442 protein-coding genes, 6 tRNA genes, 1 other RNA gene, 3 pseudogenes and 3 riboswitches (1 of these 455 running past the window's edge) are annotated in these 452,414 nt (G+C 61.4%); of the genes and pseudogenes, 286 read left to right on the top strand and 166 right to left on the bottom strand.

Annotated features, from left to right (window positions below):
* The 6 genes in view from cpaB to IE127_RS15050 are tightly spaced (at most 57 nt apart) and all read left to right on the top strand, a layout consistent with a single transcriptional unit that may run on beyond the window.
* Nucleotides 1-316 carry the 3' portion of a Flp pilus assembly protein CpaB gene (gene cpaB, locus IE127_RS15075; RefSeq protein WP_189426532.1) on the top strand. The gene continues 674 nt to the left of window position 1, outside the view, so the window shows 316 of its 990 coding nt (coding positions 675-990); its start codon lies off the left edge, out of view; the stop codon is at nt 314-316.
* A gap of 1 nt (nt 317) precedes the next feature.
* Nucleotides 318-1,706 carry a type II and III secretion system protein family protein gene (locus IE127_RS15070; RefSeq protein ID WP_189426531.1) on the top strand — a complete coding sequence of 463 codons (1,389 nt, stop codon included), beginning with the start codon at nt 318-320 and terminating at the stop codon, nt 1,704-1,706.
* 57 nt (nt 1,707-1,763) lie between these two features.
* Nucleotides 1,764-3,029 (top strand): CpaE/TadZ family protein, encoded by a 1,266-nt coding sequence (locus tag IE127_RS15065; protein ID WP_244640215.1) that lies wholly within the window; start codon nt 1,764-1,766, stop codon nt 3,027-3,029.
* 30 nt (nt 3,030-3,059) lie between these two features.
* Nucleotides 3,060-4,535, top strand: a complete 1,476-nt coding sequence (locus IE127_RS15060; protein ID WP_189426529.1) for a TadA family conjugal transfer-associated ATPase — start codon at nt 3,060-3,062, stop codon at nt 4,533-4,535.
* A gap of 17 nt (nt 4,536-4,552) precedes the next feature.
* The gene (locus IE127_RS15055; protein ID WP_189426528.1) at nt 4,553-5,527 is read left to right on the top strand and encodes a type II secretion system F family protein; all 975 of its coding nucleotides are present in this window, start codon (nt 4,553-4,555) and stop codon (nt 5,525-5,527) included.
* Nucleotides 5,528-5,537: 10 nt separating this feature from the next.
* On the top strand, nt 5,538-6,536 hold the full coding sequence (locus tag IE127_RS15050; RefSeq protein WP_189426527.1) for a type II secretion system F family protein: 999 nt from the start codon (nt 5,538-5,540) through the stop codon (nt 6,534-6,536).
* 20 nt (nt 6,537-6,556) lie between these two features.
* Here IE127_RS15050 and IE127_RS15045 read toward each other — a convergent pair whose 3' ends face one another.
* On the bottom strand, nt 6,557-7,312 hold the full coding sequence (locus tag IE127_RS15045; RefSeq protein WP_189426526.1) for a tetratricopeptide repeat protein: 756 nt from the start codon (nt 7,310-7,312) through the stop codon (nt 6,557-6,559).
* A gap of 115 nt (nt 7,313-7,427) precedes the next feature.
* Between IE127_RS15045 and IE127_RS15040 the strand changes: the two genes are divergently transcribed.
* Both IE127_RS15040 and IE127_RS15035 read left to right on the top strand, forming a co-directional pair.
* Nucleotides 7,428-8,795: a leucyl aminopeptidase family protein gene (locus IE127_RS15040; protein WP_373297326.1), complete on the top strand. Its 1,368-nt coding sequence runs from the start codon at nt 7,428-7,430 to the stop codon at nt 8,793-8,795.
* Between the two features lie 64 nt (nt 8,796-8,859).
* A complete protein-coding gene (locus IE127_RS15035) occupies nt 8,860-9,780 on the top strand; it encodes a bifunctional helix-turn-helix transcriptional regulator/GNAT family N-acetyltransferase (RefSeq protein ID WP_189426524.1) in 921 nt (306 codons plus the stop codon).
* A gap of 6 nt (nt 9,781-9,786) precedes the next feature.
* On the opposite strand, the gene IE127_RS15030 is transcribed toward IE127_RS15035, so the two are convergent.
* Together IE127_RS15030 and IE127_RS15025 are read right to left on the bottom strand one after the other, a co-directional pair.
* Entirely contained in the window at nt 9,787-10,725 is a 939-nt protein-coding gene (locus IE127_RS15030; protein ID WP_189426523.1) for a 2-hydroxyacid dehydrogenase, read from the bottom strand.
* A gap of 77 nt (nt 10,726-10,802) precedes the next feature.
* Nucleotides 10,803-11,750 carry a c-type cytochrome gene (locus IE127_RS15025; protein ID WP_189426522.1) on the bottom strand — a complete coding sequence of 316 codons (948 nt, stop codon included), beginning with the start codon at nt 11,748-11,750 and terminating at the stop codon, nt 10,803-10,805.
* Between the two features lie 271 nt (nt 11,751-12,021).
* On the opposite strand from IE127_RS15025, the gene IE127_RS15020 reads away from it, so the two are divergent.
* The 5 genes from IE127_RS15020 (at nt 12,022) to recR (ending at nt 15,760) form a co-directional block, all read left to right on the top strand.
* On the top strand, nt 12,022-12,852 hold the full coding sequence (locus IE127_RS15020) for a prephenate dehydratase (protein ID WP_189426521.1): 831 nt from the start codon (nt 12,022-12,024) through the stop codon (nt 12,850-12,852).
* A 40-nt stretch (nt 12,853-12,892) separates the two neighbouring features.
* Nucleotides 12,893-12,990: signal recognition particle sRNA small type (gene ffs / locus IE127_RS15015), an RNA gene on the top strand.
* 63 nt (nt 12,991-13,053) lie between these two features.
* A complete protein-coding gene (locus tag IE127_RS15010; RefSeq protein ID WP_189426520.1) occupies nt 13,054-14,826 on the top strand; it encodes a DNA polymerase III subunit gamma/tau in 1,773 nt (590 codons plus the stop codon).
* Nucleotides 14,823-15,146: a YbaB/EbfC family nucleoid-associated protein gene (locus IE127_RS15005; RefSeq protein WP_189426519.1), complete on the top strand. Its 324-nt coding sequence runs from the start codon at nt 14,823-14,825 to the stop codon at nt 15,144-15,146. The genes IE127_RS15010 and IE127_RS15005 overlap by 4 nt, the downstream gene beginning before the upstream one ends.
* 14 nt (nt 15,147-15,160) lie before the next feature.
* Nucleotides 15,161-15,760 (top strand): recombination mediator RecR, encoded by a 600-nt coding sequence (gene recR / locus IE127_RS15000; protein ID WP_189426518.1) that lies wholly within the window; start codon nt 15,161-15,163, stop codon nt 15,758-15,760.
* A gap of 12 nt (nt 15,761-15,772) precedes the next feature.
* Here recR and IE127_RS14995 read toward each other — a convergent pair whose 3' ends face one another.
* Nucleotides 15,773-16,264, bottom strand: a complete 492-nt coding sequence (locus tag IE127_RS14995) for a hypothetical protein (protein WP_189426517.1) — start codon at nt 16,262-16,264, stop codon at nt 15,773-15,775.
* 103 nt (nt 16,265-16,367) lie between these two features.
* Here IE127_RS14995 and IE127_RS14990 point away from each other — a divergent pair, with 103 nt between their 5' ends.
* Entirely contained in the window at nt 16,368-16,589 is a 222-nt protein-coding gene (locus tag IE127_RS14990) for a hypervirulence associated TUDOR domain-containing protein (protein ID WP_308430307.1), read from the top strand.
* Here IE127_RS14990 and IE127_RS14985 read toward each other — a convergent pair whose 3' ends face one another.
* Both IE127_RS14985 and IE127_RS14980 read right to left on the bottom strand, forming a co-directional pair.
* Entirely contained in the window at nt 16,590-18,011 is a 1,422-nt protein-coding gene (locus IE127_RS14985) for a DNA recombination protein RmuC (RefSeq protein ID WP_189426516.1), read from the bottom strand. It lies immediately after the preceding gene.
* A 51-nt stretch (nt 18,012-18,062) separates the two neighbouring features.
* Nucleotides 18,063-18,446 (bottom strand): GFA family protein, encoded by a 384-nt coding sequence (locus tag IE127_RS14980; RefSeq protein ID WP_189426515.1) that lies wholly within the window; start codon nt 18,444-18,446, stop codon nt 18,063-18,065.
* Between the two features lie 118 nt (nt 18,447-18,564).
* Here IE127_RS14980 and IE127_RS14975 point away from each other — a divergent pair, with 118 nt between their 5' ends.
* The 3 genes from IE127_RS14975 to truA are packed head-to-tail and all read left to right on the top strand — an operon-like array spanning nt 18,565 to nt 20,769.
* The gene (locus IE127_RS14975; protein ID WP_189426514.1) at nt 18,565-19,080 is read left to right on the top strand and encodes a peptide deformylase; all 516 of its coding nucleotides are present in this window, start codon (nt 18,565-18,567) and stop codon (nt 19,078-19,080) included.
* Nucleotides 19,081-19,108: 28 nt separating this feature from the next.
* Nucleotides 19,109-20,029, top strand: coding sequence for a methionyl-tRNA formyltransferase (fmt, locus tag IE127_RS14970; protein ID WP_189426513.1), 921 nt, complete (start codon nt 19,109-19,111; stop codon nt 20,027-20,029).
* Nucleotides 20,029-20,769, top strand: a complete 741-nt coding sequence (gene truA / locus IE127_RS14965; protein WP_189426512.1) for a tRNA pseudouridine(38-40) synthase TruA — start codon at nt 20,029-20,031, stop codon at nt 20,767-20,769. The genes fmt and truA overlap by 1 nt, the downstream gene beginning before the upstream one ends.
* Here truA and IE127_RS14960 read toward each other — a convergent pair.
* Genes IE127_RS14960 through dapE form a run of 3 tightly spaced genes read right to left on the bottom strand, consistent with a single transcriptional unit; the run spans nt 20,766 to nt 23,060 of the window.
* Nucleotides 20,766-21,335 (bottom strand): hypothetical protein, encoded by a 570-nt coding sequence (locus IE127_RS14960; protein ID WP_189426511.1) that lies wholly within the window; start codon nt 21,333-21,335, stop codon nt 20,766-20,768. The two genes, truA and IE127_RS14960, sit on opposite strands and share 4 nt — an antisense overlap.
* Nucleotides 21,336-21,351: 16 nt before the next feature.
* On the bottom strand, nt 21,352-21,891 hold the full coding sequence (locus IE127_RS14955) for a hypothetical protein (RefSeq protein WP_189426510.1): 540 nt from the start codon (nt 21,889-21,891) through the stop codon (nt 21,352-21,354).
* A complete protein-coding gene (gene dapE / locus IE127_RS14950; protein ID WP_189426509.1) occupies nt 21,888-23,060 on the bottom strand; it encodes a succinyl-diaminopimelate desuccinylase in 1,173 nt (390 codons plus the stop codon). Before dapE ends, IE127_RS14955 begins: the two co-directional genes overlap by 4 nt.
* 142 nt (nt 23,061-23,202) lie before the next feature.
* Between dapE and IE127_RS14945 the strand changes: the two genes are divergently transcribed.
* Nucleotides 23,203-23,889: a DUF805 domain-containing protein gene (locus IE127_RS14945; RefSeq protein WP_189426508.1), complete on the top strand. Its 687-nt coding sequence runs from the start codon at nt 23,203-23,205 to the stop codon at nt 23,887-23,889.
* 36 nt (nt 23,890-23,925) lie between these two features.
* On the opposite strand, the gene dapD is transcribed toward IE127_RS14945, so the two are convergent.
* Nucleotides 23,926-24,771, bottom strand: coding sequence for a 2,3,4,5-tetrahydropyridine-2,6-dicarboxylate N-succinyltransferase (gene dapD, locus IE127_RS14940; RefSeq protein WP_189426507.1), 846 nt, complete (start codon nt 24,769-24,771; stop codon nt 23,926-23,928).
* 168 nt (nt 24,772-24,939) lie between these two features.
* Between dapD and IE127_RS14935 the strand changes: the two genes are divergently transcribed.
* Both IE127_RS14935 and sthA read left to right on the top strand, forming a co-directional pair.
* The gene (locus tag IE127_RS14935) at nt 24,940-25,797 is read left to right on the top strand and encodes an LOG family protein (RefSeq protein WP_189426506.1); all 858 of its coding nucleotides are present in this window, start codon (nt 24,940-24,942) and stop codon (nt 25,795-25,797) included.
* Between the two features lie 150 nt (nt 25,798-25,947).
* Nucleotides 25,948-27,354: a Si-specific NAD(P)(+) transhydrogenase gene (gene sthA, locus IE127_RS14930; RefSeq protein ID WP_189426505.1), complete on the top strand. Its 1,407-nt coding sequence runs from the start codon at nt 25,948-25,950 to the stop codon at nt 27,352-27,354.
* Here the strand turns inward: sthA and IE127_RS14925 are convergent, their stop codons facing one another.
* Nucleotides 27,355-28,281, bottom strand: coding sequence for a pirin family protein (locus IE127_RS14925; RefSeq protein WP_189426504.1), 927 nt, complete (start codon nt 28,279-28,281; stop codon nt 27,355-27,357).
* Nucleotides 28,282-28,395: 114 nt separating this feature from the next.
* Between IE127_RS14925 and IE127_RS14920 the strand changes: the two genes are divergently transcribed.
* Nucleotides 28,396-29,778, top strand: a complete 1,383-nt coding sequence (locus IE127_RS14920; RefSeq protein ID WP_189426503.1) for an FAD-containing oxidoreductase — start codon at nt 28,396-28,398, stop codon at nt 29,776-29,778.
* Here IE127_RS14920 and IE127_RS14915 read toward each other — a convergent pair.
* From IE127_RS14915 to IE127_RS14905, 3 genes are read right to left on the bottom strand one after another with little or no spacing between them, the layout of a single operon-like run.
* Complete coding sequence (locus tag IE127_RS14915) at nt 29,775-30,602, bottom strand: sugar phosphate isomerase/epimerase family protein (protein ID WP_189426502.1); 828 nt, start codon at nt 30,600-30,602, stop codon at nt 29,775-29,777. The genes IE127_RS14920 and IE127_RS14915 overlap by 4 nt on opposite strands.
* A gap of 13 nt (nt 30,603-30,615) precedes the next feature.
* A complete protein-coding gene (locus IE127_RS14910; protein ID WP_210310514.1) occupies nt 30,616-31,215 on the bottom strand; it encodes a YdcF family protein in 600 nt (199 codons plus the stop codon).
* A 7-nt stretch (nt 31,216-31,222) separates the two neighbouring features.
* Nucleotides 31,223-32,461, bottom strand: a complete 1,239-nt coding sequence (locus tag IE127_RS14905) for an aminopeptidase (RefSeq protein WP_189426501.1) — start codon at nt 32,459-32,461, stop codon at nt 31,223-31,225.
* A gap of 413 nt (nt 32,462-32,874) precedes the next feature.
* Here IE127_RS14905 and IE127_RS14900 point away from each other — a divergent pair, with 413 nt between their 5' ends.
* Entirely contained in the window at nt 32,875-34,689 is a 1,815-nt protein-coding gene (locus IE127_RS14900) for an ABC transporter ATP-binding protein (protein ID WP_189426500.1), read from the top strand.
* Nucleotides 34,690-34,737: 48 nt separating this feature from the next.
* Here IE127_RS14900 and IE127_RS14895 read toward each other — a convergent pair whose 3' ends face one another.
* Nucleotides 34,738-36,531: an SLC13 family permease gene (locus tag IE127_RS14895; RefSeq protein WP_308430306.1), complete on the bottom strand. Its 1,794-nt coding sequence runs from the start codon at nt 36,529-36,531 to the stop codon at nt 34,738-34,740.
* A 205-nt stretch (nt 36,532-36,736) separates the two neighbouring features.
* Here IE127_RS14895 and IE127_RS14890 point away from each other — a divergent pair, with 205 nt between their 5' ends.
* From IE127_RS14890 to IE127_RS14870, 5 genes are read left to right on the top strand one after another with little or no spacing between them, the layout of a single operon-like run.
* Entirely contained in the window at nt 36,737-37,654 is a 918-nt protein-coding gene (locus IE127_RS14890) for a VOC family protein (RefSeq protein ID WP_189426499.1), read from the top strand.
* A gap of 54 nt (nt 37,655-37,708) precedes the next feature.
* Entirely contained in the window at nt 37,709-38,710 is a 1,002-nt protein-coding gene (locus IE127_RS14885; protein ID WP_189426498.1) for a zinc-binding alcohol dehydrogenase family protein, read from the top strand.
* Between the two features lie 8 nt (nt 38,711-38,718).
* Complete coding sequence (locus tag IE127_RS14880) at nt 38,719-39,264, top strand: DUF924 family protein (protein WP_189426497.1); 546 nt, start codon at nt 38,719-38,721, stop codon at nt 39,262-39,264.
* 51 nt (nt 39,265-39,315) lie between these two features.
* A complete protein-coding gene (locus IE127_RS14875) occupies nt 39,316-40,095 on the top strand; it encodes an SDR family oxidoreductase (RefSeq protein ID WP_189426496.1) in 780 nt (259 codons plus the stop codon).
* 47 nt (nt 40,096-40,142) lie between these two features.
* Nucleotides 40,143-40,316, top strand: a complete 174-nt coding sequence (locus IE127_RS14870) for a hypothetical protein (protein ID WP_189426495.1) — start codon at nt 40,143-40,145, stop codon at nt 40,314-40,316.
* 5 nt (nt 40,317-40,321) lie between these two features.
* On the opposite strand, the gene IE127_RS14865 is transcribed toward IE127_RS14870, so the two are convergent.
* Nucleotides 40,322-41,236, bottom strand: coding sequence for a sugar kinase (locus tag IE127_RS14865; RefSeq protein ID WP_244640213.1), 915 nt, complete (start codon nt 41,234-41,236; stop codon nt 40,322-40,324).
* Between the two features lie 153 nt (nt 41,237-41,389).
* On the opposite strand from IE127_RS14865, the gene IE127_RS14860 reads away from it, so the two are divergent.
* Nucleotides 41,390-42,868 carry a mannitol dehydrogenase family protein gene (locus IE127_RS14860; RefSeq protein WP_189426494.1) on the top strand — a complete coding sequence of 493 codons (1,479 nt, stop codon included), beginning with the start codon at nt 41,390-41,392 and terminating at the stop codon, nt 42,866-42,868.
* A 20-nt stretch (nt 42,869-42,888) separates the two neighbouring features.
* On the opposite strand, the gene IE127_RS14855 is transcribed toward IE127_RS14860, so the two are convergent.
* Both IE127_RS14855 and ppk2 read right to left on the bottom strand, forming a co-directional pair.
* Entirely contained in the window at nt 42,889-43,659 is a 771-nt protein-coding gene (locus IE127_RS14855; RefSeq protein ID WP_189426493.1) for an N-formylglutamate amidohydrolase, read from the bottom strand.
* Nucleotides 43,641-44,498: a polyphosphate kinase 2 gene (gene ppk2, locus IE127_RS14850; protein ID WP_189426492.1), complete on the bottom strand. Its 858-nt coding sequence runs from the start codon at nt 44,496-44,498 to the stop codon at nt 43,641-43,643. Before ppk2 ends, IE127_RS14855 begins: the two co-directional genes overlap by 19 nt.
* Nucleotides 44,499-44,604: 106 nt before the next feature.
* Here ppk2 and IE127_RS14845 point away from each other — a divergent pair, with 106 nt between their 5' ends.
* From IE127_RS14845 to IE127_RS14800, 11 genes and pseudogenes are all read left to right on the top strand, one after another.
* Nucleotides 44,605-45,861, top strand: coding sequence for a sensor histidine kinase (locus tag IE127_RS14845; RefSeq protein WP_189426491.1), 1,257 nt, complete (start codon nt 44,605-44,607; stop codon nt 45,859-45,861).
* Between the two features lie 248 nt (nt 45,862-46,109).
* Entirely contained in the window at nt 46,110-47,147 is a 1,038-nt protein-coding gene (locus IE127_RS14840; protein WP_189426490.1) for a substrate-binding domain-containing protein, read from the top strand.
* 121 nt (nt 47,148-47,268) lie between these two features.
* Nucleotides 47,269-48,648, top strand: coding sequence for a phosphate ABC transporter permease subunit PstC (gene pstC / locus IE127_RS14835; RefSeq protein ID WP_189426489.1), 1,380 nt, complete (start codon nt 47,269-47,271; stop codon nt 48,646-48,648).
* A pseudogene (locus IE127_RS19975) lies at nt 48,648-49,190 on the top strand (DUF3333 domain-containing protein); the annotation flags it as partial. The gene pstC and the pseudogene IE127_RS19975, both read left to right, overlap by 1 nt.
* A 96-nt stretch (nt 49,191-49,286) precedes the next feature.
* Nucleotides 49,287-50,012, top strand: a pseudogene (gene pstA, locus IE127_RS19970) (phosphate ABC transporter permease PstA); the annotation flags it as partial.
* A gap of 29 nt (nt 50,013-50,041) precedes the next feature.
* On the top strand, nt 50,042-50,878 hold the full coding sequence (gene pstB, locus IE127_RS14825; protein ID WP_373297325.1) for a phosphate ABC transporter ATP-binding protein PstB: 837 nt from the start codon (nt 50,042-50,044) through the stop codon (nt 50,876-50,878).
* A gap of 47 nt (nt 50,879-50,925) precedes the next feature.
* The gene (phoU, locus tag IE127_RS14820) at nt 50,926-51,627 is read left to right on the top strand and encodes a phosphate signaling complex protein PhoU (protein WP_189426487.1); all 702 of its coding nucleotides are present in this window, start codon (nt 50,926-50,928) and stop codon (nt 51,625-51,627) included.
* A 22-nt stretch (nt 51,628-51,649) separates the two neighbouring features.
* Complete coding sequence (phoB, locus tag IE127_RS14815) at nt 51,650-52,354, top strand: phosphate regulon transcriptional regulator PhoB (RefSeq protein ID WP_189426486.1); 705 nt, start codon at nt 51,650-51,652, stop codon at nt 52,352-52,354.
* A gap of 60 nt (nt 52,355-52,414) precedes the next feature.
* Nucleotides 52,415-52,921 (top strand): GbsR/MarR family transcriptional regulator, encoded by a 507-nt coding sequence (locus IE127_RS14810; RefSeq protein WP_189426485.1) that lies wholly within the window; start codon nt 52,415-52,417, stop codon nt 52,919-52,921.
* Nucleotides 52,921-54,117, top strand: a complete 1,197-nt coding sequence (locus IE127_RS14805) for an efflux RND transporter periplasmic adaptor subunit (protein WP_189426484.1) — start codon at nt 52,921-52,923, stop codon at nt 54,115-54,117. Before IE127_RS14810 ends, IE127_RS14805 begins: the two co-directional genes overlap by 1 nt.
* A gap of 3 nt (nt 54,118-54,120) precedes the next feature.
* The gene (locus IE127_RS14800; protein WP_189426483.1) at nt 54,121-57,249 is read left to right on the top strand and encodes an efflux RND transporter permease subunit; all 3,129 of its coding nucleotides are present in this window, start codon (nt 54,121-54,123) and stop codon (nt 57,247-57,249) included.
* A 64-nt stretch (nt 57,250-57,313) separates the two neighbouring features.
* Here IE127_RS14800 and IE127_RS14795 read toward each other — a convergent pair whose 3' ends face one another.
* Nucleotides 57,314-57,871 (bottom strand): GcrA family cell cycle regulator, encoded by a 558-nt coding sequence (locus IE127_RS14795; RefSeq protein WP_189426482.1) that lies wholly within the window; start codon nt 57,869-57,871, stop codon nt 57,314-57,316.
* Between the two features lie 397 nt (nt 57,872-58,268).
* Between IE127_RS14795 and IE127_RS14790 the strand changes: the two genes are divergently transcribed.
* The 4 genes from IE127_RS14790 to IE127_RS14775 all read left to right on the top strand — a co-directional run bounded on the left by IE127_RS14790 (nt 58,269) and on the right by IE127_RS14775 (nt 63,484).
* A complete protein-coding gene (locus IE127_RS14790) occupies nt 58,269-59,468 on the top strand; it encodes an aspartate aminotransferase family protein (protein WP_189426481.1) in 1,200 nt (399 codons plus the stop codon).
* 40 nt (nt 59,469-59,508) lie between these two features.
* Nucleotides 59,509-60,435 carry an ornithine carbamoyltransferase gene (gene argF, locus IE127_RS14785; protein ID WP_189426480.1) on the top strand — a complete coding sequence of 309 codons (927 nt, stop codon included), beginning with the start codon at nt 59,509-59,511 and terminating at the stop codon, nt 60,433-60,435.
* Between the two features lie 59 nt (nt 60,436-60,494).
* Nucleotides 60,495-61,487, top strand: coding sequence for an Hsp33 family molecular chaperone (locus IE127_RS14780; RefSeq protein ID WP_189426479.1), 993 nt, complete (start codon nt 60,495-60,497; stop codon nt 61,485-61,487).
* A gap of 308 nt (nt 61,488-61,795) precedes the next feature.
* Nucleotides 61,796-63,484: a glycosyltransferase gene (locus IE127_RS14775; protein WP_189426478.1), complete on the top strand. Its 1,689-nt coding sequence runs from the start codon at nt 61,796-61,798 to the stop codon at nt 63,482-63,484.
* 6 nt (nt 63,485-63,490) lie between these two features.
* On the opposite strand, the gene IE127_RS14770 is transcribed toward IE127_RS14775, so the two are convergent.
* The 3 genes from IE127_RS14770 to IE127_RS14760 all read right to left on the bottom strand — a co-directional run bounded on the left by IE127_RS14770 (nt 63,491) and on the right by IE127_RS14760 (nt 66,141).
* The gene (locus tag IE127_RS14770) at nt 63,491-64,735 is read right to left on the bottom strand and encodes a sensor domain-containing diguanylate cyclase (RefSeq protein ID WP_189426477.1); all 1,245 of its coding nucleotides are present in this window, start codon (nt 64,733-64,735) and stop codon (nt 63,491-63,493) included.
* Nucleotides 64,736-64,872: 137 nt separating this feature from the next.
* Nucleotides 64,873-64,946 (bottom strand) — tRNA-Gly (locus IE127_RS14765).
* An 88-nt stretch (nt 64,947-65,034) separates the two neighbouring features.
* Nucleotides 65,035-66,141, bottom strand: a complete 1,107-nt coding sequence (locus IE127_RS14760) for a 2'-deoxycytidine 5'-triphosphate deaminase (RefSeq protein ID WP_189426476.1) — start codon at nt 66,139-66,141, stop codon at nt 65,035-65,037.
* 208 nt (nt 66,142-66,349) lie between these two features.
* Here IE127_RS14760 and metZ point away from each other — a divergent pair, with 208 nt between their 5' ends.
* Complete coding sequence (gene metZ / locus IE127_RS14755) at nt 66,350-67,555, top strand: O-succinylhomoserine sulfhydrylase (RefSeq protein WP_189426475.1); 1,206 nt, start codon at nt 66,350-66,352, stop codon at nt 67,553-67,555.
* Between the two features lie 4 nt (nt 67,556-67,559).
* Nucleotides 67,560-68,378 (top strand): transporter substrate-binding domain-containing protein, encoded by an 819-nt coding sequence (locus tag IE127_RS14750; protein WP_189426474.1) that lies wholly within the window; start codon nt 67,560-67,562, stop codon nt 68,376-68,378.
* Here IE127_RS14750 and IE127_RS14745 read toward each other — a convergent pair.
* Nucleotides 68,317-68,667, bottom strand: coding sequence for a hypothetical protein (locus IE127_RS14745; RefSeq protein WP_189426473.1), 351 nt, complete (start codon nt 68,665-68,667; stop codon nt 68,317-68,319). The genes IE127_RS14750 and IE127_RS14745 overlap by 62 nt on opposite strands.
* A gap of 3 nt (nt 68,668-68,670) precedes the next feature.
* On the opposite strand from IE127_RS14745, the gene IE127_RS14740 reads away from it, so the two are divergent.
* Nucleotides 68,671-68,820, top strand: coding sequence for a hypothetical protein (locus IE127_RS14740; RefSeq protein ID WP_189426472.1), 150 nt, complete (start codon nt 68,671-68,673; stop codon nt 68,818-68,820).
* Between the two features lie 151 nt (nt 68,821-68,971).
* Nucleotides 68,972-70,147: a benzoate/H(+) symporter BenE family transporter gene (locus IE127_RS14735; protein ID WP_189426789.1), complete on the top strand. Its 1,176-nt coding sequence runs from the start codon at nt 68,972-68,974 to the stop codon at nt 70,145-70,147.
* Nucleotide 70,148: 1 nt separating this feature from the next.
* Here IE127_RS14735 and IE127_RS14730 read toward each other — a convergent pair whose 3' ends face one another.
* Entirely contained in the window at nt 70,149-70,562 is a 414-nt protein-coding gene (locus IE127_RS14730) for a tellurite resistance TerB family protein (RefSeq protein WP_189426471.1), read from the bottom strand.
* Nucleotides 70,563-70,657: 95 nt separating this feature from the next.
* Here IE127_RS14730 and IE127_RS14725 point away from each other — a divergent pair, with 95 nt between their 5' ends.
* Both IE127_RS14725 and IE127_RS14720 read left to right on the top strand, forming a co-directional pair.
* Nucleotides 70,658-72,331 carry a lysine--tRNA ligase gene (locus IE127_RS14725; protein WP_189426470.1) on the top strand — a complete coding sequence of 558 codons (1,674 nt, stop codon included), beginning with the start codon at nt 70,658-70,660 and terminating at the stop codon, nt 72,329-72,331.
* A complete protein-coding gene (locus IE127_RS14720) occupies nt 72,306-72,827 on the top strand; it encodes a GNAT family N-acetyltransferase (protein ID WP_189426469.1) in 522 nt (173 codons plus the stop codon). The genes IE127_RS14725 and IE127_RS14720 overlap by 26 nt, the downstream gene beginning before the upstream one ends.
* 28 nt (nt 72,828-72,855) lie before the next feature.
* Here the strand turns inward: IE127_RS14720 and aac(6') are convergent, their stop codons facing one another.
* Together aac(6') and IE127_RS14710 are read right to left on the bottom strand one after the other, a co-directional pair.
* Nucleotides 72,856-73,260, bottom strand: a complete 405-nt coding sequence (gene aac(6') / locus IE127_RS14715) for an aminoglycoside 6'-N-acetyltransferase (protein ID WP_244640259.1) — start codon at nt 73,258-73,260, stop codon at nt 72,856-72,858.
* 83 nt (nt 73,261-73,343) lie between these two features.
* Complete coding sequence (locus tag IE127_RS14710) at nt 73,344-73,985, bottom strand: S24 family peptidase (RefSeq protein ID WP_189426467.1); 642 nt, start codon at nt 73,983-73,985, stop codon at nt 73,344-73,346.
* Between the two features lie 140 nt (nt 73,986-74,125).
* On the opposite strand from IE127_RS14710, the gene IE127_RS14705 reads away from it, so the two are divergent.
* Nucleotides 74,126-74,482: a DUF952 domain-containing protein gene (locus IE127_RS14705; RefSeq protein WP_189426466.1), complete on the top strand. Its 357-nt coding sequence runs from the start codon at nt 74,126-74,128 to the stop codon at nt 74,480-74,482.
* The gene (locus IE127_RS14700) at nt 74,479-75,585 is read left to right on the top strand and encodes a quinone-dependent dihydroorotate dehydrogenase (RefSeq protein ID WP_189426465.1); all 1,107 of its coding nucleotides are present in this window, start codon (nt 74,479-74,481) and stop codon (nt 75,583-75,585) included. Before IE127_RS14705 ends, IE127_RS14700 begins: the two co-directional genes overlap by 4 nt.
* 3 nt (nt 75,586-75,588) lie before the next feature.
* Here the strand turns inward: IE127_RS14700 and IE127_RS14695 are convergent, their stop codons facing one another.
* Genes IE127_RS14695 through IE127_RS14685 form a run of 3 tightly spaced genes read right to left on the bottom strand, consistent with a single transcriptional unit; the run spans nt 75,589 to nt 77,911 of the window.
* Nucleotides 75,589-76,947: an MATE family efflux transporter gene (locus IE127_RS14695; protein ID WP_189426464.1), complete on the bottom strand. Its 1,359-nt coding sequence runs from the start codon at nt 76,945-76,947 to the stop codon at nt 75,589-75,591.
* 5 nt (nt 76,948-76,952) lie between these two features.
* The gene (locus IE127_RS14690; protein WP_189426463.1) at nt 76,953-77,618 is read right to left on the bottom strand and encodes a nucleoside/nucleotide kinase family protein; all 666 of its coding nucleotides are present in this window, start codon (nt 77,616-77,618) and stop codon (nt 76,953-76,955) included.
* The gene (locus IE127_RS14685; RefSeq protein ID WP_189426462.1) at nt 77,615-77,911 is read right to left on the bottom strand and encodes a DUF6460 domain-containing protein; all 297 of its coding nucleotides are present in this window, start codon (nt 77,909-77,911) and stop codon (nt 77,615-77,617) included. The genes IE127_RS14690 and IE127_RS14685 overlap by 4 nt, the downstream gene beginning before the upstream one ends.
* Nucleotides 77,912-77,994: 83 nt before the next feature.
* Here IE127_RS14685 and IE127_RS14680 point away from each other — a divergent pair, with 83 nt between their 5' ends.
* Together IE127_RS14680 and pdeM are read left to right on the top strand one after the other, a co-directional pair.
* A complete protein-coding gene (locus IE127_RS14680; protein ID WP_189426461.1) occupies nt 77,995-80,481 on the top strand; it encodes a ligase-associated DNA damage response DEXH box helicase in 2,487 nt (828 codons plus the stop codon).
* Nucleotides 80,478-81,182, top strand: coding sequence for a ligase-associated DNA damage response endonuclease PdeM (gene pdeM / locus IE127_RS14675; RefSeq protein WP_189426460.1), 705 nt, complete (start codon nt 80,478-80,480; stop codon nt 81,180-81,182). Before IE127_RS14680 ends, pdeM begins: the two co-directional genes overlap by 4 nt.
* Here the strand turns inward: pdeM and IE127_RS14670 are convergent, their stop codons facing one another.
* The 3 genes from IE127_RS14670 to IE127_RS14660 form a co-directional block, all read right to left on the bottom strand.
* A complete protein-coding gene (locus tag IE127_RS14670; protein WP_189426459.1) occupies nt 81,183-81,950 on the bottom strand; it encodes a TIGR02186 family protein in 768 nt (255 codons plus the stop codon).
* The gene (locus IE127_RS14665) at nt 81,947-82,879 is read right to left on the bottom strand and encodes a sulfite exporter TauE/SafE family protein (RefSeq protein WP_189426458.1); all 933 of its coding nucleotides are present in this window, start codon (nt 82,877-82,879) and stop codon (nt 81,947-81,949) included. Before IE127_RS14665 ends, IE127_RS14670 begins: the two co-directional genes overlap by 4 nt.
* 198 nt (nt 82,880-83,077) lie before the next feature.
* A complete protein-coding gene (locus IE127_RS14660) occupies nt 83,078-86,875 on the bottom strand; it encodes a peptidoglycan-binding protein (protein WP_189426457.1) in 3,798 nt (1,265 codons plus the stop codon).
* Nucleotides 86,876-87,083: 208 nt separating this feature from the next.
* Between IE127_RS14660 and IE127_RS14655 the strand changes: the two genes are divergently transcribed.
* Nucleotides 87,084-87,752, top strand: a complete 669-nt coding sequence (locus tag IE127_RS14655; RefSeq protein ID WP_244640211.1) for a response regulator — start codon at nt 87,084-87,086, stop codon at nt 87,750-87,752.
* 3 nt (nt 87,753-87,755) lie between these two features.
* Here the strand turns inward: IE127_RS14655 and IE127_RS14650 are convergent, their stop codons facing one another.
* Entirely contained in the window at nt 87,756-89,366 is a 1,611-nt protein-coding gene (locus tag IE127_RS14650; RefSeq protein WP_189426456.1) for an ATP-binding response regulator, read from the bottom strand.
* A 138-nt stretch (nt 89,367-89,504) separates the two neighbouring features.
* Between IE127_RS14650 and mscL the strand changes: the two genes are divergently transcribed.
* The 3 genes from mscL (at nt 89,505) to IE127_RS14635 (ending at nt 91,633) form a co-directional block, all read left to right on the top strand.
* The gene (mscL, locus tag IE127_RS14645) at nt 89,505-89,966 is read left to right on the top strand and encodes a large conductance mechanosensitive channel protein MscL (protein WP_189426788.1); all 462 of its coding nucleotides are present in this window, start codon (nt 89,505-89,507) and stop codon (nt 89,964-89,966) included.
* 196 nt (nt 89,967-90,162) lie between these two features.
* Nucleotides 90,163-90,804, top strand: a complete 642-nt coding sequence (locus tag IE127_RS14640; RefSeq protein WP_194599200.1) for a response regulator transcription factor — start codon at nt 90,163-90,165, stop codon at nt 90,802-90,804.
* A 13-nt stretch (nt 90,805-90,817) separates the two neighbouring features.
* Complete coding sequence (locus IE127_RS14635) at nt 90,818-91,633, top strand: hypothetical protein (RefSeq protein ID WP_189426454.1); 816 nt, start codon at nt 90,818-90,820, stop codon at nt 91,631-91,633.
* Here the strand turns inward: IE127_RS14635 and hemA are convergent.
* Complete coding sequence (gene hemA, locus IE127_RS14630; protein WP_189426453.1) at nt 91,608-92,888, bottom strand: 5-aminolevulinate synthase; 1,281 nt, start codon at nt 92,886-92,888, stop codon at nt 91,608-91,610. The genes IE127_RS14635 and hemA overlap by 26 nt on opposite strands.
* A gap of 284 nt (nt 92,889-93,172) precedes the next feature.
* Here hemA and IE127_RS14625 point away from each other — a divergent pair, with 284 nt between their 5' ends.
* Together IE127_RS14625 and IE127_RS14620 are read left to right on the top strand one after the other, a co-directional pair.
* A complete protein-coding gene (locus IE127_RS14625) occupies nt 93,173-93,943 on the top strand; it encodes an SDR family NAD(P)-dependent oxidoreductase (RefSeq protein WP_189426452.1) in 771 nt (256 codons plus the stop codon).
* A 93-nt stretch (nt 93,944-94,036) separates the two neighbouring features.
* Complete coding sequence (locus tag IE127_RS14620) at nt 94,037-94,702, top strand: YiaD family glycine zipper/OmpA-like lipoprotein (protein WP_189426451.1); 666 nt, start codon at nt 94,037-94,039, stop codon at nt 94,700-94,702.
* A 4-nt stretch (nt 94,703-94,706) separates the two neighbouring features.
* Here the strand turns inward: IE127_RS14620 and IE127_RS14615 are convergent, their stop codons facing one another.
* Both IE127_RS14615 and IE127_RS14610 read right to left on the bottom strand, forming a co-directional pair.
* Complete coding sequence (locus tag IE127_RS14615) at nt 94,707-95,003, bottom strand: hypothetical protein (RefSeq protein ID WP_189426450.1); 297 nt, start codon at nt 95,001-95,003, stop codon at nt 94,707-94,709.
* On the bottom strand, nt 94,996-95,277 hold the full coding sequence (locus IE127_RS14610) for a hypothetical protein (RefSeq protein WP_189426449.1): 282 nt from the start codon (nt 95,275-95,277) through the stop codon (nt 94,996-94,998). Before IE127_RS14610 ends, IE127_RS14615 begins: the two co-directional genes overlap by 8 nt.
* A gap of 151 nt (nt 95,278-95,428) precedes the next feature.
* Between IE127_RS14610 and IE127_RS14605 the strand changes: the two genes are divergently transcribed.
* Nucleotides 95,429-95,818, top strand: a complete 390-nt coding sequence (locus IE127_RS14605) for a PRC-barrel domain-containing protein (RefSeq protein WP_189426448.1) — start codon at nt 95,429-95,431, stop codon at nt 95,816-95,818.
* Nucleotides 95,819-95,939: 121 nt separating this feature from the next.
* Here the strand turns inward: IE127_RS14605 and proX are convergent, their stop codons facing one another.
* The 3 genes from proX to IE127_RS14590 form a co-directional block, all read right to left on the bottom strand.
* On the bottom strand, nt 95,940-96,950 hold the full coding sequence (gene proX, locus IE127_RS14600) for a glycine betaine/L-proline ABC transporter substrate-binding protein ProX (protein ID WP_189426447.1): 1,011 nt from the start codon (nt 96,948-96,950) through the stop codon (nt 95,940-95,942).
* A gap of 93 nt (nt 96,951-97,043) precedes the next feature.
* The gene (locus tag IE127_RS14595) at nt 97,044-97,970 is read right to left on the bottom strand and encodes an ABC transporter permease (RefSeq protein ID WP_189426446.1); all 927 of its coding nucleotides are present in this window, start codon (nt 97,968-97,970) and stop codon (nt 97,044-97,046) included.
* Between the two features lie 25 nt (nt 97,971-97,995).
* Nucleotides 97,996-99,234, bottom strand: coding sequence for a quaternary amine ABC transporter ATP-binding protein (locus IE127_RS14590; protein WP_189426445.1), 1,239 nt, complete (start codon nt 99,232-99,234; stop codon nt 97,996-97,998).
* Nucleotides 99,235-99,618: 384 nt separating this feature from the next.
* Between IE127_RS14590 and IE127_RS14585 the strand changes: the two genes are divergently transcribed.
* Nucleotides 99,619-100,095: an NUDIX hydrolase gene (locus IE127_RS14585; protein ID WP_189426444.1), complete on the top strand. Its 477-nt coding sequence runs from the start codon at nt 99,619-99,621 to the stop codon at nt 100,093-100,095.
* On the opposite strand, the gene IE127_RS14580 is transcribed toward IE127_RS14585, so the two are convergent.
* Together IE127_RS14580 and IE127_RS14575 are read right to left on the bottom strand one after the other, a co-directional pair.
* The gene (locus IE127_RS14580; RefSeq protein WP_189426443.1) at nt 100,070-101,578 is read right to left on the bottom strand and encodes an inorganic phosphate transporter; all 1,509 of its coding nucleotides are present in this window, start codon (nt 101,576-101,578) and stop codon (nt 100,070-100,072) included. The two genes, IE127_RS14585 and IE127_RS14580, sit on opposite strands and share 26 nt — an antisense overlap.
* A gap of 155 nt (nt 101,579-101,733) precedes the next feature.
* A tRNA-Thr gene (locus IE127_RS14575) sits at nt 101,734-101,808 on the bottom strand.
* 129 nt (nt 101,809-101,937) lie between these two features.
* Here IE127_RS14575 and IE127_RS14570 point away from each other — a divergent pair.
* From IE127_RS14570 to yacG, 8 genes are all read left to right on the top strand, one after another.
* Nucleotides 101,938-102,099, top strand: a complete 162-nt coding sequence (locus tag IE127_RS14570; RefSeq protein WP_189426442.1) for a hypothetical protein — start codon at nt 101,938-101,940, stop codon at nt 102,097-102,099.
* A gap of 113 nt (nt 102,100-102,212) precedes the next feature.
* Nucleotides 102,213-103,505 (top strand): UDP-N-acetylglucosamine 1-carboxyvinyltransferase, encoded by a 1,293-nt coding sequence (murA, locus tag IE127_RS14565; protein WP_189426441.1) that lies wholly within the window; start codon nt 102,213-102,215, stop codon nt 103,503-103,505.
* Between the two features lie 143 nt (nt 103,506-103,648).
* Nucleotides 103,649-104,080 carry a DUF2948 family protein gene (locus IE127_RS14560; RefSeq protein WP_189426440.1) on the top strand — a complete coding sequence of 144 codons (432 nt, stop codon included), beginning with the start codon at nt 103,649-103,651 and terminating at the stop codon, nt 104,078-104,080.
* 22 nt (nt 104,081-104,102) lie between these two features.
* Nucleotides 104,103-105,395, top strand: coding sequence for a histidinol dehydrogenase (gene hisD, locus IE127_RS14555; protein ID WP_189426439.1), 1,293 nt, complete (start codon nt 104,103-104,105; stop codon nt 105,393-105,395).
* Nucleotides 105,361-106,353 (top strand): UPF0262 family protein, encoded by a 993-nt coding sequence (locus IE127_RS19860; RefSeq protein ID WP_189426438.1) that lies wholly within the window; start codon nt 105,361-105,363, stop codon nt 106,351-106,353. Before hisD ends, IE127_RS19860 begins: the two co-directional genes overlap by 35 nt.
* Nucleotides 106,354-106,431: 78 nt before the next feature.
* On the top strand, nt 106,432-106,650 hold the full coding sequence (gene infA, locus IE127_RS14545) for a translation initiation factor IF-1 (protein ID WP_108461535.1): 219 nt from the start codon (nt 106,432-106,434) through the stop codon (nt 106,648-106,650).
* 9 nt (nt 106,651-106,659) lie between these two features.
* Nucleotides 106,660-107,298, top strand: coding sequence for a Maf-like protein (locus tag IE127_RS14540; protein WP_189426437.1), 639 nt, complete (start codon nt 106,660-106,662; stop codon nt 107,296-107,298).
* Entirely contained in the window at nt 107,298-107,483 is a 186-nt protein-coding gene (gene yacG, locus IE127_RS14535) for a DNA gyrase inhibitor YacG (protein ID WP_189426436.1), read from the top strand. Before IE127_RS14540 ends, yacG begins: the two co-directional genes overlap by 1 nt.
* A gap of 23 nt (nt 107,484-107,506) precedes the next feature.
* Here yacG and IE127_RS14530 read toward each other — a convergent pair whose 3' ends face one another.
* The gene (locus tag IE127_RS14530; protein WP_189426435.1) at nt 107,507-108,268 is read right to left on the bottom strand and encodes an SDR family NAD(P)-dependent oxidoreductase; all 762 of its coding nucleotides are present in this window, start codon (nt 108,266-108,268) and stop codon (nt 107,507-107,509) included.
* A 186-nt stretch (nt 108,269-108,454) separates the two neighbouring features.
* On the opposite strand from IE127_RS14530, the gene IE127_RS14525 reads away from it, so the two are divergent.
* Nucleotides 108,455-108,530, top strand: a tRNA-Phe gene (locus IE127_RS14525).
* A gap of 41 nt (nt 108,531-108,571) precedes the next feature.
* On the opposite strand, the gene IE127_RS14520 is transcribed toward IE127_RS14525, so the two are convergent.
* Nucleotides 108,572-111,385, bottom strand: coding sequence for a PAS domain S-box protein (locus tag IE127_RS14520; protein WP_189426434.1), 2,814 nt, complete (start codon nt 111,383-111,385; stop codon nt 108,572-108,574).
* Nucleotides 111,386-111,672: 287 nt separating this feature from the next.
* Here IE127_RS14520 and IE127_RS14515 point away from each other — a divergent pair.
* A tRNA-His gene (locus tag IE127_RS14515) sits at nt 111,673-111,749 on the top strand.
* An 82-nt stretch (nt 111,750-111,831) separates the two neighbouring features.
* On the opposite strand, the gene IE127_RS14510 is transcribed toward IE127_RS14515, so the two are convergent.
* The 3 genes from IE127_RS14510 to IE127_RS14500 all read right to left on the bottom strand — a co-directional run bounded on the left by IE127_RS14510 (nt 111,832) and on the right by IE127_RS14500 (nt 114,695).
* Nucleotides 111,832-112,155 (bottom strand): hypothetical protein, encoded by a 324-nt coding sequence (locus IE127_RS14510; protein ID WP_189426433.1) that lies wholly within the window; start codon nt 112,153-112,155, stop codon nt 111,832-111,834.
* Between the two features lie 68 nt (nt 112,156-112,223).
* Nucleotides 112,224-114,005, bottom strand: coding sequence for a TadE/TadG family type IV pilus assembly protein (locus tag IE127_RS14505; RefSeq protein WP_189426432.1), 1,782 nt, complete (start codon nt 114,003-114,005; stop codon nt 112,224-112,226).
* Between the two features lie 63 nt (nt 114,006-114,068).
* Nucleotides 114,069-114,695 (bottom strand): L,D-transpeptidase, encoded by a 627-nt coding sequence (locus tag IE127_RS14500; protein WP_189426431.1) that lies wholly within the window; start codon nt 114,693-114,695, stop codon nt 114,069-114,071.
* Nucleotides 114,696-114,793: 98 nt separating this feature from the next.
* Between IE127_RS14500 and IE127_RS14495 the strand changes: the two genes are divergently transcribed.
* From IE127_RS14495 to IE127_RS14465, 7 genes are all read left to right on the top strand, one after another.
* A complete protein-coding gene (locus IE127_RS14495) occupies nt 114,794-115,411 on the top strand; it encodes a DNA-3-methyladenine glycosylase I (protein ID WP_189426430.1) in 618 nt (205 codons plus the stop codon).
* A 339-nt stretch (nt 115,412-115,750) separates the two neighbouring features.
* Nucleotides 115,751-116,005, top strand: a complete 255-nt coding sequence (locus tag IE127_RS14490; RefSeq protein ID WP_189426429.1) for a hypothetical protein — start codon at nt 115,751-115,753, stop codon at nt 116,003-116,005.
* A 94-nt stretch (nt 116,006-116,099) separates the two neighbouring features.
* A complete protein-coding gene (gene hisS, locus IE127_RS14485) occupies nt 116,100-117,521 on the top strand; it encodes a histidine--tRNA ligase (RefSeq protein ID WP_189426428.1) in 1,422 nt (473 codons plus the stop codon).
* The gene (locus tag IE127_RS14480) at nt 117,518-118,585 is read left to right on the top strand and encodes an ATP phosphoribosyltransferase regulatory subunit (protein ID WP_189426427.1); all 1,068 of its coding nucleotides are present in this window, start codon (nt 117,518-117,520) and stop codon (nt 118,583-118,585) included. The genes hisS and IE127_RS14480 overlap by 4 nt, the downstream gene beginning before the upstream one ends.
* Nucleotides 118,582-119,277, top strand: coding sequence for an ATP phosphoribosyltransferase (gene hisG / locus IE127_RS14475; protein ID WP_189426426.1), 696 nt, complete (start codon nt 118,582-118,584; stop codon nt 119,275-119,277). Before IE127_RS14480 ends, hisG begins: the two co-directional genes overlap by 4 nt.
* Before the next feature lie 62 nt (nt 119,278-119,339).
* Nucleotides 119,340-120,554 carry a glycosyltransferase family 2 protein gene (locus IE127_RS14470; RefSeq protein ID WP_244640209.1) on the top strand — a complete coding sequence of 405 codons (1,215 nt, stop codon included), beginning with the start codon at nt 119,340-119,342 and terminating at the stop codon, nt 120,552-120,554.
* A 3-nt stretch (nt 120,555-120,557) separates the two neighbouring features.
* Nucleotides 120,558-121,310, top strand: coding sequence for a TSUP family transporter (locus IE127_RS14465; protein WP_189426425.1), 753 nt, complete (start codon nt 120,558-120,560; stop codon nt 121,308-121,310).
* Here IE127_RS14465 and IE127_RS14460 read toward each other — a convergent pair.
* The 3 genes from IE127_RS14460 to IE127_RS14450 all read right to left on the bottom strand — a co-directional run bounded on the left by IE127_RS14460 (nt 121,307) and on the right by IE127_RS14450 (nt 124,255).
* Complete coding sequence (locus tag IE127_RS14460) at nt 121,307-122,083, bottom strand: sulfite exporter TauE/SafE family protein (RefSeq protein ID WP_189426424.1); 777 nt, start codon at nt 122,081-122,083, stop codon at nt 121,307-121,309. The two genes, IE127_RS14465 and IE127_RS14460, sit on opposite strands and share 4 nt — an antisense overlap.
* A gap of 197 nt (nt 122,084-122,280) precedes the next feature.
* A complete protein-coding gene (gene groL, locus IE127_RS14455) occupies nt 122,281-123,918 on the bottom strand; it encodes a chaperonin GroEL (RefSeq protein WP_189426423.1) in 1,638 nt (545 codons plus the stop codon).
* Nucleotides 123,919-123,967: 49 nt separating this feature from the next.
* Nucleotides 123,968-124,255, bottom strand: a complete 288-nt coding sequence (locus tag IE127_RS14450) for a co-chaperone GroES (protein ID WP_189426422.1) — start codon at nt 124,253-124,255, stop codon at nt 123,968-123,970.
* A 288-nt stretch (nt 124,256-124,543) separates the two neighbouring features.
* On the opposite strand from IE127_RS14450, the gene IE127_RS14445 reads away from it, so the two are divergent.
* The 3 genes from IE127_RS14445 (at nt 124,544) to IE127_RS14435 (ending at nt 126,725) form a co-directional block, all read left to right on the top strand.
* Nucleotides 124,544-124,909, top strand: coding sequence for a DUF427 domain-containing protein (locus tag IE127_RS14445; RefSeq protein ID WP_189426421.1), 366 nt, complete (start codon nt 124,544-124,546; stop codon nt 124,907-124,909).
* Between the two features lie 130 nt (nt 124,910-125,039).
* Complete coding sequence (locus IE127_RS14440) at nt 125,040-125,945, top strand: DMT family transporter (RefSeq protein ID WP_189426420.1); 906 nt, start codon at nt 125,040-125,042, stop codon at nt 125,943-125,945.
* A gap of 81 nt (nt 125,946-126,026) precedes the next feature.
* Nucleotides 126,027-126,725, top strand: a complete 699-nt coding sequence (locus IE127_RS14435) for an outer membrane protein (RefSeq protein ID WP_189426419.1) — start codon at nt 126,027-126,029, stop codon at nt 126,723-126,725.
* 22 nt (nt 126,726-126,747) lie between these two features.
* Here IE127_RS14435 and IE127_RS14430 read toward each other — a convergent pair whose 3' ends face one another.
* A complete protein-coding gene (locus IE127_RS14430; protein ID WP_189426418.1) occupies nt 126,748-128,166 on the bottom strand; it encodes a sigma-54-dependent transcriptional regulator in 1,419 nt (472 codons plus the stop codon).
* 196 nt (nt 128,167-128,362) lie between these two features.
* Between IE127_RS14430 and IE127_RS14425 the strand changes: the two genes are divergently transcribed.
* From IE127_RS14425 to IE127_RS14415, 3 genes are all read left to right on the top strand, one after another.
* A complete protein-coding gene (locus tag IE127_RS14425) occupies nt 128,363-129,568 on the top strand; it encodes an EAL domain-containing protein (RefSeq protein WP_244640256.1) in 1,206 nt (401 codons plus the stop codon).
* 29 nt (nt 129,569-129,597) lie between these two features.
* Complete coding sequence (locus IE127_RS14420) at nt 129,598-130,446, top strand: TIGR01459 family HAD-type hydrolase (protein WP_189426416.1); 849 nt, start codon at nt 129,598-129,600, stop codon at nt 130,444-130,446.
* A gap of 79 nt (nt 130,447-130,525) precedes the next feature.
* Nucleotides 130,526-131,500, top strand: coding sequence for a bifunctional riboflavin kinase/FAD synthetase (locus IE127_RS14415; RefSeq protein ID WP_189426415.1), 975 nt, complete (start codon nt 130,526-130,528; stop codon nt 131,498-131,500).
* Nucleotides 131,501-131,505: 5 nt separating this feature from the next.
* Here IE127_RS14415 and IE127_RS14410 read toward each other — a convergent pair whose 3' ends face one another.
* Complete coding sequence (locus IE127_RS14410; protein WP_189426414.1) at nt 131,506-132,096, bottom strand: hypothetical protein; 591 nt, start codon at nt 132,094-132,096, stop codon at nt 131,506-131,508.
* Between the two features lie 167 nt (nt 132,097-132,263).
* Between IE127_RS14410 and ileS the strand changes: the two genes are divergently transcribed.
* The 5 genes from ileS (at nt 132,264) to rsmD (ending at nt 138,949) form a co-directional block, all read left to right on the top strand.
* Nucleotides 132,264-135,209, top strand: a complete 2,946-nt coding sequence (gene ileS, locus IE127_RS14405; RefSeq protein WP_189426413.1) for an isoleucine--tRNA ligase — start codon at nt 132,264-132,266, stop codon at nt 135,207-135,209.
* Entirely contained in the window at nt 135,206-135,778 is a 573-nt protein-coding gene (lspA, locus tag IE127_RS14400) for a signal peptidase II (RefSeq protein ID WP_189426412.1), read from the top strand. Before ileS ends, lspA begins: the two co-directional genes overlap by 4 nt.
* Nucleotides 135,779-135,854: 76 nt before the next feature.
* Complete coding sequence (locus IE127_RS14395; protein WP_189426411.1) at nt 135,855-136,559, top strand: hypothetical protein; 705 nt, start codon at nt 135,855-135,857, stop codon at nt 136,557-136,559.
* A 98-nt stretch (nt 136,560-136,657) separates the two neighbouring features.
* Nucleotides 136,658-138,385, top strand: a complete 1,728-nt coding sequence (locus tag IE127_RS14390) for a pseudouridine synthase (RefSeq protein ID WP_189426410.1) — start codon at nt 136,658-136,660, stop codon at nt 138,383-138,385.
* Nucleotides 138,386-138,391: 6 nt separating this feature from the next.
* The gene (gene rsmD, locus IE127_RS14385; RefSeq protein ID WP_189426409.1) at nt 138,392-138,949 is read left to right on the top strand and encodes a 16S rRNA (guanine(966)-N(2))-methyltransferase RsmD; all 558 of its coding nucleotides are present in this window, start codon (nt 138,392-138,394) and stop codon (nt 138,947-138,949) included.
* On the opposite strand, the gene IE127_RS14380 is transcribed toward rsmD, so the two are convergent.
* The 3 genes from IE127_RS14380 to IE127_RS14370 are packed head-to-tail and all read right to left on the bottom strand — an operon-like array spanning nt 138,946 to nt 140,933.
* Nucleotides 138,946-139,359 (bottom strand): Fur family transcriptional regulator, encoded by a 414-nt coding sequence (locus IE127_RS14380; RefSeq protein WP_189426408.1) that lies wholly within the window; start codon nt 139,357-139,359, stop codon nt 138,946-138,948. The genes rsmD and IE127_RS14380 overlap by 4 nt on opposite strands.
* Nucleotides 139,343-140,167: a metal ABC transporter permease gene (locus tag IE127_RS14375; RefSeq protein WP_189426407.1), complete on the bottom strand. Its 825-nt coding sequence runs from the start codon at nt 140,165-140,167 to the stop codon at nt 139,343-139,345. The genes IE127_RS14380 and IE127_RS14375 overlap by 17 nt, the downstream gene beginning before the upstream one ends.
* On the bottom strand, nt 140,157-140,933 hold the full coding sequence (locus tag IE127_RS14370; protein ID WP_189426406.1) for an ATP-binding cassette domain-containing protein: 777 nt from the start codon (nt 140,931-140,933) through the stop codon (nt 140,157-140,159). The genes IE127_RS14375 and IE127_RS14370 overlap by 11 nt, the downstream gene beginning before the upstream one ends.
* A 97-nt stretch (nt 140,934-141,030) precedes the next feature.
* On the opposite strand from IE127_RS14370, the gene IE127_RS14365 reads away from it, so the two are divergent.
* Nucleotides 141,031-142,140 carry a zinc ABC transporter substrate-binding protein gene (locus tag IE127_RS14365; RefSeq protein ID WP_189426405.1) on the top strand — a complete coding sequence of 370 codons (1,110 nt, stop codon included), beginning with the start codon at nt 141,031-141,033 and terminating at the stop codon, nt 142,138-142,140.
* 1 nt (nt 142,141) lies between these two features.
* Here IE127_RS14365 and IE127_RS14360 read toward each other — a convergent pair whose 3' ends face one another.
* Complete coding sequence (locus tag IE127_RS14360) at nt 142,142-142,498, bottom strand: DMT family protein (RefSeq protein ID WP_189426404.1); 357 nt, start codon at nt 142,496-142,498, stop codon at nt 142,142-142,144.
* Nucleotides 142,499-142,573: 75 nt separating this feature from the next.
* A complete protein-coding gene (locus tag IE127_RS14355) occupies nt 142,574-142,828 on the bottom strand; it encodes a DUF2164 domain-containing protein (RefSeq protein WP_189426403.1) in 255 nt (84 codons plus the stop codon).
* A gap of 98 nt (nt 142,829-142,926) precedes the next feature.
* Nucleotides 142,927-143,140, top strand: a riboswitch (cobalamin riboswitch).
* 37 nt (nt 143,141-143,177) lie between these two features.
* On the opposite strand from IE127_RS14355, the gene IE127_RS14350 reads away from it, so the two are divergent.
* From IE127_RS14350 to cobO, 7 genes are read left to right on the top strand one after another with little or no spacing between them, the layout of a single operon-like run.
* Nucleotides 143,178-143,375 carry a CbtB domain-containing protein gene (locus IE127_RS14350; protein WP_189426402.1) on the top strand — a complete coding sequence of 66 codons (198 nt, stop codon included), beginning with the start codon at nt 143,178-143,180 and terminating at the stop codon, nt 143,373-143,375.
* Between the two features lie 23 nt (nt 143,376-143,398).
* Entirely contained in the window at nt 143,399-144,172 is a 774-nt protein-coding gene (locus IE127_RS14345) for a CbtA family protein (protein ID WP_189426401.1), read from the top strand.
* Nucleotides 144,169-145,212 (top strand): cobalamin biosynthesis protein CobW, encoded by a 1,044-nt coding sequence (gene cobW, locus IE127_RS14340; RefSeq protein WP_189426400.1) that lies wholly within the window; start codon nt 144,169-144,171, stop codon nt 145,210-145,212. Before IE127_RS14345 ends, cobW begins: the two co-directional genes overlap by 4 nt.
* Before the next feature lies 1 nt (nt 145,213).
* Complete coding sequence (gene cobN / locus IE127_RS14335; RefSeq protein ID WP_189426399.1) at nt 145,214-148,924, top strand: cobaltochelatase subunit CobN; 3,711 nt, start codon at nt 145,214-145,216, stop codon at nt 148,922-148,924.
* Entirely contained in the window at nt 148,921-149,277 is a 357-nt protein-coding gene (locus tag IE127_RS14330) for a cupin domain-containing protein (protein WP_189426398.1), read from the top strand. Before cobN ends, IE127_RS14330 begins: the two co-directional genes overlap by 4 nt.
* Nucleotides 149,278-149,305: 28 nt before the next feature.
* Nucleotides 149,306-149,872, top strand: a complete 567-nt coding sequence (locus IE127_RS14325; protein ID WP_189426397.1) for a hypothetical protein — start codon at nt 149,306-149,308, stop codon at nt 149,870-149,872.
* The gene (cobO, locus tag IE127_RS14320; protein ID WP_189426396.1) at nt 149,869-150,510 is read left to right on the top strand and encodes a cob(I)yrinic acid a,c-diamide adenosyltransferase; all 642 of its coding nucleotides are present in this window, start codon (nt 149,869-149,871) and stop codon (nt 150,508-150,510) included. The genes IE127_RS14325 and cobO overlap by 4 nt, the downstream gene beginning before the upstream one ends.
* 6 nt (nt 150,511-150,516) lie before the next feature.
* Here the strand turns inward: cobO and IE127_RS14315 are convergent, their stop codons facing one another.
* The gene (locus IE127_RS14315) at nt 150,517-150,987 is read right to left on the bottom strand and encodes a hypothetical protein (RefSeq protein ID WP_189426395.1); all 471 of its coding nucleotides are present in this window, start codon (nt 150,985-150,987) and stop codon (nt 150,517-150,519) included.
* A gap of 31 nt (nt 150,988-151,018) precedes the next feature.
* Nucleotides 151,019-151,909, bottom strand: a complete 891-nt coding sequence (locus tag IE127_RS14310) for a cation diffusion facilitator family transporter (protein ID WP_189426394.1) — start codon at nt 151,907-151,909, stop codon at nt 151,019-151,021.
* A gap of 239 nt (nt 151,910-152,148) precedes the next feature.
* Here IE127_RS14310 and IE127_RS14305 point away from each other — a divergent pair, with 239 nt between their 5' ends.
* The 7 genes from IE127_RS14305 (at nt 152,149) to cobM (ending at nt 159,223) form a co-directional block, all read left to right on the top strand.
* Nucleotides 152,149-152,799, top strand: a complete 651-nt coding sequence (locus tag IE127_RS14305; RefSeq protein ID WP_189426393.1) for an HD domain-containing protein — start codon at nt 152,149-152,151, stop codon at nt 152,797-152,799.
* A 164-nt stretch (nt 152,800-152,963) separates the two neighbouring features.
* A complete protein-coding gene (locus tag IE127_RS14300; protein ID WP_189426392.1) occupies nt 152,964-154,157 on the top strand; it encodes a sirohydrochlorin chelatase in 1,194 nt (397 codons plus the stop codon).
* Nucleotides 154,158-154,793: a precorrin-8X methylmutase gene (locus IE127_RS14295; protein WP_189426391.1), complete on the top strand. Its 636-nt coding sequence runs from the start codon at nt 154,158-154,160 to the stop codon at nt 154,791-154,793. It begins immediately after the preceding gene.
* Complete coding sequence (cbiE, locus tag IE127_RS14290; protein ID WP_189426390.1) at nt 154,790-155,998, top strand: precorrin-6y C5,15-methyltransferase (decarboxylating) subunit CbiE; 1,209 nt, start codon at nt 154,790-154,792, stop codon at nt 155,996-155,998. The genes IE127_RS14295 and cbiE overlap by 4 nt, the downstream gene beginning before the upstream one ends.
* A complete protein-coding gene (cobI, locus tag IE127_RS14285; protein ID WP_244640206.1) occupies nt 155,977-156,708 on the top strand; it encodes a precorrin-2 C(20)-methyltransferase in 732 nt (243 codons plus the stop codon). Before cbiE ends, cobI begins: the two co-directional genes overlap by 22 nt.
* The gene (gene cobJ, locus IE127_RS14280; RefSeq protein WP_189426388.1) at nt 156,705-158,447 is read left to right on the top strand and encodes a precorrin-3B C(17)-methyltransferase; all 1,743 of its coding nucleotides are present in this window, start codon (nt 156,705-156,707) and stop codon (nt 158,445-158,447) included. The genes cobI and cobJ overlap by 4 nt, the downstream gene beginning before the upstream one ends.
* On the top strand, nt 158,444-159,223 hold the full coding sequence (gene cobM, locus IE127_RS14275) for a precorrin-4 C(11)-methyltransferase (RefSeq protein ID WP_189426387.1): 780 nt from the start codon (nt 158,444-158,446) through the stop codon (nt 159,221-159,223). The genes cobJ and cobM overlap by 4 nt, the downstream gene beginning before the upstream one ends.
* On the opposite strand, the gene IE127_RS14270 is transcribed toward cobM, so the two are convergent.
* Both IE127_RS14270 and IE127_RS14265 read right to left on the bottom strand, forming a co-directional pair.
* Complete coding sequence (locus IE127_RS14270) at nt 159,220-159,942, bottom strand: cobalt-precorrin-6A reductase (protein WP_189426386.1); 723 nt, start codon at nt 159,940-159,942, stop codon at nt 159,220-159,222. The two genes, cobM and IE127_RS14270, sit on opposite strands and share 4 nt — an antisense overlap.
* Nucleotides 159,939-161,015: a cobalt-precorrin-5B (C(1))-methyltransferase gene (locus tag IE127_RS14265; RefSeq protein WP_189426786.1), complete on the bottom strand. Its 1,077-nt coding sequence runs from the start codon at nt 161,013-161,015 to the stop codon at nt 159,939-159,941. Before IE127_RS14265 ends, IE127_RS14270 begins: the two co-directional genes overlap by 4 nt.
* A 67-nt stretch (nt 161,016-161,082) precedes the next feature.
* Here IE127_RS14265 and cobA point away from each other — a divergent pair, with 67 nt between their 5' ends.
* The 4 genes from cobA to cbiB are packed head-to-tail and all read left to right on the top strand — an operon-like array spanning nt 161,083 to nt 165,632.
* Nucleotides 161,083-161,922: a uroporphyrinogen-III C-methyltransferase gene (cobA, locus tag IE127_RS14260; RefSeq protein ID WP_189426385.1), complete on the top strand. Its 840-nt coding sequence runs from the start codon at nt 161,083-161,085 to the stop codon at nt 161,920-161,922.
* On the top strand, nt 161,909-163,216 hold the full coding sequence (locus IE127_RS14255) for a cobyrinic acid a,c-diamide synthase CobB (RefSeq protein ID WP_189426384.1): 1,308 nt from the start codon (nt 161,909-161,911) through the stop codon (nt 163,214-163,216). The genes cobA and IE127_RS14255 overlap by 14 nt, the downstream gene beginning before the upstream one ends.
* Nucleotides 163,213-164,673, top strand: coding sequence for a cobyric acid synthase (locus IE127_RS14250; protein ID WP_244640204.1), 1,461 nt, complete (start codon nt 163,213-163,215; stop codon nt 164,671-164,673). The genes IE127_RS14255 and IE127_RS14250 overlap by 4 nt, the downstream gene beginning before the upstream one ends.
* Nucleotides 164,670-165,632, top strand: coding sequence for an adenosylcobinamide-phosphate synthase CbiB (gene cbiB / locus IE127_RS14245; protein WP_189426383.1), 963 nt, complete (start codon nt 164,670-164,672; stop codon nt 165,630-165,632). Before IE127_RS14250 ends, cbiB begins: the two co-directional genes overlap by 4 nt.
* Nucleotide 165,633: 1 nt before the next feature.
* On the opposite strand, the gene cobU is transcribed toward cbiB, so the two are convergent.
* The gene (gene cobU / locus IE127_RS14240) at nt 165,634-166,167 is read right to left on the bottom strand and encodes a bifunctional adenosylcobinamide kinase/adenosylcobinamide-phosphate guanylyltransferase (protein WP_189426382.1); all 534 of its coding nucleotides are present in this window, start codon (nt 166,165-166,167) and stop codon (nt 165,634-165,636) included.
* 184 nt (nt 166,168-166,351) lie between these two features.
* Here cobU and IE127_RS14235 point away from each other — a divergent pair, with 184 nt between their 5' ends.
* From IE127_RS14235 to edd, 4 genes are all read left to right on the top strand, one after another.
* Nucleotides 166,352-167,293: a glucosamine kinase nucleotide-binding domain-containing protein gene (locus IE127_RS14235; RefSeq protein WP_189426381.1), complete on the top strand. Its 942-nt coding sequence runs from the start codon at nt 166,352-166,354 to the stop codon at nt 167,291-167,293.
* Nucleotides 167,294-167,316: 23 nt separating this feature from the next.
* Nucleotides 167,317-168,798 (top strand): glucose-6-phosphate dehydrogenase, encoded by a 1,482-nt coding sequence (gene zwf / locus IE127_RS14230; RefSeq protein ID WP_189426380.1) that lies wholly within the window; start codon nt 167,317-167,319, stop codon nt 168,796-168,798.
* Nucleotides 168,798-169,490 carry a 6-phosphogluconolactonase gene (gene pgl / locus IE127_RS14225; protein WP_189426379.1) on the top strand — a complete coding sequence of 231 codons (693 nt, stop codon included), beginning with the start codon at nt 168,798-168,800 and terminating at the stop codon, nt 169,488-169,490. The genes zwf and pgl overlap by 1 nt, the downstream gene beginning before the upstream one ends.
* 141 nt (nt 169,491-169,631) lie before the next feature.
* The gene (gene edd / locus IE127_RS14220) at nt 169,632-171,446 is read left to right on the top strand and encodes a phosphogluconate dehydratase (protein ID WP_189426378.1); all 1,815 of its coding nucleotides are present in this window, start codon (nt 169,632-169,634) and stop codon (nt 171,444-171,446) included.
* A 2-nt stretch (nt 171,447-171,448) separates the two neighbouring features.
* On the opposite strand, the gene mutL is transcribed toward edd, so the two are convergent.
* Nucleotides 171,449-173,260: a DNA mismatch repair endonuclease MutL gene (gene mutL / locus IE127_RS14215; RefSeq protein WP_189426377.1), complete on the bottom strand. Its 1,812-nt coding sequence runs from the start codon at nt 173,258-173,260 to the stop codon at nt 171,449-171,451.
* A 182-nt stretch (nt 173,261-173,442) separates the two neighbouring features.
* Here mutL and IE127_RS14210 point away from each other — a divergent pair, with 182 nt between their 5' ends.
* Both IE127_RS14210 and IE127_RS14205 read left to right on the top strand, forming a co-directional pair.
* Nucleotides 173,443-174,372 (top strand): ABC transporter ATP-binding protein, encoded by a 930-nt coding sequence (locus tag IE127_RS14210; protein ID WP_189426376.1) that lies wholly within the window; start codon nt 173,443-173,445, stop codon nt 174,370-174,372.
* A complete protein-coding gene (locus tag IE127_RS14205; protein ID WP_189426375.1) occupies nt 174,369-175,130 on the top strand; it encodes an ABC transporter permease in 762 nt (253 codons plus the stop codon). The genes IE127_RS14210 and IE127_RS14205 overlap by 4 nt, the downstream gene beginning before the upstream one ends.
* Here the strand turns inward: IE127_RS14205 and IE127_RS14200 are convergent.
* Nucleotides 175,120-175,788 carry a hypothetical protein gene (locus IE127_RS14200; RefSeq protein WP_189426374.1) on the bottom strand — a complete coding sequence of 223 codons (669 nt, stop codon included), beginning with the start codon at nt 175,786-175,788 and terminating at the stop codon, nt 175,120-175,122. The two genes, IE127_RS14205 and IE127_RS14200, sit on opposite strands and share 11 nt — an antisense overlap.
* 87 nt (nt 175,789-175,875) lie before the next feature.
* On the opposite strand from IE127_RS14200, the gene IE127_RS14195 reads away from it, so the two are divergent.
* Nucleotides 175,876-176,328 (top strand): nucleoside deaminase, encoded by a 453-nt coding sequence (locus IE127_RS14195; protein WP_189426373.1) that lies wholly within the window; start codon nt 175,876-175,878, stop codon nt 176,326-176,328.
* Between the two features lie 10 nt (nt 176,329-176,338).
* Here IE127_RS14195 and IE127_RS14190 read toward each other — a convergent pair whose 3' ends face one another.
* Both IE127_RS14190 and purD read right to left on the bottom strand, forming a co-directional pair.
* A complete protein-coding gene (locus tag IE127_RS14190; protein ID WP_189426372.1) occupies nt 176,339-177,256 on the bottom strand; it encodes a patatin-like phospholipase family protein in 918 nt (305 codons plus the stop codon).
* Nucleotides 177,257-177,326: 70 nt separating this feature from the next.
* On the bottom strand, nt 177,327-178,598 hold the full coding sequence (purD, locus tag IE127_RS14185; protein WP_189426371.1) for a phosphoribosylamine--glycine ligase: 1,272 nt from the start codon (nt 178,596-178,598) through the stop codon (nt 177,327-177,329).
* Nucleotides 178,599-178,786: 188 nt separating this feature from the next.
* Between purD and xseA the strand changes: the two genes are divergently transcribed.
* The 3 genes from xseA to IE127_RS14170 are packed head-to-tail and all read left to right on the top strand — an operon-like array spanning nt 178,787 to nt 181,868.
* Nucleotides 178,787-180,406: an exodeoxyribonuclease VII large subunit gene (gene xseA / locus IE127_RS14180; RefSeq protein ID WP_189426370.1), complete on the top strand. Its 1,620-nt coding sequence runs from the start codon at nt 178,787-178,789 to the stop codon at nt 180,404-180,406.
* Nucleotides 180,407-180,461: 55 nt separating this feature from the next.
* On the top strand, nt 180,462-180,683 hold the full coding sequence (locus IE127_RS14175; RefSeq protein WP_189426369.1) for a DUF2093 domain-containing protein: 222 nt from the start codon (nt 180,462-180,464) through the stop codon (nt 180,681-180,683).
* Between the two features lie 6 nt (nt 180,684-180,689).
* Nucleotides 180,690-181,868 (top strand): glycosyltransferase family protein, encoded by a 1,179-nt coding sequence (locus IE127_RS14170; protein ID WP_189426368.1) that lies wholly within the window; start codon nt 180,690-180,692, stop codon nt 181,866-181,868.
* A gap of 7 nt (nt 181,869-181,875) precedes the next feature.
* Here the strand turns inward: IE127_RS14170 and IE127_RS14165 are convergent, their stop codons facing one another.
* Both IE127_RS14165 and IE127_RS14160 read right to left on the bottom strand, forming a co-directional pair.
* Nucleotides 181,876-182,121, bottom strand: coding sequence for a DUF4170 domain-containing protein (locus IE127_RS14165; protein ID WP_189426367.1), 246 nt, complete (start codon nt 182,119-182,121; stop codon nt 181,876-181,878).
* A 21-nt stretch (nt 182,122-182,142) separates the two neighbouring features.
* Nucleotides 182,143-182,970, bottom strand: a complete 828-nt coding sequence (locus IE127_RS14160; RefSeq protein ID WP_189426366.1) for a 3'(2'),5'-bisphosphate nucleotidase CysQ — start codon at nt 182,968-182,970, stop codon at nt 182,143-182,145.
* Nucleotides 182,971-183,278: 308 nt separating this feature from the next.
* On the opposite strand from IE127_RS14160, the gene IE127_RS14155 reads away from it, so the two are divergent.
* On the top strand, nt 183,279-183,794 hold the full coding sequence (locus IE127_RS14155; RefSeq protein WP_189426365.1) for a DUF6101 family protein: 516 nt from the start codon (nt 183,279-183,281) through the stop codon (nt 183,792-183,794).
* An 87-nt stretch (nt 183,795-183,881) separates the two neighbouring features.
* Here IE127_RS14155 and ubiA read toward each other — a convergent pair whose 3' ends face one another.
* Complete coding sequence (gene ubiA / locus IE127_RS14150) at nt 183,882-184,814, bottom strand: 4-hydroxybenzoate octaprenyltransferase (RefSeq protein ID WP_189426364.1); 933 nt, start codon at nt 184,812-184,814, stop codon at nt 183,882-183,884.
* 67 nt (nt 184,815-184,881) lie between these two features.
* On the opposite strand from ubiA, the gene IE127_RS14145 reads away from it, so the two are divergent.
* Both IE127_RS14145 and IE127_RS14140 read left to right on the top strand, forming a co-directional pair.
* Entirely contained in the window at nt 184,882-185,631 is a 750-nt protein-coding gene (locus IE127_RS14145) for a 16S rRNA (uracil(1498)-N(3))-methyltransferase (RefSeq protein ID WP_189426363.1), read from the top strand.
* A 72-nt stretch (nt 185,632-185,703) separates the two neighbouring features.
* Nucleotides 185,704-187,089 carry a glutamate--cysteine ligase gene (locus tag IE127_RS14140; protein WP_189426362.1) on the top strand — a complete coding sequence of 462 codons (1,386 nt, stop codon included), beginning with the start codon at nt 185,704-185,706 and terminating at the stop codon, nt 187,087-187,089.
* Nucleotides 187,090-187,116: 27 nt separating this feature from the next.
* On the opposite strand, the gene IE127_RS14135 is transcribed toward IE127_RS14140, so the two are convergent.
* The 3 genes from IE127_RS14135 to IE127_RS14125 all read right to left on the bottom strand — a co-directional run bounded on the left by IE127_RS14135 (nt 187,117) and on the right by IE127_RS14125 (nt 189,852).
* The gene (locus IE127_RS14135) at nt 187,117-187,881 is read right to left on the bottom strand and encodes an ABC transporter permease (protein WP_189426361.1); all 765 of its coding nucleotides are present in this window, start codon (nt 187,879-187,881) and stop codon (nt 187,117-187,119) included.
* A 20-nt stretch (nt 187,882-187,901) separates the two neighbouring features.
* The gene (locus IE127_RS14130; RefSeq protein WP_210310512.1) at nt 187,902-188,891 is read right to left on the bottom strand and encodes an ATP-binding cassette domain-containing protein; all 990 of its coding nucleotides are present in this window, start codon (nt 188,889-188,891) and stop codon (nt 187,902-187,904) included.
* Between the two features lie 73 nt (nt 188,892-188,964).
* Nucleotides 188,965-189,852 (bottom strand): LysR family transcriptional regulator, encoded by an 888-nt coding sequence (locus tag IE127_RS14125; RefSeq protein ID WP_189426360.1) that lies wholly within the window; start codon nt 189,850-189,852, stop codon nt 188,965-188,967.
* A 148-nt stretch (nt 189,853-190,000) separates the two neighbouring features.
* On the opposite strand from IE127_RS14125, the gene IE127_RS14120 reads away from it, so the two are divergent.
* A complete protein-coding gene (locus IE127_RS14120; protein WP_189426359.1) occupies nt 190,001-190,270 on the top strand; it encodes a hypothetical protein in 270 nt (89 codons plus the stop codon).
* Nucleotides 190,271-190,471: 201 nt separating this feature from the next.
* Here the strand turns inward: IE127_RS14120 and IE127_RS14115 are convergent, their stop codons facing one another.
* Complete coding sequence (locus tag IE127_RS14115) at nt 190,472-190,984, bottom strand: invasion associated locus B family protein (RefSeq protein WP_373297324.1); 513 nt, start codon at nt 190,982-190,984, stop codon at nt 190,472-190,474.
* A 357-nt stretch (nt 190,985-191,341) separates the two neighbouring features.
* On the opposite strand from IE127_RS14115, the gene coxB reads away from it, so the two are divergent.
* From coxB to IE127_RS14055, 12 genes are all read left to right on the top strand, one after another.
* Nucleotides 191,342-192,202, top strand: coding sequence for a cytochrome c oxidase subunit II (coxB, locus tag IE127_RS14110; RefSeq protein WP_244640252.1), 861 nt, complete (start codon nt 191,342-191,344; stop codon nt 192,200-192,202).
* Between the two features lie 22 nt (nt 192,203-192,224).
* Nucleotides 192,225-193,925: a cytochrome c oxidase subunit I gene (gene ctaD, locus IE127_RS14105; RefSeq protein WP_189426358.1), complete on the top strand. Its 1,701-nt coding sequence runs from the start codon at nt 192,225-192,227 to the stop codon at nt 193,923-193,925.
* Between the two features lie 68 nt (nt 193,926-193,993).
* Nucleotides 193,994-194,929 (top strand): heme o synthase, encoded by a 936-nt coding sequence (locus IE127_RS14100; protein ID WP_189426781.1) that lies wholly within the window; start codon nt 193,994-193,996, stop codon nt 194,927-194,929.
* The gene (locus tag IE127_RS14095) at nt 194,926-195,108 is read left to right on the top strand and encodes a cytochrome c oxidase system small membrane protein (protein ID WP_189426357.1); all 183 of its coding nucleotides are present in this window, start codon (nt 194,926-194,928) and stop codon (nt 195,106-195,108) included. The genes IE127_RS14100 and IE127_RS14095 overlap by 4 nt, the downstream gene beginning before the upstream one ends.
* The gene (locus tag IE127_RS14090) at nt 195,108-195,647 is read left to right on the top strand and encodes a cytochrome c oxidase assembly protein (RefSeq protein ID WP_189426356.1); all 540 of its coding nucleotides are present in this window, start codon (nt 195,108-195,110) and stop codon (nt 195,645-195,647) included. The genes IE127_RS14095 and IE127_RS14090 overlap by 1 nt, the downstream gene beginning before the upstream one ends.
* 3 nt (nt 195,648-195,650) lie before the next feature.
* Nucleotides 195,651-196,487 carry a cytochrome c oxidase subunit 3 gene (locus IE127_RS14085; protein ID WP_189426355.1) on the top strand — a complete coding sequence of 279 codons (837 nt, stop codon included), beginning with the start codon at nt 195,651-195,653 and terminating at the stop codon, nt 196,485-196,487.
* Nucleotides 196,488-196,557: 70 nt separating this feature from the next.
* A complete protein-coding gene (locus IE127_RS14080) occupies nt 196,558-196,938 on the top strand; it encodes a DUF983 domain-containing protein (RefSeq protein WP_189426354.1) in 381 nt (126 codons plus the stop codon).
* The gene (locus tag IE127_RS14075) at nt 196,935-197,678 is read left to right on the top strand and encodes an SURF1 family protein (RefSeq protein ID WP_189426353.1); all 744 of its coding nucleotides are present in this window, start codon (nt 196,935-196,937) and stop codon (nt 197,676-197,678) included. The genes IE127_RS14080 and IE127_RS14075 overlap by 4 nt, the downstream gene beginning before the upstream one ends.
* Before the next feature lie 74 nt (nt 197,679-197,752).
* Nucleotides 197,753-199,144, top strand: a complete 1,392-nt coding sequence (gene thrC / locus IE127_RS14070; RefSeq protein WP_189426352.1) for a threonine synthase — start codon at nt 197,753-197,755, stop codon at nt 199,142-199,144.
* Between the two features lie 62 nt (nt 199,145-199,206).
* Complete coding sequence (locus IE127_RS14065) at nt 199,207-200,469, top strand: M16 family metallopeptidase (RefSeq protein WP_189426351.1); 1,263 nt, start codon at nt 199,207-199,209, stop codon at nt 200,467-200,469.
* A gap of 14 nt (nt 200,470-200,483) precedes the next feature.
* Entirely contained in the window at nt 200,484-201,095 is a 612-nt protein-coding gene (locus tag IE127_RS14060) for a GNAT family N-acetyltransferase (protein WP_189426350.1), read from the top strand.
* A 153-nt stretch (nt 201,096-201,248) separates the two neighbouring features.
* Nucleotides 201,249-204,137, top strand: coding sequence for an EAL domain-containing protein (locus IE127_RS14055; RefSeq protein ID WP_189426349.1), 2,889 nt, complete (start codon nt 201,249-201,251; stop codon nt 204,135-204,137).
* Between the two features lie 3 nt (nt 204,138-204,140).
* Here the strand turns inward: IE127_RS14055 and IE127_RS14050 are convergent, their stop codons facing one another.
* Nucleotides 204,141-204,716 carry a YqgE/AlgH family protein gene (locus IE127_RS14050; RefSeq protein WP_189426348.1) on the bottom strand — a complete coding sequence of 192 codons (576 nt, stop codon included), beginning with the start codon at nt 204,714-204,716 and terminating at the stop codon, nt 204,141-204,143.
* Nucleotides 204,717-204,844: 128 nt separating this feature from the next.
* Here IE127_RS14050 and IE127_RS14045 point away from each other — a divergent pair, with 128 nt between their 5' ends.
* The 7 genes from IE127_RS14045 (at nt 204,845) to gcvPB (ending at nt 211,587) form a co-directional block, all read left to right on the top strand.
* On the top strand, nt 204,845-205,639 hold the full coding sequence (locus IE127_RS14045; RefSeq protein ID WP_189426347.1) for a protein-disulfide reductase DsbD domain-containing protein: 795 nt from the start codon (nt 204,845-204,847) through the stop codon (nt 205,637-205,639).
* Between the two features lie 104 nt (nt 205,640-205,743).
* Entirely contained in the window at nt 205,744-206,235 is a 492-nt protein-coding gene (locus tag IE127_RS14040) for a peroxiredoxin family protein (RefSeq protein ID WP_189426346.1), read from the top strand.
* 17 nt (nt 206,236-206,252) lie between these two features.
* Entirely contained in the window at nt 206,253-206,846 is a 594-nt protein-coding gene (locus IE127_RS14035; RefSeq protein ID WP_189426345.1) for a hypothetical protein, read from the top strand.
* 39 nt (nt 206,847-206,885) lie between these two features.
* Nucleotides 206,886-206,973, top strand: a riboswitch (glycine riboswitch).
* 13 nt (nt 206,974-206,986) lie between these two features.
* A riboswitch (glycine riboswitch) is annotated at nt 206,987-207,089 on the top strand.
* Between the two features lie 45 nt (nt 207,090-207,134).
* Entirely contained in the window at nt 207,135-208,322 is a 1,188-nt protein-coding gene (gene gcvT / locus IE127_RS14030) for a glycine cleavage system aminomethyltransferase GcvT (protein WP_189426344.1), read from the top strand.
* Nucleotides 208,319-208,684 (top strand): glycine cleavage system protein GcvH, encoded by a 366-nt coding sequence (gene gcvH / locus IE127_RS14025; RefSeq protein WP_189426343.1) that lies wholly within the window; start codon nt 208,319-208,321, stop codon nt 208,682-208,684. The genes gcvT and gcvH overlap by 4 nt, the downstream gene beginning before the upstream one ends.
* A gap of 12 nt (nt 208,685-208,696) precedes the next feature.
* Nucleotides 208,697-210,040, top strand: coding sequence for an aminomethyl-transferring glycine dehydrogenase subunit GcvPA (gene gcvPA, locus IE127_RS14020; protein WP_189426342.1), 1,344 nt, complete (start codon nt 208,697-208,699; stop codon nt 210,038-210,040).
* Entirely contained in the window at nt 210,037-211,587 is a 1,551-nt protein-coding gene (gene gcvPB / locus IE127_RS14015; RefSeq protein WP_189426341.1) for an aminomethyl-transferring glycine dehydrogenase subunit GcvPB, read from the top strand. The genes gcvPA and gcvPB overlap by 4 nt, the downstream gene beginning before the upstream one ends.
* Here gcvPB and IE127_RS14010 read toward each other — a convergent pair.
* From IE127_RS14010 to IE127_RS13970, 9 genes are all read right to left on the bottom strand, one after another.
* Nucleotides 211,544-212,521 carry a phosphotransferase family protein gene (locus IE127_RS14010; protein ID WP_189426340.1) on the bottom strand — a complete coding sequence of 326 codons (978 nt, stop codon included), beginning with the start codon at nt 212,519-212,521 and terminating at the stop codon, nt 211,544-211,546. The two genes, gcvPB and IE127_RS14010, sit on opposite strands and share 44 nt — an antisense overlap.
* 68 nt (nt 212,522-212,589) lie before the next feature.
* Nucleotides 212,590-213,078, bottom strand: coding sequence for a F0F1 ATP synthase subunit B family protein (locus tag IE127_RS14005; protein WP_244640203.1), 489 nt, complete (start codon nt 213,076-213,078; stop codon nt 212,590-212,592).
* 4 nt (nt 213,079-213,082) lie between these two features.
* A complete protein-coding gene (locus tag IE127_RS14000; protein WP_189426339.1) occupies nt 213,083-213,685 on the bottom strand; it encodes a F0F1 ATP synthase subunit B family protein in 603 nt (200 codons plus the stop codon).
* An 82-nt stretch (nt 213,686-213,767) separates the two neighbouring features.
* On the bottom strand, nt 213,768-213,995 hold the full coding sequence (locus IE127_RS13995) for a F0F1 ATP synthase subunit C (RefSeq protein ID WP_189426338.1): 228 nt from the start codon (nt 213,993-213,995) through the stop codon (nt 213,768-213,770).
* A 68-nt stretch (nt 213,996-214,063) separates the two neighbouring features.
* The gene (locus IE127_RS13990; RefSeq protein ID WP_189426337.1) at nt 214,064-214,840 is read right to left on the bottom strand and encodes a F0F1 ATP synthase subunit A; all 777 of its coding nucleotides are present in this window, start codon (nt 214,838-214,840) and stop codon (nt 214,064-214,066) included.
* Between the two features lie 21 nt (nt 214,841-214,861).
* A complete protein-coding gene (locus IE127_RS13985) occupies nt 214,862-215,266 on the bottom strand; it encodes an AtpZ/AtpI family protein (protein ID WP_189426336.1) in 405 nt (134 codons plus the stop codon).
* A gap of 183 nt (nt 215,267-215,449) precedes the next feature.
* On the bottom strand, nt 215,450-218,905 hold the full coding sequence (gene smc, locus IE127_RS13980; RefSeq protein WP_189426335.1) for a chromosome segregation protein SMC: 3,456 nt from the start codon (nt 218,903-218,905) through the stop codon (nt 215,450-215,452).
* A 108-nt stretch (nt 218,906-219,013) separates the two neighbouring features.
* Nucleotides 219,014-219,661 (bottom strand): DsbA family protein, encoded by a 648-nt coding sequence (locus tag IE127_RS13975; RefSeq protein WP_189426334.1) that lies wholly within the window; start codon nt 219,659-219,661, stop codon nt 219,014-219,016.
* An 86-nt stretch (nt 219,662-219,747) separates the two neighbouring features.
* Entirely contained in the window at nt 219,748-220,260 is a 513-nt protein-coding gene (locus IE127_RS13970; RefSeq protein WP_189426333.1) for a DUF721 domain-containing protein, read from the bottom strand.
* 86 nt (nt 220,261-220,346) lie between these two features.
* Here IE127_RS13970 and IE127_RS13965 point away from each other — a divergent pair, with 86 nt between their 5' ends.
* Nucleotides 220,347-221,405 carry an A/G-specific adenine glycosylase gene (locus tag IE127_RS13965; RefSeq protein WP_189426779.1) on the top strand — a complete coding sequence of 353 codons (1,059 nt, stop codon included), beginning with the start codon at nt 220,347-220,349 and terminating at the stop codon, nt 221,403-221,405.
* Nucleotides 221,406-221,467: 62 nt separating this feature from the next.
* Here the strand turns inward: IE127_RS13965 and IE127_RS13960 are convergent, their stop codons facing one another.
* On the bottom strand, nt 221,468-222,601 hold the full coding sequence (locus IE127_RS13960) for a site-specific DNA-methyltransferase (RefSeq protein WP_280516655.1): 1,134 nt from the start codon (nt 222,599-222,601) through the stop codon (nt 221,468-221,470).
* 84 nt (nt 222,602-222,685) lie between these two features.
* A complete protein-coding gene (gene rnhB / locus IE127_RS13955) occupies nt 222,686-223,405 on the bottom strand; it encodes a ribonuclease HII (RefSeq protein ID WP_189426332.1) in 720 nt (239 codons plus the stop codon).
* A 78-nt stretch (nt 223,406-223,483) separates the two neighbouring features.
* Here rnhB and IE127_RS13950 point away from each other — a divergent pair, with 78 nt between their 5' ends.
* Entirely contained in the window at nt 223,484-224,083 is a 600-nt protein-coding gene (locus tag IE127_RS13950; protein ID WP_189426331.1) for a hypothetical protein, read from the top strand.
* On the opposite strand, the gene IE127_RS13945 is transcribed toward IE127_RS13950, so the two are convergent.
* The 6 genes from IE127_RS13945 to IE127_RS13920 form a co-directional block, all read right to left on the bottom strand.
* Nucleotides 224,080-225,555 carry a DUF4339 domain-containing protein gene (locus IE127_RS13945; protein WP_189426330.1) on the bottom strand — a complete coding sequence of 492 codons (1,476 nt, stop codon included), beginning with the start codon at nt 225,553-225,555 and terminating at the stop codon, nt 224,080-224,082. The genes IE127_RS13950 and IE127_RS13945 overlap by 4 nt on opposite strands.
* 215 nt (nt 225,556-225,770) lie before the next feature.
* Nucleotides 225,771-226,919: a PA0069 family radical SAM protein gene (locus IE127_RS13940; RefSeq protein ID WP_189426329.1), complete on the bottom strand. Its 1,149-nt coding sequence runs from the start codon at nt 226,917-226,919 to the stop codon at nt 225,771-225,773.
* Between the two features lie 93 nt (nt 226,920-227,012).
* Nucleotides 227,013-227,732, bottom strand: coding sequence for a DUF930 domain-containing protein (locus IE127_RS13935; protein WP_189426328.1), 720 nt, complete (start codon nt 227,730-227,732; stop codon nt 227,013-227,015).
* Between the two features lie 7 nt (nt 227,733-227,739).
* The gene (gene moaB, locus IE127_RS13930; RefSeq protein ID WP_189426327.1) at nt 227,740-228,276 is read right to left on the bottom strand and encodes a molybdenum cofactor biosynthesis protein B; all 537 of its coding nucleotides are present in this window, start codon (nt 228,274-228,276) and stop codon (nt 227,740-227,742) included.
* On the bottom strand, nt 228,245-229,654 hold the full coding sequence (locus IE127_RS13925) for an MFS transporter (RefSeq protein WP_189426326.1): 1,410 nt from the start codon (nt 229,652-229,654) through the stop codon (nt 228,245-228,247). The genes moaB and IE127_RS13925 overlap by 32 nt, the downstream gene beginning before the upstream one ends.
* An 80-nt stretch (nt 229,655-229,734) precedes the next feature.
* Nucleotides 229,735-230,568 (bottom strand): uracil-DNA glycosylase, encoded by an 834-nt coding sequence (locus tag IE127_RS13920; protein WP_189426325.1) that lies wholly within the window; start codon nt 230,566-230,568, stop codon nt 229,735-229,737.
* A 67-nt stretch (nt 230,569-230,635) separates the two neighbouring features.
* On the opposite strand from IE127_RS13920, the gene IE127_RS13915 reads away from it, so the two are divergent.
* The 3 genes from IE127_RS13915 to IE127_RS13905 all read left to right on the top strand — a co-directional run bounded on the left by IE127_RS13915 (nt 230,636) and on the right by IE127_RS13905 (nt 235,041).
* The gene (locus tag IE127_RS13915) at nt 230,636-232,288 is read left to right on the top strand and encodes an electron transfer flavoprotein-ubiquinone oxidoreductase (protein ID WP_189426324.1); all 1,653 of its coding nucleotides are present in this window, start codon (nt 230,636-230,638) and stop codon (nt 232,286-232,288) included.
* A gap of 124 nt (nt 232,289-232,412) precedes the next feature.
* Nucleotides 232,413-234,152, top strand: a complete 1,740-nt coding sequence (locus IE127_RS13910; protein WP_244640248.1) for a tetratricopeptide repeat protein — start codon at nt 232,413-232,415, stop codon at nt 234,150-234,152.
* A 4-nt stretch (nt 234,153-234,156) separates the two neighbouring features.
* Complete coding sequence (locus tag IE127_RS13905; protein ID WP_244640202.1) at nt 234,157-235,041, top strand: 4-(cytidine 5'-diphospho)-2-C-methyl-D-erythritol kinase; 885 nt, start codon at nt 234,157-234,159, stop codon at nt 235,039-235,041.
* Here the strand turns inward: IE127_RS13905 and IE127_RS13900 are convergent.
* On the bottom strand, nt 235,038-236,054 hold the full coding sequence (locus tag IE127_RS13900) for a polyprenyl synthetase family protein (protein ID WP_189426322.1): 1,017 nt from the start codon (nt 236,052-236,054) through the stop codon (nt 235,038-235,040). The two genes, IE127_RS13905 and IE127_RS13900, sit on opposite strands and share 4 nt — an antisense overlap.
* Nucleotides 236,055-236,148: 94 nt before the next feature.
* On the opposite strand from IE127_RS13900, the gene IE127_RS13895 reads away from it, so the two are divergent.
* Genes IE127_RS13895 through IE127_RS13885 form a run of 3 tightly spaced genes read left to right on the top strand, consistent with a single transcriptional unit; the run spans nt 236,149 to nt 238,075 of the window.
* On the top strand, nt 236,149-236,931 hold the full coding sequence (locus IE127_RS13895) for a tRNA1(Val) (adenine(37)-N6)-methyltransferase (RefSeq protein ID WP_189426321.1): 783 nt from the start codon (nt 236,149-236,151) through the stop codon (nt 236,929-236,931).
* Between the two features lie 47 nt (nt 236,932-236,978).
* Entirely contained in the window at nt 236,979-237,824 is an 846-nt protein-coding gene (locus IE127_RS13890; RefSeq protein WP_189426320.1) for a S49 family peptidase, read from the top strand.
* A 2-nt stretch (nt 237,825-237,826) separates the two neighbouring features.
* A complete protein-coding gene (locus IE127_RS13885; RefSeq protein WP_189426319.1) occupies nt 237,827-238,075 on the top strand; it encodes a hypothetical protein in 249 nt (82 codons plus the stop codon).
* Here the strand turns inward: IE127_RS13885 and IE127_RS13880 are convergent.
* A complete protein-coding gene (locus tag IE127_RS13880) occupies nt 238,072-238,947 on the bottom strand; it encodes a phosphotransferase family protein (protein WP_189426318.1) in 876 nt (291 codons plus the stop codon). The two genes, IE127_RS13885 and IE127_RS13880, sit on opposite strands and share 4 nt — an antisense overlap.
* A gap of 111 nt (nt 238,948-239,058) precedes the next feature.
* On the opposite strand from IE127_RS13880, the gene IE127_RS13875 reads away from it, so the two are divergent.
* The 4 genes from IE127_RS13875 (at nt 239,059) to IE127_RS13860 (ending at nt 241,922) form a co-directional block, all read left to right on the top strand.
* Entirely contained in the window at nt 239,059-239,961 is a 903-nt protein-coding gene (locus IE127_RS13875; protein ID WP_189426776.1) for a glycine--tRNA ligase subunit alpha, read from the top strand.
* Nucleotides 239,951-240,487: a GNAT family N-acetyltransferase gene (locus tag IE127_RS13870; RefSeq protein WP_189426317.1), complete on the top strand. Its 537-nt coding sequence runs from the start codon at nt 239,951-239,953 to the stop codon at nt 240,485-240,487. The genes IE127_RS13875 and IE127_RS13870 overlap by 11 nt, the downstream gene beginning before the upstream one ends.
* A 67-nt stretch (nt 240,488-240,554) precedes the next feature.
* The gene (locus IE127_RS13865; protein WP_189426316.1) at nt 240,555-241,139 is read left to right on the top strand and encodes a hypothetical protein; all 585 of its coding nucleotides are present in this window, start codon (nt 240,555-240,557) and stop codon (nt 241,137-241,139) included.
* A gap of 219 nt (nt 241,140-241,358) precedes the next feature.
* Complete coding sequence (locus tag IE127_RS13860; protein ID WP_189426315.1) at nt 241,359-241,922, top strand: hypothetical protein; 564 nt, start codon at nt 241,359-241,361, stop codon at nt 241,920-241,922.
* A 5-nt stretch (nt 241,923-241,927) separates the two neighbouring features.
* On the opposite strand, the gene IE127_RS13855 is transcribed toward IE127_RS13860, so the two are convergent.
* Complete coding sequence (locus IE127_RS13855; protein ID WP_244640201.1) at nt 241,928-242,548, bottom strand: class I SAM-dependent methyltransferase; 621 nt, start codon at nt 242,546-242,548, stop codon at nt 241,928-241,930.
* Nucleotides 242,549-242,685: 137 nt separating this feature from the next.
* Here IE127_RS13855 and IE127_RS13850 point away from each other — a divergent pair, with 137 nt between their 5' ends.
* The 5 genes from IE127_RS13850 to IE127_RS13830 all read left to right on the top strand — a co-directional run bounded on the left by IE127_RS13850 (nt 242,686) and on the right by IE127_RS13830 (nt 248,582).
* Nucleotides 242,686-243,243 (top strand): LemA family protein, encoded by a 558-nt coding sequence (locus tag IE127_RS13850; protein ID WP_189426313.1) that lies wholly within the window; start codon nt 242,686-242,688, stop codon nt 243,241-243,243.
* A 5-nt stretch (nt 243,244-243,248) separates the two neighbouring features.
* Nucleotides 243,249-245,144 carry a DUF2207 domain-containing protein gene (locus IE127_RS13845; RefSeq protein ID WP_189426312.1) on the top strand — a complete coding sequence of 632 codons (1,896 nt, stop codon included), beginning with the start codon at nt 243,249-243,251 and terminating at the stop codon, nt 245,142-245,144.
* A 49-nt stretch (nt 245,145-245,193) separates the two neighbouring features.
* Entirely contained in the window at nt 245,194-245,472 is a 279-nt protein-coding gene (locus tag IE127_RS13840; protein WP_189426311.1) for a YrhK family protein, read from the top strand.
* A gap of 105 nt (nt 245,473-245,577) precedes the next feature.
* Nucleotides 245,578-247,602, top strand: a complete 2,025-nt coding sequence (gene glyS / locus IE127_RS13835; protein WP_189426310.1) for a glycine--tRNA ligase subunit beta — start codon at nt 245,578-245,580, stop codon at nt 247,600-247,602.
* 5 nt (nt 247,603-247,607) lie between these two features.
* On the top strand, nt 247,608-248,582 hold the full coding sequence (locus IE127_RS13830) for a DUF808 domain-containing protein (protein WP_189426309.1): 975 nt from the start codon (nt 247,608-247,610) through the stop codon (nt 248,580-248,582).
* 10 nt (nt 248,583-248,592) lie between these two features.
* Here the strand turns inward: IE127_RS13830 and rnhA are convergent, their stop codons facing one another.
* From rnhA to ispH, 3 genes are read right to left on the bottom strand one after another with little or no spacing between them, the layout of a single operon-like run.
* The gene (gene rnhA / locus IE127_RS13825) at nt 248,593-249,027 is read right to left on the bottom strand and encodes a ribonuclease HI (protein ID WP_189426308.1); all 435 of its coding nucleotides are present in this window, start codon (nt 249,025-249,027) and stop codon (nt 248,593-248,595) included.
* Nucleotides 249,024-249,536, bottom strand: a complete 513-nt coding sequence (locus IE127_RS13820) for a GNAT family N-acetyltransferase (RefSeq protein WP_189426307.1) — start codon at nt 249,534-249,536, stop codon at nt 249,024-249,026. Before IE127_RS13820 ends, rnhA begins: the two co-directional genes overlap by 4 nt.
* Nucleotides 249,533-250,504 (bottom strand): 4-hydroxy-3-methylbut-2-enyl diphosphate reductase, encoded by a 972-nt coding sequence (gene ispH / locus IE127_RS13815; RefSeq protein ID WP_189426306.1) that lies wholly within the window; start codon nt 250,502-250,504, stop codon nt 249,533-249,535. Before ispH ends, IE127_RS13820 begins: the two co-directional genes overlap by 4 nt.
* 101 nt (nt 250,505-250,605) lie before the next feature.
* Between ispH and IE127_RS13810 the strand changes: the two genes are divergently transcribed.
* The 3 genes from IE127_RS13810 (at nt 250,606) to IE127_RS13800 (ending at nt 254,688) form a co-directional block, all read left to right on the top strand.
* Nucleotides 250,606-252,894, top strand: a complete 2,289-nt coding sequence (locus tag IE127_RS13810; RefSeq protein WP_189426305.1) for a putative PEP-binding protein — start codon at nt 250,606-250,608, stop codon at nt 252,892-252,894.
* 33 nt (nt 252,895-252,927) lie between these two features.
* The gene (locus IE127_RS13805; RefSeq protein WP_189426304.1) at nt 252,928-253,473 is read left to right on the top strand and encodes a hypothetical protein; all 546 of its coding nucleotides are present in this window, start codon (nt 252,928-252,930) and stop codon (nt 253,471-253,473) included.
* A 159-nt stretch (nt 253,474-253,632) separates the two neighbouring features.
* A complete protein-coding gene (locus tag IE127_RS13800; protein WP_189426303.1) occupies nt 253,633-254,688 on the top strand; it encodes a cell wall hydrolase in 1,056 nt (351 codons plus the stop codon).
* Between the two features lie 24 nt (nt 254,689-254,712).
* On the opposite strand, the gene IE127_RS13795 is transcribed toward IE127_RS13800, so the two are convergent.
* From IE127_RS13795 to ygfZ, 3 genes are all read right to left on the bottom strand, one after another.
* A complete protein-coding gene (locus tag IE127_RS13795) occupies nt 254,713-255,213 on the bottom strand; it encodes a hypothetical protein (RefSeq protein ID WP_189426302.1) in 501 nt (166 codons plus the stop codon).
* Between the two features lie 115 nt (nt 255,214-255,328).
* Nucleotides 255,329-255,940: an HD domain-containing protein gene (locus IE127_RS13790; protein ID WP_189426301.1), complete on the bottom strand. Its 612-nt coding sequence runs from the start codon at nt 255,938-255,940 to the stop codon at nt 255,329-255,331.
* Between the two features lie 35 nt (nt 255,941-255,975).
* Nucleotides 255,976-256,797, bottom strand: coding sequence for a CAF17-like 4Fe-4S cluster assembly/insertion protein YgfZ (gene ygfZ, locus IE127_RS13785; RefSeq protein WP_189426300.1), 822 nt, complete (start codon nt 256,795-256,797; stop codon nt 255,976-255,978).
* Nucleotides 256,798-256,875: 78 nt separating this feature from the next.
* On the opposite strand from ygfZ, the gene IE127_RS13780 reads away from it, so the two are divergent.
* A complete protein-coding gene (locus IE127_RS13780) occupies nt 256,876-258,210 on the top strand; it encodes a dihydroorotase (RefSeq protein ID WP_189426299.1) in 1,335 nt (444 codons plus the stop codon).
* A gap of 22 nt (nt 258,211-258,232) precedes the next feature.
* Here the strand turns inward: IE127_RS13780 and IE127_RS13775 are convergent, their stop codons facing one another.
* The 3 genes from IE127_RS13775 to IE127_RS13765 form a co-directional block, all read right to left on the bottom strand.
* Nucleotides 258,233-258,511, bottom strand: a complete 279-nt coding sequence (locus IE127_RS13775; protein WP_244640199.1) for a hypothetical protein — start codon at nt 258,509-258,511, stop codon at nt 258,233-258,235.
* A 95-nt stretch (nt 258,512-258,606) separates the two neighbouring features.
* Complete coding sequence (locus IE127_RS13770) at nt 258,607-258,996, bottom strand: TIGR02301 family protein (protein WP_189426298.1); 390 nt, start codon at nt 258,994-258,996, stop codon at nt 258,607-258,609.
* A gap of 9 nt (nt 258,997-259,005) precedes the next feature.
* A complete protein-coding gene (locus IE127_RS13765) occupies nt 259,006-259,419 on the bottom strand; it encodes an NUDIX hydrolase (RefSeq protein ID WP_189426297.1) in 414 nt (137 codons plus the stop codon).
* Between the two features lie 53 nt (nt 259,420-259,472).
* On the opposite strand from IE127_RS13765, the gene IE127_RS13760 reads away from it, so the two are divergent.
* The 3 genes from IE127_RS13760 to IE127_RS13750 are packed head-to-tail and all read left to right on the top strand — an operon-like array spanning nt 259,473 to nt 261,080.
* On the top strand, nt 259,473-260,219 hold the full coding sequence (locus IE127_RS13760; RefSeq protein ID WP_189426296.1) for an SOS response-associated peptidase: 747 nt from the start codon (nt 259,473-259,475) through the stop codon (nt 260,217-260,219).
* 25 nt (nt 260,220-260,244) lie between these two features.
* On the top strand, nt 260,245-260,679 hold the full coding sequence (locus IE127_RS13755) for a DUF1801 domain-containing protein (protein WP_189426295.1): 435 nt from the start codon (nt 260,245-260,247) through the stop codon (nt 260,677-260,679).
* An 11-nt stretch (nt 260,680-260,690) separates the two neighbouring features.
* On the top strand, nt 260,691-261,080 hold the full coding sequence (locus IE127_RS13750; protein WP_189426294.1) for a DUF1801 domain-containing protein: 390 nt from the start codon (nt 260,691-260,693) through the stop codon (nt 261,078-261,080).
* Here IE127_RS13750 and IE127_RS13745 read toward each other — a convergent pair.
* Together IE127_RS13745 and IE127_RS13740 are read right to left on the bottom strand one after the other, a co-directional pair.
* On the bottom strand, nt 261,077-261,637 hold the full coding sequence (locus tag IE127_RS13745) for a hemerythrin domain-containing protein (protein WP_189426293.1): 561 nt from the start codon (nt 261,635-261,637) through the stop codon (nt 261,077-261,079). The genes IE127_RS13750 and IE127_RS13745 overlap by 4 nt on opposite strands.
* A 75-nt stretch (nt 261,638-261,712) precedes the next feature.
* Complete coding sequence (locus tag IE127_RS13740) at nt 261,713-263,137, bottom strand: FAD-binding oxidoreductase (RefSeq protein WP_244640197.1); 1,425 nt, start codon at nt 263,135-263,137, stop codon at nt 261,713-261,715.
* Between the two features lie 107 nt (nt 263,138-263,244).
* On the opposite strand from IE127_RS13740, the gene IE127_RS13735 reads away from it, so the two are divergent.
* Both IE127_RS13735 and aroC read left to right on the top strand, forming a co-directional pair.
* Nucleotides 263,245-263,901 (top strand): histidine phosphatase family protein, encoded by a 657-nt coding sequence (locus tag IE127_RS13735; protein WP_189426292.1) that lies wholly within the window; start codon nt 263,245-263,247, stop codon nt 263,899-263,901.
* Between the two features lie 20 nt (nt 263,902-263,921).
* The gene (gene aroC / locus IE127_RS13730) at nt 263,922-265,028 is read left to right on the top strand and encodes a chorismate synthase (RefSeq protein WP_189426291.1); all 1,107 of its coding nucleotides are present in this window, start codon (nt 263,922-263,924) and stop codon (nt 265,026-265,028) included.
* On the opposite strand, the gene IE127_RS13725 is transcribed toward aroC, so the two are convergent.
* Genes IE127_RS13725 through IE127_RS13710 form a run of 4 tightly spaced genes read right to left on the bottom strand, consistent with a single transcriptional unit; the run spans nt 265,022 to nt 267,868 of the window.
* Nucleotides 265,022-266,038 (bottom strand): TlyA family RNA methyltransferase, encoded by a 1,017-nt coding sequence (locus tag IE127_RS13725; RefSeq protein WP_189426290.1) that lies wholly within the window; start codon nt 266,036-266,038, stop codon nt 265,022-265,024. The genes aroC and IE127_RS13725 overlap by 7 nt on opposite strands.
* Nucleotides 266,035-266,634: an SCO family protein gene (locus tag IE127_RS13720; protein WP_189426289.1), complete on the bottom strand. Its 600-nt coding sequence runs from the start codon at nt 266,632-266,634 to the stop codon at nt 266,035-266,037. Before IE127_RS13720 ends, IE127_RS13725 begins: the two co-directional genes overlap by 4 nt.
* 3 nt (nt 266,635-266,637) lie before the next feature.
* Nucleotides 266,638-266,889, bottom strand: a complete 252-nt coding sequence (locus IE127_RS13715) for an exodeoxyribonuclease VII small subunit (protein ID WP_189426288.1) — start codon at nt 266,887-266,889, stop codon at nt 266,638-266,640.
* Nucleotides 266,890-266,932: 43 nt separating this feature from the next.
* A complete protein-coding gene (locus IE127_RS13710; protein ID WP_189426287.1) occupies nt 266,933-267,868 on the bottom strand; it encodes a histone deacetylase family protein in 936 nt (311 codons plus the stop codon).
* Nucleotides 267,869-267,957: 89 nt separating this feature from the next.
* Here IE127_RS13710 and IE127_RS13705 point away from each other — a divergent pair, with 89 nt between their 5' ends.
* Nucleotides 267,958-268,887, top strand: a complete 930-nt coding sequence (locus IE127_RS13705) for an L-threonylcarbamoyladenylate synthase (RefSeq protein WP_189426286.1) — start codon at nt 267,958-267,960, stop codon at nt 268,885-268,887.
* Here IE127_RS13705 and IE127_RS13700 read toward each other — a convergent pair.
* The gene (locus IE127_RS13700) at nt 268,884-269,864 is read right to left on the bottom strand and encodes a DnaJ C-terminal domain-containing protein (protein ID WP_308430305.1); all 981 of its coding nucleotides are present in this window, start codon (nt 269,862-269,864) and stop codon (nt 268,884-268,886) included. The genes IE127_RS13705 and IE127_RS13700 overlap by 4 nt on opposite strands.
* A gap of 82 nt (nt 269,865-269,946) precedes the next feature.
* Between IE127_RS13700 and pdxH the strand changes: the two genes are divergently transcribed.
* The 6 genes from pdxH to IE127_RS13670 all read left to right on the top strand — a co-directional run bounded on the left by pdxH (nt 269,947) and on the right by IE127_RS13670 (nt 274,810).
* Entirely contained in the window at nt 269,947-270,576 is a 630-nt protein-coding gene (gene pdxH / locus IE127_RS13695; protein WP_189426285.1) for a pyridoxamine 5'-phosphate oxidase, read from the top strand.
* 73 nt (nt 270,577-270,649) lie between these two features.
* Nucleotides 270,650-271,846: a DUF898 family protein gene (locus IE127_RS13690; protein ID WP_189426284.1), complete on the top strand. Its 1,197-nt coding sequence runs from the start codon at nt 270,650-270,652 to the stop codon at nt 271,844-271,846.
* Complete coding sequence (locus IE127_RS13685) at nt 271,846-272,967, top strand: M48 family metallopeptidase (protein WP_189426283.1); 1,122 nt, start codon at nt 271,846-271,848, stop codon at nt 272,965-272,967. Before IE127_RS13690 ends, IE127_RS13685 begins: the two co-directional genes overlap by 1 nt.
* Before the next feature lie 49 nt (nt 272,968-273,016).
* Nucleotides 273,017-273,832: a DUF1499 domain-containing protein gene (locus tag IE127_RS13680; RefSeq protein ID WP_189426282.1), complete on the top strand. Its 816-nt coding sequence runs from the start codon at nt 273,017-273,019 to the stop codon at nt 273,830-273,832.
* A 68-nt stretch (nt 273,833-273,900) separates the two neighbouring features.
* Entirely contained in the window at nt 273,901-274,353 is a 453-nt protein-coding gene (gene nikR / locus IE127_RS13675; RefSeq protein WP_189426281.1) for a nickel-responsive transcriptional regulator NikR, read from the top strand.
* Complete coding sequence (locus tag IE127_RS13670) at nt 274,337-274,810, top strand: hypothetical protein (RefSeq protein ID WP_210310511.1); 474 nt, start codon at nt 274,337-274,339, stop codon at nt 274,808-274,810. The genes nikR and IE127_RS13670 overlap by 17 nt, the downstream gene beginning before the upstream one ends.
* Nucleotides 274,811-274,822: 12 nt before the next feature.
* Here IE127_RS13670 and IE127_RS13665 read toward each other — a convergent pair whose 3' ends face one another.
* Genes IE127_RS13665 through IE127_RS13650 form a run of 4 tightly spaced genes read right to left on the bottom strand, consistent with a single transcriptional unit; the run spans nt 274,823 to nt 277,763 of the window.
* Entirely contained in the window at nt 274,823-275,278 is a 456-nt protein-coding gene (locus tag IE127_RS13665) for a hypothetical protein (RefSeq protein WP_189426280.1), read from the bottom strand.
* Nucleotides 275,279-275,326: 48 nt separating this feature from the next.
* Nucleotides 275,327-275,914: a hypothetical protein gene (locus IE127_RS13660; RefSeq protein ID WP_189426279.1), complete on the bottom strand. Its 588-nt coding sequence runs from the start codon at nt 275,912-275,914 to the stop codon at nt 275,327-275,329.
* 9 nt (nt 275,915-275,923) lie between these two features.
* Nucleotides 275,924-276,190 (bottom strand): hypothetical protein, encoded by a 267-nt coding sequence (locus IE127_RS13655; protein WP_189426278.1) that lies wholly within the window; start codon nt 276,188-276,190, stop codon nt 275,924-275,926.
* 7 nt (nt 276,191-276,197) lie between these two features.
* Nucleotides 276,198-277,763, bottom strand: a complete 1,566-nt coding sequence (locus IE127_RS13650) for a hypothetical protein (protein WP_189426277.1) — start codon at nt 277,761-277,763, stop codon at nt 276,198-276,200.
* Between the two features lie 135 nt (nt 277,764-277,898).
* On the opposite strand from IE127_RS13650, the gene IE127_RS13645 reads away from it, so the two are divergent.
* On the top strand, nt 277,899-278,735 hold the full coding sequence (locus IE127_RS13645) for a hypothetical protein (protein WP_189426276.1): 837 nt from the start codon (nt 277,899-277,901) through the stop codon (nt 278,733-278,735).
* Nucleotides 278,732-279,334: a hypothetical protein gene (locus IE127_RS13640; RefSeq protein WP_189426275.1), complete on the top strand. Its 603-nt coding sequence runs from the start codon at nt 278,732-278,734 to the stop codon at nt 279,332-279,334. Before IE127_RS13645 ends, IE127_RS13640 begins: the two co-directional genes overlap by 4 nt.
* Nucleotides 279,335-279,689: 355 nt before the next feature.
* Here IE127_RS13640 and IE127_RS13635 read toward each other — a convergent pair whose 3' ends face one another.
* Both IE127_RS13635 and IE127_RS13630 read right to left on the bottom strand, forming a co-directional pair.
* Entirely contained in the window at nt 279,690-280,190 is a 501-nt protein-coding gene (locus tag IE127_RS13635; protein ID WP_189426771.1) for a ferritin-like domain-containing protein, read from the bottom strand.
* Between the two features lie 255 nt (nt 280,191-280,445).
* The gene (locus tag IE127_RS13630) at nt 280,446-280,892 is read right to left on the bottom strand and encodes a MarR family winged helix-turn-helix transcriptional regulator (RefSeq protein ID WP_210310510.1); all 447 of its coding nucleotides are present in this window, start codon (nt 280,890-280,892) and stop codon (nt 280,446-280,448) included.
* 60 nt (nt 280,893-280,952) lie between these two features.
* Here IE127_RS13630 and IE127_RS13625 point away from each other — a divergent pair, with 60 nt between their 5' ends.
* Nucleotides 280,953-281,321: a VOC family protein gene (locus IE127_RS13625; RefSeq protein WP_189426273.1), complete on the top strand. Its 369-nt coding sequence runs from the start codon at nt 280,953-280,955 to the stop codon at nt 281,319-281,321.
* 175 nt (nt 281,322-281,496) lie between these two features.
* Here IE127_RS13625 and IE127_RS13620 read toward each other — a convergent pair whose 3' ends face one another.
* From IE127_RS13620 to IE127_RS19930, 6 genes and pseudogenes are all read right to left on the bottom strand, one after another.
* Nucleotides 281,497-282,219 carry a response regulator gene (locus tag IE127_RS13620; RefSeq protein ID WP_189426272.1) on the bottom strand — a complete coding sequence of 241 codons (723 nt, stop codon included), beginning with the start codon at nt 282,217-282,219 and terminating at the stop codon, nt 281,497-281,499.
* Nucleotides 282,216-284,900, bottom strand: a complete 2,685-nt coding sequence (locus IE127_RS13615) for a DUF4118 domain-containing protein (protein WP_189426271.1) — start codon at nt 284,898-284,900, stop codon at nt 282,216-282,218. The genes IE127_RS13620 and IE127_RS13615 overlap by 4 nt, the downstream gene beginning before the upstream one ends.
* The gene (kdpC, locus tag IE127_RS13610) at nt 284,901-285,461 is read right to left on the bottom strand and encodes a potassium-transporting ATPase subunit KdpC (protein WP_189426770.1); all 561 of its coding nucleotides are present in this window, start codon (nt 285,459-285,461) and stop codon (nt 284,901-284,903) included. It lies immediately after the preceding gene.
* 13 nt (nt 285,462-285,474) lie between these two features.
* The gene (gene kdpB, locus IE127_RS13605; RefSeq protein WP_189426270.1) at nt 285,475-287,526 is read right to left on the bottom strand and encodes a potassium-transporting ATPase subunit KdpB; all 2,052 of its coding nucleotides are present in this window, start codon (nt 287,524-287,526) and stop codon (nt 285,475-285,477) included.
* Between the two features lie 9 nt (nt 287,527-287,535).
* Nucleotides 287,536-289,244: pseudogene (gene kdpA / locus IE127_RS13600) on the bottom strand (potassium-transporting ATPase subunit KdpA).
* Between the two features lie 27 nt (nt 289,245-289,271).
* Nucleotides 289,272-289,352 carry a potassium-transporting ATPase subunit F gene (locus IE127_RS19930; protein ID WP_373297332.1) on the bottom strand — a complete coding sequence of 27 codons (81 nt, stop codon included), beginning with the start codon at nt 289,350-289,352 and terminating at the stop codon, nt 289,272-289,274.
* Between the two features lie 237 nt (nt 289,353-289,589).
* Between IE127_RS19930 and IE127_RS13590 the strand changes: the two genes are divergently transcribed.
* Both IE127_RS13590 and IE127_RS13585 read left to right on the top strand, forming a co-directional pair.
* On the top strand, nt 289,590-290,921 hold the full coding sequence (locus IE127_RS13590; RefSeq protein WP_189426268.1) for a TrkH family potassium uptake protein: 1,332 nt from the start codon (nt 289,590-289,592) through the stop codon (nt 290,919-290,921).
* A complete protein-coding gene (locus tag IE127_RS13585; RefSeq protein ID WP_189426267.1) occupies nt 290,914-291,588 on the top strand; it encodes a potassium channel family protein in 675 nt (224 codons plus the stop codon). Before IE127_RS13590 ends, IE127_RS13585 begins: the two co-directional genes overlap by 8 nt.
* A 181-nt stretch (nt 291,589-291,769) precedes the next feature.
* Here IE127_RS13585 and IE127_RS13580 read toward each other — a convergent pair whose 3' ends face one another.
* Nucleotides 291,770-293,044 (bottom strand): glycosyltransferase, encoded by a 1,275-nt coding sequence (locus IE127_RS13580; RefSeq protein WP_189426769.1) that lies wholly within the window; start codon nt 293,042-293,044, stop codon nt 291,770-291,772.
* Nucleotides 293,045-293,223: 179 nt separating this feature from the next.
* Here IE127_RS13580 and IE127_RS13575 point away from each other — a divergent pair, with 179 nt between their 5' ends.
* Nucleotides 293,224-293,790, top strand: coding sequence for a putative glycolipid-binding domain-containing protein (locus tag IE127_RS13575; protein ID WP_189426266.1), 567 nt, complete (start codon nt 293,224-293,226; stop codon nt 293,788-293,790).
* An 88-nt stretch (nt 293,791-293,878) separates the two neighbouring features.
* Here the strand turns inward: IE127_RS13575 and IE127_RS13570 are convergent, their stop codons facing one another.
* Nucleotides 293,879-295,066, bottom strand: coding sequence for an ROK family transcriptional regulator (locus IE127_RS13570; protein ID WP_189426265.1), 1,188 nt, complete (start codon nt 295,064-295,066; stop codon nt 293,879-293,881).
* A gap of 107 nt (nt 295,067-295,173) precedes the next feature.
* On the opposite strand from IE127_RS13570, the gene IE127_RS13565 reads away from it, so the two are divergent.
* Genes IE127_RS13565 through IE127_RS13530 form a run of 8 tightly spaced genes read left to right on the top strand, consistent with a single transcriptional unit; the run spans nt 295,174 to nt 303,338 of the window.
* Nucleotides 295,174-296,202 carry an SIS domain-containing protein gene (locus tag IE127_RS13565; RefSeq protein WP_189426264.1) on the top strand — a complete coding sequence of 343 codons (1,029 nt, stop codon included), beginning with the start codon at nt 295,174-295,176 and terminating at the stop codon, nt 296,200-296,202.
* Between the two features lie 5 nt (nt 296,203-296,207).
* Entirely contained in the window at nt 296,208-297,134 is a 927-nt protein-coding gene (locus IE127_RS13560) for an N-acetylglucosamine kinase (protein ID WP_189426263.1), read from the top strand.
* On the top strand, nt 297,131-298,048 hold the full coding sequence (locus tag IE127_RS13555; RefSeq protein ID WP_189426262.1) for a TIM barrel protein: 918 nt from the start codon (nt 297,131-297,133) through the stop codon (nt 298,046-298,048). The genes IE127_RS13560 and IE127_RS13555 overlap by 4 nt, the downstream gene beginning before the upstream one ends.
* A 15-nt stretch (nt 298,049-298,063) precedes the next feature.
* Nucleotides 298,064-299,395: an ABC transporter substrate-binding protein gene (locus IE127_RS13550; protein WP_189426261.1), complete on the top strand. Its 1,332-nt coding sequence runs from the start codon at nt 298,064-298,066 to the stop codon at nt 299,393-299,395.
* Entirely contained in the window at nt 299,392-300,312 is a 921-nt protein-coding gene (locus tag IE127_RS13545; protein ID WP_189426260.1) for a carbohydrate ABC transporter permease, read from the top strand. Before IE127_RS13550 ends, IE127_RS13545 begins: the two co-directional genes overlap by 4 nt.
* Nucleotide 300,313: 1 nt before the next feature.
* On the top strand, nt 300,314-301,123 hold the full coding sequence (locus tag IE127_RS13540; protein ID WP_189426259.1) for a carbohydrate ABC transporter permease: 810 nt from the start codon (nt 300,314-300,316) through the stop codon (nt 301,121-301,123).
* On the top strand, nt 301,120-302,229 hold the full coding sequence (locus tag IE127_RS13535) for a Gfo/Idh/MocA family protein (protein ID WP_189426258.1): 1,110 nt from the start codon (nt 301,120-301,122) through the stop codon (nt 302,227-302,229). Before IE127_RS13540 ends, IE127_RS13535 begins: the two co-directional genes overlap by 4 nt.
* A gap of 41 nt (nt 302,230-302,270) precedes the next feature.
* Nucleotides 302,271-303,338, top strand: coding sequence for an ABC transporter ATP-binding protein (locus tag IE127_RS13530; RefSeq protein ID WP_189426257.1), 1,068 nt, complete (start codon nt 302,271-302,273; stop codon nt 303,336-303,338).
* A 76-nt stretch (nt 303,339-303,414) separates the two neighbouring features.
* Here the strand turns inward: IE127_RS13530 and IE127_RS13525 are convergent, their stop codons facing one another.
* The 4 genes from IE127_RS13525 to IE127_RS13510 form a co-directional block, all read right to left on the bottom strand.
* Nucleotides 303,415-303,726, bottom strand: a complete 312-nt coding sequence (locus IE127_RS13525) for a cysteine hydrolase family protein (protein WP_373297331.1) — start codon at nt 303,724-303,726, stop codon at nt 303,415-303,417.
* Nucleotides 303,727-303,791: 65 nt separating this feature from the next.
* Entirely contained in the window at nt 303,792-304,667 is an 876-nt protein-coding gene (locus IE127_RS13520; RefSeq protein WP_189426256.1) for an ABC transporter permease, read from the bottom strand.
* Nucleotides 304,664-305,605, bottom strand: coding sequence for an ABC transporter permease (locus IE127_RS13515; protein WP_189426255.1), 942 nt, complete (start codon nt 305,603-305,605; stop codon nt 304,664-304,666). Before IE127_RS13515 ends, IE127_RS13520 begins: the two co-directional genes overlap by 4 nt.
* A 63-nt stretch (nt 305,606-305,668) precedes the next feature.
* The gene (locus IE127_RS13510) at nt 305,669-307,168 is read right to left on the bottom strand and encodes an ABC transporter substrate-binding protein (protein ID WP_189426254.1); all 1,500 of its coding nucleotides are present in this window, start codon (nt 307,166-307,168) and stop codon (nt 305,669-305,671) included.
* 217 nt (nt 307,169-307,385) lie between these two features.
* Between IE127_RS13510 and IE127_RS13505 the strand changes: the two genes are divergently transcribed.
* From IE127_RS13505 to IE127_RS13485, 5 genes are read left to right on the top strand one after another with little or no spacing between them, the layout of a single operon-like run.
* Complete coding sequence (locus IE127_RS13505) at nt 307,386-308,594, top strand: ROK family transcriptional regulator (RefSeq protein ID WP_189426253.1); 1,209 nt, start codon at nt 307,386-307,388, stop codon at nt 308,592-308,594.
* Nucleotides 308,591-309,349 carry a glucosamine-6-phosphate deaminase gene (nagB, locus tag IE127_RS13500; protein WP_210310509.1) on the top strand — a complete coding sequence of 253 codons (759 nt, stop codon included), beginning with the start codon at nt 308,591-308,593 and terminating at the stop codon, nt 309,347-309,349. Before IE127_RS13505 ends, nagB begins: the two co-directional genes overlap by 4 nt.
* Nucleotides 309,342-310,931: a gamma-glutamyltransferase gene (gene ggt / locus IE127_RS13495; protein ID WP_189426252.1), complete on the top strand. Its 1,590-nt coding sequence runs from the start codon at nt 309,342-309,344 to the stop codon at nt 310,929-310,931. The genes nagB and ggt overlap by 8 nt, the downstream gene beginning before the upstream one ends.
* Nucleotide 310,932: 1 nt before the next feature.
* Nucleotides 310,933-312,555, top strand: coding sequence for an ABC transporter ATP-binding protein (locus IE127_RS13490; protein WP_189426251.1), 1,623 nt, complete (start codon nt 310,933-310,935; stop codon nt 312,553-312,555).
* An 8-nt stretch (nt 312,556-312,563) separates the two neighbouring features.
* Nucleotides 312,564-313,397 (top strand): sulfite exporter TauE/SafE family protein, encoded by an 834-nt coding sequence (locus IE127_RS13485; protein WP_189426250.1) that lies wholly within the window; start codon nt 312,564-312,566, stop codon nt 313,395-313,397.
* Between the two features lie 243 nt (nt 313,398-313,640).
* Here the strand turns inward: IE127_RS13485 and IE127_RS13480 are convergent.
* Nucleotides 313,641-313,715 (bottom strand) — tRNA-Gln (locus IE127_RS13480).
* A gap of 142 nt (nt 313,716-313,857) precedes the next feature.
* On the opposite strand from IE127_RS13480, the gene IE127_RS13475 reads away from it, so the two are divergent.
* Nucleotides 313,858-313,934 (top strand) — tRNA-Pro (locus IE127_RS13475).
* A 50-nt stretch (nt 313,935-313,984) separates the two neighbouring features.
* Here the strand turns inward: IE127_RS13475 and IE127_RS13470 are convergent.
* From IE127_RS13470 to IE127_RS13440, 7 genes are all read right to left on the bottom strand, one after another.
* Nucleotides 313,985-314,746, bottom strand: a complete 762-nt coding sequence (locus IE127_RS13470; protein WP_189426249.1) for an NYN domain-containing protein — start codon at nt 314,744-314,746, stop codon at nt 313,985-313,987.
* A gap of 196 nt (nt 314,747-314,942) precedes the next feature.
* Nucleotides 314,943-315,947 carry a TerC family protein gene (locus IE127_RS13465; RefSeq protein WP_189426248.1) on the bottom strand — a complete coding sequence of 335 codons (1,005 nt, stop codon included), beginning with the start codon at nt 315,945-315,947 and terminating at the stop codon, nt 314,943-314,945.
* Nucleotides 315,948-316,185: 238 nt separating this feature from the next.
* Entirely contained in the window at nt 316,186-316,392 is a 207-nt protein-coding gene (locus IE127_RS13460) for a DUF4287 domain-containing protein (RefSeq protein ID WP_189426247.1), read from the bottom strand.
* A 361-nt stretch (nt 316,393-316,753) separates the two neighbouring features.
* On the bottom strand, nt 316,754-318,037 hold the full coding sequence (locus IE127_RS13455; RefSeq protein WP_189426246.1) for a hypothetical protein: 1,284 nt from the start codon (nt 318,035-318,037) through the stop codon (nt 316,754-316,756).
* 270 nt (nt 318,038-318,307) lie between these two features.
* A complete protein-coding gene (locus IE127_RS13450; RefSeq protein WP_189426245.1) occupies nt 318,308-318,973 on the bottom strand; it encodes a response regulator transcription factor in 666 nt (221 codons plus the stop codon).
* A 167-nt stretch (nt 318,974-319,140) separates the two neighbouring features.
* A complete protein-coding gene (locus IE127_RS13445; RefSeq protein ID WP_189426244.1) occupies nt 319,141-319,866 on the bottom strand; it encodes a LuxR family transcriptional regulator in 726 nt (241 codons plus the stop codon).
* Between the two features lie 588 nt (nt 319,867-320,454).
* Nucleotides 320,455-321,069 carry a biotin transporter BioY gene (locus IE127_RS13440; protein ID WP_189426243.1) on the bottom strand — a complete coding sequence of 205 codons (615 nt, stop codon included), beginning with the start codon at nt 321,067-321,069 and terminating at the stop codon, nt 320,455-320,457.
* Nucleotides 321,070-321,133: 64 nt separating this feature from the next.
* Between IE127_RS13440 and IE127_RS13435 the strand changes: the two genes are divergently transcribed.
* Nucleotides 321,134-322,087, top strand: coding sequence for an MBL fold metallo-hydrolase (locus tag IE127_RS13435; protein ID WP_189426242.1), 954 nt, complete (start codon nt 321,134-321,136; stop codon nt 322,085-322,087).
* On the opposite strand, the gene IE127_RS13430 is transcribed toward IE127_RS13435, so the two are convergent.
* From IE127_RS13430 to IE127_RS13420, 3 genes are read right to left on the bottom strand one after another with little or no spacing between them, the layout of a single operon-like run.
* Complete coding sequence (locus tag IE127_RS13430) at nt 322,041-322,250, bottom strand: heavy-metal-associated domain-containing protein (protein WP_244640191.1); 210 nt, start codon at nt 322,248-322,250, stop codon at nt 322,041-322,043. The two genes, IE127_RS13435 and IE127_RS13430, sit on opposite strands and share 47 nt — an antisense overlap.
* The gene (gene cueR / locus IE127_RS13425; RefSeq protein WP_189426241.1) at nt 322,243-322,662 is read right to left on the bottom strand and encodes a Cu(I)-responsive transcriptional regulator; all 420 of its coding nucleotides are present in this window, start codon (nt 322,660-322,662) and stop codon (nt 322,243-322,245) included. Before cueR ends, IE127_RS13430 begins: the two co-directional genes overlap by 8 nt.
* Complete coding sequence (locus tag IE127_RS13420; RefSeq protein ID WP_189426240.1) at nt 322,659-324,935, bottom strand: heavy metal translocating P-type ATPase; 2,277 nt, start codon at nt 324,933-324,935, stop codon at nt 322,659-322,661. Before IE127_RS13420 ends, cueR begins: the two co-directional genes overlap by 4 nt.
* Before the next feature lie 245 nt (nt 324,936-325,180).
* Here IE127_RS13420 and IE127_RS13415 point away from each other — a divergent pair, with 245 nt between their 5' ends.
* Entirely contained in the window at nt 325,181-325,324 is a 144-nt protein-coding gene (locus IE127_RS13415) for a DUF1127 domain-containing protein (RefSeq protein ID WP_189426239.1), read from the top strand.
* A gap of 51 nt (nt 325,325-325,375) precedes the next feature.
* Here IE127_RS13415 and ybaK read toward each other — a convergent pair whose 3' ends face one another.
* From ybaK to IE127_RS13400, 3 genes are all read right to left on the bottom strand, one after another.
* Nucleotides 325,376-325,858, bottom strand: coding sequence for a Cys-tRNA(Pro) deacylase (gene ybaK, locus IE127_RS13410; RefSeq protein ID WP_189426238.1), 483 nt, complete (start codon nt 325,856-325,858; stop codon nt 325,376-325,378).
* 100 nt (nt 325,859-325,958) lie between these two features.
* Entirely contained in the window at nt 325,959-327,248 is a 1,290-nt protein-coding gene (gene rhaI, locus IE127_RS13405; RefSeq protein WP_189426237.1) for an L-rhamnose catabolism isomerase, read from the bottom strand.
* 67 nt (nt 327,249-327,315) lie between these two features.
* On the bottom strand, nt 327,316-329,415 hold the full coding sequence (locus tag IE127_RS13400; protein WP_373297322.1) for a bifunctional rhamnulose-1-phosphate aldolase/short-chain dehydrogenase: 2,100 nt from the start codon (nt 329,413-329,415) through the stop codon (nt 327,316-327,318).
* Nucleotides 329,416-329,575: 160 nt separating this feature from the next.
* On the opposite strand from IE127_RS13400, the gene IE127_RS13395 reads away from it, so the two are divergent.
* From IE127_RS13395 to ertB, 11 genes are all read left to right on the top strand, one after another.
* Nucleotides 329,576-330,379 carry a DeoR/GlpR family DNA-binding transcription regulator gene (locus tag IE127_RS13395; RefSeq protein WP_189426235.1) on the top strand — a complete coding sequence of 268 codons (804 nt, stop codon included), beginning with the start codon at nt 329,576-329,578 and terminating at the stop codon, nt 330,377-330,379.
* A gap of 19 nt (nt 330,380-330,398) precedes the next feature.
* A complete protein-coding gene (gene rhaM, locus IE127_RS13390) occupies nt 330,399-330,740 on the top strand; it encodes an L-rhamnose mutarotase (protein ID WP_189426234.1) in 342 nt (113 codons plus the stop codon).
* Nucleotides 330,741-330,836: 96 nt separating this feature from the next.
* Entirely contained in the window at nt 330,837-332,381 is a 1,545-nt protein-coding gene (locus IE127_RS13385) for an aromatic amino acid ammonia-lyase (protein ID WP_189426233.1), read from the top strand.
* A gap of 79 nt (nt 332,382-332,460) precedes the next feature.
* Nucleotides 332,461-333,372 carry a glycine betaine ABC transporter substrate-binding protein OsmF gene (osmF, locus tag IE127_RS13380; RefSeq protein ID WP_189426232.1) on the top strand — a complete coding sequence of 304 codons (912 nt, stop codon included), beginning with the start codon at nt 332,461-332,463 and terminating at the stop codon, nt 333,370-333,372.
* A gap of 61 nt (nt 333,373-333,433) precedes the next feature.
* A complete protein-coding gene (locus tag IE127_RS13375; RefSeq protein ID WP_189426231.1) occupies nt 333,434-334,624 on the top strand; it encodes an ABC transporter permease in 1,191 nt (396 codons plus the stop codon).
* On the top strand, nt 334,621-335,553 hold the full coding sequence (locus IE127_RS13370; RefSeq protein ID WP_189426230.1) for an ABC transporter ATP-binding protein: 933 nt from the start codon (nt 334,621-334,623) through the stop codon (nt 335,551-335,553). The genes IE127_RS13375 and IE127_RS13370 overlap by 4 nt, the downstream gene beginning before the upstream one ends.
* Nucleotides 335,550-336,302, top strand: coding sequence for an ABC transporter permease (locus IE127_RS13365; RefSeq protein WP_189426229.1), 753 nt, complete (start codon nt 335,550-335,552; stop codon nt 336,300-336,302). Before IE127_RS13370 ends, IE127_RS13365 begins: the two co-directional genes overlap by 4 nt.
* 30 nt (nt 336,303-336,332) lie before the next feature.
* Entirely contained in the window at nt 336,333-337,691 is a 1,359-nt protein-coding gene (ertD, locus tag IE127_RS13360; protein ID WP_189426228.1) for a hydantoin-5-propionate amidohydrolase, read from the top strand.
* Nucleotides 337,688-338,941 (top strand): Zn-dependent hydrolase, encoded by a 1,254-nt coding sequence (locus IE127_RS13355; RefSeq protein WP_189426227.1) that lies wholly within the window; start codon nt 337,688-337,690, stop codon nt 338,939-338,941. The genes ertD and IE127_RS13355 overlap by 4 nt, the downstream gene beginning before the upstream one ends.
* On the top strand, nt 338,941-340,026 hold the full coding sequence (gene ertC / locus IE127_RS13350) for a thiohydantoin desulfurase (protein WP_189426226.1): 1,086 nt from the start codon (nt 338,941-338,943) through the stop codon (nt 340,024-340,026). The genes IE127_RS13355 and ertC overlap by 1 nt, the downstream gene beginning before the upstream one ends.
* A gap of 2 nt (nt 340,027-340,028) precedes the next feature.
* Complete coding sequence (ertB, locus tag IE127_RS13345) at nt 340,029-341,693, top strand: thiourocanate hydratase (protein WP_189426225.1); 1,665 nt, start codon at nt 340,029-340,031, stop codon at nt 341,691-341,693.
* Nucleotides 341,694-341,706: 13 nt separating this feature from the next.
* Here the strand turns inward: ertB and IE127_RS13340 are convergent, their stop codons facing one another.
* Nucleotides 341,707-342,576, bottom strand: a complete 870-nt coding sequence (locus IE127_RS13340) for an NAD-dependent epimerase/dehydratase family protein (protein WP_189426224.1) — start codon at nt 342,574-342,576, stop codon at nt 341,707-341,709.
* A gap of 318 nt (nt 342,577-342,894) precedes the next feature.
* Here IE127_RS13340 and IE127_RS13335 point away from each other — a divergent pair, with 318 nt between their 5' ends.
* Nucleotides 342,895-343,929 carry an asparaginase gene (locus IE127_RS13335; RefSeq protein WP_189426223.1) on the top strand — a complete coding sequence of 345 codons (1,035 nt, stop codon included), beginning with the start codon at nt 342,895-342,897 and terminating at the stop codon, nt 343,927-343,929.
* On the opposite strand, the gene IE127_RS13330 is transcribed toward IE127_RS13335, so the two are convergent.
* A complete protein-coding gene (locus IE127_RS13330; protein ID WP_189426222.1) occupies nt 343,926-345,227 on the bottom strand; it encodes a TIGR03808 family TAT-translocated repetitive protein in 1,302 nt (433 codons plus the stop codon). The two genes, IE127_RS13335 and IE127_RS13330, sit on opposite strands and share 4 nt — an antisense overlap.
* A 148-nt stretch (nt 345,228-345,375) precedes the next feature.
* Here IE127_RS13330 and IE127_RS13325 point away from each other — a divergent pair, with 148 nt between their 5' ends.
* On the top strand, nt 345,376-345,933 hold the full coding sequence (locus tag IE127_RS13325) for an LOG family protein (protein ID WP_189426221.1): 558 nt from the start codon (nt 345,376-345,378) through the stop codon (nt 345,931-345,933).
* A 2-nt stretch (nt 345,934-345,935) separates the two neighbouring features.
* On the opposite strand, the gene IE127_RS13320 is transcribed toward IE127_RS13325, so the two are convergent.
* From IE127_RS13320 to msrB, 4 genes are all read right to left on the bottom strand, one after another.
* Nucleotides 345,936-346,412: a hypothetical protein gene (locus IE127_RS13320; RefSeq protein ID WP_189426220.1), complete on the bottom strand. Its 477-nt coding sequence runs from the start codon at nt 346,410-346,412 to the stop codon at nt 345,936-345,938.
* A 135-nt stretch (nt 346,413-346,547) separates the two neighbouring features.
* Nucleotides 346,548-347,150, bottom strand: coding sequence for a superoxide dismutase (locus IE127_RS13315; protein ID WP_189426219.1), 603 nt, complete (start codon nt 347,148-347,150; stop codon nt 346,548-346,550).
* A gap of 87 nt (nt 347,151-347,237) precedes the next feature.
* On the bottom strand, nt 347,238-349,334 hold the full coding sequence (locus IE127_RS13310) for a S9 family peptidase (protein ID WP_189426218.1): 2,097 nt from the start codon (nt 349,332-349,334) through the stop codon (nt 347,238-347,240).
* Nucleotides 349,335-349,400: 66 nt separating this feature from the next.
* Complete coding sequence (gene msrB, locus IE127_RS13305) at nt 349,401-349,805, bottom strand: peptide-methionine (R)-S-oxide reductase MsrB (RefSeq protein WP_189426766.1); 405 nt, start codon at nt 349,803-349,805, stop codon at nt 349,401-349,403.
* Between the two features lie 258 nt (nt 349,806-350,063).
* Here msrB and mbhE point away from each other — a divergent pair, with 258 nt between their 5' ends.
* The 10 genes from mbhE to IE127_RS13255 all read left to right on the top strand — a co-directional run bounded on the left by mbhE (nt 350,064) and on the right by IE127_RS13255 (nt 357,817).
* On the top strand, nt 350,064-352,412 hold the full coding sequence (mbhE, locus tag IE127_RS13300) for a hydrogen gas-evolving membrane-bound hydrogenase subunit E (RefSeq protein WP_189426217.1): 2,349 nt from the start codon (nt 350,064-350,066) through the stop codon (nt 352,410-352,412).
* Nucleotides 352,409-352,834, top strand: coding sequence for a Na+/H+ antiporter subunit B (locus IE127_RS13295; protein WP_189426216.1), 426 nt, complete (start codon nt 352,409-352,411; stop codon nt 352,832-352,834). Before mbhE ends, IE127_RS13295 begins: the two co-directional genes overlap by 4 nt.
* Nucleotides 352,834-353,211: a Na+/H+ antiporter subunit C gene (locus IE127_RS13290; protein ID WP_189426215.1), complete on the top strand. Its 378-nt coding sequence runs from the start codon at nt 352,834-352,836 to the stop codon at nt 353,209-353,211. Before IE127_RS13295 ends, IE127_RS13290 begins: the two co-directional genes overlap by 1 nt.
* A 13-nt stretch (nt 353,212-353,224) precedes the next feature.
* Complete coding sequence (locus tag IE127_RS13285; RefSeq protein WP_189426214.1) at nt 353,225-354,844, top strand: proton-conducting transporter transmembrane domain-containing protein; 1,620 nt, start codon at nt 353,225-353,227, stop codon at nt 354,842-354,844.
* A complete protein-coding gene (locus tag IE127_RS13280; protein WP_189426213.1) occupies nt 354,841-355,335 on the top strand; it encodes a Na+/H+ antiporter subunit E in 495 nt (164 codons plus the stop codon). The genes IE127_RS13285 and IE127_RS13280 overlap by 4 nt, the downstream gene beginning before the upstream one ends.
* Nucleotides 355,319-355,636, top strand: coding sequence for a cation:proton antiporter (locus IE127_RS13275; RefSeq protein ID WP_189426212.1), 318 nt, complete (start codon nt 355,319-355,321; stop codon nt 355,634-355,636). Before IE127_RS13280 ends, IE127_RS13275 begins: the two co-directional genes overlap by 17 nt.
* Nucleotides 355,633-355,977: a monovalent cation/H(+) antiporter subunit G gene (mnhG, locus tag IE127_RS13270; RefSeq protein WP_189426211.1), complete on the top strand. Its 345-nt coding sequence runs from the start codon at nt 355,633-355,635 to the stop codon at nt 355,975-355,977. Before IE127_RS13275 ends, mnhG begins: the two co-directional genes overlap by 4 nt.
* A gap of 136 nt (nt 355,978-356,113) precedes the next feature.
* The gene (locus IE127_RS13265) at nt 356,114-356,539 is read left to right on the top strand and encodes a Ros/MucR family transcriptional regulator (protein ID WP_244640189.1); all 426 of its coding nucleotides are present in this window, start codon (nt 356,114-356,116) and stop codon (nt 356,537-356,539) included.
* Nucleotides 356,540-356,706: 167 nt separating this feature from the next.
* Nucleotides 356,707-357,090: a helix-turn-helix domain-containing protein gene (locus tag IE127_RS13260; protein WP_189426210.1), complete on the top strand. Its 384-nt coding sequence runs from the start codon at nt 356,707-356,709 to the stop codon at nt 357,088-357,090.
* Nucleotides 357,083-357,817, top strand: coding sequence for a DUF6456 domain-containing protein (locus IE127_RS13255; protein WP_189426209.1), 735 nt, complete (start codon nt 357,083-357,085; stop codon nt 357,815-357,817). Before IE127_RS13260 ends, IE127_RS13255 begins: the two co-directional genes overlap by 8 nt.
* Nucleotides 357,818-357,821: 4 nt before the next feature.
* On the opposite strand, the gene IE127_RS13250 is transcribed toward IE127_RS13255, so the two are convergent.
* A complete protein-coding gene (locus tag IE127_RS13250) occupies nt 357,822-358,259 on the bottom strand; it encodes a SufE family protein (RefSeq protein ID WP_189426208.1) in 438 nt (145 codons plus the stop codon).
* 61 nt (nt 358,260-358,320) lie between these two features.
* Nucleotides 358,321-358,611 carry a hypothetical protein gene (locus IE127_RS13245; protein ID WP_189426207.1) on the bottom strand — a complete coding sequence of 97 codons (291 nt, stop codon included), beginning with the start codon at nt 358,609-358,611 and terminating at the stop codon, nt 358,321-358,323.
* 303 nt (nt 358,612-358,914) lie between these two features.
* Here IE127_RS13245 and IE127_RS13240 point away from each other — a divergent pair, with 303 nt between their 5' ends.
* Genes IE127_RS13240 through IE127_RS13230 form a run of 3 tightly spaced genes read left to right on the top strand, consistent with a single transcriptional unit; the run spans nt 358,915 to nt 362,230 of the window.
* Entirely contained in the window at nt 358,915-360,735 is a 1,821-nt protein-coding gene (locus tag IE127_RS13240; RefSeq protein ID WP_189426206.1) for a PAS domain-containing sensor histidine kinase, read from the top strand.
* Nucleotides 360,732-361,886, top strand: a complete 1,155-nt coding sequence (locus IE127_RS13235) for a peptidoglycan-binding domain-containing protein (protein ID WP_189426205.1) — start codon at nt 360,732-360,734, stop codon at nt 361,884-361,886. The genes IE127_RS13240 and IE127_RS13235 overlap by 4 nt, the downstream gene beginning before the upstream one ends.
* 5 nt (nt 361,887-361,891) lie before the next feature.
* On the top strand, nt 361,892-362,230 hold the full coding sequence (locus tag IE127_RS13230; protein ID WP_189426204.1) for a DUF1491 family protein: 339 nt from the start codon (nt 361,892-361,894) through the stop codon (nt 362,228-362,230).
* Nucleotides 362,231-362,233: 3 nt separating this feature from the next.
* Here the strand turns inward: IE127_RS13230 and IE127_RS13225 are convergent, their stop codons facing one another.
* Nucleotides 362,234-363,367, bottom strand: coding sequence for a DUF2336 domain-containing protein (locus IE127_RS13225; RefSeq protein WP_189426203.1), 1,134 nt, complete (start codon nt 363,365-363,367; stop codon nt 362,234-362,236).
* Between the two features lie 356 nt (nt 363,368-363,723).
* On the opposite strand from IE127_RS13225, the gene IE127_RS13220 reads away from it, so the two are divergent.
* Nucleotides 363,724-364,575, top strand: a complete 852-nt coding sequence (locus IE127_RS13220; RefSeq protein ID WP_189426202.1) for a hypothetical protein — start codon at nt 363,724-363,726, stop codon at nt 364,573-364,575.
* Here IE127_RS13220 and IE127_RS13215 read toward each other — a convergent pair whose 3' ends face one another.
* The 3 genes from IE127_RS13215 to IE127_RS13205 are packed head-to-tail and all read right to left on the bottom strand — an operon-like array spanning nt 364,576 to nt 367,811.
* Entirely contained in the window at nt 364,576-365,127 is a 552-nt protein-coding gene (locus IE127_RS13215; protein ID WP_189426201.1) for a DUF1254 domain-containing protein, read from the bottom strand. It abuts the gene before it with no gap.
* A complete protein-coding gene (locus IE127_RS13210) occupies nt 365,124-365,696 on the bottom strand; it encodes a DUF1214 domain-containing protein (RefSeq protein WP_189426200.1) in 573 nt (190 codons plus the stop codon). Before IE127_RS13210 ends, IE127_RS13215 begins: the two co-directional genes overlap by 4 nt.
* Before the next feature lie 3 nt (nt 365,697-365,699).
* A complete protein-coding gene (locus tag IE127_RS13205) occupies nt 365,700-367,811 on the bottom strand; it encodes a transglycosylase domain-containing protein (protein ID WP_244640187.1) in 2,112 nt (703 codons plus the stop codon).
* Between the two features lie 182 nt (nt 367,812-367,993).
* Here IE127_RS13205 and IE127_RS13200 point away from each other — a divergent pair, with 182 nt between their 5' ends.
* The 29 genes from IE127_RS13200 (at nt 367,994) to IE127_RS13060 (ending at nt 390,923) form a co-directional block, all read left to right on the top strand.
* Entirely contained in the window at nt 367,994-368,476 is a 483-nt protein-coding gene (locus tag IE127_RS13200; protein ID WP_244640185.1) for a YcgN family cysteine cluster protein, read from the top strand.
* A 76-nt stretch (nt 368,477-368,552) separates the two neighbouring features.
* Complete coding sequence (locus IE127_RS13195) at nt 368,553-369,134, top strand: nucleotidyl cyclase domain-containing protein (protein WP_189426198.1); 582 nt, start codon at nt 368,553-368,555, stop codon at nt 369,132-369,134.
* A 144-nt stretch (nt 369,135-369,278) separates the two neighbouring features.
* The gene (locus IE127_RS13190; RefSeq protein WP_189426197.1) at nt 369,279-370,541 is read left to right on the top strand and encodes an Hsp70 family protein; all 1,263 of its coding nucleotides are present in this window, start codon (nt 369,279-369,281) and stop codon (nt 370,539-370,541) included.
* 110 nt (nt 370,542-370,651) lie between these two features.
* The gene (locus tag IE127_RS13185; protein WP_189426196.1) at nt 370,652-371,044 is read left to right on the top strand and encodes a DUF2147 domain-containing protein; all 393 of its coding nucleotides are present in this window, start codon (nt 370,652-370,654) and stop codon (nt 371,042-371,044) included.
* Nucleotides 371,045-371,171: 127 nt separating this feature from the next.
* Entirely contained in the window at nt 371,172-372,413 is a 1,242-nt protein-coding gene (locus IE127_RS13180) for a DUF2254 domain-containing protein (protein WP_189426195.1), read from the top strand.
* Nucleotides 372,414-372,460: 47 nt separating this feature from the next.
* On the top strand, nt 372,461-372,901 hold the full coding sequence (locus IE127_RS13175; RefSeq protein ID WP_189426194.1) for a hypothetical protein: 441 nt from the start codon (nt 372,461-372,463) through the stop codon (nt 372,899-372,901).
* Nucleotides 372,879-374,135, top strand: a complete 1,257-nt coding sequence (locus IE127_RS13170) for a DNA-packaging protein (RefSeq protein WP_189426193.1) — start codon at nt 372,879-372,881, stop codon at nt 374,133-374,135. Before IE127_RS13175 ends, IE127_RS13170 begins: the two co-directional genes overlap by 23 nt.
* Nucleotides 374,136-374,148: 13 nt before the next feature.
* A complete protein-coding gene (locus IE127_RS13165) occupies nt 374,149-375,315 on the top strand; it encodes a phage portal protein (protein WP_189426192.1) in 1,167 nt (388 codons plus the stop codon).
* Nucleotides 375,312-375,506 (top strand): hypothetical protein, encoded by a 195-nt coding sequence (locus tag IE127_RS13160; protein WP_189426191.1) that lies wholly within the window; start codon nt 375,312-375,314, stop codon nt 375,504-375,506. The genes IE127_RS13165 and IE127_RS13160 overlap by 4 nt, the downstream gene beginning before the upstream one ends.
* Entirely contained in the window at nt 375,506-375,643 is a 138-nt protein-coding gene (locus IE127_RS13155; RefSeq protein ID WP_189426190.1) for a hypothetical protein, read from the top strand. Before IE127_RS13160 ends, IE127_RS13155 begins: the two co-directional genes overlap by 1 nt.
* Nucleotides 375,640-376,119 (top strand): HK97 family phage prohead protease, encoded by a 480-nt coding sequence (locus IE127_RS13150; RefSeq protein WP_189426189.1) that lies wholly within the window; start codon nt 375,640-375,642, stop codon nt 376,117-376,119. Before IE127_RS13155 ends, IE127_RS13150 begins: the two co-directional genes overlap by 4 nt.
* Nucleotides 376,120-376,132: 13 nt before the next feature.
* Nucleotides 376,133-377,350, top strand: coding sequence for a phage major capsid protein (locus IE127_RS13145; RefSeq protein ID WP_189426188.1), 1,218 nt, complete (start codon nt 376,133-376,135; stop codon nt 377,348-377,350).
* A gap of 63 nt (nt 377,351-377,413) precedes the next feature.
* Entirely contained in the window at nt 377,414-377,980 is a 567-nt protein-coding gene (locus IE127_RS13140; protein ID WP_189426187.1) for a head-tail connector protein, read from the top strand.
* Nucleotides 377,977-378,318, top strand: coding sequence for a phage head closure protein (locus IE127_RS13135; protein WP_189426186.1), 342 nt, complete (start codon nt 377,977-377,979; stop codon nt 378,316-378,318). Before IE127_RS13140 ends, IE127_RS13135 begins: the two co-directional genes overlap by 4 nt.
* Nucleotides 378,315-378,722 carry a DUF3168 domain-containing protein gene (locus tag IE127_RS13130; protein ID WP_189426185.1) on the top strand — a complete coding sequence of 136 codons (408 nt, stop codon included), beginning with the start codon at nt 378,315-378,317 and terminating at the stop codon, nt 378,720-378,722. The genes IE127_RS13135 and IE127_RS13130 overlap by 4 nt, the downstream gene beginning before the upstream one ends.
* Nucleotides 378,723-378,745: 23 nt before the next feature.
* Nucleotides 378,746-379,159 carry a phage major tail protein, TP901-1 family gene (locus tag IE127_RS13125; RefSeq protein WP_189426184.1) on the top strand — a complete coding sequence of 138 codons (414 nt, stop codon included), beginning with the start codon at nt 378,746-378,748 and terminating at the stop codon, nt 379,157-379,159.
* The gene (locus IE127_RS13120; protein ID WP_189426183.1) at nt 379,146-379,481 is read left to right on the top strand and encodes a gene transfer agent family protein; all 336 of its coding nucleotides are present in this window, start codon (nt 379,146-379,148) and stop codon (nt 379,479-379,481) included. Before IE127_RS13125 ends, IE127_RS13120 begins: the two co-directional genes overlap by 14 nt.
* Entirely contained in the window at nt 379,478-379,669 is a 192-nt protein-coding gene (locus IE127_RS13115; RefSeq protein WP_189426182.1) for a rcc01693 family protein, read from the top strand. Before IE127_RS13120 ends, IE127_RS13115 begins: the two co-directional genes overlap by 4 nt.
* Nucleotides 379,659-380,207 carry a phage tail tape measure protein gene (locus IE127_RS13110; protein WP_189426181.1) on the top strand — a complete coding sequence of 183 codons (549 nt, stop codon included), beginning with the start codon at nt 379,659-379,661 and terminating at the stop codon, nt 380,205-380,207. The genes IE127_RS13115 and IE127_RS13110 overlap by 11 nt, the downstream gene beginning before the upstream one ends.
* Nucleotides 380,208-380,222: 15 nt before the next feature.
* Complete coding sequence (locus IE127_RS13105) at nt 380,223-380,843, top strand: DUF2460 domain-containing protein (RefSeq protein ID WP_189426180.1); 621 nt, start codon at nt 380,223-380,225, stop codon at nt 380,841-380,843.
* Nucleotides 380,840-381,730 (top strand): phage/gene transfer agent baseplate hub protein, encoded by an 891-nt coding sequence (locus IE127_RS13100; protein ID WP_189426179.1) that lies wholly within the window; start codon nt 380,840-380,842, stop codon nt 381,728-381,730. Before IE127_RS13105 ends, IE127_RS13100 begins: the two co-directional genes overlap by 4 nt.
* Nucleotides 381,727-382,146: an NlpC/P60 family protein gene (locus IE127_RS13095; RefSeq protein ID WP_189426178.1), complete on the top strand. Its 420-nt coding sequence runs from the start codon at nt 381,727-381,729 to the stop codon at nt 382,144-382,146. Before IE127_RS13100 ends, IE127_RS13095 begins: the two co-directional genes overlap by 4 nt.
* Nucleotides 382,147-382,158: 12 nt before the next feature.
* The gene (locus IE127_RS13090) at nt 382,159-385,887 is read left to right on the top strand and encodes a baseplate multidomain protein megatron (protein ID WP_189426177.1); all 3,729 of its coding nucleotides are present in this window, start codon (nt 382,159-382,161) and stop codon (nt 385,885-385,887) included.
* The gene (locus IE127_RS13085) at nt 385,884-386,639 is read left to right on the top strand and encodes a glycoside hydrolase family 108 protein (protein WP_189426176.1); all 756 of its coding nucleotides are present in this window, start codon (nt 385,884-385,886) and stop codon (nt 386,637-386,639) included. The genes IE127_RS13090 and IE127_RS13085 overlap by 4 nt, the downstream gene beginning before the upstream one ends.
* 55 nt (nt 386,640-386,694) lie before the next feature.
* Nucleotides 386,695-386,994 (top strand): hypothetical protein, encoded by a 300-nt coding sequence (locus IE127_RS13080; protein WP_189426175.1) that lies wholly within the window; start codon nt 386,695-386,697, stop codon nt 386,992-386,994.
* Nucleotides 386,995-387,034: 40 nt separating this feature from the next.
* A complete protein-coding gene (locus tag IE127_RS13075; protein ID WP_189426174.1) occupies nt 387,035-387,691 on the top strand; it encodes a response regulator transcription factor in 657 nt (218 codons plus the stop codon).
* Nucleotides 387,669-389,081: a sensor histidine kinase gene (locus tag IE127_RS13070; protein WP_189426173.1), complete on the top strand. Its 1,413-nt coding sequence runs from the start codon at nt 387,669-387,671 to the stop codon at nt 389,079-389,081. Before IE127_RS13075 ends, IE127_RS13070 begins: the two co-directional genes overlap by 23 nt.
* Nucleotides 389,082-389,151: 70 nt before the next feature.
* Nucleotides 389,152-389,640 carry a hypothetical protein gene (locus IE127_RS13065; RefSeq protein ID WP_189426172.1) on the top strand — a complete coding sequence of 163 codons (489 nt, stop codon included), beginning with the start codon at nt 389,152-389,154 and terminating at the stop codon, nt 389,638-389,640.
* 83 nt (nt 389,641-389,723) lie between these two features.
* A complete protein-coding gene (locus IE127_RS13060; RefSeq protein ID WP_189426171.1) occupies nt 389,724-390,923 on the top strand; it encodes a hypothetical protein in 1,200 nt (399 codons plus the stop codon).
* On the opposite strand, the gene IE127_RS13055 is transcribed toward IE127_RS13060, so the two are convergent.
* Together IE127_RS13055 and IE127_RS13050 are read right to left on the bottom strand one after the other, a co-directional pair.
* A complete protein-coding gene (locus IE127_RS13055) occupies nt 390,914-392,878 on the bottom strand; it encodes an FAD-binding protein (RefSeq protein ID WP_189426170.1) in 1,965 nt (654 codons plus the stop codon). The two genes, IE127_RS13060 and IE127_RS13055, sit on opposite strands and share 10 nt — an antisense overlap.
* A 74-nt stretch (nt 392,879-392,952) precedes the next feature.
* Entirely contained in the window at nt 392,953-394,035 is a 1,083-nt protein-coding gene (locus IE127_RS13050) for a hypothetical protein (RefSeq protein WP_189426169.1), read from the bottom strand.
* A gap of 122 nt (nt 394,036-394,157) precedes the next feature.
* On the opposite strand from IE127_RS13050, the gene ccmI reads away from it, so the two are divergent.
* The 8 genes from ccmI (at nt 394,158) to IE127_RS13010 (ending at nt 404,895) form a co-directional block, all read left to right on the top strand.
* Nucleotides 394,158-395,249, top strand: a complete 1,092-nt coding sequence (gene ccmI / locus IE127_RS13045) for a c-type cytochrome biogenesis protein CcmI (RefSeq protein ID WP_189426168.1) — start codon at nt 394,158-394,160, stop codon at nt 395,247-395,249.
* Entirely contained in the window at nt 395,246-395,725 is a 480-nt protein-coding gene (gene ccmE, locus IE127_RS13040) for a cytochrome c maturation protein CcmE (protein ID WP_244640183.1), read from the top strand. Before ccmI ends, ccmE begins: the two co-directional genes overlap by 4 nt.
* Before the next feature lie 3 nt (nt 395,726-395,728).
* On the top strand, nt 395,729-397,702 hold the full coding sequence (locus tag IE127_RS13035; protein ID WP_189426167.1) for a heme lyase CcmF/NrfE family subunit: 1,974 nt from the start codon (nt 395,729-395,731) through the stop codon (nt 397,700-397,702).
* Nucleotides 397,699-398,157, top strand: coding sequence for a cytochrome c-type biogenesis protein (locus IE127_RS13030; RefSeq protein ID WP_189426166.1), 459 nt, complete (start codon nt 397,699-397,701; stop codon nt 398,155-398,157). Before IE127_RS13035 ends, IE127_RS13030 begins: the two co-directional genes overlap by 4 nt.
* A gap of 124 nt (nt 398,158-398,281) precedes the next feature.
* The gene (locus IE127_RS13025) at nt 398,282-399,823 is read left to right on the top strand and encodes a Do family serine endopeptidase (RefSeq protein WP_189426165.1); all 1,542 of its coding nucleotides are present in this window, start codon (nt 398,282-398,284) and stop codon (nt 399,821-399,823) included.
* A gap of 58 nt (nt 399,824-399,881) precedes the next feature.
* Nucleotides 399,882-400,553 carry a response regulator transcription factor gene (locus IE127_RS13020; RefSeq protein WP_189426164.1) on the top strand — a complete coding sequence of 224 codons (672 nt, stop codon included), beginning with the start codon at nt 399,882-399,884 and terminating at the stop codon, nt 400,551-400,553.
* Nucleotides 400,554-400,557: 4 nt separating this feature from the next.
* Nucleotides 400,558-401,964, top strand: a complete 1,407-nt coding sequence (locus IE127_RS13015) for a sensor histidine kinase (protein ID WP_189426163.1) — start codon at nt 400,558-400,560, stop codon at nt 401,962-401,964.
* 51 nt (nt 401,965-402,015) lie between these two features.
* A complete protein-coding gene (locus IE127_RS13010) occupies nt 402,016-404,895 on the top strand; it encodes a bifunctional [glutamine synthetase] adenylyltransferase/[glutamine synthetase]-adenylyl-L-tyrosine phosphorylase (protein ID WP_189426162.1) in 2,880 nt (959 codons plus the stop codon).
* 3 nt (nt 404,896-404,898) lie between these two features.
* Here the strand turns inward: IE127_RS13010 and IE127_RS13005 are convergent, their stop codons facing one another.
* Together IE127_RS13005 and pepN are read right to left on the bottom strand one after the other, a co-directional pair.
* A complete protein-coding gene (locus tag IE127_RS13005) occupies nt 404,899-406,575 on the bottom strand; it encodes a sensor histidine kinase (RefSeq protein ID WP_189426161.1) in 1,677 nt (558 codons plus the stop codon).
* Nucleotides 406,576-406,754: 179 nt separating this feature from the next.
* Complete coding sequence (pepN, locus tag IE127_RS13000) at nt 406,755-409,400, bottom strand: aminopeptidase N (RefSeq protein WP_189426160.1); 2,646 nt, start codon at nt 409,398-409,400, stop codon at nt 406,755-406,757.
* 280 nt (nt 409,401-409,680) lie between these two features.
* Here pepN and IE127_RS12995 point away from each other — a divergent pair, with 280 nt between their 5' ends.
* From IE127_RS12995 to IE127_RS12975, 5 genes are all read left to right on the top strand, one after another.
* A complete protein-coding gene (locus IE127_RS12995) occupies nt 409,681-411,567 on the top strand; it encodes an ABC transporter ATP-binding protein (RefSeq protein ID WP_189426159.1) in 1,887 nt (628 codons plus the stop codon).
* An 85-nt stretch (nt 411,568-411,652) separates the two neighbouring features.
* The gene (locus IE127_RS12990) at nt 411,653-412,009 is read left to right on the top strand and encodes a SpoIIAA family protein (protein WP_189426158.1); all 357 of its coding nucleotides are present in this window, start codon (nt 411,653-411,655) and stop codon (nt 412,007-412,009) included.
* A gap of 40 nt (nt 412,010-412,049) precedes the next feature.
* Nucleotides 412,050-413,924 carry an ABC transporter ATP-binding protein gene (locus IE127_RS12985; RefSeq protein ID WP_189426157.1) on the top strand — a complete coding sequence of 625 codons (1,875 nt, stop codon included), beginning with the start codon at nt 412,050-412,052 and terminating at the stop codon, nt 413,922-413,924.
* Nucleotides 413,925-414,014: 90 nt separating this feature from the next.
* Nucleotides 414,015-416,522, top strand: coding sequence for a beta-mannosidase (locus IE127_RS12980; protein ID WP_189426156.1), 2,508 nt, complete (start codon nt 414,015-414,017; stop codon nt 416,520-416,522).
* 77 nt (nt 416,523-416,599) lie between these two features.
* Nucleotides 416,600-417,514, top strand: coding sequence for a DMT family transporter (locus IE127_RS12975; protein WP_189426155.1), 915 nt, complete (start codon nt 416,600-416,602; stop codon nt 417,512-417,514).
* Here the strand turns inward: IE127_RS12975 and IE127_RS12970 are convergent.
* Both IE127_RS12970 and IE127_RS12965 read right to left on the bottom strand, forming a co-directional pair.
* Complete coding sequence (locus IE127_RS12970; RefSeq protein WP_189426154.1) at nt 417,511-418,857, bottom strand: NAD(P)/FAD-dependent oxidoreductase; 1,347 nt, start codon at nt 418,855-418,857, stop codon at nt 417,511-417,513. The two genes, IE127_RS12975 and IE127_RS12970, sit on opposite strands and share 4 nt — an antisense overlap.
* A gap of 10 nt (nt 418,858-418,867) precedes the next feature.
* Complete coding sequence (locus IE127_RS12965) at nt 418,868-420,244, bottom strand: FGGY-family carbohydrate kinase (RefSeq protein WP_189426153.1); 1,377 nt, start codon at nt 420,242-420,244, stop codon at nt 418,868-418,870.
* Nucleotides 420,245-420,343: 99 nt separating this feature from the next.
* Here IE127_RS12965 and dusA point away from each other — a divergent pair, with 99 nt between their 5' ends.
* Nucleotides 420,344-421,345 (top strand): tRNA dihydrouridine(20/20a) synthase DusA, encoded by a 1,002-nt coding sequence (gene dusA, locus IE127_RS12960; protein WP_189426152.1) that lies wholly within the window; start codon nt 420,344-420,346, stop codon nt 421,343-421,345.
* Here dusA and IE127_RS12955 read toward each other — a convergent pair whose 3' ends face one another.
* Nucleotides 421,346-422,032: a retropepsin-like aspartic protease family protein gene (locus IE127_RS12955; protein ID WP_189426151.1), complete on the bottom strand. Its 687-nt coding sequence runs from the start codon at nt 422,030-422,032 to the stop codon at nt 421,346-421,348.
* Between the two features lie 82 nt (nt 422,033-422,114).
* Nucleotides 422,115-422,960: an adenosylcobinamide-GDP ribazoletransferase gene (locus IE127_RS12950; protein WP_189426150.1), complete on the bottom strand. Its 846-nt coding sequence runs from the start codon at nt 422,958-422,960 to the stop codon at nt 422,115-422,117.
* A 64-nt stretch (nt 422,961-423,024) separates the two neighbouring features.
* On the opposite strand from IE127_RS12950, the gene cobT reads away from it, so the two are divergent.
* Nucleotides 423,025-424,047, top strand: a complete 1,023-nt coding sequence (gene cobT, locus IE127_RS12945) for a nicotinate-nucleotide--dimethylbenzimidazole phosphoribosyltransferase (RefSeq protein WP_189426149.1) — start codon at nt 423,025-423,027, stop codon at nt 424,045-424,047.
* Nucleotides 424,048-424,053: 6 nt separating this feature from the next.
* Here the strand turns inward: cobT and IE127_RS12940 are convergent, their stop codons facing one another.
* Entirely contained in the window at nt 424,054-425,538 is a 1,485-nt protein-coding gene (locus tag IE127_RS12940; RefSeq protein WP_189426148.1) for a sensor histidine kinase, read from the bottom strand.
* A 301-nt stretch (nt 425,539-425,839) separates the two neighbouring features.
* On the opposite strand from IE127_RS12940, the gene IE127_RS12935 reads away from it, so the two are divergent.
* Both IE127_RS12935 and IE127_RS12930 read left to right on the top strand, forming a co-directional pair.
* Nucleotides 425,840-426,319: an Lrp/AsnC family transcriptional regulator gene (locus tag IE127_RS12935; RefSeq protein WP_189426762.1), complete on the top strand. Its 480-nt coding sequence runs from the start codon at nt 425,840-425,842 to the stop codon at nt 426,317-426,319.
* Nucleotides 426,309-426,737 carry a VOC family protein gene (locus IE127_RS12930; protein ID WP_189426147.1) on the top strand — a complete coding sequence of 143 codons (429 nt, stop codon included), beginning with the start codon at nt 426,309-426,311 and terminating at the stop codon, nt 426,735-426,737. Before IE127_RS12935 ends, IE127_RS12930 begins: the two co-directional genes overlap by 11 nt.
* A gap of 8 nt (nt 426,738-426,745) precedes the next feature.
* On the opposite strand, the gene moaA is transcribed toward IE127_RS12930, so the two are convergent.
* The gene (gene moaA, locus IE127_RS12925) at nt 426,746-427,777 is read right to left on the bottom strand and encodes a GTP 3',8-cyclase MoaA (protein ID WP_189426146.1); all 1,032 of its coding nucleotides are present in this window, start codon (nt 427,775-427,777) and stop codon (nt 426,746-426,748) included.
* A gap of 81 nt (nt 427,778-427,858) precedes the next feature.
* Nucleotides 427,859-428,452 (bottom strand): L,D-transpeptidase, encoded by a 594-nt coding sequence (locus IE127_RS12920; protein ID WP_189426145.1) that lies wholly within the window; start codon nt 428,450-428,452, stop codon nt 427,859-427,861.
* Nucleotides 428,453-428,755: 303 nt separating this feature from the next.
* Here IE127_RS12920 and rpiA point away from each other — a divergent pair, with 303 nt between their 5' ends.
* The 5 genes from rpiA to IE127_RS12895 all read left to right on the top strand — a co-directional run bounded on the left by rpiA (nt 428,756) and on the right by IE127_RS12895 (nt 434,884).
* On the top strand, nt 428,756-429,406 hold the full coding sequence (gene rpiA / locus IE127_RS12915; protein WP_244640246.1) for a ribose-5-phosphate isomerase RpiA: 651 nt from the start codon (nt 428,756-428,758) through the stop codon (nt 429,404-429,406).
* A 6-nt stretch (nt 429,407-429,412) separates the two neighbouring features.
* Entirely contained in the window at nt 429,413-429,928 is a 516-nt protein-coding gene (locus tag IE127_RS12910; RefSeq protein WP_189426143.1) for a DUF2059 domain-containing protein, read from the top strand.
* 96 nt (nt 429,929-430,024) lie between these two features.
* Nucleotides 430,025-431,401, top strand: coding sequence for a glutathione-disulfide reductase (gene gorA / locus IE127_RS12905; protein ID WP_189426142.1), 1,377 nt, complete (start codon nt 430,025-430,027; stop codon nt 431,399-431,401).
* 98 nt (nt 431,402-431,499) lie between these two features.
* Entirely contained in the window at nt 431,500-432,876 is a 1,377-nt protein-coding gene (locus tag IE127_RS12900) for a class II 3-deoxy-7-phosphoheptulonate synthase (RefSeq protein ID WP_189426141.1), read from the top strand.
* A gap of 163 nt (nt 432,877-433,039) precedes the next feature.
* Nucleotides 433,040-434,884 carry a PAS domain-containing protein gene (locus tag IE127_RS12895; RefSeq protein WP_210310507.1) on the top strand — a complete coding sequence of 615 codons (1,845 nt, stop codon included), beginning with the start codon at nt 433,040-433,042 and terminating at the stop codon, nt 434,882-434,884.
* Between the two features lie 27 nt (nt 434,885-434,911).
* On the opposite strand, the gene IE127_RS12890 is transcribed toward IE127_RS12895, so the two are convergent.
* Nucleotides 434,912-435,337 (bottom strand): response regulator, encoded by a 426-nt coding sequence (locus IE127_RS12890; protein WP_189426140.1) that lies wholly within the window; start codon nt 435,335-435,337, stop codon nt 434,912-434,914.
* Nucleotides 435,338-435,547: 210 nt separating this feature from the next.
* Between IE127_RS12890 and IE127_RS12885 the strand changes: the two genes are divergently transcribed.
* The 3 genes from IE127_RS12885 to gltX all read left to right on the top strand — a co-directional run bounded on the left by IE127_RS12885 (nt 435,548) and on the right by gltX (nt 439,668).
* Nucleotides 435,548-436,576: a hypothetical protein gene (locus IE127_RS12885; RefSeq protein ID WP_189426139.1), complete on the top strand. Its 1,029-nt coding sequence runs from the start codon at nt 435,548-435,550 to the stop codon at nt 436,574-436,576.
* A 99-nt stretch (nt 436,577-436,675) separates the two neighbouring features.
* On the top strand, nt 436,676-438,343 hold the full coding sequence (locus IE127_RS12880; RefSeq protein WP_189426138.1) for an NAD+ synthase: 1,668 nt from the start codon (nt 436,676-436,678) through the stop codon (nt 438,341-438,343).
* Nucleotides 438,340-439,668 carry a glutamate--tRNA ligase gene (gene gltX / locus IE127_RS12875; RefSeq protein ID WP_189426137.1) on the top strand — a complete coding sequence of 443 codons (1,329 nt, stop codon included), beginning with the start codon at nt 438,340-438,342 and terminating at the stop codon, nt 439,666-439,668. The genes IE127_RS12880 and gltX overlap by 4 nt, the downstream gene beginning before the upstream one ends.
* On the opposite strand, the gene IE127_RS12870 is transcribed toward gltX, so the two are convergent.
* On the bottom strand, nt 439,613-440,674 hold the full coding sequence (locus IE127_RS12870; RefSeq protein ID WP_189426136.1) for a DUF2865 domain-containing protein: 1,062 nt from the start codon (nt 440,672-440,674) through the stop codon (nt 439,613-439,615). The two genes, gltX and IE127_RS12870, sit on opposite strands and share 56 nt — an antisense overlap.
* A gap of 236 nt (nt 440,675-440,910) precedes the next feature.
* Between IE127_RS12870 and IE127_RS12865 the strand changes: the two genes are divergently transcribed.
* The 9 genes from IE127_RS12865 (at nt 440,911) to IE127_RS12825 (ending at nt 452,403) form a co-directional block, all read left to right on the top strand.
* Nucleotides 440,911-441,375: a c-type cytochrome gene (locus IE127_RS12865; RefSeq protein WP_189426135.1), complete on the top strand. Its 465-nt coding sequence runs from the start codon at nt 440,911-440,913 to the stop codon at nt 441,373-441,375.
* A 116-nt stretch (nt 441,376-441,491) separates the two neighbouring features.
* Complete coding sequence (locus tag IE127_RS12860; protein ID WP_189426134.1) at nt 441,492-441,860, top strand: hypothetical protein; 369 nt, start codon at nt 441,492-441,494, stop codon at nt 441,858-441,860.
* A gap of 194 nt (nt 441,861-442,054) precedes the next feature.
* On the top strand, nt 442,055-443,434 hold the full coding sequence (cysS, locus tag IE127_RS12855) for a cysteine--tRNA ligase (protein ID WP_189426133.1): 1,380 nt from the start codon (nt 442,055-442,057) through the stop codon (nt 443,432-443,434).
* Entirely contained in the window at nt 443,431-443,814 is a 384-nt protein-coding gene (locus IE127_RS12850) for a VOC family protein (RefSeq protein WP_189426132.1), read from the top strand. The genes cysS and IE127_RS12850 overlap by 4 nt, the downstream gene beginning before the upstream one ends.
* The gene (locus IE127_RS12845; protein WP_189426131.1) at nt 443,801-444,313 is read left to right on the top strand and encodes a GFA family protein; all 513 of its coding nucleotides are present in this window, start codon (nt 443,801-443,803) and stop codon (nt 444,311-444,313) included. The genes IE127_RS12850 and IE127_RS12845 overlap by 14 nt, the downstream gene beginning before the upstream one ends.
* A 3-nt stretch (nt 444,314-444,316) precedes the next feature.
* Nucleotides 444,317-445,930, top strand: coding sequence for a citramalate synthase (cimA, locus tag IE127_RS12840; protein ID WP_189426130.1), 1,614 nt, complete (start codon nt 444,317-444,319; stop codon nt 445,928-445,930).
* A 15-nt stretch (nt 445,931-445,945) separates the two neighbouring features.
* On the top strand, nt 445,946-450,094 hold the full coding sequence (locus IE127_RS12835; RefSeq protein ID WP_189426129.1) for a LysM peptidoglycan-binding domain-containing protein: 4,149 nt from the start codon (nt 445,946-445,948) through the stop codon (nt 450,092-450,094).
* 72 nt (nt 450,095-450,166) lie between these two features.
* Nucleotides 450,167-450,487 (top strand): ArsR/SmtB family transcription factor, encoded by a 321-nt coding sequence (locus IE127_RS12830; RefSeq protein ID WP_189426128.1) that lies wholly within the window; start codon nt 450,167-450,169, stop codon nt 450,485-450,487.
* Nucleotides 450,487-452,403: an ABCB family ABC transporter ATP-binding protein/permease gene (locus tag IE127_RS12825; protein WP_189426127.1), complete on the top strand. Its 1,917-nt coding sequence runs from the start codon at nt 450,487-450,489 to the stop codon at nt 452,401-452,403. The genes IE127_RS12830 and IE127_RS12825 overlap by 1 nt, the downstream gene beginning before the upstream one ends.
* The last annotated feature ends 11 nt before the right edge of the window (nt 452,404-452,414 follow it).

The raw sequence follows: 452,414 nt of genomic DNA, 5'->3' as shown, positions 1-452,414 counted from the left end.
GATCAATGCTCAGTCACAAGGCGCTCTTTCCCTGACTTTGCGCTCGATTACCGATTTCGATGGCGATGCAATCCTCGCAAGCGGCAAGTCGTCAGACTCGGTCACAATGATCCGTTACGGCAACGCCACAAATGTACGCCCCGGCACGCAGGGCGGCGGTGCTGCTGGCTCGGCGAACCCTGCAGGCAGCACCGCCGCCCCAAATTTCAACCAGAGCGTCTCTTCGGTTTCAGGCCTCGATGCGTCTCAAATGGTTTCAGCGTCGCCACCAAGCCAGGCGGCAAACTCCTCTCTTCCCTCGATCGAGATTCGATAACATGTTCGACATCCGCATCACGAGCCTGGGCAGCCTCCTCCTGCGCGCAGGCGTAAGCGCGCTCTTTCTGTCCGTGCCTCTGGCGGGCCACGCAAAGGCGACTGAGGTTCAGCAGGCACACCTGACGGCGCAAGGCTTCGGTACCACGCAGCAGTTTTCGCTCGATCTCAACAAATCGGTGATCCTCGATCTGCCGGCCGAAGTGGCGGAGGTGATTGTCTCCGAGCCGAATGTCGCTGGCACCATCATGCGCACCACGCGGCGGGCAATCATTCAGGGTGTAAGCGAAGGCTCGACAAACATCTTTTTCCTCGATGCCGCGGGTCGCACGATCTCGGTGATCGACGTACAGATCGAAGGATCATCGCCGATCGGCGGCGCGCTGCAGTCCGCATTGGCGCGCATCATTCCGGGCTCGGCAGTCAGGGTGGAGTCGATCACGCTTACCGGCAACAACGAGCGCGTTGTCCTCTCCGGGACCGTTCGCTCCGGCGCCGACCGTGATAAGGCCATGCTGATCGCCAGCCAGTTTGCTGGCGATCCCGAGAATGTGGCGAATCTTATCGAGGTAACGGGTAGCCAGCAGGTCGCGCTGAAGGTGACCGTGGCCGAAGTTAAGCGCGATGTGGCAAAGCAGCTCGGCATCAACCTGTCTGGAGGCTTCCAGGTCGGGGCGGTTAATTTCGGCTTCAACAACCAGGTTGCAACCGCCAACAACAGCATCAGTGCCGGGCTGGACCTGGCAAATGTTCAGATCGACGCTTCGCTGCGCGCGCTGGAAACACGCGGTGCTTTGCATCTGCTCGCCGAGCCTGTTCTGACCACAATGTCTGGACAGCCAGCAAACTTTCTTGCGGGCGGCGAAATCCCCTACATCACCGGATATGACGACAACGGCATCGCCACTGTCGACTTCCGCCAGTATGGCGTTGAACTCGAGTTCACGCCGACGATCAATTCGAACGGCCTGATCGCCATGGATATCGCAACCAGGGTTTCCGAGCCGCAGCTTGATCGCTCGCTTAACACGCGTGAGCTGTCGACCAGTGTAGAGCTCGGCGCAGGCCAGACGCTGGCAATCGCTGGCCTGCTTGATGAGCGGTCCCGCCACGAGATCAATGAACTGCCGGGCATTGCCAGCGTGCCGATACTTGGGGCCCTGTTCCGCTCGCGTGAATATGTCACCGAGCAGACCGAACTTGTCGTGCTCGTCACCCCGATGATTGCGCAACCGATCAATGGCAACGTGCCGATCCCGACAGACTATGCCGATATGGCCGGCGACGCCGAGGCGAGTTTCCTTGGCCACCTTGAGAAGATGTACGGGGTCGGCGGCACTTCGGGCATGCGCGGTTCGATCTCGGGATCCGTGGGGTTTGTTCTCGACTAACGGGCGTCAGCACCTGAGACAGGGCATGGCGCGGGGAGTATTGAGTAAATGCGTTTCATGAATTCAGAGTCGGAGCCGGTAGCGCCGGAGGCCGTGTCGGAGGTCGCGCAGGGGGCGCGCCTCCTGCCGCGGATCACTATCCAGGCGTTCTGCGAGCATTCTCAGACCGCGCAACTGATCGAAAGCGCCGTTCACGACCGGCGTATGTCGAAGGTTGCGCTCACGACACACAATGGTGGGCTGGAAGGGGCGATCGAAACCTACCGGTCCAACCCGACGCCGAACCTGATTATCGTCGAGACCAGTGCGGCACCCGAAGAGATTCCGAATGCTCTCGAGCGACTTGCAGAGGTTTGCGACGCCTCGACGCGGGTGATCCTGCTCGGACACGTTAACGATGTGCGGCTGTATCGCGATCTTATCCGCTCCGGCATCTCTGAATACATAGTTCTGCCGAGCACTGCCGCGAATGTCGTGGCGTCGATTACAGACATCTTCGCGTCTGACAATGCAGCGCCCATCGGTCGCACGATCGGGTTTGTCGCCGCAAAGGGCGGGGCCGGCTCATCGACGATCGCGCACAACGTTTCCTGGGCGATTTCCCAGACTCTGCGCCAGGATTGCCTGGTGCTCGACATGGACCTGGCCTTCGGCACCGCCGGTCTCAACTTCAATCAGGACCCGCCGCATGGTCTGGCAGATGCCGTTTTGGCGAACCAGAAGATCGACCAGACGATGCTCGACCGGCTGATGTCGAAGGCTGCCAATCACATCAATCTGCTGACGGCGCCCGTCGCTCTCGATCAGACCTTCGACTTCGAAGAGCGCGAGTTCGAGCAGATCGTTGAGATGAGCCAGAAGTCGATGCCGATTGTCGTGCTCGATATTCCACACGCGTGGAATGCCTGGGTCCGTCATACGCTGGCAACGGTGGACGAGGTGGTTATCGTCGCCGAGCCTGATCTCGCCAGCCTTCGCAATGCCAAGAACCTGGCAGATGCGATGCGGGCTCTGCGTCCGACAGAAGGCGCACCGCAACTGGTGCTCAACAAGGTCGGTGTGCCAAGGCGCCCGGAGATCAGTTCCGATGAATTTGCGAGCTCGATCGAGTGCGAGCTGCTTTCCCAGATCGGTTTTGACGCGGCACTGTTCGGCACCGCTGCCAATAACGGGCAGATGATCGCCGAGATTTCGGCGAGCAACAAGATCAACGAGCACTTCCGCACCATCGGCATGCACGTCTCCGGACGCGCGGTGCCCGCTCAGTCGGCGCGCGGGGCGGGCCTGCGCAAACTGCCGTCTTTGTTCAAGAAGCGCGCCTGAGTTCCGGCGTTCTGAGACGATAGGACAACCATGTTTGGTAAGCGTACGAGTTTCGGTGGCAATACCCAGGCGGCTCCGCAGCCTGTGCGGCCGGCACAGCCTGCGCGCGAAACCCAGCGCGTCCAAAAGGCTGCGCCTGAGCCCCCCAGTGCGCGCTCGATGCGCGAAGAGGTGGTGGATGTCAGAACCCCGGCCGATGCGCAGCGGGACAACGAGTACTTTCGCACCAAGTCGGCGATCTTCAATGCACTGATCGATTCTATCGATCTCAGCCAGCTCGCGACCATGGATCAGGTTGCAGCGCGCGAGGAAATCCGTGACATTGTCTCGGAAATCATTGCGCTCAAGTCCATCGTCATGTCGATCTCGGAGCAGGAAGACCTGCTTGAGGATATCTGCAACGACGTGCTTGGCTACGGTCCTCTCGAGCCGCTGCTGGCGCGCGACGACATCGCCGATATCATGGTGAACGGCTCACAGCGCTGCTACATCGAAGTCAATGGCCGCGTGAAGCTGACCAATGTTCGGTTCCGCGATGATGCGCACCTGATGAATGTGTGCCAGCGCATCGTCAGCCAGGTGGGCCGCCGCGTCGATGAATCGTCCCCGATCTGCGACGCGCGCCTTCCCGATGGCAGCCGCGTCAACGTCATCGCGCCACCACTCTCTATCGATGGCGCAACGCTGACCATTCGTAAGTTCAAGAAGGACAAGCTGACACTCGGCCAGCTGGTGAAGTACGGCTCCATTTCCTCCGAGGGCGCGGAAGTCCTGCGAATTCTCGGTCGCGTGCGCGCCAACGTCCTGATCTCGGGCGGTACCGGTTCGGGAAAGACCACTCTGCTCAACTGCCTCACCGCCTTCATCGAGAAGGACGAGCGCATCATCACCTGCGAGGACTCGGCGGAACTTCAGCTGCAGCAGCCGCACGTGGTTCGTCTTGAAACCCGCCCGCCAAATCTCGAGGGCGAAGGCGAGATCACCATGCGCGACCTCGTGAAGAACTGTCTGCGTATGCGCCCTGAACGCATCATCGTCGGCGAAGTGCGTGGTCCTGAAGCGTTCGACCTGCTTCAGGCAATGAACACCGGTCACGACGGCTCGATGGGCACGCTACACGCCAACTCTCCGCGCGAGGCTCTGTCGCGTCTTGAATCTATGATCACAATGGGCGGCTATTCCCTGCCGAGCCGCACCATTCGCGAAATGATCGTCTCGTCGATCGATGTCATCGTTCAGGCAGCGCGCTTGCGCGATGGCTCTCGCCGCATCACCCACATTACCGAGGTTCTCGGAATGGAAGGCGACGTGATCGTTACCCAGGATGTCTTTCTCTATGACATCACTGGCGAGGACGGGAACGGAAATCTGCTTGGTACACATCGCTCGACTGGCATCACCAAGCCGCAGTTCAACGAGCGTGCGCGCTACTTCAACGAAGAGGCAAACCTTATCGAGGCGCTGGAGCAGTCCAATGTCGAGCATAACGAGATGGTGGGCCGCTAGATGGGGAGCACCAGAAAATGAACCCGATGCTGCTTGCCATACTCGCGGTTGTCTGCGTTGGCGCAGCCGGCTTCGCTCTAGTTCCGGCTGCGCTGGGTGACAGCCGTGCCGTAAAGCGTCGCAGGGCTTTCCAGGGCGACATTCAGGCAAACCGGCGTGAAACGCGTGCCTCGCGCACACGCGACGAGCGCCGCAAGTCGGTTCAGGAGGCGCTCAAGGCGCAATCCGAGGAGCGCAAGGAACGCCACAAACTCTCGCTCGAAGATCGGCTCTTCCAGGCTGGGCTGGATACGCGTCCGCGCGACTATATCCGCAACGCCATCATCATTGGCGCTATCGTTTTTGTCATTCTGTACCTGCTGCAGATTCCGGCTATGTTCGCCGCCGTCTTCGGTGTTGCCGGCGGATATTTGCTGCCGCGCATCTATCTGGCGCAACGACGGCGCCGGTTTCAGGACAAGTTTCTTGATGAGCTTCCCAACGCGGTTGAAGCCATTGTGCGCGGCGTCAAGTCAGGCATGCCGCTCAATGATTCCATTCGGCTTGTGGCCAAGGAAGTGAAGGAACCGGTCCGCTCCGAGTTCAAGCGTGTTCTTGACCAGCAGGCCTTCGGCCAGTCGATGACCGAGTCCGTGCAGGTCCTCCTCGATCGCGTGCCGCTGCCAGAGGTCAATTTCTTCGTGGTCGTGATTACCGTTCAGCAGCAGGCTGGCGGCAACCTTTCGGAAGCTCTGGGCAATCTCGCGCGCGTTCTGCGCAACCGCAAGAAGATGAAGGCCAAGGTCAAGGCAATGTCTTCGGAAGCCAAGGCGTCTGCAGGCATCATCGGCTCATTGCCTTTCGCGGTGGCGGGCCTTGTCAGCATTGTCTCGCCCACATACCTGCAGCCCCTGTTTACCACCACCATCGGCTATTTCTGGCTCGGCGTGGCATTCATCATGATGGCCACCGGCATCTTCGTGATGAAGCGCATGATCACCTTCGACTTCTAGGACCGCGGCCATGGATTTCATCGAGACAATCGTCAACCGCGACTTCCTGATCAGCGCCCTTGCTGCGATCTCCGCTGCTGCCGTGGTGTTCACCTTCGGCATGGGCCTGATCGGCCGGTCCGAGATGAAGTCCCGTATCCGTCGCGTCGCCCTGGAGCGGGATCGCATGCGTGCGGAGGAGTTGGCGCGGCTTCGCGGCAGCGAAGGCAGTGGCGCTCGAGGCTCAATCCGTGGCCGTGAAACGCGCACCTATATGCGCAAGGTCGTCGAGCGTTTCTCGCTGCGAAAGGCCTTCGTCAACGAGCATACCGTCATTCACCTGACGCAGGCCGGCTATCGCGGCCAGGGCCCGCTGACGACCTATCTGTTCCTGCGCTTCGTGACGCCGATCGGTATTGCCGTAATCTCGGCACTGTACTTCATTTTCGTCCTCGACGGCGACCGACCGCTGTTCATGAACATCACCTACGCGGTCGGCATCGGGCTGATCGGCACCTATCTGCCGGTGATCCTCTTGCGCAACAAGATCACCAAGCGGCAGATCTCCATCAAACGGGCATGGCCCGATTGCCTCGATCTGATGCTGCTGTGCATAGAGTCCGGAATGTCGATCGAGCACGCCTTCAAGCGCGTTTCCAAGGAAATGGCGGAAGAAAGCCCGGAGCTGGCCGAAGAGCTGACGCTGACCACCGCCGAGCTGTCTTTTCTCGAGGACAGGACGCGCGCCTATGAAAACCTCGCCAACCGCACCGGGCTCGATGTGGTGCGCTCGGTGATGACGGCGCTGATTCAGGCTGACCGCTATGGTACATCTGTCGGTCAGGCACTGCGCGTGATGGCGGAAGAGGGCCGCGAAACCCGGATGACCGACGCCGAGAAAAAGGCCTCGGCTCTTCCGCCAAAGCTCACCGTACCGCTGATCCTGTTCTTCCTGCCGGTGCTGTTCATCGTGATCATGGCGCCGGCGATGATCAAGATATTCTCATCGGGCATGCTTGCCGGCGGCTGATTGGGTCGGCAGGCTCAGCCTCAGCTGGCGCCGTTCTCGATTTGCTGCCAGCGGTTGTTCTCACTCAGAAGGCCACGGACATAGGCCATGTTGGCCTCTACCTCCTGCGCCGAAAGTTCTCGCGCATAAAGCTGCTCGGCCTCCGAAAACCGGCCCTGCAGGCCGACAACGAGAGCGAGATTCTGGCGGATCTGCGATGTGGCCCCACTCATCGCCGCAGCCTTTCTCAAGTGCTCCTCGGCCGTCTCCAACTCGTTCGTCAATGAGTAGGAAAGCCCGAGATTGGCCTCAAGAGATGCCTGATCGGGCGCAATCACCAGAGCTTCCCGATAGGTTTGCCGTGCTGCCTGGTGATTGCCGAGTTGGTCGAGGATCGCGCCCTTGACCGACAGTGCGTTCCAGTTCGGCAGCGTCGGGTCGATGGCCGCGTCGATCACGTTGAGGGCCTGCGAGAACCGCCCTTCGGCGGTCAGCGCCTTCGCGTAGGCGATGCGCACTACGGTATCACGCGGATTGCTGGCCACCCCACGCTCGAGAACATTGGCGGCCTGCGCGTTCAGACCCTCGTCGCGCAACGCCTTGGAATAGGCGAGCGTGATACCGCGATCGTTGGGGTTGTCGCGATACCTTTCTGCCAGACCTGACACCGACAGTGTGCCTGCGGTCGAGCCGGTGACGGTCTGGTCATCGACCGGCGCTGAGGCGCACCCCGCCAGCATGAGGGCCACGCCTGCACCGGCCAGGAAACGGTTCATCGAAAACAGGAAACTGACCATCGACGTCTCTCGTCAATTCGCACCCAAAGACGCGTTTTACAATAGATCGTTAACCCTAACGTCGTGTTAAGCGATGCGTCGGCCATTGCCGTTGTCCCGCCCCTCGGGGTAGGTCTTGAGCAAAGAGGAGGTCCTTATGACTGATTTGACGGCTCGTGCTGTAACGCTCGTCGCGCAGGGAGGGCTTGCCAGCGCCGAATTGTCTGAGAGCCATCGCCACTGGGCCGAAGCGAACGGTTTCAATGGCCAGTCCGGACGCCTGTTGGCCTTGCCGGCGGACGATGGCGATGTTGCCGGATACCTATTCGGCATCGGTGCGGAGGCGGACCGGCAGCCGCTGATCGTGGGGGCCGCCGCGGCCCAATTGGCCCCGGGCCGCTACCGCCTCGCAGGTCAGATCGACGACCCGACACTTGCAGCGTTGGCGTTTCGGCTCGGCGGATACCGCTTTACCCGCTATCGCAAGTTGGATGACGCACCAGAACTCGAACTGCCCGAGAACGCTGACGCTGCGGAAGTAGACCGGCTTGTCGAGGCTGCGTTCATCGCCCGTGACCTCATCAACACCCCCGCGAACGACCTCGGCCCGGACGCGCTGGAAGAATATGCACGCGCACAGGCTGCGCGCGACGATATGCAGGTGCGCGTGACGCGCGGCGACGATCTCGTCGGCGCGGGGTTCCCGATGATTCACGCCGTGGGTCGCGCCGCCGGGCAGGCGCCGCGCCTGATCGATCTCACCTGGGGCAGCGAGGACGCGCCCAAGGTGACACTCGTCGGAAAGGGCGTGACCTTCGACACCGGGGGGCTTGATATCAAGCCGGCTGCCGGGATGGTGCTGATGAAAAAGGATATGGGTGGCGCCGCTAACGTCCTCGGGCTCGCCCATGCCATCGTCCGTGCAAAACTGAACGTTCGCCTGCGGGTTTTGCTGCCTGTGGTCGAGAACGCGATCTCTGCAAATGCCTTCCGTCCGAGCGATATCCTGATGTCGCGTAAGGGTATCACGGTCGAGATCGGCAACACTGATGCTGAAGGCCGGTTGATCCTCGCTGATGCCTTGGCATTGGCGTGTGAAGAAGACCCGGCGCTCGTTATCGATATGGCGACGCTCACAGGCGCAGCGCGCGCGGCTCTCGGCCCGGACCTTCCGCCGCTATATACTGGCGATGACACACTTGCGGCGGCGCTCATGGCCGCTGGGACGCCTCACGGAGACCCGCTGTGGCACATGCCCTTGTGGACTCCCTATGAAGCCATGCTGGCGTCGAAGGTTGCGGACATCAACAATGCCGGTGCCGGCGGCTTCGCTGGCTCCGTTACGGCGGCGCTATTCCTCAGACGCTTCGTTGAAAAGCCTGAAAACTGGGTGCATCTTGATATCTATGGATGGTCGCCGGACGCCAAACCCGGCCGCTCCGCGGGTGGAACCGACCAGGGCATCCGTGCCGTCTATCAGGTGCTGAAGCAGCGTTACGCCTGATCTAGATGGTTGACTCTGTCATCAGATTAGTTGATTAAGTCAACAATCTGTTGATGGAGTATTCATGACGCAGAATGGTCACGCGCTGGTCGCAAGGATCAGGCAGTTCAATCGCTTTTATACCCGCATTCTGGGATTGCTGCGGGAGGGCATGCACAAGAGCCATTTCAGCCTGGCTGAAGCGCGGGTCGTCCATGAGCTTGGCCGGCCGGGCCCCAGCACTGCCGGGGAGATCGCTGCAGTTCTCGATATGGATCGCGGGCAGATGAGCCGGTTGATCTGGAAACTGACCGAGGAAGGACACGTCGCTACGCGCCCCGATGTCGGTGATCGTCGCCGCAACGTCCTCGCGCTGACGGACGACGGACAGCATGCCTATGAAGAACTTGAATCCGCGAGCGACGCCGCTGTCGGCGCGATGATCGCCGATCTGTCTGAGGAGCAGAAGCAGCACCTCGTCACGGCGATGGAAACGGTAGAAGGCCTGCTTTCGATGAAAAGCGAGGACACCCAGGTCAGCTTGCGGGCCCCGCGGCTGGGCGAACTTGGTACGCTCATCGAGCGTCAGGCGCGTCTCTACAATCGCGAGTATGGCTGGAACGAGGAGTTCGAGGCTCTGATCGCCCGCATCTATGGTGAGTTCTCGCTGTGCAAGAGCCCTAAGGCGCTCTGGGTGGCCGAGCGGGCAGGGCAGATCGCTGGCTCGATTTTCGTTGTCCCCTCAGAAGAAGAAGGGATGGCGCAGTTGCGCATGCTTTACGTCGAGCCCGAACATCGCGGCCATGGCATTGGCACGAGGCTGGTTGCTGAGGCGGTTCACTTCGCGCGAAATGCGGGTTGGAAAGGCATGCGCCTATGGACGCAGGACTGCCTTGTGTCAGCCCGGCGCGTCTATCAAGCAGCAGGGTTTACCCTTGAGCGCGAAGAGCCGCACCACTCCTTCGGCGTGAACCTTAACGGACAATACTGGGTGATCGATCTCTAGCCGTCATCAATAGCCACGCGTGCGGTCCACGACGTTGATCAGCGGCGCGCCGTCCTCGTGTTGACGAATGATGCGCGAGAAATACTCAACGCCAGTGCGTTCGCTTGAAATGGCGGCAATGTGCGGTGTGATGTAGCAGGTCTCGATCTGCCACAGCGGGCTGTCCTCAGGAAGCGGCTCCACCTCGAATACATCGAGACTTGCTGCGCCAAGCGTCCCGTCTTTAAGGGCCCTCACGATGTCGGCCTCCTTCTGGTGGCGCCCGCGCGCCGCATTGATGATCACCGGGCCACCATCAAGGCCGTCGCGGCGAAGCTGAAGGAAGGTCTCGTAATTCAGGATGCCGGTGGTCTCGGGGGTCAGCGGCAGCAGATTGACGAGGATGTCCGTGCCATTGAGAAAGTCGATAAATCGGCTTTCGCCACTATAGCATTCAACGCCGTCGAGCTGTTTGGCGCTGCGGCTCCAGCCGCGCACGGTAAACCCCAGCCCTTTCAGCTTTTTTGCCGCATCCTGGCCGAGTACGCCCAGTCCCAGAATGCCCACGGTGGTCTCAGAGGCGGCAGGAGGATAGTATTGTGTCCAGCGACGCGCTTTCTGGTCCTGCTGGAACCGCGAAAAGCGACGATGGTGCATAGTCACATGTGCGATCACATAGTCGCTCATGCGCTGGGTTAGGTCTTCATCCACAAACCGGACGATCGGGGCGTCGGGCAGGCCGGGATGCTGCAGCAATGCGTCAACCCCGGCGCCAAGCGACAGGATTGCTTTGAGATTGCCCAGATTGTCGAACGCCTCTTGTTTCGGCTTCCACACGAAGATGTAGCGCACATCCGCCGGATCGAACCGATCGCCGCGTCGAACGACCGGATAGTCGCCTAGGGCGCGCCGAAAACGCTCGGCCCAGCTTGCTTCATCGACATCGCTCAGGTGCAGCAAGAGCACGATTGCCTCCTCCCGAAAGGAAAAGGGCCGCGCTCTCGCGCGGCCCGAACTGATCTAGTGATAGCGGAGCATCTGCTCTACTGAGCCACAGGCTGGTCTGCTTCAGGCTCTTCAACAGGCGCACTCTCCTCGACAGGCGCTTCGGCGTCGGTATCATCGACCGGGGCCTCGGCAGCGCCTTCTTCGTCGGCTGCGTTCGTCGTCGGGGCAGAGCCTTCGTCAGCCGGAGCTACTTCCGTCTCGCTTGCGGTCGCGTCAGTCTCGCCCGAAGCGTCTGGAGTCTGTGTCTCTTCGATCGTCGGGTTTCCTCCGCTCGTCGGCATCCCTTCGATGGCGTCATCAGATGGCAGCGTGGTCGGCGTCTCGATGACCTGCTCTGGCGCCGGGGCTTCGCCAACCGGCTCGGCCACTTCGTCGCCCTCTGGAACTGGCTCGGCCGCTGCCGCTTCGTCGGCTTCGGTCACCTCTTCGTCCGCACTCACTTCGACAGGTTCAGGGAACGGAACCGGATTTGCAGAGAGTGTCTGCAGGTAGGCGAGAATGTCGGCGCGCTCTTCAGGGCGCGGAACCGCCAGCGGCATCTTGGAGCCCGGTGCGAAGTTCTGCGGGCCATGCAGGAAGTCGAACAGGTGCTCGTACGTCCAGTCTTCTTCGCTGTGCGCAAGAAGAGCTTCGGAATAGGCATACCCTTCGTGGCTTGCAATCGGGCGACCGACGACGTCGTAAAGGCCCGGCCCGGTCTTGTTGGCGCCGCCCTCTTCGAACGTGTGGCAGGAAACGCACTTGCGCGCAGCACCTTCGCCGGCTTCGGCGCTGGCATTTGCGAGCAGGTTCGGCAACGGCACTTCGGGTTCAGGTTCGGCTGCTGCCATACCTTCACCGACTTCAGGCTCGGGAAGCTCGTAGCCAGGTCCACGATCCTCGATCGGGTGGTAGATCGCCTCGGCCAGAAAGCCTATGCCCATGACGAAGAGCAGCGTCCCCAGCACGGCGCCCATGATCTTGTTCAGCTCAAAAGAATTCATTTGGTCTCTCTGCCAGTCCCCAAACTGCCTTGGGCGTCATCCCCGCACCGTCCCTATCCCGCAACAACAATTGTCGCAACCCGGGCCCGGTGACGGCGGAAGATAGTCGCAAGCATTTTGCCGCGCAACCGCGCAGACCCCGGGTGCGACAATTCCCCCGAGAATACGGGCAATAAAGCGCGCGATTGACTCCGTATCGCCACGGCGTCATGACAACCCTGCTCCTTGCGGCGCGCTTCTGCGTGCCGCCGCCGACCAACGGAACGAACCAATGTCTTTACCTGTCGCTTTCCAGGGCGAGCCCGGCGCCTTCAGCCACGCCGCATCGAATAACCTGTTTTCGGACCGCGAGTTTCTCCCGTGCGTCACGTTCGAGGAAACGATTCATGCGGTGCAGTCTGGCCGCGCCGACTTGGCGGTGGTGCCTGTCGAAAACTCGCTTTACGGGCGGATTACCGATATTCACCACCTGCTTCCCGAAAGCGGCCTTCACATTATTGATGAGACATATCTGCGCGTCGAGATGAACCTGCTCGGCGTAAAGGGTGCTTCGCTTGACGAGATCGAGGCGGTCCAGTCCCTGTCGGTCGCGCTTGGGCAGTGCCGCAAATTCATTCAGGAGCGCGGCCTGCGCACCATTAATGGTGTCGACACCGCGGGCTCAGCACGCGAGATCGCCGAGCGCAACGACCCGAAAATCGCTGCAATCGCATCGCGCTTCGCCGCCGAAATCTACGGGCTCGATGTGCTGGCCGAGAACATCGAGGATGCCGACCACAACACGACGCGCTTTCTCGTCTTGTCGCGCGAGCCGCGCCAGGCCGCCCGCAATGACGGGCGCATCAAGTCAACTTTTATTTTCCGGGTCCGCAACGTTCCGGCGGCGCTCTACAAGGCCATGGGCGGTTTCGCCACCAATGGCGTCAACATGACTAAGCTTGAAAGTTACATGGTCGATGGCAGCTTTACTGCCACACAGTTTTACGCAGATATCGAAGGCCATCCCGACGATGTCAGCGTGCAGAATGCCTTCGAGGAGCTGGGCTTCTTCACCGACAAGTTCCGCCTGCTCGGCGTCTATCGCGCGGCGGAGCCGAAATAGCGCCCCTTGAAATCTCAAATCGCATGGGTCAAATAGGGTTCGGGAGGTTGGTGCGGACGTGTTCCTCGCCAACTGGGTCAGGTCCGGAAGGAAGCAGCCCCAACGAGACCTTCACGGGTCGTTGCCAGCCTCCTTCTACAGCCTATGATGGCCTTATGGCGCAAGGCGGGTTTTCCAAAAGACGAGGGTTGAAAGGGCAGGATGGCTGACGCTGCACCCGCGCCCTATGTGGTGCTCGCTCGAAAGTACCGCCCGGTCGATTTCTCCACCCTGATCGGTCAGGATGCGATGGTGAGAACGCTTGGCAATGCGTTCAAGCAGAACCGCATCCACCATGCCTTCATTCTCACCGGGGTCCGCGGCGTCGGCAAGACCACGACCGCGCGTATCCTGGCGCGTGCCTTCAACTATGAAGATGAGAGCGGTCGTCACCCAACCCTGAACCTCGAACGCGAGGGTGAACATTGCCGGGCCATCATTGAAGGGCGGCACGTCGACGTCGTCGAAATGGATGCCGCCTCCAATACCGGCATCAACGACATCCGCGAGATCATCGATTCTGTCCGTTATGGCCCGGTCTCGGCGCCTTATAAGGTCTACATCATCGACGAGGTGCATATGCTCTCGACGGCAGCCTTCAACGGGCTGCTGAAAACGCTCGAGGAGCCGCCGCCTTACGTCAAGTTCATCTTCGCCACGACCGAAATCCGCAAGGTGCCCGTTACCATCCTGTCGCGCTGCCAGCGATTCGATCTGCGGCGGGTCGGCGCCGAAGTGATGACGGATTACCTCAACGGGCTGTTGGAGCGCGAGGGTGTCAGCGCCGAGCCCGAGGCTCTCGCAATGATCGTGCGCGCCGGCGAAGGTTCGGTGCGTGACAGCCTTTCGCTGCTCGATCAGGCAATCGCTCACGGCAGCGGTACGATCGTTGCTGATACCGTGAAGGCCATGCTGGGGCTCGGAGATCGGGCGCGCACCATCGATCTGTTCGAGGCGGTGCTTGGCGGTCAAGTGGCCGAAGCACTGACCATCGTGCGCGAACTCTACGACGCGGGCGCAGACCCACAAACACTGATCGCTGATCTCGCCGATTTCACTCATCTTGTGACGCGCATCAAGGTCGTGCCGGCAACCGCCGACGACATGGCGTTGACACCCGACGAGCGCCAGCGCGGCAGTGATCTTGCCGGTGCCCTCGCAATGCGGGCGCTTTCGCGCGCCTGGCAGATCCTGTTCAAGGGCTTTGACGAGGTGGCGCGGGCCGGAAACGCTTTGCAGGCCGCCGAAATGGTGCTCATTCGTCTGGCCTACGCTGCGGACCTGCCCGGGCCGGACGAAGTGATCGCAAAGCTGACGAGCCAGCCCGAGGCGATCGAGGCGCCGGTCGAAACGCCGGCTCCACCTGCAGCCGGAACAAGCTCACCCCCGAACGCTCTCTCACGCCCGCAATCGCGCGGTGGGGGGCAGGCCATGCGCCAGCCGGCGCCGGATCCCGAGACGCAATCCGTGGCTGTTGCGCAGCCTCAACCGAAAGAGCCGCAGGCCTTCTCACGCGTTGAAAGCTATAGCGAGCTTGTGGCGCTGGCCGGCGCAAAGCGGGACCTTCTTGTCAAGCATGCGCTCGAGGCCGATATGCGGCCCGTGACGTTTAGTCATGGACGAATCGAGGTTGCGCTGCGCGATGGCGCCGACCCCGGTATCATCTCGACGCTGTCGGCGCGGCTGCAACAATGGACTGGCGAACGCTGGTTGGTCATGGTGTCATCAAAGGCGCCTGCGGGACCAACACTGCGCGAGCAGGCCGAGCAAAAGCGCGAAGAGGCGCGTGACGCTGCCGGCGAAGATCCGCTGGTCCGCGCGATCCTCGAGACGTTTCCGGGGGCCAAGCTCGTGAACGTAACCGTGCGCGACACAGACCCGACACCAGATGTGGCAGAGACCATGCCACCAGAGCCTGAAGAGGACGACGAATGAAAGACATCATGGGAATGATGAAGGCCGCCAGCGAGATGAAGGGCAAGATGGAAGCCCTGCAGGCCGAGCTGGCGGAAATGGTCATCGAAGGTAGTGCCGGCGGCGGTCTGGTCAACGTTTCACTGTCCGGCAAGGGCGAGATGAAGGGCCTCAAGATCGACCCATCGCTTTTCAAGGAGGATGAGGTCGAGGTGCTCGAGGATCTCATCATCGCCGCGCATAACGACGCCAAGTCGAAGGCGGAAAAAGAGATGCAGGAGCGCATGGGTGAATTGACATCGGGCCTTCCGATTCCCCCCGGCATGAACCTGCCGTTCTAGCAGGCAGCAAGCTCGTGGCGAGTTCGGGCGGTCCCGAGATTGATCAGCTGATCCAGTTGCTGGCCCGCCTTCCGGGGCTCGGGCCACGCTCGGCTCGGCGCGCAGTACTGCAGCTGATCAAGAAAAAAGAGCAGCTGATGATACCGCTTTCGGCAGCGCTAGATCGCGCCGTTGAGGCTGTGCGCACCTGCGAGGTCTGCGGCAATGTTGATACCCGATCTCCCTGCGCCATCTGTTCCGACCCGCGCCGAGGCGAGACCGGCATTCTGGTTGTCGTCGAGGATGTCGCCGATCTTTGGGCTCTGGAACGGGCAGGCGTCGGAGCAGTCCGCTATCACGTTCTTGGCGGCGTGCTTTCGCCGCTTGATGGTATTGGGCCGGAAGAGCTTTTGCTTGATGAGCTAATCGCGCGCGCGCCTGAGTTCCAGGAGGTGGTGCTCGCTGTCAACGCCACGGTCGAAGGTCAGACGACAGCGCATTACATCACTGACCGTCTCGGACCGAGCGGTATCAAGATTACCCGCCTCGCACACGGCGTGCCGGTCGGCGGTGAACTTGATTATCTCGATGAAGGCACGTTGAGCCAGGCCCTCAAGGCGCGCACTGCACTTTGAGGGCCTTGCCGCCTAGCTCTTTCGGTGGTGCTCGTTAAGAACGGCATCATCGAGCGATTCCAGGTCTTCCTCATAGGAGGCTTCGCGCTCCTCCTCGCTTGCCTCGTCACCCTCTATGGCGTCTCGCGCTTCGTCGTCGTCGGGCGACAGCGTATCGAGGTGATCTGCCGGGTCAGCCTCATAGGCCGGATCGAGCCCCGCAAGGTCGTCATTGTCGTCGGCAAACTGCTCATCGCGCGAAAGCGTCTCGATTGCTGCATCGATTTCATCGGTCAGATCGCGCGCATCCTGCTCGCCGAGGTCAGCGTGCACCCGGGCTGCAGCCTCCTCACGCATCTCGCGGAGCCGCGCCAGACGATCTTCGACCGGACGCGCGTCGGTATACATCAAGTCTTCGATCTCGGTCTGGCTGATCGGTTGCGCGATGCCTGGCTGATCGGCGCCACTGTCGAAATCGGTGTCCTGCGGCAGGATCGAGCCACGGTGTTGAGTGGGATTGCTCATGGTCAAACTCCTTTGGCTGCATAACGCCGTGTGAGCCACTCGGTTTCTGTGAGATCGGGAACAGCCGTTGTGCACCGGCGTTTAGATGGCGCTTGCAGGAGGCATGAATGACGCACAAATACGCCAAGAACTCCAAGGTCAGCTGGTCGTGGGGCAGGGTGAGGGCACCGGCAAAGTGGTGGATCACTTCACCGATAAGGTCACCCGCACCATCAAGGGCAAAGAGATCACCCGTAACGCGACCGAGGATGATCCCGCCTACCTGATTGAGCAGGACGATGGCGACCGTGTGCTCAAGAGCCACACGGAACTCAAGAAAGCCTGATCACTCGCCTGCCAGGCGCTGCGGCGCAGTCTCTTCTTCATCGAAGTTCAGCATGCCCGTCTCGCGCTGCCCGATTGAGCGCGGCTCGACCTCCGAGCTTTCCCAGCCACTTGGCATCTGCTTGCCCGTCTTGGCACCGAGCTCCCTCAACATTTCCACCTGGCGCATTACGTTGCCGCGTCCCGAGGTAAGCTGAGTCTTGGCTTCGCCGAAGCTTTGCTGAGCGCGGTCGAGATGCGTTCCCAGCTTGTCGAGATTGCCGACAAACCCCACAACCTTGTCATAGAGGCTGCCGGCGCGTTCCGCGATCTCCTCGGCATTCTGGTGCCGCTTCTCGATGTCCCAGATGTTGCGCACTGTCCGCAGGATCGTCATCAGTGTCGTTGGCGTCGTCAGCATCACGCCGCGTCCCATGGCGTATTCGAACAAGCTGCTGTCGGCATTGACTGCCGCCGATAGCGCGGATTCGATCGGCACGAACATCAACACATAGTCGAGGCTGCTGCGCGCGTGACGATGATAATCCTTCTCGCCAAGCGTCTTGATGTGGGTGCGGATGGACGTCAGATGCGCCTGCAGATGGCGGGCACGCTCCTCCTCGTCCTCGCAGTTTACATAGGCCTCAAAGCCGGTCAGGGAGACTTTGGAGTCGATGACGATACGGTCGGCATTCGGCATCAGGATCTCGATGTCGGTGCGGAGCCGCGCGCGGTCATCGCCGCTATGGGTCTGCTGGGTCAGGTATTGCTCGCCCTCTCGCAGGCCAGATCGCTCGAGAATGCTCGACAGGATCATCTCGCCCCAGGCCCCCTGGGTCTGTGAGTTTCCCTTGAGCGCGCGGGTGAGGTTGTTGGCCTCAGTGGTGATTTGCAGATTGCTCTCTGCAAGCGCGCGGATCTGCTCACGCATTGCCGAGCGGTCCGCCACCATTCCGGTCTGGAATTCGACGATCTTCTCGCGCAAAGGCTTGAGCAGAACGTCAACCTGCTCGCGGTTCTGGCGCGAGAAGGTTTCGCTCTGGCTCTTGAGAATATCTCCGGCAACCGCTTTGAACTCATCGGTCATCTGCTGGCGGGCGCCCTCGAAGCGCTTGAGGCTCAGTTCGTATTGGCGGGTCTGCTCGCCCATTCGCGCTTTCAGCCCTGCGGCCTCGGCCATCAGGTCGGAATTGGCCTCGCGCTGGCGATAGAGTTGGGCGTCGAGATCCTGGATGCGTGCATCGCGTTCCGCCAGGCGTTCATCAAAGCTTTCCCGCAGCCTTTGTGTATAGGCTTCCGCGGCAGCAACAGACTGGCGGGCATTCGCCCTGATGGTCTGGATTAAGACCCCGCAGGCAACAAGAAAAAGCAGGATGCAGCCGGCCATGAGCGCGAGGCCCAAGGTGATTGGTGTGCCGCCAGCGATGAACAAAACGGTATCCATCTGCCAACACTAGACGATTCGCTAAACCAGTTCACCTAATGTTCTGGTGGGTCAGACGGGATCTTCCTTGAACTGCTCTGCTTCTGGACAAGCGGTCAGCCAGCTTTCCCGACGCTTGATCCAGCCTTCGCGGTGCGGGGTAAAGGCGCTCGGCGCCGCATCAAGCGAGGCGATTGCAATCTCTGCCCGGCTCTCTTCCTCGCTGAGATGAAACAGCGTCCCACCGCATCGGGGACAGAAACTCCGGCCGTCGTAGGTCTCATAGCGGCCTTCGACGGAAAATCGATCCATCGGCCAGTCGGCATAGTGAAGAAACGCGCTACCTGTCTCCTTGCGGCACTCGGCGCAATGACAGAGGCCGACAATCTGCGGCGCCCCTTCAACCTTGTAGCGTACTGCGCCGCAGCGGCAGCCGCCTTCGTAGATCTTGTCCATAACCCCTGTGTCCTCGCAATGTGTTCAGCGTCTCATCCAGCGCCGGCTCGTGCAGCAGTTGACCCGCCAAGCGGAAATACCATATCGAGAGCCAAACAGTTTCCAAGGACAGATCGCGATGGCCATTCGCCCCATCCTCGTCATTCCAGATCCACGGCTGCGTGCCGTTGCCGATCCTGTCGATCAGGTGGACGATGATATTCGCCAGCTCGCCAACGACATGCTCGAGACCATGTACGACGCACCGGGCATCGGGCTTGCGGCGCCTCAGATCGGTGTGATGAAGCGCGTCGTGGTGATGGACCTCGCCAAGGAAGGCGAAGAGGCCGCCCCGATGGTGCTGATCAACCCGGAAATCCTCGAAATGTCCGACGAAACGGTTGTGACCGAGGAAGGGTGCCTGTCGATCCCGGAACTCTATTACGATGTCGAACGCCCGGCCAAGGTAACGGTGCGCTATACCGACCTCGACGGCAAGACGGTCGAACGGGAAGCCGATGACCGGTTGTCGATCTGCGTGCAGCATGAGCTCGACCACCTCGATGGCGTTCTCTACATCGATTACCTGTCTCGTTTGAAGCGCGATCGCGTCATCAAGAAGTTCGAGAAGGCCGCCAAGCGCGCCGCCAGCTGATCTGTCACACCCGGCCCCGGAGCCCTTCATGCGCGTCATTTTCATGGGGACACCGGATTTCGCGGTGCCGACTCTGACGGAGATCGTGGCTGCCGGCCATGAAATTGTTGCCGTCTACACGCGCGCTCCCAAGCCCGCTGGACGTGGAAAATCGGAGCGCCGCTCGCCCGTGCATGAACAGGCGGAGAGTTTGGGGCTGCCGGTTTTTACGCCAAAAAGCCTCAAGGGCATTGCCGAACAGGACGTCTTCGCCAGTCATGCGGCCGATGTCGCGGTGGTTGTCGCCTACGGCCTGTTGCTACCCAAGCCAATTCTCGATGCACCCCGCATGGGGTGCCTTAATCTTCACGGTTCGCTATTGCCGCGCTGGCGCGGTGCAGCGCCGATCCAGCGTGCGGTCATGGCCGGTGATGAGCGCACCGGCGTTATGGTCATGCACATGGATGAGGGGCTCGATACCGGACCCGTCGGACTGGTCGACGAGATGCCGATCGGTCCTGACATGACAACCGGCGAGTTGCACGATGCGATGATGCGGGTTGGGGCCGATCTGATGGGGAGGGCCCTGGCAGCGCTCGAGCGTCAAAGCCTTGAATTCACGCCGCAGCAGCAAGAGGGCGTGACATACGCCAGCAAGATCGAAAAGTCCGAAACCCGGATCGATTTCTCGCGCCCCGCCGAAGAGGTGCATAATCACATCCGCGGACTGTCACCTTTCCCCGGCGCCTGGTTCGAGCTCGGGATCGGCGGCAAGCCGGTACGGGTCAAGGCGCTGCGCTCCCAGATCGCGACCGGCGATGCTGCACCAGGCACCATACTCGATGGGCTAACGATTGCTTGTGGCACTGGCGCTGTCCGCCTCGTCCAGGTCCAGCGCGAAGGCCGTGGTCCGATGGACGCCGAGACCTTCCTGCGTGGCGTCGGCACCAAGCCGGACCGTGTTCTCTAGTGCCGCGCTACCGTCTGGTCGTTGAATATGATGGCTCGCCGTTCAAGGGCTGGCAGCGCCAGCGCGACCTGCCGACGGTCCAGCAGACGCTTGAAGAAGCCATTGCGCGCTTTTCCAGCGAAGCGCCTGTTGTGCATGCAGCCGGGCGCACCGACACAGGCGTTCATGCCACCGGGCAGGTGGTACACTTCGATCTCGAGCGGCAGTGGGACGCTTTCCGCATTCGCGAAGCGCTGAACTATCATCTGCGGCCGGCGCCCGTTGTTGTGGTGCTGGCAGAGCAGGTTGACGAGAGCTTTGAGGCGCGGTTCTCGGCGATAGAGCGGCACTACGAGTACCGTATCCTCAACCGTCGCGCGCCCTCGGCGCTCGAGCGCCATCAGGTCTGGCATGTCCCCGTGCCGCTCGATAGCGAAGCGATGGACGAAGCTGCACGCTCGATCCTCGGCCACCACGACTTCACGACTTTTCGTGCCGCGGAATGCCAGGCAAAATCACCGCTGAAGACACTCGACCGGTTCGATGTGCGTCGCGAGGGGCAATATGTGGTGGTAATCGCAGAGGCCCGCAGCTTCCTGCACCATCAGGTACGTTCGATGGTCGGGTCGCTGAAAATGGTGGGCGAAGGCAAATGGCCGGTACGCCGGATGCGCGATGCGCTTGATGCGCGTGACCGCAGCAGATGCGGGCCGATGGCACCGCCAGACGGGCTGTATCTGACGCGGGTCGTCTATCCCTAGACGGGCGGCGGGGCGCCGGTTCCCGGCACGATCGCTGCCAGAAGAAAGATCCCGACGAACTGTGCCACGAGCTGGGCGATGATGAACATCACGATCTGCATCGGGGCCAGCGTGACGATCAGGCGCGCAATGTTCACCTCGAGGACGATCGCCACCAGTCCGATGCCGAGAATGGCGAACTCATTGGCCCCGAACGTCAGGACCATGAACAGCGTCAAGATCGCGATGAAAAGGCTGATCCAGTTATCGGCAACGAGATATGGCACAAACCCGTCGCTGCGTCCCAGCTGACGCAGCAGAAGGTAGATCACACCGACCTGGATGCCATAAAGACCGGCGCCAAGAATGACCGAGCGCGTGGCGTCTCCAGCCTCACCAGGCACTCCAAACAGACCGGGGCCGAACGAAGTGGTCACCGTCGCAAGGATCAGGGCAATGAAGCTGCCGACGAGCCCGCGCTGGGAGAAATCGAAATAGTCCGATGCCTGGCGATCCCCCGTCAAAAGGGCGACAAAACCGCGGGCAGCGGCCTTCAGTTCATCGAACAGGCTTGGAGAATTGGGCACGGGCAGGCGGGTTCCGTCAAAAGGACGCTGTGAAGGTGTCTGCCAGCATGTAAAGCGTCACGGGCATGCCGACAAGAAGAACACACGTGAAAACGCCGTAGCCAACCGACGCAGGGGCCGGCCATCCGCTCGCGGCAAGCGCAAGCCGCACCAGCAGGAAACCGGTGAATACCACTGCGATGATCACGAGCGGCGGACCGACGAGCGACAGCAGGCCGCCGAGGAGCAGGTGAAATACCAGGGCGTATGTCCCGGGCACTAACAGGTCGAGCACCGGAGCACCGCGCCGCAACAGGATGCGGAACCCAAACGTCGCAATCACCAGGGCGCAGGGGTAAAGGCCAAACACCGCTAATCCAATGACGAGTGCATGTGTGCTGGTGCCGCCTGTTGCGAGGCCGCCAAGGCTCAATGCGAGAAAAGCGAACAAGAAGTAGATCGCGAGCGCTGCAACGAACCCGGCTGACGTGAGGTTGAAATGCTGCCGCCATTGCGCATTGGAGAGCAACGCCCCCCACCCGCGTACCGCGCCTATAAGAGTTGCCGCGAGCTTCACTGCTGGCGAGCCGCCGAGCCGAATGTTGCGATATACCGGCCATAAAGCGCCGCGAGCCCATTGACCTCGGCCACCGAAACGTTCTCGTCGACCTGGTGCATCGTCGGGCCATAAAGGCCGCATTCGACCACGGGACAATATTGCGCAATGAACCGCGCATCCGACGTGCCGCCAAATGTTGCATGAACCGGCGTCTTGCCAGTCACCTCTTCAATCACCGCGTCGAGAAGATCGAGATAGGGGCTGGGCGGCGACAGGAACGACCGCGATGGCCGCCCGAGGACTTCAAACGCAACGGTCGCGCCACGCGGATCGACGGCTTGCACTCTCTGCTGCACCCAATCCTTGAGGCTTTCCGGCGTCCACAGATCATTGTAGCGAATGTTGAACACCATCCGTCCCTGGCGCGGGATGACATTGGTGGCGGTGTTTCCGACATCGATCGTGGTCAGTTCGAGATTGCTTGCCGGAAAATGCGCGCTGCCGGCATCGATCGGTTCCGCCACCAGCGCATTGGCAATCTCGGTGAGAATCGGCAGCGGATTGAGTGCCCGCTCCGGGTAGGCGGAATGGCCCTGCTTGCCGTTGACAGTAATGCGGCCTGACAGTGAACCACGCCGTCCGATCTTGATGCTGTCGCCAAGCGTCGTCGTCGCGCTCGGCTCACCGACAATCGCGAAATCGAAGCGATAGCCCTCATCGGCCGCCCAGGCCATCAAACGGTCTATGCCGTTGATCGAGTCGGCCTCCTCGTCATTGGTGATCGCAACCGCGATGCTTGCCGTCTCTGCATCCCCTTGCGCAATGGCCGCCTCAACCGCTGCGAGCATCGCCGCAACGCCGCTCTTCATGTCGGCGGCACCGCGCCCGTAAACGCGCCCATCGGCAATTCTCGTTTTGAACGGATCGGAGGTCCAGCTATCGGGATCGCCGGGAGGCACCACATCGGTATGCCCGCAAAACAGCAGGCAGCGCGGCCCGCGCCGGCGATAGGCGAAGAGATTCTCGACCGGATAGGAGCCGCCACCCTCGAAAACCTTGCGCGTAATCTCAAAGCCGAGCGGTGTGAGAACCTCTTCGACAAGATCGAGCACGTCCGAATTTGCGGGTGTTACCGACGGGCAATCGATCAGACGCGAGAGGATTGAGATCGCTCGGCTGCTCGCCATGCTGGGGTCTCGTTTGAATAAAGGCAACGCAACTGCGCCTTGTTGCGCGCTCTCGGCAGCAATGCAACCCCGTCATTTGCGGTGGTTGCCAGCACTGCACCAGCCTCTTATAAAAAATGCATGTTTTGTGAGGGGCAGGACAATGAAGGGTCAAGTTCTACATTACGACGACAAGTCGGGCGTCGGTCAGATCTCCGGCGATGATGGTATTCGCTACAACTTTACGCGCGCCGACTTGAAGCAACTCGTGCCGATCGGCGACGGCACGGAGGTGGATTTCGATTTCGAGGGTAAGGCGGCGCACGACATCTACGTGGTCAATGATGCCGCGCGTCCCGCCTATGACTCAGGGCCAAAGCGCTACACTGGCCCCGTCGAGCCGGACCGCGGACTGTTCGAATACTTCATGCGCACGTTCACCGCCAACTACGCGAACTTCAAGGGCCGGGCGCGCCGCAAGGAATACTGGGGCTTTTATCTCTTTTACACGATCGCATTGATCATTATCGGCATCATCGTGGCAGCAGGTGCCGCCACCGCCGACCCGGTGGCCCTTGAGGCCGGTGACTTGTCCTCGGCGCCATTGGTGATGATCGGCTTCATTCTCGGCGGCATCTTCATTCTTGCGTCATTGCTGCCCAGCCTCGCCCTGCTGGTCCGGCGTCTGCACGACATCGGTCAGTCCGGCTGGCTGGTACTGATCATCGTGATTCTGGGACTCATCCCCTATCTCGGCTTCCTCAGCAGCATAGCGGTCATTGTTATCGGCGTGATCGATACCAAGCCGGAGGAAAACAAGTACGGCCCGCCGCCGAAGCACGTCACCTGAAGTGAAAAGGCGGGGCGCTCTGCCCCGCCATATTGCCTAGTCGCGCAGCAGATCATTTATGCCCGTCTTCGAGCGGGTCTGCGCATCCACTGTCTTGACGATGACGGCGCAGTAGAGATTCGGCCCGGGAGTGCCGTCCGGCAGCGGCTTGCCGGGCAGGCTGCCGGAAACCACGACAGAGTAGGGCGGCACCCGACCGATGTGGATCTCGCCGGTATTGCGGTCGACGATCTTTGTCGAGGCGCCGATGAACACGCCCATCGAGATCACCGAGCCTTGGCCCACCAGCACACCCTCGACGATCTCCGAGCGGGCGCCGATGAAGCAATCGTCCTCGATGATCACAGGACCCGCCTGTAGCGGCTCCAGCACACCGCCAATGCCGACCCCGCCCGACAGGTGAACATTCTTGCCGATCTGCGCGCAACTACCGACGGTGGTCCAGGTATCAACCATCCCCCCTTCATCGACATAGGCGCCGAGATTGACAAAGCTCGGCATCAGCACGACACCGCGCCCGATATGCGCGGACCGGCGAACAATCGCGCCTGGCACGGCACGAAACCCGGCCTCGCGGAACCGGTTCTCGCCCCAGCCATCGAACTTCGAGGGCACCTTGTCCCACCATGAGGCGCCGCCCGGACCACCGGAGATCGTCGTCATGTCGTTGAGCCTGAAGCTCAGCAGCACGGCCTTCTTCAGCCATTCATTGACGCGCCACGAACCGTCGGCATCCTTTTCTGCAACGCGCGCTTCGCCACGGTCGAGCAGGTCCAGCGCCGTATCGACTGCCTCGCGCACCTCCCCGCCCGTCTTGAAGCCGATATCGGCGCGGTTCTCGAAAGCGGTCTCGATGGTTGATTGCAGCGCGGCATCGGTCATTGGCAAACGGGTCCTCAGGTCATCTGGAGCTTGGCCGGGACCATAGCCGGGCCGGGCCGGCTGTCAATTGTTCGCGCGTTGCACGCATCTGCGGCTGTCGGGCACGCTAAGGACTTGCGCGGCGCGTCGTCTCTGCGAGTGTTAGAAGAGATTCGAAGGAAAGTTTGTATGGCCAAACGTCGTCACACACCGCTGCGTACATCCGTTGAGGACGTCGATGCCGCCCGCCGCGCGCCGGAAACGCCGCAGACCCAGTCATCCACTTACCAGCTAGCCTTTGCTGATGCCGAGTTCATGACCAGCGAGGACATCCGCGGTGTCCGCTTCCAGCTGGAATATCTGAAGCCGGAGTTTCACCTGCGCGAGCGCGGGATCAACTCGACTGTGGTGCTGTTCGGCGGCGCGCGCATTCCCGAACCGGGAAAGCCCGCTTGGGCGGCAAAGAACGAGACCCAGAAACGAAACCTCGAGGCCGCATCTAGATATTACACTGAAGCGCGCCGCTTCGCCCAATATGCCTCGCTGACGTCAAAGGCCACGGACAATACTGATTTTGTCGTCGTCACCGGCGGCGGGCCCGGGGTCATGGAGGCCGGCAATCGCGGCGCCATGGATGTCGAGGCGCCGAGCATCGGGCTCAATATCGTCCTGCCGCATGAGCAGGCACCGAACATCTATGTCACGCCCGAACTCAGCTTCAACTTCCACTATTTCGCAACGCGCAAGATCCATTTCTTGCTGCGCGCCCGGGTGGTGGCGATCTTTCCCGGCGGCTTCGGCACGCTTGATGAATTCTTCGAAACGCTTACGCTTATCCAGACAGGACGTATGGATCGGATCCCGGTCCTGCTGTTCGGGGCAGAATTCTGGGGCAAGGTCATCAATCTCGAAGCGCTTGCAGAGGCTGGAACCATCGCCCCCACGGATCCGGATCTGTTCACCATCGTCGATAGCGCAGAAGAGGGTTGGGCGGTTGTCCGCAAGGCCTACAACTTGCCGGAAGTTGTTCTTGAGGATGCCGAATGATGCGCCGCGCATGGGCGCTTTGCGGCTCGGGGCGTTGCTTTGCGAGCCGGGCGGGTGTCACATGAGATTAACGCCGCGACTGCTATAGCCGATTGCGAACCCTAGGGCTCGTCGAGAGTTGGCCCCAAGCGGCGCAATCCAGGAGAATGCATGGATACCTATGACCTTGTCGTAATCGGTTCAGGCCCCTCCGGCCGGCGTGCAGCCATCCAGGCGGCAAAGCTCGGACATTCTGTTCTGGTAGTTGAGAGCAGGTTGAGGGTCGGCGGGGTTTCGGTTCACACAGGCACTATCCCCTCGAAGACCCTGCGCGAGACGGTTCTCAATCTGTCTGGTTGGCGCGAGCGGGGGTTTTACGGCCTGGCCTACAGGGTCAAGAAGGACATTGGCGGCAAGGACCTTGGCGCGCGTTTGCGCATGACACTCGATCATGAAATCGATGTCCTTGAGCACCAGTTCGCCCGCAATGGCGTGCGCACAATGGCCGGCAAGGCCCGGTTTGTCGGGTCCTCGCACCTCATCGTCGAAACGCCTGATGGCGATGCCGAACGCATCGGCTTCGAAAAGGCGATCATTGCCGTGGGGACGACGCCCTACCGTCCGAAGCACATCCCGTTCGACGATCATGCCGTCGTTGACAGCGATGGCGTCGTGAGTGAGCCGCGTGTGCCGCGAAGCCTCACTGTCGTCGGGGCGGGCGTTATCGGCGTCGAATACGCAACGATCTTCTCGGCGCTGGATGTGCCGGTCACCCTGGTCGAACCGCGCGAGCGGTTTCTTGAGTTCATCGATCGTGAGATCATCGAAGAGTTTACGCACGAGCTGCGCAAGCGTGGCATGACAATGCGGCTCGGTGCCACTGTCGATAAGGTTCATCTCGACAATCAGGGCTGGACCATCTCAACGCTCAGCGATGGCCGCCAGATTCGCTCGGAAATGCTGCTATACGCCGCCGGCCGCGTCGGCGCCACGGCTGAACTCGGGCTCGAGAATTGCGGCATCGTTGCCGACGAGCGCGGACGGCTGAAGGTTGATCCTGTGACCTTCCAGACGTCGGTTCCGCACATCTATGCCGCTGGCGACGTTATCGGCTTCCCATCGCTCGCCTCGACGTCGATGGAGCAGGGCCGCATTGCCGCGCTACATGCCTTCGGCTCGTCCATGCCGCCGGCCCCGCAGTTCTTTCCCTATGGAATCTATGCCGTGCCGGAGATCTCGACGGTTGGCCTGTCGGAACAGGAAGTGCGCGAGCAGGGGCTTCATTATGAAACCGGGATCGCCCGGTTCCGCGAGACCTCGCGTGGCCACATCATGGGCCTGCAGAACGGCATGATGAAGATGATTTTCTCGCTCGACGATCGTCGGTTGCTGGGCGTCTCGATCGTTGGCGAAGGTGCAACCGAACTCATTCATATCGGCCAGGCTGTTCTCAACCTCGGCGGTACGCTCGATTACTTCGTCGAGAACACCTTCAACTATCCAACCCTTGCCGAAGCCTACAAGATTGCCGCTCTCGATGCGTGGAACCGCATGCCGCGTACCCGCGCGGCCGAGTGATCAATAGCTTTTTTCCGGCAGGGGAATGATTTCGCTCTCGTCCGGCACCTCACCGAACCGCGCTTGCCGCCAGTCTTCCTTGGCCTGTTCGATACGCTCGCGACTTGAGGACACGAAGTTCCACCAGATATAGCGCGGGCCTTCGAGCGCGGTGCCGCCGAGAAACATCATCCGGCTCTTGGTGATCGCCTTGATCTGCATGGCATCCCCCGGCCGGAACACAACAAGCCTTGGGCCTTCGAACCGGTCGCCGGCGATCTCGACTTCGCCTTCAACGATATAAATCGCGCGTTCCTCATGGTCTGCATCGAGCGGTGCGCTCGACCCTGCCAGCAGGTTTACCTCAGCGTAGAACCACTCCGACACGGTTCCGACCGGCGATTGGCGACCGAAGCTGCTGCCAGCGATCACCCGCGCCGAGATGCCTGAATCCTCGACCAGCGGCAGATCGTGGGCCGAAAAATGCTGAAAGCTCGGGTCGATTTCCTCGCGTCCTTCCGGCAGGGCAATCCAGCTTTGCAGCCCGACCAGGCTGTGCGGTCGAGCACGGTTGGCATCGGGTGTACGCTCGGAATGCGCAATGCCGCGCCCGGCAGTCATCAGGTTCATCGCGCCGGGCATGATCTGCTGGATATGCCCTTCGCTGTCACGGTGGGTGATGCTGCCATCGAACAGATAGCTGACCGTCGCAAGGCCGATATGCGGATGCGGTTTGATGTCCATGCCTTGCCCTGCAATGAACTGCATAGGCCCGAAATGGTCAAAGAAGATGAACGGCCCGACCATCTGCCGTTTGCCATGCGGCAGGGCCCGTCGCACGGCGAAACCATCGCCGAGATCGCGAACGCGAGGGACGACTACGAGTTCTATCGCATCGGTACTCTCGGCATCGCCGAGTATCGGGTCGCGATCTGGTACCCAGGACATAGGAATCATCCTCGAAACAAAACGACTGCCTATACATTTGGGTAGTTTCATCTCCCCAGCAAGCAGCGCAGCGTGCAACACTGTGTTCAGTTAAAGTCCTGATTGGAGCCGAGCATGAGCAAAACCTTCGACGCGATCTTTATCGGCGCCGGCCAGTCGGGCCCGTTTCTGGCCGCCGATTTTGCCAATGCAGGACACAAGGTCGCCCTGATCGAGCGGGCGCATCTTGGTGGAACTTGCGTCAACGATGGTTGCACGCCGACCAAGACGATGGTCGCCTCCGCGCGGGCAGCGCATCTGGCGCGGCGCGGCGGTGATTTCGGCGTGAACGTGCCGGGGCCGATATCTGTCGACATGAAAGCTGTGAAACGTCGCAAGGACGAAGTGGTCAACGCCTCTGTGACCTCCTTGTCGAACTGGCTCGGCGGCCCCGAAAACCTGACGCTCATCGAGGGCGAAGCCAAATTCACTGGCACCAAGCAGATCACGGTGAATGGTGAGACGCTGACGGCCGAGAAGATTTTCATCAATACCGGTGCCCGAGCCCGCATTCCCGATTGGGCAGGGATCGAGACCATCCCTTATCTGACCAATACCTCGATAATGGACCTCGATGAACTGCCCGAGCATCTCGTTGTCGTCGGCGGCAACTATGTCGGGCTCGAGTTTGCTCAGATGTTTCGACGGTTCGGCTCGGAGGTCACGGTAATCGAGCACGGTAATCGGTTGGCGAAGAAGGAAGACCCGGATATCTCGAGCGCCATCGCTGATATTGTCGCCAACGAGGATATCGAGGTGCTCTACGACACCTCGGATATTTCGCTCCAACCATCCGGCACCGGCTTCACGCTCACGCTGAAGGTGGGCGGTGCAGAACGCCAGCTCGAAGGCTCGCACCTGCTGCTCGCCATCGGTCGGGTTCCCAACACCGACGCGCTCGACCCGGAGGCGGCCGGCATCGAAATGGACAAATCCGGTCATATTCCGGCGGACGAGCACCTGCGCACCAATGTCCCGGGCATCTTCGCGCTCGGCGACGTCAACGGGCGCGGAGCCTTCACCCACACCTCCTACAACGAGTATGAAATCGTGAAGGACAATTTGCTTTCGGGCGGCAATCGGTCACTCGCCGGCCGGATCATGACCTATGCAATGTATATCGACCCGCCGCTCGGTCGTGCCGGTCTAAACGAGACCCAGGCGCGAGAACAGGGCCGCGAGGTGCTTGTCGCATCGATGCCTATGTCGCAGGTATCGCGCGCCAAGGAACGCAGCGAAACGCAAGGTCTGATGAAAGTCGTGGTGGATGCCAATAGCAAGCGCATCATTGGCGCGTCCATTCTCGGAATCGAAGGCGACGAAGTGGTGCAGACCCTGTTGGCCTATATGGCCAGCGACGTTCCTTACACGGTCCTGACCCAAACCATGCAAATCCACCCGACTGTCACCGAACTGCTGCCGACGCTCCTCGGCAAGCTCGAACCACTCTCCAGCTAGGCGCCGAGCTGGCTGAGGACGAATTCCTTCTCGCGGATGACGCCGTCCCATTCCGCCGGGCTTTCGGAGTCAAAGATCAGCGTATAGGGGCCGGTATATCCGGCTTCTTCGGCGACCTCGATGCACCGTCCGTAATCGCGCTCATCGAGCTTGCCCCCCGCGAAATACGCCTTTGCATGACAAAGGCTCGCACGCCCGAAGATTTCCGCCAGGTCGTCGTATTTGCCGGCACCCTGCCAGTTGCCGAAATCGGCGTTGAGGCCTATCTGTCCCTCTGTGCGATCAAGCAGGTCGAGGACGTCGGACGGCGTCGCAAGCAGGTCGAACCAGTTCTCCGTGACGATGTTGATCGGTGCGCCGGCATGATTGTTCGCGATTTCCAGAAGCGCTTCCGCCGAGCGCGCTAGGGTGTCGGGCCCGGCCTTCTGCTTGCCGGCAATCACCCGGGCATTCTCCGCCCCGAGCATCACTGCGGTCTCCACCCAGTCGGTGATCCAGCGCCGGTCGCGGCGCGTCGTGTTGGCATCGCTGATGTCGCCGGCTTCGATCAGCAGCGTTTGTAGCGCTACACCCGCATCGGCAAGAGCACCCCTCAAATCGTCCAGATAGCCGGCACCACGTTCCGCAAGGTGAAACGAACACAATTCCAGCCGCTGGATTTCGTGCCTGGCAACCTCCTGCGGCAGTTCGACAAGCGCAATCGCAGGCGCACCGAACGTCTCCTGTCGCGGCCCGACCGCCCGCGTATCGAGATCATGCGGAAAGGTCACGCCAAGCCTGCGATGCAGGGACCAGCTGGATACGGCAATGCGATCGGTACTCATGGCGGGTCGACTCCTAGTCAAAGCCAAGCAGATGCTGTGTCATGAACCATGTTTCGCGCGCAAGAAACGGCAATTGCGTCTCGAGGCTTACAAAGCGCGAAGTTGGCGTGGGTGCGGGGACTGCCGAGATGCCGGCGCGGTTGGCGATCGCCATGGCGCGGCGCATGTGAAACGGGTCCGACACCACCAGCACCGTCGCGATGTCGTTCTCGGCCAGAATGGTGCGCGCGAACAGGAAGTTCTCGAGCGTCGTGCGCGATTGCGGCTCGATCAGGATGTCGGCATCCGGCACCCCTTGCGCCATCACCCAGCGCCGCCCGGCCTCCGCTTCCGTCAACTCGTCTTCCGGGCTCAGCCCCCCGGTGATGACGATTGTTTGCACGCGGCCCTGTTCGTAAAGCGTCACCGCGTGCCGTAGCCGCTCCTCGAAGACCGGCGAGGGCCGGTCCCAGAGAACGGCGGCCCCTAGCACCATCGCAGCGTCGGCCTGCGCGTCGGTTTCCATCTCGACATTGCCAAATCGTGCGACGTCAGCCGCGATCACCAATGAGCAGAGGGCGGCCAGCCACACCACGAGCGCCAGCGCGCTCTCCAGCCAGTGCAGCAGCCGCACCAATGTCTCAGGCCCACTCGCCCTTGCGCATCACCGGCTCGCGCGAGCCATCGGCATGAACACCATCGATGTCGATCTGGTCGGACCCGATCATCCAGTCGACGTGAATCAGGCTGGTATTGCCGCCTTGCGTAGAAATTTGCTCCCGGGAAAGACTGGTGCCGCCTTCGAAGCAATCCGAATAGCACTGGCCGAGCGCGATATGGCAGGCCGCGTTCTCATCGTAGAGCGTGTTGTAGAACAACAGCCCTGAAGCCGAGATCGGTGAGGAGTGCGGCACCAGCGCCACCTCGCCCAGCCGGCGCGCGCCCTCATCGGTATCGATCAGCTTGTTGAAGACGTCGCCGCCTTTCGATGCGCGTGCCTCGACAATCTTGCCGTCCTCGAACCGTACCTCGATGTTCTCGATCAGCGTGCCGTTGTGTGACAGCGGCTTGGTCGAGCGGACATGCCCCGAGACACGATCCTTGTGCGGCGTGGTGAAAACCTCTTCGGTCGGGATGTTGGGATTGCAGGTTATGCCGTTCTTGGCTTCCGACGCACCGCCCTTCCACTTGTGCCCGTCCGCGAGCCCGATCGTCAGATCGGTGCCAGGGCCGGTGTAATGCAGGGCCGAGAACTTCTTCTCGTTCAGCCAGCTGTGGCGCTTGCGCAGATTCGCGTTGTGCTCTTCCCAGGCGGCGATCGGGTCATCGACGTCGACGCGGCTGGCGCTGAAGATGGCGTCAGCCAGCTTGTTGACCGCAACGTCCTCGGCATCGTTCGGAAACACCAGCTTTGCCCACGCGGCACTTGGGTAGGAGACGATGTTCCAGTTGATGTCGAAGCCGGTGATCAACTCGATCGCTGGCCGGTAGGCCGTCGAGTTGGCACGGTTGGCGCGCGAGACCTTTTCCGCGTCCTGGCCTGCCAGCATCATCGGATTGTCGCCGGCAATCGCCAGCCGTGCCGTGTTCGCTTTGAAGGCGTCTGCCATGCCTTGATAGAGCCAGCCTGGCGCGCGATCGAAACTCTCGTCCGGTGCATACCGGTAGCGCGCGAGCGTTGCCTCTTCGTCCGAATAAATAGTGGTCACGAGGCCCGCGCCGGCCTTGTAGGCGGCTTCGGTGATGCGGCGTGCCAGCGGTGCAGCCGTCATTGGTGCAGTCATCAGCAGGTCTTGGCCCGGCTCAAGCCTGAGGCCCACCTTGATCGCTACCTCTGCCAGGCGGTCGAGCTTGACCGGATCGATGGGGGATTGTGTCATCGCGTCCACTCTCAGTTGGTTTGGCGCGAACCTACTTGGCGTGATCGCTCTCGACCAGTGCCGAAACGCCAGATTGCCGATCACCTTCAGGTTTGGCTCTGAATTACTGTGGCGGATCAGCAACATCCTGTGACCGGGTGTCGCAGTGCGGCTTGGCAGGCCGCATGCGGTCGGCTAAGAGCAAGCTTCGCACCACACGAACCACGGGGAGGCGTTACATGGCAGCAGCACAGTTCGTTTCTTCCCACGGGCCGACACGCCGATAGGCCTGTCTCCCCCGCGACCCACCTGGGTCGCTCGTGTTCGCTTTCCACAGCATGTTCATATTTCGGAGCGCTTTCTGCCTCCCGCTGTGGCCTTTGATTCTTCTCCTTTTCAGGACCGGTGCGCGGTCAACGTGGCCGGATACTATAATGGCTCGCAAGAAGCTCGATTTCCGCTCCGAGGCGTTTTCCAACGTCCTCGGCTTCACCTTCCGTCACTGGCGCAAGCAGCCGGGACGCATCGGCATCATCATCGCGCTTGTCATGGGCGCAACGATTGCAGAGGTTCTGACCCCGATTTTTGCCGGGCGTCTGGTCGATGCGATCGCCTCGGGACCGGCCAGCCAGGAGAGCGCATTTGGTGCCGCGCTGATGGCTTTCTGGTTGTTGGCGCTGCTGTATCTGGCCTCTGTGGTGATGCGCACCTTCACCTTCGTCAACCTGATCACGCTGACGTTGAAGATGATGAGCGAAATCGCCGGTGACGCCTTCGTCAGGGTCCAGCGCTTCTCGACAGATTGGCACGCAAACAGCTTTGCCGGATCGACGGTACGCAAGGTCACGCGCGGCATGTGGGCGCTCGATCTGCTCAATGACACGCTGCTGGTCGCACTGCTGCCTTCGTTTGTGATGCTGGTCGGCGCGACAATTGTGCTCGGGTCTGTCTGGCCGGTCATGGGCCTCGTCGTTGGCGTGGCGTCGCTGATCTATGTCGGTGTCACGGTCGCCCTGTCGGTCGGCTACGTGGCGCCGGCCGCGACACTTTCCAATGCCTGGGACACGCGCGTCGGCGGCGCGCTGGCCGATGCCGTTGGCTGCAATGCCGTGGTCAAGGCGTTTGGCGCCGAAACGCGCGAGGAAAGCCGCCTCGGGCAGGTCGTCGGGAAATGGCGCAACCGTACCCGCCGTACCTGGAAGCGCGGAACGCTGAACGGGGCCGTTCAGGGCGTGCTGATGGTGGTGATGCAAACCTCGATTCTCGGGGTGGCGCTGATGCTTTGGACCCAGGGTGCGGCCTCTGCCGGCGACATCACCTTCGTCTTGACCATGTTCTTCATGCTTCAGGGGCATCTGCGCGATGTCGGCATGCATATCCGCAATCTGCAAAAGTCGGTGAACGACATGGAAGAACTGGTCGATCTGCATGCCCAGCCGATCGGCATCGATGACCGGGCAGGGGCAAAGCCGATCCGGATCGGGGCTGGCGCGATCGCCTTCCGCAACGTCACCTTCCGGTACGGCTCGCATGTCCGGCCGCTCTATGAGGATTTCTCGGTCGCCATCAGGGCCGGGGAGCGCGTCGGGCTGGTCGGGCACTCGGGCTCCGGAAAGACGACATTCGTCAAGCTGATTCAAAGGCTTTATGACGTCACGGACGGCCAGATCCTGATCGACGGGCAGAATATCGCCGACGTGTTGCAGTCTTCGCTGCGCAGCCAGATCGCCATCGTGCAGCAGGAGCCGATCCTGTTTCACCGGACCCTGGCGGAGAACATCGCCTATGCCCGGCCGAGCGCGACCCGCGCAGAGATTGAGCATGCGGCCTCACTCGCCAGTGCGCATGATTTCATCTCAACCTTGCCCAAAGGGTACGAAACCCTTGTTGGCGAGCGCGGCGTGAAGCTATCGGGGGGTGAGCGTCAACGCGTTGCAATCGCGAGGGCGTTCCTTGCAAATGCACCGATACTGATCCTCGACGAGGCGACATCCAGCCTCGACTCGGAAAGCGAGGTGCTGATCCAGCAGGCGATGGAACGGCTTATGATCGGCCGCACGACGCTCGTGATTGCGCACCGGCTGTCGACGGTGAAATCGCTCGATAGGCTTCTGGTGTTCGATCGTGGCAGGATTGTCGAGGAAGGCGATCATAGGTCGCTGATCGGTCTTGAGGGCGGCATCTACCGGCGCCTGTTCGAGCGCCAGGCGCTTGAACTGACACGAGGGCTCAACCTCAACGTCGCCTGATAAATCACGGGATGGGTACCTTATGGCGCCCATCCCGCTCACACGCTTCTACAGGCCCCACACAAGAATAATCATCGGCACCGCCACCACGGTGCAAACGACTTCGAGCGGCAGGCCGAACTTCCAGTAGTCCGAGAACTGGTAGCCGCCCGGTCCCATGATCAACAGATTGTTCTGGTGCCCGATCGGCGTCAGGAACGCACAGCTCGCACCGATTGCCACAGCCATCAGAAAAGCATCCGGATTGACCTGCATCGCCGTGGCGAGCCCATAGGCGATGGGTGCGGCGATAACAGCAGTCGCGGCGTTGTTGAGAATGTCCGAGAGGAACATTGTCACGACAAGCATCGCTGTAAGCGCGATCCAGGCCGGCAACGCCTGCGTGAACATCGCAATGCCATTTGCGAGCAATAGCGTGCCGCCGGAGCTTTCCAGCGCCTCACCGATCGGGATCAACGCTCCCAAAAGAACAATGATCGGCCACTCGATGGCCTCGTAGAGCTCGCGGATCGGCACGATGTCGGCCAAAACGAACGCTATGACCACGATCGACAACCCGATCGTCAGAGGCAGCAATCCGAAGACCGATAGCGCGATGGCAGAGGCAAACAGGACGATCGCGAGCACCGCCTTGTCATAACGGGTCAGCGCTGGCGTATGCGCCAGGGGCAGGCAGTCGAGCCGTGCCAGCACATCTTCCATGTTTTCGCGTGCACCGAGGAGCAGCAGAACGTCCCCCGCCTGCAGCGGTGTTCTGCGAACCCGCTCGCGCACCGTGCGGCCGCGCCTGGAAATACCGAGCAGCGAAACGCCATACCCGCGCAGCATCTGCACTTCGTTGGCGGAGCGCCCCACCAGCCGGCTCTCGCGGTTGACGACAGCCTCGATAAAGCCCTGGTTTGCACCGAGATCGGCTTTTTCGCCGGACTTGCCCTGAAAGCTCAGCCCGAGTGCCGCGGAAAAGCTGTTAAGCGCCTCGGGGCTCCCCTCGACGACCAGCAAATCGCCTTCAGTAATGGTTTCGGTGCGTGCCCGGCCGGGGAGCCGCCGGGCCTTGCGAACCAGCCCGAGGATCTGCGTATCGTTTTCTTCCGCTATCTTGTCGAGATCTGCGACCTTCTGGCCGATCGCCTGTGACTTCGCCTTGACCACAAGCTCGCTGACATAGTTCTCGATGGCTGCGAGCTCGGCGATAGCGTTGGATGCGCGTACGGGGATGATCCGCCAACCGACGAGCGCGGTGAAGATCAGGCCGGCAATCGCCACGCTCAGCCCCACTGGTGCATAGTCGAACATCCTGAACGCCTCGCCCGTCGCCTGCTCGCGGTAGGAGGCGATGAGAATGTTCGGTGGCGTGCCGATCAGCGTCACCAGCCCGCCGAGAATGGTGGCGGCCGCCAGCGGCATCAGCGTTAGCGAAGGTGATCGGCCCGCTTTCTGCGCCGCCTGGATGTCGACGGGCATTGTCAGGGCCAGCGAGGCGACGTTGTTCATGAAGGCTGAAAGAACGGCGGCAATGCCGCCAAGCATGCCGAGATGCACCGGAACAGGCCGCGGCGAATTGACAAGCGGGCGCGTGATGAGCTCCACCGCCCCCGACCGTGTCAGGCCGAAACTGACAACCAGAACGAGGATGACGATGATCGTCGCATCATTGGAAAAGCCGGAAAATGCCCGGTCGGCAGGCACCACACCAAGTACCACGGCGGCAACCAGTGCGGCGAACGAGACAAGGTCAAATCTGAACTTGCCCCACATCAGCAGCCCGAGGACCAATGCCAGCAGGCTGAAAAGCGTAATCTGTTCGTATGTGATAGGCGGCCCCCAGGTCGAACGGCTCACCGTGCGAGCCGATTTGCCACAATGTGCGTCACACGCCGAGGTTCCCGCTCCTCATGAGGTGCCAGGCCCGACGCGCCGGCGAATTGACCACATCTCGATGCGGCGGACCAGTGCCGGAGCGTCTGCCGGTGAACACTGCCTTCGACAGTGATGAACTTATCTTGCGGCTGCGACCTGCCTAGCTTGAGCACAAAAGGAGCGACCGATGATCGACGCGCGAAATAAGACCGACGTCAGCAGCCAGCCATTGCTGCCGCTTTCGACGACGCTTGGCCCGGTACGCCTTGGCGTGACCCAGCGGGACCGTGCGCTGGCCATCTGGCGTGATATAGTCGGGCTGGAACTGCTGCACGAGGCCGAGAACGAAATTACGCTCGGCGCCGGCCTCTTGCCACTCGTCATTCTGGAAACCGGGGCGCGTGCACCAGTGCAGCCGGCCAGTCTCGGGCTTTATCACCTCGCGCTTCATGTGCCGCAGCGCCGTGATCTTGCCGCGGTGGTCGGCCGTGCGCTCCAGCAGGGCGTGCGCGTGGCACCGACTGATCATCTGGTCTCTGAAGCTGCGTATCTGTGGGACCCTGATGGCAATGGCATCGAGATCACGTACGAAACGCCGTGGCGTGGATCCCTGGCGAACCCAGACGAAGGCCACTACGCCACCACCTCGGACGGCCGACCGCATTCGGGGCGCGAGCCGATCGATCTCGAGAGCCTGTTCGCTGAACTTGACGGCGACCACGCTATCCGGAATGGCCTTCCGGAAGGGACACGCATCGGACACGTTCATTTGCACGTTACCGATCTCGACCGTTCGATGGCGTTTTATCGCGATGCGCTCGGCTTTGGCGGTTTTCTGCTGATCAGATCCTTCTGCATGGGTGATGTGGGGCTCGACTATATGCCGCACACCATTGCCTTCAATACATGGGCCGGCCCCCATGCAAAACAGCCCTTGGCTGACGCCTCGGGATTGCGCTGGTTCACAATCGCGCTGCCCGAAAAGGCCGCTCTGGAGGCAGTCATTGACCGTCTCGCGAAAGGAAACCATCAATACGAGCGTTCTGCAGATGCGGTGCTAGTGCGCGATCCCGACGGCAACCATTTGCGCCTTGTGCTTCACTAGACCGCCGCGTTACCCGCGTGTTAACTCTCGCGCCGTCGATGGGAGGAGATTTCTATGCGTGCAGTATCGTGCAATGCACCGGGTGAACTGGCCATAATTGATGTGCCCGAACCCGCGCTCGAGCAGGGTAAGGTGCTGCTTGCCATCACGCATATCGGCATTTGTGGGACAGACTACCATATCTACGAAGGCAAACACCCGTTCCTCGCTTATCCGCGCATTCTCGGGCATGAGCTCAGCGCCACCGTGCTCGACGCCAATGGCAGCGACACTCTGGCTAAGGGCGACACCGTCACCATCAACCCTTATCTGCCCTGCTATGCGTGCCCGGCCTGCCTGGAGGGCAGGACCAATTGCTGCGAGCATCTTTCGGTTCTCGGCGTCCATTCGGATGGCGGCATGACCGAGCGGCTCGCCCTGCCGGAAGCCAATTGCTATAAGGCGGAGGGGCTCTCGCCGCGTGATGCGGCAATGGTCGAGTTTCTGGCGATTGGCGCGCATGCAGTTCGCCGCACCGGCCTTAAGGGCGGCGAGCGGGTGCTGGTGGTTGGCGGTGGGCCGATCGGCCTCGGGGTCGCGATTTTTGCACGCGTGGCGGGCGCTGATGTCAGCGTTCTCGATGCCGCTGCCGATAAGAGGGCTGCAGCGGAAGAGTTCGGATTTGCGGCGTTCGGCCTCGATGATCTTGAAAGTGAAGCCTTCGCAGCGCGCCGCAGGACTGGTTTTGATGCTGTGCTTGATGCGACTGGCTCCATCGCTGCCATGAACCGCAGCTTTCTGCACGTCCGCAATGGCGGCGACTACACGCTTGTCGGCGTAATCAACGATGATCTCGTCCTGTCCGATTCCGAGGTCCATCGGCGTGAATTGACCATCAGGGCGTCGCGCAATGCCACGCGCGAAGATTTCGAGCATGTCATGGCGGCGATGCGCCGCGGCGAAGTGCCGACCGAGCGCATTGCGACGCACAGCACGGGCCTCGATCAGGTGCCCGCCGATCTGGCAAGGTGGGCAACACAACGCGAAGGCCTGATCAAGGCGATCATCGCCGTCTAGGAGATCCCATGCACGACTACGCGCAGATCCTCAACTTCTGGTTTGTGGAGCACGACAAGGACGACTGGTTCGCCGGTGACGAGGCGTTCGACCGCGCCATTGCGGAGCGCTTCGCCGATATCCATCGTCGGGTCGCCATGGGCGAAGCCTATGAGTGGCGAACCTCGGCGGACGGACGGTTAGCCGAGATCATCGTCCTCGATCAGTTCTCGCGTCAGTTGCATAGAGGCGAAGCACGCGCTTTTGCTCAGGATCCGATGGCTCTGGCGCTGGCACAGGAAGCAGTTGCGCGCGGCCTCGACCAAGCGTTTGAAGCGCAGCGACGCATGTTTCTGTATATGCCTTACATGCATTCAGAATCCCTCGTGGTGCACGAGCAGGCCATGCAGCTCTTCACGTCGCTCGGCGATCCTGAGGTGCTCAAGTTCGAAGAGGGCCACCGCGACGTTATAAGCCGGTTCGGGCGCTATCCCTTCCGCAACGAGGCGCTGGGACGGTCGTCGAGCGAGGAAGAGCTTGCCTATATGAAGGAACACGCCGATCGGGTGTTCTAGGGAACCGCCTCTCCAGCATCGCATTGCCTCCATGAATCATGGAGTTGATCGATGGACCTTTCCAACAAAGTCGCGCTGGTAACCGGCGCAGGTTCGGGGCTTGGCCGCGCTTCCGCCATCCGCATGGCGGAAGAAGGTGCAGATGTCGTTCTCGTCAGCCGCACCCAGAGTGAACTCGACGAAGTGGCGGATCTGATCGGCAAAGGTGGCCGGCAGGCGCTGCCCGTCGCTGCAGACACCTCGAGTGAAGACGATATGGGCAAGGTCTTCAAGGCGATCGAGGAAAAGTTCGGTCGGCTGGATATCGTCTTCGCCAATGCTGGCATTAATGGCATGTGGGCGCCTATTGACGAGTTGAAGCCGGAAGAGTGGGATAAAACCATCGCCGTCAACCTGCGCGGCACATATCTGACGCTGCACTATGCCGTGCCGATGCTCAAGCGCAATGGGGGCGCGATCGTCATCACCGCCTCGATCAACGGCACGCGCACCTTTACCACTCCAGGCGCGACCGCCTACTCGACCACCAAGGCTGGGCAGGTGGCGATGGCGCAGATGCTCGCAGTCGAATTGGCGCCGCACAAGATCCGTATCAACGTCATCTGCCCTGGCGCGATCGAAAGCGAGATTTCGGAGAACACCCAGACACGGGATCAGGATGAGGCCAAGTTCCCCGTCGAATACCCCGAGGGCAAGATCCCGCTGACCGGCGAAGCAAAGGGCAAAAGCGAGCAGGTCGCTGATCTTGTCAGCTTCCTTGTGTCAGATCGCTCAAGCCACATCACCGGAACCCCTGTGTGGATCGATGGTGCGCAGTCACTGGTTGTTTGAGCAACTCCCGGATTGCCCAGACGTTGTGAGTGCAAAGGAGTTTGACGATGGAATTTCTCGGTCCCTATGGATGGCTGATCGCTACGCTTGGCGGAGCAATTATTCTAGGACTCGCCATTGCCTGGGGCATGCGCCGATCAAGCCAGCGTACGCCGCAGGAGAAAGCGCGCACTGAAGCCGGAGTGCATGAGGAGTATCGCAAGGAAGATCAGGAGCGCTGAGACCTTCAGCGTTTAAGGCGGGCGGGGTCGATCAGGGCTCCGCGCTCTCCGATGACAATTGACGCCATGGCGTGAGCTGATTTGAGAGCGTCTTCAAGGCTGGCTCCAGCGACGCGAGAAGCGAGATAAGCCGCGTTAAAAGAGTCTCCGGCACCAGTCGCATCGACAACGGTCTCCACCTTTTCTGCCGGGACCTCACTTCTCCCGCTATGGCTTACCGCCAGAGCCGGCCCAGACCCGTCCTTGACCACAACTTCCTCCACGCCCAGCTCTAGATATCGCTCGGCAGTTTGCTCCGCGTTCTTGTCGCCGAAGACTGGAACTTCGTCGCTATGAGTTGGCAGCACAATGTCGGCGATCGTAGCTGCAGCCGTGAGAATCGATCCCATGACGCGCTGCGACGACCATAGGGCAGGGCGGATATTCGGGTCGAAAACGATCCGCGCACCGGCGTCGCGCGCTGCAACAATCGCGCCGATCAACCGGCCACGAGCCCGTGGTGCGAGGATCGCCATGGTGATGCCGGAAAAATAGACGATATCGGCGCCATGAAGCGCACGCGACAACGCATCGCGATCGTCAGCCAGCAGCTTTGCCGCCGAATTATCGCGCCAGTAAGTAAAATGGCGGTCGCCTGCTTCCTGATGGATCAGATAAAGCCCGGGGCGCCGACTCTCGATCGTCTGGATATGCGTGGTGCCTATATGGTTGGCCTCGAGAAAGTTCCGGATATCGGCTGAGTACCGGTCACTCCCGAGCGCCGTACAGTAGTCCACCTGCCAGTCATCACCCAAGAGAGCCCGCATGTACCAGGCGGTATTCAGCGTGTCTCCGGCATAACCTAGCCGGTATTGGCGCTCCTCGCCGCCGGACATCTCGATCATGCATTCGCCGATGCTCACGAAGCGTTTTGCGGCCACAATCACTCTCCCGTTCCCTTGCCCCGCTTATGCGGATCGCCCGGCGAATTGGCAAGATTGGCTCTTCACCGGCTGAATGGCGCGAATCGCCCTTCCATACAAGATAGTGAACCACTATGGTCGCCCGGATTTTTGAGGAGACGAAGCATCCCCATGACACGCTTGAGCAATGCCGCCTTGTCCGACCTGTCCACCGATATCGCGCGCCCAGGCTATGATCGTGCGCGTGTGACGCCCGGCATCGTGCATCTTGGTATTGGTGCTTTTCATCGCGCACATATGGCCGTCTATGTCGATGATCTGCTGGCAAGCCACCCCGATTGGGGGATTGTCGGTGCAAGCCTGCGCCGGCCCGACACCAAGGAGGCGCTGGAGCCACAAGACGGGCTCTATTCGATCGCCGTCCGCGATGCTTCCGGCACCAAGCCGCGTATAATCGGCTCCGTGCTAGAGGTCATGGATGCCAATGCTCAACGCGAGGAGTTGCTGGCCCTGATGGCCGACGTGAAGATCCGCATCGTCTCGTTGACGGTGACCGAAAAAGGATACTGCCACGATCCATCCACCGGCGATCTCGACGAAGATCACCCTGACATTGTCCATGACCTTGAAGAGCCCGGCACTCCGCGCAGCGCGCCCGGCCTCATCGTTGAAGCGCTGGCGCGGCGCAAGGCAGCCGGTATCGAGCCGTTCACGGTGATGAGTTGCGATAATCTGCCCGCCAACGGCAAGACGACAGCCCGGATCGTCGCGAAATTCGCTGAACTGCGAGATCCGGACCTGGGTTCTTGGGTGAAAGAGCATGTGGCCTTCCCCTCCACGATGGTCGACCGCATTGTGCCGGCGACTACCGATGCCGACCGCCAAGGTGTCAGCGATCTGCTGGGCCTCGAGGACGCTTGGCCGATCATGACGGAACCCTTCACCCAGTGGGTTATAGAGGACACGTTCTGTGACGGCCGCCCGCCTTTTGAATCTGTCGGTGTGCAGGTCGTCGAAGATGTCGAGCCGTATGAACTGATGAAGCTGCGCATGCTCAACGGCGCGCACTCGACCCTTGCTTATCTCGGATATCTCGCGGGTCACGAGCATGTCTCGGACGCGATGGCCGATCCAGCATTCCGCATGATGATCTCAGGGATGCAGACCGGGGAAATCGTCCCCACGCTGCCGTCCCTCGATGTCGACTTTTACGCCTATCGCGACGAGTTGCTGGCGCGTTTCGAGAACCCGGCCCTCAAGCATCGCACCTGGCAGATCGCGATGGATGGCAGTCAGAAGCTGCCGCAGCGTCTGCTCGGAACCATCCGCGATCGCATCGAGGCGAAGCTCGTTTTCGATGGTCTGGCACTCGGTGTTGCGGCGTGGATGCGCTACGTGACGGGCGTTGACGAAAATGGCAACGCTATCGACGTCAAGGATCCACTGTCAGATCGACTGCGCGCTATCGCAGATGAGGCCGGGCGCGATCCCGAGGCCCTGTTCGACGGGCTCGTTGGTATCAATGAGATCTTCGCTGCCGATCTGGCACGCAATGCGGCCTTCCGCGAGGTGGTCGTTCAACACCTCGCCAATCTCTTCGAAAAAGGCGCTGCGGCGACGGTTGCCGATCTTATCGAGGAGGACGACTGAGCGATCATCACCGGCGTGGATCAATCGCGAAGATTGATCCGCGCCGTGGACAGGCCCCTGACCAGGCGGTCGGCCCATAATTGCGCACCATACTCGTCGAGAATCTCGTTGTTGCGCAGTTCGATCATCGTGTTGGTCAACCCACGTCCGTCGCCGTGCCGTTCCATGGTCAGGGTTACGCCGGCCATCGCGGCATAGGGTTGGTTCCAGCCGATCAGCAGGTTCGGGTCCTCATACTGGATATGCTGGCGCACGGCGTCGCTGAACCTGTCGTCGAGGCCGTGAAGTATGCCGATCGGCCAGGGGCGCTCCACCCCATGAAAAACCGGCGTGAATGAATGGACGCATACCAGGATCGTCTCCTGATCGCGCATCAGGCGTTGATCGAGAAGCTCGCCCAGGGCCTGGTGGAAGGGTTCGTGGTAATTATCGATACGGAACTGGCGCTCATCATCGGACAGATTCTCGTTCGCCTCGATCCGCGTGGATTCGGAAAGCGTCCAGATCAGGTCAGGTGCATCGAGATCCCGATTCGTGTCTATCACCAGACGGGACACCGTGGATGAGACCAATGGTGCATCGAGCCTGTTAGCGATGCGGCGGCTGACGGAGAGCGCGCCGGGATCCCACGCGATGTGTGTCAGTCTTTCGGCCAGCGAAAGCCCGAGGTTTCCATACCGATCAGGTATGCGGTTCGATGCATGATCGCAGACGATTACGAAAGGGGAGGCCCCCTCCGGGTTGCCAACCCGAAAGGCCGGTTCTTCACTGTCTACTGCAACGTATTCCATTCAAGGAATTCCGGTCCGCTCATCACGATCTTGGTGTCGATCTCGCCGATCTCAGCGAGGTCCTTGCCCTCATAAGCCAACCGGGTCAAGACGCTGCGGATGGCATTGAGCCGCGCGCGCCGCTTGTCATTGGCCAGGACGATGGTCCATGGCGCATGTTCCGTATCGGTGCGGCGCAGCATTTCATCACGTGCAGCTGAATAGTCATGCCATTTTGCCAGCGCCGCGAGATCGACCGGTGAAAGCTTCCACTGCTTCAATGGATCATGCCGGCGCGCGTGAAATCGCTTGAGCTGCATTTCGCGCCCGATGGAGAGCCAGATCTTGAAGATCTCAATACCATCGCGCGTCAGGCGCTTCTCGAACTCCGGCGCCTCTTCAAGAAAAAGGTCCGTTTCTGCCGGCGTTGCAAAACCCATCACCGGCTCGACGCCGGCACGGTTATACCAGGATCGATCGAACAGAACCTGTTCGCCTCCCGCTGGTAGCCACTGCACGTATCGCTGGAAATACCACTGTGTCTCTTCACGGCTGTTGGGCTTTGGCAGGGCCGCGATATAGTTGTAGCGTGGATTGAGATGGCGCAGATACCGCCGGATGGTGCCACCCTTTCCGGCGGCATCGCGCCCCTCAAAAATCACGACAATGCGGCGTCCGGTAGCTGCCATGTCGGCCTGCAGCAGGACAAGCTGACGGTTCAGCGCCTCAAGTTCGCGCTTGTAGCGCTTGCTGTCGAGCTTCTCATCATAGGGGTACCCGCCCGACTGGAGCGCCACCTTGTCGATTGCTTCCGGCAACTCCGGATCGTCTATGTCGAACGTTGAAAGCAAGTCGCTCATGAGTGTCGCTCCTTTGTCGTATCGAACGTGCTAGAACTATGACAGTTCAACGAGTTTGACACACTGCGACTGTTCTATGACGGAACTCCCACTTTCTCGACGATCAATGGATTCGCGCCAGCGCTGGCAAAGCGTCGTGACGCGGACTAGCCTCATACTCCTTGTGAGTGGTCTCGTCTTTGCCGGGCTGCTGATTGTCGGCGAGTTGTCACCGGTGTGGGCAATCGCCGGATTTGCGGGAATTGCAGCCGTTACCCTGTTAACGGCTCGGGAGGGCGCGGATGCAGAGCTTGCCAGCGAGGCTCTCCCGATCCGAAGCGGCGGCATGGACGACGTCTTTGCATTCGCGGACGCGCTGAACGAGCCGTGCCTTTTGCTCGGACGAAGCGGCCGTGTCATTCATCGCAACCATGCTGCTGCGCGCCAGTACCCTAGTGTGCAGGCCGGCAATCCGATTTCGTTCTCAATGCGCAACCCGGACCTGCTGCGTGCGGTCGATGCCGTCTTCGCCACGGCGCGCCCACAAATGGTGGAACTGCACGAAACCCTGCCGTCCGAGAGTTGGCACCGGGTGCTGATCACACCGCTTCATCTGCCGGAACACGAGTGGTTCGAGGATCCGCAGCGCATGCTGGTAATCACCTTCTCCAGCCTCACCGAACTCAAGCGCGTCGATGCCATGCGCAGCGACTTCATCGCCAATGCCAGCCACGAGTTGCGAACGCCACTGGCATCGCTGCTCGGCTTCATCGAAACCTTGCAGGGCCCGGCGGCGCGTGACGCCGCGGCACGGGTGAAGTTTCTCGATATCATGCAGTCGCAGGCTCGGCGGATGTCGAACCTCGTTGACGACCTGTTGTCACTGTCGCGCATCGAAATGTACCAGCACGTTCGCCCGACGGGGTGCGTTGATCTCGCCGTGCTGCTCGCAGAGGTGCGTGAGGGGCTGCAGGTCCGCGCCGAAGAGGCCGGCATTGTTCTCGGCCTCGAGGTGCCTGCTGGGACGCATAAGGTCACGGCGGACCGCGAGCAGCTCTACGAGGTGTTCGAGAACCTCGTCGACAATGCCATAAAGTATGGAGCCTCGGGCAAGCGCGTGGACATGATCCTGCGGCCATCGAACCGGCAGAACTACGCCTATACGGCCAGCGTCATCGATTATGGCCCTGGCGTCCCGGAAGATCAGGTGCCGCGCCTGACAGAGCGGTTCTATCGGCTGGATGTCGAAGCCAGCAGGCGCAAGAAGAGTACCGGTCTGGGGCTTGCCATCGTCAAGCATATCGTCCAGCGGCACCGCGGGCTGATGACCATTAAGAGCCGGCCCGGCGAGGGCCTGAGGATCGACGTGCAGCTTCCCGGTTGAATCCGCAAACGTCGCTCCGTAACCATTACAGGCATCGCGGCGGAATCGACATCATTGCAGGGTGCTTTTCAGAAAATCGTTATTTTATAGGCGGTTGCGCTGTCACATAAGTGTAGCTCAAGTGACATAAAACCCCAATTAACGAGTCATAGGGTGCCCCCGTCAGACAGGGGGCGGGTCCAGCCGGTCTCCAGGTCATGAAGAGAATGACCGTACCGATCTGAAAGATCTCCGAAAGGGAAACCATCATGAAATTCGCTCTTGTTACCAGCGTAGCCGCGCTGACCATTGCGGCCCTCGGCACCACTGCTGCCGTGGCTCAGTCCCGCGATACCATCCAGATCGCCGGATCCTCGACGGTTCTGCCGTTCGCATCGATCGTTGCTGAAGAGTTCGGCGCCGCATATCCGGAGTTCAACACCCCGGTCGTCGGTTCGGGTGGCTCCTCGGGCGGTCTGCGCCAGTTCTGCGAAGGCGTCGGCGAGAACACCATCGATATCGCCAATGCTTCGCGCAAGATGCGCGCTGGCGAAGTCGAAGCCTGTGCCGAAGCCGGCGTTGAAGACATCCGTGAGATCGTCATCGGCTATGACGGCATTGTTTTCGCCGTTGGTGCTGATCAGGGCGATTTCGCTCTCGAGCCGATCCACGTCTACAAGGCTCTCGCCGCTCAGGTCCCGCAGGACGGCGAAATGGTCGACAACCCCTACACCAACTGGTCGGAAATCGACTCCTCGCTTCCGGATCAGGACATCGCTCTTGCGATCCCTGCCTCTAACCACGGCACTCGTGAAGTCTTTGAAGAGAACGTCGTGCTGCCGGGCTGTGAAGCTGCCGAGCTGCCCGAGATGAACGAAGACGAGATGGAAGCAGCCTGCCTGAACTTCCGTCAGGATGTCGTGACCGAGATCGCCGGTGACTATACCGAGACCCTCGCTCGCCTCGAAGCTAACCCTTCGACCATGGGCGTTTTCGGTCTGTCCTTCTACGACCAGAACCGCGACACCCTGAAGGTTGCAACGGTCTCTGGCGTCGAGCCGACCATGGACAGCATTGCAGCCGGTGACTATCCGGTTTCTCGTCCGCTGCAGTTCTACGTCAAGGGCGCCCATATCGGCGTGATCCCTGGCCTCGAGGAGTATGTGCAGTTCTTCCTTTCGGACCAGATCGCCGGTGCTGGTGGTCGTCTTGAAGAAGCTGGCCTGATCCCGGCTTCGGAAGAATTCCGTTCCACCGAAGTTTCCGACTTCATGGACGGCACCCAGTTCGAAGCTTCGGCTGAGTAAGGCATTAGCCGGCAGTGGGCGCCTCTTGCGCCTGCTGCTCTGTAATCCGGCCTCCGGGCGATAAGTCCGGGCGCCGTCTTGTGGCACAGGGCCGATCCCCCGGCCAAAAGAGGGCGCGCACATGAATTCCCTGGTGGTGGCTGCTGTACTGCTGGTCCTTTTGGGCCTTGCCTATCAGGTTGGCTGGTCGCGCAGCCGCACGGTCGCAGTTGGCGCGGATCGTCGCCTGCATTCGCGGCCCGCATATCACGGAACGCTTGCCGCAATCTGGGTACTTGTGCCTGTGGCTCTCGTGCTCGGCCTCTGGGCGCTGTTCGGCCCCGGCGTCACCGACAGCTACATTCGCTCTCAGATCCCCGCCGACGTGGCCGCCAGTCTTGAGCCCGCGCAACTGAACAACGCAATGGCGCGCATTCGCTCAATCGCCTCCGGCTACGGCGTGCTTGGAGAGCCTCAGCCATTCGAGAACCAGGCCGGCCAGGCGCTACGCCAGTTTCAGCTCATTAGTTTTCTCATCGTCATTGCGGCAGCCGCAGGTCTCGGGGTTCTGGCGCTGTTTGCTGCGCGCCGTCGTATTACGCCGGCATTGCGCGCCCGCAATCAGGTGGAAGCCGTGGTCAACGCGCTGCTCGTCGCATGTTCGGCGGTGGCGATCCTGACCACCATCGGCATTGTCGTCTCGCTGCTGTTCGAGGCCATCCGGTTTTTCACCTTCATCAGCCCTGTCGACTTCTTCTTCGGCACGGTCTGGAATCCGCGCTTTTCCACTACGGGGACTGGCGGCGAGGGCGATTACGGCCTCATCCCGCTGCTCTGGGGCACGGTTATGGTGGCGTTCATCGCCATGTTCGTTGCGGTGCCTGTTGGCCTGATGTCCGCGATCTACCTGTCTCAATACGCCCATCCGCGCCTGCGCAGCACCGTTAAACCCATTATCGAGGTGCTGGCTGGCATTCCGACCATCGTCTACGGCTTTTTTGCCCTGGTCACCGTCGGCCCATTCCTGTCCGGTATCGGCAATGCGGTTGGCCTCGATATCCGGGCGACCAGCGCCGCCACGGCTGGTCTCGTGATGGGGATCATGATCATCCCGTTCATTTCCTCGCTGTCGGACGACATCCTGCGTCAGGTCCCGAAATCGCTGCGCGACGGTTCGCTGGGCCTTGGGGCGACGCGCTCCGAAACCATCCGTAAGGTCATCCTGCCGGCGGCATTGCCGGGCATTGTCGGCGCCTTTCTTCTCGCTATTTCGCGGGCCATCGGCGAGACGATGATCGTGGTGCTTGCTGCCGGCAACAGCCCGATCCTGCGGCTCAATCCGTTCGAGCCCACGTCGACCGTCACCGTCACCATCGTCAATCAGCTGACTGGCGACACTGATTTCGCCGGCCCGCAATCACTGGTTGCCTTCGCGCTCGGCCTCACGCTGTTTGCCATGACGCTCGTCCTCAATGTTGCTGCGCTGCTCATCGTGCGGCGGTTTCGGGAGCAGTACGAATAATGACCGATATCAACATGCAGCAGACAGGCTCCGAAGCGAGCCGCAAGCGCCTCGAGATCATTCGGGCGAGTCTGTCACGCCGGCACCGCGCCGAAGCAATCTTCAAGGGTCTTGGGATCGCTGCCATCGTGCTCGCGCTGGCGCTGGTCGGCACCCTGTTCTGGCAGGTGTTCTCGAAGGGCACGCCGTCGCTGTTCCAGTCTACTCTTCACCTCGATATCACCTTCGATCCCGAGGTGGTGGAGGTCGGTCCGGCACCCGAGGCAGGGTCAGGCCTTTCACCGGCTGAGTATGAAGAAGCCTATCTCGATTGGCGCCGTGCTCTTGCGCTCGTCAATTGGAACGAGCTGATCGCGAACGCCATCCGGGATGTCTCAGGTACTGAGATCGACGGCGGCGATGTCCGTGCGCTCGTCGATAACAATGCCGGACTCGTGCTGCGCAGCCGTTTCCAGGACAACCCGGATCTGCTCGGACAGACCGTACCGATGGATCTGCTGGTATCCGCCAATGGCGACAACTGGCTGAAGGGCACGATTGACCGTGACTTGCCGGACGAGCGCCAGCAATTGTCGGCCGACACCCGCAACTTGCTAGACGAGCTGCGCGCCGACGACGTGATCACGATGGACTTTGCGTGGCACCTCTTCACCAATGTGGACTCCCGTACCGCGCCGGCATCGGCAGGTCTCGCCGGCGCCTTCATGGGATCGCTCTACATGATGCTGATCGTTATCGTCCTGGCGGTGCCGATCGGGGTGGCGAGTGCGATTTATCTCGAAGAGTTTGCGCCGCAGAACCGCATTACCGATCTGATCGAGGTGAACATCAACAATCTGGCCGCCGTGCCCTCGATCGTCTTCGGCCTCCTTGGCGCTGCCGTCTTCATCAACTACTTCCACCTTCCGATCTCGGCGCCCCTCGTCGGCGGCCTGGTTCTGACACTGATGACACTGCCGACGATCATCATTGCGACCCGTGCGGCGCTCAAGGCGGTGTCGCCCTCACTGCGCCAGGCCGCCCTTGGCCTCGGCGCCTCCAAGACGCAGATGGTGTTCCAGCATGTTCTGCCGGTGACGTTTCCCTCGATCCTCACCGCGACGATCATCGGCGTTGCGCAGGCATTGGGAGAAACCGCTCCACTGCTGTTGATCGGCATGAACGCCTTCGTGGCATCGGTGCCCGCCAGCCCGCTCGACCAGGCAACAGCGTTGCCTGTGCAGGTCTATCTTTGGCAGGGCAACGAGAATCGCAATTTCTTCGAAGCGCGCACGTCTGCTGCCATTATCGTGCTGCTCGGCCTGATGCTGGTGCTGAACGCAATCGCGATTTTCCTGCGCACCCGTCTTGAACGCCGTGGCTAACGCCCGTCAGATGATTTGGAGCATGACCAATGGATATGATTGCCGGCAGAGGTAACATGGCAGAACAGAACACTGACAAGGCCGCGAAGGTCGATACACTTTCAGACCGTCGCGTACGGGTGTCGACCCGCGACGTCTGTGTGTTTTATGGCGAGAAACAAGCTCTCTACGACGTCTCGATCGATGTGCCGGATCGTGCGGTCACATCCTTCATCGGTCCCTCCGGCTGCGGCAAGTCCACGTTCCTGCGCTGCATCAACCGCATGAATGACACGATCGAGGGCGCACGGGTGACCGGCAAGATCGACCTCGACGGCGACGATGTCTACGATCCTTCGCTGGATGTCGTGGAATTGCGGTCGCGCATCGGCATGGTCTTTCAAAAGCCCAATCCGTTTCCGAAGTCGGTCTACGAGAACATTGCCTACGGCCCCAAGATCCACGGCCTGGCGAATTCGAAATCAGACCTTGACGAGATTGTCGTCTCTTCCTTGCGCAAGGCCGGTTTGTTTGAAGAGGTGAAGGATCGCCTGCACGAGCCAGGAACCGGGCTTTCGGGCGGCCAGCAGCAGCGCCTGTGTATTGCGCGTGCGATTGCAGTCGGCCCGGAAGTCATCCTCATGGATGAGCCGTGCTCCGCGCTTGACCCGATCGCCACTGCGGTGATCGAGGAACTGATCGACGAACTGCGCGAGAACTTCACGATTGTCATCGTCACGCACTCGATGCAGCAGGCGGCCCGCGTCAGTCAGAAGACCGCGTTCTTCCATCTCGGCAAGCTGATCGAAGAAGGCCCGACCGAGCAGATCTTCACCAACCCGGTTCACAAGCAGACCCAGGATTACATCATGGGACGGATCGGCTAGGCGCATTGCCCGCCATCCAGATCCGCTGCAACGCAAGGATTCGTGTCATGCCAAGCGATCATATCGTCAGTTCCTACAGCGATGAACTGATTCAACTCGCTGAGACAATCGCCCGCATGGGCGGACAGGTCGAGGTCGCCATCGAGGATGGCACTGCGGCTCTTCTAAAGCTCGATCGCGAGCTGGCCGACAAGACCGTGGAAGCCGACCGCCGCATAGATGGGATGCAGCGCCAGATCGACGAGATGGCTGTCTCTATGATCGCGCGTCGCCAGCCGATGGCATCCGATCTGCGCGCCATCGTCACGTCGATCCACGTCGCCTCCGATCTGGAGCGTGTCGGCGACATGGCCAAGCAATTGGCCCGGCGCTCGCTCAAGATCGAGGGGCTGAACCTGCAGCCCGGGTTCTACAACGGTGTGAAAAACCTGACGGCGCTGGTGATGAGCCAGCTCAAGGACGCGCTGGATGCCTATGCCGCCCGCAATGCGGAGGAAGCCATCGAGGTGTGTAACCGCGATGACGAGGTCGACGCGATGTACACCTCGCTGTTCCGCGAATTGCTGACCTACATGATGGAAGACCCGCGCAACATCACGCCGTGCACCCACCTTCTATTCTGCGCCAAGAGCCTCGAGCGTATTGGCGACCACGCCACCAACATCGCTGAGCGTGCCTATTACCTGCAGACCGGCAAGCAGCTTTCCGAAGACGTCGAGGAACTGCAGCGCACCCAGATCCGGGTCTGAGCGTTCGAGGAGTTGATAGACTATGCCTGCGACTATCCTTGTGGTGGAGGACGAGGCCGATCTGTCCGTCCTCATGCGGTACAACCTCGAGGCCGAGGGGTTCGAGGTGCAATCAGCCGAAAGCGGTGACGAGGCGGCTGAACTGCTCAAGGAAAGCGTTCCCGACCTCATCCTGCTCGATTGGATGCTGCCGGGACTGTCCGGCATCGAACTGTGCCGTCGCTGGCGCGCGCGCGAAGAGACGAGCCGCGTGCCAATCATCATGATCACGGCGCGCGGCGAGGAAGAAGAGCGCGTCCGCGGCCTCGCGACCGGTGCCGACGACTACGTCGTCAAGCCGTTTTCCATCCCCGAACTGATGGCGCGTATTCACGCATTGCTTCGCCGCTCGAGTCCGCAACTTGTCACCGCTGTGCTGAAGGCCGGTGATCTCGAGCTTGATCGCACCAGCCATCGCGTGCGCCGCTCGGGCAGGGAGGTCCACCTCGGCCCGACGGAATACCGCCTGCTGGAGTATCTGATGCGTCATCCCGGTCGCGTCTACTCACGCGAACAGCTTCTCGATGGCGTCTGGGGCAGCGATGTCTACGTCGATGAGCGTACGGTCGATGTGCATGTCGGGCGCCTCCGCAAGGCAATAAATCGGGGCCGTGTAAGCGATCCGATCCGCACCGTGCGGGGCGCCGGCTACGCGTTCGACGAGAGATTTCAAAAGCCGGCACGCTGATCGTTAACCGCGTTAGGTACGTTCAGTATTGACTGAACGATGCGTTTTGCTTAAGTCCGCATGATGACGGACGACGGTATCACGCCACGCGAGAACTTTATTGAGACCATGGGTCTGATTGTTCAGGCCGACGGTGGGCCGCGCATTGCTGGCCGAATGGTTGGGCTGATGATCATCGAGCGCCAACCCTTCACGCTCAATGCCATCGCTGCACGCCTGCAGATCAGCAAGGCCAGCGCCAGCACGAATGCGCGCCAACTGTTGAGTTCGGGCATATTGCGGCTCACCACCAAGCCTGGTGATCGGCAGGACTACTACGAGATCGGCCCCGACCCCTTCAAGAACATGCTGGAAACAATAACCGGCCGCATGCACCGCGCCGCCGAGCAGATCGGGCAGGTCAGTGAGCAGTTTGGCGACGAGGATCCCGAGGGGCGGGCCCGTGTCGAGGAGTTGCGCCGGTTCTATGCGAGTTCAACGAAACTCATGAGGCGCTGGGCCGCGCATCTCGATGACGAGAACGAGGACACGGACGTCTTGGCAAACCAGAATGGCGGCGGAAAATAATGAGCAACAAGCCGGAATGGGCAAAGTCGAAGCGTGAGAAGGAAAACGCGGCGCGTGTCGCCGCAGGCGAGAAGCCGCGGCGCCGTCGCTGGCCCTGGATCGTGCTGGTCCTTATCGTGTTGGCGGCAATCATCGCAGGCGTTGTCATTGCAGGCCAGCAACCCGCGGAAGAGGCTCAGCCGGTCGAAGATACGGCCGCATTGGCCCTGCAATTGCTGCCGCAGGAAGTGACCGAACTGGAGCCGATGACGCTCGAACACACGATCAAGGTCACTGGTTCACTCAACCCTGAGCGCCAGACGCAATTGTCGTCGCAGGTGTCGGCGCCCGTCGTCGCGGTGCTTGCCCGGCCCGGCGATGAAGTGCAGCAGGGCGATACGCTCGTTCAGATGCAGACGCGTACGCTCGAGAACCAGCTTGAGCAGGCGACAAGCACTGCGGCCGCAACACGCGTTCAGCTGCAGTTGGCGCAGAGCCAGCTTGAGCGTACGCAAAACCTGATCGAGCGCGGTCTGTCGCCGACGTCCGGTCTCGACGAGGCGCAGTCGAGTGTCGATGCCCAGCAGGCCAATCTGGCAGCGCTTGAGGCTCAGGTAGCGGCCGCCGAGATCGCTATCGACAATGCGACGGTGCGCGCGCCCTTTACCGGTACGATCTCGGATAGAGCCGTCGAGCCGGGACAGGTGGTCCAGCCGGGCAGCCCTTTGTTGACCCTCGTGGATCTCGACACCGTGCAACTTGAGGGCTCCGCTCCCGTCGGCCAGAGCACGCGGATCAGATCCGGACAGCGCGTCAACGTTTCAGTCGAAGGGCTGGCCCGCACGTTCGTCGGCACTGTCGAACGGCTGAATCCGGTGGCCACGGCCGGTACGCGGTCGATCCCCGTTTATATTGAACTCAACAACGAGGATGGTCTGCTGCGCGGCGGGATGTTCGCAACCGGCCAGATTATCGTCGAGACGCTGGATGAGGCCATCGCCGTGCCGCCCGACGCTGTGCGCGAAGATGCGCAGGGGCTTTATGTTCTCAAGCTCGTCGAGAATGTGGTTGAGCGTCAGTCGGTGGAGACTGGCGGCGAGTGGAACCAGGGCAATCTTGTTGCCGTCACTGCCGGTCTTTCTGCTGGGGATCGCGTGGTGACCGCGCCGCTTGCCCAGGTCGAACCGGGCGATCCGGTCGAAGTAATGGAGCCCTGATCCATGTTTCTGACGCGTATCAGTGTAAATCATCCAGTCTTTGCCACCATGATCATGGTGGCATTGCTGGTTTTCGGCATTTATTCCTATCAACGGCTTCCGATTGAACAATTGCCCGATGTGGATTTTCCCGTCGTCGCAGTTGTCGTCAGTTATCCTGGCGCATCGCCAGAGGCTGTTGAAAGCGATGTTGTCGAGCCGATTGAAGAGGCGGTGAACACGCTTAGCGGCCTCGATACCATTCAATCGACGTCGCAGGCCGGCCAGGCCATGGTGATCATCCTGTTCGACATGGACGTCGACTCCGCCGTTGCCGCCCAGGACGTGCGCGACCGCCTGGCGACTGTCGAGGCTTCGTTGCCGGACAATGCCGGAGATCCGCAGGTTCTCCGCTTCGATCCGGCAGAACTTCCTGTTGTCTCGCTTGCGGTCAGTTCAGACACCATGACGGCCCGCAATCTCACGACGCTGACCGAAGACGTGATTGTCAGCAGGCTGTCCAACATCGCTGGCGTGGGCCGGGCAACGGTTGTCGGCGGTGTGCCACGCCAGTTGAACGTCTTGATTGATCCGGACCGCCTCAATGCCTTCAACGTTGGTGTGGGCCAGGTGATCGATGCGCTGCGTCAGGAGAACCAGAACCTTCCTGCAGGCTCGATCACCGAGGGAACGCAGGTCCAGTCCATCCAGATCGAGGGACGGATCGCCGATGCGGACGAGTTCCTGGATATTGTCGTCTCCCGCCAGGGCGGTGCACCCGTTTATCTGCGCGACGTCGCTATCATCGAGGATGGACAGGCGGAAGCCGATAGTCTGGCAATTCTCAATGGTCAGCGGGCGCTGGCGATCGATGTGGTCAAGACTCAGGGTGCGAATACCGTCGCTGTCGCTGAAGAGATCCGCGCCGTCGTCGATGAGCTGATGGCAGAAGAGCTGCCCGAGACGGTCCGGCTTGAAATTGTTCGCGACAACGCGGTGCCGGTCGAGGACTCGTTCCACGCCGTCCAGAACATGCTGATCGAAGGCGCCATCCTGGCGGTGGTGATCGTCTTCGTCTTCCTCAATTCGTGGCGCTCGACGGTGATCACCGGGCTAACCCTGCCGATCTCGATCATCGGCACGATGATCGTCCTCTACTTCCTCGGCTTCACGCTCAACATGATGACGCTGATGGCGTTGTCTCTGGCGGTCGGTATCCTCATCGACGATGCCATCGTGGTGCGCGAGAACATCATGCGCCATTTGCATATGGGCAAGACGCACCGCCAGGCAGCGCTTGAAGGCACTAATGAAATCGGCCTAGCGGTTCTCGCCACCACATTGTCCATCGTTGCCGTGTTCCTGCCGGTTGCCTTCATGGAAGGCATTCTCGGGCGGTTTTTTCTGCAGTTCGGCGTTACGGTTTCAGTTGCAGTGCTGATCTCGCTGTTCGTGGCGTTCACGCTCGACCCGATGATGTCGAGCGTGTGGTATGATCCGGATGCGCATCCCGGCAAGAAGCGAGGCCCAATCGGCCGCGCTGTTGCCCAATTTGATCGGTTGTTCGAACGGATCGCGCATGGCTATCGCGGATTGCTGCGCTGGTGCCTCAAGCACCGCAAGTCGACGCTGGCGGTCGCATTGTTGTCGTTCATCGGCACGTTCTTCGTATTCCCGCTGGTCGGTGTGGAGTTCGTGCCGGCAACGGATACGAGCGAGTTCCAGGTCGATCTTGAGACGCCGCAAGGCTCTTCGATCGACTACACCGCGAGCAAGGTGCGCCAGGTCGATGCCCTGTTGCAAAGCTTGCCGGAAGTCGAGGGCACTTACGCCACACTGAATGCCGGCACCACCACGGGCGACAACCGGGCCACCATCGTGGTCTCGATGGTGCCGCCGGAAGAGCGCACCCGCACGCCGCAGGACATGACGCAGCCCGTCCGGCGCATGCTCGCGTCGATCCCTGGAGCCGAATACAATGTCGGTGCAGCCGGTGGGCTCGGCCAGGGTGTCGCAGCGCCCATTTCGGTGACGCTCTATGGCGATGATTTCAACACGCTCGAGCGCTATGCCGACCAACTCGTCGCTCGGCTTGATGATGTCGAGGGGCTCGTTGATGTGGAGTCGAGCCTCGATGCCGCCCAACCGGTTATCGGCGTTCGCATTGACCGCGATCAGGCAAGCGACCTTGGCGTAAGCTTGACCCAGATCGGAGCGACTCTCGGGCCCATGCTCGGTGGCGAAGAGGTCACGGAGTGGACGACGCCCAACGGGCAAAGCTACACGGTCTCCGTGCGGTTGCCGGAGTGGGCAAGAGAAGATGCCTCAGCGCTGGGCTCCCTTCCGATCACCCAATCGGGTGTGACGGGGTCGAGCGAAATGGTGCGTCTCGATCAGGTCGCCCAGATCGTGCCGTCGACCGGCCCTGGCGAAATCCTGAGAGAAAATCTGTCTCGTCAGGTGACGGTGACCGCTAATCTTGATGGCGTGGAACTCGGGGCGGTAACCGGAGATGTACAGGCGGCTATCGACAGTCTCGATATGCCACCGGGCTATCGGGCGGGGTCGGGCGGCGACGCCGAGCAGCTTGCCGAGACAGCGGGTGCTGCAGGCTCGGCCCTGCTGCTCGCGGTCATCTTCATCTATCTGGTCCTGGCCAGCCAGTTTGGCAGCTTCCTGCAGCCCATCGCCATCATGGCGTCGCTGCCGCTCGCCCTCATCGGCGTGATGCTCGGGCTGCTGGTCGGCGGCTCGACACTCAATATGTTCTCGATGATCGGCTTCATCATGCTGATGGGCCTCGTGGTGAAAAACGCCATCCTGCTGGTCGACAATGCCAATCAGCACGTCGGGGACGGCATGAACCTCTATGATGCGCTGGTCGAAGCCGGCTCGATCCGCTTCCGCCCTATCATCATGACCACGACGGCGATGATCTTCGGCATGCTGCCACTGGCGCTCAGCATCCACGAGGGTACGGGCCAGAATGCGCCGATGGCACACGCTGTTATTGGCGGCTTGCTGAGCTCGACGGCGCTGACCCTGGTCGTGGTGCCGGTTATGCTGACCTATATCGATCAGTTTGGTCGGTTCGTCGGTCGCTTCATGCCAAAGGCGCCCGACGACGCGGAGTACACAGCGCCGGCTGAATAGATGCGCAAAGAATAAGGGGCGATGATGCATCGCCCCTTATTCAAGTCCGGTGGTGCGAAGCGGCTTAGCGCTTCTTCTTTTCCATCTGGTGGTAGGCCCGGCGCGAGTGGAACTCACAGTAAGGCTGACCCTCGCCAGAATGCTGGCCGCAGAAGTAGAAATCCTTGCTCAGCGGATCGCCGATCGGCCATTTGCAGGTGTGTTCGTTCAGTTCGAGCAAAGACAGGCGCTGGCCTTCCGGCACCTGCATTTCCTGAACCGGCGCCCGATATGTCTCGGGTTCGGCCTCGGGGGTGGCGGCGAGGGCTGTCGCGCCAACCGTGTGGGTGCGCATGATGCTCTGCCGCGGTGTCGGGCGATTGGCCATTGACGCCGTGCTGCCAGCGCCGCTGGAGGATGATACCCCAGAGGATCGACGCGGTGCCGAGGCGCGCGGTGTCGGACGCGAACGCTGCGTCGAACTCGTCGGCTTTGCCCGTGCGGAAAGCTTGAGCCGGTGGACCTTGCCGATCACGGCATTGCGCGTGACGCCATCGCCCAGTTCTGCCGCGATCTGGCTGGCGCTGAGGCCTTCCATCCAGAGCCTCTTGAGGAGTTCGACGCGTTCGTCCGTCCAGCCCATTGGTTGTGCTCCTGAAACCATCGCAAACAGAATCCTTCTTCGCGCTGCGCGCAGACACGGCAGCCCGGATAGCTACATATCGTGTGTTACAGGGGTCCGCCGCGCGATATATCGCGCCCCCAACGAGTTCAATAGTACGCTACCGACGGAATCGGGATCAAGAGTCGGGGCCGAATTTGGCGGGGAAAACCCATGGTTAAAACGGCGTTAAAAATTCCAGAGTCACTTCAGGCACTTGCTGCGCCCCAGATTGACTTTTTGCGCAAATTCCCCCTTATTCAGGGCGTGGACGCGCCGCCAAAGGGTAGCGCGTTTTTGATTTTTTGGTGGCTGCATCGCTGGTTTTTGCTGTGTGAGTCATCCTTGCAACACTCGACCCGAAGAAGGTGAACTCAAAATGTCTGCGCTTTATGGCACGTATGCCCGGTCCGAACTCGCTTTCGAGCGGGGCGAGGGCGTGCGACTGTTCGCGCAGGACGGTACTGAGTATCTCGACTTTCATTCCGGAATCGCGGTGAACGCGCTCGGCCACGCCGATCCGCACATTGTGACGGCAATAAAGTCTGCTGCCGAAAAGGTCTGGCACACCTCCAACACCTTCACCATCCCCGAGCAGGAAAAGCTCGCCAGTCGGCTATGCGAAGCCACGTTCGCTGACGCGGTGTTCTTCACCAACTCGGGCACAGAAGCGATCGAGTGCGCCATCAAGACAGCGCGGCGGCACTTTTATGCGAAGGGCGAAGCGGATCGCTACGAGATCATCGCGTTCAATGGCTCGTTCCACGGCCGCACCATGGGCGCCATCGCTGCCGGCGGTAATCCCGGTTATCTCGAAGGGTTCGGCCCGCCGCTCGAGGGCTTCAAGCATCTCGCGCCAGGTGACCTCGATGCGGTCAAGGCAGCGATTGGCCCGCAAAGCTGCGCCATCCTGATCGAACCGGTTCAGGGAGAGGGCGGCGTCACCGCGATGACCCCGGAATTCATGCAGGGCCTGCGGCGGCTGTGCGACGAGCACGGCATGTTGTTGATCCTTGATGAGGTGCAGTGCGGCTATGGCCGTACGGGCATGTTCTTCGCCCATGAATGGAGCGGCATTACGCCAGACATCATGGCCGTGGCAAAAGGTATTGGAGCAGGCTTTCCCCTTGGAGCCTGCCTGGCGACAGCCGAAGTGGCGGCCGCGATGGTGCCAGGCACGCACGGCTCGACTTATGGTGGCAACCCGCTTGCCTGCGCTGTCGGAAATGCCGTGCTCGATCGTATTCTTGCACCGGGCTTCATCGAGAGCGTCAACAATGCCGGCCAAAGCCTTCACTGGCACCTGCGCCAGCTTGCGCAGCGGTTTCCGCACCACATCACCGAGGTGCGCGGCAAGGGCCTTCTCGCCGGCATCAAGATCAAGCCGCCGGTGAAAGACTTCGTCGTGCGGTTGCGTGATGATCATCATCTTCTGGCGATTGGGGCCGGCGATAACGTCCTGCGTTTGCTGCCGCCCCTCATCATCTCCGAAGATGATATCAAGCAGGCGATCGAAAAGCTGGCCGAGGCTTTCACCGCCATAGATCGGGAAGCCGACGGCACAATCGCTGCCGACTGATCGCCTCCCGGCCCTGAAGCGTCACAGGAAGATTACAGCCATGACCGGCACGCCTAGACATTTTCTCAATCTTGATGATTTCACCCACGAGCAGCTGCGCGGCATGCTGGACATGGCGCACGCGCTCAAGAGCCGTCTCAAGCAAGGCAATCGGCCGCAATTGTTGAAGGACAAGGTGCTGGCGATGATCTTCGAGCGCCAGTCGACGCGCACCCGCGTTTCGTTCGACGTCGGCATGCGCCAGCTTGGTGGCGAAACCATCATGCTGTCCGGCAATGAGATGCAGTTGGCCCGCGAGGAGACGCTCGAGGACACAGGGCGGGTGATGTCGCGTTACGTCGATGCCATCATGATCCGCATTCTCAGCCACGCGGACCTCGTTGAACTGGCCGGCGGCGCAAGTGTTCCTGTCATCAATGGGCTGACGCGTCGCGCCCATCCTTGCCAGGTCATGGCGGACCTCATGACTTATGAGGAGCATCGTGGCTCGATTGAAGGCAAGAAAGTGGCATGGGTCGGCGACAGCAACAACGTGCTGCACTCTTGGGTCAATGCTGCAGAACTGTTCGGCTGTGACCTGACCATCGCGGTTCCGGAAGAATACAGTCCCGAAAAGGACCTGATGGACGACATCACCAAGGCCGGCGATAATGCCCGACTGATCAATGATCCGAACGAAGCCGTGAGCGGCGCGGATCTGGTGATCACGGACACCTGGGTATCGATGGGCGACACGGATGCAGCCGAGCGCCGCCGGGTCTTGAAACCGTACCGCGTTGACACCAAACTAATGTCCAAAGCCGATCCCGACGCTCTCTTCATGCACTGCCTGCCCGCGCATCGCGGCGACGAGGTGACCGACGAGGTCATCGACGGGCCGCAATCGGTGGTGCTCGATGAGGCGGAAAACCGTCTGCATGCCCAAAAGGCCATCCTGGCATGGGCGTTCGGGATTGAATCCCTCTGAATCGCACTTCCGGTGCGGCCTGTTGCTGGCCGTGGGGGTGCCAGCCTTGAGAGCACACTATGGTAGAGACCCCGAGCCTTGGCCTCGACAGAGCCGAAACCGGCGATGACGCCGTTGTCCCGTTCACCCTGGACGGGCTTGATACACGTGGGCGTGCCATCAGGCTCGGGGATGCGCTCGATCGCATCCTCAAGCGCCATGCCTATCCCGAGCCCGTAGCGCGTGTGCTGGGCGAGGCGGTTGTGCTCGCGTCGCTGGTCGGCTCCTCCTTGAAGTTCCAGGGCCGATTTATTCTGCAGACACAGACCGATGGGCCGGTGAACCTCTTGGTCGTCGATTTCGACGCGCCCGACGGTGTGCGCGGCTACGCCCGCTTCGAGCAGGCCGATCTCGATGTCGCAATGGCGGCGGGGCGCACCAGTCCGGGCGAGTTGCTTGGGCATGGCCATCTGGCGATGACCATCGATCAGGGCGAGCATATGGAGCGCTACCAGGGCATCGTTGCGCTGGAGGGTGAATCGCTCGAAGAGGTCGCCCACACTTACTTCATGCAGTCGGAACAGATCCCGACCCTGGTGCGGATTGCCGTTGGCGAACTCAGCCAGCGTGGGGACCCGACACCGCGGTGGCGGGCTGGCGGCGTGCTGATCCAGCATCTGCCGGATCATGGCGGCCATACCATGCCGGACCTGCCGGGCGACGGCGACTTCGACAACCCGGACATGGTTGATCCGGACTTTGTCGAGGCAGACCATTGGACACGTGCCAAGACCCTGCTCGCGACTCTTGAGGATTCTGAACTGGCAGACCCCGATCTGTCACCGGAACGCATGCTCTACAGGCTCTACCACGAGACGGGTGTACGGGTTTTCGATCCTCTCACGATCGAGGAGAGATGCACCTGCTCAGCCGAGCGGATCGAGGGGATGCTGGCCAACAGCTTCTCCAAGGAGGAGCGTGACGATATGGTCGTTGACGGAAAAATCGAAGTGACGTGTGAATTCTGCTCCACGCACTACGAGTTCGATCCGCACCGGTTTGAGCCGAACTAGGCGATTTTTTTCACCATTATCAGCTCATTGCGATAAAGTGTGCCTATGCTGGCTGCCACGGAGGGGGCTCCGTGGCGCGCCGGAACCGGTCAAGGTCTAGGCCTGCCCAGAGTTCCGGCTGACCGGTCGGGGGGCACGATGTCGACTGCTTTGGATCTGATCCGCGTCATTCTTCGTGAGGAGGAGCTTGACGACGCTGGTGCGCGTCACGCCCTCGAGGCGGCGCTGCTGCTCGAGATCGACCCGCTTGAGTACTGCATTCACCGCCGGGGCCTTGCGCCCGAGATTGTTTGGGAGCGGGCCGCTGAATGGGTAGGCATGAGCTTTCTGGCGCGGGTGCCGCCATCGTTGCGTGCGGGGTCGACCACGTCTATCTGGAGGATTTGGGTCGCCGTGCCGCGCTTCGCGTCAATGTGGCCGACGGAACGTTTCACGTCTGCGCCCCCGACTTCGAGACATTGCTAAATTTGCGCAAGCGCGTCGAGGCTGGCGCCGGATACCTCAAGGACCGTTTTTGCATCATGCCGCCGGCCCAGCTGCGCGAGGCGATGGCTGAGCAGGCGGCAAGCAGGCTGACGCTTGAGGCGCGGCAACGTCTCGCGCGAAAATGGCCGCACGCCAGCGCGCATCTCGAATTGAGCGGCCTCGTGCGATGGTCGTTCGCAGTGTTCCTGGTGGCGCTGATCTTTGGCGTCTCGTTCGCCCCATTCGTCTCGCAGCCGCTGCTCGGCGGTGTCGCCTTAATGATTGTCGCCGCTCCCGCCGCTATCAGGCTTTTCGCCCTCCAACAGGTTCCCAAGGCCGAAGCCGCCGCCGGGCGCTGCCCGGACGCCGCGGAGCTGCCGCGCTACAGCGTGCTGCTACCCTTGCGGGACGAGGCTTCGATGATCCCGCAGCTCTATTCCGCAATCTCTCGGCTGGAGTACCCGCCCGAAAAGCTCGAGGTGAAGTTTCTCGTTGAGTCGGCTTCTGCCGAGACCATCGCGGCTGTACGGCCCTACCTGCGTGATCCGCGTTTCGAGCTCATCGTGGTGCCGGATTCTTTGCCGCGCACCAAGCCCAAGGCGATGAATTACGCGCTGCCGTTCGTCACTGGCGAGCATCTGGTTGTCTTTGATGCCGAGGATCGTCCGCAATCTGATCAGTTGTGGCGCGCGGCGCTGCGGTTTCGCGACAACCCGCAATTGGCCTGCCTCCAGGCCGAACTTGTGATCGACAATGGCGAGGACAATTGGCTGACGGCGATGTTTGCCGGCGAATACGCAGCCCTCTTCGGCATCGTCCTTCCGGCGCATGCGCGCTGGCGTGTGCCGGTGCCGCTGGGCGGAACGTCGAACCATTTCCGCGTTTCGAGCCTAATCGAGATCGGCGGCTGGGACGCCTTCAATGTCACCGAAGATGCCGATCTTGGGGTTCGTATGGCGCGCAAGGGTATGCGCGTCGAAACCCTGATCACCAGAACGCTCGAAGCGGCTCCATCGGATCTCGAAGGGTGGATGGCGCAGCGCGGACGCTGGATCAAGGGCTGGATGCTGACGTTCATCGTTCACAACCGGCGCCCGCGCGCTCTGCTGCGTGATCTCGGTTGGCGTAGCTTCTTGTTCTTCGAACTTGTTGTGCTCGGCATGATCTTGGCACCCATCCTGCACGTCTTCTTTTTCAGCACGGCAGTGCTGCGCCTCGCACTCGATATGCCATTGGTCTCGCCGAGTGCATGGCTGTGGGCGGTGGGCTATTTCGTGCTCTTCGTACTCGGCAATGTCGCAGCCGTCGTCGCGCAGTTTACCGGGCTCTCGCGATTGCGGCGCTTCAGCCTTTTATGGGTACAATTGACGTTGCCGCTTTACTGGTTGTTGCTGGCGCTGGCCACTCTGCGCGCACTGGGCGAATTGCTTTTTGACCCATTCCACTGGGCAAAGTCGGACCACACCCCCGTCTCGTCGGTATCGACCAGAGACGGAGCCTTGAGCGGCGTCACCCCAGCCGAGGGTTTTTAAGACAACTCAGCTGACAAATGTCGCTTCGATCGCTCCGGCGGAGCGCGCCGTCAATCTGCAAGGATAGCTCTCATCGCTCGACTTGAAGACCAGCCGAAAACTATCCGGAACGCTGGTTGGCAGCGGCAACGTCAGTTCCGCACCGCCATCCCAGAGGCGCCGTACCGTGCAGTCCAGCGTCGAGCGCCCATTGTCGAGGACGATGGTTGCAGCTTTGAGAACGCGGCGCCGAACCTGGTTGGCGTTGCCAGGGTTAGCTGCAATGCAGGCCCGGTTGCGTCCGGTGCGTTTGGCTTCGTAAAGCGCCTGATCGACCCGCATGAGCAGTCCATCGAGATCCTCGCCATCGCTTAAACCCGCCGTGCCGAACGATGCCGTAACTGCAATGGGCGGACGGCTGCCGGGAAAGCCAAGCCGGGCAATGCTCGTGCGCAGCCTGTTGGCCACCTCGAGCGCTGTCGAGGAATCGGTCTGCGGAAGGAGCGCCACAAACTCCTCACCACCCATCCGCGCCAGCAGATCGGTTTCCCTCAAGCCCGCCTTGAGACAGGAGGCAGTGCCAGCCAGAACGTGATCGCCTGCTGCGTGGCCATAGGTGTCGTTGATGGTCTTGAAGTGGTCGAGATCGATCGAAACGCAGCTCAGAGGCTGGCGGTGGCGACGCGCCAAAGCGATCTGCTTGACTGCATCTTCACGAAAGGCGCGCCGATTTAGCGCTCCGGTAAGAGCATCGGTCGTCGCGAACTGACGGAGGTGCAGGATGCGCGTCAAGAGCCCCGAAAGCTGTATCAGCACGTCTAGGTCGCGCTCACTGAACGCACGTGGCTGTGTATCGAGCGCACACAGGGTCCCGACGATATGTCCGTCGTCGCTCCTCACGGGCACGCCCGCATAAAATCGAAAGTCGGTAGCCTTTGCTGCACTCTCGGACCATTCGAACCGGGAGTCCTTCTCGACATCCGGCACAATCACCGGGGCATCGCTCTCGAGGGTCGCCCTGCAGAACGTTCCGTCAAGGGCTGCCTCGGAAACACTCGCCCCATCGATCGATTTGTACCAGACGCGGTGCGCATCGATCATCGAAACGAACGCTACCTCGACGTCGAAAATCATCTTGAGCAGCGCAGTAACCTGATCGAATTCAGGTTCCGGCGGGGTGTCCATAATATCGAGCGCTTCAAGCGCAGCCAGACGCTGCGGGTCAATGCTGAGCGGCGGCGCCGCAATCTCTTTGGGAACAATCCATGCCATGCTCTCAGACTTAGGGATTCCACCCTAACGAAGGGCTAATACACGCCCCCGGCTTTGAGCGGGCTCTTTTACCCCAAGCAGCATCAGTGCGCGACCAGTGAACTTTCGCGCGCTGGAAAGTATAGGAGAAAGCAGAGTGGAGCGGGTGAAGGGAATCGAACCCTCGTCGTAAGCTTGGGAAGCTTCTGCTCTACCATTGAGCTACACCCGCCTGCGTCGTCTCGATTACCATTGCGTCTCGCTTTATCGCAAGCGCAAACTTCCGGCGGCGATCTCAAACGCCACCTTTGCCGGCGCGGCTATGGATATGGTTTGAAGTGCTTCGACAGCTTCAGGCTTTGGGCCTGATAGTTCGAGCCGAGCGACGATCCATAGAGCGTTTGGGGGCGTTCAGCCAGGCGTTCATAAACGAGCCGGCCGATAGTCTGCCCATGACTGAGCAGGAACGGCACCTCGCGGCTTCGCACTTCAAGAACTGCACGACTGCCCGAGCCTCCGGCTTCGGAGTGCCCAAAACCGGGATCGAAGAACCCGGCGTAATGCACACGGAACTCTCCCACCAGCGGATCGATCGGCACCATTTCCGCTGCATGGTCCGGTGGTACGTGAACGGCCTCGTGGCTCACCAGAATGTAGAACTCGTCGGGATCGAGGATGAGTTCATCGTGGCCGCGGGTAATGATTGGATCCCAGAAGTCGAGCACGTCGAGCGCCGCTTTCCTGTCGACATCGACAACGGCCGTGTGCCGCTTCGAACGAAAGCCGACCAATCCGTCGCGCCCGTTTCCGTGTAGATCGATGGACAGCGAAACGCCGTTGCCGACTTCCTGGGTCGCGTTGGTGACGAGAACCTGCTCCGCATGCAGCGTCCTGTGTGCCTCGATATCGAGGGTGCTGTGGCCCGAACGGAACCGGATCTGGCTGAGGCGAGAGCCGGTGCGTACGAGCACCGGAAAGGTGCGGGGGCTGATCTCGAGATAAAGAGGGCCGTCATAGCCCGCGGGCAATTGATCGAAGCTGCGCGCAAAATCGCCGATCACGCGGGTGAAGACGTCGAGCCGGCCCGTGGAACTCTTGGGATTCGTTGAGGCACTGACATTGGGAGGCAAGTGCAGACCTTCCTGCAGCGGCACGATATAGACGCACCCGCGCTCGAGTACGGCACCCCGTCCAAGCGGGATCTCGTGCAGCCGGAGATCATCGATCCGGTCCTTGACCGAGTGATGTGGCCCGGGAAGGAAGCTCGAGCGCACACGATAGGCGATATCACCGAGCCGCAGGTCGAGGCTCGCCGGCTGTATCTGGTCATCGTCGCGGGACGAAGCGGCAGTGATCGCGCCCTCCTCGAACAGCCTTTCAATCAACTGCGATGGATAAAGACCGCTCGGCCAGCCGTCATTGCTCATGCATTGCCCCTTTCAGCCTGCCTCCGATACCAACCCACACAATTGACGCCAAGCTGGAAATGGTCGTAGATCGCGCTTGGATGGTGAGTTGGCCGGTCAGATTGCAGCCATCCGGCTCCGCTTTGGCGGAGTGGGCACATGCCCAAAGTGCTAAACGACCGAAGAACCGGCCACTTCGCGCCGGTTTTTTTGTTTGTGAGGGTCCCCGATGACAAAGTCGAACAATCCGCTCTTCGATCCGAAACGGCGCGCTGCGTCAACGCAGATGGTGCATGGTGGTACCGAGCGCAGCCAGCACGGGGAAACCTCGGAAGCGATGTTCGTCAATTCGGGCTTCGTATATGAAACCTCCGCCGATGCGGAGGCACGGTTCAAGAACCGGCAGCCGGGCCATATTTACGGTCGCTTCTCCAACCCGACCGTCGAGATGTTCCAGAACCGCATGGCGCTGATCGAAGGCGCCGAGGCGGCCCGCGGCCTCGCCACCGGCATGGCAGCGGTCACTACGGCATTGATGAGCCAGGTCAGGGCCGGCGACCACGTGGTCGCGGCGCGGGCGCTATTCGGGTCATGCCGCTACGTCATCGAGGAATATCTGCCGCGCTGGGGCGTGACCTCGACGCTCGTTGATGGCCGCGACCCGCAGAATTTCGCCGATGCGATGCGGCCTGAAACAAAGGTGGTGTTTTTCGAGTCGCCGACCAACCCGACGCTCGAGCTTGTCGATATTGCAGCCGTTTCCGAGATCGCGCATGCGCATGGCGCCAAGGTCATCATCGATAATGTCTTTGCCACGGCGATGAACCAGTCGCCGCTCGAGCTTGGGGCCGATCTCGTCGTCTATTCCGCAACCAAGCACATCGATGGTCAGGGCAGGGTGCTTGGCGGGGTCATTCTCGGCAGTCAGGAACTGATCGGCGGTGATATCCATACTTTCATCCGCCAGACCGGCCCCTCGATGAGCCCGTTCAATGCCTGGACCCTCCTCAAGGGGTTGGAGACGCTCGAACTGCGCGTCGAAAAGCAAAGCCGCAGCGCCGCGCAAATTGCTGAAGCTCTGGCGCAGCACAAAAAGGTCGAGCGGGTTTTCTATCCTCACCACAAAGATCATCCGCAGGTCGATCTCGGGCAACGGCAGATGAAAACCGGCTCGACCCTTGTGGCTTTCGAAGTCAAGGGCGGACAGGCGAATGCGTTCGCGGTCTCCGATGCGCTGGCGGTCATCCTGATTTCCAACAATCTCGGCGATGCGAAGTCGATTATCACGCATCCGACAACGACAACGCATCAGCGTTTCGATGAAGAAGTGCGGCTGGATATGGGCATCCGTCCCGGCCTCTTGCGCCTGTCTGTCGGCCTCGAGGATCCCGAGGATTTGATCGCCGATCTTATGTATGCGCTCGATCAGGTTTGACAGCATGGCCGGCGTATCGCGCTTCGGTTGGGTGCTGGCGCTGTTTACGGCGCTGGCACTGCCGTCGGTAGCGCAAAGCCTGCCAAATCATGTGGATCCGAGCGCGCGCGAAATCCTGTTGGGAGAGGAAAGCGTGCCGGCGATCCGGTTCCTGACGACGTCGGATTTCCCGCCCTTCAGCTTTCGCGATCCGTCGGGTGATCTGATCGGGTTCAATATCGACCTGGCACGGCGCATCTGCGGTCTTGTCGATGTGCCTTGCACGCTTCAGGCATGGCCATGGAGCCAGGCTGCCGATGCGCTGGCGGATAACCAGGGGGACGCACTTCTCGCTGGCATCGAGATGTCAGTGGACAACGGCGAGCGTTTCGACTTTTCGTCGGTCTACCTGATGCTGCCAGGGCGTTTCGTGACCCGTGCCGAAGCGGCAGCGGGGTTCGAGCCGTCAACACTCACCGGGCCCGTCGCAGTGCGCGCGGGGACCAGTCACGAAGAGTTTCTCCAACGCTATTTGCCTGGGCTTTCACGCCAGGAGTTTCCTGACGAAATTGCTGCGCTCGAGGCAGTGAAGGCCGGTGAGGCGGACGCTTACTTTGGCGATGCCATGCGCGCGTCGTTTTGGCTTAACGAGAACACGGCCTGTTGCAGCTTTGCGGGCGAGCCCTACTTTCGGCCGGAGCTTTTCGGCAAGGGAATGAGCATTGCCGTCCCCGCGGGCGACGATGAAGTGCGGCAGGCATTGAACTGGGCACTGGTGCGCCTCAAGGAGAACGGCGCGCTTGATGAGCTTTACCTGCGCTGGTTCCCCGTCGGATTCTATTAATGAACCGCTTGTAACCTCCGTCCCAATGCTTGAGGTCGATGAGAATCCGGCGGTCGATCGGGCCGACGAGTGTTCTGAGCCGCACGGTGGCTGAAGCATCAAGGGCGAAAAGCGCGCAAACGCGATGATTGCCGTCGAGAAGCAGATAGTCGCCATTCTCGAGCGCATAGGCTGGCACCACCAGCTCGATGTGTCGTTCGTCGCGAAAATCCGCCATCGCGCGCTCGAAGGCTTGCTGGTTCGCTTGCGGGAATTCATTAAGCCGCGCCACCACCTCTTCGACGCGCATTGGATGCGCGAACGGATCGGCAAGGGGGCGCTCTACGCGGCGCGCGGTAGCGCGATAGGGCGTGAAGAGCCGGCCAATCGACTGGCGGCTGTCGACAATCTGGTCTACGACACGCGGCGACTGATCCGGCATCCGTTCCAGGTGCAGCCGTAAATCCGTTGTTAGAGAGTGGTGTGCGTCGGGGAACAGCATGTCAGCCCTAATCTAGCAGCACTGTCATCAAACTGTCATCACTCTCGGCTGCGAGCCACAAGCTCTGCTGTCCGCGCGTCCTAGTTCGGAGTGCAAGCTGCCAGTGCCCCGTATGGTTCCCCCCACGACCGCGTTCGCCTCCGCCTTCATTGCGGCGATGATTGGGTTTGGCGGCACGGTTGCATTGGTGGTTCAGGCATCGCAGGCGATGGGAGCGACCACAGGGCAGACGATCTCGACCGTCACCGCGCTGTGCCTCGGAATCGGGCTGGCCGGTGGAATCCTTAGCTTGGTGATGCGCATGCCGATCGTTCTGGCATGGTCCACCCCCGGAGCGGCGCTGCTCGGGGCCAGCGCCCTGCATCTCGACTGGGCAACCGCGATCGGCGCCTTCATAGCTGCTTCAACTTTGATGATCGTTCTTGGACTGGTACCGGCCCTTGGCAGGCTCGCTGCCAGGATACCGCCAGCGGTCGCATCGGCCATGCTGGCCGGCGTGCTTCTGCCGTTCTGCCTAGCCCTGTTCCAGACGCTCGGCAGCGACCTGCTGTTCGCCGGAATTATACTTGTCAGCTACGTGCTGGCCCGGCAGTGGCTGCCGCTATACGCCATGCTGACGGTTCTGGCCGTCGCTTTCATGCTCGTGCTGCTGCGCGGAGACATTGCGCAGATGAACGCCCCGCAATTGTTCGGCGCGCTTGAGCCGACTATGCCGCGCTTCGACCTGCAGAGCATGGCGAGTATCGGCATCCCGCTGTTCCTCGTGACACTCGCCTCTCAGAACCTTCCCGGGCTCGTCGTGCTGCGCACATCTGGATACGAAGCGCCACCAGGGCCGATCCTGTCCGTGACCGGGCTTGCAACGCTCGGCTTCGCGCCCTTTGGCGCGTTCGGCGTCAACCTTGCGGCGATTACCGCTGCGCTCTGTACCAGCCCCGAGGCGCATCCGGACAAGAGCAGGCGCTGGCAGGTCGGCATCATCTATGCAGCAATCTACCTGCTGCTGGCGCTGTTCTCCGCGCCGCTTGTCGCGCTTTTTCTGGCGATGCCGGCCACAACGATCGCGGCAATTGCCGGCGTGGCGCTGATCAGCCCGTTCGGAAATGCTCTGCACTCAATGCTGCAAGCTACCGAGCATCGCGAGGCGGCGATCCTTACCTTTGCCGCCACCGCTTCGGGCGTATCGCTTTGGGGTATCGGCTCGGCATTCTGGGGGCTGCTGATTGGCTTTTCGATACTCGCGCTGCGTCAGGTCCATTTGCGCACGCGCAGATCTGAGCCGCACTAGCCTAGTCGGGAAGCCGCCGATGCCGCGCACGTGCCGCCGCCTCGATCGCGGCGGTCGTCAGCCGGTCAAGCGGCATCAGATCACGCAAGAGCTCGAGGAACCGCAATTCCTCCTGGCTGGTCTTCAGATCGAACGCAATGACATCGACAGCAAGTGCATAGGCCGTATCTTGCAGCCGCTCAGGAACAGCGGCCAATGCTTCACGCACCGCATCCTCGAGCATCTGGCCGGCGTTCAGCCGGTCCACGCACTCATTGGCGACCTCCGCAAGCCGGTCGCCGTCGAAGCCCTCGAAAACCGGAAGCCGCTGCACCAGCCCCTCTATGCGGCGCAACTCGGCCTCGGTCATCATCATGTCCGAGGAAGCGGCCATGATCATCAGATCGATTAGTGCGTCTTGGGCGGGCAGGGCCATGTCGAACTCGCGGCTATGGTTTCGTTTCGACCTACCTAGGGTCGCGTGCCGGCTCGCGCAAGCCACTGTACGAGCATTGACGGCACGGTGTGGGGATGCAACACAGTCCGGCTCAGAACACTTCAGCCAAGAAAGGCAAGTTCGCCGTGTCCCCCGCCTCGTTGCCACAATTCGATCCGGCATTTTTCGAAGCCGCCCAGTCCGCCCGTGCCTGGCCCTTCGAAGAAGCAAAACGGTTGGTTGCGCGGCTCGAGAAAACCGGCGCGCGTGAAGTCTTGTTCGAGACCGGTTACGGCCCATCCGGCTTGCCGCATATCGGCACATTCGGTGAGGTCGCCCGCACCAGCATGGTCCGAACGGCCTTTCGGCTGTTGACCCGCGACGAGGTGCCTACGCGTCTTCTGGCCTTCTCCGACGACATGGACGGTTTCCGCAAGGTTCCGACCAACATCCCCAATCAGGAGATGATGGCGAGCTTTCTCGGCAAGCCGCTGTCGCGGGTGCCTGATCCGTTTTCGAACGAATATTCTTCGTTCGCGGCGGCCAACAACGCCAAGTTGCGGGCGTTTCTAGATAGTTTCGGGTTCTCGTACGAGTTTGCCTCTTCGACGGACTACTATTCGTCAGGGCGGTTCGACGAAGCCTTGCTGCGGATGCTGGAATGCTACGATGCCGTCATGGACATCATGCTTCCGACCCTCGGCCCGGAGCGCCGCGAGACCTACTCGCCGTTCCTGCCGATCTCGAAGGTCAACGGCAACGTTCTTCAGGTGCCGGTCATCGAGCGCGATGTCTCGGCTGGCACAATTGTCTATGTCGATCCTGAAGATGGCGAGAAGTACGAAACCGCGGTAACAGGCGGTGCGGTCAAGTGCCAGTGGAAACCTGACTGGGCGCTGCGCTGGTTTGCGCTCGGCGTCGATTACGAAATGGCCGGCAAGGATCTCATCGATTCCGTGCGTCTCGCTGGTCGGATCGTCAAGGCGCTCGGCGGCAACCCGCCAGAAGGCTTCAATTATGAGCTGTTCCTCGATGAGAACGGCCAGAAGATCTCGAAGTCCAAGGGCAACGGCCTGACCATCAACGAGTGGCTGACCTATGCCAGCCCGGAGAGTCTGTCGCAGTACATGTTCGGCAAGCCGCGTGCGGCCAAGCGGCTCCATTTCGATGTCATTCCGCGCGCTGTCGACGACTACTATCAGTTCGTCAACGCCTATCAGGGCCAGAGCGCGGAACAGCGCCTGGAAAACCCGGTATTCCACATCCACACTGGCAATCCTCCGGAAGCGGCGATGCCGATCACCTTCGGGCTGTTGCTGAATCTGGTGTCGGCTGCCAATGCCGAAGACAAGACAGTGTTGTGGGGCTTTATCTCACGCTATGTGGATGGCGCGACGCCGCAGAGCTATCCCGAGCTCGATCGGCTCGCCGGCTATGCCGTGGCCTACTTCAACGACATGGTGAAGCCCACCAAGAGCTTTCGTTTGCCCGACGACAAAGAGCGCGCAGCGATGCAGGATCTGTCGGATCAACTGGCGGACCATACCGGCTCGACCGATGCCGAGGCACTGCAGAACATCGTGTTCGAAGTTGGCAAGGCACATGGGTTCGAGCCGCTGCGGGACTGGTTCAAGGCTCTTTATCAGGTACTGCTCGGACAGGATCAGGGCCCCCGTTTCGGCTCCTTCATCGCACTCTATGGCGTTGAGGAGACACGGCGGTTGATTGGCGAGGCGCTGGCCGGTGAACTCGCTGCAAAAGCAGCATGACACCATGGTACCGGTAGAACCCATCGCGGGACTCGTTGTTCGCGAGGCCTCGCCCGCGGATCTGCCGGTTCTAGCCGAGCTATGGTCGGCCTTCGAAGCGTGGCTCAATGCCATCGCCGATCCCGAGCCGGTGGAACGCAAGGCGTTTGACCGGTTCGAGGAATTGGCATTCGGAGAGACACCGCTGTGCCGCGTCCTGCTCGCTGAACTCGATGGCGAAGCGGTCGGCTACCTAGTCTACTACATGGGCGTCTGGATGGATGACCTCGCGCCTTGCCTGCATGTTGCCGATCTCTTCGTTGAAACCGCACGTCACGGCTCGGGTATCGGCAGTGCGATGATGGCCGAAGCGCGCAAGATCGGGATTTCGCAGGGGGCGGGACGTATGATGTGGACGGTCTGGCGGCAGAACAGCACCGCCGAACTGTTTTATCGCAGTCTCGGGGCCGAACGGTTTGACGAAGAAGTACTGATGCATCTTCCGCTTCCGCGCTAATTCCGATGCCTGCCACGCGGCGCACGGCCTAATCTGCGCAAAGCTTCTTTACGAAAAACACCACGCGTTCGGTTTCTTCAAAGCCCAACGCCATGTGCATTGCCGCGCTGGCGGTGTTTTCGATCGAAACGTCTGACGCGAACTCTCTGCAATTTCGCCCGCCCGCCCAGGCTTCAGCCGCTGCCACCAGCGCACGGGCTGCGCCACGCCCACGCGCCTCTGGGGCAACGTATATTCCTTCGAGAAACGCGACCGGCGTCGTATCGCAGCCATTGACGTAATCATGCCGCAGCGAAACTTCGGCAAAGCCGCGATGAGCTCCCTCGACAAGCGCCAGCAAGCAGATGGCCTGCTCATGCCCTCTCGTCACGATTGCTTCGATCTCCAAGCGGTGGTCGTCAGCGGACGTGTCGGGCCATAGTGCCGCGCGCATATCGGCCCAGGCCAGCAAGTCTGCTGCTGCAGCTGGGCGGACTTCGACATGTGCGGTGCTGGTGTCCAAGTGTGTCCGGCCTTTTACTGGCTCGCCCATATGATGCGGGCCATCCAATCTACATCCTGCACATCAAGTATGCGCGGTTCGTAACGCGGATTGACCGAGTGAAGCTCAATCTGGCGCGCCGTCTGGCGGTGGAGAATTTTGGCCATCACCTCGCCACCGCGCGTGCGAACCACAACGCGATCGCCCCTGCGTACCTGTTCAGTCGGCGAAACGATGATTCTGTCGCCTTCGCGATAGAGCGGCTCCATGGAGTCGCCCTGCACTTCAAGTGCGTAAACGGTCTTATCGCCAGCCACCGGCAATGCCACTTCGTCCCAGCCTTGGCCGGCGGGAAAGCCGGAGCTGTCGAAATAACCGCCCCCGCCGGCCTGCGCCAGTCCCAGCAAGGGCACCGTGCGGCTGGAAGGGGCACGCCCCGTCTGCTCGAAACTGCCAGTATCATGCAGAAACTGGCTGAGGCTTTCGCCTGTCACATCCAGAATCTTGGCGAGACTTTCCGTTGACGGCCATCGCTCCCGGCCATCCCGGCTGATCCGCTTCGAGGGATTGAAGGCAGTCGCATCAAGCCCCGCCGTGCGCGCAAGCGCAGAAGCGCTGAGACCATGCCGCTTCGCGAGGGCATCGATGCCGGCCCAGATCGCCTGATGTGTCAGCATGGACGTCCTGCAAAAGGAAAAGGATCATATCGCGCGGAAACTTGTCCTAATTTAATCACGTCGAATGCCCATGTAAAGCCGCACGTAAGTGCACCGTCTCGGCTCTTGCGGCGGCCCGGCGCCCGCTCTAGGGTCCCGGCATGCAGCAGGCACCGGAATTCATTTACAAGGTCGTGACCAACGAGGCGCTGTCAGAGGTAGCCGAGGGGAATTCGTTCATCGGCATGCCAGTCGATCTCGATGATGGGTACATACACTTCTCGACGGCAGAGCAATTAGCCGAGACGCTCAGGCGACACTTCGCCGGCCAGTCGGACCTGCGTCTGCTTGCGGTCAAGACGTCAACGGTGGCGCAGGTTCTACGCTGGGAGCCCTCCCGCGGCGGCGCGTTGTTCCCGCATCTTTATGGTCCGCTTCCTTTGTCGGCTGTCGTCTGGAGCGAGGAGATATCCGTCAGCAAAGATGGCAACGTTGATCTTCCGGAGGCAGTGCAATGATCCTGTCGCGTCTGTCTCCGTTGCTCAAGCTTGGCGCGCTGCGCACGCTCAGCCGCGATACTTTGCTCAAGCTCGAGCCGGAAACGGCTCATCTCGCGACCATCTCGGCATTGCGGCTGGGGCTCGCGCCGCGCCCCGATGGGCCTGATGCCCCGGAACTGGCGACGGAAATAGCGGGCCTTTCGCTTGCAAACCCGGTCGGGATCGCTGCGGGATTCGACAAGAATGCCGAGGTCGCCCGGCCGCTCGCCGAGATGGGCTTCGGCATGGTCGAAATCGGCACTGTCACCCCGCGCCCGCAATCGGGAAATCCGCGCCCGAGGCTGTTCCGGCTGCCGGAGGCAGAGGGCGTCATCAACCGCATGGGGTTCAACAATGATGGGCACGCCGCGATCTTCGAGAGGCTGAAGAATAATCGCGTTCCCGCGGCACTCGGCGTCAACATAGGTGCGAACAAGAACAGCCCGGATTTCGTCGCGGATTACGTCCTGGGCGTAACGCGCTTCGCCGAACTTGCCGATTACCTGACCGTCAATATCTCGTCTCCCAATACCCCAGGTCTGAGGGATCTGCAGACCGATGAGGCGTTGAGGCGGCTGCTGGGGGCGGTGCTTTCGACGCGCAGCAAGGCATCGGTGCGTGTGCCGGTGTTCCTCAAGCTGGCCCCGGATCTCGACGAAGCGGCGCTCGATGCCATCGCAGCCGTCGTTGCGGAAACCGACCTTGATGGCTTGATCGTCTCCAATACGACGATCGGGCGCGATACGGTCGCGGGTCTGGCCCATTCTGACGAGACCGGCGGATTGTCCGGTCGGCCGCTCTTTGCGTTGGCCACAAGACGGCTTGCTCAGATGCGCCAGCGGGTGGGCGAGTTGCCGATCATCGGCGTTGGGGGCGTGCATGACGCCGAGACCGCCTATGCCAAGTTTGAGGCTGGTGCGAATGCCATTCAGCTCTATTCCGCCCTTGTTTTCGGGGGCGTCGATCTACTGGACGACATCAAGTCCGGGTTGACCGAGCGCCTGCGCATGGCGGGACACACCAGCATTGCCCAGTGCGTCGGCTCACGCACTGACGAGTGGGCCGCCGGCACGGCGAACTAATCCCTATTGTGCGAACATGCGGCTGCGAATGCGCCGCAGAGCCCACCAATAGATGATGCCGCGCGCGATGAACCACGCATGAAGCGCCAACCAGAGGCCGGTATTGCCGTAAAGCGGCTGCGCCAGCCAGGCAACGCCCACGAAGACGACCAGCGATGCGATCATGCCGTTGCGCATCACGACGTTCTGGGTCGTCCCGACGAGAATGCCATCAAAGACGAAGGCTGGCATGAACGTCAGGGAGCACAGCGCTGCGAGCCCCAGAAACTGCACGGCATAAGCCTGGACTGGCGCGCGCGTCGTCATCAGCGAGATAATATAGGGGCCAAAGAAATACCAGCCGAAGCCCATGACGATGGCGATGATCAGCCCCCAGATCATGCTGAGCCTGTAGGCCTCCTCGAAAGCCGGCTGCCAGTTCGCCCCCAGCGCTTTGCCGCTGAGCTGTTCTGCCGCCTGGGCGATGCCATCCATGAAAAAGCCAATGATGAACAGCAGGTTGAGCAGTATTGCGTTGGCCGCAAGCTCTATGTCGCCCATGCGTGAGCCTTGCGCAGCGAAATAGGCGTAGGTCGCCTGAAGTGCGATCGAGCGTATCATCAGGTCCCGGCTGAGCCCGAACATGCGTTTCAGCGCCACGCGCTGAAAAAGCTCGCCAAGACGCACGCGGTCTACGATCTGGCCGAGACCGCCGTAATGCCCCAACATCAGCATCAGGCCAATGATGCTGGCGCCGATCTGTCCGAGAACGGTGCCGAGTGCCGCCCCCTCAACACCAAGACCCAGCCCCTGCACCAGAACGATGCTGCCGGCGATGTTGATACCGTGAATGATGAACTGAAGGATCATTCCGGTTGTCGCTTCGGCCCGACCGTAAAACCAGCCAAGCAGCGCGAAGTTAATGAGCGAGAATGGCGCACCCCATACTCTGATGTAGAAATAGTCCGCCAGGGCCTCACGCACGCCGTCACCGGGAGCGAGCAGCCAACCCGACAGCATCAGCAGCGGTACCGCCAAGACGATCATGCCAATGCCGATCAGGCCGCCGACCAGCAGCGCACGCACCGCATGCAGCAACCCGTCCGCCGGATCACGCGCGCCAATCGCCTGCGCGGTCAGCCCTGCAGTTCCGATCCGCAGAAAATAGGCGAGCGACAAAATGATGTTGAACACCAGCGCCCCGAGCACCACGCCACCCAGCAAGCTGGCATCGCCGAGCCGGCCGATCACCGTCATGTCTACGAGCCCGGCCAGTGGTTCGGTGATGAAAGCGATGCAGGCGGGTAGAGCAATACGCCAGACATCCGCATGCCGCACCCGGAAGGGATATTGCGGCCGCATGGCCTCCGCGACTGCACTCACAATGCTTAACTCTCGGTGATAAGGCTGATGATCAGATCGGCGCGGGAGCGGTGTTCGCGCACCAGATCGTAGTTGGGCAGGTCGTTTCGGTTGATATGCGCGCGGTTACGCTCGTCCGTGAACAGGCCGTGCTCGGCATGCCTATGCATCAGGCGCTGTTCCACCTTGTCCCAGGGAACATCGAGATACACAGCATAATCAAGCAAAGGCTTGATGCCCGAAAACGGTGGATCCGGTAGCAGCAGGTAATTGCCCTCGACAATCACGATGCGCACCTCAGGCGGCACCGCGAACGCGTCGTCGACGACGTCCTCGATCTCTCGGCTGTAACCCGGCACCTTCACGGGATCGCGGGCAGCCTTGAGGTGGGCGAGAAAATTGTAGAACGCTTCGCCCTCGAACGTGTGTGGAGCGCCTTTGCGCTCGGTATGTCCACGCTCTTCGAGAATGGCGTGACGAACGTGAAAGCCATCCATCGGCACCATTGCCGCCTGGCCGGGATGCAGCGCATTCAGCATTGTTTGCAACCCGCCCGCCATCGTGGACTTGCCAACACCCGGACCACCAGCGATCCCGATCATCACCCGCCCGTCCATCTCGGAGGCGAGCTGCATGATATGAGCGACAAGACGCGACAGCGCCTGTTCCGGCGTCAGAGCAACCTCATTCATTTGCGCGACATCGTCAGGCGCATGAAGATCCAGATCGGGATGACCAGCGCTGCGCCGGTCAGCAAATAGGTGCCGATGGTGCGGATCAGCCCGCCGCTGTCGCGGATGGTCTCGGCGATGAACTCCGCAGCACCGCGGAAGACCGATTCGGCATCGAGGCCAAGCATGGTCAGCACAAAGCCGACAAGGACCGAGACCACAGCGAGGCGGACGCAAACGCTCAGCGGATTGCCGCCGAAAACACGTTCGAGCGTGCTCGGGCGGCGCCGTTCAATTCTCGCCTCATCCTGCATCAATCGTCCTCCGTGCCAGCTTTGGTGTTGCTGCACAATCATATAGGCTTTCACCTCGATATCCTAAGGGCCCCGCCACTCTTTTGAACACCGAGATTGATCCAGTCATCGCCGAATGGTTTGCCGCACGCAAGTGGCAGCCGCGGCAGCACCAGCGCGATGTGCTCGCGAGTTGGCAGGCCGGCGCCTCAGCTTTGCTGATCGCGCCGACCGGCGCAGGCAAGACCATGGCGGGCTTTCTGCCGACGCTCGATGATCTGGCGCGGAACTCCCATCAAGGTCTCCACACACTCTACATCTCCCCGCTGAAGGCGCTGGCGGTCGATGTCGCGCGCAATCTCACAACGCCGATTACCGAGATGGGCCTCAAGATCAAGGTGGAGACGAGAACCGGCGACACGCCCTCCAGCCGCCGGCAGCGTCAACGTTTTGATCCACCGCATGTCCTGCTGACCACCCCGGAACAGATCGCCTTGCTGCTCAGCCACCCGGATGCGGCACGTCTCTTCGGCTCGCTCAAGCGCATCGTTCTCGATGAGCTGCATGCCCTCGTCACCTCAAAGCGTGGCGAGCTTCTGGCGCTGGCGATCGCGCGGCTCGCGACCATGGCGCCCCAGATGCGGCTGACCGCGCTGAGCGCTACGGTCGCCCAGCCGGAAACCCTGCGTGACTGGATCGCCCGTCCTGTCCCCAACGGGCCGACACATCTTATAAAGGCGGATGGCGGGGCGCCTCCGGAACTCAGCATTCTGAAATCCGACGACCGCGTTCCATGGGCCGGACATTCCTCGTCATATGCGGTGGGCCAGCTCTACGAGACAATCCGCCAACACAAGACGACGCTTTTGTTCGTCAACACGCGCTCCCAGGCGGAGATGCTGTTCCAGGGGCTATGGAGCGTCAACGATGAGATGCTGCCGATCGCCCTCCATCACGGCTCCTTGTCAGTCGAGCAACGCCGCAAGGTCGAAAGCGCAATGGTCGGTGGCGCGCTACGGGCCGTCGTGTGCACTTCGACACTCGACCTCGGGATCGATTGGGGCGATGTCGATCTCGTCGTGCAGGTGGGTGCGCCGAAAGGGTCGTCACGCATGCTGCAGCGCATCGGTCGCGCGAACCACCGGCTCGACGAACCTTCGCGCGCCATATTGGTCCCCTCCAATCGCTTCGAGGTGCTTGAATGCGAGGCAGCAGTGGATGCCGTCTCGGCAAACCATCAGGATAGTGAGACGCCCACCGAAGGCGGGCTCGATGTATTGGCGCAGCACGTTCTGGGCTGCGCTTGTGCAGCACCGTTCGATCCGGAGGAGCTTTACGCCGAAATTATCCGAGCCTGGCCATACAGGAATCTGTCGCGACCTCAGTTCGAGCGGGTGCTCGATTTCGTTGCCACCGGTGGGTACGCGCTGCGCGCCTATGAACGCTACGCTCGGTTGAAGCGCACCGAGGAGGGGCTGTGGCGCATCGCCAACCCGCAAGTTGCCCAGCAATACCGGCTTAACGTCGGCACCATCATCGAAGAACCGATGGTCAAGGTGCGGCTCGTCAGGGGGCGGGGCTTCCGCAAGGGACGCACCACCGGACCGATCGCGCGCGGCGGTCGCGTACTCGGAGAGATGGAAGAGTATTTCTTCACGACGATCGTGCCAGGTGACACCTTCATGTTCGGCGGCGAGGTCGTCGCCTTCGAGGGCATGCACGAGAACGAGGCGTTCGTCAGCAGAGCGCAGGCTGCAGATCCCAAAATCCCGTCCTATATGGGCGGCAGGTTCCCGCTTTCGACCTATCTCGCCGAAAGGGTGCGGGCGATCCTCGCAGATCCGATGAATTGGTCGCACCTGCCGGATCAGACAGCGGACTGGTTGCGCCTGCAGCACGATGTCTCGGTACTGCCGGGCGCGGACAGCCTTCTCGTCGAGACCTTTCCACGTGGCAACCAGCACTACCTCGTATGCTACCCGTTCGAAGGCCGCCTCGCACACCAGACCCTCGGCATGCTCCTCACCCGGCGTCTCGAACGTTCCCGGGCGCGGCCCCTGGGGTTTGTAGCCTCGGAATATGCACTGGCGATATGGGGACTGGCCGATCTTTCCGGCTTGATCCGCACCGGCAGGCTATCGCTCGACGAGTTGTTTTCCGAAGACATGCTTGGCGATGACCTCGAAGCATGGCTCGATGAGTCGGCGCTGATGAAGCGCACCTTCCGAAATTGCGCGATCATTTCGGGCCTGATCGAGCGGCGGCATCCGGGCAAGGAAAAAACCGGCCGGCAGGTGACGATGTCGGCGGACATCATCTATGACGTCCTTTATCAGCACGAGCCAGACCATATCCTCATTCAGGCGACGCGGCACGACGCAGCGCGGGGACTGCTCGACATCGAACGCCTCGGCCAGTGCCTGCGGCGCATTCGCCAGCATGTGATCCACAAGCCACTGGACCGAATCTCGCCGCTTGCGGTACCGGTCATGCTCGATATCGGCAAGGAGCCGATCTTCGGCGAAGCGCGCGAGTCCGCGATGGCCGAAGCTGCAGATGAACTGATCCGCGAGGCAATGGGCCGCCAGTGACCGTTTCCGCCGTACCCATCCAAGGCGATGCGCATGCGATAGCATTTTCCGGTGAGCGATTCGTGGCGCAGCCATCCGGCGCGCTGTACTGGCCGTCTCGCAACGCGCTGCTGGTAGCCGATCTTCACTTCGAGAAGATGTCGTCCTTCGCGCGCCATGGCCAGATGCTGCCGCCTTACGATACAGGCATGACACTGAACCGGCTGACACGCGACGTCGACAGCACCGGCGCGCAATTGCTGATCGCGCTGGGCGATAGCTTTCATCGCAACGAAGGCGTGGGCACGCTTCAGGATGTTGATCGGGCTAGACTTGATGCGCTTACGGATCGGCTTGAGTGGATCTGGCTGTCTGGCAATCACGATCCGGCTCCACACAAGCTGGCGGGCCGCTGTCTGCCCTATCTCGAGCTAGATGGGCTGTGGCTTACGCACGAACCACGACGTGGCCGCCCTGGCCTCGTTGCCGGGCATCTGCACCCTGCCGCACGCGTCCTGATAGGCGGGCGTAGCCAACGTCGCCCTTGCTTTGTTCACGATCAGCACTTGATGGTGATGCCGGCTTATGGCGCCTCGACGGGCACTCTCAACATCCTGTCCGCAGCGTTTGAAGGCCTGCTTGACCGTACGCGTCTGGCGGTCGCCATGCTGGGCCGCGAGCGCGTTTATCCGGTTCACCCAGGGCGCCTGGTCGACGGCTGATCAACGCTTGAAGATCACGCCGCCGAGCCAGCCGGTAAACACCGCCAGCACGACGCAGGCAATGCCGTAAAACAGCGGCTGGTTGGAGGCACTCGTCGCCAGGTAGCGCTCAAAGCCGGTCTTGCGCACTGAAAAGCTCTCGGCGCGGCGCGCGACGATTTCCCCGTCCTTGAAGACGTAGGTCTGCGCCAGGTAGACGCCGGGAACGGCGTCGCTGGAAAGGCTCATCTCGGCGGTATAGGCGGTGTTCGAGAGGAACTGAACGCCTTGCTCGTTGAGTTCGAAGAACCCGCGCTCGGTCATCAGCCGCACCAGTTCTGTGCCAAAGATCGAGGATTTCCACCAACCGGCCTCGTCCGAAATGTCCGGCTGGGCCTCTGGCAGGATGCCTTCGACGGCAAGGGTCGTTGCGCTTGTCACGTCAAGCAGCGCGTCGCTTGAAAGCACCTTGAAAAAGCTCGGAAAGTCCTCGTAGGTCACCTGCTCGGTGTTCAGCCATATGCCGAACTGACGCGACATCCTTCGCGCGGCCCGGTCGGTGCTCGGGCCGGTGACGGCGATGACGACGTTATAGGGGCCGGTGACATAAGGCTGTTCGGAGCCGGCATCCGGCTCGATGTTGCCGAAAAACGTTATGCGCTCGCCATCATAGCTCGACGTGATCTCGATGAGATCGTCCGAGAGCTGGCTGACGAGCCGCTCCGCCTGAACGCCCGCAGTGAACAGCGTCCAGCCCAGGACGGCAACGAGAAGGCGCCACGCGTTCATCGCGCACCTGCCGGCGTCAAGACGGCCATCGAGTAGATGTCATCCGGCGTCAGCACCAGCGACAGGCCGAAGCGGATTGCGACAGCCAGCACCAGTAACGCCAGAAGCGCCCGTAGCTGGTCTCCGCGGAGGTACTTGTTCGCCGATGCGCCAAACTGTGCTCCGGCGACGCCGCCGACCATCAGGCAGAACGCCAGCAGGATGTCGACGCTCTGGCTCTGCACCGCATGCAGAATGGTCGTGGCGGCCATCATTGCCACCACCTGCAAGAGCGATGTGCCGATGACAACGTTACCAGGCACCCGAAGCAGGTAGACTAGGGCTGGCACCATGATGAAGCCGCCGCCAACGCCTAGCAGCGAGCCGAGAAAGCCGATGATGACGCCAATGCCGAGCACCGGCAGCACGCTGATATAGAGCCGTGATTTTTTAAAGCGGACGCGCCAGGGCAGGCCGTGCATCCAGTTGTGCTGCTGCGCGCGCCGCCCCCGGACAACGACGCCAGAGCGGCTGCGCAATAGCGACTGGACGGATTCGATCAGCATCATCGTGCCAACGGATCCGAGAAGCACCAAAAAGCCCAATGCGATGAACAGGTCGAGCTGACCCGCTGCCCGCAACAGCGAGAACGTGGCAACACCACCGAACGCCCCGATGATGCCGGACACCACGAGATAAAGCGCCAGATGCAGATCGACGCCACCGCGTTTGTAGTGACTAAGGGCGCCTGACGTCGAAGACGCCACAACCTGGCCGGTCACGGATGCCACGGCGACAGAAGAGGGGACCCCGGAAAAGATCAGCAACGGCGTGAGCAGAAAGCCGCCGCCGACGCCGAACAGGCCCGACAGAAACCCGACCGCGCCTCCGATTCCGACGAGGAAAAAGAGGTTCACGGACAGCTCGGCAATGGGCAGATAGATCTGCAAGGCCCTGATCCGGATATGGCCCACCCCACTTGACCCGGGGCCAAGAGGATGTGCCTGAAGACAATAGCGTTTCGCCTCCGCGCCCGTTGACGGGGAGGAGGCGAAGGGGTGTTCGTATGCTTAGGGACTTACGGGTCCCTATGGTCCGTGTCAAACCATCTGTAGCGGCATGGTGAAACATGCCGCAACGATGGCCTGCTAGACCGGCTGGCTGCCAAGAACGGCAAGCAACCGAGGGTTCACCGAACCACTGGTGCTCATGCCCGCGTCGGCCTCGAAAGCGCTGATCGCCTCGCGAGTTTGCGGACCCATCAGGCCATCAGGCCGACCGGCTTCATAGCCGAGCTTGTTGAGCGCTGCCTGTACCTTGCCGATGACATCGGCATTGACGATGGTGTCGCCCGGGTCAAAGCTTTTGCTCCAGGTGCCGATCGGCGCGAAATTCGCGGCGATATCGATTGGCTCCGGCTCGAAGCCGGCAACCTCGGCGCCAATCTGCGCAACAGCTTCGGCGCCAAGTGAGCGGGCGATGTCATCGCGCGCCTGCGCCGCATCCGGATCGCCATTGGCGGCAGCGATCGAGAACCATTTGTAGGAGGTTTCGAGGTTCTGCTCGACCCCAAGGCCTCGTGCATAAAGCATGCCGAGGTTGAACTGGCTGTCGGTCATGCCTTGGCGGGCAGCCCGCTCGAACCAGGTCGCGGCCGAATCGAAATCCTGCTCGCCCAGTTCGCCCCCCGCATATACCGCCGCAAGGTTGTGCATCGCCATGCGGTTGCCGGCCTCTGCGGCGCGCTGGTACCACAGCTTGGCAACGGTGAGGTCGGGTTCGACGCCGTTTCCGGTCTCGTAAAGATTGCCGAGCCGGTACTGCGCCGGCACGAAACCCTGCGCTGCAGAGCGCTCGTACCAGGTCGCGGCGGCAGCATAGTCCTGCTGCACGGCTTGGCCTTCGGTATAGATCGCCGCCACTTCGAACTGTGCGCGCGCATCCCCCTGTGCTGCGGCCTGCCGCATCACGTCAGGGCCGATCGGCTCCGGCGGCAGATCGAACTCGACCGGGCTGGTGGCTTCCGGAATGGCGCTTGTGGTGATGCCGTCTTCCTCAACCGGGGTCGCCGGGAAAGAGCCTGCTGGCTGGAGGCCCGCCGAAACGTCCGCCAGATCAGTACCCGCCGGCAGTTCCGGCAGGACCTGCTGGCTTTCAAGCGCGGGGCGTTCGAACCGCGAGGCAGTCTCGAGACTCTGCGGTCCGATCACCAGGTTATCGGCACTACCGCTGGACGTCGGTGGGCTGAAAGCTGCCGTATCATCGGGCGCGGTCAGTGTCGAAACGTCCGTTGCGTCATTGTTGGCCGGCGCGGGTTCATCGAGCGCTGGTGCCTCGGTCGTGGTCGCCGGTGCTGTGGCGGCTGGAGCAGTCGGTGCGCCGGCTTCCGGCGTCATGCGCTGCATTGCAAGGTTGAGGGCGAGCGCAGACACGGCCACAAGCGCTGCCGCAAGCAGAAGCGGGCGGCGATGCTTGGTCAGAAAGCCCGGTTCAGCCGCGTCTTCGTCATGCGCCTCTTCATGAGGCTTGGCTGCGTTAGGCTCTTGAGACTTGTCTGAAGCTGGCTCGGCCTTCTTGCCGCGCTTGAACAGGCCGCGGCGCGATGGCGCTGGCTCGTCCTGCGCTTCTGCTGGCGCCGGAGCGCTTTCGGGGGCAGGCTGCTGGTCCGAGCCGGGGCGGACACGCGCCAGGGCGCGTCCGATTACGCTGTTCGCGTTGGCATCGGCACTGGCCTGCTTGCTGCGTTGCGCTTTGCGAGCGGCAGCAATGAATGTGCTTTGCGATGTTGCCGGTGCAGACTGCGTCGCAGCAGCGGGCGCGCTTGAGGGTACAACAAACGGGTCTTCGCCGTCATCGAGCCCGAGACTGGAGACAGGGCGCGGCGGACGTTCAACTGATGTCGGGTCGAATTGCGGGCGCTCTTTCTCTGCCGCGCTCTCGGTCTGTGCGGCAGTCGGAACCGCAGGCAGGGGTTCGCGAGGGGCTGCGGGGGGCGCAGGCTCGGGCGAACGGGCCGGGGAAAAGCTTAAGTCGACGAGAGGCGTGTCTTCGTCCGGACTGCTGGGCATCCGGTCGTCTTCATCGTCCACAATGCGGCTGCTTGTGTCCGTTTCCTCGCGATCCTGAGCGAGAGCGGCAAACATGGCTTCGAGATCGCGAGTATCGTCTTTCGCCGAGATATCCTCAACCTGAGCTGCGGCCGCTTTATCGAGTTGATCATCACCAGGCTGATCGTCGTCCCGCTGCAGATCCGGCTCGACTCCAGCCGTTGGTATGTCCGAATATATGGTGTGCTCAGATGCCTCGTCGATAGGCGCTTGGGCGGCTGCCGGCTTACTCGGCGCTGCTTCCGAACGACGCCGCAACGTCTCCTCGAGACGAGCCAGTCGTTCCGCCGTCTCCCGTCCTGCCGTGTCGAGGCGCGTGACAAGCCGCTGCTCCATCTCGTCCATTGCAGCGGTGTCTGGCACATGCCGCTCTTCGACAACCGGCAATGATTTGCCGACTGCCTCTGATGTCCTCAGTGCCACGAGATCTGCCAGAGCATCCTGATCGAAGTTCAGCGCGGACGCTGCCGCCGATGTGTCGGGCCGTTCTTCGGCGCGCTGCGACATGTCGGACAGGCGCCGTTCGATGCGGGTCAAAACCTCGTCGTCGTGGCTGGCCCTGCTGGCCTTTTGTACAGCTTGCGACGTGCGCTCTGCAACGAGATCGGCAAGCGCGGAATAGTCGGGAGCGCTTGCCTCGGCAGTGTCGGCGTAGAGCCGCGAAAGTGTACCCAGCTGCGCGCCGGTCTCGTCCATGCGCGCCATGAGGTCGCTGAGCTGTGCTTCGATACGCCGGATCCCACCGTCGTCGCGTCCATCGGCGAGGTGTTCGCCGATTGCGCCCAACTGTTCTTCGATCCGCTCGAAGCGTGGCTCGAGAGTACGCGCAATACTGCCCCTTAATGCGGCCAGATCTTCACGCAGTTCGCCAAGATCGGCGTTTCCACCGGACAGCCCGGCAACATCCTGCTGCAGCAGATCGAACCGCGCCATGATTTCATCGGGCTGGAGCTGCTGATCCTGCATCATGCCGGTGAGCGCTGACATTTCGCCGGTCAGGCGGTCGAGATCCCCCTGCGACAGGCCGACATTACGTTCAATGGCATCGATGCGGTCATAGACGCTACGCATGCCGGACTCTATGTCGCGCATCAACGCGCCCTGATCCGGGGATTCGGCCGCGCGCTCCTCGCGTGCCACTTCCCGCTGCATCTGCTGCATCTGCAGTTCTGCAAGCTTGTCGATCGTCGCGGAGACTTCGTCCAGCCGCCGATTCAACATCTCAAGGTCGGCGCCCGATTGCGTCTGCACCATGTCGGTCAAAGCGCCGATCTGCATCTCGAGACGCTTGACCTGCCCTGTCTCGCCGACAGCGCCGGCCAACAGTTCGACAACCTGAGCAAGCTGTTCAACCTGCCCGCCCACATCGCGCAGTTGCGCAGAGTCGCCACTGCGGGTCTTGATCTCGCCCTCAAGCCGTTCGAGACGCTTGCCGATCCCGCTGACCAGACCGGTCAGTTCGACAAGCTGTGCGCCGTTGACGCTGCTCACCCTTGCGGCAGCGGGTTGCGGCCCCTGGCGGCTGCGGATCTGCGCGATCGCACTATGCAGGTCGTCATCGCGTTCCGTGCGTTCATCACGATCGTTGAAGCGATCGACGGCGCGCTTGACCGACTGCAGTGCTTCGCGCTTGCGGTTGCCGGGCTCAGTTGAGACCACCTGCTCGCGCAGGTCTCGGACCCGGCGTGCAAGCCCATCATACTCTCGATCATCGCTACCGGTCTCGTTCCCGTAGCGTCCCTCGACCTTGTCGAGCAGAGCAACAAGTTCTCCGCGCAGGGCTTGCCATTCGCTGGCATAGGCGTCGGATGCTGTCGAGGCGGAATAGGCGCGGGCCATGGGCGTCCCAATCGCTGGTGTTCAGGCGCCCAGGCGATTCGGGTGCCGAGGGCTCAAGCTTTACTGTTGAGAAAACATGGTAAAGAACCGGTTAAACCCTGTCGCAATGTGCAAAAATCGCTTCATCTGATTCCAGCTGCATTACAGCGGGCTTTTCATTGGGACCGGGCGGGCATACTCAGGGATGATCAGGAACAGGAGTTGAGCATTGACGCGCCGCCGCATCATCATTGTCGATGATCACCCGCTGTTCCGTTCGGCTCTTCATCACACACTGGCCGGCGGCGACACGGCGATGACGGTAGACGAGGCCGAGGATCTGAAGAGTCTGGCGAAAGCGCTGGATGCTGATCGTGATTGCGACCTCGTGCTCCTTGATCTCAACATGCCCGGCGCTCGCGGATTTTCGGGACTATTGCTGTTGCGGGCGCAGTATCCCGACATCCCGGTGATGATCATTTCAGCGGTAGAGGACACAACCGTGGTCAGGCGCGCCTTCGAACTCGGTGCGATCGGCTATTTGCACAAATCCGTCGGGCCAACTCAGATACGCCGCGCCATCGAAACCGTGCTTGCCGGCGAGGTATTCGTTCCGGACGACGTGCAGCTCGAAGTGGCGGACGACCAGACCGATCTCATGCGTCGCCTCTCAACACTGACACCGCAGCAGGTGCGCGTGCTGATGATGCTGTCGGATGGGCTGATGAACAAACAGATCGCCTATGAACTCTCGATTACCGAGGCGACGGTGAAGGCGCATGTATCGGCAATCCTGCAAAAGCTCGATGTCGACAGCCGTACGCAGGCCGTCATCGCCGCATCGAGGATCGAGGAGGGCGAGTTCGAAGCCGCCTTCTCATCCGGCCGCGCGAGCTGAAACTCAGCCTTGCGGGCGCCGCAAGACTCCGCGCCGGCTCTGATTGGCCAGCGTCGTGATGGTGGCCCGTAACGCAGCGGGTTTCACTGGTTTCATGATAACCGGGATGCCGCGATCTTCGGCAAGCGCCCGCACCGAAGGGCTACGGTCCGCGGTGACGAGAGCCGCAGGCAGGTGCCCGCCGAGATTGTGGCGCAGCCATTCGATGGCATCTAGGCCGGACGTCTGCTCGAGGTGATAATCCATCAGGACGAGATCCGGATACCAGCCCTCCAGCATCGATTCGCGGTCGATCTGCTTTAGCGACAGTGCGCAGCGCACGTCGCATCCCCAGTGACCCAGAAGCCCCTGCATCGCCTCAAGAATAAGCGGCTCGTTGTCAACGCAGAGGACCCGTAGATTGAGCACGCCGGCGTGAGAATCCGGCAGGGTCTCGGGAGGCTCGGCAGGCGAGGGACGTCGACGTGCAGCAGGCAGAATAAGCGAGAATCTTGATCCGCGAGCCTCAGCGCTGTCGAGCTCAAGTGAAAGACCGAGTGTTGCGACGAGGCGCTGAACGATCGACAGTCCAAGCCCGAGCCCTTGGGCCATGCGCGCGCCCTGTTCCAGACGCGAGAATTCGGCAAAGAGCAGCTTGTGCTGGTCTCGACTGAACCCGATTCCGGTATCGATGATGTCGAGCCTCAGCCGATTGCCGCGCCGCCTTACGCCGATCAGCACCCTGCCGCCGGGCCTTGTGTATTTCAGCGCGTTGGAGACGAGATTCTGCACGATCCGCCCGAGAAGCGCCCGGTCTGCCACCACGGTTTCCGAACACTTCAGGATGCGCAGGCATACATCGCGCTCCCTGGCCATCGGCCTGAATTCGACTTCGATCTTGCGCAGCAAGTCGCTGAGGGGGAAGCTTTTGGGGGAGGGACGCACAGCCCCGCTGTCGATCCGCGAGATATCAAGCAGGACCGACATAATCTCCTCGACCGCCGACAACGACGCTTCGATGGAATCCGCCAGTTCGGCAACACCTGTATTTTTCGCGCGCTCGATAAGGGTGGAGGTGTAGAGCCGCGCCGCGTTAAGGGGCTGCAAAAGGTCGTGGCTGGCTGCGGCCAGAAATCTGGTCTTGTCGAGATTGGCAGCATCGGCCTTCGCCCGCGCCGCCTCGAGCTCGGTGTTAGCCCGCGTCAATGCAGCTGTCCGTTCCTTGACGCGTCGTTCGAGTGTCTGGTTGACGCGCGCCAGTTCCCTCTCGGTTTCGAGGCGGGAGGTGACATCAGTGAGGCTGATGACTAGCCCCCCGTTGGCGAGCCGGCTGGAGTGAAACTCAAGCGCTTTTCCTTTGTTGTCGGAACGCCGGGTAATGGTTTGCGGTGCAGCGGTAATCGACGCAATTCTGTCGGCGGCGAGCTGCTCGACGGCGCCTTCGCCGTAATCCCCTCGATCCGCTAGAAACAGAGCGATGTCGTGTAGCCTCGCACCCGGCTGGTGAAGGTCCGCTGGCAGCCCCAAGAGGTCTATATAGCGCTGATTGCAAAAGGTCATGCTCAGCGAGTCGTCGAACACCGCCACCCCCTGAGGCATACTGGCCAGCGCCAGGGCAAGACAACTATCGCTCACCTTCCAGCTCATATGTGCCGAGGACCGTGCGACGGAGAGATCAAAAAACAATAACCTGCGTTAAAATTTGCTGGCATAGTGCTCTGCGCTGCAAGCCAGCAGCAAGGTGATCTGAGGCAGGAGAAGTCAGTGGCCAGTGTGTTCAAGGAATTCCGGGATTTTGCCGTCAAGGGCAATATGATTGATCTGGCCGTCGGCGTGATCATCGGATCCTCCTTCGGAGCGATCGTCTCGTCGATCGTCGATGACCTGTTCATGCCGCTGATCGGCCTCATCCTGGGAGGCGTCGATTTCTCCAACCTTTTCATTGTCCTCTCAAATCCTGAAAACATCGCGGTTCCCTCGCTGGTGGCCGCACAGGAAGCTGGCATCCCGACCCTCAACATCGGCCTGTTCATCAATGCAGTCGTCAAGTTCCTGATCATTGCTGCCGTACTCTTTATCTTCGTCAAGGGCATCAACTCTCTGAAGCGCCAGGCGGCTCAGGATCCTTCCCCTGCCGCTCCCTCAAAGCAGGAAGTGCTGTTGACCGAGATCCGCGATGCGCTTCGCGCCGGCCGCACGACAGATAGCATTCAAAACCCGCCACCAAACGCTTGACCAGAAACGATTAGGCTTTTATACCTAAGCATAGATATCGGTAGGTAGTACTTCCTACATAGTTTTACTGACGTAAGCGTGTTCACCTACGCTACTATCGGGTCGCCGCAATATCGGCCCAGCGTGCTGGACAAAGAATGTATTGCCGGGTTGGAGGGCTGAACCATTGGGCGTGGTTCGGGCAACAGGTAAACCAATGAATGATGAAGCATATTATCAGAGTTATCTGAACAGAGATCGTTTGATCCATATTGTAGACCCGGATCCCACGGTCTGTGAATCTCTCAGCGTCCTCTTCCGGTTAGAGGGCTTTCAAACAAGCTTCTCTCATGAGCTTGGTCAGTTCTTTTCCTGCAGCGAACGGCGATGCCCTGACGCTGTCGTGACCAATCTGCGGCTTGGGGCGGATAGCGGGTTGGCCGTCCTGGAACGCATCAAGCAGCGGTGCCCAGGGGTGCCGGTGTTCGTGATCACCGAGGCCCCTATGGTGCGTGAGGCGGTGCAGGCCATAAAGGCAGGCGCTGCAGATGTGATTGCCAAGCCGATCGACAACGAGCATTTGCTGTCATCCGTTCTCGAGGCCCTCCGGCTACGGGCGCAGAACGGCCACGATCAGCAGCAGGGGAATTTCCGGCCGGTCGGGTCTCGCGGGTTCAGCCAGCTGACCCCGCGTGAGCGCGAAGTTCTGCAATTGATAGCGAACGGTCAATCCAACAAGGAAGCCGGCCGTGAACTCGGAATCTCACCGCGCACCATCGAGGTGCACCGCGCGCGCGTCATGGAAAAGCTCGGCGCCAAGAACACTGCCGATCTCATGCGGATTGTTCTGACGACTTGAGTTGGAGTGCAGGATGCCGGACATCGACGCCGGGACTGCCCTGCTACCAGAAGACTGCCAGTCTGCGGTCTCGCGTCTGCTTCGCGGGCTGGATTTCCATTTGCCCGGGCAATGCGTCGGCTTTCTCATTGTCGGATCCATTGCTTTGGGAGACTACCAGCCAGGACGGAGTGATATTGACTTTGTCGCGGTGTGCAACGCGATCCTAGAGCTGGACGCCATCGCCGCCGTCCATGCCGAGCTGGTTGCTGAGCAGCCGTCGCCAGGAGTAGACGGCATATACGTTACCGCAAAGGAGCTGGCGCAATACCCGAATGGGATCGGGATTTATGTGCAGGGTGCCCGGGTTTTCTCACAAAGCGGCTCGGAGCGGCATGCGCCCAGTTGGATGATCTTGAAAGACCACGGCCTCGCCGTGCGCGGCCCGGGACCGGATCGCTATGGCATCCCTGTAGATCGTCGTGACGTGGTCGATTTCAGCCGGCAGAATTTAAAGACGTACTGGACAAACTGGGTCGACAAACGAGACCCCGGGACTTCGGGGCCCCTATCTGACGAGAACGTCAGCTGGGGTGTCCTCGGCATCTCGCGGCTTCACGCTGCAATCTGTGGCGATGGCTGCGTATCGAAATCTGCCGCAGGGCGCATCGCGTTAACGCGGTTCCCGGCGCATGCAGCGATACTGAACGAGGCACTGCTGCTCCGAGCGCACTGCCCCGGCGTCCGTTCAGCCTATGCCTCCCCGACTCTGCGCCACGAGGAGACTATGAGGTACATGCGGCAGGTGATCGAGGATGCTGCGCTCAGCCGCCGACCGTTGGCAGGGTAAGATCCCCGGACGTCAGCTTGCTCGCGGTGATCTCGGCACTGGCCTGTTCGCGCGGGATCTCGAGGCTCGCCCAGACGCTGACGAGAGCGTGTCGGAGTTCGAACACCATTTCGTCTGTGTGCAGCGGCGTCGGGGTGATCCGCAGCCGCTCCGTGCCCTTCGGCACGGTCGGATAATTGATCGGCTGAATATAGATGTTGTGCTTGTCCATCAGCATGTCGCTGGCGGCCTTGCACAAGCGAGCATCGCCCACCATGAGTGGCACGATGTGTGTAGGCGTGTCCATCACCGGAAGGCCGGCATCGGCAAGTATCGCCTTGGTGAGACGCGCTTGCCGCTTGTGCTGCTGCCGTTCGACGCTCGACTTCTTGAGATGCTCGATTGAGGCCCGTGCTGCGGCGCATAGGGCAGGGGGCAGGGCCGTTGTGAAGATGAACTCCGGCGCATAGGAGCGCACGGCATCAATGATGGCCTTATTGGCGGTAATATAGCCGCCCATCACACCGAACCCCTTTGCAAGGGTCCCTTCGATGATGTCGATGCGGTCCATCAGGCCTTCGCGCTCGCAGATGCCGCCGCCACGCTCGCCATACATGCCGACAGCGTGCACTTCGTCGATATAGGTCAGCGCGCCGAATTCCTCGGCCAGATCACAGATTTCGGCGATTGGCGCAATATCGCCATCCATCGAATAGACCGATTCAAAGCAGATGAGCTTCGGCCGCTTGCGATCGGTAGCTGCCAACAATTCTCGCAGATGCGCCACATCATTGTGCCGGAAGATATGCTTCTGCATGCCGGACTGGCGCACGCCCTGGATCATCGAGGCGTGATTCAACTGGTCGGAAAAGATCACGCAGTCCGGCATGAGGCGCGCAATGGTCGAGATTGCGGCCTCGTTCGAAACAAACCCTGATGTGAAAACCAGCGCGCCTTCCTTGCGGTGCAGATCGGCGAGCGAACGTTCAAGCTCGACAAGCGGTCGGTTCGTGCCCGAGATGTTGCGTGTGCCACCCGCGCCGACGCCAAGCCGCCCTGCGGTCTGCTGCATGGCGCTCACAACGCTGTCGTGCTGGCCCATGCCGAGATAATCGTTGGAGCACCAGATGGTGATCTCACGCGCATTGTCGGCGCTGTCGCGATAGAGGGCACGAGGAAACTTCCCGGCAATCCGCTCCAGATCAGCGAATACTCGGTAGCGCTTCTCCTGGCGAAGAGCATCCACCGCGTCCTCGAAAATACCGCGATAATCCATCAGTGTCTTGTCCTTCTCGGGTTGCGAGCGCTCGGCCAGTGGCGCTTATCAAACCCGTTTGCAAACAAGCAGCATTGACCTCGGTCAAACTTCTGCAAAAGCCCCCCGCAAATTCAGCGGGAGAATGCCTCGTACTTTAGAGTCATCCTAAGGTAGTTAACCTTCCGTGCCAATCACGTCGCTGCGACTTTTCGTCCGCCATAGCCTCACTCCGGCTTGCGATTAGGCTGGCTTGCGGCTTTCGGCATGCTTGCAGTATTGCTCGCGCGAAATGGGAGACCAGTGTGACCAACTACGCCAAATACCCGAGCCTTGCCGGACGGCCTGTGGTGATTTCCGGGGGCGCTTCCGGCATCGGTGCGTCGATCGTCCGCGCCTTCGCCGAACAGGGTGCTCTTGTCGGTTTCGTCGACATCGCGGAGGATGCTGGCGAAGCGCTTGCAAAAGAGCTCGCCGATTCCGGCCACACGGCGATGTTCGCCGCCTGCGACATCACTGACACGTCCAGCTACCAAAGTGCGATAGCCGAGTTCGCCGAGGCGCACGGCGATGCGGCGGTTTTGGTCAACAATGCTGCCCACGATCAGCGTCATGACTGGAGCGAGGTGACCCCGGAAATCTGGGATGAGCGGATGGCGGTCAATCTCAAGCACAGTTTTTTCGCGATCCAGGCCATTGCGCCCGCCATGCAGAAAGCCGGTCGCGGCTCGATCATCAATTTTGGCTCGATCAGCTGGATGATCATGTCGCCGCGCCTTCCAGTTTATGAGACCGCGAAGGCCGCAACCCACGGCCTGACCCGCGCCATGGCGCGCGAACTCGGTAAATCCGGCGTCCGGGTGAACATAGTCGTGCCCGGCTGGGTGATGACCGAGCGTCAAAAGACCTTATGGCTCGATGAAGCAGGGAAGCGGCAGATCGAAGAGACACAGGCGCTTGCAGGCTATGTCGAGCCAGACGATTGCGCGCGAATGGCTTTGTTTCTCGGCGCCGACGACAGTGCCATGATTTCGGCGCAACAATTTGTTGTCGATGGTGGCTGGGCAAGCGTATAGCGTTTGCCTTCATCCGCCGTTCATGTAGACGCCCGCACAAGCGACACGCCGCAGCCAAGTCTGCGCGCCCGATTTACTGCCAGAGGTTTCCCGATGAAGTCCAATCTGCTCGTAGCCACATGCGCAACGCTCGCGCTAGCCGCCTGCACCACCACGAATCCTTTCACCGGGGAAACGCAGGTTTCCAACATGACAGGCGGGGCGTTGATCGGCGCTGGTGGTGGCGCTGCCGCAGGTGCCATCGTTGGCGCGGCAACGGGGGGAGACCCACGGCTTGCCGCCTTGATTGGCGCAGGTATTGGTGGTTTGTCCGGCGCTGCGATCGGTGACTACATGGACGACCAGGAGGCCAAGCTGCGCGCACAGCTGCAGGGTACCGGCGTCTCCGTCACGCGTGTCGGACAGCAGATTGTCCTCAACATGCCGTCCAACATCACCTTCCAGACCGATCGTGCGGAAGTTCAGCCGCAATTCATGAATACGCTGGTCTCGGTTGCCCTTGTCCTGCGCGAATACAACCGCACCATAGTCGATGTGTATGGTCACACGGACTCGACCGGCAGCGATAATTACAATCTCGAACTGTCGCAGCGCCGCGCCGTATCGGTGGCGACTGTTCTCGCAAATCAGGGTGTGGATCAGCGGCGCTTTTATATTGAAGGCTTGGGCGAGACCCGCCCGATTGCCTCCAACGAGACCGAGAGCGGGCGCAGCCAGAACCGGCGCGTTGAAATCAAGCTCTCCCCGGTTCGTGGGTAGGCTCTTACTCGACGCTTTCGCTCACTGGGGCTGATGTTGGCGAGCCTGGCTCGACCGCAGTCCCCGGCGCATTGGTCATCGCTTGCATTGCGAACAGGATGACGACGACGACCGCTAACCCGATCAGCCCGTAGAGCCACCAGCTCGCCGGGCTGGTCGGTGTCGGCCCAGGATCTGCGTTATCCTGTGCCTTCAGCATCTCGTCGGTTGGCGTATCCGCCGTTTCCAGCGAGGGCTCGATATGCTCGTTCTTGGGTGGGTCCATAGACCCGTTTCCGGAGGTCTGGGTTGGCCTAGCCATTCTGTTTTCCTTCGAGATTCTCAAACGAGCCCGCGCCTTGCGCCATCTCGTTCTGGACTTCGGCCATAGCGGCGTCGATTTCGTCGATTGAGAACCCTAGCTCGGCCCCATCTTCGAGAACGCCTTGGCTTTGACCTTTAAGCGCGTGCAGCAAATCAAGCTTCTCGCGCGGAGTGAGCAGAGCATGATGGGCGATTTGCATCGGCATCAACGACTGTTCGGCCTGCTGATCGGGGGTATCTGCCAAGCTACCGCTCCGTGCTTTGTGGTCCACTATTGGCACCCGTTAATGATCCAAATGTTTCAAACCTGCGGCGGTTCCGGTCTTGCCGTGTCTTTGCCGATCCTGGGTTGAAAAACGGAACCCGGGTCGCGATGTGTCGCGTTTATCAGCACACGCAATTTCCTCTGAAAGGAGAGGCCAAATGGCGTATGCAACGGACACTGGAAAAAATCCTGACGTCGAAGAGAGCCATGATCTGATTGCCTCGGACAAGGTCGAGGGCACCAAGGTATTCGACCTGAACGGCGAGCATATCGGTCGCATAGAGCGCTTCCTCGTGGAAAAACGCTCGGGCAAGGCCTCTTACGCCGTTCTTAGCTTTGGTGGTTTCTTCGGGATCGGAGACGATCACTACCCTCTGCCCTGGTCTAAGCTGGACTATGACACAGAGCTTGGGGGCTATAGGGTGGATTTGAACAAGGAGCAGCTTGAGGGCGCTCCTCGGCACTCCCGAGATGAGGGAGCTACATACACCCCCGAATACGGACGGAGCGTGTATGACTACTACGGAGTCCCGCCTTACTGGATCTGAGGGCGAGACAAGCTCTGAAATGTGGCCGGCGCCGAGGGTGCCGGCTTTTTTTGCGGGCACCCGTAGAAACGAAAAAGGGCCGAGCGTGAAGCCCGGCCCCTGATCTTAGGCTAAATGCCGATTACATCGCGGCAGAGCGCGCGTCCTCGAGCCAACCATCGACTGCATCGCGGTTGTTCTCAATCCAGTCAGCAGCCTGGGCTTCGATATCGTCGTCACCCTCGTTCATGGCTGCATTCTGGGCGAAGATATCCGACAGCGGAACCTCAACAGCGTTCAGCAGCGTGCTGACGGCCGGGTTCTCTTCGAGGAACGCAGAATTCACCACCGGAACGATGTCATTGGCGACAAAGCCCATGCTGCACGGATCGGCAACACATGCCTCGATGCCTTCGGCAGCTTCGGGACTTTCAACGCCCTCGGTTTCCGGCACCTCGATCCACATCACATCCTCGCCCGGGATCAGCTCATTCACTGTCCAGTTCGGGGTCCAGGTGTAGAACAGGATGTGCTCGCCGGCATCGTAGGAGGCGATGGCATCGGCCATCGACGCGGAGTAGCCAGCCTTGATCGGGTTGATATGATCACGCAGATCATAATCATCCATGTGCTGCTCGATGGTCACTTCGCAGCCCCAGCCCGGAGGGCAGGCAACGAGATCGGCCAGGCCATCGCCATTCCGGTCAAAGGCTTCCTTGACCTCGTCACGCTTGAAGTCTTCAAGCGATTCGATGCCGAATTCTTCAACGGCGGCCATGTCGACGAGGTAGCCCTGCAGCGCGCCGCCGCGGGCAACGGCGCCGACCTGCTCTGCACCCTGATCGATAGTGTCCTGATATGTTGCGTGCAGCGGGAACCAGCCATTGACCCACAGGTCCATGTCACCCTGCGAAACGGCCTGATAGAAAGCCGGCGCGTCGAGCGTCGTGATCTGCGGCACGTCGTAGCCAAGCTCCTGAAGCAGCTGGCGATAGATTTCGGCGTGGAAGAAGCCGGTGTCCCAGGTGGCCTGAGCCATGTTCACCGTGGTGCCTTCACCCGGCATGTCCTGTGCAGCGGCAATGCCAATCGAGCTGGTGCTGATGAGCACGGCAGCGGCGAGGGTCGAAACGATCTTGTTGAGACGGAACATGATGCTTGTCTCCTTTCTTCGTTGTGGGAAGCGGACGGGCGTTTGGCCCGCCACGTTTGAAAACCGGGGCTCGCGCCCCGATCCTTGAGGCGGTTATCCCGCCTTCTTGGTCTCGCCGACGGTCGAGGAGCCGCGGCGGAAGAGGGATAGGAAAGTCTGGCGAAGCGACATCGTCGCCACTCCGTTGTCTTCACCCAAACCCTGGGTGATGCGATCGAGGACGATAGCGAGGATCACAATGCCCACGCCGCCGGCTGTGGCGCCGCCAACGTCGAGCCGTCCAAGGCCGGTATTGACCACGAGTCCAAGACCACCGGCGCCAATCAGAGCCGCAATCACCACCATCGACAGAGCCAGCATCAACGTTTGGTTGAGGCCCGCCATAATCGTGCGCAGCGCCAATGGAAACTGAACCTCCCACAGCATCTGCCAGGTGGTGGAACCGAACGCCTCGGCGGCTTCGATCAGGTCACCGCGAACGTTGCGGATGCCCAGATTGGTCAAACGGATGATCGGCGGCAACGCAAAGATGATTGTCGCGATGATGCCAGGTGCCATGCCGACGCCGAACAGCATGACGATCGGCACCAGATAAACGAATGACGGAACGGTCTGCATGACGTCGAGGATTGGCCGGACGATCTTCCACGCTCTGTCCCCACGCGCCACCAGGATGCCAATTGGCACACCAATGACTGTGCAGAACAGCACCGAGGTGATGATCATTGACAGCGTGGTCATGGTCTCGGGCCACAGCTCGATCATGTCGATGAAGAAGAAGCCGACAACGGTAAATATCGCCATGCCGCGACCGACATAACGCCATGCAAGCAGCGCAAAGACGGCAGTGGTAATCAGCATGGGCACGAAGGCGAAGAAGGCATCGAGTGCGTTCAGCACCCCGGTGATCGGCACCTGTATCGCGCGGAAGAACGGGCGGAAGTTCGGCACGAGAATATCGCGCACCAGAAAATTCACCCAATCGTCGAACGGTATGGTCAGTAAGTCAGCTGGACTCAAAACGGTCTCCTGAGCTGAAGGCGGCTTACGCAGCGCCTGGTTTTGTCGCGCCTGTTTCGTCCGGCGCGTTGGGGGGCTCTGGCGCGGCGCTTTCTTCGCCCGAAAGCTGTGCGAACACGGCCTCGGGCTCCACGACGCCCACGAGCTTGTTGTTTTCGTCGGTTACGGCGATGGGCAGTCCGGAACTGGCAGCGGCATAAAGCTCGTGCAACTGAGCATCACCATCTGCCGTCGGATACTCGGTAACCATCGCGTCTGCCAGATCCTGAGGCTGATCGCCTGCACCCGCCAGATCGCGATAGGTCACAACGCCTGCGACCTGGTCGCCGTCGACCACGTAAAGAGCGTTTCTGTTTAGCTCTTCCATCGAACGCATAGCATCCTGGGCCGTATCTTGGCCGAGCTTGACCGGCGCCGGTTCGTTAGAAACGTCGTCAGCAGTAAATACGCGCCCGCGGTCGATATCAGCGACGAATGCCGCGACATAATCGTCTGCCGGATTGGAAACGATCTCCTGCGCGGTTCCCACTTGAACGAACTGGCCGTCCTTCATGATGGCGATCTTGTCACCAAGGATCAGCGCCTCGTTGAGATCGTGAGTGATGAAGATGATGGTCTTCTTCAATTGACGCTGCAGAACGATCAGTTCGTCCTGCATTTCACGCCGGATAAGCGGATCGAGCGCGCCGAAAGGCTCGTCCATCAGCAGGATCTGGGGATCGGTCGCGAGACCGCGCGCCAGGCCGACGCGCTGCTGCATGCCGCCCGAGAGTTCTGAGGGAAAGCTGTCCGCATGGGCAGCGAGGCCAACCTGGCCCAAGGCCTTCACCGCTCGCTCACGGCGTTCCTTGGGATTGACGCCTTTGATTCTGAGCCCATAGCCCGCATTGTCTGCCACGGTCTTGTGCGGGAACAGCGCAAAGTGCTGGAAGACCATGGTGATCTTCTGCCGGCGAATTTCGCGCAGCTGCTCGGGTGTACAATTGGCAACGTCATCGTCGTCGATGAGGATGTGGCCTGATGTCGGGGGAATGAGCCCGTTGAGCATGCGCACCAACGTCGACTTGCCAGAACCCGAAAGCCCCATGACGACGAAGATTTCGCCTTCCTCAACGTCAAAGCTTGCGTCCTGCACGCCGACGGTGAGGCCGGTTTCCGAAAAGATCTGCTCTTTGCTCTCACCCTTTTCGAGGCGGGTAAGCGCCTCCTGGGGAGCGTCGCCGAACACCTTGTATACGTTTTGAACCCGTAACTTGGCCGTCATCAGCCCTCAATGCGTTGTTTCGCCGACACACAAATGCTTCGAGTGCGTATTACTTGCCAATCAAGACAAATAAGTAGACGCGCCGCCGGAATTTCTTTAAATCCGACGATGCCGCATCTGAAGCTAACGTGTGTTATCTCCTTGTGTAAGCGAGGCGCGGCCAATATTCAACCACAGATTTGCCATGAAGTGACTGTGGCACGTCTGGTTCGCTTGTTCCGCCGCCCTGAAATCATCTGAGGGACCTGCGGATTCGTGGGCGATTCAGCTATCAGCAGATGCTGGCTGCGCCGAGTAATTCTCCTAGTGCTCACCTTCTCGTGTGGCTTGTGAGAATCAGGTCGAGCGGTCAGCCTTGCACACTCAACCGGACCGGGAAGAACATTGGCTCTGAGACTTGTTGAATTGTGGGGACGGTTGGTCCACGGCGAGGAACTCCGCACGAAAGTTGCGGCGCTGCCCTATGCTATCGTTGACGGCCGCATCGCGTTTCTTCTTGTCACCTCTCGCCGGCGTGGCCGCTGGATCGTGCCGAAGGGCAACCTCATGGAAGGCCGCAGTTGGGCTGAAAGTGCCGCGATCGAAGCGTTCGAGGAGGCCGGTGTTGAGGGTGAGATCGGCAGCACGCCGATCGGCTCATACATGACCATCTCGAAGGGTCGACGCACGCAGGTGCACGTCTTCCCGCTGCTGGTCACGCATCAGCATGATAGCTGGGACGAGAAAGGTCAGCGTCATCGTCACTGGGTGCTGATGCCGGAGGCGCGTCGCCTGCTCGGCCAGCGCCAGCTGACCACTATCGTGTCACGCTATCACCGCAAGCTGAGTCAGAGCGCTATGAGCTCACGAATAGCGTCATGATGGCGTAGAGCATCGCGGCAAGGCTTGCTGCAAAAGGCAGCGTGATGACCCAGGCGGCAACGATCCCGACAACATGCTTTCGCCGCACAAGCCTGCGCCGTTCGCGGACCTGAAAATTCTCGAGTGCTTCGCGCGGCGTCGCATTGAGCTGATCGGTCTTGAGGAACAGCGTGTAGGGCTGGACAGCAGGATTGCGCACGCCCCGGTTCGAGGAATACTCGCGCAATAGACCGACACCGAACACCGCGCCGACAGCGATGTGTGTCGACGACACCGGAAGTCCGAGCGCCGAGGCGACAAGCACTGTCCCGGCCGCCGAAAGCGCGACGCAATAGGCGCGCAGTTCATTCATCCGCGTGATTTTCTCGCCGACGGTTCGGATCAACCGCGGGCCGAACAGCGACAGCCCGAGCGATATACCGACCGCGCCGATCAGCAGCACCCATATCGGCAGAGCGACGCTGGTGTCGGTAGTATCGGTGCCCGAGACAGCGGCAACGATGCCGGCGAGCGGGCCGACCGCGTTGGCAACATCATTGGCGCCGTGCGCGAACGAGAGAAGCGCCGTCGCAAAGATCAGCGGCAGGCGGAATAGCCGCGCGAGATCCCGTGGGCGATCGCCAAGTGCGACGACCGCCTGACGACGGATGAACGGTGCGGACAACACCCAGCCGAGGCCGGCGAAGCCGACGCCGAGCGCGAGGGTCACCATCGGCTGCGGGCTCCACAGACGCTTTAGCCCTTTGTTCGCAAGATACATCGCGAAGATGCCGCTCATCAGCGCAATGAGGATCGGCACCCAGCGGCCAGCGGCCACGACGCGATCGGCGCGGCGGAAGATCGCCCACTCGACGAACTGCAGCAGCGCCGCTGCAATCGCGCCACCGAGGAGTGGAGAAATTGCCCAACTGGCAGCAATCGTGCCGACTGTAGGCCAGGCAATGGCATTGATGCCGAGCGCCATCATGCCGGCTCCGAGAACGCCCCCCACAACCGAATGCGTGGTGGAGACGGGGGCGCCGAGAAAGGTTGCGAGGTGGATCCACATCGCTGAGGCCAGCGATGCCGACAACATAACCAGAATAAAGTCGAGCGCTGCGAGGTCCGCGCCCGGCACCAGCAGTCCGCTCGAAACGGTGCTGACCACGTCGCCGCCCGCCAGCAGCGCGCCGGCCGCCTCGCAAATGGCAGCGATGACAATGGCGCCGACCATGCTGATCGACTTGCCCCCAACTGCCGGGCCCATATTGTTGGCAACATCATTGGCCCCGACATTCAGCGCCATGTAGCCCGCAATCATGGCACCAAGCACGACAAGGTAGCTGGTGGGGCCCATCGGGGTTGCGAGAATGGCGACCGCGAACGCCGCCGCGAGAAAGACGAGAACAAGCCCGTATGGCGCGATGTGCCGGGACTGATCGTGCGTCGCGCTCTCAAGCCGCGTGAACTTCTTGAGGTCCTTGTCTAGAGCGGGCTTGGCCATGGTTCTCCTGAGATGTCGGCGGCCGCCTTATTGAGGCAACTGGCAGACAAACTCAAGCGCGCCCTCGATAGCTGCGGGGCCGACAAGACTTCTCCGCGCTAACCCGGCATAACCGCGTGATTGCGTGCAGCAGGCGCTGAACATGGGTGAAGAACTGGTGCTGCCGGTGAGGATTGAACTCACGGCCTCTCCCTTACCAAGGGAGTGCTCTACCACTGAGCTACGGCAGCATGCAGGTAATGCCCGGCAAGGGGTTGCCGACAACGGGCGCTCTACTGCCATAGGGGGCGGCTCGACGCAAGGGCAAAAACTGCGTATGACGCGGCCAATCTCTACCGACGGAAAGCAGTGCGTCTCGAATGACAGCTGGCAAGACTGAAAGCAAGACTGCCCGTGAGGAACGGCTCGCGGCCAAGCTGCGAGAAAACCTGAAGCGCCGCAAATCCCAGGCCCGAGCACGCGCTTCGCTGCAGGATACCGGCGCAAGCGAAACCACACCGTCTGACAGCAAGACTAAATAAACCATATTTTGTGACTCTGCGCTCACCGTGCAGGTGATGCGCCGGCGATTCGTCACGGAATGGCCGCGTTTGTCGCACACCAGACTGCACGCGCAGCAACTCAAGGATTTTCGATGGATCGCATTAGATTGGTCGGTGGACACTCGCTGAACGGAGATATCACGATCTCCGGGGCCAAGAACGCCGCGCTGCCGCTGATGATCGCTTCGCTGCTCACCGACGAGCCGCTTGTACTGCACAATGTACCGCGTCTTGCCGACGTCAAGCAGCTCGAGCGCATTCTCGAGAATCATGGTGTCGATATCGCGGTTCACGGGCGTCGTCGTGGCGAGGCAGAGGGTGTGGGTCAGCGGATGACCTTCCACGCCGCCGATATCGTCGATACCACTGCACCCTATGATCTTGTCTCCAAGATGCGCGCGAGCTTCTGGGTAATCGGCCCACTTCTGGCGCGCGAGCACAAGGCGCGGGTTTCGTTGCCTGGCGGCTGCGCCATCGGCACGCGTCCAGTCGACTTTTTCCTTTATGGGCTCAAGCAGCTTGGCGCCGAGATCGATATCGAAGACGGTTATGTTGTTGCGACCGCTCCCAAGGGCGGCCTCGTCGGTGGCCTTGTGCAGTTGCCGAAAGTCTCGGTTGGCGCCACACACACCATCATGATGGCAGCGACGCTCGCACGCGGCACAACGGTGATCGAAAACGCCGCCATGGAGCCCGAGATCGACAACGTCGCGCAATGCCTCAACCAGATGGGCGCGAAGATTGCCGGTATCGGCACACGCACCCTCACCATTGAAGGGGTCGAAAAGCTCAACGGCACCACGATCGAGGTCATTCCGGACCGCATCGAGACCGGAACGTTCGCCATGGCTGCGGCAATGACCGGTGGCGATGTGCTGCTGCGCGGCGCGCGTCCGGATCACCTGCAGGCAGCGCTCGATGTGCTTGTGGAAGCCGGCGCTGCCATCTCGACCGAAGAGCACGGCATTCGCGTCAAGCGCAACGGCAATGGGCTTATGCCGGTTGATGTCGAGATCGATCCTTTCCCCGGCTTCCCGACCGATTTGCAGGCACAGTTCATGGCGCTGATGACACGCTCGAACGGTACCTCGCATATTCGCGAGACGATCTTTGAGAACCGCTTCATGCATGTTGCCGAGCTTGCGCGCTTCGGTGCCGATATTGTCGTCGATGGTCAGATGGCGACAGTTCATGGCAAGTCGCAGCTGAAAGGCGCGCAGGTGATGGCAACGGATCTGCGCGCATCCGTGTCGCTGATCATTGCCGGGCTCGCTGCCAGCGGCGAGACCATCGTCAACCGCATCTATCACCTTGATCGCGGATTTGAGCGCCTGGAGCAGAAGCTGCAGAACTGCGGAGCCGAAATCGAGCGTCTGGCCGGCTGATAGGGACAGCCGCGTCCGGTTGATTTGTGGTGCTATGCGTTGCAGGTGGCAGCGTAAGCTTGTAGAGCCGTATCGAGCTGCCCACATCTTGGGCGCGGTCTGCTGAGGCCGCCCCAAGCCTCGAACCGGACCGCCTGCTGAACATGACCGACCTCAAGCTGATCGCGCTCGATACAGAAGACCTCGAAGTCGTCTCTGCCCATCTTCAGGATGCTGTTGTGCGGGTCGGCGATATGGGGTTTGCGCGCAAGGACCGGCGTTTCGCAATGTTGCTCAACCGCTTCGATTGGGAGAGTGACCAGCCTCGCAAAAAAGGCCTCCGCAAGCGGGCGGCACTGCACTTCGATGCCGTACGGTCTGCTTCAAGCGCAGGGTTCGATGTCAACGCCCGTGACGGCGTGCTCGAGCTTCTGGCGATCCATTTTTCGCCTACAGATCTGCCGTCGGGTGTCATAGAGCTGAGCTTTGCCGGTGGTGCGACCGTGCGCCTGCATGTCGATTACCTCGAGGCCCGCATGGCCGATCTCGGCGCCGCATGGTCCGCAAGCGGGCGTCCACAACACGCTCTCGACTGAAAAAGCACGAAAGACACAAAGCATGCCGATGCGTCTCGACAGTCAGCAAGCGGACTTTGCCACAAGGTTCGGCGATCTGCTCGGCGGCAAGCGGGAAGCCTCTGTCGAGGTCGGCGATGCGGTCAGGTCGATCATCGAAGATGTGCGCCAACGTGGCGATGAGGCGCTGGTGGAGCTCACCAACCGCTTCGACAGAACCAGCTACGCGCCAGGCGAATTGCGAATAACGGAACAGGAGATCGCTGCTGCGAGCGATCGGGTCTCTCCCGAGGTGCGTGCCGCCCTTGAAACCGCGCACCGCCGGATCAGCGCGCATCACCAAAAGCAATTGCCGCAGGATCATATCTATCAGGACGAAATCGGGGTGACGCTCGGCACGCGCTGGACGCCCCTCGAAGCAGTCGGGCTCTATGTGCCGGGCGGCCTCGCTTCCTATCCTTCCTCGGTGTTGATGAACGCCATCCCGGCGCGCGTGGCGGGCGTCGAGCGCATCGCCATGGTGGTGCCGACCCCCGATGGCGCACTGTCCGATGCCATTCTTGCTGCCGCGAACATCGCCGGCGTCAGCGAGATCTACCGCGTCGGCGGCGCTCAGGCGGTGGCGGCGCTTGCTTACGGAACGCACACTATCGCGCGCGTCGACAAGATTGTCGGGCCCGGCAATGCGTTCGTTGCGGCAGCCAAGCGCCAGGTTTTCGGCCAGGTCGGAATCGATATGATCGCCGGTCCGTCGGAGGTTCTGGTGATCGCAGATCATTCCGCCAATCCCGCCTGGGTTGCTGCAGACCTCATCGCCCAGGCCGAGCACGGCATGGGCGCCCAGTCCATTCTCGTAACCACCGATGGACGCATGGCGGATGCCGTTGCGGCGGAAGTTGACCGTCAACTTAAGCTGCTGCCCAAACAGCAGATCGCGCGCGATGGTTGGGAAGAATTCGGCGCCATCATTACCGTGCCTGACCACGATAGTGCCGTTCAACTGGCCAACCAGCTTGCCTCCGAGCATGTCGAACTTGCTGTCGACGATCCGGAGCCGTTGATGCGCAAGATCAGGCATGCCGGCGCCATTTTCCTTGGGCACCATACGCCAGAGGCAATCGGCGATTATGTCGGTGGCTCGAACCATGTGCTGCCGACGGCTCGCTCCGCGCGCTTTGCCTCTGGCCTTGGCGTGCTCGATTTCGTCAAGCGGACATCGGTTCTCGGGTGCACCCCCTCAAGCCTTTCGGCGCTGTCGGAGGCGGCGATAACACTTGCCGAAATCGAGCAGCTGGACGGGCATGGCCGCTCTGTCTCACTGCGCCTCAATCGGTAGCAGTGTGATGGCGCCGGAGTTTGCCGAAACCGATCGTCTGGTCACGGTGACACTGGATCCCAACACCATCACCTCTGTCGATCCGGACGAGGTGCATGAATGGCGCATCGCCATCTACGATTTGCTGGAAGACAATTCCCTGGCGCCAGCGCGGGTGAAGGCTGAGGGCCCATTCGCGCTTCACGTCTCGATCGTCGGCAACTCCATCGTCCTTGATGTCCGTGATCCGAATACCTTCAGGCCGATCACGGCACACTACCTGTCGCTGACGCCGTTCCGCCGTCTGATACGCGACTATTTTCGCATCCGCGACAGCTATTACGAAGCCATCCGCTCGGCGCAGCCCTACCAGATCGAAACCGTCGATATGGCGCGGCGTGGCATCCACAACGAGGCGGCGGAGCTGTTGCGCACCCGTCTCAAGAACAAGCTCAGCATTGATCTCAACACCGCGCGGCGTCTGTTTACGCTGATCTGCGCGGTCCAGCCTTACGCGACGCGCATCGATGAACGCCAGAGCGCCCTGCCGACGGTGTTGTTCGTGTGTTCAATGAATTCGGTGCGGTCTCCGATCGCCGCCGCACTCGCACGCCATGCCTTTCCCGGCCAGCTCATCGCGCGCTCCGTCGGCGTCAATGGCGGCAAAGCGGACGCGTTCGTTCATGATGTCATGGAAGAGCTCGGCATCGATATGTCGGTGCACACGCCGCATACCATGGACGAGCTTGTGGCAAACCGCTTCGATCTTGTGGTGACCCTGTCCGAGGATGCGCGCGAGGCGGTGCCGAAGCGTGAGATCGAGGCCGCTGCAACCGAGCATTGGCCTGTTTCCGATCCGACCCTTGTGGAAGCAGGACGGGATACAATATTGAGTGCATACAGATCACTGCGCGACGAGTTGAGCCAGCGTGTACACACACGGCTGGCGCCCCTCGTTTCCGGTGGTTCACAAAGCTGAACTATTCGGATAGGTTCGCGCCGTTCCAGCCGGCCCCGCGCCAATCGAGCGCCGGCGGCAGGCCTTTCAGGAGACACAATGGCGAAAGAAGAAGTGCTCGAATTCCCGGGCGTGGTCATGGAGTTGTTGCCGAACGCAACGTTCCGGGTGAAGTTGGAAAACGAACACGAGATCATTGCACACACTGCAGGACGCATGCGCAAGAACCGCATCCGCGTGCTGGCCGGTGACAAGGTGCTTTGCGAAATGACACCGTATGATCTCACCAAAGGCCGGATTACTTACCGGTTCAAGTAAGAGACGCCAATGGCCGGCCGCTCGGAACTGATTCTCGCCTCCGCGTCCCCGCGGCGCCTCGCGCTGCTCAACCAGATCGGCATTGAGCCGGACCATCTGGTGCCGGCGCATGTCGATGAGACGCCCGAACGCGGAGAGCTGCCTCGCAAGCTCGCGCAGCGCCTCGCCGACCTCAAGGCAGAGACGGCGCAGCGCAAGGCGCAGCAGGCCGGCTATGGTCGCGAGGCACTCGTGCTGGGCGCCGATACGGTGGTTGCCGTTGGCCGCAGGATCCTGCCGAAAACCGAGACCATGCAGGAAGCCAGCGAGTGCTTGGCTCTCCTGTCGGGTCGCGCCCACCGGGTGTTTACGGGCATTACCCTGTTAAGCCCTTCCGGCCAGAAGCGGCAGCGGCTGGTCGAAACCCGGGTCCGGTTCAAGCGCCTCGGCCCAAAGGAGATAGAGGCCTATCTCGCCAGCGCCGAATGGCGCGGCAAGGCAGGGGGCTATGCGATCCAGGGCCTGGCCAGCGCTTTCGTCGTCAAGCTCGTCGGGTCTTACTCTTCGGTCGTCGGCCTGCCGCTCAATGAGACGGCGGCGCTGCTGGTCGGTGAGGGCTATCCGCTTCACTTCGCGTGGCTGAACCAGTCTACCAACGCGTCGGTCTGATGAAGGACAAGCCCCAAAAGGCCAAGCCTTGCCCTATTTGCGGCAAGCCAGCCATTGCCGAGGTCCGCCCGTTCTGCTCTGCCCGTTGTGCAGATATCGATCTCAATCGCTGGCTGAGTGGCAATTATGTTATTGCCGGACAGCCTGCGACTGATCCTGATGATTTCGACGAGGAGGAGGGGTAGGGCCTCCTCCCCTCAACGCGTGGTCAGGCCATGTACTGGCCGCCATTGACGTCGATGATCTGCCCGGTGATGTAGCCGCTCATCCGCTCCGAACACAAGAAGACATAGGCGCCAACGCATTCCTCGGCCGTGCCGAGCCGCCCCATGGCGATCTGCGAGCGAGCGCCTTCACGCGCGGCTTCCGGCGTCTCGTCGTGGAAAGGTGTGACGATGAAACCGGGCGCAACCGTATTGACGCGGATATTATCCGGCGCGAACTCGCGTGCAGCATTGCGGCTGATCGAATGGACCGCCGCCTTTGCCGATGCATAAACGCTTGAGCCGCCGAATCCGCCGAAGCGGCCGGCCACAGAACCGGTATTGATCACGGCGCCGCTGCCACTTGCCTTTAGGTGGGGATAGGCCGCCTTCGTCATCGCCAGCACAGAGCGCACGTTGAGGTCATAAACGCGGTCGAACACGTCATCCTTGAACGCAGCATTGGTGACCCGCTCGACCATCGCCCCCGCATTGTTAATCAGGATTTCGAGGCCACCGATGCCCTCCACAGCCTCGTTGACGATGCGCTCGCATTCCGCCGAGTTGCTGACATCGCCAAGCACCACGACACCATCGCCGCCAGCTGCACGAATGTCCTCGAGCACGCCATTCGCCGCATCGGCGTTCTTGTTACCGTGAACGGCCACCTTGACTCCCAGTTTGCCAAGCTCGCGCGCCACTGCGGCACCAATACCCGTCGAGGATCCGGTTACAAGAGCGCGGCGGCCCTTCAAATCATTCAGCATGAAGTCTCTCCCTAAGCGCCATCGCGCATTGATTTTGCTGCAGTATCGCACCGGCAAGTAGGGATACAAGGCAAAGTGCAAAACCCGGCTTTCGCCTGTGGGGAAAAACCATCAGACTTCTTGCGCGCCACGAATCCATCCCCTATAACCCGCCCATCCAACAGCCCGGCGCTTCGCCCGGCAGATGCCCAGGTAGCTCAGTTGGTAGAGCAGCGGATTGAAAATCCGCGTGTCGGTGGTTCGATTCCGCCCCTGGGCACCACAAGCTTCACTCAGTCAAAGCGTTGCTAGCGGTCCGCGCTCTTACCGCCGCTCCTCCGCCACCAGCTCTGCGGGAATGAGCATGGTGAACAGCATGCCTTTCGCACCTGCGGGGTCGACCGACAGAGAAAACGCATTGACGGCAAGGAGCGAGCGGGTCAGCGCCAAGCCAACGTTTGAGCGCACCGGCGCCAGCGCACGACCGTCCTGAGTGGTGCCGTCGCGGAACACCACGAAGCGCTCCGACAGATCGGTGCTGTTCTCGGAATTGTCGCGCACGTGAATGGCGATGCCGCCCTCGTCGGTGCGCTGTGCTGAAATGACCACGGCGCCACCCATCGGCGTCTGCTCGATAGCGCTGGCGAGCAGGTTAAGCACCGCCTGCGCCAACGAGGCGCGATCGGCGGTCACACGGGGAAGCTTCTCTGAAATCGCGTTGCGAACGATCACCCGGCGCACGCCCGCCTGCTTGCGGATGCGCAGCACGCAGGATTCGAGCAGGCCCATCAGATCCATCGACACGCGCTGTGCGAGATAGCGGCCCTCCTTGAGGCGCGCATAGTCGTCGAGTTCATCGACAAGCGCTGCGATTTCCAGTCCGGCGGTGCGAATGTCCTCGGCATAATCCGTGCGGTGGTCGATTCCTGCCGCTGCCTGTCGCGCCAGCATGTCGGCAAACCCGATTATGCTGTTCAACGGACGCCGCACGCCCCGGCTGACCCGCGCCAGCAATGCCGGATCCGGTTCGCCCGGCTTCAGTCGCGTCGCGCCACCAGCTGCCAACGCATCGATGACGCCGAAATAGCCCGAAATGATTCCCGCCTGGCCTTGCGCAAACAATGACAGGCGCGCCGAGCTGCCTGTGATCCGGGCGTGAAAGCTCGGGCGCTCGGTCTCCGCGAACCTGGCGGGGCGCTCGAGAAACTCGCGCAGCGCCATGCGGTTTTCCCCGCTCACCAGTTCGGAGATCGGCCTGCCGACCCAAGATCCGGAATCGATCCCGGCGATATCCTCTGCGCGTGGGCTGACGGAGACAATCAGTCCGGAACGATTGGTCTCGATGAACCCTTCCTCGCGTGATTCGGCGAAAGCCTGCGCAAAAGCCTTTACTGCGCCCTCATGGCCCGTGCGTACTTCAGTGGTACTCGCCGACAGCATCAGGGCAGGGCGCCCCTGCCAGGAGACGGATTGCAGGCGGGCAGTCACCGGAACGAGGGTGCCGTCCTGCTGCACCAAATGATTGACCGGCCCGGCGTCCTGGCCCTCATCGCCGGGAAAGATCGCGCCGAGACCAGCCATGCGCAGGCTCTCGACAGAATCATAGCCGGTCATTTCCGTGATCGCACGGTTTGCGAACAGAACGTCCTGGTCGCGAAACACCAGAATGCCGAGCGGCAGGCGGTTGAGCACCAGCGTCTCGCCGCCAAGATTGATCAACGAGGCCGATGACGGCCTTTCCCGCTGCTGCGCGAGAACCGATCCGGCCGGGGCATTGGCCAGTTTTTCGGCTTCCTCTGCGGTTGGTGGCGTCAACTCGCCGACGCGATCGTTGAGTATCCGCGACAACTCATCGAAATTGTAGCGCGTGGCCCGTTCCAGCGCACCGCGATCATTGCGTGGCAGATAGGTATCGCGCCCTGCCGGCGCGTCTTTTTCCGCATCGTCCTCCCAGTCGGCCGCGCTGGCGCCGGCATTAGCCCCCGGCTCGTCAGCGCTCTCCTCCTGTGTGAACTGCTCGGTTTCGGGAGCTTGCTGGTCGATATGGTCCTCGCCGGCCTCGTCCTCCTCCTCGGGGGCGTCAATATCGATGCCGTCCAACTGCGACAGGGCGCCAATGTCGCGATCTGCCTCGGTTTGCTCGCGCAGCATCGCTCCGTCCAACGGCACATCGACATCACGCAGATAGCGGCCGATGATGCGGTAAAGCCCAGCGGGGGCTGGCGCCGGGGCGCTCGAAGCCGCGTCGCTCTCTTCCACCGGCTCGTCAATCGTAGCCTCTTCCGCTGCGTCCGCCGCTACAGGCTTAGCGGGCTCTGTCGGCGCCTCCGTCTGCTCCTCCAGCAGCGGCTCGGCATTGTCCGTCGCCGTCGTCTCGGGCTCAGGCTCAGCAGAGGCGAGCTCCAGCTCTACCGCTGTCTCAGAAGCCAGAGCCTCGATCTCGCCGAGTTCGTCCCCATCATCTTGCGCTTCGGCCTCGCTGGGTTGTTCTGCGACGAGCCGCGCCATCTGATCCGCCAATTGCCGGTGCACATCGGAATCAGTGTTCGTTTGCAGCGAGCGGGGAGGGGGCTCCGCGATCGGCGCCTCATCCGGCAGCGGCTCGGCCTTGGGGCTGATATCGTCTGGGACGACCTCCTCAGGCGGTGCCCCGTCGGAAGTGGTCGGTTCGACGGTTTCGCCTACTACGGCCTCACCTTCTGCGGGCTCGTCGCCTACGGCACCGCCACGCCATAGCGCAAAATCCTCGGAAAGATCGGCGACCCCACTATCGAGCGTTTCCTGGTCCACAGGATCAACGGCGACCATCAGCAATGCCGTCGAGCCGTCCTCCCATTCCAGCGGCGTACAGGCGCACGTCGCGGATGCGGGTTTGGCACCCACCATGAACTGCACGCGGGACAGGCTGGTGCGTCCCGCTGTGCCGAGGCGGAGGACCCGCGAAATCTGTCCATCGATCGGTGTCGTCGGACCCGGCAGCGCAATGCCTTGCTTTTTGCTTCGCGCCTTGAAATAGGCTGCGGCCAGATTGCGCCAGATCAGCCGGCCATTGGTCGCAAACAACCATGCAGGCCGAGGATCCCCCCGGTGCTGCAAAACGCGCGCGGCACTTGCTGTGATGGCACTTTCAAGACTCATGGCGCCCGACAATCAACTCAAACTCAACTCTGGTGGCCGACGCGTGCCAATTCGATACACTCGCGGCAGCCTCCTTAACATTTTCTCAATATAATCTGGCTGGGCATCGGTCCATCACTAGTGGACGTTTCGGGCAGCGTGATGGCCGGAATGGTTAAGATCGGCGTCGCCGGCAACATTGCGCACAAGCAGTGAAAAGATGCATGTTGCGCCCTTGTCATAGAAGCCAACTCGCCCTATGTTCCGCGCGATTTTGAAGCGTTTGCGTTTGCGGCAGAGCCGCATATGCCGCCTTAGCTCAGTTGGTTAGAGCGCTAGATTGTGGATCTAGAGGTCCCCCGTTCAATCCGGGGAGGCGGTACCACCTTCAAACTTCCGAGGCCCCAGAACGCAAAAAAGGCCGACATGTGCCGGCCTCTTTATGATCGGGACTTCTCGCGCAGGATCTATTCTGCTGCCGCCTGAAGATCTTCGCAGATGAACCACAACTGCTGCGGTCCCGCGAAATCCTGCACCTGCGAAATGATGCCACCGCCGCTGTCGCCGAACTCGACGAGGCAAAGCTGTCCGGAATCGTTAGTAAGGGTGCTGATGTTCACGGTGCGGCAGCTGTCAGGCACTATGCTTCCATCAGACTCGATTGTCTGCTGCAGGTCCTGCTGGCTCGTACACGCATAAATCGACTGGTCCTGTGCAAGGCTTGCGGGTGCTGGCGCTGCAAACGCCAGTCCAGCACCGAGAGCGGCAACGGCTGCGGATTTCAATAGCATCTCATTCTCCCATCCAACGTGTTGTGCGCTGAACGGTTGAGCGAGTTGCTGGTTGCCTTACCCGTTCTCTATTGAGCGAGCCGCAGCTGCGCCAGCTGCCCGGCGATCGACAGAAATACGTCCTGAAGCTCGTTTGGCTGGTTCGGGAAGTACGCATAATCCGTCCCCGACGAGCAGTTGCGCAATAGCTGCCGGATCGCCGTCGGGTTTGATGTGCTGCCGGTGGCAAGCCCGATTGTGTAGACCTTGATGCCGTCATTCTTGGCGTTGGTGCAGCTTTCTAGCAGTAGAGTGTCCATCCGACGCGCCATCGAATAGTCGGAGCTAGAACCATCGCCCTCTCGCTGATTGGCAGGGAAACCATAAGCTTGGTTAAAGCGAGCGTTGTTTATGTTGTTGGCGGTGTAAAAGGTATTCTCGCCATCAGTCATGACGATCATGACCTTAGAAGTGGCGTCCTCATTATAGGCAACACCTTCCGTGAATGGCGCGGTCGGCGATAGCGCGCGATAGCCCCAAATGGTGCCTTGGTGAATGTTGGTCCCGCCATTGGCTTCCATCGCGGAGATTGCGGATACGACTGAGCTGTCATTGGTAGTGAGAGCTAGAATGCGGGCCGCGGGACAACCGTCGTTTGGTCCGTTGCCCGAAATCACGTTTCCTGGATTGTACTTGCAAAGCCGCTCTTGGCGTTCGCGAGGATACAAGAGTTCTACTTTGTCTACGCGGATGGTGCAGTTGCGAGTGCCACTATTTTGGTTGCCGCAGTTGCAAGTGCTGTTGGACTGCGTCCTTCCGAGAGCGGACAGTGAGCAGTTCCGCACGGTGTCGTTCCAACAACCAAACCACGAACATACGCGCTGTACCGTCACAGTACAGGAACACGTCGCATCTATCATTTGGCGACAGCTGTTGGGGCTGTCATCTAAATAGCTGTTTCTGTAACTGTTATCCCCGTCTGGTTCGTCCACGGCAAATGCCGGGGTGAACAACGTTCTTGGATCGGCGGCGCTTGGAGCCGCATCGTTCGTGCTGAACGGGTAGTCTCGCGCTTCCATGCAGCCTTTCCAGCTGGTGCCAATCCTTCCGAATAGCGCAATGCGATCCACGGGGCCGTTGAACGTCGAAAACATATTGTCATCGTTATCAAAATTATCGCGCGTCTTGCTGGCAAGTCCCAGCCGATCGACCCAGCTGGCATTGGCATACTGGCTGCCCACGTTGACCATCGTCGTGAAGGGCACGATGCCAATTTTCACGTTCTCTTTCTTCTCGGTCCCATTGATCGGAAGACACGTCGTGGAGTTCACCTCGTCGTAGAACAAAATCCGCGTCGCGCATGAGGCGGCCTGTTTCAGGTAGGTCATGCGGTTCTGGTCGTTCATCGACCCCGAATTATCCAGCACCATCACCACTTCAAGCGCCAGGTTCTTGCGTGTGGCTTCGGCGTAGATCGGCACTTCCATGTGCGTCACGCCAACCAGCGAGACGAAGATCATCGGCACGTCGACAGTGCCCTGAAGGAACAGCGAACCGTTCGGCACATCGACATTGATTGTGTCGATCTCTGCGGTGATGCGATTGTCCGCCAGCCGTTCCACCACCAGCGCCTGGGCGCGCTCGCGGATCTGGGCCTGCGTTAGGTTGGTGCGGAAGATCTCCGGCTGCAGCGCAAGCGTTGCGGCATCGAGCGCGATCTGCGCACGGTTGCGGGCCTGCTGCATGCTGACGAAATCGACCACCGAGCCCGCCAGCGCGATGATCGCGATGGCGCACAGGCCGAAAATTACCGCAAAAACACCCCGGTCGTCGCGCGCAAAACGTCGGACCAGGTGGATCAGCATCGTCATGCCCGGCTCCACAAATCCCGCCCGACGCAGCGGTCGGACGTCGGCACTGTGGCGCAGAAATGTTTAGGAAAGGACAATCACCCGGCTGTTGATTGTCACCCGGCCGTAAAGGTCGATCACGTCATCGTTGGTCATGCGAATGCAGCCCGAAGAGACATCATGACCGATGGTCCATGGCTGGTTGGTACCGTGGATGCGATAGAGCGTGTTCCCGATATAGAGCGCGCGTGCGCCGAGCGGGTTGTCGATGCCGCCCGGCATATGGGCCGGCAGGTGCGGTTCGCGCTGGCGCATCGCGGCAGGCGGCGTCCAACTCGGCCACTCCGCCTTGCGGGTGATGCGGTGGCTGCCATGCCATTCGAACCCGTTGCGGGCAACGCCGATGCCATAGCGCAGCGCTCTGCCGTCCCCCAGCACATAGTACAGGAAGTGGACGCGCGTATCGACGACAAGCGTCCCGGGAGCCTCATGGCCCGGATATGAAACAACCTGGCGAACATAGATATCCGCGGCAACGGATGTGTCGCGAACGACGACGTGGTCGCGCGGCTCAACAAGGTGCGGCGCCGGCGTATAGTGCCAGCCCATGGGACCCGGTTGCCAGCTTTGCGCCATTGCGGCATTGGCAAATGCCAGGCTCGCAAGAGCCATGGCCAAAATGCTTGTAAGCTTGCCGATTAGGCGCATCATCGCGTGCCTCCACTGCTGCGGTTCAATGCAGTGTGGCGGCAAATCGCCAAGGCGCAGTCAACAGACTTGGTTAACGAAAAATAGCCGGAGACCGCGAAATGTCCACTGAGGCTGAACAACCGCAGCGCTGCCAGTGGGCAGGCAGTGATCCGTTCTATTGCGCCTACCACGACACGGAGTGGGGGCGGCCAGTCGCTGACGATACGCGCCTATATGAAAAGCTGTGCCTCGAGGGGTTTCAGGCAGGTCTGTCCTGGATCACCATCTTGCGCAAGCGTGATCGCTTCCGCGAGGTCTTCCATGGCTTCGAGATGGAGCGCGTGGCTCAGATGGATGAGAGCGACATCGAACGCCTCGTCAAAGACGCCGGCATCATCCGGCATCGTGGCAAGATCGTCTCGACCATCAACAACGCCCGCAGGGCCATCGACATTCAGCAGCGTTATGGCTCCCTCGCAGCCTTCGTCTGGCGTCATGAACCAGGCCAGTCGGAGCGGCCAGCGCGTATCACCCACGAGGCTGTCATGGCGATGCCATCGACCCCAGCATCTGCCGCACTCAGCAAGGACTTGCGAGCGCATGGGTTCACCTTCGTCGGACCCACGACCTGCTATGCCTTCATGCAGGCGATGGGGCTGGTCAATGATCACATCGAGACCTGTTTCTGCCGTGACGAGGTCGAGCAGCAGCGTCGGAACTTCCTGCGCCCTGCCTGATCTGTGGCCGAACGGCAACATTGCTCAGAGCTGCGTCATGCTGACGCACATCACCCTTGCTAATCACGGCAGCGTGAGCTACCGACGCATCGTTCGCAACCGCACACCAGGGAGACGCTACATGATGATCAATCTGCTCGCTTCCGTATGGGGTGTATTCGGCAACCACCATCGCTGCCTCTAGCCAGCGGGTTTTGCCTCTGTAGCCGACACGCTCGGCGCGGACAGTTCACCATCCATTAGTGACGCTTACCGGTGACGCTTCGGCGTCGCCCGCAATTCGTCACGCCCTTCAAACCCGACAGGAGCCGGTGCGCTTTCGCGCGTCCGGATAGTCACATGACCGACAAGGCATTTGGCAGCGCTTTGCTGCCTGACGTACTTTCAAACAGCGAAACTGCAACGCGGGGAAACCGGCGTAACCGCATTCTCGCGGCTCTGCGCGCCTGGTTGCACCGCCCAAGACGCCCGCCGGGAATTCCTCCGGAACTGAGGCGGGATCTCGGGCTTGATCCATTGCCAGAGCAGCGCACGTGGCACGATATCCCGATCAACCCGTCGAACCTGCCGCGCTTTCGTGCAGGTCGCCTCTAGCCATGCCGGCTGCCGCCCGCTCCACGTGGGCGGCAGCGCGGTTGTCACCCTGTGCGTGATCCGCTAGGAACGCCACGACTTCAGGACCGCAAGAATGAATGAAAAAGCCAAGCTGATCGCCCCGCGCCTGCCGCGTGGATTTGAAGACCGTGCGCCTGGCGATATCGGCGCCGTCGACGCCATGATCGCCAAGATCAGGACGGTGTATGAGCGCTACGGGTTCGATCCGGTCGAAACCCCGTTCTTCGAATTCACCGAAACGCTCGGCAAGTTTCTGCCCGATACCGATCGGCCCAACGCCGGCGTGTTCTCGCTACAGGATGAAGACGAGCAGTGGATGAGCCTGCGCTACGACCTGACAGCGCCACTCGCACGGCACTTTGCCGAAAATTTCGAGAGCCTGCCGAAGCCTTACCGCTCCTACCGGTGCGGCTGGGTGTTCCGCAACGAAAAGCCGGGCCCTGGCCGCTTCCGCCAGTTCATGCAGTTTGATGCCGATACCGTCGGTGCCCCCGGCCCGGAAGCGGACGCCGAAATGTGCATGATGATGGCCGACGTCATGGATGCGCTCGGGCTCGCCGGCAAATATGTCGTGCGGGTCAACAATCGCAAGGTTCTGGATGGCGTTCTCGAAGCCGCCGGCGTTGCGGACGAGGGGCAAAAGCTCACCGTATTACGGGCGATCGACAAGCTCGACAAGTTCGGGATCGAAGGGGTTGCGGCGCTTCTAGGCGAGGGTCGCAAGGATGAAAGCGGCGACTTCACGAAGGGTGCCGGACTGACCGCGCAGCAGGACCGCACCGTTCTCGACTATGTCAACGGCCAGACCCCGCCGGATAATGCCGGGGTTCTAGAACTAGGGTCGATGCAGACGCTGTTCGATGCAGCGGGCTACGGCGCCGACAAGATCAAGATCGACCCTTCAGTGGTCCGCGGCCTTGAATACTACACCGGTCCTGTATTCGAGATCGAGCTGACCTTTCCCGTCACCAACGAAAAGGGCCAGGAAGTCGTTTTCGGCTCTGTCGGTGGTGGTGGTCGCTACGATGGCCTTGTCTCGCGCTTCCGCCGCGAGCCGGTGCCGGCAACCGGCTTTTCCATCGGCGTGTCCCGTCTCGCGCATGCGCTCAAGCTCACTGGCAATCTGGAAAGTGCCAACGCCGATGGTCCGGTGGTCGTCCTCGTCATGGATAAGGACCAGACCGCACGCTACCAGGCAATGGTCTCGGAGCTGCGCCAGGCCGGTATTCGCTCCGAAATGTTCCTCGGCCAGACCAAGAATTTCGGCAAGCAGGTTGCCTACGCCGACAAGCGCAATGCCCCCGCAGTTGTCATCGAGGGCTCCGATGAGCGCGAACGCGGTGTCCTGCAGATCAAGGATCTCGTCGCCGGCAAGCAGGCCGCACAGTCAATCTCCGATAACACCGCATGGAAGGCAGAGCGCCCCGGCCAGTTTGAGATCGACAGGGCGGATCTTGTTAACAGCATCAAGCGCCTCCTGGCCGATCAGCAATGAGCGCCGACGCCCGCAAGCAAGCCTTTGAAGACCTGCTGACGGCGCAGGCGGCATCGCGCATCAATCCGCCGCTGCTCTTGCCGGCGGACCCGTATTTCGATCTTGCCGGCGAGGAGTTCGGCCGCCGCCTGTTGCTGACGACGGGCAGCGATGGGGCCGAGTACTGCCTTCGGCCAGAGTTCACGCTGCCGATCGTTGCCGACTATATCCGCAATGGAACTCGCGAGCCGGCGAGCTTTGCGTATCACGGTCCGATCTTCCGGCAGCGGCCGGATGGGCCGGCGGAGTTCACGCAGGCGGGCCTTGAGCTGCTGGCGCAGCGCGATGCGGATCTGGCGCTCGACAGGGTTCTGGCCTTCGCGCGCGATGCGCTTACGGTATACGAGGTCGCAGCGCCCCGTATTCGCCTCGGCAGCGTTGCGCTATTCGAAAGCTTGCTGGCGCAGCTTGAAATGCCCGATGCGTGGCGGCCGCGCATCCGCCATCGCTTCGGACATGATGAGGCGATGGATCGATTGCTGACACGGCTTGAGGCAGCGCCGGACGTACCCCGCGCTGAGCAGCCGCATCGCGACGCGCTCATTGAGGACATCACCGAACAGATGGTCGCAGCGGGGTTGAGCCTCACCGAGAGCCGTACGCCCTCAGAGATCGCTGACCGTTATCTCGAGCAGCAGGCTCTGGACGCAGCGCATGTCTCGCCGCAAACGCTTGCCCTCTTACGCCGAATTCTTGCCATCAGCGCGCCTGCGCTCGAAGCCTTGAGCCTTGTTGAAGCCATCGCCCACTCCGAAGGGCTCGATCTACGCGCGCCCGTGGCCAGCCTCAAGCGCCATATCGATGCCTTGCCGCCTGAGATCGAGATCGTCTTCGAAGCCGGATTTTCGCCTCGGCTCGATTATTACACCGGCATAGTCTTCGAGATCCAAAGCGCCGAGGGCCAGGTCCTTGCCTCGGGCGGCCAGTATGACCGGCTGCTAGAGCGGCTCGGCGCCACCGCGCCGATCGCTGCGTCTGGTTGCGCCCTGTGGATCGATCGGCTGGAAGCGGAGGCGGCACGATGACCGGGCTGACCCTTGCCGTGCCCTCCAAAGGGCGGCTTGAACAACTCACGCGCGATTTCTTCGCAGAACGCGGCCTCGAGATTACTCGGCCTGGCGGGGCCCGATCCTATCTGGGCGCCATCGAAGGCATGCCAGATGTAACGGTCAGGTTCTTTCCCGCCTCTGAAATTGCGCGAGAACTCATTCGTGGCACCATTCATCTCGGCGTCACAGGCCGCGACCTGATTCACGAAACGGTCGAGCATGGCCCCGCAAGCGTCGATTTCGCACGGCCGCTCGGATTCGGTGAAGCGGATGTGGTCGTGGCAGTCCCCGAAGCCTGGATCGATGTCACGCACATGCACGACCTTGCCGATGTCGCCAGTGACTTCCGCTCGCGTCACGGTCGCTGGATGCGCATCGCAACCAAATACATCACCATCACCCGCCAGCATTTCGCCAGGGCCGGTATCGCCGAGTACCGTATCGTCGAGAGCCTCGGCGCCACCGAAGCCGCCCCGGCATCCGGGGCTGCCGATATCATCGTCGATATCACCACCACCGGCTCGACCCTCACGGCCAATCAGTTGCGGGTGCTGGAGGATGGCGTGCTGCTGGCAAGCCAGGCAAACCTCATCGTCTCGAAGACCGTCGCGTGGAGTGCCGACCAACGCGCTCTCTGCGACACGCTGTTGAGCCGGTTGCGGGACTAGTCGGCGATTGCGCATCACCTCTGATTCGCGGCAAGAATGCAGCGGGGCTAAGCGGGGACGACGTGCACCAGCCGGTTGAACTGACAATACTGATGCCGTGTCTCAACGAAGCTGAGACGCTCGCGACCTGCATCGACAAGGCGCGTGCGTTTCTCGATCGGACAGGTATTGCCGGCGAGGTGCTGATTGCCGACAACGGCTCGAGCGATGGCTCGCAACAGATCGCCACGGAGCATGGCGCCCGGGTCGTGCCGGTCGAACGGCGCGGGTACGGCGCGGCCCTCGCAGGCGGAATAGCCGCTGCCGAAGGCCGCTTCATCATCATGGGCGATGCCGACGACAGCTATGATTTTTCCGCTCTCGAGGCCTTTGTAGAACAATTGCGGGCAGGCGCCGATTTGGTGATGGGTAACCGCTTTCGCGGTGGTATCGCACCGGGGGCCATGCCTTGGCATCACCGCTACATCGGCAATCCTGTCCTGTCGGCGTTGGGGCGTCTGTTCTTCAGAACGCCAATTGGCGATTTTCATTGCGGGCTGCGCGGCTTCAATCGCGATGCCATACGCGGACTGAAGCTACGCACCACCGGCATGGAGTTCGCCTCCGAAATGGTGGTCAAGGCAACGCTCTCGGGCCTGCGGGTCACCGAAGTGCCGACGACGCTCAAGAAGGATGGCCGCTCGCGCCCGCCTCATCTGCGCTCGTTCCGCGATGGATGGCGGCACCTGCGGTTCCTTCTTCTGTTCTCGCCCAGATGGCTGTTTCTCTATCCGGGCATGACGCTGGTCGGGATTGGCCTCTTGGTCGGCGCGATTTTGATAGGCGGCCCGGTGCAGGTCGGAAACGTCGTCCTCGACATTCACAGTTTTCTGGTTGCCGCGCTGTGCATCATTGTCGGCATGCAATCGATCAGCTTCGCCCTGATCGGCCGCCGTTTCGCCAGTCGCTACGGGTTTATTCCACCCTCGGGGAGCTATAATCGCCTTCTGGAATGGATCTCGCTCGAACGCGTCCTCGTCATTGCGCTCATCCTCATGGTCATTGGGCTTTGCGCGCTTGGCTGGGGCATTTTAGAATGGGCCGAGCGCGATTTCGGGCCGCTCAACGCCAACCGCACGATGCGCGCAATGATCCTGTCGGCCACCAGCCTCGTCGTCGGCTTTCAGCTGATGATGTCCGGCTTCATGGCATCGCTCCTCAACATACCGTTCTATGAGAACCGGATCTCGGATGCGCCCGCCGATGAGCTCCCGCGGCGTCGTCACGACGATGCCTGATCGATGATCCTTGATCCATTTGTCCTCGCGCTCTTGGCAGGCGTGGGGTTCGTTGCAGGGTTTGTCGATGCGGTGGCTGGCGGCGGCGGCATGGTCGCGGTGCCGGTGCTGTTGTCGGTCGGGCTGCCGCCGGTTTCCGCTCTCGCCACCAACAAGCTGCAATCCGTCATCGGTACCTGCGTTGCTGCCTTCACCTTCTGGCGGCGCGGTTTTGTGGTGCTCCGGCAATTGCTGCCGGCCATCCTTGTGACCTTTGCCGGTTCTCTTGTCGGTGCACTATCGGTCAAGCAGATCGATACCAGCGCGCTGTCGGTGATGGTGCCGATCGCCTTGATCGCAATCGCCTGTTACTTTCTGTTCGCGCCGAACTTGTCGGATGCCGATCGTGCAGCGCGCCTGCCGTTCCGGCTCGGGGTGCCGCTGCTGGGCTTCGGTGTCGGCTTTTATGACGGCATTTTCGGACCGGGGACCGGATCGTTCTTCACTGTCGCATTCGTCACATTGTTCGGGCTCGGGCTGACACGGGCAGCCGGGCACACCAAGATGCTCAACCTGACCTCGAACCTTGCTGCGCTCGCCATCTTTATCCCCGCCGGAGATGTTGTCTGGCCGGTGGCTGCTGTCATGGCGACCGGCCAGATCCTTGGTGGGTTTGTAGGGGCGCATTCCAGCATCCGTTATGGTGCGCGGCTTATCCGGCCTCTCGTCGTAGTGGTCTCGATCCTCTTGGCGATCCGCCTGCTGTTCTTCGGCTAGGCGAGCTGCTGCCAGGTCTGGTAGCCGGCCAGCGCCATCACCAGTACGCCAACTGCGAACATCAGTGTTCTCGGAGCAATGCGCCGCACCAGCACCCCGGCGAATGGCGCTGCCACAACACCGCCGACGATCAGGCCCAAGACGGCCCAAAGATGGCTTTGAAGCGTGTTGACCTCGTCCCAGTAGCCGGAGAGAAGAGCAATGAGGAATGTGGCGGAGACAGTGACGGCCAGCAGAAACTCCGCGGTGTTGACCGTCCCGATGACATAGCGCGGCGTACCGCCAGCTCCGACAAGCGTTGAAGTGACGACCGGCCCCCACCCGCCGCCGCCCGCAGCATCGGCAAAGCCGCCGACAACGCCGAGCGGCGGAGCCAGTGGCGTGTCGGCAGGCAAGCTGGCCGGAACACCCCTGATGGCCCGGAAAAGAATATAGAGCCCCATTAGTGTCAGGTAGAAGGTGACGTAGGGGCGAATAACATTGCCATCGATGCTGGTCAGCAAATAGGCGCCGAGAATGCCGCCGATAACGCCCGCGGGCGCCAGCCGCCAGAACAGCCGCCAGTCGATATTGCGGTTGCGGATATGGCTGGTTGCCGAAGCCGCGGTGGTGAAAACTTCAGCGACATGGGCACTCGCAGAGGCGTAGGCCGGCGTGACGCCGAAGGCGAGCAGCATCGTCGAACTGATGACGCCATAGGCCATGCCGAGAGCCCCGTCCACCAACTGCGCCAGAAGCCCCACTGCGGCGAAAAGAAGGAAATCGCTAAGCATCGGCATCTCTCCTCGAATGCGATGATTACGCGATGGTATCTTATAGTCGATCGAACAAGTAGAGATTTAAGCAGAATGCGCGGCGCGATTATGGGCTCGGCAGAGCAAATTCGTGCTGGAGGGCGGCGATACAACAAAAAAAGGGCGGCCAGTCGGCCGCCCTCGGTCGTTCTGAGCGCGTGTGGCGCGCAGGACTCTTAGAAGTCCATGCCACCCATGCCGCCCATGCCGCCGCCAGGGGCAGCCGGAGCCGCGTCTTTCGGCAGCTCTGCGATCATCGACTCGGTCGTGATCAGCAGCGATGCGACCGAAGCAGCATCCTCAAGGGCCGTACGCACAACCTTCACAGGGTCGATAATGCCCATCTGGATCAGGTCGCCATAGGTGCCGTTCTGCGCATCGTAGCCATACTCGGCAGCGGAGTTCTCGAGGACCTTGCCGACAACCACGGAGCCTTCGGCACCGGCATTGTTAGCGATCTGACGAGCGGGCTCCTGCAGAGCGCGGCGTACGATGTTGATGCCGGCGGTCTGGTCGGCGTTCTCGCCCTGTGCCTTGATGTTGGCAGAAGCGCGCAGAAGCGCGGTGCCGCCACCGGGGACGATGCCTTCTTCAACAGCGGCGCGGGTCGCGTTCAGCGCGTCGTCGACGCGGTCCTTACGCTCCTTCACCTCGACTTCGGTCGAGCCGCCAACGCGGATCACGGCAACACCACCAGCCAGCTTGGCCAGGCGTTCCTGCAGCTTCTCACGGTCGTAGTCCGAGGTGGTCTCCTCGATCTGCGCCTTGATCTGCGCAACGCGGCCCTGCAGGTCTTCCTGCGAACCAGCGCCGTCAACGATCGTGGTGTTCTCCTTGGTGATCTCGACGCGCTTGGCGGTGCCGAGCATGTCCATGTTCACATTCTCGAGCTTGATGCCGAGTTCTTCGGAGATAACCTGGCCGCCGGTCAGCACGGCGATGTCTTCCAGCATGGCCTTGCGGCGATCGCCGAAGCCCGGTGCCTTGACGGCCGCAACCTTGAGGCCACCGCGCAGGCGGTTCACGACGAGGGTCGCGAGGGCTTCACCCTCGATGTCCTCGGCGATGATCAGCAGCGGGCGGTTGGACTGAACGACGCTCTCGAGCACTGGCAGCAGTGCCTGCAGGTTCGACAGCTTCTTCTCGTGAAGCAGGATCAGCGGATCATCGAGAACCGCGGTCATCTTCTCGGAATTGGTCACGAAGTACGGCGACAGGTAGCCGCGGTCGAACTGCATGCCTTCAACGACATCGAGCTCGCTCTCGGCGGTCTTGGCTTCCTCGACGGTGATGACACCCTCGTTGCCGACCTTCTGCATTGCCTCGGAGATCATGTCGCCGATGGCCTTCTCGCCATTGGCGGAGATGGTGCCGACCTGTGCGACTTCGCCCGAAGAGGTGATCTTCTTGGCTTGCGACTTGAGGCTGGCGACAACTTCCAGAACGGCTGTATCGATGCCGCGCTTGAGGTCCATCGGGTTCATGCCGGCAGCAACAGCCTTGACGCCTTCGTTGACGATCGACTGAGCCAGCACGGTTGCCGTGGTGGTGCCGTCACCGGCAGTGTCGTTGGTCTTCGAGGCGACGGCGCGAACCATCTGCGCGCCCATGTTTTCGAACTTGTCCTCAAGTTCGATTTCCTTGGCGACGGTGACGCCGTCCTTGGTGATACGCGGAGCGCCAAACGACTTTTCGATCACGACGTTGCGGCCCTTCGGACCGAGGGTGACCTTCACGGCATTGGCGAGCGTGTTGACGCCGCGCAGCATCTTATCGCGCGCGTCTGTAGAAAACTTGACTTCCTTGGCGGCCATTTGTGGCTCCTTAGAAACGGGTTACGAACAAAGGCGGTGACGTGAAGAGCTAGGCGATCACGCCCATGATGTCGGTTTCCTTCATGATCAGAAGGTCCTCACCATTGAGCTTGACTTCGGTGCCGCTCCACTTGCCGAACAGCACGCGATCGCCTTCCTTGACGTCCAGCGGATTAACCTTGCCGCTCTCGTCGCGGGCGCCGGGGCCAACAGAAATGATGACACCTTCGGAGGGCTTTTCCTTGGCGGTATCAGGAATGATGATGCCACCAGCGGTTTTTTCCTCACTTTCGACGCGCCGGACCACAACGCGGTCGTGCAGGGGACGGAAGCTCATGTTTGCTCCTTGAGTAAGACGGATACGTTCTCACAAAAACTGGGTCCTGTTAGCACTCTCTTTGGGTGAGTGCTAACGGCGAAACGGGATATAGGAGCGGGGTGATTAGGTGTCAAGAAGCCGTGAACGGCGATTTCTCGAAAATTGCTTGGACAGCCTATAAGTGGTTATCCGCAAATGAAATTTCAATCCCGATTTAGCTTCGCAAGCGATCTTGGCGGACGAAGCGGAACGAATGTCGCAATCTAGCGTCTAGGCTGTAATCGAAACCAGTTCAGCGAGTCTCAAATGGCCCAACAACAGTGCCTTGATAAGGACATCAAAATCCGCCCGGCCGAGGGGCGCGTGCACGTCTTCTTTGATGATGCCGAGATCATCAGTTCGACGCGCGCGCTGGAACTGGACGAGGAAGGTTGCCCCCTCCGGCTTTATATCCCGCTCGAGGACATCCGCCCGGACCTGCTGCTCGATTCCGATACCAAGACAACCTGTCCCTATAAGGGCGAGGCCAACTACTTCAATCTGCGCTCCGCTACGGCCACGGCTGAGGACGCCGCGTGGTATTACCCCGAGCCATGCCCGCTGGTTGAGGATATCCGCCACCACGTGGCATTTTATGGCGATCGGGTCCGGTTCGAGCGCAGCGAAATCTGACGTCAGGTGACAGCGCGGCACAGCACTGCTACTCAGTTTAGGTGCGGTGCTTGTGCCGGACGCAGGCAACGGCTTTTTCTTGACGTCTCCCTCTCAACCCCCGATCAAAGATGCGCCGCCGGGCAATGTCATGCGCGGGGTGGGCCTCAAGGTCGCCTCGGTCACCTGCTTCGTCATCATGGCGAGCATGATCAAGGCTGCTGAAGGGATACCGCCTGGCGAGCTGGTATTCTTCCGCTCCTTCTTCGCCATATTTCCCGTTGCGTTTTACCTGGCCTGGCGCGGGCAACTGCGGGAGGGGCTGACGACGCGCAACCCTTGGGGTCACGTTATCCGTGGCCTATGCGGCGTCACCGCGATGGGGCTGAGCTTTTACGGGTTCACGCAATTGCCGCTGCCCGAAGCCATTTCCATCGGCTATGCCTTGCCATTGTTCATTGTGGTCCTGAGCGCTTTCCTTCTCAAGGAACAGGTGCGGCTTTACCGATGGTCGGCTGTGGTTATCGGCCTTGGTGGCGTGTTGATCATCATGTGGCCCCGTCTGACGCTGTTCTCGGGGGGCGGTGCTGGCGGCGGAGAAATGGCCGGCGCGCTCGCTGCGCTTGCCGCCGCAATCGTTGCCGCCTTTGCACAGATGCAGGTCAGGCGGCTGGTGGGAACCGAGACCACGACCTCGATCGTGGTCTACTTCTCGATTACCGGTAGCGTCATCGCCCTCTTCACCATTCCGTTCGGCTGGGTCATGCCCACGCCCGGCCAAGCGGCAATGCTGATCGCTGCGGGCTTTCTCGGAGGCGTCGGACAGATTCTTCTGACCTCAAGTTATCGTCACGCAGACATGTCGATCATCGCGCCGTTCGAGTATACGTCGATGCTGATCTCGATCGCGATTGGCTTTGCCGTCTTCGGTGACCTGCCGACAATCCAGATGCTCATCGGTGGTCTGATTGTCGTAGCCTCCGGAATTTTCGTCATTCTGCGCGAGCACCGGCTGGGCCTCGACCGCAAGTCGGCCCGCGAGAGCACCTCTGCATGACAAAAACCGACAGAGATTGCGGTTGAGGCAGCGGGCGAACACGTTTACCTTTCGCTCACCATAGCGTTTCTGGAGGGCTCGATGCGCTACCGACTCTTGGGGGTGACGGTCGTCGCCGCAACGATGATGACCGCCGGTTGGTCGCTAGCAGGCTCTTTGGAGATCGGCGTTTATGGCGGGCTGAACGAAAGCCTGTCCTCGACCGGCACGCTGAGCAACGGTGTGGTTGAGCAGGACTATGACGTCGACTGGCAAGGCCTGTCATTCGATGCGCCGATCTATTATGGCGCCAATCTCACCCTTTGGCCGGATGCGATGCCTGATTGGGGCTTTCAGCTCGATTTCACGCACGCCAAGGCCTATGCCGATTTCAGCGACCCGGACATCGCCGCTGACTATTCGCGGCTAGAATTCACGCATGGGCTGAATCTCGTGACGGCCAATGTCCTGCGCAAATGGGAAACAGGGCAGGGGCTCAGGTTCTACGCCGGCGGCGGTGCAGGCGTTGCGGTCCCGCATGTCGAGATCGAGACGCGCGCCAGCAGCATAGTCGGCGATAGCGGCACGTTCGAGTATCAGGCGGCTGGCCCGGCTCTGCAGGGTATCGTCGGCGCGAGCTTCGAGGTCCTCGATAATCTGCGCCTGTTCGGCCAGTACAAGCTGAGCTATGCACCGATCACCGCCGAACTATCCGACGGCTCCAGTTCGTTCTCGACTGATTTTGTCAGCCACCACGTAGCCGCGGGACTGTCCTACTCCTTCGACAGCTCTGCGTACTGAACCATCGAGGGCGGGGCAGGCGCTAGGCGGCCCCGCTATTCGCCCAGCTCTGGCGCTTGCGGTAAATCGTTGACGGACTGATCTCGAGCGCCGCCGCAGCCATCGAGATATTACCATTGAAGGCGCTGATCGCCTCCTCGATGATGCGCTGTTCCTGTTGCCACATTGGCAAGATCGGAGAAGGACGCTGGCGTTGCGCCAGCCGTGTTGTCGGCTGGTCGCAGCCGGTATCGCAGCTTTCAAGCAGAGCGCGCGTAACAATGCCGGCGTCCTGCGTCAGCGCCACCCGGCGCATCAGTGCGCTCAACTCACCCACATTGCCAGGCCAGTCGCGCTGCATCAGCGCCTCTTCGGCATCGGGTGAGAAGCCGGTGAACATCTTGCTTTGCCGGCGCCCGTAGAGCGTCAGGAAGTGCCGCGCCAGCACCATGATGTCCGACGGACGCTGGCGCAGCGGCGGCAAATGAATGGGCAGCACATGCAGGCGGTAGAACAGGTCCTCGCGGAACGCCTTTTCCTTGATCATCTGCATCAAGTTGCGGCTCGTGGCGCAGATCACCCGCACCTGCACTTGGCGGCTTGTGCTCTCGCCCACGCGGCTCACGGCCCCGGTTTGCAGGAACCGAAGCAGCCGCGCCTGCATCGAAAGATCGAGTTCGGCGATCTCGTTGACGAACAGTGTACCGCCATTTGCCAGTTCCGCGGCGCCCGGCTTGGCTTCGCACAGCCCGGTATGCGCGTCGCTGACAATGCCGAACAGCTCGGCCTCGAGCTGGCGCGAAGGCATCGCGGCGCAGCGTACGGTAACCAGCGGCCCGTCGGCGGCGGGGCCATGTGCATGAAGGGCCTCGGCGCAAAGCTGCTTGCCGGTACCGCTCTCTCCGGTGATGAATACTGGCGCCATTGACGGCGCGATGCGAGCGATCTGCTCGTAGACATACTGCATGGCGCTCGAGCGGCCGACAAAAGCCTCGAAGCCCTCCATCGCGGCGCCAGACGGTGCCTCAAGGGCCAGCGCCCGCGTCTTGCCGTGTCGTTCCGCAAGCTCTCCGATACGCGCTGCAAAAGCCTGTCCGGTGACTGGCTTGGCGAGGTAATCGTGTGCGCCACCCCGCATCGCTGCAACGGCGGCGGACACGGAACTTGCCTCGGACAGCACCAGCACAAGCGCGCCTTCAGATACGCGCGCCAATCGTCCCACTGCTTCCTCGGCGCTCTCTGCAAGGTCGGTGAGGCTCGAAAGATCGGCCACGACGATGTCGAAGCGGTTTGCCCGCAGCGAGTCGAAGCCGGATCGTCCGCTGGGCGCGGTGATGACTTCAGGCTGGCTGGCGAGGCAGGAAAGCGCGGAGCGGGCAAGCTCACCGGCGCTATCGACGTCCTTGTCGATCAATAGCATGCGGCTGCGCAGGTTTGACTCCCGCGTCGTTTGCATTCCCATATTCGTTCCTGTCGCTATGGCAATTTCGGCCGGAGGCGATCACTCGGCTGAGATCCTCAGTCTTGCGCGTCACGGTAAATAAAGCGTTTTCGGCAAGCTGCGGAGTTGCGGAGCTTTTGCCGCGATCCTCCGGATGCTAGAAATAGCCGATCGATTCACCCAAAGAAGATGAGGCACGACAGCATCCGTGCAGAGAATGGTCTACATCTTCATGGGCGTTGCTGCGCTGGCCGCCGGCGCAACGGGGTATTTCGGGCTCGGCTTGACCCTTGCCGAGGCGATCCTGATGGTGGTCGTTGTCGGCTCGGCGGCCGTTGTTGCGCAGGAGCGAGTCCTGCGTCAGCGCGCCGAACGTCGCCTTGAGAACAGCCTCGAGGATTTGCGCAACCTGCTGTCGACGGATGCACAGGCGGCTGATGTCCTCGGCCAGCGTGTCAATGCGCTCGCAAGAGAAGATGCTGGTCGGCGGCTGGATGTCGTCGAGGCCGACGTGTCGATCCTTGGCACGGTGATTCGTCAGGTCGCGGAAGCTGTTGCCGAGATCGAGGAGAAGCAGGCGCAGCCGCAGCCGGCACCGATGCAACCAGAGCCGATTGTTGAAGAACCGGTACGCCCCCGCTTTTCCACCGCCGCCATTCGCAGAGCGCTTGAGGAGGACCGGATCGTCCACCATCTGCGCCCGGTCATGCGGCTGCCACAGCGGCGCACCTATGGCTACGACCTCGTAGCGCGGCTTGTCGAAGATGATGGTACCGTGCACGAACAAGCGGTCTTCATGCCGGAGGATGCAGGCGCAGACCTGTTCCGGCAGATCGAAGCGGCGGGCATACTCGAGTCCATCACGCTCGCCCGGCGTGCGCTGGCAACCGAACAGCCCCCTCGGCTGTTTGCGCCGTTCTCATGCGCCAGCCTTACCGATACGCGAACCGTCGAAAAGACTGTGGCACTGCTCGAGGCCAATCGCGCCGTATCGCGCTATCTCACCCTGCGCACCCCGTTCGCCGACTGGATTGCAATGAACAGCGCGCAGCGCGCTGCTGCCGGCCAGTTGGTGCGCACGGGCGTTACCTTCTCGCTCGAACAGGCTGACAATTTGCGTGGCGCAATCGGGGCGATGGCGGCCGATGGGGTCCAGTCGCTACGCGTCGATGCAAACATATTCCTCGCCGATCCTCAGCATTATACCGATTTCCATACGGCCGATATCGTCAAGTACTTGTCACGGTTCGATGTCGAACTGATCGCCACCGACATCTCTGCCGAGAATCAGCTACTGGAGCTTCTCGAAGACGGAATCGCGCTGGCCAGTGGGGATCACCTTTCGCCTGCGGCGCCGGCCTGGGCACAGTTTCTCTCCGATCGCCCACAGGCAACGCAGCGCCTCCGTCGCGTCGAAACCTGATTGCGTCGCCCAAGCCTAGGATCGCCTTGATGATTTCCGGACTCTCCGAGCTCGCCCCGAACTATGACGCTGTGTTGAGCGATGTCTGGGGAGTCATCCACAACGGCGTCGACGCCTTCCCCGAGGCCTATGGAGCGCTCGTCAAATTCCGCGAGAATGGCGGCAGGGTGGGGCTCATCACCAATGCGCCGCGCCCTGCCGAACCCATCATGCAAATGCTCGACGAGATGGGCGTTCCACGCGAGGCTTACGACACCCTTGTTTCCTCGGGCGATGTCACCCGCGCGATGATCGCGAAGTATAGCGGCAAGGTCATTCACCATGTCGGCCCGGAAACCATAGACGACGCGCTTTATGAAGGGCTCGATATCACCCGCGGTCCCGCCGAGGAGGCGACGGCAGTCGTCGTGACAGATCTCGACACCGATGACGATAACCCCGAGATGTATCGTCAGCGTGCCGAATACTGGCTGTCGCGCAACCTCACCATGATCTGCGCCAATCCCGATCGCGTCGTCGAACATGGCAACCGCATCGTCTATTGCGGCGGCGCGCTTGGCGATCTCTACGCCGCGATGGGCGGGGCGGTGCTGATGGCTGGCAAGCCTTACCAGCCTATCTACGAAGAGGCGTTTCGCCAGGTGGAGCAGGCGGCGGGGACGTCGTTTGAAAAATCGCGCGTGTTGGCGATTGGCGACAGTGTGCGAACCGACGCCACCGGCGCCGCCAAATTCGATACAGATCTGCTCTTCATCACCGGCTCGATCCACGCCGCCGAACTCGACGCGTTCGGCAATCCCGATCCTTCGGCCATCGCCGAGCTGGTGGCCCCGAGCCGCGCACGCATGGTCGGCTTCCTCCCGCGGCTGACCTGGTAAGCTGCTTGGCCGCTTGCAAAGACAGACGCGAGCGGGCAGGTTGCCGCCAGCTTCAAGCCATGTCGGGCGCGCGATATCCGTGACTGAGTTTTTATACTTCGAGGGGCTGGATCATATCCCCGAGCAGGCGCGCGGTGGCCTAATCGCCATTGGCAATTTCGATGGCCTGCATCGCGGGCACCAGGCAGTGCTGTCAAAACTCAAGCGCTGCGCCAAAGAGCTTAACGTGCCGGCGCTGATGATGACGTTCGAGCCGCACCCGCGCGATGTGTTCGCTCCCAGTCCGTTCCTGTTCCGGCTCACCGGCGCCGCTGCCAAGGCGCGCCTCGCCAGGTCGCTCGGTCTTGACGGGCTGATCGTCATGCCGTTCACCCGTGACTTCTCCCAGATAGAGGCTGAGGCCTTTGTCGAAGACTTTCTGGTGAGTGCGCTTAACGTCTCCGGCGTGATTGTCGGCAAGGATTTTCATTTCGGTCGTCAGCGCCGTGGCACCCCGACCTTCCTGCAAGCTGAAGGCGAGCAACGCGGCTTTACGGTCGAAACGGTTTCATTGATGGACGAGGGCGACGAGGTGATCTCGTCGTCGCGCATCCGTGCTGCCCTGTCCGAAGGTGCGGTCGCCGCCGCCAATCGCCTCCTCGGCTATCATTGGTTCATCTCGGGCGAAATCGTCAAAGGCGATCAACGCGGGCGCGAACTCGGTTATCCCACCGCAAACATGGCAACGGCTCCCGGCTTTTCCTTGGCGCAAGGCGTCTATGCCGTTCGTGCCCGCATGGGAGATCGCCGCTTCGATGGCGTTGCGGCCTATGGCAAGCCGATGTTCGACAACCAGCTGCCCCCGTTCGAAACGCATCTGTTCGATTTCGATGAGGACATTTATGGAAAGACCCTCGATGTGGCGATCGTCTCGCATCTGCGCGGGCAGGAAGTGTTTTCGGGCCTCGATGAACTGATCGCCGCGATGGACCGCGACTGCCGCCGTGCCCGAGAGGCTCTGGCGGAAGCCGAGCCGCTTACAGAGCTCGACCGGTCGCTGGGGTTCTTTGGTTGAAAGCCTTAAAACTTGTAGCGCACGCCAATTGCTGCCGCGTTGTGACCATCCCCCATGCCTCCGAGCAGTCCGCCAGCACCCGAACGATGCTGGATGCGGAAGAAGTACTCGAGTTCCGGATGGTCGTTCTGCCAGACACTGATCTCGGGCGCGACGTAGAACAGTAGTGTCGGGTCCGCTCCCGGCGCAATGCGATTGGACTCGATGCCAATCGTGTTGGTTATCGCTGAAAGCCCGAACGTCACTGCAGGCGACACCGTTACCGGACCGAGATCAATGCCGTCATAGCGTCCGACCACACCACCCCAGATCTCGCCCCGCACCGCATCGCCCACGCCGATCGCTGTGCCGGCCTCGAGGCCGAACCGCAAATCACCCATAGTGTAGAAGAACTGCTGATATCCGGCGCCGAAGACGTAATTGTCCTCGTAATCGAACCCGAAGGGTCCGAGCGGCGTGAAAATATCTTCTTGGTGGCCGCTATGATAGCGGCCGCCGAAGATGAATACGGATTGATCTGTAGCGTCTGTCTCCTGCGCGGCTGCTGGAAGAGCAGCAAGGCCGGCACACAATAACGTCGCTAAAAAGTGTTTCATTCAAAGGCCCGTCTTTTGGCGGCGCCCCTCCCAAACAGAGAATTCGCCCGCATGGCTCGTTCGTCAACGTCAAACTCGTGGCAAGGCTCAATTGTGATTACCCTTTGCTCGATGGCCGGGCGCTTGCTACAAGGCGCGCGACTTTTCCAGACAGCGATGCCGCCGAGATGAACGATACCGTCGCGAGCGAAACCGACTATTCGGCCACGCTCTTTTTGCCCCAGACTGATTTCCCGATGCGTGCCGGCCTGCCGACGCGGGAGCCTGTATGGCTCGAGCGCTGGGAGAAGATGGACATTTACGCCCTCCAGCGCGAGCAGGCGAAGGACAGGCCGCTGTTCACCCTGCATGATGGCCCGCCCTACGCCAACGGCAACATTCATATCGGTCACGCGCTCAACAAGACGCTCAAGGATCTTGTCTCGCGCTCGATGCAGATGCTCGGCTACAACTCGGCCTATGTGCCGGGCTGGGACTGCCACGGTCTGCCGATCGAATGGAAGATCGAGGAACAGTATCGCGCAAAGGGCCTCGACAAGAACGAGGTGCCGATCAACGAGTTTCGGGCTGAGTGCCGCCGCTTCGCCGCCAATTGGGTCGATGTGCAGCGCGACGAATTCAAGCGGCTCGGCATTCTCGGCGAGTGGGACAACCCGTATCTCACCATGAGCTTCGATGCCGAGGCTCAGATCGCGCGCGAGCTGATGAAGGTTGCCAGTTCTGGCCAGCTTTATCGCGGCTCGAAGCCGGTCATGTGGTCTGTGGTCGAGCGCACGGCGTTGGCAGAAGCCGAAATCGAATATCAGGACTACGAGTCGGACGCGATCTGGGTGAAGTTTCCGGTTCGCTCAGGCGGCGGCGATATCAGCTCGGGCGCCTTTCATGATCTCAACGCGTCGGTCCTGATCTGGACCACGACGCCGTGGACCATACCTGCCAACCGCGCTATCAGCTATTCACCCCGCATCGACTACGGGCTTTACGAGGTCGCCGAGGCCCCGGATGGCAACTGGGCGGCGCGCGGCGAGAAATACATCATCGCAGACGCTCTCGCCAAAGAAGTGTTTTCGAAGGCGCGCGTCGACAAATTTGTGCGCATCGGCGATGTCGATCCGGCAAACATCACCTCGTGCAGCCATCCGCTGCGCGGGCTCGCCGGTGGCTATGAGTTCGAAGTGCCGCTGCTGGCTGGTGAGCACGTCACCGATGATGCGGGTACCGGCTTCGTGCACACGGCGCCCGGTCACGGCCTCGATGACTTTGAGGTATGGATGGCCAATGGCCGGCAACTGACAGAGCGCGGCATCGATACGCACATCCCATATTGCGTCGATGATGCCGGGTTCTACACCAAGGATGCGCCGGGCCTCGATGGGGCGCGGGTGATCGATGATTCCGGCAAGAAGGGTGATGCAAATCAGCGCGTCATCACGGCGCTGGCAGAAGCAGGTGCAATGGCCGCGCGTGGCCGGCTCAAGCACCAGTATCCGCATTCATGGCGCTCGAAGAAGCCGGTGATCTATCGCAACACGCCGCAATGGTTTGTCTATATGGACCGCGATATCGGTGGTGCCGAGGGCGATACCCTTCGCACTCGCGCGCTCAGGGCAATCGATGCGACACGCTTCGTGCCGCCGCAGGGCCAGAACCGGCTGCGCGCCATGATGCAGGACCGGCCCGATTGGGTGCTGTCGCGTCAGCGCGCCTGGGGCGTGCCGATCACCGTCTTCGTCAATAAGCAGACTGGTGAACTCCTCAAGAGCGAGACGGTCAATCACCGCATCGGCCAGGCCTTCGAGGAAGAAGGCGCGGACGCGTGGTTCGCCGATGGGGCCGCCGCGCGGTTCCTTGCCGACGAGTATTCCGTCGACGATTACGAGATGGTCACCGACATCCTCGATGTCTGGTTCGACTCGGGCTCGACCCATTCCTTCGTTCTGCGCAACAAGCAGAAATGGCCGCACCTGAAATTCCCTGCCTCGATGTATCTCGAAGGCTCGGACCAGCACCGCGGATGGTTCCACTCATCGCTTTTGGAAAGCTGCGCGACCAACGGGCATGCCCCGTATGACAGCGTCCTCACCCATGGCTTCACCATGGATGGCGAGGGCCGCAAGATGTCGAAATCACTCGGCAATACGGTCGCGCCGCAGGATATCATCAAGCAGTATGGCGCTGATATCCTCAGGCTCTGGGTCGCATCCTCTGACTATTCGGAAGATCTGCGGCTCGGCAAGCAGATCGTCCAGACGACCGTCGACAGCTACCGCAAGCTGCGCAACACGCTGCGCTGGTTGTTGGGCAATCTCGCGCACTATGATCCCAAGGATGCGGTGCAGCCTTCGGAAATGCCGGAGCTTGAGCGGCTGATCCTGCATCGGTTGGCGGTGCTCGATGAGACCGTTCGCCAGGCTTACCGCGACTACGATTACAAGAAGCTCGTCTCGACGCTGTCGAACTTCATGAATATCGAGCTGTCGGCCTTCTACTTCGATATCCGCAAGGATGCGCTGTATTGCGATCCAATCTCGTCGGTACGCCGGCGTGCGGCGCTGACGGTTCTCGATACGCTGTTCAACTGCCTGACGGCCTGGCTCGCCCCGATCCTGGTCTTCACCATGGAAGAGGTGTGGCTGGAGCGGCACCCCGAGGATGATTCCTCCGTGCATTTGCGCCTGTTCCCGAATGTCCCCGGCGACTGGCGCGACGATGCGCTTGCCGCCAAGTGGCAGAAAATCCGTGCTGTACGCCGTGTGGTCACCGGCGCGCTCGAGATCGAGCGGCGCGAAAAGCGTATTGGCGCTTCGCTCGAAGCCGCCCCGAAGGTCTACATCGCCGACCCCACGCTGATGGCGGCCCTGGATGGTCATGACATGGCCGATATCGTCATCACTTCGGGCATCGTGTTCATCGAGGGTGAAGGGCCGGCCGAGGGCTTCAGGCTCGATGAGGTGCCTGGCGTGACGGTTGTCCCGGCATTGGCCGAAGGACGGCGCTGCGCTCGGTCCTGGAAGGTTTCCGAGGATGTCGGCAGCGATGCCGAATACCCGGACGTCACTCCACGCGATGCTCAGGCCCTGCGCGAGCGCCGGGCGGCGGGCCTGCCCAGTTGAGCGGCGAAACTCCAACACCGGCGCCGCGGCTTAACGCCTCGGTGCTGGTGTCGCTTATGCTGGCCGTTCTGGCGTTCGGCCTCGATAGGGCACACAAGCACATTCAGGTTGCCGCCGACTGCATCGGGATGGGCGCGGCGCGCTGCATCACCCCGATCGCGCCCTACACTCCGCTTCAGATGACTGGCTGGCGCGGTGGCGAAATCGTTACCGTCACCAGCTTCTTCGATTATGTCCTCGTCTGGAACACCGGCGTCTCTTACGGGCTGCTTGGCGATCTGCCGGTCTGGCTCGTCAGCCTTATCATGCTGGTAGCGATGATCGCGCTCGCCATCTGGTGGTGGCGCGCTGATACGATGCTGATCCGGGCCGGCCTGGCCCTCTGTATTGGCGGGGCCCTGTCCAATGCGCTCGATCGGCTGATCTATGGCGCCGTGGCGGATTTCTTTCACTTTCACTGGCAGGGCTGGTCGTTCTACATCTTCAACATTGCCGATGTCGCCATCACGCTCGGTGTGTTGCTGCTGATCCTCGATCTGTTCGGGATCGGCGCCAGTAAGAAGACGTGAACGCAATGCTGCCAGAATCTGGTTTTACCGCGCCCGATACGTTATAAGCACCAAGCCTAATCCAAGAGGACGCTACATGAGGATTGCCAAGCCGGCCGGAATGGCCCCGATCCTGCCTGCAATCGCAGTGTCCGCACGGCGCGCCGGGCATGCCGTGTGCGGCATGTTGCTTGTTGGCGCGCTGGCAGCCTGTACGACCGTCGAAGGAACGAACGCCCTCACCGATGTCGGCACCTTCGAGCGCGAGGTCATGACCTCGACGGCTCAGGGGCTCGGCCTCGTTCCCAAGGGCGATGAGAAGGCCGATCCGCAGCCGCGCGCGCCGCTCGCGCTACCGCGTGACATGCAGTCCCTGCCGCAGCCCAGCCAGTCCGTCGCGCAATCCCTGCCGGAGAATCGCGACACCGCTCAGATCAATACTGCAGGCCTCAGCGAGGCAGATATCCAGAATCTCAGAAATGCCCGCGTGGTCGATCTGCGCTCGTTCTCCGGCCGTCCTCTGACGGAAGAAGAGGCGCGTACGCTCACCGCTCGCATGACCGCTGCCGGCATGAACGTCAGCGCCCAGGGCGAGCGCCCGCTCTATCTGCCGCCCGAGCGCTATTTTACCGTTGTCGGCGGCCGCAACATGGTCTGCCGCACTGCACAGGGTGAACTTGTACCGCTCGATGACAATCGCTGCCCGAGCGAAGTGCGCAATGCCGTGCGCGATGCAGGACCGGGTATTGCCGGCTCCGGCGGTGGCATGCTCGGGACCAATATGATCGGCTCCGGCCTCTAGGCCACTTCGATGGCATAGGGGTGAAGCGGGCAGTACGCCCGCTTGCCCCACAACACAGCTTTGCGCCGCCTGCTGGCTCCGCATGTAAAGGCACTTCAATGACTGATAGCCGTACCGCACCGTCTGCAGGCGACCGCCTCGCAAAGGTGATCGCCCGCTCTGGCCTCTGCTCCCGGCGCGATGCCGAAAACTGGATTCAGGCAGGGCGCGTCTCGGTCAATGGCAAGAAAGTGCTGACGCCGGCTTTCAACGTCACCGAGCGCGACAAGGTTACGGTCGACGGCGCGCCCTTGGCCGCGCGCCAGGGTACGCGGCTATGGCTCTACCACAAGCCTGCTGGTCTCGTGGTGACTGAAAAGGATCCCGAGGGTCGCCAGACGGTCTTCGAAGCCGTGGAAGATCTCGGGCTGCCCCGCGTCCTTAGCGTTGGCCGTCTCGATATCAATACCGAAGGCCTTTTGCTGCTGACCAATGATGGCGGCTTGAAGCGGGTGTTGGAATTGCCCGAGACCGGCTGGTTGCGGCGCTATCGTGTTCGGGCGCACGGCCGGGTCAACCAGGCGGATCTCGACAGCCTCAAGAACGGTATCGATGTTGATGGCATCCGCTATGGCGAGATCGAGGCGACGCTCGAACGTGAGCAGGGCACCAATGTCTGGCTGACGCTGGCCTTGCGCGAAGGCAAGAACCGCGAAGTGCGTAACGTTCTCGAGGCGCTTGGCCTGACGGTCAACCGGCTGATCCGTGTCAGTTACGGGCCATTCCAGCTTGGCGAGATCGCACCGGGCTCCGTCGAAACGGTCAAGGCGCGTGTGCTTCGTGACCAGCTCGGCGCACGGCTTGCCGAAGCCTCTGGCGCCGATTTCGAAAGCGACATGCCTGAGCCAGCCCGGTCGCGGCCACCCGCGCGCGGCGGTGACCGACCAAGCCGTCACGGCGATGACCGTCCAGGCCGGCACGTACCGCACCACAAGACCCGCGGCGATCGCGATGCTTTTGCAGGGCGTCCGGAGACCCGCCGTGGAACCCGGTTCCGCGATGAGGGGGAAACAGCCCCGCCTCGTCGTATCCACTTTGAGGATGGCAGCCAGGGCGAGTTCACCCCCCGGCCTGCGCGCGGCGATAAGGATCGTCCCGCCCGCGGTGGCGATCGTCGACGCGATGGCAAGCCCGCTGAGGCGCGTCCTGACCAGCGTCCAGGTGATGCTCGTCCTCCACGCAAGCCCTACCGGCGCGACAGTGAAGGCGGTGGTCAGGCGGACGGGCGGCAGATGCGCCCCTGGCGCGGCGATCGCATGCGCGATGACGACAATCGCCCCGCGCGTGGCCGCCGTGCGCCGGGCGCAGGTGAAGACGCGCCGCGCCGTCCCCGCTTTAATCAACGCGATGATGCGCCGTCACGAGATCGGCCCGAACGCCCTGACCGCGGCCCGAAACGTGGTCCGCGCGATGACGCACCGCGCAGCTTCAAGCCGCGTACTGGCGACCGCGACGAACGTCGGGGCCGCGGGCCCGGCCAAGTTAAGTCACCGACCGTCCGATCCGAAGACACGCGTGAGCGTCCGCCCGGCAATCGCGGACGCCCCGAAGGCAAGTTCTCTCGTTCAGGTGGCGGCCCGTCCCGCAATGATCGGCCCCAGCGCAGTGATGGCGGCCCGCAGCAGCGCGGTAGCGGTCCCTCGCGTGGCGGTGCTCCGGCGCGCGGCAATGCACCCTCCCGTGGCGGCCCCCCAGGCCGTGGCGGCTCTGGCGGACGCGGCGGTCCGGGCGGACGCTCTGGTCCGCCGAGGAGTGGTGGCGACAAGACACGCGGCCCGCGCCGCTAACTCTTGATGCGCATTGTAGGCGGCCGGTTTCGCGGCAAACAGCTCAAGACACCAAGCGATCAGTCGATTCGCCCCACGGCGGACCGGGTACGAGAGAGCGTCTTCAACATTCTGTCGTCCCGCCTCGGCCCAGCGTTTGACGGGGTGCGGGTGCTGGACCTGTTCGCGGGAACCGGTGCCCTCGGGCTCGAGGCGCTTTCCCGTGGCGCGGCGGCTGCGATTTTCGTCGATACCGGTGCCGAAGCGCGTGGCCTCATTCGCGATCATATTGAAGCGTTCGGCATTGCGGGGATTGCCAAGCTGCTGCGCCGCGATGCCACGTCACTCGGTCCGCGCGGCTCGATCAAGCCGTTCGACTTGATCTTTCTCGATCCGCCCTATGGTCAGGGGTTGGGCGAGAAGGCGCTAACAGGGCTGCTTGAGGGAGATTGGTGCGCACCAGATTGCACCGTCGTTCTCGAAGAAGCGAGTGAAGCCGAGATCGATGCGCCAACAGGGTTTCGTCTCGAAGACCGCAGGCTTTATGGCGCCGCAGCCATCCATCTATTGAGCCGCGAAGCCTAGGCCGCCTCACGGCACAGTGCGCAGCGGCCACGAATTTCCATCGTCGTCTGCTTGATCGAAAAGCCCGTGCGGTCGGCCCATGTGCCAAGCTGAGTCTCGATGACCTCATCGGCGAATTCGTCGACGCGCCCGCAATTCTCGCAGATCGCAAACCCGATCAGCCCCTTGCGGTGGCACTGCGCATCGGCGCAGGCGACGAACGCATTGAGCGACTCGAGGCGGTGCGCCAGCCCCATCGCAACAAGCTTGTCGAGCGCCCGATAGACCTGCAGCGGTGCCCTCAGTCCGGCACCGCGAAGCCGGTCGAGGATGTCGTAGGCACTTAATGGAGAGGGTTGAGCGTTGAGGGTTTCCAGCACCAGAGACTGATTGCGGGTCAGGTCGTGTGCGCCATCATGTGTGTGTGCCATCAAGTCCCTTTCCGCCGACAAGACGTTCAGCCGGCACCAACAAAGATAACACGAAAAGCATCAGGGCAGCGACCACAATGGACGGTCCGGACGCGGTGTCCAAACTTAATGAGCCATAGAGACCACCGATTACCGCGAGGACGCCGAGAGCCGCGGAAATCGCCGCCATCGCCTCGGGTGTGCGGCTCAACCGACGTGCCGTCGCCGCCGGGATAATCAGAAGCGATGTGATCAGCAGCACGCCAACGAGCTTCATAGAGATGGCGATCACCATTGCCATCAACAGCATCAGTACGATGCGGCTCGCTTCGGGGCGCAGACCTTCGGCTTCCGCCAGCTCGGGGCTGACGGTTGCCGCGAGGAGCGGCCGCCAGAACATCACCAGCATGGCGAGAATCCCCACGCCGCCGCCGTAGATAATGAACATGTCGGTGCTCGATACGGCAAGCAGATCACCGAACAGGAATCCCATCAGGTCGATCCGTATATTGGTGAGGAATCCCACCAGTACCAATCCCACTGCAAGCGTTGAATGTGAGAGAATTCCCAGGAGGGCATCGGTCGACAAGCTTGCCTGGCGCTGCAGCAGGATCAGGCTCGCCGCCACAAGCGCTGCTACCCCGAACACGCCAAGTGTCACGTTTATCGACAGCAGGAATGAAAGCGCCACCCCGAGTAGGGCAGAGTGCGCCATGGTATCACCGAAATAGGCCATGCGCCGCCAGACCACGAAGCAGCCGAGAGGGCCAGCCACTGCGGCAAGCCCAATGCCGGCTATCAGCGCACGTGAGAAGAAATCACCGAACATCGGCATCAACCTCCGCGTGCTCGTGATGGTGATGACCATGATCATGAGAGTGGTCGTGCTGGTAGATCGCCAGCGTTTCCGCCGCCCGCGCACCGAACAATTGGCGATATTCCGGGCTTGCCTTCACTGTATCGGGCGTTCCGCGGCAGCAGACATGGCCATTGAGGCACAGCACGGTGTCTGTTTCCGCCATCACCACGTGCAGGTCGTGGCTGATCATCAATATGCCGCAGCCCGTCGTGTCGCGGATCTCGCGGATCAGTTCATAAAGCGCAATTTCACCTGCGAAATCGACCCCCTGGACCGGCTCATCCAGCACCAGCAGGTCTGGCTTCCGTATCATCGCACGGGCGAACAGCACGCGCTGGAACTCGCCGCCGGAGAGATCCTGCACGGCCGCGCGCTTCAGGTGAGCGGCACCCACGGCCCTAAGAGCCGCCTCAACTTCATGCGGTGCAAAGGCCGCAGTCAGCGTTACCAGTCGCTCGACCGTCAGCGGCAGAGTCCAGTCAATGCTGAGCTTCTGCGGCACATAGCCGATCCTGAGACCCGGCTTGCGCCACACCTGCCCACGGCTGGCACGCAGTACGCCGGTCACGACTTTGGCAGTTGTCGACTTGCCCGATCCATTGGGGCCGATCAACGTCACGATCTCACCGCGTGCAATGCTCAGATCGATGCCGCTAACCAACGTTCGACGGCCGCGCGCGACCGCCACGCCGTTCAGCCGCACCAGTTGGTTGGATGCTCCATCGAGTTCGCGCATCTGGATATTCACCTGTCGAAAGCCGTTGACGGCTAGATAAGGGTTATAGCATAACGCCGCAACACCGTAATGTCATAACATAGCAGATAGGGTCTCCATGCAGTTCTCCCGTTCTATCGCTACACTGCTCGCGGCGTCGGCACTCGTCGCCCCGGCATCCGCCGCGCCCAATGTCGTCGCCTCGATCAAGCCGGTGCACGCGCTGGTCTCGCTGGTCATGAATGGTGTGGCAGAGCCCGATCTGCTGCTTGATGGCGCCGCATCGCCCCACACCTACGCGCTCACCCCCTCCGATGCACAGTCGCTCGAGGCAGCGGACGTCGTCTTCTGGACGGGCGAGGGGCTCGAAATGTTCCTCGTCGATGCGCTTGAAACGCTCGCCGGTGACGCGGTTTCGGTAGAGTTGTCGGAAGTCGACGGTATTGCGCTACTGCCGGTGCGCGAGGGCGGCTCGTTCGAGGCGCACCAGCATCACGGTGAGGCGCACGACCATGGCGACCATGCCCACGAGCATGGCGATGATGACCATGATCACGCCGAAGACCATGATCATGCCGAGGATCACCATTACGCAGAAGATCACGATGACCATGCGCACGAGCACGAAGAGCATGACCACGATGAGCATGAACATGAAGAGCATGACCACGCCCATGAACACGAGGGCCACGATCATCAGCACGGCAGCATGGACATGCACGTCTGGCTGGATCCAGACAACGCAGCGGTGATGCTGACCGCGATCGCCGACACATTGGCAGACGTCGACCCGGAAAATGCCGAGACCTATCGCGCCAATGCCGAGGCCGGAACGGCACAGCTCGAACAGCATGAAACTGAACTCGCTGCGCAGCTCGCGCCGGTGGCCGATCGCCCCTTTATCGTCTTTCACGACGCTTATCAGTATTTCGAGCAGCAGTTTGGCCTGACCGTTGCCGGATCGATCACCGTGTCACCCGAGGTGATGCCGGGCGCCCGTCGCATTGGTGAGCTGCGCGATCGGGTGCAGGATCTTGGGGCCACCTGCGTGTTTGCAGAGCCGCAGTTCGAGCCGGCCATTGTCGATGCGATCGTCGAGGGCACTGATGCGCGCACCGGCGTTCTCGACCCCGAAGGCGGCACCCTGACGCCCGGCGCGGACCTCTACAATCAGCTGCTCCAGGGCTTGGCCGGGTCCCTGGTCGAGTGTCTCACACCAACCGAGTGAGTCAGCGAAACGGGCCTTTGAATATGAAGAAGGCCCCGAGCGCGATCAGTGCAAAGCCGACAAGGTGATTAAAGGTGAAGCGTTCGCCGAGAAAGCTCACGGCGAACAGCACGAAAACGCTCAGCGAGATGACTTCCTGGATCGTCTTGAGTTCGAACCCGGAATAGGTGCCGTAGCCGATGCGATTGGCCGGCACCGCCAGCCAGTACTCGACGAGCGCCAGTCCCCAGCTCGCCATCACCGCCACCCACAATGGCGCCATCGGGAACTTGAGGTGTCCGTACCAGGCGATGGTCATGAAGACATTGGACGCGATCAGCAGCGCGATTGGGGCCAATGTTGGAAAGTTCAGTCCCATGCGGTGTCCGGAAGAATCAATGCCCTCAACGGGGCGGCGGCGGATATCACTCCCGCCGCCCTCACCGTGCAAGTGCTATCGAACGAAGGCGGTCTTTTGTTCGAGCCCATAGATGGAATCCGTCAGCGTATCCATCTGCTTCATCAGGATGCCCTGAGAATCGTACAGCCCGCGATTGTAAAAATACGGCCCGATCCGCTCGGCAAAAAAGCGCATCAGCATCTCCGCCGGAATGTCACCGATCGACTGGTCGAGTTCATCACGGAAATAATCCTGGATGTCGGCCACCATCGCCTTGGTCTCCTCGCGTGAAAAGGTGATCGGCTTCATGCGCTGTGCTCCGGTGTTGGTCAGGGTTGCCGGACCGTATTGGATGGTTCGCAGAGTCGCCAGTGCCGCGCAGCGATTGACCGCGACCGAAGACGGTGGCACATCAAGGGCGTGATGGTTCCCCGAGCTTGCAAAGGCAAGGGGATCAAAAGGGAACACGGTGAGGCGTACCCATCAGGGACCAAATCCGTGGCTGCCCCCGCAACTGTAAGCGGTGAGTCGCCTCCATTTGCCACTGGCCTCGGCCGGGAAGGCGGAGACGGCGTCAAAGACACCGCGAGCCAGGAGACCTGCCAGCACGTCGATGGGGTTTTGGCCCCGATACTTCACGCGCACGGAGGGTGTCGCCATGAATACCGATGCAACAACCAATGCTCCGGCCCATGTGGCCATTCATTCCCTTTCCCTGTCGCAGCGCCTGATCGCTGGCGGATTGGCCCTGATGTTGGGCCTTCTGCTGCTGGGCGGTGCTGGCTTTGCCGGCGACTATCGCCTGCACAACGGTGCGCATGACACGCGCCACGCCATGGGGTTTCCCTGCCACTGAGCGGGTGAACAAGGGACACATCAATGTTTCGCAATCTGTTTTTTGCTGCGGTTCTCGCAGCCCTTTGCGCTGGGCTTCTCACGTCGGCCATCCAGCATTTCCGTGTCACCCCGCTGATCCTTCACGCCGAGAGCTTTGAAGGCGCTGGCCATTCGCATGGCGAAGAGGCTGTCGTTCACGAGCATGCCGATGGCACAAGCCACGTGCATGAGGACGCCGCTGCCGCCACAACCGCTGGCCATGATCATGGCGGTGACTGGGCGCCTCAGGATGGTTTCGAGCGCACCGCATACACCGTTCTCGCCAATTTGCTGGTCGCCGCCGGCTTCGCGCTGGTTCTTGGCGCGGTATCGATGCTTGCCGGCCTGCCGATCACCTTCGCAAACGGCCTCGTCTGGGGCGCTGCCGGGTTTGTCGTCTTCTCCCTCGCACCGGCCTATGGCCTGCCGCCAGAGCTTCCCGGCATGCCTGCCGGCGATTTGATGGCGCGCCAGATCTGGTGGATCGCAACCGCCGTGATGACCGGCGCCGCCTTGCTGCTGCTTGCAAAGACCCGTGCCGGCTGGGCGTTTGCTGTCGCTGCTCTGCTGATCATTGCACCGCACGTCATCGGGGCGCCTGCCGCTCCTGAGGAGGCAAGCGCAGTGCCCGCGCATCTCGCCACCGCCTTTGCCGCAAATACGCTGGGCACTGCTGCGGTCTTCTGGGCGGTCCTCGGCCTCGTATTCGGACGGCTCAATGATTTGTTCGCCGACCGCACCGCAACCCAATATGCCGGCAAGGGAGCCCTCGCATGAGCAAGATTCCAACCACGGTGATCACCGGCTTTCTCGGCTCCGGCAAGACCACGCTCGTCCGCCACATGCTGGCGAACGCCAAGGGCAAGCGCATCGCGCTGATCATCAATGAGTTCGGCGATATCGGCGTCGATCGCGACATCCTCGCCGGCTGCGGTGATGAAACCTGCCGCGAGGAGGATATGATCGAGCTGGCCAATGGCTGCATCTGCTGCACCGTGGCCGACGATTTCGTGCCGACGATGAAGGCGTTGCTGGAGCGTGAGGACCGGCCCGATCACATCGTCATCGAAACCTCCGGCCTCGCTCTGCCACAGCCGCTGATCCGCGCGTTCAACTGGCCCGAGATCAAGGCCCACGTCACCATTGATGGCGTCGTCACCGTTGTCGACGCATCGGCGCTCGCCGAAGGTCGCTTCGCCAGCAACGAGGCCGCCGTCGATGCACAGCGTCAGGCCGACGACATGCTCGACCATGAAACCCCGCTCGGCGAGTTGTTCGAAGACCAGCTGGTCGCCGCAGATCTCGTCATCGTCAACAAGGCGGATCTCGTTGGTGTCGAAGATCTCGGCCGCATCGAGAACCGCGTCCGCGCCGAACTGCGCCCCGGCACCGGCGTCGTGCGCGCCGAAAACGGGCAGGTCGATGTCGTAGCACTGCTCGGCCTCGGCATCGGCTCCGAGGACGATCTTGAAGGGCGCGAAAGCCATCACGAACTCGAACACGGCGATGGCACGCATGAGCATGACGATTTCGACTCCTTCTCGATGAGGATCGAGAAGATCGCCGGCAAGGATGCGCTCCTGAAGACCATCGAAGACACCATTCGTACCCACGACGTGCTGCGTCTCAAGGGCTTCGCCGCTGTCGATGGCGCCCCGGCACGGCTTGCCATTCAGGCCGTCGGGCCACGCGTCACGGCGTATTTCGATCGTCCCTGGAAAGACGGCGAGGCACGCGAAACCGCGCTGGTGGTGATTGGGGAATCGCCGCTCGATCGTGCCGCGATCACCGCAAGCCTCGAGCGCGCCGCCGCCTGATATGCACCTGCTTTCGGCACAGGCCGGCGCATTGCAGCAGGAAGGCGAGGCGATCGACCTCGGCCAGGCGCCGGGGCGCATCGTCTTCGCCTCGGCGGCGGATAGCGAGCTGGCAATGCTCGCCGATGCTGCCGACCGCGCTGGGGCGGAGGACCTCCGCCTCGCCAATCTGCTGCGCCTCACGCACAACATGTCGGTCGATCTCTGGCTCGACCAGACCGTGCGCCACGCGCGGCTGGTGGTACTGCGCCTCCTCGGCGGCGCGGCCTATTTCCAGTATGGCGTCGATGAACTGACGACGCTGTGCGCCGACAACGATATCGCTCTGGTGCTGCTGCCCGGCGATGCCAACCCCGATCAGATCCTGATGCAGCGCTCGAGCGTGCCGCCGGAAACCTGGTCGCGCCTTCATGCGCTGTTCACTGCCGGCGGCCCCGAAAACGCCGATGCGCTGCTCGATGCCTTTGGCCGGAGCGCCGATGGCAAGGCACTCGCTGACGACCAACCCAGCGCATTTGCGCGCTTCGGCCACTGGGACCGGCAACAGGGGACGATTGATCCGGAACTGAACAGCTTCTCGCCGGATCCAGCACGTGCCATCGCGCCGATCCTCTTTTACCGCTCGCTTCTCGAAGGCGGCGGCGCGGCGATGCTGCGCCAACTCTGCGAAGCGCTGGTCGATAAGGGCATCGAGCCGCTGCCTCTGGTGATTTCAACGCTCAAGGAATCCGCCTGCGTGCGCTTCGTGCAACGCGCGTTTTCGGCGTTTCCACCTCAGGTCATTCTCAATCTTACCGGCTTCGCCCTCGGTCTTGCCGATCTTGACGACAAGGCCAATCCATTCGCCGGCACCGATGCACCAATCCTGCAATTGCTGCAGAACAACCGGCCCGAAGCGCAATGGCGAGAGGATACGCAGGGCCTCGGGTCGCGCGATCTGGCGATGCAGGTGGTGTTGCCCGAACTCGATGGCCGCATCGGCATGCTGCTGGTCGGTCACAAACGCGAAGGCATCTGGCATGAGCGCACTCAGTGCCCGCTCACCGCCTATGCCCCCGATGCGTCCGGCATCGCCCGTGCTGCAACCCTTGCAGCGAACTGGGTGCGCCTGCGCACTACGGATCGTGCCGGGCGCAAAGTCGGGATGGTGCTCGCCAATTATCCCATTCGCGATGGCCGCCTCGCCAACGGGGTCGGCTACGACGCGCCGCAATCGAGCGTCGAAATCCTCAAGGCGCTGGCCACTGCCGGATATCATCTCGAAAAGACCCCGGATACCGGCAACGCGCTGATCGAGCGCCTGCAAGCCGGCCCCACCAACGCCGCACCAAGCCGCGGCAATAGCCCGGCGCCGCTCTCGCTCGCCCGCTACCAGGCGCTGTTCGCAACGCTGCCCGCACCGATCCGCGAGCAGGTGTCCGCCCGTTGGGGCGCGCCGCAAGACGATCCGTTCGTGCGCGATGGCGCGTTCCAGCTACCCCTGCTGATCCTTGGCAATGTCGCGATCCTGCTGCAGCCGGCACGCGGCTATGATCGTGATGATGCCGCGAGCTACCACGATCCAGACCTCGTGCCGCCGCATGCCTATTGCGCCGCCTATTTGTGGCTGCACCACGAATTCGGCGCCCACGCGCTCATCCACAACGGCAAGCACGGCAATCTCGAATGGCTGCCGGGCAAGGCTACCGCGCTCGATGCAGCGAGCTACCCGGATGCGTTGTGGGGACATCTGCCGCATCTGTATCCGTTCATCGTCAACGATCCGGGCGAGGGCACGCAGGCCAAGCGCCGCACCGGCGCTGTCATCATCGATCATCTGGTGCCGCCGCTCACCCGCGCCGAAATCTACGGGCCGCTCAAGGATCTCGAGGCGATGCTCGACGAGTATTACGCCGCCTCGGGCATGGATCGCCGTCGCCTTGTCGATCTCAAGCGCCGCATCCTCGCTTTCACCCGTGACATTCGGCTCGATCGCGACATTACACTGCCCGACGATGGTGATGCCGCGCTGGTCGAGATCGACAATTTCCTGTGCGAACTCAAGGAAGCGCAGATCCGCGATGGCCTCCACATTTTCGGTCAGTCGCCGACCGGACGGCTGGAGCGCGATCTTGCCCTTGCGATGGTCCGCGTCCCACGCGGCGAGGAGAACGCTGCCGATGCCAGCCTGATCCGCGCTCTCGCCGATGATCTCAAGCTCGGCTTTGATCCGCTGACGGCAATCCTGTCGCGGCAATGGTCGGGCCCCGCGGTCAATGCCACGCCCTGCCGAACCCTTGGCGATGCTGTCGAGGCGCTCGAAGCGCTGGCTGGCGAACTGGTCAGTGGCGAGCGCCTGCCGGATGCCGAGTGGGGTGCAACGCGCGCTGTCCTTGAGACGCTCGAGACCATTGTGCGTCCGCGTCTCGCCGCGTCCGGTCCCAACGAGATCAAAGCTCTCCTCGATGGTCTTGATGGCAGATTCGTCGCCCCCGGTCCGTCCGGCGCACCATCGCGCGGCCGGCTCGATGTCCTGCCGACAGGGCGCAACTTCTATTCGGTCGACAATCGCGCCGTGCCCACCCAGACGGCATGGGAACTGGGCCGCAAATCTGCAGAAAACCTCGTCCTCCGGCACATGCAGGATAACGGCACCTATCTGCGCTCGATCGCGCTGTCGGTCTGGGGCACCGCCAACATGCGCACCGGCGGCGATGATATCGCCCAGGCGCTGGCGCTGATTGGCGCAAAGCCGAAATGGGATCCGAGCTCGCTGCGCGTCTCCGGCTACGAGATCATCCCGATGGCGAAACTCGGCCGCCCGCGCGTCGATGTGACCCTGCGCATTTCCGGGTTTTTCCGCGATGCGTTCCCGGCGCAGATCGCGCTGTTCGACAAGGCTGTCCGTGCTATCGGCGCACTCGATGAACCCGAAGATCAAAACCCCATCGCTGCGCGCATGCGAACCGATGCATTGGGGCTGATGAAGGATGGCCAAAGCGAAGAGCAGGCCGCTCTCGCCGCCGGCCACCGCATCTTCGGCTCAAAGCCTGGCGCCTATGGCGCAGGCCTTCAGGGGCTGATGGATTCCGGCAATTGGTCGACCAAGGGCGATATCGCCGAAGCCTTCCTCAATTGGGGTCAGTACGCCTATGGCGCCCACGCCAGCGGCACCCCGGAGCGCGATCGGCTGAAGGCGCGGCTTGGTGACATTGAGGCTGTTGTCCACAATCAGGATAACCGCGAGCACGATCTGCTCGATTCCGATGATTATTACCAGTTCGAGGGCGGGCTGACGGCCACCGCAGAGGCGTTGACGGGCCGCAAGCCCGCGACCTACCACAACGACCATTCGCGTCCCGAACGCCCGCTCACCCGCACGCTCGATGAGGAAATCTCACGCGTCATGCGGTCCCGTGTCGCCAACCCGAAATGGATCGATGGGGTCAGGCGTCACGGCTACAAGGGCGCCTTCGAAATCATCGCCACGGTCGATTACATGTTCGCCTTCGCCGCCACCACCGGCGCCGTCAAAAGCCACCACTTCGATCTCGCCTTTGAGGCATTCGTCGAAAACGATGACGTGCGTGACTTTCTCGTCGCCAACAACCGCTATGGCTATGACGAACTGCTGGCCAAATTCCGCGATGCGATCACCCGCGGCTTCTGGCAACCGCGCTCCAACTCGGTGCATGCTGTTCTTGATGATGCCAAAACTGGAGGCCCCGAATGAGCCCGACACAAGTCAATCTGTCCGAAAAGCTGGCCCTGTTCTCCGAACATTGGTCGCCGCGCATCGTTGCGGACTTCAACGGTCACGACATCATGCTGGCCAAGCTCAAAGGCGAGTTTCCCTGGCACAAGCATGATGACACCGATGATTTCTTTCTGGTCGTCAAAGGCGAGATCACCATCGAGACTGAAAATGGCAATGTCCCGCTGAAAGAAGGCGAACTGTATGTTGTCCCCAAAGGGGTCCAACACCGCCCGGTCGCCCGCGAAGAGGCGCATGTTCTGTTGATTGAGACCGCTGGTGAACCGAACACCGGCGACGCAGCGACCGCAGCCGAAAAGATCAGGATCTGACAAAGACCAAGGCGGAGGGGAAGGGTGCATGCAATCGACGATCATCTATCTGATCGGCCATTACGGGGTCGGCAAGCTTACGATCGCCAAGGCGATCTGCGCGATGACGGATGCCCGTCTGTTCGACAATCATCTGGTTAACAACGTCGTCTTCTCGCTGATCAGGATGGATGGCAACACAGGGCTCCCGGAAAAAGTCTGGGACTATATTGATGTCATCAAGGATCAGGCGTTTGCTTCAATAGAAACTCTTGCGCCTCCGGACTTCAGCTACGTTCTGACAAACGCACTCATGGATGACGATCCCGGCGATTGGGCGGCCTATGAGAAGGTGCAGGCGCTAGCCGCGCGGACCGGACGGCTGTTCGTGCCGGTATTGCTGAACGCGTCAGATGAAGCGCATGCAGCGCGTATCGACTCCGAAGATCGCCGCGCCCGTCTGAAAGCCACAAATGTCGCGGCAGCGGCAGAGAAGCGCCGAAATAGCAGGCTCATACAAATCGAGCACCCGAACCGTATCGACATTGATACGACACACCTGCCGCCCGAACAGGCGGCCCGGATCATCATTGACCACGCGGAGACCTGTCGATGAGCGAGCGCAGCCCGAAAAAGACCGACACCATGACCGAGGCGGAGCGCGATGCGTATCACGCCGAAAAGATGAAGAAGAAGAAGGCGGCGCGCGACAAGATTCTCGCCACCAAGACCGAAGAGCGCGGGCTGGTGATCGTTCACACCGGCAGGGGCAAGGGCAAGTCGACAGCGGCATTCGGCATGGTGTTTCGCGCCATCGGCCACGGGTTCAACGTCGGCATTGTGCAGTTCGTCAAAGGCAAATGGGGGACAGGCGAGCGCGACGTGCTGGAGAAATTCCCCGAACAGGTGACCATTCGCGCCATGGGCGAGGGCTTCACCTGGGATACGCAGGACCGTCAGCGTGATCTCGCGGCTGCGCGCAGTGCCTGGGACGCCGCAAAGGCAATGATCGCCGACGAGACCTATAAGCTGGTGCTGCTCGACGAACTCAATATCTGCCTGCGCTATGATTACCTGCCGCTCGACGAAGTCGTCGAAACCCTCAGGAACAAGCCGCGCGATACCCACGTCATCGTCACAGGCCGCAACGCCAAGGATGAGTTGATCGAGATCGCTGATCTGGTCACCGAAATGACCGAGATCAAGCATCCATTCCGCGCCGGTGTGAAGGCGCAGGCCGGCATCGAGTTCTAGGCCCGGCTAATCGCAGCGCCGCGTGCTGCGCAACTGGCTGACCAGGCGCTCGAGGGTTGGCCTGACGCGCTCGATTTCGGCTTGCTGGTAGGTGAGCCGGAAACTGGCATAGGCATCGTCGCACAAGGCGATCATGCGCTGGTACAAAATGCGCCCGCCATCGACGCCTGAAAAACTCGCCCACCGCGGCGTCGTCGCCTGATAGGTCAGGTGCCAGCCGCTGCCCGTCGCCGAGCGTTGGCGCTCTGCCACTTCCGCCTCGAACGATTGCAGCAGGTTTCCGCCCCAGACGGTCAGCGTTTCACCGCGTCGACCGGTGAAGACCTGGCCATCGCCATTGGTACTTTCGCCTGCGCCGGAAAACCCCTCAGGAACAGGAATGACATAGCCGAAGCGCTGGTTGGTGTAGCCTTCCTGTCCCGCCACAAGGGCAGGCACGAAAACGGCAAACATCACGGTCAGGACAAAGCGCAGCATTGCCTCAGAATGCGCCCGGGGCGTCGTCCAGTCAAACCACCACAATGCCCGAATGCTTGGCTTTTTCTTCTGGCTCGACATGGATGGTGATTGTCACCTCTTCCACGGCCTCGCGCAGCTTCGCCTCGATCCGGTCGCAGATTTCGTGCGCAGCCCCAACGCTCATCGCACCCGGCACCACAAGGTGGAAGTCGATGAAGGTCATCTTGCCGGCCTGGCGTGTGCGGATGTCGTGCGCCTCGATGGCGCCATCGGCATTGCTCGAGATCGTTTCGCGGATCCTGGTCTGCTGCTCCGGAGACACAGCCGCATCCATCAGCCCGCCGACGCTCTCGCGGATCACACCCCAGCCCGACCAGATGATGTTCAGCGCCACAAGCGCCGCCAACACCGAATCCAGAACCGCCCATCCGGTGAGATAGACCAGCACCAGCCCGGCAATGACGCCAACGGTCGAGACGACATCGGTCATCAGGTGCTTGCCGTCGGCCTCGAGCGCCGGCGAAAGGGCCTTCCGGCCATGCCGGATGAGAACGCGCGCCCACACGAAGTTGAGCACCGTCGCGCCGCCGCCAATGGCCAGGCCCAAGACCGGTGCCTCGGGCAGCTGCGGATTCAGTATCCCCTCCCAGGCTTCGCGCGCAATCAATGCGGCCGCGACGATGATCAGGACGCCCACCAGCACGGCCGAAAAGTACTCGGCCTTGTGGTATCCATAGGGCAGGGTGGAGTCAGCCGGCTTTTGCGCGATGCTGACCGCCGTCAGCGAGGCGATCGCCGTCATCACGTTGACGATCGATTCGAGCGCATCCGAAAACAGTGCTACCGACCCGGTGACCCGCCAGGCGAGCACTTTCGTTGCCAGCACAACCACCGCCACCAATACGCTGGCAGCGGAAATCCAGACGGTGCGTCTGTCCATGATCGGCCTCTGTCGGCTTTGGCGGGGAGCGGTGAAGCGGCGGCATATCCCGGACGCCATACCGACGCAACCCATTGTTTTCGCCAATGATTTGCAAGTGCATTCGCATCAGCGCGAGCGCTCTGCAAGCCATTGATCGATAGGCCGCTTTTCAATTTCTGCCCGAAGTTCTCGCAGAAAATTCGTGCACCGGTCGGGCGCCAAATGACATGGTGCGGTTCAACGAGAAAGGGCCTTCGATGATTCCCCAGACCACGCGCGACGAGTTGTTCGACCTCATTGGCTCGCTAACCTCTGACCGGCTATCCGCACAGCTTCGCTTCGTCGTCGAAATCGACCGCCTGAAAACCATCCTCCGCCGCACCCCGATTATCGATCTCTCGCGACGCGAAAACGATGCCGAACACTCCTGGCATCTGGCGATGATGGCAATGCTGCTGCGCGAGTTCGCGTCACCGGGCGTCGACGTCGACAAGGCGTTGCGCATGCTGTTGGTCCACGACATCGTCGAAATCGATGCCGGCGATACCTTCCTTTATGACGAGACCGGCCAAGAGGATCAGGATGAGCGCGAACAGCGCGCCGCCGATCGCCTGTTCGGCATGCTGCCCGCCGAGCAGGGCACGGACCTGCGCGCCCTCTGGGATGAGTTCGAGGCGCATGAGAGCGAAACCGCGCGCTTTGCCCGCACCATGGATCGCCTGCAGCCCTTCTTGCACAACATCTTTACCGGCGGTGCGATGTGGCGCGAGCACGGGGTGAATGCCGCCCAGGTGCGCAAGCGCATGGCGGTCATCGCTGATGGCTCAAGCCAGCTGCATCAGCTGGTCTTGGGGCTTCTCGATGAGGCGGTGCGCCGCGAGTTCCTGCCGGCCGGGCCCGCCGCCTGAGCTTCGTTGACCCGGCCCGGCGAACGCCGTACAAGCCGGCCATTGCGCAGCGTTCCTTGAGGAACTGAAACAGAGCCCGGTGCGGTCGACCCAAATCGGGGACCAGATCCGGGGCTGCAACGGTTTTCGCGAACCTGCCTCCTGTTTGAAGACACGAGGCGTTTATGTCCGATCTGATTCTACCCCCCGATACCGGCGTCATGCTGTGCGGCCATGGCAGCCGCAACATCCGCGCCGTCGATGAATTTTCGGTCCTCGCCGGCCGGCTCAAGGAGCGCCTGCCGGACGTGCCGGTGGAATACGGCTATCTCGAATTTGCCAATCCGGTGATCCACCAGGGCCTCGACAAGCTGCGCGCCGAAGGCGTCAAGCGCGTGCTCGCCGTGCCGGGCATGCTGTTCGCCGCCGGCCACGCCAAGAACGATATCCCGTCCGTCCTCAATACCTATGCCGCAGCGCATGAGGGGTTTGAGGTGATCTATGGCCGCGAACTCGGTGTCGATCTGAAGATGCTGCGCGCCGCGGGCGATCGTGTCGAACAGGGGCTCGCCGCCGCTGGCGGTGACATCCCGCGCGCTGAAACCCTGCTGGTGGTCGTTGGCCGTGGCGCCTCCGATCCCGATGCCAATTCCAACGTTGCCAAGGTCATGCGCATGCTGTGGGAAGGCATGGGCTTCGGCTGGGGCGAAGTCGCCTATTCCGGCGTCACCTTCCCCCTCGTCGCCCCGGCGCTCGAACACGCGGTCAAGCTCGGCTACCGCCGGGTTGTGGTGTTCCCGTATTTCATGTTCACCGGCGTTCTGGTGAACCGCATTTATGATGCGGTGACCGATGCCGCAGCGCGCCATCCGAGCATCGAATTCGTCAAGGCGCCGTACCTCAACGACCATGATCTGGTCATAGAAACCTTCGTCGATCGCATCCGCGAAACGCTTGTCGGCCAAAACCTGATGAACTGCTCGATGTGCAAATACCGAGAGCAGGTTCTCGGCTTTGAGGCCGAAGTCGGGATGGCCCAGGAAAGTCACCACCATCATGTCGAGGGGATTGGTGGCGGGCTCGAAAACTGCCCATGCGGCGGCGATTGCGATGCGTCGTGTCGCGACGAGGAATTCTGCCGCATCCACGGCCTGCCGTTCACCCCGCTGCACACCCACGCGCATGACGACGCGGATCATCATCACGACCACGATCATGAGCATCATCATCACCATGATCACGACCACCCGCATGAACATGATCACGACCATGCGCACGATCATCACCATCATCCATATCCGCATGCCGACCACCCGCTGGGGCCAGTGACGCTACCCGCGGTCCCCGGTCGTCTGGCGCGTAGCCTGCGGAAGCGCTAGATGGATTATCTGCGCGACCCTGAAGCGATCTATCGGCGCTCCTTCGAAATCGTTGGGGCGGAGGCCGATCTTGCGCGCTTCTCGCTGTTCGATGCGACGGTTGCGGCGCGCATGATTCATGCCTGCGGCATGGTCGAGATCGCTGATCGGATGATCTTTTCGCGCAACGCCACGGAGGGTGGCGTCGCCGCGCTTCAGGCGGGTGCGACGATCCTTTGCGATGCGGAAATGGTCGCATCGGGGATCACCCGAAAGCATCTGCCGGCAGACAATCCGGTGGTTTGCACCTTGAATGATCCACAAACGGCTGACCACGCAAATGCAATCGGCAACACGCGCTCTGCTGCTGCTGTCGATCTCTGGGGCGACCGGATGGAGGGGGCCGTCGTCGCCATCGGCAACGCCCCAACCGCATTGTTCCGGCTTCTCGAGTTGCTGGAGGAGGGGGCACCGCGCCCCGCCTTGATCCTCGGCCTGCCGGTCGGCTTCGTCGGTGCCGGAGAATCGAAAAGCGAACTCATCGCTGAAACCTTCGACGTTCCCTACATCACGCTGGTTGGCCGCCTCGGTGGCAGCGCAATCACATCGGCTGCGGTGAACGCCATTGCCATGCTGGCAAAGGGCGAGTCGCGATGAGCGTCTGGCTCGATATCATCGGCGTGCCGGAATCTGGCGTTGACGGAATAGATACAGGCGCCAAAGCCCTGATTGAGAAGGCCGGCACCGTCATTGGCGTCAAACGCCGCCTCGATGGAGTTCCAAAGCGCGACGGCCAGACACGCGTCGAGTGGGACGGTGCGCTCGAAGAAATGGTCCAAAAGATCCTCGAAAGCCGCCAGACCCCGACGGTCTTGCTGGCCTCGGGCGATCCCAACTGGTTCGGCATCGGCGCGACCCTGTCTCGGCGTATGCCGACGGAACAGTTTCGCATGCACCCGTGCCCATCCTCGTTCCAGCTTGCGGCCGCACGGCTGCATTGGCCGATGCAGCATCTGGCGATGGTTTCGCTGCATGGCCGTCCGGTCGAAAGGCTGCACCCGCACGTTCTGCCCGGCAATCGCGTCCTGGCGCTCACATCGGACCGGCTGACGGCTCAAGCTGTCGCCGACCTGCTGGTCGATCGCGGCTATGGCGACACAATGATGGTCACCCTCGAAAACCTCGGCAGCACCGATGAGCGCATCTGCCGTCAGGACGCCGAAGGCTACGAGCCGGGCGATCTTTCGGATTTTTATGTTCTCGCGCTCGATTGCGCATCCGCCGACTCGGCAGCGCTCCTGCCGCCGCTGCCAGGTCTGCCTGACGACGCGTTCGTCTCTGATGGGCAGCTGACAAAGCGCGAAGTGCGCGCCGCAAGCGTTGCCAAGCTCGCGCCCTATCCCGGAGCTTTGCTATGGGATGTCGGGGCCGGCTGCGGTTCGGTTGCAATCGAATGGATGCGCGCCGCGCGCGATGCCCGTTCCATTGCATTCGAGCGCCATCCGGAGCGTCTCGAAATGATCCGCGCCAACGCCTTGGCGCTCGGCGCGCCTGCTCTCGAGATTGTCGCTGGCGACGCACCGGAAACGCTCGCTGACCGGGCTGAACCGGATGCGATCTTTCTCGGTGGCGATGTTGGCAATGATCTGGTGTTCGAGGCCGCTTGGGCCGCCTTGCGTCCCGGTGGCCGGCTCGTCGCCAATGCCGTCACCATCGATGGCGAACAGGCGGTGATGGAGCGTCAGGCGCGCCTTGGCGGCCATATCGCGCGTATCGCCGTCTCAAGCCTTGATCATGTCGGCACGCACCGGGTGATGAAGCCGAAAATGGCCGTAACCCAATGGCTGGTCATCAAGCCATGACGGGAACTCTGCATTTAATTGGCGTCGGCCCCGGTGATCCGGAGTTGCTGACGCTGAAAGCCGCGAGGCTGTTGGGAACGGCCCCGGTCGTTGCCTATCCGGCGACGGTCGAGGATCAGGCGCTGGCCCTCGAAATCGCCAGCCCGCACCTCAACCCCGATGCCGAGCGCATGCCGATTACCATCCCGATGCGGGTCGATCGCGCACCGGCAAAGGCCGCCTACGATCGTGCCGCAGCGGCCATGCTGACGCGCCTCAATGCCGGTGACGACATAGCCTATCTGTGTGAAGGCGATCCGCTGTTTTATGGCTCGGCAATGTACCTCGTTGATCGCATCGCGTCGCACGCCCCAATCGAGATTGTCCCCGGCGTCAGTTCGCTGACTGCCGCCGCAGCGTCCATCCGGCGACCAATCGCGGCGCGCAATGAGGTCCTCAAGGTTCTGCCGGCGCCGCTGCCGGATGAAACGCTACGCGAAGAGCTCGCGAATGCGCCTGCCGCAGCGATTATCAAGGTCGGACGCCACTTCGACAGGGTCAGGGCCCTGTTGATGGAAACCGGCCACGCCGGCAATGCCGTCGTCGTCGAACACGCCAGCTCTGGCCGTGAGCGCATCTCGCCACTCTCGGCCTTCCGCCATGACGAGCGGCCGTATTTCTCGATCATCCTTTGCTATCGTGGTCATGAACCCTGGGGGCGCACGCCTTGAAGCCACTGGTTCTGACATTTGCCGCAACCGGGGAGGCGACGGCAGCGCGCATCGTCGAGGCGCTTGGTGCCGAACAGGTGCCCGGCAGCGCCGAGGCGGTGCGCCTCGCATTCACTCAAGGCCGTCCCATCATCGGCGTTTGCGCCGCCGGCATTCTGATCCGGGTGCTCGCGCCCTTGCTTGGCGACAAGCACATTGAACCGCCCGTCATTGCAGTCAGCCAGAATGGTGCCCACGCCGTGCCGCTTCTAGGCGGTCACCATGGGGCCAACCGCCTGGCACGCGAAATCGCAGAAGCCCTGGGCGGCAGCGCTGCCCTCACCACCGCGTCCGACGAACGCTTCGCGCATGCCCTAGACGATCTGCCGGACGGCTATCGTCTAGAGGACCGGAGTGCGGCCAAACACGTGATGGCCCGTGTTCTGTCGGGCGAAGCGCTTCAAGTTGCGGGTGATGCCACATTGCTTGCCGACGCGGGATATCCGATCGATCCGCAGTCTTCGCTCACCGTCGCAATCGGCCCGGAAACCAGCCTTGTCGCAGACCTGGTCATCAGGCCGCGCACTCTGGTTGCCGGTGTCGGCTGTGAGCGCGGCACCGATGCCGCCGAAGTCATCGGCTTGCTCGAAGCAACGCTTGCAGAGGCCGGTCTTTCAAAGATGGCGCTGGCCGCCATCGGCAGCATTGATGTCAAGGCAGACGAAACTGCGCTGCATCGTGCAGCCGCGCATTTCGGCGTGCCTTTCCGCGTATTCTCCCCCGAAGCCCTCGCAGCGGAAAGCCATCGCCTGCTCAATCCGTCGAGCATCGTCGCGGCGGAAGTTGGCACACCCGGCGTTGCAGAAGCCGTGGCCTGCAAGGCTGGGGATATGCGCGTTCCCAAACACAAATCGCGCCGCGCCACCTGCGCCGTCGGTGAGGCGTCAGCGCCTATCGACGCCGCAAAATTCGGGCGCGCCGTCGGTGTGGTGCACATCGTTGGTCTCGGGCCCGGTGATCCGCAACAGCGAAGCGCCGATGCGAGCGCCGTGCTGCTGCAAGCCGAGGATTGGGTGGGCTACGGCCTATACCTCGATCTGGCTAGTGACCTCGAAAATGGCCAGCACCAGCACCGGTTCGACTTGGGCGATGAAGAGGTGCGGGTGCGCCACGCACTTGAGCTGGCAGGCGAGGGGCGCCGCGTTGCGCTGATTTGCTCCGGCGACGCGCAGATCTACGCCATGGCGACGCTTGTCTATGAATTGCTCGATGCCGAAGGCGAGCGCGCGGTCTCCGAAAGCGCGCGGCGCGTAATAGTCGAAAGCCATCCGGGAATCTCAGCCATGCAGGCTGCATCCGCTGCCGCCGGCGCCATCCTTGGGCATGATTTCTGCGCCATCTCGCTGTCGGATCTGCTGACCCCGCGAGAAGCGATCCTGTCACGCCTTGAGGCCGCCGCCGAGGCGGATTTCGTCACCGCGTTTTACAACCCGCGCTCGCGCCGCCGCCTTGATCTGATCGAAAAGGCCAAGGCGATCTTTCTTGAGCATCGCCCCGGCACTACGCCTGTGGTCATCGGCACCAATGTGGGAAGACCCGAAGAACATGTCCGGGTGACGACGCTTGCAGCGTTCGATCCGACCGAAATCGATATGCTGACGGTTGTGCTGTTCGGCGCCAGCACCACCAGAACACTCACGCGCGGTGATGGGCGTACGCTTGCCTTCACACCGCGCGGCTACGAGCGAAAGCACTCATGACAGTCTATTTCATTGGCGCCGGTCCGGGCGCCGCAGACCTCATCACCGTACGCGGCCTCAGGCTGATCGAACGCTGTCCGGTATGCCTTTATGCAGGCTCGCTCGTGCCCGAAGAGATCGTGGCGTCCGCGCCTAAGGATGGCATCGTCAAGGACACCGCGCCGATGCATCTCGATGAGATAATCGCTGATATGGCCGAAGCCGATGCGCGCGGCGAAGACGTGGCGCGGGTGCATTCAGGCGATCCATCGCTTTATGGCGCGGTCGCCGAACAGATGCGCCGCCTCGATGCGCTCGGGATCGACTATCAGGTTGTGCCCGGCGTGCCGGCTTTCGCCGGGGCCGCCGCGGCATTGGCCACCGAGTTGACCCTGCCGGAAATCGCGCAGACCGTGATCCTGACGCGCACATCGGGCAAGGCCAGCGCCATGCCGGACGGCGAGCGCCTCGAACAGCTCGGCGCATCGAAAGCAACACTGGCTATCCACTTGTCCATCCGCAACCTCGCCTATGTCGAGGAAGCGCTAACGCCGCATTACGGCGCCGACTGCCCGGCGATCGTTGTCTATCGCGCCACCTGGCCGGACGAGAAGATCATCATCACGACGCTGTCGGAACTGAAGGCGCGGGTGCGGGCCGAAAAGATCACACGCACCGCTTTGGTGTTCGTTGGTCATGTCTTTGGCGAAACCCGTTTCAACGATTCGCGCCTTTACGCGCCGGATTACGCGCATATCCTGCGCAATGCCGGCAAGAAGCGCAGCCGCTCCGCCTAGCGGCCCATCCAGGCGAGAACCGCCGCGACATCCTCCACCTCGTCGGCGGCGGCAAGTACGGGGCGCTCGATCATCACCACCTCAACACCCAGATCGCGCGCCGCCACCAGCTTTTGCGCCGTCTGCCGGCCACCGGCATTCTTCGTCACCAGATGCGTCGCCCCAAGGCGCTGCAACAAGGCGCATTCGCTTTCATAAGCGTGCGGCGGTCGCGACAGCAGCACCTTCATGTGCTCCGGCGGTGAGACATCCGACGGCTCGATCAGGCGCGCCGTAAATGAGCAGTCAGAGCGCTCGGCAAACTGCTCGAGCCCGCGGTGCCCGGTTGTTAACAAGACGTTAGCATTAGCTGGCAGCATGTGTGACGCTTCAGCGATATCGGCGACCCGCACCCACGCATCGCCATCAGCCGGCTCCCAGCATGGTCGCACCAGCCGCACTAGCGCAATTCCGCAAAGCTCGGCCGCCGCAACGGCATTGCCGGAGATCTGCGCCGCATAAGGATGCGTTGCATCCACCAGCCGCTCAAAACCTTCGGATTTCAGATAGTTAGAAAGCCCTTCAGCCCCGCCAAATGCCCCGATATGCACCGCTCCTGCGAGCGCATCGATGGCGCTGGTCCGCCCCGCAAGCGCCGTCGTCGGCTGATGCCCGGCCCCGCTGAGCGCCGAGGCGAGGGCGCGGGCTTCCCCGGTCCCACCGAGGATCAGAACCTTCACAGCCCAGCCTCGCCAACAATCGCACCACGTCGGTCAACCACCAGAATGCTTACCGCCGCGCCGCCCCTCAGGACATGCTGGGCCGTCTTGCGCGCCGCTTCAGCCACAAGGTTTCCCAGCGGGATGCCGGCGTCGCGGGCGTGTTGCAGCGCCTCGTTGGCGGTGTTTGCCGCACGGGTCACAGTGGCCAGCTCATCGCCGCCCCCCGCCGCCAGAACCATCTGCGCCAACGTCTCGAGGTCGACCGTACCGCGCGCTGAATGGAGGTCCAATGCCCCTTGCGCCAGCTTGCTGATCTTGGCGAAACCGCCTGCAATCGTCACGGTCTCGACAGGGTGTTGGCGGAGATATTTCAGCATCCCGCCAACGAAATCGCCCATGTCGAGATAAGCTTCTTCTCGAAGGCCAAGCCTTGCGCGCGCAGCCTGTTCAGATCGATCGCCGGTCGAGCCGACGACATGGCTCAGCCCCATCGCCCGCGCCACGTCGATTCCGCGATGAATGGAATGAATCCACGCCGAACAGGAATACGGAACGACGATACCCGTCGTGCCGAGAATGGACAGCCCACCGACGATACCGAGCCGCGGGTTCCAGGTTTTTTCCGCAAGCCTTGCGCCGTCACGAACCCCTATGGTGATCGAAAAGTCGGGCGATACGCCGAACGTTTCGGCACTCTCCAGCGCGACCTGCTGCATCATGCTACGCGGCACCGGATTGATCGCTGGTTCGCCCACATCGATCGGCAGCCCCGGTCGCGTCACCATCCCGACGCCGTCGCCGGCATGAAACACGATCCCGCTCCCCGGTTCGCCGCGCGCGACACGTGCACTAACCAGCGCGCCGTGCGTGACGTCCGGGTCATCCCCGGCATCCTTGATGATTCCCGCCAAGGCCCAGTCAGGGCCCCGGTCCTCGTGTGCCAGCGCAAACGCGGGTGTTTCGCCCTTTGGCAGAGTGATCGTCACCGGGTCGATGAAGTCGGCGCCGAGCAGCGCGTAGAGCGCCGACTTCGTCGCCGCCGTCGCACAGGCGCCTGTTGTCCAGCCGCGCCGCAACGCCTTTCCTGTCATCTGCTGCGCATCGCCGGTTTCACTCATCGTCAGGACGTATATAAGCTCCGTCGCAATGGGGAAACGCATGTTTCGACGACTGCTGTCACGGCTGATTCCGAGCGGGCATTTCGCGGCTCTGCAAAAGGCGGATTTTCCGCCTTTCGAGCCGGGCTCCGTTTGGCTTGTGGGTGCAGGTCCGGGTGCGCCGGGTTTGATCTCGCTGCTCGGCTACCATGCGCTGGGGCAGGCCGACGTTATCGTTTACGACGCGCTGGTTTCGGAGCGACTGCTGGCCTGCGCGCCGGCGCGCGCCGAGCGCGTCTTTGCAGGCAAGCGCGGTGGCAAGCCGAGCGCCAAGCAGGTCGATATCACCCTGAAGCTCGTTGAGTATGCGCGCGCCAATAAGCGTGTTCTGCGCCTCAAGGGCGGCGATCCGTTCATGTTCGGGCGCGGCGGCGAGGAAGCTCTAGCGCTCGTCGAACAGGGCATCAGCTTCAGGATCGTCCCCGGCATCACCGCCGGTCTTGGCGGCCTGGCCTATGCCGGCATCCCGGTCACCCATCGCGATACCAACCAGGCGGTGATCTTTTTGACCGGGCACGACGATACCGGCAACATGCCGCAGTCGGTCGATTGGCAGGCGGTCGCAAAAGCAGCGCCGGTCATCGTCATGTTCATGGCCGTCAAGCACCTGTCCTCGATCACCCAGCGCCTCCTAGCTGCTGGCCGCGACCCCAACGATCGGTTGGCGATCGTTTCAAATGCTGCTGCGCCCGAACAGCAGGTGATCGAAACAACGCTGGGTGCTGCAGGCGCGCTCGAATCTGTTCCAACGCCGGCGATTGTCGTTCTTGGCCCTGTCAGCGGGTTTCGGCAGTCGCTCGATTGGTATGTCGGGGCAGCACGGGAGCATGGCTTTGGGTGATCCGCGCGGCGTGATCATCGCCGCACCGCGCTCGGGCTCCGGCAAGACCGTGCTGACGCTGGGGCTGTTGGCAGCACTCAGAGCCGCCGGAACGAACGTTGCCGCCGCCAAGACCGGACCCGACTATATCGACGCGGCCATTCTCGGCCACACGGCCGGCACCCCCGCGGTCAACCTCGACCCGTGGGCAATGCCGCCGGATCGGTTAAAGCATCTGGCAAGCACCGCTGCTCACGGCAGCGATCTGCTTGTCGTCGAAGGTGTCATGGGGCTGTTCGATGGCGCCGCAGATGGTCAGGGCTCTACAGCAGACCTTGCCGCAGCATTGGGGCTCCCGGTGGTTCTGGTGGTCGATGCCGAGCGTCAAAGCCAGTCCGTCGCCGCTCTGGTCTCCGGTTTTGCGCGCTGGCGCGACGATGTGAACGTCGCCGCCGTCATTCTCAACCGCGTCGCGACCACCCGGCATGAACGCATGCTGATGAGGGCGCTTGCCGCGACCGGCATTGAATGCCTCGGCGCCATTCCCCGCCGCACTGGCCTCGCGCTGCCCGAAAGACACCTCGGGCTGGTGCTTCCAGCCGAGATCGCGCACTTCGACAGCGTCGTCGCTGATGCCGGCGGGATCGTCACGGATCACCTCGATCTCAGTCGGGTGCAAGCGATTGCTCTGGCGCTACCAAAGCCCGAAGACGCTGTCTCAGGCCTTGCGCCGCTGGGCCAGCGCATTGCCATTGCAACGGACGGTGCATTCGCGTTCGTCTATCCGCATCTGCTTGAGGATTGGCGGCGGGCTGGGGCCGAGTTGATGCCGTTTTCGCCGCTGGCGGACGAAGCGCCGGATTCATCGGCCGATGCTGTGTTCCTGCCGGGCGGGTATCCCGAACTTCACGGCGCGACGCTGGCCGCTGCCAGCACATTCAAGGCGGGGCTCGCCGCAACGCAGGCCCGCGGCGCGCTGATCTACGGCGAATGCGGGGGCTTCATGGCGCTGGGCGAAGCGCTGATCGACAAGGCTGGCATCCCGCACCAAATGGCCGGCTTGCTCCCCGTCGTGACGCGCATCGACAGGCCACGCCGAACCCTCGGATATCGTGTCCTGAACCACGATAGCCCGTTGGTCTGGCCCCCTGCCCTCAGAGGGCACGAGTTCCATTATTCCAGTGTCGAAGCGTTTGGCGGCGATCCGCTGTTCGGCGCCAGCGATGCCGAGGGCACGCAACTGCCGCCAATGGGCACCGTCGTTGGCCGGGTGATGGGTTCATACGCCCATGTCATCGATCGGGCATCACAATGACCCGGGCGCTTATGTTCATGGGTACCGGATCGGATGTCGGTAAATCAATGCTCGTCGCTGGCCTTTGCCGTGCCTTTGCAAATCGCGGCCTGAAGGTCGCTCCGTTCAAACCGCAGAACATGTCCAACAATGCCGCAGTCACCGCAGATGGTGGAGAGATCGGTCGCGCTCAGGCGCTTCAGGCCAGGGCTTCGCGTCTGGCTCCTATCACGGCGATGAACCCGGTCTTGCTCAAGCCCGAACAGGAAACCGGCGCCCAGGTGATCGTGCGCGGCAAGCGCGTGGCCTCGATGAGCGCCCGCGACTACTTCAAGCGCCGCGCAGAATACATGCCCGAGGTTCTCGGTGCTTTTCACGAACTCGCAACAGAAACTGACCTTGTTCTGGTCGAAGGCGCCGGCAGCGCCTCCGAGATCAATCTGCGCGCCGCCGATCTTGCCAATTTCGGCTTTGCCCGCGCTGCCAACGTCCCCGTCGTGCTGGTCGGCGACATCCAGCGCGGCGGCGTCATTGCCGCCATTGTCGGGACCTTCGCGGTGATCGCTCCCGAGGATGCAGACCTCGTCAAAGCCAGCCTGATCAACAAGTTCCAGGGCGATCCAAGCCTCTTCAGCGACGGTGCGGCCTTCATTGCCGAAACCACCAGACGGCCGGTTCTTGGCCCGGTGCCCTACTTCGCCGATGCGCGCAAACTGCCCGCAGAGGACGTGCTCGCTCTCGATGCTCCTGCTGAAGCGAGCGTAGGGCATATCACCATCGCGGTGCCGCGACTGCCGCGCATCGCCAATTTCGACGACCTCGATCCGCTGCGGTCGGAACCCGATGTGCGCCTTGTCATGGTCAATCAAGGCGACCCGCTTCCACGTGACGCCGATATCGTCGTCTTGCCTGGCTCGAAAGCGACCCGCTCCGACCTCGAAGCGCTGAAAAGCGCAGGCTGGGACGAGGATATCCGGGCCTTGTACCGCCTCGGAACCCGGATTTTTGGTATTTGTGGTGGCTACCAGATGTTGGGCCGCACTATTGCCGATCCAGATGGCGTCGAGGGGTACCCCGGTACTAGCGAGGGGCTGGGCCTGCTCGACATCGATACGATCATCGAGCCGCAAAAACAGCTTCGTCTCGAAACCGGCACGCACGTCATCACCGGAACGCCGCTTTCGGGTTACCACATGCATATGGGCGTCAGCAGGGGCCCGGACATCTCAAATCCATTCGCGCAACTGGCCGGTGTGTCGGAGGGCGCACAATCCGCTGATGGCCGCGTCACCGGCACCTATCTGCACGGCGTGTTCGCGAGCGACAGCTTCCGCCGCGCATTTCTGCACCTCGATCCATCCAAGGGGCAGAGCTATGAATCGGGCGTCGAACAGGCGCTTGATGATCTGGCCGCTCATCTCGAACACTGCGTCGACCTCGACCAGCTTTTGTCGCTTGCCGGCGAGGTTATCGAATGAGCCTGCTTCTGGCACCGTTGGCCCTTCTGGTGGAACGGATCTGGGGCTATCCCGATAGCGTCATGCGCGCCATCGGCCATCCGGTCATGTGGGTAGGCGCGCTGATCGCAATGCTCGATCGGCGGTTCAACAAATCATCGCTCGATCCGCAAAAGCGTCGTGACCGCGGCGTTGTCTGTCTCGCCGTCGTGCTTGTCGCGGTCTTCGTGCCAAGTTTCGCCATACAGCAGATCCTGCGCGCCATGCCGTTCGGCTGGGTGCTTGAGGCGATCCTTGCGACCGCATTTTTGGCGCAGAAGGAGCTCGGTCGCGCCATCGCCGCAGTGGCCGATGGGCTCGAGCGCTCTCTTGCCGACGGGCGCGAGGCTGTCAGCCACGTTGTCGGGCGCGATCCGCAGCGGCTGGATGAAGCCGGGGTCAGTCGCGCCGCGGTCGAATCGCTGGCTGAAAGCACGTCGGACGGTGTCGTCGCCCCGTTCTTCTGGCTGTTCATCTTCGGCCTGCCGGGCATCGCCTTGTACAAGGCGATCAACACCGCTGATTCAATGGTCGGGCACCGCGATGAGCGCTATGCCGAGTTCGGCTGGGCCTCGGCCCGGCTCGATGATCTGGTGAACCTCGTGCCGGCGCGGCTCAGTGCCGGATTGATCGTGATCGCTGCGATTCTGATGCCCGGGGCCAGCCCGCCGCGCGCCTGGCAGACGGCGCAGCGCGATGCTTCAAAGCACCAGTCGCCGAATGCCGGCTGGCCGGAGGCGGCAATGGCGGGCGCTCTCGGGATGGCCCTCGGAGGACCGCGCAGCTACGACGGCGAGATGGTGGACCTGCCGACAATGGGTGATGGGCGCAAGACGCTCGGCCCAGCGGATATCCGGCAGGCCCTGACGCTCTATCGCGGCACGCTCAACATCTTGCTGGGCGCTGCGCTGATCGTGGCATTGGCGCTGCCGGCGCTATGATTTAGCGGCTGTAGAGCGCTTGTCCCTTCATCACCAGTGGCAGGCCGGCAGCAACAAAATAGACGTGGTCGCACACTGACGCCAATCTCTGGTGCGCCGAACCGGCGAGATCACGAAAACTACGAGCCATTGCATTCTCGGGGACGATACCGAGGCCCACCTCGTTCGACACCAGCACGACCATGGTGCTCTCGATTTCGCGTAGTGCCTGCGTCAACTCCTCTACGGCGCCGGCGACGTTGGCCTCCACCATCAAGAGGTTGGTGATCCACAGGGTGATGCAATCGACCAAAATGACATCGTGGTGCGCGGCGGCGGCATGAAGACTCTCCACCAGGTCGATCGGCTCTTCGATGGTTTCGAACCGACCCTGGCGCTGCCGCTGATGCGTACGAACCCGCTCCTTCATCTCCTCGTCGAGCGTTTCCGCTGTCGCGATATAGGCGGGGCGCGAACCGAGCGACGTTGCGATGTTTTCTGCCAGTGCCGATTTTCCCGATCGTGCGCCGCCAAGGATCAAGACATGCCGCGCCATCAAAGACCTCCTCGAATTGCGTTTCACCCATTGGTGCAGTTGCGCCGCGTCTGCCGCAAGTCAGGCATGCAAAAACCCGATTTGCCAATACAAAATACCGGCCTATCCTACTTTCGTCTTAGTGGCTTTGCCATTATGGTCCGCCGCAACCGCGTAACGCTTTGTGCATCAAGGAGGCGCCGGCGTGCCCACTTACTATCTCGGCGTCGATGGTGGCGGCACCAACTGCCGCGTCAGGCTGGCTGACAAGGATCTGAACACTCTGGCCGAGGTCAAGGGTGGCCGGTCCAACCTCCAGATTGACGAAGGCTTGCCGGCCTATAACGCGATCACCACGGGCGCGCGCGAAGCCTTTGCCGAAGCCGGCATCGACTTTGCCGAGACGGCGAACACCTTTGCGGTTTTCGGCATGGCCGGTGGTCGTATGCACTCGGCCCGTGCTGCCTTCGAGGCGCGCGAATGGCCGTTCGCTGCGGTCAAGGTGTTTGACGATATCGATATAGCGCATGCCGGGGCGCTTGGCGGCAGTGACGGTGGCGTTATCATCGTCGGCACCGGCTCGGCAGCACTCGGCATTGTCGATGGCAAGCGCTACCAGGCCGGGGGCTGGGGCTTCCAGATTGGCGACCAGATGTCTGGCGCCATTCTTGGCCGTGAACTGGTGCGCTATGCTGTCGAGGCGGAAGACGGTTTGCGCGAGCACTCGCCGCTGACCCGCGCTGTGATCGAGGCGCTCGGCGGCGACAACCAGGCCGTGATGAGCTGGTCGTTCGGCACCGGAAGCAATGTACGTGTCGTGTCGGATGATGCGGGAGAATCGCACTCGGATCTTCTCATCGGTCGGGCACCGGCAGAATTCGCGCGCTTCATGCCGATGCTGTTTGATTATCTCGACAAGGACGATCCGGTTGCTCACGAGATGATCAGGATCCAACTTGATTACGTAGATACCTACGTTCGCTGGTTCAAATCCTGCTCAATCTCGACGATGGCAATCGTTGGCGGATTTGGCGAGCGTCTTTTCCCTCAGTTCGAGGACCGCTATGGAGAGTTCGTTCGACGCTCTCTTTATGAACCGCTGCACGGGGCACTGATTCTCGCCAAGCAACACTTCCCCGCTGCCTGACTACCTGCTGAAAGGGACGCACATTGTCCAGCCGCATCATTCCGGTCCAGCCTTTTGACTACGTCGTGTTCGGCGCAACAGGCGACCTGACCAAGCGTAAGCTGATCCCGGCGCTTTATCATCGCTTCCTAGACGGGCAGTTCGATGAGAACTCGCGCATTATTGGCGTGTCGCGCTCGCCCCTGTCCGATGAGGACTTTCAGGAGGCTGCGCGCAAGGCCATCGCCGATTTCGTCGAGAAAGACTATCAGGACAAGGACACGATCGATCGGTTCGTCTCCATCTTCTCCTACGTCATCAATGACGTGATGAACCGCGAAGGCTGGGGGGACCTCGGCAAGGCGCTACGCGACGACACCAAGGTCGTGCGCGCGTTCTACCTCGCCGTTGCCCCGGATATTTTCGGTCCGATCGCCGATTATCTCGGCAAGCGCAAATACTACCGCCGTGATGCGCGTGTCGTGCTGGAAAAGCCGCTTGGACACGATCTGCAATCCTCTGAAGATATCAACGACGGCATCGCCAAGATCTTCAAGGAAGATCAGGTTTACCGGATCGATCATTATCTCGGCAAGGAAACGGTCCAGAACCTGCTGGCGCTTCGGTTCGCCAATACGCTGTTCGAGCCGATCTGGAATTCCGCGCATATCGACCACGTGCAGATCACCGTGGCGGAATCCGTCGGCGCAGGGACGCGCGGCTATTACGACGAATCGGGCGCTTTGCGCGACATGATCCAGAACCACATGCTGCAGCTCTTGTGCCTTGTGGCGATGGAGCCGCCGGCCTCGGACGATGCCAACGCCCTTCGTGACGAAAAGCTCAAGGTTCTGCGTTCCCTCAAGCCCATCGCCAATGGTGATGTCGGCAAGGTCACCGTGCGTGGCCAGTATCGCGGCGTGGCGTCCGAGACGACCTCGGTTGCCGGCTATCAGGATGAGTTGCCGGAGGACAAGAAGGGTTCGCGTACCGAAACGTTTGTAGCTCTGAAGGCTGAAATCGAGAACTGGCGCTGGTCGGGCGTGCCGTTCTACCTGCGGACCGGAAAGCGCATGGCGAAGCGTGTTTCCGAGATCGTCATCCAGTTCAAGCCGATACCGCACTCGATCTTCGATCACGCCGAAGGCGCGCCGAAGTCCAACAAGCTGATCATCCGTCTGCAGCCTGACGAGGGTGTGAAGCTGTTGATGATGATCAAGGACCCGGGTCCGGGCGGCATGCGCCTGCGTGAAGTCCCACTCAATCTCAGCTTTGCCGAAACGTTTAGCGAGCGCACGCCCGAGGCATATGAACGTCTGCTGCTCGACGTCGTGCGCGGCAACCAGACGCTGTTCATGCGTCGCGACGAGCTTGAGGCCGCCTGGTGCTGGGTCGATCCGATCCGTGAAGCCTGGGATCGTGCCTCGGAGCCGCCTCAGCCCTATACGGCGGGCACATGGGGCCCGACGGGCTCTATCGCTCTTATCGAGCGCGATGGCCGCACCTGGCACGAGGATGACAATTGATGCTCGATCGCAAGAGCTTTGCCGACCGCGATACGCTTGCAGCCGAACTCGCTGAAGCCGTTGCATCCCGTATCAACGAAGCGATTGAACGCGACGGGATCGCCTCGGTCGCGGTCTCGGGCGGATCGACGCCAGCCAGATTTTTCGCTGTTCTTGGCAAGCGCAAGGATATCGCGTGGGAAAAAGTGCTGGTGACGCTCGTCGATGAACGTTGGGTCGATGAACTCTCGAAGCGCTCGAACGCCAACCTCGTCAACACCAAGATGTTGCAGGGCCCGGCCGCGACGGCGCGCTTCATTCCGCTTTATTCCGGCGGAGAAGAGCCGGACGCCGAGGCCTTGGCGCGCACTACCGAAGCGCTCAAGCCGCTGCCGCAGACCTTCGCGGCAGTCGTGTTGGGCATGGGCAATGACGGTCACACTGCCTCGTTCTTTCCCGGTGGCGACGCGCTCGAGGATGCGCTGAACGGCGAAGGGCCTGTTGTGGCGATCAGGGCGCCGGGCGCTGGCGAACCGCGCATCACGTTCACCCTGTCGCGGCTCCTCGCAACGGACGGTTTATATCTGCACATTGAGGGCGACGAGAAGGCTGAGACGCTTGAAAAGGCGCTCGCCGACGGTCCGGTAGAGGACATGCCGGTGCGCGCGGTTCTGCGCGCCGAGCGTCCGATGACAGTTTACTGGTGTCCATAGGCTGACCTGGGCCGGTCCCCAATCGACCGGTCTGGCTCACGGACATCGGCGAAGGCGCGGATCGCCGCTGGACTGGCGGTGTGCATCCGCGCCCATGGCGGTTCTTCCAGTCGGTAGGCTGGAGGAAGCAAAGGAGCGTATATGTCCGTTCAAAAAGCAATTCAGGATGTCACCGACCGGATCGCGGAGCGCAGTCGCGCCACGCGAAGCGATTATCTCGACAGGCTCGAACAGGCCCGGCAGGACGGCGTTCATCGCTCGACCCTGAGCTGCGGCAACCTTGCACACGGCTTTGCTGCATGCAGTCCGTCTGAAAAGGCATCACTTGCCGGCGGTTCAGTGCCCAACCTGGGCATTGTTACTGCCTATAATGACATGCTCTCTGCGCATCAGCCGTATCAGTTCTATCCGGATATCATCAAACAGGCAGCGCGCGACATCGGCGCGACGGCGCAGGTCGCCGGCGGTGTGCCGGCGATGTGCGATGGCGTCACCCAGGGCCAGCCCGGCATGGATTTGTCGCTATTCAGCCGCGATGTCATCGCCATGGCGACCGGTATCGCGCTCAGCCACAACATGTTCGACGCTGCAGTGTTTCTCGGCATTTGCGACAAGATCGTGCCGGGGCTGATGATCGGCGCGCTGAGCTTCGGACATCTGCCGGCAGTGTTCATCCCGGCCGGGCCGATGCCGTCGGGCCTGCCGAACGACGAAAAGAGCAAGATCCGCCAGCTTTATATGGAGGGCAAGGTCGGGCGTGCCGAACTGCTTGAGGCGGAAAGCCGCTCCTATCATTCGCCGGGCACCTGCACCTTTTACGGCACCGCCAATTCCAATCAGATGCTGATGGAAATCATGGGCCTGCACCTGCCAGGCGCCAGCTTCGTCAATCCAGGCACGCCGTTGCGCGATGCCTTGACGAGGGAAGCCACTAAGCGCGCACTGTCGCTGACTGCCCTCGGCAATGACTATACACCTATCGGGCACATCGTCGACGAGAAGGCGATCGTCAACGGCCTCGTCGGTTTGCATGCGACGGGTGGTTCCACCAACCATACGCTGCACCTGATCGCGATTGCCCGCGCCGCCGGTCTGCAGGTAACATGGGACGACATGTCGGACCTGTCGGATGTGACGCCGCTTCTGGCGCGCGTTTACCCGAACGGCGTCGCCGACGTGAACCATTTCCACGCTGCAGGCGGCATGGGATACCTGATCCGCGAGCTGCTCGAGGCCGGATATCTGCACGAGGACGTCAAGACCGTGTGGGGTGGCGGGCTGTCGCGATACGCCGTTGAGGCGAAGCTGATCGACGATGAACTGCAGTTCGAACCGTCACCGGCTGAATCGGCGCTTCCAAAGGTGCTGACGTCGACGAAAACCCCGTTCCAGAAGACAGGCGGGCTGAAGCGGCTCAAGGGCAATCTCGGTACGTCGGTCATCAAGATTTCAGCCGTTAAAGAACAGCACCGTTTCGTTGAGGCGCCGGCGCGCGTCTTCCACGGACAGGAAGGTTTACAGGCTGCATTCAAGGCAGGCGAATTGACCGGCGACATCATCGCTGTCGTTCGGTTCTCCGGTCCGCGCGCCGTCGGAATGCCGGAACTGCACAAGTTGACGCCCGCTCTCGGTGTCCTTCAGGATCGTGGGTTCAAGGTGGCGTTGCTGACCGATGGACGCATGTCGGGTGCCTCGGGCAAGGTGCCGGCTGCCATCCACATGACGCCTGAAGCTGTCGATGGTGGCGCCATCTCGAAGATCCGCGACGGCGACATCATCCGCCTCGATGCTGAGAGCGGAACGCTGGATTTCATCGGGGACGAACGCGAGTTTTTCGCACGTACGCCGGCGACCGAAGATTTGCGCCGAGAACATTACGGCATGGGGCGCGAACTGTTCGCAGGCTTCAGAAGCCTTGTCGGCGCTGCCGATCAGGGCGCCAGCGTTTTTAGCTAGGGTTACCGGCTGCGGCCGAACAGCCGTTCGATATCGCGCTGGCTGAGTTCGACATAGGTGGGGCGGCCGTGAATGCACTGGCCAGAGTGCGGGGTCGCCTCCATGTCGCGCAGCAGGGCATTCATTTCGTCGACCCGCAGACGTCGCCCGGAACGCACCGAACCGTGGCACGCCATGCGGGCGATGATCGCCTCGAGCCGGTCCGATACGGCCGAGGTTGAGCCCCATTCTGCCAGTTGGTCGGCGATGTCGCGAACGAGGCCTTCAATATCGGCGCGGCCAAGCAGGGCAGGGGTCTCGCGCACCGCGATGGCGCGTGGTCCGAAGCGCTCGAGATAAAGCCCGAGCCGTTCGAGCGTTTGCGCAACATCTTCGAGCCGTTCGCAATCGTCTTCCGGCAGTTCAACGATCACCGGGATCAGTTGTGCTTGGCTCGCAACCGGCCCCGATGCCAACTGCGCCTTGAACCGCTCATAGACCAGACGCTCATGCGCCGCGTGCTGGTCGACAAGCAGCAGCCCCTCGGCATTTTGCGCAATGATGTAGTTTTCGAAAATCTGCGCCCGGGCGGTGCCAAGAGGGTGCGTGTCATCGGGAAGAGCATCGCCCACTGGCTCGACACGGGCGCTCGGAAGCGACAGCTCGGCGAGGGAAGGGGCGTAAGATCTCTGGGTAAGCTCGGTTGCGTACTGGAATGGCGTGGCGGGTTCGGCGAGACCAAATCGCGTGCTCGACGTCTCCGCCGCGATTGGGCCCGCCTCCGAAGCCGGCGCGTGAAAAGCATCAAGGATATCTTCGGCGACCGTGTTTGATGCCTTGAAACCAGCAGCGTGCAGCGCCTCGCCAATGCCACGGATCACCGCGCCACGAACGGCGCCTGTATCGCGAAATCGCAGTTCCGCCTTCGCGGGATGCACATTGACGTCGACTTCGCCCGGATCGATCGAAAGATAAAGCGCGATCACCGGAAACCGGTCGCGGAACACATAATCCGCGTAGGCGGCACGCACGGCCCCGGTGAGGAGCTTGTCGCGGACCGAGCGGCCATTGACGAAAACGTACTGATTGAGCGAGTTCGCACGGGTGAATGTCGGCAGCCCGGCCATGCCCGCAAGGACGACGCCATGCCGTGCCATGGCGAGCGGCACAGCATTGTCGACGAACTCCCCGCCCATCACCTGCGACAGCCGCGTCGCGAGAGCGCCGTCTCCATCGACGGCCGGCCAGTCGAGCCCCGAACGGTCCGAGCCCTCGATGCGGAAATGAACCGCCGGGTTGGCCATTGCGAGGCGCCGCAGGACGTCGGTTATTGCGTTGGCTTCGGCCCTGTCCGACTTGAGGAACTTCTGACGCGCCGGCACCTGCGCGAACAGATCCCGCACTTCTATGCTGGTTCCCCGGTTCATCGCCAGCAGCATTGGCGGTCGCTTCCGTCCGTTGGAAACCGTGAGAGTAAAGCCGCTCTCGGCGTCTGCGGGGCGCGATGAGATCCTCAGCTCCGAAACCGAACCGATAGAAGCGAGCGCCTCGCCGCGAAATCCAAGCGTACGGATATCGTCCAGTGCATCGCTATCGAGCTTTGAGGTCGCGTGCCGCTCGACCGACAGAGCCAGATCGGCTTCGTTCATGCCGCAGCCATCGTCCTCGACGCGGATCAGGCTCTTGCCGCCATGCGCAGTTGTCACCAGCACGCGCCGTGCGCCGGCATCAATAGCGTTCTCGACCAGTTCCTTGACGACGCTGGCTGGCCGCTCGACAACTTCGCCGGCAGCAATGCGATTGATCAGCGGTTCTGGCAATTGCCGGATCGGCATGTGGCGATTCTCCTTGGGCCAAGCATAATGCAGCGGCATCACGATGCCGACCCGGGTGTTTCAGCCGCTCCCCGTCATTTTCCTGTCGTCTTGCTCTTGCTATCCGGCGCGTGAGAGCACACATCTCCGGTCCCGCCTGCCGCCCGGCACGATACCGTACACTTTCTTGCAGGAGCTTCTCCATGCCGCAGCCGATCCTTTCGATCGCCGGGTTGTCCAAGACATATGATGACGGCTTCGAAGCGCTGAAATCTGTTGATCTCGATGTGGAGCGCGGTGAAATCCTCGCGCTGCTCGGCCCCAATGGTGCCGGAAAAACCACGCTGATCAGCATTGTGTGCGGCATCACCAATGCCACCGGCGGCACTGTTACTGTCGATGGGCATGACAATGTGCGCGAATACCGCGCCGCCCGTAGCCAGATCGGGCTCGTGCCGCAGGAGTTGACTACCGACGCGTTTGAAACGGTATGGGCGACAGTCTCTCACAGCCGTGGCCTGTTCGGGCTGAAGCCAAATCCCGCCCATATCGAAAAAGTCCTGCGCGATCTTTCGCTGTGGGACAAAAAAGACAATCGCCTGCGTGAGCTGTCAGGCGGCATGAAGCGGCGCGTGCTGATCGCCAAGGCTCTGAGCCATGAGCCACGTATCCTGTTTCTCGATGAGCCGACCGCTGGCGTCGATGTGGAACTGCGCAAAGAGATGTGGGCGCTGGTTCGCGAACTGCGCCAGTCAGGCGTGACCATCATCCTGACGACGCACTACATCGCCGAAGCCGAGGAGATGGCGGACCGCATCGGTGTTATCAATCACGGTCAGTTGCTGTTTGTCGAAGACAAGGGCGAATTGATGCGCAAGCTCGGCTCCAAGCAGCTCATCGTGCAACTACAGGAGCCGCTCGAGGCCGTCCCGGACGCCCTGGCGAAGCAGGGACTTGAATTGTCCGAAGGCGGCGGAACACTGGTCTACACCTATGATGCCCATGCCGAGCGCACCGGCATAGCGGCCCTGCTTGCAGCCTTGTCCGAGGCCGGGCTGCGCTACAAGGATCTGCAGACACGCCAGTCTTCTCTTGAAGACATTTTCGTCAACCTCGTCAGGGAAGACAAATGAATCTCGAAGCCATACGCGCCATCTACAAGTTCGAGATGAACCGCACCTTTCGCACGCCCCTGCAGTCGATCATCGCGCCGGTGATCTCGACCTCGCTCTATTTCGTCGTGTTCGGTGCGGCCATCGGGTCGCGCATAACAGAAATCGAAGGTGTCAGTTATGGCGCTTTCATCGTGCCGGGTCTGATCATGATGATGATTCTTACCCAGAGCGTCTCAAACGGTTCGTTCGGTATCTATTTTCCAAAGTTCACTGGCACGATCTACGAATTGCTGTCGGCGCCGGTTTCGTACTTCGAGGTGGTGCTGGGGTATGTCGGTGCGGCCGCAACCAAATCGATGATCCTCGGGATCCTCGTGCTGCTCACGGCCGGATTCTTCGTGCCGCTACGCATCGAACATCCTGTGTTCATGGCGCTGTTCCTGGTGCTCACGGCGCTGACATTCAGTCTCGTTGGCTTCATCATCGGCATTCTTGCCAAGGGTATGGAGCAGTTGCAGACCGTACCGTTGCTGGTGATCATGCCGCTAACCTTTTTGGGCGGCACCTTTTATTCGATCAACGTGCTGCCGGAGATCTGGCAGACCATTTCGCTGGCGAACCCGGTGCTCTACCTGGTTAGCGGCTTCCGCTGGAGCTTTTACGGCATCTCAGATGTCGATGTTTCCGTCAGCCTGGTGATGATTGGTATATTCCTCGCCGCCTGCATCGGCGTTGTCGGTTGGATTTTCCGCACCGGCTATCGGCTCAAGTCGTAGGCGAAGTCGGATCCTCGGGTAGTTCCGACACGCCCGACGCCGAATAGGTGAAGGCGGCGGCGAGGGCGCGGCGCTGCCGCCAACCGATCAATTGTTCTGCCATCACCGTGTCCGGCACGAGGCTGACCACGTTGCGCCGCTTGTTGACGGCAAAGCTTCTCTGAGCCCCGATCAGGTGATTGCGAGCCGTAAACACCGCGATCACCGTTACCTTGATCCTGTCGGCATCGGCGATAGAGTCTGGAACGTTATCCTCGCGCTGGTGGTAGTTGATGACACGCTCGGCCAGCCTTCCGAAGGTGCCGATATCGAGGAACTCGCCGTCGCGTAGAGGACCCTGCTGGGTCGACGCCATTGGTTGGCTGGCCGCCTGCTCGTCGGTCAGCTTTATGGTGTCGGAAATCGTGCGCTGCCAGATGTGCTCGCCCTTGATCAACTGCACGAGAATGGCCTGAATGTAGATCGGGCTCGAACTCATATTGCTGATCAGGCAGCGGCTGTCCGCGTCGTACCCGGCGCTACGATTAATAAGAATATTAGGCCGGTTCTGTTGCCGAAAGGTGGTGAACAGCAAGTGCAGATAGAGAATCCAGACGATCAGCATCGCCACGTTGACGAACAGGTTGATCGTATCGGTATGTTCAGAAAGCCACTGCATTGCCTTGCGCCAACCCGCTGCTAAAGGTGAAGTTCATCGCCATATGCAGATCGCGCATCGAGATCGGCACGCTAAAGCAAGAGCATCATGACCCAGCAAGATCAACCGCCGATGCAGCTTGCGCTCGCTCTTGCACAGGAGGCCGCAGAAGCGGGCGAAGCGCCCGTGGGGGCGGTGATCGTCGAGAATGGCAGACTACTCGCGGCTGAGCGCAACCGCATGAAGGCGCTTGCCGACCCCACGGCACATGCCGAACTGCTTGCCATGCGCTCCGCCCTCGCCACGCGCGGAACGGGACGGCTTGATGGCTGCGATCTCTATGTCACGCTTGAGCCGTGCGCGATGTGCGCGGGCGCTATCGCCCATACGCGACTGAGGCGCGTGTATTATGGTGCGGAGGACCCCAAGGCGGGCGCGGTCGATAACGGGGTGCGGCTTTTCGATCAGCGGAGTTGTCATCACCGGCCGGAAGTCTTGGGGGGCATAGCCGGCGACTCTGCAGCTCAACTCTTGCGAAAGTTTTTCGCCCGCCTGCGCTGAAACGTCGCCCTTACGTTCCGACGACCTGCTGCTTGTTCTGCAGCCAGCTTTCCAGCTTTTCGTCGATCATGCGCTTGAACATGTCTTTCTCGCGGTCTGCGTGCTCGAGAATTTCCTTCACGCGCCAGAACTCGAGGGCGCCGAACGCGGCGACATGCGGGCGGATATAGATATCGGGAGGATAGGCGGCCATCATGTGCGCCGTGAGCGAGTGCATCATGATCTGCGCCGAACCGAACCACACATCGAGAGGACGATGGTCTTCCTTGTGAAGTCCATGTGAAGGGTCGCCATTCACGTCAATGCCGATAAGAAAGTCCGTGTCGATGTCCGCCTGATCGAGCGGCAACGGATTGACGACACCGCCGTCCACCAGGATGTGGTTGGCAAACTTGACTGGATGGCAGAGGCTTGGAATTGCGATCGAGCCGGCTATGGCCGGGCGAAGTGGCCCCGAGTTGAAGACCACCTGATGCCAGGACTGGAAATCCGTCGCCACCACGTAGAGCGGAATATCGAGCGCGTCGAAACTGTCGGGGAAGCTCTCAGGGGTGAACGCCTCGACGATACGATTGGCATCGAGCTGCATTGAAAGGCCCTGCTCGAACAGCGAACCAATCCCGCGAATATGGTGTGCCCAAAGCCGTCCGGTGATCGTGCGAAGGGTTGATAGGGTCTCATTGGCATGATCGCGCAATTCGGCGCCGCTCATGCCGCTGGCCCACCCCGCGCCGATCAGCGCGCCGATCGACGTGCCGGCAATCACATCGGGCCTTAGGCCGAGTTCGTCCATGGCTTCGATGTAGGGGATATGGGTGAGCCCACGCGCTGATCCCCCACCAAGGGCGACGCCGATGCGTGGCAGCCCACCACGCTCCTTCTCGGTTTCGTGGCGGCTATCCGCTGCTGAAACCAGATCGCCTGCCACTCTGCGTCGTCCGGCGCCAGTTGCTGCCTGGACATTGTTTCTGGCCGGCCGCTCTGACACCTTGATGACCCTACTCGCCGCGCTCGATGGCGCGCCAGCCGATGTCTTTTCGGCAAAAGCCCTCGGGCCAATTAATCTGCTCAATGCATTGGTAAGCATGGCGCTGCGCCTCGGCCACGGTGGCGCCCAGCGCAGTTACGTTGAGAACACGTCCACCATTGGCCAGTAAACGACTGTCAGCTCGACGGGTTCCTGCATGAAAGACACGCGTACTGCTCGTGTCGAGTTCTTCGGCTCCGTGGATTTCGGAACCAGTTTCGTAGCTGCCGGGATAGCCTTTTGTTGCCATGATCACGGTCAGCGCAACGTCATCTCGCCACTCGGCGAACTTGCCGATAAGTGTTCCCATGGCTGAGGCGATCAGCAGCTCCAGAATATCGGACTGCAGACGCATCATCAGCACCTGGCATTCGGGATCGCCGAACCGTGCATTGTATTCGATCAGCTTGGGACCGTCCGCAGTCAGCATAAGTCCTGCATAGAGCACGCCTTGATACGGCGTTCCTCGACGCTGCAACCCTTCGACGGTCGGCTGGATAATCGTCTCCATCACCTCTCGCGTCAGCGCATCGGTAAGGATCGGAGCCGGTGAATAGGCGCCCATGCCTCCGGTATTCGGGCCGGTGTCGCCATCAAAGGCACGCTTGTGATCCTGCGCCGAGGCCAGCATCAAGGTGTTCTCGCCGTCACAAAGGACAAAGAGACTGGCTTCTTCTCCTTCGAGAAACTCCTCGATGACGACTTCTGCGCCCGAGGCGCCGAATGCGCCCGCAAAGCACTCATGGATTGCGGTCTCGGCCTCTGCAACTGTAGCAGCGACCGTGACGCCCTTGCCAGCTGCCAGCCCGTCTGCCTTGACAACAATCGGCGCACCTTGCTCGCGGACATACTCAAGCGCTGACTGCTCGTCGGTGAAATGCGCGTAGGCAGCCGTCGGGATGTTCATCTCCGCGCAAAGCTGCTTGGTAAAGTTCTTCGAGCCTTCCAGTTGCGCGGCGGCCGCCGAGGGACAGAATGCGTTGATACCAGCGGCACGCAGATCGTCGCCGAGCCCGGCGACAACCTGCGCGTCCGGCCCGACAATGACGAAATCCACCGCCATCAGCCGGCAAAAATCGATGATCGCGCCGTGGTTCTTGAGATCGAGCACCACGTTGTCACCGAGCGCTTCGGTGCCCGCATTGCCCGGCGCGATGAACAGATGGGTCAGGATCGGCGATTTCGACACTGCCCATGCAAGGGCGTGTTCGCGTCCGCCGGATCCGATAACCAATACGCGCATGCGGGCCTCCGCCAGTGAAAGTGCCGGAAAGTCTTCGGAAGTGCCTGTCTCATGACGCGGAACCGCTGACAAGGGCACGTCGTGTTCGTGTTTAACGACAGGGCGTTGGCCCCAGCATTGCAAGTCTTGCCCAACCACGCAACACGGCGTGTCTTGACCTTGCTTGCGCGATGGCGCACCAGACGCATATGTCCGACCTTCTCAGCAATGTCGCGGAGTTCTCCGTTACGGAGATTTCCCAGGCGCTCAAGCGTACCGTCGAAGATCAGTTCGGCTATGTGCGGGTGCGTGGCGAGATTTCTGGTTTTCGCGGCCAGCATGCCTCGGGTCATGCCTATTTTACGCTCAAGGATGAAAGTGCCTCGATCGACGCGGTGGTCTGGAAAGGCACGTTCTCGCGTCTGAGCTTCAAGCCGCAGGAAGGTCTCGAGGTCATCGCCACCGGGCGGCTGACGACTTTTGCCCGTGCCTCGAAATATCAGTTGGTGATCGACAATATCGAGCCAGCAGGTGCCGGGGCCTTGATGGCTCTGCTTGAGGAACGCCGCAAGCGGCTCGCCGCCGAAGGACTTTTTGCACGGGAGCGCAAGCGGGCGCTGCCATACCTGCCGCGTATTATCGGCGTCATCACTTCGCCGACAGGCGCCGTGATTCGCGATATCCTCCATCGGCTCGATGATCGCTTCCCGAGCCACGTGCTTGTCTGGCCCGTCAGGGTACAGGGCGAAACCAGCGCCCTTGAAGTCGTCAACGCTCTCGAAGGCTTCAATGCGCTTGAAGCGGGAAGCGCTATTCCACGTCCGGAATTGCTGATTGTCGCGCGCGGCGGCGGCTCGATCGAAGATCTTTGGGGCTTCAATGACGAAGCACTGGTCCGCGCCGTCGCGAACAGTGCGATCCCGGTAATTTCAGCCGTGGGACACGAAACCGACACCACTCTCGTCGACTACGCTGCAGACATGCGGGCGCCAACACCCACTGCTGCCGCTGAGGCTGCGGTGCCTGTTCGGGGCGAGCTTATCGGTTATGTCGAGGATCTCGCGCAGCGCCAGCGTCACGCTGCCCGCCGCACAGCGACCGGTCTCGCTGACAGGCTGCGTGCGGCCCGAGCCGGTCTGCCGCGCCCCTACGATCTTGTTGCGACACATCGCCAGCGCCTCGATCATGCCGCAAGCAATCTGTTCAGCTGCCTGCGCCATTCGGTGCAGGAGCGGCATGTGCGCTTTTCCCGCATCGCACCGCGCCTCGATCCGCGGTTGCTGCGTCAACGCAACGAAGATCGCGCGCAGCGCCTTGAGGCCCTGTCGCAACGGGCGGAAGCCGCCTTGCGGACGCGGGTCGAACAATCACGCCTGACTTTTTCGCCGGTGTCGCGTGAACTGATCCCGGCCAACCGCCGCCTCCTTGAACGCAAGGCGAACGTTCTGGCTGGCGCCACGGCGCGCCTGGCTCCTCAGGTGCTCAGGGCCGATCTGCGCCAGGCGGTGAACCGGTTGACCCCGCTCGCCCAGCGCCTGCAACCGGCGGCAGAGCGCATCGTAGACGAGCAGCACCGTCGCCTCGCCTCCATGGAGCAACTGCTGAACTCGCTCAGCTATCGAAGCGTGGTGGCGCGCGGATTTGCAGTGGTCCGGGATGCCGATGGCGAAGTGATCTCCGCCGCTGCATCTTTGGCACCGGGGCAGGGGGTCAATCTCGACTTTGCCGATGGCACGGTCGGCGCAACGATCTCGGGAGCTCCGCCGACCCAGCGCCGGCGGCCTAAAGCGAGCTCGGACGATGACGATCCCCAGGAAAGCCTCTTTTGACGCGTCGCTGTCGCCTCTATATCAAGCGTAAAACGCGTGATCCAAGGGGATGCCGATGAACATTTTCGACAAGAGTTTCGCGCCCTCCGAGGCCCAGCTCCGTTATCTCGATGGTGACTATGCTGTCGTGAAGCCGGGAACATTCGTACGCTGCGCCGTCACCGGTCGGCCGATTCCACTTGATGAACTGGCGTACTGGAATGTCGACCGGCAGGAGGCCTATGTCGACGTGAAGGCCGCCAATGAGGCATTTGAGCGCTACGGTCTCGGGAGCTAGTTTCCGGTGTCTGCCGCCTTGCGATCCCGCCGCGTCCTCTTTGTCTCCAATGGGCACGGAGAGGATTGGATCGCAGCCGCGATAGTCCGCGCGCTCCCGCCGGGTCTTGAGATCGATGCCTATCCGATGGTCGGCACCGGTGGTGCCTATGCCGATATCTGCCCGATCGTGGGGCCGCGGGCTCAGGTGGCTTCGGAGGGCTGGAGAAACGTCAAGGGGTCCTGGCGCCGTGACATTATGGGTGGAGCCCTGGCGACGGTGCCGCCCGCTTTGAGCTTCCTGCGTGCCGTACGCGACCACTACCAAACAGTCGTGGTCGTCGGCGATATGGTCGGAATCCTCGCGGCGCTCTCGACTGGTCACCGCGACCTGCTCTACATCGATGTCTACAAGACGGGTGCTGCGCGGCTTTATTCCCCACTGGAAAGGCGAGCCATAAAACGCACCTGCCGCACGGTCTTCTGTCGGGCCGAAAGTCTCGCCTCTCCGTTGCGGCGCCTGGGCATCGACGCTCGCGCTGCCGGCAATGTGATGATGGATACCATTCCAACGCTTGCCTATGATGCCGCGGGCCGGCGCCGCAAGCGCCTGGGATTGACGCTGCTGCCGGGCAGCCGGGCGCTGACGGTCGAGAGTTTCGCGGTTCAGGTCGAAGCGCTGCGAACGGTTCCTGATGAAGAGCGTCCGGATGTCTTTCTGGCAGTTGCTGGTGGTGTCGATGTTGCAGCGCTTGCCGAAGCCACTGGGCTTAGCCAGTCCATCTGGCCGACTGCCGAGCCGGGAGATCTCGGCGCGCTGCAGGATCGCGATCTGACGATCCACATGGCTCGCGGCGCCGCACTCGGGCAACTGATTTCCGCCTCGGACCTCGTGATGTCGCAAGCCGGCACGGCCACCGTTCAGGCGCTGGGGTCAGGTCGGCCGGCAATCACGTTCATGAACCCGCGAGATCGCCGTTCGAGATTTCGCGATGAGCAGGGGCTGTTCGGGGATGCGCGGCTTGTCACCACGCCCGATGCGTCGAGCGTCGGAAAGGCATTGCGGACCCTCCTGAACGACGATGCCGATCGCCAGCGGCGCGCCGCGATCGGTCGTGAGCGCATTGGCGGGCCGGGGGCCCTGCAAGAGATCGTGGCAGTCTTGTGCGAGACCGCCGGCCAGATCCCGCCCGCCGTCGAGGCCTAGTGGCGCGTCAGGCGCCGCGCTCTTCCGGATCCAGCAGCCGGTGCAGATGCACGATGAAGTAGCGCGTCTGCGCGTTGTCCACGGTCTGCTGTGCCTTCTGCTTCCAAACATCGTAGGCCGCGGCATAGTTGGGATAGACGCCGACGATATCGACCTGCTTGAGGTCGGCGAATGTCACGCCCTTGAGATCGGAGAGCTCTCCGCCGATCACCAGATGCAGCAACTGCTTTTGCGTTTCCTCGGTGCTTGCCATCGCTTCTGCTCCGTAAGGGTATCAGATTTCGGCACTGTCTTGCGGTTCAGGACACCCGTAAACCTTGACCAGTGCGCTGTGAATGAGGGGTTTTAGGCTCATGTCGCTCAGCGCCGCAAGCGCGCCATGGCGCAACTCTGCCTTGTTGAAAACAGGAAACCCGCAGCACACATCCTCAATGCCGATCCCGGCCTCGCTCAGAATGACCGTTGCGGCTGCAATGTCCCAGTCCTGTGAACCGCGCCGCGACACCGCGGCATCGAGCTTGCCGGTCGCGACCTGCACGAGTCTGTAGGCCAGCGAAGGATAGGCGGGGCCCCTCTTGTAGTCGAGCCCAGCCGCCTGCAACTCCTGGTGCACCGCGCCGGGCGCCGGGATGAGCGGCAATGCGCCACTTCGCCGATTGCGCGTCAGCGGCTCGCCGTTCATGCGCGCTCCGCCGCCAATGCTGGCTTCGTAAAGTTCATCTCTCGCGGGGGCATAAAGTACGCCAGCGATCGGCCTACCGTCTTCGATCAGCGCCAGCGAAACCGTCCAACTGTCCTGGCCGGCGAGAAACCCGCGCGTGCCGTCGATCGGATCGACAATGAACACCCGACGGCGTGAAAGCCTGTCCGGATCATCCGCTGTCTCCTCGCTCAGCCAGCCATAGTCGGGACGCGCGGCCATAAGGCTCGCCCGCAGATACTGATCAACGACGATATCAGCTTCGCTTACCGGGGAGTCGTTGGCCTTGTGCCAGCGCTTGATGTCCTGGCGGAAATAGCCGCTGGCCAGAATCCCGCCAGCCACTGCGCTTGATCGCAGTAACTCGAGATCGTCTTTGAGGGAGGGCCAGGGCGAATTCATGCTTGGGGCTTGTAGGCTTGCGCGCAGGTCCTAGCAAGCATGTTCACTGGCGGTATCTCGTGCGCTCGCTGCCCATGCTGGCTCATCGCAGCAACGCCGTTCCGGCGTGGCCGCCCGTACTGGTTAACAGTCAACGATTTTCCTGTGTTAACTGCCTCTTACACCCGGTCAGAACCCGCTAACCCTGCTGAAAAACAACGCAAACTTAACCGACTTTCTTAAGCCGCCCAGCATCGCGAGGCGCTAGGTTGGGTCCATAAGCAGAGCGCAAAAAAAGCTCTCGAAAGTTCACAGGAAGGTATTCGCAAATGGTTCGTGGCGTGGAGATCGAGGGCGCGGGTGTCGTGTTGGCGTTCGGCAGGCCCGATGTCGCGGGAAAGCGCTTCGTGGCAGCCAACGACAATGGCCCGCGTGAGCCTGTCAAGACCGTTACAGTGCGCCGCAAGCTCGAAAAGAGCGGCGTTGCCATCAAGATCAAAGTGCCGGTCGATGAGTTTGTCGGCGTCGCGGTTGCAACCGCGATTTCGGAGGACGGTGTCCTTCGCTCGATGATTGAGCTGGTGCACGACGATGATGAGCTCAATTACCGGGTCTTTGAGGAAGTCGGCAATCAGAGCGTCGTCGCCGAGTGGCAGAATTGGGGCCGCAAGCTGCGCTTGCCACTGCTGATCAAGGCGGGCGACGGCAGCTATCTGCCCTATTCCCAGCAGGTCGATGGCGTCATGCTCGGCAACAACACGGAACGGCGCAGGCTGGCGAGCGAATCCGGCCGCCGCGCCCGCTTCCTCAACCGGCGCAAGCCCGGCCAGAACGGCACGCGCTGATACAACAGTTTCTTGCTCCTCCAAAGCAGCCAAAAGGGCCGGTCGGTGGTGCGACCGGCCCTCTTGCGCATTGGGGCTTGGCTCTGTCTAAATCAGCCACTCGGCAATGAAGGTGAGCGTGAAGATCAGCCCCACCCAATAATTCGACCAGAACCGTGCGAGGGCATTACCCGGGTTTGCCGGATCGACGGAAACCACCTGCCAGGTGAACAGCCCCGCCACCACCAGCAGCCCAACAATGAAGACCACGCTGCCGCCAGCCAGAAGCCCCGCCACCAGCCACAGCGACGCGGCAAAGGCGTAAAAGGCACCGACCCAAGCCTTGGCGCTGTCGCCCCACAGGCGTGCTGTGGATTTCACTCCGATCAGCGCATCGTCCTCGCGATCCTGCAGCGCATAGATCGTATCGTAGGCGATCACCCAGCAGATCGTGCCGAAATAGAGCAGGATCGGCGGCAATCCGAGACTGCCCATCTGGCTGCTCCAGCCAACAAGCGCGCCCCAGCTGAACACCAGCCCGAGAAAGAGCTGCGGCCACCAGGTTATCCGCTTCATGAACGGGTAAATGGCAATCAGTCCGAGCGACGCAATGCCGAGCCCGATGGTGAAAAAGTTAAACTGCAACAGGATGATGAATCCGAGGAGCGCCTGGAGAACCATGAACGCCACGGCGTTTGTGCGCGTAACCTGTCCGGATGGAATAGGACGCAGGCGAGTCCGCGCGACCTTCGCATCGATGTCTCGGTCGACAATGTCATTGAAGGTGCAGCCGGCACCACGCATCAGAATCGCGCCAATGAACATCAGGATGAGCGCGACCCAGTCAAATCCTGCTCCCGGATCGGCGACAGCTGCCATGCCGAGGGAGAAGGCGCAGGGCCAGAACAACAGCCAAAAACCGATCGGCCGGTCCCATCGCGCCAATCGCGCATAAGGCAGGAGCCAGTCAGGCGCGAAGCTGTCGACCCAGTTGCCCCGTGGTGCGTCCACGAGTGAACCGGGCTTTGGAAGTTTGGGCATGAGAGCCTTCGTTGGCTAGGGGATCCGTGTTAAGGCCGGCAAGCTAGCCGTCAGCCAGTGCAAGTCAATGCCTCGTACCCTCGCCCATCTCCAGCGCCTGTTCGTCAACGCCCCTATGTCGAGTGGAGCCGTCCTCTCTCTCGGCAAGGATCAATCCCTTTACCTCGCGGCCGTGTTGCGAAAGCGCGTTGGCGACGAGACTGTGGTCTTCAACGGGCGCGATGGGGCATTCCTTGGGCGTCTCACACGGGATTCCAAGAAGGCGGTCGAACTCGAACTGGTCGAGCGCATAGCCGAGCAGAGCCCTGCGTCCGATCTCTGGTACGGCTTCGCGCCGCTCAAGAATGAGCGCATGGACTATGTCGTGCAAAAGGCCACGGAGATGGGCGTCGGCACCATGCAGCCGGTTCTGACCGAGTTTACCCAGGTCTCTCGGCTCAAGCAGGAAAAGCTCGAAAAGAACATCATCGAAGCGGCCGAGCAGTGCGAGGTGCTGAGCGTACCCCGGCTCGAGCCGGAAATCGCGCTCAAGAGTTTGATCGAGCAGTGGCCCGAGCGCCACGGCAGCCGACGGCTCGTCCTTGCCGATGAAGCACGTGCCTCGGCATCGCCGGTCGGTGCACTGTCGGAACTCAACAGTGACCCCGTCGGTTTGCTCATCGGACCGGAAGGCGGATTTTCCGACGCCGAACGCGAACTTCTCAGGGCGCAATCATTTGTTGTAACCATTAGTCTCGGGCCGAGAATCCTGCGTGCCGACACCGCGGCTGTAGCTGCTCTGGCCGTACTCCAAGCCACCATCGGTGATTGGCGATAAAAGGGATTTGATTTCGCGGCCTCAATATATATGGTCGCCGCCACTTTATTACTTCCAAGCCATGAGGGCCTGATGGCCGGTGACGACCAATACTCCCCGCCGATCGAATCGCGCACCGACCTGATCGAGGCCATGGCGAAAGGTGCCAAACCGCGCGAAGACTGGCGGGTCGGCACCGAGCATGAATTGCACGTGTTTCACACGGATCCGCTGCGTCCGGTTCGTTACGATGGCGAGCAGGGCATCCGCGCGCTTCTTGAAGGCGTTCAGAAGGCGCGCGGCTGGGACATGTTCTATGACGGCGACAATCCCATCGGTATGCGCAACAACCAGGTCGCTGGCGGCATCACTCTGGAACCGGGCGGCCAGTTCGAGCTCTCGGGCGCCCCTCAGGCAACGGTTCACGGCACCGCCGCGGAAATCGCCGAACATGTGCGCATTACCAAATCGGTAGCGGAGCCGCTCGATATCAACTTTCTGGGCCTTGGCGTGACACCATTGTGGTCGGTCGATGAAATCCCGGCTGTGCCGAAATCGCGCTATGCGATCATGGCGCCCTATATGGATAAGGTCGACACGCTCGGGCGGTCGATGATGTTCCGCTCCGCCACGGTGCAGTCCAATCTCGATTTCAGCTCTGAAGCTGACATGGTCAAGAAGCTGCGCGTCAGCCTCGCACTGCAGCCGATCGTGACCGCCTTGTTCGCCAACTCCCCGTTCGTCGATGGGCGAGACAGTGGCTATCAGAGTTTCCGATCGCATATCTGGGAACACACCGATCCAGACCGGACCGGCATGCTGCCCTTCGTCTTCGAGGACGGGTTCGGCTTCGAGCGCTACGCCGACTATGCTCTTCAGGTGCCGATGTATTTCGTCGTCCGCGACGGCCAATACGTCAACGTGGCAGGCGAAGACTTCCGCGCGTTCCTTGATGGGAGGCTGCCGCAGCTACCCGGTGAAAAACCGACGCAGCGCGATTGGGAGGATCACCTCTCGACACTGTTCCCGGAAGTCCGGCTCAAACAGTTCCTCGAAATGCGCGGCGCCGACATGGGCGAACCCAAGATGGCGACGGCGCTTTCTGCGCTATGGGTCGGGCTGCTTTACGACGATGTTGCATTGCAGACGGCTTACGAGCTTGTGATGGAATGGGAGCCGGAAACCCGCCAGATCCTGCGTCGCGAAGTCCCAAAGACCGCTTTGAAGACGGTCTGGCCAGACGACGTGCTGCGTTTCGGTGAAGTGCAGGACGCAGCCCGCGAAGTCGTCGGTATCGCCAGTGCCGGCCTCGCTCGCCGCGCCATTCTCGATGAGAACGGCAATGACGAAACCATCCACATTGCGCCGCTTGAAGAAATCGTGCAGCGTGACGAGACCCGTGCGCAATACTGGTTGAAGCGCAATCGGGACGCCTGGAAAGGCGACCTGACGCAGATCTTCAAGGAAGCCAAGGTCTAGCCGTCACCAAAGAGCGAGTGCCGCGCATTACTTGGTCTGCGCGGCAAAGACCCGGTTGCCGAACCACGCACCGAGCGCGATCAGCGCAATTGCGAGCACCAGCCCAAGAGCAACCACCGGCGAGAGCACCTCGCCGCGGAAGATCGCGCGTAGCGCGTCGACGATGTGCTTGAAAGGGTTGATCGCCGAGAGCACCTGCAGCCAGGCGGGCGCGAGGCTCATCGGCAACAGGATGCCGGACAGCAACAGCACGGGCAGGGCTACGGTGTTGACCAGCGGTGCAAACGCGTCCTCGCTTTTCGTCATCAGGCCGACGGCATAGGAAATGTAGGAGAAGGCGGCGCCAAGCATTGCGATCAGCACGAGGCCGATCAGCACCGCCCAGATCGGCACGCGCAGCCCGAAAAAATACGCGCAACCTGTCAGGATGATCGCCTGGACCACGAGCACCACCACATCGCGCAGAACCCGGCCGGAAATCAGGGCGACACGGCTGGCAGGCGTCACCATCATTCGATCGATTACACCGGCGCGCCATTCCGCGATGATGCCGAAACCGACGAACAGTCCCCCGAAAATGCCAAGCTGCACCAGAAGCCCGGGCACGAAGACAACCCAGGCATCGCCGGGCGGAAACCCGGGTACGCTCGCCACGCGTTCAAGCAGCGGGCCGAACAGCGTCAGATAAAGGATTGGCTGCAAGATACCGATGGCCACCCACAGCGGCTGGCGTACGGACAGCAGCATGGCGCGCGAAAAGACGGTCCAGGTATCGGATAGGATTGTCGGCATGAGCATTGTCCTGCAGTCGGTCAGTCCCGCAACGAGCGACCGGTAAGGCTGAGAAAGACGTCATCGAGCGTTGGCTTTTTCACTTCGACGCCGGTCGCCGTGATATCGGCACGCGCCAGCTCCGCAAGCAGGGCCGGCAAGGCCGAGGCGCCATCCGGTACGTGAACACGCACCAAATGCCCTTCGACAACAGGCGTTTCGGCGCCCGGCATCTTTGCTGCTGCATCGCCGGCCTGGCGCGCATCGGCATCGTCGCGGAAAGTCAGCGTGATTGCATCACCCGAGACACGCCGCTTCAATTCGGATGGCGTGCCCTCGGCAACGATCTCGCCCTTGTCGATCACCAGCAGCCTGTCCGAGAGCGCATCTGCCTCGTCCATGTAGTGGGTGGTAATAAAGACGGTGGTGCCGATTTCGTCGCGAAGCTTGCGGATATGCGTCCACAGATTGGCGCGGCTCTGCGGGTCGAGCCCGGTCGATGGCTCATCCAGAAACACCAGCTTAGGCTGGTGGATCAACCCCATCACGATATCGAGACGCCGCCTCTGTCCGCCGGAGAGCAATCCGCACTTGCGCTCCCAGATGTCGGCAAGATCGAGCGCTGCCAGCAGATCGCGGGCACGTTGCGTCGCCGTGTGCTTGTCGATGCCGTAGAAGCGAGCATGGCTCACAAGTTCTTCCCCAGCCCGCGCCTCGGATGCCGTAGAGCCCGCCTGGCTGACATAGCCAATAGCCCGGCGCACCCCGACCGGATCCTTACGCAGATCAAACCCGGCCACCCGGGCGCTGCCGCCCGTCGGCGTCAGCAAGGTCGTCAGCATCTTGAGCGTCGTCGTCTTGCCGGCACCATTCGGCCCCAAAAAGCCGACGATTTCGCCCGATGACACGGAAAAATCGACGCCGCGAACAGCCTCTACCGTCTTCCCGCGGGTCTTGTAGATCCGGGAGAGGCCCTTCGTTTCGATCATGATCTGGCCGTCAGCTGTCACATTGGGCTGATCGTTATCCATCGGTATTCATGCTCCGTCGCAGCCGGCCATCATCGTCGGTTATGGATACTAGGCCTTGATACGGATTCGTCCATCACTCAGCTGCTTCCATGTGCCGGGAGCGATCAAGATTACCCATGCTATTGATGATGTGCGTGGCAAGCGCATCATAAATGCTGCCATAGGCATGGCTGCCGCGCATGAGCGCAATCTGCGCGTCGGCGAGGCGTGGCAACCCGTAGCCCTCATCGACAAGCCTCATGCCGGGCTGCAGCGCGCTTTCTGGCAGAAACCCGACAGCCAGGTCTGACAGAACGGCACTGGTGATCGCCGTGGCGTTTGATGATGTGTAGGCGACACGATAATCCCGGCCAGTCCGGTTCAGTGCCTCGAGCGCATCCAGACGCCAGATGCAGCAGCTGGTACCGCAGGCAACCGGCAGCACCGGCGCACTCAGAGCATCGCCACCCTGTGACGCGACCCAGTGCATCTTTTCGGTCCGGAACAGCTCCCCATAACTGTTGCTGGTGCCTTGCGTAAAAACGATCAGATCGTATTGGCCGCTGCGCATTCCGGCGAGCAGTTCTTCCGATGATGTCGTTGCCACATCGACAGCAATGCGCGGATGGGTGCGCTTGAAGCTCGAAAGGATCACCGGCAGCAGCCGCACCGCGTAGTCGTCCGGCACGCCGAACCGGACGGAACCCGATAGATCCTCATCGGCGAAGTAATCGAGAATCTCCGCATTAATCCGAAGCATCTGGCGCGCCCGCGCATAGAGCGCCTCGCCATGCTGGGTCGTCGCGACGCTTCTGCCGTCGCGCGTCAAAAGCGGGTAGCCGAGACGGTCCTCGAGGCGCTTAATCTGCATCGAGACAGCCGATTGTGTCTTGTGAACGCGCCGTGCTGCTTCGGTGAAACTGCCGCAATCGGCAATGGCGCAGAAACTCTTCAACTGGTCGAGATCGAGAGGAGAAGACATGATTGAAGCTCATCACGGTTTTTGATCGACAAGATAAAATCTATTTGTTGGACGAATGGATGTCCACTCCCTAGTTTCCCAATGTCGCCGCATCCTCCTGTGGTGGCGCCGCCGGCGGCTTGCCGGCAGAGCAGAAATGGACAGTACGATGACCCTCTTGCTTTCGGGCGAGCGGTCCAAAGCGGCCGCAGCACAACCTCACGTTCGCTCTTTTCCGGCCCGCCTTGTCAAAGCCTGGATCGACGCGCGCCGTCGCCGCCGTGCGCTGGTGGCGCTGCTGGAGCTCGAGGAAGAGCGCCTCGATGATCTCGGTATCAACAGGAGCCTCGTGCTTGAGGCGATGCGCAATCCGAAAGCGCGGATCGGGCTCGACTTCGCTATGGCCCGTGCGCGCCGCGCCCGCGGCCTGACGGGGTAGTCCAACGCCGTTTCCGAGGACGAACAGTTCGCGCAGCCTGCTGCGCCCACTTGTTGGTTCGTGCTCTCGCGCTTGAGGCGGAGCGGCACGGATCATCACCCAGGTCGGCTTTGCCGGCCTTGTTTCCTGACCAACTGGCCGGACCGCGTTTTAGGCGCGTGTCCGGCTTTTTTCTGGCCAGAAGGCCCGTCTGTCAGGCAATCAGGGGAGCGCAGCGAAGCCGTCTGCAAACCCGGAAAGCGAGACGGGAATGCCGATGCCCTCTTCGGGCGTCCTAAAGACCACGAAAATTGCATCGTTCCCCTCGGACAGGGTGCTGATCAGCTCCTCGTCGAGCAAAACCTCGGCGATGCAGCCATTCGGCAGGCAACGGACGAATGCCACACGCCCCATATCCTCGCCATCGACGTTGAGGCCCAGCCCGTTCGGCAGAAGCACTCCCAAAGGTGCCAGCACCCGCAGGAGTTGCGCTTCGCGATCCGCTGTCTTGAGAACGATGACCGACAGGCCGACATTTGGCTGGTCTTCGGCCGTCACGTTCTGGATGATCGCGCACTGCTCGGAACTCGCGCCGGGTGGGGTGTCGCAACTCATCTGCCAGTCGCCGTATTCGCCACGTACGACGCTTTGCGCATTGGCGCCGCTGGTCAATGCGATGGCGCCGAACAGCCCGAAGGTGAGGCCTGCAAGAAGCCGCTTCAATCCTATAGTCACGATGCGCTCCACTTACTCGAATCGACCTCAACAGGGCACGTTTCCTGTTTCGACCATGCCCACACACGCTGTCAACGCTGCGTCCTCTGTGTCGATCGCAGAAGCCGAACGCGCGATTTGCCGCACAGGTGTTGATCGTGCTTGCGATGGACTTGCGCGTGCCGATGTGGTTAAGCAGTCACGAGACAGATGACGCTCCGGGGTTGAGTCGGGGCGGCGTAAGCTATGCCGCACAGTTGCCTCTCCCTGACTGCGATCCACCAACCGAATACAGGGGGTTATGAGGTGACCGCACTGACACTCAAGCGTTTGGCGCTGACGGCGATCGGCCTCATGGCAGCTTTCCCGGGTGCTGCAATGGCTCAGGATGCCGGCGCAACGCTCATTCAAGAAGGCGGCTATGCCCATGATGGGCAGCTCGGACTTCAAAGGTCCGTGACGCCGATCATGGATTCGATTGTCGCCTTCCATGATGGCGTTCTGATGTGGACGATCACTGCGATAGTGCTGCTTGTGTTGGCACTGCTGGTCATTGTGGTTGTGCGTTTCAACGCAAAAGCCAATCCCGTGCCGTCGCGTTTCACGCACAACACCGTTGTCGAGGTGGTCTGGACGGTTGTGCCGATCATTATCCTCATCGTTATCGCCGTGCCGTCTTTCGGCGTTTTGGCCGATCAGATCACCGTGCCGGATGGCGAGCGCAAATATCTTGGCTCCAACATCTTCTCGTTCGGCGAGGTCGAGGTGCCGGCGCCGGAAGTGACGGTGAAGGCGACCGGTGAGCAATGGTTCTGGACGTATGAATATGTCGATCAGGGCCTGTTCTTTGATTCCTACATGCTCAATGAGGAAGCGCGTCTGGCGGAAGAAGTCGTGCAGCCACGGCTGCTCGCGGTCGACAACGAGCTTGTCGTGCCCGTTGGAACGACCGTCCGTCTTCAGGTGACCGCAGCGCCGACCGGCGTGATCCACGCCTTTGCGCTGCCCTCCTTCGGTATCAAGATCGATGCCGTTCCGGGACGCCTCAACGAGACCTGGTTCAATGCTGAGGAAACCGGCATGTTCTATGGTCAGTGCTCGGAGCTGTGCGGTAAGGATCACGCCTTCATGCCGATCGCTATCCGCGTCGTTGAGCGCGAGGAATATGATGCGTTCATAGCTGCATTCGAAAACGGCAGCTATGATGACGCCCAGGCCACTCTCGTGGCGGCCCGGTAAGACAGAGTAGGGGACCACAGTAATGGCAAATGCAGACGCAGCTCATCTAGAGGCCCATGCAACCGGGCATGACAGCGCCGCAGAGCATGATCATGGCCCAACGGGCTGGAGGCGCTGGCTCTACTCGACCAATCACAAGGACATCGGGATCATGTACCTGGTGTTCTCGATCATCGCCGGTGTGATCGGCGGTGTGCTCTCCGGCTTCATGCGCATGGAACTGCAGGAGCCGGGCATCCAGATCTTCCACGGTCTGGCGGCCATGAGCTATGGGCTTGAGGGCGATGCCGCACTCGATGCCGGCAAGCACATGTACAACGTCTTCACCACTGCGCACGCGCTGATCATGGTGTTCTTCACCGTGATGCCGGCAACCGTCGGTGGGTTCGGTAACTACTTTGCACCGTTGATGATCGGGGCCCCCGACACAGCCTTCCCGCGTATCAACAATATCGCGTTCTGGCTTCTGCCGCCGGCATTCCTGCTCACCCTGATGTCGCTGTTCTTCGAAGGCCCGGCCGGCATGTATGGCTCAGGTGGCGGCTGGACCATCTATCCGCCATTCTCGACCTCCGGTCAGCCGGGTCCGGCGATGGATTTCGTGATCTTGTCGCTGCACGTTGCGGGTATCTCGTCCATTCTCGGCGCGATCAACCTCATCACCACGATCTTCAACATGCGTGCGCCCGGCATGACGCTTCACAAGATGCCGCTGTTCGCGTGGGCGACGCTGGTGACTGCGTTCCTGCTTCTGCTGGCGCTGCCGGTCTTGGCTGGCGGTATCACCATGCTCCTGACTGACCGCAACTTCGGCACCACGTTCTTCGCTCCGGCGGGCGGTGGTGATCCGATCCTGTTCCAGCACCTGTTCTGGTTCTTCGGTCACCCGGAAGTGTACATCATGATCTTGCCGGGCTTCGGCATCGTCAGCCACATCGTGTCGACCTTCTCGCGCAAGCCGATCTTCGGTTACCTCGCAATGGTCTATGCGATGGTTGCCATCGGCTTTGTCGGCTTCGTCGTGTGGGCGCACCACATGTACACTACCGGCCTCAGCCTCGACGTGCAGCGTTACTTCGTTGCCGCCACGATGGTGATTGCGGTCCCGACCGGCGTGAAGATCTTCTCGTGGATCGCGACGATGTGGGGCGGCTCGATCAGCTTCCGTACCCCGATGTTGTGGGCGATCGGCTTCATCTTCCTGTTCACCGTTGGTGGTGTCACCGGCGTGGTTCTGGCAAATGCCGGTGCCGACCGTGCTCTTCACGACACCTATTATGTCGTGGCGCACTTCCACTACGTGCTCTCGCTCGGCGCTGTCTTCACGATGTTTGCCGGCTGGTACTACTGGTACCCGAAAATGTTCGGCCTTCTGTACAACGAGAAGCTGGCCAACGCGCATTTCTGGGTGATGTTCGTTGGCGTGAACCTGATCTTCTTCCCGCAGCACTTCCTCGGGCTTGCCGGTATGCCGCGTCGCTATATCGACTACCCGGATGCGTACGGCATGTGGAACCGGGTCTCTTCGATCGGGTATTACATCACGTTCATCTCGCTGCTGATCTTCTTCTGGGTCATGATCGATTCGGTTCGCAAGAAGCGTAAAGCTCCTGACAATCCGTGGGGCGATGGTGCAACGACGCTTGAGTGGACGCTGTCGTCGCCACCGCCGTACCACTCGTTCTCGACCTTGCCGAAGATCGACTCGACCAACGCCCACTAAAGGGCAGACCATCTGGATCGCGGGCATGCCCGCGATCCGCTCGAACACAGTGCCCCCGGCGCAGGGATATCGCCTTGACGTATATCGAAGACAGTTCAGCGCTGACAGGAAGACAGGCTCGGGTCGAGGACTACCTCGCCCTGTTGAAGCCGCGCGTCATGTCGCTGGTGGTCTTCACGGCATTTGTCGGTCTCGTGCTGGCCCCTGGCAATCTGAACCCGGTTCTGGCTGTCATTGCCGTATTCTGCGTTGCAGTCGCCGCGGGCGCTTCCGGTGCCCTTAACATGTGGTTCGATGCCGATATCGACGCCATCATGAGCCGAACAGCAAACCGGCCTATCCCGCGTGGTCGGGTGAGTCGCGAGGAGGCTCTGGCTTTCGGCTTGTTCCTCGCTGTTGCCTCAGTGGCGCTCATGGGCCTCGCAACTAACTGGGCCGCCGCCGCTCTTCTTGCGTTCACCATCTTCTTTTACGTCGTGATCTACACGATGTGGCTGAAGCGCTCGACGCCTCAGAACATCGTCATCGGCGGCGCCGCCGGCGCGTTTCCGCCCATGGTCGGTTGGGCTGCCGTCACCGGCACGGTGAGCCTCGAAAGCGTGATCATGTTCGCAATCATCTTCTTGTGGACACCGCCGCATTTCTGGGCGCTGGCGCTCTACAAGCAGGGTGACTACGGCGCCGCCGGGGTTCCGATGATGCCCAACGTCGTCGGCGAGTCTTCAACCAGAAATCAGATCATGGCCTATTCTGTGATCCTGGCCGTTATTGCCATGGCACCGCTGGCGACAGGCTTTGCCGGACCGATCTACGGTATTGTCGCGGGTGGAACAGGCCTCGCATTTGTCTGGTACGCGTTGCGCCTGCGCCAGGCCTCCGATGGTGCCGAAATGCGTCGCCGGGCCCGTGCTTTGTTCCGCTACTCGCTGAGTTACCTGTTTGTGGTCTTCATGGCGCTTCTGGTTGATCGTGTTGCAACGCAAATGCTGGGAGGGATGCTATGACTGACCGGCAAACCGAAGACGGCCAACACCAACAGCCCGAAACCGAGGGGCAGGTCTTCCGCAAAAACCGCCGCGCACGCTCGATTGCATTGGCCCTTGCTCTGCTCGGCTTCGCGGTCATCTTTTATGTCCTGACCATCGCCAAGATGGGTCCAGGCCTGTTTGACAGGGCGCTGTGATGGCTGCCGCTTCTATCCACCGCAATGAAAAGGTGGCGATGACTCTGTTGTTCATCGTCCTCGGCATGACCGGTTTGGCCTTCGCCTCGGTGCCGCTTTATAGCCTCTTCTGTCAGGTCACCGGTTATGGCGGGACCACCCAGGTGTCTTCCGGACCCAAAGGGATCATCGATCGCGAGATGACCGTTCGGTTCGACTCGAACGTCGATCGGGGGCTGGCATGGTCGGTGAAGCCGGCGAGGGCAGTGACCGACCGCATCGGTGCCAGCGAGACAGTCAGCTACACCGCGACCAATCTCACGAACAGGCCGATCACCGGCATGGCGCTTTTCAACGTCACGCCCGAGAATGCCGGCTATTACTTCAACAAAATGGAGTGCTTCTGCTTTACCGAGCAGACGTTGCAGCCGGGCGAAACGGTAGAGATGCCGGTGACGTTTTTCGTCGATCCCGAGCTTGACCAGAACCATGATCTCGACACAGTACACGAGATCACGCTTTCATATTCCTTTTTCGCTTCGGACCAAGAGGGAAGCTGACCGATGGCCGCCCACGCCAAGAACCACGACTATCATCTCGTTGACCCCAGCCCGTGGCCCTTCGTGGCTTCGGTTGCGGTCTTCATCCTTGCCATTGGCGGCGTCGCCTGGATGCACAACTGGACCCCTTGGGTGTTCTTCATCGGCCTGATTGGCGTGCTCTACGTCATGTTCGCCTGGTGGAGCGATGTCCGCAAGGAAGCCAATAACGGCGTCGATCACACGCCGGTCGTGCAGATGCACCACCGCTACGGCATGATCCTGTTCATCGCCTCGGAAGTGATGTTCTTCGTTGCCTGGTTCTGGGCCTATTTCGACGGCTTCTTCCGTCTCGATGACGTGGAGCAGGTGGCGCGTGTTGCCGCAACCGGCGGCGTCTGGCCGCCACAAGGCGTGCAGCTGTTCGACCCGTTCCATCTGCCACTGTTCAACACCATCATTCTGCTGACTTCCGGCACTACCGTTACCTGGGCGCACCATGCCCTTCTGGAAGGTGACCGCAAGGGACTGCGCTGGGGTCTGGTGCTGACAATCCTGCTGGGCGCTCTGTTCTCGGTCGTTCAGTTCATCGAATACACCGAGGCCGGTTTCTCCTTCTCCGGCAACATGTATGGCGCGACCTTCTTCATGGCGACGGGCTTTCACGGCGCGCACGTTCTGATCGGCACCATCTTCCTGGCGGTCTGCCTGATCCGCGCCGAAGCGGGTGACTTCACCCCGCAGCGTCATCTCGGTTTCGAGTTTGCTGCCTGGTACTGGCACTTCGTCGACGTGGTGTGGCTGTTCCTGTTCGCCTCCGTCTATGTGTGGGGCGCCTGGGGCGTCGATATCGCCCACTAGCCACCACTGGCATTGTAGAATTCGAGGGCGCGGCGCATGCCGCGCCTTCTTCGTTTCAGGAGTGCCGTGAATGTCGACATCACAAGCCCCGCTCAATCCCGTAGTGACTGGAATCCGGTGCCGCTGTCCACGATGCGGCAAGGGCAAGCTGTTTCGCGGCTATCTCAAGCTTGTCGATCGTTGCACCGCCTGCGGGCTCGACATGGCATTTGCCGATAGTGGCGATGGCCCGGCGGTGTTCGTCATTTTTCTCGTCAGTCCTATCGTCGTAGTCCTGGCGCTGGCGGTCGGTGCAATCTTCAACCCGTCGCCGCTGGTCCATCTTGCGCTTTGGATCCCGACGACGCTGGTGCTCTGCCTCGCGCTTCTGCCGCCATTCAAGGGCGTGATGGTCGGCATGCAGTATCGGCACGATGCCCATGAAGGACATACCCGCGGAGACGACCGGTGAAGTGGAGCAACTGGCTGTTCGTCGCCATCATGCTGCTGCTGATGGCAGTGTTCATCGCGCTCGGGTTCTGGCAAGTCGAGCGTCTTGGCGAAAAGCAGGCCCTCATCGCTGCAGTCGAGGAGCGATATACGTCTGAGCCTGTCGCCTTTCCGCCCGCTCAAGATTGGGCCAGCCTTGACCCCGCCGACCTGATTTTTCAGCCCGTCGAGATAACGGGGCAATACCTGCCTGGCCAGTCGGTGCGCATCTTCACAAGCCTTGCGTCCACAACCGCTCGCGGCGCGGCGAGCGGGCCCGGGTATTGGGTGGTCACACCGTTCGCGCTACAGCAAGGCGGCACTGTCTTTGTCAATCGTGGCTTCGTTCCGGATGCGCTGATCGATGACTATATGACCGCCGAAAGCCTTCCCGCCGGCGAAGTGACGATCGAGGGGGTCCTGCGGGCCCCTGAAGCGGCAAGCCTGTTCACCCCGGAGCCCGATCCGGAGCGGCGTTTGGCCTGGGTGCGCGATCCGGGTCAACTCGCCGCCCTCGCCGAAGACGATCTTTCGCCCATAGCACCGATGACACTCGATCTCGCAGCGGGGCCCGAAGGCACGCTGCCGCAGGGTGGCGAAACGGTGATAGAGTTTCCCAACAACCACCTCGGCTATGCCATGACCTGGTTCGGCTTCGCGCTGATCACCCCGTTTCTGCTCGGCGCGTGGCTATGGCGTCAGCGGAAAACTTCCAACGCCTGAACAGCAAGTTTTCTTGCGGTTGGGGCAAAGGATCGCATAGGTTGCAGGGCGGTTTCTCGAAGGCACTCCACGTAATGCAGTTTGTATCCACCCGCGGCCAGGCCCCGAAGCTCGGCTTTTCCGACGCCGTTCTTGCTGGGCTCGCCTCTGATGGCGGTCTTTACGTTCCAAAGACCTGGCCACAACTGACACTAGAAGAGATCGCGGCTTTCTCCGGCAAACCCTACGCGGAGATCGCCTTCGATATCATCAGCCGCTTTGTTGGCGATGACGTCCCCGCCGGATCGCTGCGTGAAATCATCGATGGCGCCTATGCCGGCTTTCGCCATCCTTCGGTTGCGCCGCTTGTCGAGCTTGAGCCGGGCCACTTCCTCGTCGAGCTTTTTCACGGCCCGACGCTGGCGTTCAAGGACGTGGCGATGCAGTTCCTCAGCCGCATCATGGACCATATCCTCGCCGAGCGCGGCAGCCGCGCGACGATCGTCGGCGCCACCTCGGGCGATACGGGGTCTGCCGCGATCGAGGCTTTCAAGGGCCGCGACACCACAGACATTTTCATACTTCACCCGCATGGCCGCACCTCGCGCGTGCAACGCTTGCAGATGAGCACTGTGCTCGATGCGAACGTCCACAACATCGCAATAGAGGGGACGTTCGACGACTGCCAGGCAATCGTGAAAGCCATGTTCGCCAACTCCGGCTTTCGGGATCGTGTGCATCTGTCCGGCGTGAACTCGATCAACTGGGGGCGGATCGTCGCCCAGATCGTCTACTATTTCACCGCAGCCGTGTCGCTCGGTGCGCCGCATCGTCCGGTCAGCTTCACCGTGCCGACCGGCAATTTCGGCGACATATTCGCCGGCTATTGTGCCAAGCGCATGGGTCTGCCGATCGAGCGTCTGGTGATCGCCACCAATGCCAACGACATTCTGCGCAGAACGCTTGAAACCGGGCGCTATGAGAAGTCAGGCGTCACTGCGACCCAAAGCCCCTCGATGGATATCGAGGTGTCCTCAAACTTCGAACGGCTGCTCTTCGAGGCTGTCGGGCGCGATCCGCAAGCCGTGGTGAGAATGATGGACGGGCTCAAGCAGTCTGGCGGGTTCGAACTGCCCTCGGAAGCTCTCGAAACAATCGGCTCGGAGTTCTTGGCCGGCACCTCTAGCGAAGAGTCGACAGCGCGGGTCATCCGCTCCGTGCATGAGGCATCGGGCTATCTGCTTGATCCGCACACGGCGGTCGGCGTTGAGGTGGCGCGAGCCAATCTTCGGCGCCCCACCCCGATGATCACCCTGTCCACCGCGCATCCGGCGAAATTCCCGGAGGCCGTATCGAAAGCCAGCGGCGTCTCGCCGGCGTTGCCGCCAGCACTTGCGGATTTGCACGAGCGGGAAGAACGGCTTAGCGTTCTGCCCAACGACCAGAAACAGGTCGAGGACTTCATTTTGGCGCGAACCCGCGCCTGAGTATTACAAGGAGCCAGCGGAGCGGCGGCAATGGCCGATACGACATGGCTCGGGAGGACCGATTGAGCGTACGACAGACGACCCTCGAGAACGGGATGGTGGTCCTGACGGACAACATGCCCCATCTCGAAAGCGCCTCGCTTGGGGTCTGGGTGCGTGCCGGCTCGCGCTGCGAACGCAAGTCCGAGCATGGCATGTCGCATCTTCTCGAGCATATGGCCTTCAAGGGAACCACCACCCGTAGCGCCATCGAAATCGCCGAGACCATCGAGAATGTCGGTGGTGACCTGAACGCCGCGACTTCTATCGAACACACTGGCTATTTTGCCCGCGTTCTCAAGGAGGATGTTGTGCTCGCTGCCGATATCCTCGCCGATATCCTGCAGAATTCGAAGTTCGAGGAGGCCGAACTTGAGCGCGAAAAGCGCGTGATCGAGCAGGAGATCGGCGCGGCGCGCGACAATCCCGATGATCACGTGTTCGATCTCTTCCAGTCTGCCGCCTTTCCCGATCAGCCGATCGGTCGAACCATCCTCGGTACCGTCGATTCTGTCGGCGAATTCGGCCCTGACATGATCCGTAAGTACATGCGCCGCAATTATGTCGGTGATCACATGACCATCGCCGCCGCCGGCAACGTAGATCACGATGATCTGGTGCGGGTCGCCGAAAGCCGGTTCGCGGACCTGGCGCCCAACGGTGCGCCGGCGCCGCAACGTGCCGAGTACAGAGGTGGCGAGGAACGCCTGGTCTCCGACCATGAACAGGCGCACATCGTGCTCGGATTTGAGGGACGTGCCTATAATTCCGATGGCTTTTATGCGGTCCAGATCCTGGCCTCGGTGTTGGGTGGTGGCATGAGTTCTCGCCTGTTCCAGGAAATTCGTGAGCGGCGTGGGCTGTGCTACGCGGTTTACGCTTTCCACTGGGCGTTCGCCGATAGCGGAATATTCGGCGTTGCCGCGGCAACCGGTCAGGACGAGGTCAACGAACTGATGCCGGTTCTGATTGATGAGTTACGCCGGGCGGCGGAATCGATCACCGACGAAGAGGTGATGCGGGTGCGTAATCAGATCCGCGCTGGCCTGTTGATGTCGCTCGAAAGCCCCTCGGCCCGCGCCGGGCAGTTGGCGCGTCAGCAGATTCTGTGGGGGCGCCCCATTGCATTGCAGGAGACCGTGGACCGCATCAGCCGCATTACCGCTGACCGGGTCAAGGAGATTGCCCAGGCCATCTTCACCACCGGTACCGTTTCCCTGGCCGGCATCGGGCCGATCGATCACTTGCCTGATACCGCCACGATTGGCGAGCGTCTGCGCCGCTAGAGGGGAATAGTCTCGTGTTCTGGCCCTGGACGTCCTCCGAGACGCCCGTTCTCGAAGGCACCACGGTTCATCTGCGTCTGCCCCAGCTACGCGATTATGATCAGTGGTACGCCTTGCGCCGCTCCAGCCGCGATTTCCTGCGCCCGTTCGAACCGCGCTGGACCGAGCTTGATCTGGCGCGCAGCGCTTTTGTCAGCAGGGTGCGCCGCGGCCGGCAGGAAGCCGTCGAGGGGACCGACTATTCATTCTTCGTGCTGCGGATGAACAATGGAGCGGAAGAACTGCTTGGAGGCATCACCCTGTCAAATGTCCGCCGCCGCGCCGCTCAGCACGTCAATCTCGGCTACTGGATGGGCCAGCCTTTCGCGGGTCAGGGAATTATGACCGAAGCAGTCGGTGCCACGCTGCCTTTCATATTCGATACGCTGAGCCTTCATCGGGCGCACGCAGCGTTTCTTCCACACAATATGGCGTCGAGACGCGTGCTCGAAAAGAACGGCTTTGTCGAAGAAGGCTTCGCCGAGGCTTACCTGCAAATCGATGGCCGCTGGGCGGATCACGTGCTGTTCGGGCTGACGCGTGAGCGGTTCGAAAGCCGGCGCTATCGTAACGATTGGCGGGTGTGATTTTCCCGCCACACACCCCGGCGCTTGCTGCGCCGCGCAATCGAGGCTACCAAGGGCGCCGTCCCGCAAGAAGGACGGTGCGATGTCGGATCTACCGTCGTCGCGCCACCGGCTCGCCTTAATCAAGCCCACCGCAGGATATACTCGCCTCGAATGCGCCATCTGCTTGTTTTCGCTCTGAGCATTGCCATTGCCCTTGTTGCGGCTTGGCCAAGCACAGCCTTCGAGGTCATCACTGTTCCCGAAGATGTCAACGCCATCAATCTCACTGATGCCATCGACGTGGTGCCGGGAGAGAACGGGCGCGTGCAATTGTCGACCGCGCCCGACGCAACCGGCATTATCCGGCGCATCGAGGTGCTGGCCACCGAGCCAGACGCGGACCCATCCTGGGCGCTGTTCGCCCTGCGCAATGATACCGACCAGCAGATAGAGCGGCTTCTGGTGGCGCCGTTCTTCAGGCTTCCAGGCTCAGGTGTCATCCAGCCTGATCTTGGCAAGGAACGAGTGCGTGCCCTAACGCCGAGCGCCGGTATCCGCCCGCTACGCCAGGCAGATGCGGAAGCCGACGTTTTCGAGATCACGCTCGATCCGGGTGCGACCGTCACCTTCGTGGCCGAGCTGCATTCCATGCAACTGCCCGAACTCTATCTGTGGCAGCCTAATGCCTACCGTGACTATGTGAACTCGTTCACTTTGTTCCGCGGCGTGGTGCTCGGTGTCGCTTCGCTCGCGGCAACGTTCCTGACCATCATGTTCGTGGTGAAGGGGCGAGGTGTCTTTCCGGCCACGGCGGCGTTTGCCTGGGCGACGCTGTTTTATCTGCTGATCGATTTCGGCGTGATGGGCAGATTGCTCGGCATCTCCGCCGGCAACATGCAGCCATTGCGCGCTGCGGCCGAGGCAGCCCTTGCGACGGCGTTGGCAGGCTTTCTCTTCATCTATCTCAACTTGCACCGATGGCATTTGCGGTTCATCCATCTGGCGCTCGGGCTGGCAGCGCTTTTCCTGGCGCTGTTCGCATTTGCATTCTTCCAACCGGCGATTGCCGCCACGGTTGCCAGGCTTGTGCTCTTGCTGCTCGGCTTCTCCGGCCTTGTGCTGATTCTGTTGCTGGCGCTGCGCGGGTATGATCGCGCCGTCCTGCTGGTGCCGACCTGGATCATCGTCATCGCCTGGCTCTTCTACAGCTATCTGGTGATCTCGGGGCAGGTCTCGAACGATATTGCGCAGTCCGCTGTCGCTGGCGGGCTCGTTCTCATCGTCATGCTGCTCGGGTTCACCACTGTTCAGCACGCCTTCTCTGAAGGCCAGATGTCGATCGGAGCCTTGTCGGAAGTCGAGCGACGGGCATTGGCGCTCACCGGCTCTGGCGATTTCGTCTTTGATTGGAATATCGAGCGGGATCGGGTGACCGTCTCGGAAGAACTGGCGACACGGCTCGGCGAAAAGCGCGGCGCCTTGCGTGGCGCCATCAAGCGCTGGCTTGATCGGGTGCACCCGGAAGATCGTGATCGTTTCCGCACGGCTTTTGACACCCTCGTCGAACTCCGCCGCGGCAAGATTTCAAATGATATCCGGCTGGCCTGTCATGATGGCAGCTATCGCTCGTTCCGCATGCGGGTGAAACCTGTTGTGGGCGGCGATGGCCAGGCCAACCGCATTGTCGGCACGCTTCAGGACGTCACCGAAGATCGCGCCGCGCGTGAACGCCTTCTCCATGATGCCGTGCATGACAGTCTGACCGGCCTTCCCAATCGGCAACTGTTCCTGGATCGCCTTGATGCGGCACTGGCGCGCGCCCGCTCGCAGGGCGGCGTGGCGCCGGCCGTGCTGCTGATCGATATCGATCGCTTCATGGAGCTCGAGGAACGCATCGGGCACTCTGCCGGTGATAGCGTGCTCTTGGCGATTTCGCGCCGGATCTCACGCAACATGCGCCCGCTCGATACGGTTGCGCGGCTCGGAGGCGATCAGTTCGCGGTGGTGCTTGCATCGGATCAGGCCGCCAACAAGATCGCTGAAGTTGCCGAGCAGATCCGCAAGGCGCTCAAGGCCCCGTTCAATTTTGGTGAGCGCGATCTGACCCTCTCGGCCTCGATAGGCGTGACGGTTTACGATTCCAATCCCGCCAGTGCCGAGGATGTGCTGCGCGATGCAGAGCTTGCGATGTACTACGCAAAGCGGCTCGGCGGCGATCGCATCGAGGCGTATCGTGCCTCGGCGCGCTCGATCAGCGCCTATAATCGCGCCAATGAGGAAGATCTGCAGCGCGGTATGAACCAGGGCGAGCTGCAGGTCGAGTTCCAGCCGATCATGGACATCGTCTCGGGCAGGATCGCCGGTGCTGAAGCTCTGATGCGCTGGAACCACCCGACCCGTGGCGCCGTGGCGCCCTCGGAATTCGTGCGCCTTGCGGAGCGTGCAGGGCTGATCGACCAGCTCGGACGAATTGCCTTCGAGCAGGCGATCTACCACACCGCAGACTGGCTGGCGGCGGTTCCGGACCTGCCCGAGGAGTTCTTCGTGTCGGTCAACCTGTCGCCCAATCAGCTGACCAGCGAAACGCTTCTCAACGATATCCGCACAATGGTCGGCGAGAACCACGGCGCAGTCCGTCACATGAAGCTGGAACTGACGGAATCTCAGGTGATGACCAATCCCGAGCATTCCGTCTACATGCTCGAAGCTCTCAAGGCTCTTGGATTGGGTCTTGCCCTTGATGATTTCGGCACCGGCCACTCATCGCTCAGCTACCTGCATCGCTTCCCGGTCGATACGATCAAGATCCCCGCCGATTTCGTGCAGATCAACGAAACCACGGGCGGCTCCTTTACACAGGGTCCGATCATCCGTTCGATCGTGGCGCTCGCCAACGAGCTCGATCTTTCTGTCATCGCCGAAGGTGTTGAAACCACCGAGGAAGTTGATCGACTGCGCGAACTCAACTGCCGCCTGGCACAGGGCCATGCCTTTGGCAGCGCCATGCCGGCCAGCGAGTTCAGCAAATTTATCGCGGCGCAGGCAGCGCGTAAGAGCTAACGGTCAGGCGTGACCAGCTTCGGAACTGAGGCTGGCGCGCGAGATGTTGAGACTGTCGAGCGCTGCTGTATAGCGCTTGTGCAGCGGCACATCGAACAGCAAGTCTCGGGAATAGGGTACAGTCAGCCAGCCATTGGCCAGAATTTCCTCTTCCAGCTGGCCGGCACTCCAGCCGCAGCACCCCAGTGCGAACAGCGAGGCCCGCGGCGCCGGCCCAAACGCCATGGCCTTGAGGATATCGAGCGTTGCCGTCAGGCAGATATCGTTTGCGGCCGGGAAGGTGTTCTCGCTGGCATAGTCGGAAGAATGCAGCACAAACCCCCGGCCTTGCTCAACCGGTCCGCCGCGCACCACCTGCCGTCCCCTGATTGAGTCCGGCAGCCTGATCAGCATGTCCGGATCACCAAGATTGAGCTCGTCGAGAACGTCCCCGAACTCCATCTCCGGCACGCTCTGATTCACCACCAGCCCCATCGCGCCGTCTTCGCCGTGCCCGACCAGATAGATCACGCTCTCCGCGAAGCGCTCGTCCATCATATCCGGCATCGCCACCAGGAATTGGCCTTCAAGTGTGCTCATATCCTGATAGTAGGGTCTGCGCCTCACGCTGCCAAGATGTTGGCGCGCACGGCTTTGTCACCGCAATTCACGAAGCGCTGATCTACGCGAAGCTATTTGTTCACCATATGCTGCGCTAATAACGCACCATGATCCGAACCGCGTCAGTTCTGTCCACCATAGCCGCCTTGCTGCTGCCGAGCCTGGCATCAGCGTCTGAAACGCCCTGGCAAGAAATTGCCCCGGGCGTTGAAACGCGCGTGGTTGGCGCCGGCACGATCACGGCTGGCGAAACGCAGGTGGCTCTGGAACTGCGCATGCCGTCGGAGATGCACACATATTGGCGCATTCCCGGAGAAACCGGCCTTGCCCCAGAATTTGCCCTCTCCGAGGGCGGCGCCACGATCAAATTCATTCACTGGCCACACCCGGAGGTTGCGACGATCTCGGGCTATGTCGATTACATCTATCGTGGTGCAGTGATGGTGCCGATGACAGTCTCTGTTCCGGAAGGCGTGACCGGCCTTTCACTCGCGGTGCAACTCGGTATCTGCTCGGAAGTGTGCATGCCGGTCATGGCGGATTTCGATCTGGCTCTTGATGGCCTGGCCGATCCCGGAAATGCGCTGCGCATTCGTCAGGCTTTGGCGGACGAGCCGATCTTGTGGGACGGCGCAACGCCGCCTGTCGAACTCGAGGCTTATGATGCAGAAACGAATGCGCTAACGCTGCGGGTGCAAGATCCGGCGATCGAAGTTTCCAGCATGCTCGTCAGCGTAGCCGATGGTGAGCCGCTGTTTGGCCCCGCATCGAAGGCAGGGGATCTAATAACGGTAGAAATCCTTGATGCCGGACGGCCCGACCTTCTGGGCACTGAAATCAACATCGATTTCGATACGTCGAACGGCCCATATCGCTACCGCACCAGACTTTCCACCGATTGATCCACAACGCCTTGCATGCCATCTGATAGCCGCATATCGACAACACGATCGGGTTTTAGTCAATTTCCGCCAAAACTGGCGCGCCTCGGAGTAGAGCGGACCGCATGATCGAAACTGGACAATCAATCCCCGACTTGCCTACCCGCCTTGTTTCGGGCGGCGAGATCGAGGAAACCTCGACGCATACTGTACTTGGTGATGGCTGCGTTGTGCTCTTTACGGTTCCAGGTGCGTTCACGCCCACCTGCCACCAGCAACATCTGACCAGCTTTGTCGACAATGCCTCGAAACTGCGCGCCGCTGGTGTCGATCGGATCGTGTGCGCAAGCGTCAACGATGCACATGTGCTCAAGGCATGGGCGCAGGCCTCTGATGCCTCAGACATCGCGTTCCTCGCTGATGGCAATGCAGAACTCGCCGAGGCGACCGGTCTTGCGCGCGACATGTCTACCGGCGGTATGGGAACGCGATTCACGCGCGCCGCGATGATCCTTGAGGATGGCGTCGTGAAACATCTGTTTGTTGAAGAAGCGCGAGGCGTGACGGGTAGCGGCGCGCAGGCTATTCTGATTGCGCTCGAAGCAGCGCGCGCTTGATCAAGAGGGTACGATTTATGCATCCGACGACCATTTTCACCTGGCCACGGATCGCGCGCGGCCTCTCGGCAGTCGCTGTAGCAAGCGCGCTTGCAGGCTGCTCGATGGGCTCGATGTTTGGCGGTGGCAATTCGACCGCCGACGCCAATCTTGCCAATGCGACGCCGAGCCAGCAACAGATAGCGGCGGCCCAGGCCAATGCCTTGCCTGCAATCGCCACCGAATGCCCGCCGATCAAGGTCCGCCAGGGTGGCGAAGCCATGTTCCGTTACTCCGGCAATAATGTCGGGGTTGCAAGTCAGCTTCAGTACCAGGGCGTGATCGACGAGGTCAGCCGCAACTGCGTGGCCTCGAACGGGCAGATCCAGGTGACCATGGGGGCATCGGGCCGAATCCTTCTCGGTCCTCAGGGCTCGCAGTCGCAGGTGACGGCGCCAGTCCGCTTTGCCGTCGAGCGCAATGGGCAGGCCGTCTTCACCGAGAAATACGACATTCCCGTTTCCGTCGCTGGCAATTCCGGCGAATTCCTCAAGGTGGTGGAGAACGTCAATATTCCCTATCTTGGCGGCGAGAGCATCACCATCTGGGTCGGGTTCGATACGCGCGGCTGATCCGGGCAATTGACTGCAGCGCAGATTCTGCGCATGGTGCAAAGGACTGCGGGAGAGATCGGCTTAGGCCGGCGCCGAAGGAGCAACCGCCCCGGAAACTCTCAGGCAAAAGGACCGCAGTGTCCGGCTAGGGCCGGACAGGAATGAACTCTGGAAAGCGGATGACGCGCGAGTGTCGTCCCACCGAAGGAGCAACCGGTGAACGCCGGGAAATCTCTCAGGTGAGAGGACAGAGGGGGCGCGTGCATCCTGATGCATGCATTGCCACCTCATGTCCGGAACGAGTTCATGGCCGAACGCCAAGATACCGATCTTCTTCGTACGCCGCTCTATGATCAGCACGTCGCTGCCAAGGCGCGCCTGGTCGATTTTGCAGGCTATGCGCTACCGGTTCAGTATGAAGGCATCATTGCCGAACATAAGTGGACGCGGCAAAGCGCTGGTCTGTTCGATGTCTCCCACATGGGGCCGGCCTTCGTGGCGCTTGGCAGCCCCACGGGCGATGCCGATCAGGATCATCACGCTATCAGCACACTTGTTGAGCCGCTGGTTTGCGGTGATATCGCCGGGCTGAAGCCGGGGCAGGTGCGCTACACGCTTCTGCTCGATGAAACCGGCGGTATCCTCGACGATCTGATGATCGCGCGCCCGCCGGCGGGCGATGCCAGCGGCATGCTCTACATTGTCGTCAATGCCGCAACGAAAGACGCGGATTTCGAGCGCATCGGCAAAGCGCTCGGTGCGGCCGCGAAGCTGGAGCGCGCCGACGATCAGGCGCTTATCGCTCTGCAAGGCCCTTCGGCAGCCGAGGTGATTGCCGACTTGATGCCGCAGGCGGCGCAGCTCTCTTTCATGAACCACGCTCTCGTCTCGTTCGATGGCGAAGTCATCCGCATTGCGCGGTCCGGATACACCGGCGAGGACGGATTCGAGATGCTGGTGCCCGCCAGCGCGGCCGGAGCCTTGTGGGACCAACTCGCTGCCGACGAGCGTGTGAAGCCGGTTGGCCTTGGCGCGCGTGACAGTCTGCGATTGGAGGCGGGTTTGCCGCTCTATGGGCATGATCTCGATGCCACCACCTCACCGATCGAGGCAGGGCTCGGCTTTGCCGTCTCGAAGCGTCGGCGTGAAGCGGCAGATTTTCCGGGGGCGGAGCGCATCCTGCGTGAGCGCACTGAAGGCCCCGAGAGAGTTCGCATCGGACTTCATATCGAAGGGGCACCGGCCCGTGAGGGCGCCGAAATCCTAGATCCCGAGGGTAACAAGATCGGCGTCGTCACCAGCGGCGGGTTCTCACCATCTCTCGGCCGCGCCATCGCGCTGGGTTTCGTCCCGGAACATATGAGCGATCCAGGCACAGCGCTGCAGGTGCTGCTGCGTGGCCGCGTGCAGCCTGCCACCGTCGTTGAAACCCCATTCGTACCGCACCGTTACGTTCGCAACTCCAAGACAAAGCCTCAGGGACCAGCCGCATGACCACCAAATTTACTGAAGACCATGAATACGTGACCGTCGATGGCGACACCGGCACTGTCGGTATCACTGTGTTCGCGCAGGACCAGCTTGGCGATGTCGTCTTCGTGGAGCTGCCTGAAGTTGGCCGTGAACTCAGCAAGGGAGATGAGGCTGCGGTGGTGGAATCGGTCAAGGCCGCCTCTGAAATTTATGCGCCGCTGTCTGGCACCGTCACCGAGGTCAATGCGGCGCTCAGCGGAGAGCCGGGGCTGATCAACCAGGATCCTGCTGGTGCTGGATGGCTGTTCAAGCTGACCGTCCGCGATCACGCTGAGCTCGAAACCCTCATGGACGAAGCCGCGTACGCCGAACACGCGAAGTAGGACCCTGACATCATGCGCTACCTCCCGCATTCCGAGGCCGAGCGCGCCGAAATGCTCGGCGTCATCGGCGTTGATTCTATCGAAGCGCTATTCGGCGCAGTGCCCGAAGATCTGGTCGCCAAGAGGCCGCTCGAGCTGCCGCCGCACAGCCCGGAATATCTTGTTGAGGCGCATATGCGCCAGCTGGCCGGGCGGAACCACGCGGCCGGCGATGGGCCGTTCTTCCTCGGTGCCGGGGCCTACCGGCATCATGTGCCAGCGAGCGTCGATCATCTCATTCAGCGCTCGGAATGGTTGACTGCCTATACGCCATATCAGCCGGAAATCTCGCAGGGCACCCTGCAGATGCTGTTCGAGTTCCAGACTCAGGTGGCGCGCATCACCGGCATGGAAGTGGCAAACGCGTCGCTGTACGATGGCTCGACCGGCACGGCGGAAGCGGTGCTGATGGCGCGCCGGCTGACGAGGCGCAGCAAGGTGCTGCTGTCCGGTGGGCTTCATCCACACTATCGCGATGTGGTGCGTGGTTATCTGCGTGACGATGATGATCTCGTGTGCCTGTCGGCTTCACCAAGCGGGCAGGGCGATCTCCTTGATCGTATCGACGAGGACACCGCAGCCATCGTCGTCCAGACCCCGGACTTTTACGGGCATCTACGCGACCTGAAGCGCGCGGCTGAGGCGGTGCACGCCGTCGGTGGCCTGCTGATCGCCGTGGTGACGGAAGTCGTGTCGCTCGGCGTCCTCGAAGCGCCCGGCGCACTCGGTGCCGATATCGTTGTCTGCGAAGGGCAGTCGATTGGCAACGCGCTCAATTTCGGCGGCCCCTATGTCGGACTGATGGCGACGCGGCAGAAATTTATCCGTCAGATGCCGGGCCGTATCTGTGGAGAGACTGTCGATGCGCAGGGCAAGCGTGGCTATGTGCTGACCTTATCGACGCGTGAACAGCATATCCGACGTGAAAAGGCCACGTCCAACATCTGCACCAATTCCGGGCTTTGCGCGCTGGCGTTCTCAATTCATCTGTCTCTGCTTGGAGCCGCCGGGTTCACACGGCTCGCCCGGCTGAACCATGCACGCGCTTGTGCGCTGGCCGATGCGCTCGAGCAAATCGATGGTGTAGAGCTGTTGAACAAGACGTTCTTCAACGAGATGACAATACGGCTCGATCGCCCGGCTTCCGGCGTTGTCGATGCGTTGGCGCAGAGGGGCATTCTGGCCGGGGTTCCCGCATCGCGGCTGGTTCCGGACGATGATCAGGTCAACAACCTGCTCATTCTCGCCGCGACGGAACTCACCTCGGATGCTGACATCGAAGCCCTTTGCGCCGCTCTGAAGGAGACGCTGGCATGAGCATGAACACCAGGGGGCGCCCCACCGGTGCCGGAACGCCTTCCACTCTCGCCGCCAACGGCGCCGCGCTGCTACCCGATGAGCCGCTTCTGTTCGAGATCGGTGACACCGAGCACTCAGGTGTAGACCTGCCGGACGCGGAAATCTCGACTGCTCGCCTCGGCGGCTTCGAGCGCACTGCACCGCTTGATCTGGCCGGTCTTACCGAGCCCGAGGCTATGCGCCACTATGTGCGCTTGTCGCGGCTCAACCATTCGATCGATGCCGGCTTCTATCCGCTCGGCTCGTGCACCATGAAGCACAATCCGCGCCTTAACGAGAAGATGGCGCGGCTGCCCGGCTTTGCTGATCTGCATCCGCTGCAGCCGAAATCCACTGTGCAGGGTGCCTTGGCAGTGATGGAAGAGCTGAGCCATTGGCTGCTCACCCTGACCAATACATCTGCCGTCGCCCTCACACCGAAGGCCGGCGCTCATGGCGAGTTGCTGGGCATGATGACGATCAAGGCCGCTCAGGAAGCGCGTGGCGAAGCGCACCGCAAAATTGTTCTGGTGCCGGAGAGCGCGCATGGCACGAACCCCGCGACGGCGGCGTTTCTCGGCTACAGCGTGAAGGCGATTCCAGCACGTGAAGATGGCACCGTCGACGTCGCTGCTGTCCGCGAGGCGCTGAGTCCTGATGTGGCTGCGATCATGCTTACCAATCCCAACACGTGTGGCCTGTTCGAGCCGGATGTGGTTGCGATTGCAGAAGCGGTTCACAATGCCGGTGCGTTCTTTTACTGCGATGGCGCCAATTTCAACGCCATAATGGGCGTGGTGCGTCCCGGTGATCTCGGCATAGACGCCATGCACATCAATCTGCACAAAACCTTTTCGACGCCGCATGGCGGCGGTGGCCCGGGGGCAGGGCCGGTCGTGCTATCCGAGGCGCTTGCCCCGTTCGCGCCGGTGCCGTTCGTGCGGCGAAATGCCGATGGCAGCCTCGATCTTGTCGAGCACGCGGAGGCGCAGTCGCTTGAGCGTATCACCGCCTTTCAGGGACAGATGGGCATGTATGTGCGTGCTCTGACCTACATGCTCAGCCACGGCGGCGATGGCCTCGCGCAAGCGGCCAAGGACGCGGTTCTCAACGCCAACTACATCAAGGCACGACTTGCGGATGTGGTCACCGTCTCGTTCCCTGATCACCACGCAATGCACGAGGTTCTGTTCGACGATCGCTTCTTCGAAAGCACCGGCGTTTCAACGCTCGATTTCGCCAAAGCGCTCATCGATGAGGGCTTCCATCCGATGACGATGTATTTCCCGCTGGTGGTGCACGGCGCGATGCTGGTCGAGCCTACCGAGTCCGAGAGCAAGCAAACGCTGGATGCCTTCTGTGACGTGATGCGCGACCTTGCCAATGATGCGCGCGATGGCAACACCGAGCGCTTTTCGGGGGCTCCGTATACGGCCCCTCGGCGTCGCCTCGATGAAACTCGCGCAGCACGCCAGCCGATCCTTACCTGGGAGCCGGACGACGCCCGCGCCCAAGCTGCCGAGTAACAATCGTCAGAGCCTGCTGGAACGTTTCCAGCAGGCGGCTTTCGCGTTGCGGATCACGCGGCCCTTCATTGCCATTGAACGCCATGCCTTGCTCCGCCATCAGATCGGCGACGAACAGCGCGACATAAAACCTGAAGATGATATCGTCCGCGTGCCCAGCGGCCCCCATCCAGGCGTCGATATAACTCAGAGGCCCGCCATATGCCCTGATGACTGCACTAGTGAGCGCCGGCGCGTAGCGCGGATCGCCGAAGCAGAGATCATCGACATCGACAATACCCGAGAACCGGCCCTCGGCGTCGATGAGCACGTTGCGCGTGGTGGTGTCGTGGAGGAAAGGCGTTGCCGGTAGAGCATCAAGCTCCACACGAAGTGCGTCGAGAAGGCTTTCGAGCGGCGCGACGATGGTCTCAACCTCAAAAACACCATTTGCTTCGAGGCGCCTGCGCGAGCGAGACAGGCTGGCGGCGACGACATCCGACCATCGCGTATGCGGCGCTGCCTTACCGCTCGCAGAAAAGCCATAGCGCTGCGAGACACCGACGCGCGCTGTCGCTGTCTGGGCATCTGCCACATGCGCGGCGATGGATCGCAGTTGTTCATAGCTCAGGGCATGGAGGACATATTGCAGATCAGTGCCGGCAACCCGCTCCATCGCAACAAACGGCCAATCTGCCTCGAAGGCATGACCGATGATGGCGGGCAGCGGCACGCCATGAGCAACGAGCTGACTGTGGAGTTTTACGCCCTCGGAAAGCGCCACCCTGCGTTCTGGCGCTCCCATCCGGATGACGATCGGTGCACTATCTTCGAATAACACCTCAAAGACATAGTGTCCTGAGCCCGTGCCGAAGCGTCGGACGCTGGCGGGTGTCCTGCCGGTAATATCCCTTGCGGCTGAAGCGGCATCGCTCTCGTTCGGAGCCGTTCCCATTGCTGCCTCACAAAAAAAGAGGCGGGCCCACTGAGCCCGCCTTCATGCATATCGCATTTTCTATACGCCTAATTGAGGCGCTTGCCTACATCCTGGATCGCTTGGTCGATCAAAACATCGCCCCGCTTTGGCACTTCTTCCTGCAGGATTGCCCGAGCCGCCTCAATCGCAAGGTCAGCCGAACGCGCACGCACGTCAGCCACTGCCTGGCTCTCTGCCTGGGCAATGCGATCCTCGACCGCGCGGGTACGGCGCGCAACGAGATCTTGCAGTGCAGTCTGAGCGTCGTCCGTCATCCGCTCGGCATCAGCCTTGGCGTTGGTGACGATCTCTTCGGCCTCTTTTTCGGCCGAAGCACGCTTCTGCTCGTATTCGGCCAGCAGACCTGCTGCTTCTTCGCGCAGGCGACGAGCTTCCTCGAGTTCGTCCTCGATCTGTTTGATGCGCTTGTCGAGCATCTTGCCGATCGACCCGAACACGCCAAAGAAAGCGAGCAGGGCAAGGAACAGGACGAGGGCGACCATCGCCCAGAATGTATTATCCATCCATTCTGGCATCGACTTACTCCTTCACGCGGGAAACAGCGGCCTGAGCCTGCTCTTGCGGCACATCGCCAATCAGCTGGCTGGCAACTGCCTGAGCGGTTTCGGCAGCAATCTCGTCGACATGAGAGAGCGCCTGGGCCTTGGTCTCGGCAATGCGAGCCTCGGCGGCGGTGAGCTTTTCCGAAAGGTCGGCTTCCACTGCTGCGCGCTTGCTGGCGAGATCGGCCTGGATCGACTCGCGGGTCTCGTTAGCGATCCCCTGGGCTTTCGCACGGGCGCTGGCCAAGGCCTCCTCATAGGCGGCGATTGCGGCATCCGTCTTGCGACGGGACTCGTCCGCAGCCTTGAGGTCGGCGTCGACGCGAGCGCGTCTGTCGGCAATCACGCCGCCGATCTGCGGCAGCGCGATACGGCTCATCAGCAGGTAGAGGGCGGCGAAGGTTATCGCCAGCCATAGTAGCTGAGAGGGGAAGGTGGCCGGATCGAACGGCGGAAACGTGCCACCATGGTCTTCAGTGGCGGCATGCGTTTCACCCACCGAGCCACCATGCGTGGCGTCAACGGCCGCGTCGAGGTTCTCTTCGGTTGGTGTTTCGGCTTCTGTCGCTTCGCTGGCCATTACAGGATCCCATGAATGCAAATGCCCGGCCATGCGGCGGGGCAGGGGCGGTGGCCGCATGCGGCCACCGCGAGATACTCAATTAGGCGACGAACAGCAGGATCAGGGCGATCAGGAACGAGAAGATGCCGAGAGCTTCCGTCACGGCGAACCCGAAAATCAGGTTACCGAACTGGCCGGATGCGGCCGACGGATTGCGCAGTGCGCCAGAGAGGAAGTTGCCGAAGATGTTGGCAACGCCGATAGCAGCACCGGCCATGCCGAAACAAGCAATACCGGCACCGATGAACTTTGCGGCTTCAGCTTCCATTTTGTAGTCCTTTCAGAGCTTTGAGCGGGTTGTCAGGCGGAACACCCGCCCTGATCTTGCGGTTGAGATTAATGCGACGGATGGATCGCATCGTTGAGGTACATGCAGGTCAGGACCGCAAAGACATAGGCCTGGACTGCTGCAACCAGGAACTCGAGGCCGGTCAGGGCAATGCCCATCAGAAGCGGCAGGATCGAGCCGGCGGCACCAAAGAACCCGATCGGGATCATGGTGACGACGAAACCGGTGAACACCTTGAGGGTGATGTGACCGGCAAGAATGTTGCCAAACAGACGAACCGACAGGCTGATCGGACGCGAGAGAAACGAGATAATCTCGATCGGTGTCACGATCGGCAGGATGTAGCCGGGAACGCCAGCGGGCACGAACAGGCCGAGGAACTTCGGGCCGTTCTTGATGAAGCCGTAGATGATGACGGTGAGGAAAACCAGCATCGACAGCGCGAAGGTGACGATGATGTGGCTGGTGATCGTGAAGAAGTACGGGATCATGCCGAGCATGTTGCCGACCAGCACGAAGGTGAACAGCGAGAACACCAGCGGGAAGAACTTCATCCCCTCGGTGCCGGCGCTGCCTCGCACCATATTGGCCACGAACTCGTATAATAGCTCCGATGTCAGCTGCAGCCGGTTCGGTACCAGGCGCTTCTGACTGCTGGACAGGACCAGATAAAGGAACGTGATGGCGACCGTCGCCACCATGAACAGCGCGGAATTGGTGAACGCGAAGTGCAGCCCGCTGCCCTCGGTACCATCCCCGCCGATCGTGGCGATCGGGAAAATGTCTTCAATGACAAACTGGTGGATAGGATCAGTACCAGCCAAGTGTCCGCCCCTTGCTCGACGTCATCTAGTCTCATTCCGCTCTTTGCCCGTCTTGTCGTCAGGTCCCGTACCGGTTCCCGGCGGCGCAACAGGCGCGGCGGCGTTCATTTCTGTCACCGCGCGGATGACGTTCAGTATTCCAGCGGCAAAACCCATCGCAAACAGGATGAGCATGCCCCAGGGGCTTGACCCTAGACCCAGGTCGATGAGGTAGCCTAGCCCCGCACCCACCAGGATCGCTGCGACGAACTCGGACCCGATGCGCAACCCGCGCGCCAGACCAGTCATCTCCCCCGAACTGCGCGCAGACGATCTGTTGTCGCCTGCCTCGCGGCTCCGTCTTGCGGAAGCGATACGCGACTCGAGGTCGCCCGTCACTCCCTTGGCGCGCTCGCCAGAACCTTCGGTGTCACGCGGTTCGTTCATGTACCGCTTGGCTCCTCGTCCGGCAGCTAACTCGGTTTCCGAGCCGCCTTTTTGGATCGCGCGCAACATAAGGGGGCGTCAGGAGGGTGTCAAGCCGCCGTGTGAACGTCTAACTAACTGACAATGCTAGAGGTTTTCAGTATCGGCCCGGGTGCGGCAAGGTGTCAGCACTTCCCGGGCCGATCAACTTGCCTCTCGAAAGGATTCTGCGGTGCTGAGATCGACAGAAACCAGCTGACTGACGCCGCGTTCGGCCTGGGTCACGCCGAATAGCCTGTCCATCCGGCTCATGGTGATCGGATTGTGGGTGACCGCCAGAAAACGCGTATTGGTGCGTCGTCGCATGGAGTCGAGCAACGCGCAGAACCGCTCGACATTCGCATCATCGAGTGGCGCATCGACCTCGTCGAGAACGCAGATCGGCGCCGGGTTTGTGAGGAACACGGCGAAAATCAGGCTCATGGCCGTCAGCGCCTGCTCACCACCGGACAGCAGCGTCATGATCTGCGGCTTCTTGCCGGGCGGGCACGCGAAGATCTCGACCCCCGCCGCGAGTGGATCGTCACTATCGACAAACCTGAGTTCGGCCTGCCCACCGCCGAACAGCGTTGTGAACAGATCCTGGAAATGCCCGTTCACCTGCTCGAAGGCCGCGGACAGCCGCGCCCGCGCCTCTTTGTTCAGTGTCTGAATACCATGCCGCAGCTTTGCGATCGCCGCGATCAGGTCGTCGCGATCCCGTACCATCGTGTCGAGCCGCTCCGAGGTTTCCTCGACTTCCCGCTCGGCTGAAAGATTGACGCCGCCCAGCCGCTCGCGCTCGGCCCGCAATCGCTCAAGTTTCTGCGCTGTCGCGGTCTCCTGCGGAAGTGCCTCTTCCGGTTTGATGCCGGCAATCTCGAGCGTACGATGTGCCGATACGCCAAGCGCTTCTCCAACCTGCTTCTCGATAGTCTGGCGTTGCAGGATTGCGGCCTTCATCCGTTCTTCGACGCGCCCCAGGGCGACGCGGGTGTTAGCGACAGCATCGGTTGCCGCCCTGAGGTCGGAACCGGTCTGGCGCAATTGCGACTGCGCATGCGACAGCGAGTCGGAAGCGCTCTTGTGAGCAATCCGCGCCTGCTCGATCTGCTCTTCGAGCGCCTTGCGCTGGTCCATGAAGCTGTCCGGTGCTTCGGTCAGCGCCGTAAGCTGGCCTCGAAGATCATTGGCTCGGTCCTCAAGCGTACCGAGATGCGCGCTGGCATCCGCTGCACGCTTGGTGGCGGCTTCAAGTTCGCGCTCTATCTGGTGCAGTCGATTGCGTCGCGCCTCCGCGGTCGAGCGTCGGGAGTTGAGCGTCTGGCGCGCATTTTCCGCCTGTGTGCGCAATTCCTCGAGTTCCGTTCTCAACGCTTCTGCCGTCTTTCGGAGGGCTTCCGTCTCCGGCACCTCCGAGAGCGCCGTTCTGGCGGAGTGCTCGCTACGCTCTGCCTCGGCCAATTGCTCACTGAGGCGATGCCGCGCCTCTTCTTGCGCGATGCGCCGGCTCTCGAGCGCGTTCATAGCGCGCTGCGCCGCCTCGAGCTCTGTCTGTGCTTTGCCGATGGCGTGTTGTGCGGTGCGCCAACGATCGCGCGACGCTTTTTCCTCAGCCCGCGCGGCTTCAAGCGTCGCCTTCAGATCGTCCACCTGGCGCCGCCAATTGTTGCGCTCGGCGCGCATGCGCGCGCACTCCTCGTCGAGTTCGGAGAGGCGGTTGCGTTGCGCCAGCCTCTGGGCGGCAGCACTCGGCGCATCCGCCGCCGCGATGAACCCATCCCAGCGCCACATGTCGCCGGCCAGGGTCACAAGCCTCTGGCCGGGCTTCAGCGCCTGCAACAGACCCGGCCCGTCCACCTTGTCGATCAGTCCGATCTGATCGAGCCGCCGCTTGAGCAAAGGACTGCCGGACACGTAGCGCGAGAGCGGTTCGGCGCCCTGTGGCAGCGCCGCGTCATCGGAGGCATCAAGCGCTTCGGACCAGTGTAGCGGTGCCCCCGCATCCGCCGAGGCTTCGAGATCATCCCCAAGAGCAGCGCCGAGCGCGGTCTCGTACCCAGGCTCCACATCAAGTTCGTCAGCGATCGCGGGCCATAGCGAAGTCCCAACATCAAGAAGCTTAGCCAGTGTTGCCGCCTCGGCCTCAAGGCGGGTTAGTTCTGCCTGCGCCGCTTCGAGACGTGGTCTTGTTTCATCGAGCCGGCTCTGGGCGGCAGCACTCGCGTCCTCGGCTGCGAGCGCCAGGCGCTCCGTTTCAGCGCCTTCCGTCCGGCGCGCCTCGAGTGCACGGCCCTTTTCCGCCAATTGTGCTTCGACGCCTTTGCTATCCGCCACCCTCGCGGCCTCGCGCTCCATCCTTGCCAGCTGTTCACGCAGCCTTGCCACGTGTCGTTCGGCGTCAGCCGCGTTGCGCTCAGCCTGCTGACGTTGCGCACGCGCCTGCGCCGCCGCGTCCATCGCAGCCTGGGCTGCTGCGTCTGCGGCGTCGACCCGCTCACCAGCCTGCGCCGCATTCGTGTCGGCCTCGGTAATAGCGGCTTCGTCTCTTGCGGCTTCAGCCAGCAAATGCGTTTGCTCCTCAGCCAGCCGCTGCAGTGTCTCGTTGGCGTCACTGACGAGGGCGCGGTCCCGCTCGCTGTCGGTGCTGAGCTGCTTCAGTCGGGTTTCGAGGTCTGCGCGCGTGCGCTCGGCAGTGCGCCGATCGGCCTCGAGCTGTTCGGCGAGTATGGTCAGGCGCTGCAATGCGGCCGCGGCCGCAGCCTCCTGCTCGCGTAAAGGCAGCAGTTTCGAGTCCGCCGCCTCGGCCTGCTGCTGTGCCATACGCTCGGTATGGGTGGCGTCGGCCAGCTCGCGGATCAGCCGCGCCTGCTCGGCTTCGGCTTCCTTCTCGGCGGCGCGCGCCGCAACCCAGCGGATATGATAAAGCGTCGCTTCGGCACGTCTTATGTCGCCCGAGAGAGAGCGGTAACGCACAGCGAGCCGCGCCTGGCGCTTCAGCGCCTCAAGTTGGCGCTCCAGTTGCGCCACCAGATCATCGACCCGCTCGAGGTTCTGTTCCGCTGCCCGCAGGCGCAATTCCGCCTCGTGCCGGCGCGAATGAAGCCCTGAAATGCCTGCAGCTTCTTCAAGCAGCGCGCGCCGTTGCGTCGGTTTGGCGGCGATCAATTCACCGATCTGCCCTTGCCGTACAAGTGCCGGGGAATGCGCGCCCGTCGAGGCGTCCGCAAACAGCAGCTGCACGTCGCGCGCCCGCACCTCGCGGCCATTGACGCGATAAACCGAGCCGGCCTCGCGCTCGATGCGGCGCGTTACTTCCAGAATGTCGGCATTATTGAGAGCGGCCGGTGCTGTCCTGTCCGTATTGTCGAGAACCAGCGTGACTTCGGCGGAATTGCGCGCCGGCCGCCTCGCCGCCCCGGCAAAGATCACGTCGTCCATCCCGGATGCGCGCATCGCCTTATACGAACTCTCGCCCATCACCCAGCGCATGGCTTCGACGAGATTGGACTTGCCGCAGCCATTAGGGCCAACGATCCCCGTCAGCCCCGGCTCGGTGACAAGCTCAGTCTGGTCGCAGAAGGATTTGAACCCGACAAGTTTGAGCCGCAGGAACTTCATGCGCCGGCCTCGCGCGTTCGCATGGCCGGAAAAGCACACACCCCGGTGCAGGACACCGGGGTGCAATAGGACGACGCAAGAGGACGCGTGCCGGTGACCGGCACCCGATCAGTTGAGCAGCGGGTCGATTTCCGCCGTGAGTTGCTCAAGCGTCTTGCCTCCGCTCAGGGTCTTGCCGTTGATATAGAAGGTCGGTGTGCCCTCAAGCCCGAAATCATTGAGCGCCTGCTCGCGCATGGCTTCCATGGCGACGAACAGCTCCTGATTCGTCAAGGCAGCGTCGAAGCTTTCCTGGGTAAACCCGAGGTCCTGAGCGATCTCGAAGATCGCATCGCGTGGCGCTTCCGAGGTGGCCCAGGTCATCTGGGTGTTGAAATAGGTCTCGATGACGTTGTGGTAGCTGTCCTCGCCCGCGGCCTCGGCCAGCATGAAGATCGCAGCATCGAGCACGTTGCGCACGAACGGGCGTACGATAAGCTTCACCTCGCCGGTGTCGATGTACTGCTCCTTGAGCTGCGGGTAGACCTCGTTGTGAAAGCTCGCGCAATGCGGGCACGTCGGCGAGGCATATTCGATGATGGTGACGGGAGCGTCTTCCTCCCCGAGCACATGATCCGACAGGCCCCCCGCTGGGTTCATCAGCGCGTCCTGGTTGACAACATCGCCTTCCGCGGCCTGAACTGCCGGCAGTCCAACAAGACCAATCGCGGTGGCGGCAGCCCCGAGGGCCAGGGTGTGTCGACGGGTAAGCTTCACGGGTAACGCTCCATTTTGTTTGACGGGACACTACACGTGGTCATGGTGTCCGCAAGTAGGCACACTGTTCACACAGGGGTGAACGATCAGCGGCGTGTCGACTTTTCATTCGTCATGACGTTATGCCCCAGCCGCCTCAAGGCTTCGCGCAGGCCTTCATCCTCAATCGCATCGACCATTCGGCCCACCGCGGCGCGGATCTCGCTGCTCGGACCCTCTGCAGTTTTGGCGCCGTCACTTGAATGCGGCATGAACGGCGCCGCCGACAGCCGCACTTCGCGCACAAGCACATACCCGAAGTAACGGTTTACGGCAGCCGCTATGCGCGCGCCGTCATGCGCCACGGCCAGTCCGTGCCCATCGGCGCAGCACAGAACGAGCGTCGCTCCTTCAGCGCTGCGTTCGCCGCGCGGCCAGCTCAGACGGTCCGGCCTGCAAACCTGATCATACGGAGGCGGCGCAATACTGACCCAGTGTTCAAGAAGGTCCCGGCTGGCGAAGCCGCGCTTTTTCAGCGCCGGATCGAGCACGCCGCCGAGCGCTTCTGCAACGCCCACCGCCTTGTTGCGCCGCTTGATCTGTTTTGGGGCCTTGCTCATCGCCACTCCTCTAGCATTCCGCTCGATCCGCGCCTAGACGCTGGCGAGAGCGCTTGCATTCGCCGCCCGTCTGGATCACATCCGCGATGATGACGGATGCCTCTCAACCACCTGCGATAAATTCCACCAGTGTCCTCGACTGGTACGATCGGCACGCCCGCACGCTTGCCTGGAGAGTTTCGCCCGAGGCTCGGCGGCAGGGCGTGAGACCCGACCCCTATAGGGTCTGGCTCAGCGAAGTGATGCTGCAGCAGACAACCATCGGCGCTGCAACGCGCTACTATCTGCGCTTCCTTGAACTCTGGCCGAGCGTCGAAGCGCTCGCCGCCGCCCCGCGCGAGGCGGTGCTCGTCGAGTGGGCAGGGCTCGGCTATTACGCGCGCGCGCGGAACCTGCATGCCTGTGCACAGGTGGTCGTAGACGAGCATCAGGGCGTTTTTCCGGACAATGCTGCGGCATTGATGAAGCTCCCCGGAATTGGCGCCTATACCAGCGCGGCGATAGCTGCCATCTGCCATGATGAGCCCGTCGCGGTTCTCGATGGCAATGTCGAACGTGTCCTTGCCCGCTATCTGGCGCTCGAAACCCCGGTCCGCGATGCCAAACCATTGTTGCGGCGCGAATTGCAACGCGCGGTGCCGGCAAGGGCAGGGGACTTCGCGCAGGCGATGATGGACCTCGGTGCAACCATCTGCGCGCCCCGCACCGCACTGTGCACGCTGTGTCCGTTGCAGCCCGACTGCTGTGCTGCCGCTCAGAGTGAACCGACGGCTTATCCCGTCAGGCCGGCCAAGGCAGAGCGACCCGTGCGCTACGGGCACGCCTACGTCATCTGTGATCGCGACGGTGATGTGTATCTGCGCACCAGACCCGATACCGGCCTTCTTGCCGCAATGACCGAGGTTCCGACCAGCGAGTGGTTGCCGGAACCGACGGGCCCTGGCTATCCAATCGAGGCCGACTGGCACCCGAGCGGACGCGTTGTGCACGTCTTCACGCATTTCAGGCTTGAGCTCGAAGTCTGGCGCACTGTTCTTGATGATCGTTCGCAGCTCACTGATGGCTGGTGGAGCGATCCACGCGACGCGCGCTCGGAGGCGCTGCCGTCTTTGTTCAGGAAAGTCCTCGCTCAGGCGCTCGATTGACCAAAAAAAACGCCGGCCACTAAGGGCCGGCGATAAAATGCCTGACTGATTGGAGGTCGGGATCAGGCAGAGAGCAATTCCAGTTGAGCCCGGATATTGCTCCGCAATTCATCAATCGGAGCTGTACGGCCCCGGGATTCGTGATGCCAGAAGGTCCACCCGTTGCATGCTTCGGCCCCCTGAACCAGCGCGCCCACCTTGTGGATGGACCCTTGGTGCGGACCGGAGACGAGTGAGCCGTCTGCACGAACCATGGCGAAGTAACGTCGTGTCGGATCGAAAAGTTGCGTGCCCGGTTCAATCAAACCCTGTTCTACGAGAGACCCAAATGGGACCCGAGCCTCGCGGCGCTTCGGCGTCGTGATCTGAACCGCCTCGCGCTGGCCCGGCCGGATCGATGCGATCCGCTTGAGGGCTGCCGCAACGTAGCTTTCCTCGCGCTCGATTCCGATAAAGTGCCGCCCGAGCTTGCGGGCGACAGCACCGGTCGTGCCGGTGCCGAAGAACGGGTCGAGCACCACGTCGCCTGGATTGGTCGTGGCATTGAGGATGCGAAACAGCAGCGCTTCGGGCTTCTGGGTCGGGTGCACCTTCTCGCCGTCTTCGTCTTTCAACCGCTCTGCGCCTGTGCAGATCGGAAACAGCCAGTCCGAGCGCATCTGCGTCTCGTCATTGCTGAGCTTCATCGCCTCGTAATTGAAGGTGACACGGCTCTTCTGGCTGCGCGCGGCCCAGATCAGGGTCTCGTGCGCATTGGTGAACCGGGTGCCCCGGAAATTCGGCATTGGATTGGATTTGCGCCACACGACGTCGTTGAGCAGCCAGTAGTCGAGGTCCTGCAGCGCCGCACCGAGCCGGAAGATGTTGTGATATGAGCCAATGACCCATAGCGCCCCGTCGGGTTTCAGCACCCGCCGCGCCGCCGCCAGCCACTCACGGCTGAACGTGTCGTAATGGGCAAAGCTCTCAAACTTGTCCCAGTCGTCGTCCACCGCATCGACGCGGCTCTGGTCCGGTCGCGTCAGCCCTTGGTCGAGCTGCAGATTATAGGGAGGATCGGCGAATATGAGGTCTACCGATCCTGCCGGCAGGCCGTTCATGTGCGAGATACTGTCGCCCACGAGAATGGTGTCGAGAGGGAGATTACGAGCTCCCATCGCAGCGGTCGAGCTGACCGAACGCGCCTTACGCAACATACACTTAACCCTAACGCAGTACTAACAATTCCGTTGTACCGCCACAGGGTTAAGTCGCATTTAATTCAAATGGTGAGCGCTTCGTTAAGAGGCTTCACGCACCCTGATCTCGAGCGTTTCCTCGATCGCCAAGTCCAGCCCACCCTGGCTCTCTTCGACCGTCACCGTGCGTGACAGGCGGGCGGCAGCAACCGGGGCGAATGCGGCGCGATGGTGCCGGCAGGGTCCGTGCGTGTTCAGCGCAGTCATATGCGCGGGGCTCGAATAGCCCTTATGGCTTGCAAAGCCGAAATCAGGCGCGTCGCAATCCATGATCCTGCACATCCTGTCGCGCGTGACCTTGGCAAGGATAGAAGCTGCTGCAATTGAAACGCTGCGCGCATCGCCGGACACCAGGGCAAGCCCTTCGCAGGGCAAGTCGGGCGGAATATCGCGGCCATCGACAAGCACCCGGCCCGGCACGCGCGGCAAACGGTGCACCGCCTCCGCCATCGCCCATAAGGTTGCCCCGCGAATATTTCGCGCAAGAATGATCGAAGGCGGGGCGGTCACGATGGCATAGCTGGCCGAGCGAATAATGTCCTCGAACAGCGCCTCGCGCCGGTCTTCCGTCAGCTTTTTTGAATCATCGAGCCCGATGGGAATGTTTGCCGGATCGAGCACCACTGCCGCGACCACCACCGGCCCGGCGAGCGGCCCGCGGCCCGCTTCATCGACGCCGGCAACCACCCGCGCACCTGAAGCGAGTGCTGCGGCCTCATGCGCAAAAGTCGGGCCGACGGTATCGATGGAATCACTAAGCATGTCACGAACCTGCAAGCAGCCTGCCAAAACGGCAAGGCCTGATATAGACTTGCGCAATCACAACGAGCCGAGGCCGGCATGACCCTGTCGCTGCGCATGTCTATCTGCCTGAGTCTGCTGCTGCTATTTCCGGCCGCCGCTTCAGCAGAGCCTTTCCATCACTCATTTGGAGAGTGGCGTGAATACAATCGCGACTGGTTGGCAGCCTGTCCCGATGAAATTGTCGAGGGCGAAACCGGCTATTACGGCACGTCATGCTTTGCCTCTACCGGAAGCCAGCAGCTCAACGCCGCGGGTCTGCCAGCCTATAAGATCACTCTGATCCTCGACCGGCTCGATGGGGATCTCGATGTGGCGTTTACCTTCGCACCGACAGAGGGCTCAACGCTCGACCAGACCCGCCCGCTGACATTACGTTTCAGCGACAGCGTGCCAATGCAGTTCGCTTTCGGGGGCGATCTGGAAACGCGTTACAACACCAGCAATCAGTTCTTCGTCAGTAATGTCGAAAAACTCGATGTGCTGCTGGATGCCATGCGCGATAAGGCGCGTGCCACGATGCTTATACCGGTCGGCGAGGCAGACTCACATCAATCCGTCGAGTTTTCTATGCATGGCGTGATCGCCTCGATCGACTTCATGCAGGCCTATGCAAGGCGTCTGTCCACCTACGATTAGCCGTCCGCTTCGAGTTCGTAACTGCCATCGGGGGCGAACGTGACCTCGAGGACGTACTCGAACGCCGGGTATTCAACACTCTCGCCGTCAATCGTCAGGGTTTCATCGGCATAGCGGACCGTCTTGCCGTCAACCGAAACAGAGCGGGCGTCACCGTCTTCACTGCTCGCCATTTCGCCATTGCCGGATACAATGAGCATGCGACCGTCGGGAAGTGCCGTCCGTATGGTCTCCTGGCCATAGCGGTCGACGCAGCTGTTGAGGGCCTCGGATAGCCCTGGATAGTTGTCAAAAAGCGCGTCCCACTGGTCGTCCTCGCCGAAGCTGCCGGAACTGACCATGGCCGTATCTTCGGCGGACAGTGCATCGAGGCCCCGCGTCATGCACGCATCGAAGGGCTGAGCGACGTTTTCGGGAACACTGTACTCTTCCCGCACCTGGCTCAGCAACGCGTCGAGTCCGGCTTCGGCGTCTGCCTCGTCCTCTGATCGAGAGGGTGGGTCATCCTCGTTGGGCTCCCCCATCTCGTTCTCGTGGGAATGATCATCATCGCCGTGACCAGCGTCTTCAGCCTCCGGGGTCGAATGCTCGTCATCCTGCGAGACGACCTCCGGACCTCCAAACGCATCGGCAAAAGCCTCGATCTGCGAGAAGGCCATCCAATCGGCCATTCCACTCGTCCATCCGAGCGTATCGCGGCCTATTTCTCCGGCCTCTATCATGCGGGCCACGTCCTCTGCAGGCATCGGTCCCTGCTGGGCGCCGTCTATGGCGACGTAGTACTGGACGGGCGGCGGGATGAGTTCGGCAAGCTCCGGCAGGGTCTCGAGTTCAGCCCAATCGGCTTCGCCGCGCTTCCACACCAGTGTATCAGCGCTGACCGTGCCCTCTTCGATAAGCGAGGTCAACTCCTCGATAGAAACCGGCCCCTGTTGGGCGCCATCACCAACATAATAATAGCTTGCTTGCGTCGGGACAGGGGGAGGACCGTCATCGGTCTCTTCGGCATCTTCTGTGTCATCAGACAAAGTATTCTGCTGATCGACTTCAGGCTCATCCTGCTGATCGTCTCGAGGATCGGTTTGCTCGACATCGTCGGCCTCTGTTTCCGCTGGCGCTGACGCTGCGTACTCGACGTTGATGAATTCTATCGTGACGGTCTCCAAGGGAGAATAAACAGTCACATCAAGAAACTCGCCATCTAGCATGATCTCAACGGGCATCTCGCCGCGGCTGTTGATATTGATCATTCCTTCAGCGGCATCCTGACCAACCTGCTGGGCATAGAGATATCCCACTGCATCGCCGGTGATCTGGCCTTCCAGGAAATTGCCGGACTGCACGAGATCTATGAACGAGGTCCCGTTCTTGGTGTCCACGAAGACGCCGGTCATGTGATCGGCGAAGGCGGTGCCGCAAAGCAAAGCGCTGGTGAGGGCCGCGACCCCCAGAACCCGGATCTGTCTCAGCATCTGTCGTACTCCCCATCCAGGAAGCAAGTAAGGCAGAGGATGGATGACGCAGCAAGTAAAATTGTCAAAATGAAAAAAGTATAGTGCAGGAGCACTAAGCGTCTGACGGGGGTTGGCGAGGCGAGAACTATCTTGCAACTCTCAACAGAGCGACCGCGGGGCTCCAGATAAAACTTATCCGCAATAAGGGCTTAACCAATTCGACTTGAAAGCGCTTAGAACAGGCTCATCTGCGCGCTCTCCAGCCGCGGTGCCTCGAACAGGTCGGTACGCGGTGCCGACAGCCGCTCGTTGAGGCAGTAGCGCTCCCGGGCAAGCTCGAAACGTTGCTGCAGCAAGGCCGCATACGGCCCCTCACCGCGCATCCGTGAGCCGAAGCGCGGATCGTTGTCGCGTCCGCTTCTGGTGTCTCTGATCAGCGAAAGCACATGCCGCACCCGGTCCGGGAAGTGCCGAAGCAGCCATTCCCGAAAAAGATCGCGTACCTCGTTGGGCAACCTGACGAGGATCATCCCCGCAGCGCTTGCGCCTTGCGCCGCCGCCGCATCGAGAATGCGTTCGAGTTCCATGTCGTTGATCGCCGGGATCATCGGCGCGGCCATTACCATCGTGGGCACGCCGGCCTCGCTCAACAGGCGGATTGCCTCGAGCCGCCGCGCCGGGCTCGACGCGCGAGGCTCCATCTTGCGGCTCAGCTTGTTGTCCATAGAAGTAATGGAGATCGCAACCTTGGCCAGTCCGTCCCGAGCCATCTCGGACAGAATATCGAGGTCGCGCACGACCAGCGCCGATTTCGTGGTGATCGTGACCGGATGCTTGGTTTCCCGAAGGACTTCGAGGATCTGCCTGGTCAGCCGGTGCTTGCGTTCAACCGGCTGGTAGGGGTCGGTATTCGTGCCCATGGCGATCGGGCGGCATTTATAGCCCTTTGCGCCGAGCTCGGCGCGCAAGGCTTCGACAGCATTGGTCTTGACGTAGATGTCGCGCTCAAACTCGATGCCGGCAGAATGCCCGAGATAGGCGTGGGTCGGGCGCGCAAAGCAATAAGAGCACCCGTGCTCACAGCCGCGATAGGCATTGATCGATCGGTCGAACCCGATATCCGGGCTTTCGTTGCGCGTGATAATCGTGCGGGCGCGCTCATTATGCTCGATCGTTTCGAAGATCGGCAGCGGCTCCGGCATCGACCAGCCATCATCGAAGCGTTCGCGGGTATGCGTTTCGAATCGTCCAGCGCCATTCGACTGTACGCCACGGCCACGATTGCGTGACGGGTCAACCAGCTCGCGCCGCGCCAGATCCGCGTCACGGCTGCGGCTGAGCTTTTCGAGGGTCTCGAAAGACGGAGCGTGAAAGGCTGGCATCTGCGTTCTCCCTGCGCGACCGGAGGCGAATCGTCTCCGCGAACAACGAGAACAATGTAGTGCTTAGGACGGAACAAAACAAGAACAGCGTTCTCAATCGAGAAAGTCGTCGTTGGAATTGAGGTAGTGGCTATCCCACTCCTCGTGAGGGATCTGTTCGCCGATGGCATACTCGAAATGGCTGACGCTGCGCCTGTCAGGGGCAACCTCGCAGCGAAAGCGGAAATGATACCATTCCCGCTCGCTACGCAGTGCCCCGCCATCGACTTCGACCGTGGTGTCGTCGACGAGAATCTCACCGTAGGCGTAGCCCACCACGATATCGGCTTCGAGTGCCGACTCGCTGGCATTGACCTGTTCGATAGCCTCGATGTTGCATAATTGGACGGTTTGTTCGCTTGGTGCGAGGAGCGGCAGGTTATTGATGACCTCGGTATTGGCCGAATTGTTCAGAACAGCGGATGCGTAGAACTGGTCGGCTGAAATCATCTCGGGCTCGCCGGAGGGCGCGGCTGCTATCTCTTTAGCCGTTCTGGGCGAGAGTGCTTCATCCTTGGCTGCTTCCGGTTGAGCAACGAGATCCGGGGCGTCCGGCTGGCTCACCTGCGGCGCCACCGGTGTTGTCCGGCTCAGGAACTGGCTCTCACTCAGGATCTCGACAGCAATGCTGCGCACTGGCCGTGGCGGCTCGGGTTGTGTCGCCTGCGCCAGGCCCAGGACAGTGATTGCTGCGCCGTGCAGACCAAGCGATACCGGCGCCCCCCAGATCGGTGCGCATCGGGTGTTGCCGCCCCACCCGAAAGCCGAGCGCATGCCGGCGTTATCTTTCGGTCAGTCTCGGCATCAGTTCGACGAAGTTGCAGGGGGAGTGACGGTAATCGAGCTGCTGGGAGAGAATGCCCTCCCATGCATCACGACAGGCGCCGCGCGAGCCGGGCAGGCAGAATACGAACGTCGTGTCGATCAGGCCGGCGGTCGCGCGGCTTTGTAGTGACGAGGTGCCGATAGTCGTTGCCGAGTACTGGTGAAACAGCACCGAAAAGCCGTCCATGCGCTTGTCGAACAGCGGCTCGATGGCCTCTGGAGTCACGTCACGTCCCGAAAAGCCGGTGCCACCTGTGGTTAGCACGACGTTAACATCATCTTGCGTGACGAGTGACTGAACCGCTGCCCTGATCGCCTGTTTGTCATCCGGGACGACCTGGCGCCCCACGCACCGATGCCCATCCGCCTCGAGCAATTCGACCAGCAAGGCACCACTGGTATCTGTCTCGATGGTACGGGTATCGGACACCGCGATGACGCCGATGCCGAGAGCGACGAACTCACGATCCGGATTGCGGGCGCTCTTGAACATTGGTTTGGTCCTTGTCTTCCGGCTCTGCCTCGGGGGCAGTGGAGGCTTCGGGGTCGGCTGGCGGATCAGCCAGGTAGGTATCGGGTTCCGCTCCATCAGCCACCGGGTCATCGCCTGTTGCCTCGGTAGTGCTTTCGGCATCGGCACTCTGCTCGCTTCGCGGATCGAGCATGAACGTTTCCGGGCTTCCGCCGCGCGGAATCGTCATCGGCTGGAACGGTTCGCGTTCCGAGGCATCCTTGGCAGTCCGCACCCGCATGCGCAAGTAGGCGGCAACGGCCAGGATCGTATGAAATACCATGGTTATGGAGAACAGAGCCACCGGCCCGAACATGCCCATCGCCATAGAGGCAACAGCCGGTCCGATCGCGAGCCCGGTGCCAAGGATTAAAAGCATGCTGCCGGCGATACGGGCGAAATTGCCATCCTCGGCGAAATCGTTGGCATGCGCGACCGCGACAGCATAGATCGGGTTGGCAGCAAAGCCGTAGGCCGCGAACAGCACGAACATCAGCGCGCCCTGGGTGGGGTTGATCAGCAAGAGCAGGGCCCCCACCAACGCCGCGAGGCCACTCATGGCGATCAGCACGATACGCCGGTCGATGCGGTCCGAGAGACGGCCGACAGGGATCTGTGCAACGGCACCGAGAATTGCCGTGATCGCGAACAAAAAGGCGATGCCCGCCGCGTCGAACCCCTGCTCATAACCATAAACGGGCGCGAGCGTGCCGAACGCTCCGTTCGCCATGCCTACGGAGAACGCCGCGATAGCCGCAGCAGGCGAGGTGCGATAGAGCAGGCGAAGATCAAGCTTTGCCGACGAGATCGGCTTGGGCTGCGGGCTCGAGGTCAGCGCCGTCGGCATCACCGCACAGATAAAGCTTATGGCGCCGATGACGAATGGCAGGTATCCGGCCGTTCCCGTTACCGACATGGCGATCTGCCCCATGGTCGAGGCGGCCATGTTGATGGTCACATAGATCGAAAAGATCGTGCCGCGGCTGCGGTTGTCCGCCACTTCGTTCAGCCAGCTCTCGACGATCATCGCCGCGCCGGCAAAGCAGAACCCGGACAGCGCACGCAGGACGATCCAGCTGACGTCGTTGATCCACAGCAGGTTCAGAAGGATGGTGATGGTGCCAATGGCTGCCATGACCGAGAAGGCCCGGATATGCCCCACCTGTCGCACCACCATCGGCACGGTGATGGAACCGGCAACGAAGCCGACGGACCATCCGGTGCCGATGAGGCCCAGCGCCAACAGCGAAAACCCTTCTTCCGCGCCACGCACGGAGAGAAGCAGCCCCTGCAGGCCGCCCCCGAACATGAGGAGGGCGGAGCCCAGGAACAGGGCATAAATCTTTATCACTGAAGCCATTGGTATGAAACGAGAACCTGAACGAACCAGATATAGCGACACTGCTGTGCGTCGCGCTGCCGGTCAAGCTGAACCTCAAATCAATCGTGCGGTGCTTTCATGCCGAGTTCACGCATCTTGGCCTTGAGCGAGAGCATGTCGCGCCATGCCTGATGCTTGGCGCCGGGTGTTCGCAACAGATAGGCCGGATGGAGGGTCGGCATCGCCTCGGCCTGATGAGAGCCGACAGTGATGTTGGCCCAGTGCCCACGGCGCTTGAGGATGCCCTCACTGGTATCGAACACGGTCTTCATCGCAGGCCCTCCGAGCGTCACGATCAGTCGCGGTGCTACCAGTTCTACCTGGCGATTGATGAATGGCAGGCACAACGCCATTTCTTCCGGGGTCGGGGTGCGGTTGCCGGGTGGCCGCCACGGCACGGTGTTGCAGATATAAACGCTGCTTCGATCGAGGCCGATGGCAGCGAGCATGCGGTCGAGCAACTGGCCGGAGCGCCCGACGAACGGTTTGCCCTGCCGGTCTTCTTCCGCGCCCGGTGCTTCGCCGATCAGCATGATCTCGGCATTGGGGTTGCCGTCCGCAAAGACGAGTTGCGTGGCGCGGCGCTTGAGCCCGCACCCATCATAGGCCTCGAGCGTCGCCTCCAGCGCCTCGAGAGTTGCGCAATCCTTGGCGAGGGCGCGCGCTTCAGCCGGATCTGAACTCATCGAAGGATCGCTGGCCGGCACGGGTGGCGTCGCCGCAGGCGCGCTTTCTGCGCGCTGTCGCGGCTTGAGAGCCGCTTCGACAGCCTGGCGTTGCTGCGCAAAGCGGTCGACCGGCTCTTCCCCGATTGCCGTATCGACCCCTGCGGCGCTGTACCATTCCAGCACCGAGAGCAGTTGATCGCGATTGAGGGTTTGGTTGGCCGGCATGAGTTTGTTATGTCACATGCCCACCCTCGCGGCCAGTCACAGCCGCTTTGCAAGGAGCAGGAACGGCATGACCGACGCGGCCGAGCGCGAGATGCTGCAAACCGATGTTGTGATTGTCGGGGCAGGCCCTGCAGGTCTTGCCGCCGCCATTAGGCTCAAGCAGAAATCGCCGGAGCTTTCGGTTACGGTGCTCGAAAAAGCCGCAGAGATCGGCGGTCACGTGCTCTCGGGCGCGGTGATGGACCCGGCGGGTCTTGCGGCGTTGTTTCCGGATTGGCGCCAGCGCAATCCGCCCGTCGGCCCGGATGTGACACGCGATGAGATGTTCTATCTCACCCCCAGCAAGGCCTTTGCGTTTCCGCATCAAATACTGCCGCCGCAGATGAAAACGAGAAACGCGCTGATCATCAGCCTTGGCCGGCTGTGCCAGTGGCTCGGCGAGCAGGCGGCCGAGCTTGGGGTCGATATCTTTCCAATGACCGCTGCGGTCGATGTGCTGACCTCGCCAGAGGGCGCGGTGACCGGTGTCATCACCGGCGATCTCGGCGTCGACCAGGCCGGCAACCCGAAGGACGGCTACGCCCAAGGGGTTGGCATTGAGGCGCGCTACACGCTTCTCGGCGAAGGCGCGCGCGGATCCCTTGCCAAAATGGTGATCGAGCGGTTTGATCTCGCAGCGGGCAGGGCGCCGCAAAAATACGGGCTGGGCATCAAGGAGATCTGGCAGGTTGATGATACCCGCCACGAGCTCGGGCGCGTCGAGCACTACCTCGGCTATCCGCTCGACGACAAAACTTCGGGCGGAGGGTTTGTCTATCATGCCGAGAACAACCAGCTCTACGTCGGGCTTGTGGTTCATCTCGACTACGAAAATCCCACGCTCTCTCCCTTCGACGAGTTTCAGCGGTTCAAGAAGCACCCGAGGCTTGAAGGCATGCTCGACGGCGGCGAGTGCATTTCATATGGCGCGCGTGCGCTGACCTCTGGGGGCTGGCAGTCCATCCCAAAGCTCGCCTTCCCGGGCGGGGCGCTGATGGGATGTTCTGCGGGTTTCCTCAATGCGCCGCGCCTCAAGGCCATCCATAATGCAATGTTCTCCGGCATCGCCACGGCAGATGCCGTCGGCGCCGCCATCGCCGATGGGCGCCAGCACGATGAAATCGACAGGCTCGAGGACCGGGTGATGGAAACCGGCATCGCCGCCGAACTGAAACCGGTGCGCAACGTCAAGCCACTGTGGTCACGCTTCGGAACCCGTCTGGGGGTTGCGTTGTCCGGCATGGAGTTGTGGAGCCAGGCGCTGTTCGGCGCGTCTCCTCTCGGAACCCTGAGCCACAACAAGCCGGATTTCGCGGCGCTGAAGCCGCTTTCCGAGGTGGAGCCGCTTTCCTATGAGCGGGGCGATGGCGTTCTCACCAGAGACCGCTCGGCCTCCGTACACCTCGCCAACATTTCGCATGACGAGGACCAGCCGGTACATTTGCGGCTCGACGATCCGACGGTTCCAATCGAGCACAATCTGCCGATCTATGGCGAGCCGGCGCCCCTCTATTGCCCCGCGGGCGTCTACGAAATCGGCGAAACCGATGGGAAAAAGGTCTTCCGTATCCACGCGGCAAACTGCGTCCACTGCAAGACGTGCGACATCAAGGATCCGGCGCAAAACATCGCCTGGGTGCCGCCTGAAGGTGGCAGCGGGCCGAACTACAGCGGAATGTGACCGCAACGGGTACGCCATGCACTTGCGAGATGGCCGCAAAATGGCCCATCTTCTGGCCACTGTCGTGACCGCGCGCGAGAGCGTCGCGCAGTCGCCATTCTAGGGAGAGACATTACACGTGCACATGACCTTCGGCCAATTGCTGCGCCCCGTAGCCGCTTCCCTTCTGCTCTTCGGCGCGACAAGCGCTTTTGCCCAGAGTGGCGACCGAGAATTCCTGCCGCTTTATCAGCAATCCGTCACCGGCAACTACGTCGCTGGCCAGCAGGCGCTCTCGGATCTTCGCACCGCCGAGGCTTCGCGCTACCTGACGGCGGCAGCGGAAGCCGCGTGGGATGACCCGATACTGGTGGAGCGCGCCTTCATCGGTCAGGCGGTAGATGGCCAGATCGGACGCGCCGCCGCAACCGCGAAACACCTGCTTACGCTTGATAATGCCAACCAGCTCGCGCAGTTGGTGGTAGCGGCCGAAGCGCTCAAGGAACGTCGCTATTCCGCCGCCAGCCAACGGCTCGCCGGCATGAGCCAGGACAGCTTTACTGCCATCACCGGCACGTTGATGCGTGCCTGGGCGCTGGTGGGCATGGACCGCGCCGACGAAGCAGATCAGCTACTCGTGACGCTCGGGGAAACCGGGCTCGCTGACTTCCTGGTATTCCACCGCGCGTTGATTGCCGAGGCATCCGGGGACCAGGACAAGGCCATCCGACTTGCCGGGGAGGCCTACGAGAACGAGCCGTATGTCGCCCGAATCGTCGAGGTCTATGCCCGTGTCCTCGCCAATGCCGGTCAATTCGACGAAGCACAGCAGGTGATTGACGCGTATTTCAACCAGGGGCTGACGCATCCTGTCGTGCGCAATGTTGCGGAAATGATCGAGCGTGGCCAGCGTCCCGGCGTGTTCGCGGCGAACGTTCAGATCGGTGCGGCAGAGATGTTCCACGGCATCGGCGTTGCCTTAGCGCGCGATGGCAGCCGCGATCTGGCCCTGATCTATTTGCGGCTCGGTCTCTACCTCGATTCATCGGCCGATGTCCTGTCGCTGGCTCTGGGGCAGCTTTTCGATGAAGCCGGGCGCCGCGAAGCTGCCAACGAAGTCTATAATGCTATCTCTGCAACCTCGGAGATGAAGCCGACCGCCGTCGTGCGCGTGGCGCAGAATCTCGATGCTATGGGCGAACGTGAAGAGGCGCTGCGCCGCCTCGGCAACATCGTTGCCACAAACCCCGAAGATCTCGACGCCGTTTCCGTTCTTGGCGACATCCTGCGCTATGACGAGCAATATTCCGAGGCCGCGAACGCTTACACCAAGGCTCTTGAACTGAGCGGAGGCGAGAGCCCGGCGGATTGGCGCTTCTATTACGTGCGCGGTATCGCGCATGAGCGCAACGACAACTGGCAAGCCGCCGAGGACGATTTCCTCAAGGCGCTCGAACTCAATCCGGATCAGCCGCAGGTGCTCAACTATCTCGGTTATAGCTGGGTGGATATGGGCATGCATCTCAATCGGGCGCTCGGCATGATCGAAACAGCGGTCGCTGCACAGCCACGCGATGGCTATATCGTCGATAGCCTCGGCTGGGCGTTTTATCGGCTCGGCCGGATCGAGGAGGCCGTTGCGACGCTCGAACGCGCCGTACAGCTGATGCCGAACGATCCCGAGATCAACGACCATCTGGGTGACGCCTACTGGAAGGCCGGCCGTCGCGACGAAGCGCGGTTTCAGTGGAACATCGCGGCATCCGTCGATGAAGAAGGTAATGTCAGCGAGCGCGTGGCGCCCAAGCTCGAGAACGGGCTGACCGAGGAAACGTCCACTGACCCGGTGGCCGAGGAGGACGACGAGCCGTTGCCGGAGGTCTGAGCGCGTGTTCTCACGCGAAATGCTTCAGGCCGCGCCTGCCAAGATCAATCTGGCCCTTCATGTGGTGGGACAGCGCAAGGACGGCTATCACGAGCTCGAAAGCCTGATGGTCTTTGCCGAGATCGGCGATGAATTGCGAGCGGTGCCGGCTGAAAACGACAGTCTTGCGATCACCGGACCGTTTGGCACCGGCCTCACTGCCGGGCCGAACAATTTGGTTCTTCGCGCGGTGGCTGGCTTTCGCGAGCGCTGGCCGTCCATCGCGCCAGGACCGATGGCGTTTACGCTGGCGAAGAACCTGCCGGTCGCGGCGGGTCTTGGCGGCGGTTCCGCTGATGCAGCCGCGGCCTTGCGCTTGCTGCGCGATGCGAGTTCAGGCGAGGTTCCCCTCGATGGCCTGCTTGATCTTGCAGCGCAGATTGGTGCTGACGTGCCGGCCTGCCTGGTGTCAGCGCCGCTTCTGGCACGCGGTGCGGGAGAGATTCTGGAGCCTTTGCAGAGCTTTCCGAAGGCCAGCGTGGTGCTCGTCAACCCTTTGATCGAGGTGCCGACCGGCGAGGTATTCCGAAAGCTCCTGTCGCGAGACAACCCGCCACTTCCAGCGTTGCCCGAGGCGATGGATCGTCCTGTTCAGCTTGCGCTTTGGCTGACCGAGACACGCAACGATCTGCAGCCTCCCGCGATGGAATTGGTGCCGCAGATCGGCGCCATCACCGAACGGATCGCTGGATCTCCCGGCTGCATGCTGGCGCGCATGTCCGGTTCCGGCGCGACGGTGTTCGGGGTTTTTGGCTCTAGCGCCCAAGCGCATCAGGCAGCACACGAACTACGCGCGTTGTGGCCGGACTATTGGGTCGCGGCGGCGCCGTTGATCCAGCCCGAGGCTTAGTAGGCGCGGCTGACGCTGTGCTCGACGACGCGGGCGAGAATCGATTTCATCGAGGAGTCCGCAAGCCCCCCGAGCGCTTCGATTGCAGCCTGCGCGTGCTCGTGCGCTTTGCTCAGGGTGCGGCTCAACGTGTCGTAGCGCGTCAGGATCGTGACGACCTGCTGCACCTCGAACTCGCTGGCATCGGCCTTGCCGAGCGTGTTGGCGATCGTCTGGTGTTCGGCAGGCGTGGCATCGGAAAGCGCCAGAATGATCGGCAAGGTCATCTTGCCTTCACGCAGATCGTCCCCGACGTTCTTGCCGAGCGTGCCGCTCTGGCCGCCATAATCGAGAACGTCGTCGACGAGCTGGAAGGCGGTGCCCAATTCCAGGCCATAGCGCGACAGCGCCTCGCGCCCGGCCTCGTCCGCGCCTCCGGCCATGGCGCCGACCTCGCACGCAGCACGAAAGAGCACTGCCGTCTTGGCGCGAATGACCTCGGCATAATCCTCGGGCGTCGTATCGAGGTCCTTGGTTTTCGCGAGTTGGAAAACCTCGCCTTCAGCCATTGCGGCAGAGGCTGCGGCCAGCACAGCCAGGGCGCCGACGTCACGGGTTTCGACCATCATCATGAAGGCCTGGCCAAGCAGGAAATCGCCGACAAGGATCGAGGCCTTGTTGCCCCACACCATCCGTGCAGCGGGCCGGCCGCGGCGCATGTCGCTTTCATCCACCACGTCGTCATGCAGCAGCGTGGCGTTGTGCATGAACTCAACGGCCGCGGCGAACCGCACGGCTGAGCCACCGCTATTGCCGAACATCCGCGCCGCCGCGACCGTCAGCATCGGACGCAGGCGCTTGCCACCGCTTTCAATGAGATAGCGGGCCAGTTCGGGGACCATGTCGACATGCGAATGCGCGCGCTCGAGGATCAGCGTGTTGACATTGTCCATGTCCTCGCGCGTCGCGGCGATCAACTGCTCGATGGCATTGCCGTCCGTCTCTTGCTGCTGGTGATGAACCGAAACCGCCATCAAGTCCTCTCGTTCGAGCGGGTCGTGTCGATCCGGGTTGAGGCCGGACCGTGGGTGGCGCTAGATAAGGGATGCCACACGCCCGATAGGTGCGATGTCCCTAGACCACGCTGAAGACTTTGTAAAACGTCTAGAGCCGACCGAGGATGCGTTTCTCGGCGGTCGGCTGGCCGTCTTGCAGCCCGCGAAGGGCTTTCGTGCCGGGCTCGATAGCGTCCTCCTTGGTGCGGCAGTCGGGGCAGGGAAGGGGCGTCTGCTGGACCTCGGCGCCGGTGTTGGCACAGCCAGCCTCGTTGCGATGCATCACAATTCGTCGCTGAGCGCGCTGCTGGCGGAACGCGACGAGGCGATCCTGCCGCTGACCCACAAGAATCTCGCACGTAACGGTTTTTCCACCCGTGCCGAGGCAATCTGCGTCGATGTCTGCGCCAGAGGCCGGGATCGGCAGGCCGCAGGGCTCGAGCCGGACGCGTTTTCGCGGGTGATCGCCAATCCGCCATTCTTCGATGAGGCGGCCGGAACGCGGGCGGGAGCGGCGCGCGCCGATGCGCGACATATGGCCGCTGAAGCGCTTGATCTTTGGGTTCGGGCGGCGGCGACATGCGCGGCGGCGGGCGGCGAAATCGTCTTCATCTATCCGGCGGCGGGGCTGGTGCCGCTGATCAGCGCCTTCGATCAGCGCTTCGGCGCCATCTGCCTGTTGCCGCTTTCGCCGCGCCCGGAAGCGGATGCGACGAGGATCCTGGTCCGGGCCCGAAAAGGCTCACGCGCACCGCTTCGGATGTTAACACCACGTTACCTTCACGCCCGTGAGGGACGGGCGTTCATGCCCGAGTTCGAGGCAATCTTTCGCGGTGAAGCCCGGCTCGACTGGTAATTGCCCCGACAACCCCCTAAATCTGCCGAAACACGAAAGGGAGCGATATGGCGTCAAAGTCGACGGGGTTCGGCAACACCATCCGGCGGATCTTCAAGCGCGAAGGACCGGTGGTGCCGGTGGTCCGGCTACATGGCGTGATCGCTGCGGAACAACGCCCGGGACGGCTGAACCTTGCGACCGTGGCGCCATTGCTGAAACGCGCTTTTGCGATGAAGTCGGCCCCGGCTGTCGCGATCATCGTCAATTCGCCGGGCGGCTCTCCGGTGCAATCGCGGCTGATTTCGAAGCGCATTCGCGATCTGGCCAACGAACACAACAAGCCGGTGCTGGTGTTCGTCGAGGATGCTGCGGCCTCTGGCGGCTACTTCATCGCCGTCGCTGGCGACGAGATCATCGCCGACCCATCCTCCATCGTCGGCTCGATCGGCGTGATCATGGCGACGTTCGGCTTTGTCGATGCCATCGCCAAGCTTGGTGTCGAACGCCGGGTGCACACCGCCGGCCGAAACAAGTCGACGCTCGATCCCTTCCTTCCAGAAAAGGCTGAAGACGTTGAGCGGATCAAGGGCTTCGAGCTCGATATCCATCAGGTCTTTATCGATCATGTAAAGCAGCGCCGCGGCGATCGGCTGAAAGCACCTGACGACGAGTTGTTCACCGGCGAATGGTGGACCGGCGTACGTGGGATCAAGCTCGGGCTCGTCGACCATCTAGGGGATCTGCACGAAACGCTGCGTACCCGCTTTGGCAAGACGGTGCGCACCCGGGTGATCGAGCCGAAGCGGGGGCTGCTCAACCTTCCGCGGTTCGGTTTTTCGGCGCGCGAGGCCATAGCCGACGTCAACAGCGCGGTGGAAGATCGCGCATACTGGGCGCGGCTGGGGCTTTAGCCATGTCGGCAGTGCTTCTGCGCCTGATCGTTGTCGGCGTCATCGGCTTGATGATCTTTTTCGGCGCGCGCCGAATCTGGCGGGACTGGACCAGCCAGTTCAAATCGCTCGATGAAGAAGACAAGGCGCGTCGCCGTGCCCGCGACCTGCGCGAGCGTCAGCGGCCGGATGTCATCGACCTCAAGCGGAGTGATGATGGCACGTATCGCCCGGAAGACCGTAACAAGAATCAAGAGGACGACCGTCGCTAGCGGCCCTCGATTAAGATCGACCGGCACCAAGCCATGACGGCAGGATCATCATGGGCATGCGTCCATGCAGCGGCGATGAACCGCCGAGCCGCCGGATAGGCCGCTGCAAGGCCGCGCCGTTCGAGCCACGCCATTGCGAGCGCCCTGTCAGCCGGTCGAGCATTCGGTGAAATCTGCGGATCGAGATAGGCAACAACTGACCACGATTCGAGCGCGGGATCGGCGATAAGGGTCGTCTCGCCGAAGTCGAGAACGGCGCTGACGCGTCCGTCGGCGATCAGGACATTGCCCGCAAACATATCAAAATGAACAAGGGCCGGTGCGTCGCAATCAGGCAGCGCGTCGACGATGTCCGGTCCAAGCGCGGCGAAGAACGTCTCGGGAGCCTCGGCGCGAATAGCCTCCAGCTTCTTTCCCAGGTACTGCTGGTAGCTGTCTGCCCGCACCGGGTGTCCGCCACCGAGCTCGCCGACATATGGTCTGTCAGGTATAATCGTCTGGATCGCCGCACTTGCATCGAGGTAGGACGTGAGCACAGCTTCCCGCTGCCGTCCCTCGATCGTCTCGAACAGGTGCGCCAGCGGCACGCCGGCCAATCTGCGTTCCACCGCGACCGCACGTCCTTCCACCTCCTCGACCGTCTCGATATGCGGCGTGGCGAAGGGAAGGTGATGTGCGGACTTTGCGATCTCGGCAGCCAAACCCTGTCTCTGGCGAAGCGAGTCCATGCTTGCTCCGGGACGCGCAATTCGAAGAACGCGGTTTTCATCGAGGGCGAAGACACGCGCCTCGCCACCTTCGCCAATGAGCCTTGCCTGCGACAGGCCGAACCGGCGCAGAATGACATTCTCTTCATGGTCAGGCGCAAGCATGGCCTATTCTCTTGCCTCCGGTGCGAGAGCAGTTGACCGCTTCACGGTGCGACACTACGGTCCGCGCGCATCTACAGCCGGACCGCATCGATGAGCACTATAAAGCCCCACATGGACCCCAAGAACTCGTTTCAGGGGTTGATCCTGACGCTGCAGAATTTCTGGGCGGAGCAGGGCTGTGTGATCCTGCAGCCTTACGACATGCAGATGGGTGCGGGAACCTTTCACACTGCGACGACCCTGAGGGCGCTGGGCCCAAACCCCTGGCACGCAGCCTATGTGCAGCCGTCGCGCCGCCCGACCGACGGCCGCTATGGCGAGAACCCCAACCGACTGCAGCACTATTATCAGTTCCAGGTGATTTTGAAGCCGTCCCCGGCCAATATCCAGGATCTGTATCTGCAGTCCCTCGCGGCGATCGGGCTTGATGCGAAAATGCACGATATCCGGTTCGTCGAGGACGACTGGGAAAGCCCGACGCTGGGCGCCTGGGGGCTCGGGTGGGAATGCTGGTGTGATGGCATGGAAGTCAGCCAGTTCACCTATTTCCAGCAGGTGGCGGGCTTTGAATGCTCGCCCGTGCCCGGTGAGATCACATACGGTCTCGAGCGCCTTGCGATGTATGTCCAGGGCGTCGAGAATGTCTACGATCTCAACTTCAATGGCGGCACCGGCGAAAATCGTGTCAGCTATGGCGATGTGTTCCTGCAGAACGAGCAGGAGTTCTCGAAGTACAATTTTGAAGTCGCTGAGACCGAGATCCTGTTCCGGCACTTCACCGATGCCGAAAACGAGTGCCGGGCAATCCTCGAGAAAGGCAAAGAGGGCAATCGCCAGACGATGGCGGTGCCTGCCTATGAGCAGGTGATTAAGGCCTCGCACAATTTCAACATGCTTGATGCGCGCGGCGTCATTTCGGTGACGGAGCGGCAAAGCTATATCCTCAGGATCCGTGAATTGGCGAAAGCCTGCGGCGAGGCATGGCTGCAAACGGCTGGCGGCGGTGCGGAGTGATCCGAACCTTCTGAGACGCGCATCCGACCGCGACAAGCCGCTCGTTGCGCGCCTCATTCAGCTCTACCTCTACGATCTCGCCGCAGTTGTCGATTTTCCGATCGGTGCCGATGGCCTTTACGACTACGAGTTTCTCGAGGCGTTCTGGCACACGCCCTTCGGTGCCGATGGCCTTTACGACTACGAGTTTCTCGAGGCGTTCTGGCACACGCCCTATCTGCTGCAGCGCGATGGCGAGCTTCGAGGCTTTGCTCTCGTCAAACGCGGTTGTCCGCTGACGGATGAAGAGGACTGCTGGTTCATGGCAGAATTCTTCGTCATGCGGCCCTATCGCAGGACGGGATTTGGCAGTCGGGCGGTCAAGGAAATCTTCGAGGCGCATCCGGGCCGCTGGCACGTGCCGGTCCTGATGGAGAACGCACCCGCGCTGAATTTCTGGCAAAAGGCGCTGGAGCCGTTTTCGGCGGTGTCTGAACCGGTCGCATATGACGGCGCTGATTGGCGATTGTTCCGGATGACGGGCTAGTACAAATGGCTGCCTCGCGCATGCACCGCCAAGGCTTTTATGCTTGCGGCGGTCACGAGGACGCAGCATGTCCAATCAGTACCAGGCAAGGAACGGCCTGACTGAGCAAATCAAGAGCTACACTCTGACGCCAACCGGCATTGACTGGTGGATGGGAGAGCGGCGGGGCTCCATGTCCTATGCCGATATCGTGAGCCTTAGACTGATCAGGTACGCCTCGCCGGGCGGCACCACGTACCAATGCACTATTCGTTCCAATGGCCAAAAGCTGCAGTTGCGGTCTCAGCATTACCGCAGCCTAGGTGCCTACGAGGACCGGCGCTTGCAATACGCCGCCTTCGTGCGCGAACTGTTGAGCCGTCTTGCCGACCGCGACGACATCAAGTTCATCGCTGGCAGCACCGCGCTGTGGATGATGTGGATCGGCGTTCTCGTCCTCAACTTGGGCCTCGTCCTGATACTGGTGCTGGTCATCTTCGACGACATGATGTCGATCAGCGAGTCCGGTATTCCGGCTCTCTTCGTCGTCGCCACTGCCCTACCGCTGGCATGGCGCAGCGTGCGCAAGGGCTACGCCAGCCGCTTCGATCCGCGCGATCCGCCGGAAAAGCTCCTGGGCGTCGCAGCGAGCGATCACCAGGCCAGCTTGTAGACGCCAGCATCTGCCCCGCCATTAGCGTCATACGGTTTTTTCGACCGCTTCTGGCACACGTCTTATCTCACCAGGCATGAGGATGAGATCGCAGGCTTTGCTTGATGGATCTGATTGGCGGATGTTTCGCCTGACCGCTTAGTACATGTGAGTGAGCTAAAACACCTCGCGAGCCGGTATCGTCGCTCCTATGCTGCACGTGCATGAGGGCAATCGGGCATGTCGATGCAGTATCAGGCCAGGAACGGGCTGACTGACAAGGAGGCGCGCTACACGCTGACGCCGACCGGTATCGACTGGCAGGCGGGCGAGAAAAGCGGCTCACTTGCCTTTGACGCCATCACCAGCCTCAGACTGATCGACTACGTCTCACCGAACGGCACCGCCTATCAGTGCACGATCAAATCCCACGGGCACAAACCGCTCAAATTTCGGTCCCAGCACTATGTGAGCCTTGGAGCATTCGAGGACAGACGCACGGGATATTCTGCGTTTGTCCGCGCGCTGCTGCACCGGCTGGAGCACAGAAACGATATCAGGTTCATCGCTGGCAGCACTGGCCTTTGGATCATGTGGCTGAGCGTCGGGCTGATCTATCTGGGGGTAGCTCTGGTCCTGGTGTTGGTCATCCTTGAAGAGGTCGCGTCAATCAACCTCTCCGGTATTCCCGCCATTATCATTGCAATCGTTGCGGTGCCGCTCGTTTGGCGCAGCGTGCGCAAGGGCAGAGCGAAGCGATTTGATCCAAGGGACCCGCCCGCATCGCTGCTCGGTGCTGCGTAGAGCGCTCAGTCGAGGCCATATACACCCGCGTGCGGCCGGTCTGTTGAAGACTTCACACCGAAATCACCGACCGCGTAGCGTGCGATGACGCTGAGGCGGGACAGAGGCAGATCGGTGCGCCCTGGATCGCCGATTATTACGTCGATCCCCGCCGATCGGCATTGCGCAAGCCAACCCAGCATCGTGCTTGCAATGTCTTTTGCGTAAAAGACGTCTCCGGCGAGAATCAGGTCCACTGGGGGCGGTGGGCCAAGTGTCGGGTCGCCATCGAGCAGCGTGATGGTGGAGGCGTTGGCATGCGCATTGAGGCCCAGCGCAACGCGCCCGAGCGGGTCAGTCTCTGCGGCGAGAACCGTTGAGGCGCCGGCCTTGAAGGCGGCAATGCCGACCAGTCCCGACCCGGCGCCGAGATCGAGCACTCGGCGGTTGGCAACCAGGTCCGAGTGGCATCCGATATGGTGTGCGAGCGCCAGCCCTCCGCCCCAGCAATAAGCCCAATAGGGCGTACTGGCCTGCATGCCGGTGACCTGCAGCAATTGGCCGATGCGGCTTTTCTCATGCGCCTGATAGAGCCTGAGACCTTCAATGCCGGTTACGGCGCGCAGTGCGAGGCGCTCTTTGATCAACGCGGATGCGCGTTGGCCCCACGCAACTGCCCGACTATCACGCATTGGGGCGAAAACTGGTGCAATTGTCGTTGTTGTGTGCTGTCGGCAACGGTGGCAATGTTCGGCGCGACCGCTCAAGAACTGGGACGAAGCTCATGGAATGGATCGTTCTTCTCGTTGTCGTGGCCCTCGTCGTCTACGCCATCTGGCTCTACAACGATTTGGTACGCAAGCGCCAACTTGTGGAGGAAGGCTGGTCCGGGATCGACGTGCAGCTCAAGCGTCGCACCGATCTGGTTCCCAACATGCTCGAGACGGTGAAAGGCTATATGAGCCATGAGCGCCAAACGCTCGAGGCGGTGACCAATGCCCGCGCTGCGGCCCACTCCGCGCAAGGCGCCTCACCCGCTCAACGCGCCCAGGCAGAAGGCATGCTGTCTGCGGCGCTCGGTAGGTTGATTGCCGTCGCCGAGGCCTATCCCGACCTCAAGGCGAACACCAATTTTCTCGAATTTCAGGACACGCTGCGCTCGCTCGAAGACGAGATCCAGATGGCTCGGCGCTATTATAACGGTGCGGTGCGCAACCTGAACGTCGCCGTCGAGTCGGTGCCCTCGAACATCGTTGCCAACATGTTCAAATTCGAAAAGGCGGAGTATTTCGAACTCGACGATGAAGCCGAACGCGCCGTTCCCGACGTGAAGTTTTCCTGACGCTCATGCTTGTCCGCCTGCTCTTCGCCATTGTTGCCTTTGTCTGCCTGCAGCAGCCGCTGCAGGCGCAGCAGCGTGAACAGATCCAACAGTTTCACAGCGACATCACCCTGAGGCCCGATGCTTCGGTCGAGGTGGTGGAGACAATCGAGGTCATCGCGCTGGGCCGGCAGATCCGGCGCGGCATCTTCCGCGACGTGCCGCTGAGCATGGTCGACGATGACGGTAACCTGATGCGCTCCGCCATCGATGTGCTGAGCGTTACGAGGGACGGCGAGCCGGAAAATTTCCGTCTGGAGCGCATGCAGGATGTCATGCGGCTATGGATCGGTGATCCGGATGTGCGGATCGGCACCGGAGCGCACCGCTACGTCATTCGCTATACGATGGACCGTATGGGCCGCTTTTTTGCGGACTATGACGAGATCTACTGGAATGCTACCGGCACCTACTGGGATTTCTTCATCGAGAATGCCGAAGCCACGGTGCACCTGCCGGATGGGGCAGAAATTCTCGATACAGCGGGGTTTGTCGGCCCGCGCGGCTCAACCGACCAGTCGGTCGATATAACGCGGCAGGGCGATGGGACGGTGCTGTTCGAAGCGCAGCGTCCATTGGCGCCGCGCGAGGGCCTGACCGTTGCCGTCAGTTTCGACAAGGGCGTTCTTGTCGGACCCGATGGTACTCAGCAGCTCTTCTACTGGTTCTATGATCGGCAGGACCTGCTCCTGCCTTTGGCGGCAGTTTTGGCCGTGCTCGCCTATTTCTTCAGCAGTTGGAGCGCTGTCGGCCGGGACCCGCCGAAAGGCACGATCATTCCGCTCTATCACCCGCCCAAGGGCTTCTCGCCGGCTCTCGTTCACTATGTGCACAACTGGGGCTGGAAGCAGGGCGGCTGGCTGGCGCTGACCGCAGCGGCGTTCAATCTCGGAGTGAAGGGGCTGATCACAGTCGACAATTCAGATGACAAGATCGCCCTCAGGGTGACGGGCGATCAGCCCGAGGGTGAGTTGCCGCCGGGAGAAGCGGTGCTCTACCGGTTCATCAATTCGCGGCGCAGCGTCGTCATCGGCAAGAAGATCGGCAAGACACTGGTGACCAAGCGCGGCGAGTTCACCAGTGCCATTGCGCAGGAAAGCCGCGACATGTTCTTCAAGAACAACTGGCTCTATTCCACCATCGGCATTGTTCTGGCGCTCGCCGCCGTCGCCGGCATGGTTTGGCTCGGATACTTGCCGTTTGAATGGCTGATCTTCGCGTTTGTCGGCGGGGTGTTTGTCGGCGTGTTCTTCTCGGTGGTCGCCGACATGATCGAACGCCCCGGCCTGGCGACGATTTTCGTCAGCGTGTGGGCCGTGGTCATCGGCGTTCAGTTCAGCAGCATGCTGGCGGACATGATCAGCGGCATTGATCTTTCCTATGCCGTCGTCGCGGCATTCTCGATCGTTGCGATCACCGTGGCATTTGTGGTGCTAATGCGTGCACCCACGATACAGGGCCGCAAGGTCATGGATCAGATCGACGGGCTGAAGCTTTATCTCGAGACCGCCGAGAAGGAGCGCCTCAACATGCGCGACGAACCGCCAATGACGGTGGAACGGTTTGAGCGACTCTTGCCCTATGCCATCGCGCTCGGGGTGGAAAAGCCCTGGTCGGAGCATTTCTCCGCGGCGTTGGCGCGGGCCTCCGACACGGGAGCCAGCGCCGAATATCGGCCGCGCTGGTATAGCGGGACAGGGAGCTATTCGCCCTCTCGCGTTGCCGGAAGCATGGCTGCGACCGCCGCCGGGCTGAATTCGGCGATGGCGGCAGCCGCCCCGACGAGCTCCTCGTCTTCCGGCGTTGGTGGGGGCGGCTTCTCGGGTGGCGGAGGCGGCGGCGGTGGCGGCGGCGGCTGGTGACGACCAGTGGGCCTCGCACCATTTGAACCGACAAGACAGGAGATAGCACATGCGCTGGTTTGACCCCCGGCACAGGAACAAATCCCCGGACCATCAGCGGCTATATGCCGTGACAGAACTCTGGTACACCGTCGTCGATTTCGGCGCCGCCGGCTCATTCGTCGTCGGTAGTATCCTGTTCTTTTTCGACAGCACGCAGATACCGGCGACGTGGCTGTTCCTGATCGGCTCGATCCTGTTCGCGGCCAAGCCAACGATACGGCTGTGGCGCGAAGTTCAGTTCTTCCGGCTCGGCCGCTACCAGCGGCTGGCGGAGCGCGCTGAATAGCGCGGGCGAGCAGCAAGTGAGGCAGGGCGGCCCGGCAACGTCCAGTAGACTTGGCGGGCCGCGCTTGCTAGGCAGGCGTGCCCACACTGAATGCTGGTTCTCTTCATGCCCGAACTGCTGCTCGAACTCTTCTCGGAAGAAATCCCCGCCCGTTTCCAGCGCCGCGCCGCCGATGACCTCATGAAGGCGGTTACCGATGCGATGGTGGATGCCGGCCTCGTCTACGAGGGTGCGCGCGCGTTCGTGACGCCGCGACGGTTGGCGCTGACGGTCTCGGGTGTGCCGGCACGGTCTCCCGATACGCGTGAAGAGCGCAAGGGCCCGAAAGTCGGCGCGCCGGAAAAGGCCGTCGAGGGGTTCCTGCGGTCAGCGGGGCTCAACTCAATCGATGAGGCCCAGGTCACGAGCGACCCGAAAAAGGGTGATTTCTACGTTGCGACCATCGAGCGTCCCGGCGCCGATGCCGAAACGCTGCTCGCAACCATCCTGCCGAAGATCATCGGAGACTTCAGCTGGGCGAAATCAATGCGCTGGGGCCGTGGGGACATGCACTGGGTGCGCCCGTTGCGCGCCATTACCGCAACCTTCGGGCCGGAAAACGAAGACCCGGCGATCATCGATTTCACGGTGGGCGAACTCAAGGCGGGGCAGACCACCTATGGTCACCGTTTCCTCGCGCCCGACGCGATCCGCATTCGCCGGTTCGACGACTATCAGACAGAGCTCGAGCGGGCCAAGGTCGTGATCGATCTCGACCGGCGCAAGGACACGATCCGCACTGATGCCGAGCACTTGGCGTTCGCGCAGGGACTGAGTGTCATCGCCGATGAGGGGCTTCTGGAAGAAGTCGCCGGTCTGGTCGAGTGGCCCGTAGTGATGATGGGGTCGTTCGATCCGCGCTTTCTCGAACTGCCCGAAGAGGTCATCATCGCGACCATTCGCGCCAATCAGAAATGCTTCTGCCTGCGCGGCGCGGACGGCAAGCTGGCGCCGAACTTCATCATCACGTCCAACACAATTGCCGAGGACGGCGGACAGACGATCATCGCAGGCAATGAGCGCGTCATCCGCGCGCGGCTGAGCGATGCGATGTTCTTTTATAAGCACGACCTTGCGATCCCGCTGGAACACGGTCTTCCCAAGCTTGAGGACATGGTGTTTCACCAAAAACTTGGCACGCAGTTCGTACGCGTCGAGCGCCTGGTAAAGCTGGCGGGAGAACTGGCCCCACAGGTCGGCGCTGATGTCGAGCGCACCAAACGTGCGGCGATGCTGGCCAAGGCCGATCTCGTCACCGGCATGGTCGGCGAGTTCCCTGAACTACAGGGCCTGATGGGACGCTATTACGCGGCGGCGCAAGGCGAGCCGACCGAGATCGCCACGGCGATTGAGATGCACTACAAGCCACTCGGCCCGTCGGACCGGGTGCCGACCGAGCCTGTCTCGATCGCTGTCGCGCTTGCCGACAAGCTCGATCTCCTGACCGGGTTCTGGGCGATTGACGAAAAGCCGACGGGCTCGCGCGACCCGTTTGCGCTGCGCCGCGCTGCGCTCGGCGTGATCCGCATCGTTACCGAAAACGGGCTACGGTTGCCGCTCGATGTCGAACCGGAACTGCTCTCCTTCTTCCACGACCGGCTGAAGGTGAGCCTGCGCGATGCCGGAGCACGGCACGATCTCGTCGACGCGGTGATTGCCGAAGACAGCAACGATATCCTCGAGATTACCAGGCGCGTCGAAGCACTGTCCAACCTGCTCGCCACGGCAGATGGTGAAAACCTCCTTGCCGGCTATCGACGCGCCGTCAACATCCTGGTTGCCGAGGAGAAAAAGGACGGCCGTTCGTATCCCGGAAGCGTCGAAAAGACGTCTTTGCGCGAGCCGGAAGAGGTGGCGCTGGCTGACGCCGTAGGCGCCGCTGCCGAAACCGTCTCCGACCGCTTGGCGCAGGACGACTATGCAGGCGCCGTGACCGCCTTGTCGGCACTGCGCCAGCCGGTCGATGCGTTCTTCGACAAGGTGCTGGTGAACGATGCCGATGCAGCCGTTCGTGAGAACCGGCTGAACCTTCTGGCGCGCCTTCGCGACACGATGCATCTGGTCGCCGACTTCTCCCGAATTGCTGGGTAGGTTTTATGAGCGTTGGCCTCCTGGCACTGCTCGACGATGTGGCTGCGCTCGCCAAGGTTGCGGCGGCCTCGCTCGATGATATCGCGGGCCAAGCGGCCAAGGCAGGCGCAAAGGCCGCTGGTGCCGTCATCGACGACGCGGCGGTGGCCCCGAGCTATGTTCACGGCTTTTCCGCCGATCGTGAACTGCCGATTATCGGAAAGATCGCAATCGGCTCGGTGCGCAACAAGCTGGTCATCCTGCTGCCCATTGCGCTCTTGTTGAGCCTGTTCCTGCCTGGCTTCATCTCGCCGCTGCTGATGCTTGGAGGCGCCTATCTGGCCTTCGAAGGCGCGGAGAAAGTGTCCGAATCGCTGTTCCCGCACCATTCGGAAGCGCATGTCGGCAAGGAAGCATTGGCGGTAAGCCCCGCCGCGCTAGAAGAAGAAAAGGTCGCCGGCGCGATCCAGACTGATTTCATACTCTCGGCTGAGATCATGACGATCACGCTGGCCGAGATCCCAGCCGGCGATTTCATCACGCAACTCCTGGTCTTGGCGTTGGTGGCTATCGCCATCACCGTCGCCGTCTATGGCAGCGTGGCGTTGATTGTGAAGGCCGACGATTTCGGGGTGTTCATGGCGCGCAATGCCCTGACCGGCTTTGGCCGCGCGTTCGGGCGCTGGCTGGTCCGCGCCATGCCGATCTTCATGCGTGCGCTCACGGTGGTTGGCACTGCGGCAATGCTCTGGGTCGGCGGAGGAATTATTGTCCATGGTCTCGCCAGTTTCGGCTTTGCCGGCATCGAACACGCGATCGAGACGCTGGAGCATAGCGCTGCCGACGCCGTTCCACAGGCTGCAAGCATCGTTGCGTGGGTCACCGGGGCCGTGGCATCGGGTCTATTGGCGCTTGCAATCGGTGCGGCGCTCATCCCTCTCGCGAAATATGTGTTGATCCCGCTTATCGACCGGATGAAGGGCGTGTTCGGCGCAGGCTGATTCCCATCAGCTATTTGAATGGCGCCATGCCCTCATTGGCGAGTGCATCGGCGCGCTCGTTGAGATCATGCCCGGCGTGCCCCTTCACCCAATGCCAAGAGACTTCGTGGGTCTTGAGCGCCTCGTCGAGTGCCTGCCAGAGTTCGACATTCTTGACCGGCTTTTTGGCGGCGGTCTTCCAGCCATTGCGTTTCCAGCCGTGTATCCAGCTCATGATGCCGTTTCGCAGATATTGGCTGTCGGTATGGATTTCGACGGTGCATGGGCGCTTGAGGGCTTGCAGCGCTTCAATTGCCGCTGTCAGCTCCATCTGGTTGTTGGTGGTCAGCTTGGCGCCGCCCTTCAACTCCCTGGTACGCCCCTCGTATTCGAGGATCGCGCCCCACCCGCCGGGGCCGGGATTGCCGGAGCAGGCGCCATCGGTGTGGATGATGACTGCACTCATGGGCGGTTGAGGACGTGAAACTGGGTGCCGAGCCCCTGTTCTGTTTCAACATGCGTCTTTCGCATGCCGATGCGCGCGAGAATGGCCAGAGATGCTGCATTTCTGGTATCGGCAAAGCCGATGAAATGCGGCTCGTCGGTTTCAGAAAAAATCCAGTCCCTGAGACCGGACGCGGCTTCGTAGGCGTAGCCGTTGCCCCAGTGTTCGGGCAGGAGGGCGTAACCGATCTCTGGCTCGCCGGTCTTGTAGACGCCGAAGCCGGCCCGTCCGATGAATACGCCGTCGCTCTTGCGCACGATACGCAGTTTGCCGAGCCGCCGCGTCTCGTAAAGCTGCATCCAAAGCGCAAGGGCGGTCTCGCACTGTTCGCGTGTCCATGGAAGGCCATCCGAACGCAGGAAGCGGCTGACTTCCGGGTAGCCATGCAGACGGATCAGATCCTCCAACTGATCTTCGCGCCAGCCATAGAGCGCGAGACGCTCGGTCTCTATCAGCGGCGCGTTTGTCAACGACCGGCCTCGGCGGCGAGTTCGCGCAAGACGCGCGGGACGTTGAAGGCGATCGATTCCTCGGCCGTAACGTGGGTGGTGACGGAGACCTCATACCGCTCGGAGAACGCCGTGATCACCTCCTCGACGAGGCTCTCGGGTGCCGAGGCGCCGGCACTGATGCCGAGGGAAGCAATATCGCCGTAGCGGCTCCAGTCGATCTCGTTGGCGCGATCGACAAGCATTGCAGTGGGACACCCGGAGCGCAAAGCCACCTCAACGAGGCGCTGCGAATTCGACGAATGCGGCGAGCCCACGACGATCATGGCATCGACCTCAGGCGCGACCGCCTTGATCGCCTCCTGACGGTTCGTCGTCGCGTAGCAGATGTCTTCCTTGTGCGGGCTGTTGATACCCGGAAAACGCCGCTGCAACGCCGTTACGATTTCGCGCGTGTCATCGACTGAGAGCGTCGTCTGGGTCACGAAGGCCAGATTGGCGGGGTCTTTCGGCTCGAGCGCTTCGGCGTCAGCGACATTCTCGACGAGAGTGATCGCGCCCTCAGGCAATTGCCCCATCGTGCCGACGACTTCGGGATGCCCGGCATGGCCGATCAAGACGATCTCGTGGCCGTCCTCGAAATGGCGGCGCGCTTCGACATGCACCTTCGAGACCAGCGGACAGGTTGCATCGAGAAAGAACATGTTGCGCGCCTTGGCGCCGGCGGGAACGCTTTTCGGCACGCCATGGGCGGAAAACACCACCGGGGCCTCGGTCTCCGGAATCTCGTCCAGTTCCTCGACAAAGATGGCGCCGCGCGCTTCCAGCCCTTCGACAACAAATTTGTTGTGCACGATCGCGTGACGCACATAGACCGGCGGACCGTACTTCTTGAGCGCCAGTTCGACGATCTGGATAGCCCGGTCCACACCGGCGCAGAAGCCGCGCGGGGCACACAGGACAATCTCTAGCTTTGGGCGTGTCTGCATAGTGCTCAGATGCTTTCTCCCTATCGGCAAGTCAAGCCGTGTTGCCGGTAAGCGGTTGAATGCGCCATATTGGCGAACGTGCAAGACACAAGGATTTCAGTGTGAGCCTCGCCCAGGAAATGTTCGCGGTCGCTCCGGCGAAGGGCAAGGCAAATCTGTCGTCGGGCCAGCTCAAGCTGTTGGCCGGCAAGGCGCGCTGGATCTATCGCGTCTCGGAAGCCGGATTTCCGACCGTTCCCTCGATTGCGATCACTCGCGCGGCATGGGAAGCGCTGCAGAACCAGCGCATGAAGCGCGACAACCGCCTGCGCGTGCATTGGGTCTCCTGCCTGTTTCGCCTCGTCGGCGCGGACGGGCAGGCGCCGCAACTGGTGGTTCGAACCTCAGCGCCTGTTCACAATGGCGGGCTGATGCCCGCCCGCACCGGTATTCCTGCGCCAGTAAGCGAAGGGGATTCCGTTGATCCATCGCGCCCTTTGGGACGGGCGATCAAGGAAGCGTTCGAATCCTATGGCTATGAGCGCGGCCCCTGGCATGGTCAGCGCTCGAGCGATGATCGTGCCCGCCAGATCGTCCTGGTGCAGGCCAATATCGATGACGAATTGGCGGAGTTCCTGACCCGTGATCCGGCAAGCGGTGCGTTGGGGCCGGCGGCGACCGGGCGCGCGCCGCTGCCGCAATTGCCAGATGAGTGCTCTGACCTCGTGGCGCTGCTCGATGCCAAGGCGGGGCGGCACATGAACTGCCTCGTCACCCTCGAGCGCGGTGGCGTCAGGTTTCTTTCTGCCCGCCCGATCCAGGCGAGCGTTGGCGCCGAACTCGAGGCCGCGGTGGAGCGCGCCAATGCCGGCGTCTGGACGCGCCAGAACGCCGTCAATCGTATCGACCCCGGCAGTCTTGGTCAGATCCTTCACCCGCGCCTGAGTTCGGCGGAAACCGCTTTGCCGATTGCCACCGGGCTTGGCGTCTCGCCGGGCGCAGCGAGCGGCGTCGTGGTGTTTTCCGCCGAGGATGCTGCGCGCACGAGGGCCCGCGGCAAGCACTGCATTCTCGTCGTCAACGAGACTGGCCCCGCCGATATCGAGGGCATGAAAGCGGCGACCGGCATTCTCACCGCCCGTGGCGGTATGACCAGCCACGCCGGTGTGATAGCGCGCATCACCGGCAAGCCATGCGTTGCCGGGGTGCGCAACCTCACCGTCAATGCGGTGGAACTGAGTTGCCGCATTGGCGACAAGGATGTGCGGACGGGCGATCCTGTGACGATCGATGGCACTGATGGCTCGGTCTATCTCGGCATGCTGCCACTCAGCCAGCCGAATATCGGCGGTGCACTGGGGACCGTGCTGGGCTGGTCCGACGCCAGCCGGACGATTGCGGTGCGTACCAATGTCGAAACGGTGGAATCGGCACAGACGGCGCTCAACTTCGGTGCCGAGGGCATTGGCCTTGCGCGCTCCGAACATATGTTTTTCAGCACCGAGCGGATGGTGGCGCTGCGGCGCATGATCCTGTCAGAAGATGAGACGGATCGGGCACGGGCGCTCGAAGGGCTGGTCGATTTCCAGAGCGGGGACTATGCCGATCTGTTCTCGACGATGCAGGGCAGGCCAGTGACAGTGCGCCTGTTCGATCCGCCGCTGCACGAGTTCCTGCCGCGCACCGACGAGGATATCGACGATACGGCAGCCTCGCTCGGGCTCGCCGTCCGGGCCTTGCGACAGCGGCTCGAGCGCATTGCCGAGGTCAACCCGATGCTCGGGCATCGTGGGGTGCGGCTGGCGATCACCTATCCGGAAGTGCTGCAGATGCAGATCCAGGCGCTGATGGCCGGGGCGCGGACTGCCAGCGAAAAACTCGGGCGTACGATCCCTGTCGAGATCATGGTGCCTTTCGTTTCGACCGCCAGCGAAGTCGCCTGGGTGCGCGAACGGGTCATGGCGATCGCGCAGAGTTCCGGGCTGTTGCGCTCGCAGCAGGCGAGCCTGTCGTTCGGCACGATGATCGAATTGCCGCGTGCCTGCCTGCGGGCCGGCGAGATCGCCCATATGGTGGATTTCTTCTCGTTCGGCACCAACGATCTGACCCAGACGACCTTCGGCATTTCGCGCGACGACGCCCCGACTTTCCTTGCGTCGTATCAGCGCAAGGGCATCTATGAGCGTGACCCGTTCGTCTCGATCGATCAGAAAGGCGTCGGGGAGATGATCACGATGGCGATTGCGCGCGGCCGGGAGAGTAATCCGGGCCTCAAGATCGGGATTTGCGGCGAACACGCCGGCGATCCGGAATCGCTCGCCTATTTCAGCCGACTTGGCGTCGATTACGTGAGCTGTTCACCCTATCGTGTACCTATTGCGCGCCTGACCCTCGCGCAGGCATCTGCATAATTGAACCGGTAATCTGTTGAAAGGCCATCACTCTTGAAAGTCTGGGCCCTCGCAGCGCTTCTGCTGACAACGCTAACGGCTGCACCTGCGTATTCTCAGCCAACGCCGGCCGAGTGCTCGCTAATCGGTAATGATGAAGAGCGGCTGGCCTGCTACGATTCGGTGTTCCGCGCCGCGCCTGTCGATGATGCCGCCTTTATCCTCGAGTCCGAGCAGTTGATCCCGGCCGAGCCGAGCGGACGCGGGCGCGCGACGATGACCATAGCCTGCAATGATGGTGAACTGGAAACGCGATTCAGGTTCGCCGGCACGCTGCTCACGGCGAATAACAGCAATACCGGGGTGACGTTCACGCGTGATCTGACGCGAAACCGGACCCTGACTCTGCCGCCGAGCCCCGACGGACGCGAGCTGATTATCGAGCCGACCGAGGAGGTCGAGATCTTCCTGCAATGGCTGCGGGGCACGAACAATCTGTCCGTTCGGGTCACCCCCGCCAATAACCGCTCGCTTTCGGTCCGCTTCGATGTCGACGACCTCGACGAGCGGCTCGCACCGACGCTGGCCGCCTGCCGCTGAGGCTGTTTCACACGCTCTTGAAAGCTGCGGCGGGGGCATTCGCGCAAAACGCCACGCCGTTTACTCTCGAATAACCCTAATCGCGCATGATCTGAATTGTCGGCATTTTAGCGTCACTTGTGCCGAGCAGTGTTAGTTGCGTCGAGTAGAGTAGAGTACATGGCTAAAAAGAGCCGGTCGGCCGCCCTTGGGCGGACTGACAGACCCTTGCGCAAGCGCCATTCCCTGACCGGCGTCTTCTTTGTGGCGGTGCTGGCGGTCGGAGGGTATTTATCCTCGGCCGGATCGGCGCTTGGTCCCGCATCGGAACTGCAAGTCGCCGAGTTGCCGCAGGTCGAGCAGCCGCGCACGGCTATCGCAAGTCTCAGCTATTCCGGCCGCGACACCATCATCACCGGCTCGGTGGGGCACCTGTTCACATCAGGGAGTTTTGTCGGACCGAACCGCGCCGAAAAGACAGACCGTTTCAAGCCGGTCGTCGAAATTGCCGATTTCGCCAGAGGTTTTGAGGATGTCCGGTTGCGCCTCGCTGCGCTGCGGACCGCTCGCGAAGACTCCGTCGCCCTCGCGCAATCTGCAGTCGAAGTCCCAGCGACCGATGACAACGCGCAGGCGGACGAGCCGCGCATTTCCATTGCCGCCATCGATACCAGCAAGGGCGCAGCGGCGCTTGACGCTATCCGCCAGGCAGCACGGGACCCCGACATGCCGCTGCCCACCATTGCTTCTGAACAACTCGCCTATGCCCGCGCTAACGAGCCGGCAAGCGACGGCTACCTGACCAGCGAAGCAATGAACGTCGGCGAAAAGGAAATGTGGTGCCTGGCGACGGCGATTTATTTCGAGGCACGCGGTGAAATCTATCGCGGGCAGGTGGCAGTGGCCCAGGTCGTCTTGAACCGCGTCAAGGACCGGCGCTATCCCTCGACCATATGCGGCGTCGTCTTCCAGAACCAGCATCGCCGCAATGCCTGCCAGTTCTCGTTCGCCTGTGACGGCATCCCCGAGACAATCAATGACCGCAAGTCGTGGACGCAGGCCGAGGAGATCGCGGAAAAGGTGGTCAACGGCGAACTCTACCTCGCCGAGGTCAACGACGCGACGCACTACCACGCAACCTATGTGCGACCCGCCTGGGCCCCGCGCATGAACAAGGTGACGCAGATCGGCCTCCACGTCTTCTACAAGTTCAAGTCCGGTTGGCTGTTCGGCTAGCGCTCAGCACACGTCGGCTAGCGCTCAGCACACGCGAAGGTTGTTGGTCCACACGCATGTGGGGCCGCCACGATGTGAACTTATGCCGATGCGCTCGTTGCGGTCGTAATAGACGAACGAGGAACTGCGTGCGAAGGGCAGGCGTACCCAGGCTCCGTCCCTGAGATAGCGGGCAACCCAATAGATCGGATGGCCGAGATCCTCGACCTCGATGCCTGGGTACTGAACATGCGAGGAGACGAGCCCATCGGTCGAGTATGTGCCGGTCGAGGTGGTGTCGATGGTGACGTAGCTGCTTCGGCCGTAGCCAATTTTCCGGACCACTTCGCGCTTCTGCACGGTCTCATCGACCCACGGCTCGCGATGCACCAGGTAAGCGCGGTCATCAGCAATAATCAGATCGATCGGATCGATCGTGTTGGCGCGGTCGCGCCCGTCTTCCTGCGCGAAAATGACAGGCTGGATCAGAAGTGAGCCCAGGGCGAGTAGGCCACCGGCCAGCCAGGTGCTTGGTCGTTTGAACATGCTCGCCTGTCCCGTTTTGATGCGTTTTCGATCTGCTGTTAACGCATTCTCAACCATGCCGGGGCGGCTACGGCAAAGTTCATCTTGCGTTAACCTTAACGCTCAAAGGGCACGATCAGGAGATTGCTTGCGCCAGCGACTCGAATGCGGCGATGAACCGCTCATGTGCTTCACGCGTCGGCCATGGCCGGATCAGCGTATCAAAGCCATCAAGTTCGAACTGGGCGGTATCGGGCTCGCCAAAAAAGCGCCGGGCTTCTTCCGGCGCGAAACCGGCGAGATGCGTCGCCTCGAAATAGGCTGCGTCCCGATCGGCCCGCTTGATCTGGCGGGCAGTGGCTGGCGCCGGCGCCGAGGGCAGTGAGAACCGCAGGTGGACCGCCCCTAGCAGCCGCTCCTCGACATCGCGATAGTTTCCGCCCATCGCCGCCTTGAAGGGGGAAATGATGTCACCCATCACATACTCCGGCGCATCGTGCAGCAGCGCGTGAAGACAGGATTCGGCGGAAGCTCCAGCGCTACCGGCGCGAAACAGCTCCAGCACCAGCACCGAGTGCTGGGCCACTGAAAACGGGTAATCCCCCTGCGTCTGCCCGTTCCAGCGGGCAACCCGCGCCAGGCCATGCGCAATATCGCTGAGCTCGACGTCGAGTGGCGAAGGATCGAGAATGTCCAGTCGACGTCCAGACAGCATACGCTGCCATGCCCGATGCGCGGCACGCGCCATGGTTTCTTGCCCCCAAGATGATCTGACGGGGAACGCTATTCCGTGGGCGCCGATTCGCCAAACCTGTAGTCGGCCCAATCGGGCAGGGCGAGGCTGGCTGGCTTGCCATCGATCTCGGCGGCGGACGCGTCGGAGATGCGATCTAGACGGAGAATGCCGACGGCTTTGCCGCCATGAACCGTGCCGATTGCACCAGCATCCCGACCGCCTGCCGCAACGGACGTACCGGCTGCGGTGCCTTCAGCGATCCCTGAAACCAGCACCGGCCGACGACGCGCCGTGCCACGATGCTTCATGCGGCTGACCACTTCCTGACCGACATAGCAGCCCTTTGCGAAATCGATGCCGCCGAGAAGATCCATGGCGATATCGTGAGGAAAGGTCGAGTCGGCCTCGAAATCGGGGCCCAACTCGGCAATGCCGATGCTGGCCCGGTGCTCATGATAGGCCTCGCCCGTATCCCAGCCTTCGGTGTTCTCGGCTGCGATCAGCACGTGATGGCCGAGCCCGCCGCCGCGATTATCGGGAACGCTGCCCTCACAAGGTTCGCTCGACCAGCCGACCCGATGAGATTCGCTGAGATCTTCGATTTCCGCTTTGGCGCGCAGTTTATACATGCGCATGCGCTTGAAGAAGTTCTCGGCAACGCTGGTCGATACATCGAGCCACCAAGCCTCGTAACGCCAGACGGCGAGGCCTTCGGCCTGGATCTTGCCCTGCGGCGAGAGCAAAGCCCACCAGGCAGCTTCAGTAGCATCGGGCTTGAAGGGGCCAGTCAGAACGTCTTCGAGCAGGGTATGGGCATCGGGACCGGAGAAGCGGAACAGGGTACGGTCGGATCTGAGGTGTCGGGTCATCGGGCCTCCACGGCTTGCCCGCAGTGACCGTGCCGCCTAGAAGCGAAGGCACTCAATAATCAGCGGACGGGCACACAGATGGCGCACCACGACGTGATTTTCAAGAATGCTACCGTGGTCAACCAGGATGGCCAGCACCGGGCCGATATCGGCGTGAGGGGTGGGCGGATCAGTGCGCTCGGTTCACTTGCCGATGACAGCGCCGACAGGACGGAGGATTGCACCGGACTGCACATTCTACCGGGTGTGATCGACACGCAGGTGCACTTTCGAGAGCCGGGGAACGAGCATAAGGAAGATCTGGAGTCCGGTTCGCTTTCCGCTGTGATGGGCGGTGTCACGGGCGTTTTCGAAATGCCGAACACCACACCACTCACCGTGACCCGCGAGACATTCGAGGACAAAATCCGACGCGCGACCGGGCGGATGCACTGTGATTTCGCCTTTTATATCGGCGGCACGCACGAGAATGTTGGCGAGCTGCCGCAGCTCGAGCGACTGCCGGGCTGCGCCGGGGTCAAGGTATTCATGGGCTCGTCGACCGGATCGCTGCTGGTCAAGGACGATGCCGGGGTCGAGGCGATTCTCAACGCCATCTCGCGCCGGGCGGCGTTTCACTCAGAAGATGAATATCGGCTCGAGTCGCGCAAGGATCTGCGTGTTGACGGAGACCCGTCGTCGCACCCCGTCTGGCGCGATCCCGAGGCGGCGATGCAATCGACGCGCCGGCTGGTTGCGCTGGCGCACAAGACCGGCAAGCGCATTCACGTGCTGCACATTTCGACAGCCGAGGAGATGGTGTTCCTGGCCGATCACAAGGACGTCGCCTCGGTCGAGGTGACGCCGCACCATCTGACGCTTGATGAGACGGCTTATCAAACGCTTGGCACATACGCGCAGATGAACCCGCCAGTGCGCGACGCTGCTCACCGCAGCGGCATCTGGGCCGGTGTCGATAACGGGGTGGCCGATATTCTCGGCTCGGATCACGCCCCGCACACGCGCGAGGAAAAGGACAAGCCCTATCCCCAATCGCCTTCAGGCATGACTGGGGTGCAGACGCTGGTGCCGGTCATGCTCGACCATGTCAACGCCGGGCGGATGAGCATCGAGCGCTTTGTCGACATGACCAGCGCCGGCCCGAATCGCCTGTTCGGAATTGCCGGCAAGGGCCGGATTGCTGTCGGCTACGATGCGGATCTGACGATTGTCGATCTCAAGCGCCGCGAAACCATCACGAATGACTGGGTCGCGAGTAGAGCTGGCTGGACCCCTTATGACGGCGTGAGCGTAACCGGCTGGCCTGTCGGCACCGTCATTCGCGGCAAGACGGTGATGTGGCAGGGCGAACTGGTGACGTCAGGTAGAGGACAGCCGATGCGGTTTCTCGAATCACTCGGCTCCGAGCACTAGAGCCGAGCGAACCGGGTCTTACCTATTGCAGGATCTTGTCGAGATTGTACTCGCCGGTCCGGATACGGTCCGGCAGATCGTGCAGCAATTCCGCTGTCGCCTCGTCGCCATAAAGGCGCACGAACGTGGCGAGCGCCGCGAATAGCGAGGCATGCGCGAGCGAGCGCGTGTTGACGCCATCGTCCTCGGCCATGTTCCAGGCGTCGGCGAGGTATTCAAGCGCGATCTGCCGCTCACCGTGCTCGAGCTCGATCAGCCCGTCGAGGCTGGAGTGCATGAATTGGGACTTGGAAATGCTCATGGGGCGAGCGTTAACACTTCTTGTTGCGCGACGCGCGCATGAATTCTGAGAAAGGTTAACGACCGGCCCGGAACTTATTAACGTTTGCGTGGTCGCTACTCTGCGAAGCGCGCATGTATGGTCCGCGCCAGCGATTGCGCTTCGACCAGAAGCCGCTTGTAGGCCTCTCTGGCCGAGGGGGTGCAGATACGGTGAAAGCGGGCAAAGGCCTCGTAGCCGCCGTTGAAAGCGCCTGCCAAACGCTGCCGCCTGTCATCATCGGGATTGTCGAGGGTGATCAGATCATCCATCTGCGCGCGCCAATCGGCGCCTTCCGCCTCACAGAGCGGTTGCAAGAAATACAGGCTGCCCATGATTTCGGACAACCGCTCCATCTGGGGCTGGTAAGGCGGATCGACGGCAGCCGCCGGCTGCAGCAGGAATGCGCTGGCCAGCACCATAGCCAGGAGTCGAATTTTTGCGCGGAAGATAGGGAATGACGGCATGTGATGGCTCTAGCACGTCTCGCCGACGGCGGCGAAAGCCCTTTTGATGACAAGCTCGAGATCGGCTGTCGTCTGATACCGATCGAGATCCGAAAGCCCGACCCAATGGGCGTCCAGAACCTCATTTGACGGGTTCAAGGTTCCGCTGAACCGTGTGCTGGCAAACACCGCCAAGGTGAAGTGGCCCTTGTCGGTTTCAAGAGATTGCGTTTCGACCGGCATCAGATCCTCCGCGATGAGCGCAACTTCCTCGAACAGCTCGCGTGCAGCACACTCTGCGGCTGTCTCGCCGGGCTCCAGACGGCCGCCAGGGAACGTCCATAACCCCTGGTAGGGGGCATGGGCCCGCTGGATCAGCAGAATTGTGCCTTGGCTGACGAGGCCCAGGCTGGCACTGTTGGGGCGTGGGGACGTTTCCGGCATCCTTGGCGTTCCGGTTGCTGCAATCAAAAGAGCTTATCAGACGGAGGCGCCAGATGTGTGGACGATATGCAGCGACCTTGCCGCCCGAGCAGATGCAGGAGCTGTTCCGCACCCTGAACCAGCTCGAGATCGTGCCGCGCTACAATATTGCGCCAACGCAGCCGATCGTCGCGATCTGGGAGGATGCCGGCTACCGGAAGGTGCATTTTGCCCGCTGGGGCCTGGTGCCGCGCTGGGTGAAGGATCCACGCGAGTTTCCGCTTCTCGTCAACGCCCGTGCGGAGACAATGGAAGAAAAGCCGGCATTCCGTGATGTGCTCAAGCATGGCCGCTGTATCGTCCCTGCCAGTGGCTATTATGAATGGCACACCGGACCCGACAGGACCAAGCAGCCCTATTACATCACACGCTCGGACGACCAGCCGATTGCGCTTGCGGGGCTCTATGCAACGTGGGTGGGACCGCAGGGCGAAGAGATCGATTCCGTCGCGACAATCACCGTGCCAGCGAACCGGCAGATGTCAGAGATTCATGACCGCATGCCGGCTATCCTCCGTGGTGATGAGATCGACCGCTGGCTCGATGTGCGCGAAATCCGCGCGGCGGAGGCTCGCCAGCTGGCGCTGCCGCTGCCCGAGGGGGCGCTGAAATTTCATCCGGTGTCGCGCCGCGTCAACACGGCCAAGTTCGATGATCCGGACCTCATCAAGCCGGTGGACATCGAGCCGCCTGCAGCGCCCGAAGCCGAGCCGGAGGCAAAACCGAAAAAGGCGGCGGGGGGACAGCTCGACCTGTTCTGAAGAACTGCAGAATTGGGAGGATGGCATGAGCGAGACTGAAACGATCAACCAAGTCGATAGTGCACCGAAACTGCTTTCGGGCGGAAATCCGCAGATCCCGAAGGGCTACGGCGAGGCGCCGGTTGCGGCCTATATTGCTGCGATGCCCGGCTGGAAGCAGGCAATCGGCCGGCGGCTCGACGATTTGATCGTTGAAGCGGTGCCGGGTGTGGAGAAAGCGGTGAAGTGGAACTCGCCGTTTTACGGCGTCGAGCGTGGCAGCTGGTTTGTCAGCTATCATTGCATGACGAAGTACATAAAGGTGACGTTCTTTCAGGGCGCTGCACTCGTTCCGCAGCCGAAGGGAACCTCGAAATATCCCGCTGTGCGCTACTACGACATTCATGAGGGCGCGCTGGATGAAGCGCAATTCTCGGACTGGGTGCGGCAGGCGAGCCAGTTGCCGGGCGAAAAGCTTTAGGGGCGGGCGTGATGGCTGAAGACCAGATGGATGCTTCGCAACAGATCGATGCGAGAATTGCAGCGCTCGATGACTGGCGCGGCGAGGCGCTGGCGCGTGTTCGTCAGATCATCCTGTCGGTCGATCCGGAGGTGACCGAGGCCTGGAAATGGCGCGGCGTTCCGGTCTGGGAGTGCGACGGCATTATCTGCACCGGCGAGAGATACAAAACCTATATCAAGCTGACCTTCGCCAAGGGTGCCTCGCTTGCCGATCCGACCGGGCTGTTCAACGCAAGCCTCGAGGGTAATACCCGCCGCGCCATCGATATTCGAGAGGACGAGGCGCCCGATGCTGACGCGCTGACAGCTCTGGTGCAGGAAGCGATTGCGTTGAACCGCACGAAAAAGCGCAAGCGCTAGACGCCGACCCCGTAATAGCCCAGCGCATCGCCGATCGAGTCTTCCTCGTAGTTGAGGTGCGAATTCAGCACCCTTTCGAGCGCCACATAGACTTCGCGCGCGGCAGCAAAGGTTTCAGGGTTGGAATCGCGCGCCAGATCGCCCAGCGCATTGACCAGTCGCACCAGAAGTTCATGGACGATCTTGTGCTCATCGATCAGCCGCTGCGTGACCCGCAGCAGCGCCTGGCTCTTGGTGCTGAGTTCGGGGAAGATCGCAGCATCTTCGATCGAGTGGTGCATCTCGACGATCTGGCAATGCCGGCCGCACAACGCGCCAAAACGGCGGTAATTGGTGATCATGGTCAAATCGCTGGTGCGCGCTTCGACCTCTTCGGGGGGCACTTCGCCGCGCGCCGCCTCATCAAGAAGCGTACGCAGCACATGCATGTTCTCACGCAGATGATTGTGGATCATCTTGAGATGCATGCCGGGCAGGCGCTGCTCCTCGGTCAGGCCCTCAAGCTTCGGGCCTTCCGGGCGGGTGGCATCGTCGAGAAATTCGATATCGTCTAGCATGCGCCAACAGATGGCGGTTTTGCCGGCATCGATCAAGAAGGCACATCGGGGTGACCGTGGGCAACAACGGCGCGGCTAGTCGAGCACCTTGCCGGGGTTGAGAATGCCGTTGGGATCGAGCGCCAGCTTGATCGCGCGCATCATCTCAAGCGCCACCGGGTCTTTCACCTTGCGCAGCAGCCCGGTTTTCAACTGTCCGATGCCGTGTTCTGCAGAAACCGAACCGCCGAGCGCCAGCACCGTCTCATAGATGGCATCGTGTATCGGATCGGCGCCGGCCATGAAGGCCTTCGGATCGGCACCGACCGGCTGGCTGAAATTGAAGTGGATATTGCCATCGCCCATATGCCCGAACGGCATCGGGCGCACGCCCTCGACGAGCCGCTTGACGGCCTGTGACCCATCGCGAATGAGTTGTGGAATGGCCGCGATCGGAACCGAGACGTCATGCTTAATCGAGGCGCCTTCGCGCGACTGGCACTCCGACATCTGCTCGCGGAATGCCCACATCCGGGTGCGTTCGGCCTCGGATTCGGCGACGACTGCGTTGGTGATCAGGGTTTGCTCAAACGCTGCCTCGAGACCGCCTTGCAGCAGATGGCCCTCGGCGCCTTTCGGCTGGGCCACTTCAATCAGCGCATACCAGGGCGACTTGTCTGCGGTCGGGTCGCGATCGAGCATCCCGTGGCGCAACTGGAAATCGAGACCAAGCCACGGCACGATCTCGAAGGCATTGAGGCGCGAGCCGGCGCGGTCGCGCATGGCGTAGAACAACTCGAGCGCCTTTTCCGGGCTTTCAAGGCTGACAATTGCCGTCTCGTAAGCCTGTGGCAGCGGATAAAGCTTCAGGGTCGCGGCGGTGATGATGCCAAGCGTGCCTTCGGCTCCGACCAGCAGATCCTTGAGATCGTAGCCGGTATTGTCCTTCTTGAGAGAGCTGAGGCCCTCGAACAGGCGGCCATCGGCCAGGACGGCTTCAACGCCAAGACACAACTCGCGCGCATTGCCATAGGCGAGGACATTCACCCCGCCGGCATTCGATGACAGGAGACCGCCAATGCGTGCAGACCCCTGCGAAGCGATCCAGAGCGGAAACATGCCGCCTTCGGCTTCCGCCGCCTTATGGACATTCTCAAGGATCGCGCCGGCTTCCGCCGTCATGTGGCCCGCAGCAGCATTGATGTCGCGGATGCGGTCGAGGCGCGCCAGGCTGACAATCACTTCATTGCCGAAGAGCGGCACCTGGGCGCCCACAAGCCCTGTATTGCCGCCTTGCGGGATCAGCGGAATGCCTTCGGCATTGGCAAGCCGGGCCAGCGCCTGAACAGCCGCGACATCCTTCGGTACTGCAATCGCCGGGCTCTTCTGGTGAAAGCGCTTGCGCGGCTCGTTGAGGTAGTTCGCCATGCCGGCTTCATCGGAGATTACGCTATCCGAACCGAGCGTTTCGACAAGGCGGGCAATGGTCTGTGACGGATCCTGGCTCATGAAACGGAACATAGCCGCGCCCGGTGCGAACGCAAGTCACGACCTTGCCGGTTGTCGCCCCCTGTGCCAAAACCGGCGCCATCGGAGCAGCCTGAACGACAGTGACGGCGAGGAGTGGAATGAACGTGCAGACTGAAACCTTGCCCGCCACCGAATGGCCAGACTTCTACTTCGCGCGCCATGGCGAAACGTCCTGGAATCGCGAACGTCGCTATCAGGGCACGCGAGACATCCCGCTCAACGATGTTGGCCGCAAGCAGGCGGACAGCAATGGCGTGTTGCTGCGCGAACTGTTCGAGCGCAACGGTGTGGACCCGCAATCGCTGAACTGGTTCGCTTCGCCTTTGAGCCGGGCCAGTGAAACTATGGACCGAATGCGGGCAGCGTTTTCCGTCGATCTTCCACCAGTGATTTACGACAAGCGGCTTGTCGAGATTTCCTTCGGCGATCTCGAGGGGCGACTACACGCCGAGATCAACCGGGAGATGGCGATTGCACCCGGTAATCGCGACGAGAGCTATTGGCATTTTCGCCCGAACAACGGCGAGAACTATGACGATGTCGCGGTACGGCTGCTGCAGTTTGCCGAAGTGCTGACGCATCACGCAGTCGTGGTTGCGCATGGTGGCATTCTGCGTGTGCTGCGGCATCTGGTCGAGGGCGCGCCGCGTGGCGAAGTGCTAAACTGGCCGCCGCCACAGGGCGCCGTGGCGCATTTTTCCAGCAAGCGAATGACGCTGTATTCCGCTGCGAACACATGGGGCGATGCGGACTAGCGCCGCCAGGGAGACACGCGATGTCATTCAATACTTTCGGGCATCTGTTCCGCTTCACCACCTGGGGTGAAAGCCACGGGCCTGCGCTTGGTGTCGTCGTTGATGGCTGCCCGGCCGGCCTCGCATTGACCGAGGAGATGATCCAGCGCGACCTCGACCGGCGCAAGCCGGGGCAATCGAAATATACGACGCAGCGCCGTGAAGCCGATGCGGTCAAGATCCTGTCTGGTGTGTTCGAAGATGAGCGTACCGACGGTCCCCGCACGACAGGCACGCCGATCTCGCTGATGATCGAGAATATCGATCAGCGCTCGAAGGATTATTCGGAGATCCGCGACAAATACCGGCCGGGGCACGCCGATTATACCTACCACCAAAAATACGGCCTGCGCGATTATCGTGGTGGCGGCCGCAGTTCGGCCCGCGAGACGGCGGCGCGCGTTGCGGCAGGCGCTGTGGCGCGACAGGTGGTCGACGGCGTCAGCATTCGGGCAAGTTTGGTGCAGGTCGGGCCGCACAAGATCGATTATGCGAATTTCGATTGGGACGAGGTTGGCAAGAACCCGTTCTTCTGCGCCGATCCAAAGGCGGCGGCACTATGGGCAGACTACCTTGATGACGTGCGCAAACAGGGCAACTCCGTCGGAGCCGTCATCGAGGTGGTTGCGGAGAATGTGCCGGTGGGCTGGGGCGCCCCTATCTATGGCAAGCTCAGCGCCGACCTGGCCTCCGCGATGATGTCGATCAACGCCGTGAAGGCTGTCGAAATCGGGGCGGGGTTCGATGCCGCGGAACTGACCGGAATCGACAATGCCGACCAGATGCGGGCCGGTGCCGATACGCCGTATTTCCTGTCAAACCAGGCGGGTGGCATCCTTGGCGGTATCTCCAACGGTGATCCGGTGGTGGTGCGCTTCGCGGTAAAGCCGACCTCATCGATTCTGACGCCGCGCCAGACGGTGACGACTAGCAACGAAGACACGGATGTCGTCACCAAAGGGCGCCACGACCCGTGTGTCGGCATTCGCGCAGTGCCTGTTGGTGAAGCGATGATGGCATGTGTCCTCGCCGACCATAAGCTCCGGCATCGCGGCCAGACCGGACGCGACGGCGCGATCGGTTACTGACGCGGCGGCCGTGTTCGTCGCAGCGTTGCGCCGAGACGCGGGCCGGCGCGATCCTCGATGGCGCGGAAAGCCGCATCGAGCCGTGGCCAGCGCCGCCGCCAGAGCAGAAGCTGATTGGCGGCTTGGGGATTTGTGCTGATCAGGAGGACCAGCGCCAGAGCCATGACCGGCAGACCAATAGGGATCGGCGTCGGCGCAAGGATCAGCCCGACGAGAAACATGACGACCAGCATCGGGGTGAGCAGGTAGCTCAGCATGATCGACCCTGACGGTTCAGACCATCCGATCATAGACAAAGACTGTGACAGTTTCGCTGTTGCCATCGGGGAGGGGAGGGCATGAAGGCGCCGCCAGCCGAGCTCTTCGACAAAGCCTGTCATTGCCGCAAGCGCCTCGGCGATGGCATTGGGATCGCTGACGATGCCGCCGCGACCGACATTGTCGCGACCAACCTCGAATTGCGGCTTGAACAGGATGATCGCCAGCGCACCTTCGCGGCAGAGCGAGAGCGGCGCTGCGAGCACCTTGGTGACGGACACGAAGCTGATATCGCAGACCAGCAGGTCGATCGAATCGGGCACGTTCTCGCGCGTCAACTCACGCGCATTGGTACCCTCGAAGCTGAGAACCCTAGGTTCGGCGCGGAGATTGGGATGCAACTGGTCGTGCCCGACATCAACGGCATAGACTTTCGATGCGCCGCGCTCCAGCAGCACCTGGGTGAAGCCGCCGGTCGAGGCACCGACATCAAGGCAAACCGAGCCGGCGAGATCCGAAAGTCCCGCTGCATCGAGGCCAGCAATCAGCTTCAGCACCGCGCGCGAGACATACTGCGCCGCCGGATCATCGAGGGTCAGGACATCGTCGGGCCCGACGGGCTGGTGTGGCTTGCTGGCGGGGATGCCGTTGACCTTGACGGTGCCGCGCTTGACGGCATCGCGGGCGCGGGCACGCGACCCAAGAAGGCCGCGCTGCTCGAGCGCCTGGTCAAGCCTGATCCGCTCGCTCACCCCTCGACCAGCCGCTCGATCTTGGCCAACGCGGTTTCGGTATCTTCCTGATAGGCAATCGTGCCTTCGAAGCTGCCATCATCGTCGATCATGAAGACGGAGGCGGTGTGATTGACGGTGTACTCGTCGCCGTCTCCGACCCTTTCCGAGAAGACACCAAAGGCCGATTTGATGTCCTCGGTCTGCTCCTCGGTGCCGCGCAGGCCGATGACCGAGCCGTCCCAGCCGGCGAGATAGCCTTCGAGCTGCTCCTGGGTATCGCGTTGCGGATCGACGGTGACGAAGATGACGCGCAGATCGTCCTGCGACAGGTCCAGCCGATCTCGCCAGTAGGCTGTATCGCCGAGCGTTGTCGGGCACACATCCGGGCAGTGCGTGAAGCCGAAGAACAAAAGGCTCGGCGTGCCACGCAAGTCTGCTTCGGTGAACTGCTCGCCATCAAGCGACGTCATCGCGAAGGATTGCCCGTTAAGTCCCAACGGTCGCTCAGGCGGCCTCAGGAAATAGAGCGCGCTCGCGCCGATGGCGACGACCACCACAAGCGCCCAAAGAACCATTCTGACAATGCGCAGCGTGCGCAGATTGGATTGCTGCATCGCCTAGTTCGCGTCGAGCGGTTCGACGCCCGTAGGCTTGCCGTCACGTGACAGCGTGATCTTTTCGATCCGCGCTTCCGCGGTCTTCAACAAGGTCTCGCAATGCTGCTTGAGTGCCTCGCCGCGTTCATAAATGGCGATGGATTCCGCAAGAGGGGCGCGCCCGCTTTCGAGCTTTTGAACAATTTCTTCCAGCTGCGATAGCGCGGCCTCGAAGCTGAGCGCCTTGATGTCCTCATTGGTGGGTTCGGCCATGGGGCCTCCTTGCAAGCGAGCGTGGGATTGCGGATGTAGCGGCTCAGGGGCCGGCATTTCCCATCAGTGCATCGACGTGACGGGCGGCCCCTTCGGCTACGCCGTCGAGGTCATAGCCGCCCTCAAGCAGTGAGACAATGCGGTCACTGCAACGGCGGGCAGCGACCTGCATCAACTGTTCCGTGATCCAGGCGAAGTCATCCGGCGCCCACAACAGATCGGCTAGCGGGTCACGATAATCGGCGTCGAACCCGGCGGAAATCAGCAACAGATCGGGCGCGAAGGCATCGAGCGCCGGGACCACGACATCACGATAGACTGCGCGGGCGGCATCGCCATCGGTGCGAGCCGGCAGAGGCAGGTTGAGGATATTGCCGACACCACGCTCACTGGCGGCACCGGTGCCCGGGTAGAGCGGAAACTGGTGCGTTGACACGTAAAAAACGCTCGGATCATCCTTGAAGATATCCTGCGTGCCGTTGCCGTGATGGACATCGAAATCGACGATCGCGACCCGTTCAGCCCCATGCAGGCGCTGCGCCTGGCGCGCCACAACCGCAATGGTGTTGACGAGACAGAACCCCATGGCGGTGTCGATCTCGGCATGATGTCCCGGCGGACGAATGGCACAGAACGCGTTGTTCGCCTCCCCCAGAACGACGGCCTCAAGCGCAGAAAGCGCGCCGCCGAGGCCGGTGGCCGCCACATCGAGCGATCCTGAGGAGACGAACGTGTCCGAATCGAGTTGCCCGATGCCCTCGGCGGGGCGGGCAGTGCGCAGGCGTTCGAGGTAGTTCGGGCCGTGCACGAGATCGGCAAGCGCCAGATCGACCGACACGGCATCCATCCGCTTGAGGCTGCCGAACCGTTCGTCGGCAAGCGCCTCCTCGACGACGCGGATGCGATCCGACCTTTCGGGATGCCCGTCCGGGGTTTGGTGGCGCTCATAATTCGACTGGCTTACCAGCAGCGTGGTCAAATTCGACCCCTCAAGCCTTCTTTACGCCTTTCTTGACGGCTCGCTCCGGCCTTGTCAAACAGCGGCAAACGCCGGAGCGATCACGAAACATGGCCAACCATCCGCAAACGGTAGAGGACGCTGCCGCATTGCTGCGGGCCGGCGGCATTTGCGCGTTTCCGACGGAGACCGTTTATGGGCTCGGCGCCAAAGCGCGCGACAGCAACGCCGTGCTCGCAATTTACGAGACCAAGCAGCGGCCGCGGTTCAATCCACTGATCGTTCACTGCGCCGATCTGGGCATGGCGCGCCGCTTCGCGCAATTTACGCCATTGGCGGAGCGGTTCGCACAGGTCTGGCCGGCGTCTCTCACATTGGTATTGCCGCTGGCCGAGGGCGCAGGGCTCTCCGATCTTGTGACGGCGGGTCTCGATACTGTGGGCATCCGCATTCCGGCGCACCCGCTGGCGCGAGATCTGATCGCTGAAGTCGGCGAACCGCTGGCCGCGCCTTCGGCAAATCCGTCCGGGCGTTTGTCACCGACATCGGCGGCACAGGTAAAAAGCCTCTTCGCCGATCAAGTGCCGGTGCTGGATGGCGGGCGCGCTGAAGCCGGGGTGGAATCGACCATCATTTCCTTGATCGGCGACCGACCGGTGCAATTGCGTGCCGGCGCAATGGCGCGCGATGCGCTGGAGCAGCAAATCGGCATGCCGATCCCGTTGGCTGAGGAAGGGGCGGCCATTGCGTCGCCAGGCATGCTCGCCAGCCATTACGCGCCGCGCGCACGATTGCGGCTCAACGCCGATGCGCCCGGTGAGGGCGAACGCTATATCGGCTTCGGCGCTGATCCGTCAGGATTGGCGGCCGCCAATTTGTCGCCCAGCGGCGACCTGCGCGAGGCGGCGTATAATCTGTTCTCGGTACTGCATATGCTCGACGACGCGGGCGATGCCCCGATTGCCGTCGCACCGATACCCGCAACGGGGCTCGGCGAGGCGATCAACGATCGGCTGAAACGTGCCGCGGCGCCGCGCTAGTCGCGGACCTTGTAGGGCTTCTGGTCGCGCCAGAACCGCATCAGGCTTTCGAGATCCGGATCGCCCCCTGGCGGCAGCACCACCTTGAGATTGACGTATAGATCCCCGTCATAAAGGCCCTTGCCTTTGACCCGCAGCGACTTTGACGTGTCGACGCCGGGCGGCAGGTTCAACTCCACTGAGCCCTCGAGCGTCGGGACGCGCACCTTGGTGCCGAGTACGGCCTCATAAAGCGTGATCGGAAGATCGGTGCGCAAATCATGCCCATCGCGCCGGAACGTCTTGTGCCGCTCGAATCGCACCGTGATCAGCGCATCGCCAGGCTCGCCAAAACCTGATGGATGACCCTGGCCCTTGAGGCGGATCTGCTGGCCGTCCTCGACCCGTTTCGGCAATTTCACCGACAGCGTCTTGCCTGTGGGCATGCGAACGGGAGCCGAGCCGCCCTGCTGCGCCTGCTCGAGGCTCACGGTGACGGTGGCCGAGATATCTTCGCCCTTCATGCCGCCGGGACCCTGGCGCGTCTGGCCGGCGAACGGATCCCATTGGGCGCCGCCGGCACCGCGCTGGGCGCCACCGCGCGGCTGGCCGCCGAAGCCGCTCATGAATTCCTTGAGAATGTCCTCGGCAGAAAATCCGCCGCCAGCGGACGAACGGGCGCCACGCTGCTGAAAGCCACCGGCACCGCTACCGCCGAAGCCTGCAAAGCGCGGATTGCCCTCGGCGTCGATCTCGCCGCGGTCATACTGCGCGCGCTTGGTCGTATCGCTCAGCAGGTCGTAAGCGGTCGTGGCCTCGGAGAACTTCGCCTGGGCCCCTGGATTGTCTGGATTCTGGTCTGGATGATACGCCTTGGCCATCCGGCGGTAAGCGGATTTGATGTCCTTGTCGCTTGCCGAACGGTCGACTCCCAGAACGGTATATGGATCGCGCATGGTCTCCAATCGATCGGTATGCGGGCATTGCAGCCCATCCATTTAGCTCTCTATATGGCGGTGCCCCTTTGCGATGTCCAGTGAAGGGCAGAACGCCAGATTGGCAAAAGACGAGGTTTGATCGATGTCGGAAGCGCTCACCGCCAGACTGTTTGATGATGCGGACCTGGAGCCCCTCGACCCATTCGCGGTCTTCGAGGAGTGGTTCGCCATCGCGCAGCAGAACGAAGTCAACGATGCCAATGCCATGGCGCTCGCGAGCGTCGATGAGAACGGCCTGCCGGACGTGCGCATGGTGCTGCTGAATGAGCGGGACGAGCGCGGCTACTGTTTCTTCACCAATTTCGAGAGCGCCAAAGGCCAGCAATTGCTGGCCAACTCTCAAGCGGCGCTATGCTTTCACTGGAAATCCATGCGCCGCCAAATCCGGATTCGGGGCGCAGTCGAGCAGGTGAGCACTGAAGAGGCGGACAAGTATTTTGCCTCGCGCTCCAAGGGCTCGCGCATTGCCTCTTCGGTTTCGGATCAATCACGCCCCCTCGAAAGCCGTGCAGCGCTTGCGGCGCGTGTGGCACGCAAGACCGCCGAAATCGGTGAGAGTGAGATCGACCGCCCGGCGCATTGGTCCGGGTTTCGCGTCCTGCCAACCGTAATGGAATTCTGGAAGGATGGTGAATTCCGGCTTCATGATCGGGTGCAGTTCACGCGCGAGAGTCAAACAGCGCAATGGTCGCGCCAGCGCCTGTTCCCGTGACATAGGGCACCCGCACGGCTACCAGCCCGCACGAACGCACGCTAGAGTGTCGCTCGCGGCTGGGGGCGGGTGAATGAGGGCGGATCAGATCGAGTTCAAGGGATCGCGCAGGGGCCTCGCGGCGATTCTGTTGCGTGGCTATGCGTTGATGGTCGTGACCCTTGGATTTTATCGCTTCTGGCTGGTTACCCAGAAGCGTCGCTACTACTGGGCGCATACCCATATCGACGGCGACGCGCTGGAATATACCGGCAACGCGGTGCAGCTTCTGGTCGGCTTTCTGTTGGCGGTAGCGATCTTCGTGCCGCTCTGGGGACTTTTCTTTTATCTCTCTACCCAGGGGTCCGAGGCAACGCTCCTCGGATATGCCGGGGCCGGCGTGGTGCTGTGGTTCCTGACAGGCTACGCGATCTTTCGCGCCCGCGACTTCAGGCTGTCGCGCACTTTGTGGCGCGGGATCCGGTTCGATCTCGAGGGCAATGCCTGGGGCTATGCCTTCCGCAGATTTTTCTGGTCGATTCTTCTCGTCGTGACGCTGGGGCTGATCTATCCGCTGATGGCTGCTGATCTGTGGCGCTATCGGTACAACAACACATGGTGGGGCGATCAGCGTTTCCTGATGCGGGGCAGGGCGCGCAACCTCGCAGGGCCATATTTCGCCTGCTATGCGATCGTTGCAGTTTTCGTCCTCGGCATGATCGGTGTGCTTGAAGGGGTCTTGTCCAACAGAGCGCAGATGAGCGATGAGGCCCTGGGAGAGCTGGTCTTTGCCGGCGGCGGTTGCCTGCTGTTCCTTTGGCTGGTGGTCGGCATCTACAGAGCCATCGAAATATCGCGCATGGCCTCGAGCATCAGCATAGGCAATATCCGCCTGCGTCTGAAGCTGCACTGGGGCGATCTGCTGATCCTGCAGATCCAGTTCGCCGTGGCGCTTGCACTTGCCTACGCTGTGCTCGCGTTTGGCGGCTACGTGGTCCTGGGGACCGTGGCGCCCGCGGCTTTTGCCGATGGCTTCGATCCGGCGCGATTGGCGGTGGCGTTGCAGAATTCCTACCTGGTCCTGCTGGCAATCGTTTTCGGCTATTTGCTCGTGCTGGCCACCTTCACGCTGTGTGTCGACCTCTTCCTTGCAATGGGATTCTGGATGCTGATTGCAAGCAGTCTGCGGGTCGGCGGGGCTGCCCATATGTCGTCGGTCAAGGCGCGGCCCGAGGATGGCGCACTCGCCGGAGAAGGCCTGGCGGATGCGCTCAATGTGGGCGCTTACTGATGCGCGCCGGGGCACGATACCACGATGGCCGCACCGCTGCGGTTCATGATGTGGACGTGTTCATCTCGCCTGGGGCGGTAACGATCCTTGAGCGCGAGACGTCGGATGTCATCTCCGTTTGGGACAAGGCCAAGGTCTATCCGGTTTATTCGAGTGAAGGGCATCTGCGCATCGGAACGGAGGAAATGTCATCAGGTGCGCGGCTGATCTTCACAGGGCGCCATGTCGATGCGGTGCGGGCGGCCCTTCCTGCGCTGGCGCGACACCGCATGATGCGCAAGCGCCAGCAGATGCGGATTGCCGGCTTCGGCACACTTGCATTGGTATCGGTGGTCGCCGGATATATTTTCGGTATTCCGTTACTCGCCGAGCGGCTGGTGGCCGCAATGCCGCCGGAATGGGAAGAGCAGGTTGGCGAGACGGTCGCTGACCAGATAGAGGTCAGCTTTGCGGGAAGCGAAGGCGGCGTCTTCGAGCGATGCGATCCAGACCCGGACAGCCTCGCCAACAGGGCAATCAGGCGCTTCACAGACGAGGTCATGAGCCAAGGCAGCACGCCCTTCAGGGTCGATGTGGCAGTGATGCGCAGCGATATCCCCAACGCAATCGCGCTGCCCGGCGGGCAGGTCTATTATTTCTCGGCGCTGCTGGAAGAAACCCGAACCGCCGACGAGTTTGCGGGTGTGCTGGCGCATGAACTCGGGCATGTCGAGCACCGGCACGGTATGGAGCAATTGATTTCAACAGCCGGCACAGGTGCCCTGATCGGCTTTATCCTCGGTGATCTGACCGGTGCGTCGGTGGCCGCCGGCATAGGCTCGGCGATGATCGACACACGCTTTTCCCGGGAGGCCGAACGCGAGGCGGACCGTTTCTCCGCAGCGGCTGCGGGCCGCCTCGGATATAATCCGGCGGCCTTCGCGGATCTGCTCGATCGCGTCTCGCAAGAGGATGGGTATGGTAGCGCGTTTGCGTTGCTGAGTACCCACCCGCTGACGACCGAACGTCGCGAGACGTTGCAGGCGCTCGCCGAAGAGGAGAACGAGGCCACTGCGCCCTTCACGAAAAGCGAATGGCGGGCCATAAGGGCCATGTGCAGCACTGGCAGCGACGCGCCATGAATGACGTTGCGCAAACGGCGCCCTGAACACCAACCGGCAACATTATCCTTTGCGCATTCTGATTAGAACATCGCGATCGGCCATCTGGTCTCGACGCCTCGCAAGCCTGGCTCTGCCGCTGCTGATCATCCCGATCATCCTGCATCGCTCGGACCTGATCGAGACGACGACATTCCACACCACGGAAATCCTCGGTTTCCTCGTGGCGTTGAGTGCCTTGCTTTTGTCCCTGCTGGCGCTGGCGCGGCTATGGCACACGGGTGACCAGGGATGGGGACGTGCCGTGCCGGCCCTCTTGATCAGCCTGATATGTCTTGCGCCGTTCGCATGGGTTGCAACACAGGCCCTGGCAACGCCAGAGACGAATGATGTCGCGACAGCAAACCGCGCCTTCCTTCCGCTCGCGCCGCAGGCGTCGGCTGTTTCCAGAAACCCGCTGAGCGATGAACTACGCGAAGCGGCGTTTCCCAATGCGACACGGCGCGATTATCCGCTGAATGCGCAGCAGATCTATGACCTGCTGATTGCGCTGATCGACGAGCAGGGGTGGGACCTGATCATCGAACGGCGTCCCGGCACGGCTGATGGAACCGGGCAGATCAATGCGCGCGCAACGCACCTCCTCGGCTGGCAGGATCAGATCGTGCTGGCAATCCGTGGTCTGCCAGAGGGGGCACGCGTCGACATGCGTTCTGCGTCTGTCGATCGTGCTCAGGATCTCGGTGCCAACGGTCAGCGTATCGAGCAGTTTCTCGGAACTGTCGACACGGCAGTGACATCGCTTATCCGCGACAACCCGAACATCACGCAGCCCGTTATCGAGTCTGAGGACGATGCGCTGGCCCCAGAAGAAGCGACGCAGTGACGGGATGACGCGAGCCCCGACAGGCGCTAAGTGTGCCGGGCCCCGCACCGGCAGCTGAGGAGAAGGCCATGCAGCGCATCACGGTGACGCTCGACGACGAACTGATGGAGGAACTCGATCGGGTGATGGTGGCGAAGGGCTACCAGAACCGATCCGAGGCGCTGCGTGACCTGACGCGCGCCGGTATGAAGCAATCGGCCCTCGATGCCGGCGCAACGGGAGAGTGCGTGGGGGTGTTGAGCTATGTCTATGACCATGGTGCGCGTGAACTGGCCAAGCGCCTGACCAGCACCTTCCACGACCATCACGGACTGACGATCTCGAGCCTTCACGTGCATCTCGATCACCACAACTGCCTCGAGGTCAGTATCTTGAAAGGAGCGGTTCCAGCCGTGCAGCACGTTGCCGATCATGTCATTGCCGAGCGCGCCGTTCGGCACGGTCAGTTGGCGATCATCCCCGCACCCGACAAGAATTTGTCCGAGGCGGACGCGAAGACCGGCCATGACCATGATCGCTAGTAATGCCCCCGGACCTGCTCTGATACGCGCTGATGCGCTGATTGCGGCGCTCCCAAGCGGGTTCTGGCGCGTGCCCTATGATGCCCGCCGATACCCGGGTGCCGCGGCTATAGAGGATGTCTGCTCCGGCGCGAACTGTCAGCTCTTCGCTTACGCTGTCCTCAAGTACTTCGGTGTTGATGTCCCGCCCCTGCGGTCCAGCGAACTCTGGGATGACACATCCGTCACGATCCGCGTTGACCAACCGCGCCCGCTCGACCTGATGCTGTTCAACGAGACCGCAGAGGCATGGGGCGCGCATGTTGGCGTCTCGCTCGGCGATGAACGTACGCTGCACCTATCGAAAGCTGTCGGACGACCAGCCGTCTGGACGCTCGACCAGTTCAGCGCGCAACCGCGCTACAAATGCCTGGTCGGGATCAAGCGCGTTGTGGCGCCGATGGCAGTAAGTGCCTGATCTGTTGACGACTTAGCATCTGCGGAACACCTTCGGGCTGTCCCAGCGGGCCTTTCCGGTGGTGAGGTCCACGGAATAGATGAAGAACTCATCCGCGTTGAGCCAGACGGCGATGCTGCTTTCGCCCCATTTTGGAAGCCAGGTTGTTCTGCCGGAAAAAGCCATCAGCTCGAACTCGATCTCGACGTCCGCTGAGGAGCGATACAAAAGCCTGTCCGCTCCGTTGGGGATGAGTTCCACCGCCGAGGCGCAATCGACAAGCGGGGCGCCATTGATGAAGCCGTCACCCTCGGGGAACCCGAGCCACCATTTTCCAGCGAAGGGCGCTGCAACTCCATTGGGAATGCCCGTCGCGCCTTCCCTTGGAAAGTCGAACGCTCTCGGGGCTGGCATCAACATCAGGATCACAAGACATCCCAGCAGCGATGCCGCAATTATGTTTCTGACCGATTTTGCTTTTGCACGCATCTGTCACTGCCTCGCGATGGGTTGTGGCCGCGACGGGCCAAACTGTCTTCAGGGCCAGGCTGGCGGCAGCAACTGATCCCGGCAGAAATCGGGTTCGAAGATGCCGCGCGGCATTGGATCGCGATCCGCAGTAGGGTCGTCTGTCAGACTTCCGGCACCGTACCACAGGGTAAGTCCGATCTCCGGCACCATGACATAGGCGGGTGCTGGCTCCCCCTCGTTTGGTGGCTCGAACCAGAAGGTGAAGTCGTCATCGAGCGCGTAGAACCTGAGCGAGCGCAGGACATCGAGATCTTCCGCATCGTCGCTGTCTAGCGCGACAAGCTCTTGCGGTCCGTCGGATCGGGCGTCTGTGCGATTGGGATCGGTGACTGGAATAAGCGTCATGCCGCTGTAGCCGTTCGATACGGAGAAGGTGAACCAATAGGTGCGCTGGGGCGTGGTGAGATAAAGATAGAGGTCTGAAGCGATCGACGCGTAATTACGCGCCCGCTGAAAACCGATTTCATATCGGCTATCGTCCTCAACCAGTTCATAGACTGCTCGTTCGGCGGGGCAGCTATCGGCAGCGACTGCTTCGACGGCGAAGGCCAGCAACGCAGCGGTTGCCAATATTGGCGTTAAGCGATTGCGCAAGACTGCACCTCATTTTCGGGTAAGCATTAAGACCAGAGGGGCGCTGGCCAGGAGCAGCGCGGCTGTGCACACGATGGTCCATCGCACTCGTGCATGCCTCGGGCTCGATATACCCTCCTGAAACGCGGTGAGCGTATCGCCGATTCCTGGCAAAGGGCTGCCTGATCGTTTCACCGCAATGCTGCGGATGGCAAACAGCCACGAGAACGCAGAGATGATAAAACCAAAGAAAATCAGGCCTTGAGCCGTCAGCAGGGCGGCGAGTGCCATGGTCATGGTCGAACTATTGGCACAGCAGCGTATGCCCCTCGAAAGAGAAGCTGCACGCCGCTTCGTATTGTTCTGCCACCGCCCTATTGAGATCGGCAGGGACCGATTTGGCCTCGATCTCCACCAGGGCAACCAGACGCTTGTCAGCAGCGTAGAGACTGAACCAGAGGAATGGCCTGCCCGACGGGTATGTGCCGCCATAGACGAAGCCGTCGGCTGTAACGGAGTTCAGGTTAGTGTCGACATTTCTCAACAACAGAACGTCGCGTGCCTGATCGAACAGCAGTTGGTTTCCCATCTGCACGACAATGCGATGATCCTCATAGTCAATCGTGTCGGCTGCACGGGTAGATACGGCCACAGACATGGCCAGGTCCGATTGAGGCCGCGGCAAGCCACTGTCAGAAGGAAAATCCGGATTGTAGTACGCGAACTTTTCGTATCCGAGGTAGGTCAGTGTATCGGTACTCTGATCACCCATGGCCATGAATGGTTGGGTGAACATCTCATTAAATCCGCCCTTCTTGAAGTGGCGCCGATCAGCAGCGCCGCCGGCGCCAAGGCTGGACCAGCCATCGGGCCGATGAAAGAGGCTGAGCATTGGCCGCGCGGCGCCGCTCACGCCAGGCGCCGTATAGAGCGACAGATCAACATCGCCCATCAGTCCTGACTTCTCGGTTGGCAAGCCGCAAAAGGTCACGCCGAGGGGATTGTCAGGGCCGATCCTGAAACCGCTGAGCATCTGCCCCGCTTCGTTGGCCGCAAAATCTGTGAGAAAGGTCTCTGAGATTACTTCAGGCGAAGAATCGATATAGGCGCTGCGGTGATGCGCCAGGAGGCGCAGGCAGGCGTTTCGGATAGCCTCGCTGTTGTCATTAATCCACTGGCCAAGCGGAGATGGCGGCAGGTGCGAGCGGCTTAGATAGTAATCTTCACCAGTCTTGACGTCATAACTTTCATCGGGGCCCATGCTCGCGATGTAAGAGAGTATGCTGGCATCCACGTTCCAGTCGACCAGCTGCTCAACCATCAGAGCGATATCGTTCCGGCTAGCGCCAAGTACCGCGTCCATGCCGAAATCGGCAACGAGCGTGTCCAGATCCTCTGAGGCAAAATAGGGAGCATGAAAGCCCAGCGTGGCGCGCGGCTCCACCATGCGATCGCTATAGGGGCCGATGCCGTCCTGGCTTGAAAATCCGGAGCCGCCGAGGAATGCAAAAGCGCAGGCCGAATAACAACTTGAATAGGCTTCGACGACCGTCGCCACGGCCCGCTCGCGCAGCAATAGCGCCAGCTTTAACCCTTCGATGTAATTGCCGCCGGGGCTAGACAGGGTCAGCACTGCACAATTGCCCCCCTCTTTCGGCAGCCTGGCCACATCGCACTCGACGACTTCGTCGAACAGGCTCGCCAATGCCTCGGCGTCGCCTTCCATGACCGGGCCGGCATAGTGAATGTGCGGCACAAAGCGTTGGACCGAAAAGTGGTTGGAGACCAGCCACATGTCGGCCGCCCAAGCGGGGGCGGGCAGGAGGGCCAGGCCGATCAGGATCATCGCGTGCCGAACAAACTGGCGCATATCGTCTCCCTGTTTGGGGAGCGACGATAGCCAGGACGCAAGCTCTGCCCATACCCTGTTCAGGGGAGGGAAGCGTCTCGGCAACCTCGCTAGTGTCCTGAACTCGCAGGAGAAACGAGGTACAAAACATCTCTCATGGCAATGCGTCTTGTCTTGTCGACTGTCACGGCTCTCTTGAGCTTGAGCATAGTCTCTTTCGCCAATGAGACCGAGATTATCGGGCTGGGTGACGGCTCCACGATTGTCGTCGAGGACTATCTGCTGGAAGTCTCGGAGACCGGTCCCACGACCATAGTCATAATGACCCGGCCCAACTTCGATCCCGAGCCGTTTGGCGCCGTTCCCTCAGACGATTTTGCTCGTCTGGTCCAGCCATTGTGCTCCGGCCTGATCCAGTTCAGTCGCGAGACAGTTGAGGAGAACAAGGCTGAGGCGGTGCGCATCCGGTGGGATTTCGAGCCCAGCTATGACGCCGGAGCCGGAGACGGCGTTACCATCCGCCGATTTCACGAGATTCTTTTTGCGCTCGATGAAAACCTGATGTGCGTCCCGCAACCTCTGGGTGTCGGACTGGGCAACCTGCAGCCGGAGCTACCCAGTGGCCTTCCGGTCGCTCTGCGCTATATCGAGCCCGGCCCGCGTGCTCGGCAGTTGACGCTGACATATGAGATTGATGCCGACCTTGCCGCCATCCCGGACGAGACACTCGAGAACGCGGCGATCGAGCTTTGCATCCTGCATGCTGACCTGGTGCTTGCTGACCAGTTCCGGTACTACGCACAACGCGAGACGGCACTTGTCTCGCTTGCCTTTGCCCAGACCGATGGTCGCGGCCAGGAACTCGAGCGGCGCGTTCTGTTTGGCGTCAAGGACCATCGCTGTGAGACCGGGCTCAGCCCCGAATTGGCCAGGGCCATTCGGGGCGTCTCAGAGGCCGGACCGGCTGTTCAGACGATCGAGGCGCAGCAATGAGCGCCGAACTGGGATGGAAGGCCGTTCTTCCCGATCAGGAAAGGCTGCTTTGGCACGCTCGTCCGTCCGCGACGATCCGGATGGCCGATTTTGCGACGGCGCGGTTGCCGTTCGGCATCGTCTTCACCGTCTTTGCGCTATTCTGGATGAGCATGACCGCACAGATGGGTCGGATGGGGCCTGCGGGTGGCGGACTGGATTTGTTTCCGCTTTTCGGCGTCCCCTTTGTTCTGGTGGGGCTGTACATGGCGATTGGCATTCCGCTGTGGGATGCCTACGAGCGTAAAAATGCCTGGTACGCCCTCACAGACGAGGCGGCCTATATCGCCACCGAACTCTTCGGGCGGCGCAGTTTGAAGCGTTATCCCATCAGCGAGATGAATGCGTTGGAGCTTGAGGACGGGCAGCAGGGAACTGTGTGGTTCAACAAGCATGTTGAGGTTCACCTGAGATCACGAACGTACCGTAGGAGGGCTTCCGCCCGCCAGACCTACAGCACGACAACCAAGGTCGGTTTCAAATACATCGACCAGCCCCGGATCGTTTATCAGCTGCTCATCAAACAGATCAACAGACCGGATCGGGCCATGGCGTCCTGAACAGGTCGAGGTGATGGTGACGCGTATCAATCAAGAAGAAACCGAAACTGAAGTCAGTCGCCGGCGGCGGCAGAAGCACATGTTCGAGATGACCGCTGAACGGATCGTGCGGTAGACACTGCACTCCAGGATCTTTAGTCCAGCCGGGCAGACGGTCGGTTTACACGGAAGAACCCGTCAAGAACGGTTGACCGTGATCTGGCTGGGGCGCGTGGGACGACGACGAGCCCGATGAGAGTGCGCTTGCGGCCGTAGATGGGGCCCAGAATGAGTGCCATTACGGGCCAGGGTATCCATCCATGCAAGGGGCCGTACGAGTTCTCGTACAGCCCAGTTTGGTCATCGCCGAAAAAATTCAGGAGGCGGCGTCCTTATTGACTCCGCCCTTCATTGCAATCGCTGTCATGCGGCGGTCGCCGTCATAAGTCTGATCGAGGCATTTTTTCAAAACCGCCGCGTCACCGTCCAAACCGAGACGGTTGGCAAAGGCGGCCAGCGTCCCGTAGCCTGCAAGTGCGTAATGTACCATGCGCTGATACTGCGGGATGATGGCTGCGTCGCGCACGTCAGCGTCCGTGATCTCGTCGGACAAGCCATGCGCTCGCGCCTCCTTCACGAGCCCTTCCATACCCTTGCAATGCTCTGCGTTCGGCTTGATGCCGTGGTCGTTGCAAAGCTTTTCTATTTCGGCGATGCCATCGGAAATACCGTTGCCGCCGTCGATCAGTGCCTCTGACAATTCCTCGTCTTGGGCGGCGCGACCGAGTTCTGTGACGACGGGCAGAGACTGGGTATTGGCGCTCCAGATGTCCTGCAGCTGGTCGAGATAAATGTCTTTGAGCGAGTTCATCGCCATGCCGGTCTCCTTTATAATTGTCAGGTCTCCAACGATTGGTCCTGTGGAGAGTTCCTCTGGTTGATACGGCTGGCTGTCCTTGCCGCTACGGCAGCTATGCGGCGCTGATCCGAAGGAGCTAAACGGCCGGCATAGGTGCGCTTCGCCGACGGTCGGCATCCGACCCCGTTGCGGCCATCAACCTCGGCGTCGGAGTTGCCGAATAACAGACAGCTTAAGCGACTGGAGCGCTCGTTGCATTCGTCGACCGGGCCCCTAGGTTTCCGACTCAAGCGCTTCGGCGCAGCGGTTCAAAAGCGTACCGAGCAGTCTCGCTTCGTCAGGCGTCAGGCCCGACAGCATTTGTCGCTCTACAGTTTCAGACGCAACAATGCCGGCTTCTGCTGCCGCTCGACCCCTTTCCGTCAATTCCGTCATAATGATCCGACCATGGTCGGGATGGGGCGTGCGCGTAATCAAGCCATCGCGTTCAAGTGTGACGAGCATGCCCTGCATCGATTGCGGTGTCACAAACGCGGCTCGGGCCAGGGAGGCATTGGAAATGCGAGGATTGTGGCTGATCGCAAGCAAAACGGCATTCTGAGCCGCCGAAACGCCCGTGCCCTCAAGCTCCGCTTCCAACCGTTGCCGTAGACGATGTTGAGCGATTTTGAGACTGTAGCCGATCCAGGCCTGTCCATTTTCCACAGACATCTTGCTCATTGACATATCAGGAACCTGATGTAGATGTAAGGATCCTGATACTAAACTGGAGCATCCTTGATGACAATGCCAATCGGACCATCCTTTATCGCGTTGCAGGTTCGTGACCTCGCCGCATCGACAGCGTTTTATGCGGACGTGTTCGGCTTTGCCGCAGGCGATCGCAATCCTCCCGGAGCGGTTGTCTTCACGACCTCGCCGATCGCATTAGCAATACGTGAACCCATTCGTCCGCTTCCCGAAACCGGCTCGCTTGGCACCGGTGCCGTGATCTGGATTGCCTGTCACGACGCCGATGCCCTGCATGACCTGATCATTCAGCGTGGGGGGAAAGTCCTGGCACCTGTAAATGACGGCCCGTTCGGTCGGTTCTTCGTTGCGGCCGATCTGGATGGCTACGCTATCACCTTCCATACCCAGCAAAACTAATCATGCGCAGGTACCAGGCGTTTAGCCTAGTGTTCTCACAACGAATGTCCGCTATTGCCGAATCTTGGTGGTAAGCGAACATTCCGGATTCCACCCCGTTCCGCATCTGTGAACGGAGAGCCAGCCTCGCGGAGCGGTACGTCCGGTATTATTCAACCACAGGCAAAGCAGCCACTCAGGTGAGAAACTGAGGCTCGCTCGTCCCGCCGGATGTCTTCAGTTCCATACGATAGCCAATGCCCGTTTCGTTCTGGATAAGGGAAGGCAAGCCGGGCTCCCGATCGATTTTTGCCCTGAGCTGTCCGACCAGAACCCGCAAATACTGCACATCCTCGGCATGAGCCGGGCCCCAGATCCGGGTCAGTACCTGCCGGTGGGTCAGGACCCGTCCCACATCGCGGGCCAGCAGAAGCAACAGATCGTATTCCTTTGGGGTCAGATGGATGCTTTGGCCGTTCAGTAAGACGCGATGGGCTGCATTATCAATGGTCAGCGAGCCGATCGACAGGACGTTCGGCAGTTTTGGCGCCTGTTCCGTATGACGCAGGGCTGAGCGGATGCGCGCCAGCAGTTCACCAATGCCGAAAGGCTTCTCCACATAGTCGTCAGCGCCGAGATCGAGCGCTTCGATCTTTTCGCTCTCGCGATCTCTGGCCGAGAGAACGATGATGGGAACGTTTGAAAAAGCCCGGGCCGCGGCAATGACATCCTTTCCGTCGCCATCCGGCAGGCCCAAGTCGAGCACAACAGCATCGGGGGCCTGCGTGGCAATTGCGCGCTTTGCGTCAGCGACGCTGCCCGCCTGGATCACCTCGTAATCCACCGCCGTCAGGGCAGGTTTGAGAAAGCGCTGGATTTGCGGCTCGTCGTCCACCACCAGGATACGAGGATGCTTCATTGTGCCTTGGCCTCGGCCAAAGGCAGGCGGATGACGAAGCGCGTGCCGCGCTTGCGCATGGCCGGGCTCTCCGCCCTGATCGTCCCGCCCATGGCGGTCACGAAACCGCGCGCGATGGAAAGCCCAAGTCCGGTTCCGGCGGGTCGACCATCCCCCTTGGCCCGGCGGTGAAATTTCTCAAAGATCATTTCAAGGTCTTCTGCCGGAATACCGTTGCCCTGGTCCGTCACATTGATCACCGCTTCAGCCCCGTCGCGGCGTAAATAGACACTCAGGGGTTTGTCGGTGCCAGCGTATTTGCGGGCATTGTCAAAAATATTGAAAAGCACCTGCTCCAACAGGCCCGGATCGGCCAGAGCAGGCGGCATGGCGTCCTGGGTGCTGGTTTCGATCTCAAGGCGGGGATCCGACCTGGCCATGCGATCAACGGCCCCCGAAATAAGCGCTGCGAGATCTACGGGCTCACGCCGGGGTTTAATAAGGCCCGATTCGATACGGGTCATATCGAAGAGATTGCCGACAAAGCGTGTCAGCCGAGCCGTCTCCTCCTCCACAGAAGCCAGCAGGTCCGCGCGCGTATCGGCATCCATGCGGTCACCAAGCTGGCGCAGCGAGGTTATAGCGCCGGTGATCGAGGCCAGGGGCGTGCGAAGATCGTGCGATAGCGAAGACAGCAGCGCCGCCTGTAGCTTTTCTCCTTCCTGTGCCACTGCGGCCTTGGCGTTTTCCCGAACAAGGCGGGCGCGATCTATAGCGATGGCGGCCTGTTCCAAAATGGCTGAAACCTGGCGCTCTGCGTCGGGTGACAAGGGTCCGTGCGTCGCACCGAGCTTCATTCCAGCCACGCCCGCCATGCGTTGGCCGGATTGAATAGGCATGAAGAGATAGGACACGGTCGGCAGCGTTCCGGTCCTGTATCCTGCCGGTTCTCGTTTGTCGTGAGCCCAACGAGCGGCCGACATGGCGGCCTCGTCAAGGGCTTGATCAGGCGGCCAGGCGACCCGCATTTCCAACGTTCCACCGTCCTCCGAAGTCAATGCGACCGCAGGCAGACCTAGCATGGTATTGAGTTGTGCAGTGGTCGCGGTCAGTGCGCCATCGACACCATAGGCTGCCGAAAGCCTGCGGGAGAAATCATAGAGCGACTGGGTCGAGCGCACTGCCTGTCGCGCCCGTTCGATTTGCTCGCGAAGCCGGGACGCAAGCGTGCCCGTGGCCACGGCCACCGTCACGAAGATCACCAAGGCTAGGACCTCGTGCGGCCTGGCGACGGTAAAGGTGCGCACCGGCTCGATGAAAAAGAAGTTGTAGGCCAAGAACGACAGGCCTGCGGTCAAGAGGGCCGCGAAGCGCCCCGCAAGAATGGCAGAGACCAGCACCGCCAGGAGATAGAGGATCGACAGGTTTTGCAGCACAAGAACCCGTGAGAGGCCCAGGCCGAGCAGGGTAATGCCTCCCGCCGTCGCCAGTGGCAGGCCAAGATTGACCATCCACTCGGGAGCGCTGCGCTTACGAAACCCTCTTGTCTTGCGCTGAACGCCTGCAGTGTCTGACACCAGATAGACGCCGATCCCATCGAGGGTCCCCGCCAGAACATCCGGCAACGACCGCCTGAACATGTTGACAAGTGGAGCACGTCTTGGGCGACCGATGATAACCTGGGTGATATTCTCCCGCCGGGTGATGCGGCCGATCTCGGCCACGAAATCGTCGGCAACGACGCGGCGGACTTCGCCGCCTAACTGCTCGGCCAGTAGCAGCGTCGCTTCCAGTCGCGCCGCCCGATCCGCATCCATTATGGGGTCGGCGCTGCGCGCCAGCGCCACAACGATCCAGCGGGCGTTGAGACCCAGCGCCATGCGGCTGGCGGAGCGCACCACCCGTTCTGACAAGGCATCCGGCCCCACACAGACCAGCAACCTCTCGCCCGTGACCCAGGGCCCCTCGAGGGCCTGCTGCCGCCAGATATCAGCCATCTGGTCATCAACCTGGTTGGCGGTGCGCCGCAGGGCCAGTTCGCGCAATGCTGTCAGGTTTTCCAGTCGGAAGAACTGATCGGCGGCACGCATTGCGTTTTCGGGCAGGTAGACCTTGCCTTCCTTGAGACGCTGGATCAGTTCGGCGGGTGGCAGGTCGACCAGGACGATATCGTCTGCCCGCTGCAGTACGACATCGGGCACGGTTTCGCGCACCGGAACCCCGGTAATGCGTGCCACCAGATCTGCCTGGCTTTCCAGATGCTGGACGTTGAGAGCCGTCCAAACATCAATGCCGGCATCGATGAGTTCGGCCACGTCCTGATAGCGCTTGGGGTGCCGGGCGTCGACATCGTTGGAATGGGCGAGCTCGTCGACAATGACAATGGCTGGCCTGCGGGTAAGGGCAGCGTTCAGGTCGAAGTCGTCATAAACCTTGCCTGAGTGCTTGGCCTTGCGCCGGGGCAGCACCTCCAGCCCGTCCAACAACCGTGCTGTCTCGCCACGCCCATGGGTCTCGGCCAGGCCCACCACGATGTCGGCGCCAGTGGCTTTGCGCTGCTGGGCGCGGGAAAGCATCGCAAAGGTCTTGCCCACGCCCGGCGCCGCGCCGAGAAAAATGGTCAGCTTGCCGCGACCCTCGCCGGCGGCAAGCTTGAGCAGGGCCCCGGGATCGGGGCGCGCCGTGTCCCGAGTATCGCTCATTCAGTTACTGTCGGCCTCTAGATCGTCAAGCGCTAGGTTGAGTTCTAACACGTTGACCCTTGGCTCGCCGAAGATTCCGAACAGGGGTTGTTGGGCGTGCCTCGCAACCAGGCCGGCCAGTTGACCCGCCTCGAGGCCACGAGCCTGTGCAACGCGCCCAACCTGCACCTGCGCAAAGGCGGGCGAAATGTGGGGGTCGAGGCCAGAACCAGACGCCGTGGCCGCATCAGCCGGAACTGCTTCGCCATCTGATAACGCGGAAACGCGGGCCGCAATGACCTCGGCAAGCGTGGCCGATGTCGCGCCCAGATTGGTTCCGCCGGAACCGGCCGCATCGTAGCCGACGGCCGAGGGACGGGGGTGGAAGTAACCGTCGCCGACAAAAGACTGCCCAATGAGCTCAGAGCCGACAATGGCGCCGTCGCGACTGACGAGGCTGCCATTGGCCTGGACGGGAAAGGCAGCTTGGGCGACCCCGGTAATCGCGAGCGGATAGATCAGGCCCGTGACAAGGCTGAAAAGGATGAGCAGCACGAGGGCTGGACGGATTTGGGCGATCAGCATTTCTGGTCTCCTAAACGAGGTTGAGAGCGCTGATGGCAAGGTCGACGAGCTTGATGCCCAGAAACGGCGCAACAAGACCGCCCAGGCCATAGACCAGAAGGTTGCGGCGCAGCAGAGCAGCAGCGCCAATGGGGCGATAAGCCACGCCCTTGAGCGCCAGCGGGATGAGCACCACAATGATCAGCGCATTGAAGATCACGGCCGAGAGAATGGCCGATTGGGGCGAGGCCAGGCCCATGATATTGAGCGCACCCAATTCGGGATAGGTGGCGAGGAACAGGGCCGGGATAATGGCAAAGTACTTCGCCACGTCATTGGCGATGGAGAAGGTGGTCAGCGAACCACGCGTCATCAGGATCTGCTTGCCGATCTCGACGATCTCGATGAGCTTGGTGGGGCTGGAATCGAGGTCGACCATATTGCCCGCCTCGCGCGCCGCCTGGGTGCCTGACTGCATGGCGACACCGACATCTGCCTGGGCGAGAGCCGGAGCGTCATTGGTGCCATCGCCGCACATGGCGATCAGCCGCCCCCCTTGCTGTTCACGCCGGATATAGTCGAGCTTCTGCTCCGGCGTGGCTTCGGCCAGGAAATCGTCGACGCCGGCTTCCGAGGCGATGGCGGCGGCGGTGACGGGATTGTCGCCCGTGACCATGACCGTCTTTATGCCCATGGCCCTGAGGGCCGCAAAGCGCTCCTTGATCCCGGGCTTGACCACGTCCTTGAGATGAATGACGCCCAGCAGGTCATGACCATCGGCCACGGCCAGAGGTGTGCCGCCGGTGCGCGCGACCCGGTCGACGGCGGCGTTGAACTCGGCTGGCGCGCTCGTCCTGTCGAGCGTGACGAAATTGAGTATGGCGTCCACCGCGCCCTTGCGGATTTGCCGGCCGTCGATGTCGATGCCCGAAATGCGCGTCTGCGCCGAAAAGGCGATCGTCTCGCCGCCAGCCGCCTCCGGTTCCGAGAGGCCGAAATCGGACTTGGCCAGGGCAACGATGGAGCGCCCTTCCGCGGTCTCGTCGGCAAGGCTGGCCATCAACACGGCCTTGGCGAGCTCGGATTCGTCGACCCCATTTACCGGAAGGAATTCGCTGGCCATGCGGTTGCCGAAGGTGATCGTGCCGGTCTTGTCGAGCAATAGCGTATCGACGTCACCGGCCGCTTCCACCGCGCGACCGGAGGTTGCCACCACGTTGAAGCGGATGAGCCGGTCCATGCCGGCAATGCCGATGGCTGAAAGCAGCCCGCCAATCGTCGTGGGGATCAGCGTAACCAGCAAGGCCGCCAGCACTGCCAGCGAGAGGTCCGTACCCGAATAGAGGGCCAGGCCATACAGCGTCACCACGGCGATCAGGAAGACCAGCGTCAGCCCCGACAGGAGGATCGAAAGCGCGATCTCGTTGGGGGTCTTCTGTCGCTTGGCGCCCTCGATCAGCCCGATCATGCGATCGACGAAGCTTTCGCCCGGCCTGGTGGAAATTCGAATCCTGAGCCAGTCGGAGATGACCTGCGTGCCCCCGGTCACGGCCGAACGATCGCCGCCGCTTTCGCGGATGACCGGTGCGGACTCCCCGGTCACGGCACTTTCATTCACCGAGGCCACGCCGCTGATCACTTCGCCGTCCCCGGGAATGATGTCGCCAGCCTCGACAAGCACGATGTCACCGATCTTGAGGGCTGTCGCCGGGATGACCTCGGAGGAGAGGTCGGTTTCATCGGAGGGGAACAGCAGCTTCTTGGCGAAGAGATCCGCCTTTCCGTGCTTGAGGCTGTCCGCCTGCGCCTTGCCCCGCCCCTCGGCAACCGCCTCGGCGAAATTGGCGAACAGTACGGTGAACCATAGCCAGGCCGCGATCTGCCCCGAGAAGGCCGGAGCGCCGACGCCGGTCGCCATCTCCTGAACCCAGAGCAGCGAGACCACCAGGGCCACCAACTCGGTTACGAAGATCACTGGGTTGCGGACAAGTTGACGTGGATCGAGCTTGATCAGCGCGTCGCGCAGCGCCGGCAGCATGATCGCCGGGTCGAGGACCGATGGCGTAACAGCTTTCGTTGACATGATTGTCTCCTAAAAGGTCTGACCGGCGAGCATCAGCACGTGCTCGAGGATCGGGCCGAGGGCGAGCGCCGGGAAGAATTGCAGGCCGCCGAGGATGAGGATGATGCCGACAAGCAGGCCGACAAACAGCGGACCGTCAGTGGGGAAAGTCCCCGATGAGGGCGGCACCTTGGCCTTGCGGGCGAGTGAGCCGGCAATGGCCAGCACCGGCACGATATAGGCGAAGCGCCCGGCCAGCATGGCGAGGCCAAGCGTGGTATTGTACCAAGGCGAATTGGCCGAGAGGCCCGCAAAAGCGGAGCCGTTATTGCCGGCAGCCGATGAATAGGCATAGAGGATTTCCGTCAGCCCGTGCGGACCGGCATTGGTCGGACCAGCAAGGCCAGCTGGAATGACTGCGGCAACGGCCGAAAAACCGAGAATGGCGAGCGGCAGGATGAGGACGGCCAGCATGGCCAGCTTCATCTCGCGCGCCTCGATCTTCTTGCCGAGAAATTCCGGCGTGCGCCCGACCATCAGCCCGGCAACAAAGACGGTAAGGATGGCAAAGACCACCAAGCCGTAAAGCCCGGAGCCGACGCCGCCAGGCAAGACTTCGCCTAACTGGATCAGGAACAGCGGCACCAGCCCGCCCAAGGGGGTCAGCGAGGAATGCATGGCGTTCACACCGCCATTGGAGAGGCCTGTAGTCACGGCTGCATAAAGTGCCGTCATGGCTTGGCCGAAGCGGACTTCCTTGCCTTCCATATTGCCGAGAGCCGGATCGAGGCCGGCGGCGACGTGGATCGGATTGCCCGCCGTTTCGGCCCAATAGATCGCGCCGATGCCGATGACGAGCAGTATCGTCATGGCCGAGAGCAAGGCCCAGGCCTGTCGACGCCTACCGGCGATCTGGCCGAAGGTGTAAACCACAGTCGCCGAGATCGAGAGCATCGAGAAGATGGCGAGATAGTTCGAGAAGGCGCTGGGGTTCTCGAAGGGGTGGGCGGCATTGACGTTCATGAAGCCGCCGCCATTGGTGCCGAGTTGCTTGATCGCTTCCTGGCTGGCCATGGGGCCCATGGCAATGGTCTGGTTGGCGCCTTCCAGCGTCGTGGCCGAAACCGAACCGGTCAGCGTCTGCGGCAGGCCCAGTGCCGCGAAGGCCAACGCCACCACAATCGCCAGAGGCAACAACACATAGAGCGTGGCCCGGGTCAGATCGATCCAGAAATTGCCGATGCGGTCGACGCCCGATCGGGCGAAGGCGCGCGATACGGCGACCGCTATGGCAATACCGCTCGCCGCCGAAACGAAATTCTGTACCGTTAGCCCGAGCATCTGGCTGAGGTGGCTCATCGTCGTTTCGCCGCCATAGGACTGCCAGTTGGTGTTGGTCACAAACTGACAGCGGTGTTGAACGCCAGATCCGGCGCCAGACCCTCAAAACCTTGCGGGTTGAGCGGCAAGAGACCCTGTAGCCGGAGGATCGCAAAAAGCAGCACCACCCCGAAGAAGCTGAACAGCAGAACGCCGACGGCATAGCCTAGCCAGGTCTGTTCCCCTTCGGGATCGAGCCCTGCCAAACGGTAAAAGCCGCGTTCGATCGGTCCGAACATGGGTGAGAACAGCGTACGTTCGCCGCCGAATACACGGGCCATGTAGAGCCCGAGCGGCTTGATGGTCGCGACGACGAGGGCGAGCACCAGGCCAATTTGCAGCCAGCCTTGCCAGGTCATGATTGGTCTCCTTGGGGAGAAGCGGGGTCAGAAACGTTCAGGCGCGATGAGTGTCGTCAGCAGATAGCCGGCAATGCCCAGGGCGATGAGAAAAGCGATGATCAGCATCGCGGCCTCACAAGCGCGCCAAGCCGCGTGCATAGGCGACGAGCCCAGAGAACGCAGCTGCGGTGATGGCGAGATAGATCAGATCGAGCATGATTGCCTCCATGGGTGGAAGACATCCAATGCTGCCGTTCGGCGTAAAAATTCCATCCGGAAAGTTTGGCCGTGCCGTAAGAAAGGCATAAAGTCGGGTCTCAGACGGCTGCCATTTGCGCCGGGAGAACAACAAGAAGGTCGAACTTGAGATCGTCCCTCCAGCAGCCAGCCAGGCTGGTGCCTCTTGCGTTTGTCGCGGCGATAACGGTTGGAACAGTGCTTTTGCTGCTACCGATCGCGCGGACAGGTCCCGGCGGCACCGACTTGATCACCGCCCTCTTCACGGCGACCTCTGCCGTCTGCGTTACCGGACTCATAATCGTCGATACGTCCAGCTATTGGACACCGTTTGGCCAAGCGGTCATTCTGGCGCTCATTCAAGTGGGTGGCTTCGGGATCATGACCGGTAGCACCTTGCTTGGCGTGTTGATCAGCAGGCGACTGGGGCTGCGAACCCGAATAATTGCTCAGGCCGAGACACGAACCCTGGATCTCGGCGACGTGACTGCTGTCCTGCGGATCATTCTTATCGCGACCTTGCTGGTCGAACTTGCGGTGTGGGGCGCACTGGCAGCGCGGCTTCACTGGGGGTATGCCGAAGCATGGCCCATCGCCATCTGGCACGGGTTGTTCCACTCCATCTCCGCCTTCAACAATGCCGGATTCTCGACATACGCGGACAGCTTGATGCGATTTTCGGACGACTGGCTCGTTCTCGGTTCGATTATGGTGGCGGTAATAATCGGCGGCATTGGCTTTCCTGTGCTTGTCGACCTACGGCGCACGTTCCGGCGCCCGGGGAGATGGAGCCTGCATACCAAGATCACGCTGCTCGGCACCGCGGCCCTTATCGGCGTGGGCACGATAACAGTCCTTGGCTACGAGTCTGCTGCCGGCGGCCTCTTTGATCCGTTGACGATATCCGAGCGCCTGCTCGACGCGCTGTTCCATTCGGTCATGACCCGCACTGCCGGCTTCAACTCAATCGATATCGGCGCGCTGCAAACCGAGACGCTGATGCTCACGAACATCCTGATGTTCATAGGCGGCGGAAGCGCCGGGACGGCAGGCGGCATCAAGGTTTCGACCGCCCTGGTGCTGATCCTTGCGGTATGGGCGCAGATACGGGGCGAGGCCGACACCACCGCGTTCGGCCGCAGGGTGTCCGCCGATATTCTACGCCAGGCCCTGACCCTGATCGTGCTTGCCATGATCGCAATTTCGCTGGGCACTCTGCACCTGCTGTCGGTCACGACCTTTTCCCTCGAGCAGGTGCTGTTCGAGACGATATCCGCCTTTGCCACGGTTGGGCTGTCGACAGGCATCACCGCCGACCTTCCGCCATCTGCGGAATTGACCCTTGTCACCTTGATGTTCCTCGGTCGTGTCGGCACCATAACCGTAGCGACCGGCCTGGCACTAAAGCGGTCACAGCGGCCTTACAGATTTCCCGAGGAGCGCCCAATCGTTGGCTAGACATTCGATCGCAGGCGGCTCCGGCAGCATCCTCGTCATCGGCCTCGGCCGGTTCGGCGGCGCCGTCGCCGACTCCCTGATCCGGCTGGGCCACGAAGTTCTGGCCATCGACGAGGACCCCGCTATCGTGCAGTCGTGGGCCGGACGCCTGACTCATGTGGTGCAGGCGGATACCACCAGTACAGACACACTGAAACGCTTGGGCGCTGCCGATTTCGAAAAGGCTGTGGTCGGGATCGGCACCGATATCGAGGCCAGCCTGATGACCGTGCTGGCGCTGAGTGAACTGCGGGTGCCTGACATCTGGGCCAAAGCTTTAAGCGAGAAGCATGGTCGCCTGCTCGAACGCACCGGCGCGCACCACGTAATCCATCCCGAAGCCACAATGGGAGAGCGGGTGGCGCATCTGGTGACCGGCCAGATGATCGATTTCATCGAGTTCGACGACGGCTTCGCCATCGTAAAAACACGTGCTCCCAAGGAGAGCCTCAACCGGACCCTGGCTGAATCTGCCCTGCGCAGCAAATACGGCGTCACTGTCGTGGGCGTGAAGCGGCCAAAGGCCGATTTTACCTATGCGCGGCCGGAAACGGTTATCCGACCCGGCGACCTGCTGATTGTCTCCGGCGCCACCCATCTGGTCGAGCGCTTCGCCGCACTGGAGTGACCGGTCTGAGATTCAGCCGCCTACGGCCGAGTGTCAGCTTTCAGGCATTCCGGAATTCCTATCGAATGTCCCAATTGGGGCGCGTCGCTGCCCGGCAGGTTCCGACCCCGTTTCAGCCATTCAAGTTCGCGGCGAGCACTCCCGAAAGCTGCCGCAAGCCAAGCGAATATACAGTATGGAACTAGCCATTGGGTTTCGGAGCGGATGCCTTGTTTTGGTACGCCAAGCGCGCGTGGAGGTCTATGAAGTCGATGGCAGCCGAGACGCCGTCTTCTTCGCGGATCAGTCGTCCCATTTCCTCCGCTTTATCCCGCATTTTTGGATCGCCTACGGCTCTGAAGGCGGCTGCCAACACCTCGGCAGTCAAAGTCTTGCGGTCGATCGGTGGTGGCCCCGCGCCAATGCTCGCAATCCGTCGGCCCCAAAATGGCTGATCGCCGAAGAATGGGCAGATGATTGTTGGGACTCCAGCTCGAAGGGACGCACCAGTGGTGCCAGCACCGCCATGATGCAACGCTGCCTCTACATGCTTGAAAAGCTGTTCATGCGGCGCAGCTTCTATGACGTGAACATGGGTCGGTACCTCTGTGAGACTGAGAGCGCCGCCTCCTGTCGCAAGCAGACCGCGTTTCCCCGACAAGGCCAGACCCTCGATGAGGCTGCTTGCAAGCACCTGGGGGTCGATACCCGGCATGCTGCCAAACCCGACATAAATCGGCTTTTCTCCCGATGACAGAAATGCCTTGAGGTCTTCGGGCATCTGCCAGTTGGCATGCTCGTCCAGAAACCAGTAGCCCGACACCAAGACGCTCTCGTTCCAGTCGCTGGGTACCGGAACGAGCTGGCGGCTATAGCCATACACGGTCGCAACAGGGCCTGGAGGTTTGCCACGTTGTAGATCGAGGGAATGCTTGCGCCATTCGCGAAGCAATTTGCCGAACAAGACACCAGCGCCTTTTATCGCGAGCTGATGGCTGACCTTATTGAATGGGCCCAGCGATGACATGGGCAGCATGGGACTTGGAAAGGCCGAGGTTGGCGTGAAGCCCGGAAGTGGCGACGCCAAGATCGTCGGAATTTTCAGGCGCTCCCCGATGTGTGGACCCGCGATTGATTTCGGATGATAGATAAGTAGATCGGGAGCAAAAGCCTTTGCCGCAATCCATTCCGCATCAAGCAGCCGTCGCATAAGAGGGCGGACATGCCCTAAGAGCTTGAAGCCTGCACTAAACCCTTGTCCGCCTGCAACGGCGGCCTTGCCTTCAGGTGTATCGAGCAGGGCCAAAAATTCCCCGGGCAGAGGTGTAAATGAAACGCCCCGTTCGCTGACAAAAGCCTCGAATTGGGCAGGCGCAGCAAGCTGTACGGTGTGGCCCTGGTTCATGAGGCCAAGACTCAGCGCGACATATGGTTGAACGTCACCGCGTGTTCCGAGGGTATGAACCGATATCCGCATCTTGCTGTTGTGCCCAACCAAGCGCGCAAAAACTAGATATATCTGTTGACCAGTATTGCAGGATGACACCGCCATGCCGGTAGGCGACTGCTATCGACCCCATTGCGGCCGTTCAAGCAGGGCTGTTTCCTACCTGTTTTCGGTCATACAGTCCTACTGGGAGCCCTAATGAGCGAATTATGAAACCATCATCGCAGAACCTTTTTTGGCGCCGCCTAGATGCAGCAGGATTGGAAAGGCTGGAGCTGACCATCGCCGAGAATCGGATAGTAGCGAATTCGACGACGATCGGCGTTGAAGATGGCGGTTTCCGTATTGAGCACCGTTGGGTGTTGACGCCCGATTGGTCCGTACAGTCCTGTATTGTGCGAAAGGAGGGCGTGAGAGGTCGTGCCAGGCTTGCTCTCGAACGATACGGCAATGGGTGGAAGGTAGATGGGGATGTCAGACCCGACCTAGAGGGGACAGGCGAGCCGGATTTATCCATAACCCCGTTCTGCAACAGCTTCCCCATCAGGCATATGATCGCGGCCGATCAGGATCATCTCACCCTGGATACCAGTTTCATCGATGCTGCGGCTATGAGGGTTAGTCGTTCTCGGCAGAGTTACCGACGCGTGGGCCCGGACCTTTTCCATTATCTGGATCTGGGGTTTGCCGATGGCTTTGAAGCGCACATATCAGTCGACCATATGGGACTGGTCATCCGTTACGACGGCCTCTTCGAGCGCGTCGAAGTGCAATGAGTACTGAGCGAGATCGGCTTACCGTCACGCCTAGGACGGGATGTTGAGCACCCGCCCGAAATGGCTCGCCGCCGAACTTTGGCTGGCTTTAACTTAGGCTCCAAGTTGTCGGCCTTTGCAGCAATGGGCGGTAAAACTGGCCTAGCAGTTGAGAAATTGCCAAGTCACGGGCGAGCACGGTTGCGCCTTCAACTGTTGCGTCTGAATGTTTTTCTGACTGCGCAATCTGTGTGGACGGATCTCGTGCCGAAAATTCCTCGATAATCCGACGTGTAAAGGCCCCGCTTCTTGTCAGGCCGCCCCCAAGAACGAGCTTTTCCGGATCGAGAATGGTTGCAATAGTGGCTGCCACTCGAGCAAGCGCTATCGCGTGCTCGTGCAATGCTGCGTGCACGTGGGGATCACCCTGGGCGTCCAGAGCGAATACCTCATCAAGTGTTTGAGGCGCAGGCTCTGGCTTTCGCCAGTACTGCTGTACGCGATACACTAATCCCCGCTCACCCAGCACCTGCTCGATCGCATCGCGGGGGGACGCGGCGTCGGCGGACCAAGAGAGGGGAATTTGCGCCAGCTCCCCACCGGCACCATGTGCCCCCCTGATCAACGCTCCGTCGCAGAAGAACCCGAGGCCTAGTCCGACGCCGATCTGCATGTAGGCCGCATCCTTGCATCCGCGCAGGTGCCCGTCATGGTGTTCAGCAACTGCCGCGCAGTTGACGTTGTTCTCCACCAGCAAGGGCGTCCCTTCACCGGCCCCGAGCTGGTCGGCGAAACGCTGCACGATGGCGTGGGTAATCCCATGACGTCCCGCTGTCGGGGTGATGTCTCGTGGCACGATCTGGTTGACCGCAAGCGCTATCGACCGGATGGGACCAATCGCCTGCATGCGCTCGACGAACTTGGAAGCGTGCGCGGCAGCGCGATCAGCAGCGGCAAGTGGGTCGCCGCCATGAGGCGTGGTTTCCCGGGCGCGAATAGTTCCACCGAGATCGCGCGCCATCAAGCTGATCTGGGTTGATCCAATATCGCAGCCGAGAACCCAGCCCGCAGTCCTGCCAATGCCATAAACGATTGTTGCGCGACCTCTCGGGCCCTGTTCACGACGAACTTCTTCAATCAGAGCGAGCCTGCCAAGTTCGGCCAGCGCCGCTGTCACCGTTGGGAAACTAACATTCGCGTGATGTGCAAGGTCTCGACGCGTTGCCTCACCATAGGCCAGCAAACCCGCCATGACGGCCTTTGCCGCTTCCGAAAGCGTCGGTATTTGTGCGTTCATGCATTCCTCCCCCTAGGCGACCAATAGCATGCGAAGCCACATTCGCACTTGACCGATTTATTAAAGTCAGTAGCTTTAATAAATGAAGATTTTTGAGGTCCTGGTCAGTGTCGAGTGAATACCCCAAGCGTGAATGGATCCCCGCCCATCAGTCGTTCGATGGTCAGGCAGAGGCGCTGGTGGGAATGGTGGACACGATCGCTGGCCAGCTGGACAAGGCGCCAGAGCGCCCGCAGCGCCTCTCGATCATCGGCATCGGTGCCAGTCACGCAGCGGCAGCTGTCGCCGCGCGCCAGTTCCGCGCAGATGGCATCGACGCGACACGGCTCTTGCCGTCTGAACTCTTTGATGACGCCCTCGGACATGATGGCCTGGCGCTTTATATCTCGCAAAGCGGCCGCAGCGCCGAAGTCGTTGCCGTCGCCAAGGCGAATGCTCCGGAGCAGGGCTTTGCCATAACCAATTATGAGCCGTCGCCGCTGGCGGATCTGTGTTCGGGCGGGCTGAACCTCGGCAATCACCCTGACAGTTCGGTGTCGTTCGTCAGCTTCACCGGCACCATGCTGGCGCTCGGCATGCTGGCCGATCATTGGGCAGGACGGTCGGATCCGGACGGCTGGAAGCACGCCATCCGCGACGCGATGACGACCGTCACCGAGACTATCTCAGATCTGCGCGCCCTTGCTGAAAAGCTGGTGGCGTGCCCTTCGAGCGATATCGTTGCACCGGCCTCGATCGTTTCGGTCGCCGAAGAGGCGGCATTGATGTTGCGCGAAGGCCCGCGGCTGATGTCGACCGGCATGGAGACGCGCCAGTATCTGCATGGCCCGATGGATGCCGCTGGCAAGGCAATGCATCTGGTTTTTGGCGGTGCGCGCGAAGCGTTGCTGATCGATCAGCTCGCCGAACAAACGCAAAATCTCGTCTACGTGACCGGCCCCGATGGCGGGGCGCCGAAGGTCGATACGCTGATGAGCTTGCAGCTGCCGGTTCCGCTCGGTAGTCCCATCCACTTCGCCATCGGTGCCAGTTTCGTTACCCAGATGTTAACACTTCTGGCTTCCGAGGCGCGCGGCATCGACATCAACGAAGCGGTGTTCGTCCGGCTCGATACCAAAACCAACACGGCCGGGTGAACGAGGTGAGTTCACTCCTCGTTGGCCTCGATGTTGGTGGCAGCAAGACGCAGGTGCAGATCACCGATCTGGACGGCGTAACACTGTCGGAGCAGACCATCCCGAATACCAGCTGGGCGCTGCGAAGCGACGCCGACCGTGCGCAGATCTTGCGCGATGTCGCGGTCAATGCGGTGTCTGGGGAAGCTGGTGAAGTTGTGGCGCTTGTCGCCGGGGTGCACGGCAGTGACAGCGTCAGCCAGCAGGAGATCCTGACCGCACCTCTCGCCGAGGCATTCGCGCGCGTTCGGGTCGTCAACGATTCAAGCCTTCTGGTGCCCGCGAGCGGCCGCCGTTCCGGCACTGGTGTGACTGCCGGTACCGGCTCCTCCGCGACCGCCACCACCGGCAATGGCACCGAGATTATGGTTGGCGGGTGGGGCTGGGTGCTTGGCGACGAATGCGGTGCTGTCGGGCTGGTGCGCGACGCTGCGCGCGAAGTCCTCAGCGCATATGACGCCGCCGAAGATGATGGCCTCGTCGACGCTCTGCTCGACGCTCTCGATATCACGCATCCGCATGCATTGAGCCACCGGCTTGCAACGGGCGAACCACGCGAATGGTCAGTCCATGCGCGTGTGGTGTTTTCCGCATGCCAGGCCGGATCGCCACGTGCCGCGCGCGTGATCGAGTCCCATGCCGAGGCGATGACGCAGATGGTGCATCAGCTCGAGCGGCGCGGCGGCGATGTCGCCGCCGTGGTGTGCGCCGGTGGCGTGATGAGCAACCACCAACAGATGTTCTCTGCGTTCGCCGACAGCATGCACCGCCGCTTTGGCGACCGCTCGCAAGTCCTGCTTCTCGACGTGCCGCCGGTCGCGGGCGCTGTGAACCTTGCGCGCCAACTCGCCGGTCTCGCCCCGACAACCACAATTCAAGGAGATGTCCGATGACGAGACGCATCGCCAATGCCCCCGTGACCTGGGGTGTCTGGGGACCTCATAGCCTGCCGGCGCACCGCCGCCCCGCAGACATTTTGAAAACCTTGCAACAGTCGGGCTATGCCGGCGTCGAAACAGGCCCGCTGCGGTTTTTCGCCGACAGCGACGAGGCGCTCGCCGAAACGCTCAACCAGTATGAGCTTGAATGCGCCGGCGCCTATGTGCCGCTACGTCCGCTGCATGGCGTTGAGGTGATGGCCGGTGATCTCGAGTATCTGCGCGAGGTCTGCAAGGCCTTCGGCCATTTCAAGAATCCGGGTCCGGTCATTCTGGCCGAGGAGACAGAAGACGCCATCAAGCAGCACGTGCGCCGCGGCAAGGACGAAACCGATCTCGACCTGTCGCCAAGCGACTGGGGCGTTCTGATCGAAGGCTTCAACGAAGCCGCGCGGATCGTGCGCGATCACGGCTTGATGGTTTCCTATCACCCCCATACCGGCACCCATATCGAGCAACCTCATGAGGTTGATCGCCTGTTGGAAGACACCGACCTCGATTTCACGCTCGATACCGGCCACGCAGCGGCCGGCGGCGATGACTCCATCGATCTGGTCGATCGCTGGGCCAGCCGCATCAACCACGTGCACGTCAAGGACCTCATCGACGCGCCGGTCGAAAAGGCGCGCCGCGAGCGCATCACCTTCGGCATGGCGGAGGCCGCAGCGCCGCTCGGCAAGGGCGATCTCGATCTCGACGGTTTCATGAACAAGCTCCAGGCGGTCGGCTACGACGGGTGGATCGTGGTCGAACAGGACCGCCGCCCCGATGGCGGACACGATCACGCCGCCGTCGACCAGGAGCAAAAGGAAAACTTCGATTGGGTCTTCGCCCGCTCGGAGTGGCTTTCAACCAACCCAAACTCCTAGGAGGGAGAACTCATTATGAGGGGAACACTATCCGTTTTGCTCGCTGCCACGGCTTTGAGCGCCGCAATGCCTGCAATCGCTCAGGACACAGAGATCACCGAGCCGGTTTCGGTCGATGATGTTGCCGCGCTTGGCGACGTTACGCTGCGCGTCTGGGCCGATGCCGGCGAAGAGACCATGCTTGAAAAGCTCATCCCGCAGTTCGAGGAAACCTACCCGAACGTAACCGTCGACCTGACCCTCAAGGGCTGGGGCGATCTGATGGGCACTGTCGTCAACGCGATGAACTCCAGCACCCCGCCGGATGTCACCAACGGCAACCAGGGTTTCGCGATCATGGGCACCATGGTGCGCGCAGATCTCGTGCGTCCGCTCGATGACTTCATCGACGCCTACGACATCGACGAAGGCCTGCCGGCCAGCGGCTTCTCTTCGATGCAGTGGAACGACGAAGGCACGGCCTGGGGCGAAGGCGATACCTACGCCATGGGTGGCGCCACGCAGCCGCTCGGCCTGTTCTACAACAAGTCGAAGCTCGAAGAACTCGGCCTCGAGGCGCCCGATTCCATCGGTGATCTCAACGAGGCGCTCGCAGCTGCAGAAGAAGCCGGCGAACAGCCGATCATGCTCGGCAACAGCGAGCAGTATCCGCTTGGCTCGCATGTGCTTGGTATCCTGATCGACATGTATTCCGGCGTTGATGAAATCAACGGCTGGATTGCCGGCCAGGAAGGCGCAACCTTCGATACCGAAGGCGTTCGTCAGGCCCTCGAAACACTTGAGAGCTGGGGCGAGGCCGGATATTTCGGTCGCGGCTATGACGGCATGTCGATGGACGACGCCGTTGCCTCCTATGGCGAGGGCGAGGGTGTGTTCTTCCTCGGTGGCTCGTTCAATGGTGCACGTCTTGCTGCAGTCGATCCGGATGCGTTCGGCTTCACACTGCTGCGCGGCGAAAGCGGTGACTACGTCACCACCGGCACGTTCGGTACGCCGTGGTTGGTCAGCTCCAAGACTGAAATCGAGCCGGCAGCTCTTGCCTTTCTCGGCATGATGCTTAGCGAAGACTTCGCCCAGGCCTACGCCGATGTCAGCCGTCTGCCCAATAAGGGTCTAGACAGCGTGACGCCCACAGGCTCGATGCACGAGGATCAGCTGGCGGCTGCAGAGCGTCTGTTCGAGGAAGGCGACTTTGTCGGCTATCTCGATTGGGCCACGCCAACCATGCAGCGCACCATGGGCACTCAGGCTCAGATGCTGCTGGCGGGACGCACTGATGTCGATTCCTTCATCGAAGCTGTGCAGTCCGATTGGGAGGCCTACCAGGCCGAGCGCGCCGAGCAATGAGCACGGTTGATCACCTCAACGACGAGCGGGCCCCTGAGGGGCCCGCAGAAAACCGGCGCGTACCGCGCGCCGGTCACTTCCTGTATCTGGTGCCAGGCTTCCTCCTTTACGCAGCATTCTGCCTCTGGCCGATCGCACAGACCGCATATTTCTCGTTCTTTCGCTGGGACGGGATCACCGACATGCGCTGGATCGGGCTCAGAAACTATCTCGAACTGTTCACCGATCCGCTGACCCTGACGATCTTCGGGCACGGCCTGGTGATGATCGTCTTTTACGCAATCCTGCCGGTCCTGATCGGCCTGCTGATCGTTGCGATCATGACGCGCGTGCGCATTCGCCTGCTGGCGATTTTTCGCACCGTTCTGTTCTTGCCGCAGATTCTCGCAACCGTTGTCGTCGCTGTCGCATGGCGCTGGATCTATGCCTATGATGGCCCGATCAACGCGGTGCTCGAACTGCTCGGCATGGGGTTCCTGACCCGCGCCTGGCTCGGTGACTTCGATACCGCACTGGCCTCTGTCGGGCTGATCGGCACCTGGATCAATTTCGGCTTGTGCATGGTGCTGTTTATCGGCGGTGCGCAAAAGATCGACACCCAGCTTTATGAAGCGGCGCGTCTCGATGGCGCCGGACCCGTCCAGGAGTTTCTCGCTGTAACGCTGCCGGGTCTGCGCGGCGAAATCTCGATTGCCCTGATCCTGACCGTCACCAATGCGCTGCGCAATTTCGACATTGTCTGGAACACCACGGCTGGCGGCCCCGGCACAGAGACCCTGGTCCCGAGCTATCTCATTTATGAAGGCGCCTTTATCACCCGCAATGTCGGCTTCGCTGCGGCGGCAAGCGTCGTGCTGACAGCGCTGATCCTGGTGCTGACCGCTTCGATCACAATTGGCCTGAGGCGGAGATACTGACATGGAATCCAAGAAAGAAGTCGTCTTTGGCCATGCAATTCTGCTGATCGGGGCGCTGATCGCACTCTACCCGTTTGTCTCGATCATCCTGCAGGCGTTGACGCCTGCGCCGGGAAGCGGCGCCGAAGGTTGGACGCTCGAAAACTTCATCTCGGCATGGACGCGCGGCGGGTTTTCGCGCTCGCTTCTCAACAGCGCAATCGTGGCTTTCGCCGTCGTCGTCGCAACGGCCATAGCGGCGATGCTTGCCGGCTACGTGCTCTCGGTTCTCAAGTTCGAATGGCGGGTCGCGGTGTTCGCGCTGTTGATGATCGGGCTCGTTCTGCCCTCTGAAGCGCGCATCATTCCGCTCTACAACCTCTTCGCCTCGACCGGGCTGCTCAACAGCTACTGGGCGCTGATCCTGCCGCAAATCGCCAGTTCGTTCCCTCTCGCAACGTTCTGGATGGCGAACTACTACGCGCAATTGCCAGAGAGCCTGTCGGAAGCCGCCTCGCTCGATGGCGCCAGCGAATTCGAGATCCTGCGCCACATCTATGCGCCAATCGGCATGAGCGCGGTGCTGACGCTGAGCTGCCTGGTGTTCCTGTTCACCTGGAACGAATTCATGCTGGCACTGGTGCTGATGCCCGACAACGTCGCCGTTCAGACCGCACCGCTGTCGCTGTCGTTCTTCGCCGGTAATGAGCGCACCACCGAACCACAGGTTATCGCTGCCGCAGCAGTGCTCGTCGCGCTGCCCGTGGTGGTTGCCTATTTCTTCCTGCAACGGCGGTTCATGCAAGGACTGCTCGAAGGGGCCGTCAAATGACCAGCACTTCCTCCAAACCCATCCGGCTTGGCATTATCGGGCTCGGGCTGATCACCCAGAGCCAGCACATGCCGAACCTGCTCGCGAGCCTGCGCGACCGGTTCACCATTGCTCATGTGTGTGACGTTTCAGCCGAGCTTGCAGCGGCCATCGGTGCCGATACGGGCGCCCGCCACACCACCGATTTCGGTGCGGTGATCGCAGATCCTGACGTCGACGCGGTGCTGATCTGCACACCGGGTGCGCACTCGACCGTGGCCCGTCAGGCGCTTGACGCCGGCAAGCACGTGTTCGCCGAAAAGCCCTACAGCTACGATCCCGAGATCGCCGCACGCGATGCAGCATTTGCCGCCGAAAACGGGCTGGTGCTGCAGGTTGGCTATATGAAGATGTACGAGCCGGCTATTGCTCTGGCGCGCGAAGCGTTCGATGCAATTGGACCGCTGCATTTGGTCCGGATGACGGTGCTGCACCCCTCCGACGAGCGCCAGACAGACGACCTAGCCATCAAGCGCTTCTCAGATGTATCGGCAGATGCCATCGAGGCGGCCCGCGCCGAGAACCAGGCAGAAGTCAGCGCGGCCATCTCCGGACAGGCAGGGCTCGACCCGGTGCTGTTCCGCAATGTGCTGCACGGCTCGGTCTGCCATCAGACCTCGGTCCTGCGCGCACTGTTCCCCGACGATGCAACCCGCCTCGTTTCAGCGCACCAGGATGCGCCGGGCAGCGCGCGCAGCGAACCGCCGAAAATGCAGATCCTCGGAGCCATCGAGAACGGCCCGGATTGGGTGATCTCATGGAACTGGTTGACCAATTTCCCCGACTATCAGGAATGGGTCGAGATCTATGGCGACAAGGGGAGCCTGCGCATCGATTTCCCGCCCCCCTATCGCAAGGGCGAGTTGGCGCGCCTGACGATCACCACCAGCGCCCCCGACAATGCGGTCGCCGTCGAAACCATTGCACCGAAGGGCCCATCGGCGTTCTCGCGTGAGCTCAAAGGCTTTGCGGCGGCGATTGCCGGCGGTGAGCCGGTGCTGTCGGACGGTGCTGGCGCCGGACGCGACGCGGCCTTGCTGCGCGACATCGCAGCGCTTCTCGGCTGAACCAACAATGCGCGCCTCAGCGCGCCAAACGAGGAAATGACATGGCCTCTGTCGACATCCGCAATGTGCGCAAGAGCTTTGGAAAAACCGATGTGCTCAAGGGCATCTCGATCGACGTGGACGATGGGCAGTTCGTGGTGCTGGTGGGGCCATCGGGCTGCGGCAAGTCCACGCTGTTGCGTATGATCGCCGGGCTGGAAACAATATCTGGCGGCGATATCAAGGTAGGCGACGACCTGATGAACGCGGTGCCGCCCAAGGAGCGCGACATAGCCATGGTGTTCCAGAACTATGCGCTTTATCCGCACATGACCGTTGCGCAGAACATGGGCTTTTCGCTCAAGCTCAAGAAAATCCCGAAAGCGGAGATCCGCAAGAAGGTCGAGCAGGCGGCGGAGATTCTTGGGCTTACGCCGCTGCTCGAGCGCCGTCCGGCGCAATTGTCGGGTGGTCAGCGCCAGCGTGTCGCCATGGGCCGCGCCATCGTTCGTGACCCGAAGGTGTTCCTGTTCGATGAGCCACTATCGAACCTCGACGCCAAGCTGCGCGTGCAGATGCGTACGGAAATCAAGTCGTTGCATCAGCGGCTGCGCACCACCATGCTCTACGTCACGCACGATCAGATCGAAGCGCTGACCATGGCAGACGTGATCGTTCTGATGAACGAAGGGCGCATCGAGCAGGCCGGTCCGCCGCTCGAACTGTACGACCTTCCCGCCAACATGTTCGTTGCCGGTTTCATCGGCTCGCCGGCGATGAACTTCGTTCACGGCCGCATCGAGAATGGCGCGTTTGTCAGCACCAAGGGCGTTACGTTACCGCTTGGCGTGGCGCCCGAGGGCCTCGAGGGCAAGGACGTTGTGTATGGCGTGCGCCCGGAACATCTGCATGTCGTCACCGAACCCGGCGTGGGCGCTGAGGCTGAAGTGCAGATCATCGAACCGGCCGGCTCGGAGACCCAGGTGCACCTCACGCTCGGTGGCGATGAGATCGTCGGCGTCTTCCGAGAACGCCTCGATCTAGCGCCCGGTTCAACCGTCCGGCTGACAACCGACAGCGCGGCAGTTCATTTGTTCGATCCGGAAAGCGGTCGCAGACACATCCTATAGCGCACCTCTTGTTATGGGCAGCACGCATCATATCGCGGATGCTGCCGCCTGTGGCGGCAGCTGAATTGTTGCGCTTCTATTCCGCCGCTTCCATGCGTTCCATGCCGGCACCCGAAGGAAGGTCGAACATTCCCTGGCTAAGCCCGTTGAAGTAGGAGATCACCTCTTCTGACGGCATGACATTGGCGTATTTGGCGTGCATGTCACAAAGGTTGATGGCGTGGTTGGCCTGCGCCCGATCAAAGCAACCGTCTTCGACCACGGTCACCCGATAATTCAGCGAAAAGGCATCGAGAACCGTCGCGCGCACGCACCCAGACGTTGTCGTGCCGGTCCCAAGAGTTGCAGGTACGACATCAGAGGTGTTCCGGCGAAGCCCGAAACGTATGTCGCGGGCAGCAAAGAGGTTCGGTTATTGATTGCCAGAACGCTTGAGAAGAATAATCATGGCGATCAGTCACCGTCCTGCTGTGGGGTCAGGGTGTCGTTGAGGCCATCGCCCAACAGGTTGAAGCCCAACACCACGGCGATGATCGCAACACCCGGCCATACTGACATCCACGGAGCCTCGGTGAGGAACTGGCGCGAAATGTCGAGCATGCTGCCCCATGAGGGCGCTGGCGGGCGCTGACCGAGCCCAAGAAACGCCAAGCTCGCTTCAGCAAGCACCGCGACCGCCATCGTGATTGTCCCTTGAACGACGATCGGCGCCAGAACATTGGGCAGGATGTGCGACATGATGATGTGCCGGTCACGCACGCCCAACGCACGCACTGCCGTCACGTAGTCTTCATTGCGGATCGACAGCACCTGCCCACGTGTCAGGCGAATGAAAATCGGTGTCGCCGAAACGCCAATCGCGATCATCGCATTCTGAAGGCTCGCACCGAGAAACGCAGCGAGCGCAATAGCCAGCACCAGAAACGGAACCGCCAGAAGTGCATCGGTAATGCGGGAGATCACCATATCGACGATGCCGCCAAAGTAACCCGCGATCAGTCCCAGCGGCACACCGAGGGCTATGGCTATGGCGACGGCGATAATACCGGCAGCAAGTGAAGCGCGTGCCCCGTAGATTACACGTGATAGCACGTCACGTCCGAGGTCATCGGTGCCAAACCAATGTGCGGCCGACGGAGCCTGACGGACCAGACCCCAGTTCGAGGCTGTCGGATCGAACGGCGCGATCAGCGGCGCGAAGATCGCGACAAGGCAGAAGAATAGAACCAATGTGCCGCCGATAATAGTACTCGGATGGCTGAGGGCGCGGCGGATGCCGGATTTGCGGGCGGCGCGCGGTGCGGCGAGAGGCGCGGCGGTATCGCTCATGAGCGCAACCTCGGGCTGAGAATGACATAGGCGATATCGGCGATCAGGCTCAACAGGATGAAAATCACCGCAGAGCACATCACCACTGCCTGAACGACAGCATAGTCCCGGCTAAAAACGCCATCGACGATCATCTTGCCAAACCCGGGGATGCCGAACACCTGTTCGGTCAAAACGGCGCCAGAGAGCAGTTCGCCGAGATGCAACGTGCTCGTGGTAACCACAGGGATCAGTCCGTTGCGCAGCGCATGTCGGATAACGACGATGTTCTCCTTTAGCCCCTTGGCCCGGGCGGTCCGGATAAAGTCCTGCTTCAGGACAGATATCATTGACGAACGGGTGTGGCGCATGACAATCGCGGCTGCCGCCGTGCCAAGCACAAGGCTCGGTAAGAGCGTATAGCGCAGATTGTCTATTGGGCTTTCGACAAAGCTGACATAGCCACCGCTCGGCAACCATCCGAGCGAAACCGCGAAGAACAGGATCAGCATGATGCCGAGCCAGAAACTTGGTATCGACAGGCCGCCGAGCCCGATCAGGCTGACCGTATAGTCGATGAAGGTGCCGCGTTTGATGGCGGCGACGACGCCGGCAGGAATGCCAATGAGCAGAGCGATCACCATTGCCTGCAGCGACAATTGCAAGGTGACGGGCAGGCGCTCGGCGATCATCTCGCCGATCGGTAAGCGCGTGCGGATCGAAGTGCCGAAATCGCCTTGAAGGATGCCGCCAAGCCAGGTGACATATTGAACCGGAAGCGGTTGGTCGAGCCCGTACTTGGCCCGGATAAACTCTATGACTTCGGGGTCCGGCTCCTGGCCTGCCAGAGCCAGCGCCGGATCGCCCGGCAGCAGCTTGAGCAGCAAAAACACCATCACCGACACCAGGAGCAATGTCGGTATCGAGATCAGAAGTCGCCGTAGAATGAAGCTGAGCATTGAAGATCCGACCTCGGATGTCGCGGGAATTCGGGGCCCGGCAGGCCGGGCCCCGGATCAGATTTATTCTGCCGGCTTGACGCCGGTTACGCGCAGGATGCCGTCGGGATAGATGTCGATTCCCTCGACCTCGGCGCGGGCTCCGTAGAACCAGGTCGGGTGATACAGCGGAATCGTCGGGCGATCCGTCAGGTAGATTTCAGCCGCTTCGGTATAAAGCGCCTGGCGTGCCTCGGTGTCGAGTTCCTGACGCGCTGCAATCAGCACTTCGTCCAGTTCTTCGGAAACATATCCATTGAGGTTCTGGCTGCCGTCCGAACCAAAGAAGGTGTAAAGCGTCGGATCCGGATCCGCACGACCGCTCCAGTTGCCGATATACAGCTCGAAATTACCGGCGAGATAGCGCTCGATGGCCGAAGATGTCTCTAGCGGCAGCAGCTCGACGGTGAAGCCGGCTTCCTGGATCATCTGCTGCAGGATCTGCGCGACGCGCCCGTCCGTCAGCGAGTTTTCGTAGGTGATCTCGATTGCCGGATTGGTCTCGCCGGACTCTTCGATCAATGCCCGTGCGGCCTCGGCATCGCGCTCAGGCATTGGATGCTCGGAGCTGTAATAGATGCTGGACGGCGGGATCATCTGATTGTCGGCAGTGAATTCGCCGTTGAACGCCACCTGGTTGATGGCATTGCGGTCGATCGACAGCTCAAGCGCTTCGCGCAATTGCGGGCTATCGGCAAGAATGCCGCCATCTTCACCGACATTGACGAACAGGTGCGACACGGCCAGGCCGGGTGCGGTGTGCAATTCGAGGTCGGCATCATTGCGAACAGTCTCGAGGTCGGTCGGCGCGACGCGTTCTGCAACGTCGAGGTCGCCGGCCTGAAGGCGCGACAGACGCACCGTCGAGTCCGGGATGATCTGGTATTCGATCTCCTCGTAACCGATTTCGTCGGCATTCCAGTAACCGTCGTACTTTTCGAGCGTGATTGAGTCACGCGCGCTGCGGTCAACGAACTGGTACGGGCCCGAGCAGACAGGTGCTGCGGAGAACTCGCCTTCGCCTTGTGCAGCCTCAGGAGAGACCATCATACCGGCGCGGTCAGACAGCACCGACAGAAGCGGCGCAAACGGTGCGTCGAGCTTCAGGATGACGGTGTATTCGTCAACCACTTCGGCGCTCGCGATCGGCGACAGCTCACTGCTGCGGCGCGAGTCCTCAAGCGTTTGCATGCGCTCGATATTGAAGGCGACGGCCTCGGCATTGAACGGCGTGCCATCGTGGAATGTGACGTCATCGCGCAGCGACATCGTCAGTTCGGTATTGTCGTCGTTCCAAGACCACTCGGTCGCGAGCTGCGGAACAATCTCGAGATTGGCATCGATATCGACGAGTTTGTCGCAAAGCGCGTCAAACACGATACGTCCGGTATAGGTGCCACCTGTTGCCGGATCGAGTGTATCCGGATCGTCTTGAAGGCCGACGCGCAGGCTTTGCGCGCTTGCAGCCGACATGGTGAGCGCAAGTAGGCTTGCCGCCACCATGAGCTTTTTCGAAGCGTTCATTGGTTCCCCAATCTGGCTGGAGCGCCCCACGCGCTCACTCTCCGCCTGACTAGAACCGAAACACAACGCCTTCCATTTGTAAAGTTGGCGAACGAATTAAAATGCAAACATCGCGGGAATGAGCAGTTCTTCGCTGGTTTTTCAGGGCGCAAAGCTTGACGCGCGTCATTTTCTTCGCTCATTTGTTCGCAAGGTAGACTAATAAGGCCGCCTACGTATGAATGCACTCTCCGCGATCGCAACGACCCGACAGCTGACCCAGCGTGCCGTCATGCGCGTGCTTCTGGAGCGTGGGGCGCTGAGTAGGGCAGAACTTGCGCGGCTAACCGGATTGTCGAAACAGACGATGTCGGAAGTGTTTCGCGAGCTTGAGGGCGATGGCTGGGTCCGCGAGAGTGGCCGGACTCAGGGGACTGTCGGACGCAGCGCCGCAACCTACGAGATCTGCGCCGAGCGGGCGCTGGTGTTTGGCGCGGATGTCGGCGGCACGAAGGTGCAGGCCGCCATCGCCGACATGCACGGCATCATTCTCACCGAGATGATTGAGCCGACAGATGCGCGCGGCGGAGAACACGTCATTGCGCAACTGGCGCGGATGAGCCGACAGCTGGCCGAGCGCGCCAACGTGGCGGTAGAGCGTCTTCTCGTTGGTACGATCGGCATCCCTGGTGCCTTCAATACACGCTCGCAACGTCTGTTCATGGTGCCCAACATCGCCGGTCTCGAGGGCACGAGATTTGCCGATACACTGGCAACGCAGGTGAATTTCGATATCCATGTCGGCAATGACGTCAACATGGCGGCCAAGGGCGAGCAGTGGATGGGCGAGGGGCGCAATGTCGACAATTTCGTCTTCATCGCCATAGGCACTGGTATCGGCATGGGCATCATCAATGAGCGGCGGGTGCTCAGCGGCGCACACGGCGCCGCCGGCGAGATTTCGACATTGCCGATTGGTGCCGATCCCTATGACGGGCGCACCTTCCGCGCAGGCGCGTTGGAAACCGCGGCTGGCTCGGTCGCGATCCGCGAGCGCTATGAAGGAGCTGGAGGCGAGGCCGGGCTGACCGTGCGCGAAATCATTGATCGGATTGCAAGCGGCGATACGATCGCATCGGCAACGCTCGACGCGGTGGCCCGCACCATGGCAGAGGCGGTTCTTGCCGTGTCGGCGGTGGTCGATCCGGAGCGGGTTATCCTCGGCGGCAGCATCGGTGCCCGCCCAGAACTTCTGGAACGCATCGAGCGGCTCCTGCCATTGTGCATGCCAAGCCCGCCACATTGTACGGTGAGCGAATTGGGCAGCCGCGCCGGGCTATACGGCACGATTGCCAGCAGTCTCGATCATCTGCGTGAAAGCCTGTTTCGCACCCCCGAGATCGATCTGCCGATGCCGCACGCCAAACCGGTCGAGGTAAAATCTTGAACAGTCCAAAGATTATTATTGCTGAAAACACCGATGCTGCTGAACGCGCCGCAGCCGCGCTGATCGAAGCCTCGATCCTGGCAAAGCCCGCTTCGGTGTTGGGCCTTGCAACCGGTCGCTCCATGATCGGCGTTTATCGCGCACTGGTCGCGGCCTATGCCGAGAGCCGGATTTCCTTTTCGCAGGTCGCAAGTTTCAACCTCGACGAGTATTGCGGATTGGCCCCCAACCATCCTGCGAGTTTTGCGCACTACATGAACGAGCATCTCTTCGATGCGGTCGACATCAGGCGTGACCAGGCCCATTTGCCCGATGGAAATGCCACTGATGCAGCCAAATCCTACGAGCGTGCGATTGCTGAAGCAGGCGGTATCGATCTTCAGCTGCTGGGGATCGGCCGCAATGGGCATATCGGGTTCAACGAACCAGGTTCGGATGCGGCAACGCGCACCCGTGTGGTGGAACTCGCCAGGCAAACGCAGGACGCCAACGCAGCGGACTTTCCTGCCGGCACGCCGGTCCCGGATCATGCCATCACCATGGGGATTGCGACGATTTTGGAGGCAAGACAAATTGTCCTGCTTGCGACCGGCGCCGCCAAGGCCGATGCTGTGTTCGCGGCAGTCAACGGCGAGGTGGGCACGCATAATCCGGCCTCGTTCCTCAGAACCCACTCAGACGTCACCATAATTTGCGATCGCGACGCCGCTCGGCGGTTGCCGCATCCCGCCCAAGCGGAGACCCGACATGGCTGAACGAGACTTCATGGTGCCCGGCAAGTCCGTGGCACTCGCTGAAAACGGCATGGCTGCAACATCGCATCCGCTGGCTACCCTGACCGCTGTCGATATCCTGCGCGCCGGCGGCAACGCCGTCGATGCTGCAATCGCCGGAGTGGCGCTGCAATGCGTCATCGATCCGCATATGACCGGCATCGGCGGCGACTGCTTTGCGCTTTACGCACCGGCCGGCAAGCCGCTGACCGCCTTCAATGGCTCCGGACGCTCGCCAGCCGGGATAGATGCCGAGGCGCTACGGGCCAAGGGCTGGTCCTCAATCCCGGACCTTGCTGTTGACGCAGTGACGATCCCGGGCGCAGTCGATGCCTGGTGCCAACTCAGCGAGACACACGGCACGCTCGGCCTCGATCAGGTGCTGGCGCCTGCGATCAAGGCAGCGGAAGAGGGGTTCGTCATCACCCCGCGCGTTGCCCTCGATTGGGCCCGTTACGCGTTCCGGCTCGAAGGCGATGACGCTGCCAAACGCCAGTTCCTGCCCAAAGGCCGTGCACCAAAAATCGGCGAACGGCTGACCAATCCAAAACTCGCGGCAACGCTGCGGCGGATCGGTGCCGAGGGGCGCTCAGCGTTCTACGAAGGTGAAGTCGCAGCCGACATTGTTGCAGCGCTCAAATCGCACGGCGGTGTGCACACCGACAGTGACCTGGCAGGCCATGCCGGGTTTTTCACCGATCCGATCGGTGCGGCGTATCGCGGCAAGACGCTCAACGAATGCCCGCCCAACGGACAGGGCCTTGCGGCGCTGATCATTACCCGCATTCTCGAAGGCTTCGATCTTGCCGGCGACCGCTATACCGAGGCGGACCGCATTCACTTGCTCGCTGAGGCGACCAAGGCCGGCTACCGGCAGCGCGATGCGCTGATTTCGGATCCGGAAACCATGACGGCGAGCGTCGAGGATATCCTCTCCGATCAGCACATCAATCGCCTGCGCGAACTGATTTCGCTCGATACGGCAACAGGGCCGGAAGCCTGGGACCTGCCGGTGCACCGCGATACCGTTTATCTCACGGTGGTCGATCGCGATGGCAACGCCATCTCACTGATCAATTCGCTGTTCTTCGCCTTCGGTAGCGGCATCTATGCTCCGAACGCCGGTGTGCTGCTGCAAAATCGCGGTGCCGGCTTCTCATTGAAGGCCGATCATCCAAACAGCCTCGCACCGAACAAGCGCCCGTTCCACACCATTATCCCGGCGATCGTCAGCGAGGCCGGACGGCCATTGATGACACTCGGGGTTATGGGTGGGCAGTATCAGGCCACCGGCCACGCGCACATGATGAGCCAGGTGTTTGATCGGGGCCTTGATATTCAGGCGGCATCGGATCAGCCGCGCAGCTTCTTCGTAGATGGAGAACTCGGCCTCGAGCCGACGATTTCCGATGCTGTGCGACAGGATCTCAACGCGCGTGGACATGCGACGCGTATTGTCGATGAGCCGATCGGTGGCTGTCAGGCAATCATGATCGACTATGAGCGGGGCGTTCTGTGGGGCGCCTCAGACCATCGCAAGGACGGCATCGCGCTGGGATATTGATATGCAAACGCACACCCAAACAGACACCGCCGTATCCGTCAGGCACCTGGCGCTACGCCTGCCCGATGGGGCGGACCGCGAGTATGCACTCGCCGATCTGAGTTTCGAGCTGAAGCAGGCTGAGATCCTCTGCATTGTCGGCGAATCCGGATCTGGCAAATCGCTTTGCGCACAAACGATGATGGGCTTGTTGCCCAAGGCAATCCGTATTGAGCGTGGCGAAGCGCTGTTCGATGGCGACGATCTGATCAAGCTCGACAGAGCACGGCTCAGGACGCTTCGCGGACGCCGCATCGGCATGATTTTTCAGGAGCCGATGACGGCTTTGAATCCGGCCATGCGGATTGAAGACCAGATCATGGAAGTGTTCGAGGCGCATGGGTTGCTGACGACAACCGAACGCCGCGACAAGGCCCTGGCGCTGGCCAAAGAGGTGCAGTTGCCCGACCCGGAGCGCACCATAAAGGCCTACCCGCACCAGTTGTCGGGTGGCCAACGGCAGCGCGCCATGATCGCCATGGCCCTGGCGCTCGAGCCGGCGCTGTTGATTGCCGATGAGCCGACCACGGCGCTCGATGTGACCACCCAGGCGCAAATCCTCAAGCTGATGCGCGACATCCAGCGCCGACGCGGCATGGCGGTGATTTTCATCACTCATGACTTCGGCGTCGTCGCCGATATCGCCGACAGTGTGTTGGTCCTCGAAAAAGGTATCGTTGTCGAACAGGGCACGGCCGAGGAGGTGCTGGCCAACCCGCAGCACCCATACACCAAGGCATTGTTGGCGGCGGTGCCCAAGGGCACGCCGAATGAAAAGCCGACAAATCCGGATGCCGACATGGCCTTGCGGGTCAAGGACTTGAACAAATCCTACCGCTCGAAAGCCGGCATGTTTGGAAAACAGCGCACGGTGCATGCGGTAAAGTCTGTCAGTTTTGATATCCGTCGCGGCGAAACACTGGCGCTTGTCGGCGAGTCCGGGTCTGGAAAATCCACCGTTGCGCGGCTCGTCACGCATATTGATGTGCCGGATTCCGGCACGATCGAACTCGCCGGCGAGGATTTTTCCGCCATGCGCGGCGAGCAATTGCGCGATCGGCGCAGCCACATCCAGATGGTGTTTCAGGATCCGTTCGCCTCGCTCAATCCACGCCGCAAGGTCGGGCTCAGCATTGCCGACGGACCGATGGCGCGCGGCGTTTCCCGCGATGCGGCGCTCGCCAAAGCCCGCGAATTGCTCGAACTGGTCGGGCTCGACCCGCGTGCCGTCGACCGCCTGCCGCATGAGTTTTCGGGTGGCCAGCGCCAGCGTATCGGCATTGCGCGTGCCCTGGCGCTCGAACCCGATGTGCTGGTCGCCGATGAGGCCGTTTCGGCGCTCGATGTGACAGTACAGGCGCAGGTTCTCGAACTTCTCGAAGACCTCAAGACGCGGCTAAATCTTGCCATGCTGTTCATCACCCACGACCTGCACGTGGCCGCGCAGGTGGCCGACCGGATGGCCGTGATGCGCTATGGCGAAATCGTCGAAATCGGCCCGGTGCGCGATATTTTCGTCAACCCGCAGCACGAGTATACCCGAACCCTGCTGGCCGCCATTCCCGGCGCCGGACGCGAACACTAGGAGACGCCATGTCTGCCGACATGCTGATGGACTATTCGATCTGGATTGCGGCGATGGTCTTCGCTGGCATCGTGGGCGGTTTCGTTGCCGGCCTTCTCGGCGTCGGTGGCGGCATCGTTATCGTGCCAATTCTCTATTTTGTTCTCGACGGGATGGGCGTTGGTGACGAGATCCGCATGAAGATTGCCGTCGCTACGTCCCTTGCCAGCATCGTGTTCACATCGTTGTCGTCGGCCCGCAGCCATTACAGTCGCGGTGCGGTGGACTTCTCGCTTCTCAAATCCTGGGGAATTCCGATCTTTATCGGCGTGATCGCAGGTACGGTCACGGCAGGGCTGGTCAGCGGCATGGTGCTGACAACGGTCTTCGCCGTGGTGGCGCTGCTTGTCGCGCTCAACATGCTGCTGCGCGCCAACAGCGTGGCGCTGACCGACGGATTCCCCAACGGCATCGTCAAGGCCGTCTCCGGCTTCTTCGTCGGATTGATCTCATCGATGATGGGCATTGGTGGCGGAACCCTGAGCGTCCCGATCCTCACTGCTTTCGGCTTCGATATTCGCCGCGCCGTCGGCACCGCCGCCGCCATCGGCTTCATCATCGCCATTCCCGGCACCATCGGTTATGCCATTGCGGGCTGGGGTGCCAATGGTCTGCCGGCGAGTTCTGTCGGCTATGTGAACCTGATCGCACTCGTGGCACTGGCGCCACTGACCATGCTGATCGCCCCCCTGGGCGCCAAGATGGCGCACAACATCCCGCGCAAGGTGCTCAGCTACGCCTTCGCCGCGTTCCTGTTCCTGACCTCAGCGCGCATGTTCATCGACATCTGGCAGCACCTATAAAAAGTTGCGTTCTGCCGGCAGACGATCATGTGGACTTTTCCCATGGCCGGGCGAAGACGCCGAGAGCCGACGGGCGCTGGTGGCGGTGGAAGTTGGGAGGTGCCGACTTGAGGAGCTGACGGCAAACGCCGCTATTGGCCTCGCCTGTGACTCACCTGTGTGCCCCAATGATGTGACCACCGGGGTTTCGGCTGCTCAGGCAGCCTAAGCGTTCAGTTGGGAATCAATGCTTTGACGAAAAACTGGCTGGGGCGCCAGGATTCGAACCTGGGAATGCCGGTACCAAAAACCGGTGCCTTACCACTTGGCGACGCCCCAACTTCGGCGGTTCCTACATGGTTTCACGACTGTTCGCAACAGGCTGAAAAGCTGTCTCAACCCGCTTGAACCCGTCAGTATAGGTGGATATATAGCGCCTACGAGGCGACCACGTCTGTGGGTCCCGAATGCCTCGCTGTGGCGGAGTATAGCGCAGCCTGGTAGCGCACCTGCTTCGGGAGCAGGGGGTCGAGTGTTCGAATCACTCTACTCCGACCAATTAAACCCCGGCCTTTCCGAAGGCCGGGGTTTTTTGTGCCGGTGTGGCCTCAACAAGCTGGGCGCGGGGCGCCAGTTTGCCTTTTTGGAGTGGGCCTGAGCCGGGCGAGAGCGACGCCGCCGTTCTCGCGTTTGACCTCAAACGATTTGATGGATGTGACGAGATCGCTCAGCTTCTTGTGTCCGTATGTGCGCGGATCAAAATCCGATGAGAGAGCGGCGACCCTGCTGCCAAGGTGCGAAAGGCTCACCCAGTCTGCCTCGCTGTCCATCTCGCAGATCGCCCTTCTGATGAGGCGTTCCGCTTCCATTGGCGATTTTAGAGGGCGAGACGTATTGAGCGACTTGCTTGCATGGGCGTCTGGCAGAAGGTTTTCAGTGTAGATGAAACGTCGGCAGGCTTGACGGAAGCTCTCGGGCGTTTTCTGGTTACCGAACCCGAAAACGTCGACCCCCTGTTCGCGGATACGTGCAGCCAGCCGCGTAAAATCACTGTCCGACGAGACGAGACAGAACCCCTCGAAGCGAGCGCTGTGCAAGAGATCCATCGCGTCGATCACAAGCGAAATATCGGAGGCATTTTTGCCGGTGGTATAGGCAAACTGCTGCTGGGGGAGAATGGCGTGCTTGGCAAGAACACTGGCCCAGCCCTGCAAGCGCGTTCCCGAAAAGTCGTCATAGATTCTGCGAACGCTCGCCTCGCCCAGCTTGGCAATCTCTTCGAACAGGCCATCAACGATCTTTGCAGAAGCGTTGTCAGCGTCGATCAGGACGGCCAGGCGCGCCGGCCGCGACGGTACTGATTTGTCCATAAGCGATCCTGGGCTGCTGGCATTGTCGAGATCGTCTGCGGGCACGTGATGAGCGTCAACGGCGATCGCTCGATATGACTAAGCCAGTATGGACAAAGCCTCATCCGGGTGCGTCTGTATGGGTCGACCCCGGCCGAGGAAAGGCCGGGGCCTGCAGTTTCGCCGCCGCCAATGGGCGAGAGGGCGAGAGCGCGGGTTAGCGATCTGGGGCGGACGGCGCCTCCTTGGCAGGCTCGCCATCGCCACGTGTGCGCCACAGCGAGTAGCCCACACCAGCCGCGAGAATGGCAAAGGTTATGCCGAGCGACCATTCGGCAGGAAACTTCTGCCAACCCAAGAGGTCCGCGATGAAGATTTTCGATCCGATGAAGACCAGAAGGATCGCGAGCGCCTGCTTGAGATAGGCGAAGCGATGCAGCACGGCTGCCAGCGCAAAATAGAGCGCGCGAAGCCCTAGGATCGCGAAGATGTTCGATGTGTAGACGATAAACGGATCCGTGGTGATCGCAAAGATTGCCGGCACGCTGTCGACCGCAAAGATCACGTCGGCGATCTCGATCATCACGAGGGCCAGAAACAGGGGCGTCGCGAGGCGACGCATCTTGCCGGTGGTCTCGTCTTTTTCGTGAACAAAGAAACGATTGCCCGAGAGCCGATCGCTAACAGGCACGTGGCTACGCACCCATTTCAACAGCCGGTTGCTGCCAATGTCCTGTTCGCCTTCGACGACCCACAGCATCCTGATGCCTGTAAAGACCAGGAAGGCTGCGAAAATGTAGAGAACCCAACCGTAGTTCGAAACGAGGGCGGCGCCAAACCCTATCATGATAGCGCGCAATACGATGACCCCAAGAATGCCCCAGAACAGCACGCGGTGTTGGTATTCTCGCGGAATGGCGAAATACGAGAAGATCATGGCGATGACAAAAACATTGTCCATCGCGAGACTCTTCTCAACGACGAAACCCGTCAGATATTCGACGCCCGATTGCGCGCCGAGCTGGAACCAGACGAAGGCGCCGAAGGCGACGCCCATGACGATGTAGAAGGCTGAGAGCATGAGGCTCTCGCGAACCTCGATGGCGCGCCCATCGCGATGCAGCACACCGAGGTCGAACGCCAGAAGCGCCACGACGAGCGCAAGAAAACCAAGCCACATCCACAGTGGCTGGCCAAGAAACAGTGTCAGCAGGAATTCCATAGCGCGCACCTTGCAAGTTTTCACAAACACAAGGATCGCAGGCTGCGTATCGCACGCGGGTACCGGGCGTCGGACACGAACCCTGAGGTCCTTGCTGTGAACCGACATCACGTCGATGCTGATGGCATCGGCGCCAGAGGGGCCCGGTCACGCATTTGATCTGGGAAGGGGCGTCGTATTTTCAAGACGCATGACAACAATAACCATGGCGCCTTTGTGAAGCCAGGCTGGCGAGAACTTATTTCTTCGAAGCCAAGACCGACGCGACCAAAGCATTGGCATGGCCGTGTCCCACCTGGTGCTCGGACTTGAGCATGTTTACCAGTTCCATGTGTTTCGCCGGCATATGCACGCGGATAAGCTCCTGCCACTCGGCGATTGGTCGGCCGTATTTGCGCTCGATGGATGGGAAGTAGGAGGCAGGGCCTTTCACAGGTTGGTCCATAGTGATCTCTCTAGACATCGGCGTGAGGCTCGACTTTATGCCGGCAAACGGCGAGCAGCAATTCTGATCGCCACAGCAGAGGTTGAGCCTTTGCTGCCGGCTCAGCATGCTTTCGGAACCGGATCAGACGGTTTCGACTTCTTGCTGTCGTACGCAGATCCTTGGGATCTGCGTCAATCAACACGAGGAGGATGCCGTGAAGAAGCTGATCATGATTGTGCTCTTGAGCCTGGGTGTGGCTGGCACATTGGCTGCATGCGATGAAGCGCCCGAGATGGACGAGGTCGAAGAAGTAGACGACTAGCCCGTCTTGAGGCCCTGCGGGGTGGCGTGTGCCGCCCCGCATTTCTATTGCAGCACGCTAAGCCGACAGCGCACTTTCCTTGTAGTTTGCCAGCGGGCGCAGCTTCAGTGGCGGACGCGGCTCGGGCGCTGCCAGATGGACGGCTGGACCATCGACATAGGTGAAGCCGAGTTTTTCTGCGAGCAGTCCCAAGCGGATCGAGTTGGCATTGTGCCCGAAGACCTCAAGGCCCAGCGCTCGCGCGCTTTGAACCATTAGCCTGACATCCTTGAACGCTTCTGCTTCCCGCTGATCATAATCTGCCAGATCGAGGGAGACCCCCCACACCTTCTCTCTTTCAAGAGATGCGATAAGCGGACTGTTTGGACGCAGCGACAGCACCACGCCGAAAACATGCGGGATCAGGCGATCGCAAAGCGCGAAAACGGAGTCGGCCGCGATCAGCTGCGGGACTGAACAGATTTCAAGACACACGAAATCGCGGTATTGCGGCGGGATCGTCTCGAGCAACTGCACATAGCTTTCAGGGTCATCAAGCAGCGTCGTCAGCGAGACCGGCACCAGCAGACGAGCGCCTTGCGCCGACTTCCTCTGCGTGTGCAGCGCCTCTACTGACCGCGTCAGAACGATCAAGTCCAGTTCGCCGCGCGTCTGCCGAAGCTCGCTATCCTCGATAAGGGAATCCTCGTCGGTCAGCATTTTTTGCCTGAAGCTACCGGTGTAGTTGCACCGGTTGAGGTGCGTGATCTTCGAGGCAAAATGCCAGATGGGAGAGAAATACATCTGGAACTCGGAATACATCAGCCGCCTTTGGCGCTTGACCGCATTCTCGGATTCCTTGCGCATGGACTGAAGCTTGCGCCGCAGGGCTTCGGTAAGCGAACCGCAATTATCGGCGCTGAGATCCGCGGTTTCCACTTCCGCAACAAACGGCTCTACACGGATTTTACCGCCTGCCTCGGGCACGTCTTCGTTCACGCGCGCAGAAATGGTCGATGCAAGCGAGGATGAACGGCCCCTGGTTTCCTCGGTATTATCGCTTTCATGCGTTACCAGAAAGCGCGCTGAACCCGCCCGCGTCAGCAAATCACCATCCGAGAGTCCTTCGCGCATGACTGACTCGGCAACTGCGGAGGCCCTCTGGAGTGTTTCTCCATCTGACTGCGCCGCCTCTTCCAGCCCCTTTATCTGAAACTCGCTGACGACAGCACGCGCCTTCGAAGCGAGGGAGCGCTCGAACTCTTGCCGCTGACGGCTTGATTTCTGGGTGGTTTCGTTCGCAGGGACCTGAGGCCCTTCACCGACCAGCATCTTCTTAATATTTTCAAGTATATTGGACAATTGAAGACCAGCTCCATATTTCCCGAGACTCTTGCCGAACGCACATCCTGCCAGTGGGATGTAGAAATTAGCTTGTGATCAGAAGTAATGGTGTAGTGTTCGTTAAAGGTCACTTGTCGTGCCAGAAACCTGCCTTCCTTTACTGCAAGCCTGTCCGAGACTCGTTGAAGCCGAGTAAATGCACTCCTTTGCAATTTTTCCATTCACGGTGATCAACATTCATAAAAAGACGTCACTGACGAATGACAGTTTCTGGAAACCAACGCAAAGTCAGGTGCTTAGGATATCAGAGCATGGGTCAACGCCGCTCTTGAGTAAGATCCTTGCCAAATCGAACGGGTTTTTTGCCCCCAGCTTTTTCATGATCTGGGCACGATGCATCTCTACTGTTCGAGGGGAAATGTTGAGTGCGTTTGAGCAGGTCTTGTTGGTGTAGCCGTTCAGCAGATATTCGAGAACGATCTTCTCACGCGGCGTCAGGCCAAAATAACCTTGCACCCGGATGAAACTCTCGCCGTCCCGGTAACCCTTCAGATCGAGATTTCGATGAGAGATCTCACGCACGCCGGCCACGAGTCTGTCGACACGAAGCGGCAGTGTGAAGACATCCTGCGCGCCGCGATGCATGGTCTGTACAGCCAATTCAGCATTATTCGCTGCGACGGCGGCGAAAACGACCGCAGCGTCATAGACCTGTTTAACCTGCTTGATAATCTCGAGATGCTGGGAGGCAGAGACCCACACGATGACGGCAGCCGGGGCCTGATGAAGTTCCTGAAACCCTGCGGTTGACGCAACCTGGTAGCCTTCACTTCGCAGGATATCCTCGGCAAAACCCGTACTCTCGTCACCAAGGCGTATCAGATGAACCATGAAGCGAGCATTCAGTCTTGCACGAACAACCGCATCTGTTTGTGAGCGTGTCTCCTCCGGCATAACGCTAGTTCTTTCGACCTGATAAACACAACGGCCTTGCAGCTGCAAACGCGCGCGCATCCATTAGGCAGAAAAGGTCAATCGAGCGATATTACCGGAAAGTGTAATGTATCTCACAATGGAAGTTAATTTTGTTCAGCATTTTCAATTATGTGAACGTTATAAAGCTATAGCACCAGCTGACGTGTACTAAGCGCACGGGCAACAGCTTGTGGGGTAGTGCTGGCCCCCAGTTTTTTTCGGGCACTCATTGCATGTGCTTTTACCGTATCCTCGGTGACATCAAGAATAACGCTTGTCTCCCAATGGGTTTTCCCATTGGCGATCCACCGCAGTACTTCGCGCTCACGCTGAGAGAGGTGCCGAACGGCAAGTTGGTCACGATCATGCAGATCGGCCATTTTCGCCTCGCCGCTATAGCAGATCAGCTGCAGTGCCGTTCGATGAGCTGCGTCCAGCCGCACCGGACGCTCGCTCGCAAGAGATACGGCAGCACTGAGTGAGCCTGCGTCGCTAACCGGAACCACCAGCCCGTCACGCAGTCCGAATGCGCGTGCTTCAGATGCTATCTTTTGCGCAATGCGTGTCCGCGGTTCGGCTCTGCGCGCCTCGGCCCACGTAAACGGGCGATTCGTTTTATAAGCAAAAGTACTGACTGGGTCAGACCAGAAATAGCGCTCTTTCGTGTAGCGGGTCATCCACTGCTGGGGCCACTGAACGGCCAGGACATGAGAGTCGATCTCCTCGCCAAGAGATGGGAGCCGCCCCATGAGAAAGTACTTGAAATTAAATAACTTTATTGTCTCTAAGAATTCTTTGGACAGGCTCTCCTGATCTACGTGCCGCTCGCAGCGCTCGATAAATTGGATGGTGGCGTCGACTAATTCATCCACCGGGGCCTCTTAGGATGCATCAACTCTGTTCAGACCAATACTACAGATCGCATGACGGATGGATACACCATTGCGATTTTATGTTCACGATCGTCTTTGAGGAGCGCTCGGTTTCGTACTGAATGTGTCGCGCGAAGGCAGAGACCTATCGGCTAGCGAGCGTAGTGGGGTGCGCTTTTCGCCGGGCCTTACAAACTCGAAAGTGGATGTGTTTGTCTTGGATGCGCGGACTGGCGAGAGTGCCGTGAAGCCGCTTTTGAAGCGGGAAAGAGCTTTGGCCAGTGACATTTTGAGGCCCTCCAATAGCTTAGGGCCAACGGCGCGCCTCTTTGGTGGTTCCAGCGCGATGCAGTCGTGGTTACCAATCACTTATCGCGATTTATAGCGAACCATGCGCCAGCTTGCTCGTTGATGCAGCAATGATGGAGATACGACATGACCGCAGCAATGATTATTTTCGCCACCGCGATCCTCGCAGCGCTTACCGTGGCAGCCGATCCGCGATAGCGAGCAGACGCTTATCAGTCTCGTAAAAGAAAAAGGAGCCGGTTTCCCGGCTCCTTTTTGTTTTTGGACAGTCTCAGATGATCAGCGGAAGCGACGCAGAAGCTGCCAGCCGCCGGTGACTGTGAGCGCGGCAAGCGCCATCTTCAGAACATCCCAGATGACGAACGGCTCGACCGCGCCACGATAGGCGGACAGGAGCGGCGCGCTCTGGTCGATCCAGCCTGCTTGCCCACTAAGCGCCAGCAGCCAGGCAAAACCGAATGCGAAGTTGACCGCGGAGCCGGCGAGCATTGCGCCGAACAGGGCCAGCGGACGCTGCGAAGCGCCAGCATCAGCGGCACGACCGATGATCGCTGCCATCAATAGCCATGAGAGAATGAAGCCGCTGGTCGGTCCGAGAAGGTAAGCCACGCCACCCCCGGTGGCGAAGACCGGAAGACCCATCGCACCTTCAAAGATGTAGAGCGCGACTGTTGCGACGCCGATGCGCCAGCCAAAGGCCGCCGCAAGTGCGGCTACGGCGAAGGACTGCAGGGTCACCGGAACCGGCCAAACGGGTACATTCACCTTGGCTGCCAAGGTGAGAAGCAGGGTGCCGAGCACAACGGTGCCGATAGAGGACGCAAGTTTGGCTGTCGCGCCCTTGGGTTGAAGAGCGCCGAGAAGCGTGTTGGGCGTGGTCAAGGTCACCGCCATTTTGTACCTTCCATCTCAGGAAAAACCGAATATCACCTTCTAGTCCGTCACCCGATGGGGCGCAATGTCCGCTGCACCTTCCCAGCCATCATTCGATCGGGACTTTGCCCCGCCGCACGAGCAGCCGGTGGAGCTGCATCCACTGATCACGCGAATTACCGCTGGCAATTCCGGCCCTTTCACCTTTACCGGGACCAACAGCTTTCTGGTGGGGAAAGAGCGGGTGGCGATAATCGATCCAGGGCCCGATTTGCCGCAGCATCGCGATGCATTGATATCAGCAGTGGCCGGCCGGACCGTCACCGCTGTTATCGTCACCCACACGCACCGCGACCATTCGGCACTGGCCAGAGTCATCGCCGAGGCCGTTGGCGCGCCGCTGTGGTTTGGCGGGCGGCATAAGCTGTCGAGGCCGCTTCAACCTGCCGAAACCGATGTGCTGGAAGACGCCGCCGATGTCGATCTCGTGCCGGATCGGCAGCTACAGGACGACGAGCGCTTTGTCATAGATGAAGATACGGCGCTGCGCGCCATTGCGACGCCGGGGCACTGTCACAACCACATCTGCCTTGGCCTCGAAAGAACGGACATACTGTTTTCCGGCGATCACGTCATGGGTTGGAATTCAACGCTGGTTGCCGTGCCGGATGGGTCGATGCGCGACTATCTCGCATCGTTGCAGCGGCTGATTTCAATGGACTATCGGTACTATCTGCCGGCGCATGGCGGCGCGATTGCGGACGGTCCGGTTCATGCCCGCGCCTTGCTGGCCCACCGGCTGGACCGAAACAGGCAGGTGATCAATGCCGTTGCGGCGGGCGCTGACAGCATAGATGCCGTCGTTCGAGGGCTCTATCCCGACCTCGATGGCGACCTCGCGAGGGCAGCGCGGATGATCGTCACCGCGCATGCCGAATATCTGGGTGAGGAGGGACTGATTTTCACCACTCGAAGGGGCGACGAACTTTCTCTCAAGCCGGGTCAATCCGACGAGGCGTATAGCCAGCCTCGCGAATAGCTGTCTCTGCGCGTTCGGCATCTCCCGCAATCGAAACACGGTGCGCTTCGAGATTGATGTCCTGCATGGCGCCGGGGAGGGCGCTGCCGAGCGCATCGCGGATGGTGGCGACACAGTGCGCGCAGCTCATGTCGGGGACATCGAAAACGTGCATCTCATTCATTCTGGGACTCCATTTCCTTGCGGGTTTTACCGGCCAGATCATCCAGAATCGGACAGTCCGGCCTTTCGTTCCCGCTACAACAACTGGCGAGATGGCGCAGGGTGTTCGCCATCGCCTGAAGATTTTCGATCCTCGTCTCGAGATCTTCGATATGCGCGAGAGCCACCTGCTTTACCTCTGCGCTGGTGCGTGCGCGATTTTGCCAGAGTTGCAGCAGCTTCGTGGTTTCTTCCATTGAGAAACCGAGGCTGCGCGCCCGCTTGATAAACCGCAACGTGTGAACGTCCCGCGCGTCATAGACGCGATAATTGTTCTCGCTCCGCTTCGCTTCGGGCAGCAGGCCGATGCTCTCATAATAGCGGATCATCTTGGCCGTCACACCGGAAGCGGCCGCGGCTTCACCAATGTTCATGGCGTCACCTTTCCATTGTGACCGCGCAGACGCAGCGCGTTGCCAACAACAAAGACGCTCGAAAACGCCATGGCCAGCGCCCCGAGCATGGGGGAGAGCGTGAGGCCGGTGAACGGGTAGAATACGCCGGCTGCGACCGGAATGAGCAGGACGTTATATCCGAAGGCCCAGACCAGGTTCTGACCGATATTGCGCAGCGTCTTTTGGCTCAGATCGATCGCCGTGCCCACGAGCCGCGGATCGCCGCCGACAAGCACCAGATCGGCGCTATCGATGGCGACATCCGTGCCCGTACCCATGGCTATGCCGATATCGGCTTCGGCCAGCGCAGGGGCATCATTGATGCCGTCGCCGACAAAGCTGATGGTGCGGTGCCGGTCGCGCAGCCTTTTGATGGCTGCTGCCTTGTCGCCTGGCATCACTTCTGCCTCGACGGTCTCAATGCCGAGCTCGCCAGCGATGGCCTTGGCAGTCTGTGCGGAATCTCCTGTTATCATCGCCACTTCAATGCCGCGCTGCCTCAGCGCTTCGATAGCGGTGCGACTTTCCGGCTTGATGGTATCGGCGACAAGCAGCGCTGCGACCGGGCGCCCTTCAATCGCCGCGTAGACAATCGAGGCACCGGGCTGACGCGCTGCCTCGGCTTTTTCTGTCAATGCATCGAGCGTGATGCCGCTCTGCTGCAGAAAACGCGGCGAGCCGACCACAACCGAGCGGCCATTGATCGTAGCGTTCACACCCAGGCCTGCTACTGCGGTGAACTGCTCGAGTGCCGGCATGTTCAGCCCGCGCTTCTCCGCTCCCGTAACGATTGCTGCAGCCAGCGGGTGCTCGGAGCGGGACTCGGCGGCGGCCACCACTGCGAGGATTTCGTCCTCGCCAACGGGGTCGACAACGATGATCTGGTCGAGCACAGGCCGGCCCAGGGTCAGCGTGCCGGTCTTGTCGAATACGACGAGATCGGTGCTCCGCAGCCGTTCCAGCGCATCGCCACGCCGGAACAGTACACCCAGTTCGGCAGCGCGTCCGGTGCCGACCATGATCGACATCGGGGTCGCGAGGCCCATCGCGCAGGGGCAGGCGATGATCAAGACCGCAACGGCGTGGACCAGCGCATCCGCAACGGTGCTTTCGGGAAGCAGCAGCCACCAGACAAGAAATGTGGCTGCGGCCAGCGCCATAACGGCCGGCACGAAGTAGAAGGTGATTTTGTCGACCAGCGACTGGATGGGGAGCTTGGCGCCCTGTGCGTCTTCAACCATGCGGATGATCTGCGACAGCATGGTGTTGCGCCCGACCTTTTCGGCTGCGATGGTGAGCGTGCCATCGGTCGCGATCGTGCCGCCGATGACTGGCTCGCCTGCCGAGCGGGAGACGGGCAAAGGCTCACCGCTGATCATCGATTCATCGACGTGCGCCGTGCCTTCGCGCACAGTGCCATCGACAGCGATGCGCTCACCGGGCCGCACGATGATCAGGTCGCCGATTCGGATGTCGGCAATTGCGATTTCCTCGGTTTGACCGTTACGCAGCACCCGGGCCGATTTGGCCTGACGGTCGGCCAGCTTTTCGATTGCGGTATTTGCGCGTCCCTTGGCGCGTGCTTCGAGCCAGCGACCGACAAGCACCAAAGTGACGATCACCGCCGCCGCCTCGAAATAGACGAAGCGTGATGCCTCGGGCACGAGTTGCGGAGCGAACGTGACGACGCTCGAGAATGCCCATGCGGCGCCAGCGCCAAGCGCCACCAGAGTATTCATTTCCGGGGCGCCACGAAATAGCGCCGGCACGCCGATCCTGAAAAACCGCAGCCCGGGCCAGAACAGGACGATGCTGGCAAGGATGAAGTAGAGTATGTGCAGCGATTGCTGCGGAACCATCCCAATAAGGGCGTGGTGCATTCCCGGGATCAGATGGCTCCCCATCTCGAGAATGAAGAGCGGCAGCGTCAACGCCGTCGCGATGATGACATCGCGTTTCAGTTCGGCAGCGTCTTCATCATGGTGCCCATGAGTGGTCTCAGCACTGCTGTGATCGTCCCTTTGAACCTCAGCTTCATAACCGGCCTTGCCAACCGCTGCGACGAGGGCCTCGTCATCAGCTGCACCGGAAGAGGCGTGTACGGTGGCGCGCTGCGTCGCGAGGTTGACGTTCGCTTCAGTCACGCCTGGAACGGCGTTCAAGGCGCGTTCGACCCGACCCACGCACGAGGCGCAGCTCATGCCGCTGACGCTAAGGACGATTGTGTTTGTTGTTGCTGCGATCTGGGTCATTCGATTTCCCTTTCGCATCACCATATAGGGCTTCCCATGATTGGAAGGTCAAGCCCTTGTTGTCGCCTTGGGAAGCGCGGCAGTGTTGCACAGGAAATAAGCAGGATTGAACGAGTGGGCGTAAAATCGGCGCCGCTTTAAGCAAACAGATGCAAAAACCGCATGACTGATGTGCGAGAAGCCCAACTTCTAATCACGACTATATCGCTATACATAAGGGTCACCAGACAGAAGGGGATATAGAGATGAGCATTCGCAACAAGTTCGCTGAATTCGCCCAGTACCACCGCACCATGCGCGAGCTGAACACGCTCGACACCCGCCAGCTGCGCGACCTCGGAATTACTCGTTCCGACTTCCGCGACATCGCACGCGGCAAGGTGCTGTAAGGCTTAAGCCGACAGCGACAAGTCCGAGGCGCCCCGTCAGGGCGCCTTTTTTTATGTGCGAGAGATATCGGCCACCACCGGCTTGAGCACGTTGATCACGGTCTGCGGGGTCATGCGCACCTGCACGCCGCGCTGGCCGCCATTGATATAGATCTCGTCATAAAGCTCGGCGCTTTCCTCTAGCACCGTCGGAACGCTGCGCTTCTGGCCAAAGGGGCTGATGCCTCCGACCTTGAAGCCGGTCAGGCGCTCTGCTTCGGCAGGCTTCATCATCTCGGCGCCTTTGCCTCCGAGTGCCGCTGCCAGCTTCTTCATGTTCACTTCGGCATCCGACGGCACGATCGCGCATACCGGCGCGCCATCAAGCTTTGCCATGAGTGTCTTGAAAACTATGCCGGGGTCGACCCCCATCGCCTCGGCGGCCTGCAGGCCAACGCGCTCTGCGTTCGGATCATACTCATAAGTGACCAGCACGTAGTCTGCCCCATGCGCATCGAGTGCGACAGTTGCGGGTGTGGTCTTGGGCTTCGACATGATGCTGGCTTTTCTGGCTTGCATGACAAGTGAAACGGGCCCGCTGCAGAACAACGAGCCCGTTTGAAATCACAACAGGTCCTTGAAGCGCAAGGCTCGCCTAGACGATGCCGCCACCGCCGCTTTCGCTCGCAGGACGCACCTCGCCGACTTTCTGGCGATACCCGGAGGCGCGATAGGCGGCAACCGGATCGATCGCGCCGCCGGTCTCCATCCGCGCCATCGCCAGGATCGGCTCGACATCAGTCCGGAAGGCGGCCTTGAGCGTCTGGCTACCCATCAGTGCATCGTTTGCGTCCTGATAGCCTGACAGAGCTTTGCGATCGACGATCAGCCCCTGAGCATATGAACGCAGTACTTCGCAGGCCGAAACCATCAGCGATTCGATGGGGTCGGTCACGTTGTGGCTCTGGTCGAGCATGTGGGCAGGGCGGAAGTCGTCCAGGTTCTGCTCGGCATCCACCAGCTCGTTAAAGACCAGGAACAGGCGGTACGGGTCGATGGAGCCGGCGTCGAGGTCGTCGTCGCCATACTTCGAATCGTTGAAATGGAAGCCGCCGAGCTTGCCGAACTGGATCAGGCGGGCGACGATCATCTCAATGTTGACGTTCGGAGCGTGGTGCCCGAGATCGACAAGGCAGTAGGCGCGATCGCCGAGCTCCTTGGCGATCAGGTAGTTGGTGCCCCAATCCTGGACCACAGTCGAATAGAAGGCCGGCTCAAAAATCTTGTGCTCGGTAAACAGGCGCCAGTCATTCGGCAGGCCCTGGTAGACGGACTTCATGGAGTCGAGGTAGCGCTCGAACTGGCGGGTGAAATGTGCCTGACCCGGGAAGTTCGACCCATCGCCGACCCACACGGTCAGCGCCTTCGAGCCGATAGCCTGACCGATCTCGATACATTCGAGATTGTGTTCAATCGCCTGCTGGCGCGTCGCCGCATCGGTGTGGCTGAGAGAGCCGAACTTGTAGCTGTTCGCCTGGCCTTTGGCATCCGAGAAGGTGTTGGAGTTCATCGCATCGAACCCGAGGCCCAGGCGGTTGGCGGTGTCCTTCAGCCGGTTCGGATCTGCCTTGTCCCACGGAATATGCAGTGAGACGGTCGGCGTCGAGCGGGTCATCTGGTGGATGACTGCGCAGTCTTCGAGCTTGTCGAAGATGTCGCGCGGCTCGCCCGTGCCGGGGAAACGCGCAAACCGCGTTCCGCCGGTGCCAACGCCCCATGACGGGATGGCAACACCGAAGCGCGCGACTTTGTCCTTGATGGTATCGATAGCGATACCCTGCCGGTCGAGCCGTTCGCCGAGGCTGTCATAGTCCTGGCGCAGATTGGCTTCTCGTGCGGCGTTATCCTGTTCGATCACCGAGGGATCGATCATCGTTTCGCTCATTCCTCACTCCCATCGACGATTGTTCGGTGTTCTGTTTTTCGGGGCGGGCTGACCCGCCCCTTAGTGATCAGCGCGTGAAGGACTGCGCATTGCCGGCATCGACATTGATGATGTTGCCGGTGGATTTGGCAGACGCTTCGCTGGCAAAGAAGTAGATTGCCTCCGCGATGTCTTCCGGGAACACGCTGCGCTTGAGCATAGAACGCTGGCGATAGTGCTCCTCGAGATCGTCGGTCGACATCTTGTAGGCGGCGGCGCGCTGCTCCTTCCACTCGCCCGTCCAGATCTTCGAACCGCGTAGCACGGCATCCGGATTGACGACGTTGACGCGGATCTGCTCGCCGGCGCCCTCAAGCGCCAGGCAGCGCGCGAGATGGATTTCGGCCGCTTTGGCGGTGCAATAGGCGGAAGCGTTTGGCGAGGCGGCGAGGCCATTCTTCGAGGCGACGAAGACCACATTGCCACCGATCTTCTGGCTGCGGAACAGTTTGAACGCTTCCCGGCTGACGAGGAAGTACCCCGTCGAGAGAATGTCCATGTTCTTGTTCCAAAGCGCGAGCGAGGTTTCCTCGATCGGTGCCGACGAGGCGAGGCCGGCATTGGAGACGAGGATGTCGAGCCCGCCATATTCGGCGACCGCATGCGCAAATCCGCTGATCACCTGCTCTTCAGAGGTGACGTTGATGTTGGCGGTGCGCACGACGTCCTTGCCGAAGCCCTGAGCGAGTTCGTCGCTGGCGCTATCGAGTGCCGCCTGATCGATGTCAGCCAGAACCACGCAGGCCCCTTCGCGTAGGAGCCGGATCGCAGTTGCGCGGCCGATGCCACCGGCACCGCCAGTAACAAGCGCAACCCGTCCGGCCAGTGACTTCGGCTTCGGCATGCGCGACAGCTTGGCTTCTTCGAGCAGCCAGTATTCGATATCGAAGGCTTCCTGTTCGGACAGGCCTTGGTAGGTCGACACCGTCGAGGCGCCGCGCATCACGTTGATGGCGTTGATATAGAACTCGCCGGAAATGCGCGCCGTCCCCTTGTCCTTGGCGAAGGTGAACATGCCGACGCCCGGCATCAGGTAAACGACAGCATTCGGATCGCGTATCGCCGGCGAATTGTCGTGCTTGCACCGCTCATAGTAGCCGGCGTAGTCGGCGCGATAATCCTCCACCTGCTTTCCGAGCGCATCGATGACACTATCGACATCCGGGTTGGCCGGATCGAAATCGATCACCAGCGGACGAATCTTGGTTCTCAGGAAGTGGTCGGGGCAGGAGGTGCCTAGAGCCGCCAGCGGCTTCAGGTCGTTGGAATTGACGAACTCGAGTACCGCATCGGTGTCTTCGAAGTGACCGACCTTGTGGCTCTCGCCGGAAATCATGCCGCGAATGCGCGGCATCAGGCGCGCAGCGATTTCACGCCGCTTTTCAGCAGCGAGAGAACTGGTTGCTGCACCGCCGAAAATTGACTTGCCCGCAGTCTTTTCTTCGAGCCAGCCGATCGCCTTGTTGATCGTGGCGATGGTGGTTTCGTAGCACTCTTTCGGCGTGTCGCCCCAGGTAAACAGGCCGTGGCTTTCAAGGATGACACCTTTGGCATCAGGATTTTCCTTGCAGAAAGTCTCGAGCCACAGGCCAAGCTCGAAGCCAGGGCGCTTCCACGGCAGCCATCCGATATCGTTGCCAAAGATCTCCTGGGTCAGTGCCTTGGAGTCTTTCGATGCAGCGATCGCGATGATGGCGTCGGGATGCATGTGGTCAACATAGGCGCGCGGCACATAGGCGTGCAGGGGCGTGTCGATGGACGCCGCGCGTGGATTCAGATTGAACGTTGCGTGGGGCAAGTAGCCCACCATCTCGTCTTCGTACTCGACGCCGCGATAAATGTCCTTGAGAGCGCGAAGCTTGTCCATGTAGAGGGTCGAGAAGCCCTCGAGCTTGATGGTGCCGACGTCGCCGCCCGACCCCTTCACCCACAGCACTTCGACATCCGCGCCGGTCAGCGGATCCTTTTCGGTGATCTTGGATGAGGTGTTGCCACCACCGTAATTGGTGACCCGCTTGTCTGATCCGAGCAGGTTGGAGCGATAAACGAGGCGCTCGGCTTCGGTCATCCCGGCAGTCTTCGCGTCGTCCCAAAGGTTAGCGAGGCGCGATTGCGCGGTGTCGGTCATCATGTCCTCCCGGATGTGCGGATTTGCTTGGCACTAGGACCCGATTTCTGACAAGCTGTCAATCAGAAGCGGTCAGTTTCGATCATTGATGCGTTTTGGTGATCGAATATGATTGCTATAAGTCGAGCAACGCGCACGTTTGATCGTGATTGGAGGACAAGTGCACGAAACTGAGCGCCATCGCATTATCGCTGCCGCAGTCCAGTCACGCCCGGTTGCGACCGTCGCCGATCTCGTCGAGATGACAGGCGCGTCCGAAGCCACCATCAGGCGCGATATCGCTTCAATGCATGTTGCCGGAAAGCTGCGGCGCGTGCGCGGCGGGGCTGAATCGGTGACCCCGCTGCCGCAATCCGCGCTGGCAGGACGGCCCTACAAGGTCAATGAGACGATGCATGCCGGCGCCAAGCGCGCCATTGCCCGCGCTGCCGCCGATATGATTGCCGATGGCGACTCGATCATCATCAACGGCGGTACGACCACCTTTCAGATGGTGCACCACATGTCGCATCGCCGGGCCCATGTCTTCACGAACTCATTTCCGATCGCGGCGCATCTGCTTGCCCATTCCCGCTCCGCAGTGATGGTCCCGGGCGGCACGATCTATCGCGAGCAGAACATCATCTTGTCGCCGTTCGACAATGATACGTCGAAATCCTTTTATGCCAGCCGCATGTTCATCAGCTGCCAGGGGGTCGGGCCTCTCGGGCTGATGGAGACGGATCCGATGCTCATCCAGGCAGAGTTGAAACTGATCGATCAGGCGGATGAGCTTATCTGCCTTGCGGATTCCAGCAAGCTGCGCAATCGCTCGAGCCTGATCCTGTGCGGGCTGGATCGCGTCTCGACGCTGATTACCGATCGCGGCATTACCGAGGAAGAACGCGAGATGGTGGCGGGGCGCGGCGTCAGGCTGATTGTCGCCGACGCTGATATTCAGGACCAAAGCGCCAGGACGGCTTAAGCGGGCGACGAAAGGGAGGATGACTGACGTGATCGAGAAAGACGGATGGGAAAAACACGCATTCAAGATGCATCTGCATCCCGGAATGGCAGAGGAATACAAACGCCGCCACGACGAGATCTTTCCTGAACTGGTGACGCTGCTGAAAGATGCGGGGGTGAAGGATTACTCCATTCACCTTGATGAGGAGACGAACATCCTGTTCGGCGTCCTCTGGCGCCGCAGGAACCACACCATGGCAAGCCTCCCGGAGACCGAAATCATGCAGCGATGGTGGGCGCATATGGCGGACATCATGGCCACCAATGAGCGCAACGAGCCTGTTGATACCGCGCTGCGTCCGATGTTCTGGCTCGAATAGCCCTATTGCAGTTGGCGGCAAGATAAGAAATTGTCGTAATTGGGCGCTGCAGGTTGCGAGCGCCTAAGCGTCGAATTCTAGTATGTCAGGCCTCTTATGGATGCAGTTGCGCCCCGCCTCGTGCTCGAGGGAAAGCCGCTCAGCTTTGCGGACATGGCACGCATCGGAACGCAGCGCGTCCTCGTCGAACCGGATATTGCAGCGCTCGATCGCGTGGCTCAGGCGCGCGACGTGATCGAAGATGCTATCGTGTCGGGCCGACCGGTCTACGGTGCCACCACTGGTGTCGGAGCGATGAAGGATGTCTCCTGGTCGCAGGAGGACTTCGACGACTATAATACCGGGCTGGTTCGTGCCCACCATTTTGGTACCGGCAGCCCTTTCTCCCCGGAAGTCATCCGCAACGCGATGGCCATACGCGTCAACATGGCGTTGACGGGGCGAGTGGGGTGCACCCCGAAGCTCGTCGAGATCTTCGTCAAGCTGCTGGAAAACGACGTCGTTCCGGTGGTGCGGCGCACCGGCTCGATCGGCTGCGCGGATATCGGGCTCATGGGCCAGATCGGCGCGGTTCTGACTGGCGTCGGGGAAGCCGTCTATCGCGGTGAGCGGCTTCCGGCGAACGAGGCGCTCAGGCGCGCAGGGCTCGAGCCTATGAAGCTCGCCCCGCGCGACAGCCTGGCTTCGATCTCGACCAACGCCGTCGGTTACGCAGCGGCATCGCGGGCGATACGCCAGGCGGCATCGACTGTTCGCCTCTTGCTTGCGACCGGATTGACGACTGCCGGGGCACTGGGGGCGTCGCGCGATCCGTGGAAAGCGGTGGCGCATGTCGGTACCGAGCGCGAGGCGGCTGTCGGCGCGTGGCTCTATTTCAATGCGATGGGCTGGGACTGGCCGATGGGCACCCACGTGCAGGATCCACTCTCGATCCGCATGATGAGCCAGGTCTTCGCCACAGCCTTCGAAAGTCTCACCGTAGCGGGGCGGACCGTTTTGGCCGCCACAGGCCGCACCGATGACAACCCGGTCGTCGCTGCCGGGCAGGTGCTGACGTCAGGCGGATCTCTGCCGCTGGACGTGACGGTATTCTTGCAGACAGCGCAGCTGGGTCTCGCGCACGTGGCGCGTAACTCCTTCAATCGCTGCGTACTGCTCGGCAATGGTGGCCGCCGCAACCTTCCGGTGAACCTCGTGGCGCCGGGCGCCATCGCCACTGGTTTCGGGCCGATCATCAAGCTCGCTGGCGAGCTGTTTACGCGGGTGCTGTCGCTCTCGAACGCCATCTCGGCGCAATCGCTGGTCGTGGCGAACGGGCTCGAGGATGAGGCCGCCTTTTTGCCGCTCGTTGTCGAACGGTTCGAGCGCCAAGTGCTGGCACTGCGCCGCATGGCGGCTCTCGAGGGTCTGTTGGCCGCGCAGGCGATGGACATTTCCGAGGACAGGCCCGGCAACGTTCCAGGAATGGTCTATCGGCTGGTGCGCCGTCACGCCGCCTACTACACGTTCGATCGGCCCCTCTCGTCCGAGGTCGAGGCGATCGAAGTGGAACTCGGCTCGGAACAGTTCATGGGAGAACTGATCGAGCACTCGGCCATTATGGATCTGGACGAGTTTTTCGCACTTGGCCCCGTGGCCTAGACATTTGTGTCTGGTCGCGCGACGCTGACGCATTAGGGTAGGGACGCCGGTCAAAGACCGGCCAAGCAAGGAGACCATCATGCCCCTTTCCACCAAGCTTCTGAGCGCCACAGCCGCTCTTGCCTTTACCGTGACCGCCGCCAACGCGCAGGTCGTGGTGTCCTCAAAGATCGACACCGAAGGTGGCGTTCTGGGCAACATGATCCTCGACGTGCTCGAGGCAAACGATATCCCGGTCGAAGACCGCACACAGCTCGGCGGCACGCCGATCGTGCGCGAGGCGATCACTGCTGGCGAAATCGACATCTACCCCGAGTATACCGGCAACGCCGCGTTCTTCTTCGAGATGGCAGACGATCCGATCTGGAACAATGCCGAATCCGCCTACGAGCAGGCAGCCGAACTCGACATGGAAGCCAATAACATTGTCTGGCTGCAGCCTTCGCCGGCTAACAACACCTGGGCTGTCGCCATTCGTCAGGACCTCGCCGAAAGCGAAGGGCTCGCGACCTTCACCGATTTCGGTGAGTATGTCGCCAATGGCGGCGAAGTTGTGCTCGCTGCGTCCTCCGAGTTCGTAAACTCGCCTGCGGCTCTGCCGAAGTTCGAAGAAGTCTACGGCTTTGATCTTGAAGGCGACCAGCTGATTACCTTGTCCGGTGGCGATACCGCGGCGACCATCGCAGCGGCTGCACAGCAGACCAACGGCGCCAATGCCGCAATGGTCTACGGCACGGATGGCGGCATTGCGCCCTCCGGCCTCGTAGTTCTCGAGGACGACCAGGGCGTTCAGCCGGTCTACCAGCCGGCGCCGATCATCCGCGCCGAAGTGCTCGAAGAGTACCCGCAGATCGAGGAACTGCTTGCGCCAGTGTTTGAATCGCTGACGCTCGAGACCTTGCAGGAGCTCAACGGGCGCGTTCAGGTTGGCGGCGAGTCGCCCTCCGCCGTGGCCGAAGAATACCTCACCAGCAACGGTTTCCTCGACTAGTCGCACCGTCTCGCCCCGCCCATTGTGGGCGGGGCTTTCCCTATCCGTAAACGGGGGCGTCATGAGTGTGGCCGAAGCCGAAGGCGGCAAGCGCAGTTCGTTTCTGGCGTTCGACAAGCTCGGCGTCCTGATTGCGCTGATCATCGTGGCCGGCGCCCTCATGCCGTTCACAATCTTCAGGGCCAACCGCATCGTCCTTGGTGAAGGCCGCAGCCTTATCGAAGCGCTCGATCCGGTAATGACGCTCGTTCTGTGCGCGGTTCTCATTGCAGGTTTCGTCGTCGCCTTGTGGCGCGTCGATACGCGGGCAAAGCTTGTAGTGGGCTTTATGGTGCTGGCGGTGCTCGCGATAAATGTCGGCCTGTCGGCTGACTATCTTACCCCCGAAGAGAACAATTTCTCGCGTATATCGCCGGGGGCGGGCTTCTGGCTACTCACCTTCGCATTTGCGCTGATGGTCGCCGATGCGCTCACAAGGCTGCGGTTCAAGGCGTGGACGCGTCTCGGTATTCTCGCTGCGGTCGCTGCGGCAGTCGCGGTACTGCTGTGGAGCGGCACACTCGACAATCTCTCGATCCTTCGAGAATACGCTACGCGTGCCGATGCCTTCTGGCAGGAAGCGCGGATGCATTTGCTGCTGGCCTTCGGTGCGGTTGCCATCGCTATTCTCGTCGGCGTGCCGCTTGGCATATTCTGTTATCGCACGCCCTCAGTCCGGGCAGCGATCCTCAATGTCCTCAATATTGTGCAGACGATCCCGTCGATCGCCTTGTTCGGGCTTCTGATCGCGCCGCTGGCCTGGGTCGCGCTCCATGTGCCGGGCGCGCGGGCCATCGGCATTTCGGGCATCGGCACGGCGCCGGCGCTCGTTGCGCTGTTCTTTTATTCGCTGCTGCCGATCGTCGCCAATACCGTGGTTGGTCTGCAAAGCGTGCCGGAGGCCGCCAATGATGCGGCCAAGGGCATGGGCATGACCGACCGGCAGCGGCTATGGGCTGTGGAACTGCCGCTGGCATTTCCTGTCATTCTGACCGGCATCCGCATCGTTCTGGTGCAGGATATCGGGCTTGCCACCATCGCCGCGCTGATCGGCGGCGGCGGGTTCGGCGTTTTTGTGTTCCAGGGCATCGGGCAGACGGCGATGGACCTTGTTCTGCTCGGCGCTGTGCCGACCGTGGCGCTCGCCTTTGCCGCAGCCGTGGTTCTCGATGCAATAGTTGAAATGGTGAGTACACCGGAGCGCCCGAAATGATCGAACTCAAGGACCTCACCAAGACTTATGGCGACACGACGGTTGTGGATGCCGTCTCGTTCACGGTCGAGGCCGGAGAAATCTGCGTCATCGTCGGTACGTCCGGCTCCGGCAAGACGACGCTGATGCGCATGATCAACCGCCTCGTCGAGCCGACATCCGGTCAGGTACTGATCGATGGCGAGGACACCCGCAAGGTTGCGCCGTTCGAGTTGCGACGTCGTATCGGCTACGCCATCCAGGGGCACGGCCTGTTCCCGCACCGCACGGTCGGGCAGAATATCGGCACGGTGCCGGGCTTGCTGAACTGGGAGAAGGAGCGCACGCGCAAGCGCGTCGATGAGTTGATGCGCCTGTTCCAGCTCGACCCCGACCAGTTCCGCGATCGGCTGCCGAGCGAACTCTCGGGCGGGCAGCAGCAGCGCGTCGGCGTTGCGCGGGCCCTCGCGGCAGAGCCGAACATCCTGTTGATGGACGAGCCGTTCGGCGCGCTCGATCCTGTGATCCGCGCCAAGGCGCAGGATGATCTGTTGGGAATTCAGCGCAAGTTCAAGACGACGATCGTGCTCGTCACGCACGACATGGAAGAAGCGATCCATCTGGGCACGCGCATTGCCGTGATGGATGCCGGTCAATTGCTGCAATACGCAACGCCAGAGGAGATCATCGCCAATCCGGCCACCGATTTCGTTGCCGAGCTCATTGGTGGCGACAGGCCGTTCCGCCTGCTGTCGCTTGACAGGGTGGCGGACCATGTCGAACAGGGCGAAGCCGAAGGAACACCGATCGAGGCTCGGTTGAGCCTACGCGAAGCCTATGCCGAATGCCTGTGGTCCGGGCGCGAAGCGCTACCGGTGGTTGATAATGGCAAGACAATAGGGCGCATTAGCCGCGCGGAATTGGCGCGTAAGGCCGCGCGGCCGCAATGAAGATCGGGCTCGTCATCCGGCTGATCGTACTGGCGCTGCTGATCGCTTTCCTGATCAGCCCCGAAACCTTTCGCTTTGCCTTTGCGCCGCTCGTCACCGGCAACCAGCCGGTGATCTACAACCAGGGAAGCCTGCTGGAGATCACCATCAACCATTTGATGATCGTTGCGATTGCGGTCGCGGCGGCGACGGCGCTGGCAGTGGGCCTAGCGATTCTCGTGACGCGGCCGTTCGGAGCGGAGTTCCTGCCGCTGTCGCGCAGCCTCGCGAATATCGGTCAGACATTTCCCCCGGTGGCGGTACTGGCGCTGGCAGTGCCAATTCTTGGCTTTGGCACTGCACCCACCCTCGTCGCGCTGTTCCTTTATGGTCTTCTGCCTATTTTCGAGAACACGCTGACAGGACTGACCAATCTGCCCGGTGCCGTAACCGAGGCGGCGCGCGGCATGGGCATGACGGGACGTCAGAGGCTGCTGCGCGTCGAGCTGCCACTGGCTTTTCCGGTCATTCTCGCTGGGGTGCGCCTGTCGACGGTGATTTCGCTGGCCACGGCAACGATCGGTTCCACCGTTGCTGCCCGTACGCTGGGCGAGGTGATCATCGCGGGCCTGTTGTCCAACAACACATCGTTTGTCTTGCAAGGCGGGCTGATCGTTGGTGTGCTGGCGGTGCTGATCTATGACGCCCTTTCGGCGCTGGAGCGCTTTCTGGCACGGCGGACCGGTCAGAGCCGGCGCGCTGCAGCCTGAAGCAGCGCATCAATAGAGCGAGGATCCACAATGTCTGACTTTGATCTGGTTCTGAAGGGGACGGTCGTCCGGGCGGACAAGGTGATCGAGAACGGCTATGTCGCGGTCAGCGATGGCAAGATCGCGGCTGTCGGTGATGGCGAGGCCCCCCAGGCCAAAGAACGGCACGAGCTTGGTAACTCCCTGATACTGCCAGGGGCGATCGACGCTCAGGTCCATTCTCTGAGCCAGAAGAACCAGGAAGACTTCATCTGGTCCACGCGCTCGGCCGCCGCCGGGGGCGTCACGACAATTGTCGATATGCCCTATGACGAAGGCAACCTCGTGTGTTCGGCAGAGGCGGTGGCGCGCAAGATCGCCCATGCCGGCGAGCAGGCCCGTGTCGATTTCGCGCTTTACGGAACAGTCGATCCGGAAGAGGGGGCGCGGCGCATTCCCGAAATGGTTGCGGCGGGCGTTTCCGCCTTCAAGTTTTCGACGTTCGGCACCGATCCGACGCGGTTTCCGCGCATCCCGCCGCAGCTCCTCGAGGAGTGCTTTGCCGCAATCGCGCGGACCGGGCTGACCGCCGGCGTCCATAATGAAGTCGATGAATATGTCCGCGCCGCGATGGAAGAAGTCCGCGCCAGCGGCATTTCGGACTATCGCGCTCACGCGATGAGCCGTCCCCCGCTGACCGAGACGCTGGCGATGCTGGAAATCTACGAGATCGGCGCCGAGACCAGCTGCCCGGCCCATGTCGTTCATTGCTCGCTGGGGCGTGGCTACGACATCGCCCGGCGCTATCGCGACGAAGGTTTTGCCGCCACCGCCGAATGCTGCATCCACTACCTAACCCTGGACGAGGAGAACGATGTGGCCCGGCTTGGTGGCAAGGCAAAGATCAATCCACCGATCCGACCACGTGAAGAAGTTGAAAAGCTCTGGGAGCACGTCCGCGCCGGCAATGTCTGGTTGGTTTCGACTGACCATGTCAGTTGGTCCGAGGACCGCAAGACCAACTCCGACATGCTGGCAAATGCTTCCGGCGTGCCGGGTCTCGAAGCCATGGTGCCACTGTTCGTCAAGGGGGCGCTGGAGCGCGACATTTCCCTCACCTGGGCCGCGCGGCTGATGGCCGCCAATCCCGCACGCCATTTCAGGCTTACCGGTACCAAGGGGGCGCTCGACATCGGCAAGGATGCTGACATCACGATCCTCGCGGATCGCCCGCGTACATATGATGCCGCGGCCAGCGGCAATAACGTCGTCGGCTGGAGCCCCTATAACGGCATTGAACTGCCGTGGACGGTGGCGGGAACCTATCTGCACGGGCAGTTGGTGTTCGACGGAACGACAGTGCTGGCCGAGCCCGGGCATGGCACATTCGTCAGGCCGGAGGCCGTATGACGCGCAACCTCGTCACAGACGCAACGCGGATCGGCGCCGATATCGATGCCCTGAGCGGCCTTACAGATCCTGGCCGCCCCTACACGAGACGTGCCTTCACGCCGATGTTTCTCGAGGGTCGCAACTGGCTCACTCAGCGTTTCGAGGCGGCGGGCCTGAGCACCCGCCTTGATGCCGCCGGCAATCTGATCGGCACCCGCCGCGGACGCCAGCCCGGCTCCGGCACGATCATGCTTGGTTCGCACTCCGACACGGTGCCTGACGGTGGGCGTTATGACGGCATCGCCGGCGTTATTGCCGGGCTTGAGGTGGCGCGGGCGCTCGACGAGCAGGGGATCACGCTCGAGCACGATCTTGAGATCGTCGACTTTCTTGCCGAGGAGGTCTCGATATTTGGCGTCTCATGTGTCGGTAGCCGGGGGCTGGCGGGTGTGCGGCCCGACGAGTGGCTGACAAGAGAGGCCGGTTCGCTGACGCTTGCGGAGGGCATCGAACAGGTCGGAGGCAATCCCGCGAGTGCGGAAGACCGCAGCGATATCAAAGCGTTTCTCGAGCTGCATATCGAGCAGGGACCCGTTCTCGATAACCAGCAATTCGATGTCGGCGTGGTCACCGCCATCGCTGGCATCACCCGCGTGGAAATCATCGTTGAGGGCAGGGCCGACCATGCCGGCACAACGCCAATGGGCGCACGGCAGGACGCACTGACTGCCGCCAGCTGGATGGTTCTGGCGGTCGAGCGTTTTGCGACAGAGCTCGCAAGCGGTGACGCGCATTTTGCCGCGACTGTTGGCGAGTTCTCGATGGAGCCGAACGCTGCGAACGTTGTGCCGGCGCGGGTGCGCATGCTGATCGATGCGCGCGCCGAACGTCGCGAGGACATGGTTCGCTTTCTCGGTGAGCTCGAAGCGGGTGTTGCGGGTATTGCCGAGCAGGCCGGGGTCACGGCATCCGAACCAAAGATTATCTCGGACAATATGCCGACGCCGTGTGATGCCGAATTGCTCGATATCCTTGACGAGGCAAGCGAGCATGTCGGAGCCCGCCACCGCCGCATGGCGTCCGGTGCCGGACATGACACGGCATGGATGGCGCGGTTGACGCGGGCGGCAATGATCTTTGTGCCTTGCCTCGGCGGACGCAGCCACACGCCCGACGAATCGGCGACCAATGAAGACATTGCGATGGGCGCCGCCGTATTGCTGGAGGCGGTGAAACGCCTCGACACGCGTTTACAGGAGATTGCTTGATGGGACGCATTCTGACGGAAAAAGACGTCGAGGCCGCGGTCAAGGGCGGCTCCGTCTATGCGGCAGGCGGTGGCGGCTGGGCCGATCATGGCCGCATGCTCGGCCATGCTGCCGTCTCGATCGGCAAGCCGGAACTGGTCTCTATCGAGGAACTCGATGCCGATGACTGGGTGGCGACTGCTGCTGCCATCGGCGCGCCGGCCTCGACAACGCCCTGGGAGATGCGTGGGATTGATTACATCAGGGCGGTGGAACTGCTGCAGGATGCGCTGGGCGAACCGCTTTCCGGGCTGATGGTCGGACAGAACGGCAAGTCCTCGACGCTCAACGGCTGGCTGCCCTCTGCGGTGCTCGGTACCAAAGTCGTCGATGCCGTCGGTGATATCAGGGCCCACCCAACTGGAGACATGGGCTCGATCGGGCTCGCCGGATCGCCGGAGCCGATGATCCAGACCGCGGTCGGCGGCAACCGTGAGGAGAACCGCTATATCGAGCTGGTGACGCGCGGCGCGACAGCGAAGGTGTCGCCGATCCTGCGCACCGCCTCCGACATGTCGGGCGGATTCATCGCCTCGTGCCGCAACCCGGTCCGCGCCAGCTATGTGCGCGAGCACGCCGCACTTGGCGGCATATCGCTGGCCCTAACATTGGGTGAGGCGATCATCGCTGCCGAAACACGTGGTGGCAGCGCCATCATCGATGCCATCGTCAAGACCACCGGCGGCGCTATTCTCGCCGAGGGAGAAATCACGAAGAAGGCCGTTGTCTATACCAAGGAAGCCTTCGACATCGGCACGGTAACGCTGGCCGACGGCACGGTGCTGCATGTGATGAACGAATACATGGCGGTCGACCAGAACGGCGAACGGGTCGCGACCTTCCCGGATGTCATCACCACGCTGTCCCAGGATGGGGAGCCTCTCAGCGTCGGACAGCTGGAGGAGGGCATGAAGATTTTCGTGCTGCATGTATCCAAGGCTGTCATTCCGCTGGCATCGAGCGTCAAGGACCCGGCGGTTTACCCCCATGTCGAAAAATCCATGGGGATCGAGTTGCAGAAATACGCTCTGGATATGGGAGCCTGACCATGCCCACAGACAATCCGCGGCACCCGAAATTTCCGATACCGGGCGGCTCAGACCTTCGCGCCAGGGGCTGGCGCCAGGAATCGCTGCTGCGATTGCTGGAGAACGTGCTGAGTGTCGGTGAAGACCCGGACAGCCTCATAGTCTACGCGGCGCTCGGCAAGGCTGCGCGCAACTGGGCGAGTCATGATGCGATCGTCAATGCTCTGAAGACGATGGAAGAAGATGAAACCCTGATCATCCAGTCCGGCAAGCCGATCGGCGTGGTGAAGACACACGCCAAGGCACCGCTGGTGATCATGGCCAATTGCAATCTCGTAGGCCAGTGGGCACGCGCCGAGATCTTCTACGAACTCGAAAAGAAAGGCCTTATCTGTTGGGGCGGGCTAACAGCCGGAGCCTGGCAATATATCGGCAGCCAGGGTGTCATCCAGGGCACCTATGAAATCTTCATGCGCATCGCCGAACGTCGGTTTGGCGGCGAGCTGGCTGGGCGCTTCATCCTGACAGCCGGGCTGGGTGGCATGGGCGGCGCGCAGCCGCTGGCTGGACGCATGGCAGGCGCTGCGATCCTTTGCATCGATGTTGACGCTGAGCGTGCCAGGAAGCGCAAGGAAATCGGTTATCTCGAAGAGATCGCACCGAATCTCGACACGGCGCTCGAGATGATTGACCAGGCGGTGCGGGAAAAGCGTGCGCTGTCGGTCGGGCTTGTCGGCAATGCCGCTGAGATTTATCCGGAGATCGCGCGTCGCGGCGTGGTGCCGGACATTGTCACCGACCAGACGTCAGCCCACGATCTTGTTTATGGCTATGTGCCCAAGGGATATTCGGTCGAGCGGGCGCGCGAATTGCGGACGACCAACCCCGAAGAGCTGATGACCGCCAGCCGCAGCTCGATTGTCGAGCACGTGCGGGCCATGCTGAGCTTTCAGCAAAACGGCGCCGAGGTTTTTGACAACGGCAATCTGATCCGCACCCAGGCGAAGGCCGGCGGCGTCAAGAATGCTTTCGATATCCCGATTTTCACGGAGGCATATCTGCGTCCGCTATTTGCCAAGGCGGTGGGCCCGTTCCGCTGGATGGCGCAATCCGGCGACCCTGACGATATCAGGAAGATCGACGACAAGCTTCTTGAGATGTTCCCGAACAACAAGATCGTCACCAACTGGATCAGGTTGGCCCGCGAGCATGTGCCGTTCGAGGGCCTGCCGGCCCGTATCGCCTGGCTCGGGCATGGGGAGCGCACGCAACTGGCCATAGCTGTCAACGCCATGGTCGAAAACGGCGAGCTGTCAGGCCCGATCACCTTCAGCCGCGACCATCTCGATGCGGGCGCGATGGCGCATCCCAACATCATGACGGAGCGGATGAAGGATGGCTCAGACGCAATTGCAGACTGGCCTATCCTCGATGCCATGCTGTTGTGCTCATCAATGGCCGACCTCGTCGTGGTCCATTCCGGCGGTGGTGGCTATGCCGGCTACATGACGTCGGCGGGCGTCACTGTGGTAGCCGATGGCACCGGCGCGGCGACCGAACGCCTCGACCATGCTCTCACCAATGATACGGCGTTGGGTGTGATGCGCTACGCCGATGCCGGCTACGAAGAGAGCTTCGAGGAGATCGCCGAAAAGGGGATCGGCCACATCGCTCTCAAGCACTAGGCAGCGCGCCCGGTCACTTCTTGCCGGATACCTCGTGCCGCCAGCTATATTGCGGCCAGTAGCCGAGCATGCGCTTGGCCTTCTCGATCGACAATAGCGTGCCGTTGGCGCTGATATTGTCCTTCTGCTCCACATCCGGGAACACCTCGGCCAACAGGGAGGTGTTCGAGCGGCTCATGACCGTATCGGCATTGGCGATGATAAAGGGCTCGAACCCGGTGAAATCGGCCTCAATGCTGCGGCGTACGGCCTGAGCGCCATCACGAGCATCGATATAGCCCCACAGATTCCATTTCCTGAGCTTGGCATCATCGTCAAAGCTCGGGAATTTTGCGTAATCTTCAGGATACATCACGTTTGAAAAGCGCAGGCCGATCATCCGCAACTCCGGATCCCAGCGGCAATATTGCGCCGCCATCGTCTCGTCGAGCAGCTTGCCGAGGGAATAGGTGCTTTCAGGACGCGGGAAATACTCCTCGTCGACTGGCACATAGGGCGGCGGCGTATCGAACGGCAGTCCGAGCACTGTTTCGGACGAGGCGAAGACCACATTCTTGATGCCCGCCATGCGGCAGGATTCGAAGACGTTGTAGCTCGTGGGCACATTGTTGGCGAAGGTGCGTGGATTGGCGAACTGGCCGGGTGCCGGAATGGCTGCAAGGTGCGCCACGGCATCGAACTTGCCGCCCCGTTCGTTGACCGCCCCGAGAATGGCTGAAGAGACCTCGCCAAAATCGGTCAGGTCGACCCTGACGGTCGGGCAAACTGCTTCAGGCGGCAGGCTCTGGTCGAGATTGACTACATCATACCCATGCGCCACCAGATCCTTGAGGACGGCACGCCCGAGCTTGCCGCTGCCCCCGGTCACCAGAACTCTAGCCATAGCCAACCTCCCGATTTTTCTCGTCTTTAGCGCAGCCTCGCACGGATCTTGCGGCGAGCCAAGCACCTGAACGCCCGATGAACGATGGTGTAACGGCCGGTTCAAGCGCAATTGGCCAGTGTGCGCTCATCGATAAACGGGGCGAACAATAATGAACCAACAGATCAATGAACTCATCGCGGCGCTCGCAGCTGGCGCGATCATTCTGGCCACCGCGGTTCTGGCGGTCCAACCGGCACTAGCCGCGATCTAGGGTCGATGCGAGTTGACAATCGACGCCGGGGGCTTTCTGGCTAGGCGGACCATTGGAGGTCGCTAGTGTCAGCAAATCCCGTCCTCGCCGAAGCCTCTCGCGGCAACTCTGTGGAAAATCGTCATCGCGGTGCCGCGGCGATTGTTGACGCGTCAGGCACGATCATCGCGTCTATCGGTGATCTCAATCGGCCGATCTTTCCGCGCTCTGCCGTCAAGTCAATGCAGGCCCTGGCAATTTTCACTTCGGGAGCTTGGGATCAGGGGCTGCTCGACCAGCGCGAACTGGCCCTCGCGTGCGCCTCGCATCATGGCGAAGCCGTCCACACGGAAGCGGTTGGCGCGCTGCTCGCAAAGCTCGGGCTCAGCGAGAACGATCTTGAATGTGGCGCCCATCAGCCGACCAATGCCGCGGCGCGCAGGACCTTGCGCGAAAAGGCCGAGGCCCCGACCCAGTTACACAACAACTGTTCCGGCAAGCATGCGGGTATGCTCGCGGTCGCAAGAGCCTTAGGCATTGATCCGCGCGGCTATGTCGGGATCGATCATCCGGTTCAGCAAGAAGTTCGCAACGCGATTGAAGCCGTCATTGGCGAACCATTGACGGTCGACCGCTGTGGCACGGACGGCTGTTCGATTCCGACCTTCGCGGCGCCGCTCAAATCGTTTGCATATGGCTTTGCACGCATGGCGACCGGTGAGGGGCTGGAGCCTCGGCTGGCAGAGGCGTCGCAGATGCTGTTTGACGCTGCCGCAGCGCATCCGCACCTGATCGCCGGTACCGACCATGCTGATACAAGACTGCTCGGCGGCTTCGGCAACAAATTGATGCAAAAAAGCGGCGCGGAAGGTGTTCAGTGCGGCGCGCTGCGCGCCAAAGGCTGGGGCTATGCGCTCAAATGCGACGATGGCAACCTGCCGGCGTCCTTCGCAATGCTGGCCGGCCTGCTTGAGGCACACGCCGATCTCGGAGAGGCACAGGCTGAGGTTCTGCGCGATCTAAAGCATCAGACACTGCGCAATGTGCGCGGCATCGCTGTCGGCGAGATGCGGCTTGCCGAGACCTTCTCCAGCCAGTGGGAGACGCGCGACGGGGTCTAGGGGCCGACGCTCACATGCGCGTAGTTGCCGGCATTGGCGATCAGGTCGGGTTCGGCGACCTGATCCCACCGGAGACCAGCGACGGCTGCCACAGCAGCGTTGCTCACGAGATTTCCGGAGACCTGAACCGGCCCCGAATCCTCGACAACGCTGACACCGATGCCGATTTCGGTGTCGGACACCAGATTACCGTTGACCAGCACCTGGTCAAGGAATGGGCCCCATCCGGCGCTGATGCCGACCCCAGGGACATTTGTGACGGTGTTGCCGGTGATGGCTGTCGACGCCTCAGCGTGAATGCCAAAGGGGACAGTGTCCGGGTTGACGTCCGAGCGCGGCCTGATGTTGCGCACCAGATTGCCCTGGCACACCGCCAGTCGCCCCTCGACATCGAGATTGGTAATGGAGATGCCGCCAGCAGCGTCATCGACAATGTTGTTGGCAATCACTGATCCCGAGAATGAGAACTCCGAGAAAATCGCGACTTCGCCGTGCCCCACACAAATGTTGCCGGATACTTGCGTATCTCGGCTGCCATTGAGCCTGACTGCAGTGAACGCGCAGTCGGCGAGATGATTGTTGGCGATGATAACCTCATCGGCCCGGAAAACGTTGATGGCATTGCCGTTCTGGCCGTTCCCGCCGCCGCGCCAGTCGACATTCTGAATACGGTTCGAACTGATGATCGACGCATCGCGGCCATTCTCGCTGCGCCAGATGCGAATGCCGGCATTGCCGCAATCATCGATGGTGCAGCCCGAAATCGTCAGCCCGAGCCCGTCCATCGAGTGTATTGCCGCATCACCCATGCGCTCGAAGCGGCAATCGGCGATAACGGCCGCAGACTGCTGCGCATCGATGGCGATCAAGAGCGCATCGGTGAACTGGCAGTTGGCAATCGTCGCGCTTCGGACTGCTTGCATTGAGATCTGCGTCCGCCCGCCGGAAAACACCAGATCGCGCAGCACGGCAGCGTTGAGGCCACTAAGGTTCAGCCCGGTTTCGCCGGAGATGATGAGCCTCGTTTGTCCGGCGACGCCCTGGATCACAAGACCCGCGGGCACTTCAATCGGTTGATCGATCCTCAGGTCAACGCTTGGCAATTGCAGGATACGGCCCTCGCGCGCTGCCTGCTGCATGGCCTCTGCCAGGCGTCCGCCCTGATCCGTGCCTGCATCGCCGACACCGAGGTCGGAGGCATCAAGAACAGAGGCTGCGAGTGCCGGTGCGACGAGGAATGCTCCGGCGGCGACAGAACCGGCAAGCAGGCGGCGGCGCGTGAGGTGTGGATGTGTCATGATGCGATGATGCCGTCTGTCATGGCTGAGAACCAGCACTAGCCGATGACGTGGTGAACGGTGCGCTTGTGACGGCCAAGCCCTAAAGACTATAAGGTCTTGGCAGCCTTCGTGGTTCGCACAGGCCCAAGGCGAGAACGGAGTGGGAATGCCGGACAAAGACGCACCGAAACTGACTGTCATTGCCTCGGACCGGGGACCGGGGGATCCGGAACGCTCCAGCATCATGTCCCAGACCGGCAGCTATCTCGCCAAGCGGGGCGCACGGATTCTGTGTTTGGCTGAGCGCGGCACCCTGCCGATTCCGCTGATTACGGCTGCGCGCACCGCCGGTGGCTCGGTCGAGGTGCTGGCCGATGAGAGCGTTTCATTGCCGCCGGCCCTCCAGGCGGTGCCAGTTACGGTTATTCCCGATGCCGACGAACGTCTGGCGCAGCTGAATGACGAAACAGACGCATTCATCGGATTGCCCGGCTCTCTGGCCTCGGTTTCCAGCCTGTTTCATGCCTGGGCCGCGGCGCGCGGCGCCAACAAGGCGCGCCCGGTGATCCTTCTCAACAGGCACCGTGCTTTTGAGGTGCTGCGCGGGTTCAGCGCCGACGTGCTGTCACATGGTCTGCGGGATTACGATCGTGCCGTGCAGTTCGCTGATTCCATTGAGGATCTGTGGATCAGGGCCAGCCGGATGATCGAGGAAGGCCGCTAGGGCTAAAGGGCGGGCTGGCCGCCGGGGAAGAGCTCAACGACGTTCGGTCCCCATTCGAGCGGACGGTGGCGTGGCCGTGGCGATGACGGGGAGCGCGACCTGCGGGCAAGGCGGGCGTGAACGCGCTCGAGAAGGTGGCGCGGCGACATCGGCTTTACCAGCACTTCATCGATCCCCGAGGCATCGATCTGGCGCTTGAACGAGCGCGATACCTGTCGTGACAAAGCGATCGAGGAGAACCGACGCTCTGCTGCATCTGGATCTTCGCGAAGGCTCATGACGAAAGCGGGCATGTCGACGTCTTCGCGATCGCAGTCGCATACGAGGACGGAAATTGGCGCGATGCGCATATAGGCGCGCAGCGACACTGCACTATCGAACACGCGGACCCGCAGTTTCGGGTCGCCGGCGACCACCATGGACAGGACCGACGCCAGCGCCGGGCTGGCTGCAAATATAGCGATAATTGGTTCCCGCACACATGCCCCCATGGTTAACACCACGTTATCATGCGCGAACGCGTGGTTGAAGCGGCAGGTTCCCGTTACTCCCAGCAAAGAAAAAGGCCCGGCAGAACGCCGAGCCCGTAAATCTGTGTTTGCGAATCGCGATGCTTACTTCGAAGCACCCTCGAACAGTTCGCCGACATAGTCCCAGTTGACGAGATTATCGAACCAGGCCTCGAGATATTTCGGGCGAGCATTGCGGTAGTCGATGTAATAGGAGTGCTCCCAGACGTCGACACCGAGCAACGGCACGCCGCCATGGACCAGCGGGTTCTCGCCATTCGGGGTCTTGGTGACCTCCAGCTTGCCATCCTTGAATGCAAGCCATGCCCAGCCTGAACCGAACTGGCCGGCACCAGCTGCAAGGAAGTCCTCGCGGAACTTGTCAAAGCCGCCGAGATCCGAATCGATCTTCGACTGCAAAGCGCCCGGCAGCGAGCGACCGCCGCCATTCGGCTTCATCCACTTCCAGAAATGGATATGGTTGAAGTGCTGGCCGACCTGATTGAAGAGCTTGTCGTTGGACTTGTAGCTCTCCTTGACGATCTCTTCGAGCGGCTTTCCTTCAAGACCGGTGCCCTCGATCAGCTTGTTGCCGGTCGTCACATACGCATTGTGATGCTTGTCGTGGTGGAACTCGAGAGTTTCCGCCGACATGTAGGGTGCAAGTGCGTCCTTGGAATAGGGCAGTTCGGGCAGTTCAAAAGCCATTTCAGCCTCCTTGGTCTTGATGATTGCGCCGCGCAAGAAGCTTGCGGCAAGCCGTGCCTCTATAGGCGCTTGTCAGTGGGGCAACAATCACGCTGCCGACACAGTTCCGTCCACACCGGCCGATTGCAGCGCAAAGGCATACGCAATCGCGGTTTCCTTGATTCTCTCGAACCTGCCAGATGCTCCGGCGTGTCCGGCGCCCATATTGGTCTTGAGATATAACGGTGCATCATTGCTGCGCGTTGCGCGCAGCCGCGCGACCCATTTCGCCGGCTCCCAATAGGTGACGCGCGGATCGGTAAGGCCCGCCATCGCCAGGATCGGCGGATAGTCCTTGTGGCTCACCTGCTCATAGGGCGCATAGGCTGCGATCCGGCGATAATCGTCGGGTGAGGTGAGAGGATTACCCCATTCCGGCCACTCCGGCGGCGTCAGGGGCAGGGTGTCATCGAGCATGGTGTTGAGAACATCGACGAATGGTACTTGCGCGATGATCCCGGCCCAAAGGTCCGGCCGCATGTTGGCAATGGCCCCCATCAGCATGCCGCCCGCCGAACCGCCTTGCGCGACGATTTTGTCGGGTGCCGCAAATCGCTCTGCAATCAGCGTCTCGGCCGCCGCGATGAAATCGGTGAAGGTATTGGTCTTGTGATGATGCCGGCCCTGCCGATACCAGCGATAGCCCTTTTCCATGCCGCCGCGAATATGCGCCGTAGCATGGACGAAGCCGCGATCAACGAGCGACAGAACCGAGGTGGAGAACGCCGCCGGCATCGCCATGCCATAGGCGCCATATCCGTAAAGAAGGGCAGGCGCGGTGCCGTCGAGCGGGGTGTCGCGATGATAGAGAACCGTCACCGGGACCATTTCGCCGTCAGGCGCTTCGGCAAAGATGCGCCGCGTGACATAAGCATCCGGGTTGTGACCCGAGGGGATCTCCTGCTCCTTGAGCAGGGTGCGCTCGCCAGTCGCGATATCATAAGCGTAGGTGCGCGCCGGGGTCGTTGGTGAGGAATATGTAAGGTGAAAGCTTGTGGTGTCGAACTCGAAGCCGAGCGACATGCCTAGAGCGTAGGCCTCTTCCTCGAACCGAACTGTGCGCTCGCTCTGATCCTCGAAAGTGTGGACCACAATGCGCGGCAGCCCTTCGTTGCGCTCCAGCCGGACCATGTAGCGCTGGAGGATTCCTATATCGAGGATGAGTACGCCCGGCTGGTGCGGCACGAAGTCGGACCAGTTTTCAAATGAAGGCTCATCGGCTGGGGCCGTGACGATCTTGTAGTCCTCCGCGCCATCAGCGTTCGTGCGGATATAAAGAAGGCCATCGCGTTCCTCGACCTCGTACTCCCGGCCTTCGACGCGCGGCGCGACAAGCCGCGGCTCTCCGTCCGTTTCGGCGTCGATCAACCAGACTTCCGAGGTCTGGTGATCGTGAATGTCGATGACGATGAATTTGTCAGACTGTGTGCGGCCGATGCCGACAAAAAAGCCAGGATCCTTTTCTTCGTAGATGATCGCATCATCTGCCTGGGGCGTGCCAATAACGTGCCGGCGTACACGGTAGGGACGATGGTTTTCGTCGTACTCGGTGTAATAGAGCGCCGTACTGTCATTGGACCAGATGCTGTCGCCGGTCGTTGCACGGATGACGTCGGCAATGTCGGTTCCGGTTTCGAGATCGCGTATAGCGATGTCGTAATATTCAGAACCGGCGCGATCGGCCGCCCAACTCATGAAGCGGTGCGAGAAATCGTGCTCGGCACCGGCGAACCCGAAATAACCCTCTCCCGCCTCTTCATTGCAATCGAGCAGGATCTGCTCATCGCCGCCATCGCGAGGGGTCCGTACGATCAGCGGATATTGCTGGCCGGTGCGCATGCGCGAGTTATAGGCCCAGGGCCCGTCCGGCGTCGGTACACCGCTGTCGTCTTCCTTGATGCGTCCACGGATTTCGCCATAGATCGTCTCGCGCAACGCCTCGGTGGGCTTGCCGAACTCGGCCTCATAATAGGCATTCTCGGCCTCCAGATAGTCGCGTATCTGAGGCGCAAGGCTCTCCGGCTCCTGCATGACCTGCTGCCAGTTCTCGGCGCGCAGCCAATGATAGGGGTCCTGCCGGGTGATGTTGTGATGCGTGGTGCTATGAGGTTTTTGCGCAGCAACAGGCGGCGTCGAACGCGGCATTTAAATCTCCGGGAGGTGGCGGATGCCAAAGAAAAGAGAGCGCCTCCACGGCGCTCCCGGAATGTGTCAGCCGCGCGGCTCGAAGTCCAGCGCGGTACCATTCATGCAGTAGCGGTCGCCGGTTGGCTCCGGCCCATCCGGAAAGACGTGACCAAGATGTGCTCCGCAATCTGAACAGTGCACCTCGGTGCGGACCATGAAAAGCGAACGGTCCGTTGTCGTTTCAACTGCCGTGTCGTTGATCGGCGCGTAAAAACTTGGCCAGCCCGAGCCGGAGTCGTATTTGGTATCGGCGCTGAACAACGCTTGCCCGCAAGCCCCGCAGTGATAGACACCGTCGCGTTTTTCGACGTTGAGCGGATGAGAAAATGCCCGTTCCGTGCCGTGTTCGCGCATGACGCGGTATTGTTCCGGGGTGAGCTGTGCGCGCCACTCCTGATCCGTCTTCTTTTGCTTTAAGTCATCGACCATGGCCGTCTCCTTTCGACAACTATGTAGGTATCGCTTCTGCGCCTTGCCAGCGAAACCTTTGGGTAATCGTGGGTGCGGCAACTCGTTGCGCCGATTTGGCTTGTCCCAGCAAATTTCCTCGATAAGGTTCGGCACGTTTAGCGAATTGGCCAAGACGAATCGTGTTCCGGCCGCCTCGAGGGAGAATATCGGGACTTGGGACCGCCGATCGATGTGAGCATTGCACTAGTCGCGCTGGCGCCGTTTCTGGCGGCAGTCATGGCGCCTATAGTTCAACGGTTCGTTGGCAGTGCTGCCGGCTGGATACTCGCTGTAATTCCAGCAAGCATTTTTTTGTTTCTTGCCAGTTTTATAGAGCCGGTGACGCACGGCGAAGTGGTGCGCGCCAGCCTGAGCTGGGTGCCGATCCAGCAATTGTCGCTGAGCTTCCTGATCGATGGGCTCAGCCTCATGTTCGCGATGACCATCTCCGGAATCGGCACGCTGATCATCATCTATGCGGGCGCCTATCTCGCAGGCCACGAGCATCAGGGTCGGTTCCTCGGGTTCATGATGGCATTCATGGGCGCCATGCTGGGCCTTGTGCTGGCCGACAACATGCTGGCGCTTTTTACGTTCTGGGAGCTGACCTCGGTTTCCTCGTTCATGCTGATCGGGTTTGACCACTACCGCCAGGCGGCGCGGCGTGCCGCGACGCAGGCGCTTGTGATCACCAATTTCGGCGGACTGGCGCTGCTGTTCGGCGCGGTCCTGATGCATCAGCTGTCCGGCAGCTGGGATATGAGCGCCATTCGCGTCGGTGATCTGCAGCTCGACGCGCATCCGCTCTACGGGCTGGTGCTGGCGCTGTTCCTGATTGCCGCCTTCACCAAGTCGGCGCAGTTTCCCCTGCACTTCTGGCTGCCCAACGCCATGGAGGCGCCGACACCCGTGTCCGCGTTCCTCCACTCGGCGACAATGGTGCAGGCAGGCGTCTATCTGCTGGCGCGAATGTCGCCCGTCCTCGGCGGCACAGATATGTGGACCGTGCTCCTCATGTCGTTCGGCGGCGTGACGCTGCTCTGGGGCGCCTTTGCGGCGTTGAAGCAGACCGACCTCAAGCAGATGCTGGCGCAGACGACGATCGCCTCACTGGGGCTTCTCGTCATGCTGATCGGCTACGGTAATGAGGCGGCGATCGCGGCGATGGTTGTCTATTTCATCGCCCACGCGTTCTATAAGGCTGGCTTCTTCATGCTCGCCGGCGTTATCGACCATGAAGCCGGCACGCGTGAAATCACCGCGCTAGGCGGGCTGGCGCGAGCCATGCCAGTCAGCTTTGTCGCTGCGGTGCTTGCCGGCATTGCCATGGTCGGCCTGCCGCTGACAGTGGCGTATCTTGCCAAGGAAGAGATGTATCTGGCGCTGCAATATGGCGGCTGGAACCTGGTGGCGACCGTGACCATGGTGCTCGGCAACGCCCTGCTCGGCGCTGTCGGTATAGCCGTCGCCGTTAAGCCATTCCTAGGCCCGAAGGTCGAAACGCCCAAGCATGCACATGAAGGCCCGCTCGGGCTTATCGCCGGGCCCGCCATCCTCGGCATCGCCGGCGTTGCGGTTGCATTGCCGACCGACTGGTTCGGCCATGACGTGATGGTGCCTGCGGCCTCGGCCATTCTCGGCGAGCAGATCGAGAGCCACCTGACGCTTGCGCTCAACTTTACGTCGCCGCTGCTGTGGCTGTCCATTGCCACATGGCTTCTGGCCCTCGGGGCGTTTCTCGTGCTGTCACGTGCTCGCAGCGCGCTGCGGCGTATCGACGATACCGTTGGATACAGCTTTGACGCAGCGTTCGATGTGTTCATGTTCGGGCTTATCCGCGGGGCAGGGGCGCTGACGCGTTTCCTCCATCACGGTCGGCTCGAGATCTATCTCGTGGTGGTGTTCACCGGCATGGCGCTGGCTCTTCTGGTGCCGCTGTTCAGCATGAACGGGCTCGAGGCGCTGATGCCACCCGAGGCACTCGGCGACTGGCGCGCGGTGATCAGCTGGCCGGATCTGACGAGCTACGAGTGGGTGGTGGTTTCGATCGCGGTGATCGGGCTCGTGGCGCTTGTCGTGGCACAGAACAGGCTGGTCGCAATCCTCTCGCTGGGCGTGCAGGGCGTCGCTGTCGCCATGCTGTTCCTGCTTTTTGGTGCGCCTGATCTGAGCTTCACCCAGTTCATGGTCGAGATTCTCTCGGTGGTAATCCTGACTCTGGTGATGACGCGCTTGCGGCTCGACGAGCGCGACCACAGGCCGTTCGAGGACGCGCTGCGGGACGGTACGATTGCCCTGCTGTGCGGCTTCGGTGTCGCCGCAACGCTGATGACGATCATCGCCGGCAATTTCGACAGCAGCCTTGCGGACTTCTTCCTCGAAACCAGCGTGCCGATCGCGCACGGGCACAATATCGTCAACGTGATCCTGGTCGACTATCGTGGTTTCGATACGCTTGGCGAAATCGCCGTGGTGATGACTGCCGGGCTTGCAATCCTGGCGCTGATCCGTGGCCGGCGCAGCGTGGCTGGCACGACGATTACCCCGCCGCGCGATCCTGCAAACAGTGAGGGAGTGAAGGGATGAATACCGTCATCTTCCGCACCATCGCGCCGCTGATCGTCGCTATCATGGTGGTGTTTTCGATCTACGTGATGCTGCGCGGGCATAACGAGCCCGGGGGTGGATTCATCGGGGGCCTGATTGCCGCTTCGGCCATCGCCATCTTCGGCATGGCATGCGGGGTGCCGGAGGTGCGGCGGGCGATGCGTATCGACCCGCTGACTTTTGCGGGTGTTGGCGTCCTGATCGCAGGCTTGTCGGGCATGCTATCGCTGTTCACCGGCAAGCCCTTCATGACCAGCATCTGGCTCTACATCGAGTTTGCCGACGCCGAGGTGCCCCTCTCGACGCCACTATTGTTCGATATCGGGGTCTATCTCGTGGTGTTCGGAACGCTGTCGGCCATTGCCTTATCGCTCGAGGACGAACGGGACGGAGACAACTGATGGACTATGCCATTGCAGCGCTGATCGGGCTGTTCATCACGGTAGGCGTGTACTTCCTGCTGTCGCGCTCCGTCATCCGCATGTTGCTCGGGGTGTCGGTATTCGGCAATGCGGTCAACCTGCTGATCTTCGTTGGCGGCAGGCTGACCCGCGAAGTGCCGCCGATCGTGCCGCCGGACCTCTATCAGGCGGAGGGCGCGGTAGCCAATCCGCTGCCGCAGGCTCTTGTGCTGACCGCCATCGTGATCGGCTTTGCGATGTTCAGCTTCCTGCTGGTGCTGGCGTTTCGCGCCTATCAATCGCTGGATGCCGACAACACCGATAACATGCGGCTCGCCGAGCCCGTAGGCGGATGCCGTCCGCCGCTGAGCTACTGAGCCCGGACTGACCATGGATTACGCGACCGAACTCGATTTGCCTCCGGCCATGCTGGCGACCGCGACGCCGCTGGCCGACTGGGTGCTGGTTCTGCCCATGGCGCTGTTGCTGATGGGGGCGGCGCTGCTGCTCGTGCTGCGGCGATCCAAGGACTTTCACGCGTGGTTCGCCGTGCTGGTGGTGCTCGGCGTGCTGTGGTGCGAAGTGACGTTGCTCGGCCGGGTGATTGCGGACGGACCGCAAGCGATGACCATGGGCAACTGGCTGCCGCCGTTCGGCATCACGTTCGTCGCCGATCTCTTCGGCACGATGTTTGCGCTCGCGGCCGCGGTGGTGACGCTGGTGCTGATCGCCTACATGGAAATGGACCGCAGCCGAGGTGACAATCGCGACGGCCAGTTTGCACTGGTGCTGCTTCTATTGGCCGGCGTGACCGGCTCGTTCCTGACTGGCGACTTCTTCAACCTCTACGTCTGGTTCGAGGTGATGCTGATCGCCTCGTTCGGCCTGCTGGTGCTGGGTGGCACACGGCTGCAGCTCGATGGCGCGATCAAATACGGGTTTCTGAATTTTCTGGCGACGACGCTGTTTTTGCTGGCGCTGGGGCTGACCTATGCGCTGCTGGGCACGCTGAACATGGCCGACATCATCGGCAAGGCCGAGGGCGCCAATCCGACGGCGCTTGCCGGCATCGCCTCTCTTTTGCTGCTGGCCTTCGGCATGAAGGCCGCGGCATTTCCGGTCAACGCCTGGCTGCCGGCTTCCTATCATACGCCACCCGCCGCGGTGTCGGCGCTGTTCGCCGGGCTTCTGACAAAGGTCGGCATTTTCGCGATGATGCGTGCCCTGGTTTTCCTTTTCCCGGCAAGCCGGGACTTGCTGGAGCCGGTGCTGATGGTGGTGGCAGCGGCGACGCTGGTGGTGGCGCCGCTTGGCGCGCTGGCCGAGACCAATGTGCGCCGTGCCATGGGCTTTATCGTCATTGGCGGCATTGGCGTGGTGCTGACCGGCATTGCCATGCCGAACCAGCCTGGTGTCGCTGGCGCCGGCTTCTACATTCTGCACGCGATCGTGACGATGACGGCGCTCTATCTCGTTGCGGGGCTCGTCGAGAAGGTGACCGGACAGACAGACAGCCGGCGCATGGGCGGGATTTATGCGGCGAATTCTCCGCTCTCTATCCTGTTCATGATCGTTGTCCTGGCAGCAGCCGGCGTGCCGCCATTTCTGGGGTTCTGGCCCAAGCTGCTGCTGATCGAGGCCGGGCTTGAGCACGCGGGCATTTCCACGGCAGGCGTGAGCGAAATCGGCTGGGGCGGGCTTGCGATGGTGGTTGCGCTGCTGCTCAACGCCTGGCTGACGTTGATGGCGGGCGGCAGGCTTTGGGCACACATATTCTGGCGCGCCGGCCCAGAAGCGGGCGCTGAGGCCGAGGCGGAGCCGCTGCGTCGGCTCGTCGGCAAGCAGGACATCCTAGGCATGGGCGCGACGGCGGCGCTATTGACGCTGATCGTCATTGCGGGGCTATTTCCGGGGGTCCTGTTCGAGATTGTCGATACCGCAGCGCGCGACATGCTGCAGCCCGCGCGCTACATCGCGGCGGTCGGTCTCGCAGGGGGTGGCGCGCCATGAGCCTGTTGCTGCTGACATTCCTGCTGTCGTTTATCTGGGCTCTGATCACCGGCACCTTCACGCTGCTCAACCTGTTGCTGGGTGCAGTGATCGGCGTGGCGGCTATGTATCTGCTGCGCTCGAGCCTGCCAAAGCCCAAGGCGCCGAGCCAGATCAGGCGGATACTCTCTCTGCTCTTGCTGTTCTTGTACGAACTCATGCTCAGCGCTATTCGCGTTGCCCGCATCGTTCTTGATCCACAGCTGAAGAAAAACCTGCGGCCGGCAATCGTCGCCGTTCCGCTCGACGTCAAGCGCGATGCCGAGATCATGCTGCTTGCCAATATGATCACGCTGACACCGGGAACGTTGAGTCTCGATGTGTCCGAGGACAAGAAGACCCTCTTCGTTCACGTGCTGACGCTCGACAGCAAGGAAGCGGTCGTGGCGGATATCAAGAACGGCTTCGAGGCCAAAATCAGGGAGATCTACGAAGATGATCTCGGGAACTGAGGCACTGGCGTGGGCGACGCTGATCGCCCTGCTGATTCTCGGAGCAGCAATGCTGCTGGTCATTGTCCGGATCGTGCGCGGGCCGTCTTTGCCGGACCGCGTCCTTGCGCTCGACTCGCTCACTCTACTTGCGTTGGCGTTTGTGTGCGTGGTGGCGGTGCGCTCGGGCATTATGCTCTATCTCGATATTGCCATTGCACTTGCCCTGCTCGGGTTTCTCGCAACCGTCGCGCTTGCGCGCTACATCCTGAAGCGCAGCGAGGCGATCGCTTCAGATCTCGGGGAGGACGACCAGCAATGATGGATCTGGCGCAGTATCTTGCAGCGGCACTCATTCTACTTGGCGCGGGGTTTGCGCTGGTTTCCGCTATGGGGGTGCTGCGGCTTCCTGATCTTTATACCCGCATGCACGCTGCGTCTAAGGCGGGCTCCGTGGGGGCTGGCTTCATTCTCATCGCTGTCGCAATAGTGTCATTCGACCTTGCGGTAACTCTTCGCGCATTTGCCGGTATATTCTTCCTTCTGCTTACTACACCTGTCGCTTCTCACCTTTTGGCGCGGGCCAGCTACCAATCCGGTTACCGTCCAGCTGAATCTACTGTCATGAACGATTTGGATGCTGAATTTCAGACACATTCATAGTGTCATCTAAGTCGTAGGCTAAAAGTCGAACCTTTCCTGCGCCGTTGTGGGCTTGCATCGACTTATGAAGCTAAGTATTAGGCACTACACACGCGCGACTTCACGTGCGGAAAATTAAAAATCGAAAGGTTGAACAATGGCAGAGTCGAATGCCGCGACGATGAGTGCAGACAACGATCTGATCGAACTCAGCACTGAGATCGTTTCGGCTTATGTAAGCCATAACGCGGTTAGTCCGACTGATCTGGCAAAGCTGATCTCAGAAGTTCATGGTGCGCTGAAGTCGCTCCAGAATAATGACGTGCAATTGCCCGCTGAAGAATTGAAGCCGGCGGTTCCAGTGAAGAAGTCCGTCGCGGCTGACTATATTATCTGTCTCGAGGACGGCAAGAAGTTCAAGTCACTGAAGCGGCACCTTCGCACCCATTACAACCTCTCGCCCGAAGAGTATCGCGAGAAGTGGGGACTGCCTGCAGACTATCCAATGGTCGCACCGAACTACTCCGCTACGCGCTCGAAACTTGCGAAAGACAATGGGCTAGGGCGCAAGGCGCTGAATTAGTCCCACTACGTCCTCCTTACGAGGACCACCTCGGATCACCCAAGGCTGCGGCGCGCCATTCATGATGGCGCGCTGCCTTTTTGTGGAGCTTCTGCAGCTTATCCACGTCCCGCTTGCCTCGCGAATGATATAGGAATATTTTCCTTATTCGTTTTGAGGAGGCAGAGATGTCTGGCCGTCATACTTATAACGATCGGTCTGTCGCGGGGACAGGAGAGAATGCGCTGCTTGATCAGGATGTCGCGTTCGTACTCGAACTCGTCGTCTGCGAAGAAAATGTCCCTATCCGACTGTTGATGCATCCGTCGCGCTGCCGTGCACGCGCCGCGCAAGCGCGCCACCTGGCAATGTACCTGATGAATGTCATGCTGAGTCGTGACATGGCTGCCATCGGTGCCGTGTTCGACCGTGACCGAACCACGGTGTCCTATGCTTGCGGCAAGGTCGAGGATTGTCGCGAAGATCCCGACTATGAGATGAAGGTGGTGCGGTGCGAGGGCGCCATCGAGGCGTTTCTGGCAAAGCAGGGTCTGGAGATGGCCGATGGATGAATCGGAAAAGGCTGCCCGCAGGTTCATCAAGGCGATGCTGCCGGGCCGGATTGCCACGCGGCAAGTCGATGGGTTCTATGGCTTTACAAGGTCCGGACGAACGCTCCGCCTTGACGAGGGAACGGTGTCCGAACTGCTGCAGCGGCACATCCTTCAACGCAGTAGCGAAGATGATCTGATACCCGGAAGCTTTGCCGAAGCCTGGGTAACGCCGCGCGGTAAACCTGCGCCGGTGGCGGCGCCGCGGCTTAACCACAGCGAAAGCCCCCTAGGCCGGCTTTCGCAGCCGGGTGAGGATGGCAAGGCATTTCTGCAGCCGCATCAGGTGGAGGCCGGCGAGCGCATTCGGCGAACGGTGGAGAGGGCGCAGATGCTGGCGCGCACCACCATGTCCTATGACCCGACGCGGACCGCCAGCCGCGGCACGAAGGGGGCTGCCACAGGCGGCAGCAGTGACATGGCGATGGAAGCACGCCGCCAGCTTGCGCGCTATCTTGATCCGCTGCCGCGCGAGTGCGCTGGCGTTGTTCTTGATGTGTGTGGCCTGCTCAAGGGTTTGCAGACGGTCGAGATTGAACGCGGTTGGCCGCGTCGCAGCGCCAAGCTGATTCTGAGGATCGGGCTCGATCAACTGGCGCGCGAGATGGGGCTTGATCCCGTAGCCGTGGGCCGCTCGAGCAGGCGGCCCCACCGCGCTCGATCTGAACGGGCGTTGCGCTGCGACTAGCTGATCAGGCCGACTTGTCGAGCATCGAAGAGGCTTCCGACCGGATGCGGTTCACCATCGCCACCAGCCCATTGGAGCGTTGTGTCGTCAGATGCTCGCGCAGACCAATCTCATCGAAGATTGCCATGGCGTCGGTCTCGGCGATCTCACGGGCAGGGCGGCCGGAATAAAGTGCCAGCAACACGGCGACCAGGCCCTCGACGATCATTGCGTCCGATTCACCGCTATAGCTGAGCCCGGGCGCTCCCTCGACCTCGATCGGGCGCGAGACGAGCCACACCTGTGAAACACAGCCATTGACCTTGGTCTGCGGCGTCTTCTGCTCGTCGGGCAGCTTCGGCAATTCCTGGCCGAGCTCGATAATATAGCGGTAGCGGTCTTCCCAGTCGTCAAGCAGGGAGAGGTTGTCGGCGATGTCCTGGAATGCTTGTGGGTGCGTCATGCGCTATAGCTAGGCCGGACGGGGAGATAATTCCAGCGCTGCTTGAGAAAAACGCAGATGCTCAGCCATTATGTTGTGGCCTCGGGCGTGGAAGAGGTTGTGCCATTTCGTTCGGCAATGGCGGCAGAACGGCGAGCTCGGACGGTCCGGTCGGAAGAGCGCTGATCAAGGCTTCGCGGCCAATGCACTCGATCGGCTCGCAAGGCTCGCTGCGCAGCTGTGAAGTGACGTAGGTGCGTCCCGCTTCCACGGCACGGTTGCCTGCATCAGCGGCAGCATGCCGAAGGTCGACATCCGGACGGATGACTGCATAGGCAAGCCCCAGCCAAAACAGTGCACGCACAATAAACAAGGCTATCTCCCGAGACGGGTTTGAACGTTGCCTCGAGGCTAGGCACCAGGCTTTAAGTGCTGCTCGGAAAATCGCATAAACTTTGAATCAATTGTTTGTTTACAAGCTGTTAGCCATCAAGACCTTGTTTACGCTACTGGGAGAATTGGCGGTGTTTGTCAGGCCCTGACAGGCAGATGTGGCCGTAGGGCGCTTTCGCTTAAGCCCGTCTTAGGTCTTGGCGGGCAAGTGTGAGGACACAACGAGATACGTTTCCCGGAGGGCTGGCGCCAAGCTGGCGAAAAGCCCTCCGAAGCGTCGACGGTGAGTACATTAGTAATGCGTAGCCTGTTCTCTTTCGGCGCAAGCAGAGAGATCGCGCGAGCAGCGAATGGTACCGGTAAGCGTCCGGAACTGCTGCGTCGCGAAGCCATTGCGGAAACAGCCGCAATGATGGCGCTTGTCAGCGCGCTCGCCATGCCGTTTGCAATTTATGTGCTGACCGATGCGCTGGCGCTGCCGTTCATCATCTGCTCGGTAGGGCTTGTCGCTGGCGCCGTCGCCACGATTTTTGTCAGGGCCGACCATGTCGATGACGCGCTGCGCTGCGAACTCGGTGCGATCATGCTCGTGGGCGGGCTGATGGCTCTGGCCAATCCGGCCGCTGCCGATTTCGGTGCTGCGACGGCTTTGATGGCGCCCGTGCTGACCTCGTTGCTCGGTCCGGATATGCTGCGTCGGCAGAGCTGGTGGCTGTTGTCGATTGTGCTCGCTGTCTCCATCGTCCCGCAGATGCTTGGCTTTGAGGGAACGGCGATCGCCGGCGACATGGCTGTCTTCGCCGCAGGTGTTTTTGTTGCGGCCGCGGTGTTTGTGGCACGCGCGGCTTCGAAGGTAGGAGCAGCTTACCAGGTCTTTGACCGATCGCAGGTCAACGCTTTCCGGCATCTGGTGGAACATGTGCAGGATACGGTCGTCCGGTTTGCCCCGGACGGAGAGGTGCTGTTCGTCTCAAGCGCTGCCGAATCGCTGTTTGGCTGCCGCCGGTATGAGCTGAGCGCGCGTCACTTGAGCGACCGGGTGCATTTGGCAGACCGGCCAGCCTATCTGACCAGTTTTGCCGAGGTGCTGAAATCACGCCGCCAACGCACGATTGATGTTCGCATGCGTCAGGATTCGGTGTCCCCGGACTCGCCGCATCCGAAATTCGTCTGGGTCGAGGCATCGCTCGTGCCGGTCGAGGCGGGCGGCGATGGCTGCGCCACAGAACTGGTGGTGTTGCTGCGCGATGTCACCGACCGCAAGGATCGCGAGGCTGCGGTGCTGGAAGCACAAAAAGCCGCGCAGGCCGCCTCCGACGCCAAGTCGCGGTTCCTTGCGACGATGGGGCACGAGCTGCGCACGCCGCTGAATTCCGTTGTCGGGTTTTCCGACATGATGGTGCATGAGATCGGCGGGCAGTTGAGCGACGTGCACCGCGAATATGCCAGCCTCATCAACCAAAGCGGCAAGCACCTTTTGGAGGTGATGAGCATGCTGCTCGACATGTCGAGGATCGAGGCCGGCAAGTTCGAATTGCAGGTGGAGCCGATTGCGCCGGAGAGCCTGATCACCCCATGCTTGTCGATTGTTGAGCCGATGGCCAAGGGCCGCGATGTCGCGATCATAACGCAAGTGCCGGATGATCTGCCGCAGATCGTCGCCGACGAGCGTGCCTGCAGGCAGGTGGTGATCAACCTGTTGAGCAATGCGATCAAGTTCTCACATGCCGGGGGACAGATCGTACTGAGCGCCAAGCGTCAGGGGCAGAACCTCAATATCTCGGTTGCCGACACTGGGATCGGCATGGATTCTGGCGCGATCGAGCGGATCGGGGAAGCGTTCTTCCAGGTTCGCAACGGCCTCGATCGGGAGCATGAAGGCACTGGCCTCGGCCTTTCGATCGTCAAAGGGCTGGTGGAACTGCATGGTGGTACGTTGCGCGCCGTCTCGGAAGTCGGCGCCGGTACAACGATGACTGTTTTGCTTCCCCTAAACGGTCCAGCAATAAAGCCTGACGATACTGGCTCCGTAGCAGTGCTGCATCGCGAGCCCGAATCGATCAAACCGAGCCAATGGCAAGACGAAAAAAGAAAAGCTCTATGACGGCATCGACCCTGACGCAGTTGCCGGTGATGGCCAGCTCCGCCGCCCTGACGTCCGTAGCCCGCGTTAGCGGATGGGCCCTCAGCCGCTTCATGCGCGCGCCTGTCGCCAATACCGGCATGGCGGCAATGGCGACGTTGACCGCATTGGCGATGTCTAATGCGCTTTACAACCAGACCATGCCGCATCCGGCGCCGTTCTTTGCACAATCGCCGAACGTACCGACGCCGGTTGCGCCACGGACCGCAGAGCCACAGGTGATTCCGCCGGTCGAGCAAGCGCCCGTCGCCCCGGAGATGAGCGCGCCGGCCGCCTCGACGGAAACCACGGGCAGCATTTCGAGCACGGAGCCCGTCGGCAATCCGGACGTGTTTGCGGTACAGAAGAAGCTGAGCGAACTCGGGCACTATTCAGGTAGTCTCGACGGCCTCTACGGGCCGAACACGGCGCGCGCCATCCGGGCCTTCGAGCAGGCTCACGGGATGACCCCGGAAGGGGCGCTGAAGCCTGAGGTGATCCAAGCGATTCTCGGCGCCAGCGAGCGACAATCTTCGGCCGAAGAACCAGCAGAAGTACCGGAGCCCGTGCAGGTGGCCGAAGCACTTGTGGAACAGCCGGCACCGGCGCCCGCTGTCGCAAGGGCGCAGGTTGCCGCCAATCCGGCTCGGGCGGAGACCCCGGCGCCAGCCGAAAGGTCGACCGCCAGCCAGACGATCGATTCGATCGTTGCGGCGTTCGAGGCAGATAGTGTTGTTCGCCCGTCGTCCGTTCAGACCGCCGAGCCGGTGCAGCGCGTTGCAGAAACGCCGGCAACACAGCCAATGCCGCCGCTGACACAAACCCCCGAAGCGGCACCTGCGCCAGTGCCCGAGCCAGTGGCGACAGCACCCACCGAGGAGCCGACGGCGACCGCTGCAATCGCGCAGCGCCAGCCAGATGCGGGGCCGGCCGCAGCCAATACCGAGCTTGTGACCCGCATCCAGCGCGGCCTTGCGAGCCTCGGTTTCCTCCACGGCACCATTGACGGGGTACCGGGCGACAGCACGGCGCGCGCGATCCGCAATTTCGAGGTCTACTACAACTACCGCGTGACCGGCGAAGTGCGTCCGGAACTGATCCAGTTGCTGGAATCCGCCGGCGCTAGCGTCTGAGCGCGATGAGCTATTTGCGCAGCGATTTGTGGTGCAGCGCCTTCTTGCGGCGCCACAACGCGCTTGGCGCCATGTGCGTGGTGCGCAGGCGTGGCGATCCGATTGCCGGCCAGATCTTCATCGAGATCGATCACCTCGACGGCACGATGACGCTTTATACGCCGGCACCTGCCAGCCTTGATGAAGACTCGGCCGACCGGGTGTTCCAGCGCCGATTCTCACGCGAAAAGCCGCTGATCATCGAAGAGCGGATCCGGCGCGAGATCGATTTCGATCCGGATCTCTGGGTCATCGCGCTGGAAACGCGCGAGGACGAACCGGGCCTTGTGGTGCGGGGCGGCTAGCGGTCAGCTGGCCTGCCGAACACTGAGGCGCGACAGGGCACCAACAGCGCGCTCGATATTGCCCGACTGGCCGCTTGCAGCTGCGCGTCGTGGCTGGGCAAACGGCTTGTATTCTGGCTTCGACAGCTCCAGCAGGTTCACTTCGCCGCGCCAGGCGCTCATCAGGTAGGCCATCGAATCGGGCGACACTTCGGCAAACATCGTCGCGAAATCGGTGAGGGCGCGGGAGCGCTCGTCATCATGCGAGGTCGCGTGAATCAAAACCTTGAGTCCGTCATGCGCGCTGCAGCCAAAGGCGCGCAGGATAACGAAGAGGCCAGCGCCGGTGACGTCGTGCGCAATCTGACCGCAGCGCACTTCGTCGAGCCCGGTGATCTGGTGCAGCAGACGAGTGACTTCCGGACGGCGATTTTCGGCAAACAGCTTCATCAACGCGCGGGTGAGTTCGGCTTGCGCAACCGAGATCTGCTCGATCGTGCGCTTGATCGGCGCTTCGGGCGTCTGGCGCTGCGAAAAGGCGCGGATGACCTTCAGCCGATCGATATCGGAAAGATCGAAGAACGCGGGTGCGAGCAGGGCGCAATCAAAATCGTCGCGGGCCGCGAGGCGCTCCGCGACCAGATAATCCATCTGCGCCGCACGCGCGAGGGCGCTGAGGAACGGGCCGCGGGGCGCAACAGCTTCATTGCTGGCAAGGGCGCGATAGACCTTGCGTGAGTTAAGCTGAAACAGGCGCGCCAGAACACCCGGGCTGAGATCCTCCCGACGGGCGATGATAGCGGCCGAATTGACCTCCTTGCGTGCGGCAACCGCGAGCAGGGTCGATTCGCTGACGGCAGGGGCGGCCTCAAGAAACGAGGTGAGGTCATCGCCGATATTGGCGACGACAAGCTGTTCGAGTTCCGGCGTCAGGAAAGCCGCACGTCCGAGAATAGATGCCGCCTTTGCCCGAGCCTGCGTGTTCGCAACGGGAAACAGCCGCGTCGCCAGCGTCTCGAACTGCTCGACCTCCGAAGTGCTCGGCATGCCGCGCCGCGCGTAAGCATCGCAGGCGGCGACCAGCAGCGTGTTGGCTCTGTCTTCCCCACCATTTTCGATCAGCAGCTGGAATGTTTCATATGGCTGAAAACCGAGCATTTAGAGCACCATTGGTAACAAAGTGGACGCGAATCCCCGCGTAGCTGCAGTTTCGAGGATATTCGTTAGCAGAGCATTAACCTTGATGAACCCTTAATCGGCCATGCGCGGGGGCGTCGCGCTGAGTCGAGAAAAGGTCCCAATGGTGGGACTTCAACAAGTTGGAGGGCAGGTTGGGAAAACTTGTCACGTTACCCGTGCGGGGCCGCCCTGCGGGGCCGGCGCCATTTGCCGGAAGCGCCCAGATCCTGATGTTCACCGGGGTTCGCTACTGCCGGGACGAGCCGCCGCCGGCTGCACCCGGACGACCCCAGGCGTCGAAAAAGCGTCGACGCGGCTGAGCAGAGGCGAAGGCATTGATAAGGCGTGAGGCAGCGCAGCATTCCGCGCGCACCCGCAACAGCATAAACCTGGCGGCGAAGGCGCTGGCGACGGTCCTGTGCGTGACGCTGGCTGCATGCGTTGCGCGTCCTGTCGGCGATTTCGGCCGCGCCGCGCCGAGTTTCACCCACGATACCGCGATGCCGGCCGTGGGCCAGGTGATCGCGCGCAATCGCGAAGAGCCTGTCTCAACGCTCAATTTGACCGACATCGAACAGGAAATGCGCGATCGCACCTGGCGCTTCCTTGTGGCGTCGCATGCCGAAGACTGGTTCCAGGATGTGACGGTGGAGCTGCAGCGCACCCGGATTACGGCAATCGGCTCGAAGCGGCTCGGCGTCGACCGCTACTACAACTGGCTGCACAGCACGCGGTTCAGCTCGTCCGAAATTCGATACGCGGCGATGAAACGCCATGTGCTGGCCGATCTCGATACGCTGCCGGCAACTTTTGCAGCAATTTGCGCCGTCCGCGATATCGATCGCCAGCGCGCTCTTGCAGCCTCCGGCCTGCCGGTTGGAGCAGAGCATGTACGCGAGGCGAACGCCCGGATCAGCGAGAACGAGATGCGCATCGCCTGGTTCGCCAATGCGCTCGACTACCGCTACAGATCCTATGAGTATGCACTCGACTATCTGATCGTCGAAACTCCGCACGCCGCATCGGTGGCAGTCGATGTCGAATTGCAGCGCCTCGAGCATTATGTGGTCGTGGCCCGTTCGGACCAGTTCTGCTTCAATGGCGGGGCAGGGGCGGTGGCGGGCGCCGGAACGGCGGTCATTCGTTCCCGCTATGCAACACCGCCGCGAGAGGACTTCCGCAAGTGATCAGTCCTCGGTGCTGACCCCGCAATTGATCTGCGACAGCGCCTCTCTAAAGCGCGGGCGAACCGCCTCGTCATAAGGGGCAAGGCGAACCAGCATATAGAGTTCATTGGCGCTCGACTCGACGATGAGCAGCCCTTCCTCCACATCGAGTTCCTGCTGCGCGAGCTGGCGTGTCTGGGCGGCGTTGAACACTCCGACGTCGAGTGTCCGACCAATACCATCGCGATTGGTGGTAGCGTAGGTGACAATACCCTCGCGGTCGTAGATTGCGAGCGACCAGAACGCATCCGGCAGCGTGCCGCTCATATAGGCCGGGCCCTGGGAAAGATCGACGCGGCAGATGCCGTAGAGCAGGGCAGGGTCCAGCCCCAGAGGGTTGGCCGTACCGGTTTCGGGTGCTTCGAGGACGACGAGGCGGTTGTCCGCGTCGATCTGCGCGAGACGGCGCCACGACGTCTGCTCGGCAAGTGCGGGCAAGTTGAGGACGATCAGGATGTGGATGATGCCGCCAAGCATCAGACCACCCAGTAGCCAGAGCAGAAAGCGCTTCACGGGCAGGCTCCGCGCGTGATCGTCGGCATGCGGGTGGAACTGCCCGTATCCGTGAAAGAGGCAGTGTCATAAAGGCGAAGTTCGAGCGTAAACGGGCCGCTGCCGGAGAGCGCCAGCCAGTTGAGCGGCGACAGGCGCGTGCCGATATTGAGCTGAATCGATCCATCCGCGCCGCGTGCGAGATCGCTCGAGCGGATCACGGGCGGTGTGTCGGGCAGCGCAATGTTGCGGCCGTCTTCATCAACGGCGACCAGGGTCCAGAACGTGGCCAATGGCGTCGTGCCTTCAAGCCGGTAGCTGCAGGATCGCGTCAACGGCTCACCATCGCTGTCGGTGTCGGCGATGAACTGGAGGCCCTCGCTTTGTCCAAGCTGCAACTGGCCCAGCCGGGCAATATGAGCGCGCGTGTAGGGATTTGGATCGGGCGTGCCGATATCCGGCCAAGCCGTCCACGAACCCGATTGCAGCGTGCCGAAAAACCTGCCCTCGGTCAGGGCGTAATAGGACAGGCCAAAACCCACGAGAAGCGCTACGACCACCATCATGGCCAGATAGACGACGAACCGCACGCGCTACAGACTCTCGCTGGATGGCGAGCGCTCCTGGTCGAGGCGGGCCTGATCCGCCGGAGGCACGTTTGCCTGCAGCGCCGTGTCGAGACTTTCGGCTAGCTCGAGAAGCTTGCGTGCCGCCGCAGGAGTGAGCGATGGCGGCCTTTGTTCTTCAAGTTGCTCGATATCCGCATCGGCAATGATCGTTTGCTCAGGCTCGAAGTCGACGCCGAACACAGGCTCGATTTTCGCGTTGGAATGGGCATAGGCCATGAATTTCTGCCACGCCATTGCCGGCAGCGACCCGCCGGTGAGGTTGTTCGTCGGGCGGTAGTCATCATTGCCGAACCATACGGCGGCCACATAGTTGCCGGTGAAGCCGCAGAACCAGGCGTCGCGATAGGACGACGTGGTTCCGGTCTTGCCGACCGCCGGGACACCTTCAACAGCGGCACGACGGCCGGTGCCGCCGGTAACCACCGTGCGCATCATCATGTTGAGATCGGCGACGGTCTGCTCGCTGAGCAGGCGCTCGCCTGGCTGATCAACGGGCCGGTCATAGATGACGTCGCCGGCGAGCGTCGTTATCCGTGTCACGCCGTATGCCGGCGTCTTGAGGCCGTGATTTGCGAAAACGGCATAAGAGGACGCCATGTCGAGAACCGAGACCGACGCCACGCCAAGAGCCAGCGAGCGGGTGATCGGATAGTCGTTGCGGATGCCCATGCGGTGGCTCAGTTCCGCGATCGGTTCACGCCCGGTCTTGATAGACAAGGTCACCGGTACAGTGTTGATCGATGACGCGAACGCCGAGAGCAAGGTCGTGCTGCCGCGATAGTTGCGGCCATAGTTCTGCGGGCACCAGTCGCCAATACATACCGGCCGATCGGAGATTACATCCTGAGGCGTGAGGCCGAGCTGCTCGAAGGCGGTCGCATAAACAAATGGCTTGAAGGCAGAGCCGGGCTGCCGGGTCGACACAATCGCTCGATTGAACTGGCTGTTGCCGTAGTCGGTTCCGCCGACCATGGCGCGGATGGCGCCTTGTGTATCGGTCGCGACCATCGAACCCTGACCGACACGATACTGCTCGCCCTGCTCGCGCAGAACCGAATTGATCGAATCCTCGGCGTAACCCTGAAGCGTCGGGTCTATCGTGGTTCTGACGGTGAAGTTGTTTGCAGTGGTATCGAGACCGGCAACGATCTCCTTCACTTCGGTGAAGGCCCAATCGAGGAAATAATTCGGCGAGTTGAGCTCTGCCGTACGTTCGATCGCGCGCGCAGGATGGCGCCGGGCGGCGGTGACCTGCCCTTCCGTAAGGAAGCCTGCTTGAACCAGATTGGTGAGCACCACATTCGCACGTCCGCGCGCGGCAGCGAGGTCGACATGCGGGGCATAATTGGTCGGCGCCTTGAACAGGCCGGCGAGCATGGCCGCTTCGGACAGGTTTATGTCCTCGATATCCTTGCCGAAATAGTATTCGGCCGCCGCAACGACCCCGAAATTGCCGCCGCCCATATAAGCGCGATCGAGGTAGAGCTTGAGGATTTCGTCCTTGCTATAGTGCCATTCGAGCCAGACGGACAGGAACGCCTCGACGATCTTGCGCTCAAGCGTCCGTTCGGAACTGAGAAACAGGATCTTGGCGAGCTGCTGGGTGATGGAGGAGCCACCCTGAAGCGTCGTGTCGCCGGACGCATTGCTGGCGAGCGCGCGCAAGGTGCCGACGACATCGATACCAAAATGCTCGTAAAAGCGGCGATCCTCGGTCGCGAGCGCGGCCTTGACCAGGTAGTCCGGCAGATCCTCGAGCGCCACCGAATCGTCCGAGCGAATGCCACGACGTCCGATCTCATTGCCAAACCGGTCGAGAAAGATCACGGAATAGTCTTCGGCGCGGTTGAATTCTCCCGAGGAAATGACCTCGAAAGCTGGAATGGCGAGACCGAGCATCATCACGGCGCCAATGGCGCCGAAGGTCAGAGCGTCAGAGAATATTTCGACGAAGAAACGCTTGATGCCGCTGACGCGGAAAAACGAAAACGCGTCCTGAACCTTGGCGTAGCCACGCCCGAGAGACCGCCAGAATTCGTAAAGGGAGGAATCGAGCCAAGCGTCGGCTGCAAGCATGCCCGACGTTTTGTGCCGCTTCTCCTTGTGATAGAAGGGATCTTGCACTTTGGTCCTGACCGTTCGCCGCTGCCCGCCGCAGCGGTTAGCTACCAAACTTTAGTCGCCTTTTCAGCCGAAATCGGCGTCATCGCCGGATTATGATTACAGGGCGCGGCCGAACTGACCAATACGAGTCTTGCATGAACATGCCACTGGAGGCGCAACGCTTGCCATTCTGGGAAGAAAAATCGCTGAACGAGATGACCGATTCCGAGTGGGAGGCGCTGTGCGATGGCTGCGGCCGCTGCTGCCTGATCAAGCTCGAGGATGAGGACAGCGGTGAGATCATCACCTCGGATGTGCACTGCAGACTGCTCGACGGCGATCAGTGCACGTGCAGCGATTATCCCAATCGCCAGCAGAAGGTGCCGGATTGCATCAAGCTGACACCTCAAAACATCCTTGAGATCAAATGGATACCGCGAACCTGCGCATATCGCCGGTTGGCCGAGGGACGCGGGCTGCCATGGTGGCATCCATTGCTGACAGGCACCATGCAGACAGTCGAGGACGTCGGCGTTTCCGTTCGTGGGAAGACGTTCAACGAGACCGAGGTTGCTCCCGACGAGTGGGAGCGGCACGCCGTTGACTGGCCGGATTACGAGCCGCCGGATTCGCTCTAGTAGCAATTGCGGCCAGTAAAAAGTTTTCGTTAACCATAAAAGACGAGAGTGGCCCCCATTCAAAAGGGGGTAGGTGATGGTGCGTTCTCGCGTGACGACGCTGCTCGAACAGCTTCGAGCCAGTATCGACCGGCTGCGGCCGGTGGAGAGTGTCAGCGTAGATTACTGGCAAGCACAGCCGTCGACGGAGCCCGATACCGAGGGGCTCGCCCTGCCGGCGCCGCTCGCCGCCTCATTTCAGCAGGCATGGGTCAAGTCGCAGCGGAGAGGCCTGACGGTGAGTGTAATTGTCTTCGGCCTCCCAGAGGAGCAGGCGGACGAGAAAAGCCTCACTAACGCGATGCGGATTCTCGACGTGTGTCGCAATCACGAAACTACCCACTGCCATGAACTTGGCGGTGACCGGTTCGCGGTACTATTGGCCGACTATCCGCTCATGCTGGCCAGACATCTTGCCTCGCGCACGATTGACGCGGCCGCACAGGAGGGCCTGCATCTGTCGGCCGGGATTGCGACGGTCAATGCTATCGGCAGCCAGTCTGAGGACGTTGTGCGCGAGGCGATAGCAGCGCTCGAGCAGGCAATGCAGCCGACAACGCAGCCGGTCGTTTGCGCCGATCTGCGCTCACGCCAGAAACGGCTGCCGCTGGCGAGCTGAAACAGCCGGCTTTTCATTTGCGCCGACACTGCCTATGAGACGCGTCCGCTTGCACGCTGCCCCCGGGTAGCGCCAGGGCCTCCCCGGCCTTGCACACTTGAATTCGCGTCACTCAACGGGGCGCGCCGGCCAATGGGCAGCACGATGACGTCTTCATTCGGCATCGATTTCGGTACTTCGAACTCGACGGTTGCAGCGCTCGATGCAGCCGGCGAACCGCAACTGGTGGCGCTCGAGGGCGATCACGTCACGCTGCCAAGCGCTCTGTTCTTCGATTTCGAGAGCGACGAGGTGCGGTGCGGGCGCGACGCGATCGGGCACTATATGGCGGGCACTGAAGGCCGATTGATGCGGGCGCTAAAAAGCGTTCTTGGCAGCGCGCTTATGAAGGAGACGACACGCATCAAGGCGCGCCGCTACGCCTTTCCCGAGATCATTGGCCTCTTCATTGCGCAATTGCGCAGCCGGACCGAGGTGGCGTTGGGCGTGCCGTGCGAACAGGCGGTGGTGGGTCGCCCCGTGCGTTTCGTTGACGATGACGACGCTGCTGACGCCGAAGCGCAGGCGCAACTCGAACAGGCCTTCCGCGACCAGGGCTTCGCCCACGTGGAGTTTCAGTTCGAACCAATTGCCGCGGCGCTCGACTATGAACGGGGTGTCGAACGCGAGGAACTGGTGCTGGTCGCCGACCTCGGCGGCGGCACATCGGACTTTTCGGTGATCAGGGTGTCGCCGGACCGCCGCAGCAAGATCGACAGGGCTGCCGATATTCTCTCGACCGGCGGCGTTCATATTGGCGGGACGGATTTCGACCGGTTGCTGTCAATGGCAAGCGTGATGCCCGAACTCGGTCTTGGTACCGAAACGAAGGATGGCAAGCGTCATCTGCCAGTGGCGCCCTACTACAATCTGTCGACATGGCACCGGGTGAACCAGCTTTACACTGCGCAGGCGCAACGCGAATTGCGCGAAACCGCCCGCGAGGCAGAGGCGGCGGAGCGCGTGGCGTTGATGGTGGAACTGGTCGAGGATCGGCGCGGACATGCGCTGATCGGCGCTGTCGAGGACGCAAAGATTGCCCTGTCGCAAGCGCCAGAGGTGGCGTTCGCCTTCCCGGTGCGGGAGGATCTGCTGAGCGCTCGCATGAGCATCGAGGCGTTTGACGATGCTCTCGGCAAGGCGGTTGCAAAGCTCACCGGCACGGTTGCGGACGTGATCGCGAGCGCTGGCATATCGCGCGATACGATCGACGCGGTATTGCTGACGGGTGGCTCGACACAGGTGCCGACCGTGCTGGCCGGGCTGGAGGCGGCACTGCCGGGCGCAAAACTTGTCAGGACAGACGTGTTCGGCAGCGTCGGGCAAGGTCTGGCGCTGGAAGCGAGACGACGGTTCGGCCAGTCATGAACCGGTGATGAACGCCGGATTTGAAGCGGGTTCAGCCTGGAACGGCGATGATGGGCAAGAGTTAGCCGTTGTGGCCTTGTCGTTTCGTCATCAAGCCTAGGATTTGCCGAATGAAGTTTTCCCGACTTTTTGCCTCCGCTGGACTGGCTGCACTTGCTCTCGTGCCTGCCGCGCAGGCTGCGCCTGCCTCGCCCTTCGGAATGTGGCAGACCGTCGAGGGCGATGCCCGTTTCGACGTCAAGGCCTGTGATGGCACGGCAGACGAAATCTGCGCGACGCTTGTCTGGCTGAGAGACGATGCACATTCGCCCGAGAACCTTCAATTGATGAACCAGCTGGTGGTTTGGGACGCCAAACCGACAGCCGCAAATCGCTGGCGCGGTATGGTCAACTACAAGGGGCACGTGGTGAAGGGATCGCTGACAATGCTCGGCGTCAATTCGATGAAAGTCACCGGGTGCAAGTTCGTGCTGTGCGAGACCATGGAGTTCGAACGGCTCTAGGCCCACCCGCTTTCGAAACCGAAGCCTTGCAAAAGCCCGCTTCCGAACCGTGAAGCGGGCTTTTTTGCATCCGTGCCAACCGAATAGATGCTAGCGACGTTTGTACGGTACAGACCGGGGGCGTCACTTGAACAACTTTACCTTCCATTGGCTTCGTATTGTCCGGCAGATGTGGTTCTTGCCGGCGGCCTTCTCCCTGGTCGCGGCACTCGTCATACTGCTCGCCTTCGGCGTTGGCCGATGGCTGCCTGACGAACTGCCGTTCACGCTTTCGGTCGAGGCGGTCGCGGGGATTCTCTCGATCCTTGCATCGAGCCTTCTGACGGTCGCGGTGTTTGCGCTTTCGACGATCGTCAGCGCGCTTTCAGCGGTGACGCAAACCACGACGCCGCGTGCCGTGCCATTGATCGTCAGCGATCGGCGCGCACAGACATCGGTTTCGGTCTTTATCGGCGCGTTTCTGTTCTCGATCGTCGGCATTATCGGAGTCAATGCGGGGTTTTATAGCGGCGGCGGCCGTCTGGTTCTGTTTGTCGCCACGCTTGCTGTCGTCGTCATCGTCATAGCCGCCTTGATCCGCTGGATCGGACAGATTTCTGCGATCGGACGTGTGTCGCACACCATCGACCGCGTGGAGGAGGCAACGATCAACGCTTTTCACGCCATCGATACGCCCCGATATTTCGGCTGCATGCCGCGCACTGGTGACCCGCAAGGGGCGCCGGTTCTGACGGACAAGATCGGCTATGTGCAGTACTTCGATACAAACAAGCTGCAGGACGTTGCCGAGAAAGCCGGGCTGCACGTGCACATTCTTGCCCGGCCGGGAACGTATGTGGATCCGCAACGTCCGCTGATGATGATTGCCGGACAGCCGGATGAGGAATGTGAGCAGAGTTTGCGCGACGCGTTCATCATTGGCGGCAACCGAACCTTTGACCGCGATCCGCGCTACGGCCTGATCGTTCTCAACGAAATCGCCGGCCGCGCTCTGTCCCCCGCAGTCAATGATCCGGGCACCGCCATTGATGTGGTTGGCACGCTGGTCCGGGTGCTGATGGAGTGGGAAACCCACGAGAAAACCGAAGAGTTAAAATACCCGCGGCTGAGCGTCGAGCCGCTGACCCCGGCAGATCTGATGGAAGATGCGTTTCGCCCGATAGCGCGAGACGGCGCCGGCCATATCGAGGTGCTGCAGCGGCTGATGACAGGCCTCGAGACGCTGGCAACGTCCAACACCGAATTGTCCGAACCTGCGCGCAGAATGGCGCGAGACGCGGCGGCGCGGGCTCGTGCGGCGCTCAAGGCCGACTCCGATCGCGCCGCACTTGACCGGATGATGGGATTTGCCGAAACGGCGGACGATTGAAATATCCACGTTCTCCATGCGTGACGGGCGTCTGTTAGTGTTCAGGCATGGTCGGAAAATTGGGTCACGAAGACGTTGCTGCCGAGCATGACTGGGCGGCGATCAAGGCAGATTACCTTGAAGGACGTGTGCCCAGTAAGGTGCTGTTCGAGCGCTACGGAATAACCGAGGCGCAACTTCGATACCGGCGCGAACGCGAATGCTGGCCACTGCGGCCGCGCGGGTATCGGCCGGACACGATGGTAAGGCGGCTGTTCGTGCTTTTCGACCAACAGGTTCAGAACCTCGAGGATCACATGCAGCGCGAAAAACTAACCGGCAGTGACGACAAGCAAGTCGCTCTGCTGGGCACCATGGCAAAGACACTGGAGAAACTGCTCGATCTTGAAACGCGCCAGAAGCCGCAGGCTTCAGCAGCGACCAAGGCCGAAATCAAGGATCTCAGAGACAAGCTGGCGAAGCGCCTTGAACAGCTTCGCAAGGCCTAGCGCCGCCGGGCTCGTCGCGACGCTTTCGGATGAGGAGGTACGCCAGCTCTACTACTATTGGGAGGGATTTGCCCGTCCCGAGCAATTGCCGCCGAAGGGTAACTGGACGACCTGGCTGCTGATGGGTGGACGTGGCGCCGGCAAGACGCGGGCGGGTGCGGAGTGGATCAGAAGCCTTGCGGACGCAGGTACATCGCCCATCGCTCTAGTCGGCGAGACCATGACCGAGGCGATGGCTGTGATGGTGAAGGGCGAAAGCGGGATCATCCGCGTAACGCCGGAAGCCGAACGGCCAAGAATCTCGGGCAATGTTTTGCGCTGGCCGAACGGTGTCGTGGCGGAAGTGCTCTCGGCAACCGACCCTGAACGGTTTCGCGGTCCGCAATATGCCGCTGCATGGTGCGATGAAATCGGCAAATGGCCGGATGCCGAGGCGGCCTGGGACATGCTGCAGTTTGGTTTGCGGCTTGGAGACTGGCCGCGGCAACTGGCAACCACAACGCCGAGGCCCACCCGATTGATCAAGCGGCTGCTGACAGAGCCGGGAACGATTACCACACGCATGCCGACGGCGGACAATGCCGGCAACCTGGCGCCGGGATTTCTTGAAACAATCGTCGGGCGGTATCGCGGGTCGGTGCTCGGACGACAGGAACTAGACGGCGAACTGATTGAGGACGATCCGGGGGCACTGTGGCGGCGCGACATGTTTCAGCGTTGGCAGGGCGGAGACATTGATCGGATCGTCGTCGCCGTCGATCCGCCGGTGACGGGACATGCGCGTTCCGATGCCTGCGGAATCATTGTCGCCGGCCAGACGGGAGAACGTGCGGTGGTTCTCGAGGACGCAACGCTCAAGGCGGCATCGCCCCTGGCCTGGGCGCGTCGAGCAGTTGCCGCATTCGACAGCCACCGGGCCGATGTGCTGATCGCAGAGGTGAACCAGGGCGGTGACCTAGTGAAATCAGTCATTGCCCAAGTCGACGAGACCGTACCGGTCATTGCGGTGCGGGCCAAAAGGGGCAAATGGCTTCGCGCCGAACCGGTGGCAGCGCTCTACGGGCGCGGCCTCATTTCGCACGCGGCGGGCCTGACCGCGCTCGAGGACGAAATGTGCGCCCTCGGTATCGATAATCGCAGCAATGGACACTCGCCCGACCGCGTCGACGCGCTGGTCTGGGCGCTCAGTGAACTGCTGCTGTCCGGCGCGCAACCACGCCTACGCCGGATCTAGATTAGGAGAGACCATGCCGAACTGGTTCAACCGCCTGAGGGGCGGTGGATTGCGCTCGCCTGATGAAACCAAGTCCCATGCCGGGCAGGGCTTTGTCAGCATCGCCCAGCTCTCTGGGGCCAACTGGACGGGGCGCGGGTTCACCAGCCTCGCCCGCGAGGGCTATCAGCGAAATCCTATTGTTTATCGTTGTGTGCGGCTGATTGCCGAGGCGGCAACGCGTGTGCCGCTGGTGGCGAGGCAAGACGATCAGCGCTTGAACGCACACCCAATGCTCGACCTGTTGGCGCGGCCAAATCCGCATCAATCCGGCAGCGAGATGCTGGAGGCCGTCTACGCCTACCTGCAAACAGCGGGTAATGCCTATCTTCAGGCAGTGTTCGATGGTGAGAATGTCGCCGGTCTGTATGGTCTGCGTCCGGATCGCGTGCGCGTCATCCCCGGGGCCGATGGCTGGCCCGAAGCCTTCAGCTACACAGCTGGTGGACGCACGCAGCGCCTACAGCAGCACGGCGGGCCGGTGGGACAGGTGCTGCATCTGACCCTGTTTGATCCGATCGATGATCACTACGGCATGGCACCGATCGAGGCGGCGCAGACCAGTCTCGATATCCACAACGCGGCGAGTGCCTGGAACAAGGCACTGCTGGACAATGCGGCCCGGCCATCCGGCGCGCTGGTCTACTCGATCGATGGGGGACGGCTGACGCCCGAGCAGTTCGACCGGCTGAAGACGGAACTTGAAGAGGGATTTGCAGGCGCCGCCAATGCCGGCCGGCCAATGGTGCTGGAGGGCGGGCTCGACTGGAAAAGTATCGCCCTGAGCCCCCGGGACATGGATTTTATCGAGGCCAAGAACGCAGCTGCGCGCGATATCGCGCTGGCGTTCGGCGTGCCGCCAATGCTGCTGGGGATACCCGGAGACAATACCTATTCGAATCTTGTCGAGGCCAACAGGGCGCTGTGGCGCCAAACGGTTGTGCCGCTGGTCCGGCGGGTGGCCGAAGAGCTTTCCGGCTGGCTGGCACCGGCGTTTGAGGGGGCGCGGCTCGAAGCGAATTTCGATGACGTCGAGGCTCTCGCCGAGGACCGGGCGGCGATGTGGGAGCGCATCGGCAATGCGAGCTTTCTCAGCGACACGGAGAAGCGAAAGCTGCTGGGCCTCGGAGGCGCGCAATGAATCTCGAGGTGATGAAATCCGTCATCGAGCGCGGCGACCTCGCACATCTGGCGCTGCTGATGTGGGCAACAAGCAGTAGCGGCCTGTTGGTGTGGTCACTCAAAGAGCTGGCAGCCGCCAACCGCCGCTTCGACGATTTCGTGCGCGAAATCGCCAGCCTCAATCGTCTGTTTTCGAGAGGAGATCAGTGATGCCACGACACAAACGGCAGGACCAGGCACGCCAGACCTTCCGTCGGTTCACCTGGAATCTTGCGGAGGCGTTGGGAACACGGCGGGAGCGGCGCGCCAAGAACGATCAGCGTGCCAGCGAGAGCCGAACGCAATGACGGTGGCGGTGGACGCGGCCGGCCGGTTTGCCGGCTATGCCTCACTGTTCAACGTGCGCGACGCCAGCGGTGACGAGGTCTTGCCGGGAGCCTTTGCCCGTAGCCTGGCACGGCGCGGACCGGCCGAGATCCGAATGCTGTTCCAGCACGACCCCAAGGAGCCGGTCGGCACCTGGCATGCCGTGCGCGAAGACGCGCGTGGGCTTTGGGTGGAAGGCAGGCTGATCAATGCCGTTCCCCGCGCCGAGGCGCTGCGCGCGCTGATCGCCGGCCGCGCCTTGGACGGGCTGTCGATCGGCTTTCGAACGGTCGCGGCGCAGCGCGGGCGCGGACGGCGCCGGCTTGTAGAGATCGACCTGTGGGAGATCTCGATCGTCACGTTTCCGATGCTCGCTGGTGCTCGCATCGCCAGCGGCAAGAGCTCACAGGCGGCGAAAGCGATTGCTGCCGCCATATCCGTACTCAAAGAGCAATGAGGATACCGACCAGATGGATGAATTCGACAACCGACTGGAAGTGAAGGCAGATACCGGCGCCGACGTCGCAACCATGTTTACGGAGTTTGCCGGCGCCTTCGAGGAGTTCAAGCGCACCAATGATGCGCGGCTCGATGCGATCGAGAAGCGCGGCAGCGCGGATGCTCTGATTGAAGACAAGCTTGATCGGCTGAATCGCGTCCTTGATGGACAGAAGGCTGCGATGGACCGCGCGCTGGTGGCCGGTGCGCGACCGGCACTCGAAGCCGGTGCCGCAGAGCCTGACGGCTACAAGCAGTCGTTCTCCGCCTATGTGAAGCATGGCGAAACCAAGTCTTTGCAGGCCGGCAACGCTGCGGATGGCGGCTATGTGGTGCCCGAGGAGACCGAAGGCACGATCACCCAGCTGCTGCGGGCGCTATCGCCGATCCGAGCGATTGCCGGGGTGCGCCAGGTATCGAGCTCCGTCTATCGACGGCCGATTTCGGTCGATGGCGCAGCGGTCGGCTGGGTTGGCGAGACGGCGGCGCGTCCGCAGACGCAGAGCCCGACCCTCGATGAGCTGAGCTTTCCGACGATGGAGCTCTATGCCATGCCGGCGGCCACGACGACCTTCCTCGACGACGCGGCTGTCGATGTGGGGCAGTGGATTGCCGAGGAGGTGAATGCCGCCTTCGCCGCGCAGGAAACCCAGGCCTTCGTCAAGGGCGATGGCGTCAACAAGCCTGCGGGTTTTCTCAACGCGACGCCGATTGCCGAAGCCGACTGGAGCTGGGGCAAGCTCGGTTATGTGGCGACGGGTGTCGATGGCGGGTTTGCCGCGACCGATCCCTGCGACCGGCTGATCGACTTGGTTTATGCGCTCAAGGCCGGATATCGCCAGAATGCCAGCTGGGTGATGAACCGGCGGACGCAAAGCAGCCTGCGAAAACTCAAGGATGCCGACGGCAATTATCTGTGGCAGCCGCCGACGAGCCCCGAGGGCAGGGCCAGCTTCATGGGCTTTGCGCTGGTCGAGGCAGAGGACATGCCCGATATCGATGATGACGCGTTTGCGATCGCTTTTGGCGATTTCCGGCGCGGCTATCTTGTGGTCGACCGTCGCGGTGTGAGCGTCTTGCGTGATCCCTATTCAGCAAAGCCCTACGTGCTCTTCTATACGACCAAGCGCGTCGGCGGCGGCATTGCCGATTTCGACGCCATCAAGCTGCTGAAGTTCGCCCAGAACTAGCCTTTGAAGCCGGCTGCGCCGGTGGCCGCAGCCGGCTTTCCAACATTTTCAAGGAACATCATGATGACTGCTTATCTCCTGGCGGGGCCCGCCGAGGAGCCGGTTTCACTTGCCGACGCGAAGGCATATCTGCGCGTCGATACGACAAGCGAAGACGCGCTCGTTCAGACGCTGCTGCTCTCTGCACGCGCGCATGTCGAGGCCGCGACCGGCAAGGCGCTGCTCTACCAGAGCTGGCGGTTGGTGCTGGACGACTGGCCCAAGGACAGACTGGTCCGGCTGCCGGTGACGCCTTTTGCAACGCTCACCAGCATCGAGGCCTACGACACCGATGGCGTGGCGCACGAAATCGGCCTGGCGCAGTTTCTTGGGGCGCCCGAGCGTTTGGTGTTGCCGGCCCGGATTGCCGGCATGCCGAGCCTGCGGGACCGGCATGGGCTGGAAATCGACTATGTCGCCGGGTTCGGCGACAGCCCGGAGGACGTCCCGGCGGATCTGCGCCAGGCAATCCTGTTGCTGGTGGCGCATTGGTACGCCCATCGAGATGCCGTGATCGCAGCTGGTAGCGGGGCCATCGTGCCGCCAGGGATCGACCGGCTGTTTTCGCCGTACCGGGCGGTCGCGGTATGAGTGGCGCCGTTCCGCCGATCGGCACGCTGACCGATCGGATCGAGCTCTTCACCAAGGTGACCAGCCGCAATGCTAGTGGCGGGCAGGAAACGATTTTCGTGCCCAACGGCAGCGTGTGGGCGCGTGTCCGCTCGCTCAGGGGGCGGCGCACCAGCCATCTCGATGGTCGAGCGGCAAGCATCAGCCATAGTGTCGTCATCCGCTATCGCAGCGATCTGCGAGCGGGAGATCGCATCGTCTATCGAGGGCGGCGGTTGGAAGTGCAGGGTACCGAAGACCTGAACGGGCGCCGTGCCTATCTCGGCTGCTCGTGCGTCGAGACGCGGATCGTCGGATGACGCACCCGATCACCGCACTGCAGACGGCAATGCTGGCGGCGCTCAACAGGGACAGCATATTGCAGGCTCTGCTGGGGGATGGAAGCATATCCGACGCCCCGTCGATTGGCGAAAGCGCGCCATGCATCGCAATCGCCCGCCACGATATCCGCCCCTATGACGGGGATGCGGCGCCGGGGCACGAGCATACGCTGGTGCTGAGCGTCTGGCACCCGGATGCCGACAGAGCCGCGATCTCTGCGATCATTGCCCGCGTGCTGGCGGTGCTCGGCGAAGCCGAGCTTTCGAGCACCGACCTTTGCGTCATCGCAATACGCCACCAGAGAACGCGCACCGAAACCGAGATCCGCTCCGGCGCCATGCGGGCGCTGGTGCAGTTGCGCGCGGTTAGCGAACCCCACTGACACATCGACAAGGACAGGAAACCATGACAGCCCAAAGTGGCAAGGACATGCTGCTGAAGCTCGACCAGACGGGTGCCGGCAGCTTCTTGACGGTCGCCGGACTGCGAAGCCGATCGATCGCCTTCAATGCCGCGAGCATCGATACCACCGACCAGGAAAGCGCGGGGCGCTGGCGCGAACTGCTCTCCGGCGGCGGGATCAAGCGTGCCGCGATCAGCGGCACGGGCATCTTCAAGGATCAGACGTCCGATGCCGCCGTCCGGGCGCTGTTTTTTGGCGGGACCATCCGCACCTGGCAGCTGATCCTGCCGGATTTCGGGACGATTGTCGGGCCCTTTCAGATCGTGGCGCTGGAATATGCCGCCGATCACGCTGGAGAAGTGACGTTCGAAATTGCGCTCGAGAGCGCGGGGGAGATCGGATTTGACGTTCACTGACCAGCAGCGGCCCAATGCGCGCCGGGGTGAGATCGGCGCGACAATCGATGGCCAGCAAAAGGTGCTGTGCCTGACCCTCGGCGCTCTGGCGGAACTCGAGGCAGGACTTGCCGCCAATGATCTGCAGGGCCTGGCCGAACGCTTCGCTGGCGGGCGGGTTTCGGCGCGCGATCTGATCACCATAATCGGCGCCGGACTGCGCGGGGCGGGCGCGCAGATTTCCGATCAGGACCTTGCGGCCATGCGCATTGAAGGCGGCTTGCGCGGCGCGGCCGATATTGCGGCGCGGCTGCTGCGAGCAACATTCGGAGACGATCGATGAACCCGTTTCCCTGGCGCGAGGCGATGGCCTTCGGGTTTGGCGTGCTGAAGCTGTCGGCTCACGAATTCTGGGGGCTGACGCCGCGCGAACTGACCGCCGCGTTCGAAGGTCTCAATGGCCCGCAGCGCGGCGCTCCTGGCCGTGCCGCGCTCAACACGATGATGGAGCGGTTTCCCGATGGCAGATGAATTGTTCGGCAGCGAACTTGAAGCGGAACTGGGCTCTGTTTCTCTGGAGCTCAAGCGGATCGAGGATCTGGCAGACGGCGTAGCGCGCAGCATGAGCAACGCGTTTCGCGGAGCTGTGTCGGACGGACGTTCGCTCAGAACTGTCCTGTCGGATATTGCACGCAGCTTCGCCGACATTGCCCTGAAAGCCGCATTCCGTCCCATCGGTGAGATTGCGGGAGGGCTGGTAGAGTCACTGTTCAGTGCTGCCAACCCAGCAATCGGCATCAAGCCTTTTGCCAAAGGCGGGGTGGTAACGCGGCCAACGTATTTCCCGACGGGTCAGCAACTTGGCTTGATGGGCGAGGCGGGGCCGGAGGCGATCCTGCCGCTGCGCCGCAGCAGCGATGGCCGGCTTGGCGTTGCGGCTGCAGCGACCGGCGCCACCAGCATCAATTTCAACGTCACCGCAACGGACGCACGCAGCTTCATTGCGAGCGAAGCCGAAATCAGCGCCATGCTGCTACGCGCGGCAAGGCGCGGCACCAGAGCCAGCTAGCGAGGGAGGAACAGCATGGCATTTCATGATGTTAGGTTTCCGCTCGATATCGCCCTCAACGCGCGGGGCGGTCCGCAGCGCAGAACCGAAGTGACGACGCTGGCCAATGGCCGCGAAGAGCGCAACACGCTGTGGGCGCACTCGCGCCGTCGGTATAATGCCGGCTCCGGCGTCAAGTCCCGCCGGGACATGCAACGACTGATTGCGTTCTTCGAGGAGCGTCGCGGGCGGTTTCACGGCTTTCGCTGGCATGACGCGATGGACCATGCATCCGGTGAGCCTATGCCGACGCCGTTTGATCAGGCGCTTGGAACCGGCGATGGGACGAGGACCGGCTTTCAGCTCATCAAGCGCTACGGGCTCACTTTTGCCCCCTATGATCGACCGATTACCAAGCCACGCCTGGAAACCGTCCGGATCGCGGTCAACGGCGACGAGATTACGACGGGTTGGGCTATCGAGGCTCTGACAGGGGTCATCACTTTCTCAGAGGCACCTGCAGATGGTGCGACGATATCCGCAGGCTTCCTGTTCGACGTGCCGGTGCGCTTCGACATCGATCAGCTGGAGGTGGAGCTTTCGCAGTTTGATGCCGCCGATATTCCCGACATTCCGCTGCTGGAGATCCTGGAATGAGGGTGATTGCCGAAGACTTCGCGGCGCACCTGGCCTCCGGCGCCACCAGCGTTTGCCGGTGTTGGCGTCTGACTCGCATGGATGGGACCGTTCTGGGCTTCACCGATCATGACTGCCCGATAGATTTTGACGGCACGGTCTTCTCGCCCGCTACGGGATTCGACGGATCACCAGTCGCCGCGAGGCTTGGGGGGCAGGTCGATACCGGCGAAGTGCTGGGCATTCTGCGGTCCGACACGATCAGCGAGGTCGATATTGCCTTGGGCCGGTACGACGGCGCAATCGTCGAGACCCTCAAGGTAAATTGGCAGGACTGCCGGCAAAGAGTTCTGATGCGCCGCGACATGATCGGCGAAATCGTGCGAGAGGACGGCGTCTTTCGGGCGGAGCTGCGCTCGCCAGCTCAGGCGCTGAATACAAGGCAGGGGCGCGTATTCCATTCTCTTTGCGATGCCCAGCTTGGAGACCGGCGCTGCGGTGTGGATCTCGATAATGAAAGCCTACAGGCGGCGGCGACAATTCTCACCGTCGAGGATGCCTATCGCGTTGCGGTTTCGGGTCTCGATGCGTTCGAGGTGGGATGGTTCACCTTCGGCGCGGTGCGCTGGGCAGGGGGCGACCTGGATGGAATGAGCGACGTTGTGACTGATCACGCCGTAGCAGCGGGAATCGTCACACTGGCGTTCTCGCGACGGGTCGGCGATTGGGCTTTCAAAGGGCAGGCTCTGACCGTTTTCGCAGGATGCGATCGGCAGCACGCGACCTGCGCCAAGAAGTTCTCGAACACCGTGAACTTTCGCGGCTTTCCGCACATACCGGGCAACGACTACCTGCTCCGACACCCTCGCAATGGCGACCAGCTCGATGGGCGCCCGGTGGTGCGATGAGCGCGGATCGCGTCGTCACGATCGCAAGACGATGGCTCGGAACGCCCTATCGTCATCGCGCCGCCACACGAGGCGCCGGCTGCGATTGCCTCGGTCTGCTGCGCGGTGTCTGGCGCGAGCTTTATGGCAGTGAACCGCTCGTGGTGCCCCCGTACCGTGTCGATTTGCGCGACACCGAGCATGCCGGCCTGCTGCAGGAAGCAGCGGAAACCCTTCTAGATCCTGCCGATCATCAGCCGCGCGCCGGCGATGTCGTGCTGTTTCAACTTCGCCGGGCCGGCGTGGCCCGACATTGCGGGATTCTCGTTGGCACAGATCGGTTCATCCATGCACAGGAGCGCCTCGGCGTTATCGAGGCAAATCTCGGTGGCGGCTGGGGTCGCCGCATTCATCGCCGATACTCTTTTCCTTCCTGAGGCAAACAAGACATGGCAACACTGGCATTATCGCTGGCCGGCCAGGCCCTTGGCGGCATGGTCGCAGGGCCGCTTGGCGCGACTGTCGGACGCGCGCTCGGTGCGCTGGGCGGCAGTGCGCTCGACACCCGCCTGTTCGGCGAAACTGCTGCGCCGGTCGTGCGCGATGTCCGGCTACAAGGCGCAAGCGAAGGGCTTGGCATTCCGCGCATTTATGGCTGGAATCGGCTGAGCGGCAACATCATCTGGGCCACAGAACTCGAAGAACTTCTCGGCGATGACGCCGGAGCAAAAGGGCTTGGTGGCGCGCCGAGCGGCAACGAGATTGCGGCGAGCTTCGCGGTCGCGTTCTGCGAAGGCGAGGTGGCGCATGTCGGACGATTGTGGGCGGACGGGCAGCCGCTGGAAACCGAAGGGCTGACGATCCGCCTTTACAAGGGCTCCGAGACACAAAATGTGGACAGCCTGATCGAGGCCCGACAAGGGCCTGAGGCGCCGGCTTACAGGGGCGTGTGCTACCTGGTGTTCGAGCGCTTGCCGCTTGGCAGGTTCGGCAATCGCATACCGACAATTTCTGCAGAATTGTGCCGCGTCGTCGGCGATCTCGAGCCGCAGATCGCGGCAATCACGGGGATCCCCGGGGCTACGGAGTTCGGCTATGACCCACAGCCGCGTGTCAGGATCGTCGGGCCAGGAGAGACGCGCGGGGAGAACACGCATCTGTCGCAGTTTACCAGCGACTGGACGCTGTCCATCGACGAGTTGCAGGCGCTGTGTCCGAACCTAAAGCACGTGGCGCTTGTGGTGAGCTGGTTTGGCGACGATCTAAGGTGCGGCCATTGTACAGTCGGCCCGCGTGTCGAGGCTGCGCAGCGCAATTTGGATGGCGTTAAATGGTCTGTCGCCGGACTTGGGCGCAGCGACGTGCCGGTGGTTTCGCAACATGCGGGCGGACCGGCCTATGGTGGCACGCCCTCTGACGAGGCTGTGCATGCGGCAATTGTCGACCTCAAGGCGCGCGGGCTCGAGGTCATGCTCTACCCGCTGATCATGATGGATGTACCGGCCGAAAATGACTTGCCAAACCCCTATGGCGGCAGCAGTCAGCCGGCCTATCCATGGCGTGGCCGCGTAACCGCGATGCCGGCGCCGGGCGAGGCTGGGTCTCCGAACGGGACGGCGGACATCGAGGGGCAGGTTGCGGCATTCATTGCCAATGGCTACCGGCAGATGCACCTGCATTATGCGCAACTGGCGGCTGATGCCGGTGGCATCGATGCCATCCTGATCGGCAGCGAAATGCGGGGCATGACCGCGCTGCGTTCGACCGGCAATCGCTTCGTCTTTGTCGACGATTTGATCTCGCTGGCTGCGGAGGTTCGCGCCATCGTCGGGTCTGGCACCAAAATCACCTATGCGGCGGACTGGTCGGAGTACTCTGGGGTTCAGGAGGGCAGTGAGAAGTTCTTTCACCTCGACCCGCTGTGGGCCTCGGCCGACATCGATGCCATCGGGATCGACAACTACATGCCGGTTGCCGACTGGAGAGAGGACGGCGCGCACGCCGATGCGCAACAATACGCGAGCGGGCACGACCTCGCGTATCTCGCGGCCAACATCATGGGCGGTGAAGGGTTCGACTGGTTCTACGCCTCCGAGGCAGACCGGAAGGCGGGGGTGCGGACCCCGATCACCGACGGGCTGCATGACGAACCCTGGATCTGGCGGTTCAAGGACATCCGGTCGTGGTGGGAAAAGCCGCATTACGACCGGCCGGGCGGGGTGCGTGCGCTGCAGCCAACGGCTTGGGTGCCCGGCTCGAAGCCGATCTGGTTCACCGAACTTGGATGCGGCGCGGTGGACAAGGGAGCGAACCAGCCGAACCTGTTCGGGGATGAAAAAAGCGCCGAAGACGGGCGCCCCTATTTTTCGACCGGAACGCCGGACGCGCTTATTCAGCGGCAATTCCTGCGTGCTCACGTAACCTTCTGGCGTGACGAGAGCCAGAATCCGCCGGGAATGGTGGACACCGAGAGGCTGTACCTGTGGACCTGGGACGCACGGGCCTATCCGGCGTTCCCCGCACGAGATGACATCTGGGCCGATAGCGTCAACTATCCGACGGGTCACTGGCTGACGGGACGTCTCGGCGGCATGGCCTCAGACGAACTCGCGGCGGCAGTCCTCGTCGACCATATGGTTGAAAATATCAGGTGCTCGGCGCGACCACCCTGGATTGCCGGATATCATCTGCCGGCGCCCGGTACGGCGCGCGAAGCGCTCGAGCCGATCATCGCGATCAGCGACCTCAGCGTCGGCATCAGCCGTGGTGAGATTTGGTTGAAGGGACCAAACCGGGCAGAGCGCGTGACGCTAGACCCGGAACGACTGGCTGATACCGGCCAGCCACTTGCGCTTCGCAGGCGCAGTGACCCCGGAGAGCGATTCAACCGCCTGACCCTGACGCATCTCGACAGGATCAGCGATTATCAGGCCGCCACTGCCAGCGCCGTCAACGCCACGCAGGGAGCGCTCGCACAGTACGCCTTCGACTTGGTGCTGGATGCGAGCGGTGCCCGAATGGCGGCAGAGCAGATGTTGTCAGGTGTTGCAGAGGCAACCGATCAGCTGGAAATCAGCCTGCCCACGTCTCGGCTCGATCTCGAGATCGGAGATCTGATCTCCCTCGACGCCGAGGGCCCGGCTTACAGGATCGAGGAGATCGAGGACGGAGCGGTTCGGCGGATCAAGGCGCAGGCCATGAGAGCGCCGGGCAAGGTGACAAGCAGTACGGGCCGTATCGGGCGCGCGCGCTGGACAGAACATGTGCGGGCGATTCCATTAATTAGCATGGCTGTTTTGCCGCCGACGCCGGATTTGCCGACGACAGCGCGTGCAGCGACCGTGGCCTATGCAAAGCCGTGGCCCGGGCCGATCAGTCTCACGCATCGGGACGGTGGAGAGGAACTCCTTGCGCTATCCCACGCCGGACGGCTCGGCGAAGTGTTGACGCCACTCGGCGTCGAAAGTCCCTGGATCTGGTCCGGTCAGAGCCTGAAAATCAGACTTTTCGCGGGACATTTAAGCGATGAGGGGGACACGGGTGCCTTGGCGGGAACGCGCAAAATCGCGGTTTCGACAGAGGCAGGTTGGGAAGTCATCGGCTTTGGTAGCTGCAACCTCGAAGCGGCTGGCGTTTACCGCTTGTCGCGGCTGATCAGGGGTATGGACGGAAGCGAGCACGCGATCGGCGCGATTGAAGCTGGGGCGTCGATACTGGTTCTCGATGACGGAGCGCAGATTAACGGTGTACCCGAAAGCTGGCTCGGACAGTCCGTGCCGCTGAGGCTCTTCGCCGGTCCGGACGATATCGAGGGACGACCGGAGGAATTCGAGGCTCGACTCGCAACAGTTTTGCCGCTGGCGCCCGTGCACCTGCGCGTGCGGCGGCTCGAGGACGGCGGTGCGCTTCTCACCTGGGTGCGACGCAGCAGAGCAGATTCCGGGAACTGGGAGTTCGAACCGGCGCTAGACCACGCGCCAGAACACTACCGGGTGACACTACGCACCGGCGGAGAGGTGGTGCGTGAATGGCGCGTTTCAGAGCCGTCAGCGCTCTATCCCTCAGCGTGGCAGGTGGAAGATTCTGGCGCCACGGCAGCGAACCTCAGTGTCGAAGTCTGCCAGCTCAGTGCCGTCTACGGGCCGGGCCATGCCGTGCAAATGGAGATCAGCCGATGAACTCAAAGCGTTTCGACGCGTGCCTCGAGATTATTCTCAGACACGAAGGCGGGTATGTTGATCATCCGGCCGACCCGGGTGGGGCCACCAATCTGGGCATTACCCGCAAGACGCTGGCCGCCTGGCGCGGGATCGAGCCGTGGCACGCGCTTGCGAAGTCAGCAGTGCGCTACCTCGACAAAGGCGAAGCGGCAGAGATCTACAAGGTGAAATACTGGGATCAGTGCCGCGCCGGCGAACTCTGCCCGGGCCTCGACCTCGCGGTCTTCGACTACGCGGTGAACTCTGGACCGCACCGCGCCGTGCGATTGCTGCAGGCGATTCTGGGTGTTTCGCAGGATGGCCTAGTCGGGCCCCAGACCCTCCTGGCTTTAAAAACTTATCGTGCCGCTCACGGCGCTGTGCCGCTGATCAGGATGTATTGCACCCGGCGCCGAGCCTTCCTGAAGACCCTGGCGCAGTTCGAAACCTTCGGCAAGGGCTGGATGCGGCGCGTGTCCGAGACCGAGGCACTTTCGCTCGAAGCGGCAGAGAACTGCTCCTCATCCAACTCAACTGAAAGGACGACCACAATGCTTGACGGGTACAAGACATACATTATCGCGGCCGCCATGATCATCGCTGGCATGGCGCAATTGCTGGGCGTGGACCTTCCAGCGTTCGAAGGGCAGGCAGCCGGGCATTTGATCTTTGAGGCGCTCGCTGTCATTTTCCTGCGGCGCGGGGTGAAGATGCAGCATTCTGCCGCATGACCGCATAAGGAATTTATTCATGTCGCATTCAGCAATCCTGACGTAGGTATTGCTCATGAAGATCCCACGCCGCTCCCATATATTTTCGACAGTTCTTGCCTTCGCCCTTGGCGCAGGAATGTCGGGCCTTGTGCTGGCGCAGGAGGGCGGTTGCATGGGAAACCGTGAAATCCAGGACGCCGTCTCGAGCGGCGAGATACGCTCGCTCGACGCGGTTCTGGCGGAAGCAGGCGTGGATAGCTCCCAGTCTGTCCTCAATGTCCAGGTTTGCGACAGGGGCGGACGACTCGTCTATGTGGTAGGTGTGCTCAGCCCGTCCGGCGAAGCGCGCAACCTGGAGCTTGGCGCCCGCTAACCCCGGATCAGCAGCGAATATCAGACCACAGGACTTCGCCATGCGCATCCTCGTCGTCGAAGACGATATAAATCTCAACCGCCAGCTCTGCGAAGCGCTGGAGGAGGCAGGATATGTCGTCGACAAGGCATTCGATGGCGAGGAGGGGCATTTTCTTGGCGAGACCGAGCCGTACGACGCTGTGGTGCTGGACATTGGCCTGCCGCAGATGGATGGCTTGAGCGTTCTCGAGTCCTGGCGGCGGGAGGAGCGGATGATGCCCGTCCTGCTGCTTACGGCGCGTGACCGCTGGAGTGACAAGGTGCAGGGCATCGATGCAGGCGCAGACGACTATGTCGCCAAGCCTTTTCATATGGAAGAGGTGCTGGCGCGGCTGCGGGCGCTGGTGCGCCGGGCAGCGGGGCACGCCAGCAACGAGATCGTTGCAGGCAAGGTACGGCTCGATTCCCGTGCCGGTCGCGTGACGGTCGATGGACAGGCTATCAAGCTCACCAGCCATGAACTGCGTCTGCTGAGCTATCTGATGCATCACAAGGGCAAGGTTATCTCGCGTACGGAATTAACCGAGCATCTCTACGATCAGGACTTCGACCGCGACAGCAACACCATCGAAGTGTTTGTTGGCCGGTTGCGCAAGAAGCTGCCCGATGACTGCATTCGCACGGTGAGGGGGCTTGGCTATCAGATCGACGAGTGAGGGGCCCTCCGCCACGCGCCGTGGCTCGATTGCCGTTTCTTTGATATGGCTTTCCGGGCTGTGGCTGGTTGTCGCACTGATTGCGACCGGCATCCTGCTCACAAGTCTTTATTCACGCGCCCTCGATACGAGCCTGACCGAGACTCTCGAGTTTCACGCCGAAAGCCTTGCAGGAGCGCTGCTGGCAACCGGTGATCCACTGAGCGAACGGATACGGCTTGCGGATCCGCGCTTCGACCGACCGAGGTCTGGCTGGTACTGGACAGTCCGCAACACGGACGGCGACCTGTATAATCTATCGACCTCTGTCGTCGGTATCGATCTGCCGGAGCTCGATGCGCCCGCCAATGTGCTGGGTGTGCGCACCGACACCTACGAAGACGCGTTCGCGACTGAAATTCGAGCAGTCGAGCGCACCGTCTCGCTCGACGGTGAGCGCTATCGCATTCTTGTTACCGGTAGTCTTTCCGAAATTCTCGAACTGGTTGGCGAGTTTCGTGGACAAACCTTCATAGTCCTCGGTGCGGTCGGGATCATGCTCGCGATGATGAGCGGTCTTGTGGCACGATTTGCGTTGAAGCCGATAGACCGGCTGAGCGCTGCCATCGAGGGCGTTCGCGAAGGCGAGAATACACGTGTAGTTGGCGCCTTTCCGCGAGAGATTGCGCCGTTGGCCGAAGAAGTAAACGAGCTGCTGCGCTCAAATTCGGAGATCATCGAGCGCGCCCGCAATCAGGTGGGAAACCTTGCGCATGGACTGAAGACCCCGATCGCCGTGCTGCGCAATGAGGCATCGGCAAGCGACAGCCAAATTGCACAGATCGTGGTTTCAGAAACCGACAAGATGAGTACCCTTGTTTCCACTTATCTCGAACGCGCGCGCCTGACGGCAAGAACATCGATTGTCGGCAAGAGAAGCGATACCAGCGCTGTCGTCACGCGCTTGGCCCGGGTGATGGCAAAGATTCATCCGCAGCGCTCAGTGAGGTGCGTCGCGGACCCAGAAACCACCCCCTGGTTTCGCGGAGACGAAGCGGATCTCGAAGAGATTGTCGGCAATCTCCTGGACAATGCCTGCAAATGGGCCAGTGACACCGTGCAGCTTGAGGCTGGCAGCGCCAGTGGCGCAACAGGCGCCATGGTGGTCCTGCGAATCGAGGATGATGGTCCGGGGCTGTCTTCGGAAGAAATCGAGCAAGTCATGCGCCGCGGCGTCAGGCTGGATGAGAAAACGCCAGGAAGCGGTCTCGGCCTCGACATTGTGAAGGAGCTCGTGGATGTTTATGGGGGTGCGATTACATTCAGCGCCTCACGGCTCGGCGGATTGCTCGTCGAATTAACCCTCCCTGCCGCCCGTGCCACTGGCTCCGTGCGGTCCGGTCCTGCATGAGACTCGATTTTGTCGTAGTTTCGCCCTACTGGAATCAGTACTAGTTCCGCAGACACCTTCGGAAGCCCAGATGATGAATATTGCTCGACTAGCCTTTCCACTGCTTGTCCTGACCCTTGCCGGTTGCACGGGCATGGGGCGCACAGCGTCAACATCGCAGCCGGTCTACCAGGCGCCGCAGCCTCAGCAGACTCAGCAGCAGACAGTGCGTTTGCCCTCGCCATCTCAAACCACGCAGACGGCGCTGCAGACAACCAATGTCGGAAACGGCTTCGTCGACCGTGCTGTTGTGCCGCTGCTTTCAAGCGCAGATGCAAGCGAAGCCAACAGCGCTCAATTCTACGCGCTGCAGTTCGGCCGTCCCGGTGCTCCACGCAAATGGACCGGCGATGGCGGCACCTCTGGAAGCGTCAGTGTTGGCCCCTATGTGCGCGTGAACAATCTCGACTGCCGGGATTTCACGCACACCGTGACCGAGAATGGCCGCGACTATGTGCGCAAAGGCACCGCCTGCCGCGAGCCAACCGGGAACTGGTCCGTCGTCGACGGCAACGCGTAGCTAAAGACAATATTCGCGGATAGGTAATGTTTACCTGCGCCGGCTAAGTTGACGCCTAGTCGGACGACCAATCTGCGAGTGACATGAGCCATGCAGCTGCCCGAACCGTAGTCAATCCGACCGGAGGCACCGCCTCTGGCTCTTTTGACGCGGCCGAAAACAGCGCGCCGTTTGCTGGCCTTCTTGAAAGCGTGACGATCGATCCTGTCGTTGATTTTTCTTTCGACGGCGCAATCCGCCGGGAAGACATCGCGGCTGCTTGGACCTGGGTGTGCCGTGATTTGGCCCCCGAGATCTGCTCCGGTGGCAACGTGCCGGCAGATACCCTCGCAAGGGCGACGCCAGAGTTGCTGACGCGATGGGCTGCCGCTCAGGAACTGGCGGATCAATCGGAAGATCAGGCTCGCCGGCTTCGCGCACAACTCGGCGGCGAAGGGCATCTAGAGCACTTACCCAAGGTTTACACGGCGCTGCAGCATGTCGGATTGCTCGGCAAAGGCCAGGCGCTCGGACGTGTGATCAATGACTTGGGTGAAGACGAGAAGATCATTACCGCGATCAGGTCGCTGCCGCTGAAGAGCGCTACTGCGACCGCCTTGTTCATGACCGCGCTGATGGGGCAGGTGGCCAATCCGGCGCGGCTGATGATCGCGGTCAGCAAGATTGCCGGTGGTGCAAGCGAACTGCGATTGCGCCGGGCTGGATTTGCTCCAACTATTGAGGCGATACTGGTCCAGGCCCAAAATCAGCTACACCTGATCAATCCGCTTGGAACATTCGCTGATGTCGATCTGACGTGCCGTGGTCTAGAGCGTTACCACCGGCTGAGCAGATCGGTCGCCGGTTATATCGAATTGGTGCAGCGCGGCGAATGGGGCCGCGCGCTTGCGGAACTGACCAAAGCGGCGTCGCGGCGATTGGAGCCAAGGTTACACCAGGTGTGCCCGGAAATCGCGGCGAGCTTCCGCGAGCAGTCCGGGGACGCAAGCGTTGCGTTCGAGCAGCGGCTGGCGGCGATTTCAGGGACCTATCTTTTGGCCGCCGTGAGGGATTGCCGAGACTCTCTTGCTGTCAACGCGACATTCGATCAGGCGTGGCACCAGTCCGGCCAGCTGATCGACAGCTGCTTGAACCGTGGACTCGAGCAGATGCGCGCGGGACGCAAGGACCCCGCGGCGATGCTGAGACTCGATACCGCTGCCAAACTTTCGGAAATCAGGTTCGGGCCGGAATACGCGGAACGATTTCGCAAGACCATGGACAATGCGAGACGTCAAGGCTGAACACGCGGCCTGAGAACGCGGATCGGCACGGCGCGGCCAAAATGGCGCAGCGTCAGTGCCAAACCGGCTGATCCTCTGTCGGCTTCAAGAAGTGCGAAGGCCCGTCCTGGCCCATCATCGAGTGAATCTACGACCACGCCGATCGCCCGGAGAGGATCGTTGATGTCGGCGTTTGGATAGATCAAAGACCCTGGCTCCAGCCACCGCGCTTCGAGCGCCTCGATCTCCCAGTGGCGCGCGCCGGAGCCGAACCGGTGATTGAGAAATGTGGGTGCACGTGAGCGTTCTTTACCGCCGGTCACCGTCATACTGCCGGCACTTTTTGCCACAGCCACGATATCGATGGCGTTCACCGCACGCTCGCGCGCCACGGCACCGGCTTCCGCTTTCGGGATAATGCCGAGTTGCACGGCCGCAGCGATGTCGACGATGCTTAGCGTTCGTGGCTGATCGGCGAAGCGCCAGGTATCCGTCCGACCGAGTTGCCTGATATGCTCACCAAAGCTCTCGGCCGCGAGCCGGGGCCGCGTGACGAGGCTCGGTCCGTGATCGAGAAATGTCGTTGGGCTCGAGGCATGACCCGCTTCGGCGATCAATGAAGGCCCGTCCTCCGTCTCCCAATGTTCGCCAATAACCGTCTCGGACACCTCGTCCGTCTTGCGCCCGAAGAGGTGTGCGACAGCCTGCTCGCCGCTTTGCAGACACGCGCTGGTGCTGAAATATCCGGCGGCGCAACCGGCCAAGGCAAGGTCGGCCCGCCTCTCTGTCGCAACGAAGCGATTGTGCTGCGCTTGCCAGGTACTGCTGAGGCCCGCCATGTGCCAAAGCGTCAGATCCGGCTGCCAACCGCCAGAGCACACAAGCCGCCGCGTCGTGATCGGTTCTGCGTCCTTCGCGTATTCGCCCAGCCTGACCCCAACCTCGACTTGCAGAGTATGGTGGCCCTTCTGGCTCTGCCTTACCTCAAGGGGAAATACCCCGTGGGACATGCGTATGCCGTAGGCTTTGCAGAACTCCAGAAACCGCGATCGTGGGTCTATCCGCGCGTCAACGATACGCGGCACGGAGACCCCGGCGCCGGCTGCCAGCATTGCAACCCGATATGCCTGATTTGCGGTAGTGCTGAACGCCGCATCATCACCCGGCCAGACGCCGAATGCATCCGCAAGATAGAAGGCTTCATTGCTTCCGCACACACCGGGCAGCCGGTTGCCCGGCATCACAGGCAGCCGCTCCATGGCCCCGGTCGCGAGAATGATCTTCGGGGCGGTAAAGGCGACGACACGCCCTTCGCTCAGGCCATCCATCTGCCGCACCTGGTGCACCAGTGCACGCGTGTCGAGCAGGCTGAACGCCTCGCTTGCGGTGTAGATCTCGACTCCCAGATCACGGATCTCTGCACTCAGGCGCGCGATGCTCTGCTGCGGCGGTTCCTCGCTCTCGACGGAGCCGAAAAGCGCTGCTGTGCCGCCCAGATAGGGCTTTTGTTCAACTAGGCATACCCGGCTGCCGGAGCGGGCAGCACAAGCTGCTGCGCTCATGCCGGCCAGTCCGCCGCCCACCACCAACAGGTCAGAAGAGACCGTGGCTACGGGCGTCTGATTGAGCCATGGACCGGTCATCGATTGGCTCGCCTTGAGCTCCAGGTCTAGGCTGTATGGTCGCAACTGCAGCAGTTGCGAGATCGAGCGGCGGGCTCTGGCAGCCGGGGCGATGCTTTCCCCGACACAGACGAGACTTTGCCCGTCGACAGCCTGGACACGGTTCATCGGCAGGATATGGCGCGGATCGTCTGACAGACTGGCGGGTGCGACTGGCGGAGCAAACCGGTCGGTCAGCGCGATCTGCCGTCCGGCATAGGTACCGACGCACTCGAATCCGGAAGCGATCGCCGCGCTCAGCACGGTATCGCCGTGATAGCCATGGACAGTGAAACCATCGAGCTGAAAGCTCAATGGCCGGCTCCTGTCGATCCTCGTCCCGCTGAAGCGGTGAGTCTTGGATGCCTCAAGCCGGTTGACCTGGTGCCTCACGCAGCGCGCTCCACACCGCTATCGACGATCCGGATATCGCCGACCCGTGATGCGTTTATATTGCGATCGGGGCTCCGCGCCGCGATATAGGCCTCCGTTGATCGATCGGCTGTCCCCGCAAGCCAGGAGGCAAACTCTGGTGCCATGAACGCCGAAACGGGCCCAAACCCTCCGATCAGAGTAGGGCCCTTCTGCCCGATCTTTCCTGCAATGCCCGCACCGTCCGCCGTCGTCAAAGTCGTGAAGGCTGACTGCGCGATACGCCTAAGACTTCCGCACTCCGTGAGCATGGAGCCCGCACTGAGCATCGCGCGGTGCTCCTGCCCAAACGCAAGCGCGGCAAGCCCGAGCGTAGAACGTTGAAACGCCATCGCCCCGTCGAGCGAGATGCGCAGCCGGAAACCCAGTGCGCGTGTTGGCTCGGTCAGCATGCTGATCATCGGGCGAGCCTCAAGGAGCGGGTGTGCCGGCAGGCCGGCGATATATCGGACAATGGCCTCGTCATCCGCCAGCACTGCAGTCTGTGCAGCGTACGCGTCGCCGCCGGCCAGTCGGATGGAGACGCTTCCATCGTTGCCAAAGTGGCTTTCTGCTTCGGGCGAGACGACGACACCTCTGGTTTCAAGCCCCAAAAGCAGCACCGGTTCGAGCTCTTGGCGATCGAGCATAAGGCAATCTCGAACGGTGATGGCCTGGTAGCCCGCTGGGGCTAACTTGTCAGGTATGGCCTCGATGGCGCGATCAAACGCGGAAGCCATATGGGCGAAGTGCGAGAGTGCCAAACGCGCGTCAGGGCTGGAAGCGAGGAACAGCGGATCGAACCGTGCCATGGCACGCCGGGCGCCCAGCCGCGTAAGCATCCTGCGCGACGCTGATTCACTCTTTGCCAGAAGCCGCCAGGTTTCCGGTCTCGTTATAGGTGCGACTGACAGGTCGAACCCATGCGCCAGCCGATAATGCGCTTCCATGGCACCGATAAGGATGACGGATTTCTGGTGCGCTTCGGCAAGAAACACGGCCAAGAGGCGCGCGAAAGGCGTCGACCCGTACACCGCGAAATCGAAATGGCGTTCAGTCATCGGCCCTGCCGAGGGCATGTGGCAAAGCGTCCCCGTGTATCGGGGCCGATTTTGTGGTTTTTAGCCACATTCTGCATCTAGTTGAGCCGCCTGCGCCGAACGCCGACAAACCACCGGGTGCCATGCTGTTTTGGTCTATCGCCATTGGTCTTACCGCGATTGTCTGCGCGACGCTTTATTACGCGCCCGCCCGCCAACGGGTCAACGCGGCGGACACCGATTCCTCAGCCACTGAAGCACATTTCCGCCAATTGCTGGAAGGAATTGCGGCTGAGCGCGCCAATGGCCGCCTCTCCGAGAGCGAAGCGGACGCAGCGAAGGCAGAACTTGCGCGAGAAGTGCTGCGGCATCGTTCCGAGCAGACAGGGCCCGAGCCAGGAACGAGGCTAAGCTCCGCATGGGTGCTCTCCGGATGTGTTGTGACCGCAGCCTTGGGTCTCGGTCTTTACGCCTTGCTGGGGCAGCCGGGAGCGCCCGATACTCCGCTTGCCGCGCGCCCGCAGGTTGCCGAACAGCAAGTCGACATAGACAGTGCCATCAGTCAGATCGAGGCGCGGTTGGCAGAGGTTCCTGAGGATGTTCGCGGGTGGCAGGTGCTGGCGCCGGTCTACATGCAGCGTGGCTGGTTCGATGATGCGGCGAACGCTTACAGGCAGGTGTTGCAACTGAGCGAGCCGGATGCAGAAATGCGCACCGATCTGGCAGAGGCGATTATTCTTGCGAACGACGGCAACGCCAGTGATGAAGCCATGACACTGCTGGCAGATGCGATCGCCGAGGATGCTGACAACGTTCGCGCCCGGTTCTATCTTGCTGGAGCGCTGCTGCGCCGGCAAGACTATGACAACGCAAAAGCCGAGTGGCAGGCCCTTATTGAGAGGGCAGAGGGTGACGAGCCATGGCTGGCAGCGGCCCGTGAAGGGCTCGCTGTTGCAGAGAGCGGGGGTGAAGCTGTGCCTCAAACGTCGCAGGATACCGTCACGCAGGAGCAGATTGCCGGCATGGTTTCGGGCCTTGCAGAGCGTCTCGAAGAGCAAGGCGGCACGATTGATGACTGGACGAGGCTGGTGCGCTCTTACCTCGTTCTCGGGAACACAGACGAAGCGCAGGAAGCCTATCAGCAAGCAACGCGAGCCTACCCGGAGCCACAGGCGCGGCAGGAACTCGATGCGTTGATAGAGGATGCGGGTCTTTCAGTCGGAGGAGCGCAATGAGCCTTCAGGGAACTATGCCGCGTCGCGGTTGGACCCGCAAACGCAAGCGCCTCGCTGTGATTGGAGTTCTGGGTCTCGTACTGGCGCTGGCAGCGGCGCTCGTTCTGACTGCATTGCGGGATCAGATCGTGTTCTTTTATTCGCCGAGCGACCTTCTGGAGCGCGAAGTCGCGCCGGGGCAGGCGATACGCCTTGGCGGTCTGGTCAAGGACGGCACGTGGGAGCGCAGCGGCGATACGAATGTGTTCGTCGTCACGGATGGCGGAGCGGAAATCGCCGCGCGCTATGTGGGTATTCTGCCCGACCTGTTCCGCGAGGGTCAGGGCGTCGTCGCCGAAGGTGCCCTGCAGCCGGATGGATCGTTTCAGGCCACCAATGTGCTTGCCAAGCACGATGAGAACTACATTCCCAAGGAAGTCGCCGATTCACTCCGGGAACGCGGCGAATGGCGTCCCGAAGAGACCGGTGGTCAGTAAGCGATGTCGATAGAACTTGGCCATTTCGCCCTGATCCTGGCGCTGGCGATTGCCACGGTCTCTGCCGTCGGCGGCCTTGCGCTTTGGCGCCGCGGGCCGCGCGTGGCGCAGTTCCTGCAGCAATCCGCGATCCTGCAATTCGTGCTCGTCGCTTGTGCCTTCGCGGCGCTAGTGCGCGCCTTTGCGCAATCAGATTTTTCGTTGGCACTGGCCGTCAACCACTCGCATTCGCTCAAGCCGATGATCTTCAAGATCTCGGGCGTCTGGGGTAATCACGAGGGCTCGATGGTCCTCTGGATTCTTATCCTGGTGTTGTTTGGCGCCATGGTTGCGGCCTTCGGACGCAATCTGCCGCGGCCGCTGCTATCGCTGGTCCTGGCGACGCAGAGCCTTCTGACAGCGGCATTCACAGCCTTCACCGTCTTCACGTCAAACCCGTTCGAGCGGGTGTTTCCGCCGCCATTCGAGGGAAATGACCTCAACCCGGTGCTGCAGGATATTGGCCTCGCCATTCATCCGCCGCTGCTCTACGCCGGCTATGTTGGCTTTTCCGTATGCTTTTCCTTTGCGGTCGCGGCCCTGATCTCGGGGCGCATCGACGCCGCCTGGGCGCGCTGGGTGCGTCCGTGGACAATGCTCAGCTGGCTGTTTCTCACTCTCGGCATCGCCATGGGATCATATTGGGCATATTATGAACTCGGCTGGGGCGGCTGGTGGTTTTGGGATCCAGTCGAGAACGCGAGCTTTATGCCGTGGCTCGCCGGCACAGCCTTGCTGCATTCGGCAATCGTCATGGAAAAGCGCGGCGCCCTGAAGATATGGACGATCTTCCTCGCGATCATCACCTTTTCGCTGTCCTTGCTCGGCACATTCCTGGTGCGTTCTGGCATACTGACTTCGGTGCATACCTTTGCGAGTGATCCCACCCGCGGCCTCGTCATCCTGTCCATTCTCGCAGTGCTGATTGGTGGGGCCTTCGCGCTGTTTGCATTGCGTGCGCCGAAACTGCGGGCTGGAGGATTGTTCGCGCCGGTCAGCCGGGAAGGCGCCTTGATCCTCAACAATCTGTTCCTGTCGACAGCTGTCGGCGCCGTTCTTGTCGGAACGCTCTATCCACTGGTGCTCGATGCGCTGACGGGTACGACGATCTCTGTCGGCGAGCCCTTCTTCAATCTCACCTTCTCCATACTGATGGCACCGTTGCTGCTGGTCCTGCCCTTCGGGCCGTTGCTGGCGTGGAAGCGGGCCGATATCGTCGCCGCCGCGCAACGCCTCGTTGCAGCGGGTGCCCTGGCGATTTTTCTGGCCATTCTCATTTCCGCACTCGGCGGCCTGTCGATCTCGCTCGCACCGCTCGGCCTGTTGCTCGGCTTCTGGGTGGCCTTCGGTGCCATCATGGACATCATTGATCGGGGCCGGTTCGGTAAACTGCCGCCGCGCGAGAGCCTGCGCCGGATCATAAAATTGCCGCGCTCGACCTTTGCCACGGCACTTGGGCACTTTGGCGTCGGGATCACTGTACTCGGAATCGTTTCGACCACCGCCTGGGAGAGCGAGGTGGTCACAACGCTCAATCCGGGTGAAACAACCGCAATCGCCGACTATGCTATTGCTTTTGACGATTTCAATGAGGTCGCTGGTCCAAACTATAGTGCCGAGCGCGGCATCTTTACCGTGACTGATCACAATGGCGGTGAACGGACGCTTGCCGCTGAACGGCGCTTTTATGAGGCATCCGGCACCCCGACAACAGAAGCTGCTATCGCGACTTACGGCTTCTCGCAGCTTTACCTGCAGCTTGGAGAGCCGCAGGCGGACACGCATGTGCTGCGGATCTGGTACAAGCCGTACATCACGCTGATCTGGCTTGGCGCCATCCTCATGGCTGTCGCCGGTGTCGTCTCGCTCACCGATCGCCGCAAGCGCGTCGGGGCGCCGGCGCAGTCGAAAGCTCGGCGGGCGACGGAGGCGGCATGAGGCTAATACTGGCATTAGTCGCAGTGCTGCTACTCTCTCTGCCCGCCCTTGCGGTCATGCCCGACGAAGTCCTGGCGGACCCACGGCTTGAGGCTAGGGCGCGAGAGATTTCCTCGCAGTTGCGCTGCCTCGTCTGCCAGAATCAGTCAATCGACGACAGCGATGCCGAGCTGGCGCGGGACTTGCGCGTCATCGTCCGCGAGCGGCTGTTGGCCGGAGACACCAATGATGAGGTTTTCGAGTACGTGGTGGACCGGTACGGTGAATTCGTACTGCTCAACCCGGTCCTGGCACCGCACACGCTGTTGCTGTGGTTCGCGGGTCCGGTATTTCTGATCGTGGGCGGCATCGCCCTGGTTCTAGCGTTGAAAAAGAGGAATCGCGTAGAGACCGTGCCTCTGTCATCAGAGGAAAAGGCCGTCCTCGACGAGCTCTCGGCAGAGCCAAAGCACTAGCCGGCGTCTGCGCTCCAAAGGCCGCTGTCTTACGAAATTTTAATGCGGGGGCAACCTCGCCGAAAGGCGAGACCTTTCATAAGTGGCACCACAAGCTGTTGAGAGCTTACGCAAGGAGAATTCTATGCGCCCGACTATCCTCTCGCGCACGCGCCGCTTCCTTGGCGCATCCGCCATTGCCCTCATGGTTGGCGTCGGCGGTGTTTCGACTGCCCTGGTCGCGACCAACCAGCCGGCTAACGCACAAATGCAGAATGCCGCGGAAATCCAGGTTCCGGAGACAACTCCGCTTGGCGGGTTTGCCGATCTCGTGGAAGCTGTGAAGCCGGCAGTCGTCTCCATTCGCGTCGAAGGCGAGCAGACGCGCGGCATGGGTCCCGGTGGCCGTCGCGGCGGTGGCCAGTTCGAGTTCAATTTCCCCGATCTTCCGCAGGATCATCCTTTCCGCGATTTCTTTGATCAATTCGGCGACCAGTTTGGTGGCCCAGGCAACGGTGGTGCACCCGAACCCCGTCCGTTCATGGCTGCCGGATCCGGCTTCATGATTTCGGCTGACGGGTACATTGTCACGAACAACCACGTCGTTCAGGACGCTAGCACCGTTACCGTCATGCTTGACGACGGCAGCGAACGCGAGGCCGAAGTCGTCGGTACCGACGAGCGCACCGACCTCGCGGTAATCAAGATCGATGGCGAAGATCTGCCATTCGTCACCTTCGAGGACGAGCGCAGCCGCGTTGGCGACTGGGTGGTCGCTGTCGGCAATCCGTTTGGCCTCGGCGGAACTGTCACGGTTGGTATCATTTCGGCCAGCGGACGCGACATCGGCGGTTCGAGCTATGGCGACTTCCTGCAGATCGACGCAGCCGTCAACACCGGTAACTCCGGCGGGCCCGCCTTCAACCTCAACGGCGAAGTCGTTGGCGTGAACACAGCGATCTATTCGCCGAATGGCGGCAATGTCGGCATCGCCTTCGCGATTCCCTCCTCCACCGTCCAGATGATCGTTGATCAGCTGATCAGCGACGGTGAGGTCACCCGCGGCTACCTTGGTGTTTCGATCCAGGACGTGACCGGGGACATCGCCGACAGCGTCGGTCTCGACAGTGCCCGTGGCGCCATCGTGCGCGAGCCCTCTCCGGAGACGCCCGCTGCGCAGGCGGGTATCCAGTCCGGTGACATCGTGCTCGAGGTCGATGGCGAGCGGATCGACGATGCGCTTGACCTGTCCCGGACCATTGCCAGCAAGGCACCGAACACCGAGGTGGACCTGACCTTGTGGCGTGACGGCGAGGAAACCACGGTTACGGTGACCCTTGCAACGCTTGAGGAGCAGGTTGCCGAAACTGAAGAACAGCCGCAGCCTCCGCAGGAGGTGCCGGAGACCGAGGAGACCAGCGTCGCTGGCCTCACTTTGGTGCCGAATGGCGATGGCTCCGGCGGGCTTCTGGTCCGTGAAGTCGAGTCGGGCAGTGCCGCAGCCGACCGCGGTATCTCGGTAGGCGACGTGATCCTTGAGGTCGACAACAATGAAGTGTCGAGCGTTTCCGAGTTCGAAGACGCGATCTCTGAGGTGCGCGAGCGTGGTCTCAACACTGCGCTGGTGATGATCAGCCGCGATGATGTCTCACGCTTCATCGGTCTGCCGATCAACGAAGAAGAGTAATCGACCATGAGGGCTTCGGCGGCTTGACCGCCGAGGCCCTTCTCGCTTGGATCAGGCCATGAAGATCTTGCTCGTCGAAGATGACCGCGAAGCGGCCAGCTACCTCATCCAGGCGCTCGACGAAGCCGGTCACGTCACGCACCATGCGGCTGACGGGGAAACCGGGTACGCCATGGCCGAGAGCATGGATTACGACGTCCTGATCATTGATCGCATGCTGCCGCGTCGTGATGGTATCTCGATAGTCGAAACTTTAAGAACGAACGGCGATGCAACGCCGGTTCTCATCCTGTCCGCCCTGGGCGAGGTCGATGATCGCGTGGCGGGACTGCGCGCTGGCGGTGACGATTATCTCGTCAAGCCTTATGCCTTTACCGAACTGTTGGCGCGGATCGAGGTGCTGGCGCGGCGCTCCAGCCCGTCCGAGGCGGCGACTGTCTATGAAGTTGGTGGGCTGTCGCTCGACAGGCTTTCGCGCAAGGTCGAGCGCGACGGCGAAGCCATTCTCCTGCAGCCCCGCGAATTCCGCCTTCTGGAATATCTGATGAAGAACGCCGGCAAGGTGGTGACACGCACCATGCTGCTGGAAAACGTCTGGGATTATCACTTCGACCCCCAGACGAACGTCATCGATGTCCACATGTCCCGCCTGCGCGGCAAGATTGACAAGGGCCATGCGACACAGCTCTTGCAGACGGTGCGCGGCGCCGGCTACATGATTCGCGACTGACGCGGTGCGCAGCCTCCCGCAATTGCTACGGACCACCAGCGTCCGGCTGACGGCGACATTCATCCTGATCTTCGTCGTCTTCTCGGTGCTCCTGTTAGGCATTATCGCCTGGCAGGCCTCGATACAGATCCAGCGCCAGCAGACCGCCGATATCGACCGCGAGGTGCGCCTGCTGCAGCGCATTGACCGCACTCAGGGTCTGCGCGGTATCGCCGTCGCGGTCCAGCGGCTCGCCAACCAGCCGGGACCCGGAATTTACTATCTCGGCGATCGCGCCGGGTTGTTCCTGCTCGGCAACATTACGGACGTGCCCGATCAGATCATCTTCGAACCTGGCGTCTACAGTTTCGATTACGAGCGTCCGCGCCCTTTCGATCCGGATGAAGAAGGTGAAGCCGAAAGAACTCAAGGGTTTGCCGTCGTGCGGTCTGTGGAACTGGCAAGCGGCTTACGGCTGATCGTCGGCCGCGATGTGGTCGAGCGACGCGGTTTCACCGCAATCATCATTCAGGCCTTCCTGTTCGGTGTTGCTGGCATCTTGATCTTCTCGCTGGTAGCCGGCGGCCTTACTGCGCGGCGGATCTTGCGGCGCATCGACACCATCGGTGCGACGTCCGCCAAGATCATGTCCGGTAATCTCTCCGAGCGTGTTCCTGTCACCCCGCGCAACGACGAGTTCGATGGCCTCGCGACGAACCTCAATGCCATGCTCGATCGCATCGAGCAGCTTCTGCAGGGCCTCAAGGAAGTCACCGACAATGTTGCGCATGATCTCAAGACGCCGCTGACTCGGCTGCGCAACCAGGCAGAATCGGCGCTGCGACCCACCGCTGACGACGAGCAGCGTCGGCAGGCACTAGAGGCGACCATTGCAGAAAGCGAAAAGCTTATCCGCACATTCAACGCCCTGCTGATGATTGCGAGGGCGGAGGCCGGGGCCCCATCGGGTGCCTTCGCCGAGGTTGACATAAGCGCTGTCGTCGCCGACGTCGCGGATCTCTATACGCCTCTGGCAGAGGATTCCGGCATGAGCCTCGTGACCCGGATCGAGCCGGACGTCACGTTGCGCTCGAACCGTGAGCTGCTCGGTCAGGCCGTAGTCAACCTTATCGACAACGCTATCAAGTATCTGGCCAGTGAAGAGCCTCGCGAGGGCCGTATCGAGGTGGGCGTCGAAAGGGGCGTCGCCGGTGTGCGGATTGTCGTCTCGGACAACGGTCCGGGCATTCAGGAGGAAGATCGACAGCGCGTGCTGCAGCGATTCGTCCGCCTGGAGAAAAGCAGGACTGAGCCCGGCTCAGGTCTTGGACTTGCTCTGGTCGATGCCACGGCGCGCCTGCACGGTGGAACCTTCAGGCTTGAAGACAATGCTCCAGGCGTTCGCGCGATCATAGAGCTGCCCGCGCGTTGACGCGATGCCTTGCCGCTGCCGATATGGGCGGGTATCCCTCGGCCCATGACCATGAACCTTGCCCCCCTTCCGCCGCAGGACCATCCGCAGTTTGATGCCATGGTCGAAGGCCTCGCCGATGCTCATCAGCGCCCTCTGAAAGACGCTGAGGCTTGCCTTGGTCCCTTGCTTGAGAACGCGCCCTACCTGCTTTCGCTGGCAGAACGGCACGCCGAATGGTTCGCTGAAACACTGCAAGGCGATGCGGACAAAGCACTGCAACAGGCGCTCGAGACAGTATCGGCAGCTGGCAAGTCAGCAGAAAGCGATCAGGAACTTTCCCCGATCTTGCGGACCGCAAAGGGTCGCGTGGCACTCTTGGCCGCGGTGGCGGAAACCGGCGGCATCTGGACCACCAGGCGGGCCACGCAAGTTCTGTCGGATCTCGCCGATGCCTGTCTGACGGCAGCGCTCGACCTCTTGATGCGTTTGGCGCATCAGCAGGGCAAGCTTGTGCTCGAGCAAGACGAGGCTGATGCGGCGCATTCGGGCCTCGTGATATTTGCGCTCGGCAAGCATGGCGGTCGAGAGCTGAACTACTCGTCCGATATCGACGTCGTTGCCTTCTATGATCCAGACCTGCCGGTGCTGGCGGAGCCTGACGAAGCAACGAAATTCTACTCCCGGCTCGTGCAGAAGCTGGTTGGTTTGATGGATGATCGCCGCGATGGCGGCTACGTCTTCCGCACCGATCTGCGCCTGCGGCCTGACCCCAGCTCCACACCCGTTGCCATATCCGTCGACGCCGCACTCACCTACTATGAAAGCCGGGGGCAGAATTGGGAGCGGGCCGCCTGGATCAAGGCGCGGCCTTGCGCCGGCGACATGCGCGTCGGCGAGGACTTCCTCAAGCAACTTGCCCCCTATGTCTGGCGCAAGCACCTCGATTTCGCGACTATCGCCGATATCCAGGCGATGAAGCGCCAGATCAACGTCTCGAAAAAAGTGGGTGATATCCGGGTCGAGGGACACAACGTCAAGCTCGGTCGCGGTGGCATCCGCGAGATCGAGTTCTTCGCCCAGACACAACAATTGATCGCAGGGGGACGCGACCCCGATCTTCGTGTGCGTCCGACGACCGAGGCTCTCGCGGCTCTTGCCGAGGCCGATTGGATTGCAAAAGACACCGCAAGCGACCTCACCGAAACCTATTGGTACCTTCGCGCTGTTGAGAACCGCCTGCAGATGCGTCGGGACGAGCAGACCCACACCATGCCCGACAATGCCGAAGAAGTTGCCGTAATCGCCCGGATGATGGGCGACGAGGGCCGGGATGCGTTTGAGGCGAAATACCGCGATGCCCTGGAGCGCGTTGCGCGCTACTACGCCGAGCTCTTCACCGAGGGCGAGAGCCTCGGCGGCGTGGAGGGCAATCTGGTCTTCACCGGCAGTGACGATGATCCGGAGACCCTCGATACCCTCTCATCTCTCGGATTTGCCGACCCGGCAGCTGCCTCCGCCGCTGTGCGCAAATGGCATTACGGGAGTTATGCGGCGACACGCTCATCTGCGGCACGCGGCCATCTGACCGAGCTGACACCAGCTCTGCTCGAAACCATCGGCAAAGCCGGCAATGCCGATGAGGCCCTCGCCAGGTTTGATAACTTCCTCTCGCGCCTGCCAAGCGGTGTCCAGCTGTTTGCGCTGCTGCGCAACCATGCGCAGCTGCGAACGCTGCTCGTGGCGTTCATGTCTTCGGCGCCGCGCATGGCAGAGGCCGTCATTCACCGCGCCCATGTCATGGATGGCTTGATCGATCCCGCCTTTGCGGACGACATAACCCGCCGCGAGGTTCTGGTCGAAAAGATCGACACATTCCTTGGTGAGGGGCGCAGCTACGAGGAAACCATCGATCGCGCCCGCATCATCGGCCAGGAGCAGCGTTTCATGATCGCTGCGGGTCTGCTGTCTGGCACCATCGATGCCAAGATCGCCGCAGAACAATATACCACCCTCGCCGAAACGCTCGTTCATTGGCTGTTTTCAGCGGTCAGGCGCGAGTTCGAAACGCGCTATGGTACGATTGCCGGCTCGAAAGTTGGCCTTCTTGCTTTTGGCAAGATGGCCAGCAGAGAGATGACGATCACATCCGATCTCGATTTCATCCTGCTTTACGATGCTCCGCTCGATGCGGAATCGGATGGCGAAAAGGCACTATCGACCGGCCAGTATTTCACCCGGTTGACGCAGCGGCTCGTGGCGGCGCTCAATGCACCGACAGCCGAAGGCGTTCTCTATGAAGTCGATATGCGCCTCAGGCCATCAGGCAACTCGGGACCGTTGGCGACAAGTCTCAGCGGCTTCAAGGCCTATCATCGCGAGAACGCCTGGACCTGGGAACATCTGGCGCTAAGCCGTGCGCGGGTCATTCAGGCCGATGCCGACTTTGGCCAGGTCATGGATGAAGCGATCAACTCGGTATTGTCGGAGCCGCGGGATCATGCCAAGGCCATTGATGACGTGATCTCGATGCGCGAGCGGCTTGCCAAGGAGCGGCCGCCGAAGCATGGGTTCGATCTCAAGCTGCTCGATGGCGGGTTGATCGACATCGAGTTCATCGCGCAGTCGGCCCAATTGGTGGCTGGAAAGATCATCGATCGCCCGCAGGCCCCGGTGCCGGAGGTGCTACGCCGCCTCGAAGAAACGGAACTGCTGGAGGAGGGCGGAAGGCTGGCGCAGATCCACGCGCTCTATTCAAATATTCTGCAGGTGATGAGCGCAGCCTTGACCGATCCGAGGGCTGATGCCTCTTGGGGGCGCGCTTTCAAGGACCTTCTGGCGCAGCTGACAAACCATCCGAGTTTCGAAAGGCTCGAAGCAGAGCTGAACGACGCTCAGCGCGAGGTCAGCGATATCGCCCATCGCTGGTACGCCAAGGCGCGCGATATCTAGCGTCTATTCGGCCGCGTGCATCACTGCTGTGTCCTCGTCGTGCTGCAAAGGCAGCGAGAAGGCGACTGTGGTGCCCAATGCGAGGCTGGAGTCGATGGCCATGTGCCCGCCGCTCAGCTCGGCGATTGCACGGGCAATAGGCAGCCCGAGGCCCGGGCCGACACCCTCACGGGTGAAACTCGCATCACCGAGCGCAAAGGGCTGCGAAAGATTTTCGAGGCGCTCCTCGGCCATGCCGACACCGGTGTCGCTGACTTCGATAACGACGCCGTCTCTTCCACAATAGGCGGCGAGCGTTACTTCTCCACCTGTTGGGGTGAAGCGCACAGCGTTATCGAGTGCATTGCCTAGCATGCGTTCAATGCTGACAGTGTCACCGGCGATCTGCGACTCGCAGCGCGCGCCGAGGGTAAAACGCACACCTGCCTGCCGAGCTTTCGGCTGGTAGCGCTGTGCCACGCGCTCGAGTAGCGCATCGAGATCGATCGGTTCGCTTTTTAGCAGGCGACGGCCGCCCTCGAGTTCTGCGAGCTCAAGGATCGCCGCGAAACTGGCCAGCAGATGCCGCCCTGAGCTTTTGATGTTGCCGACATAATCAAGGTAGCGCTTGTCCCCCAGGGGGCCATAGGTCTCGTGCCCGATCAGTTCGGCAAAGCCAATGATGTGATTGAGCGGGGTGCGGATATCATGGCTGAGATGTGCGAGAAAATTGGTCTTTGAGCGACTAGCGGCTTCAGCCCGCAGCTTCTCCTGGTGGTACCGCCGGGCCAGCAGGCGCTGTTCTTCACGCACGGCCGCCAGCAGGTCGTCCTGGCGCTTTTGCTCGGTCACGTCTGAAACCAGCGTGATGAAGCCTGTGCCGATCCGGCGCTCTTCGATCAGCAGACAGTGCCCGTCCTCGCGATGCACCTCAAGTGCGCGGTCATTATTGGCGCCGGCGTCGACCATCTTGATGTAGCCGCCTTGGGAAAGGCGCTTCAGCGCATCATAGTAATTGAGATCGAAGGCCGACCCGTAAGTCGCCGTTTCGATATGGCCGCGGTAGACCTCGTTGCAGACGGTCATGCGGCCGGTCTTCGTCCAGCAGGCAACACCAAACGGTATCGCACCAACGAAGCTGGAAAGATCAAGAGAATGATCGCGAACAACGGCCCCTTTGCGTTTGCGCCTGCCGATCATCCCGCTGCCAAGTGTGAACAGGCCGGCTGCAAGAAAGGCCGCGACGCCGCTCGGCGCGGCCCGTGCTGCAACCGAAGCTGTATCGCGCTCGATAGCGAGCGTCCCCAGTGCGCCCGCCTCAACGAGATAGCCGATGCTCGGCAGCATTGAGGCATCGGCCTCCTGATAGAGCGAGACGCTGACACCCGAACCGAGAGATGCCTTCAGGGTGCGCAGGCGCCTGGCCGCAGCACTTTCGCTCAGCGATTGCAGTTCCGTGGACAGCTCGTGGCTTGCGGTTCGAAGTTCACGGTCTGCCGCCTCGAGCGATTGCACGATCTCGGTCAGCGTGAACAAGGCGGCCGCCGTAAAGGCGGTCAAAGCTACTGTCCTGGTGGTGGTGTCGATGTGCCGAACGAAACTGAAAAACGGCTTGAAACCCGCAGTTTTCGCTTCTTGCGTTCCGGCAGCGCCCACGCCGAATCTATCGGCGTCGGCCTCGGTATTCACCGACGACCCCATCAAAAAACCTCTTCATTCCCAGCAGTTTAAGAGCTTGATTGCTTGCCCTTGGATGGAGAATGAATCACGGTCCCGCTGGTGTCCAGAGGGCAATTTCGCACCTTTTTACCCCATTCGATTTTCGCGAGTCCGAAGAGTCACTTAGCCCCGAAAAAAATCTTTCCACCATTAAGACTTTGCTAACCACGAGCAACGTCGAGGATCCGCGTAAGGATGTCGTTGGTGTTGCGGCTGAGTGCTCCGGAGTCACGCAATCCGTGTAGTGCTGCCAGCGCCGCCTGTTGACGAGAGTCCTCCAGCATCGGCCATGTTCTAAACCCCGTTAGAAGCCGCGCAGCGACCTGTGGGTTGCGCTTGTCCATGTCGAGCACCGCGCCCGTGACGAACCGGAATCCCGCTCCATCTGGCCGGGTGAACTGCGCCGGATTGGCCATCGCGAAACTTCCCACAAGCGCCCGCATGCGATTCGGGTTGTTCTTTGGAAAACTTGGGTCTGAGAGAATGGCCTGTAGCCTGCTCACCACACTATCATCCGGCGCCCTTGCATTGACGGCGAGCCATTTGTCAAACACCAGCGGATCGCCTGCATATGTCGTTCGGAACTCTGCCAGCAGCGACGGGGCCTCTTCGGTCCATGCCAGTGTCGCAGCAGCGAGCGCCGCAAAGCGGTCCGTCATGTTCTTGGCGGCCTGATACTGTCGGTGCGCAAGCTCCGGACCCTTGGTGCTCACTGTCGCCAATAGAGACAACAACCGGTTGCGCAGGTCACGCCGTCCGCTTTGTGCTGCGTCGGGTGTATAGGGGGCTTCGCTCGTCAGCGCTTCGTACTTGGCCTCCAGCCGGTCTGCCAGTGGCCCGAACACCTGCTTCAGCAGGGACTGACGCGAAGCGCGGATGGCTGAAGGGTCGACCGATTTTCCGATGGCTCGCGCGATCTGTGCTTCGTCCGGCAGGTTGAGGGCCAGCGCCTTGAAGGCATCGTCGAGGGTTTCGTGCGCGAGTGTTTCCGCCATCGCCTGGGTCAGCGCCTCTGTCGCCTCGTCGGAAACGCTTTCACCATTGACGCTCGCGACAACCAGCCGCTCGCCGATATCCTGTATTGCCTGCCACCTGTTGAAGGCGTCGCTGTCGTGGCGCGCGAGGAACAGCCTGTCCTGTTCGCTCAAGCCAGTCTCGAGAATGGCCGGTGCCGAAAACCCACGTAGCAGTGACGGGACGGGCCGGTTGGCGACACCATGGAAGACCACCTCTACCTCCGGCTTGTCGAGGACGATCACGTCGTCTCGCGCTTCGGCGCCGGTTACGCGCTCGTAGCCGATCTCTGCCCCGTTCGGGCCGAGCAGCCCGAACCGCACGGGTACGACGAGCGCTGCCTTGTCCGGTTGGCCGGGTGTCGGTGGCGTGTTCTGCCGCAGTGTCAGCGTATAGGTATGGGCGTCGGCATCGAACTGTTCGTTGATCTCGATACGCGGCGTTCCGGCCTGCTCATACCAGGTCTTGAACTGGTCGAGATCCGTGTCATTAGCCTCGGCGAAACAGGCAAGGAACGCTTCAATCGTCGTGGCCTCGCCATCATGCCGTTCGAAGTAAAGATCCATACCCTTCTTGAAGCCGTCCTCGCCGAGCAGCGTTGCGAGCATTCTGACGATTTCGGCACCCTTGTCGTAGACAGTGGGCGTATAGAAGTTGTTGATCTCGCGATAATTGTCCGGTCGGGCAGGGTGCGCAAGCGGGCCGCCATCCTCTGGGAACTGCGCAGAGCGCAGCTTCATCACGTCGGATATGCGCTTGACCGCACGGCTGCGCTCATCCGAGGTGAATTCCTGGTCCCGATAGACTGTCAGCCCTTCCTTCAGGCACAGCTGGAACCAGTCGCGGCATGTGATCCGGTTGCCGGTCCAGTTGTGAAAATACTCGTGCGCGATCACTCGCTCGATGTTCTCGTAGTCGGCATCGGTCGCGGTCTCGGGCCTGGCGAACACCAGCTTGTCATTGAAGATATTGAGACCCTTGTTCTCCATCGCGCCGAAATTGAAGTCGGACACAGCGACGATGTTGAACACGTCTAGATCGTACTCCCGGTCGAAACGCTTCTCGTCCCACGCCATGGACCGCTTCAGGCTGTCCATTGCCCAGTGGCACTGGTCCTGCTTGCCGTGCTCACAATAGATCGCGAGGTCGACCTTTCGGCCAGAGGCCGTGGTAAAGCTGTCGCTGATCGAGGCCAGATCACCCGCGACCAAAGCAAACAGATAGCTGGGCTTCGGGAACGGGTCCTCCCAGACAGCATAGTGCTTGCCGTCGCCGAGCGAGCCCTTGTCGATCAGATTGCCGTTCGCGAGCAGCACAGGCGCCAGCTCTTCATCGGCGCTCATCGTTACCTTGAACGTAGCAAGTACGTCGGGCCGGTCCAGATAATAGGTGATCCGGCGGAAACCCTCCGGCTCGCACTGGGTGCACCAAACGCCATTGGAGCGATAGAGCCCCATCAGCCGGGTATTGGCCTCCGGCTCTATGGCGACCAGCGTTTCGAGCACGAAGCGGCGATTGGGTGGCTCGACAAGCGTCAAGCCATTCTCATCGGCAGCGTAGGCCAATTGCACCAGAGGCGCGCCGTCGACAGCGATGTCCTCCAGTCGCAGGTCCTCGCCGTCCAGTATAAGCGGTGTCCCGCGAGGCGTGTTCGCCGCTGGAACGATCGTCAGTTGCGCCCGCACGCGCGTCGTCTCCGGCGCGATGCGCACATCGAGCACCACCGATTCGATGGTGTACGCACTCGGGGAGTAGTCCTTGAGGTAAATCGTGTGCTCAGTGTCTGTGCGCATTGCGATCTTCGCTTATTGGCGTTTCGGCAAATTGTGTCACGTCGGCAATAGCCAAGGCGTATAATCCATGTATGTTATCCGCCTCCCGCTCGCCAACCCCTTGGGCTGAGCCTTCTGCGGGCATGCGCAGTCGCCGTCACATCATCTTTGTGTCGCAACGCGTGCGTAATCCAGAGAATTCCGATGCGCCGAGCCGCTAGGAAACTGACATGCGCCCGGCAGCTGAGGCGCATTGACGTTGTGGCAGCCCGGCGCCTGCAATGGCCAAGGACGACCTCCGATGCTTCAAAAGACGTTGCGCTGGTTCGAAAAGCGTCTCGAACCGTACCCGCCCGCCGAGCCGACTCAGCCGCCGAAGGGACTGCTTGCCTTCTGCATGCATTTCACGCGTGGCGCGTGGCCATGGCTCCTGCTCATGGCGTCATTCACTGCGGCGATCGCAACGCTCGAAATCTTCCTGTTTGGTTTTCTGGGTGATGTCGTCAACTGGCTGTCCACTGCCGATCGCGAGACATTTCTGGCGGAGGAAGGCCAATGGCTCTTCCTTATGGGTGGAGCACTGCTGCTCTTGGTGCTGATCTCGGCCAGCAATGCCTTCATCATCCACCAGACGTTGCTGGGCAACCTGCCGCAGCGCATCCGCTGGCTGGCCCACCGCTACCTGCTGAATCAGTCGATGAGCTACTTCCAGGATGAGTTTGCCGGCCGCATCGCCACCAAGCTGATGCAGACGGCCCTGTCCGTCCGTGAAGTGGTGATGAAACTGCTCGATGTGCTGGTCTACGTGACGGTCAGCTTCACCGGCGCGATCTTCCTCGCTGCGAGCGCTGACTGGCGGTTGGCGGTGCCGTTCGTCATCTGGCTTGGCGGCTACGCACTGATCCTGCGCTACTTCATTCCCAAGCTCGGCCGGATCTCCGAGGCTCAGGCGGACGCCCGCTCGCTGATGACCGGCCGCATCGTCGATACCTATACCAACATTTCGACTGTCAAACTGTTCTCCCACTCAACGCGCGAAGAGAGATATTCGCGTGATGGCATGGATGAGTTCCTCGGCACCGTCTATCGGCAGATGCGTATGGTCTCGAAGGTGCAGATCTCGATCGATATCATCAATGCGCTGCTGCTCTTGGCCATTGGTTTCGTCGGCATCTCGCTTTGGGTCACCGGAGACATGACACCTGGCGCGGTGGCGGTTGCCGGAGCGTTGGTGCTGCGCTTCCAGGGCATGAGCCAGTGGATCATGTGGGAAATGTCCGCCCTGTTCGAAAACATCGGTGTCGTGCGCGATGGCATCAATTCCATTTCGCTGCCACAGATGGTCCAGGACAAGCCGGGCGCGAAGCAGCTTGGCAGGGTCAAGGGCGACGTGCGCTTTGATGGCGTGCGATTCGAGTACGCCCGGGTCAATGCCGAAGGCGAGGATGATGTGCGCCATGCGGCGGTGATCGATGACCTCGACCTGCATCTGCGACCCGGCGAAAAGATCGGGCTTGTCGGTCGCTCGGGCGCCGGCAAGTCGACCATCGTCAACCTGCTGCTGCGTTTTTACGATCTCAACGCGGGCCGCATCCTTATCGACGATGAGGATATTGCCGACGTCACGCAGGAAACCCTGCGTGCCAATGTTGGCGTCGTCACCCAGGACACCTCTCTGCTCCATCGGTCCGTACGCGATAACATCAGCTATGGCCGCCCCGATGCCACGGAGCAAGAGATCATCAATGCAGCCAAGCTGGCCGAGGCGCATGAGTTCATTCTCGGTCTCGAGGATGCCAAGGGCCGCAAGGGCTACGATGCGCATGTCGGTGAGCGCGGCGTGAAACTGTCGGGCGGTCAGCGTCAGCGTATTGCTATCGCGCGTGTTCTTCTCAAGGACGCGCCGATCCTCGTGCTCGATGAAGCCACCTCTGCCCTCGACTCCGAGGTCGAGGCGGCCATTCAGGATCAGTTCGATCTGCTGATGCGCAACAAGACCGTCATCGCTATCGCTCATCGCCTCTCGACCATTGCGGCGATGGACCGGCTGATCGTGCTGGACGCCGGCAAGATCGTTGAGCAGGGCACGCACGCCGAGCTCATCGAGGCCAACGGCCATTATGCAAGGTTGTGGCAACGCCAGTCCGGCGGTTTTATCGATGTCGAGGCAACCGAGGCCGCGCAATAGTCAAAAATTGTTCCCGGCGGTCCGGTCCGCCTGGAACGACCGCTATGCTCTAGCGCGTTCCTGTTGTTGTGCAGGAGAAGCGCCGATGTTTGAAAAGATTGAAGACGACGAGTTGCTGGCGGTCAGAGTCGTCGGAGATCTCACCAAGGCCGATTACTCGCAGCTCGCCGAATGGCTGCACGAACACCCCGGACGGCAGCGACCGGTCATGGTCTTCATCGATGGTTTCTCCGGCTGGGCCAGCCTCGGCGCCGTCGTTGAGGATCTGAAGATGGACTGGCAGGATCGGGATCAATTCGGCCGCGTCGCGCTGATCGGTACCAGCGGCTGGCAGCAAGCCATGTCTTTGCTGACCGCGCCGCTTGTGCCTATGAAGATGAAGTATTTCGATCTCGACCACGTGCGTGAAGCCAAGGCCTGGGTTCTGGAAGGCTCTGACTAAGCGGCGTTCGTATCCGCAGACACATAACCCGGCCCGCCGCATGAACATTATCGAGCGCATCAATTCCCTGTTTGAATCCTGGCTCGATCCGTTCGTGCGCCCGCAAAGTCCACGCCCGCCGCAGGGCACAGTCCGGTTCTTCATTCATTTCATCAGCCAGGCGAAACTGCCATTCGTCGCAATGCTCATTCTCGGCGGACTGGTGGCGCTGGTTGAAGCGGGCCTGTTCTACTTTGTCGGACGGCTCGTCGATCTTCTCGACGCCAGCGACCCGGCAGCCGGATGGAGCGGGCTCATCGTCGAGCACGGGCCCGAGCTCGTCGCAATGCTGCTCGTCGCACTGGTCGCGCGCTTTGTCTTCACCTGGGCCTCGGCGCTGGTCGAGGAACAGACAGTTGCTATGGGTTTTTACACCCTCGTTCGCTGGCAGTCCTATGCTCACGTGGCGCGCCAGAGCCTGTCCTTCTTCCAGAACGATTTCGCCGGCTCCATTGCGCAGAAAGTCTGGCAGAGCGGTCAGGCCATCGGCGATTTCATGGTCAGCAGCATTCAGGTCGTCTGGTTCATGGTGGTCTACACCATAACCACGCTGGTGCTGGTGGCTCAGCTTGATTGGCGCCTCGCCGCGATCATCGCTGTCTGGCTGGTCGTCTTCGGGGTAATGGCGCGCTATTTCGTTCCGCGTATGCGGCGCTACTCAGCCGCCTCGGCAGAACAAGCCTCGGCGCTCAATGGCCGGATTGTCGACGGCTATTCCAACGTCATGACCCTCAAGCTGTTCGGGAACGCCGAAAGCGACGACAACTACGTGCGCGCCGGTTTTTCCCGCTATCTCGATGCTTTTCAGAAGATGACCCGCACCGTCACGGCGGTGCGAGCCTCCATGGCACTGGTTTCCGGCGTCATGGTCGTTGCTATCGCGGCGATGTCGATTCATCTCTGGGTGGAGGGCGCAATCACGGTTGGTGGGGTTGCCTTCACGCTCGGTCTGGTACTGCGGCTGAATATGCTGCTCGGGCGCATGATGAACCAGTTGAGTGGGCTGATGCGCAATTTCGGCGTGGCGCAGAACGCCTCCGAGCTGATCGCGCAGCCGCTCCGGCTTCAGGATGCTCCCGATGCGACAGCGCTCGAAGTCGATCGCGGCGGAATCTCCTTCGAGAACGTCACCTTCCACTATGGCAAGGGTGCCGGCGTCATCGATAGCTTCAATCTTTCGATCGCACCGGGCGAACGCATCGGGCTGATCGGCCGGTCCGGTGCTGGCAAGTCGACCCTCGTCAACTTGCTGCTGCGGTTCTACGATCTCGAGGGTGGCCGCATCACCATTGATGGTCAGGATATCAGCAAGGTCACGCAGGAATCCCTCCGTGCAAACATCGGCGTTGTCACCCAGGATACGGCATTGCTGCATCGCTCCGTGCGCGCCAACCTGACCTATGGCCGCACCGAAATTGATGACGAGGAGGTGATCGGTGCTGCCGAGCTGGCGGAGGCGCACGACTTCATCGAGAACCTCGCCGATCACCGTGGACGCACCGGCTACGATGCGCATGTCGGTGAACGCGGCGTCAAACTCTCCGGCGGTCAGCGCCAGCGTGTCGCCATCGCCCGCGTGCTGTTGAAGAACGCCCCGATCCTCGTACTCGACGAGGCGACCTCGGCCCTAGACAGCGAGGTCGAGGCGGTGATTCAGGCGCAGCTCGACCGGCTTATGGCCGGCAAGACCGTCATTGCCATAGCCCATCGACTATCCACTATCGCTTCGATGGACCGGCTTGTCGTGCTTGATGAGGGCCAGATCGTCGAACAGGGAACGCACGCCGAACTTCTCAAGAAAGACGGTCATTATGCACGCCTATGGCGCCGACAATCCGGGGGCTTTCTCAATCTCGATGGGCAGGCAGCCGAATAGTCCCGGTTTTGACATTGGCCGGAGATCGCGACTTCGCTAGAAGCGGCGCTGAAATCGAGTGCATCGGGCCGAAGCGCTCAGGGAGAGGCAATGAACTATTCGCAACGCGATCTCGGCGGCAGCTTCACGCTGACATCGCCGCAGCATGATATCGAGACCAAAATCGCTCTGCCGGGCGATGTGCACACGGCATTATTGACCGCCGGCACCATTCCCGACCCCTATTATGGCGAGAACGAGAAAGAGGTGATGTGGGTCAACCACGCGCCCTGGACAGTCGAGCGCCGCTTCACCGCCGCTGCCGATGAAATCGATGGCTACCTGACGCTGACTCTGTCGGAAGTCGATTGCATCGCGACGATCTTTCTCAATGACGAAGTCATTCTCGAAGCCGACAATACCTTCCGGCGCTTTGATATCGATGTTACCGGTCGCGTCCGCGAAGGCGAGAATACGCTGCGGATCGAATTTGCTGTCACGCGGGATGTCGCCAAGGCCCGCGCTGAGGCGCACCCGTTTCCCATTCCCTTTACCAAGAACTACCAGACCAATGGCCTTGAAGGCGTGCACATGAATTTCGTGCGCAAGCCTGCCTGCCATGCTGGCTGGGATTGGGGCATCTGCATCATGCCGATCGGCGTTTATGGCCAGATGCGCCTGCGCCGGTCGCGCCTCGCCCGCCAGGAGAGCGTTCAGGTCGATCAGACGCATAACGAGGGCTCGGTCGCGCTCACCATCAAGACCCAGGTTTACGCATTCGCTGCTGGCGAAATCGAGCTGACCCATGAAATTGACGGCCGCACCATCGGCGGTGCGGCGAATGTTTCGGCGGGCGACAACACCATCACCCACGAAGTGACCATCGAGGACCCGAAGCTGTGGTGGCCGGCCGGGCAGGGGACGCAGCCGCTCTATCAGCTCAGGACCAATCTCGATGGTGAGGTTACCGAGCGCCGGATCGGCTTGCGGAAACTCGAATGGGTAGTCGAACCGGACGAGATCGACCACACCTTCAAATGCCGCATCAATGGCCGCGATATCACGATGATGGGGGCCAACTGGATTCCGGCCGACGCCATTCCGTCGCGGATCACGCCGGGAGTGGTGCGAGATCTGCTGGAAAGCGCCAAAGCTGCCAATATGAACATGCTGCGCATCTGGGGCGGCGGCCAGTATGAACCGGATTGGTTCTACGACATGTGCGACGAGATGGGCCTGCTGATCTGGCAGGATTTCATGTTCGCCTGCATGAGCTATCCGTCTGACCGCAAGTTCCTGGACAACGTCGCCATCGAAATTACCCAGCAGATCCGGCGGCTGTCACATCACGCCTCGATCGCCTTGTGGTGCGGGGATAACGAGGTCATTGGCTCGCTCAGCTGGTACCCTGAAACACGCGCCGCCCCCGAGCGCTACGTGGCAAACTATGACCGGCTGAACAGCATGCTGGGGCGTATTGTCGAGGACGAGGATCCGGCGCGCCGCTTTTGGCCGTCCTCGCCGTCAATGGGGTATCTCGATTTCTCCGATGGCTGGCACGCCGATACGCGCGGCGACACGCACTATTGGGATGTGTGGCATTCCGCCAAGTCGTTCGAAGCCTACCGCACGGTCAACCCGCGCTTTGCCTCGGAATTCGGCTTTCAGTCCTTCACCTCGATGAATGTCGTCGAAACCTTCGCCGAACCGCAAGACCGCAATCCCTCGTCCCCTGTGATGGAAAACCATCAGAGAAATGATGGCGGCAATGCCCGCATTCTCGAAACCATGTGCCGGTATTTCCGCTTTCCGCGGGATTTCGAGCAGATGGTGTTTCTCAGCCAGGTGCAGCAGGGCCTCGCGATCAAGACCGCCATCGAATACTGGCGCTCCACCAAGCCGCGCTGCATGGGCACGCTCTACTGGCAGATCAACGACATCTGGCCCGTCGCAAGCTGGGCCAGCCTCGACTATGGCGGGCAATGGAAGCTCCTGCACTACATGGCAAAGCGCTTCTTCGCGCCGGTCAATGTTGTCGCGGTGCCGTTGCATGAGGATGTGGCGACCAATTCGCGGGGTACACCGGTCGAAGGGGCAGCACCCAGCGCAATTGCTTTGCGCGCCATCAACGACAGCGGCGCTCCCACCAGCATTGCGCTCGAAGTACGGGCAATAAAGGTCGCTGGAGGCGAGCGGATTGTCTTCTCGGGCAATTGCGAAATTGGGCCCGACGCGGCAGTCGAGGTCGCAAGCATCGATTTCGCTGATCTGGCCGCCGACGAATTCCTGTTCTTCTCCTGGCGCGACGCTGACGGCACGTTGCTTGGCGAGAATGATTTCTTCCCCAAGGCCTACAAGCAGTACGAGCTGGTCCAGCCCGAGATCACCGCAGAATGGTCTACACGTGATGGCCTCGTAAGGCTGACCTTGCGCACCGATGCGCCGGCGTTCTTCGTCACCGCCAGCGTCAACGTACCGGGATACTTCTCCGATAACGCCATCACACTGATACCGGGCCGCGAAACCGAACTCGCCTTTACACCGCGCTACGGCGTAGAGGTGACCGAGGACTTTCTCGCGCCCCAGCTCAAGATCCGCGATCTGTCGCGCACCTTCTGAGCCGGCATTGACATTGGCGGCGCGATTCCGGACTTTGAATCGTGCCGCCATCCTCCCGCGCGGTGTCTGGAATTGTTATGTCCTCATCACCCGCGCCGCTCACTGAGCGACGGCTACTCGGTATCGGCCTGGCTCTGGGCGGATTCCTCATGTTCACCGGCATCGATACCTCGGCCAAGTGGCTTGGCCTCGCCGCCATTCCGGCGCTGCAGATCGTGTTTCTGCGCTACGCCATCCATCTCGGCATCGTCACCGCGATTTACCTGCCAGGGCGTGGCCTCGACCTCGTCCGCACCGGCCAGATCAAGACACAGGTGCTGCGCGCCTGCGCATTGCTCGTTGCCTCCGTCTGCAATTTCACCGCTGTCCAGTACCTGCCGCTGACAGTCACCGGTTCCATTCATTTCACCATGCCGCTGATCGTGTGTGCGCTCTCAGTTCCGCTGCTTGGTGAACCGGTCGGGTGGCGCCGTTGGACTGCCATTGTGGTGGGCTTTATCGGTGTTCTGATTATCGTCAGGCCAGGCACAGACGCGTTCCACCCGGCATCGCTTCTGGTGCTCACCGCTGCGGCCAGTTCAGCCCTCTACTTCCTTCTGACCCGCAGGCTGGCAGGCGTCGATTCAGCGGCTACCCAACAGTTTTACGTCGCAATCTTTGCCGTGATTGCCTTGGCGCCATTCGCCCTCAGCGATTGGGCGTGGCCGACCCGTCCGATTGATTGGGCTTTCTTTTTCGGCATCGGCCTGTTTGGTTATGTCGGTCACCAGCTTTCGGTCCTGGCGCACGGTTTTGCGCCCGCAGCCGTCATTGCCCCATTCGCCTATCTGCAGATCATCTTCATGACGGCCTCGAGCTGGCTGATCTTCAACGAGCCGCCCGATGTCTGGCTGTATGTCGGCGCGCCGATCGTTATCGCCAGCGGCCTCTATATCTGGCTGCGCGAACGGCATCTGGCAAAACCTGTCGCAGAGCCGGTCTATCGCCGTTAGCCGCCAGACGCCCTCGCAGGCTCGTCGCCGGTATCTGCAGGATCGACGTCGTGGTGCTCGTCGGTCACTTCCTCCATTGGGTCCGGCTCTGCCGCTGGGCCCTGGCTGATAAGCTGTGCGCCGCGACGGCCGGTGAGGTAGATGAACAGCCAGCTCAGGATGACTTGAATCCGATTGCGCGCATCAATGAGGAAGTAGATGTGCGCTATCCCCCACACCCACCACGCGAGCTTTCCCTTAAGCTTGATCCACCCCAGATCCACCGCTGCGGCGCGCTTGCCGATGGTCGCGAGGTCACCCTTGTGCTTATAGGCGAACGGCTTGGTCGGTTCTCCACCCAAACGGGCAAGAACCATGTTTGCGGCGTGCCTGCCGGATTGCTTTGCGGCATCGGCAATGCCCGGCACAGGTGACCCATCCGGGGCTTTCATCGAAGCGGTGTCGCCAACGCAAAAGACGTTCTCGAAGCCTTTGACGCTCAGATCCTCGTTGACCGGCACCCGCCCGGCCTTATCGGCCTCTACGCCAAGCCATCGTGCTGCCGGCGAAGCGCGGACACCCGCCGCCCATACGACAGTCTTTGCCTCGAGCCGCTCTTCGCCATAATCGAGGCCGTCTTCGTCAATGGCGCTGACCAATTGGTTCAGCACCACCTCGACACCGCGCTTCTCAAGCGCCTGCTTGGCATACTCGGACAGTTCGTCGTCAAACGGGCCGAGTACCTGGTCTCCGCCTTCGATCAACACCACCCGTGCATTGCGCGGATCAATCGACCTGTATTCGTCGCGGAGCGATTCTTTCGCCAGCTCGATGATCGCCCCCGCAAGCTCAACGCCAGTCGGACCGGCGCCGACGATCGCGAACGTCATCAGCGCCTTTTGCTTTTGCGGATCCGGCTCGCGCTCCGCGGCCTCGAAGGACATAAGCACCTGACGGCGGATGGCAACGGCATCCTCGAGCGTCTTGAGCCCGGGTGCCAGTTCTTCCCAGTGGTCATTGCCGAAATAGTCGTGTCGTGAGCCGGTCGAGATGATCAGGCTGTGATAAGGCACGGTGCTCTCATCCTCGAGATGCACTTCGCGCTTTTCGGTATCGATATCCGTCACCGTGCCCATCAGCGTTTTGACCTTTGGGCGGTTGCGCATCAGCGCTCTTATGGTCCACGCAACCTGCGAGGTGTCGAGCGCTGCGGTTGCAACCTGGTAGAGCAGTGGCTGAAAAAGGTGGTGGTTCCGACGATCGATGATCGTGATCTCGACATCGGCCCGCTTGAGCGTATCAACGGCGGAGATCCCGCCAAATCCACCACCCAAAACGACAACACGGTGCAGCCTGTCTGCCATATCGCTCCACTTAGCTTCTGGTGACGTGGCTCCGCCATGTCACGCTGTATGCGTCGAACTTTGCAGATTGCAGCGCCGTCACCGGTCTGGTGCGACTTGCCGCTCCCGATGCAGCGCCGAACAGCTTGCTGGCGCCAAGGCTTGTGCCGGTCGCATCGTCCGAAACACTCACATCGACGTTCGTCAATTTCGCCAACGCCTGCGCATAAAGAGCGTTCCGCGCGAGCGAACCTTCGACGACGATTTCGCGTCCAACCCCGCATAGCTGCAACGCTTCTCGCGTCATCATCGCCAGATAGAGCGAGATTGCGGCCACACGCTGTCCATCGCTGAGCTGGGCCGGGTCATGGCTCCAGCGGCCTTTCTGGTCCGGGAACGGTCCAACCCCCTCGACAAAGCTCGGCAGCACAAGAATCTGCTGATCGAGTACAGCGGCGATATCCGCCTCGCTCGGCGCAGCCGCTTCGCTGCGTCCCGCCAGAATCTCGAACTCGCGCCCCCCCATGAACCGTGCCGTCGGCGTCGGACGGGCATGCATGTCGACATTGGCAAGGCTATCGCGTTCCCGGTCGAGCGTTTCAGTCTTGCCGCCAACCGTCATGCAGATTGTCCATGTGCCTGCAGAGATGACGGTGAACGGCGTTTGGCGCGCATCAAGATGCGGCAGCAAGGACGCATTGGAATCGTGAATGCCGCAGGCGACGGGGGTAGACGCCGGCAGGCCGGTCAACTGCGCCACCTCATCAACAAGAGTGCCCAGCACTGATGCCGCCGGCTTCAGCTCAGGAAACCGCGCACGCCAGCCGCGCTCCGAAACCATGCGCGAATAATCCCGGCGATCGGGCGCCCACAGATCGGTGTGGCACCCAAGAGACGTCACCTCGCTCGCCTTTACTCCGGTCAACCGCCAGGCCCAGTATTGCGGATAGGTCAGGATGTCGGTGACATGCGAGAATTCCTCTGGATAGGTGCGCTCCTGCCAGAAGATCTGTGCGCCGAGATTGAGACCCGCCGGCAGCGATGGAGAATAGCTTTCTCTGAAATCCGGACGTACCGCCTCGTAGTCGGCGCGCACCGTGTCCGGTCCATCGAACTCATAGTCGAGAACAGGCAAGGCGAGGCCATCGCCATCGAGCAGCGCCGCCGTCGCCCCATGCGTGGTGATCGAGATCGCATCGATCCCGTAGCCGACATTCAGTTCCCGCAAGGCGTCACAGATAAACAACCACAGTCCCGCAACATTGGCGTGCGGGTAGGGGCCATCATCAAGCGGTGTGTTGACCATGCTGCGGCGATCAATCTGGTTGCCGGTTGCCGCTTCGATCAGCGCAAGCTTGGCATTTGTCTTGCCGATGTCGATGACAGCTATGGCGCGTGGTGTCGGCATCAAAAACCTCCTGAGCTTGCCTAGCTGATAACGGACCCGGCCAATGCTGACCAGACGTGCGTCTGGCACTCCGGTCGATATTGCTGTATCACGCCCGCCATGACGATCTCGCTGATTGAAGCGCGCCGCTTTTCCGTGGCGCCGATGATGGATTGGACGGATTACCGCTGCCGCAGGCTGCATCGCCTGCTCAGCCGGCATGCGCTGCTTTTCACTGAAATGGTCACGAGCGCTGCTATCGTTCACGGCGACCGGACGCGGCTACTGCGCACCGATGCTGCTGAAAAGCCTGTGGCCCTGCAACTCGGCGGGTCGGATCCGGCAGAACTCGCTGAGGCGGTTCGTCTTGCCGAGCCGTTCGGCTATGCCGAGATCAACCTCAATGTCGGCTGCCCGTCGGATCGGGTGCAGTCGGGTCGCTTCGGCGCCTGTCTCATGGCTGAGCCGGAGCTCGTAGCGCAGTGCGTTAGGGCGATGCGAGAGGCCACCGAGACCCCCGTTACCGTCAAGTGCCGCATCGGCATCGATGACCACGACCCGGAGGTCGGACTGGACCGGTTCGCTGACGCAATGGTCGATGCCGGGGTCGCCGCGCTGTACGTTCATGCGCGCAAGGCCTGGCTTCAAGGCCTGAGCCCCAAGGAAAACCGCACCGTTCCACCCCTCGATTACGATCGCGTCTATCGCTTGCGCGAGCGCCTGAGCCCGCTTCAGATTCTGATTAATGGCGGCATCGAGACGTTGGAGGCAGCGCGCGAGCACATGCGGTACGTTGATGGCGTCATGCTCGGCCGCGCCGCCTATCATAATCCGATGCTGCTGGCTGACGTCGACCGCATGATCTTCGACGACGGGTCTGAGCCTCCGACGCTGGAATTTGTCATGGCCGAGATGCAGCGATTTGCTGAGATCGAGTGCGCCGAAGGCGCCCGTATCAATCAGATCACGCGCCACATGCTAGGGCTTGCGGCGGGGCTGCCCGGTGCCCGCAGGTTCCGCCAGATCCTCAGCACGGACGCTGCGCGTCCAGGTGCCGGGCCTGAGATCATCGCGCGCGCCTTCGAGGCGATCGTTCCTTCCGGATCGAGCGCTGCCGCCTGATCAGTCGGTCAGCTCCAAAGCATTTCGTGAGACTGAATAGCGGCTGAGCGTTTCAAGAAACGTCATCCCAAGCAGGCTCGTCTCGAGCGCGTTCTCTTCGGCAACGAAAGCCCGCACATCGTTGCGCACGATATTGCCGACTTTGACCGTCCCGAGGTCGACCCGAGCCGCCATGCCCATGCCGTTGGCGGTCGAAACCGGCACGGTGAAGCGCAGCCGGCTGGTATCGATCCCCGCCGCCTCTGCATCTTCCAGCGTCAGCACCACGGCGCTTGCCCCGGTATCGAAAATCATTGGAGTGGTGTGGCCGTTGATCGTGGTGTTGAGTTCGAAATGGCCGCCTATGCCGCGCCGGAAGGTCACCGTGCCGGTTGATTCATTGACCGTCGCGGCACCTGGGTTGAGCTCGCCCATCACCCGCGCCGCCACATCCTCGATTTCGGCGCGATAGCTGTAGCCGACAATCACGACCCCAAAGATCGCGACCCACATCACAATACCGTTGAGAAGTTCGCCAAGCGGTCGCCGGCGCATGAACCCGCCGCCCGCGAGGATCACCAACAGGATGAGCAGGAACATCAATTGCCCGGTCTGGGCCTGTCCGAGGCCGATCAGACTGCCAGCGTCGGCACTGATCAGCAGCACCAACCCGATGGCGATAATGAGCGCGATCCCGATAAATAGCACGTTTCGGTCTCCCGCTCCGTTGGCGTTTAGAAAAAGCCACCACCGTTCATAAAGGTTGCGCCGAGCCGGATTTCAAGCCGGCTCAAACGAACGAGGCCAGCACGGCAAGCGCCAGTAATTCGCACAATCCCATCAGCGCCCCGCTTAGATCGCCGGTTTGCCCACCGACCAACCTTTCGCAAAGCACTGTCCACCCGCTTGTCAGCAACCCCAAAAGTAATGCGGTCAGTATCAGCGCGGCAAGGCTTGTGAATGGCCCGGCAAGAATGAACGCCAGCGCTGCGGCAAAGCCGACCCCGATGCAAAATGGCGTCAACGCCGGACGGCCCGCAGCAGCGCCAACGCCCCCGGCCCGGGCGGCAGGCAGCCGAAATGGCAGCCACAGTGCCACTGAGCGCGAAGCGATGCCGGCGGCCAGCCAGACCCCGCCGGCAGCCAGCGGATTCACGTCCGCCATCGCCCCAAGCGCCGCGACCAGCCCAACAACATAAAGGCACAGCGCCGAAACCCCGTAGGTGCCGTGCCGGCTATCCTTCATGATTTCCAGTCGGCGCTTCTGCTCGTGCCCGCCGAACAGACCGTCAGCGCTGTCAGCCAGTGCGTCGGCGCTCATCGCACCAGTCACCAGCATGCTGGCAATCACCGCCAGCGTCGCGCAGACCAGCGGCGGCATGCCCGCCCAAGCCAGAAGGCTGAGGATCAGGGCCGGTCCGATGCCGATCAGCAGACTGGCGAAGGGCAGGGCGGGGGCCATCCTGCCAAGCGATGGCGCCTCGTGCGGGCGGTCGCCGCTCGGCAGCCGCGAAAAGAACCGTAGCGCCATCACCGTGTCGGCAAACAGCCCGTCCGACGAGCCGCTTGTCTCGGCTGTCCGCGCATCTTCGGGGGTGATGATTGGCTCCACGCCATCCTCGCGCTGGTCGCTCAATTGCAATTCCATCCGCCATGGGCAACAAGTCGCTCCCGTCTATCATCTAGCCTATGGAGGCACCATGTCTGCTGCTCCAAATCCTGCCTATGCCGACGTGATCGAGCTGCTCGCTACCGTGCCGGATGGAGACGAATCGGCCGTTGAGGCTGTGCAGGCGCGTGACGCACTACTGACCAAGCCGCCCGGCTCACTCGGTAAACTGGAAGGGCTGGTGGAATTTCTCGCCCGGTGGCAACGAAAGCCGCGCCCGACACTCGACAATCCGATGGTGACGATTTTTGCCGCGAACCACGGCGTGACCGATCAGGGCATTTCGGCCTTTCCGCGCGAGGTTACCGCGCAGATGGTCGCGAATTTCACCAATGGTGGCGCTGCAATCTCGCGCATCTGCGCCATGCACGAGATCAATCTGCGGGTCTTCGAGTTGGCGCTGGAACTGCCGACGGGCGACATCACCATGGAAGCGGCGCTTGATGATCGCATGTGCGCCGCCACGATCGCTTACGGCATGGAAGCGATCGCTGGAAAGCCGGACCTGATCTGCCTTGGCGAGATGGGGATCGGGAACACCACTGTCGCCGCCGCTGTTTTCGCCGCGCTTTATGGCGGTACCGGCGCCGATTGGGTCGGTCGCGGAACTGGCGTTGATGATGAAGGTTTGAAGCGCAAGGCGGACGCTGTCGACCGCGCTCTCGCATTTCATGCAGGCGCGCTCGATCATCCGCTTTCTGTTCTGGCGCGTGTCGGTGGTCGCGAAATTGCCGCCATGCTTGGGGCGCTGGTCGCAGCGCGGCACCAAAAGGTGCCGGTGATCGTCGATGGCTTCGTCGCCACGGCTGCAGCCGCCATCGCCCATGCCGTCAATCCCGCGGCGATCGACCACTGCCTCTTCGGGCATGTATCTGCCGAGGCCGGGCATGCCAAGGCGCTGCAGAATATCGGTGTCGAACCGGTCTTGGATCTCGGAATGCGTCTCGGCGAGGGGAGCGGTGCGGCACTCGCCGCAGTGCTGGTCAAGACAGCGCTTGAACTGCACACTTCGATGGCGACTTTCGAGGAGGCAGCTGTTTCCAATAAATCCTGAAAGCGCTCAGCCGGTCTCGGAATAGATCTTCAGCCGGCTGCGGCGCTCGACCACCGGGGCCAGCGCATCCATCACGCGGGCGCGTGGGAACGTCGCGATGACCTCGGTGCCGAAACGCAGCTTGGAGAACAGGTCGAACCGTCCCTGGTGCAGGTCCATGATCTTCTGAACGATCGGCAGGCCCAGCCCGGCGCCCTGTTCTGCCGATTTCTGGGCGAGCGATCCTTGCCCGAACGACGACAGCACCGTTGCGATTTCTTCTTCCGGGATGCCTGGCCCGTTGTCGCGCACGGAGATCATTTGCCCGCCATCTGCGCTGCGGTTGATCACGCATGTTACTTTGCCGGCCTGCGGCGTGAACTTTATGGCATTGCTCAACAGGTTGAGGATGATCTGCCGGATTGCACGCTCATCGCCCCACAACTTGGGCAGATTATTGCCATAGGAAAAGGTCAGCTCGATCCCCTTGGCCTTGGCGCGCAGTTCCATCATCCGGCGGCAGTCTTCCGCCACGTCGATCAGCGAAACCGCCTCTTCGTTGAGTTCGTATTTGCCCGCCTCGATGCGGCTGAGATCGAGCAACTCGTTGATCAGGTTCAACAGGTGTTGCCCGCTCGAATGGATGTCGCCGGCATACTCGCGGTACTGCGCCACGTGGTGCGGTCCCAGCAGCTCGGACTTCAGGACCTCGGAAAATCCGATGATGGCATTGAGCGGGGTGCGCAATTCATGGCTCATCGTCGCTAGAAACTGCGATTTGGCGATGTTTGCCTGCTCGGCGTGCCGGCGTGCCTCCTCGGACATCTCGCGGGCCTCTTCGAGCTCGGCGATCAGCCTGTCCTTTTCAGCCTGATGCATGATGGTTTTTAGCTCGGACGCATGCAGCTGGCGCGCCAGGAACATGAAGAACGCCTCGCCGCATATGACCACGCCTGCAAGCGTATAGGCGAGCGTGCCGCCCGCCATCACCATGTGAGCGCTCACAGTAAGTGACGCCGGCAGGGTGCTCACCAGTGTCGCCGGAGGCAAGGTTCGCGTCGCTACCGCATTGCCGGCAATACCGACAAGCACCATCGCGAACATCACCGAAGTGATCGCCGCCTCGTGCGAAACCAGCGCGCAAAGGCCGATCAAGGCCCAACAAATGCCTTGCACCGTCTCTGCGGCGACAAACGTGGCCGTCCAGCGCCGTGCATCGAACTTGGCCGGGTCGCTCGCCTGGAAGCGGCGCGTCAACGCGGTGACCGCCAAAAGACTGGTCAGCAGCAGGGCCGCCCATAGCGTTGTGAAAATCACCGGGATCCAGAAGCTCGAGACCGCAGCCAGAATGGTCACGATCAGGCCCATAGGCAGGGCGGAGGTCTGGCGGGAGCTGGCATATTCCAGCATCAACTCGTAGTCGAACGCCGCGCGCGTCCCCGAACTCGAGGTCAGGCGTTGGCGTGCTTCGCGAACAGTGCGCTGGGCGCCAGCACGCTTCTCGCGTCCCATTTGGGCGCGCACATCATTTTCTGAATGTGCCGAGCGAAACGGCATGACGCGGATACTCAACTACTACACAACACGAACAGGAAACGCGTTCGTTACTCTGGTGAACAAACCTATCAATCGCGTAGTTAACGCCTCATGAAGCCGCGCCCGCGGTTGCCGCGCAACGGTTCGGGCATTCGCCTTGGCTGCATTGACAAGAAGAAGGATTTTGCGTTGATTGGAGCTAATCAGCCGCGGTCAGGCTGAATTTCCTTAGTTTTTTAACGGTTTCGGCAAACTGTTTTCAGGGGGCATCATGGCGCTGGACAAGATCGACCGAAAGATTCTGGCCCTCTTGCAGCGGGATGCGACGATGCCGGTTGCGGAGATCGGACGAAAGGTCGGCCTGTCGACGACGCCATGCTGGCGCCGCATCCAGAAGATGGAGGAAGAGGGCGTCATCCGCCGACGGGTGGCGGTGCTCGATCCGGTCAAGATCAATGTTGGGGTGACGGTCTTCGTGTCGGTCAAGACGGCCGAGCACAATGAATCCTGGCTGAGGAAATTCGCCGCTACCATCGAGGATTTCAGCGAAGTCGTAGAGTTCTACCGCATGAGTGGTGATATCGACTATCTCATGCGCGTTGTCGTCCCCGATATCGCCGCTTACGACGCCTTCTATAAGCGCCTGATCGCCAAGATCGCGCTGTCCGATGTCAGCTCCTCATTCGCGATGGAGCAGATCAAGTACACGACCGCCCTGCCTCTCGATTTCGCACTGGTGAACGATGATGACAAATAATGATCTGGTCGGCTTCGAGCATATCGGCATGACGGTTGCCGATCTCGACCGTACGGTTGCATTCTATTGCGATCTGCTCGGGCTCGAGCTGGTGCTGCGCAAGCCACAGGCGACCGGTGAGCTTGGGTTTTTCGATGCCGGCGGCGGCATGCTCGAGGTCATCGCGCCGAGCGATGGTGCCGCGCGGGCAGAGGATGTCCCCAATGGCCGCTCAGGCATGCGACATCTGACCCTGTCCTACACCTCGATCAATGCCGTACTGGATCGCCTACGCGACGCCGGCGTCGAAATCATTGAAGAGGCGCGCGAAGCCTATAACCAGGAAATGCTGCAGCGTGTCGCCTTCGTGCGCGATCCTGATGGCATCATCGTCGAACTTGCGGAGCGCACACCAGGCCGCCCGACACGCCAAGCTTAGCCTTAGCCTTAGCCGCCCGTTACCGACATATGCCGGTTGACGGCAGGGGCGGGCTGGTCCCGATCAATGACGAAATCATGCCCCTTAGGCTTGATGCGCATCGCCTCGTCGAGTGCTGCATCGAGCGCCTCCACTCCGCCTTCGCGCAGGGCATCGCGCAAACTCACCCGATCCTCCTGCCCGAGGCAGAGATAAAGCTGTCCGGTAGCGGTCAGCCGGACCCGGTTACAGCTCTCACAGAAATTGTGGCTCATCGGCGTGATGAAGCCGAGCTCTCCGCCAGTCTCTTTCGCGCGCACATAGCGCGCCGGCCCCCCGGTGCGCTTGGCTATTTTCTCAAGCGTGAAGCGCTCTGCCAGCCGGTCACGTAGTTCGCGGAGCGGCAGATAGGTATCGACACGATCGACCGAGACTTCGCCCAGCGGCATGCCCTCGATCAACGTTAGTGCCATGCCGTTTTCATGCGCCCAGATCATCATCGGCTCGATCTCGGCGTCGTTGACACCGCGCATGGCCACCATGTTGATCTTGATCGCAAGTCCCGCTTCGCGCGCAACGGCAATGCCGTCGAGCACCGTCTGTAGCCGCCCGCGCCGCGTGATCTCGGTGAACAATGCCGGATCGCGCGTGTCGAGCGATACATTGATGCGGCGCACACCGGCATCCGCCAGCGCGTAGGCATGTCTTGCGAGTTGACTACCATTGGTGGTCAGCGTCAGCTCGTCGAGCGCGCCGGATTTCACATGCTGTCCCAGTCGCTCGACAAGGCTCATGATATCGCGGCGCACCAGCGGCTCGCCTCCGGTAAGCCGGATCTTGCGCAAACCTCGCGCGATGAAGGCTTCGGTGATCGCCTCGATCTCTTCGAACGAGAGCACGTCCCGCTTCGGCAGGAACGTCATGTCCTCTGCCATGCAGTACTGGCAGCGGAAATCGCACCGGTCGGTGACTGAAATCCGCAGATAGCTGACCTGCCTGCCGAAAGAGTCGATCAGCGGGCGCATATTCGCGTTGGTCGTTGCATTGTCGGGTACTGCCATTACTCAAGTCTAGCACGGCGCGCGCGGCAACAAAAAGGCCGGCCCAGAGGGCCGGCCATAATCTGTTCGGTCACCCCTGGACTAGGGATTGACCACGACCTTTGCGCCGACCCGGACACGTGAATAGAGGTCCGTCACATCTTCGTTCGTCAGGCGGATGCAGCCTGAAGAGACCGCTTGCCCGATCGTCCACGGCTCGGATGTTCCATGAATGCGGTAAAGCGTTGACCCAATATACAGCGCTCGCGCACCGAGCGGATTGTCGGGGCCGCCAGGCATGAAGGCCGGCAGATCCGGTACGCGCTTGCGCATTGCCGCTGGCGGCGTCCAGCCCGGCCATTCGGCCTTGCGCGTGACCCGGTGCGTGCCCGACCAGCGGAAGCCGTCGCGGCCCACGCCGACGCCATAGCGCAAAGCGGTGCCATCATCCTGCACCAGATAGAGGCGGCGCTCACTGGTTTCGACGATGACGGTGCCCGGGGCGTGCGGCCCGTTATAGGCCACGGTCTGGCGCGGAATTGCGCTGCTTGCGCGCCGGCTAACCTGCGCTTCGGAAGCGTCCACCCACTGGTTCGTTTCAGGAAGATAGATACGCGCGGCCGACGCGCCGCCGACGGCGCTCAGCGCCATCAAGCCGGAGAGCGCCAAAATAGCGAATGCCTTTAGTTTGTTCATGTCCCCACAAGCCTTTTCCCATGCGAGCAATGGCAAGAGCCGGTCGCCAGTTGAATGACTGAATACTTCAATCCATCGGACCGCGAAATATCGCATGCCGTGATGCTGCCACTCTTTAGTCTTGTAGCGGACACAGTGTTGCCGACAGGTTACGCTCGCGTGTTCACCAACGCGTGATCGCCCGGTTGACTCTGTTCGGCGGCACCGGCACTACAGCGCCAATTAGCATTTGAGGGTCGCGTTGTGAGTGACAACCAGAAACGGGCCGCCGCCGCTGCTGCGCTCGAAGAGGTTCTGCCAGGCATGCGCCTCGGTCTCGGCACCGGATCGACCGCCTGGCATCTTGTCGATTTGTTGGCGCAAAAAGTTGCCGATGGCCTTGATGTCATCTGCGTCCCGACGTCTGAAGAAACCGCGCGGCATGCTGGCGAAAAAGGTGTCAAACTCACCGATCTCGACACCATCGATCATCTGGATCTGACCATCGACGGCGCCGACGAGATCGCCCCGGACCTGTCGCTGATCAAGGGGGCAGGGGGCGCGCTGCTGCGCGAAAAGATAGTCGCGGGCGCTTCATCCCGGCTTCTGGTGATCGCTGACAGCTCAAAGCGCGTCGAGGCCCTCGGACGCTTCCCGCTGTCCATCGAAGTCAACAAATTCGGCCTTGGCGCCACGCGGCTTGCGATCCATGCCGTGATGGAGGCCTACCCGGAAGCCGAAGGCGTGTCGCTACGCCGGGGCAAGGACGATCAACCCTTCGTCACCGATGGCGGTCACCTGATCCTCGACGCATCTTTTGGCCGCATTTCGCAGCCAGAAGCCCTGTCGCGGGCGCTGCTTGATATACCTGGCGTGGTCCAGCATGGTCTGTTTATCGGACTTTGCGACCGCGCCTATATTGCTACGCCCGACGGCGTGGTGAAAATGGACGCTGATACTCGACGAGAGGGGTAATTGCACATGAACAAGGCCGTTTCCCGGCTTCGACTGGGCGTTGCCGCCCTGCTGGTTTCAACACTCTTTGCCGGCGCCAGCATGCCGCTGCAGGCTCAGGAGATCGCGCCTGAGCATCTTGAGCTTGCGCGTGAATATATCGATCTCACCGACAACGCCTCGATCTACGAGGTGACGCTGGTCGAAACGGGCATCCAGACGATGCGCCAGATTGTCCAGCAGAACCCTGAGATCCAGGAAGAGACCAACGAAGCTATCGGGGTCGTTCTGCAAAGCTATCGTGGCCGCAAGGGCGAGTTGCTGGATCAGTTCGCGCGTCTTTATGCCATGCGCTTCTCGATGGAGGAGCTGCAGCTGATCGTCGATTTCTACGAAAGCGATGTCGGCCAGAAGCTGGTGCAGGCGAATAGCGAGATCAATCAGGACACACAGCGCGTCATGCGTGTGTTCGAGGCCAATCTGAAGCGCGAGTTCTTCGCCAAGGTTCGTGCCGAACTGCGCGATGCCGGCGTCAGCCTCTAGCCATAACGCAGATCAGCGATGATCGAGCCCGCCTTGTGCGGGCTCTTTTTATGTGCGATGCGCCTTTGCCGCCCGACCAGCGCAAAGGAGTTTCCGATGGACCAGCGTTACGATCTCGTTGTGATCGGAGGCGGCTCAGGGGGCGTTCGCGCTGCGCGCATGTCCGCCACCTACGGCGCTCGCGTCGCCATCATCGAAGAATATCGCATGGGCGGCACCTGCGTCATTCGCGGCTGCGTGCCGAAAAAGCTCTTCGCCTATGCCAGCCGCTTTCATGAAAGCTTCGAAATAGCCGAAAGCTACGGCTGGTCGGTCAATGCCAGTTTCGACTGGTCGGTCCTCAAGGCCAACAAGGACAAGGAGATCGCCCGGCTGGAGCGCGCCTATACGGCTGGCCTTGATGGCGCCGGCGTCGAAATCATCAAGGACAGGGCGGTCATCACGGGACCAAATACAGTCCAGCTGCAGCAGGCCGGAACCACCCTTGAGGCCAAGACTATCCTCGTTGCCGCCGGCGGGCGCCCGTTCGTGCCGGACATTCCGGGTGCCGAATACGGGATGACCTCAAACGAAGCCTTCGAGCTCGAAGCGCTGCCGCATTCCATTCTCATCGAAGGCGGTGGCTATATAGCCGTCGAGTTCGCCAACATTTTCGCTGGGCTCGGCGTTCACGTCACTCTGCTCTATCGCGGCGATTGCATCCTGCGCGGCTTCGAGGATGAGCTGCGCCGTGGCCTCGAAGATGGGCTGGTCCGCCGCGGCATCAAGCTCATCTACGAAACCAACCTGCTCGAAATCCGAAAGTCCGGCGACGACCTCACGGCCGTTTTCAGCGATGGGATTGAAGCGCCTTTCGGCGCCATCATGTTCGGAACCGGCCGGCGCGCGAATACAGAAGGTCTGGGGCTCGATACTGTCGGTGTCGAACTCAATGAAGACGGCACAATTCCCGTCGACACCTATTCGCGCACCACTTGCCCCTCGGTTTACGCAGTCGGCGATATCACCGGGCGCGCTGCTTTGACCCCGGTCGCCATCCGCGAGGGTGCGGCGTTCGCCGAAACGCTATTCAACGACAACCCGACCGAGGTCGATCTCTCCCAGCTTGCCACAGCGGTCTTTGCCGATCCGGAGATCGGCACGATCGGCCTGACCGAAAAAGAGGCGGCGACCCACGGCGATATCGACATTTACCTTGCCCAGTTTCGCCCGATGATCAACACGCTGACTGACCGGACCGAGCGGATGATTTTCAAGCTGATCACCGATGGAAACTCCGGCAAGGTCCTTGGCTGCCATATCCTCGGTCCGGGTGCAGCGGAACTGATCCAGCTGGTCGCCGTGCCGATGGGGATGGGGGCGACCAAGGCGGATTTCAATCGCGCTATCGCCGTTCATCCCACTGCTGCCGAAGAACTCGTCACCTTCAAGAAGCCTACCTACAGCTATCGCGGTGGCAAGCGCGTCGGCTGAAACGGCCCTGATTTGTTGCTTGGCACATGCTCGGCGTCTTGCTAGACCGCCAAAAGCTGCCTGATCGGCAGTTGAGGTGTGAGCGAGTGAGGCCCGACATGACGACGTGGACGCCCGGAAGCTGGCGGCAGAAGCCGATTTCTCAGGTTCCAAACTATCCGGACCAGAATGCGCTCCGCGATGCCGAGCGCCAGCTCTCGACATTCCCTCCGCTGGTCTTTGCCGGTGAAGCGCGTGAACTCAAGGCCCGGCTTGCCGAGGTGGCTCACGGTCGCGCCTTCCTGTTGCAAGGTGGCGACTGCGCCGAAAGCTTTGCCGAACACGGCGCAGACCACATCCGCGATTTCTTCCGCGTCTTCCTGCAGATGGCGGTCGTTCTTACCCATGGCGCGTCAAAGCCCGTGGTCAAAGTCGGCCGGGTGGCTGGCCAGTTCGCAAAGCCCAGGTCCTCGGATACCGAAACCATCAACGGCGTTGAGCTTCCGAGCTATCGCGGCGATATCATCAATGCCATCGAGTTCGATGAGAGCGCGCGCCGCCCCGATCCGGATCGCATGCTGCACGCCTACCGTCAGTCGGCGGCCACGCTGAATCTCCTGCGTGCCTTTGCTTCGGGTGGCTATGCCGATTTGACCCGCATTCACGAGTGGACCGTCGGGTTCATGAAGGGCTCGAACTGGTTTCCGCGCTATGAGGAAGTGGCCCGCAAGATCGATGACGCTATCGATTTCATGCGCGCCCTTGGCCTTACGGCGGAGAATACGCCGGCGCTGCGTCAGACCAGCCTGTTCACCAGCCATGAGGCGCTGCTGCTTGGCTACGAGGAAGCGCTGACCCGGCGCGATTCCATCTCCAACGACTGGTACGCGACCTCGGGGCATATGATCTGGATCGGTGATCGCACCCGAGATCCCGACGGGGCGCATGTCGAATACTTTGCCGGTATCCGCAATCCCATCGGCATCAAGTGCGGCCCCTCGATGACCTCCGACGATTTGCTGCGGTTGCTCGACCGGCTCAATCCGCAGGATGAAGCCGGGCGCATCACGCTCATCGGGCGATTTGGCGCTGACAAGGTTCAACAGCACCTGCCGCGGCTTATCGAAACCGTTCAGCACGCCGGGCGCACCGTCGTATGGTGCTGCGATCCGATGCACGGCAACACCATCAAGGCAGCCAGCGGCTTCAAGACCCGCCCGTTTGAACGGATTCTCGGCGAGGTAAAGGCCTTCTTCGATGTGCACCGTGAGATGGGCACCTATGCCGGTGGCGTTCATGTGGAAATGACCGGCGACGACGTGACCGAATGCGTCGGCGGCGTCTCGGCGGTCACAGAAGCGACCCTGTCGGACCGTTACAATACATATTGCGACCCGCGCCTCAATGCCAGTCAGGCGCTCGAGCTGGCATTCCTCGTTGCCGAAGAAGTGCAGCAGCGCCAGCCGGAGGTGCGTCAGGCAGTTGCTGGAGAATGATCTTCACAACGCCTTGAACTTGCCATCACTCTCATGCGTTCTACGTGTTCGCCCCGAGATGGGGTGAGCACCGACGTGCCAATTTTTGCGCGAGTTCATGTCAAACATCTTCTTTCCTGGCGCCGAGGGCGCACTCTCTGACTCATTGACCAACTCCAGGTGCATGGCACTTGCCCAGAGTTTCGATTGGTCATCGACCGAATGCGGCGTGTTGGAGGACTGGCCCGAGTGCATAAGGGGTTCAGCCCGCCTGATCCTCGGTTCGTCCACCCCGATGGCGATGCTGATGGGGCACGAGGGGCATCTGCTCTACAATGACGCCTACGCCGAATTTGCCGGACAAAGGCATCCCGCAATCTTTGGCCAGCGGGCGGTTGATGCGTGGCCGGAAATCGCTGATTTCAATCTCGACAAGATTGCCCGCGGCATGGCGGGCGAATCGATGACGCTCAGGGACGAAGAGCTGAAGCTCGATCGTCACGGCCAACTCGAATCCGTCTGGATGGACCTTCACTATAGCCCGGTACTCGACGAAGCGGGCGTCGCCTGCGCCGTTTTGTGCATCGCTCACGACACGACGGATCGCGTCCTCGCAGAGCAGGCGTTGGGGCGGAGCGAGGAGCGTCTGTCTCTCGCTCTAAACGGATCGGCTTTGGTCGGCACTTGGGACTGGGATGTCGATCAGGATCTGGTCACCGCAGATGACCGGTTTGGATCACTGTTCGGCCTCGATCCGCTGCATGCCGGGCTTGGTGTCCCGCTGACTGATTATTTCGCGGCAATCCATCCTGACGATCGCGATCGCGTTCAGCGCGAGATCACCGAGGCCCTCGAGACGCGTGCGCCGTATCGTTCTGAGTACCGGGTCGTCGTTGGTGACAAGACGCGTTGGGTGGTTGCGTCTGGTCGCGCACGCCCCAAGCCGGACGGCAAGGGGATGCGCTTTCCCGGCGTCGTGGTCGACGTAACCGAGCAGCGCGAGGCGGCCTTCGCGCTCCAGGAGAGCGAATTGCGTTTTCGCACGCTCGCCGACACCATGCCGCAAATGGTCTGGTCGACGTTGCCGGACGGCTTTCACGATTATTACAATGCGCGCTGGTACGAGTTCACCGGCGTCCCGGCGGGATCAACGGACGGTGAGGGATGGAATGGCATGTTCCATCCCGACGATCAGGAGCGCGCCCGGCAGTTGTGGAAATACTCCCTCGATACCGGCGAGCCCTACGAAATCGAATACCGCCTGCGTCACCATAGCGAGCAGTACCGCTGGACCCTCGGCCGGGCGCTGCCGATCCGCGATGCCGACGGGCAGATCGTGCGCTGGTTCGGCACCTGTACCGATATCCACGATACAAAGATCAGCGCCGAAGAGCGTGAAATTGTCGCCCAGGAACTTTCGCACCGCATCAAGAACATCTTTGCTGTCCTCAACGGCATCATAAACCTGTCGGCGCGCAGCAATCCGGAGGCCAAGAAATTCGCCGATGCTTTGCGTCAGCGTATTCTGGCGATGGGCGAGGCGCACGACCTTGTACGGCCGCACTCCGAGAACTCCAAGCGCGCCGAAACGCAAAACTCCTTGCAGGCTCTACTGCGCCGGCTGATGCAGCCTTACAGCCTCGATGACGCTGAGCGGCTGGAGATACTCGGCGAGGACGCCGAAATCGACGATGGCGCGGCAACCCCTCTTGCCCTGCTCTTCCACGAGCTGGCGACGAACTCCGCCAAGTACGGCGCCCTGTCGAAAGAGAACGGCAAGGTGCAGGTTACGGGCCGGCTGGACGGTGATGACTTCCATCTGGAATGGCGCGAAACCGGCGCAGATCTACCCCCGGTTGAACAGATCAACGAAGGTTTCGGATCGCGATTGATGACCCTGAGCGTCGAAGGTCAGATGAGCGGATCGTTGGCGCGCGAGTGGACCGGTCAGGGACTGTTGTTCACCAGCCGGCTGCCGGTGCGCTCACTGCGCCGCTCGGTGCGGTTGAGTAGGCCGGACGAGAGTTGATCAATCCCCTGATCAATCTCACCGAAACTAGCCGGCGGCCTGGATCTCCGGCCGGACGTCGAACCGCTGCAGTGCTGGCGGCGGTTCCGCTGGCTGGTGATTGTGGCATTGAACGGCAAACGTGATGGCCTGCTTCAAAGCGCTTTCACTCGCGGGCTTTGCGAGGACACCCAGCGTTCCTTCTACACCGGATCCAAGCTGAGCCGGGTTTGCGGTGAGGTAGATAACACTTACGCCGTGCCGCTCCGCCAATTCTCGTCCAATACCTATGCCCGTTGGACCGTCGCGAAGGTTGAGATCAACCAGAGCGACATCGGCATTTTCGGCAAGTTGAAGGGCAGAGCTCTGATCGGCAGCGATTCCTATGGGCTCGAAACCAAGGTCTTCCACTAGAAATTCAAGGTCGGTGGCCACGAAAATCTCGTCTTCGACGATCAGTACTCTACAACTCATAGGACGTTCCGGCGGTCGTTTCAGGTAGTCAGCGACGGGTGAACCCGCGTGAGCGGCGAAGGTTGCCGCACATCAGGCACGCGTAAGTCACAATTCCAAATTTAGCCCAACGTCGTTACCAAATTGCAAGCGCCCGCTTAGGCCGCTGTTAACCTTAATGCCGCCATAAACAACTCCAGATCGTCATAATTGTCCAGAGGACGGGACTGGATGCTGCGTACATTGCTCACCACAACTTGTGTTCTGGCATTTGCCGGCCCGGGCGCCTTCGCCGCAGATAATCTGTTTTTGCCGGACTTGCGGCCGGCCTATCCCGATGCCTGGGAACTTGAAGAGGAAAATCCTCTCAGGTTCGAGTTCGGCGCCCGCTACTGGTATACGCTTGGCGGCTTTGATACCGATCTGTCAGGCTTTGATCTCAAGACCGAGGACACAACGCACATTCTCGAACTGCATGGCCGCATCGAGGATCTCGGCACGGATAGTTACGTCAAGGCGATTGGTGGCTTCGGCGTCGTAAATACCGGTAGCTATAATCTCGATGGCGAAGACGGCGACATGGTGGGCAACACCGTCGCCTATGCCGGGGGCGATTTCGGCTGGATGCCGTTCGGCGATATGCGCGAAGGCTATTCGCTTGGCGGCCTCGTCGGATACCAGTACTGGAAGGAAGCCCCCGATACTGGCCGTGCCAGCTTCACCGTGGCGGAAACTGCTGCCGACATCGACTACTCGCCCGAAACCGGCGCATGGTCTGTCGGCTTCGACAGCGAACCCAACAATTTCGATATTCACGCCGTTCGTCTCGGCGCTGCAGCGCGCTTTGAACTGGCGAAATCCATCGACCTGACGGCCGAGGCCGTGGCCATCCCCTACGCTTATATCGATGGCACATTCGGCGCACATGATCTCAATCCGACATCCAGTGGCAATCTGGTGCGCTACCAGGGTTCCACCACCACTATCGCCGGTCACGCCTACGGCGCTTCGGGCGAACTGCTCGTCGGCTTTCATCCCACCGAAAACCTGACAGTTCGGTTTGGTGGCCGCGCCTGGTACCTCAATGGTCAGTACGACGCTGAAACGGAAGTAGCCACGATACAGCCTCCGCAGCCGAACGCCGAGGCGCCGCCGAACTTCACTGCGCCCACTCTGTCGCGGCAGCGCTATATCCAGACCGACAATCCGTTCTCGCTGTTCCGCTACGGCGCCCTGTTCGAACTCACCGGGCGTTTCTAAGGCGCGATTGCCGGCTTGCCCGCTTCAGGGTCAGCCGTTAAGTCTGCCGCTGCCGCCGGGTGTCCCCGGCATGGTACTGCCGGCAGATAGAGGCGTGACTTGACGGAAAAACTTCGCATAGCCCTGGCGCAGCTGAACCCCAAGGTCGGCGCGATCGATGCCAATCTCGAGCTGGCGCGTGACGCCATCGCCCGAGCGCGGTCTCAAGGTGCCGACATCCTGATGCTGTCGGAGTTGTTCCTCACCGGGTATTTTCCCGAGGATCTGCTGTTCAAGCCGCAATTCGTCAGCGATGCCATCGCCGCCGCCGAAGCCCTCGTCTCCACCACGGCTGACAGCGATCTTACGCTCATTCTGCCAACGGTCTGGCGCGACGGTGACATGCTGCGCAACAGCGTCGTCATTGCCGAGAGTGGCCGGATTTCCGCCATCCGCCACAAGCGCGAGCTTCCCAACATCGACGTGTTTTACGAGCGCCGCTACTTCACGCCAGGCCCGTTGCCGGAGCCGGTCGAGATCAAGGGTGTGCCGATCGGCATCCCGATCTGTGAGGATATCTGGCAGCCTTGGGTGTGCTCGCACCTCGCCCGTCAGGGTGCTGAACTACTCCTCTGTCCCAACGGCTCCCCCTATTGGCGCGACAAGCAGTCCGTGCGCACGGAACTGGTGCGTTCCCGCGTCGCAGAGGACAGCGTGCCGCTGCTTTATCTCAACCAGGTCGGCGGGCAGGATGAGCTTGTGTTCGACGGTGCATCATTCGCCTACGAGCCGGGCGATCGCATGGTATTTCAAGGCCGATCGTTCGAGCCCGATTTCATCGTCTCCGATTGGGTTGCAACCCCCGATGGCTGGCGCTGTGAGGAAGGCACCATAGAGACCTTGCCCGATATCGATGAGGCCCCTTGGCGCGCCTGTGTTCTCGGCTTGCGCGATTACGTCCACAAGAACGGCTTCAGCAAGGTCGTGCTCAACTTGTCGGGCGGCATAGATAGCGCCATCGTTGCGGCGCTTGCGGTCGACGCATTCGGGGCCGACAAGGTGCATTGCATCATGCAGCCCTATCGCTACACCTCGAGCGAGAGCCTTCGCGATGCCCAGGAGTGCGCGGCACGACTCGGCGTTCGCTACGATGTCGTCTCGATCGCCGATCCTGTCGAAGCCGTTACAGCCGGGTTGTCCGAGATGTTCGCCGGGCGCGACGAGGACCTGACCGAGGAAAACGTTCAATCCCGCATGCGCGGCCTCATCGCCATGGCTGTCTCCAACAAGTTCGGCTCGATGCTGCTGACCACCGGCAACAAGTCGGAAATGGCTGTCGGATACGCCACCATTTACGGCGACATGAATGGCGGGTTCAATCCCATCAAGGACCTGCTCAAGATGCAGGTCTATCACCTTGCGCGCTGGCGCAACGCCCATCATCCGGCCGATTGCCTCGGCCCACAGGGGGAAGTCATCCCGCAATCGATCATCGACAAGGCACCAAGTGCCGAGCTTCGGCCCGATCAGACCGATCAGGACAGCCTGCCGCCATATCCGGTGCTCGACGCTATTCTTGAGGCGATGGTCGAGGAGGAGCGCTCGCTGGCCGAGATCGTCGAGCTGGGCCATGACGCAGATCTGGTGCGGCGCGTCGAGCGATTGGTGAACCTTGCCGAATACAAGCGCCGCCAGTCAGCGCCAGGCGTCAAGCTCAGCCCTCGGGCTTTCGGGCTCGGCCGGAAGTACCCGATTACCAACGGCTATCGCGATGGGTCGGCCTCATGAGTGTTCGTGTACGTTACGCGCCGTCGCCTACTGGACGGCTCCATATCGGCAATATGCGCCCCGCGCTGCTCAACTGGTATTTCGCTCTCAAGCATGGTGGCGACTATGTGCTGCGGCACGATGATACCGACATGCAACGCTCGACGCGCGAGTTTGCCGACCTGATCGAGGCGGATCTTGCCTGGCTCGGCATTCTGCCCGGCATGATCGTCCGGCAGTCGGAACGGACCGATCTTTATGACGCTGCCCGCGACAGGCTGATCGCCTCGGGCCGGCTCTATCCGTGCTATGAAACCGAGGATGAACTCGACCGTCGCCGCAAGCGCGCCCGCGCGCTCGGGCGTCCGCCGATCTATGATCGCGCCGCCCTGCAACTCACCGACGAGGACCGACAAAAGCTCGAAGCGGAAGGGCGTCGGCCGCACTGGCGTTTTCGCCTCGACGGCAAACCCGTGGTCTTTAGCGACCTGATCCGTGCAGAGCAGACCGTCAACACCGCAACCATGTCGGATCCGGTTCTCGTTCGCGAAGACGGTTCATATCTATATACTCTGCCCTCCGTCGTCGACGATATCGACCTCGGCATCACCCATGTCATCCGTGGCGAAGATCACATCTCGAACACTGGCGTTCAGATCGAGATCATCGAGGCACTTGGCGGTGCGGTGCCCCAATTTGCTCACCACAATCTTCTGACCGGTGCCAGCGGCGAGGGGCTGTCCAAACGTCTCGGGTCGCTCGCCGTTTCGCAATTGCGCGCCGATGGCTACGAGCCTTTGGCGGTCGCAATTCTGGCAAGCCTCACCGGCACCAGCCTGTCCGTCGAGCCCTATCTCGATCTGGCGGCAATTGCAGAGGCTCTCGAATTCGAAAGCATCTCTCACGGTCCGGCACGCTTTGACCCTGCGGAACTCGATGGCCTCAATGCGCGCATTCTGCATGAGATGGATTACGCCACGGCACAGCCACGGCTGGCAGCTCTCGGGTTCGACAACGAACCGCTATGGAGCGCCGTCCACCAGAACCTGCAGCGTTTTGACGACATCAAGGCTTGGGCCGAAATCGTCGAAGGCCCGATTGATCCTGATTTCGACGCGGAAGACGAGGAATTCCTCAGAACAGCTGCAGAAGCGCTGCCCCCCGAACCGTGGGACGAGACCACCTGGGGGGCCTGGACTTCTCAGCTCAAACAGCAGACCGGGCGCAAGGGCAAGGCTTTGTTCATGCCACTGCGGAGGGCCCTGACAGGGCGCACCGATGGGCCTGAGCTCAAGTCCCTTCTGCCGCTGATCGGGCGTAAGGCGTCTGTGGACCGACTACCCTGACGGTGCGGTCGCCGATCTGAACCTGCCGCACGGTGCCAGTCTGCGCCGGCGACTCCACGGCCTCGGCGACAGCTTCGGCACCGCGAACCGTGGGCCGGGGCCTTGGTAGCGGAACGTCGCTCATCAGTGTTTCGGCGCTTGCTGCCTCGATCGGCTGTGTCTGGGTTGGAGTGCTTGGCATCTGCTCCTGTTGGGCAGTCTGCATGCCGGTATTGCATCGGGTCTCTTCGCTGAACCGGTCGCGATAGGCGAAGGCATTGGGCAAGGCGCTATATGGCTGGCCCGCAATATTGCGCATCTGCTCGGGCTCTTCGCCGGGGTTGTTGTAGTAATAGAGTTCCACAGGCGTGTTCGGGCACATCGCCTCGCAACGCTGCGCATCCTCCATCACGAAATCCTGCGTCGTGGCGTAACTGATCGGCCAGAAAAAGCCGTCGCTTACGCGAACGCATACGGTCCGCAGCGTCTGCCGTCCGCCATAGCTCCAGGCTTCGGCACCCTCGACCACACTGCCGTCGCTATACTCGCCACCGCCGAAAATACGGTCGAACAGGGTCTGGCGGTCACGCGACAGGTTCGCGTTCGAGCCGCCCGAACGCCCGCATCCGAAGCGCGCCATTTCCTGAAGGATCGCCTCGCGCTGCCGCGCCACCTGGCCGCCTGCACTTGCCGATTGCTGCGCGCGTGCAAATTCCTCGCGAAGCCGCAGCACGTCCTGTGCAACACCTCGGCAGTACTGGCTCAGCGTGCGTCCGGCACGCGCATCGTCATTGCATCCATCGCGGATGTATCGGCTCTCCGCTGCCTGCACCTGTCGGCCGAGGTCGCGCGCACGCGATTGCGAAGCATAGCCGCCCGAGCGGTCGAGATCGGATAGAGCCGCCGCCAATTGCTGGCAGCTGGCCGATTGCGCATGCGCGGTGCTCACGTCGACAATCAGCGTTCCGACACATGCAATGGCGGTCAGCGCCAGTCTCAGCAAACGCTCCGATGGCAGAATCTTCAAAATACGTCCTCGTCAGGCTTCAGGCCGGCAGCGTCCTGCCGGTGCATATGCCCCAGCATACCGATCTTGAACAGTTACGGCGATGCACAACCGTCACACTGTTGCGAGAAGATGAGGGCAGGGAGCCCGCGCCAAGCGTCGCATTAAGTAACTTTCCCGTGTGCGGATATCCTGTAGGCGTCGATCATGCCAGTCTCGGTTTGGAGCCAGGTGGGACCATCAAGGTGAGGGAAAACATGAAATTTAACAGGAAGATCACCGGCATTGTTGCTGCCCTTCTGTGTGGCGCAACGATGAGTGCTGTGTTCGCACAGGACGAGATCGACGTCAGCACGATGTCGACCGATGAGATCATCAGCATGCGCCAGGATCTGATGAAGGAGAACGGTCAGACCCTGCGGAGTGCACGGGAGCTGACCGGCGAAGACGCGTCGCAGGCCATGCAGACAGTCCTCGCCAATTATCAGGCGTTGCCGGACCTGTTTCCTGAAGGCTCGACCAGCGACGACAGCGATGCGCTACCGGCCATCTGGGAGAACTGGGACGCCTTTATCGAAATCGTCGATGCCGGTACACTTGCGGCAGAAGACGCGATCGCGGCTGCGGACGCCGGCGATAATGCCGCCTACATGGCCGCTTTCCAGCGCCTCGGCGGCACATGCGGACAGTGCCATCAACAGTTCAGGGCTGAAGACAACTAGGCCCGACGTCTCGACCTCCAAGTCGATCTGGGGCGGCACTCCGGTGCCGCCCCTTTTTCTTGCGCACTTGCTGCAAGGCTGGCCACTTGGTATTTGCCCCGTCTTTGGAGGCCAAAATGCACAAGCGGTACTGCCTGGTTGTCCTGCTCGCACTGATGAGTCTTCCCCCAGCCAATGCTGCTGAAGCCGCAGGCAATTTCGTTGCGGCTTGCAACGATAGCCGCGACATGTTCGAGCTTGCTGGCTTTGAAGACCATAAGCGCGAGCGACTCTGTGATTGTCTCGCGCGTGATTTCGAAGCCGCGCTTCCCCCAGCCGCCATTGATTATCTTCGTCGTAACCTCATTGGCGAAACAGTGGATGGCGAGGCGCCGGCGCTTTCCGATGCGGCCAGTGTCACGGCCTATGGCCGCAGCGCCCTTCAGGCCTGCCTCGCCATTGACGGAATGATCGAGGGCCAGGGTAATGCCGAAGATCGGCAATAACGTTTTGGGGTTGCCAGAGCTTTTCCTGCGAGGCATTGTGCCGGCCATGAATACTGCTCGCGCAACCTGCATTATTGGCTGCATTATTATTCGCTGACCTCACGGCTGCGGCGCGGTTTTCTTCATTCAGCATCGATGACCGGAAGAGCCCGCTGCCCAGCGCTTAACGACGCATGGCCAGGACCGAACCGGATATGTCTACGGCACAGCCCGACCTGAAGTTCTACAATACGCTGACGCGCGAGAAGACGCGGTTTCAGCCGCTCGATGCCGACAATGTGCGCATGTATGTGTGCGGTCCGACGGTGTACGACTTCGCCCATATCGGCAATGCCCGCCCGGCGATCGTCTTCGATGTACTCTTTCGGCTGCTCCGCCACGTGTATGGCGAGGCGCACGTCACCTATGTGCGCAACATCACGGATGTCGACGACAAGATCAACGCCCGTGCCGCCCGCGATTATCCCGATCTGCCGCTCAACGAGGCTATCCGCCAGGTGACGGACAAAACCGCGCGGCAATACCTGTCCGACGTGTCAGCGCTCGGATGCCTCGAACCCTCGGTGCAGCCGCGCGCCACCGAAAACATCGCAGAGATGCAGCAGCTCATCGCAAGCCTGATCGAGCGCGGGCATGCCTATGTGGCGGAAGGCGAAGTGCTGTTCGCTGTCGGCTCGATGCCTGATTATGGGCGGCTCTCTGGCCGCAATCTCGAGGAAAATCTTGCCGGCGCGCGTATCGCTATAGATGCGCATAAGAAAAACCCGGCGGATTTCGTCTTATGGAAACAGTCTTCGGCGGAAGAGCCGGGTTGGGATAGTCCGTGGGGGCGGGGTCGTCCCGGCTGGCACATCGAATGTTCCGCCATGTCCGAACGCTATCTCGGCCAGGTCTTCGACATTCATGGCGGCGGGCTCGACCTGATCTTCCCGCACCACGAGAACGAGATCGCCCAATCCCGCTGCGCCCATGGCAGCGAGGCGATGGCCCGCGTGTGGATGCATAACGGCTTCGTTCAGGTCGAAGGCCGCAAGATGAGCAAGTCGGAAGGCAATTTCATCACCATTCACGACCTGCTCGAAACCGAGGCCTTCGGCGGACGCAAATGGCCCGGCGAAGTGCTGCGGCTGGCAATGCTGATGACGCATTATCGCGAGCCCATCGATTTTACCGTCAGGCGGCTGGAAGAAGCTGCTGCACGTTTGGAGCGCTGGGCCCGTTTTGCCGATGGCCACACTACGGCCGCGCTTTCGGCAGACGCCCTTTTGGATCTATGCGATGACCTCGATACTGTCGGCGCGGTCAACCGCATTCATGACCTCATCGTCGAGCAGCAGAGGCCGGCCGAAGGTCTTGCCCTCGCCGAACTGCTCGGCATCACTGTCTTCAGCGCGCCGACCTCCGATGTCGACCCGGCCGCCTTGGTTGCCGAGCGGCTTGCGGCTCTTGCGGGCAAGGATTTCGCCACCGCAGACCGCATCCGTGCCGACCTGCTGACACAAGGTGTCCAGCTCATGGACTACAAGGACCCCGATACCGGCGAGCGCCGGACAAAATGGGAGTTCAAGCGATGATGGATCATGTGGGCATTCTGGTGGCGGATTGGACACGCGCAAAGGCGTTCTACGATGCAGCGCTCGCGCCACTTGGCGCAACAATGCTGCAGACCGTGCCGGAGCAATATACCGGCGGCGTCAAGGTTGGCGGCTACGGCCAGCAAAAACCGGATTTCTGGCTGACCGAAGCTAACGAGCCCGGACCCGGCCGGCACTATGCGTTCAGTGCTGCTTCGCGGGCAGAGGTCGATGCATTTTATCACGCGGCCGTCGCGGCTGGCGGGCAGGATAATGGCGGCCCTGGCCTCCGCCCGGAATATCATCCGGACTATTACGGTGCCTTCGTCATCGATCCAGACGGAAACAATGTCGAGGCGGTGTGCCATGACGCAGAATAGCTCCGAAGCGCCGGTGCACGGTGGCTGCCAATGTGGTGCGGTGCGATACCGCATCACCGGACCGTTGAGAAACCCGCATATCTGCCACTGCCGGATGTGTCAGAAGGCGTTTGGCTCCTTCTTTGCGCCGCTTGTTGCAGCACCGCGTGAGGCCTTTGCCGTCACGCGCGGGGACCTCGCGTTCTTCATGTCGTCCGATCAGGCCGAGCGCGGCTTTTGCCGCGATTGTGGCACGCCGCTGACCTTCGCCTATGTCACCTCGGATCACATCGCCGTCTCGATCGGCTCGCTCGATGAGCCGAACGCCGTCATCCCGCGCAACCAGTACGGCACGGAGGCGCGGGTGGCGTATTTCTCGGAGCTGCCAGGTCTTCCGGGAGAGGAAACGGGCTCCGACGATCCGAACCAGCTGGCGGAAATCGCCGCCAGCAATCACCAGCATCCTGATCACGAAACCGAGCACTGGCGCCCGCATCTGGGCGCCCACGCAAAGAGCTGAGCCATGACCAAAGAGCGCCTCTACATCTTCGACACCACGCTGCGCGATGGAGCACAGACGGCCGGCATCGAGTTCTCGCTTGAGGACAAGCTGTCGATCATCGGGCTCCTGGAGCGAATTGGTGTCGATTATGTGGAGGGCGGCTATCCCGGTGCCAATCCGGTGGATACCGAGCTCTTCAGCAAGTCGCGCACCAAGAGTGCGACCTTTACCGCCTTCGGCATGACAAAGCGGGCGGGGCGCTCTGTCGAGAACGATCCGGGGGTACAGGGGCTCATCAATTCCGCCGCGCCCGCCACCTGCTTCGTTGCCAAGGCGTGGGATCATCAGGTGGAACTGGCTCTGTCGAGCACCACGGATGAGCACTTGCAGGGCCTTGCCGAGACCGTCCGGATCGCCGTCGACAACGGCAAGGAAGTGCTGATCGATCTCGAGCACTTTTTCGATGGCTATAAGGCTAACCGCGACTATGCCTTGCGATGCGCTGAAGTCGCCCTCGAGGCAGGCGCGCGTTGGGTTGTCCTGTGTGACACCAATGGTGGCACCATGCCGGGCGAAATCAGCGAAATCGTCTCGGAAGTCTGTAGCCGCGTGCCTGGCGACCATCTGGGAATCCACGCCCATAATGATACCGGTCAGGCTATCGCCAACTCTTTGGCGGCTGTCGAGGCAGGTGTACGCCAGGTTCAGGGCACGCTCAACGGCATCGGTGAACGGTGCGGCAATGCCGATCTGATCACACTGGTGCCCACCCTTGTTCTCAAATCGCGTTACGCGGACCGGTTCGAACTGGGCATCACCAGCGAGCAGCTGGCGCGGTTCACGCAGATCTCCCGCGCCTTTGATGACAGGTTGAATCGCGCTCCGGCGCGCCAGTCGCCCTATGTCGGCGCCTCGGCCTTCGCCACCAAGGCGGGCATCCACGCCTCGGCGCTGGCAAAGGACTTTTCGACCTATGAGCACGTTGAGCCGGAAAGCGTCGGCAATGTGCGCTCGATCATGGTTTCGCAGCAGGCGGGCAAGTCCAACCTGCTGACGGCACTGGCGCGGCACGGCATCGCCATGGACAAGAATGATCCACGCCTGGAGCGGCTTCTGGAAACAGTCAAGGAACGCGAATCGCGCGGCTATTCCTATGACGGTGCGGACGCTTCGTTTTGCCTGTTGGCGCACGAAGTGATGGGTACGCTGCCGGTTTATTTCGATGTGGAAAGCTACAGGGCCAGTGTCGAGCGGCGTCACAACGCGCGCGGCGAACTGGTCACGGTCACCGAAGCGGTGGTGAAGATCCGTGTCGGTGAAGAGCTGTTGATGTCGGTGGCGGAAGGCAACGGTCCGATCAACGCGCTCGATACTGCCATGCGCAAGGATCTCGGCAAGTATTCGCACCAGATCGAAGATCTGGAACTGGTAGACTTCAAGGTCCGTATCCTGAACGGCGGCACGGGCGCGGTCACCCGTGTACTGGTCGAAAGTCGCGACGGCACCGGCGAGCGCTGGTTTACCATCGGCGTATCGCCCAACATCATTGATGCCTCGTTCGAGGCACTATATGAGTCGATTTCGTATAAGTTGTTGAAGACTGAAGCGGCGCAGGCGACAACGGCGGCAGAGTAATCTTGACTGGCGGCATTGTCGCCGGAGTGCACGCTGGAGGGAAAACTGGCCGATACTGCTTCTAACCGTCCATTGGCGCTGACCTTTGGGGCGGCTGCGGTCACCCTGATTGTCATTCTTGCAATTCTCGCAGGTCCTGCGTTCGTCAACTGTGTCGGAGGGGCCGAGAGATTTGGCCTCTGCCTGCGCGGTGAGCTTATCGATGCAGGCCTTGTGCCGACTGATGATACGGAGCCGGCGATTGCTGATGCCGAGGATACGGCGGAGCCTTCGGCACCAGTCTCTGAAATGCCGGACACGGATGAGTCCGCCGGGCAGTCGGACGAGCCTCAGAGTGCCGAAATTACTGAAGAGCAGCAGCTTCCGTCTGAACAAGAGGCGGAGCAGGTGCTGGCGGCAACGTTCGGCCTGTTGCGCGCCGAACCCGATGGGTCGGTTCTGATCGCCGGTAGTGGCGATCCGGGGAGCACGATCGAGCTTTACGCAAATGGCGAACTGCTGGGCACGGCCGAGGTCGAACCAAGTGGCGATTGGGCGTTCTTGCCGGATCTGCCGCTCGAGCCGGGCGGCGTTGAGATTACCATCGGAGAGGCGGGCCGCGAGGGACGATCGGACCAATCCTTCGTCGTCATGATTGACCCTGAAGGTGAGGACCAGCCGATGGTCGTCGCCAGCACGCCTGGTGAGGCCACGGACATTCTGCAGGGCCTGACGCGCGCCCCCGACATGGATATTGCCGCAGTCGAGCCGGATGATCTTCAAACCGGCGTGCCGGATATGCAGGTGACGCCGCAGCCAGAACCGGCAGACGAACCGTCTGGTGGTGAAACCCGGTCACCGGTCAGTTTGCCGACCGAGCCGTCCGCCGCGCAAGGCGCCGAGATCGACGAGGGTATAGAGCCCCAACCGGCTGAAGATGTCGCACAGCCTGAACCAGAAACTGCAGACCCCGCAGAGACACAGCTAGCACCTGCAGATCCAGAGACTTCGGAACCGCAAGCCGCCGACACGACACTGCCGCCTGACGCAGAAGACCTGACTACAGATGGCGCCCCTGCGACCGAGCGCGATCAGGCTGAGCCGATCGATGAGACACCTGCCGAGGAGATCGGCCAAACAACCGCTCCTCAAGAGGCATCACAGCCCGAAGAGACCACAGAGCAGGACGACCCGGCTCCGCAGCAGCCGGCCGAACCCGCATCGGCCCAGCAAGATGCCGAGCCGGCACCAGCAGAGCAGGAACCAGTAGAGCAGGATCTCGGCGAGGATCAGCCCGTCACCGACGAGACCCAACAGTCACCGGCTGAACAGCCCGCAGATGAGACAGCCCCTGATGAGCAGCCTGTGGGTGAGGCTCCGCCTGCCGAATCACAGGAGGCAGAGCCCGCAGATGCCGGCGAAGACATGCAGGTGGCGGCGATCGACCCCGAGGATACGGCAACGCCGCAGCCGGGCACCGATATTGTACCCGAGCCTCGCGAGACGGAGCAGCCGCTCGCAGCTCCGAGCATTGATGCCATCGAAATTGACGGTGAGCAGACATTCTTTGCAGGCGGTGGCCCCGAAGGGGCAGTCATCCGCCTTTATGTCGATGATGCCTATATCGCGGACACAACGGTCGAAAATGGCCGCTGGTTGGTAGAAGCCGGACCGATCCTGACGCAGCGCAGTCATCGGGTGCGGGTCGACGTGCTTCAACCGCGTTCCGCTGACGTGGTGGCGCGTGCGGAAGTGAATTTCGTTCTGGATGTCCCGGAAACCGATCCGCCAGTGGCTGTTGCTCAGGCCGATGAAGCCGACATCGCGCCACAAGAAGCACCTGACACCATTGGTGAGGCAGAGAGTCCGGCCAGCGAAACGCCTGATGCTGAGCCCGCCGACCCTCAGGCACGACAGGCCGCTCCGACTGAGGCCGATGCGCCGGAGGAGAGCACGGAGCCACGCGAGCCGCAGGGGCAGGAACCGCAGGCCACCGGCAGCGGGGAACAGGACGTCGAAGCGCCTGAGCCGGTTTCAGACGAGGATACCGCCAGCGCGCAACCGGAAATTGACACGACTGAAGACCCGGATCAGCAGGTGCCTGCGGCCCCGGGTGCCGAGGGTGGCGAAGCACTAGAGACCGAGGTCGAAGCGGACAAGGATGCTCCTGCTGAAACACCGGCCGCTGGTGCACCCTCGGACAATGTGGACACCGGGTCCCCTGCGGCAGTGACGCAGGACGCGGATACTGATGCATCAAGCTCTGCGGAGCCCGTCGCAGCGCCAGAAACGCCGATGGACGAAGCAGCGGATGCTGACGATCAAGGGGCTGAAGCTGAAATAGCGAGCTCCGATGGCGATGATGCTGCGCAGGATCAACCGCCTGTATCTGCTCCTGACCAACCGGATGCTGCTGGCTCAGAGCCTACAGAGGACGCGAGCCTGGATATAGCAGAGACGGATATCACCGAGCGGCCCGGCGCAGACCCGGTCGAGCAGGTCGATTCTCCGCTGGATGAGGCCACGTCCGCTGAATCAGACAGCTCTGCCATCGAAGATCTTGACGACCCGTCGCCGCAGGATCCGCCGGACGTTACGAACGACATCGGCACCGATCCGTCGCACGCCGAGGCTGGGGTTGCAGCGCCAGTAGAGCCGACCGACGAGACTGCAACACCGGCTGAACGCTCGGAAGATGATGCAGCCGTGCAAGGGGAAACCCCGGCCGATATTGCCTCACCTGACGTAGCGGAAGTGTCCGACGATAGAGATCAAACACCCACGACGCCCGATGAAGCGCCTGCGCCGTCAGTCGAAGGCGTTGAACCGGAACAGGAGTCGCCGCCGGCTGGCAATGAGGACGCGACTTCGCAGCCAGTCTCCGACCCCGCAACCGGCGACAGCGATCGGGTCGTCAGCGACCCGGGGCAAGCGGTCGAGGAGCAGGCGACAGACCTTCCCGAACCAGGTGACGGCCGCACGCCAGCGTCTTCGGCGGAGCCACAGGACGAGCAGTCCGATGGGTCAACAGCCGACGTCCTCTCTCAGGATGGTGTCACGCCGCCGCCAGCCCAACAGGCGCCGACAACCCCCGAACCAGCAGAGCCCGAAACCACTGCAGGGCCGGCAATCGGCGATGATGCGGCAGACGCACTCGAGGCGGCGCCGCCAATTGGTGCCGACGCAGCGGGCACTGATGCTGAAGCGTCTCCAACCGCCGATCAGGGCGAGCCAGCCCCGGCTACGGACGAAGCCGATGCACCGGCAGACGAACCGGGTTCGACGCCGTCCGCTGAACCGACACCATCGCCACGCAGCGATGGCGAGCCAGCCGATGACAGCGAAGCTGCCATGGACATCGAGCAGCCAGGCGATGCCTCCGAGGCCGTAAACGCGCAAGCTCCCGGCTCCGGGGATGCAGTAGGCGATTCCGCCATCCCATCGGAGACGCCGGAAATGCCTTCTGCCGACGCACAGGGCGAAGAGCCTGCCGAGGCAGAGGCTCCGGAACAGGATGCCCCTGCCGCAAACGTAACGGCTGATACACCAGAGCCTCCGCGCGAACCGGACGAGCCGGCTTCGCAACAGACGGATCAAGCGCCGTCTGAAAGCGAGGACGTTTCAACGAACGCTACCACCCCCACGCCCGAGGACAGCCAAGCTGATCCGGTAGCGGATGATATGCCGCCGCAACCCGGCAACGAGCCTGAGAGCCCGAGTGTCGCTACCGATGATGCCTCCGCACCTCCGTCTGATACGCTGGAGATAACGGAGCCTGAGGCGGACGAAACGGCTAATGGCGAGCAGGATCAGCGGGCCAGCCAGCCGGAACCGTTAACGACAGGTGCTGACCCTGTTGCGTCCCCGTCAGAGCCCGAACTTCAGGAGCCATCCGGCACCGAACCGGGAAGCACCGAGCTTGACAGCACCGATCCTGAGTTGACGCCCGAAGATGCTGATATTCCCACACTGGTCGCCGTACCGGTAGGCGATCCGGAAGCGCAGCGCTTCGCCTCGGGCCGTGCGATCATTCGGCGTGGCGACAATCTGTGGACCATCGCGCGCCGCGTTTACGGACAGGGGATCAAGTACACGACGATCTATCAGGCGAACTCCGCGCAGATCCGAAATCCCAATCGGATATATCCGGGCCAGGTCTTCGATCTGCCGGAGGAGCTGGAATAGGGCTCTTCGCGGTGGCTTGCAGTTCGGCAACGCATCTTTTATCGTAAAGCAACGATCAAAGGTGTGTGCCATATGCAGGACGAAGACCTTGCGGCGATAATGCGGGCGCTGGGCCATCCGGTCCGGCTCTCCATCCTGCGCATCGTCGCAAGACAGGAAAGAGGGCAGTGCTGCTGTTCCGATGTCACGGAATCGCTGACATTGGCGCAGTCCACTGTCTCCCAGCACATCAAGGTGCTCCTCGATGCCGGTTTGATCGAGCGCCAGCCAAAGGGCACGCGCAATTGCTACATCCTCCAGCGTGAGCGGCTTGAAGCGGTCGGCTCCGCCTATGGCGGTCTCATCGCGGGCATATGCGGGCCCGCTATCAACGAGCAAGCGAAAGCGGGCTGATGGCCTCCAACAGCGACGACAGTAAACGCCCCACGGTGAGTGCGGACGAAGGCTCTTTGCTTTCGACGATCAAGAACCTGTGGGTCTATATGTGGCCGCAGAACCGGCCGGATCTGAAGCGCAGGGTGGTACTGGCCATCGGCGCGCTGATCCTGTCGAAGGTCGCGACAACGCTTGTGCCGTTCGCCTCCAAGGGCATCGTCGACAGCCTCGACTCCAACGAGGCGGTGACGCCGGTCGTGCTCGGCCTGGCGCTACCGGTGCTGTTCGTCATCGCCTATGGTCTCGGCAACATCTTCGATTCCGGCTTCCAGCAATTGCGCGATGCGCTGTTTGCGCGGGTCGGCCAGCATGCAGTGCGTCAGCTTGCCTATCGCACGTTCGAGCACATGCATCGCTTGTCGCTGCGCTTTCACCTGTCGCGGCGAACCGGCGGGCTGAGCCGCGTCATCGAGCGCGGTATCAAGGGCATCGAGACGATCGTCCGTTTCACCATGCTCAACACCGCGCCGACCATCATAGAGTTCATCATCGTCTCGGTAGTGTTCGTCGTCATGTTCGGGGTGAGCTATCTCGGCGTGCTGATCCTGACGATCTGGGCCTATATCTACTTCACCATCAAGGCGTCCAACTGGCGCATTTCCATTCGCCGCGACATGAATCGCAGCGATACCGACGCCAACTCCAAGGCGATCGATAGCCTGCTGAATTTCGAGACGGTGAAGTACTTCGCCAACGAGGAGATGGAGGCGCGGCGCTACGACGATTCAATGGCGCTCTATGAGCGCTCGGCGACGCGCATCTGGACCTCATTGGGCGTCCTCAATTTCGGTCAGGCCATCATCTTCTGGAGCGGGGTGATCATCATCTCGATCATGGCGGTGCTCGGCGTCATGAACGGCTCGCTGACCCTCGGCGACTATGTGCTGCTCAATACCTTTCTGATGCAGATCTACCGGCCGCTCAACCAGGTCGGCTTCGTCTACCGCGAAATCCGCCAGAGCCTGACGGACATCGAGGAGATGTTCAAACTGCTCGATCAGAACCCCGAGATTGAGGACCGCGCCGGCGCAAAGGGCCTTCGGATTAACGGACCGGTGATCCGCTTCGAAGACGTGCACTTCCACTATGATGAAGACCGCAAGATCCTGAAGGGCGTCAGCTTCGAGGTGCCGGCCGGCAAGACCATCGCCGTCGTTGGCCCCTCTGGCGCCGGCAAGTCCACCATTTCGCGCCTGCTTTATCGCTTCTACGATGTCACCAGCGGCCGCATCACCATCGACGAGCAGGATGTGCGTGATGTCACCCAGAAGTCGCTGCGCGCCGCTATCGGCATGGTCCCGCAGGACACAGTCCTGTTCAACGACTCGATCGCCTATAACATTCGCTATGGCCGGCCCGACGCCACCGACGAGGAGGTGCGCGAGGCTGCGCGGCTGGCGCAGGTCGCAGACTTTATCGAGGCTTTGCCGCGTGGCTACGACACCGAAGTGGGCGAGCGTGGCCTGAAACTCTCCGGCGGCGAGAAGCAGCGCGTTGCTATCGCCCGCACCATCCTCAAGTCGCCGGAAATCCTTATCCTCGACGAGGCGACCTCGGCGCTCGATACCGCGACAGAGCGCGAAATCCAGTCGGCCCTCGATACGGTCGCGCGAGATCGCACAACACTGGTAATTGCCCACCGTCTGTCGACTGTCGTCGATGCAGACGAAATCTTGGTCTTGCGTGACGGACAGGTGGCCGAGCGCGGCAAGCATCAGGATCTTCTGGAGCAGGGGGGTCTTTACGCTCAGATGTGGAGCCGGCAGCTCGAGGCCAGCGAGGCCGAGGAGAGGTTGGCCCGCACCCGCCGCGATCCTGATGGTTTCGTAAGCGAGAAGGCGAGACCGTTCAGCCCGGGTAGTTCCACGGCATGAGTGCGTCGATG

The organism is Devosia pacifica, from assembly GCF_014652635.1.
Lineage (GTDB): Bacteria > Pseudomonadota > Alphaproteobacteria > Rhizobiales > Devosiaceae > Devosia > Devosia pacifica.
This window is presented reverse-complemented; position numbering and strand designations above follow the sequence as displayed.

Coding starts and splice junctions, on each gene's coding strand:
- IE127_RS12965 (WP_189426153.1), bottom strand. CDS start 420,244: ATGCCGACACCACGCGCCATAGCTGTCATCGACATCGGCAAGACAAAT.
- IE127_RS13160 (WP_189426191.1), top strand. CDS start 375,312: ATGAATCTCGAGGTGATGAAATCCGTCATCGAGCGCGGCGACCTCGCA.
- IE127_RS14330 (WP_189426398.1), top strand. CDS start 148,921: ATGAGCCCGACACAAGTCAATCTGTCCGAAAAGCTGGCCCTGTTCTCC.
- IE127_RS13960 (WP_280516655.1), bottom strand. CDS start 222,601: ATGTTGCGTAAGGCGCGTTCGGTCAGCTCGACCGCTGCGATGGGAGCT.
- IE127_RS14425 (WP_244640256.1), top strand. CDS start 128,363: ATGGTCTACATCTTCATGGGCGTTGCTGCGCTGGCCGCCGGCGCAACG.
- IE127_RS14640 (WP_194599200.1), top strand. CDS start 90,163: ATGAATGATGAAGCATATTATCAGAGTTATCTGAACAGAGATCGTTTG.
- IE127_RS14085 (WP_189426355.1), top strand. CDS start 195,651: ATGGCCGCCCACGCCAAGAACCACGACTATCATCTCGTTGACCCCAGC.
- IE127_RS13670 (WP_210310511.1), top strand. CDS start 274,337: ATGACCATGATCGCTAGTAATGCCCCCGGACCTGCTCTGATACGCGCT.
- IE127_RS13745 (WP_189426293.1), bottom strand. CDS start 261,637: ATGCTAGACGATATCGAATTTCTCGACGATGCCACCCGCCCGGAAGGC.
- IE127_RS14700 (WP_189426465.1), top strand. CDS start 74,479: ATGATCCTGTCGCGTCTGTCTCCGTTGCTCAAGCTTGGCGCGCTGCGC.
- IE127_RS15065 (WP_244640215.1), top strand. CDS start 1,764: ATGAATTCAGAGTCGGAGCCGGTAGCGCCGGAGGCCGTGTCGGAGGTC.
- proX (WP_189426447.1), bottom strand. CDS start 96,950: ATGTTCCGTCTCAACAAGATCGTTTCGACCCTCGCCGCTGCCGTGCTC.
- IE127_RS13880 (WP_189426318.1), bottom strand. CDS start 238,947: ATGCTTGCGCCTGACCATGAAGAGAATGTCATTCTGCGCCGGTTCGGC.
- IE127_RS14250 (WP_244640204.1), top strand. CDS start 163,213: ATGACCCGGGCGCTTATGTTCATGGGTACCGGATCGGATGTCGGTAAA.
- IE127_RS13845 (WP_189426312.1), top strand. CDS start 243,249: ATGCTTGTCCGCCTGCTCTTCGCCATTGTTGCCTTTGTCTGCCTGCAG.
- IE127_RS14315 (WP_189426395.1), bottom strand. CDS start 150,987: ATGCTGCGCTTTGTCCTGACCGTGATGTTTGCCGTTTTCGTGCCTGCC.
- murA (WP_189426441.1), top strand. CDS start 102,213: ATGGATCGCATTAGATTGGTCGGTGGACACTCGCTGAACGGAGATATC.
- ygfZ (WP_189426300.1), bottom strand. CDS start 256,797: ATGACCCGACACCTCAGATCCGACCGTACCCTGTTCCGCTTCTCCGGT.
- IE127_RS13935 (WP_189426328.1), bottom strand. CDS start 227,732: ATGCGCTCGGCTTTCGGGTGGGGCGGCAACACCCGATGCGCACCGATC.
- IE127_RS14590 (WP_189426445.1), bottom strand. CDS start 99,234: ATGACGGCCAAGTTACGGGTTCAAAACGTATACAAGGTGTTCGGCGAC.
- IE127_RS13340 (WP_189426224.1), bottom strand. CDS start 342,576: ATGGCTAGAGTTCTGGTGACCGGGGGCAGCGGCAAGCTCGGGCGTGCC.
- IE127_RS13385 (WP_189426233.1), top strand. CDS start 330,837: ATGGATGCAGTTGCGCCCCGCCTCGTGCTCGAGGGAAAGCCGCTCAGC.
- IE127_RS13185 (WP_189426196.1), top strand. CDS start 370,652: ATGAAGTTTTCCCGACTTTTTGCCTCCGCTGGACTGGCTGCACTTGCT.
- IE127_RS14660 (WP_189426457.1), bottom strand. CDS start 86,875: ATGGCCCGCGCCTATTCCGCCTCGACAGCATCCGACGCCTATGCCAGC.
- gorA (WP_189426142.1), top strand. CDS start 430,025: ATGGACCAGCGTTACGATCTCGTTGTGATCGGAGGCGGCTCAGGGGGC.
- IE127_RS13795 (WP_189426302.1), bottom strand. CDS start 255,213: ATGTTCAAACGACCAAGCACCTGGCTGGCCGGTGGCCTACTCGCCCTG.
- IE127_RS13430 (WP_244640191.1), bottom strand. CDS start 322,250: ATGAATGAGATGCACGTTTTCGATGTCCCCGACATGAGCTGCGCGCAC.
- IE127_RS14370 (WP_189426406.1), bottom strand. CDS start 140,933: ATGCGCGAACTCGATGGAGCATCCAACCAACTGGTGCGGCTGAACGGC.
- IE127_RS13260 (WP_189426210.1), top strand. CDS start 356,707: ATGTCTGGCCGTCATACTTATAACGATCGGTCTGTCGCGGGGACAGGA.
- IE127_RS14345 (WP_189426401.1), top strand. CDS start 143,399: ATGTTTCGCAATCTGTTTTTTGCTGCGGTTCTCGCAGCCCTTTGCGCT.
- cobI (WP_244640206.1), top strand. CDS start 155,977: ATGGCTGGTCATCAAGCCATGACGGGAACTCTGCATTTAATTGGCGTC.
- IE127_RS14800 (WP_189426483.1), top strand. CDS start 54,121: ATGTTTCTGACGCGTATCAGTGTAAATCATCCAGTCTTTGCCACCATG.
- IE127_RS13530 (WP_189426257.1), top strand. CDS start 302,271: ATGGCCTCTGTCGACATCCGCAATGTGCGCAAGAGCTTTGGAAAAACC.
- IE127_RS13005 (WP_189426161.1), bottom strand. CDS start 406,575: ATGGGGTCGTCGGTGAATACCGAGGCCGACGCCGATAGATTCGGCGTG.
- IE127_RS14520 (WP_189426434.1), bottom strand. CDS start 111,385: ATGAGTCTTGAAAGTGCCATCACAGCAAGTGCCGCGCGCGTTTTGCAG.
- rnhA (WP_189426308.1), bottom strand. CDS start 249,027: ATGAGTGCAGTCATCATCCACACCGATGGCGCCTGCTCCGGCAATCCC.
- IE127_RS12895 (WP_210310507.1), top strand. CDS start 433,040: ATGGCACTTGCCCAGAGTTTCGATTGGTCATCGACCGAATGCGGCGTG.
- IE127_RS13540 (WP_189426259.1), top strand. CDS start 300,314: ATGGAATCCAAGAAAGAAGTCGTCTTTGGCCATGCAATTCTGCTGATC.
- IE127_RS13110 (WP_189426181.1), top strand. CDS start 379,659: ATGGCAGATGAATTGTTCGGCAGCGAACTTGAAGCGGAACTGGGCTCT.
- ctaD (WP_189426358.1), top strand. CDS start 192,225: ATGGCAAATGCAGACGCAGCTCATCTAGAGGCCCATGCAACCGGGCAT.
- IE127_RS14750 (WP_189426474.1), top strand. CDS start 67,560: ATGGCCGGCGTATCGCGCTTCGGTTGGGTGCTGGCGCTGTTTACGGCG.
- IE127_RS12830 (WP_189426128.1), top strand. CDS start 450,167: ATGCAGGACGAAGACCTTGCGGCGATAATGCGGGCGCTGGGCCATCCG.
- IE127_RS13545 (WP_189426260.1), top strand. CDS start 299,392: ATGAGCACGGTTGATCACCTCAACGACGAGCGGGCCCCTGAGGGGCCC.
- IE127_RS14710 (WP_189426467.1), bottom strand. CDS start 73,985: ATGCTGACACATCAGGCGATCTGGGCCGGCATCGATGCCCTCGCGAAG.
- pdxH (WP_189426285.1), top strand. CDS start 269,947: ATGTCGGAAGCGCTCACCGCCAGACTGTTTGATGATGCGGACCTGGAG.
- IE127_RS14210 (WP_189426376.1), top strand. CDS start 173,443: ATGCCGCAGCCGATCCTTTCGATCGCCGGGTTGTCCAAGACATATGAT.
- pepN (WP_189426160.1), bottom strand. CDS start 409,400: ATGCGCACAGACACTGAGCACACGATTTACCTCAAGGACTACTCCCCG.
- IE127_RS14900 (WP_189426500.1), top strand. CDS start 32,875: ATGGCTCGCAAGAAGCTCGATTTCCGCTCCGAGGCGTTTTCCAACGTC.
- edd (WP_189426378.1), top strand. CDS start 169,632: ATGTCCGTTCAAAAAGCAATTCAGGATGTCACCGACCGGATCGCGGAG.
- metZ (WP_189426475.1), top strand. CDS start 66,350: ATGACAAAGTCGAACAATCCGCTCTTCGATCCGAAACGGCGCGCTGCG.
- cobM (WP_189426387.1), top strand. CDS start 158,444: ATGACAGTCTATTTCATTGGCGCCGGTCCGGGCGCCGCAGACCTCATC.
- coxB (WP_244640252.1), top strand. CDS start 191,342: ATGGCTCAGGATGCCGGCGCAACGCTCATTCAAGAAGGCGGCTATGCC.
- IE127_RS14430 (WP_189426418.1), bottom strand. CDS start 128,166: ATGGGAATGCAAACGACGCGGGAGTCAAACCTGCGCAGCCGCATGCTA.
- cobA (WP_189426385.1), top strand. CDS start 161,083: ATGTTTCGACGACTGCTGTCACGGCTGATTCCGAGCGGGCATTTCGCG.
- IE127_RS14325 (WP_189426397.1), top strand. CDS start 149,306: ATGCAATCGACGATCATCTATCTGATCGGCCATTACGGGGTCGGCAAG.
- IE127_RS12910 (WP_189426143.1), top strand. CDS start 429,413: ATGAACAAGGCCGTTTCCCGGCTTCGACTGGGCGTTGCCGCCCTGCTG.
- msrB (WP_189426766.1), bottom strand. CDS start 349,805: ATGGTCGATGACTTAAAGCAAAAGAAGACGGATCAGGAGTGGCGCGCA.
- IE127_RS15025 (WP_189426522.1), bottom strand. CDS start 11,750: ATGAATTCTTTTGAGCTGAACAAGATCATGGGCGCCGTGCTGGGGACG.
- IE127_RS14365 (WP_189426405.1), top strand. CDS start 141,031: ATGCAGTTCTCCCGTTCTATCGCTACACTGCTCGCGGCGTCGGCACTC.
- IE127_RS14495 (WP_189426430.1), top strand. CDS start 114,794: ATGTCCACTGAGGCTGAACAACCGCAGCGCTGCCAGTGGGCAGGCAGT.
- IE127_RS14420 (WP_189426416.1), top strand. CDS start 129,598: ATGATTTCCGGACTCTCCGAGCTCGCCCCGAACTATGACGCTGTGTTG.
- IE127_RS13915 (WP_189426324.1), top strand. CDS start 230,636: ATGACCGACGCGGCCGAGCGCGAGATGCTGCAAACCGATGTTGTGATT.
- IE127_RS13010 (WP_189426162.1), top strand. CDS start 402,016: ATGAACCTTGCCCCCCTTCCGCCGCAGGACCATCCGCAGTTTGATGCC.
- IE127_RS13570 (WP_189426265.1), bottom strand. CDS start 295,066: ATGAACGCACAAATACCGACGCTTTCGGAAGCGGCAAAGGCCGTCATG.
- IE127_RS14375 (WP_189426407.1), bottom strand. CDS start 140,167: ATGTTCGGTGATTTCTTCTCACGTGCGCTGATAGCCGGCATTGGGCTT.
- IE127_RS13440 (WP_189426243.1), bottom strand. CDS start 321,069: ATGGCGGTGACCTTGACCACGCCCAACACGCTTCTCGGCGCTCTTCAA.
- pgl (WP_189426379.1), top strand. CDS start 168,798: ATGCTCGATCGCAAGAGCTTTGCCGACCGCGATACGCTTGCAGCCGAA.
- thrC (WP_189426352.1), top strand. CDS start 197,753: ATGCAGTTTGTATCCACCCGCGGCCAGGCCCCGAAGCTCGGCTTTTCC.
- nikR (WP_189426281.1), top strand. CDS start 273,901: ATGCAGCGCATCACGGTGACGCTCGACGACGAACTGATGGAGGAACTC.
- rnhB (WP_189426332.1), bottom strand. CDS start 223,405: ATGCTTAGTGATTCCATCGATACCGTCGGCCCGACTTTTGCGCATGAG.
- cobU (WP_189426382.1), bottom strand. CDS start 166,167: ATGGCGCGGCATGTCTTGATCCTTGGCGGCGCACGATCGGGAAAATCG.
- IE127_RS13140 (WP_189426187.1), top strand. CDS start 377,414: ATGACTGCTTATCTCCTGGCGGGGCCCGCCGAGGAGCCGGTTTCACTT.
- IE127_RS14570 (WP_189426442.1), top strand. CDS start 101,938: ATGACAGCTGGCAAGACTGAAAGCAAGACTGCCCGTGAGGAACGGCTC.
- IE127_RS12970 (WP_189426154.1), bottom strand. CDS start 418,857: ATGGCAGACAGGCTGCACCGTGTTGTCGTTTTGGGTGGTGGATTTGGC.
- IE127_RS13355 (WP_189426227.1), top strand. CDS start 337,688: ATGACGCGCAACCTCGTCACAGACGCAACGCGGATCGGCGCCGATATC.
- IE127_RS12860 (WP_189426134.1), top strand. CDS start 441,492: ATGCACAAGCGGTACTGCCTGGTTGTCCTGCTCGCACTGATGAGTCTT.
- IE127_RS13715 (WP_189426288.1), bottom strand. CDS start 266,889: ATGGCCGAACCCACCAATGAGGACATCAAGGCGCTCAGCTTCGAGGCC.
- IE127_RS13875 (WP_189426776.1), top strand. CDS start 239,059: ATGGACCCCAAGAACTCGTTTCAGGGGTTGATCCTGACGCTGCAGAAT.
- IE127_RS13850 (WP_189426313.1), top strand. CDS start 242,686: ATGGAATGGATCGTTCTTCTCGTTGTCGTGGCCCTCGTCGTCTACGCC.
- IE127_RS13435 (WP_189426242.1), top strand. CDS start 321,134: ATGTCCGCTGCACCTTCCCAGCCATCATTCGATCGGGACTTTGCCCCG.
- IE127_RS14810 (WP_189426485.1), top strand. CDS start 52,415: ATGATGACGGACGACGGTATCACGCCACGCGAGAACTTTATTGAGACC.
- purD (WP_189426371.1), bottom strand. CDS start 178,598: ATGCGCGTATTGGTTATCGGATCCGGCGGACGCGAACACGCCCTTGCA.
- IE127_RS14500 (WP_189426431.1), bottom strand. CDS start 114,695: ATGATGCGCCTAATCGGCAAGCTTACAAGCATTTTGGCCATGGCTCTT.
- IE127_RS13655 (WP_189426278.1), bottom strand. CDS start 276,190: ATGACCATGGCACTCGCCGCCCTGCTGACGGCTCAAGGCCTGATTTTC.
- IE127_RS12985 (WP_189426157.1), top strand. CDS start 412,050: ATGAACATTATCGAGCGCATCAATTCCCTGTTTGAATCCTGGCTCGAT.
- IE127_RS14580 (WP_189426443.1), bottom strand. CDS start 101,578: ATGGCCAAGCCCGCTCTAGACAAGGACCTCAAGAAGTTCACGCGGCTT.
- IE127_RS19930 (WP_373297332.1), bottom strand. CDS start 289,352: ATGCTGATCATCGCTTTTCTCATCGCCCTGGGCATTGCCGGCTATCTG.
- IE127_RS13225 (WP_189426203.1), bottom strand. CDS start 363,367: ATGCTCGGTTTTCAGCCATATGAAACATTCCAGCTGCTGATCGAAAAT.
- IE127_RS13685 (WP_189426283.1), top strand. CDS start 271,846: ATGCGCGCCGGGGCACGATACCACGATGGCCGCACCGCTGCGGTTCAT.
- IE127_RS12890 (WP_189426140.1), bottom strand. CDS start 435,337: ATGAGTTGTAGAGTACTGATCGTCGAAGACGAGATTTTCGTGGCCACC.
- IE127_RS15045 (WP_189426526.1), bottom strand. CDS start 7,312: ATGGTCAGTTTCCTGTTTTCGATGAACCGTTTCCTGGCCGGTGCAGGC.
- IE127_RS14200 (WP_189426374.1), bottom strand. CDS start 175,788: ATGCAGTGGCTTTCTGAACATACCGATACGATCAACCTGTTCGTCAAC.
- rhaM (WP_189426234.1), top strand. CDS start 330,399: ATGACTGACGTGATCGAGAAAGACGGATGGGAAAAACACGCATTCAAG.
- ileS (WP_189426413.1), top strand. CDS start 132,264: ATGAACGATACCGTCGCGAGCGAAACCGACTATTCGGCCACGCTCTTT.
- cueR (WP_189426241.1), bottom strand. CDS start 322,662: ATGAACATTGGTGAAGCCGCGGCCGCTTCCGGTGTGACGGCCAAGATG.
- IE127_RS13650 (WP_189426277.1), bottom strand. CDS start 277,763: ATGCGCCAGTTTGTTCGGCACGCGATGATCCTGATCGGCCTGGCCCTC.
- IE127_RS13200 (WP_244640185.1), top strand. CDS start 367,994: ATGAACATGCCACTGGAGGCGCAACGCTTGCCATTCTGGGAAGAAAAA.
- IE127_RS12850 (WP_189426132.1), top strand. CDS start 443,431: ATGATGGATCATGTGGGCATTCTGGTGGCGGATTGGACACGCGCAAAG.
- IE127_RS13230 (WP_189426204.1), top strand. CDS start 361,892: ATGAGCTATTTGCGCAGCGATTTGTGGTGCAGCGCCTTCTTGCGGCGC.
- IE127_RS13970 (WP_189426333.1), bottom strand. CDS start 220,260: ATGAGCAAGGCCCCAAAACAGATCAAGCGGCGCAACAAGGCGGTGGGC.
- IE127_RS15050 (WP_189426527.1), top strand. CDS start 5,538: ATGGATTTCATCGAGACAATCGTCAACCGCGACTTCCTGATCAGCGCC.
- IE127_RS14780 (WP_189426479.1), top strand. CDS start 60,495: ATGGTAGAGACCCCGAGCCTTGGCCTCGACAGAGCCGAAACCGGCGAT.
- IE127_RS13195 (WP_189426198.1), top strand. CDS start 368,553: ATGGTGCGTTCTCGCGTGACGACGCTGCTCGAACAGCTTCGAGCCAGT.
- moaA (WP_189426146.1), bottom strand. CDS start 427,777: ATGGCAGTACCCGACAATGCAACGACCAACGCGAATATGCGCCCGCTG.
- IE127_RS14175 (WP_189426369.1), top strand. CDS start 180,462: ATGAACATTTTCGACAAGAGTTTCGCGCCCTCCGAGGCCCAGCTCCGT.
- IE127_RS13750 (WP_189426294.1), top strand. CDS start 260,691: ATGGCTGAAGACCAGATGGATGCTTCGCAACAGATCGATGCGAGAATT.
- IE127_RS13135 (WP_189426186.1), top strand. CDS start 377,977: ATGAGTGGCGCCGTTCCGCCGATCGGCACGCTGACCGATCGGATCGAG.
- IE127_RS14685 (WP_189426462.1), bottom strand. CDS start 77,911: ATGCAGGATGAGGCGAGAATTGAACGGCGCCGCCCGAGCACGCTCGAA.
- IE127_RS14310 (WP_189426394.1), bottom strand. CDS start 151,909: ATGGACAGACGCACCGTCTGGATTTCCGCTGCCAGCGTATTGGTGGCG.
- IE127_RS14160 (WP_189426366.1), bottom strand. CDS start 182,970: ATGAATTCGCCCTGGCCCTCCCTCAAAGACGATCTCGAGTTACTGCGA.
- IE127_RS13145 (WP_189426188.1), top strand. CDS start 376,133: ATGGATGAATTCGACAACCGACTGGAAGTGAAGGCAGATACCGGCGCC.
- IE127_RS14980 (WP_189426515.1), bottom strand. CDS start 18,446: ATGGACAAGATCTACGAAGGCGGCTGCCGCTGCGGCGCAGTACGCTAC.
- IE127_RS13635 (WP_189426771.1), bottom strand. CDS start 280,190: ATGGCGATGAACTCGCTCAAAGACATTTATCTCGACCAGCTGCAGGAC.
- IE127_RS14055 (WP_189426349.1), top strand. CDS start 201,249: ATGCGCCATCTGCTTGTTTTCGCTCTGAGCATTGCCATTGCCCTTGTT.
- groL (WP_189426423.1), bottom strand. CDS start 123,918: ATGGCCGCCAAGGAAGTCAAGTTTTCTACAGACGCGCGCGATAAGATG.
- IE127_RS14840 (WP_189426490.1), top strand. CDS start 46,110: ATGAAATTCGCTCTTGTTACCAGCGTAGCCGCGCTGACCATTGCGGCC.
- IE127_RS19860 (WP_189426438.1), top strand. CDS start 105,361: ATGGCCGCTCTGTCTCACTGCGCCTCAATCGGTAGCAGTGTGATGGCG.
- IE127_RS14005 (WP_244640203.1), bottom strand. CDS start 213,078: ATGCCAGAATGGATGGATAATACATTCTGGGCGATGGTCGCCCTCGTC.
- IE127_RS13080 (WP_189426175.1), top strand. CDS start 386,695: ATGAAGATCCCACGCCGCTCCCATATATTTTCGACAGTTCTTGCCTTC.
- IE127_RS13860 (WP_189426315.1), top strand. CDS start 241,359: ATGTCGATGCAGTATCAGGCCAGGAACGGGCTGACTGACAAGGAGGCG.
- IE127_RS13755 (WP_189426295.1), top strand. CDS start 260,245: ATGAGCGAGACTGAAACGATCAACCAAGTCGATAGTGCACCGAAACTG.
- IE127_RS15070 (WP_189426531.1), top strand. CDS start 318: ATGTTCGACATCCGCATCACGAGCCTGGGCAGCCTCCTCCTGCGCGCA.
- IE127_RS13310 (WP_189426218.1), bottom strand. CDS start 349,334: ATGCCGCGTTCGACGCCGCCTGTTGCTGCGCAAAAACCTCATAGCACC.
- IE127_RS14760 (WP_189426476.1), bottom strand. CDS start 66,141: ATGAGCAATGACGGCTGGCCGAGCGGTCTTTATCCATCGCAGTTGATT.
- IE127_RS13950 (WP_189426331.1), top strand. CDS start 223,484: ATGACCCTGTCGCTGCGCATGTCTATCTGCCTGAGTCTGCTGCTGCTA.
- IE127_RS12930 (WP_189426147.1), top strand. CDS start 426,309: ATGACAAATAATGATCTGGTCGGCTTCGAGCATATCGGCATGACGGTT.
- IE127_RS13265 (WP_244640189.1), top strand. CDS start 356,114: ATGGCAGAGTCGAATGCCGCGACGATGAGTGCAGACAACGATCTGATC.
- IE127_RS14435 (WP_189426419.1), top strand. CDS start 126,027: ATGCGCTACCGACTCTTGGGGGTGACGGTCGTCGCCGCAACGATGATG.
- ertC (WP_189426226.1), top strand. CDS start 338,941: ATGGGACGCATTCTGACGGAAAAAGACGTCGAGGCCGCGGTCAAGGGC.
- IE127_RS15035 (WP_189426524.1), top strand. CDS start 8,860: ATGACGCAGAATGGTCACGCGCTGGTCGCAAGGATCAGGCAGTTCAAT.
- IE127_RS13420 (WP_189426240.1), bottom strand. CDS start 324,935: ATGACCCAGATCGCAGCAACAACAAACACAATCGTCCTTAGCGTCAGC.
- IE127_RS13125 (WP_189426184.1), top strand. CDS start 378,746: ATGACAGCCCAAAGTGGCAAGGACATGCTGCTGAAGCTCGACCAGACG.
- IE127_RS13035 (WP_189426167.1), top strand. CDS start 395,729: ATGTCGATAGAACTTGGCCATTTCGCCCTGATCCTGGCGCTGGCGATT.
- IE127_RS13375 (WP_189426231.1), top strand. CDS start 333,434: ATGAGTGTGGCCGAAGCCGAAGGCGGCAAGCGCAGTTCGTTTCTGGCG.
- IE127_RS14355 (WP_189426403.1), bottom strand. CDS start 142,828: ATGAAGCCGATCACCTTTTCACGCGAGGAGACCAAGGCGATGGTGGCC.
- IE127_RS13020 (WP_189426164.1), top strand. CDS start 399,882: ATGAAGATCTTGCTCGTCGAAGATGACCGCGAAGCGGCCAGCTACCTC.
- IE127_RS13285 (WP_189426214.1), top strand. CDS start 353,225: ATGGATTACGCGACCGAACTCGATTTGCCTCCGGCCATGCTGGCGACC.
- IE127_RS13885 (WP_189426319.1), top strand. CDS start 237,827: ATGTCGGCAGTGCTTCTGCGCCTGATCGTTGTCGGCGTCATCGGCTTG.
- IE127_RS14985 (WP_189426516.1), bottom strand. CDS start 18,011: ATGGATACCGTTTTGTTCATCGCTGGCGGCACACCAATCACCTTGGGC.
- IE127_RS13890 (WP_189426320.1), top strand. CDS start 236,979: ATGGCGTCAAAGTCGACGGGGTTCGGCAACACCATCCGGCGGATCTTC.
- IE127_RS14350 (WP_189426402.1), top strand. CDS start 143,178: ATGAATACCGATGCAACAACCAATGCTCCGGCCCATGTGGCCATTCAT.
- IE127_RS14265 (WP_189426786.1), bottom strand. CDS start 161,015: ATGACAGGAAAGGCGTTGCGGCGCGGCTGGACAACAGGCGCCTGTGCG.
- IE127_RS14670 (WP_189426459.1), bottom strand. CDS start 81,950: ATGAACGCGTGGCGCCTTCTCGTTGCCGTCCTGGGCTGGACGCTGTTC.
- IE127_RS13620 (WP_189426272.1), bottom strand. CDS start 282,219: ATGAAGCATCCTCGTATCCTGGTGGTGGACGACGAGCCGCAAATCCAG.
- ccmI (WP_189426168.1), top strand. CDS start 394,158: ATGCTGTTTTGGTCTATCGCCATTGGTCTTACCGCGATTGTCTGCGCG.
- IE127_RS13050 (WP_189426169.1), bottom strand. CDS start 394,035: ATGACTGAACGCCATTTCGATTTCGCGGTGTACGGGTCGACGCCTTTC.
- IE127_RS13250 (WP_189426208.1), bottom strand. CDS start 358,259: ATGACGCACCCACAAGCATTCCAGGACATCGCCGACAACCTCTCCCTG.
- IE127_RS14440 (WP_189426420.1), top strand. CDS start 125,040: ATGCGCGGGGTGGGCCTCAAGGTCGCCTCGGTCACCTGCTTCGTCATC.
- IE127_RS14540 (WP_189426437.1), top strand. CDS start 106,660: ATGGCCGGCCGCTCGGAACTGATTCTCGCCTCCGCGTCCCCGCGGCGC.
- IE127_RS13450 (WP_189426245.1), bottom strand. CDS start 318,973: ATGCCGGAGGAGACACGCTCACAAACAGATGCGGTTGTTCGTGCAAGA.
- dapE (WP_189426509.1), bottom strand. CDS start 23,060: ATGGCGAGCAGCCGAGCGATCTCAATCCTCTCGCGTCTGATCGATTGC.
- IE127_RS13175 (WP_189426194.1), top strand. CDS start 372,461: ATGGTCGGAAAATTGGGTCACGAAGACGTTGCTGCCGAGCATGACTGG.
- IE127_RS13800 (WP_189426303.1), top strand. CDS start 253,633: ATGGCTAAAAAGAGCCGGTCGGCCGCCCTTGGGCGGACTGACAGACCC.
- rpiA (WP_244640246.1), top strand. CDS start 428,756: ATGCGCCTCGGTCTCGGCACCGGATCGACCGCCTGGCATCTTGTCGAT.
- IE127_RS14445 (WP_189426421.1), top strand. CDS start 124,544: ATGGCCCAACAACAGTGCCTTGATAAGGACATCAAAATCCGCCCGGCC.
- IE127_RS14130 (WP_210310512.1), bottom strand. CDS start 188,891: ATGGATAACGATCAGCCCAATGTGACAGCTGACGGCCAGATCATGATC.
- sthA (WP_189426505.1), top strand. CDS start 25,948: ATGGATACCTATGACCTTGTCGTAATCGGTTCAGGCCCCTCCGGCCGG.
- IE127_RS13535 (WP_189426258.1), top strand. CDS start 301,120: ATGACCAGCACTTCCTCCAAACCCATCCGGCTTGGCATTATCGGGCTC.
- IE127_RS12865 (WP_189426135.1), top strand. CDS start 440,911: ATGAAATTTAACAGGAAGATCACCGGCATTGTTGCTGCCCTTCTGTGT.
- IE127_RS14725 (WP_189426470.1), top strand. CDS start 70,658: ATGCAACACAGTCCGGCTCAGAACACTTCAGCCAAGAAAGGCAAGTTC.
- IE127_RS13735 (WP_189426292.1), top strand. CDS start 263,245: ATGAACGTGCAGACTGAAACCTTGCCCGCCACCGAATGGCCAGACTTC.
- IE127_RS14465 (WP_189426425.1), top strand. CDS start 120,558: ATGATCCTTGATCCATTTGTCCTCGCGCTCTTGGCAGGCGTGGGGTTC.
- IE127_RS14730 (WP_189426471.1), bottom strand. CDS start 70,562: ATGGCCCTGCCCGCCCAAGACGCACTAATCGATCTGATGATCATGGCC.
- IE127_RS13460 (WP_189426247.1), bottom strand. CDS start 316,392: ATGGACCAACCTGTGAAAGGCCCTGCCTCCTACTTCCCATCCATCGAG.
- IE127_RS13510 (WP_189426254.1), bottom strand. CDS start 307,168: ATGAACGCTTCGAAAAAGCTCATGGTGGCGGCAAGCCTACTTGCGCTC.
- IE127_RS13315 (WP_189426219.1), bottom strand. CDS start 347,150: ATGGCTTTTGAACTGCCCGAACTGCCCTATTCCAAGGACGCACTTGCA.
- IE127_RS13580 (WP_189426769.1), bottom strand. CDS start 293,044: ATGCGGATATCGGTTCATACCCTCGGAACACGCGGTGACGTTCAACCA.
- IE127_RS13400 (WP_373297322.1), bottom strand. CDS start 329,415: ATGACCGACACCGCGCAATCGCGCCTCGCTAACCTTTGGGACGACGCG.
- gcvH (WP_189426343.1), top strand. CDS start 208,319: ATGACCACCAAATTTACTGAAGACCATGAATACGTGACCGTCGATGGC.
- IE127_RS13130 (WP_189426185.1), top strand. CDS start 378,315: ATGACGCACCCGATCACCGCACTGCAGACGGCAATGCTGGCGGCGCTC.
- IE127_RS13150 (WP_189426189.1), top strand. CDS start 375,640: ATGACGGTGGCGGTGGACGCGGCCGGCCGGTTTGCCGGCTATGCCTCA.
- IE127_RS14875 (WP_189426496.1), top strand. CDS start 39,316: ATGGACCTTTCCAACAAAGTCGCGCTGGTAACCGGCGCAGGTTCGGGG.
- IE127_RS14890 (WP_189426499.1), top strand. CDS start 36,737: ATGATCGACGCGCGAAATAAGACCGACGTCAGCAGCCAGCCATTGCTG.
- IE127_RS13720 (WP_189426289.1), bottom strand. CDS start 266,634: ATGCAGCAATCCAATCTGCGCACGCTGCGCATTGTCAGAATGGTTCTT.
- IE127_RS12885 (WP_189426139.1), top strand. CDS start 435,548: ATGCTGCGTACATTGCTCACCACAACTTGTGTTCTGGCATTTGCCGGC.
- ertB (WP_189426225.1), top strand. CDS start 340,029: ATGCCCACAGACAATCCGCGGCACCCGAAATTTCCGATACCGGGCGGC.
- IE127_RS13645 (WP_189426276.1), top strand. CDS start 277,899: ATGGCAATGCGTCTTGTCTTGTCGACTGTCACGGCTCTCTTGAGCTTG.
- IE127_RS14855 (WP_189426493.1), bottom strand. CDS start 43,659: ATGGAATACGTTGCAGTAGACAGTGAAGAACCGGCCTTTCGGGTTGGC.
- IE127_RS14165 (WP_189426367.1), bottom strand. CDS start 182,121: ATGGCAAGCACCGAGGAAACGCAAAAGCAGTTGCTGCATCTGGTGATC.
- IE127_RS14805 (WP_189426484.1), top strand. CDS start 52,921: ATGAGCAACAAGCCGGAATGGGCAAAGTCGAAGCGTGAGAAGGAAAAC.
- dapD (WP_189426507.1), bottom strand. CDS start 24,771: ATGACCGATGCCGCGCTGCAATCAACCATCGAGACCGCTTTCGAGAAC.
- cbiB (WP_189426383.1), top strand. CDS start 164,670: ATGAGCCTGCTTCTGGCACCGTTGGCCCTTCTGGTGGAACGGATCTGG.
- IE127_RS14620 (WP_189426451.1), top strand. CDS start 94,037: ATGAAGTCCAATCTGCTCGTAGCCACATGCGCAACGCTCGCGCTAGCC.
- IE127_RS14050 (WP_189426348.1), bottom strand. CDS start 204,716: ATGAGCACACTTGAAGGCCAATTCCTGGTGGCGATGCCGGATATGATG.
- IE127_RS14035 (WP_189426345.1), top strand. CDS start 206,253: ATGCATCCGACGACCATTTTCACCTGGCCACGGATCGCGCGCGGCCTC.
- ubiA (WP_189426364.1), bottom strand. CDS start 184,814: ATGCCCAAACTTCCAAAGCCCGGTTCACTCGTGGACGCACCACGGGGC.
- IE127_RS14775 (WP_189426478.1), top strand. CDS start 61,796: ATGGGTAGGCATGAGCTTTCTGGCGCGGGTGCCGCCATCGTTGCGTGC.
- IE127_RS15020 (WP_189426521.1), top strand. CDS start 12,022: ATGTCTTTACCTGTCGCTTTCCAGGGCGAGCCCGGCGCCTTCAGCCAC.
- gcvPA (WP_189426342.1), top strand. CDS start 208,697: ATGCGCTACCTCCCGCATTCCGAGGCCGAGCGCGCCGAAATGCTCGGC.
- IE127_RS13060 (WP_189426171.1), top strand. CDS start 389,724: ATGAGCCATGCAGCTGCCCGAACCGTAGTCAATCCGACCGGAGGCACC.
- IE127_RS13165 (WP_189426192.1), top strand. CDS start 374,149: ATGCCGAACTGGTTCAACCGCCTGAGGGGCGGTGGATTGCGCTCGCCT.
- IE127_RS12990 (WP_189426158.1), top strand. CDS start 411,653: ATGTTTGAAAAGATTGAAGACGACGAGTTGCTGGCGGTCAGAGTCGTC.
- IE127_RS14120 (WP_189426359.1), top strand. CDS start 190,001: ATGACCCTCTTGCTTTCGGGCGAGCGGTCCAAAGCGGCCGCAGCACAA.
- cobN (WP_189426399.1), top strand. CDS start 145,214: ATGCACCTGCTTTCGGCACAGGCCGGCGCATTGCAGCAGGAAGGCGAG.
- IE127_RS13275 (WP_189426212.1), top strand. CDS start 355,319: ATGATCTCGGGAACTGAGGCACTGGCGTGGGCGACGCTGATCGCCCTG.
- IE127_RS14745 (WP_189426473.1), bottom strand. CDS start 68,667: ATGCGCGTCGAAGAGGTGGTGGCGCGGCTTAATGAATTCCCGCAAGCG.
- IE127_RS13900 (WP_189426322.1), bottom strand. CDS start 236,054: ATGGCGGTTTCGGTTCATCACCAGCAGCAAGAGACGGACGGCAATGCC.
- IE127_RS13945 (WP_189426330.1), bottom strand. CDS start 225,555: ATGCTGAGACAGATCCGGGTTCTGGGGGTCGCGGCCCTCACCAGCGCT.
- IE127_RS13370 (WP_189426230.1), top strand. CDS start 334,621: ATGATCGAACTCAAGGACCTCACCAAGACTTATGGCGACACGACGGTT.
- IE127_RS13295 (WP_189426216.1), top strand. CDS start 352,409: ATGAATACCGTCATCTTCCGCACCATCGCGCCGCTGATCGTCGCTATC.
- IE127_RS13780 (WP_189426299.1), top strand. CDS start 256,876: ATGGCGCACCACGACGTGATTTTCAAGAATGCTACCGTGGTCAACCAG.
- argF (WP_189426480.1), top strand. CDS start 59,509: ATGACCGGCACGCCTAGACATTTTCTCAATCTTGATGATTTCACCCAC.
- IE127_RS14605 (WP_189426448.1), top strand. CDS start 95,429: ATGGCGTATGCAACGGACACTGGAAAAAATCCTGACGTCGAAGAGAGC.
- IE127_RS13290 (WP_189426215.1), top strand. CDS start 352,834: ATGGACTATGCCATTGCAGCGCTGATCGGGCTGTTCATCACGGTAGGC.
- cobW (WP_189426400.1), top strand. CDS start 144,169: ATGAGCAAGATTCCAACCACGGTGATCACCGGCTTTCTCGGCTCCGGC.
- IE127_RS15055 (WP_189426528.1), top strand. CDS start 4,553: ATGAACCCGATGCTGCTTGCCATACTCGCGGTTGTCTGCGTTGGCGCA.
- IE127_RS13840 (WP_189426311.1), top strand. CDS start 245,194: ATGCGCTGGTTTGACCCCCGGCACAGGAACAAATCCCCGGACCATCAG.
- ccmE (WP_244640183.1), top strand. CDS start 395,246: ATGAGCCTTCAGGGAACTATGCCGCGTCGCGGTTGGACCCGCAAACGC.
- IE127_RS13830 (WP_189426309.1), top strand. CDS start 247,608: ATGAGCGTTGGCCTCCTGGCACTGCTCGACGATGTGGCTGCGCTCGCC.
- IE127_RS13415 (WP_189426239.1), top strand. CDS start 325,181: ATGAGCATTCGCAACAAGTTCGCTGAATTCGCCCAGTACCACCGCACC.
- IE127_RS14925 (WP_189426504.1), bottom strand. CDS start 28,281: ATGTCCTGGGTACCAGATCGCGACCCGATACTCGGCGATGCCGAGAGT.
- IE127_RS13520 (WP_189426256.1), bottom strand. CDS start 304,667: ATGAGCGATACCGCCGCGCCTCTCGCCGCACCGCGCGCCGCCCGCAAA.
- IE127_RS14135 (WP_189426361.1), bottom strand. CDS start 187,881: ATGCCGACAATCCTATCCGATACCTGGACCGTCTTTTCGCGCGCCATG.
- fmt (WP_189426513.1), top strand. CDS start 19,109: ATGCGCGTCATTTTCATGGGGACACCGGATTTCGCGGTGCCGACTCTG.
- xseA (WP_189426370.1), top strand. CDS start 178,787: ATGTCCGACCTTCTCAGCAATGTCGCGGAGTTCTCCGTTACGGAGATT.
- osmF (WP_189426232.1), top strand. CDS start 332,461: ATGCCCCTTTCCACCAAGCTTCTGAGCGCCACAGCCGCTCTTGCCTTT.
- IE127_RS13190 (WP_189426197.1), top strand. CDS start 369,279: ATGACGTCTTCATTCGGCATCGATTTCGGTACTTCGAACTCGACGGTT.
- infA (WP_108461535.1), top strand. CDS start 106,432: ATGGCGAAAGAAGAAGTGCTCGAATTCCCGGGCGTGGTCATGGAGTTG.
- IE127_RS14040 (WP_189426346.1), top strand. CDS start 205,744: ATGATCGAAACTGGACAATCAATCCCCGACTTGCCTACCCGCCTTGTT.
- ppk2 (WP_189426492.1), bottom strand. CDS start 44,498: ATGAGCGACTTGCTTTCAACGTTCGACATAGACGATCCGGAGTTGCCG.
- IE127_RS13920 (WP_189426325.1), bottom strand. CDS start 230,568: ATGCCGGCCAACCAAACCCTCAATCGCGATCAACTGCTCTCGGTGCTG.
- rsmD (WP_189426409.1), top strand. CDS start 138,392: ATGCGCATTGTAGGCGGCCGGTTTCGCGGCAAACAGCTCAAGACACCA.
- IE127_RS13115 (WP_189426182.1), top strand. CDS start 379,478: ATGAACCCGTTTCCCTGGCGCGAGGCGATGGCCTTCGGGTTTGGCGTG.
- IE127_RS13095 (WP_189426178.1), top strand. CDS start 381,727: ATGAGCGCGGATCGCGTCGTCACGATCGCAAGACGATGGCTCGGAACG.
- IE127_RS13630 (WP_210310510.1), bottom strand. CDS start 280,892: ATGAGCAAGATGTCTGTGGAAAATGGACAGGCCTGGATCGGCTACAGT.
- IE127_RS13775 (WP_244640199.1), bottom strand. CDS start 258,511: ATGAGCATTTCCAAGTCCCAATTCATGCACTCCAGCCTCGACGGGCTG.
- IE127_RS14845 (WP_189426491.1), top strand. CDS start 44,605: ATGGATTCGCGCCAGCGCTGGCAAAGCGTCGTGACGCGGACTAGCCTC.
- moaB (WP_189426327.1), bottom strand. CDS start 228,276: ATGTTCAAGAGCGCCCGCAATCCGGATCGTGAGTTCGTCGCTCTCGGC.
- IE127_RS13940 (WP_189426329.1), bottom strand. CDS start 226,919: ATGCCAGCCTTTCACGCTCCGTCTTTCGAGACCCTCGAAAAGCTCAGC.
- IE127_RS14410 (WP_189426414.1), bottom strand. CDS start 132,096: ATGAAACACTTTTTAGCGACGTTATTGTGTGCCGGCCTTGCTGCTCTT.
- IE127_RS13965 (WP_189426779.1), top strand. CDS start 220,347: ATGATGACGGATGCCTCTCAACCACCTGCGATAAATTCCACCAGTGTC.
- mnhG (WP_189426211.1), top strand. CDS start 355,633: ATGATGGATCTGGCGCAGTATCTTGCAGCGGCACTCATTCTACTTGGC.
- IE127_RS13550 (WP_189426261.1), top strand. CDS start 298,064: ATGAGGGGAACACTATCCGTTTTGCTCGCTGCCACGGCTTTGAGCGCC.
- IE127_RS13205 (WP_244640187.1), bottom strand. CDS start 367,811: ATGCTTGCAGCCGACGCTTGGCTCGATTCCTCCCTTTACGAATTCTGG.
- ggt (WP_189426252.1), top strand. CDS start 309,342: ATGGCTGAACGAGACTTCATGGTGCCCGGCAAGTCCGTGGCACTCGCT.
- hemA (WP_189426453.1), bottom strand. CDS start 92,888: ATGGATTATCGCGGTATTTTCGAGGACGCGGTGGATGCTCTTCGCCAG.
- IE127_RS13615 (WP_189426271.1), bottom strand. CDS start 284,900: ATGAGCGATACTCGGGACACGGCGCGCCCCGATCCCGGGGCCCTGCTC.
- IE127_RS12845 (WP_189426131.1), top strand. CDS start 443,801: ATGACGCAGAATAGCTCCGAAGCGCCGGTGCACGGTGGCTGCCAATGT.
- IE127_RS13025 (WP_189426165.1), top strand. CDS start 398,282: ATGCGCCCGACTATCCTCTCGCGCACGCGCCGCTTCCTTGGCGCATCC.
- cysS (WP_189426133.1), top strand. CDS start 442,055: ATGTCTACGGCACAGCCCGACCTGAAGTTCTACAATACGCTGACGCGC.
- IE127_RS13065 (WP_189426172.1), top strand. CDS start 389,152: ATGATGAATATTGCTCGACTAGCCTTTCCACTGCTTGTCCTGACCCTT.
- IE127_RS14935 (WP_189426506.1), top strand. CDS start 24,940: ATGGCCAAACGTCGTCACACACCGCTGCGTACATCCGTTGAGGACGTC.
- hisG (WP_189426426.1), top strand. CDS start 118,582: ATGACCGGGCTGACCCTTGCCGTGCCCTCCAAAGGGCGGCTTGAACAA.
- IE127_RS13505 (WP_189426253.1), top strand. CDS start 307,386: ATGAATGCACTCTCCGCGATCGCAACGACCCGACAGCTGACCCAGCGT.
- IE127_RS14140 (WP_189426362.1), top strand. CDS start 185,704: ATGGCCGGTGACGACCAATACTCCCCGCCGATCGAATCGCGCACCGAC.
- IE127_RS13790 (WP_189426301.1), bottom strand. CDS start 255,940: ATGGCGCGTGCCGCGCATCGGGCATGGCAGCGTATGCTGTCTGGACGT.
- IE127_RS13895 (WP_189426321.1), top strand. CDS start 236,149: ATGTCCCTAGACCACGCTGAAGACTTTGTAAAACGTCTAGAGCCGACC.
- IE127_RS13770 (WP_189426298.1), bottom strand. CDS start 258,996: ATGCCGTCATTCCCTATCTTCCGCGCAAAAATTCGACTCCTGGCTATG.
- IE127_RS14195 (WP_189426373.1), top strand. CDS start 175,876: ATGACCCAGCAAGATCAACCGCCGATGCAGCTTGCGCTCGCTCTTGCA.
- IE127_RS14255 (WP_189426384.1), top strand. CDS start 161,909: ATGGCTTTGGGTGATCCGCGCGGCGTGATCATCGCCGCACCGCGCTCG.
- IE127_RS14395 (WP_189426411.1), top strand. CDS start 135,855: ATGAGGATTGCCAAGCCGGCCGGAATGGCCCCGATCCTGCCTGCAATC.
- IE127_RS13910 (WP_244640248.1), top strand. CDS start 232,413: ATGACCTTCGGCCAATTGCTGCGCCCCGTAGCCGCTTCCCTTCTGCTC.
- IE127_RS14480 (WP_189426427.1), top strand. CDS start 117,518: ATGAGCGCCGACGCCCGCAAGCAAGCCTTTGAAGACCTGCTGACGGCG.
- IE127_RS14560 (WP_189426440.1), top strand. CDS start 103,649: ATGACCGACCTCAAGCTGATCGCGCTCGATACAGAAGACCTCGAAGTC.
- IE127_RS12980 (WP_189426156.1), top strand. CDS start 414,015: ATGAACTATTCGCAACGCGATCTCGGCGGCAGCTTCACGCTGACATCG.
- IE127_RS14360 (WP_189426404.1), bottom strand. CDS start 142,498: ATGGGACTGAACTTTCCAACATTGGCCCCAATCGCGCTGCTGATCGCG.
- IE127_RS13075 (WP_189426174.1), top strand. CDS start 387,035: ATGCGCATCCTCGTCGTCGAAGACGATATAAATCTCAACCGCCAGCTC.
- ertD (WP_189426228.1), top strand. CDS start 336,333: ATGTCTGACTTTGATCTGGTTCTGAAGGGGACGGTCGTCCGGGCGGAC.
- IE127_RS12995 (WP_189426159.1), top strand. CDS start 409,681: ATGCTTCAAAAGACGTTGCGCTGGTTCGAAAAGCGTCTCGAACCGTAC.
- IE127_RS14705 (WP_189426466.1), top strand. CDS start 74,126: ATGCAGCAGGCACCGGAATTCATTTACAAGGTCGTGACCAACGAGGCG.
- IE127_RS14450 (WP_189426422.1), bottom strand. CDS start 124,255: ATGAGCTTCCGTCCCCTGCACGACCGCGTTGTGGTCCGGCGCGTCGAA.
- IE127_RS13665 (WP_189426280.1), bottom strand. CDS start 275,278: ATGCGTGCAAAAGCAAAATCGGTCAGAAACATAATTGCGGCATCGCTG.
- IE127_RS13365 (WP_189426229.1), top strand. CDS start 335,550: ATGAAGATCGGGCTCGTCATCCGGCTGATCGTACTGGCGCTGCTGATC.
- yacG (WP_189426436.1), top strand. CDS start 107,298: ATGAAGGACAAGCCCCAAAAGGCCAAGCCTTGCCCTATTTGCGGCAAG.
- IE127_RS13740 (WP_244640197.1), bottom strand. CDS start 263,137: ATGTTCCGTTTCATGAGCCAGGATCCGTCACAGACCATTGCCCGCCTT.
- cobO (WP_189426396.1), top strand. CDS start 149,869: ATGAGCGAGCGCAGCCCGAAAAAGACCGACACCATGACCGAGGCGGAG.
- IE127_RS14615 (WP_189426450.1), bottom strand. CDS start 95,003: ATGGCTAGGCCAACCCAGACCTCCGGAAACGGGTCTATGGACCCACCC.
- IE127_RS13085 (WP_189426176.1), top strand. CDS start 385,884: ATGAACTCAAAGCGTTTCGACGCGTGCCTCGAGATTATTCTCAGACAC.
- IE127_RS14905 (WP_189426501.1), bottom strand. CDS start 32,461: ATGACACAATCCCCCATCGATCCGGTCAAGCTCGACCGCCTGGCAGAG.
- IE127_RS14690 (WP_189426463.1), bottom strand. CDS start 77,618: ATGAATGAGGTTGCTCTGACGCCGGAACAGGCGCTGTCGCGTCTTGTC.
- IE127_RS14880 (WP_189426497.1), top strand. CDS start 38,719: ATGCACGACTACGCGCAGATCCTCAACTTCTGGTTTGTGGAGCACGAC.
- gcvT (WP_189426344.1), top strand. CDS start 207,135: ATGGCCGAACGCCAAGATACCGATCTTCTTCGTACGCCGCTCTATGAT.
- cobT (WP_189426149.1), top strand. CDS start 423,025: ATGTCTGCTGCTCCAAATCCTGCCTATGCCGACGTGATCGAGCTGCTC.
- IE127_RS14920 (WP_189426503.1), top strand. CDS start 28,396: ATGAGCAAAACCTTCGACGCGATCTTTATCGGCGCCGGCCAGTCGGGC.
- IE127_RS13100 (WP_189426179.1), top strand. CDS start 380,840: ATGAGGGTGATTGCCGAAGACTTCGCGGCGCACCTGGCCTCCGGCGCC.
- phoU (WP_189426487.1), top strand. CDS start 50,926: ATGCCAAGCGATCATATCGTCAGTTCCTACAGCGATGAACTGATTCAA.
- IE127_RS14080 (WP_189426354.1), top strand. CDS start 196,558: ATGTCGACATCACAAGCCCCGCTCAATCCCGTAGTGACTGGAATCCGG.
- IE127_RS14870 (WP_189426495.1), top strand. CDS start 40,143: ATGGAATTTCTCGGTCCCTATGGATGGCTGATCGCTACGCTTGGCGGA.
- IE127_RS15010 (WP_189426520.1), top strand. CDS start 13,054: ATGGCTGACGCTGCACCCGCGCCCTATGTGGTGCTCGCTCGAAAGTAC.
- IE127_RS13925 (WP_189426326.1), bottom strand. CDS start 229,654: ATGGCTTCAGTGATAAAGATTTATGCCCTGTTCCTGGGCTCCGCCCTC.
- IE127_RS14490 (WP_189426429.1), top strand. CDS start 115,751: ATGACCGACAAGGCATTTGGCAGCGCTTTGCTGCCTGACGTACTTTCA.
- IE127_RS14000 (WP_189426339.1), bottom strand. CDS start 213,685: ATGGCCAGCGAAGCGACAGAAGCCGAAACACCAACCGAAGAGAACCTC.
- IE127_RS13555 (WP_189426262.1), top strand. CDS start 297,131: ATGACGAGACGCATCGCCAATGCCCCCGTGACCTGGGGTGTCTGGGGA.
- IE127_RS13490 (WP_189426251.1), top strand. CDS start 310,933: ATGCAAACGCACACCCAAACAGACACCGCCGTATCCGTCAGGCACCTG.
- IE127_RS13690 (WP_189426284.1), top strand. CDS start 270,650: ATGAGGGCGGATCAGATCGAGTTCAAGGGATCGCGCAGGGGCCTCGCG.
- IE127_RS13640 (WP_189426275.1), top strand. CDS start 278,732: ATGAGCGCCGAACTGGGATGGAAGGCCGTTCTTCCCGATCAGGAAAGG.
- IE127_RS14045 (WP_189426347.1), top strand. CDS start 204,845: ATGATCCGAACCGCGTCAGTTCTGTCCACCATAGCCGCCTTGCTGCTG.
- pstC (WP_189426489.1), top strand. CDS start 47,269: ATGAATTCCCTGGTGGTGGCTGCTGTACTGCTGGTCCTTTTGGGCCTT.
- IE127_RS14990 (WP_308430307.1), top strand. CDS start 16,368: ATGAATGACGCACAAATACGCCAAGAACTCCAAGGTCAGCTGGTCGTG.
- pstB (WP_373297325.1), top strand. CDS start 50,042: ATGGATATGATTGCCGGCAGAGGTAACATGGCAGAACAGAACACTGAC.
- IE127_RS14300 (WP_189426392.1), top strand. CDS start 152,964: ATGTCCGATCTGATTCTACCCCCCGATACCGGCGTCATGCTGTGCGGC.
- gltX (WP_189426137.1), top strand. CDS start 438,340: ATGAGTGTTCGTGTACGTTACGCGCCGTCGCCTACTGGACGGCTCCAT.
- IE127_RS13515 (WP_189426255.1), bottom strand. CDS start 305,605: ATGCTCAGCTTCATTCTACGGCGACTTCTGATCTCGATACCGACATTG.
- IE127_RS14390 (WP_189426410.1), top strand. CDS start 136,658: ATGACTGATAGCCGTACCGCACCGTCTGCAGGCGACCGCCTCGCAAAG.
- IE127_RS14205 (WP_189426375.1), top strand. CDS start 174,369: ATGAATCTCGAAGCCATACGCGCCATCTACAAGTTCGAGATGAACCGC.
- IE127_RS14995 (WP_189426517.1), bottom strand. CDS start 16,264: ATGAGCAATCCCACTCAACACCGTGGCTCGATCCTGCCGCAGGACACC.
- IE127_RS14505 (WP_189426432.1), bottom strand. CDS start 114,005: ATGACGATGCTGATCCACCTGGTCCGACGTTTTGCGCGCGACGACCGG.
- dusA (WP_189426152.1), top strand. CDS start 420,344: ATGACGATCTCGCTGATTGAAGCGCGCCGCTTTTCCGTGGCGCCGATG.
- mutL (WP_189426377.1), bottom strand. CDS start 173,260: ATGCCGATCCGGCAATTGCCAGAACCGCTGATCAATCGCATTGCTGCC.
- IE127_RS13760 (WP_189426296.1), top strand. CDS start 259,473: ATGTGTGGACGATATGCAGCGACCTTGCCGCCCGAGCAGATGCAGGAG.
- IE127_RS13625 (WP_189426273.1), top strand. CDS start 280,953: ATGACAATGCCAATCGGACCATCCTTTATCGCGTTGCAGGTTCGTGAC.
- IE127_RS14885 (WP_189426498.1), top strand. CDS start 37,709: ATGCGTGCAGTATCGTGCAATGCACCGGGTGAACTGGCCATAATTGAT.
- IE127_RS14460 (WP_189426424.1), bottom strand. CDS start 122,083: ATGCTTAGCGATTTCCTTCTTTTCGCCGCAGTGGGGCTTCTGGCGCAG.
- IE127_RS13700 (WP_308430305.1), bottom strand. CDS start 269,864: ATGGATGGGCTGCAATGCCCGCATACCGATCGATTGGAGACCATGCGC.
- IE127_RS14975 (WP_189426514.1), top strand. CDS start 18,565: ATGGCCATTCGCCCCATCCTCGTCATTCCAGATCCACGGCTGCGTGCC.
- IE127_RS14740 (WP_189426472.1), top strand. CDS start 68,671: ATGCGCGAACGGATCGGCAAGGGGGCGCTCTACGCGGCGCGCGGTAGC.
- IE127_RS12825 (WP_189426127.1), top strand. CDS start 450,487: ATGGCCTCCAACAGCGACGACAGTAAACGCCCCACGGTGAGTGCGGAC.
- IE127_RS13105 (WP_189426180.1), top strand. CDS start 380,223: ATGGCATTTCATGATGTTAGGTTTCCGCTCGATATCGCCCTCAACGCG.
- rhaI (WP_189426237.1), bottom strand. CDS start 327,248: ATGAGCGAAACGATGATCGATCCCTCGGTGATCGAACAGGATAACGCC.
- IE127_RS15005 (WP_189426519.1), top strand. CDS start 14,823: ATGAAAGACATCATGGGAATGATGAAGGCCGCCAGCGAGATGAAGGGC.
- IE127_RS13155 (WP_189426190.1), top strand. CDS start 375,506: ATGCCACGACACAAACGGCAGGACCAGGCACGCCAGACCTTCCGTCGG.
- IE127_RS14915 (WP_189426502.1), bottom strand. CDS start 30,602: ATGAGTACCGATCGCATTGCCGTATCCAGCTGGTCCCTGCATCGCAGG.
- IE127_RS13765 (WP_189426297.1), bottom strand. CDS start 259,419: ATGCCGGAAACGTCCCCACGCCCCAACAGTGCCAGCCTGGGCCTCGTC.
- IE127_RS14125 (WP_189426360.1), bottom strand. CDS start 189,852: ATGTCTTCTCCTCTCGATCTCGACCAGTTGAAGAGTTTCTGCGCCATT.
- IE127_RS13330 (WP_189426222.1), bottom strand. CDS start 345,227: ATGACACATCCACACCTCACGCGCCGCCGCCTGCTTGCCGGTTCTGTC.
- IE127_RS13865 (WP_189426316.1), top strand. CDS start 240,555: ATGTCCAATCAGTACCAGGCAAGGAACGGCCTGACTGAGCAAATCAAG.
- IE127_RS14945 (WP_189426508.1), top strand. CDS start 23,203: ATGAAGGGTCAAGTTCTACATTACGACGACAAGTCGGGCGTCGGTCAG.
- kdpB (WP_189426270.1), bottom strand. CDS start 287,526: ATGTCAACGAAAGCTGTTACGCCATCGGTCCTCGACCCGGCGATCATG.
- IE127_RS14510 (WP_189426433.1), bottom strand. CDS start 112,155: ATGCTATTGAAATCCGCAGCCGTTGCCGCTCTCGGTGCTGGACTGGCG.
- IE127_RS13575 (WP_189426266.1), top strand. CDS start 293,224: ATGAAACCATCATCGCAGAACCTTTTTTGGCGCCGCCTAGATGCAGCA.
- IE127_RS14770 (WP_189426477.1), bottom strand. CDS start 64,735: ATGGCATGGATTGTTCCCAAAGAGATTGCGGCGCCGCCGCTCAGCATT.
- IE127_RS12920 (WP_189426145.1), bottom strand. CDS start 428,452: ATGAACAAACTAAAGGCATTCGCTATTTTGGCGCTCTCCGGCTTGATG.
- IE127_RS13280 (WP_189426213.1), top strand. CDS start 354,841: ATGAGCCTGTTGCTGCTGACATTCCTGCTGTCGTTTATCTGGGCTCTG.
- cimA (WP_189426130.1), top strand. CDS start 444,317: ATGACCAAAGAGCGCCTCTACATCTTCGACACCACGCTGCGCGATGGA.
- IE127_RS14095 (WP_189426357.1), top strand. CDS start 194,926: ATGACTGACCGGCAAACCGAAGACGGCCAACACCAACAGCCCGAAACC.
- IE127_RS13465 (WP_189426248.1), bottom strand. CDS start 315,947: ATGGAATTCCTGCTGACACTGTTTCTTGGCCAGCCACTGTGGATGTGG.
- ybaK (WP_189426238.1), bottom strand. CDS start 325,858: ATGTCGAAGCCCAAGACCACACCCGCAACTGTCGCACTCGATGCGCAT.
- IE127_RS13090 (WP_189426177.1), top strand. CDS start 382,159: ATGGCAACACTGGCATTATCGCTGGCCGGCCAGGCCCTTGGCGGCATG.
- IE127_RS12940 (WP_189426148.1), bottom strand. CDS start 425,538: ATGGGACGCGAGAAGCGTGCTGGCGCCCAGCGCACTGTTCGCGAAGCA.
- phoB (WP_189426486.1), top strand. CDS start 51,650: ATGCCTGCGACTATCCTTGTGGTGGAGGACGAGGCCGATCTGTCCGTC.
- mbhE (WP_189426217.1), top strand. CDS start 350,064: ATGGCGCCTATAGTTCAACGGTTCGTTGGCAGTGCTGCCGGCTGGATA.
- IE127_RS14795 (WP_189426482.1), bottom strand. CDS start 57,871: ATGGGCTGGACGGACGAACGCGTCGAACTCCTCAAGAGGCTCTGGATG.
- cbiE (WP_189426390.1), top strand. CDS start 154,790: ATGAGCGTCTGGCTCGATATCATCGGCGTGCCGGAATCTGGCGTTGAC.
- IE127_RS15060 (WP_189426529.1), top strand. CDS start 3,060: ATGTTTGGTAAGCGTACGAGTTTCGGTGGCAATACCCAGGCGGCTCCG.
- IE127_RS14860 (WP_189426494.1), top strand. CDS start 41,390: ATGACACGCTTGAGCAATGCCGCCTTGTCCGACCTGTCCACCGATATC.
- IE127_RS13995 (WP_189426338.1), bottom strand. CDS start 213,995: ATGGAAGCTGAAGCCGCAAAGTTCATCGGTGCCGGTATTGCTTGTTTC.
- IE127_RS14145 (WP_189426363.1), top strand. CDS start 184,882: ATGCCTCGTACCCTCGCCCATCTCCAGCGCCTGTTCGTCAACGCCCCT.
- IE127_RS13705 (WP_189426286.1), top strand. CDS start 267,958: ATGGCCAACCATCCGCAAACGGTAGAGGACGCTGCCGCATTGCTGCGG.
- gcvPB (WP_189426341.1), top strand. CDS start 210,037: ATGAGCATGAACACCAGGGGGCGCCCCACCGGTGCCGGAACGCCTTCC.
- IE127_RS14305 (WP_189426393.1), top strand. CDS start 152,149: ATGATTCCCCAGACCACGCGCGACGAGTTGTTCGACCTCATTGGCTCG.
- IE127_RS13235 (WP_189426205.1), top strand. CDS start 360,732: ATGACGGCATCGACCCTGACGCAGTTGCCGGTGATGGCCAGCTCCGCC.
- IE127_RS13485 (WP_189426250.1), top strand. CDS start 312,564: ATGTCTGCCGACATGCTGATGGACTATTCGATCTGGATTGCGGCGATG.
- IE127_RS14635 (WP_189426454.1), top strand. CDS start 90,818: ATGCCGGACATCGACGCCGGGACTGCCCTGCTACCAGAAGACTGCCAG.
- IE127_RS12900 (WP_189426141.1), top strand. CDS start 431,500: ATGACGACGTGGACGCCCGGAAGCTGGCGGCAGAAGCCGATTTCTCAG.
- IE127_RS13985 (WP_189426336.1), bottom strand. CDS start 215,266: ATGAACGAACCGCGTGACACCGAAGGTTCTGGCGAGCGCGCCAAGGGA.
- aroC (WP_189426291.1), top strand. CDS start 263,922: ATGTCATTCAATACTTTCGGGCATCTGTTCCGCTTCACCACCTGGGGT.
- IE127_RS13325 (WP_189426221.1), top strand. CDS start 345,376: ATGCCGGACAAAGACGCACCGAAACTGACTGTCATTGCCTCGGACCGG.
- IE127_RS14380 (WP_189426408.1), bottom strand. CDS start 139,359: ATGGCACACACACATGATGGCGCACACGACCTGACCCGCAATCAGTCT.
- glyS (WP_189426310.1), top strand. CDS start 245,578: ATGCCCGAACTGCTGCTCGAACTCTTCTCGGAAGAAATCCCCGCCCGT.
- IE127_RS14295 (WP_189426391.1), top strand. CDS start 154,158: ATGGATTATCTGCGCGACCCTGAAGCGATCTATCGGCGCTCCTTCGAA.
- hisD (WP_189426439.1), top strand. CDS start 104,103: ATGCCGATGCGTCTCGACAGTCAGCAAGCGGACTTTGCCACAAGGTTC.
- IE127_RS13030 (WP_189426166.1), top strand. CDS start 397,699: ATGAGGCTAATACTGGCATTAGTCGCAGTGCTGCTACTCTCTCTGCCC.
- hisS (WP_189426428.1), top strand. CDS start 116,100: ATGAATGAAAAAGCCAAGCTGATCGCCCCGCGCCTGCCGCGTGGATTT.
- IE127_RS14155 (WP_189426365.1), top strand. CDS start 183,279: ATGGTTCGTGGCGTGGAGATCGAGGGCGCGGGTGTCGTGTTGGCGTTC.
- IE127_RS12975 (WP_189426155.1), top strand. CDS start 416,600: ATGTCCTCATCACCCGCGCCGCTCACTGAGCGACGGCTACTCGGTATC.
- IE127_RS14010 (WP_189426340.1), bottom strand. CDS start 212,521: ATGGGAACGGCTCCGAACGAGAGCGATGCCGCTTCAGCCGCAAGGGAT.
- IE127_RS14530 (WP_189426435.1), bottom strand. CDS start 108,268: ATGCTGAATGATTTGAAGGGCCGCCGCGCTCTTGTAACCGGATCCTCG.
- smc (WP_189426335.1), bottom strand. CDS start 218,905: ATGAAGTTCCTGCGGCTCAAACTTGTCGGGTTCAAATCCTTCTGCGAC.
- ispH (WP_189426306.1), bottom strand. CDS start 250,504: ATGCAGACACGCCCAAAGCTAGAGATTGTCCTGTGTGCCCCGCGCGGC.
- IE127_RS14735 (WP_189426789.1), top strand. CDS start 68,972: ATGGTTCCCCCCACGACCGCGTTCGCCTCCGCCTTCATTGCGGCGATG.
- IE127_RS13470 (WP_189426249.1), bottom strand. CDS start 314,746: ATGGACAAATCAGTACCGTCGCGGCCGGCGCGCCTGGCCGTCCTGATC.
- IE127_RS14090 (WP_189426356.1), top strand. CDS start 195,108: ATGGCTGCCGCTTCTATCCACCGCAATGAAAAGGTGGCGATGACTCTG.
- IE127_RS14790 (WP_189426481.1), top strand. CDS start 58,269: ATGTCTGCGCTTTATGGCACGTATGCCCGGTCCGAACTCGCTTTCGAG.
- IE127_RS13255 (WP_189426209.1), top strand. CDS start 357,083: ATGGATGAATCGGAAAAGGCTGCCCGCAGGTTCATCAAGGCGATGCTG.